Origin of the sequence: Rhodococcus sp. FH8 (assembly GCF_019266085.1) — a bacterium.
Taxonomy (GTDB): Bacteria; Actinomycetota; Actinomycetes; order Mycobacteriales; family Mycobacteriaceae; genus Rhodococcus_F; species Rhodococcus_F qingshengii.
The window spans coordinates 1-461373 of sequence record NZ_LPNQ01000061.1 but is presented as its reverse complement, the minus strand read 5'-3'; the positions used below and the strand labels follow the sequence as shown (position 1 = coordinate 461373).

Sequence of the window (461373 nt, the reverse complement as noted above, 5' to 3'; positions counted from 1 at the left end):
GGCGACGGGCACCAAGATCATCGATTGCTGCTTGTGGGGCTCTGCCTCGGCATTCGTCTTCCCCATGACTACCAGAATTTCGCACCGTGGGTCTGCTGCACCGGTCGTCCACCATTTTCGACCGTTCACGATGTATTCGTCGCCGTCCCGAACAATCGACGTCATGATGTTTCGGGCATCGGAGGACGCAACATCGGGTTCAGTCATGGAGAAGCCCGAACGCATTGTGCCGTCGAGCAGTGGTTGAAGCCATCGCTCCTTCTGCTCGCGGGTTCCCACCAGGTGCAGGATCTCCATGTTTCCGGTATCGGGCGCCGCGCAGTTGAGGGCTTCGGGGGCAATGTAGGGCGAGCGTCCCGTCACCTCGGCGATGTGGGCGTAGTCGAGGTGAGACAGTCCTGAGAGCGCCGGCATGAACAGATTCCACATGCCCTGGCGTCTCGCTTCCAACTTCAGCGACTCGACTACGGGTGGCAAGACGTGACTGCGAGGTCCTGCGGCCTCGAGTTGTTCGGAGTAAACCGACTCAGCTGGGTAGACGTGTTCGTCCATGAATGCTTCTAGACGCGCGATGATTTCGCGCGCAGCGGGGCTCGGAGCTATGTCCATTGACGGCACCTTTTGTCGTGAATTGTCATTCGGGGTTGGTTGAGAGGATGACTTTGCCCAGCGCTCGTCGACTCATGACTTCCTCGAGTGCGGTAGGAGCATTGATCAGCGGGTGGATGCTGTTCACATGAGGAGACAGAGCGCCACCGTCGTACATGTCGAAGAGCGCTCGCATGTTGTCCGCGTTGCACTCCGGATTACGCTTCGCCCATGCGCCCCAGAGAACTCCATGTAGCGCCCCGCCAACGACGAGGAGGCGATTCATGCCGATCTTCGGAATCTGCCCCGAAGCGTAGCCAACCGTCAAATATCTTCCTGCGGTGGATAATGCGCGCACCGCTGTAGCGGCGTGATCTCCACCGACCGGGTCGTACACCACGTCTACACCGGACGGTGCGACCTGTGCGACTCGTTCGCGAAGGTTGCCCGTTGTGTAGTTGATCAACTCGTCTGCTCCATGTTGCTTACAGACCTCGAGTTTCGCCTCGGAGGACGCCGCCGCCACCACGCGTGCACCCAATGCTTTGCCGATCTCGATTGCGGTGAGCCCGACGCCCCCGGAGGCACCCAGGACGAGCAATGTCTCTCCTGGTCGGATCGCAGCTCGGTCGACGAGTGCGTGGTAGGACGTTCCGTAGGTAACCACGAATCCGGCAGCGTCGGAGAAACTCATGGAATCAGGGATGACAAAGACCTTGTCACTGGTGACCGCCACGAGTTCCGCGTATCCGCCCATGCCGCAGAAGGCCATGACTCGCATCCCCGGGGTGACCCCTTGGACGTCCGAGCCGACACTGTGCACCACACCCGCGACTTCCGACCCGGGGATGAAGGGGAGTGGGGGTTTAGTTTGATACGTTCCGGCGACGATCAACCCGTCGGGAAAATTGACACCCGCCGCCTTGACCGAGATGAGAACTTGGTTCGGTGTCGGCGTGGGATCGTCAATTTCTGTGAACTGCAGTTGATTCGGCAACCCCAGCTGGGTACATACGTGCGCCTTCACGGCCGCTCCGAAGGTACGAGGGGCGTCCGCACGAAGGTTGCCCACGCCTTGACCGCCAATCCGCCGGTCTGCCGCGTGCAGGCGAGTTCGACGTCGATCTTGTCACCTTCGTCGTCCGTATAGGTTCGTTCGACAAGCGCTGAGCATGTCAGAGTGTCTTCGGGCCAAACCTGTTCGAGGAACCGAACTCGTATCGCTCGGATGTTCTCTGCACCCAGCCAATCGGTGGCGAAGGTGGCCAGGAGCCCAGCTTGGAACATCCCGACCGAAAACGGACTCGGGTACCCCGCCGCCTCGGCGAAAACCTGGTCGTGATGAATCGGATTCATGTCTCCCGACGCACCTTGGTACCTGACGAAATCGGTGCGGGATACCGGACCGATAACCCACGGGGTCGGGACTGACACTGTGTTGATCAAGATTCCTCCACAGTCGGTCGAGCAGTTTCCACTCCGGTCATAGTTGCCCGAGCAATGAGATTTCCCTGTTCGTCTTCGAAATCCGTTGTCATCACGGCAAAAGTCATCTCGCCGCCCTTCCGTCCCTGCTTCGTGTAGATGTCGACGATCCGCGAAGTGCAGTTCAGACGAGTACCTGCGCGGGGAGGTGGACCGAAGAACTCGTACTTCTGTTCGGCATGGAGTCCGCGTTTGCCGTCGAGTTCTACCTTCCGCCACGGATCCGAGCCCTCTGTCTGCCAGAGGAGGGTCGTGGTGAGAAACGTCGGGGGCACTACCGGGAACTCGTCTTCGACATAGTTCCGATTGCTCGAATACGTGGCAACGGCGAACTCACGAATCTTGCCGCGCTCGATGTCCATACGGAACGGGGTGCCCGTGATACCTAGTGACTCTTTGTCGACCACAGCTTCTCCTTCAGACCCCATGGGTGGCTATGCATGTTGGCTACTTACCGAAACGACTTCGCCCGTCATGTACGACGAGTAGTCGCTTGCAAGAAAGACCATGACGTTGGCGACCTCCCACGGCTGTGCCGCACGACCGAAAGCCTCACTCTTGCTGAGCTGTTCGAGCAGTTCGTCGCTGGTCACCTTGGCAAGGTAAGGATGTATCGCGATGCTCGGTGCAACCGCGTTGACCCGGATTCCGTGCGGTGCCACGTCGAGTGCAGAGCATCGTGTGAGCGCCATGACGCCGGCTTTCGCTGCGGCGTAGTGCGACTGCCCTTCCTGCGCACGCCAGCCGATGACCGACGCGTTGTTGACGATCACCCCCGACCCTCGTGGAATCATGACTCTCAACACTGATCGTGTGGTGCGGAAAGTGCTCGTCAGGGTCACATCGAGTACCGAACACCACTGCTCGTCGGTCATACTTTGAATGCTCGCCGTCCCGCCGAGGCCTGCGTTGTTGATGAGGACGTCGATGGATCCATACTCGGCAACCACCCGATCGACCATTGCGTCGATCTGCTGATTGTCCGTGACATCGCAAGGAACAGTGAGTGGGCGGGTGCCGAACTCGGACTCGATGCGGTCGGCGGCCGCGATCAATCTGCGCTCATGCCGGTCACTGATCGCCAGTCGGGCACCTTCGGCAGCAAAGCGTTGTGCCGCTGCGAATCCGATTCCAGTTCCCGCTGCTGCTGTCACCAGAACGGATTTGCCTTCAGCAAGGCCGTGTCCCGGACCAGGGATCGGCGCAGTCGTCTCAGACAATTTCACTCATCGCCTCTGTCAACTCTTCCACCGTCCATCGCGAGTCTCTGGCGATGGTCTTTCCGTACTGCCACCCGAGAAACTGGCGGACTTCGCCGCCTTTGGCGTAAAACACCTGACCAGTGGCGGGGCACTTCTCGGTGAGCAGATAGGCCACAACTGGCGAGACGTTGCCTGGATGATAGGTGTCGAATGCACTCGGATCGTCAGGTGCTGCAACAAGTTCCTTGATACCGGGAACGTTCTCGGTCATCCGTGTCCTGGCCACAGGCGTAATTGCGTTGACTCGCACACCGTATCGGGCGACCTCCTGTGCGAGGATCGTTGTCAACGCTGCGATCCCGGCCTTCGCGGCGCCGTAGTTGCTCTGACCGACGGCACCGAGCAGCCCGGAGGTGCTCGATACGTTCACGATCGACGCGGCGACGGTTTCGCCCGACTTCGAACGCTCGCGCCAGTAGTTGCCGAATACAGTGCAGGGCGCGAATGTAGCGCGTAGTTGTCCCGAGATCACGTCGTCCCAATCGGCCTCGGGCATGTTCAGAAACATTCGATCACGCAGGATGCCGGCATTGTTGACCAGGCCGTCGACCGAGCCGAATGCCTCGAGGGCCAGGTCCAGGAGTTCGCTCGCGCCGTCGATCGTCGTGACGTCCGCGACACTGGCAACTGCGATTCCTCCGGCCGCGACGATTTCGTCGACGACCGATGCCGCAATACTGATGTCGTTTCCGTGCCCGTCCGGTCCGGCGCCGGTGTCGTCGACAACCACTTTTGCGCCTTCGGCCGCAAGTAGCAGGGCGTGCTCCCGGCCCAAACCACGACCGGCGCCGGTTACTATGATTACTCGATCTTTCAGCTGATTCATTTCAGTTCGTTGTTCCTTTCACGTTTTCAGTTGACAAGACTCGACTGTCCAATTCGGGTGCGGGTGTGAGTCGAGCAAGGACGGCCTCCGCGTCCTGCATGATGCGTTCGACGAGTTCTGCGCTACTGGGGATGTCGTCGATCAGTCCGACGACCTGCCCGGTCGCCATGACTCCGATATCCGTGCGGCCGTCGAGGAGTGCGGATCGGTACAGCATCGGTGCGTTGGCGGCCATCACAACTTGCCGCCAGCCGAGTTCGTGGCTCTTCCGCATTTCCAGGCCTTCACGTATCAACTTCGACCAGGGAGTTCCCGAGAGACGTTGGAAAGCAACAGCATTGCGGGCAGCACGTAACATGCGCGTCGGTCCGTGGCTTGATTCGAGTTGATCGATCGTTCCTGCGCGCAGCACACGCTGAGGAACCCCGTCGATCTCGAGTGTGACCACGGTGTCGTTGACCGACTTCGAGAGATAGACATCTTTGACTGCCTGAGACACCGGTGAATCGCTGGTGAGCATGAAGCGAGTCCCCATCGCGATTCCGTCTGCACCGTAGGCGAGTGCTGAGACGAGACCTCGGCCGTCGAAATATCCGCCTGCCGCGATAACGGGGATGTCGACGGCGTCGACTACCTGTGGCAGAAGCAAACTCGTGGGGACTGCGCCTGTGTGTCCGCCGCCCTCGCCGCCTTGAACGACAACTGCGTCAACTCCCCACGCTGCAACTTTCTCGGCATGTCTGCGAGCTCCGATCGACGGCACGACAACAAGGCCTGCATCTTTGAGTCGGCCGATCAGCGCCTGGTTCGGTGCGAGCGCAAAGGAGGCGATCTTGACCCCCGATCGAATGAGAAGTTTGATTCTGCGATCGATGTCGTCCTGGTTGGCTCGCAAGTTCACGCCGAATGGTTGGTCGGTGCGGTCTTTGACGTAATCGATGGCGCTGACGAGTTCGTCGTAGGTCAGCATCGCCCCGGCGATGATTCCCAAACCGCCGGCTTTGGTTGTGGCCGCCGTAAGTCGGGCGTCCGAGACGTACCCCATGCCGGTCTGCACAATCGGATACTTCACACCGAAGAGTTCGCAGATACGGGTGTGCAGTGGCCCGGTACCTGAGTTCAGCACGGTCATGCCGGTACTTCCTTGTCACGTAGGTTCCGTGGATCGATGACGTTGCGAATCAGGTCGAGTTCCTCGCTTGTGGGGGTTCGAGTAGTGGGTACGGCTTTGGGCAGGTGGAGTTCGAACCCGGTTGCGGCTACTACTTCGTCGACGGTTACGCCGGGGTGAGTCGACACCAGACGCAACTGTCCGCTATCCGGCTCGAAGTCCAGAACTGCGAGATTTGTGACAACTCGTCGTAACTCGTGGTATCGGCTGGCCGACGGTCCGGCCTTGCGTGCATTGTCGTTTCCGACACCGGAAACCATGTCGACCTGTGAAGTGAGGACGCGTGCACTGTGTTTCGGCACCCAGTAACTTGTCGGGTGATGCACGGTATTGCTCGGCGCTCCGCGGACTCCCAAGAGTTGCACTGTCGGCCGCGAATGATCACCTATCGCGGAGATGTTGCAGTTCCCATAGGAATCGAGCTGCGTGGGAATCATCATGATGTGCCGTTTGCCATTCCAGACGAGATTGAAGATCTGGTTGAAGGGCAACCACGATTCGACCTCGCCTGCCGGAGTTCGGTCGACGGCCCACGTGCCGCGCACGGCTGACGCTTCTCCGTCGGACAAAACGAGATCGGGTTCGAAAGTGTGACGCGCCAATCGCACACCGATTGCAGGTGTCACGCCGAATGCGCTCGCGATCACTTCACCGTTGCCTCGGTACGCCTCGGCGCACGCGATCGCGCAGACCTCTGCCCGAGTGGCGTCACTCATGCCGGCACTCCTTCGAATTCCGCAGCGACGAGTCTCTGGTAGTCGGCCTCGGAGCCGGACAGATATCGGTCGACGAAGCGTTGCCAAGCTTCTGGATCTTTTGCTGCAGTGGCATATTCGAGTTGGAAAGCCTCGTCACGATCGTAGTCGGGTACGCAGGATGTGAAATGCGCACCACCTGGAGCGTGAACGACTCCCGATACAAGCAACCGGGGAATTCGAATCGTCGACGGATGTGCATCCGCGGTCAACTCCGCAGTGGGAACCACTTGTTCGCAAGAGACATAGACCGATTCGGCAGCTAGGCAGAACAGGTCGTCGAAGTACAGGTCCGGCCCGAGGTATTGGGCATTGCCATGCATGTCCGCGCGGTTCATATGTACCAGCGCGGCATCGAGGGGGAGCGCCGGCATCGCAACCAATGATTCGCCCGCATAAGGATCGACGATCGTCTGCAGTTCCGGATTCACCCGGAGGACGTCGGAACCGAGTCCCGCGCGAGTCGGCAGGTAGGGCATACGGATCCCGGCCGCGTACAGGCCCCATTGGAGCATGCCCTCGTCGTATTCGCTGACCTCGATACGACCAGCCTGTCGGGCTGCTCTGAAGTGAGGGTCCAGGGGTATCGAGTCCAGCGAGACGAAACCGAACACAACCTTTCGAACCTTTTCGGCTGCGCACAACAACCCCACATCAGCTCCGCCGTACGACACAACGGTCAGATCGGTCAGTTCTGACTTGAGGATCTCTCGGATGAGTGACATCGGCTTCCGGCGCGAACCCCACCCGCCGATTCCGATTGTCATTCCCGATCTCAGTCGACTTACGACATCTGCTTCCGACATTGTCTTGTCCGACACGCGTCCGTCCTCTCCTGGTATTTCACGAGCGCTCAAAGTCTCGTATCAAACGTTTGCTACGCGGTACGGAGCGACTGTAGCAAACGTTTGATTCGCGGTATAGAGTCAAAATTGCAACCTCGTCAGAGGTGACACGTGAAGACTCGTCAGGAGGACTTGAATGGAATGGTCGGATCGTCACGACTTGATACTCGAACAGGCTGCAGAACTGTTCGCCACCAAGGGGATCGCGGGCACCAAAGTTCGCGATATCGCTGATGCGGTGGGAATTCTGTCCGGAAGCCTTTATCACTACTTCCCATCGAAGGATGCAATCGCGAATACGATTGTCACACAATATCTTCAGGCGCTCACGAGCGCATACGGGTCGATCCTGGAATCTGCCGGTGACCCACGTACTCGCCTCGGTTCGCTGGTTCGAGCTTCGTTTCAGGTCAGTCAGGCGCACCCACACGCCTCCGAGATCTATCAGAACAACAGCACCTATCTCCGGAAACTTGACTCCTATCACGACATCCGTGAGGCCGCCCGTAGCACCAAGGACGCCTGGATCGCTGTTATCGAATCCGGAATGAGCGCAGGCGAGTTTCGATCGGACCTGCCGGCGGAGATTCTCTACGGACTGATTCGCGACGCTGTGTGGTTGTCGCTCCGATGGTTCAGCCCCACAGAGGAGTTCGGTCTTTCAGAGCTCGCCGATGCCGTCGTTTCGGTGTTTCTCGACGGCATCGATGCGCCGCTGAAATCAGCATCTGTCGGAAGTGGTCCCGCGCGAGAGGGTGTGAGGTCGTGAACCCGGCACCGCAGGGCGACAACGGTTTGTGTGAGCCCCTGGTGGCGGCGTGGTTCCGTGAGTATCTGCCCGATGCCACGCAAGGATTGCTCGAATTCGAACGGATCGCCGGTGGACGCTCGAACCTGACTTACTCGGTGAGCGACGAGGCAGGTTCTCGATGGGTGCTACGTCGACCCCCGCTCGGAATCAGGCATGCATCCGCCCATGATGTAATTCGCGAAGCTGACATTCTCGAGCGACTGCAGAACGTGCCGGTTCCGTCACCGATCGTTGTAGGCAAGTGCATTGACGAATCTGTGACTGGTGCTCCGTTCTTTGTCATGGACTTCATCGACGGCGCAGTCCTGCGTGATCCGGAGGTAGTACGCGCGAAAATCCCGTACGAAACGCGAGCCGGATTGGCCGCGGAACTGGTTCGCAATCTTGCCGCCCTGCACTCGGTCGACCCTCGTGAGATCGGATGGAATGCTCTGGCCGATCGGACGGACTACATCGATCGTCAGTTGAATCGGTGGTTGCGGAACTGGAAGGGTGATCGTGTGCGAGATAGCCTCGACCTCGAACGCACACATGCCAAGTTGTCTCGAAATATTCCCCCTCAGTGCAGTAGCAGCGTCGTGCACGGTGACTTTCGCCTTGACAACTGCATTGTCGGCGCCGACGGCGTGATCGCCGGAATACTGGATTGGGAACTGGCCACGGTGGGTGACCCCTTGGCAGACCTGGGCCAACTGTTGGTCTATTGGGCCGAACCCGATGACGATGTTTGTGCATTGGAGAATGCTCCGACTCGAATCGAAGGGTTCCCGTCGCGCGATGAGCTGTTGGACGTCTATATCTCTGCGGCCCAACAAGATGCGGACTTCAATATCGACTTCTACATTGCGTTCAACTGGTGGAAGATCGCATGCATTGTCGAGGGTGTGTACAGCCGCACGCTACGTGGCGCGATGGGCGAAATCGAGCGGTCGGCGGAATCGTTCGGCGCCCAGGCGGACAGGCTTGCGGCACAAGCGTGGCGAATGGCCCAACGGATTTGACGGAAATCTTCCGTGCGACTTTCTGGTCTAGTGGAATATGCCTCCGGGGCAACGTATTTCGTCCTTCTCTGTTCATGTTGCGGCGTTAACGTCCACCGTGATCCTTCTGTGAATGCTCCTGAGGTTTTTCTCTTCACACCCGATGTCAACATGGCACAATTTGTCACACTGAGATCGTTCGAACATCCGACGGTGACGGACGGCCTGGTGTCGCGGTGCTGTTGCAGCGGGCCGTAACCAGTAAGCCCGGTAGCGCTTTTCGGCTCCACGTACCCCACATGCACCATAAATTGTGGGAATGACTTCAAGGAATTCGCATGCAAGCTTCCGCTCGTGCAGACGCTACGACCCCGGCGGGGTTCCTGGATCGACTGGCGTCGGTCATGGATGCTTTCGAAGTGTCCGGACAGCTCACTCTCAGTCAAGTTTCGCGAATTACCGGCTTGCCTCGTTCGTCGGTGCATCGCATGCTCGAGCAGCTCGTCGCCAAGAAGTGGCTCCGGCGGGATGGCACTGATTACTGCCTTGGAATCAGATTGATGGAGCTGGGAAGCCTTGCAATACAACAGGATCGATTGTATTCGGTCGCTTTGCCCTTCCTTCGCGAGTTGCATCGAGTGACCGGACTGGTAGTGCAGTTCGGAGTGCTGGACGCGCCGGATGTCGTTTACCTCGACAAGATCGGCGGAATGCTGTCCGGTGTAGTTCCTACTCGTGTCGGCGAACGTTCTTCGGCTGACAGGTCGGCTCTTGGACGTGCGCTCCTTGCGTTCGGAGGCTCCCCTGTGGGCGCTGAAGCGCCGATGACTCTAAGGCAGGAACTCAGTCGAATACGTGATACCGGCGTAGCGTACGGCGCGGGGCTGTTGAGTCCCGGCCTCAATTGCGTTGCTGCACCGGTTGGGCCGCAAGGAAACGCGATTGCTGCCGTTGCTGTTTCCGGTCCGTCCGCGATGCTCAAACTCGACTACCGAAGTGCGGTACCTGTCCGCCTTGTAGCGTCATCGATTTGGGGGGCGGTTGGCCAAACTGCGACACATTTCGATGTTCAACGCACCATGCGTGAACTGCGAGCGTTGCCGTCGGCGGGACCCAGGCGTATGCGTTCGTGAACGTCGATGATCCGTAGACTTGGTCCTGCGCTGCCGCCTCGAATCGCGTCAAATGGCGATGGGGGTGAGACGAGGCTGGCCTGGCGTCTCGATGTCCAGCCGGTGGCGGAACTGATCGAAGGCGAAGTGGACGGTTCATGGCTTCCGCAGCCGATGCCAGGGTTCTTCCTGTTCGACTCCGAAGCACGATGGCGCACCGTGCGATACTGGCATGAGCATGGTTCAGTGTCTAACTCCCCGTCGCTCACCCAACGGCGGAAGGAGCAGGCAAAGTTGGAGATATCACGTTGTGCTGCAGAGCTTTTTGTTCTTCGCGGCGAGAATCCGGTGACTGCCGAGGGCATTGCACGCGCAGCTGGAATCGGACTTCGCACGTTCTATCGATACTTCCGGACGAAGGAAGATGCAGTGAGGCCGATACTCGCCAACGGGATCGACGAATGGCTCAGGTATATCGCGTCCAGTTCGCCGGGTACGCCTGTTGTTCAGGTGCTGGAATCCGCCGCCCGCGTTGCACTGAATTCACCTGCTGCGACACCCGACGCGATTGCGTTGATTCGCCGACTTCAAAGGATAATTCCTGGCGATCCGGCGCTTCAGAACGTGTGGCTGAGCTTGGTCAACGACACCGAGACTGCATTGGTGCTCGTACTGCGTGAATTGATGGGGCCCGGCGCAGACCCTCTGGAAGTGCGTTTGCTTGCAATTGCAGCGAACACGGCCCAGCGGATGGCCGTTGCCGCGTGGGTTGACGGGGAGTCCCCGGCGTATGGCGACGGCTCGCCTGCGGAAGTTGCGGTGAGGTGTATTCGCATTCTCACTGCGGGACTGGGGCACGTGTCGACCTGAACACCACTGGCCTTGTCGCATTCGTATTGATCGGTGCTGTAAGAACAGGCCGTTCTACTTCCGCATTTTTCTAGAACGTGTTCTACTTTATTGAAGGTTGGCGGGCTATCAATGGAGGCGGAAGATCATGGGTCAGGTTCTGGACAACATCTCACAGTTCGCCGACGAGATCCGCGCCGACGGGGTCGAGGGTGACAAGCTGATGCGCTTGACGGACGGCAGCGCGAAGCGTTTGCGCGACTCCGGCGTCATCCGGATGTTGCAGCCGAAGGAGTTCGGTGGCCTCGAGGCGCATCCGCGTGAATTCGCCGAGACGGCAATGGCTATCGGTGCGATGGATGGTGCCACGGGCTGGGTCAGCGGCATCGTCGGTGTTCATCCGTGGGAGCTTGCGTTCTTCGACCGCAAGGCTCAGGAAGAGGTGTGGGGAACCGATCCTGATACGTGGATGGCGTCGCCGTATGCGCCGATGGGTGTGGCGAGGCCGGTCGAGGGTGGGTACATCCTCAACGGTCGTTGGTCGTTCTCGTCCGGTACTGATCATTGTGACTGGATCATGATCGGTGCGATGGTCGGTGACGAGTCCGGTAAGCCGTTGATGCCGCCGAAGATTCTGCACGTGTTGTTGCCGCGTTCGGATTACGACATCGACCAGGGCAGCTGGAATGTCGTGGGTCTGCGCGGTACGGGGTCGAAGGATCTGATCGTCAAGGATGCGTTCTTGCCGACGTATCGGACTCTTGATGCGGGAAAGGTTTTCGACGGGACGGCGTGGAAGGAAGCGGGTCGTACGGAGACGTTGTACAAGTTCCCGTTCTCGTGCATTTTCCCGTTGGGGATCACTTCGTCGTTGATCGGTATCGCCGAGGGTGCGTTGGCGTGCAACATGGCGGCGCAGCGTGAGCGTGTGACGGTCAGTGGTGTTCCGATCAAGGAAGATCCGTACGTGCTGTTCGCGATCGGTGAGGCGGCGGCCGAGATCGCTGCTTCTCGGGCTGCGATCTTGGAGACGGTGGATCGTTTCTGGGACATGACGGAGAAGGGGCAGGAAGTTTCGTTCGAGCTTCGTGCGATCGGTCGGCGTACGCAGACTGCTGCGGCGTGGCGTGCGGTGCGGGCGGTGGACGAGATCTTTGCTCGTTCCGGTGGTGGGGCTTTGCAGTTGAGCACGCCGATGCAGCGGTTCTGGCGTGATGCGCATGCCGGTCTCGCGCATGCGATCCATGTACCCGGTTCCATTTTCCATGCGTCGACGCTCTCGCAGCTCGGTGGCGAGCCGAAGGGCATCCACAGGGCAATGATCTGAGCCGTCCTGGGGACACCCGGAGGTGTCCCCATCGCGGTTTTCGTGGGGGTCGATGAGCATGTCGGTGAATCTGGTCGATGACCTCGGACTGTCCGCAGAACCCGCATCGGAGTGACGGCCAACGCGCAATGTGGGTTATAGGGCAAACACCGATAGGCTGGCGGTCATGGCTGAGTTCATTTACACGATGAAGAAGGTGCGCAAGGCGCACGGTGACAAGGTCATCCTCGATGACGTCACGATGAGCTTTTACCCCGGCGCGAAGATCGGTGTCGTCGGACCGAACGGCGCTGGTAAATCCAGCATCCTCAAGATCATGGCCGGACTGGACCAGCCGGGCAACGGCGAGGCATTCCTGGCTCCGGGCGCGACCGTCGGCATCCTCATGCAGGAGCCGGAGCTCGACGAGACCAAGACTGTTCGCGAGAACGTCGAGGACGGTCTCGGAGAGACGATGGTCCAGCTCAAGCGGTACAACGAGATCGCCGAGCTGATGGCTACGGATTACTCCGACGAGCTCATGGAAGAGATGGGCGAGCTGCAGGAGAAGCTCGATCACGCAGATGCGTGGGAGATCGACTCGCAGCTCGAGCAGGCTATGGACGCCCTGCGCTGCCCCCCGCCGGAAGAGATGGTCACCCACCTCTCCGGTGGTGAGAAGCGACGCGTTGCGCTCTGCAAGCTGCTGCTGAGCAAGCCCGACCTCCTGCTCCTCGATGAGCCCACCAACCACCTCGACGCCGAATCTGTCCTGTGGCTCGAGCAGCATCTCGCTGCTTACCCCGGCGCAATCCTCGCCGTGACTCACGATCGCTACTTCCTCGATCACGTCGCGCAGTGGATCTGTGAAGTCGACCGCGGACGCCTGTACCCGTACGAGGGCAACTACTCCACCTACCTGGAGCAGAAGGCTGCACGCCTCGAAGTTGCCGGCAAGAAGGATCAGAAGCTGCAGAAGCGCCTCAAGGACGAGCTCGCATGGGTTCGTTCCGGCGCCAAGGCCCGCCAGGCCAAGAACAAGGCTCGTCTCGATCGCTACGAGGAAATGGCGAACGAAGCCGAGAAGACGCGCAAGCTCGACTTCGACGAGATCCAGATCCCGGCACCGCCGCGCCTGGGTGACGTGGTCGTGGAGGTCTCGAACCTCGACAAGGGCTTCGACGGTCGCGTTCTGATCAAGGATCTCTCGTTCACGTTGCCGCGCAACGGAATTGTCGGCGTCATCGGCCCCAACGGCGTCGGTAAGACGACGCTGTTCAAGACCATCGTCGGTCTCGAGGAGCCTGACGCCGGTGAGGTCAAGATCGGTCAGACGGTCAAGCTGAGCTACGTCGACCAGAACCGTTCCGGAATCGACCCCAAGAAGACGGTCTGGGAGACCGTGTCGGACGGGCTCGATTTCATCGTCGTCGGCCAGACCGAGTTTCCCTCGCGTGCGTACATCAGCTCGTTCGGTTTCAAGGGTCACGATCAGCAGAAGCCGGCCGGCGTCCTCTCCGGTGGTGAGCGCAACCGCCTGAACCTGGCGATGACGCTCAAGCAGGGCGGCAACCTGATCCTGCTCGATGAGCCCACCAACGACCTCGACGTCGAAACCCTCGGCTCGCTGGAGAACGCTCTCGAAGAGTTCCCCGGCTGCGCCGTCGTGATCTCGCACGATCGCTGGTTCCTGGACCGGACCTGTACCCACATCCTCGCGTGGGAAGGTGGCTTCGGCGACAACGAGGCAGCTTGGTACTGGTACGAGGGCAACTTCGAGGGCTACGAGGCGAACAAGGTCGAGCGACTCGGCCCCGACGCCGCACGCCCGCACCGCGTGACTCACCGCAAGCTCACCAGGGACTGATCCGGTGTCCGACGTATACACGGCGCAGATCCAGGTCCGGTGGGGCGATTCCGACCGGTTGGGTCACGTCAACAACACGCGTTACGTCGAGTACATGCAGGAAGCGCGCATCCAGTTCCTGGAAGCGAAACTGGCGCCGCTCGGCGGCCGGCCGGGATACCTCGTGGTTCGAAAGATGACCGTCGAGTTCCTCAAGCCGGTCACCGATCGGTCCGGTCCCTTGAATGTGGAGATCTTCACGACTCACGTCGGGACTTCCTCGTTCACGGTTCGGCACGTCATCCGTGACAACGCGGGTGTCGAATGCGCTTTCGGCGACGCGTTGATGGTCGGATTCGACACGGTGTCCGAAAAGTCCAGACCGCTGGCGGACAGCGAACGCGCGGTGCTCGAAGCATCGCTTGTTCAGATGACGACATCGTAGATTTCGTTTCTCAGTTCACCCTAGGTACTGGTTGCCGCGGCTAGTCTCGAGTCAGAGATTGGTCGCGGCGATCAGAACCCACAAGGATGTGAGCCAGCAATGACAGACCGTGTACGGCAGCAGGGCACAGGCCTCGACGAAGCGACGTTGTTGACGCGTCTTCGCGAGGCCTTTTTCACGCATATCGACGAGGGTGACAGCGACGACGTCATCAACGGTCGATCGGATCGAGTCCTGCTCGCGCATCTTGCGCTCGGGAGGCAGCGGACCCCGGGCACGGCCGTATGGCGTGTGTACCGCCCGTCAGGATCCGAGGGTCTCGGCGCTGCCGTCCAGATCGTCACCGACGACATGTCGTTGCTCGTCGAGTCCGTTACCGCGATGCTCAACCGACAAGGTGTGGGAATCAGTCAATTCGCCCATCCGATCCTGACGGTTGAACGCGATGACTCGGGCAATCTGATGTCCTTGGGCGACAGCGGTATCCAAGAATCCTGGATGCACGTCCAGTTGGACTCCGAAGTCGAGGATTCCGCTCTCGACGCGATCGAAGCACACCTCGGCAAGGTGCTCGCGGACGTCCGCCAGGTGGTTGGTGACACCCCGGACATGAAGGCATTGCAACTGCGCGTTGCCGACGAGTTGGAGAGTGCCGCAGAAACTGCCTCCGGGAGGATCACCCCCGAAGAATTCTCCGACACCGCCCGGCTGCTGCGGTGGATGGCGGACGGAAACTATGCCGTGCTCGGATACCGGCGGTTCGAGGGCACGAAGGACGGTTCACGCACGGTAGCCGGCAGTGGACTCGGCGTGCTGCGCTCCGACGCGGTCACCGAAGGCCCGATGAGTTTGCCTCCCGTCGCAGATCTCCCGGATCGACCGCTTCTGGTCCTGACGCAGGGATCGTTCCCCGCCACGGTGCACCGCGCTGTCTACCCGTACTTCGTGGGTGTCTCGATCCTCGACGACGAGGGAAACATCGTGGGGGAGCACAGATTCCTGGGTGTGTTCACCGTGGTCGCACTCCACGAGAACGTCCTCGCGATTCCTCTGATCGAGCGCCGCGTCCGCGAGGTCATCGCGCGTGCCGGTGTCGACCTGCATTCGTACTCCGGTCAGGCGATGCTCGAGGTCATCCAGTCGTTCCCACGCACCGAGTTGTTCTCGAGCGACGCCGAGACCTTGTTCGAGACCGTCCACGCCGTGCACAGCATCGGGCTGCGTCGACAGGTGCGACTCTTTGTCCGCGAGGACACGTTCGGACGCTTCGTGTCCTGCTTGGTGTACCTACCCCGCGACCGGTACACGACGCGGGTGCGACTGGCGATGCAAAACCTGCTGTGGCGCGAATTCGGACCAGGCACAGTCGATTACACCGCCCGGGTTACCGAGAATGATCTTGCGCTGTTGCACGTGACGATCCGGCGCGATCCGGACAGTGAGCCGGTTCATCTGGATGTCTCCGAGGCCAACCGCGAGCGAGTTCAGGCTCTGTTGACCGAAGTCAGTCGTAGCTGGGACGACCGCATCAACGACCTTGTTCGTGAAAGTCCGGGTGTGGATCCGGAACTGGTGCAGCGGTATTCGCGGGTGCTTCCCGATGGATACAAGGAGGACTTCGAACCGTCACGCGCGTTGGCCGACATCGCCCGACTCGAGGCGTTGGCGCCAGGCGCGATCGACGTACTGCTCTATCGTGCTGTGGACTCCGCGCCCGGTGCCTGGCGCTTCACGCTCTTCGTCGGCGGCGACGGTATCTCGTTGAGCCAGGTGCTACCGGTGCTGCAGTCACTCGGCGTCGAAGTTCTCGACGAGCGGCCGCACGTCGTGCAGCGACTCGACGGCGTTCAGTGCTGGATCTACGATTTCGGATTGTCGGTACCGGCGGATCTTCGGGCGTCGGTCGAGATCGACCTCGATGCGCAGGTGCCGCTCGAGACCAGTACCGCCCCGCTGACCGAGGTCCAGAAGCGATTCACGGCTGCATTCGGTGCAGTCTGGTTCGGCCGGGCCGAAGCTGACCGATTCAACGAGTTGGTGCTGCGGGCCGGAATGTCCTGGCGGCAAGCCGTGGTGCTGCGTGCTTACGCAAAGTATCTGCGCCAGGCCACATTTCCATACAGTCAGTTCCACATCGAAGGAATCGCGCTTACACACCCGCAGACCGCGTTTGCATTGGTGCAGTTGTTCGAGGCGATGTTCGACCCCGAGAAGCAGGACGACATTCGCGTCGCCGAATTGGACGAGCAGTTGCGTGCGTCCATCGACGAGGTACTCAGCTTGGATGCCGATCGCATTCTGCGTGGAATGTTCTCCTTGGTGAAGGCGACCTTGCGTACCAATTTCTACGTCGTCGACGCCGATGGCCGCTCTCGCGACTACCTGTCGGTCAAGCTCGATCCCTCACGGATCAGCGAGTTGCCCAAGCCGCGGCCGGCTTTCGAGATCTACGTGTACTCACCCGAGGTCGAAGGCGTCCACCTGCGATTCGGCGCAGTCGCGCGCGGCGGGCTCCGCTGGTCCGACCGGCGCGAGGATTTCCGCACCGAGGTGCTCGGCTTGGTGAAGGCTCAGGCCGTCAAGAACGCGGTGATCGTGCCGGTCGGCGCCAAGGGCGGCTTCGTCGTGAAGAATCCGCCTCTGCCGACGGGCGATCCGGCCGTTGATCGAATGGCGACGCTGGAAACCGGCAAGGCCTGCTACACCACGTTCATCTCCGGATTGCTCGACATCACCGACAACGTGCACGCGGCTACCGGCGAAGTTGTGACGCCGGATCGAGTGGTGTGCAAGGACGATCAGGATCGCTACCTGGTGGTCGCCGCCGACAAGGGCACGGCGACGTTCTCGGATCTCGCCAATTCGGTTGCCGCCAAGTACGACTTCTGGCTCGGCGACGCGTTTGCCTCCGGTGGCTCCGTGGGATACGACCACAAGGGCATGGGTATCACCGCTCGCGGCGCCTGGGAAAGCGTCAAGCGGCACTTCCGCGAACTCGGGGTCGACACGCAGACGCAGGATTTCACGACGGTAGGCGTCGGCGACATGAGCGGAGACGTGTTCGGCAACGGAATGCTCCTCAGTCGGCACATCCGTCTGGTGGGCGCGTTCGATCATCGACACATCTTCCTCGATCCGAACCCGGATGCAGCGAGCTCGTTCGTCGAACGTCAACGACTTTTCGAGTTGCCACGGTCGTCATGGGCCGACTACGACAAGAGCCTGATCAGTGAAGGTGGCGGCGTATGGGACCGCACGGTCAAGTCGGTTCCGATCGCCGAAAGCGTCCGGATCGCACTGGGTCTGGCCGAGGGGGTCACGAAGCTCTCGCCGCCGGAATTGATGCAGGCGATTCTGTCGGCACCGGTGGATCTGCTGTGGAACGGCGGAATCGGTACATACGTCAAAGCGTCGACCGAGACCAATGCGCAGGTTGGCGACAAGAGCAACGACGCCGTGCGTGTCGACGGTCAAGATCTGCGGGTCAAGGTGATCGGGGAGGGCGGCAACCTCGGCGTCACTGCTCTGGGAAGAATCGAGTTCAGCGCCAGCGGCGGTCACATCAACACCGACGCCATCGACAACTCGGCCGGCGTCGACTGCTCCGATCACGAAGTGAACATCAAGATTCTTCTCGATTCGCTCGTGCGTTCGCAGTTACTGCCCACGCAGGAACGGAATCCGTTGCTGGCGTCGATGACCGACGACGTGGCGGCGCTGGTGTTGGCGGACAACATTGCTCAGAACGCGCTGCTCGGAATCTCCCGCGTGACCGCTTCTCAGATGCTCGGTGTTCACCGCCGTCAGTTGACGGATCTGACCAAGGCACGTGGCCTTGACCGCAAACTCGAGGCGTTGCCGACCGACAAGGAGATCGAGCGTCGACTCGAGGCCGGTGTGGGTCTGACGTCGCCGGAATTGGCGACGCTGACGGCGCACGTGAAGCTTTCACTCAAGGACGATCTGCTCGCAACCGAGTTGCCGGACAACGATTTCTTCGCCCAGCAGATCCCGCAGTACTTCCCGACCGCTGTTCGCGATCGGTTCGAAACGGAGATCAAGGCACACCCGTTGCGGCGGCAGATCGTCGCGACGATGCTCGTGAACGAAGTGATCGACAACGGCGGAATCACGTACGCCTACCGCTTGGCCGAGGAGACCGGAGCGAGCAGTACGGACTCGATCCGTGCCTACGCCGCTGTGCGAGAGGTGTTTGCGCTCGACGAGGTGTGGTCGCGAATCCGCTCGGCGGGCGTCAGTGCAGAGATCGAAAACGAGTTGATCGTTGAGTCGTGCCGCTTGCTCGACCGCGCGTCGCGGTGGTTCCTGGCCAATCGGCCCCAGCCGATCGCCGTCGGCGCCGAGGTTGCGCGTTACTCGGCGGCGTATCGGGCTACGGCACCTCTGGTTCCGGGGCTGCTTGCGGGCCATCAGCTCGACGATCTGCTGGTGCGGGCTCAATCGGTGATCGATCGCGGGGCTCCGGAAGCGTTGGCGCTGGACGTGTTCCGACTGCTGGACGTCTACTGCCTGCTCGACATCGCGGATATCGCCGACATCGCAGATCACGACATCGCCGAAGTTGCGGAGCTGTACTACGCCTTGGACGCGCATCTGGGAATCGACTGGTTGCTGAGCGCGGTCTCGGGACTCGAGCGCGGCGATCGATGGCACTCGCTCGCGAGGCTCGCGTTGCGAGACGACCTCTACAGTTCGCTTCGGCAGCTGACGATGGAGGTTCTGGCCGGCGGCGAACCGGGGGAGTCGCCGCAGGAGAAGATCGACGAATGGGAGTCGACCAACGCCTCGCGTCTGAGCCGGGCGAGGGCAGCTCTCGTCGAGATCTTCGAGTCTGGGACGCTTGACCTCGCGACGCTCTCGGTGGCGGCGCGTCAGGTTCGTAGCATGGTGCGCAGCATGGGCACCCGATCGGAGGTAGGACGTTGAGCGAAGGATTCCACGCCGAAGTTGTGGTTCGGTGGTCCGACATGGATGCCTTCCAGCACATCAACCACGCACGGATGGTGACGTTGCTCGAAGAGGCGCGGATTCCTTGGTTGTTCGAAGACTCGCGCCCGACGGTCACCCTGCGTGACGGGGCCGTGATTGCCGATCTCCATGTGCGGTACCGCGGCCAACTGCGGCACGACGATTCGCCGCTCGACGTCTTCATGTGGGTGGAAAAGGTGCGCGCGGTGGACTTCACCATCGCGTACGAGGTTCGCCCCCGCGGTGCGGATCTCAGTGTCCCGCCGTCCATCGTGGCGTCGACTCAGATCGCGGCCTTCGATATCGACACTCAACGTTTGCGTCGCCTCAGCGGGCCCGAGCGCGAGTACTTGGAGAGCTGGCAACGTGCATGAACGTGTACTGACCGTGCCCGAGGAGGCCGAGCGAAAGAACTTGGCCGGCTTCATCGGTCATGCCTTGCGTTTGGACGAGTCCACGGTCATCCGGATGCGTCGACGCGGAGATGCTCACCTGAGCGTTTGGGCGTCAACGGGTTTCGACGCTCTCGCTACGCGAACCGTGGCGGGCACCATCAACCCTGACGACACCTCGGCTGCCGGCGATCAGTTGCTCTCGGCGGTGGAGCAGGCGACAAGTGAGCTGATCGATCCGGGGTTCGCCATGGATTCGGCGTGGCGTGGGGCGTTGCCGCCGATGGACGGCTTCGAGCACCTGGACGACGTACCCGCCCGGGTGCTGATCGAACTGGCGCAGCGGGGCAACGCCTTGGCACTGGAGCATGGAAGTAGTCACGGTCCGCCGGCGTCGTTGCTCGATCAGGACGTGCTCGAGGTCAGTGGTCCGTCCGGCACGGTCGGGATCTCGATGCGGGTTATTTTTGCCTTGACCGCAATGGGATTCGTTCCGCACGCCGGGTCCGAGGCGATGACCGCCGACATCGACCTCGAGCAGATCGACGCCTCGGAACTGGTTCGGGTGCGGGCGAGCAAATCCTGGGTGCGGCTCGATGCACGGTTCGGTTCGATCTACCGTCACCGCGGTGGTTCGATACCGCTGATGGTCGCACGATAGGAGTTCAGGTGGCGGGTGCGATGTTCTCTCAGATCAGCCACGCCGCAGCGTTGACGGGTAGTTGACCGTCGACGAGTGGTGCGCTGCTCAACAGCAGCTGCCCGTTCGGCAGTGCGATCGGCGCCTCCGTGGTGTTGAGAGCACAGATCAGACCACCGCGTCGACGGAAAGCGAGGCAGCCGGGGGGACTGCCGTACCAATCGATGTCGGCGCCGGAGAACTCCGGCCTGGCGCTACGAAGTTCGAGTGCGGCGCGATAAAGCGAGAGCATCGAGTCGACGTCCTCGATCTGCGCCTCCACCGTGAGCGTCGACCACTCGCGTGGCATCGGCAACCAGGTGCTCGCGCCGGTGGTGAATCCGAACGGGGGTTCGCTTCCTTCCCACGGAAGGGGCACTCGGCAGCCGTCGCGTCCTCGCTCGGCATGTCCGGATCGTTCCCAGACCGGGTCCTGTAGTGCCTCGTCGGGCAGGTCGACGTTCGGCAGGCCGAGTTCGGCTCCGTTGTAGATGAAGCTCGCGCCCGGAAGCGCCAGTTCGACGAGGATCATCGCCCGTGCGCGTTGGGTTCCGATCGCACCCCCGCCGTAGCGCGTGACTTCACGTTCGACGTCGTGATTCGACAGCGTCCACGTGGGCACACCCCCGACCTCGGCGACGGCCGCAAGAGAGTTCTCCACGGCCTCCCGGACGGACTCGGCGGAGAATTCGGTTTCTGCAAGTCGGAAGTTGAATCCGAGATGCAGTTCGTCTGGCCGGATGTATTCGCCGAACTTCTGGTTGTCCTTCACCCAGATCTCGCCGACGGTCATCGCCTCCGGGAACTCGTCCATGACCTTGCGGATGCCGCGGTGGATTTCGTGAACTGCCGGGTTGTTGAACCGCGGGTCGTCGTCGGAATTGCGCATGAGCTCGTTGAGCTCCCAGTCGTGGTCCGGCAAACCGTCGGGCTTGGCCATTCCGTGGGCCACGTCGATGCGGAATCCGTCGATTCCGCGCTCGAGCCAGAAGCGCAGAGTCTTGGCGAGGTCGTCGAAGACCTCGGGGTTGTCCCAGTTCAGGTCGGGCTGTTCCTTGGCGAAGATGTGCAGGTACCACTGGCCGGGTGTTCCGTCGGCTTCGGTGACGCGGGTCCACGCCGGGCCGCCGAAGATGCTCGGCCAGTTGTTCGGCGGTTCGTTGCCGTTCTCACCTTTGCCGTCTCGGAAGATGTAGCGGGATCGCTCCGCCGAATCGGGCGCCGACGCCAGGGCTGCCTTGAACCACTCGTGCTGATCACTCGTGTGGTTCGGGACCAGGTCCATCGTGACCTTGATTCCGCGTTCGTGGGCTGACGTGATCAGCGAATCCATCGTCGCCAGATCGCCGAACAAGGGATCGATGTCGCGAGGATCCGAGACGTCGTAGCCGTGGTCTGCCATCGGTGACTTCATCACCGGGCTCAACCAGATTGCATCGATGCCGAGCAGTTCGAGGTAGCCGAGTTTCTCCTCGACTCCGCCGAGGTCGCCGATACCGTCGCTGCCCGAATCGGCAAAAGAACGCGGATAGATCTGATAGAAGACCGCCTCGTTCCACCACGGGGCTTCGGGCCGGCTTACAGAGGACGAATCCGCGGGGGTGCTCACAGCAGTTCATAGTGCCAAACGTCTGGCACTCTCACGACTTGGACACGGCAAAAGCGTGACTCTTTACCTAGCCTTGGTGTACTTTGCATTCACGCGGTGACACCATGTGGCAACTTTGGTGTTACTGCCGGGGGAGAAGTATTCGGGAATTCAACCAAGGGGGCTTGGCCTTGACTTTGTCGGCAATCGAAGCGGTCAGTTTGGATCATGTACTGCTCGAGGATGATCCGATCAACCGCGACTGGATAATCTTCGGCACACCGGTTGCACGGTCGGCGCAATGGTCGGCGAGTAAAGACGGGACCACGACTACACACGTCTGGGATTGCACGAAGGGGCGCTTCCGCTGGTACTTCCACGCGGACGAAATCGTGCACATCATCGAAGGGTCGGTCACCGTTCAGGCCGACGGAATCGCCGAGCGAACCCTGAGTGTCGGCGATGCCGCACTCTTCCGTGCGGGCAGTTGGTCGGAGTGGGAGGTCGAAGAGTACGTGCGCAAGCATGCAATCTTGAGTTCGCCCCTGCATCCCACGGTGTCGTTCGGGGTACGAGCAGTCCGCCGGGTCGCGCGCGTGTTCAGGCCGAAGGCTAGGTAGACGGTCAGATAGCGGAGTTCACCATGGACGCGGCAGCCATCTCCATGTAGTCGATCAACTGCTTGCGGTGCACCGGGCTCAGAGTCTTCTCGTCGATGGACGCGATGGCGACGTGCATACACCGCAGCCACGCATCACGCTCGATCGGGCCGATCACGAATGGATTGTGGCGCATACGCAGACGCGGGTGTCCACGCTCCTCCGAGTACGTGTGCGGTCCGCCCCAGTACTGCTCGAGGAACATCCGCATCCGCCGCTCGGCCGGGCCGAGGTCGGCCTCGGGGTAGAGCGGGCGCACAACCTCGTCCTTCGCTACTTCTTCGTAAAATCGCGCGGTGAGCTTGTGAAACGTCTCGGCTCCGCCGACGGCGTCGTAGAAGGTCTGCTGCACGTCGTGCTGTACGTCATTCATGGCAAGTTCCATTGTGCCTGACGGCCGTAGTGGTCGGTTTCCGGGTCGACGACGGTTGTATCGAGTCGGAGTGCGTACCCATTCACCGGAAATTCACCGGCCGTCCTGGCAATTTTGTTCGAAATGAGAGTGCGTAACGCAATCATCCGTGGTCAACTTGGGGGCAGTCTCCCGGAGGTCGTATGAAGAACCGACATGCTGCACGCAATCACCGACAACTCCAGCCCACTAGCGCGCGGAACGACCACGCGTTAGGGGCTGTTCTGGAAGTTGTTCCTGACGGGTTCGCGCACACTGCCGACCCACTCTTTTCCGACGAGCATTCTCACCTCGAGATGTTCCCTCCCGATCGCGTAGTCCCCGAGTGGGTGAAACGTCGGGTGCTACTGCTCAACGTCACGTACGAGCCGCTGACCGCCCTTCCTGCCAGGCGCGCGGTCGTACTGATGGCCTGCGGCAAGGCCGATACCGTCCACGAGGACGAACAGGGCCCGGTAGTCCATTCCGCGGACTGGTCGGTGCAGGTTCCCTCGGTCATTCGATTGCGCACCTACGTGCGCGTTCCGTATCGCGCCCGCATCCCCATGACTCGTGCCGCGCTGATGCATCGTGACCACTTCCGATGTGCGTACTGCGGAGCCAAAGCCGAAACCATCGACCACGTCGTTCCTCGCAGCAGAGGTGGCGGGCATTCGTGGGAGAACTGCGTCGCGTGCTGCGCCCCCTGCAATCACCGCAAGGCCGACAAGATGCTCAGCGAACTCGGATGGACCCTCCGTGCGGAATTGGTCCCGCCGTCCGGACCGCACTGGCGTCTGCTCGCGGCGACCAAGGAATTGCATCCGGCGTGGATGCCTTATCTCGGCGTGGGCGCAGCCTGAGCTATGTGTCGGCGTGGGCGCAGCCTGAGCAATGTGTCGGCGTGGGCGCAGCCTGAATTGAGTTCTAGCGTCACCGAAACGAAATTGCCCGAGAATTTGTGGCCCTGACGCTTTCCTTCCTGGCGTTCTGGGCTACGTTATCTGGTGTGAGCATTCTCGAGGTAGTACTGATATACGTTGGGATTCCGGCCTTGATCACCGCGTTCTTCGCGGCTGCGTCCTTCCTCGGGAAGAAGACGCCGGGACCGGTTCCGCCGGCGTTCCATCTCGGCGAGTCGTGGGATCACGCTCCCGTGCTGTGGAGTGCTGTCGACGAGGTCACCGTTCGCGGTGGCCATCACGGCAGTGCACACGCAATCGAAGCCGGTTCGGCTGATCTGATCGGAGGGTCCGCAAGTGGCAAGTGGTGATCATTCGACCGCGCTCGCAGTAGCGCCCGAGGACCTGCCCGTCGGCAGCGTCGTCACGTCCAGTGGACGCGTATCCGGTGTGCATCGCATCGGCGAGCCGTTCACCGACGATCTTCCGTTCGCGACCATGGATCTGGTCGCGCTCGACGTCGCGATGACCGAAGCGACGCGGGCCACCAAGGTGCGGTTCAACGCGTACGTCGGTGATCTCGGTTCTGATCCGGCAGCGGGTGCCGACGCATTGTTCCCGACCACGCCCGAAGCCGAGCGTTCCGTCCTGATCGCCGTTTCGCCCAACCAGCGCACCGTCGAGGTTCGCAGCGGTCGGGCAATCGCCGATCGGGTCACCGATCGTGTTACCCAGCTCGGAGCAACGGCAGCTGTTGCATCCTTCAGTGAAGGCAACCTGATCGACGGACTGATCAGTGCCATCCGCGTTATGGCAGCCGCAATTTCAGCGCCGTAACTGTTTGTCAGACACAGGCCGGTGCCCGCGTCGATTCGTGAGAATCGACGCGGGCACCGGCCTTTTGCATGTCAGCTCGCGTCGAACTTTCGTGCTGCGAGTGAACGAACCACGCCGGCCTGGCCTTCGACGACCAGGCGACGCAACGCGGGAGGGATGTCGCCTTCGAGGAACCGGTCTGCTGCCGCTACGGATTCGTCCGAGATCGACCACGACGGGTACAGCCCGATGACGACGGTCTGTGCCACTTCGCTCGAGCGTCGTTCCCACACCGCCGCGATATCGGCGAAGTAGCGGGAGACGAAGGGCTCGAGCAATTCGTCCTGGCCTTCGCGAGCGAACCCGCCGATGATCGATCGCGCGGTGATGTTGGGCACGGAGTCGTCGCCGACGACCTTTGCCCAGACCTCTTCCTTGACAGCGACCTGCGGACGTCCGGCCGCGGCCGCCGCGGCTTGACGAGCGCCCGCAGCGGTCGGGTCACGCTGAGCTTCGGCGTCGATGAATGGAGTTGCGGTTCCTTCGGCGTCGATCTCACCGGCGGCCGCGAGTGCCCCGACGATGCGCCAGCGCAGGTCCGTGTCGACGATCAGGCCGTCGAGCCCAACGGTGGAGGGATCGGCGTCGAGCAATTCGCGCAGTACCTCGGTGTGCCACGGGGAGAGTGCTGCGCCGGTGAGTGCGTTGACGAATGCCAGCTGGTGGTCGGACCCGGCCTCTGCCTCACGTGCGAGTTCGAGCAACCGATTGGCGAAGCTCGCCGCGCCTTCGGCCTCGGCCCAGGCCGGATCTGCGTAGGAGCCGATGGCGGTTTGGGCTTGGAGCAAGAGACGTTGCACCACACCGACTTCGGTCTCCGAACTGATGCCGCGCTCGACCAGCGCGACGAAGTCGCGTGCCTTCAGTTCGGCTTGACGGGTCATTTCCCACGCCGCCGACCAGACCAGGGTGCGGGGGAGTGAGTCGGTGATGTCGCCGACCCGCTCGATCGCCGTCGCCAACGATTCGGGATCGAGTCGCACGGAGCCGTAGGTGAGATCGTCGTCGTTGACCAACACGAGTGCACCGCGGGCGACGCCGACAAGTTCGGGGACATCCGTGCTTTCCACAGCATCGAGGTCGAGTTCGACGCGATGGCTTCGCACCAACTTGCCGTCGACGTCGTCGTAGATTCCGATGGCGATCCGGTGGATTCGACGCTCCCCGGCGCCTGGTGCAGCACCGTCCTGCAGGACGGCGAAGCGGGTGAACTTTCCGTCTGCGTCGACATCGAAGTCGGGGCGCAGGATGTTCAAACCGGTGGTCTTGAGCCACTGCCGACCCCAGTCGGAAAGGTCACGGCCCGAGGACTTTTCGAGTGAGCCCAGCAGATCGTCGAAGGTTGCGTTTCCGAATGCGTGCTCACGGAAGTACTCACGCAGTCCGGCGAGGAACGGCTCGAGTCCGACGTATGCCACCAACTGCTTGAGGACGCTGGCGCCCTTCGCGTACGTGATGCCGTCGAAGTTCACCTCGACGGCGGCCAGGTCCGGAATGTCCGCGGCAATCGGGTGCGTCGACGGCAACTGGTCCTGGCGGTACGCCCACGACTTCTCGACGTTGGCGAACGTCGTCCAGGCGTTCGTGTACTCCGTGGCCTCGGTCTGGCACAGGACCGAAGCGAAGGTCGCGAACGACTCGTTGAGCCATAGGTCGTCCCACCACGCCATCGTGACGAGGTCGCCGAACCACATGTGCGCCATTTCGTGCAGGACCGTTTCGGCACGACGTTCGTACGAGTAGCGGGTCACCTTGGAGCGGAAGACGTAGTCCTCGAGGAATGTCACGGCGCCGGCATTCTCCATCGCGCCCGCATTGAATTCGGGGACGAAGAGCTGGTCGTACTTGCCGAAAGCATAGGGAACACCGAAGTTGCGGTGGTAGAAGTCGAATCCCTGCTTGGTCTCGGTGAACAGTCGCTCCTCGTCCATGAACTCGGCCAGCGAAGCGCGGCAGAAGATTCCGAGCGGGATGTCGCCGTGCTCGTCGGAGTAGTTGTCGGTCCACTGCGCGTAGGGACCGGCGATGAGCGCCACCAGGTACGTGCTCATCTTCGGGGTGGTCCGGAAAACGTGCTTGCCGGGATCGGCGGCAAGGGTCTCGACGACCGCGGAGTTGGAGATGACCTTCCACGACGTGGGAGCGGTGACGCGGACGTCGAACGTGGCCTTGAGATCAGGCTGATCGAAGCACGCGAACATGCGCTTGGCGTCGGCCGTCTCGAACTGTGAATAGAGGTAGACGGAGTCATCGGTCGGGTCGACGAATCGGTGCAGTCCCTCGCCGGTGTGGGAGTAGATGCAATCGGCCTCGATGACCAACTCGTTGTCGGCAGCGAGGTCGGGCAGGCTGATGCCCGTCGACTCGTCGTAGCCGGAGACGTCGAGCGCGGTGCCGTTGAGGACCGCGGAATGGACTCTGGCCGCGACGATGTCGATGAAGCTGCTTGCTCCGGCCGTGGCGGTGAACGTGACGGTGGTCTTCGAGGAGAACGTCTCCTCGCCGGGTGCGTCTTTGCCGTCGGTGAGATCGAGTTCGATCAGGTAGTTCTCGACGGTCAGGATTGCTGACCGTTGCGCTGCGGTTTCGCGTGTCAGGTTCGGTGCGACCACAAAGATCTCCTCGTAGATGGTGCGGATCTATTACGTCCATCCCATCACGAAGAGAACGACTTCACTCAAGCGGACACTTCTGCCAGCGGAATCTCCGGGTCGGCCAACCGCTCCGGATCGACGGGACGCGAAGACGCGACCAATTCCTTGATGGCGTCACCGGCATCCCAGATGTTCACGTTCATGCCGGCGAGCACCTTGTTCGCGGAATCGAGCCAGAATGCCAGGAACTCGCGCTTGTCGACGTCGCCGCGAGTGACGACACGGGAGTAGCCGCCGTGCGGTGCGTGACCTACGTATTCCATTCCGAGGTCGTACTGATCGGTGAAGAAATACGGCATGCGTACGTACTCGGCGGGCCGTCCCAACATGGTCTCTGCGGCCGTCTCGGGTTGGTTGAGTGCGTTTGCCCAGTGCTCCACCCGAATTCGTGCATTCAGAATCGGATGCTGTGCGGCCGCGATGTCACCCACTGCGACCACGTCGGGGTCGCTGCTCTGCAGACCGGCGTCGACGAGAACCCCGTTCTCGACGTCGATACCCGCCTCCGATGCCAACTCGGTGTTCGGCAATGCGCCGACAGCGATCAACACGGCGTCGGCCGGAATCACGGTTCCATCGATCAAAGTGACGCCCGAGGCGTGACCGCCGTCGACAGAGATTGCGGTGACGTCCGTGCCGGTGCGTAAGTCCACCCCGTTCTGGCGGTGCAGTGCGGCGAAGACCTCACCCATTTCCGGGCCGAGGGTCGATTCGAGCGGAAGTCCGGCATGCTCGAGCACGGTGACGTCGACGTCGAAACCGCGAGCCGACGCGGCAATTTCGAGGCCGATCCAGCCGGCACCGATCACGACGAGCTTCTTGTCGGCGGCCAGGGTGCGCAGCAGCGCGGCGGCCTGATCGACTGTTCGCACGTAGTGAACGCCCTCGGCGTCGGATCCCGGGATGTCGAGGCGCCGCGACCGCGAACCGGTGGCCAAGGCGAGCTTGTCGTAGCTGATCGTGGAACCGTCCGGAAGTGACACGGTGTGCGCAGCGGGGTCGATGGCCGTTGCCGTCGTTCCCGGGCGAAGATCGACGCGATGGTCGCGAAACCACTCGCCGTCGTGGACGGTGAATTCGGGGAGTGTCTTCTTGCCGGCGAAGAACTCTTTCGACAGCGGCGGACGCTCGTACGGGAGGTGGTCTTCTTCACTCAATACGGTGATCTCACCGTCGAAATCTCTGTCACGCAGGGCTTCTGCGATCTTTGCGCCCGCGAGCCCGCCGCCGACGATCACGAATCTCCGGTTGGTGCTCATTACTGAACCACTCCTTCGTACTCGTTTCTTTTCGACACTACTGCGATCGGGAGGTGGTTCGGGGGAAAGCGCGGGAAGGATTGCGGGTTCATGATTGTTGGCAGAACGGGAGTATGTCCCCGAACTGATATGACCTGACCGACATGAACTGATAGGGAGTTTCTTCGTGAGCGCAACCTCGAGCAAGACCACGGACACTGCTGACTTCTGGTTCGATCCGCTCTGCCCGTGGTGCTGGATCACCTCACGCTGGATTCTCGAGGCCCAGCAGGTACGCGACATCGAGGCCAAGTTCCACGTGATGAGCCTTGCGGTTCTCAACGAGGGCCGTGACCTTCCCGACGAGTACCGGGAGATGATGACCAAGGCCTGGGGCCCGGTCCGTGTCGCCATCGCTGCAGCGCAGCTGAAGGGCGACGATATCCTGCTGCCGCTGTACACGGCGATGGGGACGAAGATTCACAACGAGGGAAACAAGGACTTCGCCGACGTCATCAAGTCGTCCCTTGCCGAGGTCGGCCTGCCACCTGAACTGGCCGAGGCCGCCGACACCGACAAGTACGACGAGGCTCTGCGCGAGAGCCACCACAAGGGCATGGACGCCGTCGGACCCGACGTCGGAACCCCGACGATCCATGTCAACGGTGTGGCGTTCTTCGGCCCCGTGCTCTCACGCATCCCGCGCGGCGAGGACGCAGGCAAGGTGTGGGACGGCGCAGTCGCGCTGGCCGGCTACCCCCACTTCTTCGAGCTCAAGCGGACCCGCAACGAGGATCCTCAGTTCGACTGAGCGGCAGTGAGCGCCGGATTTCGGTAGAGCTGGCCCGGCCGGAAGAACAGATGCCCTGAGTGCGTGCGGTTGCGAAGTGCAGCCGCACGCCAGGTCAGCACCGGATGCGACGACAAGATGTTGACGAACCACGGGAAAAACCCGGATTCGAGTGTCGCCCGATCGGCCAGTTCGTCGAACCCGACCAGACCCACCAGATACTTTCCCGCGCCGAGGACGCCCATCGCGCCCGGTGCACCCTGCGGACGCATGTGAAAGCCGAAGTTGTCCGCCGTGTACTCCATGGAACGCGACAGCGAAGACCCGATCACCGGAATGTAGTTCGACGCGAACTGTCCCCACTGGCGCCAGTACGACGCATGCCCGGCAGCGATGTGGCCGACCTCGTGGCCGATGATGAATGCGAGCGCATCGGGCTCGCGTGCCTGCCCACCGACTTCGAACAGGTCGCTGTAGACGACGACGAAACGGCGAAATCCGTGCCCCGACGCGAACGCGTTGATCCGTCCGTTCCCCAGCACGACGTAGGCATCCGGCGGAGTTTTCATGCCGAACCGTGCCGCAGCCTCGGCAACGAGCTGATACCCCTCCGGAAACTGTGAAGGCGTCATCTTGATTCCGTTGACCTGTTGCGATCCGTACAGCTGACCTCGCGCGAGGAACAGCAGGATCGGAGCCGCGAGCACCACGAGGATCCACGTCGACAGATCACCCGCAGCGATCAGAACGATCGCCACCACATAAGTGACGACCGTCGTCAGCACCGCGAGCACGAGTAGCGGGATTTCCCACGGGTGGCGAACGGCGTCACTGCCCGGTGACATACGAAGGGCGGGTGCAGCGGCCTGGCCGTTGACGGGGTACATGGGCACCACGATAGGTGTGCTCGCGCGGCGATGCGTGTTCCTGAAAGTGTGACGTCGACCCGGGTGCGCCCGGCTGGTCGGGCCTGAGAGAATTGTCGCCATGCGCGTATACCTGGGTGCCGACCATGCCGGATTCGAACGTAAGAACGAGATCATCGAACACCTGAAAGCGAACGGCCACGAGGCCATCGACTGTGGTGCTCACGAGTACGACGCCGTGGACGACTACCCGGCTTTCTGCATCGAAGCCGCAAAGCGCGTCGTCGCCGACGAAGGCAGCCTGGGAATCGTCCTGGGTGGCAGTGGCAACGGCGAGCAGATCGCAGCGAACAAGGTTCCCGGCGCACGGTGCGCCCTCGCTTGGAGCGTCGAAACGGCGAAGCTGGCACGTGAGCACAACAACGCTCAGCTGATCGGCATCGGCGGACGTATGCATTCCCTCGAGGAATCGCTTGCCATCGTCGACGCTTTCCTCGCCACCGCATGGTCGGGTGAAGAGCGCCACCAGCGTCGTATCGACATCCTGTCCGAGTACGAGAAGACCGGCGTCGCACCGGCTCTGCCGCAAGCCTGATCCGAGAGTTGTTCCGTGCCTGAAGGTCATACCCTGCACCGGCTGGCACGGTTGCATGCCCGCAAGTTCGTCGGTTCACCGGTCCGCGTCCTCAGTCCGCAAGGCAGATTCGCCGAGGACGCGCGCCTGGTGGACGGACACGTACTCACGTCCTCGGATGCCTGGGGAAAGCACCTCTGGCACACGTACGACAACGGTCTGACAGTTCACGTACACCTCGGGTTGTACGGAAAGTTCACCGACGCCGCCCTGCCGATGGAAGAACCGGTAGGCCAGGTCCGGATGCGAATGGTCGGTGCCGATTTCGGCACCGACCTTCGTGGTCCCACCGCCTGCGAAGTCCTGCTACCTCCTCAGGTCGCCGCGATCGAGGCCAGACTCGGGCCGGACCCACTGCGCCGCGACGCGGATCCAGAGAAGGCCTGGTTGCGAATCTCCAAGTCCAAGACGGCAATCGGCGCCCTGCTGATGGACCAGGCGGTCCTGGCGGGTGTCGGCAACGTCTATCGCGCCGAACTTCTCTTTCGTCACGGAATCAACCCTGAACGACCGGGGAATCTCGTCTCTCACGGCGAGTGGACCGCCATGTGGGCAGACCTAGTCGAATTGATGAAAGTCGGCGTCAGACGGGGGAAGATGCACGTCGTTCGCGCCGAGCACGACAACGGAGATCCGGCGTACGCGAAGGATCGTCCGCGTACCTATGTCTACAGAAGAGCAGGATCGCCGTGCCGCGTGTGCGGCACACCGATCCTGCATTCCGTCATGAAGGCACGAAACCTGTTCTGGTGCCCGGTCTGTCAGTCTGCTTAGAAGTCGAAGCCGCCGAAGTCCCCGCCGCCCCCGAAATCCATTCCGCCTCCGTCGCCACCAGACCAGTCGCTTCCGCCGTCAGCGGTGTAGTCCGTGTTGTCGATACTTCCTTGGTCGGCGCCGGGATCACCGGCGTCCATACCCTGATCTCCCGAGTCACCGGAGCCTGTGTCGGCGCCGGGATCGCCACCCTGGGCGAAAGCCTCTGCGCCGTAAGGAACCCCGGCCATGCCGGAGAACATGGTCGAGAACAGCATCATCGAACCCAGACCCCAGGCGCCGGCGACGAGTGCAGGCTTCCACCAGGGTTCGGAGTACCAGCCGGCCGGGACCGGGCGTCCGGCGACTCGGCCACCGGGGTAGTAGTTGGGTGTGTGCGACGACGGATTGGGTGATGCGGCGACCTTGCGGCCCTCGAATTCGACCTCACGGTCTTCGGTGACCGAACCGGCAGCCTTCTGTCCGTCGATGGAAGGAACTTCCGGTCCCGGATCCATGCCCATCGCCACCCGTGCCGCGCGGATGTAGTAAAGCCCTTCCAGTGCAGTCTGTTTCGCGAGACGTGCTTGGACCGGCGTTGCGGCCTGATCGATCTGCGAGCCTGCGGCGTTGTACCGTTCGGCCGCGTCGGCGAGGGCTTGGCGCGACGCGTCGTCACTGCCGGTCAGGTTGTAGACCTGACCGCCGAGGCGTTCGATCGACTGCCGGGCATCGGCTTTCGCATCGTCGAGTTGTGTTGCGCTGTGGCCGGAACCGCGTTGCTGGCTTTTCATGACCAGGAATACGACTACGGCCAGAACGACGAGTATGAGAAGAATCGTGGTCACGTGGCCTCCCGAGCAGAATCGATCCGGACAACTCCAGGATACGGACCGCAGGGGAGTGGTCGGAGTGGACAAAGTCGGAATACAAAAAATCCGCACCGGCTGGGCCGATGCGGATCTTTTGTGGAGTTTCCCTCCTGATGGAGGGGATGACGGGAATCGAACCCGCGTGATCAGTTTGGAAGACTGAGGCTCTACCATTGAGCTACATCCCCGTGCATACGACAACTCGGGATCGCCGTGTTCGTCGTCTGCGATACGAAACTGTACCCAATGCCCCACCGGATTTCATAATCGGGGGGTCGGAGAAGTTCGAGACCGTCGTTCACCTGGGGAATTGGCGAATTGCTCGGCGAGTTGGGGTGTCTCGGCCGCAGGCGCGGCTTCTGATTCCGGCTCTGAATGGCAGTTGAGGCAAGGCTGTATGTGGCTGCTGTATGTGGCTGCCGTCGGATGACATACTGACGGGGTCGACAGCCGGGCCGTGTACAAATGGCGGTCGGGTTCGTGAGAGAGTAGTGAGCGCGATAGGGTTGTGCGCGGTCACCGATGGTGGCTGCCTTTGTGGCCCGCTGTCTTAGTGGCCTCGGATGGCCGTATCGTGTGTTTCATGTGATCGGAAACGGGATGTAGCGCAGCTTGGTAGCGCATCCGCTTTGGGAGCGGAGGGTCGCAGGTTCAAATCCTGTCATCCCGACAAGTACGTACATGGCACTTCACCTCCAGTAAGTCCGGGAGTGAAGTGCCGCGCCAGACAGCAGTACCGATTCAACACAAGTTGTGAGCAAGACCAGACGAAGGAGCGAAGTTTCGTGAAGAGCACCGTCGAGCAGCTCAGCCCGACGCGAGTCCGTATCAACGTTGAGGTGCCCTTCGCGGAACTCAAGTCTGATTTCGACAAGGCCTACAAGGCCCTCGCGCAGCAGATTCGTCTCCCCGGCTTCCGTCCCGGCAAGGCTCCGGCCCGCCTCCTCGAAGCGCGTGTCGGTCGCGGCGCTGTGCTCGAGCAGGTCGTCAACGACGCTCTGCCGTCGCGTTACTCCGAGGCTGTCACCAGCGCCGGCGTGAAGGCCATCGGCCAGCCCGAGATCGAGGTCACCAAGATCGAAGACGGCGAGCTCCTCGAGTTCACCGCCGAGGTCGACGTGCGCCCCGAGATCGAGCTCCCTGACTTCAGCTCCATCAACGTCGAGGTCGATCCGATCGAGATCACCGACGAAGCTATCGAAGAGCAGCTGCTTTCGCTGCGTCAGCGTTTCGGTACCCTCACCGGCGTCGACCGCGCAGTCGAGGACGGCGACTTCGTCTCCATCGATCTGTCGGCCACCGTCGACGGCGAGAACGTTGCCGAGGCAACCGCGAGCGGACTGTCGCACGAGGTCGGTTCGGGCCAGCTCATCGAGGGCCTCGACGAAGCCATCATCGGCCTCAAGGCGGGGGAGTCCAAGGACTTCACGTCGACGCTGGTCGCCGGCGAGTACGCAGGCAAGGAAGCTGTTGTCACCGTGACCGTGCAGACGGTCAAGGAGCGCGAGCTTCCGGCTGAGGACGACGAGTTCGCTCAGCTCGCCAGCGAGTTCGACACCCTGGAAGAACTGAAGGCTGACCTCCGTGAGCGCGTCGCACGCGTCCGCAAGGTCGAGCAGGCCGGTCAGATCCGCGACAAGGTTCTCGAGCAGCTGCTCGAGACCGTCGAGGTTCCGTTGCCGGAGGCTGTCGTCAAGGCTGAGGTCGACGCTGCACTGCACGACGCCGTTCACGGTCTCGATCACGACGAAGAGGCACTGAACAAGCTCCTCGAAGAGCAGGGCAGCAGCCGCGAAGAGTTCGACAAGGATGCACAGGAAGCCGCTGAGCGCTCCGTCAAGACGCAGCTCTTGCTCGACTCGATTGCCGATGCGGGCAACGTCACCGTCGGTCAGGACGAGCTCACCGAGCGCATCCTGTTCCAGGCGCAGCGTTACGGCATGGCTCCTGAGCAGTTCATCCAGCAGATCCAGCAGGCCAACCAGCTCGGCGCCGTCTTCGCAGACGTCCGTCGTGGCAAGGCTCTCGCGTCCGTCGTCGAGTCGGCCGGTGTCAAGGACACCTCCGGCGCAGTTGTCGACACCGCAGAGCTGTTCGGCAGCAGTGAGGCCGAAACCGAAGCGGACGAGTCTGATTCCGCCGAGAGCGAAGACAAGTAAAAACGCAGGCGGACGGGTGTTTTCACCACGATCGACTGCACTGAGTTTTCCGCTTTGAGCGAAGTAGGGCGGCACCGGGACTCCGGTGCCGCCCTACTTCGTTACTGTCTGTGTCAGTAGAAGTGTTTCGCATAGACGATCCACCGCACAAGTAGATCCACATAGAAGGCAGGTACCGTGACTTCCAATCACCTGGAGACTTTGCAGAGTCCCGCCATGACTTCAGCGACCGCTGGGTTGAACCTCAGCGACTCGGTGTACGAGCGCTTGCTGCGAGAGCGCATCATTTTCCTCGGTACCCAGGTCGACGACGACATCGCCAACAAGCTGTGCGCACAGATCCTGCTGCTCTCGGCCGAGGACCCGACGCGAGACATCTCGCTCTACATCAACTCGCCCGGTGGATCCGTGACCGCAGGTATGGCGATCTTCGACACCATGCAGTTCGCCGAGTGCGACATCGCCACCTTCGGCATGGGCCTTGCGGCGTCGATGGGTCAGTTCCTGCTCTCGGCAGGCACCAAGGGCAAGCGCTACGCGCTGCCTCACGCCCGCATCATGATGCACCAGCCGTCCGCCGGCATCGGTGGTTCCGCAAGTGACATCGCGATCATGGCCGAGCAGTTCAAGCACACCAAGCGCGAAATGGCCGAGCTGATTGCTCAGCACACCGGCCAGACGGTCGAGCAGATCACCGCGGACTCCGATCGTGACCGTTGGTTCACGGCGAAGGAAGCTCTCGAGTACGGCTTCGTCGACCACGTCGTCTCCCGTGCGAATCAGGCCGGCGGCACCGGCAACTGAGCCGGTACGCCCATCCTTTCGCTGCCCAATTCATACTTTGGAGAACTGATGACCAATCTTTTCGGAGCTAACTCGCTGGGCGGCCAGGCGCCGTCGGGCCCCCAATCGCGTTACATCCTGCCCCAGTTCACGGAGCAGACCAGCTACGGCGTCAAGACGTCCGACCCGTACAACAAGCTGTTCGAGGAGCGCATCATCTTCCTCGGCTCGCAGGTCGACGACGTGTCCGCCAACGACCTCATGGCGCAGTTGCTGGTTCTCGAATCGCAGGATCCGGACCGCGACATCACCATGTACATCAACTCGCCCGGTGGTTCTTTCACCGCGCTGATGGCGATCTACGACACGATGCAGTACGTCCGTGCCGACATTTCCACCGTCTGCCTCGGTCAGGCTGCTTCGGCAGCTGCCGTGCTTCTGGCCGGCGGTACGCCGGGCAAGCGCTTCGCGCTCCCCAACTCGCGCATTCTGATCCACCAGCCGGCTACGGGCGGCATCCAGGGTCAGGTTTCCGATCTGGAGATCCAGGCTGCGGAGATCGAGCGTATGCGTCGGCTCATGGAGAGCACGCTGTCGCTGCACACGGGTAAGGATCCGGAGACCATCCGCGTCGACACCGATCGCGACAAGATCCTCACGGCCGAGCAGGCCAAGGAGTACGGCATCATCGACGACGTGCTGGCTTACCGGAAGCTCAGCGCACAGAAGTAGTCGATTTCCGCCTCGTGTCGAGGACCTGTATCCCGATTCCCGACACGAGGCGGACACGTCGAGAAGTGCCTGGTGGAGCGCTTGCCAGGCTGAAATCTCGACTCTTTTCTTTTTTATCCGCAGGCGAAACGCCGAGAACAGGTCGACCCCGTTCGGGATCTGCGGGTACCGTCACTTCACGGGCTGGTTCTCGACCGGCGTTCTGCGATTGTTCGACCAGATTTGTTCGATCAGTTTGTCTGATCTGACAACTACCGAAGTACTGCGGAGCGTCTCGACCGATCGAGTGGCGGCGAGTGCACGTACATGATGGAAAGTAGGGACCTCACGAGATGGCACGCATCGGCGACGGCGGGGATCTGCTCAAGTGCTCTTTCTGCGGTAAGAGTCAGAAGCAGGTCAAAAAGCTCATTGCAGGACCCGGGGTGTACATCTGCGACGAGTGCATCGACCTCTGCAACGAGATCATCGAAGAGGAATTGGCCGAATCGAGCGAGGTCAAGCTCGACGAGCTTCCCAAGCCTGCGGAGATCCGAGAATTCCTCGAGAACTACGTCATCGGTCAGGACTCCGCCAAGCGGACGTTGGCCGTGGCCGTCTACAACCACTACAAGCGCATTCAGGCCGGCGACAAGGGCCGTGATGCGCGGGGTGAGACGGTTGAGCTCGCGAAATCCAACATCTTGATGCTCGGCCCCACCGGCTGCGGCAAGACGTATCTCGCTCAGACTCTCGCGAAGATGCTCAACGTCCCGTTCGCCATCGCTGACGCGACGGCGTTGACCGAGGCCGGTTACGTCGGTGAGGACGTCGAGAACATTCTGCTCAAACTGATTCAGGCTGCCGACTACGACGTCAAGCGCGCCGAGACCGGAATCATCTACATCGACGAGGTCGACAAGATCGCCCGTAAGAGCGAGAACCCGTCGATCACGCGTGACGTCTCCGGCGAAGGCGTTCAGCAGGCGTTGCTGAAGATCCTCGAAGGTACGCAGGCAAGCGTCCCGCCGCAGGGTGGCCGTAAGCATCCGCACCAGGAATTCATTCAGATCGACACCACGAACGTGCTGTTCATCGTCGCGGGCGCTTTCGCAGGTCTCGAGCGGATCGTCTCCGATCGTGTCGGCAAGCGCGGTATCGGATTCGGTGCCGAGGTTCGGTCGAAGGCCGAACTGGATACGGTCGATCGTTTCGCCGAGGTCATGCCGGAGGATTTGATCAAGTTCGGTCTGATTCCGGAGTTCATCGGCCGACTGCCGATGATCGCGTCGGTGACCAACCTCGACAAGGAATCGCTCGTTCAGATCCTGTCGGAGCCCAAGAACGCTCTCGTCAAGCAGTATCGTCGCCTGTTCGACATGGACGGCGTCGAACTCGAGTTCACCGAAGAAGCGCTCGACGCTATTGCCGATCAGGCGATCTTGCGTGGAACCGGCGCTCGTGGCCTGCGCGCCATCATGGAAGAGGTTCTTCTTCCCGTGATGTACGACATTCCCAGCCGTGACGACGTCGAAAAGGTGGTCGTCACCGCGGAGACCGTCAACGACAACGTACTTCCGACCATCGTTCCGCGTAAGCCGGAGCGTGGCGAGCGTCGCGACAAGACGGCGTAGAACTTCAAAACGACTGTGGCCCGGTATCTCTCGCGAGATGCCGGGCCACAGTCGCTCGCGCAACACAGTGGTTCGTGTAACACAGTGGTTCGTGCAGGGTGTCTGTGGGGTGGTCGGCTAGATCGGGTTGCCGAGCTCCTTGAGGGGGGTGCGGAACGTCTCCTTGGCGGTGAACGCCGAGATCGCGCAGATGACGCAGGCCACCGAAGTCAGAATGGCAACGGGCATCCAGTGTGTCTTGTCGCCGCCCATGAGGGCGTTGCCGATGGCGGGGGCAAAGCCTGCGAGGGCGAAGCCGACCTGGGTGCCGATCGCAATGCCCGAGTAGCGGACCTTGGTGTTGAACATCTCGGAGTAGAACGACGGCCAGATGGCATTCGGGGCAGCGTAGAAGACGGACATCAATCCGATTGCGGCGAGGAAGATCAGGGGAACGTTGCCGCTGGCGATTGCGCCGAAGTACACGTAGATGAACACCGCGCTACCGAGGGCGCCACCGATGAACAACGGCCTGCGACCGATCCGGTCGGAGAGCATCGCCCAGGCGGGCTGACTGAGCAGGGCTACGGCGTTGGCTGCGATGGCAACCCAGAGCATGGTCGACTTCGGAATCCCCACTTCTTCGGTGGTGGCGAAAGCGAGACCGAAGACGGAGAAGATGGTCGAGACGACGGCGATGAAAGCGCAGCAGATCACGCGAATCAGATTTGCGCTGTGGGTGCGAAGAAGATCGGCAACAGGCAATTTGGCGACGGTCTTGGATTCCTGCTGCTCGGTGAACTCTTCGGGCTCTTCGAGCTTGAGACGCATGATGTATGCCGCGACCAGAACGATCAGGCTGCCCCAGAACGGGATTCGCCAACCCCACGTGTAAAGGATGTCGTCGGGGAGCGCGGCGATGGGCAGGAATACGAGGCTGGCGAGGATGAAGCCGGCCTGGGTGCCGTTGAGGGTCCAACTGCAGAAGAACGCGCGTCGGCCTTCGGGGGCGTGTTCGAGCGTCAGTGAGCTGGCACCGCTCTGTTCACCGGCAGCGGAGATGCCCTGGGCGATTCTCATCAGGACAAGAAGGATCGGTGCAAGAACTCCGATCGAATCGGCGCTGGGAATACATCCGATGAGGAAGGTGGCTGCGCCCATCAGAATGAGCGTGAGCAGCATGATCTTCTTGCGGCCGACGCGGTCACCGAAATGGCCGAGGACTACAGCGCCGAGGGGACGCGCGACGTACGCGACACCGAAGGTGGCCAGCGAAAGCAGAGCCGCATGTCCGCTGTCCGGGAAGAACACCGTGGGGAAGATGAGCGCAGCGGCGGAGGCGTAGATGTAGAAGTCGTAGTACTCGAGCATGCTGCCGAGAAACGACGATGTTGCGGCGCGCTTGACCTTGGTCGTATCCGGCCTTGCCAAGGACCCCGCCTCGGGCCCGGACGGTGTAACCGTGCTAGCTGACATGCTCATCTCCTGGGTGGAAGCGTCGTGGAGGCTCTACATCCGCCGATTGTGTTCGTATAAAGAACGTCTGTGCGGAGAGCGATACAAGGAATGTAACCGACGCCACAGCAACTACACAAGATTATTAACCAAATAGTTCATAAAAATCTACTGGCGGTCACGCCGCTCGTCGAAACCGCAGTTCAGGGAGTTAGGAGGCCGGCTGTGCTGCGGCCGCCACCAACTGCTCCACCTGTTCCTCGGTGATCCCGAGGCCGAAGGTGGCGAGTTTTCCGAGCGGCATCGAGCCTGCGAGTGCCATCATCTCGGGGCTGACCGCCTGTGCACCGTCGCCCGCTGCGGCAGCCATGGCGGCGCCGAGAACTGCGCTGCCGACGGGATGGGCGAGCCATTCGCCGATGGTCGACATGGCGTCGAGCGTGCCGACGCCGACGTTCCCGGCCAGGGTGATCGTGTCGGTGGTTGCGATGTCCCGAGACGAGAAGCCGACGCGGATCTCGTAGTCGCCAGGTTCGATCGCCCAGTCCTGCGCCGCGACGGACCAATAGGCAAATGCCCTGGTGTCGAGCGTGATGGTCACAGTCGCGGATTCGTCGGGGTCGAGGTGGACCTTGGCGAAGCCTTTCAATTCCTGCGCGGGTCGATCGATGCTTGCCGAGGCGTCGTGGACGTAGACCTGAACGACGGTGCTGCCCGATCGGTCGCCGCTGTTGCGCACGGTGACGGTCACTTCGGCGGAGTTCTCACCGGCCTCGACGGAGGTATCGGTGATGTCGAAGGTGGTGTAGCTCAGCCCGAACCCGAACGGGTACGCCACTTCGCGCAGTGCGGAGTCGTAGTAGCGGTATCCCACGTACAGGCCTTCGCCGTAGCGGACGTGCTGCTGTGATCCCGGGAAATGCAGATACGACGGATTGTCTTGGAGGCGATGCGGAATGGTCTCCGTCAGGCGGCCGGACGGATTCGTGATGCCGAACAGAAGATCGGCAATCGCCGAGCCGCCCGCCTGGCCGAGTAGCCAGCCCTCGAGGATTGCGGCGGCATGATCCTTCCAAGGCTCGATCGCAACCACACCGCCGTTGGCGAGCACGACGACCGTGTTCGGGTTCGCGCCGTGGACCGCTTTCAGCAGGGCGATCTGGTCAGCCGGCAGTTCGATGTCGGTTCGGTCGAATCCTTCGGATTCCGTGGCGGACGGTAGTCCGAGGAACAGCACCGCGACGTCGGCGCGGCGTGCGGCGTCGACAGCCTCGGTGACCATGTCGTCGTCCGGAGTGCCGTCGAAGGTGAAGCCCGGTGCGAAAGTGACGCGGTCGGCGCCTTCGAGGTCGAGGATCGCGTCCAAGGCATTGTCGAGCTTGGTCGGGACCACCTGTGAACTGCCGGCTCCCTGGTACCGCGGGCTGCACGCGAATTCGCCGATCACCGCGACGGTTTGCCCGCCGGGGGTCAGCGGCAGCAGTTCTCCGTCGTTGGCCAGCAAGACAGCGGACTCCGCTGCAGCGGTCCGTGCCAGTTCGTGGTGACGCTCGACGTCGTACGTGTGGCCCTCGGTGCGCGCGGCGGCGGTGCGTGCCACCAGCGTCGCCAGGCGCTCGGCGGCAGTGGTGAGCACTGATTCGTCCAGGTCGCCGCCGCGCACGGCGTCGACGATCTGGGTATCGGTTCCGGTCGGCGGCATTTCCAGGTCGAGGCCCGCGGCGAGTGCCGCCACGCGGTCGTTGACCGCTCCCCAGTCCGAAACGACGAGGCCGTCGAAGCCCCACTGTTCGCGGAGTACCTCGGTGAGCAGCCAATGGTTCTGGCTCGAGTACACACCGTTGATCTTGTTGTACGAGCACATGACCGTCGTCGGGGCCGCGGTCTTGACGGCGTATTCGAAGCCGGCCAGATAGATCTCGCGCAGTGTCCGTTCGTCGACGTCGGCACTGACTCTCATCCGGTCGTGTTCTTGGTTGTTGGCAGCGAAGTGCTTGAGCGAGGTTCCGACGCCGCGAGACTGGATGCCGGTGATCAGGGCTGCCGCGACGCGGCCGGAGAGGAATGGGTCCTCGGAGACGTATTCGAAGTTCCTGCCACACAAGGGTGATCGTTTGATGTTGATGCCTGGGCCGAGGAGGACCGAGACCTGTTCGGCTTTGGCCTCGTCGCCCAGAGCCTCACCGACCTGGCGGATGAGGTCGAGGTTCCACGACGAGCCCAACCCGACCGCCGGTGGGAAACATGTCGCTGGAATGCTGTGGCCGAGTCCGAGTGCGTCGCCGCCCTCGGGTTGTTTCCGGACTCCGTGCGGACCGTCGGTCAGGAGTATCGATTCGATTCCGGGAACGGACTGGCTGTGCCAGAAATCCGAGCCCGACGTCAACGACGCCTTCTCCTCGAGTGAAAGCCCGTCTACGTAATTCTCGGTCACGTCATTCCTCCCGGTGGCAGCTGTGAGTTCCACTCACCACCGTAGGGGGATTTTTCGGACTTCGGGGTGGGTCAGGACGGCGCCTTCGAGGTCAAGAACGCAACAACCATGTCGCCGAGCATTGTTCGAAGATGCTCACGATGCGTCGAGTCGGTCAGGTCGCGGTCGAAGAGCGCTTTGAAGGTGTAACGATTGGCGATACGAAAGACGCAGTAACTGCTGATCAACATGTGAATATCGAGAGCATCTACGTCGGAGCGGAATGCTCCCGACTGCTGTCCGTCGTGGAGGATCTGCGAGACCAGGTCGGCGGCGGGGGCGCCGAGACCGCTGAGTAGCTCGGATTTCTCGATGTGCTCACCGCGGAGCATGTTCTCGTTGGCTACCAGCCGAATGAAGTTCGGGTGTTGTTCGTGGTGGTCGAAGGTGAGTTCGGCCAAGGCGCGGACTGCTGCCGTGGGTTTCAATCCCTCGAGGTCGAGTTCACGTTCCTGCGCACGAATGACGCTGTACGCGTGTTCGAGGACGGACTTGTACAGCCCTTCCTTGTCGGTGAAGTAGTAGTAGATCATGCGCTTGGTGGTGTGAGTCTTGGTTGCGATCTCGTCCACTCGGGCGCCGGCAAAGCCTTTGTCGGCAAACTCCTCGGTGGCGACGGCGATGATGTTCACCCTGGTCAGATCGCTGTTTCGGCGTCGTTTCTCCGGCTTCGACACCACGGAGTTCACTGACTGCTCGGAAACCATGTGCTCACTCTATCTGTCAGCAGTTTGTCGACTTTGCTTGTCGAGTCCGCGTCGGGGGAGTAACGTCCAGTGAACTAACTCACTAGTTCGTACATTAGTTTCGAGCGTCAACCCCGAGGTGCCCCTGATGACTTCATCTCTACCGATTCTGGTCCTCAACGGGCCCAACTTGAATTTGTTGGGCCAGCGCCAACCGGAGTTCTACGGGAGAGACACGCTGGACGACGTAGTTTCCCGCTGTGAAGCGGCGGCCGCGAAGTTCGGAGCGGTGGTCGAGGCAAGGCAGTCGAACCACGAGGGCCAACTGATCGATTGGATCCACGAGGCCAGGGGAAACGTTGCGGGCATCGTCATCAATCCCGGTGGGTACTCGCATACCTCCGTTGCGTTGCGTGACGCTCTGGTCACACTCGATGCCCCCGTCGTGGAGGTGCACATCAGCAACATCCACAGTCGCGAAGAATTCCGTCACCACTCGTATGTCTCCGGGATCGCCGACGCTGTCATCTGCGGATTGGGAATCGACGGTTACAGCGCCGCAGTCGAATTCGTCTGCGTCCGAGAAGGGAAGAACTGATGAGTGATTCGATCCTCTGCGGTCTGATCGGCACCGGCATCGGAGCCTCCTTGACTCCGATCATGCACGAGGAGGAAGGGCGCAGACAGGGCCTGCCGTACGTCTACCGCATCCTCGATCTCGATGCGATGGGGATGGCGCCGTCGGACATCGGTGAACTTCTCACCTATGCAAGACGTTTCGGGTTCCGCGGCCTCAACATCACTCACCCGTGCAAGCAGTTGGTGATCGAGCACCTCGACGAGCTCTCGCCGGATGCGAGCCGGCTCGGAGCGGTGAACACGGTCCTCTTCGACTCCGGCAAGGCGATCGGACACAACACCGATTGGTCGGGCTTCGGCCGAAATTTCGACGACGGACTTCCCGGCGCACAGCTCGATCGCGTCGTGCAGCTCGGTGCCGGCGGAGCCGGTGCGGCGGTTGCCTATGCCGCGCTCACCCGTGGCGTCGGGACACTGACGTTGGTCGATTCGAGCCTGCCTCGCGCGCAGGAACTTGCACAAACCTTCGCGCAGCAGTTTCCGGCGCAGGTTGTCGAGGCGCGGCACACGAGCGACCTCGCCGAAGTGCTCGGCAAGGCAAACGGATTGATCCACGCGACGCCGATGGGAATGGCGGCTCATCCCGGAATGGCATTCTCGCCGGATCTGCTTCGCCCTGATCTGTGGGTGGCCGAAATCGTCTACCGTCCACTCGAAACCGAACTGTTGCGTCAGGCAAGGTTGATCGGAGCCCCGACGCTCAGCGGAGGCGGAATGACTGTCTTCCAGGCCGTCGACGCGTTCCGGATCTTCACGGGCATCGAGCCCGACAGTAAGCGGATGCTCACGCACATGACGGAACTTGTACACGGCGAACAGACTGCGGCAGCGCTGTGAGTGCCCCGGTCCGGACGTCGATCGCGACGGTATCGCTCAGTGGCACTCTCGAGGAGAAGCTCGACGCCATCGCTGCTGCCGGCTTCGACGGCTTCGAGGTGTTCGAGCCGGATTTTGTTGCTTCGCCGTGGTCCCCGAAGGAATTACGAACGAGGGCTGCGGATCTGGGCTTGACCCTCGATCTGTATCAGCCGTTCCGTGACTTCGACACGGTGGACGAGGCCCAATTTGCTCGGAATCTTGTTCGAGTGCAACGCAAATTCGAGCTCATGGATCAACTGGGGTGCGAGACGCTCCTGGTGTGCTCCTCGCCCCTGCCGACCGCAAGTCACGATGACGGTCAGTTGACAGAGCAATTCGGAGCTCTCGCCGAACTGGCGTCCGAGCACGGCAAGAAGGTTGCATACGAGGCGCTCGCGTGGGGTGCCCACGTCAACACGTACGGCCATGCGTGGCAGATCGTCGAGGGCGTCGACCATCCTTCGCTCGGTACCTGTCTGGACAGCTTTCACATCCTCTCGCGCGGTGACGATCCCGCCGGAATTCGCGAGATTCCCGGCGAGAAGATCTTCTTCCTCCAGTTGGCGGACGCTCCGTTCTTGGCGATGGACATCCTCCAGTGGAGCCGGCATCACCGAAACTTCCCGGGGCAGGGCAGCTTCGATCTCAATGCGTTCGCTCAGCATGTCTACGCCACCGGTTACGACGGACCGTGGTCGCTCGAGATCTTCAACGACGTATTCCGACGCGCGGACACCCAGCGGACGGCAATCGACGCTCATCGGTCGCTCCTGCATCTGGAAGAACAGGTCGCCGCCGCGAACCCTGCCGCCGGTGGACCCACGCTGTTCACCGCCCCGGAGCGCACCCCGCTCGAAGGGATCGTGTCTCTGCGAATCGCTGCGGGTCCGGCTAAACAGGACCAGGTGCACTCGATGCTCTCTCGCGTCGGTTTTCATCTGGTCGGACGGCACCACGATCACGACTTGCAGTTGTGGCGGCACGGACCGCTCACCGTTGCCGTCGACGCGACAGCGGGCACGGTGTGGACGGCGCCCGGGCTGCCCGCGGATCTGCCGGTTCTCACTCAGATCGGCATCAGGGCAACCGAACCCGAAGTGTGGGGAGAGCGCGCTCTGGCTCTCGAAGTACCGGCGACGCGCGTGCAGTTGCCCGGTTCGAGCGACGAGAACTCCGAGGTACCGGACGTCGTACGCTTGAAGGTCACCGATGCGACATCGATCGACCTTCGTGGCCCTGGCAGCGCTGCAGCGTGGGAATCGGCATTCGAGATCTACCCGCTGCCCGCCGAGCGCAATCGTGAACAGGGCGCAGTGTTCACCGGGATCGACCACGTGGCACTGGCAGTTCCGGCGGAGAGTTGGGACGGCATCATGCTGCTCCTGCGGTCCGTGTTCGAGATGCAACCGCACGAGGGGCAGGACGTCACCGATTCGGTCGGACTCATGCGGAGCCAGGCACTCACGCTCGTTCAGGACGGTGACGGACATACCCTGCGGATCTCACTGAACATGGTGGAGGGCAGTCGAAGCGGGCTGCCGACGGTCCGCCGCGGCGGCGTCAGCCACGTCGCTTTCGCGTGTGAGAACATCTTCGGTGCCGCTGCGTCCATGCAGGACTGGGGCTTTGCTCCGCTACCCATTTCCCCGAACTACTACGACGATCTGGACGCACGTTTCGGTCTGAATTCAGAACTGCTCGACCGGATGCGCAGCGCCGGAATCCTTTACGACGCGGACGCTCACGGCGAGTTCTTCCACCTGTTCACCCCGACCGTCGGGGGAGACCTGTTCTTCGAGGTCGTGCAGCGGGTGGGTGGATACGAGGGCTACGGGGAAGTTAACTCCGCTGTGCGACTGTCGGCTCAGTTGCGCGCGAGTTCGACGTGACCTCGACTCGGTGCGGGTGCGAGTAGATATTCATCGAATCGCCGCGGATGAAACCGGCGAGAGTCAGCCCGGACTCCTGCGCTAGTTCCACGGCCAGCGACGACGGCGCGGAGACAGCACCGAGGATCGGAATGCCGGCCATGACGGCCTTCTGGACGAGTTCGAACGACGCCCGACCGCTGACGATCAAGATCGTGTCGTAGAGGGGCACTCGGCCGTCGGTGATGGCCCAACCGATCACCTTGTCGACGGCGTTGTGACGGCCGACATCCTCGCGCAGTGCCAGGAGTTCGCCGGTGGCGGTGAACAATCCGGCCGCGTGCAGGCCACCGGTGCGCTCGAAGATCCGTTGGCTCTCCCGCAGTGTGACCGGCATGGCCGACAGGATGGTCGAGGTGACGGAAGTCGTGTCACCGACCAGCGGATGTCGCGTCGTGGTTCGGACGGCGTCGAGCGAGGTCTTGCCGCACACGCCGCACGCGGAACTGACGACGGTGTTCCGATCGGTGGTGTGGTCGGGCAACGGCACTCCGGGAGCGAGAGCGATGTCGAGGACGTTGTACGTGTTCGCACCGGATTCGTCGACGCCGTCGCAGTAGCGGACGACGCTCACGTCGTCGCGGGTGGCGATGACACCTTCGCTGAGAAGGAATCCGTGCACGAGGTCGACGTCGTTGCCGGGGGTCCGCATCGTCACTGCCAGCACCTGACCGCCCACTCTCATTTCGAGTGGTTCCTCGACGGCCAGCGTGTCGGGGCGCGTGACGACCCGATCACCCGAGATTCGAACGACCGGTGTTCGTGCGGTGACTCGTCCCATCTCAGGCGCCCGATGCTTCGAGTCGAACGGTGACGGCCTTCGACACCGGCGTGTTCGACTTGGCCGCAACGTGTTCGAGGGGAACGAGCGGATTTGTCTCCGGGTAGTACGCCGCAGCATTGCCGCGCGGGGTGTCGTAGGAGACGATGCGGAATTCCGTGACCCGACGCTCTTCGAGTGTGCCGTCGGGTGTTGTCCACTCGGACACGATGTCGACGAGATCGCCGTCACGGAATCCGAGCGCGGTGATGTCTTCGGCGTTGACGAGGATGACTTTGCGTCCGCCCTTGATGCCGCGGTATCTGTCGTCGAGGCCGTAGATCGTGGTGTTGTACTGGTCGTGGCTGCGCATCGTCTGCAGAATCAGGCGCCCACTCGGAGTGGGTATCCAGTGCAGGTCGTTCACGCCGAAGTTGGCTTTGCCGGTGTGCGTGCGGAACTCACGCGAGTCACGCGGCGGGTGGGGGAGTTGGAATCCGTCTGGCTCTCGAACGCGGGAGTTGTAGTTTTCGCAGCCTGGCACTACCCGTGAGATGGAATCGCGGATCAGGTCGTAGTTGCCCTCGAAGGCCGACCAGCGGACGGAGTGATCGTTGCCGAGTAGTTCGCGGGCGAGTTGGCAGATGATGGCGACTTCGCTACGCAGGTAGGGGCTGACCGGTGTGAGGCGTCCGCGCGACAGGTGCACCATGGACATCGAATCCTCCACGGAGACAAGCTGCTTTCCGCCGGCTTGGACGTCGAGGTCGGTGCGTCCGAGGGTGGGGAGGATGATCGCGGTCTGCCCGTGGACCACGTGACTGCGGTTCAGCTTGGTGGACACCTGCACGGTGAGTTCGCATTGACGCAACGCTGTTTCGGTCGCTGCGGTGTCCGGGCTTGCCTGGATGAAGTTGCCGCCCATCGCCATGAAGAAGCTTGCCTTGCCTGCGTTCATGGCGCGGATTGCGTCGACGGTGTCCCATCCGTGCTTGCGGGGACTCGAGATCGAGAACTCGGTGTCGAGCGCGGCCAGGAACTCTTCCGGCATCTTTTCCCAGATGCCCATCGTGCGGTCACCCTGGACATTGGAGTGTCCTCGCACCGGACAAACGCCGGCACCGGGTTTGCCCATCATTCCACGCATGAGCAGCAGGTTGACTGCTTCTTCGATGGTGGCGACTCCGTGTGTGTGCTGAGTGATCCCCATGGCCCAGCAGGTGACGGTTCGCTCGGATCGGGCAAGTGCGGCCGCCGTTTCCTCGAGCTGTGCCATCGACAGACCCGTTGCCTCGAGTACCGTGTCGAGATCGACCGCGCGGATGTGCTTCTCGTATTCGTCCCAACCGGCGCAGTACCGGTCGACGAAGGCACGGTCGACGACCGTCCCGGGAGCGCGATCTTCCTGCTCGAGCAGCAGCTTCCCCAGGCCTTGGAACAGCGCCATGTCGCCGCCCAGCCGGATCTGCAGGAACTCGTCCGCGATGTCGACTCCGTGCCCGATCACGCCGGACACCTTCTGTGGATCCTTGAACCTGCGCAATCCCGCCTCGGGCAGAGGATTGATGGCAATGATCTTGGCGCCGTTGCTCTTTGCCTTCTCCAGCGTCGAGAGCATTCGAGGGTGGTTGGTGCCGGGGTTCTGTCCGGCGATGAGGATGAGATCGGCGTTCTCGAGGTCGGGAACCGTCACCGAGCCTTTGCCGATGCCGATGGATTCGGTCAGTGCGCTTCCGGACGACTCGTGACACATGTTGGAACAGTCGGGCATGTTGTTGGTGCCGTAGCTGCGAATCATCAACTGGTAGAGAAACGCGGCTTCGTTGGACGTGCGACCGGAGGTGTAGAACACCGCTTCGTCCGGCGATGCGAGGCCGTTCAGATGTTCGGCGATCAGTGCGTACGCGCCGTCCCAGTCGATCGGCCGGTAATGGGTTGCTCCCGGCGTCAGGACCATCGGGTGCGTCAGTCGCCCCTGCTGTCCGAGCCAGTAGTCGGTCTTGCCTTCGAGATCGGCGATCGAGTGCTCCGCGAAGAATTCGGGTGTGACGGTGCGAAGCGTTGCTTCCTCGGCAACAGCCTTCGCTCCGTTCTCGCAGAATTCGGCGGGCTTGCGATGTCCGGGAGTCTCCGGCCACGCACACCCCGGGCAGTCGAAGCCGTGTCGCTGGTTGAGTCTGGTGAGCGTTCGGGCGGTCCGCAAGGCTCCCATCTGCTCGATTCCTCGTTGCAGCGACACCAGAACGGCCGGAACTCCGGCGGCGTAGTCCTTGGGGTGCGTGACTTCGAGATCCGATTCGTCGATGTCCTTCGAGGGGCCCTGGCGCGTCATGTCTCCATAGTGGCCCGAACGGCGCGGTACTGCCATCGAATGGGCCGGTCGAACTAGCCGGAATGAAGCTTCCATCGGCTAGCCTTACCTACCGAACCAGCAGACTTTAAGGGGTAGGAACATGGATCGAACGGACGCAGGTCGGCTGACCCGGCGCGGATTTCTGATCGGCACGTCGGGAGCGTTGCTGGCATTCGCCGCAGCCTGCTCCAGTTCGAACGACGAGGACACACCTCCCAGCGGTGACTCTGCGGAATCGATCACCCACAAGTTCGGGGCTACGGAGTTGCCCAAGGATCCGCAGCGGATCGTCAGTGTCGGATACAACGATCAAGATGCGATCCTGGCGCTCGGTGGGACCTTGGTCGGAACCTTCGACTGGTACGGCGATTACCCCTACGGAGTGTGGCCCTGGGCGCAGCCGCTGCTGAACGGGGCGACTCCCGAGATCATCGGAACTGCGGGCACCACCATTCAGATGGAGAAGGTCGCTGCCACGACACCCGACCTCATTGTCGGCACCTACTCCGGGCTCACTCAGGCGCAATACGACAAACTCAGTGCCATTGCGCCGACGGTGGCGCAGCCCAAGGAGTTCGCGGATTACGGAATCCCCTGGCAGAACCAGACGACCATCATCGGCGAAGCGTTGGGGCAGCAGGGTAAGGCCACCGAGCTGATCGCCGGCGTCGACCAGAAGTTCGCCGACGTGAAGACGGCCAATCCGGCGTTTGCCGGCAAGACCGTTCTGGTCGGCGCGTTGAAGGGGCCGGGGCAGTTCGGGGTCTACGGACCGGAAGACCCGAAGGTGCGGTTCTTCACCGAACTCGGATTCGTGAATCCGCCTGTCACCGATCAGATCACGGGTAACTTCGCCGAGATCAGCACCGAGCAACTCTCGCTCGCGGACGTCGACGTACTCGTCTGGTACGCCGGTGGCGGCTACGGCGACAAGCTTCGCGCGGAGCTGGACAAGACCCCGATCTACCAGGAACTCGACGTCGTGAAGGACGGCCGCGCGATCATTCTGGAAGACGCTGCTGCCGAAGCCATGACGTGGAGCACCGTACTGAGCTTGCCGTACGCGCTCGAACAGATTCCGCCGCGGATTGCGGGCTTGCTCGTCTGATCGGTTCAAGGACAGCGCTGTTCAAAGTCCAGTGATTCGGACAGTCGGCGGTACTCTCGCCTCATGGGTGTACACGTACGGCCGGCTGTCCGATCCGATATTCCGGCACTGTCGGCAGTGTTGGCCGAGGCGTTCGAAGATGATCCCTTGATGGCGTGGATGTTGCCGGACGAGGCCACCAGGGCTGATCGCCTGACGAAACTGTTTGCCGCAGAGACTCGTTACCACCACCTCGCCGGGGGCGGCGTCGAGGTGGCCACCGACGACAACGGCCTGATCGGCGGGGCAACTCTGTGGGATCCGCCGGGGCGGTGGAAGCAGTCGTGGATTTCCGGGCTCGTGAGCCTGCCCGCAATGGTGCGTGTCTTCGGCAGGGGGCTTCGACACGCGGCCGAGGTCAGCTCCGTTCTCGAAGGAGCACACCCGAATTCGCCGCACTGGTATCTCGCGACCGTCGGGACCGGCAGCGCGGCGCGCGGTGGGGGATACGGCAAAGCGCTGCTGAACTCTCGGTTGGAGCGTTGTGACCGTGAACATGTCGACGCTTACCTCGAGAGCAGCAAGGAATCGAACATCCCGTACTACAACCGCTTCGGTTTCGAAGTGACCCGTGACATCGTCATGCCAGGCGGCGGGCCGACGATCTACGCAATGATGCGTCAACCGCGGGGCGCGTGATACGAACTAGTGGTGACCCAGATTCCCGAGCTCCACGCAGGCACACCGTTCGACGAACTCGACGACTACATCGCTCTGGCCAGGTTGTCCGGCCTGGTGTTGTCACCTGACGGCTCGCTGCTGATCTGCGCGCGCGCCGTTCTCGACGACAAGAGCGCCGAATACGTGTCCTCGTTGTGGGAGATCGACCCGGAAGGCCGGCGTCCTGCGCGTCGGTTGACCTGGGGTTCGACCAGCGAGTCCGGTGCTGCCTTCGCGTTCGACGGCGACGTGCTCTTCACTGCCACGCGAGCCGTGCCGGGCGAGAGTGATCCGCAACCAGCACTCTGGCGCCTACCAGCGGCGGGCGGAGAAGCTCAGCTGCTGATCTCGCGTCCCGGTGGTGTCTCGTCGGTATCAGCGGCGAAGGCGGCGCCGACGTTCGTGGCCCAGACGTCGGTCATGGCTTCGGCGATCAGCCTCGACCAGGACGATCAGGTGCGATCGGCGCGCAAGGACAAGAAAGTCACGGCGATGCTGCACACCGGTTATCCGGTGCGCCACTGGGACCACGACCTGGGCCCCGATCATCCGCATCTGGTTGTGGCCGAGACGGATTCGAAGGAATCCGTCGAGTTGCGGGACATCACACCGACGGCAGGCGCAGCGCTGCGGGAGACGTCGACCACGATTTCCGACGACGGTCTCTTCGTCGTGACCACGTGGACTGTCGGCGATGCGAGTGCCGCCCGCCGATCGACGTTGGTTCGGATCGACACGGTGACCGGTGACCGAGTCACGCTTGTCGACGAGGCCGACGCGGACGTCTACAACCCGGTGCTCTCGCCGGACGGAACCAAGCTCGCGTTCATCCGGGAGACACTCACCACACCGGAGTCCGCACCACGAATGACTCTGCAGCTCTACGACTTCGGATCCGGTGCCGTGACCGGCGTCGCCGACGGCTGGGATCGCTGGCCTACCTCACTTGCCTGGCTACCCGACGGATCCGGGCTGGTCGTCACCGCTGACGACGGCGGCCGCGGTCCGATCTTCACCATCGACCTGTGGGGCCAACCAGTGCGCCTGACAGCCGACGACGCGGCGTACACCGACGTTCGAGTGGCGCCGGACGGTGAGTCGATCTACGCGTTGCGAGCCTCGTACGAAGCGCCCCCGCACGTGGTGCGGGTCGATCTGCGATCAGGTGAGATCACCGCACTTCGTGGGCCCGACACTTTGCCGGAGCTGCCGGGAACATTGACCGAGATCACCGCGCGTGCCGAGGACGGTTCGACGGTGCGTAGCTGGTTGGCGCTGCCGACGGGCGCCGCGCCGCATGCACCGGTGCCATTGCTTCTCTGGGTCCACGGCGGCCCACTCGGTTCGTGGAACACCTGGTCCTGGCGGTGGAATCCGTGGCTGCTCGTCGCCAAGGGCTATGCAGTACTGCTACCAGATCCCGCGCTCTCGACCGGATACGGCCAGGACTTCGTCCAGCGGGGGTGGGGTCAGTGGGGCAAGGCGCCCTTCACCGATCTGATGGCGATCACCGATGCTGCTGTCGCCCAGCCCGAGATCGACCCCAAGCGAACAGGCGCGATGGGTGGTTCGTTCGGTGGTTACATGGCCAACTGGATTGCCGGACATACCAACCGTTTCGACGCCATCGTCACCCACGCGAGTCTGTGGGCACTCGATCAATTCGGCCCGACGACGGACGCTGCCTGGTACTGGCAGCGCGAGATGTCGCCTGAGATGGCCGTCGAGAATTCGCCGCATCTGTACGTCGCGGACATCACGACTCCGATGCTGGTCATCCATGGCGACAAGGACTACCGGGTTCCGATCGGTGAGGGCTTGCGACTCTGGTACGAACTGCTTGCCGAGTCAGGTCTGCCCGCCGACGACGACGGGAAAACGGACCATCGCTTCCTCTACTTCCCCGACGAGAATCATTGGGTGCTCAAGCCGCAGCACACCAAGATCTGGTACGAGGTGGTCACCGCGTTCCTCTCCGAGCACGTTCTCGGCGAAGATGTCGCGCTACCGGAGATTCTGGGCTGAACCCGCGCGTGCCTCGTTCGGATGAAACACCGAACGAGGCACGAGCGTCTTCGCGTGGATCCGGACCGGAATCAGGCGCCGGGGCAACGAACGGTGTACGACCACTCGGTGTGGTCAGGGCCCGTGACGCGAACCAGAACGGACGACGCCCCACCGGCGGGCACGTTGACGACAGCTGAACCAGTTCCCTCGTTGATGTTGTCGCCGATGTATCCGGTGCTGTGGATCAACCGTCCTTCGTAGTACACCTCGATCAGGTCCGGGATGTCCTCGGTTTCGTAGCCGAGTACGAACGACGTCGGTCCGCCGCGGCCGAGCTCGTGCTTGGTGCTGGTGATTCCTGCGCCGCCGGAGACCGTCGAGGCGTCGCAGCGCTGCGTGGGTGCAAACGATCCGCCGCCGCCGCTGCCGCTGGCCAGGCCACTGAGAATGTCCCTGACGTTGCCACTGGCCAGGCCGTTGACGATGTCCGTCGCGCTGGTCGAACCGGCGTTCAGGCCGCCGAGGACGTCGTTGAGGTTCCCAGTGGCAATCCCGCCGACGATGTCGCCCACGCTGCCGCTGGCGATGCCGTTTGCGATGTCGTTCCCGATATCGCCGACGCTTCCGTTGATCGTGGCGCTGCCACTGTCGATGCTTCCTTGCACACTTTCTTCGATGCCGGGGGCAGCGGACGCAGTCGCCGGAAGCACGAGGGCAACCGCCGCTCCGATCGTCGCGGCCGCCGCCAAGGTTCGAACGCCGGGACGGCGAGAACTCCAGTTGTTCAACATATTTGCTCCACGGGTAGTTGGTCGGTCGTCCTTCAGAGCGATCCTGTCAGCGGAGCGGATCGGTGAATATCGTTTGTTCGGCTGACCCCGGACCGCGGGGCAGTCGTTCGTGTGCGCCGCGGCGGCCGACGGGCGAATTCGTTCACGACGGGGGAGTCATTAGGATCAAGTGGTGACCAGTGCAGCTCCAGAGAACCCCCAGACCCCCGCCGACGCCCTACCCAAGAGCTGGGACCCCAGCGCGGTAGAGGCCGATCTGTATCAAGGCTGGGTAGACGCCGGGTACTTCCAGGCCGACGCGACCAGCGACAAGCCCGGCTACTCCATCGTGCTGCCGCCCCCGAACGTCACCGGCAGCCTGCACATGGGCCATGCCCTGGATCACACCCTCATGGACGTGCTCAGCCGTCGCAAGCGGATGCAGGGCTACGAGGTGCTGTGGCTGCCAGGCATGGACCACGCCGGTATCGCCACGCAGTCCGTCGTCGAGAAGCAACTCGCTGCCGACGGAAAGACCAAGGAAGATTTCGGCCGCGAGCTGTTCATCGACAAGGTCTGGGACTGGAAGCGCGAATCCGGTGGAACCATCGGTGGCCAGATGCGGCGCATCGGTGACGGCGTCGACTGGAGTCGTGATCGTTTCACGATGGACGAGGGCCTCTCCCGCGCCGTCCAGACCGTCTTCAAGCGCATGTTCGACGAGGGCCTGATCTACCGCGCCGAGCGTCTCGTGAACTGGTCGCCGGTGCTGCAGACCGCGATCTCCGACATCGAGGTGAAGTTCGAGGACGTCGAGGGTGAGCTGGTTTCCCTGCGCTACGGCTCGCTCGACGACAACGAGCCGCACGTCATCGTCGCGACCACTCGCGTCGAGACAATGCTCGGTGACACCGCAGTAGCGGTCCATCCCGAGGACGAGCGCTACAAGCACCTCATCGGCACCACTCTCGATCATCCGTTCACCGGGCGTCAGATCCCGATCATCGCCGACGACTACGTCGACCCCGAGTTCGGAACCGGCGCTGTGAAGATCACGCCGGCTCACGATCCCAACGACTTCGAGATGGGCCTGCGGCACAACCTGCCGATGCCCACCATCATGGACAAGACCGGCAAGATTGCCGACACCGGAACCGAATTCGACGGAATGGACCGCTTCGAGGCTCGCGTCAAGGTTCGCGAAGCTCTCGCCGAGCAGGGACGCGTCGTCGCCGAGAAGCGCCCGTACCTGCACAGCGTCGGGCACTCCGAGCGCAGTGGCGAGGCCATCGAGCCTCGTCTCTCGTTGCAGTGGTGGGTCAAGGTCGAGACGCTCGCCAAGGCTGCGGGTGACGCGGTTCGCAACGGGGACACCGTCATTCACCCGGCGAGCCAGGAGCCACGCTGGTTCGACTGGGTCGACAACATGCATGACTGGTGCATTTCCCGTCAACTCTGGTGGGGTCACCGCATTCCGGTCTGGTACGGCCCCGAGGGTGAAGTTGCGTGCTTCGGTCCTGACGAAACGGCGCCGGAAGGCTGGGTCCAGGATCCCGACGTCCTCGATACCTGGTTCTCCTCCGGACTGTGGCCCTTCTCGACGATGGGCTGGCCGGACAACACGCCCGAACTCGAAAAGTTCTATCCCACCAGTGTTCTCGTCACCGGCTACGACATCCTGTTCTTCTGGGTCGCCCGCATGATGATGTTCGGCACTTACGTGTCCGAGGACGAGTCGATCACCGCCGGTCCGGGTAAGTCCGGCGCGCAGATGCCGTTCAAGGACGTGTTCCTGCACGGACTGGTCCGCGATCAGTACGGCAAGAAGATGTCGAAGTCTCGCGGCAACGGTATCGACCCACTCGACTGGGTCGATCGTTTCGGCGCCGACGCCCTGCGATTCACACTTGCACGCGGCGCCAACCCGGGCAGCGACCTGTCCGTCGGTGAGGATTCGGCGCAGTCCTCGCGCAACTTCGCGACCAAGTTGTTCAACGCGACCAAGTTCGCTCTGATGAACGGCGCTGCTCCCGCGCCGCTGCCCGCTCGAAGCGAACTGACCGACGCCGATCGTTGGATCCTCGACCGTCTCGACACGGTCCAGGCCGAGGCGGACGCCGCATTCGATCGCTACGAGTTCAGCAAGGCGTGCGAAGGCCTGTTCCACTTCGCGTGGGACGAGGTCTGTGACTGGTACCTCGAACTCGCCAAGGTGCAGTTCGCCGCCGACGAGGCCGTCGCCGCGAACACCCGCGCCGTGCTCGGCAACGTTCTCGATGCACTGCTCCGCCTCCTGCACCCGGTCATTCCGTTCGTGACCGAAACCCTGTGGAAGGTGCTCACCGGCGGCGAGTCCGTGGTCGTCGCCGAATGGCCCGTGTTGTCCGGTGAGGCAGTCGACGCCCAGGCCGCAACCAGGATCGAAGACACGCAGAAGCTGATCACCGAGGTGCGACGATTCCGAAACGATCAGGGACTCAAGCCTTCCCAGAAGGTCCCGGCTCGTGCGTCCGGGCTCTCGGAGGCCGGCATGGACGGCCAGTTCGCCTACGTGGCGGCGCTGGCCAAGCTGACCGAACCCGAAGAGGGATTCACCGCGTCGATCTCCGTCGAGGTGCGCCTGAGCCAGGGCACCGTCACTGTCGACATCGACACCTCGGGCACCATCGACCTCGGCGCGGAGAAGAAGCGGCTCGAAAAGGACCTCGCGGCAGCGCAGAAGGAGCTCGTCACCGCTGACAACAAGCTGGCGAACGAGGCCTTCCTGGCGAAGGCGCCCGACGCCGTCGTCGACAAGATCAAGACACGTCGCCAGATCGCCGTCGAAGAGATCGAGCGCATCACGGGACGTCTGAAGGAGTTGGCCGACAAGTGAGTTCGTACGAACCGTCCCAATTCGACGCTCAGAGTTCGGTTCCGACTCCGGTCGACATCGCCGAACTGGCGCTGGTGGAAGCAGAACTCGACAAGCGTTGGCCCGAGACCAAGATCGAGCCGTCACTGACTCGTATCGAGGCGCTCATGGATGTCCTGGGCTCGCCTCAGCACAACTATCCGTCGGTGCACGTCACGGGAACCAACGGTAAGACGTCGGTGACGCGCATGATCGATTCGTTGATGACGGCTCTGCATCGTCGCACCGGGCGAACCACCAGCCCTCATCTGCAGATCGCGACCGAGCGGATCAGCATCGACGGTCATCCGATCTCGCCGCGGCTCTACGTGGACACGTTCCGCGAGATCGAGCCGTACGTGCAGATGATCGACGCACAGTCGGAGGAAGCCGGGGGACCGGCGATGAGCAAGTTCGAAGTGCTCACCGCCATGGCCTATGCGGCCTTCGCGGAGGCGCCGGTCGACGTCGCCGTGGTCGAGGTCGGCCTCGGCGGACGCTGGGACGCCACCAACGTGATCGACGGGCAGGTTGCGGTGATCACCCCGATCAGCCTCGATCACGCCGAGTACCTGGGCACCGACCTGGCCGGGATCGCGCAGGAGAAGGCCGGGATCATCAAGAAGGGCCGCGAGGACCTGGTTCCGGTGGACACCGTCGCGATCATCGCCGAGCAGACTCCCGAAGTCATGGAGGTATTGCTGCGGCGTGCTGTCGAGGTGGAGGCCGCGGTCGCTCGTGAAGGCTCGGAGTTCAAGGTGCTTGCTCGCCAGATCGCGGTGGGCGGACAGCAGCTCGAACTTCAAGGCTTGAGCGGTGTGTACACCGACATCTTCCTCCCCCTTCACGGTGAGCATCAGGCGCGCAACGCCGCGCTCGCGCTCGCTGCCGTAGAAGCGTTCTTCGGTGCCGGTCCGGATCGACAACTGGATCAGGATGCAATCCGCAACGGGTTCGCCTCGGTCGTCAATCCCGGTCGCCTCGAACGTGTTCGGAGTGCGCCGACGGTCTTTCTCGACGCCGCCCACAATCCAGACGGTGCTCGCGCTCTCGCGGCCGCACTGGCCGCCGAGTTCGACTTCCGCAAGCTCGTGGGAGTGGTCAGCGTCATGGCGGACAAGGACGTCGACGCCATCTTGACTGCATTCGAATCCGTCTTCGACGAGATCGTCGTCACCCACAACGGGTCACCCCGGGCGATGGACGTGGAAGAACTGGCGAACATCGCCGTCGCGAAGTTCGGCGACGAGCGCGTCGTCGTTGCGCCGGTGCTTGCCGACGCCTTGGAAGTCGCGATCGAAATCGCCGAGCAGGTCGCCGAACCCGGTGAGGCCGTATCAGGGGCGGGTGTGGTGGTGACGGGATCCGTCGTGACCGCAGGCGCCGCCCGCACGCTGTTCGGAAAGGACCCCGCGTGAGTACCCCGTCAGATGCCAATCCCGAGTCCGGAGACCACGAGCCCGGAGACACTGCCGGCGAGTTCGGGCCGCCGACCAAGGACCCGTGGAAAAGCTTCCGCGGAGTGATGGCCGGAACCCTGATCCTCGAGGCGATCGTCGTGCTGCTGGCTTTGCCGGTTGTCGCGGTCGTCGGCGGAGGCCTCACCGCGGCCTCCGCGGGATTCATCATCGGGTTGGCGGTACTGATGATTCTGGGTGCGGGCATCCAGGGCAAGCCGTGGGCGATGGGGTTCAACGTCGCGCTGCAGGTGATTCTTCTGTTCGGTTTCTTCGTCCACCCGTCGATCGCCGGTGTGGCGATCACCTTCGGGATCGTCTGGGGATACCTCGTCTACCTGCAGAGAGACATCAAGCGCCGGATGGACAAGGGCCTGCTTCCCGGTCAGCGGGACTGACCATTTAGGCTGTCCGCTGTGACTGAGCGCACCCTCGTACTGATCAAGCCCGACGCCGTTGCCCGTGGATACGTAGGAGAAATCCTCAGCCGTATCGAGCGCAAAGGCCTGACAATTGCAGCACTCGACCTCCGCGTAGCTTCCGAAGAGGTGGCTGGTAGCCACTACGCAGAACACGCCGAGCGTCCGTTCTACCCGAGCTTGTTGGAGTTCATCACCTCCGGTCCGCTGGTGGCCGCAGTGCTCGAAGGCCCCCGAGCCATCGCTGCTTTCCGTCAGTTGGCCGGCGGAACCGACCCGGTCGACAAGGCTCTTCCGGGTACGATCCGCGGCGACTTCGGACTCGAAGCGCAGCAGAACCTCGTTCACGGCAGCGACTCCGTGGAGTCGGCAGAGCGTGAAATCGCTCTGTGGTTCCCCGCGCTGTCGTCCATCTGAATCTCCGATCGGGCCTCTGGCCCACATGAACGGGCCTTCGGCCCACATCTCCACAGCGAATTCTCGGCACGTATCCCACATCGGTGCGCCCTTTGCAGTTGCAGGCGCGTTGGTGTGGGATACTGCTTTCAGTTGAACCGCAATTTGTTTTACGCACGTTCAACCGGATGACACCTAGGTTCGATGCCCTTTCATCGCTGCTCCAGGTCAACAGGAAATCCCTGGACCTCTGCACGCTGGATGATCAGGCGCTCGCGCACAGGACAACGGCCATCCAGCCAGGCACTTCATGTGCTCGCAGTGAATAACGGGCATTGCGGACCATGCGGAGCGAGACCTTACAATCTCGTACTCACTTCTGAGTGCGAGTACACACAGCACGCTCCCGCGTGGCCGCGTGACAACTCGACTTCTGGGTTGGACGCGCCCGGGGGCTGAGGAGACTTACGTGGCCGATCAATCCCCAACCGAATCAGATTCCAGCACCACCCCGGAATTTCCCGACAAGATGCGCGTACACGCGCTGGCGAAGTTGCTCGGCGTCACCAGCAAGCAGGTCCTTGCCGAAGCCGCAGCGCTCGGTACCGAATTGCGCAGCGCGCAGTCGAGTCTCCACCGTGACGTCGCTCAGCGGATTCATGCCTCGTTGACTTCCGCAGCCGAGGCCATCGAGCCCGTCGTCGCCGAGCTCGACACCCTCATCGACCCGGTTGTCGAGGCGCCGGTTGCAGAAGCTCCCGTGGAGGCTGCTCCTGTTGCAGAGGCTCCGGCCGAGAAGCCTGTCAGGGCTCGTCGCACTCGCAAAAAGGTCGTCGTCGAAGAACCTGCAGCAGAAGAAACAGTGGATCCGGCTGTCGCCGAGATCAGCGCTGGACTCGACGCCGCAGCTGCGCTGCAGAGCAAGGAAGCCGAGCAGTCCGATCTGTTCACTTCCTTCGAAGCACCGCAGACCCATCAGCCCGAGGTGGCTCCCGCCGCGCCGCAGGTCCCGCTGTTCCTGCAGCCGGATCTCGAAGCCGCCGAGGTAGCTCCGCGTCGCCGTCGCGCACGCCGCGAGCCTGCTGCACCGGCGGTCGTCGAAGAGAAGCAGACAACCGCGGAAGCCGAAACCGTCGTTCCCGAGGCAGCGCCGGTTGCAGTTCCTGCCGTCGAAGAGCCGGCTGTGACCGCACCGCAAACCGAGGGCGAGAGCGCCGAGTCCGAGGACGAGGACGACGATCAGCCGCGTCGCCGTCGTCGTGGACGCCGTGGACGTGGACGTGGTCGCGGTGAACAGGGTGGCGAGCAGGGTTCGGACGAAGAGTCGGATACCGCTACCGAATCGGAGCAGGAATCTGCCCCTGCGGCAGTCGAGAAGCAAACCGACGACGCTGCCGGCGAAGAATCCGGTGATAAGTCCGAGTCCACCGCTGATGCGGATTCCGAGAATGCCGACGATTCCGATCTCGATGCCGACGGATCGAGCCGCCGTCGCCGTCGTCGTCGTCGTCGCAAGACCGGCACCGACGGCGCCACCGACGCGACTGCGACGTCCGAGGACGATCCGCCGAACACCGTCGTTCACGAGCGCGAGCCGCGCAACAAGACCCGCGTCAAGGACGAGGTCCAGGGCATCAGTGGTTCGACACGTCTGGAAGCGAAGCGTCAGCGTCGCCGCGACGGTCGTGACGCCGGCCGACGTCGCCCACCGATCCTGACCGAGTCGGAGTTCCTCGCGCGTCGTGAGGCCGTCGATCGCGTCATGGTCGTGCGCGATCGGGCAGACAGCGGTCAGCCGCATGCGACTACACAGGTAGCAGTCCTCGAAGACGGAGTGCTGGTCGAGCACTTCGTCACCAACTCGGCGTCCGCGTCGATGGTCGGCAACGTGTACCTCGGACGTGTCCAGAACGTGCTCCCCAGCATGGAAGCTGCGTTCATCGACATCGGGCGTGGCCGCAACGGTGTTCTCTACGCCGGTGAGGTGAACTGGGAGGCCGCCGGTCTCGGTGGCAACTCGCGCAAGATCGAGCAGGCCCTCAAGCCGGGCGATCAGGTGCTCGTTCAGGTCAGCAAGGATCCGGTCGGTCACAAGGGTGCTCGACTGACCACACAGATTTCGCTTGCCGGTCGTTTCCTCGTCTACGTGCCCGGTGGTACGTCCACGGGTATCAGCCGCAAGCTTCCGGACACCGAGCGCAAGCGTCTCAAGGAAATCTTGCGCGACATCGTGCCCGCCGACGCGGGCGTGATCATTCGCACGGCGTCCGAGGGCGTCAGCGAAGAAGAGTTGGCGCGCGACGTGACTCGTCTGCAGGCTCAGTGGGCCGGCATCGAGGAGCAGGCTGCGGCTGCGGACACCGGTAAGTCCGGCAACCCGCAGGCGCTGTACGAAGAGCCTGACATGCTGGTCAAGGTCATTCGTGATCTGTTCAACGAGGACTTCTCCAAGCTGGTCATCGAGGGCGAGAAGGCGCACACGACGGTCGAGAACTACATCAACTCCGTTGCGCCCGACCTGCTTCCGCGGCTCGAGAAGTACACGCCGAACAACGGTATCGACGTCTTCGCGGCTCGCCGTATCGACGAGCAGTTGGCCAAGGCACTCGATCGCAAGGTGTGGCTGCCGTCCGGCGGCACCCTGGTGATCGACCGCACCGAGGCCATGACCGTCGTCGACGTCAACACCGGCAAGTTCACCGGAGCCGGCGGAAACCTCGAAGAGACCGTCACCCGTAACAACCTCGAAGCGGCCGAGGAGATCGTTCGCCAGATGCGCCTGCGGGACATCGGCGGAATGATCGTCGTCGACTTCATCGACATGGTTCTCGAATCGAACCGGGACCTGGTCCTGCGTCGGCTCACCGAATGCCTGGGTCGCGATCGCACGCGCCATCAGGTGTCGGAGGTCACGTCACTCGGGCTCGTGCAGATGACGCGCAAGAAGTTGGGCACCGGATTGGTCGAGGCCTTCTCGACCACCTGTGAGCACTGCCACGGCCGCGGCATCATCGTCCATTCCGAGCCCGTCGAGGTGAAGTCCTCGGACGACGGAGGATCGCGTTCGGGCTCGCAGCGCAGCGATTCCGGTACCTCGCGCAAGAACAAGCGTGGCCGCGGAGACAAGTCGGCTTCGACCGAGTCCAACGGACAGGAAGCTCCGGCGCCGGAGGTTCCGGCCGTCGACGCGACGGTCAAGCGGGCTCATCCGGTGGCATTGGCGATGGCCTCGCATCACCACGACGACGACGAGACCGTCGCGGCCGACTCGACCGAGTCTGATTCCGCCGGTGTGTCTTCGGGGGACGATGCATCCAAAAGTGCCGATCGGCAACAAGATCGGCCGATCGATACTCCTGCTGCTGCTGAGCACCATGACGTTCCTGTTGTGGACTCTGCTGCGGAAGAAGTATCCGCAGTGGACAACGAGTCGGCCGCAGCTTCGACCGAAGCAGCTCCGCGCGGTCGTCGGCGTAGTCGCCGGGCGTCGCGGGCAGCGTCGGCACCGGTTGCCGAGGCAGCTCCCGAGGTGGGCACGGTCTTCGTGATTCCGACTCCGGAACCCGTGACAGAAGCGGTCGTGGAAAACGTTCCGGCTCCGGCCACCGAAGCTCCGGCTGAGGAAGAAGTTGTCGTCGTCAAGCGACCCCGTCGCAGGCGTGCAGCAGCACGTCCCGCAGGGCCTCCGGTAGACGGAGAGTAAGAACTACTGGCTTTCGGTCGGTTGGATGACTTCGCGATGAGCGAGGACATCCAACCGTTATCCGAAGTTTCAGCTGGTAGAAGCAGTACAGAGTAGTAAGCACCACCCCTCGGCGGGGCGGTTTGACCCTGACGGTTGCTTTCCCGTAACCTTGGAGGGTCGCCACCCGGCGGTAGAGATTCCGTGTGCCTAGAGTGCGCGTGAATGTCCCGGTACGTCAGTGCCGAGCCGAGGTGACATAAACCAGACCAGTCGCGATGCATTTGAAGCCTCAGGCAGCAGCGCGAGCAAGTTCGAAGAAGCAAGGGGTAGCCCTCCGATGGCAACGTACGCGATCGTCAAGACCGGCGGAAAGCAGTACAAGGTCGCTGTTGGTGACCTCGTCAAGGTCGAGAAGATCGAGGGTGAGCCCGGCACTGCTGTCTCGCTTGCTCCCGTTCTCGTGGTCGACGGATCTGACCTGACCACCGACGCGGCCAAGCTGGCCAAGGTCGCAGTCACCAGTGAGATCGTCGAGCACACCAAGGGGCCGAAGATCCGCATCCACAAGTTCAAGAACAAGACCGGTTACCACAAGCGTCAGGGCCACAGGCAGCCGATCACGGTGCTCAAGGTCACGGGCATCAAGTAACCAGTTCTTTCTAGCTAATTTCACCCGAGGAGGGTCAATAGCATGGCACATAAGAAGGGTGCATCCAGCTCCCGTAACGGTCGCGATTCAAACGCCCAGCGCCTCGGCGTGAAGCGCTTCGGCGGCCAGTCGGTCAGCGCAGGCGAAATCCTGGTTCGCCAGCGCGGCACGCACTTCCACCCCGGCGTCAACGTCGGCCGTGGCGGCGACGACACCCTGTTCGCTCTCGCTGCCGGCGCAGTCGAGTTCGGCCAGAAGCGTGGACGCAAGACCGTGAACATCGTTCCGGCCGTCGTTGCGGCTGAGGTCTAGTCTTTCTCGCTAGTTGTGCGTCATCGGTTCTACTTCGGTAAGCCGGTTCTGCTTTCGGTAAGAGAGTGACGCGTTCCAAGCTCCCGATAGGGGCGGACCAGGGTTGAAATAACCCGGTCCGCCCCTATCGTTTGTTTAAGCAGTACCCGTTTTGCCCCGAGCAACCCTGCTCACCAGAAGTTCAGCTCATCGCGTGAGACCCGCAATTGACTGAGGAAGGATCCGGCAGTCATGTCCCGATTCATTGACCGTGTTGTGCTGCACGTCAGCGCTGGAAAAGGCGGCAATGGTTGCGCCTCCGTACACCGCGAGAAGTTCAAACCGCTCGGCGGTCCGGACGGTGCCAACGGAGGTCGCGGTGGCGACGTCATCCTCGTGGTCGACGAGAACATCCACACCCTCCTCGACTTTCACTTCCATCCCAACGCGAAGGCGACCAACGGCAAGCAGGGCGCCGGCAGCAACCGCGAGGGTGCAAACGGTGAAGACCTCATCCTCAAGGTTCCGGATGGAACTGTGGTTCTCGATACCGACGGCAACGTGCTTGCCGACCTCGTGGGAGTCGGTTCACGCTTCGACGCCGCTCAGGGCGGCCGCGGCGGACTCGGCAACGCAGCGCTGGCGTCGAAAGCCCGCAAAGCTCCCGGTTTCGCACTCCTCGGTGAGGACGGTGTCGAGCGTGACCTGGTTCTCGAACTCAAGTCGGTAGCCGACGTCGGTCTGCTCGGATTCCCCTCCGCCGGTAAGTCTTCGCTTGTGTCCGTTCTCTCTGCGGCCAAGCCGAAGATCGCCGACTACCCCTTCACCACTCTGGTCCCCAACCTCGGCGTCGTCTCGAGCGGCGACACCACCTTCACCGTCGCCGACGTGCCCGGGCTGATCCCCGGTGCCAGCGAAGGCCGCGGTTTGGGCCTGGACTTCCTGCGCCACATCGAACGCTGCGCCGTATTGGCGCACGTGATCGACTGCGCCACCCTCGATCCGGGACGTGACCCGATCTCCGACATCGACGCCTTGGAAGCAGAGCTGGCTGCGTACACGCCTGCGCTCTCCGGCGATTCGGGACTCGGTGACCTCGACAAGCGCCCGCGCGTCGTCATCCTCAACAAGACCGACGTTCCCGAGGCCGCCGAATTGGCCGAAATGGTCACGCCTGAGATCGAAGCTCGCGGCTGGCCGGTCTTCACCATCTCGGCGGTGAGCCGAGAAGGATTGCGACCGTTGACATTCGCGCTGGCGAAGATGGTCCGCGACTACCGCGAAGCTCATCCGAAGCCCGAGCCGAAGCGCCAGGTCATTCGCCCGGTCAAGGTCAAGGATTCCAGCTTCACCATCGAGAAGGATCCCGATATTCCCGGTGGGTTCGTCGTCCGAGGCACCCGCCCGGAGCGGTGGATTCGTCAGACCGCCTTCGACAACGACGAGGCCGTTGGTTACCTCGCCGACCGTCTTGCTCGATTGGGCGTCGAGGACGCATTGGTCAAGAAGGGCGCTCAGCCAGGAGCTTCCGTCACCATCGGTGACGTCAGCTTCGAGTGGGAGCCGATGACGCCGGCCGGTATCGATCTGACCCGCACGGGCCGTGGAACCGACCCGCGTCTCGATCAGGTGGAGCGCATCGGCGCGGACGAGCGCAAGCACGCGCGTCGTGTCCGCCGCGGCTTGCTCGACGAAGACGCCTGACCCACGCGATTTCAGGACGACAACCGAAGAGAGGGAACGGGACTGTGCTCGGGTCCACCAGGGAGTCGATAGCGTCGGCTCACAGTATCGTCGTGAAGATCGGGTCGTCTGCGCTCACCAGTCTGGTGGCGGGACTCGATACTCACCGACTCGATCTGTTGGCCGATGCCATCGAGGCTCGCATGCGTGCGGGTTCCGATGTCGTCGTTGTCTCGTCCGGTGCCGTCGGCGCCGGACTGGCGCCGCTGGGACTGACCAAGCGACCGCGGGATCTCGCGACCAAGCAGGCTGCGGCCAGCGTCGGTCAGTTGGCTCTGGCTCACGCCTGGGGTACGTCGTTCGCCCGTTACGGGCGTACCGTCGGGCAGGTTCTACTCACGGCTGACGACATCGCTCGACGGACGCAGCACCGCAACGCCCAACGGACACTCGATCGTCTACGGGCATTGCACGCGGTGGCGATCGTGAACGAGAACGACACCGTTGCCACCACCGAACTTCGATTCGGTGACAACGATCGGCTGGCTGCTCTGGTTGCTCATCTGGTCGGCGCCGACGCGTTGATCCTGTTGTCGGATGTGGACGGACTGTACGACGGGGATCCCCGAAAGGGCGATGCCACACTGATTCCCGAGGTCAACAGTCCCGAGGATCTCGACGGTGTGGTTGCCGGTTCGGGTGGCGCCCTCGGTACCGGAGGCATGGCGTCGAAGCTCTCAGCAGCACGCCTGGCCGCTGATTCCGGCGTGCCGGTTCTGCTCGCGGCAGCATCGGACGCTGCGCAGGCACTCAGTGGTGCCGATGTCGGAACGGCATTTGCGCCCCGGCCGACGCGATTGTCGGCCCGCCGATTCTGGGTTCGTCACGCCGCTGACACATCGGGTGACCTCCACCTCGACGAAGGCGCCGTCCGCGCGGTCGTGTCCAAGCGTCGAAGCCTTCTGTCCGCTGGCATCGTCGGTGTATCCGGTGACTTCCACGCCGGCGACGTCGTGTCCCTGATGGGGCCGGGGGAGAAGCCCGTCGCCCGGGGTGTCGTTGCGTTCGACGCTGCGGAGATCGAGGAGATCCTGGGGCGCTCCACCACCGATCTACCGGCCGACATGCAGCGTCCTGTGGTTCACGCGGACGACTTGGTGGCGCTGTAGCTTTCGTGTTCGACGAGGGCGGAAAGTGCTTCAGCGCAACCGACTTCGAGCTTGAGGTCGGCGAATTCGTCGCCGCGAGTCGTGCCTCGATTGACGATGGCGATCGGCTTCCCGGTCTTGGCGGCATGCCGGACGAAACGTAGGCCGGACATCACGGTCAACGACGACCCGGCTACCAACAGTGCGTCGGATTGGTCGACGAGGCTGTACGCACGGGCGACGCGTTCCTTGGGGACGGATTCGCCGAAGTAGACGATGTCCGGTTTGAGTAAGCCACCGCACACGGCGCAATCCACGACGCGAAAGTGTGCGGTGGATTCGATCACGGCATCTGCGTCGGGTGCGATTTCGACTCCTGTTGCAGCAGCGACTGTTTCGGCGAATCCAGGATTGGCTTCTTCCAGTCTCTCCGCGAGAGTGGTACGGGAGATCAGCCGCTGGCAGCTCAGGCATCGAACCTGCGCGTAGGTGCCGTGGAGGTCGATGACGTTTCGCGCGCCGGCCTTGGTGTGCAGGAGGTCGACGTTCTGGGTGATCACGCCGACGGCTCGCCCTGTTCGTTCCAGTGCCGCGACGGCCCGGTGGCCCTGGTTGGGGCGGGAGCTGTCCATGTATCGCCAGCCGATGTGGTTGCGCGCCCAGTAGTGCCGCCGAAACGCCGGATCGCCGATGAACTGTTGGAACGTCATCGGATTGCGCGGGGGTGAATCAGGTCCGCGGTAGTCCGGGATTCCGGAGTCGGTGGAGATGCCGGCGCCCGTCAGAACTGCCAGGCGACGGCCGGCCAGGAGCTCGGGGAGGGCGTCGAGGCGGCTGTTGTCGGTAGGCACCGTTCCAGGATAGGCGCGTGTGCGAGACGGAGGCGCGGAGGAAGTCCGAAATGTTCAATAGAACACGTGTGCGATCGCCAATACTCGTACACATGAACACAGTGAACCCGATCCCTGCTGGTTACCGCACGATCACTCCCTACCTTGCGGTGCCGGACGGCCATGCCGCACTCGACTACTACAAACGAGCACTTGGAGCTGAGATAGTCGATGCGATGAACGCACCTGACGGCTCCCTCATGCATGCGGAGATCCGGATCGGCGATTCGATGCTGCAGCTTTCGCAGGAGATGCCGGACTTCGGTCTCAAATCACCGCAGGACGGCTGGGTGCATTCGTCAATCGTCGTCTACACCGAGGACACGGACGAGTTTGTCGCTCGGGCAGTCGCCGAGGGAGGCACGCTGGTCACGGCTGTGGCCGATACATTTTCGGGCGACCGGCATGGAGTGTTTCTCGATCCGTTCGGCCACAGGTGGGCAGTATGCACGAAGGTCGAGGATGTACCTGCCGAAGAGGTCGCTCGCCGGGCGCGGGCGCTCTTCTTTCCGGAGACGCAGTCGCCACAGTAATTTGTGGCAACCGTGGTCCGAGCATTCGAGCTTCGGCGGCGTGCTCAGTATCCGGCTACTGGGTCCACGAGGGCAGCCAGCGCCTCACCCTTCGCGAAGCGGGTCACGTTCTTGGAGACGTGATCCGCGAAGGCGGCGGGGCGAACGCCTGGCGGATTGGAATCGTGGGGTGTGATGATCGCATTCGTCAGATCCCACAGTGGGTGACCGTCCGGGAGGGGTTCGGGATCGGTGACGTCGAGACCGGCGCCGCCGATCTGTTCCGACTCGATGGCCTCGACCAGTGCGTCGGTGTCGACCAGTGATCCGCGCGCGACATTGATCACCCAGGAATGGGGTTGCATCGCCGCCAACTGCGCACGGCCCACGAGGTGACGGGTGGCCGGGGTAGCGGGCGCAGCAATCACGAAGTGATCTGCGCGAGAATAGATTTCATCCATTCTGGATGCGGGGTACGTGGAGATCGCCCCGGGGACCGGGCTACCGGAACGATTGACTGCGATGCTGTCCGCCCCCTGCGCGGCCAGCATCGGAATCAGCGCGCGGCCGATACCGCCCGCGCCGATGATCGCAACCGTCGAGCCACGAAGGGTGCCGATCTTGGGAAAGAACTCGAACTGACGCCACGTTCGAGCCTCGATGTGTGCAGGCAAGTGACGAACTCCGGCCAAGAGAAGCATGAGTGCATGCTCGGCCACCGACGCCGAAAACGCACCGGCCGCCGAGGTCCACGTGATTTCTGTGTCCTTCGGAATCACACCGGAGTCGAACCAATCCTCGATTCCCGCCGACGGAAGCTGCACCCACCTGACCGACGCCGGTAACTCCGACGGAAAGGTCTCGGGTGAGCCCGCCCAGATCAGGGCGTCCGCAGTGTCGATCGGACTGATCAGACCACCGCCCCGAAGCACCGCGCTGTCGAGCAGTGCATCGGGGACGGGGCCGATCGCTACGCGTGGAGAGGTGTCAGTCGCCATGACTAGACGCTACGCGGGGACCTCCACCAGTGGGTAGACACCGTTCTCGTCGTGCACCTCACGCCCGGTGACCGGCGGATTGAACACGCACAGCATGCGCATCTGCGTGTCCGGCTCGACGCGGTGACGCTCGTGGCCGTTGAGCAGGTACATCGACCCCGGTGCGAGATCGTATTCCTTGTTGTTGTCGAGGTCGATCAGCTTGCCGGTGCCCTCGACGAGCCAGACAGCCTCGACGTGGTTGGCGTAATGGAACTCGTTGACCGAACCCGCCTTGATGGTGGTCTCGTGGAACGAGAACCCGACGCGGTCGCCGCCGAGGACGATGCGCTTGCTGCGCCAGTTGCCGTCCTCACTCGTGATGTCGCGGTCGGTGTCGGTGATCTCGGTGGTGGTGCGAACGATCATGGGAGAGTCCTTCCTCTAGCTGCAGACCTTGAGTGTCGCCTCGGCCAGGATGGAGAGGCCGTGCTCGAGCTCGTCGTCGGTAATCGTCAGTGCGGGAAGCAGTTTCACAACCTGGTCGGAGGGTCCGGAGGTCTCGGCGAGCAATCCCTCGTCGAATGCCAACTGGCAGACCTTGCCGGCGCGCTCGGGCTGTTCGAAGACGAGGCCCTGAACCAAGCCACGCCCGCGGTGCGAGACCTCGCCGGGGAACTGATCGGAGAGGTTGGCGAAGCATTCGCTGATGCGTGCGCCCTTCTTCAACGTCGTCTTGGTGAGTGCGTCGTCGGACCAGTAGTGGTCGAGTGCCACCTTGGAGGTGACGAACGCCGGGTTGTTGCCGCGGAAGGTGCCGTTGTGCTCGCCCGGTCCCCAGACGTCGAGTTCACGCTTGAACAGCGTGAGCGCCATCGGCATTCCGTAGCCGCTGATCGACTTGGACAACGTGACGATGTCGGGAACGATTCCGGCCTCTTCGAAGGAGAAGAACGGGCCGGTACGGCCGCAACCCATCTGGACGTCGTCGACGATCAACAGGATTCCGCGATCCGAGCACAGTGTTGCCAGCGCCCGAAGCCATTCGGGGCGAGCGACATTCACGCCACCTTCACCCTGCACGGTTTCGACGATCACTGCCGCGGGGCGGTTGATTCCACTGCCGGAATCATCGAGAACGCGGGAGAACCACTGGAAGTCCTCGGTGACGCCGTCGAAGTAGTTGTCGAAGGGCATCGGTGTCGTGTGCACGAGGGGGACACCGGCGCCCGCGCGCTTCATCGAGTTGCCGGTCACGGAGAGTGCACCAAGTGTCATTCCGTGAAATGCGTTGGTGAAGTTGATGACTGCCGAACGTCCGGTGACCTTGCGGGCCAGCTTCAGTGCAGCCTCGACGGTGTTCGATCCGGTCGGGCCGGGGAACTGGACCTTGTAGTCCAGGCCGCGCGGCTCGAGGATGTTGCGCTGAAAGGTCTCGAGGAATTCGCGTTTGGCGACTGTCGACATGTCAAGGCCGTGCGTGATGCCGTCGCTCATGATGTAGTCGACCAGTGCGGACTTGAGCACCGGGTTGTTGTGGCCGTAGTTGAGGGCGCCGGCACCGGCGAAGAAATCGAGGTAGTCGCGTCCGTTCTCGTCACGAATCCAGGATCCGGATGCGCTGGTGAACACTGCGGGCCAGTCACGGCAGTAGCTGCGAACCTCGGACTCGAGGGTTTCAAAAATGCTTGCTTCGTTGATATTCATATCTTCTTTGTTCCTCCGGGGCATGCTGTATGCCGAGCGCGAAGTGCGCTAGGCGCCGATCGTGTAAAGATCTTCGGCTTCGTGTCCATCGGGAAAATCGTTGGGCGAGAACAAGGTCTGCCTGGTTATCGGTACTTCGCGTCGACGTGCGAGCGCGGTGAAGAGTGCGATCGAAGCCTCGTTGTCGGGGCTGATCGTGGTCTCCAGATGTGTAACACCCAGTGGGGCAGTGCGATCCATCAAGTCGGACAGCATGCGGGCAGCAATTGCCTTGCCGCGCTGGTCTTCGTCGACCGCAACTTGCCACACGAACAGGGTTTCCTGCGCGCTGGGACGGGTATAACCGGAAACGAATCCGACTACGCGGCCGTCTACCTCCGCGACGATGGACGTCGCGCTGAAATCCCTGCACCACAACAGGTATGCATAACTCGAATTGAGGTCGAGCACCTTCGAATCACGTGCGATCTCCCAGAGCCGGACTCCGTCATCGATCTGTGGGCTTCTGAACAACACCGCGTCCGGCGCGGTGGTCGGGATAGCTCTCGTATCAACAGGCTTCATCGGTCATCTGAACGTAACAATCATTGCTGTCGAAGTCATGCAGATGTCCGTTTCGGGCCGTGTGGAACCCGTTGCGCCCCAGGTGAGGACATGAATGTGATGGTGCTCACATTATGTAACTTTTGCCGTTGTCGGAGCGACTATTTCGGGCAAAAACTCGCTATTTCGGGCTTGCGAGCGCCAACGGAAGTACAGAGTGAGCACCAGCCTGTCGAAGTGCGCGCGCGGCCATCGTGAAAGTCCAACCGGTATCGGCGATTGCGTCGACAAGAAGTATTGGTCCCTGATGGATACTCATGTCCGGGACTTCCCAAACATCGACCAGTCCGGACACGCGGTAGGCGGAGTTCGCTGCCGACACCGGAGGGTGGTCGGGTCGCAAGCGCAGGGTGCCCAGGTCGGTCAATCGCCCGACCTCGGCCAACTTGGCAGCCAGGCTCGACACCAACAAAGGATGCGTCGTGGATTCGAGGGCCATGACACCGGTGGGTCGCTCGGCCCAATTCCAGGCGGCCAGAACGCTGATACACGCGCTGACCACCGCATCGGGTACCTCGGCGTCGGGACCGTCGAAAAGCGCGCGGAGACGTTGACCCCAGCCCAGGTCCGACATCCGTCCGAGAATGCGCCCGGTTTCGGGCCCCTCGGTGATCTTCCCGGACAGCTTGACGCCCAGCTTGCTCAGGCCGGTCGGCCACATCTTGCGCGGCTCCAGGTCGAATCCGGGGCGCTGCAAGCGCGCCCGAGTCTCGTCGAGGGCGGCGGTGTCGACAGTGGTGTCGTAGCGATTGCCTGTGCAGTTGTCACAGCGACCGCACTGTGAGTTCTCCGAGGTCAGACCAGGATCGTCGAGTTGTTCACGCAGGAAGGTCATTCGACACGTCGTGATGCTCTGGTACTCGACCATTGCGGCCTGCTCGGCCTGGCGGGCGTCGTCGAGTCGGCCGTAGCGCTCGGCGTCGTACACCCAGGGTTCGCCGGTGCTGATCCACCCGCCCTTGACGCGTTTGACCGCGCCGTCGACGTCGAGGACTTTGAGGACCATCTCGAGACGCGTGCGATTGAGCTCCACCAGAGGTTCGAGTGCCGGTGTCGACGTGGCCTTTTCGGTGTCGAGGTGTTCGATGACGCTGCGGACCAGGTGCTCGCGGGGGAAGGCGACCGAGGCGAAGTAACTCCAGATCTGCTTGTCCTCGGCGCCAGGCAGGAGGATCACGTCTGCCCTGTCGGTGGAACGACCGGCGCGGCCCACCTGCTGGTAGTACGAGATCGGCGACGACGGTGCGCCGAGGTGGACGACGAACCCGAGATCAGGCTTGTCGAAGCCCATCCCGAGTGCCGAGGTGGCCACCAGAGCCTTGACGCGATTACCCAACAAGTCCTGCTCGAGAGATTCACGTTCGGTGGGATCGGTCTGGCCCGTGTAGGCGGCGACGGTATGGCCGCGCTCGGAGAGCAGGCTTGCGAGGTCGCGCGCGGCCGAAACCGTCAGCGTGTAGATGATGCCCGAACCCGGCAGCGTCTCGAGCATGTCGGCAAGCCAGGCAGCGCGCGCCGTCGCCTCCGGAATGTGGACTACAGAGAGGTGAAGCGACTCGCGTTCGAGCCCGCCGCGAAGGACGAGGGTTTCCTCACCGCCGACGCCGAGTTGGGCGGACACGTCCTCGACGACGCGGTTGTTGGCCGTCGCCGTGGTTGCGAGGACGGGAATGCCCTCGCCGAGTTCGGCGATCAAGGTCCTGATGCGGCGGTAGTCGGGACGGAAGTCGTGGCCCCAGTCGGAAACGCAGTGAGCCTCGTCGACTACGACCAGGCCGGCATCAGCTGCCAGGGCCGGGAGCACCTGATCGCGGAAGTCAGGGTTGTTCAGGCGCTCGGGGCTGACCAGAAGGACGTCGAGATCATTGGCTGCGACGCGGGCATGGATGTCGTCCCATTCGGTGACGTTGCCCGAATTGATGGTTGCGGCGCGCACTCCGGCACGTTCGGCAGAACTGACCTGGTTTCGCATCAGGGCCAACAACGGAGAGACGATGACGGTGGGGCCGTGGCCCGTTGCCCGGAGCAGCTTCGCCGAGATGAAGTAGACCGCAGATTTGCCCCAGCCGGTCCGCTGTACGACGAGCGCGCGTTTGCGCTGCACCACCAGCGCCTCGATGGCCGTCCACTGGTCCTCGCGTAGGCGGGCATCCGGCCCCGCGAGTTCGCGGAGCAGCCGCTCGGCTTCGTCGCGCATGGCTGGGGCAGTGGCGGTGGTCATGGACCCCATGGTGCACGACCCTGCCGACACGTGCGGGCTTCAGGCCTTGGCAACAGGTTCCTGCAGTTCGGTGACCCAGCCGTCGACATCCTCCGGGCACGCCAGCGTCACCTCACGGCTGGGGCCGGCATTGCGGTATCCCGCTGCGTCGATCCATTGGGCCAACGCCTGATAAGCGGGCAGGCAGTTGTCCATCGAACCCTTGTGCAGCAGCGAGGCCACGTGCTCTTCGGCCCGCAGGTCCACCACAGCGAACTCGTAGTCGCCATCGGGATTCGCGTCTACCGGTAGCGCCGCATGGACGACGACGTTCTCGTCGTCACCGGCATCCTCGTAGTAAGCGACAGCGGGTCCGATCGCGGCGATACCGGCACGATCCAAACCGGTACAAAGGCGCTCGTACAACCCGCGAACCACCGGGCCGATCGACGACGGATCCATCGTCTTGGCGGTACCGGTCAACTCCGCGACCCGCAGCGCCGGAACTGACTTGATCACAACCTCGTATGCGGACATCTGTCCCTCACTTTCGATGATCCGTAGGCGCGCCTGTACATGCGCCAGTCGCGCGGTGTCTTCCTGGATTCGGGTTTCGAGTTCTGCTCGGCGAAGCGTGAGCATCCCGCGGATCTCGTCGACGGTGACCGCCGACTCCACCACTTGCTGGACCTGGGCCAGAGTCAGGCCCAACTCCTTGAGAGCGACGATGCGGTTGAGCAGCGCCAACTGGCCCGCGGTGTACGAGCGATACCCGGTGGATGCGTCGACCCTCGCGGGTCTGAGCAGACCGATGGCGTCGTAGTGGCGGAGCATGCGCACCGACACACGACCTGCTCTCGCGAAGTCTCCGATGCTCAACATCCTTGCTCGCCCCGTTTCTCTCTCACAAACCCGATACCTACAGGTTTACGACCTCACACGGTGTCAGAGTCAAGCTGTCGGTTCAGGACTTTTTCGATCGCAGCGCGAGTGGGTGACGACACCGACGCGCCGCGGACCGTCGTCGCCAGACTTCCCGCCGTGGCAGCGAACTGCAGGGCGCGGTCCTGGCCCTGCACCCACTCCACGGCGAAGGCGCCGGTGAAAGCATCGCCTGCGCCAGTTGTATCCACGGGTGTCACGGCCGGGGAGTCGGCGTGGATTGTCTCCTCGCCCGACCGGAGATCCGCGCCGCCGGCCCCGAGCGTCGTGACGAGGTATCGGACGCGACCGGTGACCGCGGCCAACTGCTCCGACTCGGTCTGGTTGACGATCAGGATGTCGACAGACTCGATCAGGGCGCCCGGAAGGTCTTGTACCGGTGAAGGATTGAGGATGACAGTTGTTCCGTTGGCACGCGCGTGCCGGGCCGCTGTGGTGACCGTGTCGAGGGGTATTTCGAGTTGGCACAGGAGAACGTCGGCGTGTGCGATCGCGTCGAGGTCTACTTCGGACAACGAGGTGACCGAGGAATTGGCGCCCGGGACGACGATGATGTTGTTCTCCGCGTCCTCGCTCACGGTGATGGCGGCAACGCCGCTCGGGCCGTCGACACTACGAAGCAACGCGGTGTCGACCCCGGCGTCTTGCAGGGTCTCGCGCAATTGGGTGCCGAAACCGTCGTCGCCGACCGCGCCGACGAACGACACGTCCCCACCGGCTTTCGCGGCGGCGATGGCCTGGTTGCTGCCTTTGCCTCCCGCCGCGGTGGCAAAGGCAGTGCCGAGTAGCGTTTCTCCCGGAGCGGGGAATCTGGACACTGACGTGGTCAGATCCATGTTGATACTGCCGACGACGACGATTCGAGGCGTGCTCATACCTCGAGGTTATCGGCCTTCATTCTCTTTCGACGAACCTTGCGGATGATCCGACGTGCTTCCTCGTCGGTGGCGACGGAGGGCGGAGAGCCGTCGAGTGGCTTGCGTGCGGTCTCGGGGATCATCAGGACTGCGATACCGCCGATCACGGCGGCGATCATCATGTACATCGGTGCGACCAAGTTGCTGCCCGTTGCACTTTCGAGGGCGGTGAGCACCAGGGGAGTGGTCCCGCCGAAGATGGAGACCGCGAGGTTGTATCCGATTGCCAAGCCGCCGTACCTGATTCCGGTCGGAAAGAGTGCGGGAAGCACGGACGGGAACACTCCGACGAACAGCAGGAGCAAGCCGCCGAGAATTGCGAGTCCCAGGAAGACCGTCACGTAGTTGCCGACGCCGATCAGAAGGTAGGCAGGCAGGGACAGGACGAAGAATCCGATGAAACCGCTGAGCAGCAAGGGTTTACGCCCGACGCGGTCCGAGAACTTTCCGACGTAGCTGATTCCCATCATCATCACGATCATGACGATGATCATCAGAACGAGTCCGTGGGATTCGTCGTAACCCAACGTGTTGGTCAGATACGTCGGCATGTAGCTGAGCAGTCCGTAGTGAGCGATGTTGTACGTGGCCACCAGGACGATGCACAGAACAAGCGGACGCCAGTTGTCGACGAGAGTTTCGCGTAGTTTCTTCCCTGTGGATTCATCTGCGAGGGAGCGCTCTTCGGCCTGCTCCATCATCTGGAATGCGGGAGTTTCCTCCAAACGTAGACGGAGGTACAGGCCGATGAGACCCAGAGGTCCGGCAATGAGAAAGGGGATGCGCCAGCCCCACTGGAGTAGGTCCTCGGCACTGACGACGGTCTGGATGATCGTCACGATGCCCGCTGCCGCCACATATCCTGCCAGAGTCCCGAATTCGAGGAAGCTGGCGAAGAAACCGCGGCGCTTGTCCGGTGCGTATTCGGCGACGAACGTACTGGCTCCGCCGTATTCGCCGCCGGTGGAAAAGCCCTGCAGTAGGCGTAGGAGTACCAGCAGGATCGGGGCGGCGATACCGATGGATTCGTAGCTCGGGATGAGGCCGATGGCGAAGGTGCTGCCCGCCATCAGAATGATGGTGGTGGCCAGGACTTTCTTGCGTCCGATGCGGTCACCGAGTGGACCGAAGAACAATCCGCCGAGTGGGCGGACGATGAAGGCTGCCGCAAAAATTGCAAAGGTAGAGAGGAGTTGAGCGCTGCCGCTCGCGTCCGGGAAGAACACTTTTCCTATAGTGGTAGCTAGATATGCGTAAACGCCGAAATCGAACCACTCCATGGCATTTCCGAGCATCGTTGCCTTGACAGCGCGCTTGACGGACGCATTGTCGGTGACGCAGACATCGGGTGATTCGGCCACTTCGAGAGCGCTGATCGAGTTCTCTGGTGTAGTCATGACATGCGCTCCCCAGCGCAATCATCGAACCGAGCGGGGCACGTACCTGATGCACGCATCTTTTCGTTGCCCACTCGCCGATGAGCCGGTCGGGAAATCGAGCGTCCGCGTGCCCTGTGGCTCGTTGCGACCCCCGTCGCACGGCTCTGGCCCGCGGCAGTGTCCGGAACCCTCAGGGCTCCGGACTACCGGCAAGTAAGACGCTTACGCTATCAAAGTTGTGCGCGGGAGCCGATTTTCGGGCTAGAAGGCGCGGGCGTACTGCGACGGGATATGCGGTCCTACCTCGGCGTTCAGTTCACGGGCCGCCCGGCGCGCCCAGTAGGGATCTCGCAACAGTTCGCGGCCGAGGAGCACCGCCACTGCGCTTCCGTCTTCGACGATCTTCTCGGCTTGTTCGGGTTCGGTGATGAGGCCGACGGCGGCGGCCGGTAGCAGGCTCTCGTTCTGCAGGCGACGGGCGAACGGAACCTGGTATCCCGGCTCCACCGGAATCTTGGCTGCCGGTGAATTACCGCCGGTGGACACGTCGACGAGATCGACGCCGTAGTCGGAGAGGATGTTGGCGAGGGCTACGGTCTGATCCGCGGTCCAGCTGTCGACGTCGAGCCCACGTTCTTCCGTGAGCCAATCGGTCGCCGAGACCCGGACGAAGAGCGGTAGCTCGGCCGGCCACACCTCGCGGACTGCGCTCAGGATTTCGAGGAGCAACCGGATGCGGTTCTCGAAGCTGCCGCCGTAGCGGTCGGTCCGCTTGTTGCTCTCGGGGGAGAGGAACTGATGGATCAGGTATCCGTGGGCCGCGTGAATTTCCACGACCTTGAATTCGGCCTTCAGTGCGCGGGTAGCCGCCGCTGCAAAGTCTGCGACGACCTTCTCGATGCCTTCCGTGGTGAGCTCGACCGGATCGGCAAGGTGACCGAACGGAACCGCGCTCGGGGCCACCGTCTGCCACGAGAGTCGGTCGTCGGCGGGCAGGCTCTTGCCGCCGCGCCACGGAACCTGCGTCGACGCTTTGCGTCCGGCGTGCGCCAGCTGAATTCCGGGCACTGCGCCGAAGTACGCGAGTTGCGCGTTGATCTCGGCGAAGGCTTGCGCCTGCGTGTCGTTCCAGATCCCCAGATCAGCTGCCGATATGCGGCCTTCGGGATTGACGGCCGTCGCCTCGGTGAGAATCAGGCCGGTGCCGCCGATTGCACGGCTCACCAGATGCGTGCGATGCCACTCGTTGGGCACTCCGACCTGGTCGCCGATGACGTCAGCGGAGTACTGGCACATCGGTGCCATCCAGACGCGGTTCGGGATGGTGACGCCGCGCAGGGTCAAAGGCTCGAACAACACACTCACGGATGGCTCCTGACTCGAAGAAGAAGGTCGGTGGGTGCAACAGTGTCGCGCGCCGGAATTGTTCCCCGGCGGTCCGCCGAAATGTTCGCAGGCGGTCCGCCGAAATGTTCGCAGGCGGTCCGCCTAAATGTTCGCAGGCGGTCCGCCGGAATGGTCCCGGGTGGTCACAGCCTCGTTCCGCCGAGCAGGCCGTCACGGTGGGTGGTTAATGTGTATTCATGACCGCTGTGACTTCCAACGCAGAAACCGTCGACTCGAACGCGTCCGACACCAAGTCCGTCGTGCACGACGCCGCACGCCGAGCCCGTAAGGCTTCGCGTGTCCTGGCTCTGCTGACCACGGCGCAGAAGGATGCTGCGCTCCACGCCGCAGCCGACGCGGTACTCGCGGCAAGTGATCGGATTCTCGCGGCCAACGCTCTCGATATCGACACCGCGAAGGCGGGCGGCACCGAGGAATCGCTGCTCGACCGTCTTCGTCTGACCGCTGACCGGATCGAGGGCATCGCGTCGGGTTTGCGTCAGGTTGCCGGACTACCCGATCCGATCGGTGAAGTGCTTCGTGGATCCACTCTGCCGAACGGTTTGGAACTACGTCAGCAGCGCGTTCCGCTCGGTGTCGTCGGCATGGTCTACGAGGCTCGCCCCAATGTTACCGTCGACGCTTTCGGGCTGACTCTCAAGTCGGGAAATGCTGCGCTGCTTCGTGGTTCGTCCTCGGCAGTCAAGTCCAACGAAGCGTTGGTGGAGGCGCTACGCGCGTCGTTGGTTGCTCAGGGGCTCCCCGAGGACTCCGTTCAACTTCTGCCGAGTGCGGATCGGTCGACGGTCACGCACCTCATCCAGGCCCGCGGCCTCGTCGATGTAGTCATCCCGCGCGGCGGTGCCGGCCTGATCAGCGCCGTAGTTCGCGATGCCACTGTCCCCACCATCGAGACCGGTGTCGGTAACTGCCACGTCTATGTTCACTCGGCCGCCGATCTACTGATGGCCGAGAAGATTCTTCTCAACTCGAAAACCCGTCGGCCCAGTGTCTGCAATACAGCCGAAACCGTCCTGGTCGACGCTGCGATCGCCGAGACTGCCGTGCCGAAGCTGCTCCAAGCGCTCCAGATGCACGACGTCGTCGTGCACGGTGATCTGCCGGGACTGGTTCCCGCGACCGAGGACGACTGGTCGAAGGAATACCTCACCCTCGACGTCGCCCTCAAGGTCGTCAAGGACTTGGACGCTGCCGTCGAGCACATCGACCAGTACGGAACCGGCCACACCGAAGCCATCGTGACGTCCGATCTCTCGGCTGCCCGCGAGTTCACCGCTCGAGTCGACGCCGCGGCAGTGATGGTCAATGCGTCGACTGCCTTCACCGACGGTGAGCAGTTCGGGTTCGGCGCCGAAATCGGCATCTCCACCCAGAAACTGCACGCGCGTGGCCCCATGGGGCTGCCGGAACTGACGTCCACCAAGTGGATCGTCTGGGGCGACGGGCATACCCGACCCGCCTGAAAAGTTCACCAGACTTGCCCCACCTCTCAAGGAGTTAACCGTGGACCGAGCACTTCCCGACACGACGCCGTTCTTCTCGACCGTCGACGACGTGATCGAACGGCTGGCCGAAACCGGCTATCTGTCCGACAAGGCCACCGCGACGGCAGTGTTCCTTGCCGACCGACTGGGCAAGCCCCTGCTCATCGAGGGACCGGCCGGTGTCGGTAAGACGGAACTCGCCCGCGCAGTCGCCCAGACCACGGGCGCAGAACTGGTGCGTCTGCAGTGCTACGAGGGCGTCGACGAGGCTCGTGCACTCTACGAGTGGAACCACGCGAAGCAGATTCTTCGGATTCAGTCGGGCGGGGCGAGCGGAGCGAGGGGTGATGTCGCGGTCGACCACAGCTGGGATTCGACGAAGGCGGATGTCTTCTCGGAGGAGTTCCTGCTCGCACGTCCACTGCTCAAGGCCATTCGCCGCGAGGACCCGACGGTGCTGTTGATCGACGAGACGGACAAGGCAGACGTCGAGATCGAAGGTCTGCTCCTCGAAGTGCTCAGCGACTTCGCGGTCACGATCCCCGAGCTCGGAACCATTACCGCCACCCGCAAGCCGTTCACGGTGTTGACCTCGAATGCCACTCGCGAACTCTCGGAGGCTCTGAAGCGTCGTTGCCTCTTCCTGCATCTCGACTTCCCGGACGCCGACCTCGAGCGTCGCATCCTCGCAAGCCGTGTGCCGGAGCTTCCTGAAGCGATTGCCGAGCAGCTGGTCAACACCATTCGTGTTCTTCGCGGAATGCAGCTCAAGAAGGTCCCTTCGGTATCCGAGACCATCGACTGGGGACGCACCCTTCTTGCTCTGGGCATGGACACTCTCGACGACGATGCCGTTCGCGCCACGCTCGGCGTGATCCTCAAGCACCAGTCGGACCAGGTGCGTGCCGCCGCTGAACTTCGGCTGAACTGAGGTCTGACATGGCTCCCGCAGCATCGACGTCGCCGCTCTCACCTGGCGGCCTGGCAGCGCCGCACGGGATTCCCGGTCACCTCGTCGATTTTGTCGAGGCTTTGCGACGACGCGGAATCATGGTCGGCCCGTCCGAGACAGTCGACGCCGGTCAGGTCATGTCTGTTCTCGACCTGCTCGATCGTGAAGCGCTTCGTGAAGGGCTGGCATGCTCGCTCCTGCGCAGGCCGACCCACCGGGCGACGTTCGACGCCGTCTTCGACCTGTGGTTCCCCAAGGCGATCGGTGACCGTGCGGTCGGCGACGTCGACGTCACACTGCCGCGCAAGCCAGACGGCTCGATCGACCTGCAGGCATTGCGTGAGCTCATTGCCGAACTGCTGACAGACGGCAGTGACGAGGCGATGGAGATGACCGAACTCCTGACCGCCGCGATGGTCGAGGAACTCGGGCAGTACCAGTCGAGTAACGGCCCGTCGTTCTCCGCCTATCAGGCGCTGCGTGACGTCGCCCCGGAGACGTTGCTCAACAAGATCCTGCAGGGCCTGCTCGGCAACCAGGAGGGTTCCGGGTCAGAGGGCAAGGACAACTCCGACTATCAGTCCGAGGTCGCCAAGCGCACGGCAGCGCAGCGCATCGCGGACTTCCGCAAGATGGTCGAGAAGGAAACGCGTCGACGCACAGCCGAGAATTTGGGCAAGGAGCGGGTCGCCACGTACGGCGTTCCGAAACTCGCCGAGGAAGTCGACTTCTTGCGAGCGTCCGATGCCGAACTCACCACGCTGAAGAAGAACGTCGCACCCCTGGCTCGCTTGTTGGCCAGTCGTCTCGCCGTGCGTCGTAGCCGCTCTCGCGCGGGTTCGATCGACCTACGTCGTACGTTGCGCAAGTCCATGTCGACGGGCGGAGTGCCTATCGATCTGGTGCAGCGCAAGCCGAAGCGGGCGCGGCCCGAACTTGTGGTGATGTGCGACGTGTCCGGCTCGGTGGCGGGGTTCAGCCATTTCACTCTGCTGCTCGTGAACGCTTTGCGTGAGCAGTTCTCGCGCGTGCGGGTGTTCGCGTTCATCGACACGACCGACGAGGTCACGCGGTTCTTCGACTCGAACGCAGACCTCGGATCAGCGATGTCACGGATGGTGCGTGAGGCCGAACTGATCACCTACGACGGCCACTCAGACTACGGACACGCCTTCGGAGTGTTCCAGGAGAAGTTTGCGCAGTCGATCACCAGTCGCACGTCGCTACTGGTACTCGGCGACGGTCGCAACAACTACCGCGATCCCAACCTTCAGTCGCTGTCGCAGATGGTGGCAGTAGCCAAGCACGCGCACTGGCTCAACCCCGAGCCGAAGGGGCAATGGGGAACGGGTGACTCCGCGGCGAAGGTCTACAACGAGGTCATCAGCATGCACGAGTGCCGCTCGGCCCAGCAGCTTGCCGACGTCGTGTCCCGTCTGCTGCCGGTCTGACCCGTAAGCTCGACACTCGTGCAGAAGGGACTATCGGTGGAACGTGCTCGACGCCTAGGAGTGATGGGTGGCACCTTCGACCCCATTCACCATGGCCACCTCGTTGCGGCCAGTGAGGTCGCCGACCGGTTCGGACTCGACGAAGTGATCTTCGTCCCCACCGGGCGGCCCTGGCAGAAGCAGGGGAAGGGCGTCAGTCCTGCCGAGGACCGGTACCTCATGACGGTCATCGCCACCGCCTCCAACCCGCGGTTTTCCGTCTCTCGGGTCGACGTCGACCGTGAAAAAGTGACGTACACCGTGGACACGCTGCGAGACCTCCGGGCCTACCACCCTGACGCCGAACTCTTCTTCATCACCGGTGCCGATGCGCTGGCCAGCATCCTTTCCTGGCAAGATTGGGAAGAGTTGTTCGCATTGGCGAAGTTCGTCGGGGTATCGCGACCGGGTTTCGATCTCAATGCAGAGCACCTGGCCGGTCACCTCGACACCATGCCCGCCGACGCGGTCACGTTGATAGAGATTCCGGCACTTGCCATTTCGTCGACCGAATGTCGGCGTCGGGCAAGTGAAGACCGCCCCGTCTGGTACCTGGTGCCGGACGGAGTGGTGCAGTACATCTCGAAGCGGAACCTGTATCGACCTGTCGACGCGGAGCGCCGCGACGGAGCTACAACGATGTCGGAGCCCGCACCGGGGAAGTCGGAAGCCGTCCCGGGCGCCGAATCGAGCTAGCCGAGCACAACAAGTACTTTCTGAAGACGAAACTGGAGAACATCGAGTGAGCGCAAACACCGAAGCCATCGACATGGCACGCATCGCGGCCTTGGCAGCCGACGAGAAGCTGGCCACCGAAGTGGTGGTGCTCGATGTGTCCGAACAGCTGGTCATCACGGACTGCTTCGTCATCGCATCTGCGACGAACGAGCGTCAGGTCAACTCGATTGTCGAGAACATCGAAGACCGTCTCCGCGAAGCGGGACACAAGCCGGTCCGCCGTGAAGGCACCCGCGAGGGCCGCTGGGCACTGCTCGACTACGCCGACATCGTCGTCCACGTCCAGCATGACGAGGAGCGCAACTTCTACGCTCTCGATCGTCTGTGGAAGGACTGCCCGACGGTCGAGGTCGAAGGCCTCGGACAGAACCGTCCCGGCCCCGCCGACGCCAACACGGTGTTCGAGACCGACACGGTTTCCGAGCCGGACGCGCAGGATCCCTCGCTGTGACTTCGCCGGCGCCCAGTGCGGCGTCGAACCCTGTCCGCCGGCTCATCCTGCTGCGTCACGGACAGACCGAATACAACGCCGACTCTCGGATGCAGGGGCAACTCGACACCGACCTGTCGGAGTTGGGACGCACGCAGGCCAAGAGTGCAGGTCCGGTGATCGCCGATCGCAGGCCGTTGACGATCGTGTCCTCGGATCTGCGTCGGGCGTACTTCACGGCCGTCGCAGTCGGTGATGCCGCCGGACTTCCGGTACTCACCGACACGCGTCTGCGTGAGACACACCTGGGCGAATGGCAAGGCCTGACTCATCACGACGTCGACGAGCGCACTCCCGGTGTGCGATCTGCCTGGCGGGCGGATGCCACGTTGGCGCCGCCCGGCGGCGAAAGCCGAATCGACGTCGCGAATCGCAGCCTCCCCGTAGTTCACGAATTGCTCGAGACGCACCCGGACTGGGCCGAACGGCCCGTGGTTCTGGTGGCGCACGGAGGCTTGATCGCGGCACTGACAGCGGCATTGCTCGACCTACCCGTCGATCGCTGGGCCGTCCTCGGCGGATTGGGAAACACCAGTTGGGTGCAACTCAGCGGACACGGGGACGTCAAGTCGATCGAGTGGCGACTCGACGTATGGAATGCTTCTGCGAGTGTCGCAAATGACGTCCTCTGAAAGTGCCGACGGGCAGCGCCCCGTCCTCCTCGTACTCGCGGATTCGCTGTCGTATTTCGGCCCCAAAGGCGGCCTCGCGGCAGACCACCCACGGATCTGGCCCAACATCGTGGCCGACGAACTCGGCTGGGACGTCGAGCTGGTCGCCCGTATCGGCTGGACGTGCCGCGATGCGTGGTGGGCACTGACTCAGGATCCTCGTGTGTGGGCGGCGGTGCCGCGGGCAGGCGCCGTCGTGTTCGCGGTCGGCGGTATGGACTCGCTACCGTCTCCGCTGCCTACCGCGCTCCGCGAGACCATTCGCTACGTTCGGCCACCCGCGCTTCGACGCGTGGTGCGCGAGGGTTATCAATGGCTGCAGCCGCGGCTTGCACCTCTGGGCCGCCCGGTCGCACTTCCTCCCAAGCTGAGCGTCGAGTATCTGGAAAGCTCGCGAAATGCGTTGGAGTACATGCGGCCGGAACTGCCGATGATCGCGACCTTGCCGTCAGTGCACCGCAGTGATGCCTACGCGAGCGTGCACGCCGGCCGGCCTGCCGCGGTGTCCGCGATCACCGAGTGGGCTACGGAGAAAGACGTTCCCGTAGTCGACCTTGCAGATGCAGTGCGTGACAACGTCTTTTCCGAGAACGGCAATCCTGACGGCATTCACTGGGGTTGGGACGGTCACGTCGGTGTAGCCCGCGCGATGATCGCTGCGATTCGCGGGGTCGAGTCGCAGAAAACGGTTTCGCCGGAACTGGTTTCGCCGGAACTGGTATCACCGCCGAGCGAAGTCGGGTAGCAGAATGCCGGTCGTCGTCGTCACGGATTCCTCCGCCTGCATCCCGCAGGAGTCGGCCGACGCATGTGGCATTCAGGTTGTTCCGCTCCACGTGCTCCGTGACGGTTGCGACTTGCGAGAGGGCGTCGACGCAATGCCGAGCGACCTGTCAGGAGTGACAACGGCCGGAGCGTCGCCCGCCGAGTTGTCCGAAGCGTATGCACGCGCCCTGGACATGAGCGACGGTGACGGCGTTCTCGCCGTGCACATTTCACGGCAACTCTCGGGAACGTGGGAAGCCGGACGAGTCGCAGCCCAGGAATTCGGTGGCGCCGTCCGGATCGTCGATTCACAGTCCGCCGGTATGGGTTTGGGCTATCCGGCTCTCGAAGCTGCACGCTTGGCCGAGAAGGGCGCTTCACTCGAAGTGGCGTACGGCCGGGCGGTCGACGTAGCGAGCCGTGGGCGCTGCTACATCGTCGTCGACAAACTTGATCAATTGCGTAGGGGCGGACGAATCGGAACCGCGGCCGCACTGCTGGGCACTGCATTGGCGATGAAACCGATTCTGCATCTGGTGGACGGCAAGCTCGTGCTCGGCGAGAAAACACGTACCACCACCAAAGCTCTTGCGCGCTTGGTGGATTCGGCAGTCGAACGCGCCGGTCTCGGTCGTGTGGCGATAGCCGTGCATCACATGCGCGCGCGAGAGCGTGCGGACGGGATAGCCGAACAGTTGGCCGAGCGCATTCCCGATGTAGCGGAATCCGTCGTCACCGACTTCAGTGCGGTTATCGGAGCGCACGTCGGTGTCGGCGCGATCGGTGTTGTGGTGTGCCCGTTGCCGGAGATCGACACGAGCGCCTGATCGTTTCTCCACAATCCGCGAGTTCTCCACAGATACAAATTGTTCGTCGTTGGCGGCGAGGTCTCTCGTTAGCGTCCAGTCATGAGGATCAGCGAGGAGCGCGAGCGGGCGCGTGATCGCCTCGCGGCGATGGACGGCAACTACCGGCGGCGACACGAGGACGTCGACGAATTCGAGGATTCAGGGTCTTTCGAGAGGTCCCCCGAGTGGCTTCGGGACTTCGACGAGGACGACTACGACGCTCAGCCCGACTCGTCACGGTTCGACCGATTGCCCGAACACTGGCGCGGTACACGTTGGCGCCCGAGTCGGTCGGCGACCTGGGTGTTGGCGATCGTTGCAGTTCTGGCCACGGGAATCGGCTTGTTCGCCGTGTGGTGGGATTCTCCGAGCATGCAGGCGGTCCCACCGTTGCCCTCGCCCCAGAATGTCACGGAGAAGAATGTGACTGCCGGCGATGGTGAATCAGCCAGTCCTGTACCGACCGGCGTCGTGGCAGAGCAGCCGCCCGAGGCTGTGGTGGTCAGTGTCGTCGGGCTCGTGCGCACGCCTGGGCTTGTCAATCTTCATTCGGGCTCGCGCATCGCCGACGCGCTTGCTGCGGCAGGTGGCGTGCTCGACGGAGCGGAGACGGTGGGCCTGAATCTGGCTCAGAAACTTGTCGACGGCGATCAGATCGTGGTTGGTGCGGCCGATCAGTCCGGTGGTGTTTCTTCGAGTACCACTGCAGGAGGGACCAGCCCCGCAGCTACGGGGGAATCCGGCGGGGCTGGGCTGGTGAACCTCAATACCGCCACCGAGGCCGAACTGGACGAGCTTCCCGGGGTAGGGCCGGTAACGGCTGCGGCGATCATCTCCTGGCGCACCTCCAACGGAAAATTCACGGACATAGAACAATTGGGGGAAGTCGACGGGATCGGCCCGGCAAGGTTGGCCAAATTGCGAGTGCTGGTGTCGGTGTGAACGAACCGGAAGCCTCGCCGGTCCTCGACGCTCGACTGCTTCTGTCGGCGGTCGCGGTGTGGGGGAGCAGTGCGGTGGGGATCCTGTTCGGCCCGGTCGCCGCGTGGGTACTGGCGGTGGCGTGTGCGGTTCCAGCGGCACTCCTCACTTACGTGGTTGTGCGCCGGACATCAGCGGGGTGGGTACGAATCATGTTGGTTGCATTGCTGTTCGGTGCCGGGTGTAGTGCCGTCGGCGGGTGGCGGGCGTCCGAGGCGGAGAGGCACCCACTGACCCGAGCCTCTCTCGAGGGAGCTTGGGTGAGTGTCGAAGTGGAACCCTCGGAGGATCCGCACGCGGTCTCCGGCGCGGTGGGTCAAGGTCAGGTCGTCTTCAGGGCAACCGTCAATTCGGTGACTGCCCAGAACCGCAGGTACTCCGGAGGCGGCTTGGTCACCATCCGGGCGCCCAGTTCGTCGTGGCTCGAAGTTGTTCCAGGGCAGAGCCTCACGGTTCGTGGCCGGGCGAGTCAGCCATGGCGTAGCGATTCCACGCTCGCCGTGATCACGTCCGAAGGGCCTCCCGTCGCGGTGGGAGAAGTGCCCTGGTATCAGCGATGGGCAAGTGTGGTGCGCATTCGTTTCGCGGCTGCGTGCTCGGCTGCACTCCCGCCGGATCAGGCGGGTCTGCTGCCTGGCCTCGTCGTCGGAGACACGTCGGCGCTGTCGCCGGTGGTGAAGGACAACTTCACCGTTGCCGGACTTTCCCATCTCACCGCGGTGTCCGGCGCCAACATCAGCATTCTGCTCGGGGCCGTTCTGCTGTTGGTCAGAGCCGCGGCGCTCAGTCCGCGGGTCGGCGCCGCTTTGGCGCTGGTAGCCCTCGTTGCTTTTGTTGTCGTCGCGAGGCCGTCGCCGAGTGTTCTGCGCGCCTCGGTGATGGGCCTGATCGGCCTGCTCAGTCTGGTCACCGGTCGTCGCAAACAGGCACTGCCTGCTCTTGCTGCCGCCGTCATCGTTCTGGTTGTCGTGATGCCCGAGCTGGCCGTCGACTGGGGGTTTGCGTTGTCGACTACTGCGACGGGCGCGCTGGTGATCATTGCTCCGGTGTGGGTGGACGTGCTTCGCCGAAGAGGCTGGCCCCGTTGGTTTTCGGAGATGACAGCTGTCTCGGGTGCTGCGTTTGTCGTGACTGCACCGTTGGTGGGCGCCATGGCGGGAACCTTCAGCGTGGTCACGATTGCCGCGAACATGGCGGTGGCGCCGGTGATCGGAATCATCACGGTGTTCGGTGCGGTGATTGCCTTGTGTGCGCTGATCTGTCCACCGATCGCGGTGTTCGTCGCGCCATTGGTGCGGCCGCCGATGGGGTGGCTGCTGTGCGTGTCCGAGCGGGTGGCGGCGCTTCCCGGAGCGTCGGTGGTAGTGCCGTCAGGACTCATCGGTGCTCTCGTCGTCGTGGGAGTCCTACTGGCGACGGCCCTGACGCTGTGGAATCGGATTTCGAGATGGGTGCTCGGCGTTCTCGTTCTGGGAGTTGTTCTGGCCCTGATCTTTCAACACGTGTTCGGGGGTGGCCGCATTGCTCCGGGGTGGGCACTGGTGATGTGCGACGTCGGTCAGGGGGACGGTCTTGTGCTCTCGACTGGAGACGGCAGGGTGATCGTGATCGATGTCGGTCCTGATCCCACGTCGATGGATCGTTGCCTGAACATGTTGGACGTCAACGACATCGCGTTGCTGATGATCAGTCATTTTCATGCCGATCACATCGGTGGATTGGAAGCAGTCCTGAGTGGGCGTTCGGTCGCTGCGATCGGAGTCGGGTCGATGTTGTTGCCGGAGTCAGGTTTTCGAGCGGTGAAGGATACCGCCGACTCGCAGGCCGTTCCGGTTGTCTCGTTGCGCGCAGGTATGGAGTTGACGTTGGGATCGGTGAACGTGGAGGTTCTCGGTCCGTTGGTTCCAGCTCCCCGCGATTCCGTCGGTGCCGCAGATGCAGCCAACGATCAGTCGCTGGTGGTGATGGCGCACACGGGCGCGGGTCGAATTCTGTTGACGGGCGACGCCGAAGTTGCGGGGGAGGAGGCCATCCTCCGATCGGGTACGGATGTGAAGGCCGATGTGTTGAAGCTGCCCCATCACGGTTCTCGGACCACGTCGTCGGCATTTCTGGAAGCGGTGCGTCCGAGGTTGACGATGATCAGCGTCGGCGTCGGCAACAGTTTCGGGCACCCGAATGCGGAGGTTCTCGATGAACTGGATTCATTGGGCGGGGCGGTGGTTCGGACCGACGTCGACGGCACCGTCGCTGTGTACGGCGGGGGCGGCGGGTCTGTGTCCATCGTGTCGGTTCCTCGTGGGACCATCTTCGGGTGAGTAATCCGTCTGGAGTCGATCCGCTGCATCTTGTTCTCGGGGACGACGAGTTCCTGATCGACCGCACGGTATCGCAGCTCATCAGAGCTGTCCGCGGTGACCGCGGCCAGGGTATTTCGGATCTCCCGGTGACCAAGATGCGTGCGGGCGACACCAATGCTCCCGAGTTGGCCGAGTTGCTCAGCCCTTCTCTTTTTGCCGAAGACCGTGTGATCGTCTTGGAATCGGCCGCAGAAGCAGGCAAAGATGCCGTAGCGCTTGTCCTGGAGGCTGCACGCGAGCCGGCAGAAGGTGTGGTTCTGATCGTCGTGCACTCGGGCGGCGGTCGCGCGAAAGCGTTGGCGCCGGCCCTCGAGAAGCTCGGCGCGACGGTTCACAACTGCGGAAAACTGAACAAGAGTCAGCTTGTCGACTTCGTCCGGGGTGAGTTTCGGACCGCAGACGTCAGGGTTGCGCCAGATGCGATCGCCGCGATGATCGAAAGCGTCGGCTCCAACCTCCGCGAACTAGCGTCGGCCTGCTCGCAATTGGCGGCAGATACGGGCGGCAAGATCGACGTCGATGCAGTCCACAAGTATTACTCGGGCAAGGCCGAGGTTTCCGGATTCGACGTGGCCGACAAAGTCATCGTCGGCGATACCCGGGGTGCGCTCGAGGCGCTCCGATGGGCAGATCAGATCGGAACAGCCCATGTTCTGCTCGCGGATGCCCTCGCTGACGCAGTCCACACCATCGCGAAGGTCGGCCCGTTTGCACGGGGCGGTGACCCGTTCCGGTTGGCGTCGGATCTCGGAATGCCGCCGTGGAAGGTCAAGAAGGCGATCAAGGAGGTCGGCGGCTGGGATCCCACGTCGATCGGCGCTGCGATGCAGATCGTCGCCGCCCTCAATGCCGACGTGAAGGGTGCCGCAGTCGACTCGTCCTTCGCCCTGGAGATGGCAGTGCGAAAAGTGTGCGCGTTGCGGAAGAACTGAGTACAACGTGGCCTACTGCGCGTCCGGCCAGAAGTAGTCCGACGACAGTGGCGGCCGTGGCCTCACCCGCCCGGTAGTCGAGGCGTTTCACGCAGGCTTGCTCCAACTGAGTATGCGGAATGGCCTGAGGCCGTGTCGTTGGTTCACCTGTTCTGATGTCGGTCACCCGTGGTGAGTCGTGCGCCACCGGATTCACCACACTGCCGCAGACAATGGTTTCTTGGCCGATGCTGTCCACCGGCACCTTCACGGTGGTGAGTAGCGCTCGTCCAACGGCGAGAAACGCCAGAATCGCAACGAGTGAACACATCACGCCGAAGAAGATCCGGAATTCGCTACGTTGCCTGCGCTTACACCATCCGTAGCTTGCGGCACCTCCGACGACTGCAACCGTCAATGATTCCCACCAACGAGGGATTCCCAGGGCGGCCACTACGCCGAAAGCGACGACCGTCCAGAAGACAGTCGTGAACAACCAGCTGCGAGGGCGCTTCCCGTGCCCGTTGATCGCCATCATCAGATGGTTGCAGCCCGCTCCACATATTCGCTGCAAGACATGGATGGCGGGTCTTCGTACTGACCCGATTGAATACGCAAAATAGCCGCCTGGTCTTTCGACCTGGCGGCTATCGAGACGAACCAGTGTGACGGCGAACCGTCACAGTGGAAACGTCAGAGCTTGTTGGCAGCCTGCGAGAGTGCAGACTTCTTGTTGGCAGCCTGGTTGGCGTGAATGACGCCCTTGCTGGCTGCCTTGTCGAGCTTGCGGCTGGTGGAGACGAGGAGCTCGTTGGCCTTGTCCTTGTCACCGGCTGCCGCAGCCTCGCGGAATGAACGGATCGCGGTACGCAGCGAGGACTTCACCGACTGGTTACGGAGTCGGGCCGCCTCGTTGGTACGGATTCGCTTCACCTGGGACTTGATGTTGGCCACGCGTAAAATCCTTGTCGTCTTTAGCTGGTTACGGTCGAGAAAGCTGTGGGCGCACTGATGCACCGACTGGCAAGATTACCAGCCGAGGGCCCAAGAACCCAAACCGTCGCACGTTGCGTCTGTCGAGAAGGGTACACCGAGCGCCCGATTTCTCGCCGCGCTGCCGAATAGCCCCACTTGTAGCAGCATGTTGCCCTATGACGCCGCCGCCTTCGAAAAGTTCGAGTAAAACAGGTTCGACCACCACCCGAGCGCGTCCTGCCGCAGTGTTCGACGGATATTCAGACATCGGTCGCTACGAGTTGGCTTTCGACGAGATGTTCGAGCCCGACGGCTCGGTGCGTGGTCCGTACAAGGGTGTGTACAAAGCCCTGGCGCCGACGAGCAGCGCCGACCTTGCCGCGCGTGCCGACGCACTCGGACGCGCATTCATCGACCAGGGCGTGACGTTCTCGCTGTCCGGGCAGGAGCGACCGTTTCCGTTGGATCTGGTGCCGCGCGTCATCGCCGCGCAGGAGTGGTCGCGGCTGGAAAAGGGCATCAAGCAGCGAGTGAAGGCGCTCGAGTTGTTCCTCGCGGACATTTACGGCGAGCAGCGAATCCTGCGCGATCACGTGTTGCCGCGCCGCTTGGTGACCTCGTGCGAGCACTTCCACCGTGAAGCAGCCGGCATCGTGCCGCCCAACGGTGTGCGAATTCACGTCGCGGGTATCGACCTGGTCCGAGACGAGGCGGGAGAGTTCCGAGTCCTCGAGGACAATCTGCGATCTCCGTCCGGTGTCTCCTATGTGATGGAAAACCGTCGCACCATGACTCGGGTGTTCCCGGATCTGTTCATGTCCCACAAGGTGCGGGCGGTCGGTGATTACGCAACACACCTGCTGAGGGCGCTGCGTGCGGGTGCTGCACTCAACGAAGCGGACCCGACAGTGGTTGTTCTCACACCGGGTATCGCCAATTCCGCCTATTTCGAGCATTCGTTGCTCGCTCGTCAGATGGGTGTGGAACTCGTCGAAGGTCGCGACCTGTTCTGCCGCGACAACATGGTGTACATGCGCACTACGGAAGGCGAGCGCCAGGTCGATGTCATCTATCGCCGCATCGACGACGAGTATCTCGACCCGATGCACTTCCGTCCGGATTCGATTCTCGGCGTCGCAGGCCTACTGAATGCGGCGCGGGCGGGCAACGTGGTGATCTCGAGCGCCGTCGGCAACGGAGTCGGTGACGACAAACTCGTCTATACCTACGTTCCGCAGATCATCGACTACTACCTCGGTGAGAAGCCGCTCTTGCAGAACGTCGACACGTTCCGCTGTTGGTTGGACGAGGAGTGCGAGCAAGTCCTCGACCGCGTCGCCGAACTGGTCATCAAGCCGGTGGAAGGGTCCGGCGGCTACGGAATCGTCTTCGGACCCGACGCGAGCCCCAAGGAACTGGCCGCGATCACCCGCAAGATCAAGGCAGACCCGCGCGGGTGGATTGCGCAGCCACTCGTGCAGTTGTCCACGGTGCCGACCAAGATCGACGATGTTCTCTCGCCGCGCCACGTGGACTTGCGGCCCTTTGCCGTCAACGACGGTGAGGACGTGTGGGTGTTGCCCGGCGGCCTGACCCGGGTGGCACTTCCGGAAGGTTCGCTGGTGGTCAACTCCAGCCAGGGCGGCGGAAGCAAGGACACGTGGGTGCTTGCGAGTCGCACCTCTGACGAAGACCCAGAGTTGTCAGGCGAGGAACTGGTGTCCGAGCCCCCGGAATCCGCGGAGCCGGTGCAGGGTCCCGAACTGAGCACCTCGCAGCAACAACAGCAGCAGCAACAGTGAACACCTCGGAAGTGCCCAGCTACCAAGAACTATCAGTGAACGGAGCGTGGTGACCGATGCTTGCTCGCAACGCAGAGTCCCTCTACTGGATCGGCCGCTACGTCGAGCGCGCCGACGACACCGCTCGGATCCTCGACGTCGCCGTCCATCAATTGCTCGACGACGCAACCGTCGACCCGGACCGCACGTCGCGTCTGCTCCTGCGTGTCCTCGGCATCGAAGCGCCGGAGGGCAAGCTCGACGTACGCTCGCTCACCGATCTGGTTGCGTTCAGCCGCAATCAGGTTGGTTCGATCGTGGACTCGCTGGCAAGTGCCCGTGAGAATGCTCGCGGGGCGCGTGAGGTCACGTCGAGCGAGATGTGGGAGTGCCTGAACACCACGTACAACGGACTGGCCGAGCGTGAACGTGCCTCACGCAGGCTGGGGCCACACGAGTTCTTCCGCTATGTGGAGGAACGCGCAGCGATGTTCGCGGGGCTGGCGGATTCCACGCTCAGCCGCGACGACGGTTACCGGTTCCTTCTGCTGGGCAGGTCGATCGAACGTGTCGACATGATCGTGCGGATGCTTCTGGCGCGCGCCGGTGACCGCCCGTCGTCGCCGGCGTGGGTCAGTGTTCTTCGCTCGGCGGGCGCACATGACACGTATCTGCGTACGTATCGCGGAGCGCTCGACGCCAATCGGGTGGTCGAATTCATCTTGTTGGACAGACTCTTTCCGCGCTCGGTGTTCCACTCGATCAGGCAGGCCGAGAAGTGTCTGCAGGAACTCGACCCGCAGCCGGGCAGCCGCGTCGGAATCCGGGCGGAGGCGCCGCGGCTTCTCGGCCGCGCACGCAGCGAACTGGAGTTTCTGCCGCAGGGCGTGTTGCTCGAAGATCTGCAGGGACGGTTGCTCGGTTGGCAGGAGACCTGTCGCGAACTGGGTGAGGCGATTGCATTGCAGTACTTCCACGCTGCGCCGTGGGTCGCGTGGACGGATGCCGGCGCCGCGTATGCGGAGTCGACGGTGGAGGGAGAGCTGTGAGCTGGCGGATGAGGGTCGTGCACACCACGGGATATGCGTACGACGCCCCGGTGACGTCGTCGTACAACGAAGCGCGATTGACACCTCGCGGCGACACCAGGCAGACGGTGATACTCACGCGCGTCGAAACCCAGCCGGCAACGCGTTCCTACCGATACACCGATTACTGGGGCACCGCGGTGACCGCCTTCGACTTGCACGCCCCGCATACGGAACTCGAAGTGACCGGACTGTCGGTGGTGGAGACCGAACCGTTCGTTCAGCCCGAGGAAACCGTCGACTGGGATGAATTGTCGGGAAACGCGATTAAAGATCGATTCAACGAACAACTGAGTTTCACGAGATATGTTCCGCGTGATCGTAAGCTGGCGACAATTGCCAAGGAATTGCGCAAAGATAAATCACCTGAAGATGCAGTAGTGGCTGCGTCGCAATGGGTTTACGGTGAAATGTCATATGTTCCGGGTACGACCGGAGTGCATACGTCGGCGGTGGAGGCCTGGTCGGCCAGGAAAGGTGTCTGCCAGGACTATGCGCATCTGACCTTGGTGTTGCTTCGAACGATGGGAATACCGTGTCGATACGTTTCCGGCTATCTCCACCCGAAACGTGATGCGGCAGTCGGGGACACGGTGGTCGGGGAATCGCACGCGTGGATCGAAGCGTGGACCGGCGCGTGGTGGGGATACGACCCGACCAATGCGATAGCTGTGAATGAACAGCATGTCTCGGTCGGAATAGGAAGGGACTATTCGGATGTGCCGCCTTTGAAGGGAATCTTTTCCGGTGGACGCTCCACAGATCTCGAAGTTGTTGTGGAGATCACCAGGCTTGCGTAAAGTCCGGCAAATCTAGGCGCGTGAGCATTACTACCGTTCGATGAGAAGAAGGTGGGAATATGTCTCCAACTGCACAGGAATTGACTGAGATCGAACCGATCTCGGATGTGAAGAAGTATGCGGCCGAAGCGGTGGGAACATTTGTGCTCGTGTTCTCCGCAGTCGGAACTGCCGTCTTTGCAGGTGCGAAAGTCGGCAATCTCGGAGTTGCCTTCGCATTCGGCCTGACCCTGCTGTTCCTCGTATATGCGATCGGACCGATTTCCGGTTGCCACGTGAACCCAGCAGTGACTCTCGGCCAATTCGTGATCGGGCGAATCTCAGCCGTCAATGCGGCGATTTACGTTGTCGCGCAAGTGATCGGCGGCTTGGTCGCAGGCGTCGTGATCTACACGGTGGCCAACAGTCTCCCGGCGTACAACCGTGCTGCTGACGGTTTGGGTGCAAACGGTTGGGGCGCACACAGTCCGTCTGCCGAGAAGAATCTTCTCGGAAATGTGGTTTCCGACGGCTACGGCATCGGTGCCGCCATGATCATCGAGATCCTGCTGACAGCACTGCTGGTATTCGTCGTTCTCGCGTCGACCGACCAGATCTCCGACGTGCCGCTCGCCGGGGTGTCCATCGGCTTCACCCTGGCCGTCATTCACCTGATCTCGATCCCGATCGACAACACCTCCGTCAACCCCGCTCGAAGCCTCGCTGTCGCGCCGTTCCAGGACGGTGCACTCGGTCAGGTGTGGTTGTTCATCGTGTTCCCGCTCATCGGCGGTGCGCTCGGTGCACTCATCTATCGAGCACTCTTCGGACGGTTCAACCGTATGGACAGCTGATCGACACTGTTTCCATCGTCCGGGTCGGCTTCAGCTCCAGCTGAAGTCGGCCCGAAGTTTTGCCGCGACCGCGTCGAACTTCTTGTGATCCATGACGGCGCCCTCGCGCCGGATCCCGCTCTCGGGAACGTCGAGCACCCGGTCGAGCCGGACCCAGCTGGGCCTTCCCTCTCCGTCCCATGGACCCGAACCGATTGCGAGCCAATCGCGCTCACCCTGGCGTTTACTCTGCGAAGACAACATCAGGCCGAGCAGCGTGTCGCCGTCGCGGCCGACAACCAGCACCGGGCGGTCTTTGCCCTGGGTCGGATCCTCCTCGTAGGCAACCCAGGTCCAGACGATTTCGCCCGGATCGGCCTTGCCGTCGAGGTCGGGGGAGTACTCGACCTTGCGGGCGCGATGTGCGGTCGGAGACGTTCGCGCGGCGATCGGGCGGCCGGACGGACCCGGCTTCGAGGCAGACGACTGGGACGTGGACGACTGCAACTGGCGCAGCAACGCGGGCCCCTTCTCCACCGCGAGGGCGCCGAGGGTTCTGCCGATCTGCTTCCACATGCTTGCCATAGCGTTCGAGCATAATCACCCGCCCGTGGGAACCCCTGGTACGGCGGCGCCGAGACTTGGATATCCTGAGGGTTGACAGTGGCCCGGATCCGGGCCGGTGCCGGTCCGACTAAGGGGTCTCCCATCAGCAGCTTCGCCGACAAGACGTTCACGGATCCTGCGCAGATCCGGAACTTCTGCATCATCGCGCACATCGACCACGGTAAGTCGACGCTGGCAGATCGCATGCTTCAGCTCACCGGTGTGGTCGAAGAGCGGGCGATGCGTGCGCAGTACCTGGACCGCATGGACATCGAGCGTGAACGCGGCATCACCATCAAGGCTCAGAACGTTCGTCTGCCCTGGACCGTCGACGGCGAAGAGTTCGTCCTCCACCTCATCGATACTCCCGGCCACGTCGACTTCACGTACGAGGTCTCCCGTGCGCTCGAAGCATGCGAGGGCGCAATTCTGCTGGTCGACGCTGCTCAGGGCATCGAAGCTCAGACGCTGGCGAACCTCTACCTGGCGATGGAGAAGGATCTCAAGATCATTCCCGTCCTCAACAAGATCGATCTCCCGGCCGCGGATCCCGACCGCTATGCCGAAGAGATCGCGCACATCACGGGCTGCGAGCCCGGTGATGTCCTGCGCGTCTCCGGTAAGACCGGCATGGGCGTCAAGGAACTGCTCGACGAGGTGATCAAGCAGGTACCTGCGCCTGTCGGCGATGCTGACGGTCCCGCCCGCGCGATGATCTTCGACTCCGTCTACGACGCCTACCGCGGCGTGGTCACCTACGTGCGTGTGGTCGACGGTCGGATCCGTCCCCGCGAGAAGATCACGATGATGTCCACGGGCACCACACACGAACTGCTCGAGGTCGGCATCATCTCGCCCGAGCCGAAGGCCAGTATCGGTCTGGGCGTCGGCGAGGTGGGCTACCTCATCACGGGTGTGAAGGATGTCCGTCAGTCGCGCGTCGGTGACACCGTCACCACCACCCGCAACGGCGCGACCGAACCGCTGGTCGGCTACCGCGATCCCAAGCCGATGGTCTACTCGGGCCTCTACCCGATGGACGGCTCGGACTACCCCGTGCTGCGCGATGCCCTCGACAAGCTCCGTCTCAACGACGCGGCCCTGGCGTATGAACCCGAGACGTCGGTTGCCCTCGGATTCGGCTTCCGCTGCGGCTTCCTCGGCCTGCTCCACATGGAGATCACCCGCGACCGCCTCGAGCGTGAGTTCGGCCTCGAACTGATTTCCACCGCGCCCAACGTCGTCTACCGCGTCGTGATGGAGGACGGGGCCGAGGTCATCGTCACCAACCCGTCGTACTGGCCGGAAGGCAAGGTTCGCGAGGTCTACGAGCCCGTCGCCAAATGCACCGTCATCGCCCCGAGTGAGTACGTCGGCGCCATCATGGAGCTGTGCCAGTCCCGTCGCGGTGAGCTCGGCGGCATGGACTACCTCTCCGAGACTCGCGTCGAACTGCGCTACGAACTGCCCATGGGCGAGATCATGTTCGACTTCTTCGACGCCCTCAAGTCCCGCACCAAGGGTTATGCCAGCCTCGATTACGAGGAGGCCGGTGAGCAGCAGGCCGATCTGGTGAAGGTCGACATCCTGCTGCAGGGCGAGGCCGTCGACGCGTTCTCCTCGATCGTGCACCGTTCCAACGCCGGCGCTTACGGCGGACGCATGACGTCGAAGCTTCGTGAGCTGATTCCTCGCCAGCAGTTCGAGGTTCCGATCCAGGCCGCGATCGGCGCGAAGATCATCTCGCGCGAGAACATTCGCGCAATCCGCAAGGACGTTCTCGCCAAGTGCTACGGCGGCGACATCAGCCGTAAGCGCAAGCTGCTCGAGAAGCAGAAGGAAGGCAAGAAGCGCATGAAGACCATCGGTCGCGTCGAGGTGCCGCAGGAAGCATTCGTGGCGGCCTTGACGTCGGAATCGGTCGGCGAGAAGCCCAAGAAGTAGGAGCGCATGGTCACCACCTGGTTGTCCCGAGAGTTCGGAATCGAAATCCCGGTTCTCGGGGCGCCCATGGGTGGTCGCGCGGGCGGCGCGCTCGCCGGAGCTGTATCGGCGGCCGGCGGGTTGGGGCTGCTCGGCGCGGCTCGGTACAACACACCGGAGTGGATCGAGGCCGAAGCCGAAGTGGCCCGCTCGATCGGCGGAAAGTTCGGCGTCGGCCTGATGACGTGGTCGCTGCCCGAGAACGAGTTGATGCTCGACGCCGCGATTGCCGTCGAGCCGACCATGATCACCTTGTCGTTCGGTGATCCCGCCTCGTATGTCGGACGAATCCACGATGCGGGCATTCCCGTTGTGTCACAGATCAATACGCTCGAAGACCTTCGCATTGTCGAGGCCGCGGGTGTCGACGGCGTGATCGCGCAAGGCGGTGAGGCAGGCGGTCACACGGGCCGAATCGGAACCTTGCCGCTGCTGCAGGAGATCCTCGAAACGACATCACTTCCAGTACTGGCGGCCGGCGGAATCGGGACCGGCCGCGGTTTGGCCGCAGTCCTGGCAGCCGGCGGGGAAGGCGTGATGATCGGAACGGCGCTGCTCGCCAGCCCGGAGACGGTCGGGCCGGACTATGCCCGCGACCGCGTCGTCGAAGCCGGAAGTGCCGACACGATTTACACCTCGGTGTTCGACCGAGCGCGCAGTCAACCGTGGCCGCAGCGGTGGGGTGGCCGCGCGGTGGCCAACGAGTTCACTGCCGCCTGGCACGGAGTCGACGCCGATGAGGAAATGCTGGCAAAGGCGTACGACCCGTCGGATCCCCACAGCGGAGTCGTCTACGCCGGAGAAGCTGTCGGACTCGTACACGGAACCCATCCGGCCGGCGACGTGGTTCGACGCATCGGCGCCGATGCGGAGCGTCTGCTCTCTCGTTTCGCCTGAAAGCAAGGTCGGACACAGCCGGGTCCCATATGAGAAGGTAAGCCTCTGCTAACTAGTGGAGGAGTATTTTCGTGCGTGCGATGAAGTTTTCGGCGGTGGCTCTCTTGGGAGCGCTGGTCGTAGGTATCAGCGGATGTTCGTCCTCGGACGCCGACGAGATCGCGGACGGTCGGGTCACCACGATCGACCACAAGTTCGGCGCCACCACGATCACCGGGACGCCGACGCGCATCGTCGCGGCCGACACCCAGTGGCTCGACGCTCTGCTCGAACTCGGAATCCAGCCGGTGGGGTACCTGGCTGCCGGCCCGATGGGCGACGAGCGTGGTCTGTTCCCGTGGGAGAGTGGCGTGGACGCGTCGGCGAAGGAACTCGATCGCTCGGCGATCCAGCAGTTCGGTGTCCCGCTCAAAGCTGAAGAAATTGCAGCCTTGGATCCCGATCTGATTCTCGGCGGGTTCTCCGTCGCCGATCAGGACGATTTCGACCAGTTGAGCAAGATCGCTCCGACCATTGCCGGTCTGTCCGACGTCCAGGTCGATCCGTGGCAGGACCAGGTGGAGATTCTCGGCCGGGTTCTCGACAAGGAGTCGCGAGCCGACGAGATCGTCGAGGCGACAAACGGGCAGATCGATGCGCTCGCACAGCGGTTGCCGGGGCTGAAGGGTAAGACCGCTCTTTTGTCGCAGTACGTCTTCCCGACGTCGCAGTTGGTGATCGTCGCTGATCCCAAGGACGGTGCTTCGGGACTGTTCACGCGTCTGGGAATGTCGTTGCCGCCCAAGCTGGTCGACGAGGCCGGTGTGACCGGTGGCCGGCTGATACTCAGCCCGGAACGGGTCGACGCTCTCAGCGCCGACGTCGTGGTGCTGCTGCCCAACGGCGGGTCGCTCGACGACATGATGAAGCTGCCGGGGTTTGCCGACCTGCCTGCAGTCAAGGGTGGCGGATTGGCCATCGTCGACTATCCGACTGTCGCCGGGTTGAACACTCCGTCGTCGCTGTCGCTGAAGTACTCGCTCGAATCGATCACGCCGCAGCTCGAAGCGGTGGCCGGCTAGACCTGCTGTGCGCCTTTATTAACCGCGGGCGGTTAATAAAGGCGCACAGCAGGGGTCTAGGTCGCGTTGTGCGCGGGCTGGAAAGCTCCGGCTTCGGCAGCTTCCTCGGCGCGGATCACGTGGACCACGGCGTTGATCAGCGCCAGGTGTGTGAACGCCTGCGGGAAGTTACCCAGATGGCGACCGGTGTGCGCGTCGATCTCCTCCGCGTACAGCTTGAGCGGGCTCGCGAACCCGAGCAGACGCTCGCAGAGATGCTTTGCCCGATCCAGTTCGCCGATCTCGACGAGGGCGGAGACGAGCCAGAAGGAGCAGATGGTGAACGTGCCCTCTTCTCCGCTCAATCCGTCGTCGGTGGTGTCGACGCGATAGCGCAGGACCAGCCCCTCTTCGGTGAGCTCGTCGGCGATCGCCAGCACCGTCGCCCGGATGCGCGGATCGTCGGCCGGCAGGAAGCGCAGCAGCGGTGCCAACAAGAGCGACGCGTCGAGTGAATCGTGGCCGTACCGCTGTGTCAGAACTCCGCGCGAGTCGACACCGTGCGCGAGGATGTCGGCCTTGATCTCGTCCGCGATGGCCGTCCATTGCTGTGCAAAGCTCTTCTCGCCCTGCATCTCTGCCAGCTTGGCGCCGCGATCGAGAGCGACCCAGCACATGATCTTCGACGACGTGAAGTGCTGTGGTTCACCGCGCACCTCCCAGATCCCACGGTCGGGTTGGCGCCAGTGCTTGATCGCTTCTTCGACCTGCTTCTTGAGCAGCGGCCACAGCGCTTCGGGGACACGCTCGCGGGTACGGATGTGGAGGTACACCGAGTCGAGCATGGTGCCCCAGATGTCGTGCTGCTGTTGATCGAACGCCCCGTTGCCGATACGCACCGGACGGGCGCCGTCGTAGCCGGACAGATGGTTGAGTTCGGATTCCTCGAGCGTGCGCTCGCCGCCGATGCCGTACATCACCTGCAAGGGATGCGGCTGACCGTTGTCTGAACTCGACACGTCGTAGATGAAGTTGAAGAAGTCGTTGGCCTCACGGTCCAACCCGAGCGTGTAGAGGCCCCACAGCGCGAAGGTGGAATCGCGAACCCACGCGTAGCGATAGTCCCAGTTGCGTTCTCCGCCTGGTGTTTCCGGTAGCGAGGTCGTCGAAGCCGCGAGTAGGGCTCCGGTCGGTGCGTAGGTGAGCCCCTTGAGTGTGAGCGCACTGCGCTGTAGGTATCCGCGCCACGGGTGATCGGGGAACTTGCCGATCGTCACCCACTCACGCCAGGACTTGGACGTCTGCCACATCTTGTCGGCGGCCTCGTCGAACGTCTGCGGCGCGGGAAGATCCGACCACGAGAGCGCGACGTACACGTTGTCGCCTTCGACCAGTCGCGTCCGCGCTCGTGCTTCACGACCTTCCAGACCCAGTCGTAGGTCGGTGGTCAAGCGCAGAGTGGGATGGTCTCCGGGCTTGGCGGAGCGACACGTTGCCGTTGCTTCCTCGTAGACCTTTCCGGTGTACTCCCAATTCGCCGTGCCACGGTGATAGTCGAACGCGGGCTCACAGCTCATCTCGAGTTCGACGGTGCCGCTGACGCATTTGACCGTACGGAGAAGGGTGTGTTCGGCATCCCAGTCGGTCGGTGTGCGCTTGTGCGTGTTCGATCGCTTGTCGACGTTGTGCCAGGGACCGAGAACCAGGGCGTCGCGGACGACGAGCCAGCCGGTCTCGGTCTGCCAGGTGGTCTCGAGAATGAGTCCACCCGGCAGATAGCGCCGAGCGGCCGGCACGTTCTGGCCGTAGGGGCCGATACGGAAATGGCCTGCGCTGCGGTCGAGGATGGCACCGAACACGCTGGGGGAGTCCGGGCGGGGAACGCACATCCACTCGACAGATCCGTTACGGGCAATCAGGCACGAGGTTTCGCAATCGGAAAGAAACGCATAGTCGTCGATCGGGGGAAAGTTGCTTCGATGGTGACCCGTGGAGGCGGGAGGAATCGTCTGCACCACTTCGTCGTCAGCACTCATTCGGCCATCATCCGGCCAGAATCGGCACACGTCCAATCCACACGCTGTCGGGACCGTATCGTCCGAAGGATAGGGTGTTGGCGTGGATCGGATTGCGGATTGGTGGGACAGCTTCGAGCTGTGGATGGCGGGGCTCCCGTTCATCCCGCAGGTCGCGTTGGTCCTGATCGCCGTCGTTCCGCTGTGCCGCCTGGTGGCCATCGGTCTGGATCGCGTGTTGGCCGCCGTTCTCGCTCTGCCGCTCTTCGGCTGGTTGCGTAGGAATTCTCGAGAAGTAGAGGAAAGCTGATGCCCCGCTCACGGGTCACTCTCGCCCTGATAGCCCTGATTCTCCTCGTGATCGTCGCGTGGCTTTTCACCCGTTAGTTCTCCCGATTAGAGCGGGCGCCGGTGCTCTGCTAAAGTCCACCGCGTGTCCGAAGCAACAGCTCCCGTAATCCGCCACCAGTTGGCGTTGATTGCTGTCGGCATGCTCGACGTCGCTGACGTCGCCTGTTGTTGATTTCCTGAGTTCGACCTCTCCGGTGGTGCTGCGCACCCCACTCGAACTTCTCTGCGCGTAACTCGCGCCCCCGATTCAGGGCTCATCGCCCGTCGGCTCTCCATGTCTGAACATCCCGATGGAATCAGCCCCAGAGGTCTCGGACTTGTCGTTTGACCAACCCTCGTTTGTCAGTCCTTTCAGGAAGGTATCTGCAATGAAACGCCGTTCCCGCACACTTCTCACTGCTATCGCGACCATGGGGGCCGTGGTACTCACAGCGTGCAGTGGTGGCTCGAGCGACACCGTGGGTGGTGACAGCGCCGCCAGCGACGGTAGCGCCGGCACGATCAACCTGTTCGCCTACGCCGTGCCGAAGCCTGGCTTCGACAAGCTCACCGCAGCCTTCCAGGCGACCGACGAGGGCAAGAACGTCAACTTCAATCCTTCCTACGGCGCCTCGGGCGACCAGTCGCGCAAGGTGAAGGACGGTGCCGAGGCAGACTTCGTCAACTTCTCCGTCGAGCCCGACATCACCCGTCTGGTCGATGCCGGTCTGGTAGATCAGAACTGGAACCAGGACGCCTACAACGGAATTCCGTTCGGATCGGTAGTCACCATCGTGACGCGTCCGGGCAACCCGAAGGGCATCAAAGACTGGGACGACCTGCTTCAGCCCGGCCTCGAGGTCGTCACGCCGAACCCGTTCAGCTCCGGCTCGGCCAAGTGGAACCTCTTGGCGCCGTACGCCGCGAAGAGCGACGGTGGCAAGAACCCGCAGGCGGGTCTCGACTACGTCACCGCCTTGGTCAACGACCACGTCAAGATCCAGCCCAAGTCGGGACGCGAGGCTTCGGAAGCCTTCCTGCAGGGTAGCGGTGACGTTCTGATCAGTTACGAGAACGAGGCACTGTTCATCGAAGGCAACGGCGACCCGGTCGAGCACGTCACCCCGCCCACGACCTTCAAGATCGAGAACCCCGTTGCCGTGATCTCGAACAGCAAGGTCCTCGACAAGGCGACCGCGTTCAAGGACTACCTGTACACGACCGAGGGTCAGACGCTCTGGGCCGAAGCAGGATTCCGTCCCGTGGATCCCGCCGTCGCTGCCAAGTTCACCGACAAGTTCCCCGAGCCGACCAAGCTGTGGACCATTGCAGACCTCGGCGGCTGGAAGGCCGTGGACAGTGCTCTGTTCACCAAGGACACCGGTTCGATCGCAGTGATCTACGACAACGCGACCAAGTAAGACTGACGTGACTGACACTATTGACCCCACCCCCGTGGCTCGTCGGCGAAAACTCGCGCGGGTCACGGGGAGTGTGGGGCCGCTCGGAATCGGAGTGGCCACCCTGTGGCTCTCCGTCATCGTTCTGCTTCCGCTCGCCGCGTTGACCGCCACCGCGTTCGACGAGGGGATCTCCGGATTCTGGGACGCCGTCACCGCACCCGTCGCCTTGGCGTCGTTGCGCGTGACGTTGTTGGTCTCGGTGATCGTGGCATTGATCAACGTCGTGATGGGCACGATCATCGCGTGGGTGCTGGTCCGGGACGACTTCCCGGGCAAGCGCATCGTCAACTCGATGATCGATCTGCCGTTCGCGCTACCGACCATCGTGGCATCGATCGTGCTGCTGTCCCTCTACGGCCCGCAGTCACCGATCGACATCCATCTCAATGCAACTCAGCCCGGACTGATCGTGGCATTGGCCTTCGTGACCTTGCCGTTCGTCGTCCGTTCCGTGCAGCCGGTGCTGATGGAGGTCGACCGCGAAGTCGAGGAAGCCGCTGCGTCGTTGGGAGCTTCCAACTGGACGATCTTTCGCTCGGTTGTTCTCCCGACGTTGGCGCCTGCCGTCATCTCCGGTGCGGGCCTCGCGTTCGCCAGAGCGATCGGTGAATACGGCTCGGTCGTTCTGATCGGCGGCAACATCCCACGCGTGACACAGATGACGTCGCAGTACATTCAGCAGCAGATCGAGATCGATCGTCCGACCAACGCCGCTGCCGTCTCGGTAGCGTTGCTGGCCATCGCATTCGTGACGCTGTTCGTCCTGCGAATCTTCGCCTCGCGGGGACAGCGACGTGAGGAGAGTTCCCGATGAACGTGTCCAGAGGATCGAAGATCGGTCTGCGGACCATCGCTCTCGTCTACCTGTTCGTGTTGCTGGTCGTGCCGATCGGTGTGATCCTGACGCGAACGTTCGAGAACGGAATCGGCCCGTTTCTCGAATCGATCACGACACCGGCAGCGATTTCCGCGCTGAATCTTTCGCTGATCATCGTGGCGATCGTGGTTCCGATCAACGTGGTGTTCGGTGTCGTCACGGCTCTGGCACTCGTGCGTGGTCGGTTCCCGGGCCGCGGAGTTCTGCAGTCGGTGGTCGACCTGCCCTTCGCGGTCTCGCCCGTCGTCGTCGGTGTGTCGTTGATTCTCCTGTGGGGTGCCAACGGTTGGTTCGGCGGCATCGAATCGTTGGGGTTCAAAGTCATCTTCGGGTTGCCAGGCATGGTGATCGCGACGATTTTCGTGACGCTGCCCTTCGTCGTCCGGGAAGTCGAACCCGTACTTCACGAGATCGGCGACGAGCAAGAACAAGCAGCCGCGACGCTCGGTGCCTCTGGTTGGCAGACGTTCTGGCGGATCACCTTGCCCGCGATCCGTTGGGGCTTGACATACGGAATCGTGTTGACGGTGGCGCGTTCGCTCGGTGAATTCGGCGCAGTCATCATGGTCTCTTCCGGCTTCCCGGGGGTATCCCAGACACTGACGTTGCTGGTGCACTCGCGATACATCGACGACCACAACACCTTTGGTGCGTATTCGGCGGCAACGCTGCTGATGGGCATCGCCATCATTGTCCTGTTGCTGATGACGCTGCTGGACCGTAAGAGGAGCACCACATGATCACAGTGACCGGGGCCCGCAAGAACTACGGTGATTTCGCGGCGCTCGACGACGTGACGGTCAACATTCCCTCGGGTTCGTTGACGGCATTGCTCGGGCCCAGTGGCTCGGGAAAGTCGACGTTGCTGCGTTCGATCGCAGGGCTTGAAGAACTCGATTCGGGAACCATCACCATCGCAGGCAAGGACGTCACCGGCGTGTCGCCGCAGAAGCGTGACATCGGTTTCGTGTTCCAGCACTACGCGGCGTTCAAGCACATGACCGTGCGCGACAACGTGGCGTTCGGGCTCAAGATCCGCAAGCGCCCGAAGCCGGAGATCGAGAAGAAGGTCAACGAACTACTGGGGATCGTCGGTCTCGACGGCTTTCAGCATCGGTACCCCGCGCAGCTCTCCGGCGGTCAGCGTCAGCGCATGGCGTTGGCGCGCGCTCTGGCTGTGGATCCACAGGTGCTCCTGCTCGACGAGCCCTTCGGCGCGCTCGACGCGAAGGTGCGTGCCGACCTGCGCACGTGGTTGCGTCGCCTGCACGACGAGGTGCACGTCACCACCGTCCTGGTCACCCACGACCAGGAAGAGGCTCTCGACGTCGCCGACCGCATCGCGGTGCTGAACAAGGGGCGGATCGAGCAGATCGGTGAACCTGCCGACCTGTACGACCGCCCGTCCAACGACTTCGTGATGTCCTTCCTCGGATCCGTCGCGAAGCTCAACGGGCAGTTGGTCCGTCCGCATGACATCCGTCTCGGCCGCGATCCGAGCATGGCTCTCGCGCAGGAATCCGGAACGGCCGAGTCGCTCGGCGTCACACGCGCAACCGTCGAGCGCGTCGTGTACCTCGGCTTCGAGGTTCGAGTGGACCTGCGCAACGAGGCAACCGGCGAGCTCTTCTCGGCTCAGGTCACGCGCGGTGACAGTGCAGCGCTGCACCTCGAGGCGGGGGAGACGGTGTACGCGCGTGCTACCCGGGTGCCGGATCTGCCGGAGACCCCGGTGTCGACGCCGGTGCAGGAGCCGGTCACGGTGAGCGTGGTCGGCCAGGTATGACCCGCTCGCCCTGTTCGACCTGTTGTACCCCCACTCCTGTTTGATCGAACGGCACTTTCGGCCTCCTGATGGCGCCGAAAGTGCCGTTCGCTCAGAGTTGGGGGCCGGGCAACAGCGAGACGAGTTCAGCCCTCTCGGCAGACGAGGACCGGGCATTGGGCGTGGTGGATGAGGCTCTGACTGGTCGATCCGACTATCGACGCCATGAACGGGCTGCGGCCGTGGCTACCGACGACTACAAGTTGCGCTTCCGCCGAGTGCTCGAGCAGTGCCTTCATCGGTCCGCTGCGCTGGACACTGCGGGTGACTTCGACATCGGGGTACTTCTCCGTCCAGCCGGCGAGGCACTCGGACAGCAGTGCATGCTCATGCTGTTCGTACGGTCCCCAGTCGACGAAGCGCCTGGCTTCGGAATACCCGCCCAGCGAGGCGTGCTCGTTCCACGTGTGGACCGCAACCAAAGGTGCGCCGAGGAACGCGGCAAATTCGAAGGCATGCGCGACGGCGAGTTCGCTGAGCTTGCTCCCGTCGACGCCGACGACGATGGGCCTGGTGTCGGCCATCGCGTGATCACCCGTACCGCGGAATACGGCCACGGGACAGTGCGCGCGGTTGACCACCCGAATGGTGTCGGATCCGAGAAACACGGACTGCATTTCGCTGGTGCCGGCCTGACCCAGTGCAACGATGCGAGCCGACTTCGAGAGTTCGACGAGTGTGGTTGCGGGAGTACCGGTCACGAGGCCACGTTCGACGGTGACGTCGGTGTGATCATCGCGGATGGCGTCCTCGGCCTCGTCGAGCAATTTTGCACCCTCGACGCGAAGGTGGTGGTCGAACATCTCTTCGTCGGTGACGTTGGTACCGCCACCGGACTCGGGTTGTCCTGGCAGCACGTGGGTCAGGCGAAGTGGTTCGTCGAATCTCTTTGCAGCCGAAGCTGCCCACCTCGCGGCGTTGACCGCGCTTGCCGAGCCGTCGATACCGGCCACGATTCCGTGTCGAACAGATGCACTGGTCATGGAAGTCTCCTCGCGTCGCCTCCCTACCAGTGTGTCCCTGGTCACCCCGGGTTCGCTACAAACTCGTCAGCTTCCGCGGTGCGAGAACGTCGGTAGGCACAGCCGCGCGAGATCGACGCGGGCGCAACGACAACAGAGCGGTGATGAATCCGTTACCGGACAGTGTCAGTTCCACGTTCTTCAACACGGTTCGGCGCATCAACGCAAGCAGGGCTGCGACGCCGGTGACGGCCATCCACATAGGCAGCGGGTACAGCGTCAGGCGTTCACCAAGGCCGAAAGTGAGGGTTCGTCCGAGAAGCAGTACGGCACCGACGATTCCGGTAGCCGCGCACAGCCCCGACCACACTGCGATCCATTTGCTGTGCTTCCAGAATTGAATTGCCATGAGGACGAGAACGGCATGACGTGCGACGAAGCCGGGAAGTACGGCGGTCCAATGAACGAAGGTCCCGTCGTTCGCCGGGAAGAGGCCGGTGGCCGCGGTGCTCAATGCAACGACGACGGCAAGACCGAGAATCCACTTCTTCGCACGACCGTCCGGAATGTACTTGTGCAGCAAGGCTGCACCGAGGATGGTGAGCGCACCGAGGATCATGAAGGCCGCGTTCATCACGTCGTGCATCGGCGAACACGAATCCACGCTGCATGTCGTCACGCCCAGCGAACTGATGGAGTCGCGCGCGAAGCTGTACGGCGTCTTCCATGCTCCGGCTGTGAAGATTTCGACAAGCAGGTAGAGCACCGACAGGACCCATGCGATGCCGGCTGTGCCGAGGCGAAGATTGTGAGTGATGGTGTTCCCTCTCGCGGCGCTCTGAGGGGATTGCACCCAAAGATCTGTTTCGCAGGCGAAGGAGGTACCTTCGCGAGCTGGACAGATCCAACACTACGGTAACAATCTGATAACGGCCTGTGAAACCGGATCAGGCGGAGCGGACCAGACGGTCGGGTAGTGCATCAGCGACTTGTCGGTAACGGTCGATCATCGTTTCGATCAGTAGAGAGTGCCCACCGATCGTGTCGGCGAAACGCGCGCGCGGACATGCAGTTGCTGCGGCAGCGCTGAGTCGATCGGTCAGTAGGCCGGGAGCCAAGAACCACGGTGCGACGACAACACGTTCGGCGCCGTCCTGCTCGAGTGCGGAGATCGCCTGGGCAACTGTCGGTTCCGCGGATGTCGCGAAACAGATTCGAACGCCCGACCAGTTGGTTCCGCCGAGGAGAGTGGACGCCAATTCTGCGGTCGCGGCATTGGCGCGCGCATCGGACGAGCCGACTGCCGCAAGAGCGACACCGACCGACGGATCGTCCGGCCGGGCACCCGCTTCGAGAATTCGCTCGCGTACTGCCTCGATCAGCCGAGCATCGCGACCCAGTACGTCTGCTTGGAACACGGTCAACTGGGGGTGGCGTGTCGCGGCAGTGGCCAAGAGTCCGGGCAGATCTACCCGGGCGTGGAAGGCATTGCCCAGCAGCATCGGAACAACAACGGCGTGAGTGTGGCCGTCGTGTGCAACTCCGTCCAGGACCTGATCGATGGACGGTGCATTGAGGTCGAGAAACGCCAGCCGGACATCGAGGTCTGGCCGGACTTCACGAAGAGCTGCCACAGCAGCCGCGATCACCCGAGCAGAACGGGGGTCACGGCTGCCGTGCGCAACAGCGATGAGCGGAACCATCGACTTAGACGCGCTCGCCCAATTCGACAGCGGAAATGACGTCGCCCACCAGGCCGGCTGCGAGAGTGTTTCCACCAGCGGGATCGATCAGCAGGAAGCTGCCGGTGTGGCGGTTGACGGCGTAGTCGTCAGCCACGATCGGCTCGGCCACCCGGATCGAGATCTTGCCGATCTCGTTGAGCTCGAGAGTGTCCGGACCCTGATCCGTGGTGAGGTCCTGCTCGTTGAAGCGTTCCACCAAGCTGCCCACGATGGCCTGCGTCGTTCGCGTGCCGTGCTTGAGCAGCAATCGTGCACCGGGGCGCAGCGACTTCTCGGCCAGCCAGCAGACAGTGGCGTCGAATTCGCCGATCGGCTCGGGTGCGTCGGACGGCGATGCGATGGTGTCGCCGCGAGAGACGTCGACGTCGTCGGCCAGGATCAGCGTGACGCTGCGTCCCGCGTGGGCGACGTCCAGTTCGCCGTCGGCCGTGTCGATACGTGTGACGGTGGTGCGCGTACCCGAGGGCAGGATCACCACTTCGTCGCCGGGCACGACGGAACCTGCAGCGACCTGACCGGCGTAGCCGCGGTAGTCGAGGAACTCTGCGGTGCGGGGGCGGATCACGTACTGCACCGGGAAACGCAGACCGACGCGATGTGGCTCGGCGTCGACCGGGATCGACTCGAGGTGCTCGATCAGTGTGGGGCCGGTGTAGTACGGGGTCTTGTCGGAGCGGATGGCGACGTTGTCACCGTGCAGTGCCGACACCGGGATCTCGACGACGTCTTCGCTTGCCCAGCCAAGTGAGCTGGTGAGTTCGTTGAACTCGGCGGAGATCGAGGTGAAGACCTCTTCGGGGTTCTCGACGAGGTCGATCTTGTTCACGGCGAGAACGAGCTTCGGGACACCGAGCAACGCGAGAACCGCTGCGTGCCTGCGAGTCTGCGCGATGACGCCCTTGCGAGCATCGACCAGCAGGATCACGAGCTGAGCCGTCGAGGCACCGGAGACAGTGTTGCGGGTGTACTGCACGTGGCCCGGTGTATCGGCGAGCACGAAGGTGCGCTTGGGGGTCGCGAAGTAGCGGTACGCCACGTCGATGGTGATGCCCTGCTCACGCTCGGCGCGCAGTCCGTCCACCAGGAGCGAGAGGTCAGGGGTGTCGAGACCGCGGTCCACCGACGCACGGGTCACGGCGTCGATCTGGTCGGCGAGAACGGATTTCGTGTCGTACAACAGGCGGCCCACGAGGGTGGACTTTCCGTCGTCGACGCTGCCGGCAGTTGCCAGTCTGAGCAGATCGCTCATCAGAAGTAGCCCTCTCGCTTGCGGTCTTCCATGGCCGCTTCGGAAACTCGGTCGTCGCCACGGGTCGCGCCGCGCTCGGTCAAACGTGATGCCGCAACCTCGGCGAGGATCGCTTCGTTGTCAGCCGCATCGGAGAGAACAGCACCGGTGGTCGAACCGTCGCCGACGGTGCGGTATCGCACCGAAAGGGTCTGCAGCTCTTCGCCGTCAGCCGGCCCACCCCAGACTCCGGGGGTCATCCACATGCCGTCGCGCTGGTACACCGGACGCTGGTGGGCGTAGTAGATGCTGGCGAGTTCGACGTTGTCGCGGGCGATGTAACGCCAGATGTCCAGTTCGGTGAAGTTGCTGAGCGGGAAGACGCGCACCTGCTCGCCGGGGGAGTGGCGACCGTTGTAGAGGTTCCACAGCTCCGGGCGCTGCTTCTTGGGATCCCACTGGCCGAAAGCGTTGCGCAGTGAGAAGATCCGCTCCTTGGCGCGGGCGCGCTCCTCGTCGCGGCGAGCGCCACCGAAGACGGCGTCGAAGCGATTCTCCGAGATCGCGTCCAGCAACGGCACGGTCTGCAGAGGATTGCGGATACCGTCGGGACGCTCGGTGAGGCGGCCGTCCGCGATGTACTCCTCGACGCTGGCCACGTGCAGGCGCAGGTTGTACTTGGCCACCACGTGGTCGCGGAAGTCGAGGACTTCCTGCAGGTTGTGGCCGGTGTCGACATGCAGCAGGGTGAACGGCAACGGCGCAGGCCAGAAGGCCTTGATCGCCAGGTGCAGCAGCACGGTGGAGTCCTTACCGCCCGAGAAGAGAATGACCGGGCGTTCGAATTCGCCGGCCACCTCTCGGAAGATGTGGATCGCTTCGGACTCGAGGGCGTCGAGAGTATCGAACTGTGTGCCGTCGAGCTGAGGCCGTGAAGGTGTCAAGTCAACTGTCATGATGCGTGCAACCCGCATTCTGTCTTGGAGGCACCGGCCCAACGACCGCTACGCGGATCGCTGCCGGGGGCTGGCTTGCTGGTGCAGGGTGCGCAGCCGATGGACGGATATCCCTCGTCGACAAGGGGATTGACGAGGATGGAATTGGTGTCGATGTAGTTCTGCATCTCCTCGTCCGACCAGGGAGCGATCGGGTTGATCTTCACGAGTCCGAAGGCTTCGTCGAAGGAGATCAGGGGAGCGTTGGCGCGGGTGGGCGCTTCGACGCGGCGGATGCCGGTCACCCACGCGCTGTACCCGGACAGTGTCTGCTTGAGCGGCGCGACTTTGCGTAGTGCGCAGCAGCGGTTGGGATCACGGGCGAACAGATCCTTGCCCTCGGCCACATCCTGCTCGGCGACGCTTGCCAGCGCACGAGCGTTGATGACGTTGACGCCGTACACCTGCTCGACCGCGTCACGCGTGCCGATGGTTTCGGGGAAGTGGTAGCCGGTGTCGAGGAAGAGGACGTCGACGCCCGGATGCACCTGCGCGGCAAGGTGAACCAACACCCCGTCCTGCATGTTCGACGCCACGATGTACGAGTCACCGAACGTGTCCTCGGTCCACTGCAACAGTTCCTGCGCGCCGGCTCCGTCGAGTTCTACTGCACCGCGTTCGGCGATGGACCGAAGCTCGTCGGCAGTTGCTCGCGAAATGTCCACTGTCATCGCAAATCTCCTTCGTCTGCGCGCACTGCCCATTCGGCGAACCGTTCACCTTCGTTGCGGTTCTTGACGAACTGACGTACGACGCGGTCGATGTAGTCACCCATCTCGACGCTGGTGACCTTGTGCTGGCGCAGCTTGCGTCCGAAGGCGCTGTCGAATCCGAGGCTGCCTCCCAGGTGAACCTGGAAACCCTCGACTTGATTCCCCTCACCGTCGTCGACGAGCTGGCCCTTGAAGCCGATGTCGGCGATCTGCGAGCGAGCGCAGGAGTTGGGGCAACCGTTGATGTTGATGGTGATCGGCACGTCGAGCTGGCTGTTGATGTCGGCGAGACGCTGCTCGAGTTCGGGCACGAGCACCTGCGAACGCTTGCGGGTCTCGGCGAACGAGAGCTTGCAGAACTCGATGCCGGAGCAGGCCATCAGGTTCTTGCGCCAGTGTGACGGTCGGGCGGGAAGGCCCAGCGCGTCGAGATCGGCGATGAGCGGCTCGAGCGTCTCGTCGGCGACGTCGAGGATGATCAGCTTCTGGTACGGAGTGAAGCGGATCCGGTCGCTGCCGGCCTTCTCCGCGGCGTCGGCGACCTGAGCCAAGATGTCTCCCGAGACGCGGCCGGCGATCGGAGCGAAACCGACTGCGTTGTGGCCGTTGCGGGTCTTCTGGATGCCCACGTGATCGATCGGGCGCTTGGGCTTCTCGGGCGCGGGGCCGTCGATGAGCGGGCGCTCGAGGTACTCGGTCTCGAGAACCTCGCGGAACTTCTCGATACCCCAGTCCTTGACGAGGAACTTGAGCCTGGCCTTCGCGCGCAGACGGCGGTAGCCGTAGTCACGGAAGATCGAGACGACGCCCTCCCAGACATCGGGGACCTCGTCGAGCGGAATCCAGGCGCCGACGCGCTGCGCCAGCATCGGGTTGGTGGACAGTCCGCCGCCGACCCAGAGGTCGAGGCCCGGGCCGTGCTCGGGGTGGTTCACGCCGATGAAGGCGATGTCGTTGATCTCGTGAACGACGTCCTGCTGGCCGGAGATGGCGGTCTTGAACTTGCGCGGCAGGTTGGAGTACTTGGGGTCGCCGATGTAGCGGCGAACGATCTCGTCGATCGCCGGGGTGGGATCGAGGACCTCGTCGAGCGATTCGCCGGCCAGGGGAGAACCGAGGACGACGCGGGGGCAGTCACCGCACGCTTCGGTGGTCTTGAGTCCGACGGCTTCGAGGCGCTTCCAGATCTCCGGAACGTTCTCGACCTCGATCCAGTGGAACTGGACGTTTTCGCGGTCGGACAGGTCGGCGGTGTTCCGGCCGAATTCCTTCGAGATGCCGGCGATGGTGCGCAGCTGCTCGACGTTGAGAGCGCCGGCGTCGCAACGCACGCGCATCATGAAGTACTTGGCCTCGAGCAGGTCGATGTTCTCGTCGCCGGTGAAGGTGCCGTCGTAGCCTTCTTCGCGCTGGGTGTAGAGACCCCACCAGCGGAAGCGGCCGCGAAGGTCGCCCTTGTCGATGCTGTCGAAGCCCTGCTTGGAGTAGATGTTCTCGATGCGGGCCCGAACGTTGAGCGGGTTGTCGTCCTTCTTGGCCTGCTCGTTGGCGTTGAGAGGCTCGCGGTAACCGAGGGCCCACTGACCTTCGGCGCGACGCTTGGCGGGACGCGCAGCGCGTGCAGGCCGGGCTTCGGCAGCTGCCGAATCGGCGGGTGTGGCGGCGTCGGTGGTCGACGTCATCGATGAACTCCTGGATCTGGGCGGTTGATCGGCACGCGGCACGCACTATCGATGAACTGTGGCGGTGTCTGATCGGGACGCACCGGTCCGTGTCGGAAATCGAGGGGGCTGTCCTCGGTCTCGGAAAGCTCGCGGCCGGCAGGTGTGCTCACGAAAACGAACAGCTGGAGAAGCTGCGTCCCTGAAAAGGCATTTCTCTGCAGAGAGTGTTTCGGTGAAGCAGATGGAGATGAGCGGGAAAGGCTGGAAGATCAGTGAAAGATCAACAGCTACACAGGTGCAGACACGACGAGCTGCACACACGCTTGAAGTCGACATGGCGACGCGCCACAAGTCGCACTCCGAGTCCGGTCATGCGGACCATTGTGCCACGTCAACTCGATAATTCCGACTCGGGTGCGTATTTCCACGAAAAACGGGGGAAATATCGAGTTCAAGCCGTACGCCGACCTGCATCGCAGGCTGAATAGGTGTGCGTTCCGGATGCTGGGACACTGGAGGCGTGAATGCCACCAGCACGACTCCCACTCGACAGAGCGAGGCGACGCCCTTCGCCTTGCCCGCGCGATCGCTCGAGGGTGTCGGGAAACGGCCGTTCGGGATCTACATCCACGTCCCGTTCTGTGCCACCAGGTGTGGGTACTGCGATTTCAACACCTACACGGCCGGAGAGCTCGGAACTTCCGCCTCGCCGCAATCGTGGTTGGAAGGTCTGCGGCGCGAACTCGATCTCGCGGCCGAGATGACGGGCGCCCCGGCGGCGGAGACCGTGTTCGTGGGCGGTGGAACGCCGTCGCTGCTCGGTGGTGACGGATTGTCCGACGTGCTGTCGGCGGTGCGGAGCAGCTTCGGCCTGGCGTCCGGCGCCGAAGTGACCACGGAATCGAACCCCGAATCGACGTCGCCGGAGTTCTTCGGTGCTCTCCGCAGCGCTGGATTCACCCGAATTTCCCTCGGCATGCAGTCGGCCGCCCAGCACGTTCTGAAGATCCTCGACCGCACGCACACCCCCGGTCGCGCCGTCGCTGCCGCGAAAGAGGCTCGCGCAGCTGGTTTTTCGCACGTGAATCTCGATTTGATCTATGGAACCCCGGGGGAGCGCGATCAAGACCTGGACGCCTCACTCGATGCGGTCCTTTCCGCCGATGTCGATCACGTCTCGGCCTACGCGTTGATCGTCGAGGACGGCACCGCCATGGCTCGCAAGGTCAGGCGCGGCGAGCTGCCCGCCCCGGACGACGACGTGCTGGCCTCGCGGTACGAACGAATCGATTCACGCCTGTCCGAGGCAGGCTTGCGGTGGTACGAGGTCTCCAACTGGGCAAAGGCGGAAACCGCGGACTCCGGTGACACCCGGTGTCGTCACAACCTCGGCTACTGGGACGGCGGTGACTGGTGGGGTGCCGGTCCGGGCGCGCACAGCCACGTCGGCGGAGTGCGGTGGTGGAACGTCAAGCACCCGGCGCGGTACGCGGAACAGTTGGCGCTCGGCGAACTTCCCGTCGGCGGCAGCGAAGAACTGACCGCCGAGGACGAACACATGGAGCGAGTCATGCTGACCGCACGGTTGCGTACGGGACTTCCGTTGTCGGAACTGTCTGCATCCGAACGTCTTTCGGCCGAACAGGTGGTAGTCGACGGGTTGGCCGTGATCGAGAACGATCACGTGGTTCTCACCGACCGTGGTCGCCTGCTCGCCGATGCGGTGATTCGCACGATCCTGACCTGACGCGCAACCATCCTTCGCCGCGTAATGTGGCCGTGGTGGCCATCATTCATCGTGCGCAGCTGAATCCGTCCAAGAACGACCTGCTCCGAGCGTGGGTGCCCAAGCAGCCGTGGCTCGGGTCGGTCGACTGTTCGACGCTCGAACGCGTCGACGCCTATCGTTTCGACGACCCGGACGGCGAGGTCGGAATCGAGACGCACCTGATGCGCTCTGCCGACGGTCGAATTCTTCAGGTCCCGCTCACTTATCGTGGTGCTCCGCTGGACGGGGCGGAGACCGCGCTGATCGCGACCATGGATCATTCGGTACTCGGCGAACGGTGGGTGTACGACGCATGCTGTGATCCGGTCTACGTCAGCGCGGTGGCGACCGCGATTCTGACGGGTGGGGCCGGAGTCGAACTGGTCTTTGCGGACACCGCCGATCACATCCCCGTGACGGCTCACGTAGTAGGCAGCGGTACGGCCCGCGCTTCCGCACCGGCAGTCGAATCCGTGACCTGCTCGACAGTCGGCACCGACACGACCATCAGCGCGGGAGATCTGGAATTGACCGTGGTGAGAGTGATCGACGCAGATCGAGTGTCAGGCTCGGCAACGCTCACCGGAACCTGGCCGGGGCAGACGAATCCCGCACTGCTCGCGTTCGTCGGTTGAGTCTCGGTACCCGAGTCGCGTGAGCGTCAGCGGACTCCCTCGATGACACCGGGCATCGCGTCGAAGTCGAAGACACGCGCGTGCAGCACGACGCGGTTTCGCAGGGCCGAACGAACCGCTCGGTGCAGACCGTCCTCGAGGTAGAGAGTGCCGCGCCACTGCACTGCGTGCGGGAACAGATCGCCGTAGAAGGTCGAGTCCTCCGACAGCAGGCGATCGAGTTCGAGGACCTTCGTGGTGGTCACGATCTCGTCGAGTCGAACCTGACGTGGAGGGAACTTCGACCAGTCGCGTAGAGACAGTCCGTGATCGGGATACGGTTTGCCGTCCATCACGCCTTTGAAGATCATGTGCCGCCTTGTCCATGGTTGTGCGATCGACCTTTCGCCGATCTCACTCCACAGTAAGGGCAACAGCCGTCTCTGGCGCTCGGGCGATTAGACTGCCAGTGGAAACCGATGTGTAAATGTCGGTGTTCGTTCTTTTCAGGAAACGGAGGTGGCAACGATGTCGAGTACCGACGACAGGCGTTTCGAGGTCTTACGTGCAATCGTGGCCGATTACGTCTCCACCCAGGACCCGGTGGGATCCAAGGCACTGGTCGAGCGTCACAACCTCGGAGTGTCGAGCGCCACTGTGCGCAACGACATGGCATTCCTCGAGGCCGAGGGCTACATCGCCCAACCGCACACCAGTTCCGGCCGCGTCCCCACCGACAAGGGATACCGCGAATTCGTCGATCGCATCGCCGACGTCAAGCCCATGTCCGGGCCCGAGCGTCGAGCGATCCTCGAGTTCTTGGAGTCGGGTGTCGATCTCGACGACGTTCTGCGTCGTGGTGTGCGACTGCTCGCGCAACTGACCCGTCAGGTCGCGGTTGTCCAGTACCCGTCGCTGTCCGCGTCGTCGGTTCGCCACCTCGAGGTGGTCGCGTTGACGCCGGCGCGCCTGCTTCTCGTTCTCATCACCGATTCCGGCCGCGTCGATCAGCGAATCGTCGAACTCGGAGACGTCCTCGAAGACGAAGACCTTTCCCGGTTGCGCACGCTTCTCGGCGGAGCACTGGAAGGCAAGCGCCTGGCCGCCGCGTCGATTGCCGTGGCGGAACTGGCCGACGAGTCGCCGGCCGACCTTCGCGACGCCGTGATCCGCTCGGCAACGGTGCTGGTCGAGACCCTGGTCGAACATCCAGAAGATCGTCTCGTTCTGGGCGGAACCTCGAATCTCACGCGCAATGCCGCCGATTTCTCCGGTCTGGCCGGCTTCCCCGGTTCGCTGCGCGCAGTGCTCGAAGCACTGGAAGAGCAGGTAGTGGTCCTCAAACTGCTCGCTGCGACGCAGAACTCCGGCACGGTCACCGTTCAGATCGGTGAAGAGACGCAGGTCGAACAGATGCGCGGAACCTCCGTGATTTCGACTGGCTACGGCGCGGCCGGTACCGTTTTCGGTGGTGTCGGTGTGCTCGGACCCACTCGGATGGACTATCCGGGAACAATTGCATCGGTTGCCGCCGTTGCCAGATACATCGGCGAAGTTCTCTCCGAGCGATGACGGACGTCGACATTCGTCGGCACGCCTCCTCGCGAGGACTGAGGAAAACCTAGAAGTAAGAGAAGGACGAGAGACTCAACGTGGCACGGGATTACTACGGATTGCTCGGCGTCGACAAGAACGCGACAGACCAGGAGCTCAAGCGCGCTTACCGCAAGCTGGCACGCGAACTGCACCCGGACGTCAACCCTGACGAGGCGGCGCAGGCCAAGTTCAAGGAGATCTCGACGGCCTACGAGGTCCTGACCGACCCGGAGAAGCGTCGCATCGTCGATCTCGGCGGAGACCCGCTCGAGTCCGGTGGTGGCGGCGGTGGTGGCTTCGGCGGCGGATTCGGTGGCGGCGGCCTCGGCGACGTCTTCGAAGCATTCTTCGGCGGCGGTGGCGGCGCAGGTCGTGGGCCGCGCGGTCGCGTTCAGCCCGGAGCCGACTCGTTGCTTCGCACCAAGCTGACCCTCGCAGAATGTGCGACGGGAGTCAGCAAGCACGTGACCGTCGAGACGGCCATTCTGTGCGACAGCTGCACCGGAGCCGGAACCAACGGCGACTCCAAGCCTGTCCGCTGTGAGACCTGCAACGGTGCCGGCGAAGTTCAATCCATCCAGCGCTCGTTCCTCGGTCAGGTCATGACCTCGCGTCCCTGCCCGACGTGCCGCGGTGCCGGTGAGACCATCCCGGATCCCTGCCACAAGTGTGGCGGCGACGGCCGAGTTCGGGCCAAGCGTGACATCACCGTGAAGGTTCCCGCGGGCGTCGCCGGTGGCATGCGCATCCGTTTGACCGCGCAGGGTGAAGTGGGCCCGGGCGGCGGACACCCCGGCGACCTCTACGTCGAGATCGTCGAGCAGCAGCACGACGTCTTCGTTCGAGACGGTGAAGACCTGCACTGCACGATCCGCGTTCCGATGGTCGACGCAGCGCTCGGTACGACTGTCACCGTCGACACCATCATCGACGGCCCCAAGGAAATCACCATCGAGCCAGGCACCCAGCCCGGACACGTTGCTGTTCTTCGCGGTCATGGCATGCCGAAACTGCGGTCGGGAGTGCGCGGCGACGTGCACGCTCACCTCGAGGTGGTCATCCCGAGCCGTCTCGATCACAAGCAGTCCAAGCTGCTCAAGGAATTCAAGCTGCTCCGCGATCGTGACGAGGCCGAGGTTGTCTCGACGGCCTCGCAGAACAGCGGTGGATTGTTCTCGCGTCTTCGCGAAGCATTCAGCGGCCGCTGACGGTGGCCGCAACGGTCTTCTTTCTCGACCCGGTTCCCGGCGTCGGTGAAATCGCAGTTCTGGACGGACAGGAGGGTCGCCACGCGGCCACTGTCCGCCGGATCGGCGTCGGTGAGCGATTGGTGTTGGCCGACGGCCGTGGCCGGGTGGCCGACGCCGAGGTGACGAGCGTCGGCAAGGACCGCCTGGAACTGTTGGTCAGTGACGTTCAGGTTCTCGAGCAGCCCAAGCCGTTGGTGACCCTCGTTCAGGCACTTCCCAAGGCCGAGCGTTCCGAGTTGGCCGTCGAACTGGCGACCGAGGCGGGGATCGACGCGGTGATCCCGTGGCAGTCCTTGCGGTGTGTCGCCAAGTGGGAGGGCCCCAAGCTCGCCAAGGGCGTCGCACGCTGGCGAAGTGCGGCAGTGTCTGCGGCAAAGCAGTCCAGACGCGCGTTCGTCCCGGAAATTGCGGAACTGCACAAGACGCCGGCGGTGATCGCGCTGGTTCGTGACGCCGTTGCCCGTGGCGCTGTGGTTGCGGTGCTTCACGAATCGGCGACGACGCCGTTGGCCGGTTTGCCGCTGGCGAGCGCGGACGAGGTATTTCTGGTTGTCGGTCCCGAAGGTGGGCTCGACGATTCGGAGATCAGCGCGTTGTCGGAGGCCGGGGCCACTCCGGTGCTTCTCGGCCCGACGGTCCTGCGCACGTCGACCGCCGGGGCTGTTGCTCTGGGCGCGATCGGAGTGCTGACCGATCGCTGGGGACCACGGCCACTGCACTGATCTTGTTGTGATCCCGAGCTGAATCGGATCCGGCGCTCAGCGAAGTGTCAGATTTGCGCACTATCGTAAGGACGTCGGGGGTCGCCTTCGGCGTGAGTTGGTTCGGGGATTTCAGGAGGCCAGATGTTGTCACGTGCGCATATGCGAATCGTTGGAGCGGTGTGTGCCGCGGCGGCGTTGATGCTCGTCGCGGGGTGCACGGTCTCCACCGGAGACAACACGGGTTCCTCCAGCAGCGCAGTCACCACTACCCCGACCAGCGAGGCGCTCGTCACCGTCACACCGGCGGACGGCGGAACTCCGGTGAGTCCACTCGACCCCATCGAGGTCCAGGTCGCGAAGGGAACACTGACGACCGTCGCGCTGACCAATCCCGAGGGTAAGGAAGTCGCCGGTATCACCACGCCGGACAAGACGTCCTGGAAACCGAGCGAACCACTCGGATACGGCAAGACCTACAAGTTGGTCGTCGACGCCGTCGACGCGAATGGTGTTGCCACGACCAAGAACACGACGCTGACCACCGTCGCGCCGAGTAACCAGACCCGGGCGTACATCAACACCACCGGTGGCGCCTCGATATCGGACGGTGGCACGTACGGTGTCGGCACCGTCGTCGCCGTTCATTTCGACGAGTTGATCGGTGACAAGGCCGCGGCCGAGAAGTCTCTGCTGGTCACAACCAATCCGCCCGTACAGGGTTCGTGGTACTGGGTCGACGGTCAGAACGTTCACTGGCGACCGCAGAATTACTACGCACCAGGCACGACGGTCTCGGTGAACGCGAACATCTACGGCAAGCAACTCGGCAACGGACTGTACGGCCAGCAGGACGACACCGTGTCCTTCAAGATCGGCGACTCCCACGTCTCGGTCGCCGACGACAACACCAAGATGGTGACCGTCTACGAAAACGGTCAGGTGATCAAGGAAATGCCGACCTCGATGGGAATGGGCGGCACCGAGACGATCGGCGGCACGACGCTCTCGTTCTGGACCCAGCCCGGCACGTACACCGTGATGGACAAGGCAAATCCCGTCATCATGGATTCGTCGACCTACGGTCTGCCGATCAACTCGCGCCTCGGCTACAAGGAATCCATCAACTGGGCCACCCGCATCAGCACCGACGGTATCTATCTTCACGAGTTGGAGAGCACCGTCTGGGCGCAGGGAAACACCGACACCTCGCACGGTTGCCTCAATCTCAGTGCGGCCAATGCCAAATGGTTCTTCGATTTCTCGCAGCCGGGAGATGTCGTCGAGATCAAGAACACCGGCGGCGCTCCGCTGGAGGTGTGGCAGAACGGCGACTGGACCCTTTCCTGGGCAGACTGGGCCGCAGGCAGCGCCCTCGCCTGAGATAGATTTCCTCGGTGCCTCGATTCAAGATTCCGTACGGCCGACACGAGCAGCAGTTCGGGCATCTCTACGTTCCCGACGGAGTCGCTGACGGCCCGATCCCGGTCGTCATGCAGATCCACGGCGGCTTCTGGAGCGGGCAGTACGGATTGACTCTGGGCACCGCATTTGCCGTCGAACTCGCGCGGCACGGCGTCGCGGTGTGGAACATCGAATACCGCCGTCTCGGGGCGGGCGGTGGTTGGCCGGAGATGTCCGCCGACGTGAAAACGGCGTACGACGAAATCCCCGGACTGGTTGCCGCGAAGTCCTCGGCCGAATTGGATCTGAATCAGATTCGCTTGCTCGGGCATTCGGCCGGAGGACATCTTGCAGTGTGGCTGGCGGGGGAGAAGGACACGTTCACCCGGCCTGAACGGGTCATCGCACAGGCGGCCGCACTCGATCTGGCGTCGGCAGGCGAGCGTGGACGACGGATCAGCTTCATCGAGGATCTGTTCGGCGTTCCGTTCGACGCGGACCCCGGTCTGTATCGCAGTGCGTCGCCGCAGCATCGATTGCCGATCGGCGTCCCCGTTGTGTGCGTCACGGGTGCGGACGATCTGCAGGTGCCGGCCAAGGTGAGCTCCCGGTACGCGAAAGCCGCGGAAGCGGCTGGTGATCCCGTGGCACTGCGTGTGATCGAGGGCGAAGGACACGACGCATTTCTCTCACCCTCGACCGAGTCGTGGCGGGTCTCCCGCGAGTTGGTTCTCGCCGAAGACCCGCTGGCTCCGAGCACGTCAGACTGACGCGGGGTCTACTTCCACAGGGGCCTTCTTGCCCGGCAGGATGAACGCCACGACAACTGCCCCCACGAACAGTGCAAGACCGCCCGCCCAACTGGCCGCCGAAATCGCGTCGGCGTAGGCACTGCCTGCGGCATCGAGCAACGGCCCTGCCTGAGCTGCAGCCAACGGGTTGCCTGCCATCTCTTCGGCGACCAACGAAGCGCCGCCGACGGATTCGCCCGACACCTCCATCGCGTACGCGGCCTGTTGCGCAAGTTCGCCCGTCAACTGCGGAACCTGCATTCCATCGATGAATCCGGCAATCGAATCCTTGTAGCTCGCAGCGAGGATCGAGCCGAGGATCGCGATACCCAGCGAGCCGCCGAGTTCGATGGCGGTGTCGTTGAGGCCACCCGCAGCACCGAGATCGTCCTCGGAGAAGTTGTCCATGATGGCGTCGGTGGCCGGCGGTTCGCTGAGACCGATGCCCAGGCCGAGCAGGATCAGTGGGACTGCGAACATCCAGTAGCCCGAATCGCCGTCGACCTGCGTGAGAATCAGAACGCCGATCGCGGCGACCACCATGCCGCCGACGATGGATGCCCGGACGCCGATCAGCGGAGTGATCCGCCCACTGACAACGGCGCCGATCGAAACGGCAATTGCCAAGGGCAGCAGACGAACACCGGTTTCGAGTGCGCCGTAGCCGAGGATGAACTGGAACTGCTGTGAGATGAAGTAGATGGCGCCGAAGGCGGCCAGGAACAGCAGAAGTACGGCGAGCGTCGCGCCGCCGACCATGCGCTGGCCGAGCTTACGGACGTCGAGCAGTGGCTGCGGGTGACGCAGTTCCCAGACGACGAACGAGACGAGGCCGATCGCAGCGAGTACGGCGGCACCGATGGGTCCGCCGGTCCACCCGAAGTGGAATCCGTTGATGATCGAGTACACGAGCGAGCCAATGGTGACCACCGAGAGTGCGCCGCCGATCCAGTCGATCCGGCCCAGGTGCTCGGCCTTGCTCGGCGGCACCAGAATTACGGCGGCGACGGCAGCGACTGCGGCGATCGGGACGTTGATCAGGAAAGTGATGCTCCAGGAATGACTGTCGAGAATCCATCCGGCCAACAGCGGACCGAGTGCAATCGCGAGACCCGATGTCGCCGCCCACGCCGCGATGGCGCGTGATCGCTCCGCTTTGGGAAAGGTAGCGACCAGAAGCGAAAGCGTCGCGGGCATGATGATCGCGGCGCCGACGCCCATGATCATTCGTGCCGCGATGACGGCGTTGGTGGTGTCCGCGATGCTGCCGAAGACGGCGCCGCCGGCGAACACGGCGAGTCCGGCGAGAAGTGCGCCGCGGCGACTGTACTTGTCACCGATCACGCCGAACAGCAGCATCAATGCGGCGTAGGGGACGGTGTAGCCGTCGATGACCCATTGAAGTTGCGTGCTGGTGAGGCCGAGGTCTCTGGTCATGTCCGGCGCCGCGACGATCAGCGCGGTATTCGCCATCACGACGATCAGCAGACTCAGGCACAACACCCCGAGCGCGGCCCACCGCCGTGAGTACGGCTGGTCCATCTCCGAGACAGGTTTGCTCATGAGTGTCGTCATGACGCGACTCCGTTCCTGATGATCGAAGACACTCCTCGATCTATTTGCACACTGATGTGTAAGTTAATAACTTGCACACCGATGTGCAACTATGATTGACCTAGATCACAGTTGGGCAGTCGAAAGAGGTGGAACGCGCGTTGACGCATTCGGGCACAGTCGTTTCGGGAACTGCCGAATCGGGCGGACGGCAGCGTCGTAGTCAGGCCGCGGCCAATCGCAATCGCATCATCGAGGCGGCGATCACGGCGTTCGCTGCTGATCCGGATGCGAGCATGGACGACGTCGCAAAGGCCGCCGGTGTGGTCAGGCGAACCGTGTACGCGCATTTCGACAGCCGAGAGGCGCTGATCAACGGCATCGTGGACGAGGCGTCGACCGATCTCGTAGCTGCGCTGAGCCAAGCCGGCGAGCCGCCCGAGCGCCCGGATCTGGCGACTGCCGTACTGGCATTGCTGTCATGGCCGGTCGGTGATCGCTTCCGGATGCTGCTCAGCTTTGCTCGCAAAGAGTTGGGGGAGCAGCGGATTCTCGATCTGATGGAGCCCGCGCGTGCCGTGAGTATCAGCGTCGTCGAGCGCGGTCAGCGTGACGGAACCTTCTCGAAATACCTGCCGGCCGAGACTCTGGTAGCGATGACCGAGGCGATCACGATCACTTTGTTCGATCAGGCCAACAGTGGGCTCATCACGGACTCGGGCGAATCCTTTGCCGCCGTGTGCCTGGTCATCGCGGGTATCAGTCCGGACAGAAGCTCCGTGATCGTCGCCGAAGCGTCGGAGTGGATCCGCGAATCGCTGCCGTCCGGTCGCCGCGAGGATTAGGCCGGGACGATTAACAAGTGGGCCGTGTCCGACTCTGGCGCTAGACTTCGAAGTATCGAGGCTCACGAGTCGAGTGGGCTGATCGGACCAGAAAGCAGGCCATATTCACCACGTGAGTGAACACAGTGAACTCGACGGGAACCGTGTAACCACCATCACCGAGCGCGCTCTGCCCGCAGAGCGCACCGTCCGTTCGAGTATGGATCTGGCGCCGGAGACCGTGCGTCAAATCCTGGGGGCGACGGACGAGAATCTCACCGCGATCGAACGTGAGCTTCGTGCCGACATTCATGTACGTGGCGGAACCATCTCCTTGTCGGGGACGGCTGCAGACGTGGCGCTGGCAGAACGTGTGTTCAGTGAATTGGCGTCGCTGGCCGGTCGGGGGCAGCCCATTGCCCCGGACGCTGTTCGACGAACCATCGGCATGCTCACCAACGAGGTCGGCGAGTCTCCGGCCGAGGTGCTCTCCCTCGACATTCTTTCGCGTCGGGGCAAGACGATTCGGCCGAAGACCCTCAACCAGAAACGCTACGTCGACGCCATCGACGAGAACACCATCGTGTTCGGAGTCGGCCCGGCCGGTACCGGCAAGACCTACCTCGCCATGGCCAAGGCCGTTCAGGCGTTGCAGGCCAAGCAGGTCTCTCGGATCATCTTGACCAGGCCGGCAGTCGAGGCCGGGGAGCGACTGGGCTTTCTGCCCGGCACGCTGCACGAGAAGATCGATCCGTATCTCCGCCCGCTGCACGACGCATTGCACGACATGATGGATCCCGAGGCGATTCCGAAGTTGATGCAGGCCGGAGTCATCGAGGTAGCTCCGCTCGCCTACATGCGTGGCCGGACGCTCAACGACGCCTTCATCATCTTGGACGAAGCGCAGAACACCACGGCCGAGCAGATGAAGATGTTCCTGACCCGCCTCGGGTTCGGTTCCAAAATCGTGGTCACCGGAGACGTGACCCAGGTCGATCTGCCGGGCGGGGCCCGTTCGGGTCTGCGCGCGGCATCCGAAATCCTCACCGGGATCGACGATATTCATTTCGCCACTCTCGACAGCAGCGACGTCGTACGTCATCGGCTGGTCTCTCACATCGTCGACGCTTACGAGCGTCACGAATCGGATCGGTCCGGCGAGTTGGCGGTCGGAAACCGGGCGCAGCGCCGCGCTGCACATGCTCATTCACCGCGACGGTAGGCTGAGCGACGCATCAACCCCTACTTTTCCCAGGAAAGAGCGTCGCACATGAGCATCGAGGTCTCGAACGAATCGGGCATGGACATCTCCGAACCGGAGTTGATCAGCGTTGCCCGTTTCGTGATCGCTCGGATGGATGTCCATCCGGCGGCCGAGCTGTCGATGGTTCTCGTCGACTCCGCGACGATGGCGGATCTGCACGTTCGCTGGATGGACCTGCCGGGTCCGACCGACGTCATGTCGTTCCCGATGGACGAACTCGAGCCGGGTGGCCGTCCCGATTCCCCCGAGCCGGGGCCGTCGATGCTCGGCGACATCGTGCTGTGTCCGTCTTTTGCCGCGGATCAGGCTGACAAGGCCGGGCATTCACTGGCTCACGAACTTGCCCTCCTGACCGTCCACGGTGTGTTGCACCTTCTCGGCTACGACCATGCGGAGCCGGAAGAGGAGAAGGAGATGTTCGGCTTGCAGAACAGCCTCCTCGAAGAGTGGTACGAAGACCTTCGCCGTATCGACCGCGAAGCAGCACTGGCCGAACGCGACCAGAAGCTGCTCGGTAAGACCGGTTTCGTCGACGGAGTGGACCGATAACAGTTATCCGGGGGTTCTGTAGTGAGTAGCGCCATAGCGCTCTTTGTTCTGGCGATTGCTCTTGTCCCGGTCGGTGGTGTGTTCGCGGCCGTCGACTCGGCGCTCAACACCATTTCGTCGGCGCGGATCGACGAGATGGCAAAGGAAGAGCGAGCCGGCGCCGCGCGAGTGCAACGCATCCTGACCGATCGTCCGCGATACGTGAATCTGATGGTCCTGCTTCGCATTTTGTGCGAGATCACGGCCACCGTCGTACTCGTGGGCGGCCTGATCGACGTCCTCTCGCTGGGCTGGGCACTGACCGTCACCGCGGTGATCATGGTTCTCGTCTCGTACGTGGTCATCGGCGTCGGACCGAGAACGCTTGGGCGCCAACATGCGTACTCCATCGCGATGGCCGCGTCGCTGCCACTGCTGTGGATCGGGGTTCTGCTCGGGCCGATCAGTCGCGTCCTGATCCTCGTGGGTAACGCATTGACCCCGGGTAAGGGCTTCCGCAACGGCCCGTTCGCGTCGGAAATCGAGTTGCGTGAACTCGTGGACATGGCGCAGGAACGTGGCGTCGTGGCCGACGAAGAACGCCGAATGATCCAGTCCGTCTTCGAGCTCGGAGACACGTCGGCACGCGAGGTGATGGTGCCGCGCACCGACATGGTGTGGATCGAGAACGACAAGAATGCCGGGCAGGCGACGTCGTTGGCCGTCCGCAGTGGTCACTCGCGCCTGCCGGTCATCGGGGAGAACGTCGACGACGTGCTCGGTGTCGTCTACCTCAAGGATCTGGTCAAGCAGACCTACCACCTGCCCGACGGCGGCCGGAACGTCAACGTCTGCGACGTCATGCGGCCCGCCGTCTTCGTTCCCGACTCGAAGCCGCTCGACAGCTTGCTGGCCGAGATGCAGCGCGACCGCAACCACATGGCGATACTCGTCGACGAGTACGGCGGAATCGCCGGGCTCGTCACGATCGAGGACGTCATCGAAGAGATCGTCGGTGAGATCGCCGACGAGTACGACGAGGACGAGACGCCGCCCATCGAGGATCTCGGTGACGGAATGTTCCGCGTATCCGCGAGACTTCCCATCGAAGACCTCGGTGAATTGTTCGATCTCGAACTCGAACTCGACGAGGTGGAGACCGTCGGCGGGCTGATCGGATACGTACTCGGCCGAGTGCCACTTCCCGGTTCCGAAGTGGAGTACGACGGTTTGATCCTGCGCGGCGAGGGAACCAATACGGGCCGAGGCCGGGTACGCATCAGCACGGTGTTCGTGCAGCGCATCCCGCCGTCCGAAGACGAAGAGACAGAAGACACCGATGACTGAGCGAGAGTTCAGCGAGGAGCAGTTATGAGCAAGAACGAATTCCGGTCAGGCTTCGTGTGTTTCGTGGGTCGACCCAATACGGGCAAGTCCACGCTGACCAACGCGTTGGTCGGCAGCAAGATCGCGATCACGTCCTCGCGCCCGCAGACGACGCGCCACACGATTCGCGGCATCGTTCACCGCGAGCATGCGCAGCTGATCCTGGTGGACACCCCTGGACTGCACAAGCCCCGCACTTTGCTCGGGCAGCGCCTCAATGACCTGGTTCGCGACACGTACTCCGAGGTCGACGTCATCTGCCTGTGCATCCCGGCCGACGAGGCCATCGGGCCCGGAGACCGCTGGATCGTGCAGCAGGTCCGTCAGATGGCGCCCAAGACCAAGCTTGTCGGCATCGTGACCAAGATCGACAAGGTCAGCCGCGACGCCGTCGGAAAGCAGTTGCTCGCGCTGTCCACCCTGCTCGGCCCCGAATCCGAGGTCGTTCCGGTGTCCGCGAAGTCGGGTGAACAGGTCGAGATCCTGGTCGACGTCCTCGCCGGTCTGATGGACGAGGGCCCGGCCTTCTACCCGGACGGCGAATTGACGGACGAGCCCGAAGAGGTGCTCATGGCCGAACTGATCCGTGAGGCTGCGCTCGAGGGGCTCGGCGAAGAATTGCCGCACTCTCTGGCTGTGGTGATCGAGGAGGTCATCCCGCGTGAGGGTCGCACCGAGAAGCAGGGCGAGATGCTCGACGTGCATGCGTTGCTCTACGTCGAGCGGCCCAGTCAGAAGGGCATCGTCATCGGTAAGGGCGGGGCGCGTCTGCGGGAAGTCGGTACCAGTGCGCGCCTGCAGATCGAGAAGCTGCTCGGTGTGCGGATCTTCCTGGAGCTGCACGTCAAGGTCGCCAAGGACTGGCAGCGCGACCCGAAGCAGCTCGGCCGGCTGGGCTTCTAGGGCCGGAGGACCCTGAGGATCGCCGCGCCGATGTCCTGCTCGTCGACGCCGGTGGCCAGGCGTCGGAGTTGGAGGCCGGTGATGACGGCGACGAGCGTCGATGCAATCGACTCCGGATCAGGTACACCGAGTGCCGTCAGAATCGTGACGGTCAAATCGTCGTAGGCGGCGAAGCATTCGACGGCGACTTCGTGGAGTTCGTGGTCGCGCCCGGCGGCGATGTACATCTCGAACGGCGCGATCCGCTCGGCCGAGAACGAAAGATCTCGCGTCACCTTTTCGGCTATTGCCGCGGCGTCCTCGACGCTCAGACCTTTGTCGCGGTACTCCTCGGCCAAGGCGCGCAGGCGCGTCGTCTCGTCTGTCACGAAACGAGACAGAGCAGCGCGGAGCATGTCCGACTGGCTGGCGAAGTGATACGTGATCGATCCGAGTGAGACGCCGGCCTGCGCGGCGATGCGCCGGTTGCTCACACCCGGGATGCCGTCGGTACCGACGACGTGCAGAACGGCGTCGAGTATTCGCTCGCGAACGTCCCGGTTACTCATCGGGTCACCACCACGGCTCGGGGCGGATCTGATCCCAACGCAGGACCGATTCCAATTGTGAAGCGAGGGAGACCAACAGAGGTTCGGTGTTCTCGTTGCCCATCAACTGCGCACCGATGGGCAGGCCGGCCTTGCTGAATCCGGCCGGCACGTTGACCGAGGGCCAGCCGAGGACATTCCACGGCCACGCGTAGGGGCAGGCGCCGGTCATGACCTTGTCGGTGTCCCAGCCACCGATGCCGTCGATCGCGGTCGCCATGATCGGTGGAGTTGCCGTCGTGGGTGCCAGGACGACGTCGTAGGTGTCGAAGATCGCTCCGATCCGCTTTCGCATCCGCGGCTCGGCTGCGCGGGCCGCGCGCAGAGGTGCGCCGCGAAGTAGCTTGCCGTTCTGGGCATTTCCACGTGTTCTGGCATCGACGAGTGTCGGGTCGGGAACGCGTCCGAGCCAGTCGTGGACCCCGACGAGTGAGCGGGGCAGAAAGTTCAGGCCGAAGATCAGGCCGTATGCGGGATCGTCGACGACGACGTGGTGTCCGAGTTCCCGCAGCGTGTCGGCGATCGAATGCACGGCCAGGCGCACTTCCGGGTCCAGCTTCACGGGAGTGGCGGTGAACGGATTGCGAAGGGAAAGCGCGATTTTCAGTTTTCCGGGGTCGCGTCCCACCGCGTCGCTGACGGTGACCGGTGTCGGCTTGTGGAGGTCGCCGTCATGGTTGCCGGCAGCGACGTCGAGCAGCAGTGCCGCGTCGGCGACGGTGCGAGCGAGCGGGCCGTTGACCGTCAGGCCGTAGAACGCTTCGGCGTCGGGCCAGGTGGAGATGCGCCCGCGCTGCGGTTTGATTCCGACGAGGTTGGTCCAGGCCGCAGGGATTCGGATGGAACCGGCACCGTCGGAACCGATTCCGGCGCTGACCAATCCGGCGGCGACGGCCGCGGCGGTGCCGCCCGACGATCCGCCTGGAGTGTGGTGACGCGACCACGGATTGCGCGTGTAACCGAAGGCTGAACCGCTCGTAAGGGGCCACTGGCCCAATTCCGGGCTGTTGGTCTTGCCCACGATCACTGCGCCGGCGTCGCGGAGGCGTCGAACCATCTCCGAGTCCTCGGTCTTGGCCGGGAAATCGCCAGGGCAACCGAAGGCGGTGGGTTCGCCGGTGATGTCGACGTCGTCCTTCACTGCGATCGGCACACCGAGCAGCGGCAGACGCTCGCCGCGTGCGAGACGTCTGTCGGCCTCGGCAGCTTCCTCGAGTGCCTTCTCTCGCCGCACGATCTTGAACGCATTGAGGTGAGGCTGAGTGGCCTCGATCCGGCTCAGCGTTGCCTCCGTGGCCGCGACGGACGAGGTGGCGCCCGAGGCCAGACTCGCAACCTGGTCGACAAGACCGGGGGCGAGATCGTGGTCGGTTCGAGAAGTCATCAGGTTCCCTTCGCAAAACTGTTCGTTCGAACGAACAGTAACTTGTTTCAGTATTAGTGAACTTCGGTTTCGCGTCAAGATCGCGTCAAGACGCCAGGTCAGTGCGTAAGCGGATCGTCAGAGACGCGGAATCGGCCTTTCCGGAGGTCGAAGCTGAGAGAGCGCATCCGGTCGAGGGCGACCGCGCGTCATGGCTGCGATGCACAGCAGCACGGCAAAAGATTTCGAAGAGGGAAGCTCATGGCCGATCTGGCCTACGTTGCTCTGATTCTCGGCGGTTTTCTCGTGTGCGCGCTGGTACTGCGCGCCCTACAGGCGAGCGCTCCCAAATGACGGTTGCCGGTGTGGTCAGCGTGGTTCTGATCGCCGTCGCCGCGGCATTGGTCATTTACCTGCTCGTTGCACTCGTAGATCCTGAGAGGTTCTGATGTCGCCCGCTCTTGCAGCCGGCCTGCAGATCGCTTTTGTCCTCGTCGTTCTGGCAATCGCCTACGTTCCGGTGGGCGACTACATGGCGCGTGTTTACTCGTCGACGCGAGATCTTCGGGTCGAGAGTGTGATCTACCGCGTCGGTCGGATCGACTCCAGGGCCGAGCAGACGTGGTACGGCTACGCCGCAAGCGTTCTCGGATTCTCGCTGGCCAGCGCATTGTTCCTGTACTTCCTGCAACGGATTCAGGGAGTACTGCCGCTGAGTGACGGTCTGTCCGGGGTCAGTCCTGCCGTAGCGTTCAACACCGCGATTTCGTTTGTGGCGAACACCAACTGGCAGTCGTACACGCCGGAAACGACGATGAGCAACTTCGTTCAGCCCGTCGGTCTGGCGGTGCAGAACTTCGTCTCGGCAGCGGTCGGCATGGCGGTGGCCATCGCATTGGTTCGCGGCTTCATTCGGGTGGCCAGGGGCGGCGAGATCGGCAACTTCTGGGTCGATCTGACGCGTGGTTCTCTGCGCATCCTCCTCCCGTTCTCCTTCGTGATCGCCCTGATCCTGTTGAGCCAGGGAGTGATCCAGTCGTTCCACAGCGGTTTCGCCTCCACCGGCCTCGACGACAATGCGGTCACCAACGCACTGGCCCCCGTCGCGTCCCAGGAAGCGATCAAGGAACTCGGCACCAACGGTGGCGGGATCTTGGCTGCCAACTCGGCGCACCCGTTCGAGAACCCCACCCCGTTGAGCAATGTCGTCGAGATCCTGGCGATCCTGTTGATTCCGGTCTGCCTCACCCGAACGTTCGGAACTCTCGTCGGGGATCGTAGGCAAGGCCTCACCCTGCTGGCAGTGATGGGAATCCTGTGGAGCGGGCTGCTCGCAGTCACGCTCGCTGCCGAATCCGGCGCACGCGGTGTTGCCGCCACAGCAGCTGGTTCGATGATGGAGGGCAAGGAAGTTCGCTTCGGAATCCCCGGATCGGCGTTGTTCGCGGTGGCGACCACGGGAACGTCGACGGGCGCGGTGAACTCGGCCCACGACAGCATGTCCCCCCTCGGCGGCGGCGCGGTCCTGCTCAACATGTTGCTCGGCGAAATTGCGCCAGGTGGAGTCGGAACCGGCCTCTACGGGATTCTTGTGCTGGCATTGATCGCAGTGTTCGTCGGCGGACTGCTGGTCGGTCGCACGCCCGAATATCTCGGCAAGAAGTTGGGTCGACGCGAGATCACCCTTGCGGCGCTGTCGATTCTGGTCATGCCCGCGCTGGTCTTGATCGGTACCGCCATCACCGTCATCCTCGGTTCGACCACCGGTTATCAAGGCAATGGGGGAGATCCGGGCACGCCGGGATCGATCCACGGGTTCAGTGAGGTGCTTTACGCCTTCGCCTCCGCCTCCAACAACAACGGCAGCGCCTTCGGCGGTCTGACGGTCACCAGCGACTGGTTCCAGTCGTCTCTCGGAATCTGCATGCTTCTCGGCCGATTCCTGCCGATCATCTTCGTTCTCGCTTTGGCCGGTGCTCTTGCCTCGCAGAAGAAGGTGGCGCCGACGGCCGGCACCCTCCCGACGTCCGGACCGATGTTCACCGGTTTGTTGACCGGCACCGTCGTTCTTGTTGCTGCACTTACATTCTTCCCGGCCCTCGCGCTGGGCCCGCTAGCGGAGGCTCTTCAATGACCGTGCGTATCAGTGAGAAACCCGTGGTAGCGCAAGACGCCGCCGACAAGGCTGATCCAGGGCAGTCCCGTCAAGTACACGCAGGCGTTTTCAACCCGCGGCAGATGATCACCGCGTTGCCGGGGGCCGTGCGCAAACTCGACCCACGCCACCTCGCCCGCAACCCGGTCATGTTCGTGGTGTTCGTCGGTTCCGTCATCACCACTGTCATGGCGATCGCCGATCCCTCGGTGTTCTCCTGGGTGATCACCCTGTGGCTCTGGTTCACGGTGATCTTCGCGAACCTCGCCGAATCCGTGGCCGAAGGGCGCGGCAAGGCGCAGGCGGCGAGCCTGCGAAAGGTGAAGCAGGACACCACAGCACATCGGATCACGATGAGCGGTGCGATCGAATCGGTTTCCGGCACCGAACTGGTGGTCGGCGATCGGGTGATAGTGGTTGCCGGCGAGGTCATCCCCGGCGACGGCGACGTGGTCGAAGGTATTGCCTCCGTAGACGAATCGGCGATCACCGGTGAATCCGCGCCGGTGGTCCGTGAATCCGGTGGTGACCGGTGCGCCGTCACCGGTGGTACGACGGTTCTCTCGGACCGCATCGTCGTGGAAATCACCGCAGCACCGGGCAGTTCGTTCGTGGACCGGATGATCGCGCTCGTCGAGGGTGCTTCACGTCAGAAGACACCCAACGAGATTGCGCTCAACATCCTGCTCGCGTCGTTGACCGTCATCTTCCTCCTCGCCGTCGTAGCCATCGGCCCGATGGGCTTGTACGCGGGGCACGAGCAGGATCCGATCAAGCTGATCGCACTTCTCGTCTGCCTGATCCCGACGACCATCGGAGCGCTGCTCTCGGCGATCGGTATCGCGGGCATGGACCGCCTCGTCCAGCGCAACGTTCTCGCGATGTCGGGACGCGCGGTGGAAGCTGCGGGCGACATCGACACCCTGTTGATGGACAAGACCGGAACCATCACTTTCGGTAACCGCCGGGCCACCGCACTCCATCCGGCGCCCGGTGTATCCGCCGACGATCTTGCTGCGGCAGCTCGCTTGTCGAGCCTGGCCGACGGAACTCCCGAGGGACGGAGCATCGTCGAGCTGTGCGCAGCGGATTTCGGTCTCGCTGCCGAGCCGACGCTGGACGAGGAACGCGCAGAGTTCGTTCCGTTCACGGCACAAACCCGGATGAGCGGACTCGACCATTCCGGACGCCAAATCCGAAAGGGTGCAGCAGATGCGGTGATGAACTGGGTCGTCAGTGGCGGTGGACACGCGGAGAGCGCGGTGACCGACACCGTGAACGACATCGCCCAAGCGGGCGGAACGCCGCTGGTAGTTGCCGTCAAGCATGGTGAGAGTACCTCGATCCTCGGCGTGATCGCGTTGTCCGACGTCGTAAAGCCGGGAATGGCTGACAGGTTCGCCGAACTCCGGGCGATGGGTATTCGCACGATCATGATCACCGGCGACAATCCGTTGACCGCGAAGGCGATTGCCGACGAGGCGGGCGTCGACGACTTCATGGCGGAGGCCACCCCGGAAGACAAACTGGCCCTGATCCGGAAGGAACAGGAAGGCGGACGTCTCGTCGCGATGACAGGTGACGGGACCAATGATGCTCCCGCCCTTGCCCAGGCGGATGTCGGGGTCGCGATGAACACGGGAACCTCGGCAGCCAAAGAGGCCGGGAACATGGTCGATCTCGATTCCGATCCCACCAAGCTGATCGAGGTGGTGGAAATCGGCAAGCAATTGCTGATCACCCGCGGCGCGTTGACCACATTCTCGTTGGCGAACGACCTGGCGAAGTATTTCGCAATCCTGCCGGCCTTGTTCAGCGGCATCTACCCGCAGCTGGACGCGTTGAACATCATGCGTCTCGCCACCCCCGAATCGGCGATCGTCTCGGCCGTGATCTTCAACGCCTTGGTGATCATCGGTTTGATTCCGTTGGCACTCAAGGGTGTTCGATACCGACCGTCGACGGCATCGCAGTTGCTCGGACGTAACCTGCTCGTCTACGGTCTCGGCGGTGTGATCACACCGTTCGTCGGTATCTGGTTGATCGATCTCGTCGTACGTTTGATTCCTGGAATTGGGTGACCTGACATGCGTTTCACTATCGGTTTTGCCAAACAGGTGTGGGCGGGTTTGCTCGTATTGCTCGCGCTCACCGTCGTTCTCGGTGTGGTCTATCCCGCCGCGGTGTGGGGTGTCAGCCGGATCAGCTCCGGATCTGCCGAAGGCTCACCGGTCACCGATGCCGCCGGTTGCGTGGTCGGCAGTGCCTGGGTGGGTGTCGATCCGCAGGTCGCCGAAGGGCAGCAGGACCCGTTCTTCCACAATCGTGTTGTCGGATCCGTTTCGGACGAGGATCCGTTTGCCACCGGTGATCCCGCTGCGGCACTGCCGTCCAACCAGGGGCCGAGCAGCGAGATTCTGGCCGGATTCGTCATCGAGCGCCGGGCAGCCATCGCGGCACGTGAGGGTGTCGACCCTGCATCGGTTCCCGTCGACGCAGTCACCGGTTCGGGCTCGGGTATCGATCCCCACATCAGTCCGGCGTACGCCCAACTGCAGGTCGCGAGGGTGGCGGCGAACAACGGCATCTCGGAAGACCAGGTGCGGGACTTGGTGGCCGAGCACACCGACGGTCGGCAACTCGGATTTCTCGGAGCCGAGCGAGTCAACGTCCTGGAATTGAACCTGGCACTCGGATTGACGGCACCTACGTGTGCTGCACCGACGACTGGTGGATGATTGTCACGTGAGTTCTTCGGAGAAGGTCGGTCAATCTTTCGGTAGGGCACGCAAACGTGGTGAATTGCGTATCTACCTCGGCGCTGCGCCCGGCGTCGGAAAGACCTTCGCGATGCTCGGTGAGGCTCATCGGCGTCGAGATCGTGGCTGTGACGTGGTCGCGGCCGTCGTGGAGACACACGGCCGCGCCCGCACCGCGGCGCAGATCGGAGACCTCGAAACAGTGCCGCCCAAGCTGGTGGATTATCGCGGAACACGGATGCCGGAACTGGACGTCGAGGCCGTGTTGGCTCGGCGTCCGGCCCTTGTCCTGGTGGACGAGTTGGCACATACCAACACGCCAGGGAGCAAGAATCACAAGCGCTGGCAGGACGTACAGGAACTGCTCGAAGCCGGGATCGACGTTCTGTCCACGGTCAACGTGCAACACCTCGAAAGCCTCAACGACGTTGTCGCGCACATCACCGGCGTGGTTCAGCAGGAGACGGTTCCGGACGCGGTAGTGCGTAGTGCGGCGCAGGTCGAGCTGGTCGACATCACCCCGGAGGCGCTGCGCCGCAGACTTTCTCACGGAAACGTGTATTCACCGGAACGGGTCGATGCGGCCTTGGGCAATTACTTCAGACGCGGAAACCTCACGGCGCTACGCGAACTGGCTCTGCTGTGGGTGGCCGATCAGGTGGACGCCGCACTGGCGAAATACCGGGCCGAGAACAAGATCACCGATACCTGGGAAGCGCGCGAGCGTGTCGTCGTTGCCGTGACCGGGGGACCGGAGTCGGAAACCCTGGTACGACGCGCATCTCGAATCGCGTCGAAGTCGAGCGCCGAGCTGATGGTGGTCCACGTCGTACGCGGTGACGGACTCACCGGTGTCTCGGCCCCCGAGATGGGCAAGGTGCGCGCGTTGGCTGTCGGAGTCGGCGCCACGCTTCACACTGTTGTCGGTGACGACGTACCGTCGACGCTCCTCGAGTTCGCGCGTGAGGAGAACGCCACACAGTTGGTGCTGGGAACGTCGCGGCGTTCCCGCCTGGCTCGCATCCTCGACGAGGGGATCGGCGCTGCGGTGGTTCAGCAGTCCGGTGGTATCGACGTTCACATGGTCACGCACGAGGAAGCGACGGCGCGACGACGCATTTCGGTGCTGGGGCGCTCGGAGCGCCGGGTCCTGTCGTGGATTGCGGCGATCGTCGTGCCTTCGCTCGCGGCCGCGATCATGGGTCTCGTCGACCGAATCTCCGGGGTCAACGGCGAGAACGCGCTGTTCTTCGTCGTGGTCGTTCTGGTCGCCCTCCTCGGCGGCGTCGGCCCGGCGATATTGTCGGCCCTGATCTCGGGACTGCTGCTCAATTACTTCTTCACCGATCCGCGGTACAGCTTCACCATCGCCGAACCTGACAACTTCATCACCACTGTCGTGCTGTTGATCGTGGCTGTGGCAGTTGCCGTTCTGGTCGACGCCGCAGCAAAGCGCGCCCGCGAGGCGAAGCGCGCATCCGAGGAAGCCGAACTGCTCACACTGTTCGCGGGATCAGTTCTCCGCGGAGCGGATCTGTCGACACTTCTGGCGAAGGCACTCGAAATCTATCGCCAGCGAGGGGTTTCCGTCATTCATCACGACGACGGAGTCATCGCCGCCGTGGGTACGCAGCCGCCGACCACGGACGACGAAGCGGATACGGTCTGTGAGGTCAACGACGGGGAATACGCGCTGTTGTTGGCTGGGCCCGACCTGAGTGCGCGGGATCGACGAGTGCTGACGGTGGTGGCTCACCAAGCAGTTGGGATGATCCGCCAGGAGAAACTGACAGTCGAGGCGAGCAAGGCTGCCGCGCTCACCGAGGCTGATCAACTGCGTCGAGCCCTGCTGTCAGCGGTAAGCCATGACCTGCGAACGCCTCTCGCCGGAGTGAAGGCGGCGGTGTCGAGTCTGCGCAGCGACGACATCGAGTTCTCGGCCGAAGACACCGCTGAATTGTTGGCAACCATCGAGGAGTCGGCGGATCAGTTGACGGCGCTGGTCGGGAACTTGCTCGACTCGTCCCGACTTGCCGCCGGGGTGGTGAAACCCACGCTGCGGCCGGTGTATCTGGACGAGGTGGTTCACCGCGCGTTGCTGGGCCTCGGCATCGGTGGACGCTCGGATTCGCGGGCTCGAAGTGTAGTCGTCGACGTGGGTACCGTTGCAGTGCAAGCAGATCAAGGTCTGCTCGAGCGGGTGATTGCGAACATCGTCGACAACGCTCTGCGCTACGGGGGAGAAACCCCGGTGCGCGTCGGGGCGGCGCAACTCGGTGATCGTGTGGTGATCAGTGTTGCCGATACGGGCCCAGGTGTTCCGCGAGGTGAGGCCGAAACGATGTTCCAGCCGTTCCAACGGATGGGAGATCGCGACAACACCGGCGGAGTGGGCCTCGGACTTTCCGTGATGCGCGGATTTGTCGATGCGATGGGCGGAACGGTCAGCGCCACAGACACACCTGGTGGGGGATTGACGATGATCGTGGAGTTGGCTGCGGCCGGTACGAATGGGAATGGATCATGAGTCGAATCCTGGTAGTGGACGACGAACCGCAGATTCTGCGAGCTCTGCGTATCAATCTTTCGGTGCGCGGGTACGAGGTGGTGACCGCGTCGACGGGCGCCGGTGCCTTGCGGGCTGCTGCCGAGCGTCCACCGGACGTCGTGGTACTCGATCTCGGACTGCCCGACATGGACGGCACCGAAGTGCTTGCCGGCCTGCGTGGCTGGTGCACGGCGCCGGTCATCGTGCTGTCGGCGCGCACGGATTCCGCGGACAAGGTCGAGGCTCTCGACGCCGGTGCGGACGACTACGTCACCAAGCCCTTCGGGATGGACGAGTTTCTGGCCCGCGTGCGCGCTGCGGCGAGGCGGGGAACCTCCGCGGCGGACACTTCGGAACCGTCGGTCGAGACCGCGTCCTTCACGGTGGACTTGGCTGCGAAAACAGTGAGTCGGCGCGGTGAACAGGTGCATCTGACTCCGACCGAGTGGGGCATGCTCGAGATGCTTGTGCGCAACCGCGGAAAGCTGGTCGGGCAGAAGGAGTTGCTTCGGGAAGTGTGGGGACCGGCGTACGACACCGAGACCCACTATCTACGTGTCTACCTGGCTCAACTTCGTCGGAAGCTCGAGGATGACCCGGCGAACCCCAAGCATCTGATCACCGAGGCAGGAATGGGTTATCGATTCGTGGTGTGAGAAGCCAGGTCAGAGCACAACTACCAATTTGCCACGTGCCGTACCGGCTTCCATCTTGGCATGTGCTCGCGCGATGTCCTCGAACGCGAACACCTCGTCGATCGGTACCACCGCCTCGCCTGACGCCACAGCGGAGAGGAAGTCTTGCAGTACGCCGGCAGGCAGGTCGGACGCGTCCCCACCGTACGAGGTCAATCGCACTCCGCGTGGAATGTAGTCGATCGGATAAAAGTCTTTGACTGTCCACTCGTTGGACAGCATTCCCGTGAAACACACGGTGCCGTGAACGCGGGTCGCGCGCAACGTGTCGGGAAGTGTTGGTGTTCCGACCAATTCGAGGGCCAGATCAACACCGCCCGGGAGGATGTCTCGAACCTGGCCGGCCACAGCACCGTCGTCGACGATAACGTGGTCAACCCCGATCGCGGTCAACGACGACGCTTTGTTCGCATCTCGGGTGGTCGCAAGGACAGTGAGTCCCCACTGCTTCGCCAGGACTGCGGTTGCCATGCCGACCGAGGAGGTTCCTCCCCGGATCAACAGGGATTGACCGGATTTCGCGTCCAGTCCTACCGTCAGCGAGCCGTAGGACGTTTGCAGCATCTCGGGAACAGCTCCCACTGTCGACCAGTCCAGTTCGCTCGAGAAGGGAACGACCTGACTGACGGGAACGCACGTGTACTCGGCATAACCGCCGTCGAACGTCCTCCCCATCCCACCCATCATGGCGGCGACTTGCCGGCCTTCGGTGAGCTCCCCGCCGGGGCAGTTCACCACTTCGCCGACGGCCTCGATGCCCAGCACCCTCGGGAATGTCACGCCTTCGGCGAGGCCGAGGCGGGTGTGAAGTTCGGATCGATTGAGGCCGAAAGCCTTCACCCGGACCAGTACCCAGCCCGCAATCGGCACGGGTATCGGAATCACTTTGATAGTCAATGCTTCTGGCGGGCCGGGGGCGTCGAGCACGATTGCGCGCATTGTGCCGGTCATGCTTTTTCCTTCGTGGTCGGTGTCAGGTTTCGATTGGCTTCACGCAGCGTGGCCAGTGTGGCGCCGAATCGATCGAGAGCGTCGGGCGTCAGCACGGAACCGAGACGGCGCTCCAATTCGTCGTCGAACGTTGCCTTCGCCCGCCGCAACAGCTCATTGCCCTCGGGAGTCAACTCGATGAGTGAGGATCGTTTGTCGGTGGGATTGGATTTTCGACGGCAGTGTCCAGCCGCTTCGATTCGATCCACCAGCTTGCTCGTGCCACCGACGGTGATCGCGAGGGCCTCGGCGATGTCGAAGACCCGACAGGAGCCGAGCCTGTCGATGATCTGCATCGGCTCGAATCGACTCAGTGGCAGGTCGTGCTCGATTCGGAGTCGCTGGTCGACGGCCGTCCACAGTTCGGTTTCGAAGCGGACGAAGTTGTCGAAGTGCGTGCTCAGGGCTGATCTGGTCAAGAGCAGACTCCGAACCGATATGCATTCCGTGGAATCATTCTTTCACCGTACGCCCGATTCGTGATTAATTCCATGGAATCTATTTCCGAACCTTACGCAGTGTCGGTGGGTCATGGGAACATATGTTCGTGTCATATGAACCGCTGGACCAAGAAACGCCAGGTGAGCACCCCGGCGATACTCGTTCCGGCGGTAATCATTCTGGCGGTAGTCGGTCCACAGGTGACGCAACAATCCTGCATGCGGACCTCGATTCGTTCTACGCATCAGTCGAGCAACGCGACGACCCGACTCTGGCCGGCAGGCCGGTCATCGTCGGTGGTGGGGTGGTCTTGGCGGCAAGCTACGAGGCCAAGGCGTTCGGGGTTCGCACAGCCATGAGCGGTGGTCAGGCCCGATCACTGTGTCCTCAGGCGATAGTCGTCCCTCCGCGAATGTCGGCGTACTCGCAGGCGAGCAAAGACGTGTTCGACGTCTTTCACGACACGTCGCCGCTGGTCGAAGGAATCTCCATAGACGAGGCCTTTCTCGAGGTCGGCGGGCTCGCCAAGATCGTGGGAAACCCGCTGCAGATCGGAGCCAACCTCAGACGCGATGTGGCCGAGCAGGTCGGACTACCGATCACGGTCGGAATCGCACGCACCAAGTTCCTGGCCAAGGTCGCCAGTGCATTCGCGAAACCCGACGGATTGCTGCGAGTGCCGCCGGACGGCGAGACCGAGTTCCTGCATCCCTTGCCGGTCGAGAAGCTGTGGGGCGTCGGCAAGATCACTGCCCAGAAGCTGCGAAACTTCGACATCGTGACGGTGGGTGACATCGCGCGGCACGACGAATCCTCGATCGTCTCGATTCTCGGGGGCGGCGCCGGTCGCCATCTCTACGCACTCTCACACAATCGAGATCCGCGCCCCGTCCGCGCCTATCGTGGCCGCAGTTCGATGGGTGCTCAGCATGCGCTGGGTCGCGGATCCCATCCCCGCGCAGAACTCGATGCGTCGTTGATGTCCCTTGTCGACCGTGTCAGTCGACGCATGCGTTCGGCGCAGCGGACGGGGCGCACGGTCACGCTCCGGCTCCGCTTCGCGGATTTCACGCGGGCAACTCGATCTCACACGCTGCGCCGGTCCACCGCCGACACAGCGGAATTGCTGAACGCCTCGATGGTGCTGCTGGACGAAGCGATACCGATGATCGCGGACAAGGGCATCACGTTGATCGGCGTCGCTGTCTCCAACCTGGATCGGGACGGCGCCGAACAACTCGAATTGCCCTTCGACGGTCCAGGATTCGCGGGTCCGGACACTGCCGCCCTCGACTCGGCAATGGACAGTGTCCGGAAGAAGTTCGGCTCCGCGGCTCTCACGAGGGGAGTGCTCCTGGGACGCGATCCGGACCTGTCGGTGCCGCTACTGCCGGACTAGGTGAGGTTTTCTCGCAGAGTCGCTCCCTCGTATTCGCGACGGAACAACCCACGCGCCTGCAGCACCGGAATCACGTGATCGACAAAATCTTCCAGACCCTGCGGATAGGTCGGCGGCATCAGATTGAAACCGTCGGCACCGCGGCCGTTCAACCAGGATCCCATCTCGTCGGCAATCGACTCCGGTGTTCCGATCATCGTTGCGTGACCACCACCCGCAGCGAGCGTCCCGAGGAGTTCCCGCACAGTCGGTGCGTCCTTCTCGACGATCCGCAAAATAGTGGCGTAGCGTCCCTGCGGCCCTGTGAACGCTTCGAGTGGAGGCAACGGGGGCACGGGCCCGTCGAGATCCCAGTTCTCGCAATCCTGTCCGGTGAACAACGAGAGTTGGCGTATCGACTGTTCGGTGGGCAGCAGGAGATCGAGTTCGGCCTTCTTCGCCCTGGCCTCGGCGACGGTGCTGCCGACGTAGGTGACCAGTCCCGGCATCACGGCGACAGAGTTCGAATCCCGGCCGGCTCGCTCGATTCTCGATTTCACGTCCGCGTAGTAGGCCTGTGCGCTGGGTAAGTCGTAGGCAACCGAATAGATTGCCTCGGCGCGACGCGCCGCCAGATCGCGGCCCTGCTCGGACGCCCCGGCCTGGAACAACACCGGCCGGCCTTGCGGGGAGCGCGGAACCGTCAACGGCCCGTCCACCCGAAAATGTTTGCCGTCGTGATCGATTCGAGAAATCCTGTTCGCGTCGGCAAAACGCCCCGACCGGTCGAGAATCAGCGCGTCTTCCGACCATGAATCCCACAATGCGAGGGCCACTTCGACAAATTCGTCGGCTCGTTCGTATCGGGATGCGTGATCGGGCATCGCCTCGAGTCCGTGGTTGCGCGCCTCCTGGTCGAACATCGAGGTCACGACGTTCCAGCCGGCCCGTCCGCCGCTGATGTGGTCGAGCGAGGCCAACAGTCGCGCCGCGTGAAACGGCGTGTAGAAAGTGGTGGAAATGGTGGTCACCAGGCCGATGTCCGCTGTCGCTCGTGCCATGGCAGTCAATGCGGTGATCGGCTCGAGAAACCACGACGCACCCGACTCGGGTTCGCGAACACTGTGACCGTCAGCGAAGAAGACGGCGTCCAGCTTGCCGCGTTCGGCGATCTGGGCGAGCGACTCGTAATACGTGATGTCGCCGAGACTTTCGACCGGTGAGTCGCGATGACGCCATGCCGCACTGTGATGTCCGCAACCGAGCAGGAACGCACCTATCCGTAATTGCGCGCCCATCAGTTCTTGACGAGTCCGCCGTCGACAACCAGGTTCTGGCCGGTCACGGCCCGCGACCATGGGGAGGCGAAAAATAGTGCAGCGTCGGCAAATTCGTCCGGCGTGGTGACTCGGCGCAGGGGAGTGCTTGCCGCGATCATGTCGAACACGGCTTCCGGTGTTGCGGCGCTCGCATCGGTGGTGCGGAGCAAGCCGCCCGAGACCATGTTGACTGTGATCCCGTCCGGACCGAGGTCGGCGGACAGCGTCCGTGTCAGTGCCAACAGTGCTGCCTTGGCAGCGGTGTAGTCGTGGTACGGAACTACCGGATTCTGGACCAGATTGGTTCCGACAGTGATGATTCGGCCGAAGCCGAGTTCGCGCATGCCTGGTAGCGCTGCCTGGGTGGTATTGAGTGTTCCGGCAACAGCTCCGCGTAGTTGAGAGTCGAAGTCGGCCCAGGTGATCGTGTCCGCGTTCGGCCGGGCATCGCCGTTGAACGAGAAGTCGACGAGTGCATTGTCGACCACGGTCGATATCGGTGCGTCGAATCGCCCGCGTGCAGCGGTGAACAACTGGTCGACGGAACTGCGGTCCGTCACGTCCGCCTGGACTGCGAAGGCACGATCCTCACCCAGTTCGGTGACCAGGTTCTCAGCGGCGTCACGGCTCTTGTTGTAGTTCACGATCACCCGGGCCCCCGAGCGGGAGAATGCTCGGCTCAGTGCGGCGCCGAGCCCGCGGGCGCCACCGGTGATCAGAACGATCTGCTCGTCCAGGCTGAGTGCGCGCTGAAATTGCTGTTCGGTCATGTCGACATCCCTCCGCCAGTGCTAACTGGTCAGGTTCATCGGGTCTGATCTCAGCCGACTTTTTCGGCACCCCGTGTCACCGTCCATCAGACCACGTGAGGTGAATCGTCCTGAACGCCGGGTGCGTTGTAACGGCCGGCGCGATGAGTTTTCGATCGCGCGGGAGTCGTAATTGCAAGCGAAGTGGCAACCGGCCGCTCGCCTTCGCCCCAGGAGATTCCGATGACCACCCAGCCCGTCCACAACGAAACTGTTTCCGGTAACGCCACGACGACGACACCTTCGGCCACGGCTCGCAAGCTCGGATACGTCCTGAGTGGGCTGTTCGTCGTTTTCATGCTCTTCGACGGCATCATCCACATTCTCAACCTTCAGACAGTCAAGGATGCGTCGGCTGAACTTGGGTTGCCGGACTCGCTGGCATTGACGGCTGGGGTGGTGCAACTGATCTGCCTTGCGCTGTACGTGATTCCGCGAACGTCGATACTCGGCGCGATTCTGCTCACCGGTTACCTGGGGGGAGCGGTGTTGACCAACCTTCGAGCTGAACAGCCTCTGCTGAGCACGACCCTGTTTGCCGTCTACACCGGAATCGTCATGTGGGCGGGACTGTATCTCCGGGACGAGAAGGTTCGCGAGATCATCCCGCTGCGTCGGGCCTGAAATAGGCCCCCGAGGGGGTTGCGTGGGACGCGGTGTCCCATTATGTTTGACCTCATTCAAGTCCGTCGACTGCAATCGACGGACTGGCCGTGAGGAGACACCGATGGCTCGGTCAGCGTCGATCGAAGTGGAAAAGCCGTACCACCAGGTACTGCAGACTTTGTCCGAGGGCTCAGTTGCCCGCAGTTTCGATCCCTATCTCGACATCGACTGGGATTCACCAGAGTTCGCGATCGATCCGCATGATCCGAGATGGGTGCTCTCGTCCGTGTCGGACCCCCTCGGGGCGACGCAGTGGTACCAGGATCAGTCGTTGGAGCGTCGAATCGCCATGGGAATGTGGCGTCAGGCGAACGTGACCAAGGTGGGTTCGGCCTTCGAGAGCATCTTGATCCGGGGAATGCTGCAATACATCATGGCGCTACCCAACCAGTCGCCTGAGTTCCGTTACTGCCTGCACGAGATGACCGAAGAGTGCAATCACATCCAGATGTTCCAGGAACTCGTCAATCGCATGGACATCGACGTGCCGGGTATGCGTCCGATGTTCCGGCGGCTGTCGCCGATCATCGGAGTGCTGGGAGCAAAGTTCCCGGTCATCTTCTTCATCGGCATTCTGGCTGGTGAAGAACCGATCGACCACTTCCAGAAGGATCTCATCCGTGAGGGTAAGGACACGCCGCCGGCGATGCTCCGCACCATGGAGATTCACATCGCCGAAGAAGCGAGACACATCTCGTTTGCTCACGAGTTCCTGCGCAATCACGTCCCCAGACTCAGTCGTACGAGTCGAGCCATCACATCGGTCGCCTTCCCCGGCGCGATGCGTTGGCTTGCGGGTGAAATCATGTCACCGCCAAAGGAATTCGCCGAAGAATTCGGAATCCCGGACGAGGTGATGAAGAGCGCCTTCTGGGGGAGCCCGCATTCACGCCGCATCCTGGGTAACTACTTCGGCGAAATGCGAGCCCTGGCAGACGAACTCGGATTGATGAATCCGGTGTCGAAGCGTGCGTGGCGAAAGCTGCGCATCGACGGCGACTACGCCCGCTACCGCGGCGAGCCGAAGCGTTCCGACAAGACCCGGATCTAGTCCGGCCGCGAAGTTCCTCCGTCGGAGGACACCAGCTCGGCTATGAGCGTGGACAATTCGACATGGGGATCGATCTGTAGTCCGCTCGAGCGGGCAACGCCGTCGAACATGTACCAGGTGTATTTCGCGAGGTCGGCGACGATCTCTTCGCGGCTCGGTTTCGGATCGGTGCTTCGGACCCAGTGGGTGAGCGTGCCCTCGACCATTGTCACCACTGCGAACGGTAGTGAATCGAAGGGTGAGGAGTCGATCCCCACGGATCGACCGACTTCGGTGATAGTGGTGAGGGCGGAGTCGGCGATTGTGGCCTTCAGACTGCTGATCGCGTCGATGCTCTCGTCGTCGTAGTCGGTGGGGCCGGTACCCATGAACTCGTGAATCCGCGGATGCTCGGTGATCCACTCGGCGACGGCGCTGATGGTTCGGGTCAGGATCTGGTCGAGAGTGCCTACCGAAATGCTCATCGACGCGTCCAGGGCCGCCGCAAATTGTCCGAGCACAAACGCTCGGACTCGTCGATCGAGGTCGTCTCGGCCGCTGAATTGGCGGTACACCACCGACTTGGCGAGGCCGGCACGATCGGCGATCTGCTGGACGGACACCTCGGAACCTGCCGCACGCTCTTCGATCAGTTCGACCGCCGAGGTGAGTATCCGTTTCTGACGCTCGGAGTTGTGTCGCTCCCACCGCGCTTCGCGACCGGTCAACTCTGCAGTGACAGGTTGCGCAATTGCGTCGCTCGGCATCGCGCCAGTCTATCCGGACGGACCTGCCGTGTTTCCGACTTGTCATCGGGCGCGGCATCGGGATCGGTCGTCGGTACAACGTGGGACACTGGTCGAGTGAGGTTGTATCGAGACACGGCAGTGGTGCTGCGCCTGCACAAACTGGGCGAAGCCGACCACATCGTCACGTTGCTCACCCGTCAGTTCGGGTTGGTACGTGCCGTGGCCAAAGGTGTCCGCCGAACCACCTCCAAATTCGGTGCCAGACTCGAACCGTTTGCTCACATCGACGTGCAACTACTTCCGGGCAAGAATCTCGACATCATCACTCAGGTGCAGACGGTCGACGCATTCGCCACCGACATCGTCGACGACTACAGCCGGTACACCACGGCCTGCGCCGTACTCGAAACTGCCGAGCGGTTGGCCGGCGAGGAACGCGCGCCGGCCCCGCAGCTTCAGCGATTGACGGTGGGAGCGCTGCGTGCGATTGCCGAGCAGGCACGACCGGTCGAGTTCGTGCTCGACGCGTTCTTGTTGAGAGCCATGGGCTATGCGGGTTGGGCGCCTGCCCTCGAAGAGTGCGCCCGCTGCAGTGCTCCTGGACCGCACCGGGCCTTTCATGTCGCCGCAGGCGGAGCCGTGTGTACCTATTGCCGCCCGGCGGGTGCTGCGACGCCGTCGCCCGGAGTGCTCGACTTGATGGAAGCCCTGCTCCGAGGGGAGTGGGAGGGTACCGATTCGGCGCCCGCGACGCTGCGGACGCAAGCCAGCGGACTGGTCGCGGCACACCTGCAGTGGCATCTCGAGCGCCAATTGCGGACGTTGCCGCTGATCGAGCGTTCGAGGCCGCATGCAGCCGTCGAGGTCGACTTGCCCGTGAGGCAGGATGGAACACGTGATTCGACGACGCGAACCGCGAACTCCGCTTGATTCTGCTGCTGACCGGGTGATCCGACCACCGGACCCACATCCGTCCGGGGCAACCCCGCCGATCCTGCAAACCGAACTGATCCCGCGCCACGTCGCTTTGGTGATGGACGGCAACGGACGATGGGCGCAGGAGCGCGGTCTGCCCCGAACCGCCGGGCACGAACGCGGCGAAGCTGTCCTGATGGACACCGTCTGCGGGTGCATCGAGATGGGTGTCGAGTGGCTCTCCGCTTACGCCTTCTCCACCGAGAACTGGAAGCGGAGTCCCGACGAGGTTCGATTCCTGATGGGCTTCAACCGTGATGTCATCCGCCGCCGACGCGACGAGATGAACGAAATGGGTGTGCGTGTTCGGTGGGCCGGTCGTAAGCCGCGCCTGTGGGCCAGCGTGATCAAGGAACTCGAGATCGCCGAAGAACTGACCAAGAACAACACCGTCATGAACTTGACCATGTGTGTGAACTACGGCGGCCGGGCCGAAATTGCCGATGCGGTAAAGGAAATCGCGAAGCGTGTCGCGGCCGGTGAGATCAATCCGGACAAGATCACCGAGGCGACGGTTGCCAAGTACCTCGACGAACCCGACATGCCCGACGTCGACCTCTTCCTGCGTCCGTCGGGGGAACAGCGGACGTCCAATTTCTTGATCTGGCAATCCGCCTACGCCGAAATGGTGTACCAGGAGAAGCTGTTTCCCGATTTCGACCGCCGCGACCTTTGGGCCGCCTGCGTCGAGTACGCCTCACGCGACCGTAGATTCGGTGGCGTCAAATGACAGGGGAGAACATGACCGACACCACCGACGAAGCAGCCCGCCTACAAGAACGCGCGGCCGCCTCGCTGGCGCATTTCGTGACGGTCGATGTTGCTGCCGACGGATCACTGGGTTTCCAATACTCCGGCGCGCTGTGTTCCATCCAGGCGATGAATCTGTCCGAGGGTCTGGACGTGCTGTCCATGACGTGCGTTCTCGCATGGGACCGACCGGTGAGCGCGGCACTGCATCGCAAGGTGGCCGAGCGGAATCGCACCATCCAATTCGGCTCCATCGCGGTGTTCGGCCACGGCAGTCTGGCGGACGTCATCCTGCGTTACACGTTCCCTGCCGCCGGACTGGACGACGAGGCACTGACCACGATGTTGCTACTGGCGCTCACCGGTGCCGATACCGCCCGGCAGGGTTTGATTCCCTGACGCTCTCAGGCGGCGGCGCAGTCGCGGCAGGTGCCGAAGATCTCGACGGTGTGACTCACTTCGGTGAAACCGTTGTCCTCGGCGATGGTCTGTGACCACTGCTCGACCGTCGGGCCCTCGACCTCGACGGTGAATCCGCAGTTGCGGCACACCAGGTGATGGTGGTGCCCGGAGGAGCAGCGTCGGTAGACGGACTCACCTGTGTCGGTGCGTAGGACGTCGATGGTTCCGGCGTCGGAGAGTGCCTGCAGCGTGCGGTAGACGGTGGTCAGGCCGATGCCTTCACCTCGCTTGCGCAGTTCGTCGTGCAATTCCTGTGCCGACTTGAATTCGTCGATGTCGTCGAGCAAGGCAGAGATGGCGCTGCGCTGTTTCGTGGAACGAACGCCGACTGTGGCCGGTCCACGTTTCGAGGTCGTACTGCCCGGGGTGTTCATGCGGTGGAATCTCATCCTTCTTCGGCGTGGGCGACAGCGTCGACGACGATGTGTGCAAGGTGATCGTCGACGAGTCGATAGAGAACTTCTCGTCCGTTGCGCTCGCCGCGGACGACGCCCGCTGCTTTGAGTACGCGCAGATGCTGGCTGATGAGTGGCTGAGTGACACCGAGAGCTCCGACGAGTTCGTGAACGCAACGCTCCGACTCGTGCAACTGAAGCACGATCGCGATCCGAACGGGTGCAGCGAGCGCCCGCAGAATTTCGCCGGCTGCCGCCAGGGTTTCCTTGGGCGGCACGGGCGCGGGCGGTGCGGCTTCGAACGGGTCGTGCGTGTGTCCGAGGTCGGAATGATCATGGCTTTTGTGGAGATCGCCGGTATCCGCAATGCTCACAGCGAGGCTCCTTCGAGGGGTAGATCATGATGTCCGGGCATAGCCATCTCACCACATTATTGCAAATCACTTTCATTTTGATATGCACAAGTATGCATGTCAACCTTGGACGGAAGTGCGTGGCAGCCGCCAGATAGGCTGATGGTGCGAAAAGCGCACGAAAATCATGCATCTATTACCCAGATGGAGAGCAATCGAGTGGCACCCAAGTCCAAGATCGAAGCCGTTGTCAATCTCGCCAAGCGGCGAGGCCTGGTCTACCCGTGCGGTGAGATCTACGGCGGTACCAAGTCCGCATGGGACTACGGCCCATTGGGTGTCGAGCTCAAGGAGAACATCAAGCGCCAGTGGTGGCGCAACATGGTCACCAGCCGCGAGGACGTCGTCGGCCTCGACTCGTCGGTGATTCTGCCCCGCGAGGTGTGGGTCGCGTCCGGTCACGTCGGTGTCTTCAACGACCCGCTCGTCGAGTGCCTCAACTGTCACAAGCGTCACCGTCAGGATCACCTGCAGGAGGCGTACGCGGAGAAGAAGAAGCTCGACAACCCGGACGACGTCTCGATGGATGTCATCGGTTGCCCCGACTGCGGCACCGTCGGCCAGTGGACCGAGCCGCGCGACTTCAACATGATGCTCAAGACGTACCTCGGCCCTGTCGAGAGCGAAGAGGGCATGCACTACCTGCGCCCCGAGACCGCACAGGGCATCTTCGTGAACTTCGCCAACGTGCTGACCACCTCGCGTAAGAAGCCGCCGTTCGGCATCGGTCAGATCGGCAAGAGCTTCCGCAACGAGATCACCCCCGGCAACTTCATCTTCCGCACCCGCGAGTTCGAGCAGATGGAGATGGAATTCTTCGTCAAGCCGGGCGAGGACGAGCAGTGGCATCAGTACTGGATCGACTACCGCCTTGACTGGTACACCGGCCTCGGTATCAACAAGGACAACCTGCGTCTGTACGAGCATGCGCCGGAAAAGCTTTCGCACTACTCGAAGGGCACGACCGACATCGAGTACCGCTTCCACTTCCAGGGCAGCGAATGGGGCGAGCTCGAAGGTATCGCGAACCGTACCGACTTCGATCTCTCGACGCACTCCAAGCACTCGGGCACCGAGCTGAACTACTACGACCAGACGACGGGCGAGCGGTACACGCCGTACGTCATCGAGCCGGCGGCCGGTCTCACGCGTTCGCTGATGGCCTTCCTGGTCGACGCCTACACCGAGGACGAGGCGCCCAACTCCAAGGGCGGCGTCGACAAGCGAACAGTGCTCCGCCTGGATCGTCGACTCGCTCCCGTCAAGGCTGCCGTTCTGCCGCTCTCGCGTAACGTGGACCTGACGCCGAAGGCCAAAGATCTTGCAGCGCAGCTGCGTCAGAATTGGAACGTCGAGTTCGACGACGCCGGCGCCATCGGTCGTCGTTACCGTCGCCAGGACGAGATCGGCACACCGTTCTGCATCACGGTCGACTTCGACACTCTTGAAGACCAGGCTGTGACGGTGCGTGAGCGTGACTCTATGGCGCAGGAACGCGTCGCCCTCGATCAGGTGGAAAGCTACCTGGCCGCACGGCTGATCGGCTCCTGATTCTCGTTCGAAGCTGACGGGCGGTCCTTCTCAATCGAGAAGGACCGCCCGTTTTCTCTTTCCCCGATGGTCCTTCAGGCGCAGGATCGGAGTTATGAGAAAACTCAGCGTGACCAACAGCGTGACTCTCGACGGTGTCATGCAGGCACCTGGTGGGCCGGACGAGGACCGTCGTGGCGGATTCGAGCACGGTGGGTGGGCAGCACCCTTCAACGATTCCGTCATGGCGCAGAAGATGGGGGAGGGGATGGCGAAGAAATCGGCGTTGCTGTTCGGACGCAAAACCTACGAAAACTTCGCCTCGTACTGGCCGTTTCAGACCGACAATCCGTTTACCGAGGTGCTCGACAACACGCAGAAGTACGTAGCGTCAAGGACTTTGGGTGAACCGCTGCCGTGGAAGAACTCGACCTTGTTGAAAGGTGATGCCGCCGACGCGGTCGCCACGCTCAAGGAAAGTGAGGGCCCGGATCTGGTGATTCTGGGCAGCGGCGACTTGATCACGTCCTTGGCCGCGCGACGTCTCGTCGACACCTACACTCTGCTGATACATCCGCTGGTTCTCGGAACCGGGCGCAGATTGTTCCCCGACGGAGCTGCGCTCGCTCAGTTCACCCTCACCGACAGCGTCCCTACGACAACAGGCGTCATCATCGCGACGTATCAGTTGAGCTGAACGCAGTTGAGCTGAACACAGTCGAGCTGAGTACATCAGGGAACTCGCCGAAATGCCGGATCTGCCAGCGCTGAGTTCTGACTGCTTGCGCGCTGGTCGGCGTAACCCAGGGCGCATAGACCCGGACAGCGCGCTTACCACCGGAGAAGTTCGTCGAGACGATGTCGTGTTCGACGAGGGTTTCGACGGGAAAGACGAAGTGCCCCGAATGCTCTTCGTCGTATACCTTCACCACGAACAGCATCACGCGGTCGCCGATGTCGAAGGGGCGGATGGGCCCGGCTTCGGAACGGCGCCACAGTGTGACGAACTGACCGAGCTTGGTCGGCGTCGTCTTGGCGGTTCGATAGACGGTGGGAAGGCCGTTGACGGTCAACGTGTGAGCGCCGTACTCAGCACCCTCGGACTCGGGAATCGGTGTGGACCAGGTAAATCCGTCGGCGTTCATCGGCACCGATGATGCCACGAACCACCGACAGCCTTCGTGACGAACGCTGTCGGTGGTAGTCCCGATTCAGGCCGAAGGCACCTTGTCGAGGAACCCGAGGACAAGCGTCACCCGGCCGTCGTCGTCGCGTTCGAGTACGTCGAATCCGTCGATCAGTGACTCGGCCCCCGACGGGCCGAGAGCCCAACCGAATCGAGCCTGTCGGTGATGCGCGTCCACCGGTCCGACGAGGGTGAAGTGCATGCCCGGAAATTGTTGCTGCACAGCGTTGATCATCGCGTCGATCTGATCGTGTCCGGTGACGTCCGCGAGCGGATCGGTGTAGCGACCGCCGGGTGCGAACAATTGCTCGATCCGTGCTTTACGGGCGGTGGTATCGGTTTCGTTCCACATGTCGATGTAGGCGTCGGCGATTGCGTCGAAGTCGCTCATGGTCGCTCCCTTGATCAGTTTCCGGTGGTGAATGTCCGGCGGCCTCGCCGGCTGAGACCACTGTTCCTCCGAAACTGCTTCGGGTCGATTACCTCTGAGGTCATGGCCTCGGCTACCTCGGGTCGCTAACTTGAAAGAATGACCTTCGAGACGATGGACGTGGGCTCCGAACTCAAGCGGTGGCGGGAGCGGCGAAGGCTCACTCAGTTGGGACTCTCGGCGGCGGCAGGAGTGTCGACCAGGCATCTGAGCTTCATCGAAACCGGCCGCTCCAAGCCGAGCCGGGACATGATTCTTCACCTGTCCGAATGTCTGGATGTTCCTCTACGACAACAGAACACGCTTCTGCTGGCAAGTGGCCACGCGCCGGAGTACTCGCAGAAGTCGTTAGCAGAAGCGCCGATGTCAGCGGTGAGTGAGGCCATCGATCGCATCATCGACGCGCATGACCCGTATCCGGCCGTGGTGGTCGATCAGCAGTGGGAGATGGTCGCCGGGAACCAGGCCGTGGGAATTTTGACCGCGGGCGCCGCTGATTTCCTCCTGGAACCACCGGTGAACGTATTGCGTCTGAGCTTGCATCCCGAGGGCATGGCGCCGCGGATCGTGAACCTCGCGCAGTGGCGGGCCCACCTGCTCACAAGGCTGGCTCGGGAAGTGGAGGTCAGTGCGGATGCGCAGCTGTCGTCGTTGCTCGACGAGCTGCGCGCCTATCCGAGCGGCGGAGACTGGCACGACGACCGCGCGAATTCCCTGCTGGTTCCGTTGCGTGTACGCGTCGACGATACCGAACTGGCGATGTTCAGCACCACCACCGTGTTCGGTACGCCGCGCGACGTCACGCTCGCAGAGATTGCGATCGAATCGTTCTACCCGTCGGACACGCAGACGGCCGACTACTTTCGATCGGCCGCCGAGGTCACAGGGACTTCTTGCCGAACTTGAGCTTCCACGGCACCAGTGCAGACTCCAACTGAACCGAGAGACTCATCTTGGAGACGCCTTCGGTGCGCTCCTCGAAGCGGATGGGCGTTTCGGCGATCTTCATGCCGCGCTGAACAACTCGGTAGTTCATCTCGACCTGGAACGCGTAGCCGTTGCTCTGCACCGATTCGACGTCGATGTCGCGCAAGGTCTTTGCATGCCACGCCTTGAAGCCGGCGGTCGCATCCTTGACGTGCAGTCGCAGAATAGCGTTGACGTAGAAGTTCGCCCAGGCGGACAAGGCCTTGCGGTGCCACGGCCAGTCGCCGGCGACTGCGCCGCCTTCGACGTAGCGGGAGCCGAGAACGACTGCCGCGTCGGTAGTGGTGAGGATCTCGATCATGGCGGGGATCGCTTCGGACGGGTGCGAGAGATCTGCGTCCATCTGAATGACGATGTCTGCGTTCTCTGCCAGAGCCCGGCTCATGCCCGCGACGTAAGCACGGCCGAGTCCGTCCTTGACCGTGCGGTGAAGCACTCCGACCGGGATGGGACCGTCGATACCCAACTTGTCCGCAACCTCGCCCGTTCCGTCGGGGGAGTTGTCATCCACCACGAGGACGTGCAGGTTCGGGATCTTCAACGCGGCGAGGCGATCGACGAGCTTTGGCAGGTTCTCACGCTCGTTGTATGTAGGTACAACGACGGTTATCTGCGGGGCGACGCTTTCCATAACACCTTCGTATGATCTGTGATCCCGACTTGCCGGATGAAGCGTACGACGAGTGCGGTCGTGAACAAAGTAGGGATTTTACTACCTCGACGGGATCCGTCAGAACCGGCCGCCGCCGCCTCGACTGGTTCGGCCGCCGCCCCCGCCGCCGAAACCACCGCCGCCGCCACCGCGACCGGAGCGTCCGCTGCTGCTCGGTCCGCCGTACGAGCGGGGCCCTCCGCCACCTCGCAGAATGCTGTTGATCAGGATGCCGCCGAGGATCGCTCCCGTCGCATCGCCGCCGCCACCGCGGGGTCGTTGGTTTGCTTCCCAGGTGTTGACGTCGTTCTGCGCGGCGCGAAGTGAGTGCGTCGCCAAGGTGGTCGCGGCCTGGGCGTGTTGCAGTGCCTTCGACGGATCCGAGGCCTGCAATTGCTGGGCCGCCTGCAGGTGCCGCTGAGCCTCGGCGTAGCGAGTGCGCGCCTCCGCCCCGATCGCGCCGCGCCTGGTTCCGAGGAAGTCGCCTGCAGCGGTCACCTGAGCCTGTGCGGCCAGAATGTCCTGGGCGAGGCGCTGCTGTGCACGTTCGAGCTGCTGCTTCTGCTCCTGAGCGTCGGCAAGAAGCGCGTCGAGTTGGGCGTCGGCTGCGACGATCTGGTTGAAGGCTGTCAGCGGATCGCTGTCCTTCGACGTCTGAGCATTCGCCAACGCTGCCTGGGCTGCGGCCTTCGCGTCCGCCAACTTCTGCCCGCCTTGCGCCAGGTAAGCGTCCGCAGCGGTGATGCCCTGTTGGACGTCGTCCATCGCGGACGGAAGTGTCGCGATGGCGTTTCGGATGTCGTCGGCGGCGTGATCGACGCCGTCGAGTAGCTTGCGTGCCTGATCGAGGGCGGCTTCGGCCGTGCGAATCGCAGTGACGGCAGCGCCTTGCTTACCGGCCGGCAGCGCGGTGGCATCGCGGCCTTCCTCGATCGACTTCTCGGCGAGCGTCAGGCGTTCACTCGCCATCGTGACGTTGTTCACGACTGATGCCAGCGTCGGCGCGGGGAATTGATCCTTCAATTTGGTCAGAATCGCCTCGGATTCGGGCAAGCGCACGCTGAGAGAAACAACACTCTGCGTCAACGCATCGAGACGTGCGGGGGCGTTGATGAGAAGGTCGCGAAGCCCGTCGAACTCCTCGACGCGAGCTTCGAGTTCTTGGTCGGCTCGACCGCACGAGGAAATGATGTCGATCAGCATCTGTCGGCGTTGATCGGGAGTTTCCGGGATGGCGTCGTCGAGTCGCTGCCTGATCGCGAAGGCTTCGGCGAGGGTGGCCTTGGCCTTGTCGAATGCTGCCGAGAAGGGTGCGACGGCGGAATCTCCGAACTCGCTGCGGGCCAGATCGAGTTCCTCCTGGCTGCCGGCGATCGCGTTGTCCGTCTCGACGAGGATCTCCTTCGCGCGTTCGTCGAGCGTCGGCAGCGGGAGTGCGTTGAGGCTGGCGATGTCGTCGGGGGAGATGTTCTTCGCGGCTTCGACGCTTGCCTTGTTCTTGTCGTTCTTGCGCTTACGTGAGTACAGGACCACGCCGCCCGTCCCGACCACCACAGCGCCGCCCGCGATGAGGAGTGTTCCGACTCCCATTCCGCCGCTCGTGTTGTTCGCGTCGCCGAGTGCGCCGGCCGCGGCAATCGCCGCGCCGGTCCAATCATCCTCGGCGAGAGCCGGTTCCACCGCGTCGGTATTGATCGATTCGATGTCGGAATCCGTGATGTTGCGCAGCTCGGCCGGGACGTCGAGGTAGTAAGCACGCTCTGCCGTGGCAACTGCAAGCAGGACGGACTTCGTGCTCAGCGTCGACTTCGTGGCTGTCTGCTGTGCCCACGCCTGGCCACCCAGGTTGTTGAAATCGGGGACGAACGCGACCCACAGATCGATCTGGTGGTCCTCGCCGAGTTGATCGATCGCGGCTTGTATGTCGCTGCGTTGCCCGGAATCGAGGACCCCGGAGGTGTCGGTGATGTGATTCGGCAACACCATCGGTGCGTCCGCCGAGGCGAGCGCAGGACTGAAGACGAGCGCCAGCAGAGCGAAAATCGCAGCGACGGCGGCGGCGCTTCCCCGACGCCGAACGGGTCGGGTGGTTGTCCGACTCTGCTCTACCGAGGACAACTGCGCGAAGTGTGGTGCGAGGGCCATGACGCAAATCTATCCGTTGTGGCGCGTCGGCATCGGAGGTGATCGCCGCGAACTGGCAGAATTGCGGGAGTGAAACCTGCTTTCGGTAACCGCCCCCACGACCCATCACCCTCACGGGCGGGCGGCTTCGGGGCAGGATTGGCTCGCTGGACGCGCCGACTGATCGCCGGTGCCGTGTTGATGGCCGTGGTTCTGGTCGGGGGTACTGCGTTCCGGGTGTGGCAGGTGGCGCGCATCGACGACACGCGGCCGGCCGACGCGATAGTCGTTCTGGGCGCGGCTCAGTATTCCGGCACTCCGTCGTCCGTCTTCGAGGCCCGACTCGAGCAGGCGTACAAGCTGTACAAGCGCGGAGTGGCGCCGCAGATCATCACTGTCGGCGGCAAACAAGAAGGTGACGAGTACACCGAAGCGGCGTCGGGAAAGATGTATCTGACCGATCGCGGAATTCCTTCGAGTGCGATCACCGCGGTGGAGACCGGTTCGGACACACTGCTCAGTATCGACGCGGTGAGCGCCGAGATGTCCTCGCAGGGAATCAATTCCGCTGTCCTGGTCAGTGACCCGTGGCACTCCTTGCGAACGCGGACGATGGCCCGCGACACAGGACTCCAGGCGTGGACCGCACCTACTCGTCAGGGCCCGGCTGTCTTCACCCGCGAATCCCAGTTGCACGGAATCGCTCGCGAAACCGGCGCGCTGCTCTGGTATCAGCTCACGCACTTCTCGGCAGACTTCCCCTACACGGCAGGGCAATAGAGACCATGACAGCTCACACCACCTACGGAGGCGGCACCTACTCCGAACGCGACCTCGAACGTCGTGTCGTCGAGGCGCCGAAGCGAGCGGGGTTGCCGGGTTCGCAGATCGCAGCGGCGCAGCATCGTTCGGACTTCTCGCGAGATCGGGCGCGTGTCCAACACTCCGCGGCTTTGCGGCGGCTGGCCGACAAGACCCAGGTTGTCGGCCTGCGCGACGGAGACACGCCTCGTACGCGGTTGACACACTCGATGGAGGTCGCACAGATCGGGCGAGGGATCGCCGACGGACTCGGTTGCGATCCGGACCTGGTGGACCTCGCCGGTCTCGCGCACGACATCGGGCACCCACCGTACGGTCACAACGGCGAGAAGGCCCTCGACGAAGTCGCCAAGGACTGCGGAGGTTTCGAAGGCAATGCACAGAATCTGCGGATCCTGACCAGCCTCGAACCGAAGATCCTGCGCCCCGACGGTCTGAGCGCCGGCCTCAATCTCACCAGGGCGTCACTCGACGCGGCCATCAAGTACCCCTGGACCCGCCCTGAGCCCGGCGCGAAGTTCGGCGCATATGACGACGACGCAGAGGTGCTCGCCTGGGTTCGCGAGGGTGCGCCCGAGCGTCGGCAATGCCTGGAAGCTCAGGTCATGGACTGGGCCGACGACATCGCCTATTCCGTGCACGACGTGGAGGACGGGGTGATCGCAGGCCGGATCGACCTTCGCTCGCTTGCTGATCCGTCCGAGCAGCGCGCACTGGCAGAACTGGGGGCCTCCGAGTTCCGCGGCTTGGTAGTCGACGATCTGATCGAAGCCGCTCAGCGGTTGTCCGAACTCCCCGTCGTACGCGGAGTCGGAAGTTTCGACGGGACGCTGGGAAGTTCCGTCGCGTTGAAGAACCTGACAAGTGAATTGGTGGGACGCTTCGCCACGGCCGCGATCGCCAGCACTCGGCTCACAAACGGCAACCGACCCCTCTCGCGCTATCAAGCCGACCTCGACATACCCGAGGCCGTCGCATCCGAGGTCGCGTTGCTCAAGACCGTGGCGCTCTACTACGTGATGTCCGACGCCGGGCACAAGGCGCGTCAGGATCGGCAACGTGATCGTGTTCATCGCGTCGCGGAATGGTTGTTGGCCACGGCGCCCGCCGGGCTCGATCCGATCTTGCTGCCCGCATGGGAGCGCGCCGCGGACGACGGTGCTCGGGTCCGCGTGGTGGTGGATCAGATCGCGTCGTACACGGAAAGTCGGCTGGAGCGGGTGGACAAGGCAAGCCTGGGCGCGCAGGCCAGTTGGGGCTGAGCCACTTACGCCCTCAGCAGGTCATCCGCGTCGACGGGTCGGTAGTGGTATCGAGCCACTTGCCGTAAGCGTCGCCACCTGCTGCGCGAACGTCCTTGCAGATCTTCGACTCGGTGTTCCCGGATTCGCGATACACCGTGTAGATCGCCGTCCCCGAATCGGAGACTTGACGCAGTGACGGGCAGGACTGGTCTGTGCGTAGGTATTTCGAGCCGGGGAACGCGTCGAGGTAGTTCTGGATCTCGCTGGCGTAGGTTGCCGGATCGGTGGCATTGGCCAACACCACGATTCCGGTTCCTTTGCATGAGGGGACGGTGATCGGCTTGCTCACCCCGAGATCGCCGTTCTTCGTGGCGGAGTTCGGCGCCCGCGTGGTCGTGGTTGCCTGCTGTCCGGCGGTGGGTAGCGGCTCGAGCATCGGCGTTCTGACCGGATCCTGAATGGGTGCCAGTGCCGACGTGGCGGTGGAAGCTGCTACAGCGGTTGGTGATTCGGGGCCCGAATTCCCCAGCGTCACCCAGGCCGCTGTGCCTCCTGCGGCCAGAACGAGTGCAATTCCAGCCGCACCGATCGCGATCGGTGCTCGGTTTCGCTTGGTCTTTGTCACGATGTGCGTGTAGTTCCCGTGAGCGGGATTCGCCGTGGTGTAGGTGGGCTGCCCGACGATCGTGGGTTGCAATCCGCCGGCGGCACCGGGGGTGTGGGTCGTAGAGAGGGCCTGCCGCGCTTGGAGTGCGAGCGCTCCCGTAGTCGGATAGCGGTGTGCGGGATCCTTTGCCATGCCGCGAGCCACGATGGCGTCAAGGCCTTGCGGGAGCGACGGAACCGCCAGTGTGGGGCGTGGCGGCGGAGCGTTCAGGTGCGAATTGACCAGATGCTCGATGCTTGTGGTGTTGAAAGGTGTTGTTCCGGTGAGTGATTGGTAGAGGACACAAGCCAGGGAATAGACATCCGCTGCGGCCGTCGGCGTTTCGATTCCGAACCGCTCCGGCGCCATGTATGCATACGAACCGACTGCGCTTCCCTCGGTGGTGATCTTCGTGTCCGTCTGTGAGTATGCGATTCCGAAGTCGACGAGGTAGGCGAAGCCGTTGTTCGTGAGAATGATGTTGTCTGGTTTGACGTCACGATGGATGAGCCCGCGGGCATGGGCGGCGTCCAACGCCGACGCGATTTGCGAGACGATGTCGACGGCTCGTGCAGGCGTGAGTCGGCCGAATTCGGTCAACTCGGCTCGCAATGTGCGGCCTTCGACCAAACGCATGTCGATGAAGAGGACTCCGTCGATTTCGCCCCAGTCATGCACCGGGATCACGTGCGGTTCGTTCAGGGCGGCGGTGGCGCGAGATTCTCGGCGGAAACGAGCTTGGAATGACGGGTCGGCCGCAAGCTCTCGATGGAGCAACTTGAGTGCGACCAGGCGATCCTTCGAGGTGTCGTACGCCTCGTACACTTCACCCATTCCGCCTCGGCCGAGGAGGCTACGCAACTCGTACACGCCGAATCGGGTTCCTGATCGCCATTCGTGCGCGCTCGAGGCGTTTTCAGTCATCGTCGGTCCCATCGCTGCGGTGCAATCAACATATCGTTGTCAGGAGGTGCCGGGGGACCGCCTAGACTGATGTACGTGGCGGGCCGAATTTCTGACAGAGACATCGCGGCCATTCGCGAACGCACTCGCATCGAGGACATCGTCGGTGAATACGTTTCACTCAAGCGTGCCGGTGGCGATTCGATCAAAGGTCTGTGTCCCTTTCACGACGAGAAGTCGCCGTCGTTCCATGTGCGACCCAACCACGGCCTCTACCACTGCTTCGGCTGCGGTGAGGGTGGTGACGTGTACTCGTTCCTGCAGAAGATGGATCACATCAGCTTCGTAGAGGCCGTCGAGCAGTTGGCGGATCGACTCAGCTACACGATTTCGTACGAGGGCGGCGGACCGTCCGTTCAGCGCGATCGCGGCACCCGTGCACGCTTGATCGCAGCAAACGCGGCGGCTCAGGAGTTCTACGCCGCTCGTCTGCGCGAACCCGATGCCCAGGCGGCTCGCGACTACCTCACCGAGAGAAACTTCGACGGTGCAGCGGCCCTGCAGTTCGGGTGTGGATACGCGCCAGAAGGTTGGGACACTCTCACAAAATACTTGATGTCCAAAGGTTTCGAGTTCAAAGAACTAGAAGCAGCCGGGCTGTCCAAAGAAGGCCGGCGAGGTCCGATCGACCGGTTCCATCGCCGACTTCTGTGGCCGATCCGCAGCGTCGCCGGTGACGTCATCGGCTTCGGTGCCCGCAAGCTCTTCGACGACGACACCATGCCGGGTAAGTACGTCAACACGCCGGAAACGATTCTCTACAAGAAGTCTCAGGTCTTGTTCGGCTTGGACCTCGCCAAGCGCGACATCGCCAAGGGGCACCAGGCGGTAGTCGTCGAGGGTTACACCGACGTCATGGCGATGCATTTGGCCGGCGTCAAGACCGCCGTCGCTTCGTGCGGAACCGCCTTCGGTGAGGAGCACCTTGCGATGCTCCGCCGACTCCTGATGGACGACAGCTACTTTCGCGGTGAAATCATCTACACCTTCGACGGTGATGCCGCGGGGCAGGCCGCTGCGATGAAGGCGTTCGAGGGTGATCAAAAGATGGCCGGGCAGACGTTCGTCGCCGTCGCGCCCGACGGAATGGACCCGTGCGATCTGCGACTGAAGTCTGGTGACGCCGCCGTTCGCGACCTCGTGGCACGGCGCACTCCGATGTTCGAGTTCGTGGTGAAGTCCATCCTCACCGAACACGATCTGGAGACCGCTGAAGGTCGCGTCGAGGCACTGCGTCGTACCGTGCCCGTCGTTGCGCAGATCAAGGAATCAACTCTGCGCGACAGCTACGCGAATCTGTTGTGCGGATGGGTCGGTTGGGACGATCTTCCGTCGGTTCGACGACGCGTGCGTGACGAAGCTCGCAAACGGGCGTCGACGCGCGGATCGTCACCGGCGCCCAAGCGTCGTCAGGTTGTCGACCAACCTGCTGCCGATGCGCTTGCGCTGCCGATCGGAATCTCCAGGCCCCGGCCCAACGATCCCGCGCTCTCGACGCAGCGAGCTGTCCTCAAGGCCGCATTGCAGCACCCTGGCATCGCCGGCAGTGTCTTCGACTCGTTGCCGCCCGAGACGTTCACCCACCCCGCCTACGTTGTCATCAGACAGGCAATGGCTGACGCCGGTGGAACGAGCAAGGGACTCGGCGGCGCCGAGTGGATCGAAGTCGTCACCAAGGGCGTCGAAGACATGACGGTGGCCTCGGTTGTATCTGAGCTGGCCGTCGAACCGATGCCGTGTGACGAAGACACGGTTCCGCGCTACATCAACGGAGTGCTCGCACGACTGCAGGAAGCGTGGGTGGGCGAGCAGGTTGCCGACCTCAAATCCAAGCTTCAGCGCGTTTCACCTGCTGCAGCCCCCGAGGAGTACAACTCACTGTTCGGCGACCTAGTGGCGCTGGAGCAGTATCGCCGACAGCTGCGTGAGCAGGCTGTCGGCGACCAAAGCGTCTGACCTAGCGGTTTTTCTTCAACTGGTCGTGGGGGACCAGAATCGTAGTCTCCTCGTTGATCGCCTTCATCGGCTCGAGCTTGGGCTGAGTACTCAGTGAGTCGGCCAGCTTCTGCCGTGACGCGTCCAACACCTTCTTGGTGGCCGGACTGGTGGCCACCGCCTTCGCGGCCCGGCTGATCTGCTCGTATCGTGCGCGGCCCGCTTTGGTTCCCAGGACGTACCCAGCTGCAACACCGATCAACAAACGCATCATTCCTGCTTCCCTCCAGCACCGATCGTCCTGACTCCATCCTGCCTGATGACTCGCTGGGCAGGCGATTTGGTACTTCGGTGAAGGATTCGCTACAGTTTCTCAGGCAACGCCGGAACGGGCGAAGCGAGCAAGACAATCCCCTGTAGCTCAATTGGCAGAGCTTCCGACTGTTAATCGGACGGTTGCTGGTTCGAGTCCAGCCGGGGGAGCAGCAAAGCCCCTCACCTGAGAAATCGGGTGGGGGGCTTTCTTGTTGTGGTCTGATCTTGTTTTTGTCTGACCTAGTGCGCTCGCAGCAGACCCACCGATCGAAGTGCCGATTCGACGTCTGCCGCCTTGTTTGCTTGTTCGCCGCGAATTCCCAGCCGTCGAGCGCTGAGGACGTTCACCGGGTTGTCGTCGACGAAGAAGGTCTGCTGTGGACGCGCATCGAGCAACTCCAGCGCAGCCAGGAAGGCCGCAGGTTCGGGTTTGGTAGCTCCGAGCATGCAGGAGAAAACATGCTCGTCGATTGCCGATGGAGTTACGACACTCTCGATGGCGGCCAAGAGAACAGGTCCGTTGTCGGAGAGTGTGGCGACCACGACCCCCTCGCTTCGAAGCGCGATTGCGAGATCGATGACCGCGCGGTCCGGGATGAAGGCCTTGGCCCAGGCTCGGCGTAGCTCGTCGCGGTCACCAGGAAACCCGAGTCGTCGAAAGCGTTCCAGGATCGCGGTTTCGGAGTGAATGCCGAGATCGCATTCCTGGTCGAACCCGGACGCGAACACGAGGGCATGAATCTCGTCTTCCGTGACGCCGATGGCCGCAGCCAGTTCTGCGGCGCGACGGTCAGGCTCGAATCGACACAGCACACCGCCCAGGTCGAACAACACGAGTTCAGGTGGTCCGCTGTCGTTCGCCATGTCGGAGAGGATAGGCGGCATCAGCATCAGTGAACGCGAAGCGAAGATGATGGCGGCGGAGATGCGAAAAGCCCGACGCAATACTCTGCGTCGGGCTTTCGGCGGAACCGTCGAACTGTTCGGCCGGTGCGCTTACTTCGCTGCGCGATCCGAAGGCTCGAACAGTCGGACGATGTGGCTGGGGTTGATGTAGTAGACACCATTCGGAGAATTGAGAACGAGAGTGTCTTCGGTGAAATCGGTGACGGTGCCGTTCAGCTTCGCGCCGTCGGACATGATGATCCGGATCGTGGCCTTCGAGTTCTTGAATTCGGTCAGTGCAAGCTTCATGTGGTGATCCTGTTCCGTGGGGTGTGCACTCCCACGGTATCGGCTCATCGCGCCTGTGCCGACCAACCTTGGAAGACTCGACTCGAAAGAGTGCAACGCGTCACCGCCTGCCCGATTGTGATCCGCGTCGGATGTGCCGGTAACATTCGGATTCGCCGCGATGCATCGCATCCGGATGGGGCGGTAGCTCAGTCGGTTAGAGCCGTGGACTCATAATCCATTGGTCGCGGGTTCGAGCCCCGCCCGCCCCACGTTCAGTTGCCGTGAGCCCGCAGGTCAGACCCAATGACGTTTGTCGAAAGTCATGCTGCCGACGATCGCAACGGCGACAAGTGCGCAGAGTGCAATCAACAGGGCAGTTGCCCACAGGTAGTTGGTGCAGTTGCCCACACGTAGTTGGTATTGAATCGCACGCAACGCGCATGCGGGTACGGCTGAGTTGATCCTTCGTGGCTACACAAGTAAATGTCGTACCGCGATCGTCGATCCCGTTCGAGGTGAAAGTCTCGGATCCGGATACCCAATCCTCGACAAGTATCGGGAGCGCAGTGCAATTGGGCGCAACCGAGCGAGCGACGTGCCGGACGTGAAGGAAAAGTAGGTACCTATCCGGGTATTTCAGCGTATGTGCTCGACGTACAGAAGTGTCACGCTTTAGACGTGCCTACCGGTGTAGGTACAAGGCAGTCGAGCCGTCCCCCCCGCGGCTCGGCTGCACCCAAATGTTGACGCGCTGACCGGCAGCCGACTGTCGGAAACGGCTCCACGCGAGGAACGGCAACGATAGTGGGCCCCGCAACTGCGGGGCCCTTTCTCTGTCTGAAAAGCGCTGTCGGACTTGGGTCATCACCATTGAGGACTTCGTGCTCGATCACTGGAAACGAGAGCCAACGAGGGCTGTCTCGCCGTCCTTGTCTGCGTCGGATCCATTTTGCCGAGCTTCGTGAATTGCAGAATCCGCAGCCCGCGAGAGCTCAGTAGTTGCCTTGATCGGATGCAAAACCGGGCAATCGGAACAAAACACTTGTCGATGCGTTACAACTATTGTTAAAGTGTAACGACGAACTGCAAGTGAACAGCAACTTGAAGGTCTCGCTACCGGAAGCCGATGGGCGCCGGGGGAGATTCGTCTGCTGTCGATGGACGCGACGCCGTTGGGCGGCACGGATAAAGGCTCTGTGAATTGCGCCGGGTCGCACCCCTGATCAACCTGACAGACCAACGTAACGGAGAACATACTGTGACAATCAAGAACTCGATCGGGCCTGGTGTCGAAGCCGATCATGGAAACAGGCTGTTCGGCAACACTATTCGATCAGCTGAAGGTGAGGAACTGGTCCAGCGGCTGAATGCCATGTTCGAGCGAGCGAACAGCGCAGGTCAGGTGGTGAATCAACGAGAACTCTCGACCGTGCTTTCTGTGCGGAGATCCGAGGGGTCGCCGGTCGACCGGTCGATTCCGGCGCCTGACAGGCTGATGCATGCGATCGAGGGACTCTCGTACGAATCCCTTTCCCTATTGATTTGTGCGGCCGAGCATTTACTGCGTTCGGAAGGGGTACATGTCGACTCGACGCCCTTCACGTGAGGGGCGACGAGACCCGTCGAGGAAATCGAAGTGATCGGTCCGTCGCCGACGAACGAGTATTTTGTCACGAACGGAATGACGTAGTTACGTCGTCGTTTGTAATTCTGTTGTGCGACCGGCGAATCAGGCCTCCGGCGTTGCTCGGTCGCACGATCCCGATTTCGCTGCTTCGAAGGCTTCTTGGGTGCGCTCACGCGCCTCAGCGTCGAATCCTCTTCAGTCGTCGTGCGGTCCGCTCGTGTCATCGCGGACTCGATCGATCGGTGACGCGGAATCGGTCGGAGTAGGTCCCAGTTCTTCGGCCGGTCCGAGTATCGACCGGCAAATCTTGTCGACGGAGTCAGATGCCGATACCGGCACAGAAATACGGATCAACATTCACCTCGGGAAGCCGCATGAAGTGAATTGACTATCGCAGTCTGCTGTTGTGGTGTGAACGTTGCCCAGGCGCTGGCGGAACCCACGAGTTCAGGGACATCGTTCCATCCAGGGCTCTGTAGCCGGGCCAACGCCGCCTCGACCGTCCCGAAAACTTCGAGGTACGCATGTGCGTCGTCGCATGTGAAGGCGAGTTCGTGGGGTTCCGCGTCGCCCACGTCCCCGCCACACGAAGTAAGCATCAGCACGAATGGAGTCGCAATAGCGATCATGATTCGCTTCATCGGCCAATCGAAGCAGACTGACCCCGCCCTGGCGGACTATTCTCGATCCATGCCGATCACCCCGGATACAAAGAACTGGACCTGGGTCCTCGAACGCCCATGCGCCGAGTGCGGGTTTGATTCGTCCGCTGTGGCGTTCGCGGATGTTCCAGATCTTGTGCGTAGCAATGCCGTCTCGTGGGCCGAGGTACTGGAGCGCGAGAATGTGACGGAGCGACCGGACAGCGAAACATGGTCAGCGCTGGAGTATTCCGCCCACGTACGCGACGTGTTCCGGATCTTCAAGGTGCGGTTGGAACAGATGCTCGAATTCGACGATCCGCGATTCGAGAACTGGGATCAGGACGCAACAGCCGAGGCCGAGCGGTACAACGACCAAGATCCGGCAAAGGTGGCATCGGAATTGTCCGACGCCGCGGCGGAGGTCGCGAATGCCTTCGAAACCGTGCCAGAGGGTAGCCGCCAACGACGGGGTCTCCGCAGTGACGGATCGGCGTTCACCGTCGAATCGTTGGCGGCCTACTTCATTCACGATCCGATCCATCACCTGCACGACGTCTCGGTGTAGTCAGAGCCCGCGCACCTCCTCGAGGGTTCTTCTGGCTCCGACGGAGTGCAATGAGTCGAGGGTCTTTCGGAAGCTAGCGACAAATCGGCGATCGTCCACGAGATCGCCGAACACTTGGCGGTACCCGATGAAGGCCAACGGGTCGCTCGACTGTTTCTGGGCGAGCGGCACCAGAGTGTCCGACAGCTGATCGACGACGGTGATGGGATCTCCGTTCTCGTCTGTGCCCTCGGCGTAGCGGGCCCAGCTGGCGACAATTGCGGTGGACAGGTTGATCGACCCACCGGTGTCGAGTTGGTTCCGGATGACGGGCAACAGCCACTTGGGAATTCGATCGGACGACTCGGCACACAGACGTGCAATCGTGTCGCGGATCCGGGGGTTCGAGAATCTTTCGATGAGGGTCTTCTTGTACTGATCGAGGTCGACGCCGGGTACCGGGTCAAGGGTCGGCGTCGCTTCGAGATTCATGTAGTCGAGCAGGAACCCCGACAAGAGTTCGTCCTGGCATGCCTCGTGGACCAGGCGGTATCCGGCAAGGTAGCCGAAGTACGCGATGCCTTGATGGCCGGCATTGAGAAGGCGCAGTTTCATCAGTTCGTACGGGCGAACATCCGGCACGAGATTGACGCCGGCATTCTCCAGAGGTGGCCTGCCTGAGGTGAACTCGTCCTCGAGGAACCACGCGGTGAACGGCTCAGCTGCGACCGGCCACTGATCTTCCACGCCAAACGTCTCGGCGATCTCGGTGGTCACCTCGGCTGTCGTGACGGGTGTGATCCGGTCGACCATGGAGTTGGGGAAGGCGCCGTTCTCGTCGATCCACTCCGCAAGTTCGGGATCCTTCAGGGCGGCGAACGCTCCGACTGCCGTCCTGGCGACCGATCCGTTGCCTTCGATGTTGTCGCAACTCATGATCGTGAACGGGGCGAGGCCCCGGTCGCGACGGAGTGCGAGTGCCGCACAAATCAGACCGAAGGTGGTGTGGGGGAGTGTTCCCGGCTCGAGATCGTGCATTACATCGGGATCGGACGCGTCGAACTCACCCGTAGTGTGCGAGATGTTGTATCCGCCCTCGGTGATGGTGAGAGATACGATTTTCGTCGATTCGGATGCCATCTTTTCGATCACCGCCTCCGGATCCTCCGGAGCGAACAGGTACTCGACGATCGACCCGATGACCCGGGCCTCGAGGGTTCCGTCAGAATGCTTGAGCGCCAGCGTGTAGAGGCAGTCCTGCGCGCGGAGAGCGTCTTTCATCCGCTTGTCCGACGGCATCACTCCCACTCCGCAGATTCCCCAGTCGAAGCCCTCACCGCGTCGCAGGAGATCATCGATGTACATGGCCTGGTGTGCACGGTGAAAGCCTCCGACACCGAAATGCACTATGCCAGTAGTGACTTTGCTCCGGTCGTAGTTCGGCACTTCGAGTGCAGCATCGAAGTCGAACAGGGTCTTCGTATTGAGTTCCATGAAAGTACTAGTCTCCTTCGGCGACGATGACTACGGCTTTGATGCTGCCGAGAATGCGATCGGCCACCAGGGCCTCTTGCGACTGTTCGAGTGAAAAGCGTGCTGTGACCATCGAGTCCAGATCGACGCGCCCGGCAGCGACCAATGCGGCGGCGATCGGCCACGTGTTGGCGTACCGGAACACTCCGGTCAGCATCAGTTCGCGATTCTGAATGATCGGGACCGGCAACGGTATCTCGTCGGCACCCATTCCGACCAGAACGACGGTTCCAGCGGGCCGAACTGCGTGAATCCCGTCGATCACTGCGGCCGTGGCACCCGACGCGTCGATGAATGCGTCGACGGCCAGCGAGCGTACGTCGCTTACATGGGGATCAACGACGGTTGTTGCGCCGAATTTCAGTGCCACATCACGCCGGGCCGCGTCGATGTCCGAGACGATGACTTCCGTCGCGCCGAATGCCTTGGCCACCTGCGTCGTCACGATTCCTACCGGGCCGGCGCCGGCGATCAACACCCGAGAGCCGGCAGTGATCCCCGCCTTCTGGGCTGAGGCGATCCCTACGGAAAGTGGCTCGAACAGCGCAGCTGCCTCGTAGGACACGGAATCTGCGATGGGATGGGCGAAGTCGGCACCGATCGTGACGTAGTCGGTCAGCGCACCGTCGATCGGCGGCGTCGCGAAGAACTCCATATGAGGGCAGAGGTTGTATCTGCCTGCCTTGGATTCGGGACTTGTCGGATCGGGCTTCTGAGGCTCGATGGAGACACGCTGCCCGATGCGTCTTGGGTCGACGCCGTCACCGACCGCAGCGATGCGTCCCGATGCTTCGTGTCCGAGAACGAGCGGTGAGTTGACTACGTAAGGGCCGATGCGACCTTCGTGAAAGTAGTGCGCGTCCGACCCGCACACGCCCACGGCATGGATGCGAACGAGGACTTCACCCGCCTTCGGGGACGGTCGTGGTCTCTCGACCATCTGCATCTTTCCGGTCTCGACGAGGACATTTGCCCGAATTGTCGCAGGTAGATCGACGGATTCTCCGGAAACTGTTGTGTGGGTCACAACGTAGATGTTAGCTTAATGAGCATAAGAACATCTAGTGAGCATTTGCTCACGATCAAGAAACTTTGAACCTGATGCACAAGGAGACCGCGTGAACCAGTCGGCTCAGCCCACAGGACTCAAGACGTCGAAGTTGCCCGCTTCCGAAGATGTGCGGCTCGCCTTGCGGGCAGCGACCATGTATCACCTCGAAGGTGCCACTCAGGCGGAGATTGCAGCGAAGTTGGGCGTCTCGCGGCCGACAGCCGGGCGACTGTTGGCCAGGGCGCGGACGCAAGGTTTGGTCAGGGTCGAGATTTTGGTACCGCCGGAGCTCGAAGGTTCGGTGAACACGGAGTTGGAATCGAAGCTGGAGAAGCACTTCGGGTTGGCCGAAGTGTTGATCGTCCCCGAAGCGATTTCGGATGCGGACGACCCGGACTTCGACGCACTCGGTCGAAGAGCAGCGGAAGTTCTGGTTCGTCGTCTGCAGCCGTCGAGCGTTCTCGGGTTTACCTGGGGTCCGGAAACCGTTGCGGTAGCAGGATCTTTGCCGGACAAGGCCGCGAAGTGCTCGGCTGTGGTACAACTTGACGGCTCCATGACGGTGACCGACTACCAAACCGGTGTCGACTTCACCATCGGCCGATGTGCACAACAGTTGCAGGCCAATCCTATTCGTCTCAACGCTCCGCTGTATGCCGACCCGGCGACTGTGGAGTCGATGCGAAACGACTCGGTGATCTCGAAGGCGCTGCATGCCGGAACTGATTCCGACATCATGGTTTTCGGAGTTGGTGCCGTCTCGACTGCCACGACCTTGTTTGCCGGTAGCTTCGTCGACTCGACCATGCTGGACGAGTTGGAAAGTCGAGGCGCTGTCGGTGAAATCGGCGGCCGTTTCTACACGATCGACGGCAATCCAGTGGAGGGGCCACTGCCTGAGCGAACGGTCTCCGTATCGCTCGACGCAGTGAAATCCTGCGATCAGACGATTCTGATTTCGGGGGGAACACACAAACGCCAGGCCGTTCTGGGCGCATTGCGCGGAGGTTTGGCAAACGTACTCGTCACCGACGTCGAGTGCGCCCAGTGGCTGCTCGAAGGCTAGCGATCTCACGAGTTTCGCGGTCCGAGCGCGCGACTGACACGCAAGTGTGAAGGAAGGTAATCCGTGAAAACAGGAAGACGAGTGTGGGGCGCTGCCGCGGCGGCGCTCTGCCTCCTGGTGTCGGGATGTGCGGGCGCTGGTGCGCTCGGTGGTTCCGGCGAACGAACAGTCACCATCGCGATGGTGTCGAACTCGCAGATGCAGGACGCCATCAAACTGGCGCCGGCTTTCGAAGCCGAGAACCCTGGCATCGACCTCAAATTCGTCAGCCTTTCCGAGAACCAGGCGCGCGCCAAGATCACGGCCTCGACGGCAACCGGCGGCGGTGAGTTCGACGTCGTGATGATCAGCAACTACGAGACACCTCAGTGGGCCGCCAACGGTTGGCTCACGAACCTGTCCGACTATGCAGACAAGACGCCCGGTTATGACGAGGACGACTTCGTACCGTCGATCAAGACTTCTCTGTCATACGAGGACAGTATGTACGCGGTTCCGTTCTACGGGGAGTCGTCGTTCCTGATGTACCGCAAGGATCTGTTCGATCAGGCGGGGATAACAGTTCCCGAAGACCCGACGTGGCAAGAAGTCGCAGGTTGGGCAGCGCAGTTCGACAACCCGGACGCCAAGATGGCGGGAATCTGCTTGCGCGGAAAGCCTGGCTGGGGTGAGGTACTCGCACCGCTGAACACTGTGATCAACACCTTCGGTGGACGATGGTACGACGAGAATTGGAATGCGCAGCTGACGAGTCCGCAGGTCGAGGATGCGGTTCAGTTCTACGTGGACACGGTCAAGGAGCACGGTCAGCCGGGACCTGCCACAAGCGGATTCGGTGAATGTGCAACACAATTCGCGCAAGGCAACACGGCGATGTGGTACGACGCAACCTCAGCTGTGTCGGTGCTCGAAGATCCCGCCTCGTCGAAGGTGGTCGGCAACATCGGATATGCGAAGGCCCCGAAGGTCGAGAAGTCCGATCCTGGTTGGCTCTACACGTGGGCGCTCGGAATCCCGGAGTCGGCAAAGAACAAAGATGACGCCTGGAAGTTCATTTCCTGGATGACGAACAAGGACTACATCCAGAAGGTCGGAACCGAACTCGGCTGGTCGAGAGTTCCTCCGGGAAGTCGCCTATCGACCTACGAGATTCCGGAATATCAAGAGGCCGCACAGGCATTCGGTCCGATCACCCTCGAATCGATCAACAATGCAGATCCGAAAAACCCGACAGTGCAACCGGTTCCGTACACCGGCGTCCAGTTCCTCACCATCCCTGAGTTTCAGGACCTGGGCACTCGCGTCAGCCAGCAGATCAGTGCGGCCATCGCGGGTCAGAAGAGCGTGAAAGAAGCACTCGAACAATCCCAGCAGTATGCCGAGGTGGTCGGCAAGACCTATCAGGAGAACCGATGACTACGGTTGCCGAGCCCAGAACTACGGTGGACGACGCGCCACCGGTACGTGTCGAAAAGAAGATCTCCCGCGCCGAGGGTTGGCGTCGTAGAGGTCCCCTGTTGCCGGCGTTGATCTTCTCGATCGTCGTCACCCAGATTCCGTTTCTGTTCACCCTCTACTACTCGACGCAGTCGTGGAACCTAGTCCGGCCGGGATCGCGGCACTTCAACGGGTTCGACAACTACATAGAGGTTTTCACGGACAGTCAGTTTCGGGAAGTCGCGGTCAACACGGTCATCATGATCGTAGGTACGGTCATCGTTTCGGTGATCCTCGGACTCGCGTTGGCACTCCTACTCGACAGAGCCTTCCTCGGTCGCGGGATCGTGCGGACACTGCTGATCACGCCGTTTCTCATTACTCCCGTCGCCGGCGCATTGCTGTGGAAGACAACAATGTTCGACCCGGTGTTCGGTATCGTGAACTTCGTCCTCCAGCCTTTCGGCGTCGGCCAGGTCGACTGGGTCAGCAAGTTTCCGCTCGCCGCCGTCATGATCAATCTGATCTGGCAGTGGACGCCCTTCATGATGCTGCTCATTCTGGCCGGTTTGCAGTCCATGCCCCGAGACATTCTCGAAGCCGCACGAGTGGACGGAGCCAAGCCGTTTGCGATGTTCCGCGAACTGACGTTGCCGCACCTGCGCCGCTTCATCGAACTCGGTGCAGTTCTGGGTGCGATCTACCTCGTGAACACCTTTGACGCGGTGTACATGATGACGTCGGGCGGGCCCGGCGTGGCCAGCTCGAACCTGCCGTTCTACATCTACCAGCGCGCGTTCCTCGGCTTCGACGTAGGTCAAGCTGCGGCGATGGGTGTCGTAACAGTGATCGCGACGATCATCGTGTCGACACTTGCGCTCCGATTGATCTTCAAGAGCTTCACCGGCAACGAGGAGGCGGCGTGATGACTGCCGTAGAGACGACAAGCGCGACGGCCGACAAGCCCGTCGTCAAGAAAAAGAAGAGCAGCAAGTTCAGTCCGTGGTCGGTTGTGGCGTGGATCGCCGCTCTCGGGTTTTTCTTCCCGGTCTTCTGGATGGTCCTCACCGCGTTCAAGACCGAGGCAGACGCCTACACGGATCCGCCGAAGCTGTTCTTCACTCCCACCCTCGAACAGTTCCGTGCCGTCCTCGACTCCGGTCTCGGCACGACGCTGGCAAACTCCGCATTTGCGACGGCCATGTCGACGATTCTTGTTCTGCTACTGGGTGTTCCGGCTGCGTTTGCATTGTCGCTTCGCCCGGTAGCCAAGACTCAGGACGTTCTGTTCTTTTTCATCAGTACCAAGATGCTCCCAGTCGTCGCTGCAATCGTGCCGCTGTACGTGATCGTCAACGACATCGGATTGCTCGACAACATCTGGGCGCTGGTCATCTTGTACACATCGATGAATCTGCCGATCGCAGTGTGGATGATGCGTTCGTTCTTTCTCGAAGTCCCCGGCGAACTTCTCGAAGCTGCCAGCATGGACGGCGCGAGTTTGTGGACCTCGGTTCGCGAGGTGATCCTCCCGCTGATCTCGCCCGGAATTGCTGCGACTGCGCTGATCTGCGTGATCTTCTCGTGGAACGAATTCTTCTTCGCCGTCAACCTGACAGCTGTTCAAGCACAGACGATTCCGGTCTTCCTGGTCGGGTTCATCACCGGCGAGGGCCTGTACTGGGCTCGGCTCTCCGCGGCAGCGACCATGGCGGCATTGCCCGTCATCCTGGCCGGTTGGTTCGCCCAGAACAAACTGGTGCGCGGCCTGTCCTTCGGTGCAATCAAATAATTCTCCTCACCCTCTCAGGAGTTCGTCATGGCTGAAATCTCGTACCAGAAAGCGTCTTGCATCTACGAAGGTGCCGGGACCCTCGCTGTCGATTCACTCGATCTCGACATCAACGACGGGGAGTTCATCGTGCTCGTCGGTCCGTCAGGTTCCGGAAAGTCCACGGCCCTGCGCATGTTGGCAGGGCTCGAGGACATCGATTCCGGCGCGATCACCATCAACGGCAAGGACATGACCGATGTCCCGTCCAAGGATCGCGACATCGCAATGGTCTTCCAGAATTACGCGCTGTACCCCAACAAAACCGTCGGGGAAAATATGGGGTTCGCGTTGAAGATGCGCGGTGTGCCCGTCGAGGAGCGTAAGAAGAAAGTGGCCGAAGCGGCCAAACTGCTTGACCTGACTGACTATCTCGACCGCAAGCCGGCCAAGCTTTCCGGTGGTCAACGGCAGCGAGTTGCCATGGGCCGAGCTATCGTTCGTGAACCGCAAGTGTTCTGCATGGACGAGCCGCTCTCCAACCTCGACGCAAAGCTACGCGTCCAGACCCGCACGCAGATCGCGGCGTTGCAGCGTCGTCTCGGAACCACCACCGTCTACGTCACGCACGATCAGGTGGAAGCGATGACGATGGGTGATCGCGTGGCAGTGCTCAAGGGCGGCAAGTTGCAACAATTCGCTTCTCCGACCGAACTTTACGATCGGCCGGCCAATGCGTTTGTTGCAGGCTTCATCGGATCTCCAGGTATGAACTTGGTAACGGCGCCGGTCAGTTCGGGTGGGGTGCGGTTCGGCGACGTCGAGGTTCCGCTGGACCGCGAGCAGATGGCGGCAATCGCCGCGGCCGGTCTGGCTTCGGTCACAGTAGGAATTCGGCCCGAGCAATTCCAGGTGGTCGCTGCCGGAGACGGAATCGCAGCTCAGATCGACCTGGTAGAGGAACTGGGCAACGAGTCGTACATCTACGCACACGTGCCTGGTACCGAAGCCGACCCGATCTCGCTCGTTGCACGCACCGGCGGGCGATCGAAGCTGCAGTACGGCCAGACGCTGGGCTTCGAGCGGGTGGACGGCCTTGTTCACCTCTTCGACCCGGCTACGGGCGAGCGTGTGGGTAGCTGAATCCCATCACAATCGTGACCTGCTCGGCACCCGAACTCGTTCGTGCCGAGCAGGTCACATCGATCTTCGACTGGTGAGAAGGTTAGGGTCTACCGATGAGTGATACACGCGAACGATCCGTCGTGGTGTGTGGTGAGGGACTGGTTGATCTGGTTCCGGTGGGGGAGAACTTCTCACCCAAGTTGGGCGGTGGACCGTTCAACGTTGCGATTGCACTGGGTCGACTCGGATCCGACGTGGGATTCGTCTCTCGCTTGTCCACAGACGCTTTCGGAGATCGGATGATCGACTCGCTGGCCGCGTCCAATGTCGACACAACTGGGGTCGAACGTGGGCCCGAGCCGACAACTCTGGCCGTCGTGAACCTTGCAGCGGACGGAGGTGCGCGGTATTCCTTCTACCTCGAGGGAACGGCGGATCGACAGTTCGCGCTGCCGAAACTTCCCTCTGCCCGGGCATTCTCGTTCGGAACGCTGTCGCTGGTGCTCGAGCCCGGGGCCTCTGCCTACGAAGCTTTGCTGCACGAAGCACACGCCCGCGGTCGACTCACCATGGTGGACCCCAACATTCGTCCGGCGGTGATCTCCGACCCGGACGCGTATCGACGACGGTTTCGTTCGTGGTTGCCCGCCATCGATATTCTCAAAGTGAGCGACGACGACGCGAAGTGGTTGGGTTCGGTCGACGGCGCCGAGTGGCTCCACGAAGGCGTCGGCGCCGTCCTGCTCACCCGTGGTGGTGACGGGTTGCGGTTGATCACCGAGGAACTCGATGTTTCGGTGCCGGCGCCCGCGGTCGACGTCGCGGACACGATTGGTGCGGGCGATACCGTTCACGGAGCCCTGTTGGCCTACCTTGATCGTCACGATGCACTCGACGTCGCTGTTGTGCGCGGCTTCTCCGAGGCAGATTGGTCGGCCGCGTTGACCTTTGCCGCACGCGCGGCAGCCGTCACCGTGTCACGTCCCGGGGCGGATCCGCCGTGGTCAAGGGAGTTGGGCCGGCCCGTCTAGCACTGCGGACCACCGCCCTACTGCGAGCGCAGTACGTCGAACTGCCTACCTGTGCACGATGTGCGACGGGGTCGTGTATCGGCACAGTGACACGCATGTCGATATTCCTGTACAAACTCTCGCGACTCGCGTTTCGGCGCCGTTGGGCAATGGTGGGCTTCTGGGTCGTCCTGCTGGTGGCGGGCGGAGTAGGCGCAGCAACGCTGTCCGGTCCGACCGTCAATACGTTGTCGATTCCGGGCACCGAATCACAAGCGGCGCAAGATCTTCTGGCTGAAAGATTTCCGCAGTCGTCCACCGACGGAGCCAGTGCTCGCATCGTCTTCGAATCTCCGGCGGGCACGACGCTCACCGATCCGGCGATTCGACAATCCGTCAGTGACTTGGTCTCTGCGCTCGGGAAGGACCCCGAGGTTGCAGCGGTATCGGATCCATATGCCTCCGGCGGAGTGTCGCCGACTGGGACGATCGGATACATGCAGGTCTCTTATACCGCCGACTCGATCGACTTGCCGGACAGCTCGAAAGAACTGCTCGAGTCCGCCGTTCACGACGCTGCGGGTTCGGGACTGGCGATCGATGTCGCCGGCAACGTGCTGATGGAAAGCAGTGCCGAATCGATGGGCGAAGTGATCGGCGTCGCGATCGCCGCTGTGGTCCTGACGGTCACTTTCGGTTCGTTGGTGGCAGCAGGGCTTCCCTTGATCAGCGCGTTGATCGGCATCGGCATCGCGATCTGCACGATCACTATCGCAACTGGTTTCATCGAATTGGGTTCGAGCACAACCGTCCTGGCAATGATGCTTGGGCTCGCCGTGGCGATCGACTATTCGCTCTTCATCGTCTCGCGCTACCGCTCCGAACTACGTGACGGACATGATCCGGAAATTGCTGCGGGCAGAGCAGCGGGGACGGCGGGCTCGGCCGTAGTGTTCGCGGGGTTGACGGTGCTCATCGCATTGGCAGGACTGTTCGTCGTGAACATCCCGTTCCTGACGAGCATGGGTCTGGCTGCAGCATTCGCAGTTGCTGTTGCAGTGGTGATTTCACTGACGCTGCTGCCCGCCACACTCGGATTTGCAGGGTCGCGCGTCATGAGTCGGTCTGATCGTCGACTGCTGGCGTCCGGCGGTGAACTGACACACCGGAAACAGTCGGAGGGTGCCGGCTCGCGATGGGCCAAGTTCGTGATCCGGCGTCGAGTTCCGGTTTTGCTCGCGTCAGTCCTCGGGCTGGGATTGCTGGCGATCCCCACCTTCGGAATCAACCTGAGTTTGGCGAGCCCACCAGTGCCCGACACAACTGCCGCCAGGGCTACCGACCGACTATCCGAGGGGTTCGGTGCCGGGTTCAGCGGTCCGCTCATGGTGGTCGTCGACGTTGCCGACGCCGCAGATCCGGCAGCGGCATTGAGCGGCGCCCAGGAAAAGCTCGGTGCTCTGCCCGACGTAGCGGCAGTGACGCCGCCAGCACTCAATCAGGCCGGCGATACAGCAGTCATCACGGTGGTTCCCTCGAGCGGCCCCGAAACCGAGGCAACAAAGGCGCTCGTCGCAGATATACGTGACGTCGCCGGATCACTGACCGACGAGACCGGGGCCACGATGTCGGTCACCGGTCAGACAGCGTTGACGATCGACGTCTCGGACCGCCTGGCTGATGCCCTCGTTCCCTACCTCGCATTGGTCGTCGGCCTCGCCTTCATTCTTTTGATGCTGGTGTTCCGCTCGATCTTGGTACCGCTCAAGGCAACTCTCGGATTTCTGCTCTCGATCGGCGCGACGTTCGGTGTGCTGGTCGCGATCTTCCAGTGGGGTTGGTTCGCCGGCATTCTCGGAATCGAAGGCCAAACCGGATCAGTTGTGGCGATGTTGCCCATCTTCATGATCGGCATCGTCTTCGGGTTGGCGATGGACTACCAGGTGTTCCTGGTGACCAGAATGCGTGAAGCGTTCGTCCACGGTGACGGACCGGATGAAGCAGTCGTGAAGGGCTTCGACCAGGGCGCGCGAGTCGTCACGGCCGCGGCGCTGATCATGATCGCCGTTTTCGCGGGCTTCATCTTCGGCGGCGACGCCTTCATCATGCAGATCGGACTCGGACTCTCGTTCGCGGTTCTGTTCGACGCCTTCGTGATTCGTATGACCGTCGTACCGGCCGTCATGTCCCTGTTGGGCTCGAAGGCATGGTGGTTCCCCTCATGGCTGGACCGGTTGGTCCCGAACGTCGATGTCGAGGGGGAGCAGTTGACTGCGCTGCTCGCAGATTCGAAGGAATCCAGTGAACCCACGAGCGACAAGTTGTCGGTGTGACCCGGATACGGTAGATCGATGACTTCGACATCGACGTGGGGTCGATGGTGTGCGGAACACCCGCGCACCATCGACCTGGCACTGGCGATTCTCGTGCTCCTTGCCACGTGGACGGCGCACCGCATCGCGCTCGACGGCAATGACACCCGCGAGGTCACGGTTGTGGGAGTGCTTGTAACAGCGATCGCAGCGGCAACCATCGTGTTCCGAAGGCGCTATCCGTTCTCGGCACTGGCGGTGGCAGTACTGCTCGGCGTATTGATGATTGCACTGTCAGCGCCGCCGAATGCCGGCACAGGTTCCGCAGCGATGGTGTGCCTCTATTACGTTGCCAGCACGAGTGACCGCCGGAGGACCTTCTTCGCAGCGGCGAGCACAGTCAGCTCGCTGATGCTCGTCACGATCTTTTTGGGAGTGGGGAACAATCTCCTGCAGGAGGCACTGGGGTTGTTGTCGTGGTTGCTGATGGCAAGTTTTGCCGGCGCCGAGGTCCGTTCTCGCCGGGCCTATCTGGAGTCCGTCGAGGCGCGCGCGGTGCAAGCGGAAAGAATGCGCGAGGACGAGGCCCGACACCGCGTCGTCGAAGAAAGGATGCGGATTGCGCGAGACCTGCACGACGTTGTCGCGCACCACATTGCCTTGGTCAACCTGCAAGTCGGGGTCGCGTCGCACTTGATCGGGAAAGACCCGGAGAAGGCGACGACTGCACTACGCGGAGTGGAGGAAACGTCCAAGGCGGCACTCGATGAAATTCGGGCCACGGTCGGAGTTCTCCGTGATGCTCAGGACGGTGATCGCTCGATGAAGCCGGCTCCGGGGCTTTCGGATCTACCGGCACTGGTGGATCAATTCGTCAGTGCAGGAATGGAAATCGAGGTGCGCGCTGTGGGTTCGCTGCGCCCACTCGGGCCCGCAGTAGATCTCACAGCGTACCGAATTATCCAGGAGGCACTCGTGAATGCGAGCAAGCATGCGTTGCCAGGGGCCGTCACCGTGTCGTTGTCATACGAAGCCGAGGTTCTGATGCTGTCGGTCGAAAACTCCGGAACGGCAGTGCCTTCGACGTCACCACCCGGGTACGGACTGCTGGGAATGAAGGAGAGGGCACAGGCGATGGGAGGCGAGGTCTCAGCAGGATTCCGCGCCGACGGGGGATTTCGTGTGGACGCCCAACTACCGCTTGTCTCGGTGTCCAGGGGTTCGGAGCGTGAGGAGTCGTGAGTATTCGGGTAGTAGTGGCAGACGATCAGGCGCTCTTCCGTCAAACGCTTGCGCTGCTGATCGGTTCGGAAGAGGACATGGAGGTGGTCGCCGAGGCGGCAGACGGAGAGCAGGCATTCCAGGCGGCGCTCGAGCACCGACCCGACGTTGTATTGATGGACATTCGAATGCCAGGCACCAGCGGAGTCGAAGCGACCGCCATGATTGCCGATCATCCGGATTTGACCGACGTGCACGTGTTGATTCTTACCACCTTCGAAGTGGATGAGCATGTGGCACAGGCGATCCGGGCGGGAGTCAGCGGCTTCATCGGCAAAGGAATCCGAGCCGAGGATCTACTCGATGCTGTTCGGACGGTCGCAGGTGGGAACTCTTTGCTGTCGCCGATTGCGACCAGCGCGTTGATTTCTCGGTTCCTTTCCACTCCGTCGCGGGCCGACTCGACTTCTGGGATTTTCGGTCAGTTGACCCCACGCGAACTCGAAGTGGTAACCCTCGTTGCCCTCGGGATGTCCAACGACGAAATCGCTGCGGAATTGGTGATCAGCGCGGTCACGGCAAAAACGCACGTGAACCGGGCGATGACAAAACTGGATGTCCGCGACCGCGCGCAACTGGTGGTTCTCGCCTATCAATGCGGTGTGGTGATTCCGGGACGCTCGGTGGATTGACTCGAGAAACTCTTGACTCGAACGGGTGTTCGAGTATTGTTTGGGGAGGGGATCGGGGGATTCAATGAGTGTCTTGTTGTCGGATGTGGTGTCTGGTTCTGCGGTGGGGTTACGCGGACGCCTGTGGCAGTTGTCTGCTGCTGAGTTGCGTGAGGCTGCTGTCGAGGCGAGTGTGGAGACTCTGCGCCTGGAAGCCGTTCGGGTGGCGGTGGTCGACGAACTCTCGTTGCGTTCCGATGATCAGGTGATTGCCAGCCGCGGGGTGGGGTCCTGGTTGGCGGCCAACACGATGCTGCAGGTTCGGGACGGGAAGAAGATCGCCGCCCTGGGTGCAGCTTTGCGGCCGTTTCCGGCGGTGGCTGCTCGGTTCGATTGCGGGGATTGCTCGTTCGATCATGCTGTGTTGATCGTGGCGTTCTGCGAGTCACCGCCGAAGGGCATGCCGGAGGAGGCGCTACCGAAGTGCATCGATTTGTTGTTGGCTGCTGCGTCGGGGGTGGAGGCGACGACGACGAAGGTGCGGAACGTGATCGCGACCTTGGAGCGAATCTTCGAATCCGATGAGATTCCGCCCGCCGAGGATATCGACCGCAATGAGTTTCGGATCGCGTCGACATTGAATGGTCGGGTGGTGGTGCGTGGGGATTTCGATGCTCTCACCGGTGAAATGTTGTTGTCGGCGTTGTCGAATCTGACGATGCCGACCCCGGCACCGGATGGAACCCCGGATTCTCGGTCGGCGGCGAAGCGGACGGCGGACGGGTTCACGGAACTGATCCGCCGCTACCTGGACTGCGCGAAAACCGGCACGGACGGTGGTCAGCGTCCGCACGTGAACGTGCACATCAACGCTCGGGATCTGGCCGAGCACCGGGACTGCGCCGCCACACCCTCCACTGCTGATGGTGAAGAGTCTCTGTCGGATCTCGATGTCGGGCACATGCCCTGGCTCGGACCACTGTCCGTCTCGCAGACCAGACTCCTCGGGTGTGACTGCTTCCTGTCCACGGTGCTGCTCGACGGTCACGGCGTGCCGTTGGATGCGAAACCAGGAAAGAGGTTGGTCACCGCCGAACAACGGACTGCGTTGATTGCCCGAGACAGAGGCTGCGCCTTCCCGGGCTGCACATGCGTGCCCGCGTGGACGGATGCGCACCATATCCGGCACTGGGCCAACGGTGGCCCGACGGTGATGAACAACCTGGTCCTGCTGTGCCGTTCGCACCACCGACTGATGCACCGAAAAGCCGGGTTCGTCGGGAAATGGGATATCCGGATCGGTGTCGACAACAAACCGTGGTTCATTCCGCCGCCCTCGATCGACCCCGGGCAGCACCCGCGGCCGGCGAACACCACCTTCAAAACCTGAGGGGTCAAACCTCAGATGCACCAGAACATGCCCAGGCCTGTTTCAGACCCGCTGCTCTGTGTCCGACCGATTGGTGGGAGGTGGAGTCGAATGGTTGCGTGCTTTCGGGGCGGCTCTACTTTCGGGTGCCCGTGTGGCCTGTCCCACTCAGTGGGTCATTATTCCGTCGTTGCCGCGCCGGTTGTGCCAGGTCATTTGGACGTCTGACCTGCAGTGCAAAATCTTTCGTTAGAACACGTTCCAATTTCGCAGATTTGTGGCTATGGTCACAGAGATAGATGCGGGTGTGCGAATGAAAGGGTGAAGTGACGTGAAGACCAAGGGTGCAATCCTGTGGGGCCTCAATGAAAAGTGGTCCGTCGAGGAGATCGAGATCGGTGAGCCGGTAGCCGGCGAAGTTCAGATTCGCATGGAAGCGGCCGGAATGTGCCACTCCGATCACCACATCGTCACCGGCGCGACCCCGATGCCGTCGTTCCCCGTCATGGGTGGGCACGAGGGTTCGGGCGTCATCACCAAGCTCGGCCCGGAGGTCAAGGGTCTGGAGGTGGGCGACCACGTCGTTCTGTCCTTCATTCCGGCTTGTGGAACCTGTCCGGCGTGTTCGGCCGGACATCAGAATCTTTGTGACCTCGGGATGGGCCTCCTCAGCGGCCAAGCCATCAGCGACGGCACGTACCGGATCCAGGCTCGCGGCGAAAACGTGATCCCGATGTGCCTGCTAGGGACGTTCTCGCCCTACATGGTCGTGAACCAGTCGTCAGTGGTGAAGATCGACAAGGACATTCCGTTCGAGGTTGCCGCACTCGTCGGTTGCGGCGTTCCGACCGGTTGGGGATCGGCAACCCACATCGCCGATGTGAAGCCCGGCGAAGACGTTGTGATCATGGGTGTCGGCGGCGTCGGTATCAGCGCGCTACAGGGTGCAGTTGCATCGGGCGCCCGGTACATCTTTGCCATCGACCCTGTGCCGTGGAAGCGTGAGCAGGCTCTGAAGTTCGGCGCAACGCACGCTTTCGAAAGCGCTGCCGCTGCCATTCAGCCGATCATCGACGCCACGTACGGACGCATGGCGCAGAAGACGATCATCACCGTCGGCGAAATGAAGGGTGAGTACGTCGAAGAAGCGATGATTCTGACGGCAAAGGCCGGCCGTTGTGTCGTCACCGCAATGGGGCACCTGACGGACATGGATGTGAAGCTGAACCTGTTCCTGATGGCGATGCTTCAGAAGGACCTTCAGGGCAACATTTTCGGCGGTGGCAACGCTCGCCAGGACGTGCCGAACCTCCTCGCGATGTACAAGGCAGGCAAGCTGAACCTCGACGACATGGTCACTCGGACCTACACGCTCGAAGGCGTGAACGACGGCTACCAGGACATGTTGGATGGCAAGAACATCCGCGGCGTCATCCGCTACACCGAAGCTGACTGGTGATCGAAAGCGCAACTCTTGTGCCAGTAGTCTGATCGGGTGCCCAGTACTCACAGTCTCGACGTAATCCAGCAGTGGCCGGTCGACCATGCGGCAGCGGTCGTCCTCTCCGGAAAGAATCCCGGTGAGGGCGACCGCATTCGTGGTTTCAGTGGCGACCAGGCGCATGTTTTCCCCCTGGCTTCGGTGACAAAACTGTTGTGCGCCTACGCGATTCTCGTGGCAGTGGAGGAGGGGGCGGTCGAGTTGGATGGGCCGGCCGGGCCTGAGGGGTCGACCGTTCGTCATCTCCTCGCACATGCTTCGGGATTGGCATTCGCCGAACGTGTTGTTCAGGCGCCGGTGGCGTCGAAGCGGATCTACTCGAGTGCGGGGTTCGAGGTGCTTGCCGAGTTGGTTTCCCGGGAGACCGAGATCGAATTTGCCGACTATCTGGCCGAGGCAGTGTTCGCGCCGTTGGCGATGACCAGCGCGGCTCTTGTCGGTCCGGCCGGTCACGGTGCGCAGGCATCGGCAGACGACTTGGCCAAGTTTGCGGATGAACTGCTCTCGCCGACTCTGGTCTCGGCGCAGACGTTCGCAGAGGCGACAACTGTGCAGTTCCCGGGGCTCAACGGAATTCTTCCGGGTTACGGCTCTCAGCGCCCCAACGACTGGGGACTCGGATTCGAAATTCGGGGCGACAAGCGTCCGCATTGGACGGGTCTCGAGAACTCGGCCGCTACCTTCGGTCATTTCGGCCAGTCCGGGACGTTCCTGTGGGTCGATCCCACGATCGATACTGCGTGCGTCGTGCTTACCGATCGCGATTTCGGTGATTGGGCCAAGCCTTTGTGGACCGAATTGTCGGATGGCGTGGTCGGTGAAGTTTCGCGGTAGAGCACAAATTTCTCTCCTTCCACTGGCGCAACACGGGTAACACAAGGCACACTGTTCAATCGAGCGTGCTGCACGAACTCGACAGAGGTCGTTGGGGAAGACGTCCCTCGTCGAAGCAGGAGGCTCGAGTGCGCGAAATGAATCAATTCGCGGACGTGACGACTGGTGTGGTTTACATCCACTCGTCGCCCGCGGCGCTGTGCCCGCACGTGGATTGGGCTTTGTCCGCCACGTTGGACAGCCCTGCCAAGCTCAGATGGACCTCACAGCCTGCCTACGACGGGCTTCTGCGTGCGACGACGGACTGGACGGGTCCCGTCGGAACCTGTGCTCGCCTGGTCGACTCGCTACGCGCGTGGCCGATGTTGCGGTTCGAGGTCACCGAGGACCCGAGTCATGGCGTCGACGGCGAACGGTACAGCCATGTGCCCGGTCTGGGCCTGTGGCGCGGATCCACCAGTGCGAACGGTGATGTCGTCGTAGGGGAGATGAAACTGCGGTCCATCATGAATTCCGGTGGAGACATCGCCGCGGAGATCGATCGGGCGATAGGCGCACCGTGGGACGAGGAACTCGAACCCTTCCGGAGTTCAGGCGAAGGTGCCGAAGTGACATGGCTGCGAAGGCGTGTCAGCTAACCGAGGTCCATCCTGAACCCTGAGCGCTCTCGCGGGGCTTGAACGACAAAGACTTGAATGACAAAGGTGGGCCCCGCCGTATCGGCGAGGCCCACCTTGCTGTCCAGGGTTGTCAGAGCGGAATGTTCTTGTGCCGCGCGCGGACAGATGGTGCAGACGCGAGCGCAGCAGTGACGATGCTGCGAGTCTTCGCCGGGTCGATTTCTTCGTCGACGACGCCGATTTCGACCGCGCGGTCGACGCCGCCCGCGATTGCCTCGTGCTCGGCAGCGAGTCGGTCGTGCAATGCTTCACGCTCGTCGTCCGGTGCTGCTGCGAGGGCCCGCTTGTGCAGGATGCCGACAGCAGCCTTCGCACCCATCACGGCTACTTCGGAGTTGGGCCAAGCGAATACGGCAGTGGCTCCCAGTGCTCGCGAGTTCATCGCGATGTAGGCGCCGCCGTAGATCTTTCGAGTGACGACGGTGACGCGGGGGACCGTTGCCTCGGCGAAGGCGTGAAGTAACTTCGCTCCGCGTCGGACAACGCCTTCCCACTCCATCGAGACGCCCGGCAAATACCCGGGAACATCGACGACGACCACGAGCGGCACGCCGAATGCGTTGCACAGTCGCACGAATCGAGCGGCCTTCTCTGCACTTTCGGAGTTCAGGCACCCCCCGAGTCGCAGTGGGTTGTTCGCGATGACGCCAACGGTGCGTCCGGCCATCCGGCCGAAACCGGTGACGATGCTCCGAGCGTAATTGCCTTGCAGTTCTTCGAAACTCGACTCGCCTTCGACGTTGTCGAGCATTTCGTGAACGATCGGACGAACGTCGTACGCGCGTTTCGCGGAGGCAGGCATCATGGCGCGCAGATCGCTGTCGCCGAGTTCCGCTGCCCGCTGATCGAATTCGCCCTGCTCGCACATCATCGAAACCAGGCGGCGCGCGCGGTGCAATGCGTCGGCCTCGTCGTGTGCGGCGATGTGCGCGACACCCGACTTCTTGGTGTGTGTGTCCGGACCGCCGAGTGACACCATGTCGACCTGTTCGCCGGTGACACTACGAACTACGTCTGGCCCGGTGACGAACACTCGGCCTTCCGGCGCCATGATCACGACATCGGTGAGGGCTGGACCGTACGCGGCTCCGCCAGCGGCAAAGCCGAGCACGACGGAAATTTGAGGTATGAGACCCGACGCGCGGACCATGGCCTCGAAGACCAGTCCGACGGCGTGGAGCGCCTCGACGCCTTCAGCCAGACGCGCGCCACCGGAGTGCCAGAGGCCCACGATGGGGGACTCTTCCTCGATGGCGGTATCGATGGCTTTGACGAGGTGTTTGCAACCGTCGACGCCCATGGCGCCACCCATGACAGTGGCGTCGGAGCAGTACGCGATGGTGCGGACGCCGTCGATGTTTCCGGACGCGGCGAGCACACCGGACTTGTCACGGGCGTGGAGCGGCACTGTTGTGCCGGGGTCGAACAGATTTTCCAGGCGCGCAAGAGGATCGCGCGGGTCTGTCGATGATTCGGACTTTGTCACGGGGGCCAGGATGGTCATCGCGTCCTCCTTCAGTACGAGCCTTGGGTGGAACGAAAGGTCGGTGTTGTCCGCGGGTGACGTTGTGTTGCAACGACACCCGCGGACAGATGCAAACCGCGGTTCGGGCTAGGCCCGACCGAAGGCGAGCGCGACATTGTGCCCACCGAAACCGAACGAGTTGTTCAGTGCGAAATCGAAAGAGCCGGTTCGGGGTTCACCCTTGACGACATCGAGATCGATCTCTGGATCCTGGCTGTCAACGTTGAGCGTGGGCGGGATGATCCCGTCACGCACTGCCAGAACCGTGAGGACTGATTCGAGGGCGCCGACAGCGCCGATCGAGTGTCCCAGCGCGGATTTCGGGCCGTACACCGCAGCGTGATTGCCGACCGCTGCGTTGATTGCCTTTGCCTCTGCGATGTCACCGATCGGCGTCGCAGTGGCGTGGGCGTTGATGTGCTTGATGTCGGACTTCGTCAGTCCGGCCATCTCGATTGCTCGGGTCATGGCTCGCGCCGCGCCCAGGCCTTCCGGATGCGGTGCCACGATGTGGTACCCGTCCGAAGTGATTCCGGAACCAAGCAGGCGGGCGTGAATCGTCGCCCCGCGTGCCTTTGCGTGCTCCTCGGTTTCGAGGATCATCAGGGCGCCGGCTTCGCCGAAGACGAATCCGTCGCGGTCCTTGTCGAAAGGACGTGAAGCTGCGGCCGGATTGTCGTTGTTGGTGCTCATCGCACGCATCATGGCGAAGCTCGCGATCGGAACGGCGTCGATGAAGCTCTCGACTCCACCAGCCACAACCATGTCCGCGTCACCCATGACAAGCATGCGGTGAGCGTGAGCAATTGCCTCGGAACCTGATGAACATGCCGACACCGGAGTGATGACGCCACCGCGGGCCCCGAGTTCGAGTCCGACCGTTGCGGCCGGTCCGTTGGGCATGACCATCTGCACCGAGAACGGGGACACCTTGCGGTATCCGCCGCCACGGAGCTTGTCGACGGCGTCGATGAGCGTGTCGCCGCCGCCGAGTCCGGTGCCGATGACAACGGCCAGGCGGTCCTGATCGACTTCAGGGCTGCCTGCGTTGCTCCAGACCGTGCGACTCAACGTGAGGGCAAGGCGTTCCACCCAGCTCATCCGTCGAATTTCGACGCGGGACAAGCCCTCGTCCGGTGAAACCTTCAGGTGCCCGCCGATGCGAATGGGAAGGTCGAACTCGTCGATGAACGGGTCATCGAGGATTCCGATGCCGCTTTCGCCGGCGAGGAGCGCCTTCCACGTGCCATCCACATCACCAGCCACCGAGGTCGACGTCGCGAGGCTCGTGACGACGATGTCGGGGAATTTCCCTTTGCGGGTAGAAGCGGAAGTCACGGTCGGCTCACTCTGCGTTCTTGGCTTCGGCGCCTTCGGCTTCGAGCTTCTGGATGTACGCGACGATGTCGCCGACGGTGCGCAGGCCTGCGAGATCCTCGTCGGGGACCTTCACGCCGTACTTGTCTTCGGTCTGAACGGCGATCTCGACCATGGACAGGGAGTCGATATCGAGGTCGTCCACGAAGGACTTGTCAACGGTGACCTCGGAAGGCTCGATACCGGTGACCTCCTCCACGATCTGGCCGAGTTCCGCGATGATTTCTTCCTGAGTGTGGGCCACTGGTGTGGCTCCCTTCTTGATCGATTGAGGTGGGGTGAAACGTCCGGCCGCCGTTCGGGCTGATCGGCCGGGTGGGCGTCCGAGCTAGGTCAGCTCGGACAGTGCGGAGATATCCTCCGGGTTCTTGAGGGCCACCGTCGGTGTGCCACGCATTTCACGCTTGGCAATTCCGACGAGGGTTCCGGCCGGCGGGAGTTCCACGATCGCGCTGACTTCTGCTGTCCGCAACGACGCGGAGCAGAGGTCCCAACGAACGGGGCGGGTTACCTGCGCGGCAAGCTTGGTGAGGGCGTCGGCGCCCGAGGAGACGGGTGCGCCATCCGAGTTGGAAAGCAGCGTGCGCGTCGGATCGGAAGGGGTGATCTTGGCGGCAGCAGCTGCGACGGCGTCCTGCGCAGGCGCCATGAAGCGGGTGTGGAAAGCTCCGGCGACGGGTAGTGCGCGGACTCGGGCCTTTTCGGGTGCGTTTGCTGCGAGTTCTTCGAGCGCGGTGAGCAGTCCGGCCGCCACGATCTGGCCGGCCGCATTGCGGTTGGCTGCTTCCAGCCCGAGTTCTTCGATTCGTGCGAGCACTTCGGCTTCGTCTCCACCGAGAACGGCTGACATGCCCGTGGGCTCGAGCGCACAAGCCTTGGCCATCTCGGCGCCACGGAGGGCGGCAAGCGCGACCGCGTCGTCAGCGGAGATAACACCGGCGACCGCAGCAGCGGCAAGTTCACCCACCGAATGGCCGGCAGCGATGACGTCGGCGCCGAGGAGCCCCCGTGATTCGATTTCCTCGTATGCCAGCAGAGCAGCGGCAACGACAAGGGGCTGGGTTACCGAGGTGTCGGTGATTTCTTCGGCGGTCGCGGTCGTGCCGAGTCGGACGAGGTCCAGGCCGGCTGCCTTCGACCACACTTCGAGGCGGTCTTGTGCTCCGGGCAGTGCCAGCCAGGGGCTGAGCATGCCGGGTGTCTGAGAGCCCTGTCCCGGGGCGAGCAACGAAATCACTTAATAAGAGAACACCGCCGCGAGCGACCTGCGAGATGTCGGTCGCGATGAACTCTGGCGAAGTGTTTTGTAGGGTTCCCACAAAATCCCACGTCGCGCTCGGCCATCGAAATTGGACGCTCAGGGGTTACAGGTTTGTTTGTCCGGATGTTAAAGATGTGACTGAAGTAACCGAATTGTTCGATTTGAGATCGATTTGTGTCAATCGGCCCACGGTAGCGGCGATCCGTAGTACATACGCGTCGCGTGGATTCGTTGGATCCCGGCCGGTAACTTCCGCGATTCGCTTCAAGCGGTACCGAACGGTATTTGGATGAACAAACAGAAGACGTGCACAAGTCTCAACCGCACCTCCACAGTCGAGATAACTGTCTAAAGTATCGGTCAAGACTGTGCCGGATTCAGCTAAAGGTGCGACGAGGAAATCGCGAAGAGCCTTCACGGCAGCGGCGTCTCCCAGTAGTGCCCGTTCCGGGAGCAGTTCAGTCGCGAAAACGGGACGAGGTGCGCCGCGCCACCCGGCAACAGCCTTGATTCCCGCCAGAGCTTCGGACGCACTGAAGTGCGCTGCGCTCAACGAGGGTGTCGTCGGGCCGATCACCACCGGCTCGTCGGCGAAACTCATGAGCAGGTCTTGAAGGAATTGGCTGCCTTCCGTCTTACTGCTCAGCTCGCCGCTGACGATCATCACCAGTCGCGGACCCTGCACCACGGCGAGAACAGCGCGCCCGTGCGCGGCGGCAGTCGCGTGGACGGTGCCGGCAACCGAGACCCGCTCGTCCGGCGGGGGAGACCCGACGATGACGGTGGCCGGAGCCGTGGCATCCCAGTTCAAGGTGGCGGCGCGAGAGAGCATGTCCGAGCCGGTGTCTCCCTGCACGACGGCGTCGACGACGAGCGCTTCCAGTCGCGTGTCCAGGGCACCCCGCGACTCGGCAGCGCTTGCGTACACCGTCGCTGCTGCGAAACCGAGTTCACGCCCGTAGCGCAGGACGGCTTCTGTCAGCGCGATCAGCTGCTGATCGTTGCGGGCGAGAGCCGGCAGCCATTTCTCGAAGAACTCCATCGCCACCCGGACCATGTCGACGGTCTGGCGCAGCGTGAGCTGTCGAGCAAGATCCTGAGGGATGACCGGAAACGACTCGTATCCGAAGCTGATCTCCGAGTCGAGTTGCCGCAGCCATTCCAGGAAATTCACCACCGACGTCTGCACCAACAGTTGAACGTCGGCGCGTTGCGAAGCGTCGAGACTGTCGAAGAACGGAAGCTGCTCCTCCATCACGGTCACGGCCTCGGTGGAGAGCCGGCCGGAGAACTGTTTGACGCGGCGGAGCAAGGCTTCTGGAAGTGGATCGCGAACCTGACGACGGCGGGCGAGCACAGCCTGCAACCCGGACGACTGTGGTCGAGTGCGGCGTACGCCCTCTTCGGGTTTCTCGGGATCAGGTTCGGGCATGAGAAAAACCTACGCCCATCGCCGCAGCGGATGTCGAGATGACACCCGCGGCGATGGGCGTAGGTCTGTTTTCGATCGCTAGGACTGTTGCCCTACGACTTAGGCGCTACCGGTGTCCCCGGTCTGCTCGGGAGCAGCATTCACGTCGTCGATGCGGTATCGGCTCGCTGCTTCGACGGCCTTCGACCGCTCGATCGATCCTTCCTTCGCCAAACCGATCAGCACGGCAACGACGATGGATTCGGCATCGACGTTGAAGTAACGACGCGCAGCGGTGCGGGTGTCGGAGAAGCCGAACCCGTCCGTGCCGAGCGTGGTGTAGTCGCCGGGAACCCACTGACGGATCTGGTCCGAGACCGCCCGCATCCAGTCCGAAGCCGCGACGACAGGGCCTTGGGCCGAGGACAACGCCGTGGTGACGAAGGGAACCGGAGCATCCTCGGATGGATTGAGCAGCGCCTGACGTTCGCATTCGACGCCTTCGCGGCGCAGCTCACCCCAGGACGTGACCGACCAGACGTCAGCCGAGACGCCCCACTCGTCGGCGAGCAGCTTCTGCGCACGCAGACCCTCGGGCATCGCGACACCGGATACGAGGATCTGTGCCTTCGGGCCGGCTGCTTCGGACGTCTTGTAGAGGTAGATGCCCTTGAGCAAGCCCTCGACGTCGAGACCTTCGGGCTCGGCCGGCTGAACGTACGGCTCGTTGTAGATGGTCAGGTAGTAGAAGATGTTCTCGCCACCGAAACCGTCGACGCCCTCGGTGCCGCCGTACATGCGGCGCAAGCCGTCCTTGACGATGTGCGCCAACTCGTACGAGAACGCGGCGTCGTACGTGACAGCTGCGGGGTTGGTGGATGCCAGGAGCAGCGAGTGTCCGTCGGCGTGCTGGAGACCTTCACCGGTCAGAGTTGTACGACCGGCGGTGGCGCCGAGAACGAATCCCCGAGCCATCTGGTCGGCAGCCGCCCACAGGCCGTCGCCGGTGCGCTGGAAACCGAACATCGAGTAGAAGATGTACAGCGGAATCATCGGTTCACCGTGGGTGGCGTACGACGTGCCGACTGCGGTGAACGAAGCCGTCGAACCGGCCTCGTTGATGCCCTCGTGCAGGATCTGGCCGATCGGGCTCTCCTTGTAGGCGAGCATGAGTTCGGCGTCGACGGAGGTGTAGAGCTGCCCGTTGCGGTTGTAGATCTTCAGCGACGGGAACCACGAGTCCATACCGAACGTGCGAGCCTCGTCCGGGATGATCGGCACGATGCGCTTGCCGATCTCCTTGTCGCGCAACAGTTCCTTGAGGATGCGCACGATCGCCATGGTGGTGGCGACTTCCTGCTTGCCCGAACCCTTGCGGATGACGTCGTACGTCTTGTCCTCGGGGAGCTTGAGCGGCGCCGCATCGGTGTTACGGGAAGGCAGGAACCCGCCGAGTGCTTTACGACGGTCGAGCATGTACTTGATCTCGGGAGCGTCCGCGCCTGGGTGGTAGTACGGAGGCAGGTACGGATCCTTCTCTAGCTCGGCATCCGAGATCGGGATGTGCTGCATGTCGCGGAACGCCTTGAGATCGTCCAGCGTCAGCTTCTTCATCTGGTGTGTGGCGTTGCGGCCCTCGAAGTGCTTACCGAGGGTGTAGCCCTTGATGGTGTGCGCCAGGATGACCGTCGGCTGGCCCTTGTGTGCCATGGCCGCTGCGTAGGCGGCGTGGACCTTGCGGTAGTCGTGGCCACCGCGCTTGAGGTTCCAGATTTCCTGGTCTGTGAGGTCCTTGACCAGTTCCTTGGTGCGGGGGTCACGTCCGAAGAAGTGATCGCGTACGAACGCGCCGTCGTTGGCCTTGTACGTCTGGTAGTCACCGTCCGGCGTCACGTTCATCAGGTTGACCAGTGCGCCGTCGCGATCGGCGTGCAGCAGCGCATCCCACTCGCGACCCCAGACGACCTTGATGACGTTCCAGCCGGCACCGCGGAAGAACGATTCCAGTTCCTGGATGATCTTTCCGTTGCCGCGGACCGGGCCGTCGAGGCGTTGGAGGTTGCAGTTCACCACGAACGTGAGGTTGTCGAGGCCTTCGGTTGCCGCGACGTGAGCGAGGCCGCGTGACTCGGGCTCGTCCATTTCGCCGTCGCCGAGGAACGCCCACACGTGCTGATCGGTGGTGTCCTTGATGCCGCGGTCGTTGAGGTAGTGGTTGAACCGGGCCTGGTAGATGGCGTTCATCGGGCCGAGGCCCATCGAGACCGTCGGGAACTCCCAGAAGTCGGGAAGCAGCCGCGGGTGCGGGTAGGACGGCAGTGCGCCGCCGAAGTCGGCGTGGGACTTCTCCTGGCGGAATCCGTCGAGCTGTTCCGCGGGGATGCGGCCCTCGAGGAAGGCGCGTGCGTAGATGCCGGGGGAGGCGTGACCCTGGATGAAGATGTGGTCGCCACCGCCCGGGTGGTCCTTGCCGCGGAAGAAGTGGTTGAAGCCGACCTCGTACAACGCTGCCGAGGATGCGTAGGTGGAGATGTGACCGCCGACGCCGACGCCCGGTCGCTGAGCGCGGTGGACCATGATCGCGGCGTTCCAACGGATCCAGGCGCGATAGCGGCGCTCGACCTCTTCGTCACCGGGGAACCACGGCTCGTTTTCGGTCGGAATCGTGTTGACGTAGTCGGTCGAAGTGAGCGCGGGGAGTGCGACGTGCTTCTCGCCGGCGCGTTCGAGCATGCGGAGCATGAGGTAGCGGGCACGCGTGGGTCCGGATCGATCCAGAAGTCCGTCGAATGATTCGAGCCATTCGGTGGTCTCGTCCGGATCGATGTCCGGCAGGTACGACGCAACACCTTCGCGAATGACGCGAACGCGACCGTCGGTTCCCCCCGGCGTATTCGACGCGGGCGAACCCGACTCGCCGGCGGCGCCGGAATCGGCGTTCTGCCCGGACGCGGGACCCTGGATCAGGTCAGACAACGTGTGCTCCTCATTGGTTTGGGGACGCGTGGTGGGGCGTCCTTACATAGGTGATCGAGGCCTTGTTAGGTCCGACGCACTTCCATCGTGAATATGGCGCGTACCTCATCTTTCACCATCCCGGTCGGTCCGGCACACCTCGCCTCTGGTTACTCTCGGGTAGCGTTTTTCGGCGTGACGCAGGGGTGTGATGGTTCCCCGTAGTCACAGGCTTGGGGGATCGATCGGAACGTATGAAGGGGTGGGAAAAAATAAACAAAGAAATCAATTACGGCAGGGTCGGGGCGTGGGTCTCGGTCGGATCGATCGCAGTGGGACTGTCGGTGATCGTGGGATGTTCGGCGGCGGTGACCGGATCGGCAGTACCCAATGAAGCGCACGTGGCTGCATACCAATCCGAGGTGAGTATTTCGATGGCCGCCGCGTCCTCGTCGAAAGCGGCGGCAGATGCGGCAGAGGCAGCTTTCGCGATCTGTGAGGAAGCGGTCTCTCGATCGAAAAACGACGTGGTCGCGTTCAATGCCTACGTCGACGCCGGAAATCATGGTGAGACCGACCTGAGAGCCGAAGCAAGCGCTGCTGCTTCCTCGGCAAGGGAGACGGCCTCGTGGTTCGACTCGGTCGCGAGTGAACTTCCGACGCAACTTTCCGGACTGTTCGCCGAATTGGCCGCGAACCTACTTTCATCTGCTGTCGTGATCGAGAGTGATCATTCGGCCGATGAAATCAATTCGATCAGCGATACGAGCAATTCGATTCGCAAGTCGATCTTCGATGAATGTGGATCCCTGTGACCTGCGGTAATCCGCAGGCGTAAGGTTCGCCGTGTGTCAGAAGACGATCTTTGGTGAAAGTTTTCGGCGTGGTCGGCTTGCGCTAACGCCTCAGACCATGTTCGCTTTCCCTAATTGATCGTCAAACGGTAGGTGTGCGGGGTCGCCACACACCATCAACAAAAGGAGGACCCCACCGTGGTCGCCGCGGCGGATGCCCAGAACTACGCTCAGAAACTCGGGATTACCACTGACATGGTGGTGCAGGAACTGGGCTGGGATGAGGATACCGACGACGGCATTCGTGCCGCGGTTGAGGAAACCATCGGCGGGGAAATGCTCGACGAGGATTCCGACGAGGTCATCGACGTCGTGCTGCTGTGGTGGCGCGACGAGGACGGTGACCTGGTGGACGCCCTCATGGATGCCATCGGGCCCCTCGCCGACGAAGGCTTCGTGTGGGTTCTCACTCCCAAGACCGGTCTCGACGGACACGTCGAGCCCAGCGAGATCGCCGAATCGGCGCCGACTGCCGGCCTGACGCAGACATCGGCAGCCAACCTCGGTGACTGGTCGGGAAGTCGACTGGTTCAGCCGAAGGCTCGTCCGGCCAACAAGCGCTGACCCGGTCCTTTCCGCACTTTCCCAAGGAATCGCACATGCCTCTCGAAGTTGGTGCCCAGGCACCGGATTTCACCTTGAAGGACCAGAACAACCAGGAAGTCTCGCTAGCAGATTTCCGCGGTAAGAAGAACGTTCTGCTGGTCTTCTATCCGTTGGCCTTCACCGGGACTTGTCAGGGGGAACTCTGCAAGGTCCGTGACGAGCTTCCGAAGTTCGAGAACGACGACACCGCCATTCTCGCGATTTCTGTCGGTGCTTCGCCGACTCACAAGATCTGGTCAGCTGAGCAGGGATACACATTTCCCTTGCTGTCGGACTTCTGGCCGCACGGTGAGGTCGCTCAGAAGTACGAGGTGTTCAACGACAAGTTGGGCTTCGCGAATCGTGGCACCTTTGTCATCGACAAAGACGGAATCATTCGTTTTGCCGAGATGAACGGCCCCGGAGAAGCCCGTGACCACGGACTTTGGGCAAATGCGCTTGCCGCGCTAGAGTCTTAGAGCACTCCCGGTGAGGGTCTCACCGGGAGTTCGGGCGTGTAGCTCAGTGGTAGAGCTCTGGTTTTACACACCAGCGGTCGGGGGTTCGAAACCCTCCGCGCCCACCGAAGAATTCAAACCCCGATCTGCATGTCGATGCAGATCGGGGTTTTTCATTTTCGACAACGAATTGTCCGCAATACGCCATTCTGGACGCATGTCCAGTTCTGTGATCGAAGTAGCCGTCGACCCGACGCGCGTGCATCCCACCCGTCCGCACATACACATCGCCGAGATGCCCAGTCTCAGTGTTGCGTTGTTCGCGGGGCAGACGATCCGGGTTCGTTCCCAGAGCGACGCACTGGCGACCGGGATTGCCCGTGTCTGGGAAATCAACCGAATGCACCGCTTGATCTATCTGACGATCGACTGGGACAGGTAGTGCTCAGCTCGGGCAGACACGTGACGGTTGGCCAGAGAACGAGCGTGGCTGCTAAAACTACGCTCGTGCACATTTCGGTTCGCTTGTCCCGATCTCGATTCAACGCGCGAGCTGCCGGGCTTCTCCTCGGCTTCGTCGCGGATCGGGTCTTCGCCGATCCGGGGCGGTTCCATCCGGTCGCCGGCTTCGGAACCGCGGCTATCGCGCTGCAGAAGATGTCCTACCGGGACTCGCGCGCGGCCGGAACACTTCATGTTGCCGTGCTCTTGGCCGGCACCGCAGGACTTGGGCTCGCAGCCGAAACAGCGTCGCGCCGGGCCGGTTGGGTGGCCGTCACGGGTACGACGGCGATAGCTACCTGGGCCGTGCTCGGCGGGACGTCGCTTGCACGCACAGGCATCGACATGGCCGCTCGATTGGAGGCGTCACAGGTCGATGGTGACCTGACGAAAGCGCGCGAGCTTCTCCCTTCACTGTGTGGACGCGATCCCTCGGTGCTGGGCGAGGAGGGCCTCACGCGTGCAGCACTGGAGTCGGTTGCCGAGAACACCTCGGATGCAAGCGTCGGTGCAATGTTGTGGGGTGCAATTGCGGGCGTGCCGGGGCTGTTCGTCTACCGCGCTGCCAACACACTCGACGCGATGATCGGCTACCGGTCCGAGAAGTACCTCAGATTCGGGTGGGCTGCGGCGAGGTTCGACGATCTGGTCAACATCGTCCCCGCTCGGCTGACAGGTGCGCTGACGGCTGCGTGTGCACCGGTGGTAGGCGGCTCGGTTCAGGAATCACTGGCAGCGTGGAAACGCGACGCAGCGGCTCATCCAAGCCCCAATGCGGGCGTCGCGGAAGCGTCGGCGGCAGGGGCGTTGGGCATTTCGTTGGGTGGTCGGACCGAGTACGCGCACGGGGTGGAGATGCGTCCCGTCCTCGGCCGCGGGACTGTGCCGACGCCGAACGATCTGCGCCGCGCGTCGAGGCTTTCGTCGGCGGTGCAGATCAGTGCAGCTGTGGTGTCAGCGGGTATTTCAGCGGGTATTGCCGTATCGATCGGCAAGTTTGGCTTCCTGCGCCGTCAGCGGCACTGATTCCGGCTCCGGCTTCTTGCGACGGCTGAAGGTACGAGCCGGTTCGGCGGGGGATGAGGCAGGCGCGGACACCGGCGCTTCCGGGGTCGTCTCGGTAGCGGCGTCGTCCGCTGCGAAGCCGTCGACAGCTGCTTGAGCTGCCTTTTCCTTGCGACGTTCGCGCCACTCGGCGCGAATGAAGTAAGCCAGTCCGAGCGGCGCCATGATGCCGAACGCCAGCCACTGGAACCCGTACGAGAGGTAGGGGCCCGCGTCGAGTTGGGGGAGTGGGATCGTGCCGAGACCGCCGGGCTGGTCGGGTTCGAGTTGGATGTACGCGTCGATCAGGTCCGTTCCGATGAACTCGCCGATCGGACGTGCGTCGATGGAGTAGACCTGTTTCGCGCCGTCCTCGAACATCGGAACTCGGCCGGGCGCAGTGCCTTCCGACAGACGCACGCGGCCGTTGAGAGTGACCGGATCGGTCGGCGGCGCAGCGATGGGCGGTGCCTCGGCGCCGTTGATCGGCCGAACGTATCCGCGATTGACGAGGATCGTGCGGCCGTCGTCGAGAAGGAAAGGCGTCAGGATCTCGTAGGACGGCGCGCCCTCGATGGACTGCAGTCGGACGAGGATATCGGCGTCGGGCAGATAGGTACCGGCCGCGGTGATGTTTCGCCATTCGTCGTCCGGTGCGATCGTCGAATCGGCGATGACATCACCGATCGGCACGGTCTCCGCGTTGATCGAGTTCGAGATCAGATCATTGCGGTGCTCGGTCTTCGTGTTCTTGCCGAGCTGCCACGGAGCGAGCACGGTGAAGCACAGGTAGGCGAAGAGCCCGACCACAGCTGCCAGTACCAACCAACCGGGCCGCAACAGGAATTTCAGTCTTCGCACACGTCCACGGTATCCGTTGCCCGAACGGGAGTGAATTTTGCTCCGGGTTCAGGCTCGCTCGCGGATCCAGTCGAGTATGTCGGGAATGGCTGCTTCGATCTGGTCTCGCACCAGTTCGAAGTCCTCCTGATCCCCGTAGTACGGGTCCGGAACCGATTCTCCGTCAGCCTCGGGGTCGAACGATCGCAGTAGGCGCCGACGCTCGGTTGGCACGCCGAGATGAGCAAGCTCACGTTCATGGCCGGTGTCGAGGGCGACGACCAGATCGGCCGCGAGATGATCTGCATTGACCTGCGCGGCACTGTGGCCCGTCGGATATCCGGCCGCTCGGAGCACGACGTTGGTCCGCTCGTCGGCCTCGCTACCGGTGTGAAACCCCTCGGTACCTGCACTGCTGACACGGACTCGGTCGGCGAGGCCTTCACGGTCCAGATGCGCGAGCAAGATCTTTTCGGCCATCGGTGACCGGCAGATATTGCCGGTGCACACAAACGTCACATGAAGTGGTTCAGTCACGTGGAGTGGTTCAGTGGCGGCCATCGAGAAGTCCTCCCAGTTCGGATGCCGACGATACGGAGCGAAACGCTTGCCGCGCTTCCTCGGCGGAACCGTAGCCCCATTCGACGACGACGGTGGGGATGCCGTACTTCGCGGCGCCGAGCACGTCGTGATCACGGTCGCCGATCATGAGAACGTCGGGGGTTCCGCCGTCGGATGCGAGGACGGGAGTGATCCCGAGTGAGGTCAGCGAATGCGCGATCACATCGGGTTTAGCCCGACGAGTTCCGTCGTCACTCGCGCCGCCGATGAACTCGAAGTGCTCGGCCAGGCCGAAATGCTCGAGGATTCGAATGGCGAATCGCTCCGACTTGGAGGTGGCGACGGCCAGTCGGGTGCCGCTCGCGCGAGCCTTACCCAGGACGACGTCCATGCCTTCGTACACCGAGTTCTCCTGCCACCCGGTCGCGTCGTAACGCTCGATGTACGCGGCGATCGCCCGATCCACGTCCGCCGGGGCCATACCGAGTGACCTGAAGGTGTCGACCATCGGCGGGCCGATCACCGATGCCAACATCGCTTCCGTCGGCTCCGGATGGCCGACAGTTGCCAACGCGTGTCGGAAGCCGCCGTGAATGCCGGGAGCGGAATCGGTGATGGTGCCGTCCAGATCGAACAGAACTACGGGAAAGCGGTCGAGCGGTGGTGTCGTCACGGCACTCATTGTCCCGGACGGCAGGGGTGATGTCCGCGCACGGTGCTCGACCGTAGGCTGACCGGGTGAGTACCGGAACGGTTGACCTGGAGAGCTTGCGACATCACGGCGATGTCGAAGCGGAGCCCGGGTTACTCGATTTTGCCGTCAACGTTCAAGGCTCCGGCCCGCCGAAGTGGTTGCGGGATCGGCTGGCCGCAGGGCTGGCGACGCTCGGTTCGTACCCGTCGGCCGTGGCGGAACTGAAGGCACGCGAAACGGTCGCGCAGCGGCACGGGCGCCGGCCCGAAGAGGTGTTGTTGCTCTCGGGCGGTGCCGAGGGATTCGCGATGCTGCCGCGCCTGGGCGCTCGTTCAGCAGCGCTGATCCATCCGTCGTTCACCGAGCCGGAACTGGCACTGCGAGAGGCCGGTGTGCCGGTGACTCAAGTGATTCTGGAGCCGCCTTTCGAGCTTCGGACCGCGCAGGTACCCGAATCCGCGGACCTTGTCGTTCTGGGCAATCCGACCAACCCGACGTCCGTGCTTCACCCCAAGATCGATGTGTTGGCATTGCGTCAGCCGGGCCGAATCCTGGTGGTGGACGAGGCCTTCGGCGACGCGGTCCCCGGAGAAACGGAGAGCATCGCCGGTGTCGAGTCGGCGGATGTACTGGTCCTTCGGAGCCTGACCAAGACGTGGGCGCTCGCCGGATTGCGGTGTGGATACGCGATCGGCTCTCCCGATCTTCTGGCTCAACTCAGTCACGGCCGAGCCCACTGGCCATTGGGCAGTCTGCAGATCGAGGCCATCACGGCGTGCTGCGAACCCTTTGCCGTCGAGCAGTCGAGGATCAAAGCCGACGCGATTGCCGTGGACCGCCGAGACATGTCGCGGCGACTGACCGAGATCGGGATTGCCGTGCACGAACCCGCTGCGGGGCCGTTCGTGCTCATCGACGTCCGTGACGGCGTCACGATGCGAGAGCACCTGCGTGCCCGCGGAATCGCTGTCCGCAGGTGCGACACCTTTCCCGGACTCGGCCCGGATCGGCTTCGCGTGGCCGTCCGTCCAGCCGAGCAGGTTGCGGTACTGATCGAAGCGATGAAGGAGATCTTGTGAGTGGCCCAACTCTTGCGGACGTCATAGCCGTGCTGGAATCCGCGTATCCGCCGGCCCTGGCGGAATCGTGGGACTCGGTCGGCCTGGTCTGCGGCGATCCGGCCGACGCTGTGACGAGAGTGGTTTTCGCGGTGGATCCGACCGAGGCAGTGGTCGACGACGCCATCGCCTCCGGTGCCGACCTTCTGGTCGTTCACCATCCACTTCTGCTGCGTGGGGTGGACACCGTCGGTGCTCACACACCCAAAGGTGCGTTGGTTCACAAGCTCATCAAGGCGGGATGCGCACTGTTCTCGGCGCACACCAATGCGGACTCGGCCGACCCCGGAGTGTCCGACGCGTTGGCGCAGGCTCTGGGCCTGACCGTGCTGCGCCCGATCGAACCCAAGCCGACGCAGCCGCTCGACAAGTGGGTCGTCATGGTTCCGGTGGAGAATGCATCGGCCGTGCAGGATGCACTTTTCGAGGCCGGGGCTGGGCGGATCGGTGACTACAGCCAGTGCAGTTGGACCGTCACCGGTACGGGTCAGTTCCTGCCCGCCGACGGAGCGAATCCGACGATCGGGGCCGTCGGCGCTGTGGAGCAGGTTCGCGAGAATCGTGTGGAAGTGATTGCCCCTCGCGGAAAGCGAAGCGCAGTGCTGGGCGCACTGCGTGCCTCCCATCCGTACGAGGAACCGGCCTTCGATGTCTTCGAACTCGCAGCGTTCCCCAGTTCACTCGGACTGGGGCGGTTGGGTGAGCTCGACCACCCCGAAACCTTGCGGGAATTCACCGCGCGAGTGGCGCGCTCACTGCCCTCGACCGAGTGGGGTGTTCGCGCGGCCGGAGATCCAGACGCGACCGTTCGTACCGTGGCGGTGTGCGGCGGTTCCGGCGACTCGTATCTCGACGTGGTGGCGGCACTGGGCGCCGACGTCTACGTCACTGCGGACCTGCGGCATCATCCCGCGGACGAGCATCTACGCACCGGTGGTCCGGCTCTGGTCGACGTCGCGCACTGGGCGAGTGAATACCCGTGGTGCGCACAGGCGAAATCGGTGCTCGACGCCGCGTTTGCCGACAATCCGGAGTGGGAAAGCCGGGTTTCGACAATTCGCACCGATCCGTGGTGTTTGAGTGCGCATTAGTGCAGCGCTCTGCAAGGTACGGTTGCACGAACAATTCAAGAGCAGTTCTTCGAGAGCCGTCCTTCGCGAGCACTGCCGACATCGGACTTACAGCAGGAGTTATACAGCGTGAACGTCGAACCACAGGTGCAATCCAAGCTTCTCGACCTCGCCGGGGTGGATGCTGAGCTCACTCGGATCACCCACCGACGCGGAGCGCTTCCCGAGCAGCAGGAAGTCGAACGTCTCGAGGCCGAGCGAATCAGCCGTAAAGACGCGTCCGTAGCCGTCGAAATCCAGATCGACGACATCGATCGCGACATTCGCAAGCTCGAAGGCGAGGTCGACGCGGTTCGTCAGCGCGAGGATCGGGACCGCACACTCTTGCAGAGCGGGTCGGTCGGGGCGAAGCAGCTCACCGAACTCGAACACGAACTCGGCAGCCTGGTCCGGCGTCAGGGGCTCCTCGAAGACGAGTTGCTCGAAGTGATGGAGCAGCGTGAGGCGTTGCAGGCCGATCACGATCACGCCGGTGCCCAGCTGTCCCAGGCCGAAGAAGAGCTGATCGACGCCAAGCGTCGCCGCGACGATGCCGTCGCTGATCTGGACAAGGCGCAGGAGCGTTGCGCCGCCGATCGTGAAGGACTCGTCGGTGAATTCCCCGCCGATTTCCTTGCTGTCTACGAGAAGCAGCGCAGCCTGGGCGGACCGGGCGCGGCGCTTCTGCAGGCACGCCGATGCGGCGCTTGCCGGATCGAGATCGACCGCGGCGAGATCTCCCGAATCGCCGCGACACCGGCCGACGTCGTAGTTCGTTGCCCAGAGTGCAATGCAATCATGGTGCGTACCAAGGAGTCCGGTCTGTGACTCTCTCGCAGGTCATCGTCGAGGCCGACGGTGGATCGCGGGGCAATCCCGGTCCGGCCGGCTACGGAGCGGTGGTGTTCGACGCCTCGCGCTCGGTGTTGGCCGAACGCAAGGAAAGCATCGGTATCGCGACCAACAACGTCGCCGAGTACCGCGGACTGATCGCCGGGTTGACCGCTGCCGGTGAGCTCGGCGCGTCGACGGTCGACGTCCGCATGGATTCCAAGTTGGTCGTCGAGCAGATGTCCGGGCGCTGGAAGGTCAAGCACCCGGACATGATTCCGCTGCAGCGGCGCGCTGCCGAGCTGGCGACGCAGTTCTCGCGAGTGACCTACACGTGGATTCCTCGCGGCGAGAACTCTCATGCCGATCGTCTTGCCAACGAGGCGATGGACGCGGCTGCCGGCATCGAAACCGGCCCAGTCGCACCTTCGGCCCCCGCACCTGCTGCACCTGCCGCGCCGTCCGAAGAGACGTCGGAGCCGCAGATCGCCGGCTCTCCGGGATGGATCGCCACCACCGGCAAGCCGACACGAATGTTGTTGCTACGTCACGGACAGACAGCGATGTCGGTCGATCGCCGGTATTCCGGACGCGGGAATCCGGAGCTCACGGAACTGGGCCGCGCGCAGGCTGCCGGCGCAGCCGGACGCTTCGGGAACCGAGGCGGTATCGACGCCATCGTCTGCTCACCCCTCGGCAGAACCCGTGAGACGGCAGAGGCATCGGCCCGCGTGCTCGGTTTACCCGTCGTCGAGCACAAGGGTTTGATCGAAACCGATTTCGGCGACTGGGACGGACTCACGTTCCGCGAGGCAGCCGAGCGTGACCCGGACCTGCATCGCGAATGGCTCTCGGACACTTCGGTGCGTCCACCGGGCGGCGAGAGTTTCGACGAGGTACGCGAACGAGTCGTCGCCGCGCGTGACGACCTGATCTCGACCTACGGCGGCGCGACGCTGTTGGTCGTCTCTCACGTCACCCCGATCAAGACTTTGGTGCAGCTGGCCCTCGATGCCGGGCCGTCGTTGCTGTACCGGTTGCATCTGGATCTGGCGTCGCTGAGTATCACCGAGTTCTATCCCGACGGGGGAGCCTCGGTCCGGTTGGTCAACGACACGTCACACCTTCGCTGAAAGAGCCCCGACGGCTGATCAGCCTCTGATCAGATCACCAACCACAGGGCACTCACGGCGGCGAGCAATGTCAGTGGCGTCGTGATGACCCCGAGCAGAGTGAATGTCGCCAGCGTGGGCGGTGCGCCCGCGCTGGTGGCGACTCGTCGCCAGAGCATCGTTGCCAGTGAGCCCACGTAGGTGAGGTTGGGGCCGAGGTTGACGCCGATCAACATCGCAAGCACCAGAGCTGGAGGTGCCGCCGTTCCGAGCGCTGCGATCATCAGCAAGGTTGCCGGCAGGTTGTTGACGAGATTGGACGCTACCGCCGCTACTGCGGCGACAAAGAGCAGTGAGCCGTAGCTGGTGTCGCCTGGCAGGATCTGCGCAATCCATTCGCCCACCGGCCCGTTCGCGACTCCGGCGACGATGATTCCGAGAACCAGGACGAACGCGCAGAACCAGAGGTCGGCAGCGTAGAGCATCTTGGCGGCGGTCGTACGGTGCCGAGCCAGAGCGATCGCTCCCAGGACACTCGCACCCACCACCGCGATCCAGGCGGGCTCGATCCCGAAGAAACCCGAAACCGCGAAACCGAGCAGCGTCATTCCGATCACCGTCAGCGGCAGAATCGGCGCAGGCGCAGATCTGGCTGCCACCGGCGGTTCGGCGCTGTCGCCCCGCGCGAGTTCCGAACGGAAGAACAGTCGAAAAATCAGGTACTCGACAGCGATCGTCACGACCCACGGCAACGCCATCAATGCGGTGAAGTGCAAGAACGTCAAACCTGTTGCGGCAAACGCGATGAGGTTGGTCAGGTTGGACACCGGCAGCAGGGTCGACGCCGAATTCGACAGGTGCGCACTGGCATAGGAATGCGGCCGGGGACTTGCTCCGATGGATCGTGCGGCCGCGATCACCGCGGGTGTCAGCAGCACGACGGTGGCGTCGAGGCTCAGGACCGCCGTGGTCAGGGCGGCGGCGCCGAACACATAGATCAGCAACCGGTGTGGATCGGCGAGGGATTTTTGCTGCAGGATCTGGCTGACCCAGCGAAAGACGCCGAGAGCATCGGCGGCATGAGCGAGAACCAGCACGGCAACCAGGAAGACGACGGTGGGTGCCATGCTCGCCAGTTCGTCGCGGGCTTCGTCGAGAGTTACGACGCCGGTCAGGAGAACGACGACAGCTGCCGGCCCGGCGATGACGATCTCGGGAAGCCCGCGTGGACGCACTATCGCGAAGACGAGGACGAGGGCGACGAGCAGGATCGGTAGAAGAGTCACGCGATGGTGCTCCGTGTCGGGGCGAGCGTCATTTGAGCAGTTTGTAGAGCGTGTTCAGGTTTCGGGTTGTGGTGAACGCCTTGAACTTCGGTTTTCCGGTGTTCCTGCCGAACGCGCTCTTGACGGTCTGCCCCTTCTCGACCTCCCAGTACAGGACTCCGTCGCCTGCCGCCACACGCTCGACCGAGGCATCGAGTTGCGCTGCTGCAGTGCTCAATTCCTCCAGGATTTCCGGCTCGGAGGCAACCATCGCATAAGCATGCCAACCCTCGCGTTCGCGCTCGAACGGGTAGTTGTCCACGATCGCCTGCAGTGTCGGAAGGTCGAGGACGAACACCCAAGCCTCGTAGCCGAACTCGCGGGCAAGGGCGGATTCGATCTGTTTCTTCAGCGTCGGGATGTCGGTGCTCGGACTGTCGAACAGAACGTTGCCTGAGGCCAACACGGTTTTCACCCCTTGGAATCCGAGGTCACCAAAGACTCTCGCCAGGTCCGCCATCTTGATGTTGATGCCGCCCACGTTGATACCGCGTAGCAGGGCCACGTACCGAGTCATACGGTGACCATAGTGCCGGCCACCGACAGGCGCCCGGTAGCATACGGGGGCGGACGAGTTGGCCGGGCGGCCGCGGCTTCTGGAACCAGCGCGTATCGCGCACAGGCCTGGGGCCGAGGAAAGTCCGGACTCCACAGAGCAGGGCGGTTGTTAACGGCAACCCGAGGCAACTCGCGGGACAGTGCCACAGAAAACAGACCGCCTGCCTTTCGAGGCAGGTAAGGGTGAAACGGTGCGGTAAGAGCGCACCAGCACCTCGGGTGACCGGGGTGGCTAGGTAAACCCCGCCCGGAGCAAGGTTGAAGGTCGCATCGCTCGCGGTGCGGCTGCGCAGGTGTTCGAGGGCTGCTCGCCCGAGCCTGCGGGTGAACCGCTCGAGGCACCCGGCGACGGTGTGCCCAGATGGATGGTCGCCACTCGGCACTTCGGTGCCGCAGGACAGGATCCGGCTTACACGCCGACTCGTCCGCCCGCGATCTGCAAGAGAGCACAAAGAAGACCCCCACCGGATCGGTGGGGGTCTTCTTTATGGTCGAAAGCTGTCAGACAGGCTTGATGACCAGCAGCGTAGCCCAGTACGTTGCCGCGTCATGGCCCATGAGCGGGAGGAGGTAATCGTAAAGAATTGCGGACATGCGCACTCCATTTTCTGTTCGTAGCTTGTGTTGGGCATTCAAGCAGAACTCACCGTTCGAATGTCCGGTTCTCACCTGCCAGGCCAAGTAGAAAGAATATCAGTCTCACAGCGATCTACAAGCTTCTATCTCACTCTGATGTCACACTGTGGATATGACTGATGAAGATCGACTCTGGTACTTCGACGTGTCCGACGGTTCCGTCACGCAGGGAAAGGGCGCGTCCTCGCTGACGAGGATGGGGCCGTACCCTGATCGGGACTCTGCCGAGCATGCATTGAAGATCGCTGCCGAACGCAACAAAGCCGCCGATCGGGCAGACGAAGACTGGAACAACTGAGACTTGGAATAACTGAGACTTGGAACAGCTGGGACTCGAACAACTGGGACCGGTACTGCTGCTATACCGGCCCGAACCGATCATGGAGGATGCGTGCCCGCAAGTCGAATGATGGTGCAGGGAATCGACTTCGGAGTGGTTCGGGCGGAGTTCGACTTGCCAGGAGCATTCTCGGCTGCGGCGCAGGCCGAGGCCGAGAATGCCGTGGATCGTTTCGGCGCCGGGCGTGTCGACGAAACGGGTATCGCCTTCGTGACCATCGACCCTCCCGGATCGATGGACCTCGACCAGGCAGTGCACATCGAGAAGACCTCGACCGGGTACGTCGTGCACTACGCGATCGCCGACGTCGCGGCGGTGGTGACGCCGGGTGGCGCTCTCGACATCGAAACCCGCAAGCGGGGCCAAACCTTCTATCTCCCGGACGGTTCCGTCCCGCTGCATCCCCGAGCGTTGTCGGAGGGATCGGCGAGTCTGCTGCCGGACGTGGTTCGTCCCGCCGCGCTGTGGCGGATCGAACTCGACGCGCAGGCCGAGCCGACGTCGTGGCAGGTGAGACGCGCTCTGGTGAAATCGGTGGCACGTCTGGACTATTCGACCGTGCAGCGCGATGCCGACGCGGGAACCTTGCATCCGTCCATCGCCGCACTACCGGAGTTCGGACGATTGCGCAGTGTCTCGGCGGTTGCCAGGGGTGCCATCGAGCTGAAACTGCCCGAGCAGTCAGTGGTTCGGGATCAGCCGGAGGACGAGTCCTCGGCTCGCTGGCGGATCGAACTGGAGCCACGCACCGAAGCGGACGACTGGAACGCAGAAGTGTCGCTGCTGACCGGGATGTGTGCCGGCCGCATGATGATCGACGCAGGTATCGGGTTGCTTCGCACGCTGCCGCCGGCCGAGGAGTCCGCGGTTCGGACCTTGCGGAGAACTGCAGTGGCGCTGGGTATCACGTGGCCGGAGGGGCAAAGCGTCGGGCAGATTCTTGCCGGACTCGATTCCAACGAGCCGTCGACGATGGCGCTGATGTCGGTTGCGCCGTCGTTGCTGCGCGGGGCAGACTACGCGGCCTTCGACGGCCGACTACCGGAGTTGACGGTGCATGCGGGGATCGGAGCGCCCTACGCTCACGTGACTGCTCCGCTGCGCCGGCTGTCCGATCGTTTCAGCACCGAGGTGTGTCTGGCGATCACAGCTGGTACGCCGGTACCGGAATGGGCGCGCACTGCACTTCCCGAGCTGCCCGACATCATGAGTGGGTCCGACTCGCTGGCGAACAAGGTCGACCGTGCGTGCATCGATCTGACCGAGTCCACGCTGCTCGACGGCCGGGTCGGCGAGGTCTTCGACGCAGTGGTGATGCGCGCCAAGGACGGAAAGCGCTCGGCGGAAGTGTTTGTCCCGTCGGTCGCAGTGATTGCGAAATGCGTCGGAACGCCCGACGACGGTGAGCGCGCAAAGGTGCGACTCACCGCCGTCGACACCGTCAAACGGACGGTGGAGTTCACGTTCCCGGCGTAGCGAGCTACCGGTAAGAATCGGTGGCTTCCACCAAGTGATGTGCGATGCCGGGCTCCATCGCGGAGTGTCCGGCGTCGTCGACGATCACGAGCTTGGATTCGGGCCACGCCTTGTGCAGCGCCCACGCGCTGGTGGCGGGGCAGACGACGTCGTAGCGGCCCTGGACGATCGTCCCCGGAATGCCGTGCAGTGCGGAGCTTTCGCGTAGGAGTTGACCCTCGTCGAAGAATCCGCCGTTGACGAAGTAGTGGTTCTCGATACGAGCGAAGGCCAAGGCGAACCTGGTCTCGGAGTTCTGTTCGATCTTGTCCGCCTGTGGGTACAGGTAGCTGGTCGATCCTTCCCAGGCCGACCAGGCGATCGCTGCCCGGGCTGCGACGGCGGGGTCTTCGGAATGGAGCAGTTGGTGATAGACCGCGACGAGGTCTTCGCCGCGCTGCGCCTCGGGTACCGGTTCGAGGAATTTGTCCCAGCGCTCCGGGAAGATGTTTCCCGCGCCGCCGTTGTAGTACCAGTCGATCTCACTGCGACGCAGGAGGAAGATCCCGCGCAGGACCAGCTCAGTGACGCGCGTGGGAAACGTTTCGGCGTAGGCGATGGACAGCGTGGAACCCCAGGACCCGCCGAAAACCATCCACTTGTCGATCGAAAGATGTTCACGCAGGGCTTCGATGTCGGCCAGCAGCTTGTCCGTTGTGTTCACCGACAGGTCGGCGCCGTCGGCAACGTGAGGGGTGGACCGCCCGCAGCCGCGCTGGTCGAGTAGAACGATGCGGTATGCGGCCGGATCGAAGAACTGGCGTACCGCCGGTTGCGCACCACCGCCGGGGCCACCGTGCAGGAACACCACCGGCTTGCCGTCCGGATTTCCGCTGACTTCCCAGTACATGCTCTGGCCGTCACCGACATCGAGGAAGCCGGTGACGAAAGGCTCGATCGGGGGATAGAGACTCCGCAGAGCCGACGGCGGTGCTGACGTTTCGCTCATCAGAAGCCCACCAGCCCGGAGGCGAGATCGGGGATCTCGAGTGCGGAAATCGCGCCGCCCCGGACGTCCGGGCACGCGGCCGAGGTTGCCGCGTCGATGCTTTCGCGGTTCTGGGCGAGATCGAGCAGGTTGATGCCGTTCTGCGTCGCCCACGTGATGACGATCGTGTTCAGTCCGCCCTTGCCGAGCGTCGGGGTGACGGTCCGCCAGTTCTGCAGCTGCCCTTCCATATCCGAGCACAACTGCTGGACCTGAGCGTCGGTGAACGTCGAACCGGACGCGGAGGTTGTTGCCGGCGCCGTCTTGGTGGAACTCGCGGGCGTAGTGCTGCTGGGCGCGGGAGAGTTGGTGGACCCTCCCGCGCATCCGCTCAGCACCGTGACGAGAGCTGCCGCACCGACTACAGCTGCGGCAGTAGAACTTCGACGGTTACCGATCATTGAACGCACCCCTGGCTGGTTGAGAGACAGGCGGCGTTCGCCGGTCTCGGATCAGAAACTGTGTTCTGCGGCCGGGAAAGCGCCAGTGCGAACTTCTGATGCATAGGCTGCGGCTGCGGAACGCAGTTCGTCACCGACGTTACCGAAACGCTTGACGAACTTGGCTGTCTTACCGCTCGTGTAACCCGCCATGTCCTGCCAGACGAGTACCTGAGCGTCGCATTCGGAACCGGCCCCGATGCCGACGGTGGGGATGGTGAGTTTGCGGCTGACCTGGCCCGCAATCTCGGCCGGAACCATTTCCATGACGACGGAGAACGCCCCGGCTTCCTGGACTGCAATGGCGTCCGCCACAAGCTGCTCGGCCGCGTCGCCGCGACCCTGGACGCGGAATCCGCCGAGCGAGTTCACGCTCTGCGGGGTGAATCCGACGTGAGCCATGACGGGGATGCCGGCCGAGGTGATAGCCGCGATCTGCTTACTCATCCGCTCGCCGCCCTCGAGCTTGACGGCGTGCGCGAGGCCTTCCTTCATGAACCGCGTCGCAGTCGACAGGGCCTGCTCGGCGGAACCCTCGTAGGTGCCGAAGGGGAGGTCGGCGACGACGAGTGCGTGCGGCGCGCCGCGAACGACGCCACGCACGAGCGGGAGCAGTTCGTCGACGGTGATCGGCACGGTGGTGTCGTAGCCGTAGACGACGTTGGCGGCAGAGTCGCCGACGAGCAGCACCGGGATGCCTGCGTCTTCGAAGATGCGTGCCGTGGAGTAGTCGTAAGCGGTGAGCATCGACCAGCGTTCGCCGTTCTGCTTCATCTCGGCGAGGTGGTGAATGCGCGTCTTACGCTTCGGTGCATCGGTAGAGCTTGCAGTGGGTACAGAACCGTAGAGAGGTGTTTCGGACATCGTTGTCCCTTTCTGGCCTCGAGGCCCTGAGCGTTGATCGCCTTCGGGTCCCCGGGTGTGGGTGATGACGTGTTCAGTCTGCCACCGGACATCGCCGACACGAATAGTTGACGGGGTGCAATGGGTCACATCACCGCGCGCGTATCAGGTAGGTGCCGAGACGAGGCGAACCGCTGGCTATCGCGGTTTCCTGGCACCATCGATGGCATGTCGAAGTTCGTTCGCCTCTCCGGTGCCCTCGCCGGAAGCGCAGCAGTGCTCGTGTTGGTTGTCGGTTGCACCAGTTCGGAAGGCACGCCCGAATCAGTGGAACCTGCTGGTTCTGCCGCGTCCGCGGTGCCGTCCGGCCTCGAGAAATTCTACGAGCAGACGCTCGACTGGGGTTCGTGCGACCAATTTGTCGAAGAAGGAACTGCGCCGCTGGGGCGTGGGATCGACTGCGCCGAGGTGAGCGTTCCCGTCGACTACGCGAATCCGAACGGCGACACCGCGAAGGTGGTGATCTCGCGTTCGAAGGCTACCGGCGACCGCATCGGCTCACTGTTGCTGAACCCCGGCGGGCCGGGTGGGTCCGGGCTGTCGATGGCGACCTCGGGTTCGGGCACCGAATTGCAGGAACGTTTCGACATGATCGGCTTCGATCCGCGGGGGATCGGGGCGTCGACCCCGCAGGTTCGGTGTTTGACGCCGGAGGAGACCGACGCGGAGCGTGCGGAGGTCAACGTCGACATGACGCCGGAGGGCATCGCTCTCGCCGAGGCGGACAGCAAGGACTACGCCGCCAAGTGCGCTGAGCGGACCGGTACGGAGTTCCTCGCTCATGTCGGTACCTACGAGGTGGTGCGAGATATGGACGTCATTCGGGGCGTTCTCGGCGATCCGAAGATGAACTACCTCGGGTTCTCGTACGGGACCCGGCTCGGATCCACGTACGCGGAAACCTTTCCGCAGAACGTCCGAGCGATGGTCCTCGACGGCGCGCTCGACCCCGAGCAGGATCCGGTCGACGAAGTGGTCTTGCAGGGGCAGGGCTTCCAAGGCGCGTTCGACGCCTTTGTCGCCGACTGTGTCTCGCGAACGGATTGCCCGCTGGGTGATGATCCGGCGCAGGCGCAGGCACGCTTTCAGGCACTCGTCGATCCTTTGATCGAGAAGCCGGCACAGACCACCGATCCGCGAGGGCTGAGTTATTCCGACGCGATCACCGGCGTCCAGCAGGCTCTGTATTCGCCGCAGTTGTGGACGCCGCTGCGTGGGGGTCTGTCGAGTCTGGCCGACGGACGCGGCGATTCGCTGCTCAATCTCGCCGACATGTACGAAGGCCGTGAGGATGACGGCAGCTACTCCAACATCAACGACGCGTTCAACGCCATTCGCTGCGTGGACGATCCGGCAACCACCGACCGCGCCGAGGCCGGCGAATCCGACACTCGGTACCGCGAGGCGGCGCCGTTCCTCGACGACGGCCGCGGGACGGGTCAAGCGCCGCTCGACCTGTGCGCGTTCTGGCCCGTTCCGGCTACCGGCAGCCCTCACGCGCTCGACCCCCAGGCGCTCGCTGACGCCGGTCTGCCGCAGCTGGTCGTCGTGTCCACGACGCAGGATCCGGCGACCCCGTATCAGGCCGGAGTGGATCTCGCGAAGCAGTTGGGCGCTGCTCTGATCACGTTCGACGGAACCCAACACACGGTGGTTCTGGACGGAAACTCCTGCGTCGACGATGCCGTCGTCGACTACTTCGTTTACTTGAAGGCTCCGGAAGAGGGTCTGACATGTTAACCGGCGCGACGCCGTACGCTGCGCCTATTCGATGGTGACCAATCACTCTGTTAACCGGGACCACTGATGTAACACAGATTTAACGTGGCTTGCTTAGTCTCGCGTGCATGGATCGCCAAAAAGAATTCGTGCTTCGTACCCTGGAAGAGCGCGACATTCGGTTTGTCCGCTTGTGGTTCACCGATGTTCTCGGGTACCTCAAATCGGTGGCGATCGCCCCCGCCGAACTCGAAGGCGCCTTCGAGGAGGGAATCGGATTCGACGGTTCCGCCATCGAGGGATTCTCTCGAGTCTCCGAAGCCGACACCGTCGCTCGGCCCGACGCCTCGACATTCCAGATCCTGCCGTGGGCGCACAAGGACGGTGCGCAGCATTCCGCTCGCATGTTCTGCGACATCACGATGCCCGATGGTTCGCCGTCGTGGGCCGATCCGCGCCACGTACTGCGTCGCCAGCTGAGCAAGGCCAGCGACTTGGGCTTCAGCTGCTACGTCCACCCGGAAATCGAGTTCTTCCTTCTGGAGAACGGCCCGATCGACGGCACTCCACCGATCCCGGCCGACTCGGGCGGATACTTCGACCAGGCCGTGCACGATTCGGCTCCGAATTTCCGCCGCCACGCCATCGACGCACTCGAGTCGATGGGCATCTCGGTCGAGTTCAGCCACCACGAGGCCGCGCCGGGTCAGCAGGAGATCGATCTGCGCTACGCCGACGCACTCTCGATGGCCGACAACGTGATGACGTTCCGGTACGTCGTCAAGGAGGTCGCGATCGGTGAAGGCGTCCGGGCGAGCTTCATGCCCAAGCCGTTCAGCGATCAGGCCGGCTCCGCGATGCACACCCACATGAGCCTGTTCGAGGGCGACACCAACGCCTTCCACAATCCGGACGATCCGATGCAGCTCTCCGAGACCGGCAAGGCGTTCATCGCCGGCATCCTCGAGCACGCCAACGAGATCAGTGCGGTCACGAACCAGTGGGTCAACTCGTACAAGCGACTCGTCCACGGGGGAGAGGCACCCACTGCTGCGTCGTGGGGCCCGTCCAACCGATCGGCTCTCATTCGCGTCCCGATGTACACGCCCAACAAGGCGTCCTCGCGCCGCGTCGAGATCCGTAGCCCAGACTCGGCTTGCAACCCGTACCTGACTTTCGCGGTCCTGCTTGCTGCCGGTCTTCGCGGCATCGAGAAGGGCTACACCTTGCCGCCCGAGGCAGAAGACGACGTGTGGTCGTTGACCTCCGCCGAGCGCCGCGCCATGGGTTACAAGGAACTGCCGAGCAACTTGGACAGCGCTCTGCGCGAGATGGAGAAGTCGGAGCTCGTGGCCGAAGCACTCGGCGAGCACGTCTTCGATTTCTTCCTGCGCAACAAGCGTCGTGAGTGGGAGGAATACCGCAGCCACGTGACGCCGTTCGAGCTCAAGACCTACCTCGGTCTGTGACGGTGAAACCGCCCGCTGCGAGATCAGCAGTTCCAGGACCGGGTCGACTCGGGCTGGTCGAGCCCACCGCTGCCGACGAGTTGCGTCAGCTCGGTTGGGTCGACGCCGAGAGCATCGAACTCTTGTGGTCGCTGTCGCGTGCCGCGAACGCCGACCTCGCTCTGCGCACCCTTGTGCGGATCAAGGACGGGCTCGGCGACGGGTGGCGCGAACTCGATCAGGTCCTGCGCAAGGACAAGAGCCTGCGCGGCCGTTTGTTCGCACTGGTGGGTGCGTCGTCGGCCTTCGGCGACCACCTGGCCGCGGATCCGATCGGCTGGAAACTGCTCGACGGCACCGCTCTGCCGACCAAGGACGAGGCGACTGCAGCCTTGCTGGAGGTCGTGGGTGCAACTGTCGACGAGGGTGCCACCGAAGGTTCCCTGACCTACCGCGCCACGGTGACCGGGCCGGAAGCTGTTGTTGCTCTGCGTAAGAGCTACAAGGACCAGCTGATGCTGCTGGCTGCGGCTGATCTTGCGGCGACCGTCGAGAACGAACCCGTAGTTCCGTATCAGACTGTGGGGCACCAGCTTTCCGATCTGGCCGACGCCGCGCTGACCGCTGCACTTGCGGTGGCCATCGCAACGGTGTGTCCCGAGGGCAGCTGTCCGATCCGGCTCGCCGTGATCGCCATGGGCAAATGTGGTGCGCGCGAGCTGAACTATGTCTCCGACGTCGACGTGGTGTTCGTCGCCGAACCGGCCGATGCGACGGCCAGTCGCGTTGCCGGTGAGATGATGCGTATCGGTACCTCCGCATTCTTCGAGGTCGATGCTGCGCTGCGGCCCGAAGGCAAGCGCGGAGAACTGGTTCGCTCCCTCGAATCCCACATCACGTACTACAAGCGCTGGGCCAAGACCTGGGAGTTCCAGGCACTGCTCAAGGCTCGTCCGATGACCGGCGACATGGAGCTCGGTCGCCAGTACTCCGAGGCGATGAGCCCGATGGTGTGGATCGCCTCCGAGCGCGAGGACTTCGTCCCCGAAGTCCAGGCCATGCGTCGACGCGTCGAGGAAATGGTTCCCCCCGAACTGCGTGAGCGTGAACTCAAACTCGGCCGCGGAAGTTTGCGCGACGTCGAATTCGCCGTCCAACTCCTGCAATTGGTGCACGGGCGCGCCGACAGTTCGTTGCATGTCCAGAGCACCGTCGATGCACTGACTGCATTGGCGGCGGGTGGATACGTCGGCCGCGACGACGCCGCCAACCTGACTGCGTCGTACGAATTCCTGCGTCTGCTCGAGCACCGTCTGCAGTTACAGAAGCTCAAGCGCACACACACCCTGCCGCCGCCGGACGACGAGGAAGCGCTGCGTTGGCTGGCCCGCGCCGCGCACATGCGACCCGACGGTCGTCTGGATTCCCTGGGAGTCCTGCGCGCCGAGATCAAGCGGAATTCGCATCGGATTCGCCGCCTGCACGCCAAGTTGTTCTACCGCCCGCTTCTCGAATCGGTGGCGCGGATGGACAAGGAAGCACTGGTCCTGGGGCCAGAAGCCGCGGTTCGCCAGTTGGCCGCTCTCGGTTACACGGCACCCGAGCATGCTCTCGGGCATCTGACTGCACTGACGAGTGGCGCTTCACGCAAGGGTCGCATTCAAGCGCTCCTGTTGCCGACTCTGCTCGAATCACTCGCGGACACACCGGATCCCGATGCCGGTCTGCTCGCTTACCGCAGGCTCTCGGACGCGCTCGTCGACCAGACGTGGTTCCTGCGCCTGCTCCGCGACGAGGCTGCGGTGGCCGAGCGTCTGATGACCGTGCTGGGCTCGTCGGCGTACCTACCCGACCTGCTCATCAAGGCTCCCGACGTGATTCGCTTGTTCGCGGATTCGCCGAGTGGACCGCGCCTGGTCGAGCCGAAGCCCGAGGACGTCGCTCGCGGAATCCTCACCGCCTCCGGCCGACACAGTGATCCCAATCGTGCTGTTGCTGCGGCCCGCTCGCTGCGGCGACACGAACTTGCGCGAATCGCGTCGGCCGACATCCTCGGCATGCTCGATGTTCCTGCAGTCTGCAAGGCGCTGTCCTCGGTGTGGGCCGCGGTGCTCAATGCATCGCTCTCCGCGGTGATCAAGGCCAGCGTCACCGAACTCGGGACCGAGGCGCCGGCCAGTTTCTCCGTCATCGGCATGGGTCGACTCGGCGGCGGCGAACTGGGCTATGGATCCGATGCGGACGTGCTGTTCGTGTGCGAACCCCGCGAGGGCGTCGACGAGACCGTTGCGGTCAAGTGGGCCAACAGCATTGCCGACAAGGTCCGCAAGCTCCTCGGGGCACCGAGTACCGATCCGCCGCTCGAAGTCGACACCGGATTGCGTCCGGAAGGCCGTAACGGTCCGATGGTGCGCACTCTCGAGTCCTACGACGCGTACTACGCGAAGTGGGCTCAGGCGTGGGAGATTCAAGCGCTGCTTCGTGCGCACCCGGTTGCCGGTGATCCTGAACTGGGACTGCGGTTCCTGCACATGATCGACAAGACCCGCTACCCCGAGGGCGGCGTCAGTGATGCGGCGGTGCGCGAGATCCGGCGCATCAAGGCGCGAGTCGATTCCGAAAGGCTCCCGCGCGGAGCCGATCCGGCGACGCACACGAAACTGGGTCGCGGAGGCTTGGCCGACATCGAGTGGACTGTGCAACTGCTGCAGCTACGCCATGCCGACAAGATCGAGTCGCTGCACAACACATCGACCCTCGAGACTCTCGACGCCATCGGCGCCGCGGAACTGCTCAGCGAAGGTGACGTCGAACTGCTGCGTGACGCCTGGATCACCGCGACGAAGGCACGCAACTGCCTCGTTCTGGTGCGAGGCAAGCCGACCGATCAGCTTCCCGGCCCGGGCCGTGTTCTCGCGGCGGTGGCGCAGGTCGCTGGATACGGCGACGACGCAGGGGAGTTCCTCGACAACTACCTGCGCATCACGCGTCGGGCAAAAGCAGTGGTGGAGAGGGTCTTCGGCGGGGAGTAGCGTTTTTGCTCAGTCTTGGCGAACCGGCGCATTCGCGGCGAACTTGCGGACTTCGGCGTCCTGCCACACGTGGGCGGGAACTCCTCCGCCGAGTAGCTCGCGCGCGAGCGCGGGTTGCCCGCCGATCGGTACGTCGCTGCCCGCGATGATCATGTTGCCGTAGCGACGGCCCTTGAGCATCGCGGGATCGGCGATGATCGCCATGTGTTCGAACTGCGCACCGATGGTTGCGGCTTCACTGCGCGCGCCCTGAAGATCCGGGGTGTCGCCGCAGTTGACGATGTAGATACCGCCCGGTGCGAGCACGCGTCGTACGTGGGTGGTGAATTGCGCCGTCGTCAATGGTGTCGGAGTTGTGCTGCCGGCGAAGACATCTCGAATCACGATGTCCCGGGTGGACTCGGTGAGAGTTTCGGTGACGGCGCGGGCTTCTCCGACGCGGATGCGCAGAAGAGGCGCACGCGGGAGGTCGAACCAATCGCGTACGAGTTCCGCCAGAGCACCGTCGATTTCGACCACCACTTGACGCGCGTCGGGGTACGTGGCGGCGAAGTATCTGGCCATGGAGCAGGCGCCACCGCCGAGATGAAGCACCCGCAGGCGCTCGGCCTTGTCACGTTCGGAATCGACCAGATGCGCGATCCACCGCATGTACTCGAAATCGAGCACCGTGGGATCCGCGACGTTCACGTGGGAACTGGGCACTCCGTTGATCTGGATGATCCAACTGTCATCGGAGTACTGATCGCGGACTAGTTCGCACGTCCCGGTATCGATCGGAAAAGTGCCGGCGATGGGACCGGACTCGCCTCGCTCGGGAGTACTGCTGCGAGTTCTGGTCTTGCGAGTTCCCTTGGCCACTGTGTCCATGTTAGCCGTGCGCCTTTTTGGTAGTGCCCACTACCAAAAAGGCACACGGACCGACGGTATTCTCGGGCTACTTCAGGCACACTCGTACATGGAGTGTGATCGGCGACACAAATGCCGGCGCGTTCTTTCGTCGTCCGTGCATCACGAAGAATTTCGAGGAGTGCAGGTGAAGGTCAAGGCAGCGGTAGTCAAGGCGCCAGGTCAGGCGTGGGAGATCGAAGAGGTCGAGCTGGGGGACCCGGTCTCGGGTGAGGTGCAGGTCCGACTCGCCGCATCGGGGCTGTGCCATTCGGACGAACATTTGCGTACGGGCGCCAGCCCGCTGCCCTTCTACCCGGCCCTGGGCGGGCACGAAGGCGCCGGAGTGGTGACGAAGGTCGGCCCGGGTGTCGCGAGCGTCGAAGAAGGCGACCACGTGGTTCTCGCCTTCATCCCGGCGTGCGGACGTTGTCCGTCCTGTGCGAAGGGTCTGCAGAACATCTGCGACGAAGGAGCCGGCCTGTTGACCGGGCAGGCGATCTCCGACAAGACGTACCGCGTCACCCTCGACGACGAGCCGGTCATCCAGATGTGCCTGCTCGGAACATTTTCGCCGTACGTGACCGTCAACGAGGCGTCGGTGATCAAGATCGAGAAGGACATCCCGCTCGACAAGGCGGCCTTGCTCGGCTGCGGTGTTGCCACCGGTTGGGGATCGGCCACCGCGATCGGTGGAGCCAAGGTCGGCGACACGGTGGTGGTCGTCGGCGTCGGCGGCGTCGGAATCAACTCGGTGCAGGGTGCGGCGTCCGCCGGAGCACGATTTGTGATCGCGATCGATCCCGTCGAGTTCAAGCGCGACAAGGCAAAGGAATTCGGCGCCACACACACTTTTGCCTCCCTCGAGGAAGCGCTACCGGTGATCGGCGAGATCACCTGGGGCAAGATGGCCGACGTCACCGTGATCACCGTGGGCGAGATTCACGGCGACATCATTCAGCCCGCGCTCAGCGCGACGGGCAAGGGTGGACAGGTCGTGGTCGTCGGAATGGGGCATTACGCAGATTCGCAGGTGACGCTCAGCCTCTTCGAGCTGACCCTTCTGCAGAAGCGTTTGCAGGGAGCCATCTTCGGCGGGGTAGGGCCACGGTCCCAGATTCCCAAGTTGCTCGATCACTACCGAAGCGGCGCGCTCAAACTCGACGAGTTGGTGACCAAGACTTACAAGCTCGAGGAGATCAACGAGGGGTACGCCGACATGCTCGAAGGAAAGAATCTGCGGGGGATGATCGTCTACACGGAGGACGATTACTGATCGTTTCCCTTTGACTGAAGGCTCCGGCCCGGCACCACGCTTCGTGGTGTCGGGCCGGAGTCTTCTGCCCCCACGCACATTTCTGTCGATCGATGAGTCGACTGCCCCCGTAGTGGGCACTCGCAGAGTGAGGAAACCGGGCACCGTGTCCGGATCTCAGTCCACGACTCGACAGAGAAGAGCAGAGCATGCCCTACATCACCACCTCCGACGGAACCGAGATCTACTACACCGAGCACGGCGTCGGCCGGCCGATCGTCCTCAGCCACGGGTGGCCGCTGAGTTCTGACGCGTGGCAGGTCGAGATGAAGTTGTTCGCCGACGCCGGATACCGGACCATCGCGCACGATCGTCGAGGACACGGTCGCTCGTCGAAGACGTACACCGGCAACGACATGGATACATATGCCAAGGACCTGGCTGAGCTGATCGACACACTCGACCTGAAAGACCTGGTCCTGGTTGGCCATTCGACCGGCGGCGGGGAAGTGGTCCGGTACGCGGCGCAGCACGGCAAAGGGCGCGTGGCCAAGGTGATCACCGCCGGCGCCGTACCGCCGATCATGGTCAAGTCGGACGGCAACCCCGAAGGCACACCGATCGAGGTCTTCGACGGCATCCGTGAGGGAGTTCTGCGAGACCGATCGCAGTTCTACAAGGATCTCAGCGAGAGCTTTTACGGCGCGAACCGCGAAGGTGCCGACGTCTCGCAAGGGGCGAAGGACGACTTCTGGCGGCAAGGTATGTTGGTCAATCTCGCCGCGGCCTACGACTGCGTCAAGGCATTCTCGGAGACGGACCAGACCTCCGATCTCGAAGCCATCGACGTTCCGTTCCTCATCGCTCAGGGCGACGACGATCAGATCGTGCCGATCGGCGCAGCGGCCGAGAAGGCGATCAAGCTGGTGAAGAAGGGCACGCTGAAGGTGTATCCGGGCGCACCTCACGGCATCTACGGCTCATATCAGAAGACACTGGACCAGGACATTCTCGCGTTCATCGAGGACTGACGTCAGCGAGGCGGAAGGACCGGAGTCGAAAGGACCAGAGTGGGAAGGATAAAACTGCCATGTCTACACACGTTGCCTCACTATGCAATGGCCCCAGTGTCTTCGAGAACGAACTCGGGTCGATCTCGCAACTCGACACGAGTTCGTTGCCGATCCTGTCCGGTCTGTCGATCAAACGAATTGTTCTCGGTCCCGGCGCGATCCGTGAACCACAATGGAACGTCAACGCGAACCAGATCGCCTACGTCACCAGCGGAACCGTGCTCGTCTCGATGCTGGGCAATGCTGACGAGTTCGCCAGCTTCGTGGTGCGAGCGGGGCAGATGTATCACGTCGAATCCGGCGCGATTTATCACATCGAGAATGTCGGAGAGGAGGAGGCGGAGATCATCGCTGCCCTGCGTACTTCACTCCCGCAGCACTTTTCGTTGCAGAGTAGCGTCAGCGCAATGTCGAACGCGGTGCTCGGCAACACGTACGATCTCGCCGCATCGGCCTTCGACGTCTTCGGTAGAGCCGATGCGTCCCAGATAGTTCGGCGGGACGGCGCCGCCGTCGTTCCCGATACCGCCGGCCTTCCCAACGCGCATCTCTTCGATCTCGAAGGCCAGATCGCGCCTCTCGCATATCCGTACGGACAGGCGAAAGTGGCGCGCAAGCAGTATTGGGCGGCGCTGGAGGATCTTTCGATGTACTCGTTGACTATTCGCGAGAGTGGGATGCGTGAGCCACACTGGCATCCCGTCACTGCCGAAATGGGATACGTGCATCGTGGTCACGGGCGGATGACGGTCCTCGATCCGGACGGTTCGCTCGACACCTACCTACTGGAGCCTGGTCAGGTGTATTTCGTTCCGCGTGCCTATCCCCATCACATCGAGGTTCTAGGTGACGAGGACATCAACTTCCTCATCTTCTTCGACCAGCCGACGCCGGGCGACATAGGCTACCGTGCAACGGCTTCCGCGTTCTCACGCGGCGTTCTCTCGGCCTCGTTCGGTGTTCCGGTACGGGATCTGCCGCACTTTCCTTTCACCCCGATCGATCCGCTCATCGTCTCGCGGATCAATCCGATCGACCGCCAGCACTGACCGGCAAGGACGCCCATCATGACCACCGCGCTCACCGTGACCGATCACGGGACGACGCTCGACTTCACGTACGAGGACGCCATCCGCTATCACGGTCCGCAGGCCCCGGGCGGCGTGGCCCATGCCTACAAGGTTCTCGAGCGTGCTCTCGGTGTGTTCGGCGCGGAGGGCTCCGTCGAGCGTCGTGCCCTGGTCGTGGCCACCGCACACGGCGGACCAGGAGTGCGCGATGCGTTCGAGTTGGTCACGCGCGCAGTGACCGAGGGGCGGTACACCGTTGACAGTTCCCTGGCCCGGCCAGAACGAGGAAATACGCTCGCACTGTATGTCTTTCAGGTCGGCTATCGCGGCGCGAGCGCCACGCTGACTGTTCGGGAGGGATTTGTCGTCGACGAGTTGATCACTCTCTCCCGCAAGACTGACCGGACAGTCGAAGACGAGTCACGGCTGACAGTGCTCAAACAGGAGATGGCGGATCGAGTGATGTCGAGCCCGGCCGAGAGCGTGTACGACGTCGAGATCGGCACGCTCCCCGCCTGACTGACGGCGGCGTAGGCGTCAGTGTGCAGAACTCGGGGCTGTCTGAAGTCAGCGGCTGGCGAACATCCTTATTCGTTGGTCGCGGCTGCGCTCGAGATGGTTGCGCATGTGACCACGTGCGGACGATTCGTCCCGGGCGCGGATGGCGTTCAGGATCTCTTGATGCTCCGAATTGAGCAGGTCAGGTTCGCCGTAGTTCGACGGCGGGCCGCTGTCGTAGATTCGCAGTTGGGTGGTGAGGCGGATCAGCAATGAGGTGATCGTGGAATTGTGGGCGGCCTGCCAGAGGGCCTCGTGAAACTTGAAGTTTCCGGCACGAACCTCGGTGCCTTCTGTTGCAGTGCAGCAGAACTCGTGCAATCCGTCCAGGCGGGCAAGGTCGAGATCGCTGTGGCGGAGTGCGGCGGCGCCGGCGGCTTCCGATTCGAGGGCAACCCGCGCTGCGTAGATTTCGATGACGTCTTCGGGAGTGCCGGAGCGGACACGAAAACCGCGGGCGGCTCGTTCGAGTAGACCGTCGTGCGCGAGCCAGTTGAGTGCCTCGCGGATCGGGGTACGCGATGCGCCGTACGATTCGCACAATTGAGTCTCGTGCAGCGGAGAGCCCTGGGGGAACTTGCCGGCCAGGATGTCGGCTCGCAGGCGTAGGTACTGCCGCGAGGTCTGATCGGACCGGCCCAGCGCAGCCTCTGGCACCAGCAGATCGGTGGTGCTCGTATCGGCGTCGAGATCCATGTGTCCTCATTCCTGTGCATGCAAGCAGAGCGCGTTCGATTATGCCATCGGCGACGAGTGAGTACTTGCGTATACGCTAGTACTCATTTAGGTTCGTGCTTGTTCGTTTCCGAGGGAGAGGGTCCGAAGTGGTTGGAGAGACCGCGTCGCCGCTGGTGAGTGCTGCTGAACTCGACGCGATGCTGCGCGAGGGAGGCGTCGCTGTGCTCGACGCGACGGTTCATTTTCCTCCCGCGCGATTTGACGGCGACTATCGCCCGGAGTCCGGGTACGACGGCTGGGTTTCCTCGCACATCCCGGGTTCCCGACACGTCGACCTCATGGACGTCTTTTCCGAAAGGGAAGCGGCGCTGCATTTCACACGCCCGTCAACGGAGCAGTTGATTTCCGATCTCCAATCCAGTGGTATCGAACCGGGTGCGACAATCGTGATCTACGACCAGGGTTCGACCACCTGGGCATCACGGCTCTGGTGGGTGTTTCGCAACGCCGGCATCGAAGCAAGAGTCCTCGACGGTGGCCTCGCCGAATGGACTCGATGCGGCTTCGCCCTCGTGAGCGGCGACGACGTCACCTACACGTCGGCTTCGAAGCGTTGGAGAGTGACGGACCTTGGCCTGTGGGTCGATCTACCTCGCGTTGCCTCACTGTCCTCAGGAGAAGAAGCCGGAACGCTGGTGTGCGCGCTGGCGCCTGAGCAGTACGAGGGAACGGAGAAGACGCGATATTCGCGACGCGGACATATTCCGTCAAGTGTGAATCTGTCTGCGAAGGGTCTTCTCGACGCCGATGCCCGGATGCTTCCGGCGGACGATGTTCGGTCGAAATCTGCTGACGTTCTACCAGCCGTCGCTGAACCTGTCGTGATCTATTGCGGCGGTGGAGTTTCGGCGTGCCTGACAGCACTCGCACTGATCCGCGGCGGCTATGAGGACGTCAAGGTCTATGACGGTTCGTTGGAGGAATGGACTGCAGATCCGACTTTGCCGATCGTTGTCGGCGGTGAGCCCGGCGGCGCGCTTGCGGATGTTCGATGTCCGCGGTCCTGAATCGCCGCAGTCCTCAATTACCTCCCGTCCTGAAGGAATTCTCATGTCTGACACTGTCTCTGTCGAAACCGTCGCGTCGGCGATCGACTTACTCCGCGATCAGGTACCGCTCGTCCAGTCGCTGACCAACATCGTTTCTGCGAACTTCTTGACCAATGTTCTGCTCGCCGCCGGCGCAAGCAACGCTCACATCGACAACGTCCACGAAGCGGGTGGGTTCGCTGCCATCGCCGGGGGAGTGCTCGTCAACCTCGGAACGCCGGACGACGGGACTGCCGAAGCCTTCCTGATAGCAGCAGAAGCGGCCCGAACTGCCGGTACGCCATGGGTTTTGGATCCCGTCGGTGTCGGCGGACTACCCTGGCGGAGCGGTATCGCTGTGGACTTGTTGCGTTTTCACCCCAGCGCAATCCGGGGGAACGCGTCGGAGATCATCGCTCTGGCCGGACTCGGCGGTGACACCCGCGGCGTCGACAGTGCCTCCGATTCCGCCGACGCGGTGCCCGCCGCTCTGTCACTCTTGAAGCATGCGGATGCCGTGTCGGCATCCGGACCGGTCGACTACATCGTCGGCCGCGATGCGGGCGGTGACACCCGGGGCATCCGAGTCTCCGGTGGCAGCGCGCTGTTGCCGCGCGTGACCAGTACCGGTTGCTCTCTGGGCGGTCTTGTCGCCGCCTACCTCGCCGTCACGTCGACCGCGCTGGACGGATTGGTTGCCGCGCACACGCATGTTGCCGTGGCATCGGAGATCGCCGAGGAAAATGCCTCGGGCCCCGGTTCTTTCGCGGTCGCATACCTCGACGCGCTCTACAGCGTGAATGCGGACACCATCCGTTCGCGTGCCCGAATCGAATCGTTCGACCTGCCGGCTGGAGTGCAGAACTGATGGGCATCAAGACATTCTGGTATCTCACCCAGGCAGACGGGGACTACCCGTGGAGCCCCGGTGGGCTGTTCCCCGTGGACGGGGCCAGGCAGATCGAGCTCGCGAAGACCATCGACGACGGCGGATTCGAAGGTGCGCTTGTTGCCACCTGGCCGAACGATCCGTTCATCTCGGCGACGTGGGCGGCAGCGCACACCACGCGCATGAAGTTCCTCGTCGCCGTCTACGCGAACATGACGCCGGCGCGACTGCTGGCGGAGAAGGCATTGACTTTCGACGCCTTCAGCGGCGGCCGACTGTTGATCAACTCGGTCAACGGACGCGAGAACATCCTGACCAAGTACGACATGAACGTGCCCCACGACGAGCGTTACGAGTTGGGGGAGCAGTACTGGGCGGACTTCCGCCGCATCTACGCCGAAGGCACGGAGTCGAACTTTCCCAACACACCACTGCGTATCGATGCGCCCGCTGGGCATCAGGTTCCGCTGTGGGGTACCGGTGATTCGCCTGCAGGCCTGGCGAATTCAGGCAAGGTGCTCGACACCTATCTGGCGATGTTGCGCGAGACTTCGTTCATCGAAGACAAATTCTCTGCCGCACGGGCGGCGGCGGAGGCAGCCGGGCGCGAGTTCACCGACTTCGGTGCGCTCACCGGTGTGATCGTTCGCCCCACCAAGGCGCAGGCGCAGGACCGGTTCCGTTCGTTGTTCGAGAAGACGGGCGTCGAGCAGATCGCTCATGTCTTGGACAACGCAGTGCGTCGTCGTACTCAGGGGAAGCAAGACCTCAAGACTTTCACCGCTCGCGACGCACAGCGGCAGGGCTGGGCGGACAAGATTGCTTCCGGCCGACTTCCGGAACCGGAGGAGTTGTACGTCGGTGACGGGCTGTACGCGGGTATCACGGCGTGGTCACCCCTCGACATCTTCGGCACCGGGTCATCGGCGGTGTACTACGTCGGCGATCCGGATTCGGTCACGGACTCGGTACGCACGCTTCGCAGCCGAACCGGTTTGACTGCACTGATCCTGGCAGGTTGGCCTCTGATCGAGGAAGCGAAGTGGGTTGCGGAGCATCTTGTTCCGCGATTCGACGAACTCAGCTGACGGCGCGCCGCAAGACAGTGGCACCGAGACCTAGAACGTCGCGGAGAAATATTGTGGCAGTGTCGATTTCAGGCGCAGTACATTCGAGAAGGATCTTGACTTCCACGTCCTTCTTGACGATGTCGGCAATAACGGCCGCGGCGACAACACCGTTGCCGACGGCCGAGCCTCGGAACAGATCGATTCCGCCGCCGTCCGCGCTGACCGTGTCGTCGAGATAGCCGTAGTCGAGCGGATAGATCGCATCGGGGTACCGCGGGTGTGCCGACCCTCGGGGGCGATCGATCACGACAGCTGACGTGGCAGCCAGGTGATCGAGGGCGGCGAACAGTTCTTCGCTCATCGTCACCGGTGCTCGCGCAGTAGCTGAGTCGGTGTCAGACCTGCCAGTGCACGCGTATCGCGCGCGAGGTGAGCTTGGTCGGCGTAGCCGGCGCGACCGGCCAGTGACGACAACGACAGATCTGCGCCGCGGCTGAGAGCTAGTACATTCTGCATGCGTTGTACCTTCTGAATCAGCTTGGGGGACAGCCCGACCGACGACGTGATCGAGCGTCGAAAATGACGTTCGGAAACTCCGAGGTCTGCAGCAATCTCTCGTATCGGCGTCGAAGGGGAGGAGATGAGCGCGGAGTAACCACGCTCGATTCCGTGGTCGGGTTCCAGTCCGCGCCACAACTGGCCCAGTAGGTGAGCGTCGACTGCCTCGTGGCGCAGGGCGTCGGCAAGTACCCGCGCTTGTCTGGAAGTGAGAATGTCGTCGAAGGCGATCTTCGAATCCTGCACCGCGTCGGCAGCTGTGCCGAGCAGGCTCCGCAGAGCCGGTGGATTGATCCGGATGCCCCACATGGTTGTACCGGCGGCGACCGAAACCAGATCGGCACCGGTGGCAGGTCCGACGAGCCACGACTTTCCGGTGCTGTCGACGATGAAGTCGGCGCAGAGATCGGGAAGAATTCGCTTTGCTTCCGTGGGCGTATGGGCTTCGCTGATGCTTTTCCACGTGCAACTGAACAGGCCGGCCGAACCGGTGATCCGAGTCTCGACATAGGTGTGGCCGTTTTGTTCAAGACTCGACGCTACCGTCCGACTACCGTCAAGAGCGAGGGTGTCAGTGCCGGTCATCAGATCATCGTCACACACTCGCCGATCACTTCTCGACCCGAACAGGAGAAATACCGTGTCCGTCTCTCCGAGACTCGATCTCGTCGGAATCGTCACCAACGATCTCGCGCGTTCCCTCGCGTTCTACCGAACCCTCGGGCTCGACATTCCGGAAACACCCGCTGACGCTCCACACGTGGAGTTCATTTTCGACAGTGGGCTTCGGCTGGCCTGGGACGCGCTGTCCACCATCGCGAGCTTCGATCCGGACTTCGCTGTCGGGGAAGGTCGACACCCCGTCGCTTTGGCCTTCGATTTCGGGACACCCGCTGCAGTCGACGAGGCTTATCAGCGCATCACAGCCGACTTCCCCGGACATAAAGAGCCATTTGATGCCGTGTGGGGCCAGCGCTACGCCGTTCTTCTCGATCCCGACGGCAATACCGTGGATCTCTTTGCCGCGCTCTGATGTCGAACGACGCAGGCCCCGAACGAAATTCGGTCGGGGCCTGCGATCGTCGGTGATCGAGTCGTTGTCAGTTCACCAAGCGTCGAGGGTGTCGAGGATCTGGCCTCGCGCCTTCCACAGTTCCGCGCCCCAATACGGCCACGAGTGAGTGCCGTTGGCCGGGAAGCTGTACGTTGCCGGAATCCCCAGGGAGTTCATGCGCAGCTGGAATGCCCGTGAGTTCATCAGGGCCAGGGCTTCGAGGCCGATGGCGCTACCGGTATTCACGAAGTCGACGGGACGACGCGGTTGATCGAACTGCCCGGGTAGGCCGCTCGCAGCGGATATGTACAGCGAGAGCCCAGCCAGTTCGGGTGCAAACACGAAGGGATCGTTGCGGAGCCAAGCGGGGTTCCACGGCGGTCCCCACATTGCATCGACATTGAAGGACCCGGCGCTGACCATGGCCACCCGGATCGCCTCACGCATGCCTGGAGCTGAGATGTTGAGGTATCCCGAGAGCGAACCGGCGAACTTGAACTGATCGCGGTGGTAGGCGGCTAGCGTCAGTGCCGCGCTGCCACCCATGGACAGTCCGAGCACGCCGTTGTTGGTTCGGGAGACGCCGCGCGATTCCAGATAGGCGGGAAGTTCCTGGGTGAGGAAGGTTTCCCATTTGTACGTGACCGGCTGGCGATTCAAATTGCTGTTCGCATACCAGTCCGAGTAAAAGCTGGACTGCCCGCCGACCGGCATGACCAGCGTGACGTTGTCGCCACGATACTGCTCGAGAGCGTTGGTCTCGAAACTCCATGCGTTTCGGTCGTCGCGTGCTCGTAGGCCATCGAGAAGATAGAGCGCCGCGTTGCCGCCGCGCGAAGCCCACTGGATCTGAACCTTGATCGGTCCCATCGACGAGTCTACGAACACTTCCTCGTAGCCACCGGCCGGGGCGGTACGCGCGGGCGCTGCGGTCGCTACCGATCCGCTGATCAGGCCTGCGGTCAGGGGGAGTGCGAGTGCTGTCGCGGCGAGGCCCAGGATCCGACGCTTGATTCGTTTCGAAATACGGTTTCTCGAAAGATCCGGGTTCGAAATATCTGGGTTCTTCGCCAAATCTGTGTGAGCCTCGTGCATGTATCACTCCCGCCCCAAAGGTGCTTGCACACCGAAATCCGACCGAGCCCCCCGAGGCGCGGAATTCCTTATGACACTAAGTGGTCTGTATTGACCGCGACGGCACCGTTACCGGTTCGTTATCAAACTGGTCCGATTTACCGTAATGCCGTCAGGCGTCGTCGACCGGAGGTTGTGCCACGATTTGCCAACCTCCACGAATCAGGTGTTCACGTACCCGAGCGACGTCCGATTCGTGCGGAATATCGTCGGTGACCTTGGTGATGAGGACGCCGATGTCGATCGGATCGACCGAACCGGGAAAGTCGATCGGATCGACCGGAAGCGGAAAGCCGGCGACGAGATCGTCAGCAAGAACGGCGATCTCGTCGTCGGACAGTTGTCGCCGGAGCAGGGCCATCAAAGGGACGTAGTCCTGCTCCGGCACACCGTTCGGATACCCGGCACGCAGCCAGCCGAGTATCGAAGCCAGAAGTGGTGGAAGACTCAACGAATCGAGCTTCAGTGGTTGTCGAGATCAGCGAGGGGCCACCCGGCGGCAGCAAGGACGGAGGCAACGCGCGCGATGTCCTCGTCCGAGGGAGTCTGGCTCGTCAGATCGGCGATCTGAGCGCTGATCTCGTCGCTCGAGATCACCTGGTCGCTGTTGACGTCGCTCAGTTCTGCGAGTGCAGCGCCGATGGCAATGTCTCGAATTTGCGCGTCCGAGAGTTTGCGTCGTAGCAATGCGACAAGCGGAATGCGGTCCTTGGGCGGTATGCCTTCGGGGTAGCCGGCGCGAAGCCAGTCAAGAATGGATTGAGGAAGGGATGGAGTCGGTGCAGTCACGGTGATGTCTTTCCGCTCGTGAGGGCGCACGGGATCAGAAGATCTCGATGCCGAATGTGTGGCTGAGGAAGCCCTGCATGATGAAGAGGATTCCGGTGACGATCGCGATGAGCACGACCGCGAAGCACACCACTGCGCCTGCCACGGCCAACGGACTGCGAGCCGCGACGGCGGTGCTCCCGCCGCCACTGCCACGTTGTCCGGCGTCGAGCGACTTCAGGCCGATTGCGAAGATCGCCGGTAGTCCGGCGCCCAGCAGGAGGCCGACCAGTACGACCTGCCAGAGCGAGTCGACGGTGTTTTTCAAGATATCCATGTCGATTCCCTCTTTCAGGCTTTGACGTCGGTGGTGACGCGGGCGTCCGGACCGGGGACCTCTGCGGGTACCAGGCCGCCGTCCCACTCGGCGTTGACGTTGCTCGGATCGATGGGCTCCTTGCGGGAGCGCAGGTACATCCAACCGGCCAGGGCGATGAGCACGGCGAAGACGACCAGGACACCGGGCAGGCCGCCGACGATGTTGGCCAGTCCCCAGCACAGAGCGCCGACGATCGCAGCGGACGGGAGAGTGATCAACCAGGCGACCGCCATACGTCCGGCTACACCCCAACGAACTTCGGCGCCCTTGCGTCCCAGACCGGTTCCCATGATGGAACCCGTCGCCACATGGGTGGTGGAGAGCGGAAGGCCGAGGTGGCTGGAAGTGAGAATGATTGCAGCAGAGGATGCTTCGGCTGCCATGCCTTGTGGTGCGGCAATCTCGACAAGTCCCTTGCCGAGTGTCCGGATAACTCGCCAACCGCCGAGGTAGGTTCCGGCAGCGATCGCGAGCGCGCAGGTGAGCTTGACCCAGAACGGCATGTCCGCGTCGGCGGAGATGGTTCCGTGGGCTACTAGGGCGAGGAAGATGACGCCCATGGTCTTCTGTGCGTCGTTGGTGCCGTGGGCAAGGGAAACGAGTGAAGCCGAACCGATCTGGCCGAGTCGGAAACCTTTGTCCTTGGTTTCTTCTCCGACGTTGGAGGTGATGCGGTAGATGAGCCAGGTGCCGGCCGCGGCAACCAAGCCGGCCACGACGGGCGCGAGAACTGCGGGGATGACAACCTTGCTGAGGACCCCGCTCCAGGCGACACCGCTCATTCCGAGGGACGCGATTGCGGCGCCGATCAGTCCGCCGAACAGCGCGTGTGAGGAACTCGAGGGGATGCCGAGCAACCACGTTGCCAGGTTCCAGATGATGCCGCCGACAAGGCCGGCGAAGACGATGGTGAGCAGCGCTTGGCCACCCACATTTCCGAGGTTCACCACACCCTTGGCCACGGTGGCAGCAACCTCTACCGAGAGGAAAGCTCCGACCAGGTTCAAGGAAGCAGACAGAGCGACTGCCACCTTGGGCTTGAGGGCGCCGGTTGCAATCGACGTGGCCATAGCGTTGCCAGTGTCATGAAAACCGTTGGTGAAGTCGAACCCCAGAGCGGTTACGACGACGACGAGGAGAACGATGAGTTCCGCATTCACGAGAAGTCATGTTCCAACACCGGCGGGCCACAAATCGACCTGAGACGGGGTCGTTCCGCGACATTTCCACCACTCGGCACCTGTTGTTCACCTTCGTCCGGATAATTGCCCGTTTTGAAACGCCTGAGGCAGAGAAAATTCATTCGCGTGCATGGTCGTGGAGGTTGTGGAGGCATACGCTCGTCTCATGTCCCTGGGCGAAGAGAAGACGATCTCGGTCACCACATTCCGTAAGAGCGGTGACGGCGTAGCCACGCCGACGTGGGTCGTGCCTCTGCCTGACGGACGTATCGGCTTCTGGACTTCCTCGAAATCGGGTAAGGCCAAGCGGCTGCGGAACAACCCACGCGTCAGCGTGGTGCCGTGCAACAACCGCGGAAAGGTTGCCGACGGTGCGTCGCCGGTCACCGGGACCGCTCAGTTGGTGAGCGGTGGAGCAGAATTCGACGAGATCCGCAGCAAAGTCAAAGCGAAATACGGTGTGATGGTGCCTATTTCGAAATTCTTCAACACCCTCGGTCACATCGGTAATGGTCCGTTCCCGTACGGCGACACCGGCGTGATCATTTCCGTCGACGCGTAGTCGGGATTGCGTAGCGGAGTAGTCTGAAGGTATGGAACCCACGACCGGGCACCTCTGCCTGACGGTTCCACGAATCCTCCGTCAAGGAGCCTCGTCATGGCGCACATCAGCACTCTCGACTACGCAATGGAAGCGCCGCAGCGCCATGTCGGGCAACCTTTCCCGTCGCCGACGCGGACTCCGCGATTCCTGCTTCGTGGGCAAGGTGCCGTCAAGGCATCGGTTGACGGCGCGTGGTTCCCGTGGACCACGAACGTCACGGCGGAGCTTCACGATCTGATATCCGCACTTTCGCTGAGGTTGGGGCCGATCGCGCGGGTTGCGTTCGACTGGAACACGATCAGCAGCGCGCAGCGTCGTATCGACGAGGTCGATGGACTGGAAGTGCGGGGTCCGTACCCTGGCCAGCCCCACGATTTGATGTATCTCGACGACATCTATGGTCGTCAACTCGTTTTGATGATGATTCCGCCGTACACGGATCCGGACCGCGCGTACGAGGTCATGCGGCGGTTGGTGGATCCTGTCCGCAGCGAAATCTATCGGGTGCAGTGAGATCTTTCTGACGTCCGGGGGTCGAATCTCTCGATTCCTGAACATGTGTCCAGTTTGTCTGGTTTGATGGTTCTCGTAACCACGATCTCAGGCGCATTCCTTCAGGTCAGCGCTTGGGCGCGGCAGCTTGACTCCCTGCCGTGTCGTCGGTCCGGCATGTCCACCACCCTCCCACTGTGCGTGAGCGCCGGATCGAATGAAGCCCCGCCCTCCCCACGGGGGTGGGGCTTCTACTTTGTTCCGGTGCAGGGGTCCGCGCCCGAGCCCAACGTGATGATCCGTCTGCCGTTCGCTCTGACGTATTTTCAGCCGTCACAGATCGGACCTGACGATGACCTGATCGACCTGGGTGCCGTGCGGCAAGCGGTGTTGGACACAGCCCGATCGTTGCACCGGGAGCGGCCATAGAAGGGGGTGAATCGGTCTTCCGTCGAGTACCCCGTCAGCAGGGTGTCGGGATCAGTTGGCTCGTCGGGATCGACAGGGAGACGACCACTTTCGTGTCTGCTGTCACGGGTATCGGCAACGAGGTGATCGTTCACGAACTACCAGAAGATGGCAGCGCCACCTTCGTGTTCGACGAGTGATGCCCGATCCGCTGGGGCCGCCGGGGTGTGTGGCCCAAGCGCACAACACCGATAGGTCGTCACACTGGTACACACAGTCATGACGGAAAACGAGGAGCCTGAGGCAGTGAGCACAACGAGTACAGCGGATACGTTGTTGTCGGGGCCACGCGGACGGCGGATGCTGCTTGACTACGTGATGGATGCCGAACGGATCCGGCGACCCGAGCCACATGACGACTCGTTTGGTTCCGCGGTTTTTCTGGCCTCCTATCACCTCGACCCCGACCGAGACTCGAGCGTATTGTTCGGCCCCGGCGCAGACGAAGCGCGGCAGACCGTCGTCACTGCCGACGATGTAGCGCACCGCCTGTCCGAAGTACCGCTTCCCGAGGTGACCGAGGTTGCACTCCGTTCTGCCCTCGCCGCAGCGACGGACACAGCACGCTACTGGCAGGACCCCGACGGTGAAGACATCCTCGTCACAACCGAGCCGGTACGGCATGAGCTTCGACGAGTCGCCGAGCACATCGCACGATCCCAACACTCGCAGTGGTGGACGACCGCGCTCGCCGAGACCGACCAATGGGTGATAGTGAGCCGGGACGACGACAGCCCCGATACCTTTGAGTCGACGGCCGCAGAACTCCTGAGCGACTGGCATGAGCACACTCTCGCAGCGGAAGCGCGAGCCGCTGATCGTCCGACCGATCCGAAGGCGAACTGGTCCGGTTACTGGTGGTCGAATCCGTCTGTTCGGTGTTCGACACGGGCACTGTTCGACGGGACCCCGGCAGAATTGTGGTTCGTCGAAGACAGCATGGGTTGGAAACGCATCGCCGTGCGACAAGTCGACGCACCCGCCGGCGCTCGCATATACGAGATCGACGGCGCGCAGGCGTGGGCGGAACTCTGCAGACGGTTCCCCCTCGAGGTCACCGCGGATAAACGACACGACTGGTACCGGACCACCGGACGATCAGGGCGCTGGGTCATCCCCAACTGGCAGCTCGTCGCTGAGAGCTACACGGGCGTGCATCTCACCGTTATGGGATACCTGGCCGCGGCGGGAACCGCGATCGGAGTCGACGACGAGACGGCGAGCGTCATCGCCGGGTGGGCGCCCGACGCAACATGCTGGCTCACTGACCCCGACCGCATCGGCGACGAATCCCGTACCTGGGTGCTCGACGACAGCCGCGAACACCCCGACTGGGTCGAAGAAACGCAACAATGAGTGACAGCCAATCGTGTTCGCTGTGCAATGTCCACTCGGTGAGCATCGCGGAGTGCAAGTCGAGACGGGTAACCCCACCTACGCGGACGAGGTGAGGGGCTGTGTCCGCTCTAGTCCTTGGTCACGGTTGAGTGCTTCTATCAATTTGGCAATGCCAACAGCCGCCTCGTCCTCAGCACCGATATCGGGCGTGCTCGGTTACAGTGCCGTGCATGAGCGGGACAGACTGGTGCAGTCGGCTGTGTGGCGTCGTGGATGTCAGCGATGAGTGACGATTCGCCGGCAGGTCACCGTTCATCATTTCGACGCTTTCTCACGGCCGCGGTGATCAGTTCGGCCGGCTCGTCGGTGACAGCTGTGGCGATGCCCATTTTGGTAGTGCAGCTTTTGGACGCGACGCCGTTCGAAGTGGGTGTGGTGAACGCGGCTCAGTTGATCCCGTATGCGGTGCTCGGGTTGGTCGCGGGGGTCTACGTCGATCGGTGGCGGCGCAAGCCAATTCTCGTGTGGGCCAGCGTCGGTCGGGCAGTTGTGCTCGGTGCCGTCCCGCTTCTGTGGCTCGCCGGGCTTCTGCACGTCTGGGTTCTGGTCATCGTGTTGCTGTTGTTCGGCTCCTTCTCGGTGTTCGGCTTCGCTGCGATGCAGTCCTTGTTGCCCCGGCTGGTTCCACGCAGTCAACTGGTGAAAGCAAACGCTCGACTCGACCAAGCCGACGCAGCGGCAACGACATTGGGGCCAACGGTCGGAGGCACACTCATAGGCCTGCTCGGCGCTCCCGTGGTGATTGCCGTCGACGCAATCAGCTATTTCGCTGATGCCGCACTCAATTTCGGGCTCGACGTCGACGAGCCTCGATCCGTTACTCGCTCCCGAAACCTGATGAACGAAGTGCGTGAGGGTCTGAGATTCACGTATCGCCACCGCACTCTCAACCCGCTCGCGATATCGACACACGTGTGGTTCCTTGCCAACGGAGCTGCGTTGACTGTGCTGTCGCTGTTCGCTCTCCGCTCGCTCGGGTTCAGCGCCTACACATACGGTTTGCTGCTGACGACGTTCGGTGTCGCAAGCCTCCTCGGCACATCTTGCGCTCACGCGCTCGGCACGCGCATCGGATCAGGACGAGCAGTCATCCTCGCCCGCACGGTATACCCCGTCACCTGGCTTCTCGTGGCCTTCGCGACGGACACAGGTGTCGGCCATGTACTGCTCTTCGCAGCACTGGGCCTGCAAGGGTTGGCAGCGGGCGCGGAGAACGCGAACGAGATGGGCTATTGGCAAACACTCACCCCCGATGAGCTTCTCGGGCGTGTGAATGCCGCCCGACGCTCCGTCAACCGCACCATGGCTGCGCTCGGCGCAGTGATAGCAGGTCTGCTGGTCGGCGCGATCGGTGAACGCCTAACCCTGCTCGGCGTCGTTGTTGTGTTCGCTATCGCTGCAGCCACATTGGGGTTCTCTCCGATACGACATCCGGCGCGCGAACTCTGACCTCGAGACGCGCACCAGCCACGCCTGCCCTCAGCTCGTTTTCGGTCGTAGTCGGCACGGGAGATCGAATCCTTGAGAGCAGCGAACGCTGAAAGATACTTGGCGCGTTTGAGTCTGGCGTTGCCGCTGTGTTGTCGGTGCTCACCTTTGACGGACGTTCCGGAGCGATGTGTGCGAGGTGCGACCCCGGCGTAAACGGCGAGCGCCCCTGCGTCGCGGAACGACCGATGTCGGTGATCTCGATGAGCATCGTCACACCGGTCCGTATGCCCACGCCCGGTAGCGACGTCAAGATCGGACCAGCCGGGTATTCGGCCAGGGTTGCTCTCAGCGCGCGGCCAGGTCGCGGCGGCGAACCCGGCCGGTCCACCGAACTTCGCGAGCAATCCTGGTCCGACCGGGCGGTGCATCTGCGCGCCGATCGCGCGTCCGTGGCGGATTCACCGACAACAGCATCGACCGCAGGCGGTTGATCAACCGGTTTTCGTCGACCGCCAGATCGGCGTCGAATTCGGACAGAACGCGTAGACCCTCGACAAGGTCGCAGGCCTTTCCGATCGGCAACAGCGTATCGGGGAGTGTGCGGGCGGCATCGACGATGATGAAAGCATCTTTCGCGTCGGTCTTTCCGTTGCCGGGTACAGGTCCGCGAAACGCTGTATCCGCAGCCCTGGCAGGTAGGTCGACTACCCGCACTTCGCTACCGGCCTCGGCACAGAAAACTACTGGATCCGGTAGCCGTGCCCGGAGCAGAACTGCGCAGTGGAGAGAGATGTTCCCGGCTACGTGGTGGCCTGCTTTTCCTCGGGGGTGTCGTCGGTTCGGCTACGATTTCCGGTAATCCGGTCTCGGTACTGGATGAGGTGCGGGTCGCCGAGTTGTTGCGGCCAGAGTTGGATGTGGAGTCGTATCTGCGGTTGGGACTCCGGTGTCCGGTAGGCGTCCCAGTGCTCAGTCCGTCCCCGAGCTAACACTCGCACTCGGCACGGGCCTGGCCTCGGATGGGGAATTGGATTCGATACCTCGCCTGAGAATCCGTCGAAGCAGAGTGCGTCGCTCTTGATGGTGAACGAACACTCCGCGATGTCCTCCCACACTTTGAATAGCGAATCCGTGAGCGGAGGGGCTGGTGTTTCGGTGGAGGTGACTGTCACGCGTACGAGCCCGCGTCCACCGGTGTGGATGACGAGTCGGCCTGGTCCGCCGGTGACGAATTGGGGTTCGGTGGGAAACCAACCCGGCGCAAGTGGTTCGTAGTCATCCGGTGATCGCAGGACGATCGTGTTGTAGAAGGAGTCCACTTCGATTGCGAACGGATCGGGCATCTATTGCTCCTCCTGCACCCAAGTTGGCATCGGTCGAATGTATACCCGATGTAATTCCGCTCAGTTGCGGCTGGGACGTGTGTGGCAGACACATTCGATCGGACCGAAACAAGTGCACCCGCCCCACAGATGCGGGACGGGTGCACTCGGTATTCGCAGGTCTGACTTACGTCAGGATGCGGATCACACGTCGTAGTAGAGCTCGAACTCGTACGGGTGCGGACGCAGGTTGACCGGAGCGATTTCCTGCTCGCGCTTGAGCGAGATCCAGGTCTCGATCAGGTCGGTGGTGAAGACGCCACCCTCGGTCAGGTACTCGTGATCGGCCTCGAGGCGGTTGATGACCGTCTCGAGGCTGGTCGGAGCCTGCGGGATGTTGCGAGCCTCCTCCGGGGGAAGCTCGTAGAGGTCCTTGTCGACCGGAGCCATCGGCTCGATCTTGTTCTTGATGCCGTCCAGGCCGGCCATCATCTGTGCAGCGAAGTTGAGGTACGGGTTACCCGAGGAGTCGGGTGCGCGGAACTCGAGACGCTTTGCCTTCGGGTTGTTGCCCGTGATCGGGATACGGACAGCTGCCGAGCGGTTGCGCTGGCTGTACACGAGGTTGATGGGGGCTTCGTAGCCCGGCACCAGACGGTGGTACGAGTTGATCGTCGGGTTGGTGAAGGCCAACAGCGACGGAGCGTGGTGCAGGATGCCGCCGATGTAGTGGCGAGCCATGTCCGAGAGGCCCGCGTAGCCGGACTCGTCGTGGAAGAGGGGCTTGCCGTCCTTCCACAGGGACTGGTGGACGTGCATGCCCGAGCCGTTGTCACCGAAGAGCGGCTTCGGCATGAAGGTTGCGGACTTGCCGTGCTGCCAGCAGGTGTTCTTGACGATGTACTTGAACAGCTGCAGGTCGTCAGCAGCTGCGAGCAGCGTGTTGAACTTGTAGTTGATCTCCTGCTGTCCGCCGGTGCCGACCTCGTGGTGGCCGCGCTCGAGCTCGAAGCCTGCGTTGGTCAGGTTGGTGGAGATTTCGTCGCGCAGGTCCACGTAGTGGTCGTACGGAGCGACGGGGAAGTAGCCACCCTTGGCGCGAACCTTGTAACCGAGGTTGGGGGAGCCGTCGGCGTTGGTCTCTGCGCCGGTGTTCCAGGAACCGGAGATGGAATCCAATTCGTAGAAAGCGGAGTTCATGCCGGAGTCGTAGCGAACCGAGTCGAAGATGTAGAACTCGGCCTCGGCGCCGAAGAATGCGGTGTCCGCGATGCCGGTGCTGACCAAGTACTCCTCGGCCTTGCGGGCAACGTTGCGCGGGTCGCGGCTGTAGGACTCACGAGTGAACGGGTCGTGCACGAAGAAGTTGATGTTGAGGGTCTTCGCCTTGCGGAAGGGGTCGATCTGCGCCGTGGTGACGTCGGGAAGCAACATCATGTCGGACTCGTGGATCGACTGGAATCCGCGGACCGAAGATCCGTCGAATGCGAGGCCGTCCTCGAACACGTCCTGGTTGAAAGCAGACGCCGGGATCGAGAAGTGCTGCTGGACGCCGGGCAGGTCGCTGAACCGAATGTCGACGTACTCGATGTTCTCGTCCGCGATGTACTTGATGACCTCTTCGGCCGTGGTGAACGCCACGCTTGTGCTCCTTAAGTCGCTTCAGCCAAGTGATGTCGGTTGAATCCGTCGAGGCAGACGGTAGGGAGCTGGTGTTGCCCGCTCGTCAACCCTTTGTTTCGGCAGTGTTACGCGTCGCAGCATCCTGGGGATTTCCGAAGTCCATGTGACCGGCCACACAGTTAAAACCCGGCAAATCTGGACTACGGTGCTGCGACGCCTATCCTGGACAGCATGGCACGTATCACCGGAACTTGGCTCTCTGGGCCGCAAGCAGCTTTGCCGAAGAGCGCGGACGGCCGTGAGCAGTCGTACCGTGGCGAGCTCCTCGGTTTCCCTCAGGAGGGTCCGGGTTCGCTGGTCGGTTCGGGCCGTCGTATCGCGGCACTGTTGGTGGATTGGGTGATGGCTGTGGGAGTGGCCTCGCTCATCACCGGCGACTTCTTCGACGGTATGACCTCGACTGTCACGCTGATGGTGTGGTTCGCAGTCGGCGTCGTCACGGTGGCGCTGTTCAACTTCTCCCCTGGGCAGTTCGTCCTCGGACTTCAGGTTGCGCGAATCGAAGGCCCGATCCGAGTGGGCTTCGTGCGCGCGCTCGGGCGTCAGGCGCTGCTTGTGTTCGTCATTCCCGCGACCATCACCGACATCGACGGTCGCGGTATGCAGGACCGCGCGACCGGCACTTTGCTCGTGAAATCGCGCTGACACAAATCTCTCGAAGTAAAGAAAGACCCGGGTCCGTGTGGGCCCGGGTCTTTCGTTTTGCTGTGGGGGAGTGTCAGCGACGACGAATGGTCCGCTGCATTCCCTTCATCTTCGCGCCTCCGGGCATCGGTCCCTTGGGAAGCGCTGCTCCGCCGCCGCGTGCGCTGAGCGCAGCGAGGCGACCTTCGATGTTGTCCATGCGCTTGGTGTCGATGTTGCGGGGCAACTTGTTCAAGTAGCGCTGGAGCTGCGAGAGCGGAACCTGGCCCTCGTCGTTTCCGATGATGATGTCGTAGATCGGGGTGTCGCCGATGAGGCGGGCGGTCTTCTTCTTCTCCTGCGCGAGGAGGCCCTTGACGCGTTGCGGCGAACCCTCGGCGACGAGGATGACACCCGGCCGTCCGACGACGCGGTGAACGGCGTCGAGTTGGGTGGTGCCGGCGACGGCATTCGTGACGCGCCACGCGCCCTGCATGTTGTCGAGCGCCCACGCAGCGGCACCGGCCTGGCCTTCAGCCTTCTTGTACACCGATTTCTGGACGCGGCGACCGAAGATGATGAAGGCGCCGAGGAGACCGAGAACGATGCCGATCGGCAGCAGGAACCACTGAAGGCCCCAGATGAGGCCGACCAGGAAGAAGACCAGAGCCGCACCGACGAGGGTGCCGATCATCAGCGGCAGGAGGAGCTTGTCGTCCTTGCGCTGCATCTGGAATGCCTGCCAGAGCTGCGTTCTACGTTCCTTGGAAGCCTGCTTGCGGGCAGCCTTCGCTGCAGCCTTTGCCTCTTTGGTGGGTTTGCCCTTACCGGATTTGCTGCCGTTCGCCATGTACCCAGGATACGTCCATTGCTGTGCGCCTTTACTAACCGCCCGCGGTTAATAAAGGCGCACAGCAAAAAGTGGATCAGCGATTCAGGCGCGCCATGAGTGAGCTGGCTTCCTGGGAAGCGTCGCCGCCCTCGGTCAGATGACGCTGCGCCTCGGGAAGTTCGCGGCCGTGATGTGCCATGGCCTGCGCATACAGGCGGCCGGCGCGGTACGACGAGCGAACCAACGGACCGGCCATGACGCCGGCGAAGCCCATCTCTTCTGCAGCCTTCGAGTGTGCGACGAACTCCTCGGGCTTGACCCACCGCTCGACGGGGTGGTGCCGGGGCGAGGGGCGCAGATACTGGGTGATGGTGAGGATGTCGCAACCGGCGGCGTGGAGATCTGCCATCGCCTCGGTGACCTCTTCAGGGGTTTCGCCCATGCCGAGGATCAGGTTGGACTTGGTGACCAGTCCGTAGTCGCGTGCTGCGGTGATGACGTCGAGGCTGCGCTGGTACCGGAACGCCGGACGGATCCGCTTGAAGATGCGGGGGACGGTCTCGAGGTTGTGTGCGAGTACCTCGGGGCGTGAGGCGAAGACCTCGTCGAGCAGTTCGGGCTTGCCGTTGAAGTCCGGAACCAGGTTCTCGACGCCGGTGCCCGGGTTGAGTTCGTGGATCTTGCGGACGGTCTCGGCGTAGAGCCAGGCGCCGCCGTCGGGGAGGTCGTCGCGGGCGACGCCGGTGATCGTGGAGTACCGAAGGCCCATGGCCTGAACGCTTTCCGCGACGCGACGGGGCTCGTCGCGGTCGAGGGCTTCGGGCTTGCCGGTGTCGATCTGGCAGAAGTCGCAGCGGCGTGTGCACTGCTCACCGCCGATCAGGAACGTGGCTTCGCGGTCTTCCCAGCACTCGTAGATGTTGGGGCAGCCCGCTTCCTCGCAGACGGTGTGCAAACCTTCACGCTTGACCAGGCCCTTGAGCTCCGTGTACTCGGGGCCCATCTTTGCTCGGGTCTTGATCCAGTTGGGTTTGCGTTCGATGGGCGTCTCCGCGTTTCGGATCTCGAGACGGAGCAGCTTACGTCCTTCTGGGGCGATAGTCACGACAGTGATCCTACGCCCGGTGATTACTGCAACGGGGTTCGGGCGAGCCCGTCAGCTGTACTGAACGGTAGTAAAAGTCGGAGTAGGCGAGGCGCTTTCGAAGGTGACGCGCTCGACGTTCCGTTCGGTGACGGGCATGGTTCCGTCGAGAGCAGCGATCACTGCCTCGGTCACAGCGGGAGTGACTTCGTCCACGGTGACGTCGCGACCGAGTTCCTGCGACAGTGTCGTGACCCCGGCGTCACGGATGCCGCAGGGAATGATGTTGTCGAATCCGGTCAGGACCGAATTGCAGTTCAGGGAGAAGCCGTGCAGTGCCACGCCCCGTTGGACGCGCACGCCGATGGCAGAAACCTTGCGCTCGGGCTTCCATTGCCCGTTTGCGAGTTCGGCGGGCAGCCAGACGCCGGAGCGGCCGTCGATGCGCCCGCAGTTCAGGCCGAGGTCCGTGCACACCGTGATCAGTGCTTCCTCGATGCGTCGGACATACCGCACCACGTCGATGGGCTCGGCCAGTTTCACGATCGGATATCCCACCAGCTGGCCGGGGCCGTGCCAGGTGATCTTCCCGCCGCGGTCGACGTCGATGACAGGCGTGCCGTCGACGGGACGATCTTCGGGTTCCGTGCGTCGTCCTGCCGTGTACACCGGCGGGTGTTCGAGGAGCAGTAGCGTGTCCGGTCCGATGTCGTCCGCCCGCGCAGCCGCGAGCTCACGCTGGCGGTCCCACGCGGCGTTGTAGTCGATCGAACCGAGTTGCTCGACGGCGATCGGCAGTTTCGAGAACCGGGCGGAAACGGCAGCGCTGCTCATGGACGTAGAGATTACGCCCGACTTCGGAATCAACCGAGTGCGGCCGCCAGCGCTTCGCCGATCGTGTTGTGGCGGAAAGAGAATCCCGCCCTTTCCAAAGCTGCGGGAATGGCGCGTTGGCCACCGAGGATGCCGCTCTTGGCGAATTCTCCGATCAACGCTTCGAGTGCGAACCCGGGAACGATCCAGGGAGCCGGTCGGTGGACCGCACGGGACATGGCGTCATTGAACTGGGCATTGGTGACAGGGGCCGGACCGGTCAGGTTGACGGGACCGGAGAGTTCGGAATTCGTGAGCGCGAATTTGATCGCGTCGCACTCGTCCTCGAGTGAGATCCACGGAAAGTACTGGCGACCGTTGCCCAGTCGCCCGCCGAGGCCGAACGAATAAAGGCGCCGAAGCCGACCGAGCATGCCCCCATGAGGTGAAATCACGACGCCGGACCGCAGATTGACGACGCGGGCACCCGCCGCACGCGCCGGTTCGGTGGCAAGTTCCCAATCGCGACACGTCGTGGCGAGAAAGTCTGTGCCTGCCGGCGAATCCTCGTCGACGATCTTGTCGCCGGTGTCGCCGTAATAGCCGACGGCGCTCGCGTTGGCGAGGACGGGAACCTTCTGGCTCGCGACCGCTTCGGCCAAGACGTCGGTCGCGACGATGCGGCTGTCACGGATCGCTTGCTTGTAGGAACCCGACCACCGTTTGTCGCCGATGCCGACGCCGCAGAGGTTCACGACGGCGTCGGCGCCCTGCAGGACGGAGAGGTCCAGACGGTCGTGGTCCGGGTCCCAACGCGATTCGTCGGGGCCGGCGGTCGAGCGTCGCACCAGACGCACCACGTCGTGGTTGTCGGAGCGCAACGATGACACCAAGGCCGTTCCGATCAAACCGGACGAGCCGGCGATGACTACTCGCATTCGGAAAGCCTCCTTCGATTCAGCGTGCTTCGATATCCGAACGTATATCTCCGACCGTACTGAAAAAGCCGGGGCGCCACCTCCTGATGGAGATGACGCCCCGGCCGGCCGAGCAGTTGCTTACAGGCCCAGATCAGCTTCGAACGAGGCTTCTTCCAACCGCTGCTTCACGGTGGTGAGGAATCGGCCGGCGTCGGCGCCGTCGACCAGACGGTGATCGTAGGTCAGCGGCAAGTAGATCATCGAGCGAACGCCGATGGACTCGTTGCCGTTCTCGTCGGTGACCACCATCGGGCGCTTGACGATCGCGCCGGTTCCGAGCATGGCCGCCTGCGGCGGTACCAGGATGGGGGTGTCGAACAGCGCGCCCTGGCTGCCGATGTTGGTGATGGTGAAGGTGCCACCCGAGAGCTCGTCCGGCTTCAGGCCACCCGAGCGTGCACGCTTGGCGATGTCGGCGATGGCGCGGGCCAAGCCGGCCAGGCCGAGATCGCCGGCGTTGTGGATGACGGGGGAGAGCAAGCCCTGATCGGTGTCCACTGCGATGCCGAGGTGCTCAGCGTCGTAGTAGGTGATCTGCTTGGCAGCCTCGTCGTAGCTGGCGTTGATGTTCGGGTGCGACTTCAGCGCCTCGACGACTGCCTTGGCGAAGAACGGAAGGAACGTCAGGTTGACGCCTTCGCGCTCGATGAAGCCGGCCTTGGCACGGGCCCGCAGGGCGACGATCTTGGTGACGTCCACCTCGAAGGTCTGCGTGAGCTGAGCGGTGTTCTGCAGCGACTCGCGCGTCTTGGTGGCCGTGATCTGCCGAATACGGTTGGCCTTCTGCGTGGTTCCACGCAGGTGTGCCAGTTCGGGTCGGACGCCTGCGGCTGCGGTGGCGGCCGGTGCGGCCGCGGGTGCTGCAGCAGCAGGAGCTGCGGCGGCGGGAGCCTTCTTGGCCTCCGCAGCGGCGAGCACATCCTGCTTGCGGATGCGGCCGCCGACGCCGGTGCCGGTGACGGTCGCGAGGTCGACGCCGTTGTCCGTTGCGAGCTTGCGCACGAGCGGGGTGACGTACGGGCTGCTGTCGCCGGAAGCTGCGGGTGCGGCCGCCGGTGCGGGAGCCGCAGCAGGCTTCGGAGCGGGTGCGGCCGGTGCGGCAGCAGGCTTGGGTGCCTCGGCCTTGGGTGCCTCAGCCTTCGGTGCTTCAGCCTTGGGGGCAGGGGGTGCGGCCGGTGCTGCGGGAGCGGCCTTGGGTGCCGGAGCCGCGGCGGGTGCGCCGGATCCGACGACGGCCAGCTGGCCACCGATCTCGACGGTGTCGTCTTCCTGCGCATTGATCTCGAGCAGGATTCCGGCGACGGGGGACGGGATCTCTGTGTCGACCTTGTCGGTCGAGACTTCGAGCAGCGCCTCGTCGACGGCAACCTCGTCGCCGACAGCCTTGAGCCAACGGGTGACGGTGCCTTCGGTGACGGACTCGCCGAGGGCGGGCATCGTCACGGCGGTACCTTCAGCGGAACCGCTCGAAGCGGCGGGTGCCTCGGCAGCGGGAGCTTCTTCAGCGGGAGCTTCGGCAGCCGGCGCTTCCTCGGCGGGAGCTTCCTCGGCGGCGGGGGCGGGTGCCTCTGCCGCGGGTGCTGCGGCTTCGCCGGCTTCACCGATCTGGGCGAGCTCGCCACCGATTTCCACGGTGTCGTCTTCCTGCGCGACGATCTTGGTCAGGACGCCGGCGACGGGAGACGGAATCTCGGTGTCGACCTTGTCCGTGGAGACTTCGAGCAAGGGTTCGTCGACTTCGACCGTGTCTCCTTCCTGCTTGAGCCACCGTGTGACAGTTCCCTCGGTGACGCTCTCACCTAGGGCTGGCATCTGGACGGAGAAGGCCATGTCTTTTGACTCCTCGACAGTTGTGTTCGGGTTGTTGAATTTTGTCGACTTGTGGTCGTAATGCATTGTGCTCGAGTGGCGCGCGACGTGCGGCTACTTGTAGCTATTTTGCCGATGTCGACGCGCGGGCGCGGCGTCACCGTCGTTCATCTTTCCATTGATACGCCGGGCGTGTCCGATGAGGGGGATGCCGTCCGTTTCGGGTGTGTCGGCTACTGGCGAGTAGGTATGCGTCGGGGGTCCGGCTGTAACGTCGTAAGCGGACCAAACGGTATGTCGTGCGCAGGCACAACGGACATCGCCTGGCAAACTTGACATATCGCCGGGGTGCATCCGCGGCGTCGGTACCGAGGAGGGTACGACCGTGGGACTGTTCGATCGTTTCAAGCGTCCGCCAAGTGCGGCTCAGGCCGCAGCGCAAAGTGATGCGGATCATCTGGCGAATTGGGCGCACTCGCACGAAGGCGTCGAGGCCTATGTGGAACCGCAGACGACGGTGACCGAGGTGACCGTCGTCCTGGTTGCGAAGGACGGGGAGTGGACTCGTCGTCGTGTCGGCGGCGAACGTGGTGCCCGCAAATTGGGACAGGACTTGAAGATCCCGGTCTACGACGTCCGCAAGACGGGATATCCGCAGCGTATGCGCGATCACGACGAACGTAAGCGAATCGAACGCAAGCGGGCCCGAGAGCAGGAATTGCGCGACGGCGCCTGAACTGCTGTGCGCCTTTATTAACCGCGGGGGGTTAATAAAGGCGCACAGCAAGGGGTCAGCCGTTTACCGCGATGTCCTCCAGGACCGAGATCATCGTGCGAACGGGAACGCCGGTACCGCCCTTGCCGGTGTAACCCCACGGCCCTGAGGTGTTGTAGGCCGGCCCCGCGACGTCGATGTGCGCCCACTGGACACCCTCGGGAACGAATTCCTTGAGGTAGTGAGCTGCGACCAGCATGCCGCCCCAGCGGTGTGGGGTGACATTGGCCATGTCGGCGACCTTGGAGTCGAGATCTCCGCGCAATTCCTCCGGCAGCGGCATGGCCCAGCCGTTCTCGCCGACGCTCTGCGAGATGGAGGCGACGCGGTCACGGAACTCGTCGGTGCCCATGACTCCGGGGGTGCGGTTGCCGAGCGCGACCATCTGCGCACCGGTCAGGGTGGCGGTGTCGATCATGTAGTCGGGATTGTCCTCACCCGCGCGAACCATCGCGTCGGCAAGAATCAAACGGCCCTCGGCGTCGGTGTTGACGACCTCGATGGTGATTCCGCCGTACTGGGTCAGCACGTCGCCGGGACGCTGGGCGGTCGCGGACGGCATGTTCTCGGCCATCGGTACGTATGCGACGACGTTGACGGGCAGGCCGAGCTTGGCGGCAAGCACGACGGTGGAGATGACGGCTGCGGCGCCGCCCATGTCCGAGGTCATGTTCTCCATACCGGCGGCGGGCTTGATGGAGATTCCGCCGGTGTCGAAGGTGATGCCCTTGCCCACCAGTGCGACCTTGCGGGCACCACGCTTCTTCGACGCGTATTCGAGGCGGACGAGACGCGGCTGGCGTGACGAGCCCTTGCCGACGCCGATGATTCCGCCGTAGCCACCCTTCTCGAGTGCCTTCTCGTCGAGAACCTGGACGGTGAGCCCGGCCTCGACGCCCAGTGCCTTCGCGCGCGCGGCGAACTCGGCGGGGTAGAGGTGGCTCGGGGGAGTGTTGACGAACTCGCGTGCGGTGGCGACGGCCTCGGCGATGGCAGCCGACCGTGCCAGCGTCGCTTTGGTCTCCTTCGTGCGCGGCGACGGCACCAGAAGTTCGACGCGGGCCAGTGGCTGCGAATCGGGACCGGGAGCCGTCATGGACGACTTGAATTCGGTGAAGCTGTACGCGCCCAACGCAAATCCCTCGGCGGCTGCACCGAGGTCGAGGATCGAGAGCGTGGTTGCGACGGTATCGATGCCGGACAACGAGCGAGCTGCGGCGCCGGCGGACTTACGGATCTGCTCGCTGCCGAGCTTGTCGGCAGAGCCGAGTCCGACGGCGAGAACGCTGGTGACCGACAGTTGGCTCGGTGCCGGGACACGAGTGAGCTGCTCGGGCTTGCCGGTGGCGCCGACGGCGATGAGGCTGTCGAGGATCTCGGCGAGTACGTCTTCGGCGACGATGCCTTCGCTGAGTGCGATTTCGGGGCCGTCCGGACCCGACGTCAGACCGACGACCAGTATCTCTGCGCGCTTGGCGACTGTGCCGGCGAGAACGAGGTCGGGTCCCAACGATCGGGCTGTGCGAGTGCTCAAGGTGTCTCCTGTGAGGTGAGTGTGCGATGCGTCCGGTTCTGGCGGATGCCTGAGTCGATGTTAGGCCCTTTGCAGTTTGCGGACGGGCGATCGTCACGGCCGGGTGAGCTCTCGCTGCGGACATGTTTCGATCGGCGAAGTCCGATAGGTTGTGGGCCATGACCGACGAACAACTGTTGCAGGGCCCGATCCACCCCGTCCACGTCGAACTCGGCGCGACGTTCGCGCCGTTCGGGGGGTGGCAGATGCCGGTTTCGTACGCCGGCGTCGTGGCCGAACACACCTCTGTGCGTGAGAATGTCGGACTCTTCGACGTCAGTCACCTCGGCAAGGCCGTCGTGCGTGGCGCGGGCGCCGCGGAATTCGTGAACTCCGCACTGACCAACGACCTGAACAAGATCGGGCCGGGTAAGGCTCAGTACACGTTGTGCTGCAACGAGTCCGGTGGTGTCATCGACGACCTCATTGCGTACTACGTCAGCGACGACGAGATCTTCCTCGTCCCGAACGCAGCCAATACCGCGGACGTCGTTGCGGCTCTGGTCGCTGTGGCACCGGACGGAATCACCGTCGAGGATCAGCATCGTGCCTACGGTGTGCTGGCTGTGCAGGGTCCGAAATCGGTGGCGGTTCTGACCGCTCTGGGACTTCCCACCGAGATCGAGTACATGGCGTACGAAGATGCGGAATGGAACGGCGTGCCTGTTCGTGTGTGCCGCAGCGGTTACACCGGTGAGGTCGGCTACGAACTCCTGCCGCGGTGGGAGGACAGCGAGCCGTTGTTCCGCGCGCTTCTCGAGGCAGTGCGCGCCGAGGGTGGGCAGGCCGCCGGACTCGGCGCCCGTGACACTCTTCGTACCGAGATGGGGTATCCGCTGCACGGGCATGAGCTTTCGCTCGAGATTTCTCCGCTCGAAGCGCGCTGCGGATGGGCGATCGGTTGGAAGAAGCCGACATTCTGGGGCAAAGAGACCTTGACCGACGAGAAGGCTGCCGGCCCGGCTCGCAAACTCTGGGGGATCAAGGCTCTCGATCGCGGCGTGCTTCGTGCCGGCCTCGGTGTTCTGCGTGACGGCGAGGCAATCGGCGAGACCACCTCGGGGACGTTTTCGCCCTCGCTCAAAGTGGGAATTGCGTTGGCGCTCCTCGATTCCGGTGCCAATGTCTCGGCCGGCGACGAGATCGAAGTCGACGTCCGTGGTCGTGCTCTTCGGTGCGTCGTGGTGTCTCCTCCGTTCGTGGAGACCAACACCAAGTAGAGAGCTTTTTCACGTTCGATAGGATTGCGCCCATGACAGGTGCCGCCGATTTCGTTCGTGTTCAGAGCTCGTCCCCGAAGTCCGACGCCGAGCGCCGTGACATTTTGGCGGCGCCCGGCTTCGGGCGGCACTTCACCGACCACATGGTCTCGATCGACTACACCGCGGGCAAGGGCTGGCACGACGCCCAGGTGTTGCCGTACGGAAACATCGAGCTCGATCCGGCCGCAATGGTTTTGCACTACGGACAGGCCATCTTCGAGGGCCTCAAGGCATACCGTCAGCCGGGTGGCGAGATCAGCTCGTTCCGCGTCGAGGCCAACGCCGAGCGTTTCGCGGCATCTGCGCGCCGTCTGGCCATGCCGGAGCTCCCGTCGCAGATGTTCATCGATTCCATCACCGAACTGATCGACGTCGATCTCGACTGGGTTCCCGCAGCCGGTGGCGAGGACGCGCTCTACCTCCGTCCGTTCATGTTCTCCACCGAAGCCGGACTCGGTGTCCGTCCCGCCGACGAGTACCGCTACCTGCTGATCGCCTCGCCTGCCGGTGCGTACTTCCCGCGCGGCGTCAAGCCGGTCAGTGTGTGGCTGTCCACCGAATACGTTCGCGCGGCCCCCGGTGGTACCGGCGCGGCCAAGTTCGCCGGCAACTACGCCGCTTCACTCCTCGCCCAGGCGCAAGCCGCCGACGAGGGTTGCGACCAGGTGGTCTGGCTCGACGCCATCGAGCGCACGTACGTCGAGGAAATGGGTGGAATGAACCTGTTCTTCGTCTTCGGCTCGGGCCCCGACGCTCGCCTCGTGACGCCGTCGCTGTCCGGTTCGTTGTTGCCAGGCATCACGCGCAACTCGTTGCTTGCCCTTGCCGCCGATTCCGGTTTCGCCGTCGAGGAGCGCAAGATCAGCACCGACGAATGGCGCACCAAGTGCAAGAGCGGTGAAATCACCGAGGTCTTCGCTTGCGGCACAGCAGCAGTCATCACCCCCGTCGGACGCGTCAAGTCCGCCGAGGGCGAGTTCACCATCGCCGACGGCGAGCCGGGTGAGGTGACGATGGCACTGCGCGACACCCTCACGGGTATCCAGCGCGGAACCTTCGCCGACACCCACGGCTGGATGACGAAACTTCACTGATCGCTGGTTCGTTCCGCGAGCAATCGCTCCCGGAAGAACTGCAGAATCTCGTCTCGTGCGACGGTGGTGGGCGATCCCGCCTCGTCGACGAGATGAGCCGTCACCACGCTGTGTGGATTGGCAATGACGTGTTCGAAGAACGGCGACGTTGTCGCGTTGGCCGCTTCGTCGGGTAGTACCTTCCCGACGAAGCGCTCGCCCAAGGCCTTCGAATAGGCGGCGAATCGTTGTGCGCGGCAGAACGAGTCACCTCGAAAGCGGTATGCAAGCACCGTGAGGTCTTCGGCCTCGAGTCTCGAGCGCACGGCTTCGAGTTCTTCGGGCCCGCTGTCGGTTTCGTCCGGTCGATCGAGCGGTAACGACGGTTGGGCGAGAACCGGCGCGATGACCGAGGGTTCGAGCATCATCGACAACGCGAAGTTACCGGTGAAGCACATTCCGATCACGCCGACGCCAGGTCCGCCGCTCTCCTCATGGGCGGAAGCGGCGAGTGAACGCAGCCAACGGACCGCCGGACTCGGTTCATCGGCAGCGAGGGCGCGGAATTCTGCACTGACGCAGGCTCTCTTGAATACCGTCAGCCCCTCGTTCACTGTGGGGACCGCGCCGTCGTGCCCGAACAGTGACGGAACGAAGACAGTGAAACCGGCGTCGCGCACCCAGCGGGCGAATCGCGCTACATGCGGGCTGATGCCCGGCATCTCCGGCATGACGATTACTGCGGGACCGGTGCCGGCCACGTACACGGACTTCGCCACTGCGTCGATGGTGATCGTTCGACGGTCGAAGTCTTCGAGCGGATCGTCTTCGGTCATGCTCCGGTTCGGCACGGTGAGCCCTCTCAGTAGTCGAAACAATTCCTCTGCACAGTCTTTCGGCGCGGGATCGACTACAGAAGAGGGCGGTTCGCCATGTTTTCGGGCGGGCTCGCCTCGCACCTATCCGGCGCCGCCGTTGCGGAATCGCTTTCGGTAGTCGGCCGGGCTGATGCCGACGCGGTCGGTGAACAGGCGACGGAAGGTTCCAGGATCCTGATAGCCGATGTGCCCCAGGATCTTTCCGAGAGGCCAGTCGGTCGATTCCAACAACCGTTTCGCTTTTCGGATCCGTGCACGCTGCAGATAACTGCGCGGCGATTCCCCGGTCTCGTCCTTGAACTTCCGAAGCATGGTTCGGGTGCTGAGGTGAAAAGCACTCGACAGCAGATCCAAGTCGTAAGGTTCCGCCATCCGTTCGACCAGCCACCTTCCGACGTCGTCGGCAAACTGTGTGTGTTTGGCGGGCAGCATCGAGTCGAGGATGTACGGTGCTTGACTGGTTCGGTTTTCGGGCGCCAGCGTAATTCTTGCGGTCGTACGCGCAATCTTGTCGCCGAGATGCTCGCGCACGAGTGCTGTTGCGAGGTCGAGCGCGGCGGTGAACGCAGCAGTGGTGGTGACGCCGTCGTCCTGGACGATCAACGAGTCGGTTCGAACCGTCGCACCGGGGTAACGACTCGCGAGGTCCGCACCGTACAGCCACGACGTCGTACATCGGCGTCCGTCGAGCAGTCCCGCCTCGCCCAGCAGATACGCGCCGACGCAGACCGACGACACCCGAACGCCGTGCGCCTCGCACGCACGGATGAACTCGATTTCTCCCTCCCACAGCGACAAGCGCGTCGCAGGGTCTTCGGACGGCACGAGTTCGAACCCCGGCACAACCAGGTGATCGATGTCGTGATGCCCCTCCTGCACGCCGAGCGAAAATCCACCTGCCGCAACGACGGGCGTGCCGGACGCTGCGATGACCGATACCTCGAAGGGGTCGGCGGGCGCTCCATCAGCGACCCGATTCGCGATCAGGAGAAGGTCGGTGAAAACGAAGATCTCGGCCGCGAGGCAACCTTCGTACGCAAGGACACCTACTCGCACGACGTCGGATCACAGTCCGAGAGTGAGGCCGACGGCCGTAAGCGTCGCGGTGAGTTCGAGTGCGAATCCGAGAACGTCTCCGTTGAGTCCGCCGAATCTACGGACGCAGTGACGCACGCACAGCACACTGATCACCAGCGCCGACGCGGTCACGAGAGGGCCGAGCCACCACCGGTCGGTGGCAAAGCCGGAAGCGGCGATCAGTGGAACCGACCACACGATTGCGGCCCACAGCGGTTGTGAATCGGCGACGAGCGCACCGAATCCGCTCGGGCTCGACGCGAGAATACCTCGGCGGCAGGCAAAAACGACGGCCACACGACCCGCAGCGACAGATACGAGAACGGCGATCCACTGCGTGGGGGAGTCGGCAACAGCGAGGACGCCGAAGGAGACCGATTGCAGCCCAAGGAAGATGAACAGTGCCGCGACCCCGAACGGTCCGGCACCGCCGCTGTGCATGACCTCGCGGGCGCGCTCCGGTGGACCGTAACAACCCAGTCCGTCGACGGAGTCTGCCAGTCCGTCCACGTGCATCCCGCGTGTCCCGAGAGCGAGCGCACCTACCGTCAGCAAGCCTGCGAGATAGGGATTCAGGCCGATACTGGTTGTGCCCCAGAGCAGAAACGTCGCGGCAATGCCGAGAGCGATCCCGGTGAGCGGAGCTGCCGCGATGGCGCGACGGCCGGCAGTTCGGTCGATGTCGGAGGGACCACGAACCGGAAGGACCGTCAGCCACGAGAAGGCCAGTGGCACTCCGGACAGCGGGCCCGCCACGCTCACTCCGCCGTATCGGTCTTGGTCAGGTCGATCGACTCGGGTTCGTCGACAGGTGCGCTGCCCTGAGTGCTGACACCGGCTTCGGAGAATGTCGCCATCTTGCCCAGGATTGCCACTGCGCCCTGAAGAATCGGGAGAGCGGTGACTGCGCCTGAACCTTCACCGAGACGCATGTCGAACTCGACGATCGGGTCGAGACCCATGCGGGTCAATGCGATGGTGTGGGCGGGTTCGGTGGAGCGGTGTCCGGCGACCCACCATTCACGTGCGCCGAAAGCCAGTTCGTCGGCAACCATGGCGGCTGCGGTGACCACTACGCCGTCGAGGATCACCGGCGTGCGACGCGAAGCTGCCTGGGCCAGAAAGCCGGCCATCGCGGCGAGGTCGGCACCCGAAGACGTGCGCAGCAGCGCGACTGTGTCGCGAACGTGCGGACGGGCACGCCGGAGAGCGTCGCGAATCGCTGCGGTCTTGCGGATCCATCCGGCGTCGTCGATACCGGTACCTCGACCCACGACCGCGACGGGTTCACTGTCCGTGAGTGCGGCGATGAGTACGGTTGCGGGCGTCGTATTGCCGATGCCCATGTCGCCGGCGATGAGAAGATCTGCGCCCCCGTCGATTTCCTCGTCCGCGATCGCTCGGCCGGCGGCGATGGCCTGAAGGGTTTCCTCGTTCGACATGGCGTCTTCGCGGTCGATGGACCCGGAAGACCTGCGTACCTTGTGGTTCGAGACGGACGGATCGGTATCGCCGTCCACTGCGATGTCGACGACGCGTACCGTGGCGCCGGCAACCTCGGCGAGGACGTTGACCGCCGCGCCGCCCCCGAGGAAGTTGGCGACCATCTGTGCGGTCACTTCCGGCGGATAGGCGGAGACGCCGTTGCGGGCGATTCCGTGATCACCCGCGAACACGACGACGCGAGGCCGAGCGAAAGCGTGTGGGGGACAAACTCCTTGGCAGGCTGATGCCCAGCCGGCGAGAGCCTCCAGTCGGCCCAGCGAACCGGCCGGCTTGGTCAGATCACGCTGACGCGCATCGGCCTGCGCTCGCACCTCGCGGTCGGGCGGGGTGACGGGTTCGAAGTCGGCGCTACTGACTGGCGCGACGTCAGGGTTGGCATCTGGATTCGCCCCTGAAATGGCCCCTGGATTGGCCTCGGTACTCACATCGTGCCTTCCGGTTGTGCAGCAGTATCTTTCAAGATGAGCGGTAACCCTGCAACCACTAGTACGACACGATCGCACACCCCGGCGATACGAGCGTTGAGAGTGCCGATCTCGTCGCGGAACAATCGTCCGGACCGCGTCTCGGGGATGACGGCCAAACCCACTTCGGGGCTGACCAGCACCAGGTGTCCGCGATAGTTCTCGACACTGGCGACCAGGCTGTCCGCAGCGGGAGTGACGGTGCCGCGCGGAGCGTCCCAGGCGCCTTGCCGATCGAGTTCCGCGGTCAGCCACGTTCCCAGATCGTCGACCAACGTCGCTGTGTGTGAATCGCTTTCGAGCTGCGCCGCGAGATCGCCGGCATCTGCGGTTTCGACCGTCGACCAATGGGAGGGCCGTCTGTTGCGGTGCTGGTCGATCCGGCTCTCCCAGTCTGCGTCGGAGACATCACGTCTGGCTGTCGCCAGGTACCGGACCGGTGCCGAACTTTCGGGTAAGTGGCCTGCACAAACCAAATCCTCGGCGTGCGCGGACTTACCAGACCGCGCGCCGCCGAGGACCAAAGTTCTATACGTGTTCGTCACGCTCAGATTGCGTCGCCCGGCCCCACACGAGGCTTCGGTGCGCGCAGCTTACGGATCTGCGACGCGCGAACGAACGCGTACCAGCCGAGCTTGAATCCGCCGTCGGTGCTGTCGGGGAAGCGCTCGGCGACGCGGTTGTTGATCATGCGACCGAGCCAGATGCCTTCACCGACCATGAAGAGCATCATCACGAGCATTGCCAGCGTGACGATCTGCTGGAGTGCGGGCGTGACGAACATCGTCATGATGAGGATCAATGCGAGCGGCATGAACAGCCCGACGAGGTTGCGGCGAGCGTCGATGAAGTCACGGACGTAGGCGCGAACCGGTCCCTTGTCGCGGGGGAGCAGGTACTTGTCCTCGCCGGCGAGCATGCGGGCGCGGCGGTCTGCCGACGATGCGCGACGCTCGGCGGCTTCGGCCTTGCGGTCCTCCTTGGAGCCGCGGGTCGCCTTACGGCGGGCGCGGGCTTCCTTCGCGGTCAGCGGGGCAGGGGCAACGGGGCCACGCCTCTTCGCCTCGGCGTCACGACGCTTGGGTGTGGGGCGGCCCTTGCCCACCTGCTCGATGGGCGCCTCTTCGGAGGCCGAGGATGCCTCAGTGCCCTCGACGTCACGTTTGTCGGAGTTGTCTGAGTCACCGCGGCGTAGCAATTTCACACCTCCAGGCTATTGGATAAGTGCACGGTCTGGGAAACCGACCTCGGTCTTTCTGAAAAACCCGATCGCCCGAGGCACTGAAACGCGCGAGATCGTGAAACATCGGGGTCATTCGGGACTCTTAGACTTCGGCTATGCGGGTAATAGTTGCTCCAGATTCGTTCGGTGAGACGTTGACGGCCGTGGAGGCGGCTGAGTCCATTTCTGCCGGTTGGCGACGTGGCCGACCCGAAGACGACGTTGTCACCGCGCCACAATCCGACGGTGGGCCGGGTTTCGTCGACGTCTTGGCCACGGCTGGGGGCGACATCCGGACTGCACGGGTGTCCGGGCCTTTGACCGCCGCCGTCGACGCCACGTGGCTGTTCGATTCGGACACGGCGTACATCGAGTCCGCCGAGGCCGTCGGGCTCGGCCTGCTCGGAGGTCCGCCGACGCGGGACACTGCACTCGCCGCGCACAGTCTCGGTGTGGGAGAGCTGATCGCTGTCGCGCTCGAGGCAGGCGTGAAGACGGTTGTCGTCGGACTCGGTGGGAGTTGCTGCACCGACGGGGGACGTGGACTGGTGGAGGCGCTGGGCGGCCTGGAGGTTGCAGCGGCGGCTACGGCAGGCACTCAGTTGTTCGCCGCCACCGACGTCGAACACGTACTTCTCGGCGAGCACGGTGCGGCAGCGGTGTTCGGCCCGCAAAAGGGTGCCGACGCCGAAGCCGTCGCTGTCCTCGAAGCGCGGAACGCGAGATGGGCCGAACAGTTGGAGTCCGTCACCGGAAAACGAGTGTCGAATTTTCCGGGTGCCGGCGCCGCGGGTGGTATCGGTGCCGCGCTCTTTGCGCTCGGTGCACAGCGGCGATCCGGGGCCGACGTCGTCGCGGATCGCACCGGACAAGCCGCGCTACTGGCTTCCGCTGACCTGGTGATCACGGGCGAAGGCAAGTTCGACCACCAATCTCTGCGCGGCAAACTCGTCACAACGCTCGCTTCGGCGGGGGCAGCACACGGCGTTCCGACGCTCGTCTTTGCCGGCCAGGTGACGCTCGACGAGGCGGACTATGCGTCGACCTCGATAGTCGCGGCGAAGTCGGTGACGGATTTCGCCGGGTCGGTGGAACGTGCGATGGAGGAAGCGTCGGCGTGTCTCGAGGGACTCGCCGAACACACGGCACGCGAGTGGAACATCTGGCGCGGCGTCCGGAGCTGAGGATCCACAAGCGTCGACGCGCCGTTGCCGTGTCGGGAAGACCGGATAGGATGAAGACGAATCGCACCCGGTAAAGGACTGGCGGGAATAAGTCGGCAGCGGCGTACCGTTGAAGCGTTCACGGGTTGGTACGAACATTAGGGAGAGCCCATGACTGTGCAGAACGAGACCGCCACCCACGGCGTCAAGATGACCGAGGCCGCGTCCGCCAAGGCGAAGGCACTCTTCGATCAGGAGGGTCGCGACGACCTCGCGCTGCGTATTGCAGTGCAGCCCGGCGGCTGTGCCGGACTGAAGTACCAGCTGTTCTTCGACGACCGCACGCTCGACGGTGACCTCACTGTCGACTTCAACGGCGTCAATCTGGTTGTCGACCGGATGAGCGCGCCGTACGTCGAAGGTGCGTCCATCGACTTCCTCGACACCATCGAGCAGCAGGGCTTCTCGATCGACAACCCCAATGCAACAGGCTCCTGCGCCTGCGGTGACTCGTTCAACTGAGTCTGTCGATCACAACTCAATTCACGAACAACTGACGCGGAACCGACATTCGGTTTCGCGTCAGTTGTTTGTGGTGACTCGTACGTAGACCGTTCCGATCCGACAGCTCGGACGCCGATGACGGCGCTACGGGCGGTAACGTGAACTTTTGCTCCTCTTTCATTCTTGTACTCACTTCGCTGAAAGGCCACGATCCGTGACTATTGCGGTAACCGGTTCCATCGCCACCGACCACTTGATGCGCTTCCCCGGCCGCTTCGCCGATCAGCTCCTCGCCGATCAGCTCGCCCACGTTTCGCTGAGTTTCCTGGTCGACGATCTCGTGATTCGCCGCGGTGGTGTCGGCGGCAACATCGCTTACGCCATGGGCGTGCTCGGTGGGTCCCCGCTACTCGTCGGCGCAGTCGGTGCCGACTTCGCCGAGTACCGCACGTGGCTCGAGGACAACGGCGTCGACTGCAGCGCGGTCCGTATCTCGGACAAGGCACATACGGCGCGTTTCGTGTGCACCACCGACGAGGACATGGCGCAGATCGCGTCGTTCTACCCCGGTGCGATGAGCGAGGCTCGCGAGATCGAACTCGCGGCAGTGGCCAAGACTGCAGGCGCAGTCGAGTTGGTGCTGATCGGCGCCAACGACCCCGAGGCCATGGTTCGCCATACCGACGAATGCCGTCTGCTCGGGATTCCGTTCGCAGCGGATCCGTCGCAGCAGCTTGCCCGCCTGTCCGGTGACGAGGCCAAGGCGCTCATTCACGGCGCGAAGTACTTGTTCACCAACGAGTACGAGTGGGGTCTTCTTCAGCAGAAGACTGGTCTGAGCGAGGAAGAGATCCGCGCGCAGGTCGGCATCCGTGTCACCACCCTCGGCTCCAAGGGTGTGGAAATTGTTGACGCCGAAGGCAATTGGGTGCGCGTCGACGTAGTGCCCGAGACCGGCAAGGTGGATCCGACGGGCGTTGGCGACGGCTTCCGCGCCGGGTTCCTGCTCGCACACGGCGCCGGTCTGAGCTTCGAGCGTGCTGCACAGTTGGGATCTTTGGTCGCTGTGTTGATTCTCGAGACCGTGGGAACGCAGGAGTGGGTGTTCAATCGCGACGAGGCACTCAAGCGCCTTACCGACGCATACGGCAGCGCGGCAGCGGACGAGATCGCGACGATCCTGCCGAAGTAGGGCTCCGCCCCGTGAGTGGTTGAGGAGTTCGGAGACTCCCTAACCGCTCACGGGGCCGAAGGCCTAGATATTGACCGGGTACACCGGTTCCTGGATCTGCGGCACGATGCGCTTCTCCACGAAGATTCCGTGCCAGACCATGAAGGTCAGGACGGTCCACAGGCGTCGGCTGTGGTCGGACACGCCCTCGCGGTGATCGTTGAGCATCTTCACGACGGCCTGCTTGTCGAAGATGTGGTCGGTTCCCGACTCTTCGATCTGCAGATGTGCCCAGTCGAAGAGTTCGGTGCCGCGCAGCCAATGGCGCAGGGGAACCGGGAATCCGAGCTTCGCGCGGTGCAGAACATGGTGCGGCACAATGCCTTCCAGGGCCTGGCGCAGTGCGTACTTGGTCGTGTCCTTCGTGATCTTCTGATCGAGCGGTACGCGTGACGCGACGTCGAAGACCTCGGGATCGAGGAACGGCACACGCAGTTCCAGCGAGTTGGCCATCGTCATCTTGTCTGCCTTGACGAGGATGTCGCCGCGCAGCCAGGTGAACAGGTCGAGATGCTGCATCCGCGCAACCGGATCCCAGTCCCGTGACTGCGCGTAGATCGGCGCAGTGACGTCCTGGTGAGTCCACTCGGGGCGGAAATCGCGCAGGACGGCGCGGAGATGAGCGTCGTTGAAGCTACGAGCATTTCCGTAGTAGCGCTCCTCGAGCGTCAAGGAACCGCGGTTGAGCAGACTCTTGCCGCGAGTGCCGTCCGGGATGCGTTCGGACAACTTGCCGGCAGCCCGACGCAGTCCCTTGGGGAGGTACTCGAAAGGCTTGAGCGACAACGGCTCACGGTAGATCGTGTAGCCGCCGAACAGCTCGTCGGCACCCTCGCCGGACAGCACGACCTTGACGTGCTTGCGCGCTTCCTTCGCGATGAACCACAGCGGAATCAATGCCGGATCGGCTACCGGGTCGTCGAGGTACCAGACGATCTCGGGAATGGCAGCGGCGAACTCGGCGGGGGAGACCACCTTGACGACGTGCTTCGCGCCGATCGCTGCGGCAGATTCTGCAGCGACGTCGACCTCGGAATAGCCCTCACGTTCGAAACCGGTCGTGAAGGTGATCAGGTTGGGGTTGTGGCGCATCGCCAGCGCCGCGATCGCCGTGGAGTCGATACCACCGGACAAGAACGAACCGACGGTGACGTCGGCGCGCATGTGCTTGGCGACCGAATCCTCGAGTGCCTCGGCGATTTCCTGGTAGCGCGCCTTCTCGGTGCCAGGTGCAAAAGGCTTGGCCGGGAACTTCGGCGTGAAATACCGCGTGAACGTGGGCTCCTCGCCCGGACGCACCCGGGCGAAGCTGCCCGACTCCAGGCGTCGGATCTGCTTGTGCAGTGTTTCCGGCTCCGGTACGTACTGCAGAACGGTGTAGTGCTCGATGGCACGCGGATCCAGCTCGGTACCGATGCCGATCAGATCGGTGAGTTCGAGCAGGCTCTTCTTCTCGCTGCCGAACGCGGTGCCGCCGTCGCCGGTCGCGATGAACAGCGGCTTGATCCCGAACGGATCGCGCGCGATGAACAGCTCGCGTGTGTCGGTGTCCCAGATCGCGAACGCGAACATTCCGCGCAGGCGCCGGACCGCGTCCTCACCCCAGTAGTGGAATGCAGCGACGATGGCCTCGGAGTCGCCCTCGGTGAAGAACTTGGCGTCGTGGTCCTTGACCAGTTCGGCGCGGATCTCCAAGTAGTTGTAGATCTCGCCGTTGAACGTGAGCGCATAACGCTCCGGGTTCTCCGGTGGGCCCCAACGCAGCGGCTGGTGGGAATGAGCGATGTCGATGATCGCCAGGCGGTTGAACCCGAAGACGAGGTGATCGTCGTTCCACGTCCCGTGTTCGTCCGGCCCGCGGTGACGAAGGCAATGCATCGCCTGGTCGACCCGCGAGACGGCGTCCTCGCTGGTTCCGCCAGATGTCAGTAGCCCGAGCAGTCCACACACAGCGTCCGGTTCCTCGATTCAGAATTTTTGTACAGAAGGCTCCCGGACACGAGTGTCGGGGAGAGGTCAACGAACTCTTGACGAAAGTATGCCGCAGATCGACGTCCCTGCCGATCGCGGCGGAACGAATCGACGTGATGTGCGTCGCCGAAACGACCTGAGCCGTTCCTGAGCAGCACCTGAGAGAGCTGTGTGACGTCCGCCGCGACACGGGCGAGGACCCGAGGATGGATAGCGCCCGGCTTTGGTCTACGCTGCGTAGTAATTGGGCCTTCCCTCCGGGCATGCCCTAGTTGAATTTTGTGGCGATCAGGAAGGCGTGAACGTGGCGCAAGGTCGGATCCTTCGGCGAGCGGGGCTGGCAGTATCTCTGGGCATTGCTGCCTTGCTGCTGTCGGGTTGCTCCATCGACAACGAAGTGCTTCGTTTCGGGTGGCCTTCGGGCATCACCCCGGAGGCGACGCGCATGCGTGAGCTGTGGACGTGGTCGGTTGTAGCCGCCCTCGTCATGGGTGTGCTGGTGTGGGGGCTGGTCTTCTGGGCCGTCATCTTCCACCGCAAGAAGAAGGACTCGCCGGAATTCCCGCGTCAGACGGCATACAACGTGCCGCTCGAACTCGGTTACACGGCAGTTCCCTTCGTCATCATCGCGGTTCTCTTCTACTTCACCGTCATCGTTCAGAACCATGTTCTGGACAAGACGGACAATCCTGACGTCGTCGTAGACGTCACGGCCTTCCAGTGGAACTGGAAGTTCGGCTACCGCTCCATCGAGTTCGGTGACGGCTCCGCCAAGTACAACGGAATCGACGTCGAGGCCGAAGAGGCTGCAAAGACCGAGGGCTCCACCGTGAACGAACACGGGGAAGAAGTCCCCGGCCCGATCCACGGCAACAGCACCGAGGACCTGAGCTACCTGCACTACGACAAGATCGAGACCGTCGGCTCCAGCCAGGAGATCCCGATCCTCGTTCTGCCCACCGGCAAGCGGATCCAGTTCGAACTTGCTTCCTCGGACGTCATCCACGCTTTCTGGGTGCCTGAGTTCCTGTTCAAGCGCGACGTTCTCCCGAACCCCAAGGAGAACCACTCGGACAACATCTTCCAGATCAGTGAGATCGAGAAGGAAGGCGCGTTCGTCGGGCGTTGTGCAGAAATGTGTGGCACGTTCCACGCGATGATGAACTTCGAGGTTCGTGCGGTTTCGCCCGAGGACTTCGCCAAGTACATCGAACTGCGCAAGGGTGACGCGGAGGGCAAGGGTGGTCTGACGACCGCCGAGGCTCTGCAGGCAATCGGTCAGTCGCCGGTGGCTACGTCGACCACGCCGTTCAACACCGACCGCGAGTACCGTCAGGCAACCGTCGCCACTGCAGGCAACTGAGCCGGCCAGCCTCTTCACTGAACAAGGACAAGTGCTGATATGAAGATCGAAGCCAAGCTCTTCGAGATCCTGACGATGTTCTTCATTCTCGTCGCGATCATCTACGGAGTGTTCACCGCTCTGTCACGCACAGGTATCGAGTGGGCCGGACTGACGGCCATCGTCCTGTCTGCAGGTCTGACGCTCATCGTGGGTACCTACTTCCGCTTCGTCGCCCGTCGTCTGGACACCCGTCCCGAGGACTACGACGACGCTGAAATCTCGGATGGTGCAGGAGAACTGGGCTTCTTCAGCCCGGGTAGCTTCTGGCCGATCCTGCTTGCCGCTGCTGCTGCACTCGCGGCAGTGTCGCTGGCGTACTTCCAGCCGTGGCTCATCGCAGTCGCAGTTGTCTGTGTGCTCGCCGCAGCCGCAGGCCTGGTGTTCGAGTACTACACCGGACCCGAGAAGCACTAGTTTCACCCGCACTCGAACAGAGGCGCCGCACCCACCCGGGTACGGCGCCTCTGTTGTCGTTTATGTGAGTTTCGGTGGTAGGAGGGTGCCTGTCAACAGCCGCTCTCTGTCAATCGTGGAGCGAGTATTCGAGGTCGTAGCGGTGCAGACCGTCGACGACCTCGAGCTCGAGAGTGCCTGAGATGCCCTTCAACTCGCCGGTTCCGGACCCCGGCACGATCTCGTACAGAAGCTTCTGCGTTCCGTCGATCATCTGACCGAACTGCTGCAGGGCGAACGATCCCACAGCTTCGTCGACCTGCCCCGTGACAAACTCCAAAGCGATATAGCCCGCTGCACCGGCTGTCGGATCGCCCGCGGACAGCATCAGGCCGGACGACGTGCCTTCGACGCCGCCGATGAACGTCTTGTCGAACTCGAAGCGTCCGACGCGTCCGGAGAGCTCAGGATCGGCGGGGCGAAGATCGATCTCGAAGGTGCCGCGTGCATGAGATGTCATGGTCCGAGTATCTCACCAGGCGACAACGCCTCGAGGGGACTCCCGAGAACGTGCAACACTCGGTAGATGATTCTCGAATATGCCGTCCTGCAGGTCGATCCGTCGCAGTCAGCGCAATTCGAGGCCGCATTCGACGTGGCCCGAACCATCATCTCCGAGGTTCCCGGATTCATCAGGCTGCGGCTCTCGCACTGCCTGGAATCACCGGAGCGATATCTCCTGCTGGTCGAGTGGGAAGACGTGGAGTCACACACCATCGGGTTCCGTAAGTCGCCAGGATACGAGAAGTGGCGAGAACTTCTCCATCACTTCTACGAGCCGTTCCCGACGGTGGAGCACTATTCGACTGTGCTCGAGGTCTAGCAAAGCGTAGTGCCTGCTGTTGTCGGCGCTCAGACGACGAACCGGGGGAGTGGTGCCCACTTGGAGGTTGTCCATACTGAATCGCTCAGAGAACGAGTGAGGCCCCGAACCGGAATCCGGTTCGGGGCCTCACTGGTCAACTGACGTTCTTAGTGGAGTTCTCCACTGGAACCATCGGACTTGCCGTTGGTTCGGTTCTGGTAGTCCAGAAGGATCTGAAGCTGCTCGTGCTCAGCTTCGTGATGAGCGGCTTCGAGAGCCTCGCTCTCCTCGACTGGGTCAGCGGTGATCAGGCTACCGCTACCGGGCTTGCCGGCGAGGCCGAGCTTGTTCATCTTCTTCGGGACAGCAGCACCCTGGTACTCGAGCGGGATCGGGTGTCCGTGCTCGTCGACGGGGCCGAGCGGCTGGTGGATCTCGATGTACTGGCCGTTCGGCATCCGCTTGATGATGCCGGTCTCGATGCCGTGTTCGAGGACTGCACGGTCACTGCGCTGCAGGCCGATGCAGAACCGGTACGTCACGAAGTACGCGATGGGCGGAAGGATGACCATGCCGATACGGCCGATCCACGTCATTGCGTTCAGCGAGATGTGCAGGTGGTACGCGATGATGTCGTTGATGCAGGAGATCGTGAGCACCAGGTAGAACGCGATGGACATCGCACCGATAGCGGTACGGACCGGCACGTCGCGCGGGCGCTGCAGGATGTTGTGGTGAGCGTCGTCTCCGGTGAGACGCTTCTCGATCCACGGGTACGCGATCAACAGTGCGAAGACGAGGCCCATGATCAGGGCGACGGCGAACACTGCAGGGATCGTGTACCGGTTGAACAGGTAGATCTCCCACGCCGGCCACAGTCGAGCAAGGCCGTCCGTCCACATCATGTAGATATCGGGCTGGGAACCTGCCGAGACCTGTGACGGGTTGTACGGACCGATGTTCCACACGGGGTTGATCTGGAACAGACCACCGAGCAGTGCGAGCACGCCGAAGGTCATGGCGAAGAACGCGCCACCCTTCATCGCGAAGACCGGGAGGATGCGGACGCCGACGACGTTCTGTTCCGTACGGCCGGGGCCGGGGAACTGCGTGTGCTTCTGGTACCAGACCAACGCGAGGTGGCCGGCGATCAGAGCAAGGATGATGCCCGGGAACAGCAGCACGTGAGCGACGTAGAGACGCGGGATGATGAGGTCGCCGGGGAAATCGCCGTCGAAGATCAGCCAGTGCATCCAGGTACCGACGATCGGGATACTCATCGTGATACCACCGAAGGCGGCGCGGAGGCCGGTGCCCGAGAGCAGGTCGTCGGGGATGGTGTAACCGAAGAAGCCTTCGAACATCGCCAGGATGAGCAGCAGGCAGCCTATGACCCAGTTCGCTTCACGTGGGCGACGGAAGGCGCCGGTGAAGAAGATGCGAGCGAGGTGAACGATGATCGACGCCGCGAACATCAGTGCAGCCCAGTGGTGAATCTGGCGAACGAAGAGACCGCCGCGCACCTCGAAGGAGATGTTCAGGGTCGTCTCGTAGGCGCGAGACATCGTGACACCGCGAAGCGGCTGGTATGCGCCCTGGTAGACGACGTGTGCCATCGACGGATCGAAGAACAGCGTCAGGAACACACCGGAGATCAGCAGGATCACGAAGCTGTAGAGCGCGATCTCGCCGAGCATGAAGGACCAGTGCGTCGGGAAGACCTTGTTGATCTGCCGGCGCATGCCTGCGGCGAGGTGGTAGCGGGAGTCCATAGCCTCCGCTTGTCCAGCCGCTGCCGCGCTGATCTTGGACGGTTTGGTTGTTGTTGTGGTCACGGTCGACGCTCCCAAAATGCCGGGCCGAGTGCTTCGATGAAGTCACCGTCGGCGACCAGGAAGCCCTCTTCGTTCACTGTAATAGGCAACTGCGGAAGTGCGCGAGCAGCGGGACCGAAGATCGGCTTGCCGTAGGTCAGTGCGTCGAACTGCGACTGGTGGCAGGGGCACAGAATACGGTTGCTCTGCTGTTCGTAGAGCGAGGTGGGGCAACCCAGGTGGGTGCAGATCTTCGAGTAGGCGAAGTAATCGCCGTAGTTGAAGCTTTCCTGGCCCTTACGCTTGGTGACACGCGCGGTGTCTTCCGTGCGGAGGCGGATGAGCATCACCGAGTTACGAATGCCGCGCAGTGCTGCGAGCAGAGCGTGCTCGTCGCCACGGTCGGACTCGCGGAACGGGAAGACCGTTTCCATCGAACCGGCATCGAGATCTTCCGGGCGAACGAGGACGATGTCCTCGGGACGGCCGGTGTCACGACGCAGGTAGATGGTCTCGCCCGGGTAGTTCGGGGTCCAGCCGGACACCCACAGAGGTGAGTCGTCGCCCTTGGCCCACGGGTTCTTGATGAGTCCGCCGAGGGGCATGACCATCATGACGCCGAGTGCGCCGCCGCCGAACATCAAGCTGCGCTTGATGGCCTTGCGGCGGGGGAGGGTGGACGTCTCGAGGGTGTCGCCGAGCTCGGCGACGATCGTGCGACGATCGACCTCGGTGGAACCACCGTCGTGGCGGTCCTGGATCGAGACCTCTTCGGGGATGAACTTCTTCGTGAACTGAACGGCACCGATGCCGACGCCGAGGATCGCCAGACCCATGGTCAAGCCGATCAGCGGGGTGTACAGGCTGTACTTGCCGTAGTTCTCGTCACCGGCGCCTGCGTACTCCCAGGGCCAGAACAGGTAGATCGCGATGAACGCGATCGCCGAAACGCCGGCGAGGCCGAACCAGAAGGCGACGTTGCGCTCGGCGCGCTTTTCCGCCCTGGTGCCCTTTACCGACCAACGATCACGGCGGTAGACGACATCGACGCCATCGAGATTGGTACCCAGCTTGACCAGGTCGTCGCGTGACATCGCGTCGAGCTCTTCATCTGTGTACTTCTTAGGCGTATCGCCGCCATGCTGGCCAGCGTCGCTCATGACCTTGCTCCGATCCACAATGCTGCACCGACGACAGCGATGATTCCGACGGCCCACATGGCGAGACCCTCAGAGGCCGGACCGAGGCCACCGAGCCCGTACCCACCGGGGTCCTTCGACTCGCCCGACGACTTGACGTAGGCGATGATGTCCTTCTTCTCCTCGATCGTCAGCTGACGATCCGAGAACTTCGGCATGTTCTGGGGACCGGTAACCATGGCAGCGTAGATCTGCTGCTCGCTGGCCGGATCCAGGACCGGGGCGTACTTGCCCGAGGACAGTGCGCCACCGCGGCCGGTGAAGTTGTGGCACGACGCGCAGTTGAGCCGGAAGAGCTCACTGCCGCGTCCGACGTCGCCACCGCGCAGCGAGGACTGGGCGATTTCGCCGTTCTCGTCGCGGATGAGCGTCGGGCCGCCGCCGTTGGCCTGGATGAAAGCGCCGAGGGCGTCGGTCTGCGCAGCATCGAACTTGGGGTCCTTGCGTGCAGCCTGGGCCTCGTTGCGAGCTGCCGGCATACGACCAGAGGAGACCTGGAAGTACACGGCTGCTTCGCCGACGCCGATGAGGCTGGGACCGCGGTCCTGCACGCCCTGCAAGTTCGCGCCGTGGCACGTGATGCATGACGTGTCGTACAGCTGCTTGCCTTCACGAATCAGGGCTGCTGAATCGTCACTGGCGGTCGCAACCTGCGGAGCTGGTGTCAACGCCGAAGCGAGGAAACCTGCGCTGATCAATCCCATCATCAATACGAGCGCGCCAGTGACGCGCCGGCGGATTTTCCGCTGGCGACGCGACTTCGCGGCATTCGCTGAGTTATCGGATGCGGGAGGGGGGGATGAACTCATCTGTATCCCTTTGGTATGTCGGGACGGAACTGGACGTCAGGGGCTGCCTGGGGCGTACAGCTGATTAACGGATGAAATAAATCGTGGCAAACAGCGCGATCCACACGATGTCGACAAAGTGCCAGTAGTACGAAACAACGATCGCGGCGGTGGCCTGGGCGGGCGTGAACTTGCTGACCCGGGTACGTGCGATCAAGAAGACGAAGGCGATGAGACCGCCGATGACGTGCAGACCGTGGAAGCCGGTGGTCATGTAGAACACCGAGCCGTACACGCTGCTCGAAATCGTGGTGCCCTCGTGCACGAGGTGGTAGTACTCGTAACCCTGGCCGGCGACGAAGAACGCCCCCATGACCAAGGTGATGGTGTACCAGCGACGAAGTCCGAAGACGTCGCCACGCTCAGCCGCGAAGACACCCATCTGGCAGGTGAACGAAGATGCGATAAGCACCAAGGTCACCGGCACGGCCAGATAAAGGTTCAATTCGGTTGGCTCCGGCGGCCAATTTCCGTTCGCCTGAGCTCGTGCCACGAAGTACATGGCAAAGAGCCCTGCGAAGAACATGAGCTCACTTGACAACCACACGATGGTGCCAACGCTGACCATATTCGGCCGGTTCAGCGAGTGCACGCGTTGGGTGATTGCCGATCCTGAAGTCCCTACTGCGCTCGTCACAGACAGAAGTATGACGCTTCGTCGTAAGAGACGACCACTCGGGTCCACCATCGGCGCGTCGCTCGGCTCGAGTTCGCGGGATCGGGCGGCGAACGCGCTGGTGGCGTGGTCGGAATATGCTGGCGCGATGGCAGCTACACACAAGAGTAGACCGTGGTTCCTGAGAATTTTCGGCACGAAGATTCCGACACCGCTCGATGCAGGGCGGTCGGATCTGGTCGTCGTTGCCGAAGGCTTCGACGACGCCGAGGCGAGCTCGACGGCTCTCGAACGTGCCGCCTCCACCGAGCCGGAGTTCAGGGCGGAGTCCGAAGTGGTTCTGCGGCATCATCTCGACCTCCCGGAGGGCTCGGTAGCCGATGCCGAGAGCATCGTCGCCCAGGACGGATATGTGCGAGGCTCGAGTCGGCCCGAGGACGTGACTCCGGTGGTCGAGAATTCGGTTCGCGTCGTCTTCGAGCGTGTCCAGGTGCTTGATGCCCTGCATTGCTCCCAGGAGCGGTCACGAATGGCCGGTCTGGCGCAGCGACTCGGTGGTTCGGTCGCCGGGTGGGACGCGCTCCAGCCCCCGATACTTGTGGAGGCGCCGCCCAAACGCGGTCGCAGAAAGTCCTGAGCGGCCCTATTCGGTTTCCTCGTTACCTCACTGACTAGGCTGCGAGGGTCATCGGCAGCACAAAATGGCAGCGCGAAACGACAGCTCGAAATCCAGCCCACTTGAACGACAGGGGACCAAGGCACTATGGCCGGCACCGACGCATCCAACGCCGTGAACGTCGATTCGAGTGCAGTGGTGCGGTCCTGGCCGATGATTCTCGGTTTGCTCACGGACGGCAGTGACTTGTCGGAAGCCGACAGTCGCTGGGCTATGGGCGAGATCATGTCGGACAACGCCACCTCCGCTCAGATCGCTGCTTTCGGGGTCGGTCTGAAGATGAAGGGAGAAACCCCCGCGGAGTTGGAAGGGCTCGCCGCCGCGATGCTCGAACACTCCAGGCGCGTGCCGGTCGATTCCGACGTCGTCGACATCGTCGGCACGGGTGGTGACCGCTCCAACACGGTGAACATCTCGACGATGGCCTCGATCGTGGTTGCCGCGTCCGGTGTGCGAGTTGTCAAGCACGGCAACCGCGCTGCTTCGTCCAAGAGCGGTGGCGCCGACGTTCTCGAGGCGCTCGGCGTTCGCATCAACCTCGGGCCGGAGCAGGTTGCGAGGTGCGTCGAAGAGGTCGGCATCGGCTTTTGTTTCGCGCCGGTCTTCCATCCCGCACTGCGCTTTGCGGCGGTGCCTCGCAAGGAAATCGGCATTCCGACGGCATTCAACGTGCTCGGTCCACTGACCAATCCGGCTCGTCCGCGTGCCGGGCTGATCGGGTGCGCATTTCCGAAACTGATCTCGGTCGTCGCGGGAGTCCTTGCGCAGCGCGGCAATTCGGCGTTGGTGGTACGGGGAGACGACGGACTGGACGAACTGACCACATCGACGACGTCGACGGTTCACATCGTCGGCGGTGGAAGTGTGCGAACTGTCACGCTGGATCCGCGTGACCTCGGAATCGACCGCGTTCCTCTCGAAGAGTTGCGTGGAGGCGACGCCGAAATCAACGCCACCGTCGCCAGAACGCTGCTTTCCGGGCAGAAGGGGCCGGTCCGGGACGCGGTCCTGCTGAACGCGGGAGCAGCCATCGCGGCATTCAACGGTGTCGGCGACGATCTCGAGAGTGCGATCTCTGCCGGGATGACTGCAGCCGCTGCCGCGATCGACAGCGGCGCGGGCGCTGAACTGCTTCACAAGTGGGCGGCGCTCACCGCCGAGCTGGCCGACCAAGCCTGATCGAGGGGCTATTCACCCAGCGAGAAACCGGCCTCGACGTCTGCGCTGGAGAATGACTGGAACGCAATGTGTGTGGCGGTTCGGAGAACGCCGGGCACCTTGTTGATTCCTCCGGTGACCACGTCGGCGATCTGGGCGTGGTCACGCACTTTCACGATGGCGATCAAATCGACGTCACCTGCGCACGAGTAGACCTCGGTCACTCCGGACAGGTCGGCGACGGCCTGCGCGGTTTCCGGGATCCGAGCGGACTCGGCGTGAATCATGACGATGGCGTTGATCATTTCTCTCCTCGATTTCCCTGCGGGTTGTGATGACCCGGTGGTTTCGATCGAGCTTAGGGGTGCCGCCCCGCCGTTACGTCATCGATGTTCGGATTCGGTTCCGGCTCGGGCGAGTCGGCACCAGGCTTCCCACTTGCCGGCGCCGCTCACAGGTTCGACGTATCCGGATGTCGCCGACACGATTCGGACACCGTCCGACGAGAGCCACCTTGCGATCAGTCCCAGTTCTTCGGGTGACGCGCCGCGGAACGGGGCGTCGTCCGGTAGGACGGTTTCGGCCGCCGCGGTGATGGCGTCGACGACGGGCATCGGGTGAGTCCCACGTCTGGCGAGCCCGGCGGACGCGAGACGCCCGGACCGGATCACCGACAGCTCCCAGCCGCCGTCTCCGGTGGGGCGGGCGAGAACGAGTTGTTCGATCGCCGCGACTGCAGCGAGTCGCTGAGTGCGCCGCACTGCGGTGGCGACTGCGACCGTTCGGTCACGCAGACGAGCAGCATTCTCGAACAACGCGTGTGCGGACAGCTCGTCGATCCGGGCCTGCATCTGTTGGAGGGGAGCGTCGTTGGTTCCTCGGAAGAATCCACGCACGGCCTCAGGGGCGGCCGCGTAGTCCTCTGCGTTGATTTCCGGGGTCCAGGAGGCTGGACACGCCCCCAGTTCGCGAGCGGGGCAGTCAGGGCCGTGAACGGCGCCGCGTCCGAGACGCTTGGTACACGTGCGCAGACGACTGAACTCTGCGACGGTGTCGGCGACGTCGACTGCGTCGCCGCGAGAGGTGAACGGGCCGATCGAATCGGCCGTGGGCGTGCGAACCACGGACAGTCTCGGAAACGCCTCGTCGGTGAGGGTGATCCACCAACCTCGCTTGGGAAACTTGGAGCGACGGTTGTACGGCGGCGCATGCGCGCTCAGCAGTCGTAGTTCACGCACCCCGGCCTCGAGAGAGTGCGCGCACTCGACATGGTCCACGCGGGTGGCCAGCGCGACCATTTCCTTCATCCGGCCGCGGGTCTCCGAACCGGTGAAGTAGTTGCGGACGCGGCGTCGAAGGTCGGTAGCAGTTCCTATGTAGAGGGCTTCGTCGGAAGGACCGCGGAAAAGGTAGACACCGGGGCTTCGCGGCAGGTTTGCGGCGAAGGACCGTTTGGCCCGTTGATGCGAGGAAATGTTGGGCAGGTAGTCGACTAGTTCGCTGTAACTGTGGACACCCTGGTTTCCGACCCTGTCGATCAGTCCGTGGAGGACGTCGACGGTCGCACGCGCGTCGTCGAGAGCCCGGTGCGTCGGCTGGGTGGTCACTTGGAAGAGATGGGCGAGTGCGGAGAGCTTCACCGAAGGTGCTTCGTCGCGTGTGAGTACGCGCCGGGCGAGTTTGACGGTGCACAGGACACGGAACGCAGGCCACGGGCGCGCGCTGCGTGACGCCGCTGCTTTGAGGAAACCGATGTCGAACGGCGCGTTGTGTGCCACCAGCACCGCGCCCTCGGCGAACTCGAGAAATGCAGGCAGGACACGTTCGATGGGAGGTGCGCCGATCAGCATGGCCGTGGTGATTCCGGTCAGTTCGACTATGTAGGGCGGAATCGACCGGCCGGGGTCGACGAGTGTTGCCATTTCGCCCAGTACCTCGCCGCCGCGGATCTTGACGGCGCCGATCTCGGTGATGGAGTCCTGGTCGGCGCTGCCCCCTGTGGTCTCGAGGTCGACGACGACAAATGTTGTCTCGCTCAGCGGTGTGTCCAGTTCGTCGAAGCTCAGTTGCCGCCCGACGTCGAACTTCTCCCCGTCGGAGAACGGGGGCGGAGACGGAAATTCTCGGGCCGAGGCGGGACTCACACCGCAGACAGTAGAAGTACCCCCCGACACGAATTCGAGAGTGCAGACACGGAATCCGACCCGCACGGACTTCCATTGCGAAATCGGTGGATGAACGCCCGACAAAAGTAGGAGAGACGAGGATCACACTTGCGGTGGGAACTCGCGAATGTGGACGCGCGCCTACTTGTGAGTAGGGCGAGTCGAGGGGTCTTCGGTGCGTCTGTCGACGGCTGAAACCGCGTCCGTGACCGGAACAGGTTCTAGTTTCAAGTAATCATCGTTGAACTGCATGGAAGATCGGATTGTCGGGTTTGGTGAGCCTTGGCAGTGGGTAGCGGGCGCGGGTTCGACGGCCTGGAGTGGGTCGCCGAACCGACCTGTTGTTATCTCCCCGTGACCCGCCGGGCGTATCGCGGGCGCGGCACCACGATTTCCGGCGAATCGGGCGCGATTGTCACGAAGCGGTCGACATCGTCGCGATCATTTCGTAACCTTCCTGAGACCTAACGAAGTCTTGCCGGACCAAACAGGACCGGCATCGTCAGGAACCGCCTAATCGGGATCTCCGCGAGGAACCCGAACCGGGAACCCAAGTTTCCACTGGGGTGAATCCCGCCTGGGGTGCAGCACGCAGGATCGCTGCAGACCACGCGGGTAGGGCTGATCTTCCCAGCCCGAACCCGTCAGCTAACTCGGTCGGCGGATGAATGGAAGAAATGGAGCACCCCTTAAGTGGCGTCACAGAGTTTCAAGCGTTCAGCGCAGTTGGCAGTAGCCGGCGCGCTCGCAGTCGGAGCATTCGCTGCAACCGCTGCACCTGCCTCGGCAGACCCCATCACCATCCCCGGCGTCGGCACGTTCGAGGTTCCGGGCGTTTCTATTCCTCAGTTGCCGGTCATTCCGGGCATCACCGACATCGCACCGGCTGCACCGGCCGCTCCCATCTCCAGTGTTGGTGAGCAGGCAGTTCGCGCCGCAGAGAGCAAGCTGGGCTCCCCGTACGTGTACGGCGCAGCCGGCCCGGACGCATTCGACTGCTCCGGTCTCGTTCAGTGGGCATACAAGCAGGCCGGTCTCAACCTGCCTCGCACGAGCTACGACCAGGCTGCAGCCGGCGTTGCCGTCGCACAGTCCGATCTTCAGGTCGGCGACGTGATCTCCTTCTACGGCGGATCGCATTCGGGCATCTACGCCGGTAACGGCAATGTCATCCACGCGTCGACCGCTGGTCAGCCCGTGAAGCTCGCTCCGGTGTCCTCGATGCCGTACGACGGCGCTCGCCGTTACTGATTTCTGAACACGCTCGACGGCTGTCTCCGGTAGGCAGTCGGAACGATCCGCCGCTGTGATGCGGCGGAGCTCGGGGGAGCTCCGGATCTTCGAATGTGGGCCTCGAATCTTCGATTCGGGGCCCACATTTTCGTTTCGCGACAATTCGCCCGGTACTTCACCCCGACACGCCTACCGGCGAGTAGACACAAACGTATGCCGTTCCGTAACCTTATCGAGACATTGCGCGGCCGAGACAGGTACTGTGGATAGTTGACAGCCAGCTAACAGATCGTCGACCGGTCCCGGTCGGCGTCGCTTCACCGAGACGGAGAGTTGCATTCCGTGGTTTCATCGAAAAACAACAGTCGAGTACGGGCCGCATTGACAGTGGGAGTGCTGGCGTTCGGACTCGTTGCAGGGCCTTCGATGCAGGCCGGTGCCGACCCCGTCATCACCAACCCCACCGAGGCGCTCGACAAGCTCGGTGAACTCTCCCGGGTTTCCGAGCAGACCAACGAAGCGCTGCACAACGCGCAGATCGACCTCGACGCGAAGCTGGCAGTCGCGAATGATGCGGACGTGCGATCGGCAGCCGATCAGGGTCTTCTCGACGCGGCTTCGGCGCGCGTCGCCGAGTTCGCGCCGGCGGTAAACCGTATTGCCACAGCGAATTACCAGGGTGCGCGAACCAATCGCCTCTTTGCGTTGATGGTGAGTGACTCGCCGCAGCAGTTGCTCGACCAGATGTCTGCGCTCGACGTGATTTCCAACGACGCGGCAGTACAGGTCTCTCAGTTCAACCAAGCCACTGCCGATGCGCGTGCCGCCTCGGAAGCATCGAAGCGATCGGCCGAAGAAGCGCGAACCGCCGCCGATCAAGCCCGCGCACTCAGTGACGATTTGCAGCGTAAGCAGAGTGAACTGCAGACGCAGATCGCCGACGTGACCAAAGCCTTCCAGAATCTCACCGACGACGAACGTAACCAACTGAGCGGTACGCCTTTCCCGCCGGACGTCGATCTCAGCAAAATTCTGGCTAACTTGACCCCTGGCTCGGGTGCTGCTGCCCTGCAGGCAGGCCTCACGCGGATCGGTGACCCGTACGTCTGGGGCGCGACCGGGCCGAACGAGTTCGACTGCTCAGGTCTGGTGGTGTGGGCCTACAAGCAGATCGGAAAGACTCTGCCGCGATCGAGCCAAGCGCAGGCGCAGGGTGGTGTACCGGTGTCGAGGGACCAACTACAGCCCGGCGACGTCGTGACGTTCTACAGCGACAACTCGCATGTCGGCATCTACGCCGGCGACGGAAACATTCTGCATGCGTCGACGTTCGGCGTACCGGTGAAGGTCCAGTCGATGGCAGGCATGGAGTTCTCCACTGCGCGTCGTTACTGACGGCTTGCTGCGCCCGAGCGGCGTGTGGCCAGCCGCCGTGAAGCGTCGAGTCGAGTTCTCCTACACTCGGCACCGTGCCGACTGAACCGATGACGACGCCCGACGTCGGCGCAGATCGACCACGCCGTTGGGAGTATCCGGCCCTCGTGGCGCTCGGTGTAGCCGTGGTGCTCGTTCTGGGCCTGACGATCTTCCTGACGAACAGGTCCGATTCCGACGAAAACGCCGCCGCCGAACAGGACGCGGAACGCAGCGCTCAAGTCCAGAGCTTTCTCGATGCATGGGCCGCGGCTCAGATGTCCGACGATCCGTCGGGGCTGGCGAAGTTCGTCGACAGTTCTGCCGCACCCGGTGTGCTCGAGGCGGAAGTTCGACGAGCCACTGCAGCGGGAGCGCTCGAATTCTCCGATTGGGGATACGAGATTCCCAGCGGTGGCCTGACTCCGGCGCCGCGAACCGGTGCGCCGGGCGGAGACGTCGAAGTATGGAATGCGCAAGTTCTGTTGCGGTACGCCCTCGACGGCGTCGACGCATTGCCCACGCGCAAGGCAGTGTCCATGACGCTCGCGAAACGCGGCGATCAGTGGTCGGTTCTTGCGGACGGGTCGATCGTCGGACTGGACGGCGCCCGAACGGCGGGCGAATCCTGGAACGGCCCCTGGGACTTCGGCCCGCTTGCCGTCGCCGAGAATTCTGCGGGTAACGCGCTGGTGATCGGCCACCCGGGTCAGCAGGCGTTCGTCGACGCTTTGGCTGCCGATGTGGACTCAGCCATCGAGAACACGACGCAGTTGTGGGGGCCGTGGTGGTCCGAGCGCGCGGTGCTCATGGTGGCGGGGTCCGCTGAGGAATTCACCGCACTGGTCGGCTCCCATCACGACGGCGCTTCGATTGCTGCAGTGTCGGTCGCGGATGCGACGGCGGACGGGTCTTCCGACGTGAGCGGCCAGCGGGTGGTCTTCTCGCCTGCCGCGGCTTCGAGGTTGACCGACATCACCAGGCGAACGGTTTTGCGCCACGAACTGATGCACATAGCCGCCCGATCGAAAACCCGTGACGGGTCGCCGATGTGGGTATTGGAAGGGTTTGCCGAATACGCGGGAAACCGTGGATCCTCGCGGGCCTGGGGTGAGATCGCGCCGACTCTGGCAGCAGCGGTACGCTCCGGCGATACTCCGACCGAGTTTCCGGACGACACGCAGTTCAGCGGTGTACCGGTCGTGAGTTCACTGGCGTACGAATCGGCGTGGTCGATCAACGCGTATATCGCCGATCGATTCGGAGAAGCAAAGCTGACCGACCTCTTTCGCGCTCTCGCCTCCGGAAAGATGACGGCCGAAGACCTCGATTCGCGGATCCGAGCGGTCGTTGGCGTCGGAACCGAGGAACTGCGAGCCGGATGGGTCGACTGGACCAACAGCCATCTGGGCTGAGCGGTTCGCGGCTGGGTCGATTGCAGCGGCGAGGTGCCCTTCGCACGTTTGAAGCACCGAGTGCCCTACGGTGGACGGATGCGCCGGACCCTCTTGGTGACCAACGATTTTCCTCCTCGCCCCGGAGGTATCCAGTCCTATCTCCACACGTTCGCCGGGCATCTGCCGCCGGACAAGTTGGTGGTGTACGCACCGCGGTGGCGGGGCGACTCACACAAGAAGTTCGATGCGGCACAGCCTTTCGAGGTCGTTCGGCACCCGACGACGCTGATGCTGCCGTCGCCTTTTGTTGCTCGTCGAGCCGCGAAGTTGGTCAAGAAGCACGACTGCGAGTCGGTCTGGTTCGGTGCGGCAGCGCCGTTGGCGTTGTTGGCACCGGTTGTTCGACGCGCCGGAGCGAGCCGAGTGATCGCGAGTACTCACGGCCACGAGGTCGGATGGTCGATGATTCCCGGTGCGCGGCAGTCGTTGCGTGTGATCGGTGACCACACCGATGCGGTGACGTTCGTCAGCAAATACACCCGTGGGCGGTTCTCGGCGGCCTTCGGCCCGCAAGCGGCGCTCGAGCACCTTCCTTCCGGAGTGGACACGTCAGTGTTCCACCCGGACTCGGTCGCCCGCGCGGAACTGCGTAAGCGATACGGGCTGGGCGAGCGGCCCACGATCCTGTGCCTGTCGCGGCTCGTGCCACGCAAGGGGCAGGACATGCTCATCAAGGCGCTGCCGACCGTACGCAAGAGCATTGACGGGGCGGTACTGGTGATCGTCGGAGGTGGGCCGTACGAGGACCATCTCCGCCAATTGGCGCGTAAGACCGGGATGGACGATCACGTCGTCTTCACGGGCACGGTGCCCGCCGCAGAGTTGGCGGCGCACCACACGATCGCCGACGTGTTCGCCATGCCGTGCCGTACCCGAGGCGCCGGATTGGACGTCGAAGGACTGGGAATCGTCTACCTCGAGGCCTCGGCTACCGGTGTGCCGGTCATCGCCGGGCGCAGTGGTGGCGCTCCGGAAACGGTGCAGCAGAACAAGACCGGGCTCGTGGTCGACGGCACCTCTGTTCGCGACGTCGCCGAATCCGTGATCGAGGTGCTGTCCGATCGTGATCGCGCGGCCGCGATGGGAGCAGCCGGCCGGGCATGGGTTGCCGAAGACTGGAAGTGGGACACGCTCGCTTCCAAACTGCGTAATCTCCTCGGCTGAGCAAACGGGACTCGAACGCGAACGGCCCGCACCGAATTCGGTGCGGGCCGTTCATGTCGGCACGTTCGTGTCGGCAGAGGACTGATCGGCGAAAGACTACTTGGCGTAGATCTTTTCGATGTCGGCGGCAAAGCTCTCGTGCACGACGTTGCGCTTGAGCTTCATCGTGGGCGTGAGTTCGCCTGTGTCCTCGGAGAAGTCGACCGGAAGAATGCGGAACTTCTTGATCGCCTCGGCGTGTGAGACGAGCTTGTTGGCCTCGTCGATGGCGTCCTGGATTTCGCCGACCAGTTCGCCGTCCGAAACCAGGTCGGCCGCTGTGGTTCCTGCGGCCTTGTTGTTGCGCTCGTTCCAGGCGGGAAGAGCTTCGGCGTCGATGGTGATGAGGGCGCCGATGAAAGGCTTCTGGTCGCCGACCACGATGGCCTGGCTGATCAGCGGGTGCGCGCGAAGGGAATCTTCGAGCTGAGCGGGGGAGACGTTCTTGCCGCCTGCCGTGACGATGATTTCCTTCTTGCGGCCGGTGATGGTGATGTAGCCGTCCTTGTCGACGGTGCCGAGGTCGCCGGTGTGGAACCAGCCGTTCTCGATCGACTCGGCGGTGGCCTTCTCGTTGCGCCAGTAGCCGGTGAAGACCACCGGTCCCGAGAGGAGGATTTCGCCGTCTTCTGCGATACGAACGGAGTTGCCGGCCAACGGCTTTCCGACAGAACCGACCTTCTGTGCGCCGATGGTGTTGACGGCGAAGGCCGCGGTGGTTTCGGTCAGTCCGTAGCCCTCGTAGATCGTGACGCCGATACCGCGGAAGAAGTGGCCGAGTCGAGCGCCCAGAGGTGCACCACCGGAAATGGCCAGCTGGCACTGCCCGCCGAGCGCTGCGCGCAGCTTCGAGTACACGAGCTTGTCGAAGAGAGCGTGCTTGGCCTTGAGAACGATGCCGGCGCCGCCCTTGTCCTGCGCCTCGCTCCACGCGACGGCGGTGTCTGCGGCCGCGTCGAAGATCTTTCCCTTGCCGTCGCCGTGCGCCTTGGCGCGTGCGCTGTTGTAGACCTTCTCGAACACGCGCGGCACCGAGAGGATGAAGTCGGGCTTGAACTCGCCGAACGTCGGAACGAGGTTCGGGATGTCACTCGTGTGCCCCAGCGCTGCACCGGCGTCGAACGACGCGATGCTGACTGCGCGAGCGAGAACGTGCGCGAGCGGCAAGAACATCAGCGTGCGGACGCCAGGAGTCTTGAGCAGCGTGCCGAGGTTGGAGTCGAGGATGCCCTTCGACTCGGCAATCAGGTTGGAGTGCGTCAGCTGGCAGCCCTTGGGTCGGCCCGTGGTGCCCGACGTGTAGATCAGGGTCGCGGGATCGGATGCCTTCAGTGCCGCGACGCGGGCGTGGACGTCCTCGTCGGAGATGTCGGCGCCCAGTGCGGTCAATTCCTCGACGACACCCTTACCGCCCGCCGCGGCATCGATCTGGTAGACCGTGCGCAGCGCGGGGGCGGCTGCAGCGACGTCCTTCACGGTCGCGGCGTGAGTGTCGTTCTCGACGATGAGGTCGATTGCTTCGGAGTCCTCGAGAATCCAACGAACCTGCTCGGCTGCGGAGGTTTCGTAGATCGGAACCGTCACGCCACCGGCTGCCCAGATGGCGTAGTCGACGAGCGGCCATTCGAAACGCGTCGCCGACATGAGGCCGACGCGGTCGCCCTGCTTGACGCCGATCGCGATGAGGCCCTTGGCGACGGCAGTCACCTGAGCGGCGAAATCGCCTGCAGTGACATCGACCCATGCATTTCCGACTTTGCGCTTGTAGACAACCGCCGCCGGCTTCGTCTTCGCGAAGGCGAAGACCGAGTCGACCGCGGAGGCATCCTCGGGAATGGTGAACGTCTGGGGTGCGCTGAACTCAGGCACGAAATACCTCCGACACTGCGAAATACTGACGAGTAGGGTTTTCGTCTCCTACTGTAGTCGCATGTCCGACGCAGTTGTGGCCAGGCTTACAGTCTGTCCGGTATGTAGTGTTGCGACACCCCTCGACGCTTCGCGGACGCGATATGTGAAGCTACTTCGGTGAGCAGCATTCAGGTCGCAGACCAGACTTTCATCGCCGCCCCGCCCGAGCGGGTCGCCGAACTGTTGTCCTCGCGCGCGCAGTGGCGTCGCTGGTTCAGTGATCTCGAGCTCGAAGTCCGGGAAGATCGCGGTCCCGCAGGATTCCGTTGGGGAGTGTCAGGTCAGCTGGTCGGCACCATGGAGGTGTGGCTCGAACCGGTCATGGACGGGACGATCGCGCACTACTTCCTGCACTGTGAGCCGGTCGGCGTATCGCCGTCCGATCTGGCGACCCTCGACCTCGCCGGGATGAACCGCAAGCGTCGGGTCGATGGCAAGGTCATGTCGTTCCAGCTCAAACGCGAACTCGAAGCGGGACGTGCCGCCGGAGTAGCACCGGACTGATAATCGAAGCACTGCACGTTGTGCAGGTTCTGGACTTTTGACGAAGGAAGGTAGCGCAGTCGTATGGCCGAGAAGACCAAGGGGTTGATCAGCATCGACGCTCCTGCCGACGCCGTGATGGACGTCATCGCCGATTTCGAGCGGTACCCCGAGTGGGTGGCCGCGGCGAAGTCCGTCGAGGTGACGGCGCCGGGACAGGGCGGCCGCGCGGACCGAGTACGTTTCGTCCTCGACGCGGGGATGGTGAAGGACACCTACGAACTGCAGTATTCGTGGGCACCGGACGGTATGGCGGTGAGTTGGGAGCTGATCTCGGGCGAGATTCAGAAGTCCCAATTCGGTTCGTACACACTCGAGCCCGGCCCGAACGGCACCACGTCGGTCACCTACGAGTTGACGGTCGACCTGACGATTCCGATGATCGGACTGTTCAAGCGCAAGGCCGAGAAGATCATCACCGACACAGCTCTGAAGGAACTGAAGAAGCGAGTCGAGGGCTGAGTGCCGGAGCAACGATCGCGCGTCCAACTGTTCGTCGGTAAAGGCGGAGTAGGCACGACGACGCTTGCCGCAGCGACTGCTGTGTCGGCTGCGACCGATGGGGCGAGAGTGCTGCTCGTGTCGATCGATCAGGCAGGTTCTCTTGCAGACGTCCTGGGCGTGCCGAATCCGCGAACGACCACATCTCTCACCGAGCGTCTCGACGTCCGGCAACTCGACACGTCAGCGCTCCTCGAGGACAAGTTCCGAGGATTGTCGGGGTTGATCGACGCTGCAGGAACTTTTGGAGCGGGAGATCACGAACACGGTTCGTCGTTCGAGGGCTTGGAACCGGAAGAGTTGACGGGATCCCTGGGCATCCAAGACATGCTCGGGCTCGCCGAGATCGTCGACCTCTCGGACAGCGGCGACTACGACCTCGTGATCGTGGACTGTCCGGCCGCCGCCGAAGCGCTGCGGATACTCGGCTCGCCGTCGATGGTGTCGGAGTATCTCGAGCGATTGTGGCCGCGGCACAGGCGGATGGTCGCTGTGACAGGTACGGACATGCGGCTGCTCCTGCTCGTGTCCGTCGTCGAACGCGTGCTCGCGTCGGTGGATCGGATCGCGGTTCACCTCTCGGATCGGGAGAACACCGGCGTGCGTGTGGTGACGTCGGCCGACGGCGTGTCGGTCGCGGCGACTCGTCGGACGTTGTCCGGGCTGGCTCTGGCCGGGTTGCGAGTTGACGGGATTGTGGTCAACAACCTTGTCCCGCAGTTCAACTCGTCCGCCGGGAAGGGTGTCGACGATTCACCGGCGGCGCAGTGGCTCGCGTCGATCCGGGCGGCTCAGGCACTCGTCGTGGACGAACTGCGTGGATCAACCGATGGAATGTCCGTCACAACGGTCGAACGCGCTTGCGCCGAACCGGTAGGGTTGGCCGCTCTGGGCGAGATCGCGGCCACGTTCGAGGGTGGAACGGGCACGGATTCGGGCACCGTCGGTACCGCGGACAACATCGTGGTGTCGTTGGAGTCCGGGACCGGAGTCGATTCGGTGTACGTGATGCGGATGTACCTTCCGCTCGTGGATCCGTCGTCGTTGTCGTTGGGCCGGGTGGAGGACGATGTGCTGGTGGGAGCAGACGGCGTACGACGCAGAGTTCGTTTGGCGTCGGTGCTGCGTCGTTGTGTCGTGAACGGGGCGGAGTTGGACGGCAGTTACCTGATCATCCGGTTCAGCCCGGATCCCGCGGTGTGGCCGGTATGAGCGAAGAGCACGAGCGCCTCGTCGCGGAGTTTCGCGCGCTGGCGGAAACCGTTCTGACGCGCCTGGAACCGGTGCTGCAGAAGGCCGCAGCAGCGACGGCAGACGTTGCGAGTGACTCGGCGTCCACGGACACGCAGCCGGTGTTCACCGGCTGCAGCTGGTGCCCGGTGTGCGCCCTCGCCGCACTGGTTCGCGGTGAGCACCACGAACTGTTGGCATTCCTCGCGGGTCAAGCAGCAGCATTCCTTGCGTTGCTTCGTGAGATTCTCGACGAGTTTCTCGGGGGGCCGTCAGGTCCCGATCGTGGACCGGACGGCGGTCCGACGACGCCAGGTGCGGAGCGAACTCGCACGGCGGCATTTGTCCCGATCAACGTGACGGTCAAGGACTGACTCAGTACCCCGGGTAGAGCGAACGGCCCGAGATGAGCACAATCGACACAATGGTCACCGACGCACGAAGCACCGATTCAGGGTGCGCACTCCAGCGGACGCCGCTCGCGCGGGAATCGTCGCGATGAGCGCGCGCCGCTTGAAAGCGGTCTCCGACTCCACCATGGACGACATCTTGACGGTCGGCATCGACGTCGGCGGGACGAGTATCAGGGCCTCCGTCGTGGACGTCGACGGACAAGTGCTCGAGATGATTCAAGCCCCGACCCCGCAGTCGGCCAGGGCACTCGAAGACGGTCTCGATCGCGTCGTGCGCGAATTGGTCACCAGGCACGAGGTATCGGCCGTGGGATTGGCGGTCGCCGGCTTCATCACCTCCGATCGAAGCTCGGTTCGGTTCGCTCCGCACTTGCCGTGGGTGGACGCGCCGGTCGGAAGTGACTTGAGCAAGCGGCTCGGCTTGCCGGTCGTTCTCGAACACGACGCCAATGCGGCGGCGTTCGCGGAGCACCGATTCGGCGCGGCCGCAGGTGGCCGCAATGTCGTGATGGTGGCAATCGGGACCGGAATCGGTGGAGCGCTGCTGATCAACGGTGAGCTGTACCGGGGGAGTCACGGCGTCGCTCCCGAACTGGGCCACATCCAGGTCGTTCCGGGCGGGCGTCAGTGCGCGTGTGGCAAACGTGGGTGTTGGGAGCGCTATTGCAGCGGAACGGCGCTCGTCGACACGGCAATCGAACTGCTTGCCGCCGACCCGGCCGCGTCGACGGTCCTGGCGCGTGAGGTAGCGGTGGATCCTGGTTCGCTCACCGGTCGCCGGATCGCCAACGCCGCGCAGGACGGTGACCCACTCGCGCTGGCAACGATCGCCGAGTTCACCCGTTGGCTGGCCGTGGGTCTGGCCATGGTCGGTGACGTCTACGATCCCGATCTGGTCGTGATCGCCGGCGGCGTCGCGAGTTCTGCCCCACTGTTTCTCGACGACGCCCGCGAGCAATACGCGACATTGTTGACCGGGGCGAAGCACCGCCCACTGGCCCGCATCCGTTCCGCTCAGCTGGGCGAAGCTGCGGGCATGGTCGGCGCCGCCGCTTTGGCCCGATCGGTAGTGCCTCAGGATCTCGGTGGGGTCGACGGCGCTGGAACCACGTCTGCCGGACTGTGATCGGGTCGATCCTGCAGGGGCGTGTGTAGCGGGGGTTACCGGTCGGCAGTAAGGTCGTACTCAGCGAAATTCAGCTGTGAATGGGAGGGACGCCGTGTGGTATTGGCTCTTCAAGTATGTGTTGCTGGGGCCGATTCTCTGGCTGCTCGGGCGTCCGACGGTCAAGGGTCACGAAAACATTCCGACTGACGGGGCGGCCATTCTGGCCAGCAATCACCAGGCGGTTCTGGACTCGTTCTACCTTCCGCTTCGCGTCAACCGTCGCATCACGTTCCTTGCCAAGAGTGAGTACTTCACCGGTTCCGGTCTGAAGGGCGCTTTCCAGAAGTGGTTCTTCACCGCGGTCGGTCAGGTCCCCATCGACCGAACCGGTGCAGACGCGGCGCAGGATGCACTCAACGCCGGTCTCAAGGTCCTCGGTTCGGGCAGCCTGCTGGGTATCTACCCCGAGGGGACGCGCTCGCCTGACGGTCGCCTCTACAAGGGCAAGACCGGAATGGCGCGCCTCGCACTTGAATCGGGCGTCAAGGTGATCCCGGTAGCGATGGTCGGCACCGACAAGATGAATCCGATCGGCTCACGGATGTGGCGTCCCGCCAAGGTCACCGTGATCGTCGGCGAACCCATCGATTTCTCCCGCTTCGAAGGCATGGGCGGAAACCGCTTCGTCGAGCGCGCTGTGACCGACGAGGTGATGTACAAGTTGATGAAACTCTCCGGCCAGGAGTACGTGGACATCTACGCGGCAAGCCTCAAGAACCAGGCGCCCACGAAACCCGAAGCTGCCGTCGACGTTCCGACGGAAGGCGGCGAGTCGGTTGTCGATCTCGTGGCCTCGGCCGAGTCGAAGGAATCCGCGAAGTCCGACAAGGATTCGCTCCCGGACGCACAAGCCAGCTAGAGATTTCCCACACCGGCCGCACGCGCATTGGCTCCAGAGCCTGCGCGTGCGGCATAGTTTTCGGACGTGCGCTACTTCTACGACTGTGAATTCATCGAAGACGGTCGAACCATCGATCTCGTGTCCATCGGCGTTGTCTGTGAGGACGGCCGAGAGTACTACGCGGTTTCGACGGAGTTCGATCCCGCCCGTGCCGGTAGTTGGGTGCGCAAGAACGTGCTGCCGAAGTTGCCGCAGCCTTCGTCGCCGCTGTGGAAATCACGCGAGAAGATCCGCGACGATCTTCTGAAATTCTTCGTTCCGCGGCCGATGGTGGTTCCGGAGCTCTGGGCGTGGGTCGCCGCCTACGACCACGTCGCGCTGTGCCAGTTGTGGGGCGACATGACGGAACTACCGCAGTCGATGCCGCGGTACACCCGCGAACTCCGACAGTTCTGGGAAGACAACGGCAGTCCTGCCCTCCCGTCGGCGCCCGCCGACGCACACGACGCACTTGCCGACGCCAGGCACAACCTCGTGAAGTTCGACGCCATTTCGGCTGCACGGTCACTTCGCTGACCCAGGTTTCGGTGCGCGGGAAGTGTTCCGATTGGGCTGCGATCGAGAGCCTGTGTGACGCGCCGACGAGCGAGCGAATATCCTGTAGAGGTGAACTGGACTGTCGACGTGCCGATCGACCGCTTGCCCGAACTCCCGCCGCTGCCTGCCGGACTGCGTAAGCAGCTCGACGAGGCGCTCGCGAAGCCCGCTGCTCAGCAGCCCTCGTGGCCCGCTGACCAGGCGGCCGCCATGCGGACTGTGCTCGAGAGCGTGCCTCCCATCACGGTGGCCAGCGAAGTCGAGGCGCTGCAAGAGCGTCTCGCGCAGGTCGCGCGTGGTGAGGCATTTCTGCTCCAGGGCGGTGACTGCGCCGAGACCTTCGCGGACAACACCGAGCCGCACATCAAGGGAAACATCCGCACGTTGCTGCAGATGGCCGTCGTGCTCACCTACGGTTCCTCGATGCCGGTCGTCAAGGTCGCTCGCATCGCCGGCCAGTACGCCAAACCGCGCTCGGCCGACATCGACTCGTTGGGTCTGAAGTCCTACCGCGGCGACATGATCAACTCGCTCGTCGCCGACGAGGCAGTCCGCGCCCACGATCCTTCGCGACTGGTGCGTGCATACGCCAACGCCAGCGCCGCGATGAACCTGGTTCGCGCACTCACCGGCGCCGGCATGGCCGACCTGCACAAGGTGCACGATTGGAACCGCGAATTCGTCGCAGCGTCTCCCGCGGGCGCACGCTACGAGCAACTGGCAGCCGAGATCGACCGCGGCCTGCAGTTCATGAACGCGTGTGGCGTCACCGATCCGAGCCTGCACCAGGCACAGATCTTTGCCAGCCACGAGGCCCTGGTTCTCGACTACGAGCGCGCGATGCTGCGTCTCGACAACGACAGCGATCACCCCAAGCTCTACGACCTGTCGGCTCACTTCCTCTGGATCGGTGACCGCACTCGTCAGCTCGACGGCGCGCACATCGCCTTCGCCGAGTTGGTGTCCAACCCGATCGGCCTCAAGATCGGCCCGAGCACGACGCCGGAAATGGCGGTGGAATACGTCGAGCGTCTCGACCCCACCAACAAGCCGGGTCGTCTGACTCTGATCTCGCGCATGGGCAACGGCAAGGTCCGCGACCTGCTGCCGGCGATCATCGAGAAGGTCCAAGCCACCGGTCACCAGGTCATCTGGCAGTGCGATCCGATGCACGGCAACACCCACGAAGCCTCCACCGGGTACAAGACGCGCCACTTCGACCGCATCGTCGACGAGGTTCAGGGATTCTTCGAGGTCCACAACGGTCTCGGCACGCATCCGGGTGGCATCCACGTCGAGCTGACCGGTGAGAACGTCACCGAGTGCCTCGGCGGCGCGCAGGACATCTCCGACCTCGATCTCGGCGGTCGCTACGAGACGGCGTGCGACCCCCGATTGAACACCCAACAGTCGTTGGAGCTCGCGTTCCTCGTGGCCGAGATGCTGCGAGGCTGAAACCCTGCTTCGCCGAAGCTGATTCGCGCCGGCATAGATTTTCGGCAAACGCCCTCACCCGCTCGCGCAGGTGGGGGCGTTCGCTATTGCGTGAATCGTGTGACGAATCGGCGCTGCCAGGGCATTTCGACGGCGCGAGGTGAGTAACGTGCGCGAACGTACGCGGTGGCGTCCTTACTGGGCACTCCGTCCATGACGGCAAGAGCGGCCAACGCTGTTCCGGTGCGGCCGTATCCACCACCGCACGCGATCTCGACTCTTTCGGTTTCCGAGCGCACCCACACTTCGTGCAAGGCCCTGCGCAGCGCATCGGGATCGCTCGGCAACCAGAAATCTCGCCAGCGGACCCACTCCGACTCCCACTCGGTGTCGGGAGGTTCTTTACCGGTCAGATAGACGCCGAAGGTGGGGAGAGGTCCCGAAGGAAGTGGATTGCGGAGTCCTCGACCCCGAATCGATCTCCCCGACGGCAAGTCGAGTATCCCAATGCTCTCGGGTTCCCACGTGGCCATGAATTCAGATTAGGCCGAAGCGGACTGTCAGGGAATTGCGACGACGCTGATGTCGGTGCCCTTGGCAACGAGGTCGTTCTTGACGCTCTGGCTGATGATGACCGAGCTGTCGTTCTGGGTGAGCTGACGCACGGTGATCTCGAGGCCGAGGCGGCCGAGTTCTTCGCGTGCTGAGGAGACGGAGCGGCCGATCAGCGAGGGAACCTTGACGGAGTCGGAGATGAGCAGAACCACGGAGGTGCCGGCGTTGACGGAGGACCCGACTGCGGGATCGGTGCCGATCACGCTACCGCCCTCGACGGCGTCGTCGAACGTTGTTCTGGTGGTGCTGACTGAGATGCCTACCTTGTCGAGGGCGGCGCGCGCAGCGTTCTCGGACATGCCCTTCACATCGGGAATGTCCACGGGCGGTGACCCTTTGGATGTGATGACCTTGACCGAGGAGCCCACGGCAACTTCGGTTCCCGGTGCCGGGTCGAGCGCGGCCACGCCGCCGATCGGGATCTTGGAGCTGAATGTGTCCCCGCCGTCGACCGCGACGAGAGTGCGGTCGGCGAGTTGTGCGCCCAGGGCCGAGACGTCGCCGCCGGCCGGAATGGGCGGGACAGTCGGACGCCCGAGCGAAGTCAGCAGCGCGACGGTCGAGCCTTTGGTAACCCTCGAGCCGGAGGCCGGGTCCGTCCCGATCACCGTGTCGATGGGTTGGGCGTCGGAGTACTGACCCTGGACGTCGGGGGAGAGCCCGGCGTCCTGCAGAGCGGTGACCGCAGTGTCCTTGGTCAGCCCGTCGATCGAGGGAACGGCTGTATAGCGGCCCGAGCCCATCCACCATCCGCCGAAGCCCAACGCGAGCGCGAGGACCGCGATGACGAGCAGCCAGATCAGGGTGGCTCGTCGCGATTTACGACGTGCCTCGACAAAATGAGCATGCGGATCGTCGTGCCCCGGGTGGTCGTCGCCGAAATCGGAACCGTCGTCGAAATCCGAGTCGCCGTCGACCGTCGCCGGACGAGCAGTTTGTGCGGTGACCGCGCGAGTGTGCTGGATACCGCCAGGGGGAGGAGAGCCCGTGCCGAGCGCCGTGGTGGCTGCCACAGCCGGGGCCACGCCGGACGCCAATACCGTCGTGGCAGCAGGGTTCGGGCGCGCAGCAGAGTTCGGGTGTACCTCCGTGGGAGGCGCAGGCGCCGGTTGTGGCCGGGCCGGGGCAACTTGCGCGCTCTGGTGCTGGGCGCTTCGACGCGGAGCGGGAACGCGGTATGACGGAAGTTCCAGTTGCTCGCTCACACTGCGAAGTGCAGCTGCCATCTCACCGGCGTCGGCGAAACGATGTGCGGGCTCGCGGTGAGTGGCTTCGGCAACCAGACGATCGAACTGCGCCGGTACACCGGGGATACGTGAACCTGGGCGCGGGACATCGTCGTGGATGCGTTGGTAGGCGATGGAGAGTGACGTATCGCCGGTGAACGGTGTTGTACCGGTGAGAAGTTCGAACATCAACACGCCGGTCGAGTAGACGTCGCTTCGAGTGTCGGCAATTCCTGACGTCACCTGTTCCGGCGACAGATAGGCCGCGGTGCCGAGGATCACGCTGTTGGAGGTGGTGGTTGCTGCCGCAGCTGCACGCACCAATCCGAAGTCGGCGATCTTCACTTCGCCGGTGTCCGAGATCAAGATGTTCTCGGGTTTGACGTCACGGTGAACCAGTCCCGCTCGATGCGCCACCGCCAACGCGTCCAGGACAGGTGCCACTACTGCAGCGACTGCGTGTGGCGGCATCGGTCCGCGCTCACGAAGGAGTTCACGCAAGGTTCCACCGTCGACGAGTTCCATCACGAGGAACACGTGATTGCGATCGCTGCCTTGGTCGTAGACGGCCACAAGGGCCGGATGCTTGAGTCGGGCCACGGCCCGGGCCTCGAACTCGAAACGAGTCAGGAACGCTGGATCGCCGGCGAATTGCGGATCCATCACCTTGATCGCGACAGGTCGATCCAACCGTGTATCGAGGCCTCGATACACGGTCGACATACCGCCGCGCGCGATCGGTGCGTCCACTCGATAGCGGCGCTCGAGCATTTCGCCGATCAACCCTCGACCTCCGTAATGACTGTTCCTCCGTGCTTGCGATCTGCGTGCTTGTGATCTGCGTGCTTGTGATCTGTCTGCTTGCGGTCTGGGTGGTAGCTGTCAGCAATGTGGGTGGTTGTATACCGCGTACCGGTTCCCGCAGTGAGGGCACCCATTTACATCCACCGCGAAATCCCGGTTACTGATATGCCGCATCCCGTCCATCGTAGCCAGCGATACCGACGCGGAAGTCTCGAGAACGTCACAGAGCGTTGTGACCTGAGCGGAGCGGCAGTTTCGAGCACTGCACCGGGCGGTACACAGCGGGCTCGCCGGACCGGATAAACTTCTCGCGGTGAGCGCGATTCCTTATTGTGATGATGTCCTGGATTCTTCGGTTTCCCTGTTCCAGCTTGTGGATGTGGCGAAGAACGTCGGGTTGCCGGTGAGCAAGGTTCACCAGTTGCTTCGCGATCACAAGATCATCGCAGTCAAGCGGCATGGCGTTCTCGGTGTCCCCGAAGTGTTCTTCGGCGAGGACGGCCAGATCGTCAAGTGGCTGCCCGGTCTGCTGGCGGTGCTGCACGACGGCGGCTACACCGATGTCGAAATCCTCCGCTGGTTGTTCCTGGCCGACGATTCCCTGCCGGGGCGCCCGGTGGACGCACTGCATGGTGATCTCGCGCGTGAGGTCATCCGCCGCGCACAGGCCATGGCTTTCTGAGCTGCCGGCCTTCTGACAACTCACCGCATGCGGTTTTTCGCCGCGTAGGTTGCCGACCGGACCAGACCCGGCGCAGCGACTCGAAGTCGCGTGCGTCCGGGAACGGACACACGTCGATGCAGTATCCGGAAGTCGGCGCGCTCGACCTGGTCGAGAATTGCTCCGTACAACACGAAAGCCGTGCGGATCGACGGCTGGACCCGTCGGTCGAGCATCGGGATGCCGGATTCGGCGGTCCGATACCGCCCCCGCGTCACGGCGATGAAGTGTGCCAGCGCGCGCTTGACCCGAACGTCCACCGTTTCGGTTCTGCGCCCGTGCTCGAGCATCTCGATGTCGACCCCGAAGGCGGCGAACTCGCCCGCCGGTAGATACAGACGTCCCCGGTCGAGGTCTTCACCGACGTCGCGGATGAAGTTGGTCAGCTGAAACGCCTCACCGAGATTCGACGCGGGCACTACAGCTTCCTGCTGCGGAACGCTCACTCCGAGAATCGGGAGCATCTGCAAACCGATGACGACGGCGGAGCCGTACATGTACTCGCTGAGTTCGTCCATCGTGTTGTAAACGGGTCGAAACTTCGCCGTGTCGGGGGCGTCCATCCGCATGGACTCGAAGAAGGCGTCGAAATATGCGCGCGGGATGTCGAACGTCTTCACAGCATCCGCGAAGGCCGGGAGTACGCGTGTCAGGTCGAGGGGAACCGTCGACGGGAAGCCACCTGTCGCAGTGGGGTTGTCGAGTGCGTTGACGGCTGCACGTTCGACGTCGGCGAGCACCGTGCCTCGTTCATGCGGACCCGAGGGTTCGTCCACGATGTCGTCGACGACGCGAGCAAATGCGTAGAGCGCGTGAACTGCGCGGCGTCGAGGTACGGGCAACAACCGGGTGGCCAGAAAGTACGTTCGGCCGTGTTCCCTCGTCACGCCCTCGCAGAATTCATAGGACGCAGGCAGTGCGTTCATGACACGCGGATCACGCAGATCCTGACGTCGAGGGCGCCGAGGCGGCTGACGTCATTTCGATCGGTTTCTCGTGTTTGCGTCCACGAAGTCGCAGTGGGTCTTCCGTCTGCAAGGACATCGCCGCGATCACGGCAGCGACGATGGCCAGAGCCACGTGCGGGAAGGTGTACAGGCCGATCGATCCGTCCGGCTGGAACACCAGCATCAGCCAGGTGGACAGCCCGGTCAGTACGGCGAGAGTCGTCGGCGACATTGCGAAACCGGCAGCTACTGCCAGCGGCCAGGAGTAGTACCAGGGGAGTGCTGCGGGGGACAGAACGACGATGGCGACCATCACGATCACGATGCCCATGACGGCGTCGCGCTCGGTCTTGCGGTAGCGCCACCACACGACGGCGATGATCGCGATCAACACAACCGCCGAGATGGTCCGGGAGACTTCGAGGATGTCGTTGAAATGGTCGCCGGCGAACCAGGAGGTTGCCATGGTTCCGATGTGCGCCACGATCGTGGGCAGCGAGAGCCAGTTGATGATCTTTGCCGAACCGGAGAGTGCCGTCGTCCAGCCGAGGCCGACTCCGGCGATCAGTGAGGTGGATCCGAGTACCGCCACGAACACCGCGAAACCTGCGCCGGCCGTTTTGACGAACGATCGGATCGGTGACGCCGGTTCTCGCCCGGCCGCTGCGGCGTCCTCCCGCTCGTGGATCATCCAGATCCAGACTATGAAGGGAAGTGCGACGCCCGCGGTTGCCTTGATCGCGACGGCGAGCGCGATCAGCCCGATCCCGAAGAGGTGCTTGCGTTCGAGAGCGAGCGCAATGCCTGCGGCCATGAGGCCGACCATGAGCATCTCGTTGTGAACGCCGCCGATCAGGTGGATCAGGACGAGGGGATTGAGTACTGCGAGCCACAGGGCGATCGAGGTGTTTCCGCCGAGCTTCGTCGCGAGATGGGGAACGGCCCACATCATCAGGGCGAGTCCGGGGAGCATCGTGATCCGCAACAGCATCGTGCCGGCGATGACGTTCTCACCGGTCAGCCGAACGATGGCGTCGGCAAGGAGAAGGTGAACCGGACCGTACGGGGTAGTTGTCGTCGTCCACACGTTGGAGACGTTGTCGAGCAGGATTCCCGGATTGACGACGGGGCCGACGGCATACGGGTCGAAGCCGTTGCGCAACAACGCGCCTTGGGCCAGGTAGGAGTAGGCGTCACGGCTGAACATGGGCACCGCGAACAGCAGCGGAAACGTCCAGACCGGGACGACGTAGCGCAGGCCGCGCAACGAGACGTCACCGCGCAGAGTCGAGCGGCCCAGTCGAACCCAGGCGGCGATCATGCACAGGACACCGATCCAGACGATGGCCGCCGACAGAATCGATCCGTGTCCGAAACGGAGCCAGGACAGATGCATCGACTCGAGCAGCGGATCTTGGCGCCGGACGCTACCGGCACCGAATCCGCCGAAAGTGATCATGACTGCGCCGAAGAAACCGAGCAGTGCACTGTGACCTTCGGGAGTCCGAAGGAAATTGGCGGCCCTTAGGTGCCACGGTCTTTCAGTGGCTGCGGCAGAGGACGTCATCGGTGCAGGTTCCTCCCCCGAGGAGATCGGTGTCGATCGGCGCATGCAGCGCCCGAGTCGGTGAATCGTGGATGAATGGTCGGTTACGAGGGGCCAGTTTAGTTGCTCGCACGAGTGCCCACCGCGCTGGCTCGCTCGCGTGTACCGGTAATACGTTCGGCGGCGAGCCGTCCGGACAGCAGAACGGTCGGTACTCCCACCCCCGGAACGGTTCCCGATCCGGCGAGAACGACGTTGTCGAAGCCGCGGGCGAGGTTCTTGCGTCGGAACGGCCCCGTCTGGGTGAAGGTGTGTGACGCCGCGAACGGGCTACCCGCGGCCATGCCCTTTTCGAGCCAGGTCTGCGGGGTGTCGATGTGATCGATATCGAACCCCTCCACCAGTCCCGTATAGCCACGTTCTTGCAGCGTGAGGATGATTTCACGCACGTAGGCCGGGCCGAGAACTTCCCAGTCGAGCGGCGCACTGTCCAGATTCGGGCACGGCGCGAGGACTGACAGCGGTTCACGGATTCGGCCGTCTCGCGAGAAGGCCAGGCTCGGATCGGTCTGTGCCGGTCGGGTGACGAGCAGTGACGGATCACTCATCAGCCGCCCGCGGCCGCGGCGTGCCGTGATCTCGGAGAAGGTACGCTTCCACGCCTCGCCGAAGTCGATCATGTGGTGTCGCTGCGCGGGCCATTCGTCGGCGACCGCGGAGGAAACAGTGCCGTGAATCACGACAGCGGACGGCGATGTACGCACCGGGCGCGGACGCAATCGCGTATGCGGGCGCAACAGCGAGTCCGTGACGGCCATGTCGGGAGTGAGGACGGCGGCGTCACAGTCGAAGCGCTCGCCGTCGCGTGTGTGAACGGTGTGCACGCGCCGTCCGCTCACCTCGAGGCGTTCGACAGTGCGGCCGAGATGCAGAATTCCGCCGGCCTCGGTGAAGGCGTCGGCCATCGACTCGGCGATCGTGCGCATTCCGCCCTCGGGGAAGTAGACGCCGAGTGAGGTGTCCATGTGAGCGATCGCCCCGTACACCGCGAGGGCCCGAGACGGAGCAACGCCCGCATACAGCGCTTGGAAGGTGAAGATCCGCCGGAGGCGAGGGTCGCGGATCTTGCGATCCACCTGCCCGCCCAGTTTCCCGAATCCTCCCAGTGCGACGAGCCGGCTCAGATCTTTGACTGCGTCACGCGAATTGACCAGTCCGAGGGGAGAATCGAAGTCGGCGTCCATGAAGCGGTCGAATTCCGCGTCGAAGATCCGGTTCAGCCATTGCCGCAACGCACGGTATCGCTGCGCTTCTTCCGGCCCGCAGACACGGGAGACCTCGGCAGCCATGTCTTCTGGGTCGGCGTGGACATCGAGAGCGGTGCCGTCTGCGAATCGCGCGTGGTACGTCGGATCGAGCTTGTGCACAACGAATTTGGGGTTTGTCGAGGCTGGGTCGGCGCCGACGGCCGCAAGGGCGTCTTCGACGAGTTCGGGCATCGTGAGCACCGTTGCGCCGTTGTCGATGCTGTAGTCATTGCCCTGGTAGACACCGACTCGCCCACCGACCGAGCTGTTGCTCTCGAGAATCGTGACGTCGCGGCCGGCGCCACGCAGATACAACCCCGCAGACAGTCCGGCAAGTCCCGCGCCGACGATCACGACTCGATCGGTCGGCGAGCTGACGGTTCGAGTGCGGTGCACGTGTGCCACGGTCAGTAGCTTCGCTTCGTGGCCGCGATCGCCATGTCGGTCAGGCGAGCCTTGGACTCTGCCGTTGCCGTGCTCGAGTCGAGGGCGTTCGCAGCTGCCTCGACGAGGGTGTCGATCTGCGTTTCGACGTCGGTGACGGCGCCCAGATCGGTGATCACCTGGCGCAGAGTGTCGACCTCGGTGTCGGTCAGCTGGGTGCCGATTCCGTTGCGGAGCAGTTCTGCTGCCGCCGGATCTGCGGCGTCGGCGCGGGCAAGCGCCATCGCGAACAGGACAGTTCGCTTACCGGCGATGAGATCGTCGCCCGACGGTTTGCCCGTGACGGACGGATCTCCGAAGACACCGAGCAGGTCGTCGCGAAGTTGGAAGGCGATACCGATGTCCGTGCCGAAGGTCCGGTAGGCATCGACCAACTCGGCGTCCGCACCGAACAGCGCGGCGCCGAGGTGCAGTGGGCGTTCGATCGTGTACGCGGCGGTCTTGTAGCGGTTGACCCGCATGGCTGCCTCGACGGTCTCGTCGCCTCGGGCTTCATTGCTGATGTCGAGGAATTGGCCACCGAGCACCTCGGTGCGCATTGCCGACCAGACCGGGCTGACACGTGCGGCCGCCTCGGGGCTGATCCCGGATTCTCGGATCATGTCGTCCGCCCAGGCCAAGGCCAGGTCGCCGAGAAGAATGGCGACGGCCTCGCCGAAGTGCGCGGAATCGCCGCTCCACTCCTCGTCTCGGTGCTGGTCCTCGAATTCGACGTGAACGGTCGGGAAGCCGCGCCTGGTCGTGGATGCGTCGATGATGTCGTCGTGGACGAGCGCGCAGGCCTGCACCAGTTCGAGGGCGGCGCACGCACGAATCACCGCGTCTGCGCCCTTACCGTTCGGGTCGCCTCCGGCGCCGAGCCATCCCGTCCAGGCGAACGACGGTCGGACGCGCTTTCCTCCGCGCAGGACGAAGGCCTCGAGGGTGCTGACGGCCTCCTCGTATCCACCGCCGATGTTCGCGACGAGTTCGCGGCGTGAAGCGAAGAAGTCGCGGAGCGCTGCTTCGAACAGACCTGGCAGTTCGAGTGAGGTCGGATGCGGTGCGGTGTTGGTCGAACTCTGTCCAACGCGCGCGGTTCCTGCGGACAGGGTGGCCTCCAAGATCGGTATGTTCTCGCGCCGGATGGTTGCACGGAAGCGAGCTTGGGGCCCAGCTTAGTAGGGGTTGGAATCAACGTCGGGTCGGGCCGTGAACTGCGCGATCCTGACATTCGGGATACGCAGTACTGGGCGATGAGCTTGTTTGCAGCTGGAAAACATATGCTTGACCGGTGACATTCGATCCAGTCAGGGGCCGCTCCAGCGAGGGGTGGGCCACCCGAACACCGTCGATCGTCGATCGGATCGCTTCCTCGACAGGTAGCCGTATTCCGTTCTCGGTCGAGTTTTCGCCGCCGCGTGACGCGGACGCCGAAGCGCGCCTGTGGCGTGCGGTGCGTACCTTCGAGCGGCTCGGACCGGCGTTCGTCTCGATGACCTACGGCGCAGGTGGCTCGACGCGCGATCGTACGGTGCGTGTCACCGGCGAACTTGCCGAAGAGACGACCCTGCTGCCGGTTGCTCACCTGACTGCTGTCTCACACAGCACCGAAGAGCTTCGCGCCATGGTCGGTGCCTACGCCGATCGTGGGATCAGCAACATCCTCGTATTGCGCGGCGATCCGCCCGGCGATCCGCTCGGCGAGTGGAAGAAGCATCCCGAAGGCGTCGAGTACGCCGAGGAACTCGTGCGGATGGTCCGTGACCTGGGCGACTTCCACGTCGGCGTCGCATCGTTCCCCGAGGGGCACTACCGCGCTCCGGACTTGGCATACGACACGAAGTACCTGGTGTCGAAGTTGCGTGCCGGCGCCGAGTACTCGATCACACAGATGTTCTTCGACGTGGAGGACTACCTGCGTCTTCGTGACCGGGTGAGTGCGTACGACGCAGAACAGGGCGCCAAGCCGATCATCCCGGAGATCATGCCGGTGACGTCGCTACGCTCGGTGCGGCGCATGCTCGAGCTCTCGGGCTCGTCATTGCCCCCCGCTCTCGAGCGTCGATTCGACGCCGCGGCCGGAAGCGGTCCGGACGAGAACCGTGCAGCGGTCCGCGAACTCGGCATCGATCTGGCCACCGAGATGGGTGAGCGGTTGATCGCCGAAGGCGCTCCGTGCCTGCACTTCATCACGCTGAACTTCGCGCGCGCCACCAGTGAGGTCCTCGAGCGACTCGGTCTCACCCCCGACACCTCTGTCGGGACAGCACAAGCCGTCTGATCCCGGTTGCCCCGCTCGACACCAATCGAGGGGGGCAATCGCCAGGCGCTACTTCGCGGTGTTTTTCGGATTCCTGTTGTCAGCTTGCTTGCTGACAGGTGATTTCGTGACAGGCGTCTTCATGACCGGTGCTTTCGCGGCGGGCGCGCGCTTGATCGGTGCTCGATTGCGCGCCATCCAGGCCATCGCACCGACGACAATCGCGACACCGAGCGCCAGCCCGGCCATGATTCCTGCCCACCCGGCGAAGCTTCGGGTGCTTGGGTCCGCGTAGTTGACCTCGGCGCGCATTGTCGACACCTCGCCGGCGGGCAAGGTCCACGACACCCGGGAATCGCCGTCTCGTGTTCCGTTGGTCGTGCCGACCCGTGCCGGGAAGGCGATGCTGACCTGGACGTCGGCGCCCTGAGTCGGAACCGTCTTCAGGTCTGCCTTGCCGTCGAGCGTGACGGTGTCCCCGGATCGCTTGAGGGTGATCTGGAACGACCCGGACCCCTCGGCGTACATGGAGCCCAGTTGGGCGACGTCACCGAAGGACAAGTCGCTGAAGAACGCCTGGCTGCCGACGTACCCGTCCTTCTTGTACTCCTGAACCCGTATCTTGTCCTCCAGCGACGAAGGTGGGGTCAGCTGCGGACCCTTGTCCGCCTCGTTCGCCGGAATAGCGGCAGCTACCACCTGTCCGGTCACACGATCGTTCGCGGACACTCCCATCGACACCTGCACGCGGATGCACCCGGCAAGCAAGGGAACAAGCATGAGGGCGAGCGCGGCAACCGTCAGGAAACGTTTCCGACTGGTCGGCTTGGCGGCGGGATCGGTGGACTGTTGCACAGTGGTCATCGTGCCAGCCGTGGCGTAGCCAGTCATCGAGGCGGGGGCGTGTCGGCGGGTGAAGTTCGGCGGGTGACCTTCACGACCTGCTCGAACGACGCATCCAACGACGAGTCGCGCCCTGGCGGCTGTCCGACAGTGCGATTCGAGCCGCACTGCGACCGCTGGCTCCGGACACACCGCCACCGGGATGAGTCGATGCTCCGGTCAGATACAACCCGTCTGCTCCCGGAACGCGATGGCCGGACAGTTCCGGAAGCGGTCGCCACAACATCATCTGATCGAGTGACATCTCGACGTGCATGACATTTCCGCCGATCATCCCCAATTCCGACTCGATGTCCCGGGGAGTCTGAATGAATCGGTCGAGGACGGAATCGGCGAACCCGGGTGCGAAAGCCTCCATCTCGCCGACGATCCGGTCGGCCTCCGCCTCGGCGACCGATGCCCAATCGCGATGTCCGCTGAGGCGATACGGCTGCCACTGCGACCACAGTGTCACCTGATGCCGCCCGGCCGGGGCGATCGTGGGATCGATTCCGCTGAAACTCATTCCGAGAACCGCAGGGCGAGGAGGAAGTTCCCCCGCCAGTGCTGCGCCGTGTGCAGTGCGCAAGTGTGCGCGATCGGAGACGAGTAATTGCAATCCCGAGGTACTTTCCCGTGTCGTGGCGTCGCCGCGGTACGACGGAAGCGCGGATGTCGCCAGTCGAAGTACCGCGCCGATGCCGGGGCCGACCCTGATTTTCCGCCGCCAGTGATCGAGCGTGGTTCGGTCGAAGCCCCCTCGGCCCAGGAGATCGAGCGTGGTCAGGATGTGGCACCCGGCGATTACCTTGCGAGCGTGAACTTCTCGACCGCTCTCGGTTGTGGCGGTCCAGTGACTCGAGTTTCGGCGGATCGACGTCACGCCGTCACCGAGCGCGACGGTGGCGCCGTCGACAGCCATCCGGGAGGCCAGCGCAGCACTCAGTGCGCCGCTTCCACCGACTGCTCGCCCTGGCGGCAAGACGTGCATGAGGGCCGCGAAGCCGACCATCGGAGCGGTTCCCGGTTCCGACATCGCAGGCCCGGACTGGGCGCCGAACCACGCAAGCGCTGCTTTGAGTGCCTCACTGTCGAAATACTCGTCGAGCAGTGCGTCGCCAGGCGCGAGGAACTGCCGAGACAGTTCGCTGTTGCCGCGTGCGGTGGCGAGACCTCCGAACGCACCGATCAGGTTCGATCCGGTGGGCGGTGCGGAAAACGCTTTCATGACATGTCGACTGCGCTCCGACCAGACCGCGACGAATCGCCGGTAGGAGTCGGCGTCCTTTGTCCCGCATGCTCGTTCGATGGACCAGCAGGTTGCGTCGAGGTCGCGGTGAAACACGATGCCCGGCCCGTCGGTGCCCGGGGCGGGCGGCGCGAACGCCCACGGGTCACAGTCGATGTAGCGCAGTCCGTGCGCGCCGAGTCCGAGTTCCTCGATGATGCCGCTGTGTCGGATCATGAGGTGTGCCGACGACCCCCGGTCCACCTTGTATCCGGGAAATCGCTCGACGGTCGAGACGGCGCCGCCGAGAACCGTGTCCTTCTCCAGAACCTCGACCGACCAACCCTCGCGTGCGAGGTAGGCGGCCGATACGAGCGCGTTGTGTCCGGAGCCGACGACGACGGCGTCGAGAAGCGCGCTCACAGCGGCAGTCCACGGCCGAGGACTGCGAACGGCCGGTTGTCGCCGGCAAAACGAAATCTGCGGAGCACGTCACGAAAGCCGAGGCGACGGTACAGCCGCCAGGCTCGGTTGTCCTCGTCGTACACCTCGGGTGTCGACAACAGAACACTACGTTCGGGTCGATCGACGAGGAGGTGACGCAAGAGCGATTCGCCCAACCGGTGACCTTGTCCGCTCGGATGCACGTGGAGTTCGGTGAGTTCGAAGTAGTCGCTCAGAATCGCGTCGATCTCGCTCTGGGGACGACCCGAGCGCCGAAGCCCGTGCAGTACCTGTTGATGCCACCACTGGTCCGGGCTCCCGCGATACCCGTAAGCGATCCCCACCAGCGGCAGATTTTCGTGTGACGGTTGCTGAGGAACCGCCAAAGCGCCGACTGCCTTCCAGCCAGGCCGGTTCGCGTGCTCCTGCCACATCGGTGCGCGATGGAACTCGGTTCCTCGCGGATAGTCCATCGCGGTGACGTACACGGCCAGTGCCTCGTGGAGTCGACTCGCGAATTCTGCGCGATCGAGGTCGACCGTATGTGGTGTCCAGGCGATCTGCGGGTCGACCGGTCTCACCTCTTCTCTTGACGGCGTGTCGGTGGGTGCAGTTATATTGAATAGGTCGAACAGATGTTCGATGTGGGTGATCCGGAGATGCCCGAAGGGAAGCGGGCATCTCCGGCCCACCTGGTCTTGGATCCTCACGGTGCAGGAGGTGCCCCGATGTCCGAGCGTGTGAAGCCTGAACGTGTGAAGTGCCAACGAACTCTTCCTGCCGAGTTGTCGAGTCCGTCGGATGCCGCAATTTCTCGATTGCCGATGTCGGCGAGGCGGTCCTTCGGCGCGAGGGACGCCAGCGACCGCACTGCTCGAGTGGGAAAGTCCGGTGTGGCGTGGGGGCTGCTCCGGAAGGCGGATGCGCTTCTCGAGGAAGCGATTGGGGCGGGCGATCCTGCCGACCGGTTCCGGTGTGCCTACCTGGCGGCCCTACGTGGTGCCGGGGCAGTGTTGGCCGCAGCTCCTGCCGGTGCCGGCTCGAAGCGCAAGCGAAGCGGAAACGCGTGGGTTCTGATGGACGCCGCAGCGCCCGCGTTCGGAGCGTGGTCGAAGTTCTTCGCAGGGTGGTCCTCTACGCGTGCGGCCGTGGAAACCGGCGTGTCGATCGTGATCACGGACTCCGATTCCGACGCATTCTTCGCCGAGGTCGGCCGTTTTCTCACGGCGGTCGAAGATTTCATCGGTCAGGACGCGTCCGAGCATTTGCGAGCGTCGTGAACAAATGGTCCGTGTCGGCAGTTGTTTCCGGGGAATTTCCTGGTCCGCACAGGCAAATGGAGCCGAATCGGGGCCCTTCGGCACGAATACGTACGCTTGTGGCGGAACTCGTACCCGGAGTTGGTGGTCCGAGACCTAAACTGCTCGTATTATGAAAACAGGTAATCGTCCAACTTGATTACCCGCCGCCTCACACCGTGGGGTGGTTGCCAAACTTCCAGTGCCGGGGGAGGTACCGTGCCACTCTCCGAGCACGAGCAGCGCATGCTCGATCAGATCGAGAGCGCTCTCTATGCCGAAGACCCCAAGTTCGCCTCCAATGTGAGGGGCGGCCGTATGCGGGCGCCGTCGAGTAGACGGCGGTTCCAAGCAGCGGCTCTATTCGTGCTGGGTCTGGTCCTGCTGATCGCGGGGGTTGCACTCCCGCTCAAGCCGGGCGGTTTTCCGATCATCAGCCTGTTCGGTTTCTTGTTCATGTTCGGCGCAGGGGTGTTGTTCCTCTGGGGTGGTGGACGTAAGTCTGCGCCGGCCGCCGACTCCGCTTCCGAAGGTGGCAATCATCCCTCCGGTCCGCCGGGTAGGGGTAGTGCCGGCGGATCCGGGCGGGGACGCGGCCGGAAGTCCGGCGGTGGATTCTCGTCGCGGATGGAAGATCGATTCAAACGCAGGTTCGAGCAGGACTAGCTCTCCCGCCCTTCTTCGGGCGTACTTCGAGAGTGATGCAGTTCGGACGTGACGCCCTCTTCAGGGCACGGACGACCACACGTGTGGCGGTCGGCAACCAAGGTTGCCGACCGCCACACGCCGTTGCTGTGGGTGTTGTACGTGTGCGCCGGCAATCCATCGAGTGAATCAGTGACGTGCGAGCGAATCACTCGCCACTCCTGCTGCCTCAGGGCATGCCCGCGGGCTTCCTCCACTTCGCTCCACTCGGCCCTCCACTTTCCTCCACCCTGGTCGAACTGCAACGCACGACCAGACCTCGTCCCGCTCACGTCTATTCGAAAACCGCGCTTGTACTGCGATTTTGTGTGGGGGAGCAACAGATCGTGGCGTAAAGGGTCGATCTGACGGCGGTGTGGGCCGGGACACGGTTACAAATTTCCCCCACGTCTCCCCACCTGCGCTGACCTGCTATTTATCAGCAAATGATGCTGAATAGGGACCATGTGCTCCTTGTTTGTGGGGGAAAGTGGGGTACTGTGGGTTCGGGCGGAGAGCTGAAGCACGATCCGCTCGATAGGGAGGGTTTCAGCGCAAGCTCGCAGGAGGTGTCGAGTGTTCCTCGGTACCTTCACGCCGAAGCTCGACGACAAAGGTCGGCTCACGTTGCCGGCAAAGTTCCGAGACGAACTGGCAGGAGGATTGATGATCACCAAGAGTCAGGATCACAGCCTCGCCATCTACCCCCGGGACGAGTTCGTCAAGCTTGCTCGAAAGGCAGCGGCAGCTCCACGCAATGATCCGGCAGCTCGGGCGTATGTCCGTGCTCTGGCCGCCGGCACAGATGAACAGCACGCCGATGCCCAGGGGCGAATCACCCTCTCGGCTGATCATCGGCGTTACGCAAACCTGTCCAAGGAATGCGTAGTGACCGGCTCCGTCGATTACCTCGAGATCTGGGATCTAGCAGCCTGGGAGAGGTATCTCGGAGACAACGAAGAGGACTATTCGCAGGCAACAGGCGAATCTCTCAGCGAGATCGTCTAGGCGAAGAGCCCCCGGCGAATGCCGCGAGGCCTCTGCCCGGAAAGACCCTGACGCACTTCCCCAGCGCCAGGTTCTCCTTCGGGCAGGGACCTCGAAGCATTCGCCTTCTCGAACAGTCATCGCCTTCTCGGAAAGTCAGCACCTTTTCGAAAAGTCATCGGAAATCATGAAAGTAGGAGCCGGAGCAATCATGGTGGATCACGAGGTGAACGAACCCTCGGATGCCGATGGCTTCGCGCACGTCCCTGTACTTCTGCACCGCGCCGACGATCTTCTCGGCCCTGCCATCACCGCCGTCGGTGACGGTGGAGCGGGCGCATACATGATCGATGCGACGTTGGGGCTCGGTGGCCACTCCGAATTCTTCCTGGGCAAGTACCCGGGCCTTCACCTCATCGGTCTCGATCGCGACACCAACGCACTCCGGATCGCTTCCGAGCGTCTGGCGCCATTCGCGGACCGAACGACGTTCGTGCACACCACGTACGACGGGATCGAGGACGCGCTCGAACAGGCAGGTCTGCCGTCGACGGAGTCGGTTCACGCGATCCTTTTCGATCTGGGTGTGTCGTCGATGCAGTTGGACGAAGCCGACCGAGGTTTTGCGTACTCGATCGACGCTCCTCTCGACATGCGGATGGATCAGACGGTCGGGCTGACCGCGGCAGAGGTCCTGAACACCTACAGTCACGGCGACCTTGCTCGCATTCTGAGCACGTACGGCGAAGAACGGTTCGCGGGAAAGATTGCGTCCGAGATCCTTCGGCAGCGTGAGCGTGAACCCTTCACCACCAGTGCAGCTCTGGTCGAATTGCTGTACCGAACAATCCCGGCAGCCACGCGGCGTACGGGGGGACACCCGGCCAAGCGCACCTTCCAAGCGCTGCGGATCGAAGTCAATGCCGAGTTGGATTCGCTTCGTGCAGCCGTTCCTGCCGGGCTCGACGCACTGGCAGTCGGTGGGCGAGTGGTGTTCATGTCCTACCAGTCGCTCGAGGATCGAGTTGTGAAGGCGGAGTTGGTTCCCCGCTCGAAGTCCACCAGTCCTGAAGGACTACCGGTCGAGTTGCCGGGTATGGGACCGGAGTTCCGCATTCTCACCCGTGGCGCAGAACGTGCGTCAGAGCAGGAAATCGAAGAGAACCCACGATCAGCTCCGGTGCGTTTGCGTGCCGCAGAACGCATTTCCAGGAGGCGGGCATGAGTCGTCAGGGCAAATCCGGTGCAGCGCAACGTGCATACGACAAGCGCACCGCACGGGCGGCAGGCCGGACCGGAACTGTCGCTGCTGCCGGCCCGTCTATCTCTCCTCGGGCGATGCTCAAGGGGAGAGTGCCGTTCGTGGCCTCCGTCATCGGACTTCTGTCCATCGGTCTCGCGGTGACTCTGCTGCTGACCACTCGCGCTGCCGAGGATTCGTACCAACTCAGTGATGCACGTGCATACAACCAGTCTTTGGTCGAGCAGAAAGCAGCGCTCGAACGTGACTTCCAGTCGCGTAACTCGGCTCCGGAGTTGGCAAATCAGGCAAGCGCTCTCGGCATGGTCCCCGCCAAGGACCCTGCACGACTGGTAGTTCATCCGGACGGTTCGGTCGAGGTCGTCGGAACGCCGACTCCCGCGACTGCCGGAGCTATGCCGCCGCTCGATGCGCCCACATCGGTGCCCGCACCGACTGCGACACCCCCGCGCACCACAACGCCGGTTGCTCCCGGAGCCACGCCGAGCGTTCCGAATAACACGCGAAACCTCGCGCAGAGTGAACAATTGGTTCCTGTGATCCCCACGACGACAGCACCCGCCACCACGACGGCGGTGCCTGCTCCGCCTGAGGAACGTCGGTGAGTCAGAACTCCCGTAACAACCCCGGTCGGCGTCCGCGCCGCTCGGCCACCGCCTCATTTCCGTTTCGTCAGCGAGTCGGTCGTATCACCATGTGTGGTGCGCTCGCCGTTGCGGCATTGCAGCTCTTGTGGATTCAGGGAATCGACGCGCCGAGTCTGGCTGCGGAATCTGCCAATCAACGAACCACGACGCAGGTCGATCCGGCTGTACGTGGCTCGATAACCGATCGCAACGGAAACCCCCTCGCCTTCACCATGGAAGCCAAGGCGCTGACTTTCCAGCCGGTGCGGGTACGCAAGGAACTCGAGGAAGCGCGCGCCAAGAGCATCGAGCAGGGCGCCGAGGGTGACAAGCAAGCGTCGGAAGTGAGCGATCGCCTCGCCGAGATCGCCGCCGGAATCCACGCCAAGCTCGGCGATACCGTTCCGGAAAAAGATCTGCTTCAGAAGATGAACAGCAACGAGACTTTCACGTACCTCGCGCGCAGCGTGGATCCGGCGGTTGCTGCCGAGATCTCGGACAAGTTCCGGGAGGTCGGCCTCGAGCGTCAGGACATCCGCGAGTACCCCGGTGGCTCTCTGGCCGCGAATCTCGTCGGCGCGACCGGCTGGGACGGGCACGGTTTGCTCGGTCTCGAAGATTCGATGGACTCCACGCTCGCCGGAACCGATGGATCCGAAACGTACGACCGCGGTTCCGACGGCGCTGTGATCCCCGGCAGCTGGCGTGACAAGCAACCGGCAGTCAACGGTTCGGGTGTCGAGCTGACCATCGATTCGGACCTCCAGTTCTACGTTCAGCAGCAGGTCCAGATCGCCAAGGACAAGTCGGGCGCAAAGAACGCTTCGGTTGTGGTCATGGACTCCAAGACGGGACAGGTGTTGGCCATGTCCAACGACAGCACCTTCAACCCCGCAATCGGCATCGACAAGAACGCGCCGACAGCCGAAATGGGCAATCCGTCGGTCAGTACGCCGTTCGAGCCCGGATCGGTGAACAAGATCGTCACCGCAGCAGCGGCCATCGAGGACGGTAAGACAACTCCGGACGAAGTTCTGCAGGTCCCGGGCAGCATCACGATGTCCGGTGCCACAGTCAAGGACGCGTGGGATCACGGTGTGGCCCCGTACACCTCTACCGGTGTATTCGGAAAGTCCTCGAACGTCGGCACCTTGATGCTCGCTCAGCGAGTGGGCGAGGATCGCTACGCAGACATGCTGAACAGGTTCGGCCTCGGACAACGCACCGACGTCGGACTTCCCGGCGAGAGCGCGGGCAGCGTTCCAAGTCGCGACCAGTGGTCCGGCGGAACCTTCGCGAACCTGCCGATCGGGCAGGGTCTCTCGATGACAACCCTGCAGATGACCGGGATGTACCAGGCCATTGCCAACGACGGCGTGCGAATTCCTCCGCGGATCGTGAAGTCGACTGTCGACTCTTCCGGCACGCGGACCGAGACGCCGCAGCCCGAGGGCGTCGAGGTGGTCAGCGCCCAGACAGCGGCGACTGTTCGGGACATGTTCCGGTCGGTCACTCAGGAAGACACCGGCAACCAACGAGGAACCGGTGTTGCCGCGGGCGTCGAGGGATACCAGGTCAGTGGAAAGACCGGGACCGCGCAGCAGGTGGATCCCGCGTGCAAGTGCTACTCCAACTCCAACTACTGGATCACCTTCGCGGGAATCGCGCCTGCGGACAATCCTCGATTCGTGATCGGAATCATGCTCGACGCACCGGTTCGCGGCGTGGACGGCGGCGGCGGTCAGTCGGCGGCACCGTTGTTCCACAACATCGCGTCGTGGATGCTCCAGCGTGACAGTGTCCCGATGTCGCCGGACCCCGGTCGCAAGTTGGTGTTGCAGGCGGACTGATTGCGGTGTGTCGGTTTCGACACGGTCTTCGGGTGAATCCCGGACACGGTAATCTCAAACGTCGCAGTAACCTCATTCATCGCAGTGCGCCGAACTTTGCTTGCGTTGCGACCGCCATAGACAACGACCGCCATAGACAACGACCGCGATAGAACAACGACAATTGCCAGGAGTCGAGTGACAGTGCCGAATCGTTTGCAATCGTCGAACTCGGACGGCGCTCCCGGGACGCGTCCGACACAACCGGTTGCTACCGCGATCACGGCGCTCTCCGAACTGTCCGGGGCTCGCCTCGAATGGGTGGGGCAACCGGGATCACAGTCCTCGGAGGTCGTCGTCAAGGGCGTCGACCTGCGTGCGCAGGGAATCGTGACCGATGACCTCTTCGCCGCTCTGCCCGGTGCACGGACCCATGGCGCTCAGTTCGCCGTCGACGCTCTGGGGCGTGGTGCGACCGCGATCTTGACCGACGAGGCCGGCCTCGAACTGATCGAGGCCGCGGACAAGGCGCCTGACCGGTCCGTCCCAGTTCTCGTTCATCCGAACCCGCGGGATGTGCTCGGTGAGATCTCCGCGGAAATCTACGGCCGGCCCTCGGAGAAGATGCAGGTCGTCGGCATTACCGGTACATCGGGCAAGACCACGACGTCGTACTTGCTCGAAGCTGCGATTGCCGGAGCCGGCCGCAAGCCCGGCCTGGTCGGGACCATCGAGACTCGAATCGACGGCCGCCGGGTGCCCAGCGCTCTGACCACGCCGGAAGCTCCGCAACTGCATGCTCTGTTCGCCGTGATGGCAGAGCAGGGGATCGATACCGTCGTCATGGAGGTCTCCAGTCACGCTCTTGCTCTCGGACGCGTCGACGGCATCCGCTTCGACATCGGCGCGTTCACCAATCTTTCGCAGGACCACCTGGATTTCCATCGGGACTTCGAGGAGTACTTCCAGGCCAAGGCTCGGTTGTTCGATCCTGAGTCGACGGTGCGAGCCGAGCATGCCGTCGTCTGCGTCGACGACGTGTGGGGTCGACGGATGGCCGAGTTGGCCGCGACCGACGAGAGCGACGCGGTGACCACGGTCTCGACCTCGACGGCCGAGGCCGAGTGGACGGTCGGCGCAGTCGAGGTTGCCGAGGACGGCTCCCAGACCTTCGAGTTGGTCGGGCCGGACGGACAGTCGTGGCCAGTCTCACTTCGTCTCCCCGGGCGATACAACGTGGCCAACGCTGCGCTGGCGTTGACCGTCAGTTTTGCTGCGGGACTCGACCCGGACGCGGCTGTTCGAGCGCTCGGGACCGTGGACGTCCCGGGGCGAGTTCAGCGGATCGACCGGGGGCAGAGCTTTCTCGCCGTGGTCGACTACGCCCACAAGCCGGCAGCGCTCGAAGCCGTGATCGCCACGTTGCGCAACCAGGTTCCCGGCCGAGTGGCCGTGGTGGTCGGTGCGGGCGGTGACCGCGACGCCGGCAAACGGGCACTCATGGGTGAAGCGGGTGCGCGAGGCGCAGACCTGCTGATCGTCACCGACGACAACCCACGCACCGAGGATCCGGCGAAGATTCGCGCTTCGGTGATGCAAGGCGCCATGGACGTGCCCGAATCCGAACGCGGCGAGGTTCGCGAAGTGGGGGACCGGGCCACCGCGATCGAGCAAGCAGTCCGGTGGGCACAGCCAGGAGATGTCGTCCTGGTGGCAGGCAAAGGCCACGAAGTAGGTCAAGAAATCGACGGGGTCAAACACCCGTTCGACGACCGCGAGGTGTTGGGCGAAATGATCGGCCGATTCGCGATCAACACAGCACATGGAGGCAAGCAATGATCCCGATGACGCTCTCTCGGATCGCCGAGATCGTCGGAGGAACCCTGCACGACGTCGACGATTCGTCGACGCAGGTGACTGGAACCGTCGAATTCGATTCGCGCAAAGTAGCTCCAGGTGGGCTCTTCCTCGCCCTACCCGGAGCGCGTGTCGACGGTCATGATCACGCGGAAGCGGCGGTGGCAGCGGGCGCTGTGGCGGTGCTCGCGGCGCGGCCGGTCGGAGTTCCGGCAATCGTCGTTCCATCGGTGCCGAACGACGGTCCCAGTGCAGTGATGCTGCTCGAACACGACACCGACGGGTCCGGAGCCGCGGTCCTGCATGCCCTCGGCCTTCTGGCCCGAGCAGTCGTCGACGAACTGGCAACTAACGGCGCACCGACCGATGGTGGACTGACGCTGGTCGGTGTCACTGGTTCTGCCGGCAAGACCTCGACCAAGGATCTGATAGCAGCGCTGCTGCGCGAGTGCGGCGAGGTGGTTGCGCCCCCCGGGTCGTTCAACAACGAATTAGGTCTGCCGTGGACAGTGCTCCGCGCCGACGAGAGGACCCGCTTCCTCGTTCTCGAGATGTCGGCCCGTGGGGTCGGTCATGTCGGCGAACTGACGAAGATCGCGCCGCCGAAGATCGGCGTAGTTCTCAATGTGGGCACTGCCCATCTCGGTGAGTTCGGTTCGCGTGAAGCGATCGCGGTCGCCAAAGGTGAACTGGTGGAAGCACTCCCGTCGGCAGCCGACGGTGGAGTTGCGGTCCTCAACGCCGACGACCGCATGGTCGCCGCAATGGCGAGTCGAACCAAGGCCCGGATCGTATTCGTCGGCCAGTCGGAAGACTGCGACGTTCGGGCGACCGACGTGGTTGTCGACGACCAGGCCAGGGCTTCCTTCACACTGAACTGTTCACAGGGTTCTGCACGTATTCGCCTGGCCGTTCACGGCGAACACCACGTGAGCAACGCCCTGGCCGCGGCGGCCGTCGCACTCGAGAACGGCCTCGCGGTTGCAGACATCGCACGTGTCCTCGAGGGCACGAAGGCAGCGTCCGCGAGGCGGATGGAAGTCACCGAGCGCGCCGACGGCGTCACCGTCGTCAACGACAGTTACAACGCCAATCCCGATTCCATGCGCGCTGCGCTCAAAGCGTTGGTGTCCATGGCGCGATCGGATCGGCACTTCGGTCGCCGTAGCTGGGCTGTGCTCGGAGAGATGGGTGAGCTCGGACCGGAATCAGTTGTCGAGCACGACGCGATCGGTCGCCTTGCCGTCAGACTCGATGTCAGCAAGTTGATCGTCGTCGGGACGGGCCGCACCTCGCGTGCGATGCATCAAGGAGCAGTGATGGAGGGGTCGTGGGGTGACGAGTCCGTCGTCGTGCCTGACGCAGCTGCGGCAATCGCCATTCTCGAAGCGGAACTCGAACCGGGCGATCTCGTCCTGGTGAAGGCGTCCAAGTCGGTGGAACTGTGGACGGTCGCCGAAGCGATACTGGCTGCAACGCCCAACACCGACAGCGAGAACACCGACGGCGAGAACGGCGGGGATTCGCAGTGATCCAGATTCTTCTCGCCGCAGGCATCGCGCTGGCGGTCTCCATCATGCTCACGCCGATCCTGATCAAGGCGTTCTCGAAACAAGGTTTCGGGCAGGAGATCCGAACCGAAGGTCCAGCCAGTCACCAGGCCAAGCGCGGCACGCCGACAATGGGCGGCGTCGCGATCCTGACCGGAATCTGGGCCGGCTATCTCGGCTCACACCTCATCGGTCTCGGCATGGACAACGCGGAGGGGCCATCGGCGTCCGGCCTACTCGTTCTCGGTCTGACCACCGCGCTCGGTGGAGTCGGTTTCCTCGACGACTTCATCAAGATCCGCAAGCAGCGCAATCTGGGACTGAACAAGACAGCGAAGCTGGTCGGCCAGTTCGTCGCTGCCATTGCCTTCGGAATTTTGGCCCTTCAGTTCCGCGGTGACGACGGGCTGACTCCGGGCAGTGTTCATCTGTCGTACGTCCGCGACATCGCCACCGTCTCACTCGGTTCCGTGGTCTTCATCGCCTTCTGCTACCTACTGGTCAGCGCCTGGTCCAATGCCGTCAACCTGACCGACGGCCTCGACGGATTGGCCGCCGGAGCGATGAGTTTCGTTCTCGGCGCCTACGTCATCATCACGTTCTGGCAGTTCCGCTACTCGTGCGAGACGAATCCCGGTAAGGGTTGCTACGACGTCCGAGACCCGCTCGACCTCGCGGTGCTCTGCGCGGCAGGCGCGGGCGCGTGCATCGGTTTCCTCTGGTGGAATGCCGCACCCGCCAAGATCTTCATGGGCGACACCGGTTCTCTTGCCCTCGGCGGCATGCTCGCCGGATTGTCGATCACCACCAGCACGGAACTGTTGATGGTGGTCATCGGTGCACTGTTCGTCGCGGAGGCCGCGTCGGTGGTGATCCAGGTAGCGGTGTTCCGGTCCAGCCGACGGCGGGTCTTCCGAATGGCGCCGTTCCATCACCACTTCGAACTCGCCGGGTGGGCTGAAACCACGGTCATCATCAGATTCTGGTTGCTGGCGGCTATTGCGTCGGCTATCGGATTGGCACTCTTCTACAGCGAATACCTCGCAGCGCTCGGAGGCTGAAAACCATGACCAGCTCAGCGGATTCCGAGAACGACCTGTCCTGGCTCCGCGGTACGCGAGTGCTGGTCGCCGGTGGGCGGGTGTCCGGTCAAGCGACCATCGAACCTCTCGTCGCCCTCGGTGCTGTCGTGACGGTTGCCGATTCGACCTTGGACTTCGCGGAGCGCTGCGCGGAGCTCGGCGCGGGCATGGTGACCACCACCTCGATCGAGGATGCTCCGGATTCGATCACCGAGTACGGGCTCGTAGTCACCAGTCCCGGCTTTCGGCCGGATGCACCGATCCTTGCAGCCGCCGCCGGTCACGGGATTCCCATCTGGGGAGACGTCGAGTTCTCCTGGCGCGTCGACCACAGCGGGCACTTCGGCACACCCCGTAAATGGCTCGTCGTGACGGGGACGAACGGAAAGACCACGACGACGTCGATGCTGGCCTCGATTCTCGACGCCGCCGGAGTTGTCGGCCGAGCCTGCGGAAACATCGGGCTGCCGATACTCGACGCACTCGCCGAGACGTCGCCGCGCGTGGAGTACCTCGCTGTCGAACTGTCGTCCTTCCAATTGCACTGGGCGCCTTCGGTGCGTCCGGATGCCGGCGTGGTCCTCAACGTCGCCGAGGATCACCTCGACTGGCACGGCGGAATGAGCGCGTACGCCGAGGCCAAGTCGCGGGCGCTGAGCGGAAAGGTCGCGGTGGTCGGCCTCGATGACGCGATCGCTTCCGAACTGGGAACTCGCGCAACTGCAGACATTGTCACCGGGTTCAGATTGGGTGAACCGGGCGAAGGAGAACTGGGTGTCGAAGCGGGACACCTCGTGGACAACGCATTCGGCGATCACGTCCGCTTGGCCGAAGCAGCGTCGATAGATCCCGCCGGCCCGGCAGGCGTCATGGACGCGCTGGCCGCCGCCGCCTTGGCGCGGGCACTCGGATTCGAGGCAGATGTAATCGAAAGCGGTCTGGCCGCACACAAGGTCGGCCCACACCGAGGGGCGCTGGTCGGCCGTGTCGGGTCCGTTGTGTACATCGACGATTCCAAGGCCACCAATCCGCACGCAGCCAGGCCGTCGTTACTCGCGCACGATCGCGTCGTCTGGGTTGCAGGCGGTCTGCTCAAGGGAGCCAGCGTCGACCAATTGGTGAGCGAAGTCGGCCCTCGACTCTCCGGCGCTGTCCTCCTCGGGCGTGACGCTGGTGTGATCGAGGACGCGCTCGCGCGACACGCGCCCGATGTTCCCGTGGTGCACGTGATGTCGGGGGACGATGCAGTGGTGAGCGAAAACAGCAGCAACTCGACTCTCACCATCCGGCTGCCGTCGGGTGCCGACGCGGATGCCGTCATGGCCGCAGTGGTAGTCGAAGCTGCCGAGTTGGCGTCCCCCGGTGATGCAGTTGTACTCGCACCGGCCGCCGCGTCCTTGGACATGTTCGCCAGCTACGGACATCGTGGTGACAGCTTCGCCGCCGCCGTAGCCGCATTACCCGATCCGTTCACGGATTCGCCTGGCCAAGCCGGGAACTTGCGATGACCAAGGGTCCCAAGACCCGAATCGGTGCCTGGTTGGCGCGGCCGTTGGCGTCGTTCCACCTGGTGGTGACGATTGCCACGATGTTGACTGTCTTGGGGCTCGTGATGGTTCTGTCGGCGTCGAGCGTCGAGCAGTACGTGTCCGGTGGCTCGGCATATTCGTTGTTCACCCAGCAGCTGATTTTCGCGATTCTCGGGGCGGTGCTCTTCTACGTCGCGCTGCGGATCCCGGCGAGAGTGCTCCGGCAGTATTCGTTTCCGCTGTTCGTCGTCGTGCTGATCATGCTGGTACTCGTCCTGATTCCGGGAATCGGCACAGAAGCGCAGGGCGCGCGTCGCTGGTTCAACGTCGGCGGGTTCTCGGTGCAGCCCTCGGAAATCATGAAGGTCGCGTTGGCGATCTGGGGCGCCCATCTGTTGGCTTCGCGGCGGCCGGACGACCGATCCGTGAAGTCGATCCTGATTCCGCTCGTGCCCGCAGCAATGCTGGTCTTCGCGCTGGTCGTCGCGCAACCGAACCTCAGTACGACCATCGCATTGGGAATCATCGTCGGGGCCCTGCTGTGGTTCGGTGGGCTGCCACTGAAGCTCTTCGGCTCGATCGCGGTGACGGGCGTCGTCGTGGCGGGCGTGCTGGCGATGACGGCCGGTTATCGTTCCGATCGAGTTCAAGCCTTCTTCAACAAGAGCGACGACCTGCAGGGCAACAACTATCAGGCCAAGCAGGCTTTGTATTCGCTCGCCGACGGGGGCGTTTTCGGACGCGGACTCGGTCAGAGCGTCGCCAAGTGGAACTACCTACCCAACGCGCACAACGACTTCATCTTCGCGATCATCGGCGAAGAGTTGGGATTTGTCGGCTGCGCAGTGGTGATCGGTTTGTTCGCTGTATTCGTCTACACGGGATTGCGGATCGCAGCCCGCAGCATCGATCCGTTCTGGCGGCTCCTGTCGGCCACTGCAACTACCTGGATCGTCGGCCAGGCAATGATCAACATCGGTTACGTCATCGGACTGCTGCCGGTGACCGGACTCCAGTTGCCCTTGGTCTCCGCCGGCGGTTCGTCCTTGGCGATCACGTTGTTCATGTTCGGTGTCATCGCCAATGCAGCGCGCCACGAGCCCGAAGCAGTTGCCGCTCTGAACTCCGGGCAGGACGGCAAGATCTCGAAGTTGCTCAGACTGCCGAAGCCCGTGCTGTACCACCCGCCGTCAGGGGGCCGGCCGATCCGTCGACCGAAGCCCGCACGGCAGATCGAACCGGCACGCGGACGCGACGGCCGGCGCGCGATCGAGACGGGCGATCGACGCAAGCGGGCAGATCAAGGTGCTCGCCCTTCCTCGGATTCCAACCGAGGTGCGGCCGCTGGGTCACGGAAGCGCACCGCGGGAGGGCAGAATGGTCAGCGTCGGCAGGCGCCGACACGTAGGGCACAAGATCCACGAGAAGTTCGAGAGCGAGGAATTCGTAGGTGAGCGGCAACAAATCGGCTCTGTCGGTAGTGGTGGCGGGGGGAGGCACGGCTGGTCACATCGAACCCGCACTTGCTGTCGCGGACGCGGTCAAGGCCGCTGCGCCCGACACCAGAATCACTGCGCTCGGGACGGCGCGTGGTCTCGAAACCACCTTGGTGCCGGCTCGCGGGTACACGCTCGAGCTCATTCCCCCGGTTCCGCTTCCTCGTAAGCCCACGATGGATCTCGTCAAACTGCCGACACGCATCCTCGCCTCGGTGCGCAAGACCCGCGAGGTACTCGATTCCGTCGACGCCGACGTGATCGTCGGTTTCGGTGGTTACGTCGCGCTTCCGGCGTATCTTGCCGCACGTGGTGGTGTTCTTCGGCGCCGGCGCAAGATTCCGATCGTCATCCACGAGGCGAACGCCAGTGCCGGTATCGCGAACAAGATCGGTGCTCGCCTGGCGACGCGGGTGCTTGCCGCTGTTCCGGGTTCCGGAGTGAAGAACCGCGGCGATCAGGACGCCGAGATCGTTGGCATCCCGGTTCGCGCGTCGATCGCCAATTTCGATCGAGCGGGACTCCGCTCGCAAGCTCGCGAGTACTTCGGACTGCCTCAGGACGGTCCCGTTCTGCTCGTCTTCGGCGGATCGCAAGGCGCGAAGTCGCTCAACGACGCGGTGTCCGGAGCAGCGGAAGAACTGGCGAAGGCCGGGATCTCGGTCCTTCACGCACACGGACCCAAGAACTCCCTCGAGGTCACGCAGTACTCGGAGACGGCACCGTATGTGGCTGTTCCTTATCTTTCGCGGATGGATCTCGCGTATGCCGCAGCCGACGCGACGATCTGTCGTTCGGGCGCGATGACGGTCGCCGAGGTCTCGGCGGTCGGACTACCGGCCGTCTACGTTCCGTTGCCGCACGGCAATGGTGAGCAGGAACTCAACGCGAAACCCGTTGTCGCAGCGGGCGGTGCGATCATCGTCTCCGACAACGAGCTCACGCCGACGTTCGTCGCCGGTACCGTCGTCCCGATGCTGAGCGACAGCGCGCGCCTCGACAAGATGAGCAGTGGTGCTGCCAACGTCGGGCACCGCACCGCGGCAACCGAGATCGCACGGATCGTGCTCGACATCGCGGCAAAGGAAAACGCCGTCCAGGAAAACGCAAGGGGAAACCGATGACCGCGCTGCCCGCCCACCTCGAGCGAGTACACATGGTCGGAATCGGCGGTGCCGGTATGTCCGGCATCGCTCGAATTCTGCTTTCCCGCGGGGGTCTTGTCTCGGGTTCGGACGCCAAGGAGAGCCGAGGAGTCCTGGCGCTTCGTGCACGCGGGGCACAGGTCCGGATCGGCCACGACGCCGATGCTCTCGACCTGCTGCCGGGTGGTCCGACCGTCGTCGTCACGACGCACGCGGCTATCCCGAAGGACAACCCGGAACTCGTCGAGGCCGCTCGCCGCGGAATCCCGGTGATTCTTCGGCCGGCTGTCCTTGCATCACTGATGCAGGGCAATCGCACGTTCCTGGTTTCGGGTACACACGGCAAGACGTCGACGACCTCGATGCTCGTGGTCGCCCTGCAGCACTGTGGTTTCGACCCTTCGTTCGCCGTTGGCGGCGAACTCAACGAAGCGGGAACGAATGCCCATCACGGCAGCGGTGACGTCTTTGTCGCCGAGGCGGACGAGAGTGACGGGTCGCTGCTCCAGTACGACCCCAACGTGATCGTCGTGACCAACATCGAGGCCGATCACCTCGACTATTTCGGCAGCGTCGAAGCGTATGTGAAGGTGTTCGACGATTTTGTCGACAAGTTGCGTCCGGGTGGGCTCTTGATTGCTTGCCTCGACGACCCGGGATCGGCGGATCTCGCGAAGCGAATCGTGGCCTCGGGCCGTTCGGACATCCGGGTACTCGGTTACGGATCGGCAGACGCGCAGGAAGTGGAGGCGGGCACCGCCTTCGAGCCTGTCGACGGTGTCGAGGTCGGAGTCCGACTACTGGGCTTCCATGCGCACGACGTCGGGGGAGTCCTGCAGTTCCACCTGGCGGGCGAGAGCGCCGCGCGAACCGTGCGGATGGCAGTGCCGGGTCGTCACATGGCGCTCAACGCACTTGCGGCTCTACTGGCTGCCCGTGACGCCGGCGCCGAGACGGAGGAGATCGTCGAGGGGCTCGCCGGATTCGGTGGCGTACACCGCCGGTTCCAGTTCACCGGCCGCGAGCGTGGTGTCCGGGTGTTCGACGACTACGCCCACCATCCGACCGAAGTTCGTGCGGTTCTCGGCGCGGCGGCGGATCTGGTTCGACCGGAGGACGATTCGTCGTCGACCAATTCGGCAGCCGGACGCGTGATCGTGGTCTTCCAACCTCATCTCTATTCACGCACCGCCGCGTTTGCCGAGGAGTTCGCGCAGGCGCTGGACTTGGCCGACGAGGTTGTCGTTCTCGATGTCTACGGCGCTCGCGAAGAGCCGACGCCGGGCGTCAGTGGTGCGCTGGTCGCTCAGTCGGTCACGAAACCTGTTCACTATCAACCGGATCTGTCACAGGCGCCGAAGCAGGTGGCGGCGTTGGCTCACCCCGGCGACATCGTCATCACGATGGGTGCCGGTGACGTGACCATGCTCGGCAAACAGATCCTCGATGCTTTGCGTTCGGCGCCGCATCCCGCGCCGCGATGACACCCGACGCACGAAGTCGGCGCGGGCGTCGAGATCCTCGAGCCAGACAAGCCACCAGTACGCGTCGGCGCAGTACTCGCACCGAATCGCGATACTCGACGCGGTCGACGGAGCCGGCTCCCGAACCCACACCGACTCGTAAGTGGTTCAAGCGACCGCTGATCGTGGCACCGCTGGCAATCGTGCTGGTGGTGGGAATTGCGTTGACGGCTTGGTTGTCTCCGGTGCTCTCGGTCCGGGGCACCGAAGTTCTCGGTGCGACGACCGTCAGTGAGGAACAGATCCTTTCGCTCCTGGCCGTACCGACCGGTCAGCCGTTGATGCGGGTAGACACCGGCGCCGCCGCCGCACGTGTGGCGACGATTCCGAAGGTGGCCTCGGCTCGTGTGCAGCGGATGTATCCGTCGACTATCCGCGTCACCGTCACCGAACGGGTACCGGTCGTCTTCGTCGACTCACCTGAGGGTGCACACCTGCTGGACGAGAAGGGCGTCGACTTCGAGATGGGCGTCCCGCCGCCCGGGGTTCCGCGTCTGGTGACACCGACGCCCGGGTGGAACGACGAGCCGACGCTTGCCGCGCTCGAGGTGTTGTCGGTGTTGCCGCCGGATCTGAGATTTCAGGTGGGAGAGGTTGCCGCTCGGTCGATTTCGAGTGTCACGCTGACTCTGCTCGACGGTCGCGTCGTAAACTGGGGCGGTGTCGAGCACTCGGATCGTAAGGCTGCTGTGACGCTTCCGCTGTTGACCCAACCGGGGCAGACGTACGATGTGTCCAGTCCTGATCTGCCGACGGTGCGATAGCGCCCGGTGCAGCCGTGCGTCAGTGCGCAGCAAATACTTCGGTGTGTCTCGGCGCGCCTAATGGCGGAACGCGACGACGGTGCATAGCGTTTCGTTTCAGATCGAATACTTGACATAACTCTAACCCTGTGGTTGAGGTTTAGGGTTTATCTCGAACACCAGCAGTGACAAATACAGCAGCAGTAAAAAGACAGCAGCACTGACAAGCAGCGTGAAACACGACACGGAAGGCGAGAGCCGATGACGCCCCCGCACAACTACCTCGCCGTAATCAAGGTCGTCGGCATCGGCGGCGGCGGCGTGAACGCAGTCAACCGCATGATCGAACAGGGACTCAAGGGAGTCGAGTTCATCGCGGTCAACACGGACGCGCAAGCCCTTCTGATGAGTGACGCCGACGTCAAGCTCGACGTCGGTCGTGAATTGACCCGTGGCCTCGGCGCCGGTGCCGACCCGGAAGTGGGTCGCAAGGCAGCCGAAGATCACAAGGACGAGATCGAAGAGGTCATCAAGGGCGCCGACATGGTGTTCGTGACCGCAGGCGAGGGTGGTGGCACCGGAACCGGTGGTGCCCCTGTCGTGGCAAGCATCGCCCGGAAGCTGGGCGCACTCACCGTCGGCGTCGTGACTCGGCCGTTCTCCTTCGAGGGCAAGCGTCGTGGGGGACAGGCGGATACCGGAATCCAGGCGCTCCGCGAGTCCTGCGACACGCTGATCGTCATTCCCAACGATCGCCTGCTCCAGCTGGGTGACGCGGCCGTCAGCCTGATGGACGCGTTCCGCAGCGCGGACGAGGTTCTCCTCAACGGCGTCCAGGGCATCACCGACCTCATCACCACTCCGGGTCTGATCAACGTCGACTTCGCGGACGTCAAGGGTGTCATGTCCGGTGCCGGTAGTGCGTTGATGGGAATCGGTTCCTCGCGGGGTGAGGGACGCGCGATCAAGGCGGCGGAATCCGCGATCAATTCCCCGCTCCTCGAAGCTTCGATGGAAGGCGCCCGCGGCGTGCTTCTGTCGATCGCCGGCGGTAGCGATCTGGGCCTGTTCGAGATCAACGAGGCGGCTTCGCTGGTGCAGGAAGCTGCCCACATCGACGCCAACATCATCTTCGGAACGGTCATCGACGATTCACTCGGTGACGAGGTTCGTGTGACGGTCATCGCTGCGGGATTCGACGGAGGAGCTCCGGCTCGTCGTCCCGTGGAGTCGACCGCGCAGGGACGTGGAGCTATCGGCGCCGGGCGCGCGGGTGAGGTCGGCCGGTCGCCGGTGGCCGCCGAACCTGCTGGCGAGCAGCCGATTTCCGCAGCGCGCGAGACCACCGGTTCGGGCAGCTTGCCTCCGATCGGTGGCCCCCGCCATGCGCCGGTCCAGGAAGACGAGGGCGACGACGACGTCGACGTGCCGGTCTTCATGCGTCGCTGACGTAGGGCTACAAACAGTTTCGAGAACAGGGTGCCCGGAATTTCTGGGTACCCTGTTCTTGACTGGATGTCCGGACACGTCTGAGCCGGACGACAACTTTCGACGTTTGTGAGCACACTTATCTTGAGTACCGAGAAGTCGACCACCCGCACCCGCATTCGCCGCGTCGTGACCAGCCGAGCCGGTGGTGTTTCCGCGTCACCGTACGAGTCGTTCAATCTGGGCGATCACGTCGGAGACGATCCGGCAGCCGTCGATGCGAATCGCCGACGTCTGGCACGCGAAATAGGCGTCGAGCCTGACCATCTCGTGTGGATGGAACAAATCCATTCGCGCAACGTCACTGTCGTGACGGAACCGACCGACGAAGTGATTCCGGTGACGGATGCTCTGGTCACCACTGTTCCCGGCCTGGCGCTAGCCACCCTCAGTGCAGATTGTGTTCCCGTTCTGCTCTCCGACGAGGAGGCCGGTGTGATCGCGGCCGTTCATGCCGGACGGATCGGTGCCCGCATCGGTATCGTCCCGCGCGTCCTCGCGGAGATGGTGCGTCAGGGCGCGGACGTTTCGCGTATCGGCGCCTTCCTCGGTCCGGCTGCGAGCGGACGCCAGTACGAGGTTCCCGCTGCGATGCGCGCGGACGTGGAAAAGCACTTGCCGGGCAGCGCAACTCGCACCGAGAAGGGCACGCCGGGGCTCGATCTGCGTGCGGGACTGCGTAAGCAGTTGCTCGCCGCGGGTGTGTCCGGTGTCGCCGAGGACCCGCGGTGCACGATCGAGGATCGCGCGTTGTTCAGTCATCGCCGAGAATCTCTGACCGGGCGTCAAGCTGCAGTGATCTGGATGGAAGCGCCCGCAGCGCAGGAAACCGTCTAGGCAGAAATGCGCGAGACGGAAATGCGGCTGACAGAAATATCGACGGCACTCGACTCGGTGAGGGCGCGATTGGCGGCCGCCTGCCTTGCCGCCGGTCGCGAGGTTTCCGACGTAGCACTGCTGCCGGTGACCAAATTCTTTCCGGCGTCCGACGCTCGAATCCTGTACGAACTGGGTTGCCGTGAATTCGGTGAGTCTCGTGAGCAGGAAGCAGTGGAGAAGGTCGCGGACTTCGACGGCGCTGCACAGACGGGCGCGATCGATGATCCGGTTCGCTGGCACATGATCGGACAGTTGCAGCGCAACAAAGCTCGGTCGGTAGCGAAGTGGGCCTATGCAATTCACTCGGTGGACAGTGCGCGACTGGTCGATGCACTCGATCGGGCTGCGCTGAGTGCTTTGTCGGACGGTGAGCGCACGGAGCCGCTCCGGGCGCTCATCCAGGTAAGTCTCGACGGAGACCCCGCGCGTGGCGGAGTTCCGACGGGCGAGCTAACGCCTCTCGCCGAGCGGATCGAATCAGCCGAAGGTCTCGAATTCGCGGGACTGATGGCCGTCCCGCCGCTTGGATCAGATCCGGACGAGCAGTTCGAAATCCTCCGCAGGGCACATCTTTTGATCCTCGAATCGCATCCCCGGGCAACCAAACTCTCGGCCGGTATGACCGGCGATCTGGAGGCTGCAGTGCGCCACGGATCAACCTGCGTGCGTGTCGGAACCGCACTGCTCGGCTCACGACCAGTAATCTCGAGGTGATCGCTCAGGTGATCGCCCAACCCGTCCACACCGCTGCGACCGGTCGCAGTCGGATTGATTCCGCCGCGCCAAGGAAGGTCGATCAATGAGCAACCTGCATAAGTTCAAGGCTTACTTCGGCATGGTTCCCCTCGATGACTACGAGGACGAATACGTGGAGGAGCCCGATCAGGCTCGCCGCGCACCCCGTCGTAGTCACGACGGCTATGCCGAGCGCGACGACCGCGAGTTCGTCGAACCTGCCTTCTCGAAGGCGAGCTACGCGCCCAGTCGTCGTGACGAAGAGGACGCGGAGTTCGATCGCTACGATTCCCGGCCCCGCGTCGACACCGTTCCCAGCCGCAGCAGCCGCCCGGCGATGGCGCCGCGCCCGGCAAGCCGTGGCAACCTCGCGGTCGACGCGCGCGCAGAGCGACCCGAAGCGCGACGTGCGCCGGTTGTCGACGACGGCGGCCCGCTCGCCAAGATCACGACACTGCGTCCGCAGAGCTACGCAGAGGCCCGCACGATCGGTGAGCGGTTCCGGGACGGCACTCCCGTCATCATGGATCTGGTCGACATGAGCAACGCCGACGCGAAGCGTCTGGTCGATTTCGCGGCCGGCCTGGCGTTCGCATTGCGTGGTTCTTTCGACAAGGTAGCCACCAAAGTGTTTCTTCTCTCACCGGCCGACATCGACGTTTCCGCCGAGGAGCGCCGTCGGATCGCCGAGACGGGTTTCTACAGCCAGAAATGATGGTCTCGACCGCAGTCCGGCCCCTGAGCAGGGGTGACGTGAGCACATTCGAACGGCGGCCCGCCTCGGCGGACGCCGCATTCGGACCCATCGCCGGCCGTTACAAGACGGACTCGATGCGGACCGGTTCCGGAATTGCTGCGGTGTGTCTGTTTTGGACACACCGCAGAAGTCAGGCAGAGTGAGGGTGTGGACGCGCTTCTCTCTGTGATCTATCTGGTGCTGGTTGTCTTCTGGCTGTTGCTGATCGGCAGAGTGATCGTCGAGTTCGTTCGTTCGTTTGCCAGAGATTGGCGACCGACCGGATTGGTCGCAGTCATTCTCGAAACCATTTTTACGATCACCGATCCTCCGGTGAAACTGCTCCGCAGGTTGATCCCCCCGATCAACCTCGGTGGAGTTCGCTTGGATCTATCCATCATGGTCTTGCTTTTCATCGTCATCATCCTGATGTCGGTTGTTCGCTGAGCGCAGTCCGAGTGAGTGGTATGCCAGAATGGATGCCATAACTCATCCAGTGGTTCGCCACTACGTAGACTGTGTTGCAACTGAATGCTTGCTAGACCGCCAAATGACGCGTGAAGGGATCCTTCCATGCCGCAACTGACTCCAGCTGACGTGCACAACGTTGCGTTCAGCAAGCCGCCTATCGGCAAGCGTGGCTACAACGAGGACGAGGTCGACGCATTCCTCGACCTCGTCGAGCAGGCGCTGTCGCAGCTCATCGAAGAGAATGCGGACCTGCGCCAGCGCGTAGGTGAGCTGGATCAGGAGCTCGCGGCTGCCAAGAAGTCGCCGGCACCTGCTCAGCAGGCAGCACCCGTCGCAGCGCAGCCCAAGCCGGAGCCCGCTCGGGTCGTCGAACCGCCCAAGCCTGCACCTGTTGCAGCGCCGGTTCCCGCCGCCGCTGCCGTTGCAGCGCCGCAGAGTGGCGACACCCACATGCAGGCCGCAAAGGTCCTCGGACTGGCTCAGGAGATGGCGGATCGCCTCACCAACGATGCCAAGACCGAGTCCGAGCAGCTGCTCGGCAGTGCCCGCACCAACTCCGAGCAGCTCATGAGCGAGGCTCGCAGCAAGGCTGACGGCATGATCGCGGATGCGCGCAACAAGTCGGAGGCGATGCTCACCGACGCTCAGACTCGCTCCGAGACCCAGCTTCGCCAGGCTCAGGAGAAGGCAGACGCTCTCAAGGCGGACGCCGAGAAGAAGCACACCGAAATCATGGCGACCATCAACCAGCAGCGTTCGGTCCTCGAGGGCCGTATCGAGCAGCTCAAGACGTTCGAACGCGAGTACCGGGTGCGCCTGAAGTCCTACCTGGAATCGCAGCTCGAAGAGCTCGAACAGCGCGGCTCGGCCGTTCCGGTCGACGGTGGACAGGATTCCTACAGCCCGTCCTTCGCCAAGGGAAACAGCTGACCGAGAGCGCCCCGTCGGCTCAGCTATCGGACCGGACAAAGGTTGATACGTGCTGGTCGTGACGTTGGTTCTCGCGGGAGTTGGTTTCGCTCTCCTGATCGTCGCCCTGACCACAGGGTCGCTGATCTGGGCGTGGGCATGTATCGCGATTTGTGTAGCAGGTGCCGTCCTCCTGCTGGTCAGTGCGCTGACCAGCAGGAAGGCGGTTCCTTCGTTGGATGACCCGGCATCGGGCAGCGGAATGTCGTCGCCTTACGGTCGAGTCGAGAGTTCCTCGAATTCGTCGATCGACGATGCAGCCACCGCCAACGATGACAATCAGAGAAATCATGGCGAGTCGCCGGGTGGCCCCGACAAGTCCTAGGGCGAGTTCCGACAAGGTCCAGGACGAGTATTAGACTGTCCAACACGAATACCAGGCTGTGATCCGGCAATCACCGGGGAGCTTTCGGAAGAACGGTTCTTGTCGCTTCAGGCGCCCAGAACTCAGTAGAACCGAACGGGTGAGCCCGTCACAGCTCGATCGAGTGGCACCTCGGGATCCAAGCGCGGATCTACGGGGTGCAAACGGGGTGGTACCGCGGTGTCGGCGCACAAGCGCCACGTCGTCCCCGTGCCGAGTCCGACTGGCACGAGGAGATCGCCATGGCGAGTAACGGGTATCCCAAAGTCGACTACGGTGTCCCCGCCGACACCGGAGTCAAGTTCCCCGAACTGGAACAGAAAGTCCTGAAACAGTGGGACGACGACGACACCTTCCGTGCGTCGGTTTCCAATCGGGACGGCAGCGAAGAGTTCGTTTTCTACGACGGACCGCCCTTCGCAAACGGTTTGCCGCATTACGGTCACCTGCTGACGGGGTACGTCAAGGACCTGGTGCCGCGCTTCCAGACCATGCGTGGACGCAAGGTCGAGCGACGCTTCGGCTGGGACTGCCACGGACTGCCCGCAGAACTCGAAGCGGAGAAGCAACTCGGCATCAAGGACAAGGCCGAGATCGAAGTCATGGGTCTGGCCAAGTTCAACGAGTACTGCAAGGCCTCGGTGCTCAAGTACACCGACGAGTGGCGCGACTACGTCACCCGCCAGGCACGTTGGGTCGACTTCGACAACGACTACAAGACCCTGGACGTCGACTTCATGGAGTCCGTCATGTGGGCCTTCAAGGAGCTGCACGACAAGGGCCTGATCTATCAGGGCTTCCGCGTGCTGCCCTACAGCTGGTACGAGCAGACTCCGCTGTCCAATCAGGAGACTCGTCTCGACGACGCGTACAAGATGCGTCAGGATCCTGCAGTCACGGTCGACATGCCGCTGGTCGCTCCGGGTTCACCATTGGACGGCGCAAACGCGATCATCTGGACCACGACTCCGTGGACACTGCCGTCCAACTTGGCCACTGCGGTTCATCCCGAGGTCGACTACGTCCAGGTGCTCGGCGAGGACGGAAAGCGGTACGTGCTCGCGGAAGCACGGGTTGCTCATTACGCACGTGAGCTGGGGGAGGACCCCGAGGTCGTTTCCCGTCACAAGGGCGCCGAGTTGGTCGGACTGTCGTACACACCGCCGTTCGACTTCTTCCTCGGACATCCGAACGCGCACGTCGTGCTTTCGGCCGACTACGTGACAACCGATTCCGGAACCGGAATCGTCCACCTCGCACCGGCTTTCGGTGAGGAGGATATGGATGTCGCCACGGCCAACGGTATCGAGGTCGTGCAGCCGCTCGATCCGGGTGGAAAGTTCACCTCGATGGTTCCGCCGTACGAGGGCTTGATGGTCTTCGACGCCAACCCGGTCATCATCAAGGACCTCAAGGCCGCTGGAAAGCTGCTGCGGCACGAGACGATCGAGCACTCGTACCCGCACAGTTGGCGCAGTGGGCAGCCGCTCATCTACATGGCGGTTCCCTCGTGGTTCGTCGCGGTCACCAAGTTCCGCGATCGCATGGTCGAGCTGAACAAGGACATCACGTGGGTGCCCGAGCACATCCGTGACGGCCAGTTCGGCAAGTGGCTCGAAGGTGCACGCGACTGGAACATCAGCCGAAACCGCTACTGGGGCAGCCCGATCCCGGTGTGGGTGTCGGACGATCCGCAGTACCCGCGTACGGACGTCTACGGATCGCTCGATCAGTTGGAGGCAGACTTCGGTGTGCGTCCGACCGATCTGCATCGCCCGATGATCGACGACCTGGTCCGCCCGAACCCCGACGACCCGACCGGGAAGTCGATGATGCGCCGCGTTCCCGAGGTGCTCGACTGCTGGTTCGAATCCGGTTCGATGCCGTACGCGCAGGTGCACTACCCATTCGAGAACCGTGAATGGTTCGAGGGCCATTTCCCGGGCGATTTCATCGTCGAGTACAACGGGCAGACTCGCGGCTGGTTCTACACGCTGCACGTGCTGGCCACCGCACTCTTCGATCGTCCGGCGTTCAAAACCGTTGCTGCGCACGGCATCGTGCTCGGCGACGACGGACTCAAGATGAGCAAGTCCAAGGGCAACTACCCGGACGTGAAGGAGGTGTTCAACCGCGACGGCAGCGATGCCATGCGATGGTTCCTGATGTCTTCGCCGATCTTGCGCGGCGGAAACCTCATCGTGACCGAGCAGGGCATCCGCGAAGGTGTGCGTCAGGCATTGCTCCCGCTGTGGAACGCCTGGAGCTTCCTGCAGTTGTACGCGCCGGAATCCGGTGTGTGGCGTACCGATTCGGAGAACATCCTCGATCAGTACATCCTGGCCAAGCTCGCTACCACCCGCGACGTGATCACCGAGGCCCTCGAGGTCAACGACATCGCCGGCGCGTGCGACGAGCTTCGGTTGTTCTGTGACGCACTCACCAACTGGTATGTGCGACGGTCGCGTTCGCGGTTCTGGGACGAGGATCGCGACGCGATCGACACCCTGCACACCGTGCTCGAGGTCGTGACGCGTCTCGCTGCGCCGCTGTTGCCGCTGGTGTCCGAGGTGATCTGGCGCGGGCTGACCGGGGAGCGCTCGGTTCACCTGGCTGATTGGCCCGAGGCGTCGGAGCTCCCCGCGAACCCCGAGCTGGTAGCGGCGATGGACGACGTCCGGACCGTGTGCTCCACGGTGCTGAGCCTGCGCAAGGCGCAGAATCTGCGTGTTCGTCTTCCGCTGCCCGAGGTCACGGTTGCGGCGCCGGATGCCGAGCGTCTGCGTCCGTTCCTCGGACTGATCGCCGACGAGGTCAACGTCAAGAAGGTCGATCTGACCGATGACGTCGACGTGCACGGGCGCTTCGAGATCGCGGTCAATGCGCGTGCTGCAGGACCGCGTCTGGGCAAGTCCGTTCAGACTGTCATCAAGGCGGTCAAGGCGGGCGACTGGACCGAGAACGCGGACGGCGTCGTGGTTGCGGCGGGCATCGAACTGCTGCCCGAGGAGTACACGCAGAAACTGGTTGCGGCCGAGCCGGATTCGACGGCAGCACTGCCGGACGGTGCGGGACTGGTCGTACTCGATTCCGCTGTGACGGAGGAACTCGAAGCCGAGGGATGGGCCAAGGACCGTATCCGTCAGTTGCAGGATGCGCGCCGTGCTGCCGGTTTCGACGTCTCGGACCGGATCAACGTCGTGCTCGAGGTTCCGCAGGACTGCAAGGAGTGGGCGGAGCGTCATCGCGAATTGATCGCCGGTGAGGTTCTGGCCACCTCCTTCTCGGTGGGTGAAGCGGGAGACGACGCCGTCGATCTCGGTGACGGTATCCGCGCCGCGATCACGAAGGTCTAATACCGCCATATCTACTCCGGCTCCCCGATGAATGTCTGTATGTCGGGGTGCCGGAGTAGTTTGCTCTCATGAGCACGAGCAAGGAAACCGTGGCGCGCATTCTCGAGCAGTTGGAACCGCTCGACGTGCGGGCAAGGGCGATGTTCGGCGAGTACGGACTGTATTGCGACGAGAAGATCGTGGGCTTGATCTGCGGAGACGTTCTGTTCGTCAAACCCACCGAGGTCAGTACGGAGTTCGGATCAGAGGCCGATCTGGCTCCGCCGTACCCGGGAGCGAAGGATTATTACCGGGTGACGGAGGAACGGTTGCAGGACCTCGATCACCTGCACGCCTTCATTCAACGGACTGCCGACGTATTGCCCCTGCCGAAGAAGAAGTCGCCGAAGAAGAAGGCGCGGACGTAAATTCTGCACCTACTTTTGAGAGAACCGTAACGCCCGATGAATCAAGGTGATCCCACACGAAGTCGTAGGTGGGTGCTGCATCTCGACATGGATGCGTTTTTCGCTTCCGCCGAGCAGTTGACGCGTCCCACTCTGCGAGGTCGCCCGGTGCTGGTCGGCGGCTTGGGCGGGCGCGGGGTGGTGGCCGGGGCAAGTTACGAAGCGAGAGTTTTCGGTGCGCGATCGGCAATGCCGATGCATCAAGCACGCCGGATGGTCGGTGGTGGAGCGGTGGTATTGCCGCCACGGATGTCCCTGTACTCGGTTCTCAGTAAACGCACGTTCGACGCGTTGCGCCTTCGTATGCCGATCCTCGAGCAACTGTCGGTGGACGAGGCTTTCGGGGAACCGGTGGAGTTGGCCGGTGTCGGAGCTGACGAGGTCCGCGCGTTTTGCGAGGACCTGCGGGCGTTGATCAAAGCCGAGACCGGGTTGGTCGCTTCGATCGGGGCCGGCGCAGGTAAGCAGGTCGCCAAGATCGCGTCGGGACTGGCAAAGCCCGACGGCGTCGCAGTGATTCCTCCCGGGATGCAGCACGAGTTGCTCGATCCACTGCCGGTGCGAAAGCTCTGGGGGATCGGCCCTGTTGCCGAGGAAAAGCTCAAGCGTCTCGGCATCGAAACCATCGGAGGGTTTGCCCGCACTCCCATAGCGGAGGTGGCGTCGATACTGGGAACCACTGTCGGTCCGGGGTTGCATCGGCTTGCGCAGGGGATCGACGATCGACCGGTCGCGGAGCGTGCCGAATCCAAGCAGATCAGCGCGGAATCCACGTTCGCCGCAGACATCGTCACCATGGCGCAACTGCGCGCGGCCGTCGAAAGTAGTGGTCGCGCAGCATTTTCCAGGCTGGAGAAGGACGGAAGAGCTGCTCGCACCGTCGTACTGAAGCTCAAGAAGTCCGATATGAGTATCTTGACTCGATCCGTGACGCTGCCGTTTGCCACCATCGACCGCCAAATCCTCATTGCGACTGCGCAGAAACAGGTCATCGATCCACAGGAATTGGGGCCGATTCGCCTGGTCGGTGTGGGATTCGCCGGTTTGTCCACCGTTCGGCAAGGATCACTTTTTCCCGAGTTGGATCAGGATGTTCCCGGCTATCCGGTCGAGACTCTCACGGGTGCCCTCGATGAGGCCGAACTCGACGTTCCGGTGGCAGCACGTGTCCCTCAGCGCTACTGGCACCCCGGTTTGGACGTGAAGCATCCAGAATACGGACACGGTTGGGTGCAGGGCGCCGGGCACGGTGTGGTCACCGTTCGCTTCGAAACCCGTTCCAGCGGAACGGGAATCGCCAAAACCTTTGCCGAATCCGATGAGGTGCTCGAGGTAGCAGATGCGGTCGACAGCCTTCTCTGAGGATGTCCTTAGACTTTTTCCGCTTACCGTTGGGTAATGTTGTCGACGATCCTCGAGCAAGCACGATGTTCGACTGACGCTCGAATGTGAACACCCGAATGGATAGGACTGAGAAGTTGAAGCTTCAGAAGATGACCGTTGCAGCCGTGGCGATCGCAGCAGCCCTGACGATGACCGCGTGTGGTTCAGACGGAGGAGACTCCGACAAGACGACTTCGGCGAAGCCCACGACCACCACCTCTGCGGCACCCACGTCCGAGGTTGTTCTGCCGACCGCCCCTGAGCTCAACGCCAAGGTCGCTCAGGCACTCGACGAGAGCGTTCCGGCCGCAGACAAGGTCAACCTCGTCCAGGGCGCCGAGGCTGATCCCGAGCTGATCAACCAGGTCGCCGCTGCCGCCAAGGCTGCCGGCGCGCAGGTCGAGATCCTCGACCCGGTCACCGACACGGGCAGCGAGACGGCAGCAGCTTCGCTGAACATCGTCGTCAACGGCCAGCCGCTGCAGCAGGGCCTGCAGGCGTCGTTCGTCTACGAAGACGGCGTCTGGAAGCTCTCGAAGACCACCGCTTGCCAGATCGTCGGCGTTGCAGGTCTGACCTCGCCGGCTTGCGCTGCTTGATCTCTCGGTAACACCTGAAACACCAGAGCGGCCGCCGACTCCCGAAGTGGAGTGGGCGGCCGCTCTTCACGTGGTAAGCGACGTCAGTGATGGAATCCCTCGGTGACGCGCGGCCGCGGCATCGGGCTGTCCAGTTCGTCGAGGAACGCGGTTTCCTCTTCGATGATGCGCAGCAGATTGGCCGCCAGGTCCATGCTCAGTCCGTTACGAACCACGATGCGCTGCACTGTCAGATCCGCGAGATCGTCCGGCATGGGGTAGGCCGGCACCAACCAGCCCTTGCCTCGCAACCGGTCCGAGAGGTCGTACAGCGTCCAGTTGGACGTGTGGCCCTCGGCGAGGCGCCACGCGAAGACCGGGATGTCGGAACCGTCGTTCCACAATTCGAAGGCGTCGAGCTTCCCGATTCCTTCGGCGAGGAATTTCGCCACGTCCTGTGAGGACTGCTGGATCGCGCGATAGCCGTCGTGGCCGAGACGCAGGAACAAGTAGAACTGCAGGATCACCTGAGCGCCGGGACGCGAGAAGTTCAGTGCGAAGGTCGGCATACTGCCGCCGAGGTAGCTCACCTTGAAGACGAGGTCGTCGGGAAGTAGATCCTGCGATCGCCAGACCACCCAGCCGAGGCCGGGGTAGACGAGCCCGTACTTGTGCGCCGAGGTGTTGATGGAGTGGACGCGCGGTAGTCGGAAATCCCATTCGAGTTCGGGCTGAAGGAACGGTGCGATCATCGCACCGGAAGCGCCGTCGACGTGGATGGGGACGTCGAGTCCCGTCTTCGCCTGGATCGCATCGAGTGCCTTCGAGATTTCCAGGACCGGCTCGTACATCCCGGTGTACGTGACGCCCATGATCGCGACGACGCCGATGGTGTTCTCGTCGACATACTTGTCCAGATCGTGACCGTCGAGGGTGCGGTGTTCCTCGCTGATCGGCACGTAACGCGCTTCGACGTCCCAGTAGTTGCAGAACTTCTCCCAGCACACCTGGACCGCGGAACTCATGATGAGATTTGGCTTTTCGGTGGACTTGCCCGCGGCTTTTCGTGCGTGCTGCCAGCGTCGTTTCATCGCCAGGCCGCCGAGCATGCAGGCTTCGGACGAACCGATCGTCGAGGTGCCGATTGCGTCCTTGGGGGAGGGCGAGTGCCAGAGGTCGGCAAGGATGCGCCAGCAATAGGTTTCGATCGCGGCGGTCTGCGGATACTCGTCCTTGTCGATCATGTTCTTGTCGAACGACTCGGCATACAGTTTGGTGGCGTGATCGTCCATCCACGTGCTGACGAACGTCGCGAGATTGAGCCGCGCATTGCCGTCGAGCATCGTTTCGTCGTGGACGATCTGATACGCGGTCTCGGGAAGCATGCCGTCGGGTTCGAGTGTGTACTTCGATGCAACCGAATCCTCGCCAGGCCTCGAGAAGATCGGATTGACGGCTACGTAATCGGTGTGATCTGACCTTCTGGGTTCCGGCATGAACTCTGGCTCCTCACATCAGTGTGTCGCGTTGGTCTGTTTCGTACCTACTCTCACCGTTCAGTGTGGACGGGCAGTTGTCAAAGGGTCTGTGGTCCCGAATCATTCGCGAAAGGCCGAGACGCGACCAATCCGCTCGTTGTCAGGGCGTTTGTGCGCGCAGGCGATCGGCGGCGGCCGATGCCATCGAGTGCAGCACGTCGGGGGCGATCGGACTCGGCGCAGTTGCGGACACCTGGGTCAACGTGGTCCCGACTGCGGCCACGATCGCATCGGCGACCAAGGTGAAACCGCCACTCTCCGTGATGATTCGGAAAGCGAAAGACGCGTCGCCGACGTTCGGGTCCGACGCTCCGCCGACGCGATAGGTGATTGTCGTTCCGTCGGCATCGGTTCCTGAATATTCCGCGCACCCGGCCAGCGTGGTCTGAAGTTTCTCGAAAGCTGCTGCTGCCGCGGTGCCGTCGGCGTACGAAGCAGAGTCCTGATCGATGCTCGTGAAATCGGGGCCGGTGAACATGTCGGAGAGGTCGGCGACCGATCCGGGAGCCTGGGTGGCTATCGGCGCCAGAACCTGGGCGCAGACGGCGGGGTCGGTGCTCGACTTGTCCGCCTCCGAACTCTCCGGCGCCGGTGCGAGGCCGAGGTCGTCGACCGGGTCGGGAACTATGTCGAAGTCGGCAGGTAGCTCGGACAGGGTGAGCGCGGCTCGTTGCAGGCCGTCACGGTCGAGAGGCGCCCCGCTCAGCGGTGCGGCCGGAGCAGCCGTGAACGGCGCCAAGCCGACCTGTGGGGCGGAAACCTGCGTAGTCGTGTCGGCACCAGGCGAGTCGTCCGAGCCGCAACCGGTCACGACGAACAGTGCCGCCGTTGCGGTCAGACCAAGTGCGAGAAGCGACCGGCGTGTCACGATTCCCACCGAATGCTGTTGGAGATGGTCTGCCGGATCACCGAGGAGCTGTCCGGGTCGCCGTATGCCTGGTCGCCGCCGACGGTCATCTGTCCGTCGATCGGCAAGGGGAGTGAGAGGTCGACGGTGAGGTTTCCGGAGCCGGCCATGACGTACTGATCGATGTTCAGCGTTCCGGCGTCACCAGCCAGGTTCCAGACCGGGCTCTGCGGGGTCTGCGATACGTCCACCGCGAGCGAAAGCCGATTGCCCTCGCGCGCGGTGAGCGTGACGGTGGTTGTCTGATCGAGCAGGATTTCGCTGCTGACTTGCTGCCGAACCACCCAACGTGCGCCGACACCGACCGGAGCGTCGGGGAGTGCAACGGTCCGGTAGACCGCTTGGCCCAGCGCTTGTTCGATTGCAGCGCGGGCAGCATTGGCCGAGTTGGCGGAGGGCTTCAACCGTAGGGCGGTGATGGCGCCCGAATCCGTGACCGACAATCCGGCCGCAGACCCGTCGGCCCCGCTCAGCGCAGCCTGCAGCGTTGCATCGGGCGAGGTCATCGACGACAGCGTGAGGTCAACGACTGCGGTGGGATCGTCAGCGGTCACGTTTGCCGAGAGCGGGATCGTGATCTCCGGCGAAGAGAAATCCTGCGCCGGTTGTTGATCGATCTGCTGACTCACGACGGCCTGGGTGACGAGCGTCGCCGTCTGCGTGGTGCCGACAGGCAAGTTCGTACGCAAAACCTCGCGCGGCTCGCTTCCCGCCTCGAGAACTTCGACCGTCGCGGCGGTCACCGGAACAGTCACCTCACTCGGCGAGGAGGTCGGGGTGTTCGGAGGTTGATCCGAGTCGCCGCAAGCGGTGAGAACGGTGGTGAGAGCGAGGGCAGCGAGGGCGAACGGAACGCGTCGGCCGGTCGTGGACAGCAGTGGCACGCGCTCCAGGCTAGCCGCAGTTGCAGAGTGCGTGACCCGGTGCGGTGAACATGAGGGATGATGGTTGCGTGAGTACAGACCACCCAGACCGAGATGTCAACGCGGAGGATCAGCCGATTACCGAAATCTCGAAGGCCGACGAGCCCGAAACCGTGAAACCGGAAGCCGTGAAATCGGAAGACGGTGACCTGGCGGTTGCGCCGGTCGAAAAGCCCCGCCGGCTGACCATGCTCATTGCCATCGCCGCTGTCATCCTGCTCTCGGACATTCTCACGAAGGTGTGGGCAGTCGCCGCGGTCAAACCGGGGCAGCCGATCGAAATCATCGGTGACGTGGTCACATTCACGATGGTGCGCAATCCGGGGGCAGCGTTCTCGATGGCGACGTCGATGACGTGGATCCTCACTCTCGTCGCAATCGGTGTGGTCATCGGTGTGATCAAGATCGGTCGCACGCTCCGATCACCGTGGTGGGCGCTCGGTCTCGGCCTCGTTCTCGGCGGCGCGCTGGGTAACCTCGTCGACCGATTCTTCCGCTCTCCCGGAATCATGCGCGGACATGTGGTGGATTTCGTCTCCGTCGGCTGGTGGCCGGTGTTCAACATCGCGGATTCCGCGATCGTCTGTGGCGCGATTCTGCTCGTCGTCCTGACACTGTTCGGCTTCGAACCCAACGGTGAACGCCTGCGTGATCACAAGGCGGACGACAAGAAGCTCACCGAATCGAAGGCTGCAGCCGAGGGAGAAACCAAGTGAGGGAATCCCGTTCGATGCCAGTGCCCGACGGTCTCGATGCCATGCGCGTCGATGCCGGCCTCGCGCGCCTTCTCGGACTCTCGCGCACCGTGGTCGCGACACTCGCGGAAGAAGGCTCGGTACTCGTCGACGGTGTGGCCGTCGGCAAGTCCGATCGTCTGACCGCAGGGTCGTGGCTCGAGGTAGTCCTGCCCGAACCGCCGCGGCCCCTGACCATCGAAGCGACACCGGTCGAGGGAATGGAGATCCTCTACGCCGACGACGACGTCGTGGCAGTCGACAAGCCCGTCGGAGTTGCCGCGCACGCTAGCGTCGGGTGGACGGGACCGACCGTCATCGGCGGACTTGCCGCGGCCGGTTTCCGCATCTCGACGTCCGGTGCCCACGAGCGTCAGGGCATCGTCCACCGCCTGGACGTCGGAACGTCGGGTGTCATGGTGGTTGCCACATCCGAGCGCGCGTACACGTTGCTCAAGCGCGCTTTCAAGCAGCGGACCATCGACAAGCGCTACCACGCTCTCGTGCAGGGACACCCCGACCCGAGCAGCGGAACGATCGACGCGCCCATCGGACGCCATCACGGGAACGACTGGCGATTCACGGTCACGGCCGACGGCAAGCCCAGCGTCACGCACTACGACACCATCGAGGCGTTCCAGGCAGCGAGTCTGCTGGACGTGCACCTCGAAACCGGTCGCACACACCAGATCCGTGTCCACTTTTCGGCGTTGCGCCATCCGTGCTGCGGCGACCTGACTTACGGCGCGGACCCTCGACTTGCCGAAAGGCTCGGCCTCGAGCGCCAGTGGCTGCACGCCGTGTCTCTTGGATTCGCACATCCGGCGGACGGTCGCTGGGTCGAGATCAAGAGCAAGTACCCGAAGGATCTCGAACACGCACTCGAAGTTCTCCGGTCCTCATGACACCGCGCGGGCTTACCCCCGCGCTGGCCGTCGTCGCGGTGGTGGTCGGTGTGGCGGCGGTGGTGGGCGTGGGGTTCGCGAATCCCGTGCCGACCCCGCCGATCCGGACGGACACTCTGGGTCCGGACAGTGGGGAAGCTGTCCCGGACTACCTCGACCGAGCGCGAGATTCTGTTGCGTCGGTCGACGGGCCGGTGTGGGCGTTGGTCTCGTTCACGAAGGCACTCACCGTCGGCGAGGTCATCACGTCGACCAGCAGTGTTCAGGTGCCGGGCGCTGAGGTCTCGGGCGTTCGCGTGTCCAGGGTCATGTTCCGAGTTCCGATCGAGCGCGTCCAGACGCCGCTCATGTCGGTGCCCGTTCCCGACAACGACGAAGCAGTGCGCAGATCGCCCGGTGTTGCAGCCACGCGACTGGTCTCGCTCGGCGGCGACACCGATCGCCAGCAACAGGTGGCGCTCGCGTCGGCGAAGCAATTGTCCGCCGGGTGCGCCTGCGCGGTGGGCGTGCTGGTGCGAGCTACTCCCGAAGGACTCGAAGCGATCGAACATGACTCGAACGTCCGTGCAGTGGAAGCGTTGCCGTCCGACGCCTCGCCGTGGTTGGCAGCCGTCCGTCCCTTGCTGCCGGAGTACGTGGACGTCGTTGCTCCCGGCCCCGACGACGGACCGGTCCCGTGAACTCCGGTTCTGTGAACAAGGACGAACGCGCTGAGTCCCGTTCGTCCTCGGGGATCTTCTACGGTGTGGCGGCTTTCCTGTTGTGGGGAACGTTCCCGGCCTTCTTCGGATTACTCGACTTCGCCGATCCGGTCGAGATCCTGGCGCACCGGGTGGTGTGGACCCTTCTGTTGATGCTGATCGTGTTGGCCTTTGCCGGCCGCCTCGGATCGCTTCGCGGAATCAGCGCACGCACCTGGCTGCTGGTGACCGCGGCGTCTGCGGCGATCGCCGTGAACTGGGGGACGTACATCTATGCCGTGGTGTCAGGCCGCGTCGTGGAGGCGGCTCTCGGGTACTTCATCAACCCGCTGGTCACCGTTCTGCTCGGCGTCGTGATCTTCCGCGAACGATTGCGTCCCGCCCAGATCGCCGCGCTCGTTCTCGCTGCCACGGCAGTTGTGGTGATCACGGTCGACTTCGGGAAACCTCCGATCGTCGCTTTGCTGCTCGCCGGCTCGTTTGCCACCTATGGGTTGGTCAAGAAGGTGGTTCCGCTCGATCCTCGAACCAGTTTGACTGCCGAGGGAGTCGTTGCCGCACCGTTCGCGGTCGGCTACCTCGTGTTTCTCGGCCTGACCGGGGCCGGTGCATTCATCAGCAGCGGTACCGGGCACAGCCTGTTGCTGCTTGCCGCCGGCCCGGTCACCGCGCTGCCGCTGCTCCTGTTCGGCGTCGCCGCTCAGAGAGTTCCGTTGGCGACGATGGGCATGCTGCAGTACCTCACCCCGGCGCTCCAGATGGCGTGGGGTGTGGCCGTCATGCACGAGGACATGCCGGCGTCACGGTGGATCGGCTTCGTTCTGATCTGGGCTGCACTGGTGATCTTCACGACAGACACCTTCGTCGCCAGTCGACGTTCGCGGCGTTCGGTGAGGTCGAGCGCCGAACCCGAGGTTCCGGTCACGTGACCGGAGGCGGCGCACGGCGACTCCGCTACGTCGGTCGCCGGTCGTGTCGGCAGCGCGGCATACACTCGATCTCGCTCCCAGACCTTCAGAGAGGCGCACGTGGCTGACTCGTTCGTACATCTTCACAATCACACCGAGTACTCGATGCTCGACGGTGCGGCCAAGGTCGGCGCCATGTTCGAGGAGGCCGCTCGTCTCGAAATGACCGCAGTCGGCATGACCGACCACGGAAACATGTACGGCGCCAGCCAGTTCTACAACGAGGCAAAGAGCGCCGGCATCAAGCCGATCATCGGCATCGAGGCCTACATCGCACCCGAGTCTCGCTTCAACACCAAGCGAGTTCTGTGGGGCGATCGCAGCCAGAAGTCCGACGACGTCTCCGGTAGCGGTGCGTACACCCACATGACGATGGTGGCCGAGAACGCGACCGGACTCCGCAACCTCTTCAAGCTGTCGTCGCTCGCGTCCATCGAGGGCCAGCTCGGTAAATGGCCACGGATGGACGAGGAGCTCATCGCCGCGCACGCCGAGGGCATCATCGCGACCACGGGTTGCCCGTCCGGTGAGATCCAGACCCGCCTTCGTCTCGGTCACGATCGCGAGGCTCTCGAAGCTGCCGCGAAGTGGCAGGAGATCTGGGGCCCGGACAACTTCTTCCTCGAACTGATGGATCACGGTCTCTCGATCGAGCGCCGTGTGCGAGAGGGTCTGCTCGACATCGGCAAGCAACTCGGTATTCCGCCACTTGCCACCAATGACTGCCATTACGTCACCAAGGACGCCGCCGAGAATCACGAGGCGCTGCTCTGCATTCAGACCGGCAAGACGCTCTCCGACCCCACTCGCTTCAAGTTCGACGGCGACGGCTACTACCTCAAGTCCGCTGCCGAGATGCGCGCCATCTGGGACAACGAGGTACCGGGGGCATGCGACAACACCGTTGCAATCGGCGAGCGTGTGCAGTCGTACGAGGACGTGTGGGCGTTCCACGACCGCATGCCGATCTTCCCGGTCCCGGAGGGACACACGCAGCAGACCTTCCTGCGCGCCGAGGTGATGCGCGGACTCGATCGCCGATTCCCGAGCGGACCGCCGCAGGAGTACCTCGCCCGCGCCGACTACGAGATCGGCGTCATCAACGAAATGGGCTTCCCGGCCTACTTCCTCGTGGTCGGCGACCTGATCAACCACGCCAAGGACGTCGGGATCCGTGTCGGGCCCGGCCGTGGATCGGCTGCCGGTTCGTTGGTGGCCTACGCGATGGGTATCACCAACATCGACCCCATCCCGTACGGGTTGCTGTTCGAGCGATTCCTCAACCCCGAGCGTGTGTCCATGCCCGATATCGATATCGACTTCGATGATCGCCGTCGCGGCGAGATGGTTCGCTACGCGACGGACAAGTGGGGCAACGACAAGGTCGCCCAGGTCATCACCTTCGGCACCATCAAGACCAAGGCTGCCATCAAGGACTCGGCACGCGTCCAGTTCGGCAAGCCGGGCTTCGCCATCGCCGATCAGATCACCAAGGCACTCCCGCCGCCCATCATGGCCAAGGACATCTCTGTCTCCGGTATCACCGATCCGAAGCACGAGCGGTACAAGGAGGCCGTCGAGGTTCGAGCACTCATCGACTCCAGCCCGGACGTCGCGAAGATCTACAAGACTGCGGTGGGTCTGGAGGGGCTGATCCGTAACGCCGGTGTGCACGCCTGCGCGGTCATCATGTCGTCCGAACCGCTCACCGACGCAATCCCGGTCTGGAAGCGCGCCCAGGACGGCGCAATCATCACCGGGTGGGACTACCCTTCGTGTGAAGCCATCGGCCTGCTCAAGATGGACTTCCTCGGTCTGCGAAACCTCACGGTCATCGGCGACACGCTCGAGAACATCAAAGCCAACCGCGGCATCGACCTCGACCTCGACACTTTGCCGATGGACGATGCGGCAACATACGAACTGCTCGCCCGCGGTGACACTCTCGGTGTGTTCCAGCTCGACGGCGGCGGTATGCGCGAGTTGCTGAAACTGATGCAGCCCACCGGATTCGGCGACATCGTCGCCGCCTTGGCGCTGTATCGACCGGGACCGATGGGTGTGGACGCCCACATCTCGTACGCCAAGCGCAAGAACGCCTTGGAAGACGTCAAGCCGATTCACCCCGAACTGGAGGAGCCGCTCGCGGAGATCCTCTCCGAGACCTACGGCCTGATCATCTACCAGGAGCAGATCATGCAACTGGCGCAGAAGGTGGCCGGGTACACCCTGGGTCAGGCCGACTTGCTGCGTCGCGCGATGGGTAAGAAGAAGCTGTCCGAGCTGGAAAAGGCCTACGCCGGCTTCCGGCAGGGCATGTTGGACAACAACTTCAGCGAAGCCGCCATCAAGGCGCTGTGGGACACGGTCCTTCCCTTCGCCGGCTACGCGTTCAACAAGTCGCACTCCGCCGGCTACGGACTCGTGTCGTACTGGACTGCGTACCTCAAGGCGAACTACCCGGCCGAGTACATGGCGGGTCTGCTGACCTCCGTCGGTGACGACAAGGACAAGTCCGCGATCTATCTCGCCGACTGCCGCAAGTTGGGCATCACCGTTCTCCCGCCGGACGTCAACGAGTCACGCGTCGACTTCGCGACCGTCGGCGACGACATCCGTTTCGGTATGGGGTCGGTGCGCAACGTCGGCGCCAACGTCGTCGCCTCGATCATCAAGGCGCGCACCGAGAAGTCGAAGTTCACAGATTTCTCCGACTATCTCGGCAAGATCGACGCGATGGCTTGCAACAAGAAGGTCACCGAATCGCTCATCAAGGCCGGTGCTTTCGACTCGTTGGGTCATCCGCGCAAGGGCCTGATGTTGGTTCATGCCGACGCCATCGATTCCGTGATGAGCACCAAGAAGGCGGAGGCGATCGGACAGTTCGACCTCTTCGGTGGTGCCGAGGCGGACGAGTCGATCACCTCGGTGTTCGACGTCAAGATTCCTGACGAAGAGTGGGATTCCAAGCATCGCCTGGCGCTCGAACGAGAGATGCTGGGGCTGTATGTCTCCGGTCACCCGCTCAACGGCGTCGAGCACATTCTTCGGCAGCAGTCCGACACGTCCATCGCCGCGATACTGGAAGGCGGCGTTCAGGACGGTGCCCAGGTAACTCTCGGCGGCATCATCGCCTCGGTGGACCGCCGGGTCAACAAGAACGGTCTGACCTGGTGCATCGTGCAGCTCGAAGATCTCGTGGGTGGAATCGAGGTGCTGTTCTTCCCGCAGGCGTACGCCGTGTACGGAATGGACATCGCCGAGGATGCCATCGTGTTGGTCAAGGCTCGCGTCTCGATCCGAGACGATCGGATGTCACTGATCGGCAACGACCTTGCGGTACCTGATATTTCGGCGATCGGGGTTGCGCGTCCGCTGTCGGTCTCGCTGCCGCTTCGGCAATGCACCAAGGACAAGCTCAGTGCTCTCAAGCAGGTGTTGACCAGGCATCCGGGGACGTCCGATGTCCATGTCCGACTGATCGGCGGAACCGAAATCAGCTTGTGGAAGGTCGACGACGTCCTTCGGGTCGAACCGTCCTCGGCACTGATGGGCGACCTGAAGGCATTGCTCGGACCGAGTTGCCTGACGGTCTGACCGCCGAGCGGACCTGAACCGAACGAAGGGACCTTGCTGCTGATGCAGCAAGGTCCCTTCGTTCGGTTCGCGGGAGTTCGGGGGAGTGCGGTGATCAGGTGGTGCGTGAGTAGTGCACGCGCCGTACCCACCACGTGACTACAGCGGCCGTTGCGGCAGTCAGTACGGCCACCTGCATCGACTGCGTGACGGCACCGGCGACGACGAACAGCACGAACCCGACCACGAGAGCTTCGATCTTGTACAGCGGCCACCGAGTTCCGGCCAGATCGACGCAATAGTCGGGGGAGGGGCGTGATTCGCGAGTGGAGATATCTGCGGTGGTCATCTCGTCCCTTTCCGATACGGCAGTTCGAAGCTGTGGTTTCAGAGTAGCCAGAGATGAGAGTTCGGGCAAGCGAACTTTATTGATCGGCAGCTCACTTAATCGATCAACCAGGGGAGTGCGCGGGCGACAGGCCTGGTCGGCGTGGTTCGGTGGCCAAGGTGCTCGAGTGGGTGTTCACTGGTACACATGCCAATCACAGGTGAGTACGAACCCAGTCCAGCGTCGTGGGCCGCCGATCAGGTCGCACGCATCGAGAACTCCGGTGGCACCGAGGGAAACGACATGAACGGCATGCCCGTCGTCGTTCTCACGACCATCGGCGCAAAGTCCGGCAAGGTCAGGAAGACGCCGCTGATGCGGGTCGAGCACGACGGTTCGTATGCCGTTGTGGCTTCGCTCGGTGGCGCCCCGAAGAATCCGGTCTGGTACTACAACGTCAAAGCCGACCCGCACGTCACGCTGCGTGACGCGACGCAGGTCTTCGACCTGGTTGCTCGGGAAGTCACCGGCGACGAGAAGGCGGTCTGGTGGGAGCGCGCTGTCGCTGCGTACCCCGACTACGCCGATTATCAGACGAAGACCGATCGTGAGATTCCGGTGTTCGTGCTCGAACCCAAGTAACCCCGCATTCCACAAGAAGCGCTGCATCAATCACAAGTAAATCGTCACTCCCGGGGGTCGGCGATCCCGACTCCCGTGAGTGTGTCATGGAGGTCTGATGAGTCCGAAAACCGTTGCAGATCAATTGGTTCAGCAGCTCGTTGACGCGGGTGTCAGTCGGATCTACGGCATTGTCGGTGACAGTCTCAATCCCATCGTCGATGCGGTTCGTCGCACCGGTGGTTCCGAGAAGGGCGGAATCGATTGGATACACGTCCGGCATGAGGAAGCAGCCGCCTTTGCGGCCGCAGCGGATGCCCAGATCACCGGAAAACTCGCAGTGTGTGCCGGATCCTGCGGTCCCGGAAACCTTCACCTGATCAACGGCCTGTACGACGCTCATCGTTCGGGCGCGCCGGTCCTCGCGATCGCCTCGCACATCCCCAGCGCCCAGATCGGAATGGGCTACTTTCAGGAAACGCATCCCGAGCGGATCTTCATCGAATGTTCGAGTTACACCGAACTCGTCAGCACCCCAGTGCAATCACCACGCGTGGTGCAGTCGGCGATTCAGCATTCGGTGGCTCGAAACGGCGTCTCGGTGATCGTGCTTCCCGGGGACATCGCCGACTGCCCGGCAGAAGGCACCCCGCCGACGCTCGTCGAAACCCGAAGGCCGACAGTCGTTCCGGATGCCGGTGACGTCAAGGCGTTGGCAGATGTGATCAACGGCTCGCGTAAGGTTGCGATCTTTGCCGGCGCGGGCGTGCGAGATGCGCGCGCGGAGGTTCTGGCGTTGGCCGAAACCGTCGGCGCTCCCATCGGGCATTCACTGCGTGGCAAGGAATGGATCCAGTACGACAATCCATACGACGTCGGGATGACCGGATTGCTCGGTTACGGTGCGGCGCACGACGGTATCCACGGCGCCGATCTCCTGCTCCTGATCGGTACGGACTTTCCCTACGATCAGTTCTTGCCCGACGACGTTCGTACCGCTCAGATCGACATCGCGGCCGAGCGGTTGGGGCGTCGAACCAGCCTGGACCTGGCTGTGCACGGCGACGTCGCGAGCACCTTGAATGCACTGATTCCGCAGCTCGATCGAAAGACCGACCGCGGGTTCCTGGAGGACACGCTCGCCAAGCACAACACTCTGATGACCAAAGTGGTTGGTGCATACACGGATCCGGTCAAGCAGCGCACGCCGATTCACCCCGAGTATGCGGCCTCGATCTTGGACGATCTGGCAGCCGGCGACGCAATCTTCACCGCCGACACCGGGATGTGCAACGTGTGGACGGCGCGCTATCTCAATCCGAACGGATCGAGACGCTTCATCTCCTCGGCGCTGCACGGATCGATGTCCAATGCGCTCCCACACGCGATGGGTGCTGCATGGTCGAGTCCGGGGCGTCAGGTCATCTCGGTGTCGGGCGACGGTGGATTGTCGATGCTGCTCGGTGAGTTGGTCACCGTCGCGATGTACAAGTTGCCGGTCAAGATCGTGGTGTTCAACAACTCGACGCTCGGAATGGTCAAGCTCGAGATGCTGGTCGACGGCCTTCCGGATTTCGGGGTCGACGTGCCCGCGGTCGACTACGCGGCGGTTGCTGCTGCGCTCGGTATCTTCTCGCGCCGAATCGAGAATCCCGCGGACATCGAAGCGGGCCTACGCGCCGCGCTCGATCATGACGGTCCGGCCTTGGTGGATCTGGTGACCGATCCGTTGGCATTGTCGTTGCCGCCCAATATCACCGGTGGTCAGATGAAGGGCTTCGCTTTGGCGATGTCGAAGATGGTGATGAACGGCGGCGTCGGCGAGGCAGTACAGATGGCCAAGTCGAATCTGCGGAACGTGCCACGTCCCTCACAGTTGGATCCGCGCGGCTGACCTACCGCCACCCTGCCTCCCAGACCATGCGGGGCGGGGTGGTGGGAAGGTTGATCTCCGACGTGCGAAAATGGCGGGGTGTCTAACTCGCCCGATGTCGTAGTAACGAAGTCCACCGTCCCCGCGCTCGACGCGCAGGAGATCGACGCGGCCATCGAGCGAATTCAGCATGTCATTGCGGCGACACCCCTGCAGTACAGCGATCGTCTTTCGGCGTTGACCGGGGCACACGTGTATCTCAAGCGTGAGGACCTCCAGGGCGTTCGTTCGTACAAGATTCGTGGCGCTTACAACCTGATCGCTCAGCTCAACGAGGCCGAACGCGGTGCCGGCGTGGTGACTGCCAGTGCCGGTAACCATGCGCAGGGTGTTGCTTTCGCGTGCCGAACGATGCAGATCAAGGGTCGGATCTACGTTCCGGCCAATACCCCCAAGCAGAAGCGTGATCGCATCCGCGCGCACGGTGGAGCATTTGTCGAACTGTTCATGATCGGTGAGACCTATGACGCCGCCGCTGCTGCGGCCGCGGAGGACGTAGCCGAAACCGGCGCAACCATGGTTCCGCCGTTCGACGACGTGCGCACCGCTGCGGGGCAAGGAACCATTGCAGCGGAGATTCTCACGCAATTGGACGCCCCTCTCGACACGATCGTCGTGCCGGTCGGCGGTGGCGGTTGCATTGCGGGCATCGCCACCTACCTGCACGAGCGGTCGCCGAAGACGTCGATCGTCGGGATCGAGCCGTCCGGCGCGGCGTCCATGACGGCCGCTCTTGTTGCCGGGGGCCCGGTGACTCTTCCCGACGTCGATCCATTTGTCGACGGAGCAGCGGTCAAGCGGATCGGCGATGTTCCCTACGAGGTCGTCTCACGTCTGGGTGCCGCCGTCGTGTCGCACGCGTCGTTGCCGCTCGTGGCTCGTCAACTTCAGACGCGGTCCGGTTCGGGATCGTTTGTCGTCAATCAGATCGACGAGGGCGCTATCTGCACGGCGATGCTCGAGCTGTATCAGAGCGAGGGCATCATCGCCGAACCTGCGGGTGCGCTTTCCGTTGCGGCACTTCAGAATTTGACGTTCGAGCCGGGTTCGACCGTCGTGTGCCTGATCTCCGGTGGCAACAACGACGTCTCCCGTTACGGCGAAATTCTCGAGCGTTCGCTCGTTCACCTCGGGCTCAAGCACTACTTCCTGGTGGACTTTCCGCAGGAACCGGGAGCGTTGCGTCGCTTCCTTTCGGACGTGCTGGGGCCGGACGACGACATCGCGCTGTTCGAGTACGTCAAGCGAAACAATCGCGAGACGGGTGCCGCGTTGGTGGGTATCGAACTCGGTTCCGCCGACGGGTTGGCGGCGTTACTCGAGCGGATGGAGCGCGCGCCGATGCAGTCCGAGAGGCTCGAGCCGGGAAGCCCGGCGTACCGCTATCTGACGTAAGGGACGCCCCCCGGTCAGGGCCGCAGTCGCTCGACTACCTGTCGATGCAGTTCGGGATCCGGCTGGGGGAGTCCGAGCATGGCCGCCAGATACAGGCCGTCGCCGACGAGTCGGATGATCTCGGCCTGCACAGGGTCGGCGATCTCGGTCTGAAGGCCCTTGTCCCAGCTCCGCATCACATGTGTGACGGCTTTCTGGATTTCGTCGTGTTGTCCGTCGACTGTTCTCAGTGCCGCGATGATCGACCGGAAGAGTGAGAGTTCTTCGCTTTCGTTCGCATCGGGGATCTGCAGATAGAACTCGGTGACCGTCGTACCGCCGGCTACGGCGTCGTCGAGTTGCTGATCCGAGCGTTCCCCGAGTCTGCGGACCATCGCCGCGAGGAGGGCTTCCTTGCTGGGGAAGTGATAGAGAAGTCCGCCCTTGGAAACCCCGGCTTCGGCGGCAACGCCTTCGAGCGTGACTTGAGCAACGCCGCTGACCAGCAGCAGCTTCTCCAGTGCGTCGAGAATTCGATCGCGAGTGTCGGCAGCCATGTGATGTGACCCTACCCGGAAATAACTTTACCGCTTGGACGGTTCACTGTTACCGTAGACCTACTGTACCGGCTGGACGGTTCAGTGAAATCTTTTCGAAAGAACTCAGAGAAAGTCGCAGGGGAGCAATGTCAGTGTCGGCAGATCAGACGTCTGCAATCAATCCCGACGAGGTTCGGGCGACAAAGCGTGACTGGGCGGGCTTGATAGTCCTTGCCTTTGCTGTGTTGCTCATCGCAGTCGACGGCACGGTGCTCGATCTTGCGCTTCCGTTCATCAGCGCCGACCTCGAGCCGAGCAGCACGCAGTTGCTGTGGATCATCGACGTCTATTCGTTCGTGCTCGCCGGTCTGCTCATCACCATGGGTACGCTCGGTGACCGGATCGGTAGGCGAAAACTGCTCCTGATCGGCGCAGTCGGCTTCGGTCTCGCCTCGATCATCGCCGCTCTCGCTGTCAGTCCCGAGATGCTCATTGCCGCCCGCGTGCTGCAGGGTATTTCCGGCGCAACGCTGATGCCTGCCACCCTCGGTCTGATCCGCACGATCTTCGTCAACCCGCGTCAGCGCACCGAGGCAATCGGTGTCTGGGGCGCGATGGCCGGTGGCGGTACAGCGGCAGGCCCTTTGGTCGGTGGTTGGTTGCTCGAGCACTTCTGGTGGGGTTCGGTCTTCTTGATCAACATTCCGGTCATGATCGCGCTGGTTGTACTCGGCCCGATCCTGATCCCGGAGTCGAAAGACCCCAATCCGGGTCGATTCGACCTCATCAGCGCTGGTCTGTCGATGGCGACCATGTTGCCGCTGGTGTACGCGGTCAAGGAATCCGTGGTGCACGGCGTCAGCATCACGTTGCTGGTGATCGGCCTTGTTGGTCTCGCGGCGGGTTACGTGTTCGTGCGTCGTCAGCGGATGCTGAAGGATCCGATGTTGGATCTGAAGCTGTTTGCCAACGCGTCGTTCTCCACCGCCGTCATCACCAACCTGCTCTCGATCTTCGCGCTGGCAGGTGTCCTGTTCTTCGGCTCGCAGTACCTGCAGTTGGTGCTCGGTAACTCGGCGCTCGACGCCGGCCTGCTGATGCTCCCGGGTATGTTGCTCAGCGCATTCACCGCGGTTGCGGCGGCCTGGTTGATTCGCCGGTGGTCGGTGTCTCACGTGCTCAGCGCGGGCCTCGCGGTTGCCGGTATCGGTGCTGCGATGCTGCTCGCGCTCGGCGTCGACAGCGGCCCGTTGATGTTCGTGATCGGCTTCGGTCTGGCCGGTGCTGGTGTCGGTGTCGCGTTGACGTTGACATCGGATCTCGTGGTCAGCTCGGTGGAACCCGAACGCGCCGGCGCTGCGTCCGCTGTGTCGGAGACCGCGTACGAACTCGGCATCGCGCTCGGCGTGGCGATCCTGGGCAGCGTGGTGATGGCGATCTTCCGCAAGGGAATCGACACCTCGATGCTCGAAGCAGATCAGGCGCACGCTGCACAGGGCACACTCGGCGGTGCCCTGCAGGAAGCAACGTACCTACCTGGTGAACTCGGTTCGGTGCTTGCCGATTCCGCGAAGTCGGCGTTTGTCGACGGTATGCACGTTGCTGCCGGTGCAACAGCTTTGGTTCTGTTCGTCAGTGCCGCATTGGTGTTGAGGATGCTGCGGAGTACACCAGAGAACGCGAAGCGGTAACGCGTGTAACGGTAGAACGCGAAGCGGTAACGCGTGTAACGGTAGAACGCGAAGCGCTAGCTCCTGCAGAATCCGGGTAGTCAGCTTTCGAGTACGACGAACGAGTGCCCAGGCACGACTGTTGCGGACGCGCTCTCGTCCTGTGTCGGCGGATCCCACCAGAGGATGGGGGTTCCGCCGGCTGGGACCGAGGCCGCGTCCGTTCCCAGATTGCACACGATCTGTAATGCGCCGCGGCGTAGGGTGATCCACTGGTCGTCCTCGTCGTAGTCGACGTGCATGTGCCCCAGCCAGGGGTCGGTGATCTCGATTCGCTTCTTGCGCAGGGCAAGTAGATCGCGATAGCACGCCAGGACGCGAGCGTGTGTCTGGTCGGTTCGCTCGTCCCAGTCCAGTTTGGATCGCAGAAATGTCTGTGGATCTTGCGGATCCGGAATGTCGTCGCTGTTCCAGCCGTGTGCCGCGAACTCCGCCTTACGGCCCTTGGCGGTGGCCTCGCCGAGTTCCCGTTCCGGATGCGAGGTGAAGAACTGGAACGGAGTGGTGGCTCCCCATTCTTCGCCCATGAACAGCATCGGCGTGTACGGCGAGAGCAGGACCAGTGCTGCCTTGATCGCCAATTGTCCTGGCGTCAGATAGGCGCTCGGGCGGTCGCCGATCGCTCGGTTGCCGATCTGGTCGTGGGTGCACGTGTATGCGAGCAGAGCGCTGGCGGGCTGATGCGTGATGTCGATCGGCCGGCCGTGAACCCGCCCACGGAACGAGGAATACGTTCCGGCGTGGAAGAACCCGCGCCGCAATGTACTTGCAAGGGATTCCAAGGATCCGAAGTCGGCGTAATAACCCTGGCGTTCGCCGGAGACGGCTGTATGAATGGTGTGGTGGATGTCGTCGTCCCACTGCGCGTCCAAGCCGAACCCGCCGGCCGCTCGTGGCGTGATCAGAGTGGCGTCGTTGAGATCACTTTCGGCAATCAACGTGAGCGGTCGGCCCAGATGGGCCGACAGTGTTTCCGTTCGGACGGCGAGTTCCTCGAGGATGTGCGTTCCGGTGTGATCGACCAACGCGTGGACGGCGTCGAGGCGTAGGCCGTCGATGTGGAAATCACGCATCCATCGCAGGGCATTGCCGATGATGTATTCGCGAACCTCGCCCGACTGCGGGCCTCCGATGTTGATCGTTCGGCCCCAGGTGTTCGCGCCATCGGCAATGTAGGGGCCGAACTTTTCGAGGTAGTTGCCCGACGGGCCCAGGTGGTTGTAGACCACGTCCAGGATCACGCCGAGTCCACGTTCGTGGGCTGCATTCACCAAGCGCTGTAACCCGTCCGGGCCACCGTAGATCTCGTGGACCGTGTACCAGAGCACACCGTCGTAGCCCCAGTTGTGAGTTCCGTTGAAACCGTTGACCGGCATGATCTCGACGAACCCGACACCGAGGTCGACGAGGTGATCGAGACGCTCGATCGCGGCGTCGAAAGTTCCTTCGGGGGTGAACGTTCCGATGTGCAGTTCGTAGACCGACGATCCCGGGAGTTGCCGTCCGGTCCACTGAGAGTCGGTCCAGGACGCCTCGTCGAGCTGGTGCAGTTGGGAGAGAAGGTGCACGCCTTCGGGCTGGCGTGGTGACCGCGGATCCGGGAGTATTTGACCGTCGACGACAAAGCCGTAGCGAGCTTCGTTGTCGCAGTCGACCTCGCCTCGCCACCACCCGTCGTCGGTCCGCTCCATGTCGTGCGTGATGCCATCGACTTCGACCCGGACCGATTCCGGCGTTGGCGCCCAGACCTCGAAAGTATGCACACGATCAGCATGCCTTGTTCGGTCGGATGTGGCAGCCCGGCGGGCTGGATCCGTCGTCATGGACTGTTTCTATCCGCAGGTGTTGCCAGACGGCGCCGATAGCGTGATCAGTTCCGGAGTGGGTGCGCCGCAGCATCCGGCTTCGGTTTCCCCGGTGTCAGCTGCGTCTGCGTCAGCTTCGTCGAAAACACCTGCGCCGCCGCAGACTCCGGTCTCCGGAAGGATCAGCTCGACGCGGGCTGCGGCGTCGTGATCGCCGGCGAGCTCGGCTGCGATGCTGCGAACCTGCTCGTAGCCGGTCATCGCCAGGAAGGTGGGTGCTCGGCCGTAGCTTTTCATTCCTGCCAAGTACACCCCCGGCTCCGGATGGCGAAGCTCCTTCGCGCCATGCGGGTAAACGGTGCCGCACGAGTGGACGTTCGGGTCGATCAGCGGAGCAAGCTCGACCGGTGCTTGTAAGACCGGGTCGAGGCCGAGTCGAATTTCCGAGAGCCAGGACAGATCGGGGCGGAAGCCGGTCAGCGTTATGACGTTGTCCACGTTCTCGATGCGATCACCCGCATCGGAGGCGAGTATGAGTTGTCCCGAAGGGGTAGTTGTCACCTCTGCGGTGCGGAAGCCGGTGACGACTCTCAACAGGCCATCCTCGACGGCCTTCTTTGCACGCAAGCCCAGGGCGCCGCGCGTGGGCAGTTCGTCAGCGTCGCCGCCTCCGAATGCAGAGCCGATGTTTCCTCGGCGGACCGCCCAGGTGATGCGGGTGCTCGGAGCCTGCTCCGCCAACCCTGACAGCGCAACGATCGCCGTCAGCGCGGAGTGGCCACTACCTGCGATGACGGTGTGCGTTCCGGCGAACTGTGCCCGCACCGCCGGATCGTCGAGATCAGGAACCCGGTACCGGATCGCAGTACCCACAGCGCCTTCGCCGAGTGCAGGAAGACCTTCACCACCGAGCGGGTTCGGGGTGCCCCAGGTGCCGGACGCATCCACAATGGCCTGGGCGAACATCCGATCCTCGGTTCCGTCCCGGCGCCGCAGGTGAATCGAGAGGGGTTCGCTGTCGCGTCCGGCGTCGACGACCAGGTCACGTCCGCGTCGAGCGACGCCGATCACCTCGGTGTCGAACTGGACCAGGTCGGCGAGGGCCGAGGCGAGTGGTTCGAGGTAGAGCTCGCGCCATTGCCGGCCGGTCGGATAGGTCTGCCCGTCGGGTGAGCTCCATCCATTCTGGTCGAGGAGTCGCCGCGCGGCGGGGGAGACGAGTTCGGACCACCGGGAGAACAGTCGAACGTGATTCCACTCGGAGATCGCAGCACCGGCTGTGGTTCCGCGCTCGAATACAAGGGGTGTGAGTCCGCGCTCGCGCAGTTCTGCTGCGGCTGCCAGGCCGATCGGGCCGGCCCCGATCACGACAACGGGTAGGGGGTTCATTTTCGTGCCTTTCATCGACGATTATCGATCTACGGAGAACTGTATCGACGATCATCAATGTAGGCAACCATCGACAGCTGTCGATATAGTGAAGAGATGACTTCGCTGCAGACTCCGACGGTGCGAGTCGGCGATTCGGACCCGGATCAGATCCGTTCTTCCGTCCTCGCGCAGGGCGATGCCGATACCTACGCGCAGTGGTTCGCCTGCCTTGCCGAGCCGATGCGCGTCCGATTGCTTCACCGGGTAGCGAGCGCGGTCGGTGGTATTACCGTCGGAGCGCTCGCCGAGGCGTTGGGGATCGGGCAACCGACGGTGTCGCACCACCTGCGCAAGCTCGCCGATGTGGGTTTTGTGACCATGCGTAAGGAAGGGACGAGCACGGTCGTCGCGATGAGTCCGACGTGTTGCGTTGCCTTGCCGCAGGCGGCGGATGTGGTGATGGGAGTCCTTGCTCCGCGTCCGTGCTGCCCGAGTGATCTGCCCGACGATGTCTCTGTCCGGGCCATGATCGACGACGACTGGGATGCGGTTCGCCGTATTTACGGCGAGGGTATCGACACCCGAAATGCCACCTTTGCCGCTGAGGTCCCCTCGCGTGAGCATCTCCACGAACGGTGGCTGCCGCAGCATCGATGGGTGGCGACTATCGGGGGTGTTGTTGTCGGATGGGCTGCGTTGAGTCCGGTTTCCGAGCGTGACTGCTACCGCGGGGTTGCCGAGAACTCCGTGTACGTTGCGGACGGCATGCGTGGTCGTGGCGTCGGAAAGGCGTTGTTGCGCAAGCAAGTCATGGCCGCCGACGCCGACGGACTCTGGACTCTGCAGACGTCGATGTTCCCGGAGAACCGTGCCTCCATCTCGCTCCATCATTCGGCCGGGTTTCGAACGGTCGGCCTTCGCGAGAAGATCGCCGAACTCGACGGCGTGTGGCGCGACACTGTTCTGCTCGAGCGTCGAACGGCGATCGCCGAGGGATGAGTCCGGGATCCGGCTGACCGGATGCCCGATTGCGCGTTGATTCGATATCTGTCAATATCGAAGAATGTCGAATCAAGAGCTGCCGGACTCCGAGGCTTGCTGCACCCCGCTCGTTCGTGAACCGTTGACTGAGGATTGGGCCGGAGACTTGTCTCGGATGTTCAAGGCCCTCGGCGATCCGGTTCGTCTCCGCTTGCTCAGCTTGGTGGCAAGTCACGAGGGTGGTGAAGCCTGCGTCTGCGACATCTCCGACTCGTTCGACTTGTCTCAGCCGACTATCTCGCATCACCTGAAGGTGTTGCGCCAGGCCGGGCTGCTCGATTGTGAACGACGCGGGACCTGGGTGTACTACTGGGTTATTCCGGCTGCGCTGCAACAGCTTTCCGCCGTTCTGCTGGTAGAAGGTGCGAGCGTGAGTGCCGCAGACGCTTGCGCTGAGGTCACCGCATGAGCAACACCGCTGCCACCACCGAACACCCCGAAGTCGTCGGAAAACTCTCCACCCTCGACCGCTATCTGGCGGTCTGGATCGGCGTGGCCATGGTCGTCGGCCTGCTGGTTGGACGCTGGATCCCCGGTGTGAACACTGCCCTGGACAAGGTGCAGATCGACGGCATCTCGCTACCGATCGCCCTCGGTCTGCTGATCATGATGTACCCGGTCCTGGCGAAGGTCCGCTACGACCGCCTCGACACAGTCACCGGGGACAAGAAACTCCTCGCCGGCTCCCTGTTCCTGAACTGGGTTCTCGGCCCGGCGCTGATGTTCGCCTTCGCCTGGCTGTTTCTGCCTGACCTGCCGGAATACCGAACCGGTTTGATCATCGTCGGTCTCGCTCGCTGCATCGCGATGGTGATCATCTGGAACGACCTGGCCTGCGGAGACCGCGAAGCCGCCGCGGTGCTGGTCGCCATCAATTCGGTGTTCCAGGTGATCATGTTCGCCGTGCTCGGTTGGTTCTACCTCTCGGTCCTGCCCGGGTGGCTCGGCCTCGAACAGACCACCATCGACACCTCGCCCTGGCAGATCGCCAAATCCGTTCTGATCTTCCTCGGTATCCCGCTGCTGGCAGGTTTTCTGTCCCGCTTCTTCGGCGAACGCGCCAAAGGCCGCGACTGGTACGACAACAAGTTCATCCCCAAGATCAGCCCCTGGGCGCTCTACGGTCTGCTGTTCACCATCGTCGTGCTCTTCTCGATGCAGGGCGAACAGATCACCTCCCAGCCTTGGGATGTCGTCCGGATCGCGCTGCCCCTGCTCGCGTACTTCGCGCTCATGTGGGGCGGAGGCTACATCCTCGGCGCCGCAATCGGATTGGGCTATGAACGCACCACGACCCTGGCGTTCACCGCCGCGGGCAACAACTTCGAACTCGCGATCGCGGTAGCCATCGCCACCTACGGCGCCACCTCGGGGCAAGCTCTTGCCGGTGTCGTCGGCCCGCTGATCGAGGTACCGGTGCTCGTCGGGCTGGTCTATGTCTCCCTTGCACTACGCAAACGCTTTGCAGTCGAAGAGGTTTCATCCAGTCGAGAAAGAGCGAGGTCATGAGCAAACCATCGGTGTTGTTCGTCTGCGTCCACAATGCCGGTCGATCTCAGATGGCCGCGGGATTCCTGAGCCATCTCGCAGGCGACGCCATCGAGGTCCGTTCCGCCGGATCCGCACCCGCCGAGACCGTCAATTCGGCAGCGGTCGAGGCGATGGCAGAGCGCGGTATCGACATCTCAGCGCAGTCTCCGAAGATCCTCACTGTCGACGCCGTCCAGGATTCGGATGTCGTCATCACCATGGGCTGCGGCGACACGTGCCCGATCTTCCCCGGCAAGAGTTACCGAGACTGGGTTCTCGACGACCCGGCCGGACAGGGCCTTGAAGCAGTTCGCCCGATCCGTGACGAAATCGAGCGGCGCGTTCAAGCTCTGATCGACGAACTCACGCAGATTCGCCAGGCATTGACCACGGCGACAGATTCGGACCCGCCAGACACAAACAGAACGGATGACCAGCGGGATCGAGTAGAACCCGGCAACGCTCCGGCGCGTTCTGCCGGCTACCGATTTGAGCACCGAGGCTGACAGCTTGCTCCTGTGCGATGTCCAGATCATCGACCACTAAATCCAGATGAATCTGCTTCGGTATTGCAGCCATCGGCCACGTGCTCGGGCGGTGTTCGTCGATGCGGATTGCGGTGATCTGGCCACCGCCTGTGCTGACGGTCGCAAACTTCTCAGTGTTGTACGTGATTTCGCCGCCCAGCATATTTCGCCAGAATTCCGCAAGGCGTTGTGGATCACTGCAATCGAGGGTGATCGATCCCAAGCAAGCTACAGGCATGGTCTCGACGCTACAGAATGCCTTGCTTCGGCTTCCTTTGCGGAGGCGTCATTCGTCGGTGGGCTCGATGTGTTCGGCACCGAGGACGGAGAGTCGGTATTCCTGTGCGTCCTGCTCGGTTTCGAAATCTTTCTCTTCGAGGAGATTCCGGTCGGCGTCGAGGTATCGGTAAGTAGTCATTCCTCCACCGTGTCACTGATGAACGATTCGTGCTCGGATACCGGTTCGATTTCGTCGACGGCTATTTGAATCAGCCTTCCGTAGCGCCGGATCAGATCCTCCGACGACAGTGAATCCTCACCGAGGAGTTCGAGCGTCCGCATGCCGGTGGCCAGTCCGAGCAGCAGTGAGACGACGATCTGGCTGCGTACCAAACCGGGCTCCGTGTCGCCGATGCGGCGCGCGATCCCGTGAACGTATCGTTGCTTGATCTCGGCCCGAGCGGCGGCCGGATCTGGCGCCTCGTGAACGTGTACTGCGAGCATTGCCCACGGATCGGTTTCGTCGGATTCTCTACGAGCGACAAGTTTCTCGACCAGTTGACAGCCGATGTCTCCGGTGGCGTCGGCATTCGGATCCTCGTCCATCGGAGGTGCGGACGGGATCGCAGCCGAGTACAGCCGAGCTTTGCTGCCGTAGATCTTCATGACCAGGGCAGGGGAGTAGCCGGCTGCGACCGCGATGTCCTTGATGGTCGTCGATGCGTAACCTCGTTCCGCGAACAAGGCTTTCGCTGCTGTGAGGATGCTGGCTTCGCCGCTGCTCATGTCGCTCGCCTCCGCCTCGATACCCGATCGCCATGCGTTCGGTTGCTCGTACTGGCGTTCATACTGTCGTCAACGGCTCGGCATCGACGGGTACGTCGAAGTCGACGACGGTGGACTGCGCGATGACCGCTATCTGACGAGCCAATGTGCCGTGTCCGCTCTCGGTCAGCGCGGTCAGGATGTACCGGCCGGATGTCGGGAGCGCGATTCCGTAGTGCCCGGTTCCGTCGGTGACGGTGGATGCGACGAATTCGCCGGTCGGTTTCGTGAGCGTGACGACGGTTCCCGAGGTTGTTCGGCCGCCGACTCCGACCTTGCCGGAGATGGTGAGGCGGTCACCGAGTTCGACGGTGTGCGTCGATTGCGCGCTGTCGAAAGCGATCACCTGCGACCGAGGGGACCAGCCGTCGGCACTCGTCACTACCAAATACCGTCCGGGCCGGGGTAGGGCGAGGGAAAAGTTGCCCTCGTTGTCGGCGCGACTCCAGTCGATCGGTCGACCCTCCATGTCCATCACGGTGACAACGGCCTGCCGGATCGGTCGGCTGTCGGCCCGGATCACACGACCGGCAACCACAATTTCCGTTTCGGACACGGCGGCGTCGGGAAGCTCGAACCCTTCCGGGGTCACCGGGCGAAGTGCCGCTTCCGGTTTTGCGCCGCGGCGAGGAATGAACGCAGCGGCAGCGGCAGCAGCCACGGCGGCGAGGGCGGCCAGCCAGAAGATGTTCTTGAAGGCGTCGATCGACGGAAGGCCCTCGCCCGGCCCGGACGGGATGACCATCGAAGTGAGCATGGCGGCAACCACCGCGCTGGACGTGGAAGTACCGACTGAGCGGAGCAGCGAATTGAGGCCGTTTGCCGACGCGGTTTCGGTAATCGGAACCGATCGCATGATCAGCATCGGCATCGCGGAGTAGGCGATTGCGGTTCCGATGCTGACCACCGCCGCGCTGATGATGATCAGTGCTATCGAACCGGTCAGGAACACTCGCGCGATGTAGGCGAGCGCGAGCACCGTGCCGCCGACGATCAGGGTGATCTTGGCTCCGAATCGCTTCGTGATGTTCGCGGAGACGGGCGCGAAGAAGACCATCGCGAGGCCTGCCGGAATCATGCACAGTCCGGCCGCCATCACGCCCAGTTCGAAGCCGTAGCCGGAGATCTTCGGCATCTGAAGTTGTTGGGTGGTGGAGAGGTTGTTCGCGTACATCGAGAAGCCGACGAGGATCGAGGCGACGTTGGTCAGCAGAACAGGCCGCTTGGCCGACGTTCGAAGATCGACCATCGGCTGGGTGACGCGGAGTTCGTAAGGGAACCACAATGCGAGAGTCACGATTCCGATGACGAACATCAGCAATGTCAGTTCGCTCGTCCACCCCCAACTGGCGCCCTTGGAGATGGCGAGGAGGATCGCCGTGAGTGCTGTCGAGAGCATGACCGCGCCCAGGAAGTCGAATTTGCCGCGGGTACGAAGACTCGATTCCGGGACGACGACGGCTACCGCGATGATCAGCAGGACGCCCACGATCGCCGAGAGCCAGAAGATGGCGGGCCAGCCCAGATGCTCGAAGATCAACCCGGACAGCGGGAGCCCGAGTGCGCTGCCGATTCCGAGAGTGGCACTCATCAACGCTGTTGCCGACGCCACCTTCTCCTTGGGTAGTTCGTCGCGCATGATGCTGATTCCGACGGGGATCATCGAGATCGCGAAGCCCTGGAGACCACGTCCGATCAGCAGGGCGACAAAGTTGCCGCCGATCGCCGCGACCAGTGATCCGACCACGATCATCGTCATCGAGATCAGCATCATGCGTCGTTTTCCGAACATGTCTGCCAGGCGGGAGACGATCGGAGTGGCGACGGCACTCGTGAGGAGCGTGACGGTGACGAGCCAGGAGGCGTCGTCAGCGCTGACGCCGAGGATCTTCGGGAAATCGGGCAACAACGGAATGACCATCGTTTGTTGCAGCGCGACCACGGTGCCGGAAAGACAGAGAATTGCGGTAATGAGCCGACTTGAACGGCGAGTGGTCGGAGACGAGTGCAATGCCAAGAGACGGTCCTTCACGCGGCGATGGTGAACGGGAATTCACCCTGAGTGAACCACTGTTCACCCGTCGGTGTCACCTTCGGTGAATATGCGATTTCTCACGACGGCAACTCGCCCCGGGGTTTCCGAGTCGGCATGACGGGAACAACGTCAGTGGTTGGTCTGCGCCTGCGCGAGCGGGCAGCGAGGAGGAGTGATGCATGCCGAAGTGGGTGACCGTCTCCACGTCCAGGGGCGCGTGGTGGGGCAGGCGGAGGTAACTGCCGAGGTTCTCGAGGTGCACGGCGAGGACGGCGGTCCTCCGTATCTGGTCAGGTACGACAACGGCCACGAGGCGTTGGTGTTTCCCGGTAGCGACGGCTGGATAGATCACCCCGGAAAAGGCTCCTGAGCTGCACGATTCTTTCCATGCATGGTCGTTGCATCGAATGCGGCTAAAGTGTGCGCAATGGAGGGCAGACGCCAGTACCACTCCCGCGTGCGTGAAGCTTCCGCGCAGCGAACGCGTGAACTCATTCGTGATGCGGCGACGGCCTTGTTTATTCGAGACGGGTATGTCAAAGCCACCGTCAAGCAGATTGCCGCCTCGGCCGGCGTCGCCGATCGGACGGTGTTCACAGCCTTCCCCGGCGGGAAACTCGAGATCTTCGAAGCGGCCCTCGCTGCGGCGCTCGATGCCGAAGAGGTTCCACTCGGCGCGCCGAACCTGGCCTCGGACCCCGATGACGTTCGCCGGATCGTCTCCCAGATCGTGGCTCAGGGCATCGGACTGCTCGAACGTGCCGGCGCTCTGATGATGGTCGCGGTCGAATCCTCGGGTGCGGATGCCGACATGCGTCGACTATCCGAGGAGTCGTCGGATCAGTCGGCCGTCAATGCGATGTCGATAGCCGAGGGTCTCTCCGAGCATGGCTTGTTGAGGCCTGAGATTTCGCTCGAGAAAGCCGCGGGCATACTTGCCGCTTTCGTCTCGCCTCAGCTTCATCAGCAATTGCGTCGGGTCAGTGGATGGGACGTCGATGCGTACCGAGGATGGCTCGAGTTCAACATTCGCCAGAATCTAATGTACTAATTGGTCTGTTTTCGTTAGCATGGCGAGGGTTTTTATTCTCGGGAGGAATCGCCAGCGTGCCCTATGCCTTGTTCGGCCTCATCACGATGTTGCTGTGGATTTTCTGCATCGTCGACGCCATCACGAGAGATGACGCCTACATCCAGTACCTACCCAAGGTCGTCTGGATTCTGATCATCATCTTCCTTCCTACTTTGGGATCGGTTCTGTGGCTGGTGGTCGGGCGCGGACAGAACGCGCCCCGCGGTTACGTCGGCCCAACCGGTTACGGCGAATACGAGCGCCCGGGACGTGCCGTTGCGCAGGATCCGGCGGCGGACGAAGCCTTCTTGCGTCAGTGCCGCGAGCGGGCGGAAGAGCAGCGTCGAATTGCCAAGCAGCAGCGCCGCGACGGCGACGCTGATCGGATGTGAGTTATCGGTAGGCCGTGAGTCGGTCCAACACGAGCCGAAGCGGCGGCCACGACGATCGGCCGCGACGCGTCACCGCATAGGCAGTGAGGATGACGGGCGGATCGACGAGTGGTTCGACGCGCACGCCTTCGCGAGTCTTGCGTTCGAGCGGCATCAGCCCCACGCCGTAACCACTGAGGATCAAGAGTTCGACCAAGTCGAGACTGTCGATCTGGTGAGTGATCCGAGGGGTGAACCCGGCCAGCGACGCGAGGGTTCGCACAGCGCGCTCGTCTGCCGTGTTGCGTGAGTTCACTATCCATGACGTGTCGGCGAAGGCGCGGAGATCGATTCCGGATTCTGTGGACTTGTCGGGAGCTTTGGCGTCGTCGGGAACACACAGTCCCCATGGCGTCGACCAGAGCGGAATTGCTTCGAGTAGTGGGCTCGGCGACGCGGGGGCAAGGTTGTAGTCGTACGTCAGTGCGAGGTCTAGATCGTCGCGTTCGAGGAGTGCAAAAGCCTCGACGGGTTCGTATTCGTAGATCATCACGTCCACCTGCGGGTGACTGCGTTGCAGGCTTCGAGCGACGGGGAGCATCGCGGTTCTGATCGCAGTTGCGAATCCGCCGACTCGCAGGGTCCCCACCGGTTCCGCGTCCGGATCGAGGTCCAGGCGAGCTGCATCGACGGCTGCCAGGATGGTGACGGCATGTTCGGCCAGCCGTTGACCGGCCGGCGTCAGCCGCACCCGGCGACCGTCGGGCTCGATCAGTGCGGTACCGGTCTCCGCGGTCAAGGCCGCGAGTTGTTGGGACACTGTCGACGTCGTGAGGTTGTGCGCTTCGGCGACCGCACGCATCGAACCCAAGCGGGAGAGTTCGAGGAGGAGATGGAGTCGACGGGTTTCCATCCTTCGATCATTCACTAATCGTGAACATAATGTAGGTCAAAATCGCGTGGACACGAACGGTTGGCCTCCCGTTCAATTCAGCTATGGATACGAAAGCGCGGGCCGGAGTGGGCCTGGCTGTTTTGGCGATGTTGTGCGTGCAGCTCGGGCTCGCTGTGTCGGTGGGCCTGATCGATCAGCTCGGCGCAGACGGAGCGGCGTGGCTACGACTCGCCTGGGCAGGCATCATTCTTCTGATCATCGTCAGGCCCCGACCTTCGGCGTTCACTCGCAAGGCGTTTCTGGCTTGCGTGGTTCTGGGTGTGGTCACCGCAGGCATGACGCTCCTGTTCATGGCAGCGGTGGAGCGCCTTCCGCTGGGAACAGCAAGCGCATTGGAATTCTTGGGTCCGCTGACGGTTGCATTGCTCCGGGGGCGTGGCCGCGTTCTGTGGCCGGTTCTGGCAGGCGTGGGCGTCGTGCTTCTCACCGAACCATGGGCAGGGACAGTCGATCTGGTCGGTGTGGCGTACGCACTCGGTGCGGCGCTCTGCTGGGCGATGTACATAGTGCTCACCCAGCGCGTCGGCGACGAGGTTGCCGGTATCAACGGGCTGGCGGTGTCGATGGCGGTAGCCGGGTTGGCCGCGACAATTGCCGTAGGCCACTCGGCTATCGGGCGGCTGACTCCGCATCTGATTCTCGTGGGCCTCGGACTCGCGATCTTGCTGCCCGTCGTGCCGTTCGTTCTGGAGATGGTCTCGTTGCGAAGGCTGTCCACGGCGGCGTTCGGCACGCTGATGAGTCTCGAGCCTGCTTTCGCGCAGCTTATCGGTCTGGTTGTGCTGCAACAGGTTCCGAGTGTTCTGGCCGTGGCAGGTATCGCGTGCGTCGTCGTCGCAGGAATCGGCGCGGCCCGCGGTGGTGCTCGGGATGGTGCTCGGGATGGCGCCCGGAAGCCGACTGAGTCACCCTCCGATTCCGAGCGAACGTACCTTTCGGCGCCTTCATGAGACCGAGAGTGCCGTTCGCTCAGGTCGCGTTCGCTCAGGTCGCGTTCGCTCAGTGCGAGTGCGCCGCGGCGATTGCTCCGTCGAACACGTCGGCGACCTCGCCGAGGGAATCGAGAATCGGCTGACCGGATCGTTCGACGCGAGCCCGCACCAGCGAGCCCTCGAGCGCGGACACTGCCAGGACGGCAAGCCGTTCCGCTCGCGCACGTCCGACCCCGGACGCGATCAGTGTGTCGCGCAGTAGCGAAGTCCACTGTCGATACACCGCCTGTCCGGCGGCTGTCACGCTCTCCGAATCGGGGGCAAGTTCCAACAACACCGTCGTGATCGGCGAGCCTTCGTGGAAATCCGAATCGCTCACCCATCCGGCGAGCAACCGCGCGTACTCGCGCAGCAGCGACCCGGCGTCCGATTGGCTGTCGGCGAGTTCGGTCAGGGTGTCGGTGACCAACTGCCCGCCGACGCGGACGACCTCTTCGCCGATCTGCTCTTTGCCGCCGGGAAAGTAGTGGTAGAGCGAACCTTTCGGCGCCCCGCTCGACTTGAGGATCTCGTTGAGGCCCGTTGCCGCATACCCCTGGCGGCGAAACAGATCGGCCGCAGCTCGTACGAGTGCTTCGCGGTGTTTCGGGGGAGTCGCCACGAGTTGGAGCTTAAACACCCCAGCGATCCACCACAATCTATGTAGACTGGTCTACATGGGAAATTCTGAAATGCTCGAACAGTTGCGCGCGGTCAACGCCTCGGCGGCCTTCAACCGGTGGGCCGGATTCGAAGTCACGGAGGCCGAACCGGGTCGCGTTTGTCTGCGGCTCGAATGGCGTGAGGATCTGGGCCAGTACTCGGGACACCTGCACGCTGCGCTCGTGGCGGGACTCGTCGACACCGCGTGCGGATTTGCTGCTTTCACCCAGGTAGGTGTCGTGGCGGCGTCCAACTGCGCGGTCAATTTCGTGAGTCCGGGCGTCGGAACCGCATTTGTCGCTACGGCGCGCTCGGTCAAGGCCGGGCGCAAGCAGGTGTTCGTCACTGCCGAGGTACATGCCGAACGCGAAGGCGAATCGGTGCTCGTCGCGTTCGGCACCACCCTGTTGGTTCCACTCGCCCCTAAGGCCTAGGCAAGACAGAGCTGAAGGTCACGGAACGAGGATGAACTTTCCCGCGGGGTGCGAACTCTGCAACTCGGTGTGAGCGAGTGCCACGTCCGCTAGCGGGAAGGTCTTGGCGATCTTCACGATGAGGTGTCCGGAACCGGCTTGTTCGACAAGTTCGGATCGTGCCTTCAAACGCGCTTCCGCACTTGCCGGATTGCCTCCGCCGACGGAAGCGAAGCCGTCGGTCTGGGCGCGTCCGAACGCGACGATGGTGACGATGCGACTCTTGTCGGTGACCAAAGCCAGAGATGCATCGACGGCTTCGTCCATTCCGGCGGTGTCGAACGCCGCATCGACGCCGTTCGGCGCGAGTTCACGGACACGCGCTTCGAGGCCGTGGCCGTAGAGCACAGGCGTGGCGCCGAGCGAGCGCACGTAATCCTGATTCGAGGCTCCCGCAGTGCCGATCACCGTAGCTCCGCGACCAACTGCCAGCTGAACAGCGATCGCGCCGACGCCGCCGGACGCGCCGTGGATGAGAACGGTGTCGCCGGAACCGACCCGAATGGTGTCGAGGGCGTCGACTGCAGTTCCGCCGACCAGAAGGAGGCCGGCTGCCTGTTCCCAGCTGATGCCTGCGGGCTTCGCGGTGACAGAGGAGACCGGCACGACTACTTGTTCGGAGTAGAGGCCGTTGCCGGGGCTGACGATCACTTCGTCGCCGACGTTCACATTTGTGACGCCGTCGCCGACAGCCGAGACGACGCCCGCTGCCTCGCCGCCGAGGCGGATGGGAAGTTTCTCGGGGTCGGTGCCGAAAGCGCCGCTGTAGAGCTTGAAGTCGAAGGGATTGACGCCGATCGCCTTCACGTCGACCAGGACTTCACCTGATTTCGGTGCCGGTAAATCGACGTCCACCAGCTTCAGGACCTCGGGCGTGCCGTACGTCTGCGCTACAACAGTTTTGGTCATGTCTCGCGCAACCGTCCTCGGGGAAACGATATTCCCCGAGGACGGGAAAAACTCGAGAAGATTCGATCAGCGGATCAGGGTGCCCAGATCGAGCGGCATCGCGATGCCGGTGATGTGATGGGCCTCGTCGGAACCGAGGAACGCGACGGCGGCGGCGATGTCCTCCGGCTGGCTGACCGGGTCGGGCAAGGTCTGCATGAAGATCGGACCGAGTGTGTGGGCGTTGGCGTCGATGAGCGGCCGCATGTCCGTCATCTGCATTCCGGTTTCCACGCCGTGTGGGTGGATGGTGTTGACCCGAATGTTGTACTGCCCCAACTCCGAGGCCATCGTCTTGGCCAGACCGGTGATGCCGTGTTTGCTCGCGACGTAATGGCCGAGGAAGGGGAGGCCGCGCAGGCCGGCGACGGAGCTGGTGAAGATGATCGAGCCACCGGTGCCTTGCTTGATCAGGTGCGGGATCGCTGCCTTGGCGGTGTGGAAGACGCCGGTCAGGTTGACGTCGAGCGTTTCCTGCCACTGCTCGGGCGTGATTTCCCAGGACATGTTGGCAGAACAGATTCCGGCGTTCGCGACGACGACGTCAAGTCGCCCCAATTCGTCGATGCCGGCCGCGAGCGCCGCGGACAGCGCAGAGAAGTCGCGAACGTCGGTCTTGGTAGCGACAATTCGACGGTCCAGGGCCTTGACCATTTCGACTGTCTCGGCCAGGTCGTCGTCGGTGGCGCCGGCATACGAGGTGGATTCGAATTGAACACACGCGTCGACGGCGATGATGTCTGCGCCCTCTTCTGCCAGCCGGACAGCTTCGGCGCGCCCCTGACCACGGGCGGCTCCGGTGATGAAGGCAACTTTTCCGGTGAATCGACTGGCGGCCATGCTCAAACCTCCGACTAGTGGTGATGATCTGCTCTTCGGAAGTTAGCGCGACGAAGTTCTTTTCGGGGGTGAATGCCCAGTCAGCGGAAACCGCTCAGCGCACCCTGGTCAACAGGGCACATGGCCCGGCAGCGAAGATGTCCCGCGCATCCGAAGACAAGACGGGTTGTCCGCTCAGTGCGTCGACCCATTCGCCATCTGGCAGGTCCACTCGCGTATCTCTCCAACCGTGCGACGAGAGTCTGAGCGAATGTCGCGTCGCCAGAGCAACGACCATAGGCGGATCACCTGCCGGGCCGCGCGAGAAGCCGACCAGATGACCGGATCCGGAACCTGAAGCGAAGACCGGCCGGTACTCACCGTGATCGAACCACGAGGGGTTCTCCCGCCGCAGTGTCAGTGCCGTGCGAACGAGGTGCAACTTTGCGGTTCCGGTTGCGTCGATCGGCGCGGCGCCGGAATCGAGCAGTGATCGCCTCGTTCCGTAGTCGACAAGCCGCCGGTTGTCCGGATCGACCAACGAGTCCTCCCACAGCTCAGTGCCCTGGTAGACGTCGGGAACGCCGGGCCCGAGAAGTTGGAGCAGCTTTTGGCCCAGAGAGTCCGACCAGCCGTGACGCGCGATCCGGCCGACGAATTCGCTGACCGAATCACCGACTGGGCCGTCGATCACCTCGTCGATCCAGCGGTGCACTGCCGACTCGAAGTCGACGTCCGGATCGTTCCAGGAAGTTCTGGCGCCGGACTCGCGGACGGCTTTCTCCGCATAGGCGTGCAAACGCTCGCGCAGCTCTGGAACCGAGGCTGCCGAGCGGCCGTCCGCCGGCCACACACCGATGATGTTCTGCCACAAGAACAATCCGGTAAGCGGATCAGGGCTGGGGCACACGTCTTCCCACTCGCGAATCAGCCGGGCCCACAGCGTCGGCACCTGAGACACAACACCGATCCGTGCCCGCACGTCCTCGCCGCGTTTGGTGTCGTGAGTGGACAGACTCGTCATCGCGCGCGGCCACCGCTTCGCTCGGTCCGCGTTGTGGAGATGGAATTCGGCGACGGAGACGGCAAGCGATGCCGGGTTGCCGCCGACTTCCTGACGTGAGACCAGGCGCGCCGTCCGATAGAAGAGTCGATCTTCGACGGACTTGGCCATGACAGCGCCACACACCTGCTGGAAGCGAACTGAGGCTTCACCGCTGTTCACCAGGGATTGCGCCAACACGTTGAACGATGGTTCATGTCCGGGAGCCAATTCGTGCATGTCGCCGACGATCCGAGCGGCCAAACCGGCGAGGGGACTGTAGTCGGATCGGTACACCGGCATCCGAGCGATCGCGACGACAACTGCGTCGTTCAGTTCGGTCTCACTGCAACGACTTCCGGTTTCGCGTCGGATTGCACGTACGAGCCTGCGAACCTCCGGTGCCAGGTCACCGCGCCCGGTGTCGCGTTTGAACTGACGTTCGGTGTGATGCAACCACGTACTGTCCCCGTCGTCGCCGGTCAGATCTGCCGAGAGTTCGGTCAATTCGAGTTCGGCGGCGGGATCGACGAAAATGCCGCCCAGCTGATTGAGGGCGTCGTATCCGGTGGTGCCGTCGATCGGGAGCATCGGATCGAGTGGTTCCGTATGGCCGAGGATCTTTTCGATCACGAGCCACTGATCTGGTCCGATCAGTTCTCGCAGGCGCCCGAGATATTCCGCCGGATTCGCGAGTCCGTCCGGATGATCGATGCGAACGCCGTCGATCAGTCCTTCGTCGACCCACGACTTCACTTGCCGATGGCAGAGTTCGAAGACGTGGGGGTCCTCCTGGCGCAGCGCAGCGAGTTCGTTGACGGCAAAGAACCGTCGGTAGTTGACGATCCCGGCGTTCCACGGTACGAGTCGGTACGACTGCCTGGAGTGCACCTCCTGTGGAGATCCGAATTCAGTACCGGCAGCGATGGGGAAGCGGTGCTCGTAGAACGCGAGAAGTGTTTCCTCGCCATCTTTCTCGACAGTCAGTGCGTCGAGATCGTCCGGGCTACCCAGTACCGGGAGTGAGAGTTTGCCGTCGGCGCCGTTGGCTCCGTTGTCCTCGGCCCAATCGATGTCGAAGAAATGCGCGTACTCCGACGACTGCCCGTGCGTGAGAACGTCCCACCACCAAGCATTTTCGCGAGGTTTGGCGACACCGACGTGGTTGGGGACCAGATCGACGATCAGGCCCATCCCACGTGATCGAACGGCGCGCGAGAGCTCCACCAGGGCCTCGCGGCCACCAAGTCCTTCGGACACGGTTGTCGGATCGGTGACGTCGTAGCCGTGCGTCGATCCGGACGTCGCAGTGAGGATGGGGGAGAGATAGAGATGTGAGACCCCCAATGCCTCGAAGTAGTCCACCTGTGCGGCCGCATCACGAAGAGTGAATGCATCCGGTCGCAACTGCAGTCTGTAGGTGCTGGTTATCGGGGCCATGTGCACGTCTCCCTCAAGCGGTTCTGCGAAGTACCGTCAATGCTCGCGCTTTTACATCCAATGTTGTTCCGGCTTTGATCACGGTATCGCTCTCACCGGTGGGGACCGAGGTGTCGAGTACGACGGTCCACTCCGAGGCGTAGTCCGCGTTGGGGGTGGAGAATTCGAGATCTTCGTAGTGGGCGTTGAAGCAGAGAAGGAACGAATCTCCGGTGACGCGCTCGCCACGGTAGTTCGGTTCCGGGATCGCGTCACCGTTGAGAAAGACAGCCAACGACTTGCCGAAACCGCTGTCCCAGTCGGCCGGAGTCATCTCTTCGCCAGACGGCGTGAGCCAGGCGATGTCGCGACTCTGATCGCCGCTTCGAATAGGTCGCCCCTCGAAGAATCGACGACGCCGGAAGACCGGGTTCTTGGCGCGCAAGGCAATTGCGCGCTTGGTGAACTCGACGAGGTCGGCGTTGGTTTCCGCGAGAGTCCAATCCATCCATGACAGTTCCGAATCCTGGCAGTAAACGTTGTTGTTACCCTGCTGAGTTCGGCCCATCTCGTCGCCGTGAGCAAGCATCGGGGTGCCCTGGCTGAGCATCAGCGTAGCCAGTATGTTCCGGCTCTGACGGCCACGCAGTTCGAGGATTTCCGGGTCGTCGGTGGGGCCTTCGACTCCGCAGTTCCACGATCGGTTGTGCGATTCGCCGTCGTTGTTGTTCTCACCGTTGGCTTCGTTGTGCTTCTCGTTGTACGAGACGAGGTCGTGCAGGGTGAAACCGTCGTGGGCGATGACGAAGTTGATGCTCGCGCCAGGGCGACGTCCGGTGGCCTCGTAGAGATCAGAGGATCCGGTGAGACGGGAGGCGAACTCCCCCAGCGTTGCCGGCTCACCACGCCAGTAGTCGCGGACGGTGTCGCGGTATTTGCCGTTCCATTCGGTCCACAGGCCGGGGAAGTTGCCGACCTGGTAACCGCCTTCGCCGACGTCCCACGGTTCGGCGATCAGCTTCACCTGACTGACGATCGGATCCTGTTGCACGAGATCGAAGAAGGCCGAAAGGCGGTCCACGTCGTGCAGTTCACGGGCGAGTGTCGAGGCGAGGTCGAAGCGGAAACCGTCGACGTGCATCTCCGTGACCCAGTACCGCAGAGAGTCCATGATCAATTGCAGCGTATGCGGATGACGGGCGTTGAGGCTGTTGCCCGTTCCGGTGTAGTCCATGTAGTGCTCTTCGTCGCCGTCGACCAGGCGGTAGTAGGCGGCATTGTCGATTCCGCGGAAGCTGATGGTCGGCCCCATGTGATTGCCCTCGGCGGTGTGGTTGTAGACCACGTCGAGGATCACTTCGATACCCGCCTGGTGGAAGCTGCGCACCATGGCTTTGAATTCCGCTACGGCCGCATCGGGTTTCGTGGCCGAGGAGTAGTCGGTGTGTGGAGCGAGAAAGCCGAAGGTGTTGTAACCCCAGTAGTTTCGCAGACCTTGGTCGAGAAGCACCTGATCGTGCATGAACTGGTGGACCGGCATCAGTTCGATCGCCGTGACACCCAGATCGGTGAGGTGCTCGATGATCACCGGATGAGCGAGCCCCGCGTACGTGCCGCGCAATTCCTCCGGAACTCCGGGATGCGTCGCGGTCATACCCTTGACGTGCGCTTCGTAGATGACCGTCTCGTGATATGGACGCTTCGGCGAGTGGTCGGACGCCCAATCGAAGAACGGGTTGATGACGACGGTCGACATCGTATGGCCGAGCGAATCATGTTGGGGGAAAGGGATGGTGGCGGGTTCGTCGACGAGTGGTTCCGGCTCGAAGGGTTCGGGCTCGAGGATCTCGTCCGATTCCTGATCGCCCGTGGGCGAGTCGTCTTCGAGGCCCACCTCGTCCGATTCGGCTTCCGAACTCGTTTCGTCGGTAGCCTCTTGCGGCTCCACGGCGGGAGATTCGTCGTCTCCTGAAGGTTCGGGGTCCGCCGCCGATTCGACGTCGTACGAGAACAGCGAACGGTCTCCGTCGAAGTCTCCGTCGAACGCTTTTCCGTACGGGTCCAGCAGGAGCTTGCTCGGATCGCATCGCAGACCCGCAGCCGGATCGTACGGCCCGTGTACGCGGTAGCCGTATCGCTGGCCGGGGGATACCGACGGAAGGTACGCATGCCAGACGTAACCGTCGACCTCGTCCATCCGAATGCGGGTTTCGGTTCCGTCCTTGGCGATCAGGCACAGCTCGACGGCCTCGGCGACCTCGGAGAAGAGCGAGAAATTGGTCCCCGCGCCGTCGTAGGTGGCACCGAGTGGGTACGCACTGCCAGGCCATACCGGGATGGGAGTGGCTGAGGTCTCGCTCGGCGGTTGATCCATGAATCAGACCCTATCGGGTGCAGCCGATCGAATCTCGTCGACTGTCTACGGTGCCGATCACCGTTTCGCCTGGCTGCGGGCGGTTGCAAGCATTCCGGCTGTGATCTGTTCCACCTCTGCCTCCGAACACAGGTACGGAGGCATCGCGTATACGAGGTTGCGGAACGGCCGGAGCCAGACGCCGGCGTCGACGGCTGCATCGGTCGCGCTCTGCATGTCGACCGGCTGTTCGAGTTCGATCACTCCGATTCCGCCTTTGACGCGGACGTCGACGACCCCGGGAATTGTGACGGCTTCGGCGAGGCCTCGAGCGAGGCCACGTTCGAGGGTTGCGACGTCACGCCGCCAGTCCATCGCAAGCAGAAGTTCGGTCGACGCCACCGCGACGGCGCACGCGAGTGGATTGCCCATGAAGGTGGGGCCGTGCATCAGCCCGCCGCCCTCACCTGCAGTGATGGTCTCCGCGATCTCCGTGGTGCACAGCGTTGCCGCCAGACTCATGTACCCGCCGGTCAGTGCCTTGCCGACGCACATGACGTCGGGACTGACGCCGGCGTGATCGGCGGCGAACAATTCTCCGGTGCGTCCGAATCCGGTCGCGATTTCGTCGAAGACCAGGAGGACTTGGTACTTGTCGCAGAGGTTACGCAGGTCGATCAGGTACGCGGGATCGTGGAAACGCATTCCGCCGGCACCTTGGACCACTGGTTCCACGATCACCGCTGCGAGGTGCTCGTGATGCTCGGCCAAGAGCGATTCCAACTCCTGCACGTATTCGGGGAGATAGCCCGCCGGGGGAGCCTGCGCGAAGACCTGAGGGCGCAGGACGTCGGTCCAGAGAGAATGCATGCCGCCGTCGGGATCGCAGACGCTCATGGGGGTGAAGGTGTCACCGTGGTATCCGCCGCGCCAGGTCATCAAACGATTCTTCGACGGCTTTCCGAGGCTCCGCCAGTACTGGAGGCACATCTTCACTGCGACTTCGACGGCCACCGAACCGGAGTCGGAGAGGAACACCTTGTCGAGGTGAGGTGGTGTGATGTCGACGAGCAGTCGCCCGAGGCGAGCGGCGGGTTCGTGCGTCAGTCCGCCGAACATGACATGGCTCATTTTGCCGAGCTGCCGTGCGGCGGCGGTGTCGAGCACGGGATTGCGGTAGCCGTGAATGGCGGCCCACCACGAGCTCATCCCGTCGACCAATCGGCGGCCGTCGGAGAGCGTCAGGGTAGCCCCCTGCGCAGAGTCGACGATCAGCGGACGAGTCGACGCGGGAAACGATCCGTACGGATGCCAGAGGACATCGGCATCGATGGCGGAGACGTCATGGGGATCAAGTCCGGTTGTGAGCACGGATGCACCCTAACCATTGAGTTGAACGGTGTTCAAGTATGGTCGGAAAAGTGAACACCTCGCTGAATTGGCTGACGGCCGTCGAAGCGGACCGCAGGGCCGCTGGACTGCGTCGCGAACTCCGTCCTCGCACGGTCGACTCCCCGTTGATCGACCTGGCGTCGAACGATTACCTCGGACTCGTGCGGCACCCCGATGTGATCGAGGGTGCCGCGGCGGCTCTGCGCCGTTGGGGCGCGGGCGCCACGGGCTCGCGTCTGGTCACCGGCACCACCACCGAACACGAACTGCTCGAAGTCGAACTGGCCGAGTTCGTCGGGGCGGACTCCGGACTTGTCTTCTCCTCCGGTTACACAGCCAATCTCGGCGCGGTGACGGCGCTCTCGGGTCCAGGGTCGTTGATCGTCTCCGATGCGGGATCGCATGCCTCGCTGGTGGATGCCTGCCGCCTGTCACGTGCTCGGGTCGCCGTTGCTCCGCATTCGGACGTGGGCTTTCTCGCCGACACGTTGCGCAGCAGAGTGGAAGAGCGAGCGCTGGTCGTCACCGATTCGGTCTTCAGTGCCGACGGAGACCTCGCGCCACTGCGGCAGATGCATCAGGTGTGCCGCGAGTACGGGGCGATCCTGTTGGTCGACGAGGCGCATGGCATCGGTGTGCGCGGTGCCGGTGGACGTGGACTCGTCCACGAGTCGGGCCTGGCCGGTGAACCCGACGTCGTCGTGACGGCAACACTGTCCAAGTCGCTCGCCAGCCAGGGTGGAGTTGTGCTCGGTGACAACAAGATCCGCGCGCATCTCATCGACGCGGCAAGAACGTTCATCTTCGACACCGGTCTCGCACCGGCCGCCGTAGGCGCGGCCAGGGCTGCACTCGCCGTACTCCAGCGTGAGCCGACGCGAGCGCTCGACGTTCTGGCCCGGGCATCCGAGTTGGCGGACGTCACCGGTGCTCCGTCGCCTGAATCTGCTGTCGTCTCAGTCGTTCTCGGTGATCCGCAGCGGGCGTTCGATGCCGCGTCCGCGTGCCGGGATCAGGGGTTGCATGTCGGTTGCTTCCGCCCGCCGTCGGTTCCGGAAGGAACGTCACGGCTGCGTCTGACTGCACGAGCGACGCTGTCTCCTTCCGAGATGGAGCAGATCTCACTCGTACTTCGCGAGGTATTGGCAGGTGCTCGCGCATGAGTATTCTCCTGGTGACCGGCACATCGACCGACGTCGGAAAAACAGTGGTGACGGCAGCACTGGCATCGCTCGCCCTGCAGTCGGGAAAGTCGGTTGCGGTGCTCAAACCGGCCCAGACCGGCGTCGACGTGGACGGTGCGGGTGATCTGGCCGAGATCGAGCGTCTGACCGGCGGCGGTGCGACGCTGGTCGAGTTGGCGCGGTACCCCGAACCTTTGGCGCCGGATACTGCTGCCCGTCGAAGTGGTCTCCCGATGTTGGCGCTCGACGACGTGGTTCGGGTCGCCTCCGACCTGGACACCACCCACGACCTGACCCTGATCGAAGGCGCCGGCGGCTTGCTGGTCCGCTTGGGCGCCGACGGGTTCACCGCTCGCGATCTTGCCGCGGCTCTGGCAGCGCCAGTGGTGCTGGTGGTTGCGTCCGGCCTGGGCACGCTCAATCACACGGCACTGACCGTGGAAGCCCTGCGTGCATCCGGCGTGGACTGCGCCGGGTTGGTGATCGGTTCGTGGCCGCAGGAACCGGACCTCGCCGAGAGATGCAATCGCGAGGATCTGGTCTCGGTCAGCGGTGTTCCCCTTCTCGGGGTAATGCCTGCCGGAAGTGGGGGCGCGAGTGTCCGAGAGTTTGCTCGCACCGCTTCGATCACGCTCGGTGAACTTCATTTGACCAACTGACGACGTAACATCCGATTTGTCCGCATCGATAGCCAAGGCACAGTGGGGCGCCTTGGGTTTCGACGTCCCTCGCGTACGATTCCGGTCGGTATATTTCGACGGGTGTCTTGCGGCGACCCTGCATCCGGGGCGCCTTGGTCACCGATAGTGGTTGTCGAATTGTGAGTAGGTCAGTCGAATGTAGGTGGTGAGCACGGTCGAAAAGTCGTTGTCGTCATCGGCCGTACGTCGCGCACTGCTTATCGGCGTAGTCGTCTTCGTCTCGTGCCTGGTCGGAATTCTGAGCCGTCTGCCGGGCACGCTTGCAGTCTTCTGGCCGGCGAACGCGCTGCTACTCGGGATCCTCTTTCGGTCGCCGCGTTCCGCCACACTGCTCACCTGGATCTGCGTCGTAGTCGGTTATGTCGGAGCCGACCTGATCACCGGTGGGGCATGGGAGTCCACGGTGTGGCTCAACGCGGCCAACATCGTCGGGGTTGCGAGCGGCTTCTACGCCTTTCGCTGGGTCGACAGTGAGGACCGTCGACTGACCAGTATTCAGTCCGTCGGCTATCTCGTGTCGATGACTGTCGCCGCCGCGTCGATGGCGGCGCTCGTGGGCGGAATCGCGAACCGCGTGCTGTTCGGCGGGCAGTGGTGGGACGGCTGGTTGCTCTGGTTCTCGAGTGAGTTCGTCAACTACATGACCATCGTCCCCTTGGTGCTGACATTCCCTTCGCTTCGACGAGTGGATCGAGAACCGAAAGCTGTTGCCACGCTTGTGCGTCGATCAGTCGTTCCGACGGCGCTGCTGGCCGTCTGCATCATCTTGGAGTGGGTGATAGGCGGTGCCGGAGCGATCGCGTTTGCCATGCCGGCGCTGGTGACTGCAGCCTTGCTCACCAATGTATTTGTCACGTCGGTGCTCACCGCTGTGTCAACTGCCTGGACGTTGGTACTGACGGCCGACGGCCATCTCGGATTGTCCAGCGAGGGCGTCTCGCCGGTCAGCGCGTCGGTCCAGATCGGATTGTCGCTGCTGGCGGTAGCGCCGATCGCGGTGGCCTGCGTGATCCTCGAGCGTCGCCGCGCGCTCGAGGCACTCACCCAGGCCGTCACCCACGACGATCTCACCGGTGCGTTGCGCCGGGACGAATTCTTGCGGCGAGGCGGCAGCGTGACGGGTGCGACCGATCCGCGTCGCCACTCTGGACGTCCGGTCAGCGTCCTGATGATGGATCTGGATCACTTCAAGATGGTGAACGACAACCTCGGTCATCGTGCCGGCGATACGGCGTTGGTGAGTTTTGCCGATCAGGTGCGGCGGCACCTCGATGACAAGCATCTCTTCGCCCGATTGGGCGGCGAGGAGTTCGTCGTACTGATGGCCGGTGTCGATCTCGAGGGTGCGACCGAAACAGCCGAGATGATTCGACGCGCGCAAGCGGAGAATTCGTCGGCAGTATTGGGTGAATTCGGGCCGACGGTCAGCATCGGTGTCGCGTGTTCACCCCACGGCGACGCAGACCTGACGCAATTGGTCGATTGCGCTGACGAGGCGTTGTATCGAGCGAAGAAGTTGGACCGCAATCGAACCGTGGCGCTCACGGTCGGTAGCTGAAGAAATACGTGCGGACCCGCAGTTTGTTGCGGGTCCGCACGTGGTGGTGGAGTCGACCGATTCAGAACAGATTGATCAGGGCAGGAACACTGAACAGCGCTACGTAGTAACCCATGAACAGAACTCCGCCGTGAATCTTGAACAGGCGCCCGAGAAGGCCACCGACCAGGCCGACCGTCACGGTGATCAGAAGCCCGAGGACGCCGCCCTCCCAGATGCTGATGACGACGACGAGTCCCGTGAACACCGCGATCACAGCTTCGTGACTGATGTGCTTGACCACCGCTGACGCAGCGCGGTACGCGTAGTTCATGGCAAACGGGTATGCGATGACCGTTGCCGTGACCACTGCGAGCAGGCCGTAGAGCAGGAACTCCCACTGCGTCAGGTACGTGGAGAGATTGTTGATCACTCCGGTTTCCTGATTGGTCTCGAACACCGGTGGAGCGTTGAACAGAGGGGCTGCGGGGCCTGCCGCGAGCGGGCTGAGCGGAAGGCCGAAAGCGACGAGTGGGATGAGGGTTTCCGCGATGTAGGTGGATTCCGTCGTACCGTTCTTCGCCGAGACCATTGTGGTCAGTCGGTGATAGCCGTTCTTGATCCGCGCACCTACCAGCTCACCCATCAGAACAGTCATGGCGACCGGGCTGAAGACGAAGGTTGCGCTCGACACCGTGGAAGCGGCGGCGGTGTAACCGATCTGCTTGCGATCGAGGACCTTCAGAGGATTGGGGAAGTATCCCTTCCATCCTTTGATGTCCGGGGCCAATGCAACGGTTTTGGGTTCACTGCGTTCCATGTCCTTACGGCTCGACGGGCCCAAGGTCAATGCGAGGTCCGCGATCAGCGGCCCGACTGCGATCGCAAGGAAGTAGCTGATGTTCAGCGACACATCGTAATTCGACGTCAACGCGCGGGCGCCGAGGATCAAGATGACGAAGGGAACGAGGGCGACAACCCCGGCCCAGCGGCCTGGTGAGGCGTAGGCGATGCCGATGGCGGCGACCAGGAACAGCCACGGTGCTATCGACTGAACGGTGTCCGCGAACGGCGCGAGGATGGTCGCGAACAAAACGGCAACCGGCACAGCGACGAACGCCGAGATCACTGCTCCCGAGATCGCCTTGCGGAGTGCGATGTGCGGGATGCCGAGTGAGCGCATCATCTGCGCTTCCGGCAAGAGTGGAATCGCCATCGTGTCGCCGGGAATGCCCAGCAGCATCGTCGGCACCGCGTGTGTCATGTGTTTGGCGATCGCACCGGAGAGAAAGAACGTGAAGACCGCCGCCGGGGGAGCGCCGAGCAGAATCACGAGAAGAGTCAGTGGTGCGATCGTGGCGGTCTCGTCCGTGCCGGAGATCAATCCGATGAACGTGAATGCGACCGCGCCGATGATGCCGAAGAGAACGGCAATCAGAATTTCGTTGGTCAGAACCGAACTCATGCGCGCCCACCGTCCTTCGGTGTGTTCGAGACCCGTGCGTGCTCGGCCTCGGCAGCGGCGAAGTGGTCGTACAGACCCAGCTCGCGAAGTTCCTGTCGGCTCTGCTCCGGAATGTCGGCGAGAGTGCCCAGACCCTGGCGCTGTTCACTCATCGTCGTGATGACACCGTCGATCGACTCCGCGTCGGCGGCGGCCAAGGCGACTATCCGCTTCGGCTTGATGAAGATTCCGCAGACCACCCCGGCGAGCAGGCAGGCCGCGATGCCGACCAGAAGGCTGTACGCCTGGGCCAACGACGGTTCGCTGACGACCCGTTCGAACAGTGCCTGGGCCGCGAGAAGGGCCGAGGCGCCGACGACACTGCCGACTGCAACGGAGATCGCGAGGTGTCGACCGTTGACGGTGTCACCCCAGACTTCGAGGTATGTCTGCTGCTCGGTCGGCTCGGTTGTGGTGGTCGGCGTCGTTGCCGGCTGCGGTGGTGACATCAGTCTTCTCCAGTGTCATGCATGGCGGGGTCGTACAGGGAGGGGCTTGCGAGATGAGGGGCTTGCGTTGCGGGTGTCAGGTGCGTGCTGCGCGGAGGGCGGTGACAACTCGGGACGGGCTCGAGTGGCCGATCTGTTCGGCCATCCAGCTGCTTGTATCGGTGAGCGAATCCAGGTCGATGCCAGTGTCGATCCCGAGGCCGTGGAGCATCCACACCAGATCCTCGGTGGCGAGATTTCCGGTCGCGCCCTTGGCATATGGGCACCGTCCGAGACCACCTGCGGAACTGTCGAATTCGGATACCCCAGCGGTCAACGACGCATAGACGTTCGACAGCGCCTGGCCGTAGGTGTCGTGAAAGTGCATGGCGATCTGCGATGTGGGGATGCCACGTTCTCGGAGGGCGCCGAGCAAAGCGAGCACATGGCCAGGTGTGCCGACGCCGATGGTGTCGCCGAGTGAGAGTGACGTGACACCGCTGTCGACCAGGGTCTTTGCGATGTCGGCGACACGCTCGACGGGCACGGAGCCTTCCCAGGGGTCGCCGAAGCACATGGAGATGTAGCCGCGGACGGGAAGTCCCAGGGCTCGGGCGGCCGCAGTGACCTCGGCAGCCGCGGCGATCGCGCCGTCCACCGTGGAATTGAGGTTGCGTTTCGCGAATTCCTTTGTGGCGCTGACGAATACTGCAACCTCGCTCGCTCCGGCGGCGACGGCCCGCTCGAGACCCTTGCGGTTCGGGACAAGAACGACCGTACGTACCGAGTCCGGCAGGTGCAGCCGACCCATCAATTCTTCCGCGTCCGCAAGTTGCGGGATCCATCGAGGTGAGACGAAACTCGTCAATTCGACAGTGCGGGAGCCGGCCGCGACCAGGCGTTCGATGAACTGGGCTTTCGTCTCGGTCGGGATCACCGCTGTTTCCGCTTGAAGTCCGTCGCGTGGCCCGACTTCGTAGATCCGGACCGAGGTCGGCAGCCCCGGCGCCGGCACTCGATGAGGCGCCGGCTTCCACACCGGTGATCCTGCAACTGTTTCGGTCATTGTCGTCAGTTTCCGCCGCGGATCTCGGCGAGAACCTTCTCGGCATGCTCGACGCGAATGCTCTTGTCCGCGATCAGGCGTGCCACCACGGCGTCGATCTCGCTCTTCTGCGCTCCGGCGGTGGCAGCGATGTTGCGGGCGTGCAGCCCCATGTGTCCGCGCTGGACACCCTCACTGGCCAGAACGCGGACCGCAGCCAGGTTCTGCGCCAGGCCGACTGCCAGAATGATGCCGGCGAGTTCTTCGGCGCTCTCGACGCCGAGCATCTTGATTGCGGCCTGCGCTACCGGGTGCACCTTGGTGGCGCCGCCGACGAGGCCGACCGGCATGGGTAGCTCGAGGGTGCCGACGATGTTGCCGTCGGCATTCTTCTCGAAATGCGAGAGTGAGGAGTAGATTCCGTCGGCGTTGACTGCATGGGAATGGCACCCGGCTTCGACTGCGCGCGTGTCGTTTCCGGTTGCCAACACCACGGCGCTGATGCCGTTCATGATGCCCTTGTTGTGTGTCGCGGCGCGGTAGGGATCCAGCTCTGCCAAGCGTGCGGCATGGATCAGGTTGTCCACAACCTCTGCGCCGCCGATCAATTCGGCGTCGAACACGGCACGAACGCGCGTCAGCCGCAGATCGGCCTTGTTGGTGAGGATGCGCAGGACGACGTGTCCGCCGCCGATCTCGGCTACTCGATCCGCGATTGCCTCGGCCATCGTGTTGACTGCGTTGGCGCCCATCGCATCTCGTACGTCGACATGAAGGTGGAGGACGACGTAGGCGGCCTTGTCCGAGGACACGATGCGAACCGAAATGTCCTTCACGCCACCCCCGACGCTGACCAGCTTCGGGTCCTGCTCGTTGGCGAGTGCAATGATTTCTTCACGTGCCTCGAGGAGTCGGATGCGGGCAGCTGCCGGATCCACGACGTCGACGAGTTGAATCTGGGCTTGCATGATCGGCTGCGTGCTCGAGACGTGAAAGCCCCCGAGTCCGCGTGCGATGCGAGCAGCGTTACTCGCGGCGGCGACCACCGACGGCTCCTCGGTGGCGAGGGGGATCAGGTAGTCCGTGCCGTTGATCGTGAAGTTGGTGGCCACGCCGACCGGGATGCCGATGACGCCGAGGACGTTCTCGACCATGTGATCGGCCTGATCGATGGTGAGGCCGTCGGCAGCGTCGTAGACCGCGATGTCTGCTTCGGTCAGGTCGGTCTGGCGAACGATCTCGGCGCGCCGTGCGGCGACGTCGTAGGACCGGAAATCGGCGATGCGGCTGTTGGTTGATCGGCTGCTGGTTGATGACACGGGGGGTCGTCCTCCTGAAGTGGTTCTGTGCTCCGCTTCACAGTAGGGAGGTTGATGCCTGCCAGACCACGTGCCCACAACACATCGATCGGTCGAAATTGTAGTGTCATGCACCATCGCCGCTGTCGTTGATGTCGCTTCCACCCTCTTCGGCTCCCACTTCTCGAAGTTCGTCGAGCCTCGTCGCCATGGACACGCGAAAGAAGTTCTCGTCTTCACGCCACGAGTGACCGAGGAGCGTGCGGATGCGGTCGAGTCGCTGAACGACGGTGTTCGGGTGGTAGTTGAGTGCGCGGGCAGCCTTGGTCGGGCTGCCGTCGTTGCGGACCAGAGCCCGAAGGGTCGCCGTGAGATCGGTGTCCTTGTCACGGTCGTAGGCGAGTACCGGGCCGATTACTTCGTCGACGAATTGATGGAGTGATTCCGGATTCTCGCCGAACAGAACGGTGTACGGCAGGTACGACGCAGTCGTGACCGCGCCGTCGGTCTTGCCCAACGCCGACAGTAGGCGGGCGGTGCGCAGCGCAGAGGTGAAGCGCGCCGGGAGCTCTTCGGGGCGCTCCGCCGTTGCCGGCGCAATGACTACTGCGTGGGGTCCTACCGAACCGGTGATCTGGCGGTGAACGACGGTCGCCGCGGCTGCCGGGTTCCCCGAGCGCGAGACCACCGCGATCAATCCGGCATGCTGCGCCGCCAACCCCGCTACCGGCAGAGACTGCCCGATTGCGCGGAGCGCGGCGGTGCGGAGTTCCGGAGCGACCGACACCACGAGGACGGTGTCCAGTTCGCCGAGGGAGATGCCGAGGTTTCGGGTCCTACGTTCGAGATCGCGCCTGCGCTCGGGCGCAGTGCTCAGCAAGTCGGCGACCAGTTCGTCACGTGCACGCCGGTCCGCTGCTGCTGCCGCCGAGTGTTGCAACACGAGGATGGCAGTGACCTGAGCTGCCCGTTCCACGGTCCGGAGTTCGACGGGGCCGATCGGCGCGTCCGAACGATTCAGCAAGATGGCCCCGAGGAACGATTCTCCGGCGGTGACGGCGCTGACGAGTTGGATCGCGGTCTCACTGTCATCGGCGACAAACGTGCATCGGCCGCTTCGGCGACTCTGGTCGATGGCCTCGGACACGGCGGGAGGAAGAGACAACGGCACCGTCGTGATCTGCTCGCCAGAGGATTTCACGAGAGGGCGTAGCTCACTGTCGACGACGACGGTGCTGCGCTCGAGCGAGCTGCTGAGAGTTCGTGCAACCTGGGCGTATCCGCCGCCGCGGAGAACGGCGTGGATCAGATCCTGGTGGACGATGTTCGATTTGTCCCGCGCGGACACGTGCTCGCGCAGCTCGTCGAGTGCTCTCCCGGTCTCGGCAGCGGATTCCTCGGCGCGGTCGAGTGCCCGCGCGGTTTGCAGGACCACCGAGGCGTGATCAGCCAGCGCCGAGAGCAGGGCGATCTGATCTGCGGTAAAACGCCGTTCCCGACGGTCGGCGGCAAACAGGACTCCGAGGATCTGGCCGTCGGAGAGCATCGGCACGCCGAGAATCGCCACCAGACCCTCGGCGACGATCGCGGCATCGACCACTTCGTCATGGCGCGACTGCGTGTAGTCGCTGTAGTTCTGAACCCATTGGGCTGCTCGAGATTCGGCAATCGCGCTGACCAGTCCCGCGCCGGCAGGAACTTGCAGATGCTGGAGTTCCGGCGAGACCGCGCCGGCCGTCTTTCGAACATTCAGGTCACGAGTGATCACGTCGAACTCGGACAGGTACGTGACGTCGGTGCCCATGATGTCGTGTGCGCGGTTGACCAGCCTCTGCAGCAGTGTGTCCACGTCGCGAACCTGCGCGAGCTCACGTGCACTCGAATAGAGAACCGCCAATTCGTTCTCGCGACGGCGAAGTCGCCGAAATTCCGACCGACTGGCCCGGATGCGGGCCGCGGTCTCCGCGACCTCCGTTGCGCCAACGTCGAATTCGGCAAGTATCTGTTCGACATGTTCGTCGCCGACTGCATCGGACGTCACGTCGAACAGGGCGGCAATCACGTTGGGCGCTGAGTCGGAGTCTGAATCAGGGGCGGTCACACCGAACAAACTACAGACCGGTGGATCCACCGAATTCGTCGAGCGGTGTGGATATGTGATTGTTGTTTGTTTCCAATGCATTCCGAGTCGTGCTCGTGTCTCCCGTTTCCCGTCTCAGTCTGTTCACGTCCTTCTCGAGCGCGCTGACTTCTGTCTCGAGCGCACTGATTTTGCGGTTCAACGCTTGGATGCTCGCCATGCAGACGCCGTTCGCGTCGACGGCGGAGATCCGGCGGGTGTTGGATCCCAAGCCGAAAATCGCCGCAAAGTCTTGCGCCATCGGACCCAGGTGACGGACCGACTTGTGGTCGAATCCGTAACTCCACGTACTTATTCGGAGTGCCGTCAACCGGTCGAGCACGTCCTGCGCGCTCGTCGGAACATCTACGCCGGTATGCACGCCACGTCGATGCGCGGCCCGTGCGAACACCCACTGCGCGGGGTGTCGCATCGCGGCGTTCACCCGAATACCGACCCGAGTGCCCAAAAATTCAGTGCGCTCGCCCTCGTCAGGCGGTGAGTTCACGTCGTGCGGTTTTGACGGTCTTGTCGCTCAGCAGAATTCCCGCTCCTGCGCCGAGCAGTCCGAGGCCGATTCCGACAGCGGCGCTGCCGAGGCCCAAAGCAATTCCCAACATGATTCCTCCAAAAATTGTGCGGTGAATTGAGGGGCCAGGTGTCCGACGAAAGTGCTGCCGACCTGCTCCGCGCTCATCTTTCACATTGCTCCGCCGTGCGGGCGATGACAACCCGTCTGGACCGAATTTCTCGTGGAAAACACAGGCGTGCAACACTGGGTGAAGAACTGCTGAGTCATCGGCGTCTTGTCGGCGCCGTACGGGCGGCAGTAATTGAGTAGCCATCGACCGATCTCTAACGCAGGTTTATCTGCGCGCGGCAACGATGACCAGGCAAAAGGGTGGCATGTGAACGAATCGAGCAGTGGCTTGTTTTCCGACCTCAGCGCGTCGGAGCCCGTTGTCGACGCAAAAAGCGCCGAGCAACTGGCTGCCGAGCGTGAAACTGCGGCAGCAGAACGCTCCAACACCGACACCGCTGAACAGCGGCAGTCGCAGCTGTTCAGCGGTTAAGCGCGTCAGGACTCCTTGATCACCGACAGAACATTGCCGGCGGGATCGGTGAACCAGGCGATGTCGGGGCCGTTGCCACGCATGATGCCTCGCGCATCCTGGGGGAATCCGTCGTATTTGAGAAACTCCACGCCACGTGCGGTCAGTTGGTCGACGGTTGTGTCGATGTCGTCGACGACGAAGTTGAGAATCGTGTAGGTCGCCGCTTCGTGATTCGGCTTCGGATAAACGAGGATCTCGGTTCCGCCGGCAAGATGTAGGCGAATCAGTCCCATGTCTCCGTCGGTTACCTTCAACCCGAGTGTTTCGCCGTAGAACTTCTTTGCAGAGTCGATGTCTGTCACCGAAAATCCGCTGAATGCTTTCGTGTCTGTAAGCATGACTATCTCCGTTCCCAGCGGTTGCCGGACTAGGTGGTTTGGGAATCCGTCATTCCGGATTCCATCTCGGCCCTGGCTTCCTCGCTGAACTCGATGATCTGAACGTAGTTTCCGTCGGGGTCGATCGCAGTGGCGAACAAACTGCCCCCGCGGTCTTCGAGTGGAGCGTGCCATTTTCCGCCGAGCGCATCGATGCGCTGTGCGATCGACCGGGCGTCGTCGGTTTCGACGTTGAGGAACATGCGACCCGGCTGGGGGTTGGTCTCGCCGACGTCGTCGCGTCTGTCGAGCATCACGTAGAAACCGTTGAAGTCGAGCACGTCGTAGCCGGGTTCGCCGGGAGTCCGGTCGACCTTCGGGGCGAACGCCTCGGCGTACCAGTCGCGCAAGCGTTCGGGGTCGGTGCTCGAGAGCAAAATGCTGCTGATGCTGGATCCGGACATGGGTCCTCCTGCTGTCGGTCGTTACTGTCTTCGGCAATCGAGGCTCTGGCCACATCACCTCCCAGATACAGACTTCCCGCAGCGGCGAAACTCATCGCGGCTCAGGTGTGTTCCGACACCAAGATCGCTGTCGTCCCGGGCTCGAGCGCCCGAAAGATGTGCTCCTCGTCGCCGGGATAAGCAAGATAATCGCCCGGTCCGAGTTCGATCGGATTTGCAGTGGGCCCGACCTCCGCCCGTCCGGTGCCGATCACGACGTGTTCGGTGGTGCCGCGTGCATGCGGAGTCGAAATACGCGGCTCGCCCGGTTCGGCGACTATCCGATACAGATCGCGTCGTGCGTTCGGTGGGCTCGGCGCCAAGAGTGTCGCGATGTACGACGCGTTTGCCGACGCAATCGCGGGACCTTCTCCGGCTCGAATCAACTGAACGGTCTGTGCCTGAGAGTCGACGAGTTGTGAGAACGGCACGCCCAATGCGTTTCCGAGTGCCCACAGTGTTTCGAGGCTCGGATTTCCGAGTCCGGATTCGAGTTGGGAGAGTGTGGACTTGGCGATATCGGCGCGCCGGGCGACCTCCGAAAGGCTCAAGCCTGCTCGGGCACGTTCGCGTTTGAGTGCGACGGCGACCAGTTTCTGAGGAGTCTCCGCTGTATCCGTTTCATTACTGGGCATCGTTTGATTCTCCGATCGATCGTTCTACTTGACGAACGGTGTCACTTCGTTCAACATAGAATACATGCGTTCTTTATGGCGAACAGTTGATCGAGACACGGTTCGGGTGAGCGTGCTGATCTGTCTCTCCGTGGCCATCGTCGGTGTGTCCTACGGTGTGACGGCGGGATCGGCTGGATTCTCGTTGTGGCAGCTTTCGGCGTTGGCTGTACTCGTTCTGGGAGCGTCTTCGGAGTTCTTGTTCATCGGAATCATCGCGGCCGGAGGCGGCGCCGTCGCTGCAGTTGTAGCCGGCTTGCTGATCAACTCCCGAAACTTCGCCTACGGATTGGCAGCGGGATCTTTTCTCGGCGAGGCTCGCCACACGGATTCAGGCTGGCGCAGGGGCTCGGGCTGGCGCAAGTTGGTCGGCGCGCACCTGGTCAACGACGAAAGCGTCGCGGTTGCCATGGCGCAGGGCTCGGTGAAGCAGAAGCGTGCGGCCTTCTGGTTCTGTGGGATCGGGATCGCGGTGTCGTGGCCGATCGGAGCTCTCCTGGGCGGGCTGCTCGGCAGAGTCGTCCGAGACCCCGGCGCGTTGGGATTGGATGCCGCGTTTCCGGTTGTCATTCTGGCCCTTGTCTTGCCTGCGCTGAAGGAAAAGGTGACGCTGCTTGCCGCCCTGATCGGTGCAGCAGTCGCGGTGGCCACGTCGCCGTTCCTGCCGTCGGGTACCGCTCCGCTCGTTGCGCTGCTGAGTATCGCGGTGACGATACCGTTCCGGGAGAAGGTTCGATGAATACCGCGTCGGTCTGGATCGGTATCGTCGTGTTCGCTTGCGGTTCTTACGCTTTGCGGGCAAGTGGCGTTCTGCTCCGCGCTCGGGTGAAGCTTTCGGTTTTTGCCGAGAAAACCCTCGATCGTGCTGTCGTGGTGCTGCTGCTCGCAGTGGTTGTGACATCGACGGTCTTCACCGGGCATGACGTTGCGGGGCCGGCGCGGATGCTCGGCGTGGTGGCCGGAGGCATCTGCGCCTGGTTCAAGGCGCCGTTGGTGGTCGTGGTGATTGTCGCGGCCGGCACTACTGCAGTACTCCGACTGTCAGGAGTGTCGTAGAGCCGATTCGGTGCGCGTTGAATGTGTGGTCGAATTCAGGCGAGTGCGGATGCCGTCGATGAACAGGTCCAGGCCGAACTGGAAGCGCACTGTCGGATCGCCGTCGAGGAGGTCCTCGTCGGAACCGCCGCCGATCACCTCGGGGGAGTCGGGGGAAATGGGCGCTCGGGTCAGTGCCCCCATTTCTTCCATCTGCGCTCGGGACTGCTCGTCCACGGTATGGCCGAGTACGTAATACAGCAGGGCGTACGCCGCGAGTTGGGCGTGCTCGCGTGAGAGACCGGATTCTTGCCCGGCTTGTACGAAATGCTCGCGCACCTTGCTGTTCGTCATCCGCGAGGCGAAGGTGGCGCTGACCAACTCGGCGCCGTCGCGGTGCGCCAGTAGGGCAGACCGAAGTCTGTGTGCCAGTTCGGAATACGCTTCTTGCCACGTGTCTGCGTCGACGGGGGCGTCGAGGTCTTCGAGGATCTTGTCGACGACCGCGCCCAGCAAGGTCTGTTTGTTCGGGAAGTGCCAGTAGAGGGCGCCGGGTTGGACACCTAGTGAGGTTGCGAGCCTGCGCATCGTGAGGTCGGCAAGTCCGAACTCGTCGAGTATCGCCATGGCGCCGTCCAGCACGTCGCCCCGTCGCAACTGCACTTGTTGTTCCCCTCGTTTCGTCCCGCTGTGGACCGCTCGCAATCGGATGTCGATCGGATGTCGATCGGACCCGCCTTTGACAGTATTCCACCACGTCTCTAACGTGAACACCGTTCAACTTGTACGGTGTTCAATTTTGTTGGTTTCGAAGGAGACGTCTGTGACCCCGCCCCCGATTAGCACGGCCCCTGCGACGGTCGACATCCTCGACCAGGCGCGCGAGCAAGTTCTCGAAAGAGGAGTTGGCCTGACCGAAAACCAGGTGCTCGACGTACTCCGACTCGACGACGACAGGCTCGAAGACCTGCTGGCTCTCGCCCACGATGTGCGTATGAAGTGGTGTGGACCGGAGGTCGAGGTCGAGGGCATCATCAGCCTGAAGACGGGCGGCTGCCCTGAGGACTGCCATTTCTGCTCGCAGTCCGGACTCTTCCAGTCGCCGGTTCGCGCGGCGTGGTTGGACATCCCGAGCTTGGTGGAAGCTGCCAAGCAGACTGCGAAGTCGGGCGCTACCGAGTTCTGCATCGTGGCCGCCGTCCGCGGACCCGACGCCCGGTTGCTCGCTCAGGTTGCCGCAGGCATCGAGGCGATCCGCAACGAGGTCGACATCCAGATCGCCTGCTCGCTCGGCATGCTCACCCAGGAGCAGGTCGACCAACTGGCCGCCATGGGTGTGCACCGGTACAACCACAACTTGGAAACTTCGAAGTCGCATTTCCCGAACGTCGTGACCACGCACTCGTGGGAAGAGCGGTGGAACACGCTTCGGATGGTTCGTGAAGCAGGCATGGAAGTGTGCTGCGGCGGAATCCTCGGCATGGGTGAATCGCTGGAGCAGCGCGCAGAATTCGCGGCCAACCTGGCTGAACTGGAGCCGGACGAGGTCCCGCTCAACTTCCTCAACCCGCGTCCGGGTACCCCGTTCGGTGATCTGGACGTGCTGCCCGCCAGCGAGGCGCTCAAGTCCGTGGCGGCATTCCGTCTCGCGCTGCCTCGCACGATCCTGCGCTTCGCGGGTGGACGCGAGATCACTCTCGGCGACCTGGGTGCCAAGCAGGGCATCCTCGGCGGAATCAACGCCGTGATCGTCGGCAACTATCTGACGACCCTCGGACGTCCCGCCGAGAAGGATCTGGATTTGTTGGTGGATCTGCAGATGCCGATCAAAGCACTGAACGACACTCTGTGAGCATTCCGGTGACCGAGGAGCGGTACAACCCGTTCACCGGGCGTCGGATCGTCGACGGCGTCGACGATCCGACGCCGACTGCGGCGTCGATGGGGCTCGAGCCTCCTCGCTTCTGCGAGCAGTGCGGGCGCCGCATGATCGTTCAGGTCAGCCCTGACGGATGGTGGGCGAAATGCTCCCGACACGGTGTCGTCGACTCGATCGACGTCGCCCGCAGGTAGCGTCACTCTGTGTGATCTCTCTTCGGCAGATTCGTCTGCGCACCGCGATCGTGATCGCCGCAACCATTGCGGGCGTGAGCGTGCTCGTCGGTGTGCTGTGGGCGTTCTTGGCTCCGGCCGAGCACCTCTTGGTGGTGTCCGAGGGGCGCGGCGTCGCGTTGACGGGTGAGAGCCTTCATCAGTTCGACGCGAGCGCCGTGTTCATCTGGCTGGCACTGATCGTCGGTGTGCTGTCGGCGGTGGCGGCCTGGTTGGCACGCCTGAGTCGAGGTCCTTATGCCCTGGGCGGGTTGATAGTCGGTTCAGTGGCAGGTACCGGACTGATGGCACTCGTGGGTTCGGGCGTGACAAAACTGCGTTTCCCCACGGCCGACAATCCGGCGGTCGGGGAGATCATTGCGCGGGCCCCGAACGTCGGAACTTTGCTCGTGCTTCTGTTTCAGCCGCTCGCGGCGTGCGTCGTGACATTGGTTCTTGCAGTGCTCAATCCGTACGACGACCTCGGGGTGGGGGACCACCCGGAATCCGGGGATCCGGAATCTGGGGATCCGGCCACCGACACCGAACAGGCCGAAGTCGAAAGCCAGCCGAAACTTCCGTAACTGTTGCGTCGCTACGCCGCAGAGGTCGACGAGCGCTTGGTTTCGGCTTTCATTCGCACGTCACCCAACAGTCGCCCGGAAATCAGCGCGCCCAACCGGCGGGTTGCGAAGCGAGTGCTGATCGAGGACACCCAGTTCGGCAGTCCCGATACGACGGTCGGCGGCGCGTTGCGTCGATCCAGTGCTCGGAAAGCGGTGTCCACCACCTGAGTTGCCGTCTGCATTCGCCCGACCGCTGCGTCTTCGGAGCCGACTACGTCGAAGAACTCGGTGCGCGTCGGACCGGGGCACACCGCCAATACAGTCAATTCGCTGCCGCGAGCTTCGGCCCAGAGTGCTTCGGTGAAGTTGAGTACGAACGCCTTGGACGCGCCGTAGACGGCCATGCCCGGTGTCGGCTGGAACGACGCTGTGCTGGCGATGTTGACCAGTGCTCCGCGGCCGGTGAGAAGGTCGGGCAGGAATGTGTGTGTCAGCTCGACCAGCGTGGCGATGTTGAGCTGAATCTCGGACGTGACGCGCTCGAGATCTTCGTCCACGAATGCCCCGTGTGTTCCGAATCCGGCGTTGTTGATCAGCGAGTCGACGGTGATGCCACGGTTTGTCAGCTCCTGGTGCAGCGATGCACCGACGCCGGGTGCGGCCAGGTCGGCGGGCAGGACTGTCACGATGATGCCGTGGGCGCCACGGAGTTCGGTGGCGAGTGCCTCGAGGCGGTCGGCCCGCCTGGCGACCAGAACCAGGTTTGCGCCGCGAGCGGCAAAGCGATGAGCGAATTCCACTCCGAGCCCAGCGCTGGCTCCGGTGATGAGGACGGTGGTTCCGGCTACGTCGATGGCCATGGTGGCTCCTTCGGTTCGGGTGATCCCAAATGTAGGCACTGACACCATAGTTGTCAATGACAACATTTTGATATGGTGCCACCATGCCCGCCCACGAACAGCCGTATCATCACGGCAGCCTGCGACAGGAACTCCTGGCGTCGGCCGAAGCAACACTCGAACGAGATGGCGTCGACAAGTTGTCGCTGAGGCAACTCGCGCGTGAGGCGGGCGTGAGCCACGCGGCTCCGGGCAAGCACTTTCGTGATCGCCAGGCTTTGCTCGATGCCTTGGCCGAAAGTGGATTCCATCGGATGACCGGTGCGCTCGAGCGGGCAGTCGCGGATGCTCCACCGACCGCGAGGGCCCGGTTCTCCTCGCTCGCCAATGCCTACGTGGATTTTGCGCTGGAGCATCCGGGCCTGCTCTCTCTGATGTACAGCAACAAGCATGCGCCGGGCGCCGCCGAAACTGTCGTCAACGCGGGGCACGCGACGATGGACCTGACCGTCCGGCTCGTGTCGGAAGCTCAGGCCGCCGGTGACATTGCCGCCGGTGATCCGGAAAGCATTGCGCTGGTTGCCTTTGCGACGTTCCACGGCGTCGCGACGCTTGCTGCGGGCGGAATGTTGGGCGACGTGCCGGTGGGCGAGGTGGTGAACGCGGCCTCGACGGTCTTCTGGGCGGGCCTTTCCAGGGCTGTCTGAGGTGGGGCGCGCAATTCCCCAGAGTTCTCACAGAACCAGCACAAGGGAAGCACAAGATTGCGGACTTACATAGGAGTCAAGAAGTTTGATTCCGAGTGGAGGTTCGGCAATGAGTGTTTCAGAGATCGCCCCCAACAGGGGAGTTGTACTTGTCACGGACATCGGATTCGAGCACGGTGCGCGCACGGCCGCCGAGTTTCTCGACGCTGGTTGGAGCGTGGCAGTCACGGCGCGGACGGTCACCGAATTGGTTCGCGTCATGGCGGGAAAACCTGCCCATCGCTTCTTTGCGATTGTCGCCGATCCGACGGATCGTTGGCAGGCCGATCGGATTCTCGATCGGGTGACGACTCGGTTCGGTGTAATCAACCGGGTCATCGATCCGGCCGGCGCCGTGACCTCGGTGTGGTTGCAACGCGGAAGTCTCGAAGCTGTTGCCTGACAGTGCGATCGGTGTCAGCTTGGCGGCCGTAGTGCGGCGAATTCGTCGGTGACCCGCAAGGTGGAGTCGGTGAAACGGTACAGGGCGGGTGGACGTCCACCCGACTTGCCGGACGGTGCGGTGTTGCCGGTGGGAGTCAGAACGCCTCGACGCCCCAGCACGCGTTGCAAGTTGGTGGCATCGACCTGGTAACCGAGGGCAGCGCAGTAGATTTCGCGCAGTGTCGACATCGCGAACTCTTCCGGGGCCAGCCCGAATGCGATGTTGGTGTACGAGAGTTTCGCGGCGAGTCGATTGCGCGCGTGCCGTACGACGGTTCCGTGGTCGAACGACATCTCCGGCAACTTCGAAACGGGGTGCCAGGCCGTGTCCGGTGGCAGTTGTGGGTCGGCGCTGAGGGGAACGAGTCCGAGGAAGGTCGACGCGATGCGGCGCGGACCCGGCACGCGCTGTGGATCACTGAAGACGGAGAGCTGTTCGAGGTGGGCGACCTTTCGTAGGTCGACCTTCTCGGCGAGGAGTCGTCGAGCGGAGGTCGTCAGGTCCTCGTCGTCGCGCAAAGTGCCCCCGGGCAGGGACCACGTGCCCTTCTGTGGGTTGAGTGCACGCTGCCACAGCAGCACGGCCAACTCTTCACGCCCTTGCGGGCAGTGATCGCCGTCACCTGCGGCGATGCTTGCGGGGAAGGTGCGAACTTGGAACACCGCTGCAAGCACTTCGTGGGTGGTGTTACTATTGGGCACGTTTTCGATCCTAAGTCGAAAACCTCGAATACGGAAATCCGGGCCAGCCCGTCCGGATTTGAACTGGGTGACGAGCCCGGGTTCACGGTGAAGGAGAACGCCATGACGACCACGACGTTATGGGAGGGATCGGCCTCGCAGATTCACGACGGCCCCGGCGGATACAACGGAGTCGAAGCGACCCCCGAGTGGGCCGCTGAGATCAAACGTCTGGCTCGCGAACGCGGCGCGACGATTCTTGCGCACAACTACCAGCTGCCTGCGATTCAGGACGTCGCCGATCATGTCGGTGACTCCCTGGCGCTGTCACGAATCGCTGCCGAGGCGCCCGAGGACACGATTGTCTTCTGCGGTGTGCACTTCATGGCCGAGACCGCGAAGATCCTGTCGCCGTCCAAGACCGTGCTGATCCCGGACGAGCGAGCCGGCTGCTCTCTGGCCGACTCGATCAATGCCGAGCAGCTTCGTGAGTGGAAGGCCGACAACCCGAACGCGCTGGTGGTGTCGTACGTGAACACAACCGCAGAGGTGAAGGGTCTCACCGACATCTGCTGCACCTCGTCCAATGCCGTCGACGTGGTCAACTCGATCGATCCCGACCGCGAGGTTCTGTTCCTGCCGGACCAGTTCCTGGGAGCTCACGTCAAGCGCGTGACGGGCCGTACCAACATGCAGATCTGGGCTGGTGAGTGCCACGTGCACGCCGGCATCAACGGTGACGAGCTGACGGCCAAGTCCAAGTCGCACCCGGACGCCGAGCTGTTCGTGCACCCTGAATGTGGTTGCGCTACTTCGGCTCTGTACCTAGCCGGTGAAGGCGCGGTCCCCGCGGACAAGGTCAAGATTCTCTCCACCGGCGGAATGCTCGACGCGGCCCGCGTCACCAAGAGCAAGCAGGTTCTGGTCGCGACCGAGATCGGGATGCTGCACCAGTTGCGCAAGGCAGCGCCCGACGTCGATTTCCAGGCCGTCAACGACCGCGCGTCGTGCCCGTACATGAAGATGATCACGCCTGCCGCGTTGCTTCGCTGCCTTCTCGAGGGCAAGGACGAGGTCCACGTCGATCTCGAGATGGCCAAGCGTGCACAGAAGTCGGTGCAGCGCATGATCGAGATCGGTAATCCGGGCGGCGGCGAGTGACCAGCCCTGCCGGGCGTTTCGCCTGGGAGGCTCATGCCGACCTGGTCGTCGTGGGAGGCGGTGTCGCGGGCCTCACCGCTGCGCGCACCGCTTCCCTGCGGGGACTGAAAGTACTCACGGTCAGCAAGGGCGGTCCGACGGACACCGCGACTCAGTACGCGCAGGGCGGCATCGCGGTCGTCGACGATCTGAATACGGATTCCGTCGAGTCGCACGTTTCGGATACGTGTGAGGCCGGCGTCGGTTTGTGCGACGAGGAAGCCGTCTATTCCATCGTCGAAGCTGGTCACGACGCTGTTGCTGCGCTGGCCGCGTTGGGAGCGGTCTTCGATCGCGGGCGAGACGGCGAGGTGTCGCGCACCCGCGAGGGTGGGCACAGCACGCGTCGGATCATCCATGCCGGCGGCGACGCCACTGGCGCGGAAGTGCAGCGGGCTCTCAATGCTGCCGGGCTCCCCGTTCTGTTCGGTGCAGCGGCAGTCCAGGTGGTGACCAACCGGCGTGGGGTGTGCGGACTCATCGTCTCCTCGCCGGAAGGCCTCGGAGTGATCCATGCGCCCGCGGTGCTGCTCGCTACCGGCGGACTCGGTCAGCTGTATGCCTGCAGCACAAATCCGCCCGGAGCGACTGCCGACGGAATCGCGTTGGCACTCGAAGCCGGTGCGGCGATTGCGGACCTGGAGTTCGTTCAGTTCCATCCGACGGTGCTCTTCACTCCGGGCGGGGTAGGCCGCCGACCCCTGATCAGTGAGGCGGTCCGCGGCGAGGGCGCGATTCTTGTCGACACCAACGGTGATTCGGTCACCGCAGGTGTTCATCCGCTGGGTGATCTCGCCCCGCGTGACGTGGTCTCGAGGGCAATCGCAGCACGCCTACGCGATCTCGGCACTGATCACGTCTATCTCGACGCTCGCAAGCTCGACGGTTTCGATTCGAGATTCCCGACCATCACGGCGTCCTGCCTCGAAGCGGGCATCGATCCACGCACCCAATTAATTCCGGTCGCTCCGGCCGCGCACTATTCGTGCGGCGGAGTCGCCACCGACGTCCATGGACGAACGGGAGTGCCTGGTCTCTACGCAGCAGGCGAAGTGGCTCGCACGGGATTGCACGGCGCGAATCGTCTTGCGTCCAACAGCCTTCTCGAGGGTTTGGTAGTCGGGGAGCGTGCAGGAATCGCAGCTGCCGAGCGTCGCGAGGTTCATGCCGAAGTGGTCAACGTGGTGCGCAAGCCGATGCCGATCCTGCCGCGAGAGACCGTGCAGTCCGTCATGACGGCACACGCGTCGGTGGTTCGCGACGGAGGCGGTCTCCAGATTGCGCGAGCCGCGCTTGCCGACGCCGAACAGACAGTGGCGGTGGCTGCTCCGGACCTCGAAGACGCGGCGCTCACGTTGACCGCGACTGCATTGGTCGACGTGGCCGTGGCGCGAACCGAGAGCCGTGGCTGCCATACCCGCACCGACTATCCTGAAACAGATCCGAATCAGCGTCGCAGCACTCGGATCAAGATGGGTGCCGATGGAGCGCTCGAAATACCCGACATGTTGTTGACAGGAGTTCATTGATGACCGAGCAGAAGATCCTGCCCGCGCCGCTCGACCGTGACGAGCTGCTCACATTGGTCAGGCTCGCTCTGGACGAGGATCTGCGCTATGGACCCGACATCACTTCTACCGCAACGGTTCCCGCCGATGCGGTCGCGAAGGCGTCGGTCGTCTCACGCTCCTCGGGTACTGTCGCCGGCATCGACGTCGGACTGCTTGTTCTCGACGAGGTGATCGGCGCGGGTAACTACGAGGTCGTTGATCGGGTGGCCGACGGAACTCGGGTTGCGCCAGGTCAATCGGTGCTCACCGTTGTCGCGCCCACCCGCGGACTTCTCACGGCAGAGCGCACGATGCTCAACCTCGTCTGCCATCTCTCGGGAATCGCCACGGCGACATCACAGTGGGTCGACGCCATTGCCGGCACTCATGCCAAAGTGCGGGACAGCCGAAAGACGCTGCCCGGATTGCGTTCTCTGCAGAAATATGCAGTCCACGTGGGCGGAGGCGTCAACCACCGTATGGGATTGGGCGACGCGGCGTTGATCAAGGACAACCATGTTGCTGCTGCCGGTTCGGTGGTCGCAGCACTTCGTGCGGTCCGTGAGCTCGCCCCGGACATCGAGTGCGAAGTTGAGGTCGACAACCTCACTCAGCTCGATCAGGTGCTGGCGGAGAACGTGGAACTTGTTCTGCTGGACAACTTCCCGCTGTGGCAGACGCAGATCGCGGTCCAGCGCCGAGACGCTGTTGCTCCAGAAACCAAACTCGAGTCATCCGGTGGTCTCACCATCGACGTTGCCGCAGAGTACGCCCGAACCGGCGTCGACTACCTCGCTGTCGGTGCCTTGACGCACTCGGTGACGGTCCTCGACCTCGGGCTCGACATGTAGGTGTCGCTATTGCTCGGCGTCCAGCAGTTGCGGGACGGCCGAGCGAAGCGCGTTTGTCACGGTTGCGACCGCCGGGTGAGCGTCGGAGCCCGCTCGGTGTGCAATCTTGGTCCTTCGTCGAATGGGCATCGGCGTCAGGCGCACACCTAGCGGCGGATGGATTGCTCCGAGTTCAGGAACCAGCGAAACACCCTGTCCCGCAGCGACGAGGGCGAGAACGGTGGCGAACTCGTCGATGTGGTGTCGCACTTTCGGGGTGAATCCAGCTGCCTGGCATGCGCGAATAGTCATTGCATGACAAGCAGTTCCGGGAATTGCGGTAATCCAGGGACGTTCTACGCAGTCGGTCAGTGATGCGACAGCGTCGTGGGGATCTGACTCGATGTCACTCGAAGCGAGGTACACGGCTTCGCTGCACAGCGGCAATGTCGTCAGGCCCGGTTCGGTGGGGCGAGGGACGAAGTCGTAGTCGTGAATCAATGCCAAGTCCAGAGTCCCAGCTCGTAGGTCGTCGGCGACGTCCGCCGGGTCGATCTCCGAAACCATCGGTTCCAACCCGGGATGCTCGCGAGACAGGGCGATCAATGCCGCCGGGAGGATCGCCCGTGCCGCGGTCGGGAACGTTCCGATGCGCAGCGGCCCCGCCAGTCCACGACGTGCGTCGACCAATTCACCTGACGCCTGCTCCAGGCGTTGCAGGATGGCTTCGGCATGACGTGCGAGGTTCTCACCGGCGGGTGTGAGTCGGACGCGACGGCCTGTTCGTTCCAGCAGCGGCACGCCGGCTTCACGTTCGAGGACGGCCAACTGCTGCGACACCGCGGAGGGACTGAACGACAGCGCCTCGGCAACGGCAACGATGGTTCCGCGCAGCGCTAGTTCGCGCAAGAGCTTCAGTCGGCGAACATCGAGCATCAGCTCAGCTTACGCTCGACGATGGAAATGCGAACTAGACCTACAAGGTTTGTTCGGTGAGGCTGAGTTCTATGACTACGACTCGAGTTGACCTGGCCGGAATCCATGTTCCACTGATCACGCCCTTCGAGAGCGACGGTCGTATTGCAACCGATGCACTCGAACAGCTTGCGCACCAGGTCCTCTCCGAGGGTGCGGTCGGACTCGTTGCGCTGGGGACTACAGCGGAAGCCGCAACACTCACCGAACAGGAGAGAGTGACCGTTCTGGATATCTGTGCGAATGTGTGCCGTGCGAGAGGCGCGACGTTGATCGTCGGCGCGGGCAGTAACGACACGGCGGCCAGTGCGCAGGCGCTCGGGAGGCTGGCTCGGTGGCCTGAGGTCTCAGCGGCGTTGGTGCCGGTTCCCTCCTTTACGAGGCCGTCGAAAGCCGGTGTGGTGGCGCATTTCGCGCATCTGCAGTCGTCGAGCCCAGTGCCGCTGATCGTCTATCACGTGCCGTACCGGACTGCGTGCGATCTGGACAGCGGCACTTTGCAGGAGGTGGGTACTTTGCCCGGGGTTGTTGGTGTGAAGTATGCCGCGGGCGGTATCGACGCAGCTGCCGTCGAACTCTTCGCGGATCTTCCAGGCGACTTCGCCGTACTGGCGGGGGATGATCTATTTCTCGCGCCTCTTCTGGCCTTGGGTGCGGCCGGTGGCATCTTGGCGTCCGCTCATGTGTCGACCGCTGAGTTCGTCCGCTTGGTAAAAGCTTGGGACAGTAGCGATGTGGACGGCGCCCGTGACCTCGGGCGGAGTTTGTCGAAGCTGTCCGGAGCTCTGTTTTCCGAACCGAACCCGACTGTGATCAAGGGCGTATTGCATGCGTTGGGACAGATTCCGACTCCCCATGTGCGACTGCCGTTGCTACCTGCGGGTGACGAATCGGTAGCGCGGGCGCTCGAGGTCTACCACTCTTGACTCGAACGCATGTTCGAGTATTGTGTGGGGAGGGGATCGGGGGATTCAATGAGTGTCTTGTTGTCGGATGTGGTGTCTGGTTCTGCGGTGGGGTTACGCGGACGTCTGTGGCGGTTGTCTGCTGCCGAGTTGCGCGCTGCTGCTGTCGAAGCGAGTGCGGAGATTCTTCGTCTCGAAGCTGTGCGTGTGGCGGTGGTGGACGAGTTGTCGTTGCGCCCGGATGATCAGGTGATTGCCAGTCGCGGTGTGGGGTCCTGGTTGGCGGCTAACACGATGCTGCAGGTTCGGGACGGGAAGAAGATCGCCGCGTTGGGTGCGGCTTTGCGGCCGTTTCCGGCGGTGGCTGCTCGGTTCGATGGCGGGGATTGCTCGTTCGAGCATGCGGTGTTGATCGTGGCGTTCTGCGAGTCACCGCCGAAGGGGATGCCGGAGGAGGCATTACCGAAGTGCATCGATTTGTTGTTGGCGGCTGCGTCGGGTGTGGAGGCGACGACGACGAAGGTGCGGAACGTGATCGCGACGTTGGAGCGGTTGTTCGAATCGGATGAGATTCCACCCGCCGAGGATACCGACCTCAACGAGCTGCGGATCGCGTCGACATTGAACGGTCGAGTGGTGGTGCGCGGTGATTTCGACGCCCTCACCGGTGAAATGTTGTTGTCGGCGTTGTCGAGTCTGACGATGCCGATCCCGGCACCGGATGGGACGCCGGATTCTCGGTCGGCGGCGAAGCGGACCGCGGATGGGTTCACGGAACTGATTCGCCGCTATCTCGATTGCGCTAAGACCGGCACCGATGGTGGTCAGCGGCCGCACGTGAACGTGCACATCAACGCTCGGGATCTGGCGGAGCATCGGGATTGCGCCGCCGCACCCGCTGCTTCTGATGACGGAATGGCTGTGTCGGATCTTGATGTCGGGCACATGCCCTGGCTCGGACCGCTGTCGGTGTCGCAGACCAGGCTTCTCGGGTGTGATTGTTTCCTGTCGACCGTTCTGCTCGACGATCACGGCGCGCCCTTGGATGCGAAACCAGGAAAGAGGTTGGTCACCGCCGAACAACGGACTGCGTTGATTGCCCGCGACAGAGGCTGCGCGTTCCCGGGTTGCACATGTGTACCGGCGTGGACTGATGCGCACCACATCCGGCACTGGGCGAACGGCGGCCCGACGGTGATGAACAACCTGGTGCTGCTGTGCCGTTCACACCACCGGTTGATGCACCGCAAATCAGGGTTCGTCGGGAAATGGGCGATCCGAATAGGCGCCGACAACAAACCGTGGTTCATCCCGCCGCCCTCGATCGACCCCGGCCAGCACCCGCGACCGGCCAACACCACATTCAAAACCTGACTGAATGGTGACACCCGTTCAGGCGCACAACTTCACGCCGATAGGCTTCAACTCGGAGATACACCCGGGTTGGGGCCTGGAGGCCGTGTTGTTGTGAACGGCTGCAGATATGGGGGAGGTCATATGGTTGTCGACGTTGTGCAAGCGGTCGAGACCGATGGGCCGGAGATTCTGGCGCTGCGGCACGCGGCAGAAGACTGGTTGGCAGAACGCGGAATCATCCAGTGGCGCCCGCGTGAAGTGTCTGTCGAGCAGGTCGGGGAGCAGATTTCGAGAGGGGAGTTCTTTGTTGCGCGAGACCGGGAACAGTCGAGGATTGTCGGTGCCCTGCGGTTGATCTGGTCAGACCCCGTGGTCTGGCCCAATTCGAACGATCCTGCCGGCTACGTGCACGGATTAGTTATCGATCGAGAATTCTCGGGCACCTCGTTGGGCGAACGCTTACTCGTCTGGGCCCATCGACGGTCCGCGCAGGAGAACGCGCAGTACCTGCGGCTCGATTGTGTAGAAACCAACGTGCGGTTGCGCCGCTATTACCGAGACGCGGGTTTCGCCGAGGTAGGGCGTCGTGACTTCGGAGACGATGCCGACAACGGGTGGTTCAGCGTCGTGCTGTTCGAGCGCTCCCTGACCTGATCCATTCACAGCAACTTTCCAGGCGGCTCCCAGTGCCGCCAGGGTTGGAGACGCGATCGTTGGCAGGACAGTAACTCGTGAAGGGACTTCCTGATGACCGCCGTTCTGCATCCGGCCCCGCGTCAGCGGCCGGCACCAACTGCCCATCGCGCGGAGCCCTCGCCGTCGTGGTTCCGCACGCGCAGTACGGGATTGGCGCTGACGATCCTGTTGGCAGCAACGGCAGTCCTGTATTTGTGGAATCTGACCGCGAGTGGCTACGCCAACACCTTCTACGCTGCAGCGGCGCAGGCCGGCTCCCAGAATTGGAAAGCGTGGTTCTTCGGGTCCCTCGATACCTCGAATTTCATCACGGTCGACAAACCGCCCGCTTCATTGTGGGTCATGGGTGTGTCCGGGCGAATCTTCGGATTTTCGAGTGCCAGCCTTCTAGTTCCGCAGGCATTGATGGGCATCGGATCGGTTGCGCTCGTATACGCGGCCGTCAAACGAGTGGCGTCGCCCGCTGCGGGTTTGGTGGCGGGAGCTGTTTTGGCAGCTACGCCCGCTGCCGCCCTGATGTTCAAGTTCGACAATCCTGATGCACTGTTGGTTCTGCTCATGACTCTCGCCGGCTACTTCGTTATTCGCGCCATGTGCACGGCGATAGGTCGTCGAGCCGCTATGTGGGTGGCGCTCGCAGGAGTAGCGCTGGGGTTTGCCTTTCTCACCAAGATGCTGCAAGGGCTGATGGTGTTGCCTGCATTTGGTGCCGCGTATTTGATCGCCGGACAGGTGCGCTTGCGGACTCGCCTGGTCCACCTGGTGATCGGTGCTGCGTCCGTTGTCATATCGGCTGGGTGGTGGGTGTTGGCAGTGTGGCTGTGGCCCGCTGATTCTCGCCCGTACATCGGCGGATCGACCAACAACAGCGTCATGGACTTGGTAGTGGGATACAACGGATTGGGTCGACTTTTCGGGAGCACCGGTGGCGGTGGCGGAATGGCCGGTGGCAGTGCAGGTTCGAGCTTCGGGGGAAGTGCCGGACTCGAACGGCTGTTCGGCAGCGAGATGGGTATCCAGATTTCCTGGCTTATTCCTGCGGCTTTGATTGCGCTGGTGTTCGGCCTGCTCGCCTGTGGGCGCGCACCGCGCACAGATCTTGTCCGTGCGTCGTTGATCCTTTGGGGTGGCTGGTTTCTCGTTACCGGCCTGATCTTCAGCTACATGTCCGGCACGATCCACCCCTACTACACAGTTGCGCTGGCGCCCGCCGTCGCGGGGATGATCGGGACCGGTGGATACGCTCTGTGGTTGGTCCGTGCCCGTTGGATCGGACGTTGCGGGTTGGCTGCGACGATGCTGGCCGCAGGAATCTGGAGCTGGGTGTTGTTGCACCGCAATGCCGACTGGCTGCCGATGCTGAAGTGGATTCTGTTGGCGGGCACTGTCGTCGGCGCGATCCTGGTTCTCGTGGGAGCTAAGGATCGATTTCGCAAGCTCGCTGTCGCTGGATTGATTCTTGGATCGTTGGCAGGGATAACCGGTTCTGCGTCTTACGCGATTGCCACTGCCGCAACAGCGCACGGTGGGTCCATCCCGACGGCCGGACCGACCGGCGCCGTGTCCGACTCCGGAATCGGCGGGGGAGGAGGTATGGGTGGGGGCCCAGAGCTGCAAAACGGTGACGCTCCGCCGAATTCTTCTGACGCGACTGTAAATCCGGCGTCGAACGGGCAAGAACTGAGTAGCGGCAGTGAAAGTACTTCCGAGTTGACGGCAATGCTGGTCAATGCGGGCACCACGTGGTCGGCCGCGACCAACGGCTCGCAAAGCGCAGCAACCTACGAGTTGGCCAGCAATACCGCGGTGATGGCGATCGGCGGTTGGAGTTCCGATCCCGCACCGACATTGGATCAATTCATCCAGTACGTGGCAGACGGAAAAATTCACTACTACATTGCCGGTGGCCAGGGCGGAAGCCAGAGAGAGGGCCAAAGCGGGGGCAGCACCTCGAGTGTCATCCAGGAATGGGTCGAAGCGAATTTCACGTCGACAACGGTGGGAAATTCCACGATCTACGACCTCAGCGGGTATGTCGGATAGCGACGTAGTTGTTGTGGTAGGCAATGATCGAGAAATGTCTGGGCGCAGCGCACACGAGTCGAACCGTCGCCGCGAGCAATGGACCTGGCGTGACGGGCTGGTGATCGTCTCGATCGTCGCCTTGGGAACTGTTGTCGCGGCGGTGACGAACGAAGACACGGGCACGTCGATTCCCGGCTGCGATTCGGTGGCATCGCCGGGTCCGCCGGTGCGTATCAACTACGGTTTTGCCGGTGAGCCCGGCTATGACGACCCGGACTATCCATGGTTCTCGGGACCGAAGGCCACCGCCATGAGCGACGCACTACTCGAATCGCTGCCTTCCGATGTCGACGTTGCATTTGCGAGTCCATCGAAATCGCTCGAGTTTGCGCCGATCCAGAATTACCGGGGTGCCTCGTTTCCTGACGGGGTCGACCCGATCGAGTTCAGCGGTTCTACGTCGGCGAAGGGAACCTTGACTCGCGTCGGGCGGACTGCGGATATCTCGGTTCAGGTGCGTGCATGGGATCAGCCGGTGCCGCCGTGCTTGGAGGGTCTGGTGGATCGGCGGGAGCATCTCGAAAACGGAACAGTGCTCGACATCGCCGATTTCGAGGACAGAGCCGATTTCGAAGACACGGACGGTTCGGAAGTCGGGGGCGAGCGCGGAGTCGTCGCGTATCTCGGTGATGGATCCCGGGTTGTTGCCAGCGTCGACACGTCGACCGGAACTTCGTCGGATGCTTCCCCGCTCTTGACGATGGACGAACTGATCGCGTTAGCGACCGCGCCGGGGCTTGCGGTGACTGCGCCGGTTCCAGACTCGACGCCGCCGCCGATGGCATCCTGCTACACCGATTCTGTGAATGCCGGTCCACCTGCGTCGCGCATGGATATCGACCGACTGAATCAGTTGCTCGATGCACGTTGGAAGGATCTCGGCGCGGCAGGCGTCACTTTGGAGCGCCCGCTCGGTTCGTTGGTTCCAGATGATTACGGACAGGGAGGAGTGTGCGAGCGGATCGTCGCCTCGACAGCGGACGGCAGCAGCGATGTCGAAATATCAGTTGGTACCGCTGTGCCGGAACCGGGTGACACACTGACGTTGCCAGGCTCCACCACCGTGACTCGCCTGGTCGATCCCGATGGCTCGGGCGATGACACGGTCCGGGTTGTTCACCCCTCCGGCGAAACAGTAGTGGTGACCCAGTTCGTGACATCGGCTGGCTCCACATCGGCGTCGCCTTTGACAATCGAACAGCTCGAGTTCATCGCAACCACTCCAGGGCTGGTGATTTCGGCTCGGTGACGGTGGTGCTGGCACAATAGTGGCGAATTGTTCGTACCCAGAGACGTCGGAGGCTCAACGAATGGGCGATGCCAGCCCTGCTCGCGGTGACGATTTCTCCACCTGGTTCATCGACCAGTTCTCCGTGTACTGGCAGTCCGGCGGTGGGGCCCGCATCGAAGGACGTATTGCGGGCTATCTGTTGATCAGCGAGTCGCCAGGGGTCAGCGCCGAAGAGTTGGCGCAGGCACTCGGAGCAAGTCGCGGATCGGTGTCCACCTACATTCGTCGGTTGATCGACCGGGGGTTCGTCAAGCTCACGCGCAAGCCTCGGGATCGGACTCACTACTACGTCATGGATTCCGACGTGTGGGGCGGATTCCTCGAAACAGAGCACGTGTATCTCGAGAATCAACGCAAGCTTGCGACCGAGGCCCTGCAGTACGCAAATCCCAACGGTCCCGCGTACATTCGCGTGCTCAACATGCGCGATTACATGGGGTGGATCATCGACAATCGCATGCTGAGCAGTGAGTGGATGCGATTCAAAGCTGAACGCGACGGCAAGAAACCCGCGTCCGAATAGGACGCGGGTTTCTCGATCGCACGATGCTGATCTACATCACTTGTTCAGCTTCGCGATTGCCTCGTCGATCATCGGCACGTAGCGCTCGAGCGACCAGGGCACGGTCAGAGGGTTGATCATCGAGGAACCGGTGACGAAGGGCTGTTCGGTCGGAGCGATGACAGTTCCCCGAGCCACAGCGGGGATTGCCTGGTAAGCGGGCTGCGCTTCGATCTCGGCCCGGTTGGCCGGGTCCGAGTAGAAGGTGAAGAGCAGGTCGGACTTGTCGAGGAGGTTTGCGTTCTCGAGGCCGATGACGGCCGAGTCTGTTCCTTCAGATTCCGTCAAGGTGTAGACGACGGGATCCACCTGCAGGCCAAGTGCGCGGACCATGGCCACACGCTGCTCTTCGGCGAAAAAGACGCCGAGGGTTCCTGGGCCCGTGTTGTAGATGAAGGAGAAGCTGACGTCGGCGTAGTTCGGATGTGCTGCAGTCGATTCCGCGAACTGCGACTTGATCTTGTCGATTTCGGACGTTGCCTTCTCGGATTCACCCATGGCTTTGCCGATGACGTTGATCTGGTCTTCCCACGTGATGGTCCAGGGGCTCTCGGCGTAGGCGACGGTCGGCGCGAACGCGTTGAGTGAGTCGAACTGCTGCTGTGTGATGCCGGACCAGGGGGCGAGGATCAGGTCGGGTTCGAGAGCGATGATCGCCTCGATGTTGAGATCGGTTCCGCCGGTGAACTGCTCTGGCAGTTCGCCACCTTGCTTCGTGACCGCTTCGTGGACCCACGGCAGATACCCGGTGTCGTCGCTGCCCCATGCGTACTTTTCGACGCCGACGGGGATCGTGCCGAGCGCGATTACGGTCTCCGCCGACCCCATGCCGAGAGTCACGATTCGCTCGGGCTTTTCGGTGATGACGGCGTTTCCGAGCGCACTTTCGATGGTGACGGTTTCGAAGTCGCTGCTGCTCGATTCGGTTGCGGTGTCGTTGTTACTGCATCCGCCGATTACCAGGGCGGCAATGACCAATCCACTCAGCGCCACAGTTCGGCGAAGTGAGCGCACACGGGCGTATCGCATGGGGAACCTTCCGTTGTCGATGCGCCGAGGAGTGAGACTCCGACGGATCGCAGCCGACGGCCGGTTCCAGGCGCGTCAGGAAGCATAGGCTAGCCTTTGCCAAAGTTTCAAATCTGCTGAAAGTTCACGAGCCCGACAAACGGCGACATGCCAGGGGCCTCGTCGACGTTTGCCGGTCAGCTCAGCAGCTAGGAACGTCGACGGTAATCTTCGGGTCGTCGACAAGCGGCTGGACCGGTACGCGAGCTTCGCCCTCGGCTGTGGGCTCGGTCAGATCGAACTTCAGCTCAACCGTCTGGCCTCGCGGAATGACGGCCCTGGTCATGTAGGCCGGGTGACCCTGTTCGGTTCCGTTGACGGCAAACGAAATCTGTCCACCCACGGAGACGGCATCGAGTTTGGCGCCGGCTGTCGCAAGCAGAGTGACTGCAGCCACATTGGTGCCATTGGGCAGTCGTCCGGGGTTGTCGACGATCCCGCTGACATATTCGGTCAGGTCGGCGTCGGGCGCGTTGTTGGTCAGTCGAACGGTGACCGTTGTCTTTCGGGTGTCGCCGGTGCACGTCTGGGCTGTGTAGTCGATTTCTCGTGTGAGGTAGTAGTCGAGCTTGTTGCCGGCTTGGTTGTTGATCACCACACCGGCATACGGAGCCGCATCATCGGGAATGGTGTGCCCGAGGACGGTGTCGGCAAGAACCGATTGTTCGTCGGGGTGAGAGCTCCACACTGCGATTCTGCCCTCGCTGACACCTCTGCCCAGAGCCTCCAGTAATGCGCTCGGCGACTTGATGTTCCCGGTCATCTTCGCCACGACACGGGCCGCGATTGTCTGCAGATACTGCTTTCGTGCCTTGTTGTCGGAGGGAAAGCGTGCGTACGCGGTCGACTCGGTCAACTCAACGACGTTGTCGGCGGTGACCGACTCTCCGTCCGGCATCTCTACTGGTCCCACCGCCTCGAGGAGGTAACTCAGTGCTATCGGATCGGTCGCTATCGCGCCGTCGACCAGCTCACCCCCGGACTCCTGTGACCACAGGGACTGCCAGATCTGCGCTGCGTAGGGAAAGTGCGAGCTGAGGTTGCTGTTGCGAAAATCGGTGGTCGGTCGACTGTTTCCGTACAGCTGGTTGAAGTCAGGACCAAGGTCTATCGGTTGATTGTCCAGTGTTAGTTCGGAGTTGGGGGAGAGTGTGTCCACCCGAGCGGCGCCGTTGTCGACTCGGACGATGCCGTATCCACCCAACAGGCCGCCGGTTCCTCGCGCTTCCGCATTGGTCTGGAAACCGATGAAGTAGTTGCGCGGTCCGTCGGTGCCGAGCATCGCCGGTGCGATGCGCGCCGCGGTGGCGGTGTTCGTCAGGAGGGTAGCCAGTTCGCTTGTCTGCGACTGTAATTCTGCTCTGGCATCGTTAACTCGGCCCAGGTACTTCGATTCGGGAACTTCCTGTGCCTGCGACGACAGCAATTCCGCGGCGATAGCTGTTTCGGCCAGTTTCGGTTCCGCTTCGCGTAACGGTGTGAGTGCCAAGCGCCCACCGGGCTGCACCAATTCCGTTGGTGCGAGTGAAGTTCCGGTAGTCACGGCAGGGCCGAGAACGTCACGCGTAAGCCCCTGAACGACCTCGGTCATCTGGCGCGTCGACTCGAACGGCGACCCGATGACGGGAATTGCGGCGGTGATGTTCCAGGGGAGTGAATGGGTGTTGTCGTATGCGGCCGATGCTTCGCGATCGGCTTCCGCCGCGGCAGACTCTGCGACTCCCGTATCTCCGGCCAGGAGAGCGCTCTTCGCCGACTGTGCGTGGTCGCGAGCCGCCTCCAGGTTGTCTTTCGCTTCGTATGCCGTGTACCCGAGCCATGCCACGAAACCGCCCACTACCAGCGTCGTTGCGGTGATCGCGACTGCCGTTCTACGGCTTCGGAGAAAAGCGGCCGCCCCCTTGGTTTCGCGCTCCGGGCCCCTCGGTGGGATGGTGTTGGAGCCGCTCGGTTCAGCCCCGGAATCGTCGTCGGACTTTGGTCCCACCGTGTCGTTGTTCATCCGCTGAAGCTCCTGACGTTTGAGTGCGTGAAAGCTGCGTCGACATGTCTAGCAGTGTTGGCCCAGTGGTGAAAACTTAGACGAGACAGTAGGGTTCGGTTCGGCCGTTCGTGGTGTTCGCTCCCATGGATTCACGTGATCAGCCACCGAACGTTCGTGAAAAACAAGGCTGGTGAAATGTGAGGTGACGGGTTGAGTGCTTTTCCGTTGTCTCGGGCTCAGCTCGCGCTGTGGTTCGCGCAGCAATTGAGTCCGTCAACTCCGTTCGTGGTGGCTCAGTACGTGGAACTACGCGGACCGGTTGACGTCGACGCGCTGATCGAGGCAACGAACACGGCATGTCATGAATTGGAGTCGCCGTTCGTTCGCCTCGTCGCTACCGATGCCGAGCCGGCACAGGTCGTCGATCATTCGATCGTCGACGATCTCGCATACCTCGACTTACGCAGCGACCGCGACCCGGTTCAGCGCGCGAACGAGTGGATGACAGCGGAATACTCACGGCCACTTGACGTGATGTCTGACCGCCTGATCTCGGCAACCTTGCTTCACCTGGCAGATGAGCACTACTACTGGTACTCGCACGCCCATCACCTCGTGCTCGACGGACATGCGGCGATGACACTCACCGCTCGGGTGGCCGAGCGCTATTCGCATCTGGTTCATGGCAAGACGCTGACTCCTTTCGGTGGTCTCGGGGTACGTGCACTGCATGACCTCGACGTCGATTACCGATCCTCGTCGCGGTATCGATCGGACGAGCAGTACTGGACGGAGATGTCCGAAGGCCTGCCCCGCCCGGTTCGCCTCGCCGACGGCGCCGGCCTGACGTCCATGCCGCAGCGCATGATGGTGCGGACACTGAATCCAACTCTTGCAAAACAGCTTTCGGATGTCGCGACCGAGTGGACTACCTCCGAGGTGGCGGTCCTCGTCGGTGCATTCGCGTCCTATCTCGGTCGCATGACTGATTCCGATGACGTAGTCCTCAGCTTGCCGGTGTCCGGCCGCACCACGGCGACGTCGAAACGTTCAGGTGGGATGCTGTCCAACATCGTGCCTGTTCGTGCGCAACTCGAACGGGATCTGTCGCCACGAGAACTGGTGCGTCAGATCTCGGTTCAGATGACCGGTGCACTACGCCACCAGCGATTCCGCTACGAGGACATGGGCTTCCAGGAGGGTCAGGGCGGATCCCGTGAGGCGGCGGGCCCGGCCGTGAACGTCATGATGTTTCACGAAGCCATTCGGCTCGGCGACGTCGTCGGCGAGTTTCACGTCCTCACATCCGGCCCCACCGAAGACCTGTTCTTCAGCATCTATCCGTCGATCGCGGGGGAGAACGTTCGCCTGTCCTTCGAAGCCAATCCGCACCTCTACAGCGAACGTGACCTGGCGATGCATCATCGTCAGTTCGTTCGGCTACTCGAGGGGTTCCTCGACTCGGCTACCCGTGCGCTCGGTGACCTCCGCATCCTCTCGACGGACGAAGTGAAGGATCTGGTCCCTGCGCTGGGTCCGCGGACGGACGGATTCGCGACGCTCGATTCGGTCATCAGAGGCGGCGCAGGGCAGGGGAGTGCTGTCGCGATCCGCGAGCAAGGTGTGGACGTCACTTACGACCAGCTCGGCGCTCGCGCGGATGCACTCTGCGCCTTGCTCGTGGAGAACGGAGTCGGACGAGGCGACGTCGTCGGGATCCTCACCGAGCGCTCGACCGATTCCGTAGTTGCATTCCACGCGGTAGTGCGGGCTGGTGCTGTCCTTCTTTACGTGGATCCTCAAACACCCTCCGAGCGTGTCGCTTTCATTCTCGACGACGCCGACGTGTCGGTTGTGGTCGGTGGCGAACTCGTGGACGTGCCGGCTTGGGTGTGCGTCGTTGATCCCAGTGGCGACGAGACCGTCGAAGGGCCGGTGGATCGACGCGTGGGGGCGGGTTCATCTATCGCCGACCTGTCTCTGGACGACACCGCCTACGTGGTCTACACCTCTGGTTCTACCGGGCGACCGAAGGGTGTCGCGGTCACGCACCGAGGCATTGTGCCGTTGCTGCGTTCTCACGCACGGCGTCTGAACATCGATAGTTCCTCCCGCGTCGCGCTCCTTGCAAACACATCGTTCGACGTGGCGATCCTCGAGATTCTGCTTGCGCACGGCTGCGGCGCGACCGCAGTGATCGTTCCTCCCGGATTGATCGGCGGAGTGGACCTCGAAGACTATTTGCGGCTCGAAGGTGTCACGCACCTGAACTCGACGCCATCGGTTCCGCTGACGATGGATCCTCGGAAACTGCCGGATCTTCGAGTGTTGAACGTCGGTGGCGAGCGACCGCCGGTGGCGCTCGTGGATGCGTGGTCGAGTCACGTCGACATCGTGAATTCGTACGGGCCCAGTGAAGCAACCGTCGCGGCATTCATGAGCGAGCCGCTCGCGCCTGGTGGTGATACTCCGATCGGGCGCCCGATCGACGGCGTTTCCGCTGTGGTGTTGGATTCGTCGTTGCTGCCCACTCCGGTCGGCGCCGCGGGGGAGCTGTACGTGATGGGACACGGACTGGCGCGAGGGTACCTTTCTCCGACGCTCACCGCGGAGCATTTTGTCGCTGCGCCCTTTGGTGCCACTGGTGCCGGCGAGCGCATGTACCGCACCGGGGATGTCGTGCGATGGAACGATGCCGGTCAACTCGAGTTCTTGGGTCGCTCTGATCAACAAGTCAAGATCCGTGGAGTACGCGTCGAACTGGGCGAGATCGAGGCTGTGCTCCTGTCGACTCCCGGCGTTGCGCAAGCAGCGGTGGTCGAGCGATCCGGGTCGCTTGCGGCGTATGTGACCGTGGCCGAAGGTGCAGCTCATCCGTTGAGCCAGACGATGGTGCTCGATCATCTGGCTTCCCGACTTCCTCGTTCCATGCTGCCGAGTTCGGTGACTATTTTGGCAGCATTGCCCGTCACGAGCCATGGAAAGACTGACCGTTCAGCGCTCCCCGAACTGGCGTCGTCCGCGCCGGCCGAGCAGCGCGCGGCGGTCAACCGTCCGATCGAGTACGACGAGGAATTGATTGCCTCGGTGATGGCCGAGGTCCTCGGCGTCGGAGTTCTCGGACCGCACTCCGACTTGTTCGCCTGGGGCGGTAGTTCACTCGACGCCGTGTATGTCGCCGCGCGAGTGAGTTCCGCCCTCGGAAGACGGGTTGGTGTGAGGGATGTGTTCGGTGCCCCGACGCCGGCGCGCCTGGCCCGGGTGATCCGTGCGGGGCGGGCGGAGTGGGTGGAGGAACCCCAGCGCATTTCGGACGACCTCGTCGTGGAAATCGCACCGGCGCAACAACGCCTATGGTTACTGAACCGTTTGGATCCCCAGTCGTCGGCGTACAACATTGCGTTCGAGGTCGCGTTCAGTGGTGCTCTGGATATCGAGGCGATGAGGATGGCGGTAGGTGACCTGACCGATCGCCATCTCGTCTTGCGTACTGTTTTCTCGTTCGACCAGAATCACGACGCGTGGCCGATCCAGGTTGCGACCGCGACTCCGGTGACTCTGATCGAGGTTGCGTCCGAGGATTACGAGGCTGCGTCAGCGGATTTGGTTGCGGCGGGTTTCGACCTGGCGACCGATGCGCCTCTTCGCTTGATCCTCGCCTCCGGCAGCGATGCCGACCACCGCATGACCGTGGTTGCCCATCACATCGCCCTGGACGGCCTTTCGTTCGCGACGATCGTCTCGGACCTCATCGCGGCGTACGACGCTCGCGCCGACGGACGGTCGCCGATCTGGCCTTCGCCCGCTCTCGACTACCGCGACTATTCCGCTTGGCACAGAACCATTCTCGGTGATCCCGCGGATCCACAGAGCTTGGCAGGACGCCAGCTGGAATTCTGGTCCGACACACTCGCCGGTGTTGATCCGACTCTGGTGCTTCCCGTGGACAGATCCCGCCGGCCGGACCAACCGTCGTCGGCTCGGGACGTGACGTTCGAGTTGCCCTCACCTATCCATGCGGCGCTGAACGAGATCGCTCGCGCGCACGACTGCACAACCTTCATGGTGTTGCACGCTTGCCTTGCGATCGCACTGAGCAAGATCACCGGTGCGTCCGATGTGGTCATCGGGACCCCGACCTCCGGACGAACGCATCCTTCGTTCGACGGTGTCGTCGGTATGTTCGTCGGGACCGTCGCGCTGCGAACGCTCCTTCGCGGCGGAGACACGTTCGGTGAGTTCTTGACTCGGGTGCGCGAGGTTGATGTGGCGGCCCTGTCCAATGCCGACGTCCCGTTCGACTGGGTGGTCGACCGTGCGGTCGATGGGGGCGTAGGTGAGAAGAATTCTTTCCTCCGAGTTGTTCTCGCTGTCGATCCGGTAGCGCCCGACTCCGAGATCGCGATGGGAACTCTGACGGCGCACGGCACTCCGCTACCCCCCGTGCACCCTCGCTTCGACCTCGAAGTGACGGTGCGCGAGGATCGTACGATTGACGGCGACGCGAGCGGTGTTCGCGGCACTTTCCGATATGCCGCCGATCTGTTCGATGCAGGCACCGTGCAGAGCTGGGTCGAGCGGCTTCGTCGAGTGTGTGGCTCGATTACCGAGAACTCGTCAATCATGCTGCGTGACATCGATGTTCTCAGTGTTGCGGAACGCGAAGAATTGTCGGCTCGGGTGCCGGCGCCGTCGATTGTCGCGCAGTCGCTGCCTGACCTCTTCGGGGCCGTCGCAGCCCGGCATCCGAATGCAATCGCGGTGTCGAGTGGCGATACTCGCGTCACCTATGAAGAGGTGCGAGTTCGTTCGGAGGGCCTTGCCGCTGTCTTGATCGATCGAGGAATTCGAGTCGGTGATCGCGTGGCGGTCGCCCTGCCTCGATCGGTCGACCTCGTCGTAGCCATCATCGCTGTCGTTCGCGCGGGCGCGACGTACGTACCGATCGACTTGCAGTATCCCGACGCTCGTATCCACTACGTACTTGCCGATGCAGGCCCGAAAGCGATTCTGTCGACGGACGAATCTGCTGGGCGGTTCGTTGGGTACGAGCAACTTGTCATCTTCGTGGACGAGACGACGGACGCTACGGCCGACTGGCCCGTTGCACAGTCGGAGTCCGCCGCCTACGTGATCTACACTTCCGGATCGACCGGAGCTCCCAAAGGCGTAGTGGTGTCTCAGGACAACGTGTTGGCGCTGCTCGCCTCGACCCGAGAGATCTTCGACTTCAACGCCGAAGATGTATGGACGATGTTTCATTCGTACGCATTCGACTTCTCGGTCTGGGAGATGTGGGGTTCGTTGACCACTGGCGGATCCCTCGTGATCGTGGACGGTGATGTCGCGCGCTCACCCGAAAGATTCGCGGATCTGATTGTGCGGGAACGAGTGACCGTTCTCAATCAGACCCCGGCCGCCTTCTATGCGTTGGCGGAAGTCACGCAGGAAATGCTGCTTCCGCTCCGGACGATTGTTTTCGGCGGTGATCGCCTCGACGCCGGCCGCGTGGAGGCTTGGTTCGATCGGCACCCGGACGTGCGGGGCGTCAACATGTTCGGAATCACCGAAACCACAGTCCATGTCACCAGTTTCGATCTTGTCCCCGGTGACGAGACTGTCTCGCCGATCGGGTCCCCACTACCAGGGTTGCGCAGCTACGTACTGGACGCGTCGTTGAAGCCCGTCCCTCCGGGATCTGTCGGCGAACTGTATGTTGCGGGTCCGCAGGTGGCCGAAGGCTACTTGGGTCGACCCGCGATGACGTCTTCGCGATTCGTGCCTGAACCCGGATTCGATGGATCACGGATGTACCGCAGCGGCGATCTGGTCCGTTGGCGAGCCGGCCGACTCGAATATGTTCGCCGCGCCGACGGTCAGATGGCACTGCGCGGTTACCGCATCGAACCGGGCGAGGTCGAATCCGCGCTGTTGGCTCACACGTCGGTGGAGCAGGCCGCGGTAGTGGTGAGAGAACTCGACAGCGGGCCGACTTTGGTCGGTTACATCACCCCGGGGAGCGGACACGACCTCGACGGCGTCTTGCGGACTGCTCGTTCGTTGCTGCCCGCGCACATGGTTCCGTCGGCTTTGATGGCGCTCGCGTCATTACCGGTCACGATCAACGGCAAAATCGACCGAGCATCGTTGCCGACCCCGGTGTCTCTCACGCAGCCGACTCGGCAGTCGCGAGACTTCTTCGAGCAGACAGTCGCAGCTATTCTGAGCGATTTGATGGAAGTTCCGCATGTCGATCCGGTCCGGAACCTCTTCGATCAAGGCGCCAATTCCTTGATCGCCACTCGTCTTTCGTCGCGTCTGAACTCCGCCCTGGGCTGCAACCTCGACGTCCGCGATGTGTTCGAGCACCCATCCGTCGATCAGCTCGCAGACATCGCTGCTGCGCGGATAGGTGTAGGGCGAACCGGCGCGGAGCACGCGTCTGACGTGTCCTTGGGGCCTCGTTCGGACAACACGGAAGTGCACCTGTCAGCTTCCCAGCATCGAATGTGGATTCTGAATCAGTTGGATACAGACTCCGCCGGATACAACATCCCGATCGTGCTGCGCTTGGCAGGCGAGCTGGACGTGGTTGCGGCCGAACTGGCAATTCGTGACGTGATCAATCGCCATCGCACTCTGCGGACCGTGTATCCGGTTGTCGGCGGCGGCCCGGTTCAGACGGTGCTCGACGCCGAGGATGCGCTTCCGGCCTTTCAGCTCGAGGCACTCGACGGCGGCGACGCCGAGAATTGTGTAGCAGTACTGGTGGGTTCGGGCTTCGATGTCACCGTTGATCCGCCCGTACGTGCGGCACTTCTCCAGGTTTCACCCGTCGAGCACATCCTGGCTGTCGTCGTCCATCACGTTGCCGCCGACGCTCGATCGCTCGAATTGTTGGTCCGCGACTTCACTGCGGCGTACATCGCCCGCTCGGCGCAGCACGCTCCGCAGTGGTCGCCGCTCGCGCTCGAATACTCCGATTACAGTGCATGGCAAAGGGAATCGGGGATTCCCGAGACGGTACGCAGCTACTGGATGCAGGCTCTCGAAGGACTTCCCGAGCAGGTGACGCTTCCCCTCGATCGTCCACGTTCGACGTCCGCCCGTGCGTCGAGCTGTCGGGTGGAGATCTCAGGTTCGGTACGAACGGGCCTTCAGACACTCGCACGATCGAACAACGCGACCATGTTCATGGTTGTCCACGCCGCTCTCGCGGCGCTGTTGGCGAGGTACAACGGTAGCAATGACGTAGCTGTCGGCACTGTTGTGTCCGGACGCGTCACACCTGAACTCGACGAGCTGGTCGGCATGTTTGCCGGCACGATTGTTCTTCGAACCGAAGTCGATCCGTCGAACTCGTTCGGCCGGTTGGTCGAGCAGGTTCGTCAGCGTGACGTAGCGGCGTTCGCGCACGCAGAGATGCCCTTCGAATCGCTGGTCGATCTGATCGACCCATCGCGATCGCGTTCGCGACATCCGTTGTTCCAGGTGGCGCTCTCGTTCCGAACTGCTGAGACCGCCGCGTGGTCGATACCAGGGCTGGACATCACACAGATTGCTCCTGAAGTCAGGCACGCAAATTTCGATCTGCAGGTCAACGTCACGGACGAGGGGGTCGGGGGCGAACTCGGTCTCGAATTCGTCTACAACGCTGATCTATTCGATGATCTGACGGTATCGAGCTTTGCGGGCCGGTTCGAGCGCTTCCTGAATCAAGTGTCTGTCGACCCGAATGTCACCGTAGGGCAAATCGACCTGTTGGACAGTGCGGAACGAGCTCTTCTCGTCCCCGCACACGGCGCGGTCGACAGGCCTGATCGATCTCGACTTTCCGGTGCGACACTTGCCTCCATGCTGCGCTTCGGCGTCGAATCCGCCCCGGACGCTGTGGCGGTCGAGGGTGAGGGCAACACACTGACTTACCGGGAACTCGATGCCCAGTCGGATGTCGCAGCCGACGAGTTGCGCTCCCGGGGAGTTGGAGTCGACCAGGTCGCTGCTTGGACTGCAGATCGGTCGATTGCGTCGATCGTGCAACTGTGGGCAATCGCGAAGGTCGGTGCAGCTCCGGCATTGACGGACCCGGAACAGCCGCAGGCGCGAGTACGCGATGTCCTCGAAACACTGGGCACCGGAGCGATCGGCGGCCGCAACGCTGGTGGTGAAGACGCTGGTGCTGAAGACGCTGGTGGTGAGAAAGTCACCGACTCGGTGCGCGAATATTCCGAGAACCTGGCGGCCTACGTAGTTTTCACGTCAGGAACGACCGGAACCCCCAAGGCTGTGGTCGTGACCAACGGCGGGCTCGGTGTGATCGCCGAAGACCTGCCCGGTCGATTCTCGGCTGGGCCAGGTTGTCGCGTATTCCATCGCGGAGCGCCAGGATTCGACATGACGTTGCTCGAGGTGCTCATCGCGAGTGCGTCCGGGGCCACGCTCGTTCTGGCGAAGAACGAAGAACTGTTCGGCTCGGGACTCGCATCAGCACTGAGGCGCGAGCGAATTACTCATCTGTGCGCCACACCTACTGTCGTCGCCTCGATCGGCGATCCTTCGCTGCCGGACCTTTCCACGGTGATGTTCGGGGGCGAGCGACTCGGCGGCGCGTTGGCGAAGCGCTGGCAAGCCGGACGCCGAGTCATCAACGGATACGGACCTGCCGAGTCGACGATGTATTCGCTTGCTACCGAACCACTGTCGATCGAACAACTGTCGGGTGACACTCACGACGGATCGATCGGGTATCCACTGGCCGGGGTCGACGCCGTCGTGCTCGATGATCGACTCGAACCGGTGCCGCCGGGAGTCGCCGGCGAACTGTATCTCTCAGGTCGAATGCTCGCTCGCGGTTACGCCGGCCAACCGGCCCGAACTGCGGAACGATTCGTGGCAACCGGTTCAGGCGCCCGGATGTACCGGACGGGCGATCTGGTGATGTGGAAGCCGCAAAGCCCCAAATCCGAGGGAAATACGTATCGCCTGCATTATCTCGGGCGAACTGACGTGCAGGTGAAGGTCAACGGAGTCCGGATCGAACCGGGTGAGATCGAGGCAGTCATTCAGTCTGTCGCGAACGTCGACTTCTGTGTCGTCGGGGTTCGGTCGGCCGAAGGTGGAAGTCCTCTGTTGGTCGCCTACGTGAGAAGTTCAGGTGCCGAAAGAGTTGACACTGGTCAACTTCGCGCTGCCGTCGCAGAAGTCCTTCCGACGTACATGGTTCCGCATGCCATCGTCGACATCGAGGGCGAGCTTCCGATGCGGAACGGCAAGGTCGACTTCGCCCGTCTCCCGTCTCCGACACTGGATGCTTCCCGTGCAGAGGGGCCGGCCACCGCCACCGAACGTGTTGTAGCCGGAGCTTTTGGTTCCGTCCTCGGTGGGAATGAGGACGACCGCGACGCAGACTTCTTCTCGCTCGGGGGCAACTCGCTGTCGGCCGCGGAGGTTACCTCGCTCCTGAGTAGTACTCTGGGGCTGGTTGTTCCGCTCAGGACCGTATTCGAGCATTCAACAGTTGCGGCGTTGGCAGCCCGGCTCGATTCGCTCGAGCAGAACGACTCGGTGACCGATCTTGTCCGACTGGAACCGCGCCGCGATCCCACGCCCGCACCCCTGTCACGAAACCAGCGTGCGATGTGGGTACTGAATCAGCGGAACACAGCGAGCGGTGCGTACAACCTGCCGATCTGCATCGAGATCGACGGTGAACTCGACGCGGCCGCGCTGCGTCAGGCAGCGACGGATCTTGTCGGTCGTCATGACGTCCTCAGAACCCGGTATCCGGGCACTCCACCGGTTCAGGTCGTGGAACCTCCGACCTCTGTGACAATGGAAACGCGGCTGGTCGCCGACATCGAGGTCGAGGTGCTGCTGCGAGAGTTCGGCTCGCGCGGTTTCGATGTAGCGGCAGACCTGCCGGTGCGCTGGATGCTGCTCCAGGTGTCACCGGTCCGGCACGTTCTGGCAGTGAGCTTTCATCACATCGCAGTCGACGGGGTGTCGATGCGAACGGTGGTCGGCGACCTGCTGACCGCGTACGGCAAGCGACGAGCTGGACTGGATTCGCAATGGTCTCCGTTGCCGATCCAGTACGGGGATTTTGCCGCGTGGGAGGCAGCACGTGACGTTTCCCCTGGCGTCGAGCAGTTCTGGCGCCGAACGCTCGACGGTGTGACATCTGTGTCTCCGCTGACGGTGGATCACTCCGATGGCGGGCCGGATACCCTAGCGCAGCGAGTGAACTTCGTGATACCAGCCGTCATCACCTCGGCACTGCAGGCGCGAGCCGACCGATTGAAGGTCTCGCTGTTCGCGGTAGTTCATGCGGCGTTGTCGGTGGTGCTTGCCAAGCTGAGTGGAAATCCCGACGTCGTGATCGCCACAGCTGTCGACGGACGGCGGGCGCCTCAGCTCGACGGCGTGGTCGGCATGTTCGTGGATACGGTGCCTCTTCGCCTTCGGATCGACGGGGACGTGCCGATCGATCTTCTGTTGGGTGCAGCTTTCGATGCTGATGTGGCAGCGTTCGAAAACAGCTCTGTTCCTGCCGAATTGGTTGGTGAGCTGCTCGGTGGACGAACTCCCCAGATTGCGCTGGGTCTGCAGAACTTCGCGATCCCTGCCGTGGAGGTTTCCGGTCTCACGATCGAGGCTCGCGAAATCGAGACCGCGACAACGAAGTTCCCCATGCATGTCTCGCTCGCACCCGCTGTCGACGGTTCATTGACCGGAGCGCTCATCTATGCCGCGAGCGCATTCGATCCTTCGAGCGCCGACGCCGTTACCCGACAGCTGTCGAGAGTGCTCACCTCGATTGCCGAGGATGTGCCAGTACTCGTTTCGGATCTCGCGGTGGGCGCGGCGCCCAGTTGGACTGCTGCCGAGGTCGATTCGTCCCGCACGCTGACCGAGATCTTCGCCGCCACCGCGGCGCGATTCCCGAACAACATTGCTCTCGACGACGGACACCGCACGGTGACGTATGCCGAACTCGACTCTGCCTCGGATGCCCAAGCCTGGGAACTGGTGGCTCGGGGAGCAGGACCGGGTGCCGTGTACGAGATTCCGGCGGTGCGGACTATCGCGTACCTGGTCCGAATGTTGGCGATCTCGAAAACGGGAGCGGCATTCGTGCCGATCGACCCCGACCTGCCACCGGCACGTCTGAAGCAGCTGCGCACAGTCCTCTCCGATCGCAGCCCTGTTCCCGGTCGGCAGTATCCGGATTCAGTCGCGTACGTTGTTCACACGTCCGGGTCGACCGGTGAACCGAAAGGCGTTGCAGTCACCCACCGAGGACTGGGCCTGCTGACCGACGATGCTGTCCGCAAGTACGGCGTGACCTCGGACTCGGTTGTGCTGCACGGTTACAAACCGACGTTCGATGCAGCAATCCTCGAGATGATGTTGGCGATCGGCGCCGGGGCTACCTTGGCGGTCGCTCCTCGGGAGGCTTTCGGCGGAAGGGCACTCGAAGAATTCGTCGCAGAACGCGGCGTCACTCACATGTTGTCCACTCCAGCCGTACTCGACACGATGGCTCCAGAGCGGTTCGATTCGCTCGAGGTGGTGGCAGTCGGTGGCGATGTGCTCTCACCTTCCACCGCGCGTGCGTGGAGTCGCCGCGCGCGAATGCTCAATGCGTACGGACCGACGGAATGCACGGTGGTCACCACTGTCGCCGAGGTGGATCATCGGGTCACCATCGGAGTCCCGCTCGCCGGAATCGGTGCAGAGGTGCTCGATACGCGACTGCGTCCGGTGCCGTGGGCCGGGATCGGTGAGTTGTACGTCAGCGGGCCCGGGCTTGCGATGGGCTATGCCGGAGATCCTGCCGGCACCGCCACGTCGTTCATCGCAGCACCCGGTGGGCACCGCCGTTATCGGACCGGTGATCTGGTTCATCGCCGCACGGATGACAGGCTCGGATTCGTCGGACGCTCCGACCGTCAGATGAGCGTGCGAGGAATCCGCGTCGAGCCCGCCGAAATCGAATCAGCTCTGCGTCGGTGCACGGGCGTCGAGGCTGCGGCGGTTGTCCTCGTCGACGACATCGCCGTTGCGTGCGCGGTCGGCGATGGTGTGGAGGCGGATCAGCTGACAATCGAGTTGGCCGCGATGTTGCCTGCGTATCTGATGCCCGGCCGCGTGGTCGTATTGGAGTTGATCCCGCTCACGACGAACGGAAAACTGGACGCAGATGCGTTGCGGCGCCATGTGTTCGAGAGCCAGGCGCCCGATGCAGCAGTGACGGTTTCGGAGGAACTCGTCACCGCTGTCATGTCGGAACACGTGTCCGGAAGTTTCGGCGCTCTGCACAACCTGTTCGAATCAGGTGGTGATTCGTTGGCCGCGGCAGCGGTGGCAGGTCGACTCGCCTCGATCTTCGCGCGAGATGTGCCTGTTCGCGCCGTCTTCGACAATCCGTCGCCGCGAGCGATGTCTCAGTGGCTGTCGGCGAGCGCGTCCGATGGCAAACGCCGCGAACTGACTCGACGTGATCCCGGCAAGCCGGCCCCGCTGGCGCCCTCGCAACAACGACTCTGGCTGATCAATCAGCTTCAGCCGGAATCGACTGCGTACAACCTGACGTTTGCAGCGGTCCTGGCAGACGACGTCGATCGTTCGGTCTTGAGCAGCGCGCTCGGCGACGTCGTCGATCACCATGCCGTTTTGCGAACTGTCTGTGTTCCGGGTGAATTCGGTCCGCAACAACTTGAAATGGACTCTGTTGCATTCGATCTCACTGCGGTACACGTCGGCGATATCCGTGCGAGCGCTTCGGCATTCGCGACTGTGCCGTTCGATCTCGAACGAGATGTTCCGTTCCGTGTGCGTGTGTTCGCCGAAAAGGCAGGAGTCGACTCTGCAGGACTGACGGTCCTGGTCATCGTTGTTCACCACATCGCGATCGACGGAGCGTCGATGGGCCCGATCCTGACCGATTTCGTGGCAGCCTTCCAGGCCAGGTCGGCAGGTCTTCCCTGGGATCGCTCGTCGGGGGAGATCAGCTACGGCGACTACAGTTACTGGGCGAGAGAGAGCTTGGGTGACCCCGAGGATTCTCTCAGCATGGCTCACCGGCAACTCGACTATTGGTCGGACGCACTTTGTGGCGTCGAGGATGTGTTGGCTCTACCCGTCGACAACCCCCGGAGTCCCGTGTCTTCACGATCCGAGGAGATGGTGACGGAAGTCCTCGATGGCGCCAGCTACGACGCGTTGTCGGCGTTGGCTCGTTCGCATGGCGTCACGGTATTCATGGTCGTCCACAGCGTGATCGCCGTGCTGCTCGCTCGCGAGTGCGTCACGGACGACGTCGTGGTGGGAGCAGCTGTGAGTCTGCGGAACGATCCGGCGCTGCTGAGCGTCGCCGGAATGATGGTGGGTACTGTTGCATTGCGCACGAGGATCAACTCCACCGATCGCTTCGCTGCTGTTCTGGACGAGGTTCGCCGTGTCGATCTGGAAGCAATGGCGAACGCGGACGTCTCGTTCGACGACGTCGTTGCGAAGGTCGATCCGCCGCGCAGGATGAACGAGCATCCGCTGTTCACGGTCATGCTGGCGTACCGGCGAGCGCTGGAGTTGCCGCAGATCGACGGCATTACCGTCTTCGACATCGACAATTCAGGGGCGTCGACTGGTTACGACTTGACGTGGGACCTGGTCGACACCGGTGACAGTCTGACTATTCGATTGCTGTATGCGACGGACAAGTTCCGCGAGTCGACCGCGGAACTGTTCATGCAGCGGGTGAGACGTATCGCCGAATCAGTGACCGCGGAACCCGAGATTGTGATCGGGGAGATCGAACTGCTGTCCGGACTCGAACGCTCGGCGCTGACTGCTGCGAATCCTCGCCACGTCGAACCTCTGACGATTGCCGACATTTTCGAACGCGCTCTGCGTCAGGCGCCCGACGGCGTCGCGCTGGAAGAGAACGGCAGACGCTGGACTTACCGCGACCTGCACGAGGAGTCGTCGCACTGGACACGCGAGTTGGTGGTCCGAGGAATCGGACCCGACGACGTGGTGGCCGTTGCGCTCGGGCGCGGGCATCTGTGGATCGTTGCGTTGTGGGCAGTAGCGCGTGCAGGCGCAGCGTGGCTGTCGCTCGATCCGGCGCTGCCGACAGCGCGCCGGCAGACGATGGTCGAGGAATGCGGTTCGGTTGTCGGTTTGACAGCGGGAGGTGCATCCGAGAGTTTGCCCGAGTGCGTCGAGTGGGTGGCGATGGACGAATCCTGCACTGCTGGTGGCGCTGCCGAGGTATCGGCAACGCCGGCTCACCCCGACAACCTCGCCTACGTCATCTACACGTCGGGTTCCACGGGAAGACCCAAGGGCGTGGAGGTTTCACACCGCGGAATCATGAACGTCTGCACCGCACACGCCGAGATCGCCGAGCTCGAGCGTGGCCCCCGAGTCCTGCAATTGGCGTCGTCGACCTTCGACGCGTCGGTGATCGAGATCCTTCTCGCGGCTGCAGGGTGTGGAACGCTGATTCTGACTCCCGACTTCGTCTACGGGGGAGAAGAACTCACGAATCTGCTGATAGCCGCCGACGTAACACATCTGATCGTGACGCCGACGGTCCTGGCGACAGTCGATCCGGATGCAGTGCAACCGTTGATCGTCGAATCGATGGGGGAGCCGCTCTCTGCGCGCCTTGCGTCGGCGTGGTCACCCCGACATCGCATCGTCAACGGATACGGACCGACCGAATCAACGATCGCGGCATCGATTTCCGCACGGATCACTGACGCGGACGTCACTGTCGGCACTCCAGTCCCTGGTACGACAGCATTTGTTCTCGATCAGAGGCTCCGACCGGTTCCGGATGGCGTTGCGGGAGAACTGTTCCTCGCCGGTGAGAATGTGGCACGGGGGTACGTCGCTTCCCCGGCTCTGACGTCCGAGCGCTTTGTTGCCAATCCTCATGCGGTGGGGACTCGGATGTATCGCACGGGTGACCTCGTGCGTCGTAGGCGTCACGACCGAGCGCTCGAGTACCTGGGTCGCAACGACGCGCAGGTGAAGGTGCGGGGTGTCCGCGTGGAACCGGCGGAGGTCGACGCGGCCCTGTCAAGCCATGGAGCAGTGGCCTTCTCGGTAACCGTCGTCTGTGACGACGGGCACGGAGCCGCTGAACTCCGGTCGTACGTAACGCTGGCGGAAAACGGTTCGGCGACGGAATCGGAGCTTCGCGGGTTCGTCTCCGGCCTGCTGCCGAAGCACCTGCTGCCTTCGTCGGTGACGATAGTGGGCGAGGTACCGTTGCTCGCTTCGGGGAAGATAGACGCAGCGGCACTTCCTGCTCCTTCACCGCAGCCAGGGTCGAGTGTGGATCGACCCATCTCGGATACCGAACGTCACGTGGCACAGGCATTCGAGGGCGTGACCGGCGCGAAATCGGTCGGCCGCTACGACGACTTCTTCGAGCTCGGCGGGACATCGATGGGTGCAGTTCGAGTGGCGACGCGCTTGCGTGAGAGCCTTAACAGGGAATTCCCGGTTCAATGGATCTTCACCGACCGAACTGTGGCGGAGCTTGCCTCTCGGATGGATCTCGTTCATGCCGATGTCTTCGAGGGTGATTCGCTTCGTTCGGATCCGCTGGACACGGTCGTCATGCTCGGCGGCGACCCCGATGACCAACGGCCGCCGTTGTTCTGTGTGCATCCGGTCAGCGGAATCGCCTGGTGCTACGCCGGACTCGTCGGTCAGCTGCGGGGTCGACGGGTGTACGGCATCCAGGCAACGGGAGCAGGTGAATTGCCAGGCACGGTGGCGGAGTTGGCGTCGGGGTACGTCGATGCCGTACGGACGGTGCAGCCATCGGGTGAATACCATCTACTGGGTTGGTCTGCCGGCGGAACGATCGCGCTCGAGATGGCGAGCCAGCTCGAAGAGGCCGGCGATCTAGTCGGTTCGGTTTTCATGCTCGACGCGCTGTTACCGGAGATGATGCCATCGGTACAAGCGGCTCCGAAACCTTCCGAACTGTTCGCGCAGATCGGGCTATCCGAGGTTGAAACTGAAACTGCAGCACTGACTTTCACAGACGTTGCGGCAGAGATCCGAAGGCAGACCGGTATGGATTTCCTTTCCGATACGGTACTCGAATCCGTAGTGGGTCGGGTGGAAAAACTGTCGCGAATCGTTCGGGACCACACGCCGAGGCACTATTTCGGGTCAGTGGAACTGTTTGTGGCGCAGCATGATCTGCCTGAACATCGTCACCTGGTCGAAAGGTGGTCCGAACTGGTGGGGCCGTTGCGGGCGTACCTGGTCGACTGCTCCCACTCGGAAATGTCGAGCACTGAGGTGTTGGCGGAGGTCGCCCAAGTTCTCGTCGGCTATCTCGAAGGTGTCGATTCGGATTCGAAGGATCGCAATCATACTGGGGTGCAGTAGATCTAACGTGCCGGGACTTTGGTCCGGAATTGTCACTCCCGTGGTCCTCTTGCTTCAGTTCCGCAAGTAGAATCTGTAGCATTTCCCTTGTGGCAGTAAGCCATTCAGAAACTATCTCCGGAGGATCGTATGTTGGGTTCCCTTTTTTCCATCAGCTCTGAAATCGGTGTTCCGTCCGTCGACGCGCTCTTCGAGGCTGCTCGGACCATCATCGGCGCGCTCTTCGGCCTGAGCTGACACGTCGCAGCGACCTTCCCCCGCGGTGAAGAAAGTCCCTGTTCTCCGACAAGGAGAACAGGGACTTTCGTGCAGCCTGCCGGTGAGCGTTTGCGTGGCGGTGAGTGAGTGACCTACCGGCCGTTCTGTTGATACGCGATCGCTGTCAGCAATCCGACTTCGTCGTTCACGTCTGCGGTGCTGGTGAGCCCGATCTTGTGGGTCGACTGCCCGGGAGCTTTGGCCGGGACAAGAAGTTCGGATTCGGGGGCCTCGACAAAACGTAGTCCGAGGTCGACTCGGGCCTTGGTGGCCGCTGCGATGGCGGCGAATTGGCGAGCGCGAACGAAGGGCGTGTAGGTTCCGCGGCCTTCGACCCGAACATCGGTTCCGAGTTCTTCGATCAGACGTCGGGCTTCATCGAAGATCGGCCGCAGTGCTGCCTTCGGGCCGCTGTACTGCTGGTCGATGTATTGCTCGACGGTCGGCTCCACCCATCCGGACTGTTCGGCAGTCTCGAATGCAATTGCCCACTGCGAATTCTGCGGTACACCGTGCTCTGCTTTCAGCCACTTGCGCACTTCGTTCTGATCGAGCGGGTCGACCCCGGACGTCCGTACGGCCTCAACCCATTCTTCGAGGGTGCGCCCGGTACGGTCGCGCATGGACGAGGTGACTGCGGCCATCATGTCGGAGGGTTCCATGTGTCTGTTCTACCGGTTGTCACTGTTCTACTGGTTGTCGCTGTTCTTCCGGTTGTCGCTGCTCTCTCGGTTCTCACTGTGCACGGGGAGCTCGCTCAGTCGATGCCGAGCATCGTCTTGAACGCGCGCACGCCGGTCACTTCGACGGGATACGGCGGTGCGACAAAATCTTCGCGGCTGAGGGTGAAGAGACGACGCACGGTCATGCGACCGTCGGCAGCCAACTCCTCTACTGTGCCGTCTGCGCGGTACCCGACTTTGGTGGACACCGTGATCGAGGCGGGGTTGTCCGTGAATGCCGACGACACGACGCTTCGTGCACCCAAAGAGTCGAATGCGAATGCGCAGATTGCCTGTCGGGCGAGAGTGCCGACACCCCGGCCTTGGAACCCGCGTCCGATCCACGAGCCGGTTTCACCGGTACGACTTTTGGGAAAGTCCGTCGCGGCGAACGCCTGGCAGCCGACGATTTCTCCGTCGACGACAATGGCTGTTTCGAATTTCCAGTCGGTCATGGTCATCGCTCCGCGGACCGACCAGTGGTATTGGATGAATCTTCGCGACACTTCGTCGGGAGTGCCCACCGTCCAGGGGACGAGAAACGGCATCTGTTCGGCAGGGTGAATGCCGGCTCGGACCAGCGCAGTGAGTTCGGGGAAATGATCGTCGCGCACAGGGAGCAAGGTGATGGGCCCACACGTGATCGTGACTCCGTACGGAGGCCAGATCTCTCGCAGTGGGTCAACCATCGTCTTCAGACCTTCGTTTCGTGTGCGAATCGCGTCACAGTCTGGCATGCCAGGCCCGTCCGAGTGAGCGACTTCTGGTCATCGGGATTCTTTTGCCCTCGCGGTACGGAGTCGTGACATTAGTGTGTGGACGGTGACTACAGACAAACCGGTACGTCTTCGTGAAGGTAGATCGCCTGACAGGCTTTCGCGTGGTGTGGTGGCCGGATACGCAGCGGGAAGTGTCGGTACGGGTGGATTCGGTGTTCTGCCAGGTCTGGTACTGGCGTACTACCTGACCGACACGCTCGGCGTTGCCGCGGCGCTCGCGTCGCTTGTGGTCATTGTCCCGAAAATCGCCGACGTCCTGATCGATCCGCTGATCGGGTCGATCAGCGACCGAAGCTCTCATCGAACCGGTACGCGAGTGCCACTCATGCTCGCAGGCGCTCTGGGACTGCCGTTGCTCTTCATTCTCACGTTCTCGGCCCCGGTGTCGGCCGGCCCAGGAGTCGGGGCGATGTGGGTGCTCGTCTTCTTCCTGCTCGCGGCGAGTGCCTACAGCCTCTTTCAGGTTCCATATATCGCGTTGCCGACCGAGTTGACCGGCGATTACCACGAGCGCACTCGGTTGGTATCGGTTCGAATTGCGGTGTTGGCCCTGACAATTCTGGTCATCGGCGCCGGCGGACCCGAGCTCCGCGATGCTGCCGGAGGCGGAGCACGCGGTTATCTGGTCATGGCGATCGGGGTGTCGGCGCTGATGTGCGGGGCAATGATCTGGGCAGTTCGCGGAGCCGCGCGCCACACGGTGACTCACGCGGACGCGCCGGTCGGCTCGTTGCTCTCGCAGTACCGGGACGGGTTCGACGCGATACAACGTACCCGCGCGTTCCGATTGCTGGTCAGCGTCTTCGTGCTCCAAGCTCTTGCCACCGCCGTGATGTTAGCGGATGCGCAATATCTGGCGACCTATGTGATGGGCAACGAAGGTGCGCTCACCGGTCTGTTCGTTGCACTCGTCGGACCAGCTCTCGTCGTCATGCCGCTGTGGTACCGGTTCTCGCATCGGTACGGAAAGCTTCGCGGTTACGTGGTGTCTTCGGTTCTGTTCGTCGTCGCCACGGCGTTGTTGACGCTTGCGGCTGTCGACGCGGGTTCGTGGATCTACGGTGCCGTCGCGCTTGCCGGCGTCGGCTACGCCGGCATGCAGGTGTTCCCGCTGGCGATGCTTCCGGACGTCATCGAGGACGACGCGCGAATCGGTGGGCGCCAACGCGGTGGTTCGCTCAGTGGCATCTGGACCGCCGCGGAAACCGCAGGCCTTGCCCTGGGACCCGCGGTGTTCTTGGGTGTACTCGCGGTGACCGGCTTCGTCTCGAAAACTGCGGGCGAGACTGTCGTGCAACCGGAATCGGCGCTGACCGGAATTGCCCTCGGCTTCTCGGTCGTGCCGGCGATCCTGGTTGCGATCAGCCTGGTCGTATTGCGGAATTACCGCACCGAACAAGAATCCACTCACGAGAACGAAAGGTGAACGATGAGTTCCACTCGGGCCGAGGAACTTCAGGGCAAGATCGTCGAGAGCGCAAACCTCGAGAAGAGGGCGGCCGACATCTTGAGTCGGTTGCGTTCGCTTCGCGAGCAGGACGCTCCGACGCACGGAGGCCGGGTTCTGTCGTACGTGTACGACAGCGGCCTCGCAGCGCTCGACGAGTTGGCAGCGGACGCAGCTCGATTGGTTCAGCCGGTCAACGGTCTCGACCCGACGGTGTTCCCGTCCACCGCGGTGATGGAGCGTGAGTTGGTTGCGTTCGCACGCGAGTTCCTCCATGGAGCTTCAGACCCAGCCGCAGATACAGACGCCGGAGGCGTAGTCGTCGGCAATGTCACCAGCGGCGGAACGGAGAGTTGTGTGTTGGCCGTCAAGGCAGCTCGCGACTTCCGTGGGCTCCCGCCGGGTGAGGGTTCGCTGGTTCTTCCGACCACCGCGCATGCCGCTTTCCACAAGGCAGCTCACCTGCTCGGACTGGAACTGCTCCTGGTACCAGTAGATCCCACGTCGGGGCGCGTCGGCGCACAAGATATTGCGACGGCAGTTCGGAAAGACACGGTCTTGATCGTCGTCTCCGCGCCCAGCTACCCGTTCGCGGCGCTCGACCCAATCGCCGATGTCGCGGAAGTTGCTCGTGCACATTCGATTCCACTGCATGTCGACGCCTGCATCGGTGGGCTTGCGTTGCCGTGGTGGGGTGATCTGCCACCCTGGGATTTCCGGGTGCCCGGGGTCACCAGCATGTCGGTCGATTTCCACAAGTACGGATACTCGCCCAAAGGCGTTTCGGTCCTGCTGCACCGAGGGCGAGATCTGCATCGCAAGCAGTATTTCGGACTCACGGACTGGCCGGGGTACCCGGTGGTCAATCCCACGCTTCTCGGTTCCAAATCCGTTGCTGCTCTTGCCGGTGCTTGGGCGATTTCGCAAGTCCTCGGGCAATCCGGGTACGCCGAATTGGTGTCCCGGGCGCAGCGGGCCACTCGTGCACTGATCGGCACGGTCGAGGCAATCGAGGGTCTTCGCGTCGTGGGCTCGCCGGTGGGACCACTGTTCGCGGTCGCTACCGACGATTCCGTGCCGCTCGAACGGCGAGTGGATCCGCATCGCTGGGTGAGCGCTGTCGGTGCTCGCGGCTTCGTCCTTCAAGGGCAGCCGGCGTCGACGCAACCTGACGGGACGACGTTGCCTCGAACAACCCACCTCACCGTCACCCCGGTGACGGAATCTGTGCTCGGCGAGTTGACCAGCGCACTCGTCCTCGGTGCCGACGACGTTCGCGGCTCGGCGGCAGCCGAGGCGCCGCCGGCCCTGGCAGAGTTGGCCGGAGCATTCGAACGTGGCGATGTCACCGTCGCCGATGTTCTTGCGTTGCCCAGTGACGCCGTCGCGGCAGCGTTGACGTCGGCGGGGCTGGATCCTCGGGGCTCTTCCGATTCTCCCTTGGACATGGCGGCCGTCCTCGCGGCAGTGGAATCGCTGCCACGTGAGGTCACGAAGAGACTGCTGGTGGAATTCCTCGCCGGAATGGTGGAACCCTGAACTCGGCGATGAATACCGAAACCGCGATGAACACTGTCCAAAACTCGGACAAATGGCGCGAAAGATTCGCGAATCGGGCGTAAGTTTTCTGTCATCGGCTAACCATCTTTTGTCGGAGGGTTGATCAGTGACTGGTGCCGCGGCCAAGATTTTGACGGTGTTCGAGGAAGTGATCGGGGTTCCGCTTCCGGTTCGCGTGCGATGTTGGGACGGTTCGGAGGCAGGGCCACCGGACGCCGCTGCGCAGGTTCACTTCCGGAATCGGCGTGCCCTACGGCGGGTCCTCTACTCTCCCAACGAATTAGGGCTGGCGAGGGCGTACGTTTCCGGCGATCTGGACGTAGACGGCGATATCTTCGCGCTCCTCGACGTCCCGGAACTGGTCACGCGGCTCGGTGAGAATCGTTTGTCGACGTTGCCGCTGCGCTCGATTGTTCGCGCCGCCGGTACTTTCGCCGGCTTGGGAGCGGTGGGTCCACCACCGTCACCCCCGGCGATCGAGATGCGTAGTAAGCGAGGCAAGCGGCACAGTAGATCACGCGATTCGGCGACTGTCTCCCATCACTACGACGTCGGGAATCGCTTCTACGAACTGTTCCTCGGGCCGAGCATGGTTTATTCGTGCGGATACTGGCCGGAAGGTGTCGAATCCCTCGAAGCTGCTCAGTACGCGAAGCTGGACTTGATTTGCCGCAAGCTCGATCTGAAGCCGGGAATGCGACTGCTCGACGTCGGCTGCGGTTGGGGATCGATGGCATTGCACGCCGCCCAGAACTACGGCGTCGACGTCGTCGGAGTCTCGCTGAGCAACGAGCAGGTCGAATACGCCAAGGGGCGAGTTGCCGACGCGGGTTTGACCGATCGCATCGAGATTCGGGTGCAGGACTACCGCGACGTCGACGACGGCCCTTACGACGCGATTTCGAGCATCGGCATGTCCGAGCACGTGGGCCTGGTCAATTTGCCGGTGTACACGGCAAAACTCTACGACCTGCTCGTGCCGCGGGGTCGTCTGCTCAATCATGCCATCGCCGCGGTGAAGTCGTTGTCGGACAACGTCGATGACGGTCCCAGCTTCATCGACAGGTACATCTTCCCGGACGGTGAGATCCTTCCGTTGAGTAAAACCATTGATGCGCTGGAACTTTCGGGTTTCGAGACGCGTGACAGCGAAGCGTTGCGCGAGCATTACGCACTGACACTGCGCGCATGGGTGCAGAACCTCCGCGAGAACTGGGACGCATCGGTCTTACAGGTCGGTGCTCCCCGGGTGCGTACCTGGTTGCTGTATCTCGCTGCCAGTGCCCTGGGTTTCGAGGAGCCGCACAGGCTTACGATTCATCAGGTTCTGGCCGTGAAACCAGGGGATCGGGGGGCCAGCGGCATGGCCCGCTCGCGTGACAGTTGGTATCGATCGATTGAAGTCCCGCAGATCGAAACCGGTCCGCGCGTCGACTGAGGCCTATACGTTGGATTTCCATGAGCACCCGGAAGGTTGTCCTCGCGGCACTGAAGGTTTCGGCCGTTGCGGTATCGGCGCTGTTGCCGACCTCGCTGCTGTTCACACCGATGTCGAACGCCGAACCTGTGAACGATTTCTACGATGCGATTCCGGGCGACGTCGGTGATCCGGGTTCGGTGATTCGGACGGAACCGCTGGCTCTGGCCGGTGCCGTCGGCGGAGTGCCTGGTGTGGGGACCCGGATCCTGTATTCGAGTACCGACGCCCACGGATCCAAGGTTGCTGTGTCGGGCTCGTACCTGGAGCCGGCTGCCCCGTGGTCAGGAGCGGGCCCCCGCCCGACGGTGGTGATCGGTCCGGGTACGCAGGGCCAAGGTGATCAGTGCGCGCCGTCGAGGATGTTTCCCACTGCCGGTCAGCTCCGCCTGGCGGAACCTGGGAATCCGTCGAACTACGGTGCCGGTGTGGACAGTGTCGGTGTCAACTACGAGTCAGCTTTTGCTTTCGCTTTCCTCGCCCAGGGCGTTCGTGTATTCGTCACCGACTACATCGGACTCGGAACACCCGGCGTCCATACCTACGTCAATCGCGCCGAGGAAGCCCATGCGATGTTGGACGGTGCACGCGCTGCCCGAGCCCTCGCGCAGGCAGGAGAGGACGATCCGATAGCGCTGTGGGGCCATTCGCAGGGCGGCGGCGCCACTGCCGCTGCAACCGAACTGGCACCCGAATACGCGCCTGAGTTGAATCTGGTCGGGAGTTACGCGAGCGCGCCCCCGGCAGACTTGGCAAGCGTTCTGCGTCATATCGACGGTACCGGCCTGATGGCCGCGATCGGTTACACGATCAACGGCGTCCTCGACCGCTATCCCGCCGCCCGAGAGCCGATCGAATCTCGACTCAACGACTACGGCCGGTCCGTGCTCGCCGACGTCGCCGGGCAATGCCTCATCGATTCCCGAACCAAGTACGGGAAGCAGTCGACGGCGTCGTGGACCACAGACGGACGACCACTCGCCGACGTGGTGGAATCGGTACCGGAGATCCAACAGGTGATCGAGGAACAACGCATCGGGTGGCGAACCCCGGCCTCGCCGATTCTGGTCAACGGAGCGCTCAACGACGATTTCATCCCGTACGAGCAAACCCGGCGCCTGGTTCAGGACTGGTGCGCGCGCGGGGCCGAGGCGACGTTGTTCACCGACACTTTGCCTGCGGTGAATCCGGGGAGCGGCAACAACCACCTCGCGCCGGCCGTAGCGGATTTCGGCGTCGGATTGCAGTACGTGCTGGACAGATTCAACGGCAAGCCGATAGTCGGTGCGTGCAACGCCTGAGTCGCCGTGTCACGTAACCACCGTCTCACTTCTAACAGTGGTTGACTGAGCCCGTGAACGATCGACCGCACGACCTTCCGATCAACCCGGTTCCACGGAGCGCCCTGGGTGCCGGGCCGGCGCTGAGAGTGTCGACGGGTCTGCTGCTCGGTGTGGCCGCCGGTGTCGTCACGGCGTTGGTCGGCTATCCCCGATTCGCGTTTCTGATCGGCTGGGATGTGGCGGCGATGGTGTTCACGGTGTGGACGTGGATTCTGGTCTGGCCCTTCGACGCGACGCTCACCGCAAGCCACGCAACGCGCGAAGAGCCGGCCCGAAACGTCGCGCACCTGCTGATTCTCGGTGCCGCCGTCGCGAGCCTGGTCGGTATCGCGTTCTTGCTCCTGGCGGCACCCGACGGACATCACTACCAAGTAGTGGCGGCATCGGTTGCAGTCGGCAGCGTCGTGATCTCGTGGCTGGCGGTCCACACGCTCTTCGCCCTCGGATATGCACGGCTGTACTACTCCGGCCCCGACGGCGGAATCGATTTCAATCAGGAAGAACCGCCGAGGTACAGCGATTTCGCCTACGTGGCGTACACGGTCGGGATGAGCTTCGCGATTTCCGACACCAACTTGAAGTCGTCGGACATGCGCGCGATGGCACTCGGCCACGCATTGCTGTCGTACCTGTTCGGTTCGGTGATCGTGGCGTCCGTCGTCAACTTGATTGCGGGCCTGTGATCTCTCGAGCCGTGTGACCGATCAAGCCGCTGCACGCCCGATGCTCGAGAGGAAGCCGGCGGCTCCGAAGAACAGACCGGCGAACACTCGATTGGTGGTTCGCTGCTGTTTGGGGGAGCGCATCAAGGTGAGCACCCGGGCGGCCAGGCCGGTGTATCCGGTCATCACGATCACGTCGACTGCGCACATCGTGGCGGCGATGATCAGATACTGCGGCAGCAGCGGCGCCGACGGGTCCAGGAACTGCGGGAGCACTGCGAGCATGAAAACGACGGCCTTCGGATTGCTCGCGTTCACGAGAAATCCGCGAAGCATCATCATCGGACCGGAGCTGCTCGCGGCTGCCTCGTCGGTCTCCACCTCGGTGGGCGCCGATCGCCACTGCCTGATCCCCAGGTAGACGAGGTATGCGACACCGAACCACTTGATCAAGGAAAAGGCCACGGTCGAACTGGCGAGAATTGCACCGACCCCCGCCGCGACAATTCCGATCTGCAGCAACAATCCCAACTGCAGCCCGAAGATGTTCCAGTATCCGCGTCGCAAGCCGTAGGCAAGTCCCGACGACATCGACGCAATGGCGCCGGCCCCCGGCGACAGGCTGATCACCCAACTTGCTCCGAAGAACGCCAACCAGACGTGCCAACTCATGTCGAAAGTCCTTTGATCGGGAAATACTCCCGACAACGAGCACGCACGGGATCAGAAAAGTGTAGACGGACAGTCCTGCTCACTGCTCGCGACAGTGCAATGATCGGGAGATGACGTCGTATCCCGTACTGGACCTGACACCCGACGAATTGCTGACCACAACGCGGACCGTTCGAAAGCGTCTGGATCTGACCCGTCCCGTGCCGTTGGACCTGGTGAAGGAATGCCTCCAGATCGCCCTGCAAGCGCCCTCCGGTTCGAATCGCCAGGGCTGGCAGTGGATGGTGGTGACCGATCCGGCACTGCGTGCAGCAGTCGGGCAGATCTACAAGGAAGTCACCGACGAGTACCTTGCCTCTCACGGTTCGGCGGCAAAACTCTTCGCCGATGATCCCGATCGCGCGCCGATTCAACAACGCGTGGGCACCAGCGTCGCGTGGCTCGGTGAGCACATGGGTGAGGTGCCGGTCCTTCTCATTCCGTGTATCAAGGCGGGCAAGACGCTGCCGGAGGGGAACCAAGCCGGCCTGTGGGGTTCGCTACTCCCGGCTGCGTGGAGTTACGCGCTGGCCGCGCGGGCACGTGGGCTCGGTACGGCGTGGACGACATTGCATTTGCAGCGTGAAGCGGAAGTTGCCGAGCTGCTGGGCATTCCGGCCGGATTCCATCAGGCTGCGCTCATCCCGACGGCGTACTTCACCGGCGAGACGTTCAAACCCGCCGCCCGTGAACCGGTCGACAACGTGCTGCACGTGGACCGATGGTGAGCCTGATCTACTCGGCGATCTGCTCGATCGACGGGTATGTGGCCGATGAGCAGGGGAACTTCGACTGGGCGGTTCCCGACGCGCAGGTCCACGCGTTCGTCAACGAGCTAGAGAGGGGAGTCGGCACGTACCTGCTCGGGCGCCGGATGTACGAGACGATGATTCCCTGGGAAACAATGGCGTCCGAGGATCTCGAGCGTTCTTCGGTGGCAGGAGGACCTTCGGCTCCGGGCGAGTTTGCCGGTATCGAGGCGGCGACCGCCGAGTTCGCTCAGATCTGGCGTGGAATCGACAAGATCGTGTACTCCACGACGCTGAACGAGGTGTCGACCGCACGTACCAGGATTGTCCCGAGCTTCGATGAAGACTTCATCCGTTTGCTCGAGAGTGAAGCGGTACAAGATATCTCGATCGGTGGACCGACGGTTGCGGTTAGTGCTTTCGCGGCGGGTTTGGTCGATGAAGTCAGACTGTTCCTGTGTCCGGTCAATATCGGTGGCGGATTGCGAGCTCTCCCGGAAAGCCGGCTTGATCTGCAACTGCTCGAGGAGAAAACCTTCGACGGCGGCGTCATCTATCTGCGATACGCCGTTCGCTAAGCAATCACCATCACTGCCGTGACGACGCCGAGTAGAGCGATGTAGGCGGCGGCATGGACTCGGTCCGGTATGGCACCGACGATTCGTCGGCTCAGCGCGATCGCCGGTAGGGAACCGGCGAGTAGTGCACAGACGGCCAGAAGGTCGACAGCGCCGACTCTGCCCGCCGACAGATCCGAGGCTGAACTGTGCCCTGATGAGACCGCATACACCGCAGTCGCGACGACGGCGACAGGCAAGCTCAACGGGTTGGCGCTCGCGGCGGCGTCGGCCATCGGAACTCCGCGGCGTCGCATCATCGGAACCGTCATGACGCTCCCGCCGACTCCGAGGAAACTTGCGACGGCACCGATGCCTATCCCGACAGCGCGGACGCCGTGACGGTCAAGATGTTCGCGAGGTTCAGATGGTGTCAGAAACCCTTGTCGCAGAAGACTGTCCAAGATTGTCACCAGCAGGTAGAGCACAAACAGAATCCGGACGACGCCGTCGTCTACGTGGCCCGCCGCAACCGCTCCGAGCCCGGCTCCGAGTGCGACGGGGCCGATCAGAGGTCTGATGTACTCCGTCCGAAGCCGTCCTGACTTCCTGAATGCGACTGTGGCACCGAGTGAATTGACCACCATCACGGCCGCCGAGGATGCTACGGCGACATGCATCGGATCGATGACGTCCGGCCTCAGCGTCGATGCAGCGTAAACGACTGGGACAGTGACAAACCCGCCACCGAATCCGAACAGAACGGTGGTGACTCCGGTCAAGGCGCCGAAAGCGAGAAGGATGAGGGCGTAGTGAAGCACTCGATGAACGGTAGCGATTTCTCCGCTGGCGCACATTCGAAGGTTCGCCAGGTTCCATTGTCAATCAGACACGGACTCGGTAGGTTCCTCCGGTGCGCAACATCTCGATCAACGACGTCGATCACTCACCCCGCGGTGTTCTCGCAATCGGAACCGACTACCCACCCGGTCACGTGCTGGCCGCCCACGAACATCGACGAGCCCAGTTTCTCTTCGCTGTGAACGGCGCGATGAACGTCGAAACCGAAGACGGTCATGATTCCCGCCGGTGTCGCTCATGCCGTGACAATGGACGGCGTCAGCACGCGAAGCCTCTACATCGAACCGTCCGCAGCGCCGTGGTTCCCGGTCAGGTGCCGAGTCGTCGCAGTATCGTCGCTCCTGCGTGAGTTACTTGTCGCTGCAGTCGACGTGGATGTCGAGCTGAATGTGGAGGACGACTTCCCCGCACACGGACGCAGCGCCGCGGTATTTCAGCTGATCCTGCACGAACTTCGCGATCTTGCGCCCCTACCTGTGGAACTCCCGCTGCCTCGGCACCCGGGATTGCGGGCGTTGTGCGCGCAGTATCTCGCAGCCCCGTCGATCCATGACTCGCCCACGCGGTGGGCTGACCGACTCCACGTCAGTGAACGGACACTGCACCGCTTGCTGATCTCGGAAACGGGGATGAGCGCGTCGTCGTGGATGCAGCGTGCCTGCATTCTTCACGCGCTTCCGAAACTTTCTGCCGGGGCCAGTGTGACGGCCGTTGCGTCTGAACTCGGATACTCGACGCCGGCTGCCTTCGCGGCGATGTGCACCCGAGTCTCGGGTGCACCGCCCAGTAGCTATCGGGCGCGCGTCACGACACAGACACAGGGATGATGTCGGCGACGACGTCGTGGATGAGACCGTCACGGACTTCGAAGGTTTCACGAATCTCCACGGTCATGAGGCGAGTGCCGCCGATTCCCGCGTCCAGCAGGTAGGTGGTCGAGACGATGTCCCCGGCCTCCGACATCTCGAGGTCTCGGACGCCCTGGATAACGCGGTATTGGATGCCGTTTTCGAGGTCGGCGGACATCTGTGGTCCGGAGAACCCCGTCTTGAGTCCGGCTTCGACGCGGGTCGCATCCGGGGCGAAATGAACATCGGAGACGTCATGGGAGACGAGGGCGTCGATGTAGGCGCGTGCTTGCGCCTCGCGGGGTGAATCGGCCGGGTTCGGGGCTGCCGTCGCAGCGCCTCCGGCAACCAGGATCAGGACAGCGGTGGCAGCGGCAGTTCCGGCGATATTTCGCAGTGTTCGCATGGGACATCCTAACGACGAGGAGTGGAGGAAATTCGGAAAACGGCCCTCATCGAGTAGCCGTACAGCTGCGGGGAGGATCGACGAGCGAGCAGAAAGCCGGGGCCATGACGGGCACGTAGTCGGCCCCGACGCCGTTCTCGTGAATGATCCGGCGGTAGGCGTCGACGCCGTCGGTCGGGATTCGGGCCGCAGTGGGATCGCCGAGAACATCGACCGTGTAGAGGCCGAATCGAGGTCGGTACGAACCCCATTCGTAGTTGTCGGTGATGGACCAGTAGTTGTAGCCGATCACGTCGGCACCGTCTTCTCGGGCGCGTTCCATCCAATAGATGTGATCGCGTAAGTGATTCGCGCGTGTGTATCCGTCGGCACGCGGCGTTCCGTTGTCGGTGGGCATGCCGTTCTCGACGATGTAGAGGGGGAGTTCCGAGTACTTGCCCGAGTACCGCATCAATGCGTCGTACAGGCCTTCGGGCTGCGGCGTGACGTTGTAGAACTCGTCGAGTGCGGCGTACGCGGCAGTCGGATTGTTCAGGGCCACACCGTAGTAGTAGTCGATGCCGAGAAAGTCGAGCTTGTCGCGCACTCGATCCGTGAATACCGAATCGATCGCCTCGGACACGCCGGGAATGAAGGAGAAATTACTGCTTACGCGGGCACCGGGATCGAGAACATGGATGCGGTCGTAGATCGCCCGGTGGACTCGGACCAATGAGTCGAACATCGACGGCGCCTGGGTGAGTGCGATTCCGCCGTAGGTCAATTCGCGCTGAACGTACACAGTCGGCTCGTTGATCGTGATCCAGAGCGCCCCGATTCCGGAGTACCGCTCGACTACCTTCTCTGCGTTGACCAGCCAATCGGCTTCCGTCTTCGGATTTGTCCAGCCGCCTTGATCGACAACCCATCCCGGATACACCCAGTGGTCGAGTGTGATCATCGGAGTCATGCCCCGCGCGCGGATGTGAGCTACCACGTCGTCGTAGTAGGCGAATTCGGTCTCGTTCCAGCTCCCGGCGGCGGGCTGAACTCGCGCCCACTCGACGCCGAATCGGAAAACCTTCGATCCCAGATCGGCCGCCCGGTCGATGTCCTCGGCGTAGCGATGACGGAAGTCGACCGAGTCACCGATCTTGTCGTGGGTTCGTCCGGAATCGGAGTATCGAGACCAGTTGCTGTCCGGCGACGAACCTTCCGATTGGAACCCGGAGGTGGCAACGCCCCAGAGGAAGTCATCCGGTACCTCAGCCGAGGCGTGAGCGGGAAGGGCCAGCACCCCGAACAGGCACGTCAGTGCCATCAGCGCAGGCGCGATAGACCGTGACAGGGCTCCCATGCCTGGGAGACTAAGTCATACAAGTGTCCAGTCGCAGGCGTTTCGTCCGATCCGCCCGCGACTGGACCGTGTCACTCAGTGACCCAGCCGCTCAGAAATTCCGCTCAGAAAACCATGGTCATCGATCCCGGATTCCACGTCCCGGAGCGCTGAACGGTCGCTTCGTCGACCTGGGCAGGTACTGCACTCGGATCGATCGGTGTGTACTTCTCGATCGAACCCCAGTCGCGAGCCCAGTCGTTGTCGAGATACGACGGAATGGTCTGAGCGGTCAGGAGCAGATCGATCCACCCCAACGGTCCACCGCCGTAGTGGTCCTGCCAGGCACTGGTCACGAGCGCGCCGGAATGGTCGGGAAGGATCCGATACTCGGGGACCTCGGCGATACCGACCCGATGATCGAAGGGGCGTTGGCACGGGAATGCCAGTCCGACAGCCCAATCCAGCATGACGGGCGCCTGTGAACCGACGACGTCGTTGAGCTTCTGGGTCTTCGGAACCCGCGGCGGGGTGACGGCCACCCATTGGTCGGGCTTGCTGTCGTAGTCGCTGACGACCAGTCGAATGCTGTTGGCTTCGACGGGAATCTGATCCAACGGCACACGCAGGTTCCGCCATGACGGCGCCGGGCCGATGTCGAGGGGCGCGATCTTTCCGAGTGTTTCGACAGCGTCTGTTTCGGCATCGTCGACGCCACGCGCTGTGCCGTACTCGACCTCGACGTTCTGGCCGTAGGTGACGATTCCGTCCTTGTCGACGGACCGAACACGACCAGCCGCGGCAATCGAGATGATGTCGCCACGCGTGGCGTTCTCGCCCACGTCGGGGAGTTGGTACCAGTCACTGGTCAGAGTGCCGGGGGAGGGCTGACCGTAACTACCCATGACGGGTGTTGTCGCCGGGTCGAGACCGAACGGCAACGCGACCGAACTGCCGTTGACTCCGGTCTGTCCGGCGCCACCGCCGGTTCCGGCCGAGTTGCCGGCGGTGTCCTCGGAGGTGTCGACGGTGTTCGCGCCGCCGGTAGCCGTGGCTTCCTTGTCTGCTCGAAGGTCGGAGGCGACGCCATTCGGATCGAATCCCGTAGCCCCACCGGCGGACAGTCCTGTGGCGACGCTGCCCGAGAGGGGCGTCAGCATCGAGGCGTTCGGATCGGTCTCGAGCAGAACGTCGTTGGCGAGACCGCAATGTTGGCCGAGAACGGCGTCGACGTTTGCACGGCCCACCGAATAGGCCGGGTACTGGGTGACCGCGCCCTTGGCCATGGACAGCACCTCGAAGAGGACCATGGCACCTGCGGCAACCGTCAGTGGCGAGATGGCAAGCAGTCGAGCGTGCTTCGCGGACGGTTCCTTCCCCGCGGTGTACGGCTCACGGAAGAAGTACCACGCGGCGACGCCGAGCATCAGCACCGTCAGCCCGAGGAGGACGGTGCTCGCGCCGAGTCCGCTGATGGACACAGGCTTGTCCCACCACGGAACGCTGTAGCTGGACACGTAGTAGTAGCTGTTGCTGCCGGTGAATGCCACCGCGAGGAGGAACAGGACGGCCGCCGCGAAGAGGGCCCGATTGCGCGGCGAGCGCAGGAGTTTTGTTCCCACGGCGACGGCCGTCATCATCGCCAGAACGGCGGTGAGTCCGGCAAAGATTCCGAAGTGGTGCGTCCACTTGGTCGGCGAGAACATCAGCAGTGGCAGTGCGCCGATCGTCAGCCCCACGACGCGGCGTGACGGGCCGGCGGCCAAACCGGGAATACGGCCCCCTTTGCGCAGCATCATCGCGGTGCAGACGCCAAGGCACAGAACCATGACGAACACACAGAATCTGCGAGTCAGGGAACCGTCGACGGAGATGTTGAAGAGGTACTGATAGCGGAGGTACTCGTCGAACCAGGGCTGATTCGGTGAGATCGAGTGGACGCGTTGCATCTCGATGACGGCGGCCAGACTTTGATCGCCGAACGCGGGGATGAGAATCGAGAGTCCGGCAGCTAGCAGTGGCCCGACAGCCGCGACGTAACCGGTGGTGCGCGCACGTTCGATGATGATGCGCATGATCGGGCGTATTCCGGCGATGAGTGCGGCAAAGCAGATGAGGCCGGAAGGGCCGGCAGTCAAGGTGAATCCGGCGATCAGGATCGCGACTGCGACCGGCAGAAGTCGTCTCGTCGCGACGGCGCGTTCGATCGAGCACCAGGTCAGCAGCACGCCGAGGGCAACGATCGGTTCGGGGCGCAGTCCGTTGTTGAACGGAAGCCAGAAAGCGAGGAAGACAAGCGCGCCGGTCCAGAGGGCGAGTCGATTTCCGCGAATGGCGGCGCCCAGCCGAGGCGCAACCTCCCGGCTGATGACGAGCCAGGTGATGATGCCTGCCAACAGAGCAGGCAGACGGACCCAGGGGCTTGCGGTGCTGACGTGGGCCAGGAGTCCGAGGATGTTGTAATACGGCGTTCCGAACGGGGTTTCGGGGACCGCGAACCACCGGAAGTAGTTGGACATGTAGCCCGATTGCTCGGAGGCTCTTGCCATCGTGAACTGGTAGCCGTCGTCGGTGGTGGTAGCGCCGATGAAGTGCCACAGCACCAGAGTTCCGACGACGACCCCGTCGAGGACGGTGAACTTCCACCATCGGGCGGGCAGAAATTTGCGTGTGCCCCGGCCGTCGCGGTTGTCGAGGCGGTGCAGCGCGAAGAGGGACACGACAGCCGTGAGTGCCCCGAGAATCATGGCGAGAGTCTTGATCACCGACGGGCTCGACGTGAAGCGAGAGTCCGCCTCGATCGAGACGTTCAAACCGGCTGCCGCCGAATCGAGGTCGCTGAAGACGCCGACTACCTGTGGTCGGCTGTCGCCCTCGATGACGCGCGGTTCGGAACCGGTGGCGCTGAAGGTGGTTCGGGTCGGCTCGGCGGCGAGCGTGAGCGCGCATCCAGTCTGCAGATCAGCAACGGGTGTCGAGAGCAACACTTGATCACGCAGGACAACGTCGACCCGAGCGGGAGCGTCGGCGGATTCGGGGGAGACGGTGGCAACAAATCCGTAGCGGCGCGCATCGGGGGCACCCGGAGGTGCAGTCGAGACGAGTGTTCCGCCGGTGGCGGCCAACTCGCTGATCGACGCGCACGGAATCGATGCCTCCATGCGCAACGGTGTGTACGAGACCAATGGCGCCTCGACGCTTGTCGTCGACCCGGCCTGCGGCCAGTTGACGACGGCGGTGTCCTGCTCGATCGGCAGGAACGGCACTGATCCGCACAAAACTATGCCGAGGATCGATGCGACAATCGCAACGATCCGTGCTCGGTTCGGTCCGCTGGATCGCTGAGGGGTCGGCAAGGCCGGAGGTGCGGTCGTGGCCACGTCACTGTCTGTCACGACTTTGGACCCTAGCTGTGCGTGACGTGTTTGTTATAAAAGCGCGAGTAATGGGATGGTCGTGTTCCCGGTGTCATTCCTCGGGGTGGGGTTGTCGGCGATCGAGGCGGGGGGTGCTGTGCGCGAATTTCACGAGTCCATTCCCCTGAGCCCACTACTGCGGCGTTCGGCGGTCGCATTGTGCGTCGTCCTCGGAATTGTCCTGGTAATTGTCTGCGGGTTCGCGGCAATCGTGGATCGCGACTCGGCGGGCTACGTCGGCGCCGTGTTGTCCGCGGTCCTGTCCTTCGGGTTGGCCGCGTACATGTGGAAGGTGCGCGTGATCATCACCACAGACGTCGAACGAGTGTCGATCGCGCTGTCTCCGGGGCTGCGTCAGGTATTTAGGTGGGACGAAGTTGTGTCTGCCACTGCAGTACATATCGGGATGGGCTCCGGAATCGGTTATCGAATGACCGGCCCAGGTATGCGGGTAATTCTCGCGTCACCCGGCGACGGGGTCCGCTTTCGTCTGCATGACGGCCGTGAAATCTCGGTGGCAACACCTCGAAGGGACGAGCTGATCGAACTCGCCCGGCGGCGGGCGCCGGACCTGCAGTGAGCGTTGCAGGTGGACCGGTGAAAAACGGGGTGCGCCTATCCTGGATAATTGACATCAGTTCTGTGTTTCAGGCGCGCTGTTCAGGGCCTGTGATGCCGGACCGGTTTGCTGCCGCTTGCACAGGCACCCCGTTTGCGTACGAGAGGAACTCTCATGCTTGCCCGCACCGACCTGCGTGGTCGTACCCCATCCACGGCCGAACTTCGCGCCGCGCTTCCCCGAGGTGGAGTGGATGTGGACGCGGTACTGCATCAGGTTCGCCCGATGGTCGAAGCCGTCCGTGATCGCGGGGCAGAAGCCGCCCTCGAGTTCGGCGAGAAGTTCGACGGCGTTCGTCCGGCTTCGGTTCGTGTACCAGCAGCCGAGCTCGAGCGCGCACTTCGTGAACTCGACCCCGCAGTCAAGGAAGCCCTCGAGGTTGCGATCGAGCGCACCCGCACGGTGCACGCCGACCAGCGTCGCAAGGACACCGTCACCGAGGTTGTTCCGGGTGGCACGGTCACCGAGCGTTGGGTTCCGGTCGAGCGCGTCGGGCTGTACGTGCCCGGCGGCAATGCCGTGTACCCGTCCAGCGTTGTCATGAACGTCGTGCCGGCTCAGACGGCCGGCGTCGGATCACTTGTTGTCGCCTCGCCGCCCCAAGCCGACTTCGGCGGATTGCCGCACCCGACCATCCTTGCCGCAGCAGCCATGCTCGGCGTCGACGAGGTGTGGGCCGTCGGCGGCGGGCAGGGCGTCGCCCTCCTTACCTACGGCGGAACCGACACCGATGGAACCGAGCTTGTCCCGGTCGACCTCATCACCGGTCCCGGCAACATCTACGTCACTGCCGCCAAGCGTCTGTGCCGCGGACTGGTCGGCATCGACGCGGAAGCCGGTCCCACCGAGATCGCGATCCTCGCCGACCACACCGCTGACCCGGTCCACGTTGCCGCCGATCTCATCAGCCAGGCCGAGCACGACGTGATGGCCGCCAGCGTTCTTGTCACGACCAGCGTCGACTTGGCCGACGCGGTCGACAAGGCTCTGGCTGCGCAGCTCGAGATCACCAAGCATCGCGAGCGCGTCACCACGGCACTGACCGGTAGCCAGTCGGGCACGGTGCTCGTTTCTGATGTTTCCGCTGGTCTGCGCGTCGTCAATGCGTATGCGGCAGAGCACCTCGAGATCCAGACCGAGGATGCAACCGGGGTGGCAGCTCAGGTCACCAGCGCTGGTGCCGTGTTCGTCGGCCCGTGGGCGCCGGTCAGTCTCGGCGACTACTGCGCCGGCTCCAACCACGTTCTGCCGACGGCCGGGTGTGCACGCCACTCCTCCGGTCTGAGTGTGCAGACGTTCCTTCGTGGAATCCACGTGATCGACTACTCCGAGTCTGCACTGAAAGACGTTGCCGGACATGTCATCACGCTGGCCAATGCGGAGGATCTGCCGGCTCACGGCGAGGCTGTGCGTCTGCGATTCGAGGCTCTGCGATGAGTAGTGCTCCTGGAGAGTCGATTTCGGTCGACGCCCTGCCGATTCGCGAGAACCTGCGTGGAAAGTCGGCGTACGGCGCACCGCAGTTGACGGTTCCGGTTCAGCTCAACACGAACGAGAACCCGCATCCGCCGACCCAGGCGCTCATCGACGATGTGGCCGAATCCGTGCGCGAAGCCGCGAAGGAACTGCACCGCTACCCCGACCGTGACGCTGTGGCGTTGCGGACGGATCTGGCGGCGTACCTGGCGAAGCAGACAGGTGTACCGGTCACCGTCGACAATCTGTGGGCGGCAAACGGATCGAACGAGATTCTGCAGCAACTTCTTCAGGCGTTCGCAGGTCCGGGACGTAGCGCGATGGGTTTTGTGCCTTCGTACTCGATGCACCCGATCATCGCCGACGGTACCGATACCGAGTGGGTCGAGGTCTTCCGTCGGGACGACTTCGCACTCGACGTGGATGCTGCCGTCACCGTGATCGCGGAACGTCGACCCGACGTCGTGTTCGTGACCAGCCCCAACAACCCGACCGGACACAGCGTCGGCATTGCAGAACTGCGACGCATCCTCGACGTGGCGCCGGGCATCGTGATCGTGGACGAGGCGTACGCGGAGTTCTCCGCTGCCCCGAGCGCGATGACGCTGATCGACGAGTTCCCGGCCAAGCTGGTTGTGACCCGCACCATGAGCAAGGCTTTCGCGTTTGCCGGTGGCCGACTCGGCTACCTCGCCGCCGCTCCCGCGTTCATCGACGCACTGTTATTGGTGCGCTTGCCTTATCACCTCTCGGTGGTCACGCAGGCGGCGGCACGTGCCGCCCTGCGTCACGCCGACGAGACCCTCGGCAGTGTGCACGCCTTGTCCGCCGAGCGCGATCGCGTGTCGAAGGCGCTGGCGGACACCGGTTTCCGAGTGATTCCCAGTGACGCGAACTTCATCTTGTTCGGACAGTTCACCGACAGTGCACAGGCGTGGAAGGAATACCTCGACCGCGGGGTTCTCATCCGCGACATCGGCATCCCCGGATATCTGCGGGCCACCGTGGGACTCGAAGCCGAGAACGACGCGTTCATCAAGGCCAGTGACGAAATCGCAGGCACCCAGCTGGTCGACACGAATTCAGGAGAGACGGCATGAGCGATCGCATCGCGCGGATCGAACGAACAACTCGGGAATCAAGCATCGTCGTCGAACTGAATCTGGACGGGACCGGCATCGTCGACGTCTCCACCGGCGTTCCGTTCTTCGACCACATGCTCAACGCCCTGGGTACGCACGCCAGCTTCGATCTCGACGTCAAGGCGAAGGGTGACGTCGAGATCGACGCTCACCACACCGTCGAGGACACCGCGATCGTTTTCGGCCAGGCGCTCGGCCAGGCTCTCGGCGACAAGAAGGGCATCCGTCGTTTCGGCGACGCTTTCATCCCGATGGACGAAACGCTGGCGCACGCGTCGGTCGACGTCTCCGGTCGCCCGTACTGCGTGCACACCGGTGAGCCCGACTACATGGTGCATTCCGTCATCGGCGGGTACCCGGGCGTTCCGTATCACGCGGTGATCAACCGCCACGTGTTCGAGTCGATCGCATTGAATGCACGTATCGCACTGCACGTTCGGGTTCTGTACGGCCGCGATCAGCACCACATCACCGAGGCGGAGTACAAGGCCGTTGCGCGAGCTCTGCGTGAGGCGGTCGAGCCGGATCCGCGCGTGAGCGGCGTGCCGTCGACGAAGGGCACACTGTGAGCGTCCTCTTCACCTACTTGCTGTTCATCGGCGCGGGAATTGCCGTGGGCGGCGCCTACTCGATGTTCAAGGTCAACAAGCTTGCGTCGGGAATCCTTCTGGCGTTGGCGGTTCTGGCGGCGGTAGCGGGCGCACTGCGTCTGTGACGCGAAAAGTGACTGCGTCTGAGACGCAAGATCCTGCTCCATCGCCGGGGTTGCTTCGCACTCCGGGCATGATCGGTGTCCTGATCATGGCGGCAGCAGCTTTCGGTGGCTGGTCGTTGCTGTTGCCGGTGGTGCCGTTGCTGGTTGCGCAGTCCGGCGGATCGGATGCGCTTGCCGGATCGGTGACCGGTGTCTTCATGGCGGCCACGGTCTTGACGCAACTGCTCGTGCCTCGGTTGTTGCGGACGCAGGGCTACCGGCGCGTGCTGGCGGTCGGGTGTCTGCTCCTCGGCCCACCGTCGTTGGTGCTGTTGATCTCGGCCGACGCCGGCCCTGTCCTGGCGGTTTCCGCGGTGCGTGGCATCGGTTTCGGCATGCTGACGGTGGCCGGCAGTGCACTGGTGGCGGAGTTGGCGCCCAAACGAATTCTGGGCCGTGCCACCGGTGCTCAGGGAATCGCGATCGCAGCGTCACAAATGGCGGGGCTTCCGCTGGGGCTTGCGATCATGGAACGGTGGTCGGCGACACCGGTGTTCGTCCTCGGTGCGCTGATCCCGGCGCTCGCGCTGGTGGCCATTGCCGGGTTGCCGAAGATCTTCGCCCAGCCGACCGGGGAATCCGTTCGACTGAGTGTGTTCGCCGTCTTGGTTCCGGTGCTCGCTCTGGCGTGCGTGTCCGCGTCGTTCGGCGGGCTGTCGTCTCTACTGCCGATCGCAATCTCGGAGCGCGCGGCCGTTGCAGCTGTGGTGTTGGCGACCGCCAGTGGATCGATGTTGATCGGCCGGTACTCGGCGGGCCTGATCGCCGATCGTCTCGGCAGTGGTCGGACACTCGCGCCGGCATTGGCGTCGTCGACCATCGGATTGGTGCTGTTCGCGATCAACGTCGACGGCGGGTCGACGCCGGTCTTGTTCTGCGCGGCGGTCCTTTTCGGGCTGGGGTTCGGGGCGGTACAGAACGAGTCCTTGGTCATGGCGTTTCAGGCTGCCGGCCCGAGGCAACTCGGATCCGCCAGCGCGATCTGGAACATCGGCTACGACGCCGGCACCGGAATCGGTGCACTGGCGTTGGGATTCGTGGCCACGACTGCCGGCTATGCGTGGGTCTTCGCGGTCTCCGCGGTCGTTGTCGCTCTGCTCCCGGCACTGGCCGCGGGCGGCAAAGTGATCGGCAGCAGGGTTGCCCGATAGAGTTGGGGCATGAGCGCTTCCACGATTGCTGTACTCGATTACGGCTCCGGCAACCTGCATTCGGCTACTCGCGCACTGGCGCGCACCGGGGCGCAGGTGGAGGTGACCAACGACATGAAGGTTGCACTGGCGGCCGACGGTCTCGTGGTGCCCGGCGTCGGCGCGTTCGCGGCCTGCATGGGAGGTCTGCGTGCAGTGCAGGGTGACCGAATCATCGGCAGACGCCTGGCCGGTGGCCGACCGGTGCTGGGCATCTGCGTCGGCATGCAGATTCTGTTCGACCGGGGAGTCGAATTCGGTGTCGAGGCGGAGGGCTGTGGCGAATGGCCCGGCACCGTGGAGAGGCTGCAAGCAGAGGTCCTGCCGCACATGGGCTGGAACACCGTGGAGGCTCCGGAGTCCAGCACCCTGTTCAAGGGCATAGACGCCGATACCCGCTTCTACTTCGTCCACTCCTACGGTGTGCAGAGTTGGGAGCTCGCGCCGTCCGAGCACATTGCACCCCCGAAGCTGACATGGGCCGATCACGGCGGAAAGTTCCTCGCTGCCGTCGAGAACGGTGCGTTGTCGGCAACGCAGTTCCACCCCGAGAAATCCGGTGACGCGGGCGCCGAGCTGCTGAGCAACTGGGTGCAGAGTTTGTGACCGGGGGATCCGGACCGAACCGCGGTGACGATTTCTCCCTCGCCCGTCTGGCGTTGTTCTCGCTCGGCGCCGCTGTGGCTGCGCTGACGGTCGCAACTGTCGTCATCGTTGTTCTCAAACCATCGCCGGGCGTCGGCCTCGTGATCGGTCTCGTGGGGGTCGCCGCTGCGATTGCGGCAATGGGCGTCGTATCCAAGCGGATGACCCGAAAAGCGTTCGGTGACCCGGAAGACGGTTCGAGGTCCTGACCTACTAGGGTTACCGCACGTGAGCCTGGTCCTTTTGCCTGCTGTAGATGTCGTCAACGGTGAAGCTGTTCGCCTCGTGCAAGGAGAGGCGGGAAGTGAGACCGGTTACGGGTCGCCCCGCGACGCTGCTCTTGCGTGGCAGAACGACGGTGCCGAATGGGTGCATCTTGTCGACCTCGACGCTGCTTTCGGGCGTGGGTCCAACAGTGAACTGTTGGCCGGCGTCATCGGCGACCTGACGGTCAAGGTGGAACTGTCCGGTGGAATCCGCGACGACGCTTCCCTGGAAGCCGCACTGGCCACCGGCTGTGCTCGCGTGAATCTCGGTACTGCCGCTATCGAGGATCCCGAGTGGTGTGCGCGTGCATTGGCCAAGTACGGCGACAAGATCGCTGTCGGCCTCGATGTTCGTCTCGTCGACGGTCAGTACCGCACCCGTGGTCGCGGCTGGGTCACCGACGGCGGCGATCTGTGGGAGACCCTCGCGCGTCTGGACCGTGACGGCTGCACTCGTTACGTCGTCACCGACGTCTCCAAGGACGGCACACTCACCGGTCCCAATCTCGAACTTCTCAGCCAGGTCTGCGCGGTCACCGACGCGCACGTCGTCGCCTCCGGTGGTGTGTCGACCATCGAGGATCTACTCGCCATTTCCAGCCTGGTTGATCAGGGTGTCGAGGGCGCGATCGTGGGCAAGGCATTGTATGCCGGTCGCTTCACTCTCCCCGAAGCACTGGCAGCAGTTTCCGGATAGATTTTCCAGATGACTCCGACGCGTGACCTCGACGAACTTCTCGCGATTGCGGGTCGGCTTCTCGACGGCGTCCACGATCAGTTCGTCTCCGGTGTCGGCGCCCCGAGTGCGGTCCGCAAGGGCTGGGGTGATTTTGCCACCGAGGTCGATCTTGCGCTCGAGAAGCGGTTGACCGCGGAGTTGTTCGAGCAGACCGGCATCGAGGTGCACGGCGAGGAATTCGGCGGTCCCGACGTCGGTTCCGGGCTCGTCTGGGTTCTCGACCCCGTTGACGGTACTTTCAACTACTCGGCCGGATTGCCCACTGCCGGAACGTTGTTGGCGCTTCTCGACGACGGTGTCCCGGTGCTCGGATTGACCTGGCTTCCATTGATCGGTCACACGTACGCGACTCGCGCCGGCGGTCCGTTGTTGGTCAATGGAATCGCCGTACCGCCGCTGGAGCCAACCGATCTGGCGTCGTCGATCGTCGGCTTGGGTGCGCTCAACGTCAACAGTCGAGGGCGGATCCCCGGCAGTTTCCGTCTCGACCTCCTCGCCGAGATCAGCAAGGTGTCCTCGCGGATCCGGATACACGGTTCAACCGGAGTCGATCTGGCCTTCACCGCGGCCGGCATCCTGGGCGGTGCGATCGTCTACGGCCGCAACGCGTGGGACAACGCGGCCGGGGTCGCGCTCGTTCGCGGTGCGGGCGGGGTGGTCACCGACCTGGCCGGCCGCCCGTGGACCGTAGAATCGGAGTCGGTGCTCGCTGCCGCTCCGGGCATCCACGGTGAGATTCTCGATATCCTCAACGCGCTCGGTGATCCGCGCGCTTCGTCCTCAGGAGGACCACAGTCATGACCCTCGCAGTTCGTGTGATTCCGTGCCTCGACGTCGACGCCGGGCGAGTGGTCAAGGGTGTCAATTTCGAGAATCTTCGCGACGCCGGAGATCCGGTGGAACTCGCGGCAGCGTACGACGCTCAGGGCGCCGACGAACTGACCTTCCTGGACGTGACCGCCTCCACGTCGGATCGCGGCACGATGCTCGACGTCGTAAGTCGCACTGCCGAGCAGGTTTTCATTCCTCTGACCGTCGGCGGTGGAGTGCGCACGGTCGCGGATGTCGATCGTCTGCTGCGTGCCGGTGCCGACAAGGTCAGCGTGAACACCGCGGCGATTGCGCGCCCGGAACTGCTGAAGGAACTGAGTGAGCGTTTCGGCTCGCAGTGCATCGTCCTCTCGGTCGATGCCCGCACCGTTCCCCAGGGGCAGCCGGACACACCGTCGGGGTGGGAGGTCACGACGCACGGGGGCAAGCGCGGCACCGGGATCGACGCTGTCGAGTGGGCCGAGCGTGGTGCAGAGTTGGGAGTGGGGGAGATCCTGCTCAACTCGATGGATGCCGACGGCACCAAAGCGGGCTTCGACCTTCTGATGATCCGCGCTGTCCGGGCGGCAGTCCACGTACCGGTGATCGCCAGTGGCGGTGCCGGCCTGGTCGAGCACTTTGCCCCTGCAGTCGAAGCGGGCGCAGACGCAGTTCTCGCAGCAAGTGTCTTCCACTTCGGCGATCTGAGCATCCCGGAGGTCAAGGATGCGATGCGTGCCGAGAGAATCGTCGTTCGCTAGGCGTTCTCGGCGCGGATTCCGTCGATCATGAGGCGGCTGATGGCTTGGTTCAACGCCGTGCAGTCGACGGACGAACCGGCTCGCAATCCTTGAATCGCACTTGCCAGCATCATGCCGTTGACGGCCTGCGCAGTGTTGTCGACGTCGAGGTCGGCGCGTAGATAGCCGCATTCGACTCCGTGATGCAGGTACGCCGCGGTCAAGGATGCCGACTGGTCGAGTAGATCGAGCATCCGGCCAGTGAGATCGGCGTCGACGCCTGTCGTCTCGAAGAGCAGAACCCGCGGAATGCGCGGGTCGTCGAAGAAGATGCGGGGGAGCGCTTCGGCGATGCGACCGACCTGGGCGCGGTACTCGTCCAATGTATTTGCTGCGTCAGGGGCATTTTCGACGGCGAGTGCGCTGATGATCTTTGCGATCAGATCGTCGATGACGTGGTCGATGATGTCGCGCTTGTTCTCGAAGTACCGGTAGAAGGTCCCGTGACCGATTCCGAGAGTTGTTGCGATGTCGGCAATTCCGGTCGCGTGGTAGCCGCGTTCCGCGAAGCACTCGAATGATGCGTCGATGATCTCGCGGCGCAATTCCGCCTTTTTTCGTTCCGCTCTGGTCATGGCCTTCGTCACATCAGGAATGATACCGTTCTCAATAACGGAATGACGTGTCAGTTTCTGATGTGCAGTTTTTCTGATGTGCAGTTCACGAGAGGGATTCTCCGATGGCAGTGCAGTACGACGCAGTTGTGGTGGGGGCGGGCTTCGGCGGAATGGGTGCGGCCATTCAACTCAAGCGGCTGGGCCTGAACAACCTGGCGATCCTCGAGCGCGAGGACGATCTGGGTGGAACCTGGCACGTCAACCGCTATCCCGGTCTGGCTGTCGACATCGCGTCGGTCACCTACTCGTATTCGTTCGAGCCCAATCCGAACTGGTCCAGGCTTTTCGCACCGGGCGCGGAACTGAAGAAGTACGCCGATCACGTCGCGGACAAGTACGATCTGCGGAAGCACATGACGTTCGGTGCCGTGGTCAACGGAGCCCGCTGGGACGAGGATTCCTCGCACTGGGTCGTATCCGTCGAAGGCGCGCCGGACATCACTGCCAAGTACCTCCTGACTGCGACGGGTTTCCTCTCGCAACCGCATCGGCCCGACATCTCCGGTATCGACGACTTCGCCGGCAAGATCATCCACACCACGGCCTGGGACGATTCCTACGATCTGTCCGGCACCAAGACCGCAATCATCGGAACCGGCGCCACCGCTGTGCAGTTGATCCCCGAGGTGGCGCGGCAGGCCGCAGAGTTGACCGTCTACCAACGCACCCCGATCTGGGTGGTTCCCAAGATCGACGTCTCCATTCCGAATGCAGTGCAGAAGCTGTTCTCGCGTATTCCGCTCACCCAGCGAATCGCCCGCGCTGTCAGTTCGTCGATCCTAGAAATGATCATGGTCAGCGCGGTCCTTCACTACAAGCAGGTCAAACTGTTGAACAAGGGTGCGGCGGCCGCATCACGTGCGTTTCTGCGGTCCCAGGTCAGCGACGCCAGCCTTCGCAAACAACTCACACCGGACTACGACTTCGGGTGCAAGCGTCCCACATTTTCCAACAACTACTTCCGTACGTTCACCAAGGACAACGTGCATCTCGAAACGACGCCGATCGACCACATCGCTGCCGACGGAATCGTCACCGCCGACGGTCGCAAGACCGAGATCGACACCTTGGTGCTGGCAACGGGATTCAACCTCTGGGATGTGAACTTTCCAGCCATCGAGGTTATCGGTCGCGAGGGACGAAACCTCGGTAAGTGGTGGCGCGACAACCGTTTCCAGGCCTACGAAGGGGTCGCGGTTCCGTATTTCCCCAACTTCCTCACGCTCGCCAGTCCGTACTCGTACAGCGGGTTGTCCTACTTCACGACGATCGAATCCCAGATGCAGCACATGGATCGACTGCTCGGCGAGGTGAAACGGCGCGGCGCGGAAACATTCGAGGTCACCGAAACTGCCAACGCCGAGTTCCTCGACCGGATGACCGAGAACCTGGCGGACTCCGTCTTCTACGGCGGTAGTTGCCAGACTGCACGAAGCTATTACTTCAATCAGCACGGCGAGGCTGCGATTCTGCGGCCCACGTCTACACGGAATGCGTTCGTCGAAGCGAAACGCTTTCCGCTCGAGGACTATTCGATCATCTAGGCGGGCTTGTCCCGCGTTCGGCTATCTTGCCGAGCTGACTCCGGTCGGAACCGATATCACGGGATAACGGTTCTGCCGGTTCAGTCGGGAAGTGACCGAGATGTGCATCAGTCGGCTCACCGCGGAGGCAGCGCCTTTTCGCGGAGATCCGATCACGATGGTAAATGCGTCGTATTTGTCCGCGGTTGCGAGAATGACACCGGCCGGGTCTCCATAGGTGCAGTCGTACGTCCAGGTGTCGGCGTGCGAGGCAAGTGCCGAGGTTGTCTGCTCGCGTTGCGACACCATCTCGTCGTGCAGACGCGTTTCGAATTCTGGTGAGTCGGTTTCGACAGGTAGGTCCTCTGACGTGATGCAGTGAACGACGTGGAGGGCTGAATCCTCCTTGGCGGCAAGCGTCAGTGCGTAGCTGAGTACATTCTTGCTGGTAGCACCTGGGCCGATGCCGAGAACGACGTGGCGGGTTCGGACGCGATCGGTACTCGGGTTCGCGAGATGGCAGATGTACTCCGGGTGCGGACCGTCATGATGCTGATGGTTCATGTCGGATCTTCTTCCAGAGCGAGAAGCGAAGGAACTTCCATTCTAGGGCGGCCGTGCAGGGGAATTCCACGGAAGTCACAGGTGGAAGGTATAAACGTCATATGAGTCTTGATCCCGCAATCGCGGCGAAGCTGAAGCGAAACGACGCCGGACTGTTCAGCGCGGTTGCGCAGGAGAAGTCGACCGGTGATGTGCTGATGGTCGCGTGGATGGACGACGAAGCGCTCGCGCGAACACTGGAAACCCGTAAGGGGACGTACTATTCGCGCTCGCGGCAGCAGTACTGGGTCAAGGGTGAGACGTCGGGGCACACCCAGTACGTCCACGAGGTGCGACTCGACTGTGACGGCGATTCCGTCTTGCTGATCGTCGATCAGGAGGGCGCCGCGTGCCACACCGGCACTCACACGTGTTTCGACACCGACGTCCTGCTCGCTGCTGAGCAGTGACGCGAGATGGCCACTGACAAGACTCCACAACCGCTCGATTACTCGTTCACCGCTCCCATCGAGAAAGACGGTGCGTTCGCAACGTTCTTGACCGTGCCCGCCTCGGCGGAACTTCTGGGAACCAGACGCGCTGTGAAGGTGCTCGGAACCCTCGATGGTGAGCATCCCTTCGAGGCGACGCTGATGCCCTCCGGCGACGGACCGCACTGGCTTCCGCTGCGCGTGGCGCTGTGCAAGGCGATCGGCAAGAGTGCCGCTGGAGAAGAGGTAGCGGTACATCTACAGCAGCGCCTGAGCTGAAAGTTTCGCTCGAACCGAGGAGTCTCATGGTCGACAAAGCAGTTGATTCGTTGCAGTTGGTGGCGCGAGAACTGGGCCCGTTCGGCGGAGACGAGGGGAAAACGCGCATGCTGCGCATGTCGCGGACTCTCGCGGCACCAATAGGCACGGTCTGGGCGGCGATCACCGAGTTCGACCGCATTCGCCAATGGTTCATGCCGGTCGCGGGAGAAGCCATGATCGGCGGCCACTATCAGCTCGAGGGCAACGCCGGCGGCGAGATTTTGGCGTGCGAAGCTCCTCGAACTCTTCGCATCACCTGGGAATATGGCGGCGATGTGAGCTATGTGACTGTAAATCTCGCCGAAAAGGGCAGTGGTGCAACGCTGTTCGATTTCGAACATGCCGCGGACGTGGAGCCGGATCGGTGGGCCGAGTACGGTCCAGGTGCCGTCGGCGTCGGTTGGGACATGGGACTGCTCGGGCTGGCTCGACACGTTGAACTGGGGATCGCGACGCCACTCGAGACACCCGAGTGGTCGGCGAGCGACGAGGCCAAGGCATTCATCGCGGGAAGCAGTGAACTGTGGGCCGAAGCTGCGATCGCATCGGGCGACGACCCGGATGCGGCTGCAGCCGCCGCTGCTCGCACGACCGCTGCATACACCGGGTAGATCACCTCTACGAGGACTAACATCGGATTAGTCTGGTTGTTGCGGGACTTCCGCGCCACGAGCGGAGACGACGATGGTGTATCGGCTCATCGAAGTAGTAACGGTGTTCGTTCACTTCGGGTTTGTCCTCTATGTGGTGCTGGGTGGGTTCGTGGCGTGGAAGTGGCGTCGTACCATCGGTTTCCACCTACTTGCAGTCGTCTGGGGAGCCGGTTCGATAGCGGTCGGATATGACTGCCCGCTGACCAATCTCGAGAACTGGGCCCGCCGAATGGCCGGTATCGCGGAGTTGCCGTCCACCGGATTCATCTCGCACTACATCACCGGCGTGTTCTATCCGGCGAGTATCGAAGGCCTTGTACAGGCGCTCGCGGCGACAGTGGTTGTCGGATCCTGGGTCGGATACGTGCTGCTCGGACGGCATGCGAAGGGTGAGGTCAAAGCCTCTTCAGCGACCTGATTCCGTACAAACGATCCCAGCCGTTTCCGAATGGAAACGGCTGGGAGGTGCTACCAGGATTTACGCGCGAGTCAGGGCTACCACCGGGATTGTGCGGATCCCAGCTGTCTTCTCCGCGTATTCGGCAAATCCCGGGTATCGACTGGCCTGCTCGCCGTAGATGCGGTCACGCTTCTCGCCGGTTACTTCGCTGACGGAGACCGGGTATGTTTCGGTGCCGATCTCGGCCTCTGCCTGGTCGGTGGCAACGAGGTTGTAGTACCAGTCGGGATTGGTCGGGGCACCGGCCTTGGATGCAAAAACGTAGATGGTCTTCGGATCCTGCTCGTCTGCCAGATACATCATGGGACTCACGAAATCGCGTCCGGATTTGCGTCCTGTGTGGTGGACCAACACCATGGGCGCACCTTCGAAGGGGCCACCTACCTTGCCCTCGTTCTCCCGAAATTCCGCAATGATTCCTGCGTTCCAATCGTCGGTACTCATCGTTGTCTCCCGGTCTGCGAGTGGCGAAGGGCTCTGCCGCCAAGCTTTGCACAACTGGTGAATCGACGAGAGGTCATCTTCGGCGTCCAGCATGATCTACTATCTACGTATGAACGCAGATAGTGGTGTTTGTCGCCGTAAGCTTCCCGATGATCAAGTCGACCTCGTCGTCGAGGTGTTCCGCATGCTGGCCGACGCAACCCGTGTGCAGGTTTTGTGGGCATTGGTAGACCGCGAGTGCTCGGTGAACGAACTGGCGGAACGCGTCGGCAAGCCGGCGCCCTCGGTGTCGCAGCACCTGGCGAAATTGCGCATGGCAAGGTTGGTGCGAACGCGCCGCGATGGTACGACGGTGTTCTATCGCCTGGAGAACGACCATGTGCGCCAACTGGTTACGGACGCGGTCTTCAATGCGGAGCATGCCGGACCCGGATTGCCGGGGCATCACCGTAGTGAAGGTGAGCTTCGGGAGATACACCCGGAGCGCTCGGCGAACGTCGATCGGACCGATCAAGAAGAAGGTGCGTCGTGACGCACGAACCCAAGACGTCCCACGGCCACGGCCACGGCCACCGCCATGTCCACGGGCCGAAGGGATTTCGATCGGCAGTCCGCGAAGTGTTCTCGCCGCACAGTCACGATGCTGCCGACAGTGTCGACGACGCATTGGAATCGAGCGCAATCGGCATCCGGGCGGTCAAGATCAGTCTTGTCGCGCTCGGCGTCACCGCAGTTGCTCAGGTTGCGATCGTGGCGATCTCGGGTTCGGTGGCGCTGCTTGCGGACACCATTCACAACTTCTCCGACGCGCTCACGGCAGTCCCACTCTGGATTGCCTTCGCGCTCGGTCGGCGCGCTGCGACCAGGCGCTATACCTATGGTTTCGGGCGTGCGGAGGATTTGGCCGGACTGTTCGTGCTCGCCATGATCGCACTGTCGGCAGTGATCGCCGGTGTCGAGGCGGTGAGGCGATTGATCAACCCGGTCGAGATCGAGCACCTCGGTTGGGTAGCGGCGGCAGGTTTGATCGGTTTCATCGGAAACGAATTGGTGGCGTTGTATCGGATCAGGGTCGGCAGGCAAATCGGTTCAGCGGCCCTGGTGGCCGATGGATTGCATGCTCGGACCGACGGATTCACTTCGCTCGCAGTCCTTCTGGGGGCGGGGGGAGTTGCGCTGGGTTTCCCGTTGGCAGATCCGATCATCGGCCTTGTCATCACCGTTGCCATCGTGGCGGTGCTCAGGACTGCAGCGCGAGACGTCTTCCGGAGGTTGATGGACGGCGTCGAACCTGAGTTGGTGGACGACGCAGAGCATGCATTGATGCACGAACCCGGAGTCCTCGGTGTTCGTGATCTGAAGATGCGGTGGATCGGACACCGACTGCATGCCGATGCAGAACTCGACATCGATCCCCGGGCAACTCTTGCCGAAGCTCATGCGATAGCGCACAGCGCGGAGCATTCGCTCACTCACGCGGTGCCGAAACTCGCTACTGCCTTGGTGCATGCGTACCCGGCGCATGACGCGCCGAATACTGAGACCGCACTCGAATCCCAGGTCTGATCTGCAGAAACAGACCTGGCGGAATCCTTTACGTGATCGCATGGGACTTGTTTTGCCATTTGACGAGATGGGAAGGTTATGCAACCCTATCTTTGATCAATCGGCGGACTGTGTCGAGTGGTAGTCGGTACGGTCGTCTCGCGCCGCAGGTCCACAGCAATCGATGCAGGCCGTCGGTACTTTTTTCGGCAGATGAGAGAACGACGCTGTGCATGCTGATCGACGTTTCGAGCCCTTTCCGCTGACCAGCGCGCAACGCGGAATCTGGTTTGCCCAGCTACTGCGTACTGATGTGCCGATCACGATCGCGCAGTATGTCGTAGTCGACGGGACTCTCGACGCGGCGGTGCTCGAAAGTGCCTGCGTCACAGCAGCGCATGAGTTCGGCTCCGGGATGCTGAAACTCCTCGAGATCGACGGCGAACCGTTTCAGCAGATCGATTCCGAGCTAAGTCAGAGCGTCGAGGTCGTCGATCTGAGCGGTGAGCGCGAGCCGGAGGCAGCCGCACTCGAGTGGATGCGGCAGGAGTACACCCGACCTTTCGATCTACTCACCGATCGATTGGTGAAGTCAGCCGTCCTGAGCGTCGGCGCGAACCGCCAGTTCTGGTACTGCCGGATCCATCATCTGGTCCTCGACGGCTACGGCGCCATGAACTTCATGACACGCATCGCCGAGCTCTACTCAGCGGAGGTCGCCGGCCTTTCAGTCCCCGAATCGTCGGCAACCGATCTTCTGGCCGTGCACGACGCCGAGGCCGAGTATCGGCACTCGCCGCGATTCCGCCGAGATCAGGACTACTGGGCAGCCAAGACAGCAGACCTTCCGGCCGTGGCAAGTCTGGCCGGGAAGCGGATGGACGCCACAGCGGGTGCGGTCGTGGTCGGCCGAACACTCGACAGTGCGAACGCGACGGCGAAGGCGGACGAGTTCTCTTCGGCGGCGGCGGTGGCTGCTTTCGCGCTCTACTTCGCCCGGGTGACCGGCACCGAAGACGTAGTGCTGAGTTTGCCGGTGACCGCGCGAACGAACAGGGTTCTGCGCGGTTCGGGTGGCATGATCTCCAACGTCGTTCCGCTGCGCCTCGCGGTGACCGCTACGACCACGGTTGCCGAATTGAGCGCGGCTGCCTCGCTCGAACTGACCGGCGCGCTCAGACATCAGCGGTACCGCACCGAGGACATGAGGCGCGATCGAGGCCTCGGTGCCGAGCGGGGGTTCTTCGGTCCCGCGATCAACATCATGAACTTTCACCCCGAAGTGGTCCTGGGGTCGGTGACTGGTCGATTCCACGTCTTGTCGACAGGGCCGGTGGAAGACCTGTCGGTCAACATCTATCCGAGTGCCTCGGGAGAGGCGCCGCGAATCGATTTCGAAGCCAATCCCCATCTGTACACCGCAGATGTCCTGAGCGACCATGTGCGCCGATACGTCGAACTGCTGTCCCGGTACATGCAAGCGCTGCCGGACACTCGTGTTCACGATCTCGAGATCCTGAGCGAAGCCGAGCGGAAGTCGATCGTTCCGGCACGCGGCCCTGACGCACTGGCACCGATGACCTTGCCCACGATTCTCGCCCACGGCGTCGCGGCATCGTCGGAGGGGATCGCACTGAGCTGCGGTACCCAGCAGCTCAGCTACCGCGAACTCGATCGTCGCTCCAACGTACTCGCTCGAATGCTGATCCGGCGCGGAGTGGGTCCTGGCACCAGTGTCGTGATCGCGCTGCCTCGATCCATCGATGCCGTCATCGCGTGGTGGTCGGTTGCCAAAACCGGCGCTGCATCAGTTCCGGTCGATCCGACGTACCCGGTCGAACGAATCGATCACATGGTCGGGGACAGTAATGCTGTTGTGGGAATTACTGATTCGACTGTCCATCAGATGCTGCCCGTCGATCTGGACTGCATCTCTATCGATGCCTTCAGCTTTGTCGGCGACGAGTCCGTCGTCGACGACTCCGACCGCACGGCGCCGTTGCGAAGCGATCACATCGCCTATCTGATCTACACGTCCGGTTCCACTGGTACACCGAAAGGTGTTGCCGTCACGCACAATGCGTTGGTCGATTTCACCGCGTGGGGTCGCCCCGAACTCGGCGTCGGTGCACATTCGCGAGTTCTGCGATTCTCGTCCGCAAGTTTCGACGCCTCCGTCTTCGAAATGGTTCAGGCGTTCAGTGCCGGGGCGACGATGGTCATCGCTCCGGCAGATGTCTACGGCGGCGGCGAGCTCACAGAACTGCTGCGCAGCGAGCGCGTCACCCACATCATCAGTGCGCCCGCAATTCTGGGCACGGTGGACGCCACCGATCTTCCGGATCTCGAAGCTGTGGTTGTCGGAGGTGACGTGTGCCCGCCGGACCTGGTTCGACGCTTCGGCCCGATCTGCCGGTTCTACAACAGTTACGGGCCCACCGAGTCAACTATCGTCATCACCACGACACCCCCGCTGGCGTCGGACGAGGCCATCACGATCGGTTCTCCGATTCAGGGCGCGCATCTGATGGTTCTCGACCGCTGGTTGCGACCTGTGCCGGCCGGGGTGGCCGGTGAACTGTATCTCGGTGGCCCCGGATTGGCGCAGGGCTACCACTCACGTTCGGCTCTCACCGCTGCGAGTTTTGTCGCCGATCCTCTCGGCGGCGGAACTCGGTTGTACCGCACCGGAGACGTGGTCCGCTGGACTCGGACTCTCGAACTCGAGTACGTCGGCCGCTCCGATTTCCAGGTGCAGGTCAATGGACTTCGCATCGAACTCGGTGAGATCGACGCTGTGCTCGCACGCCATGAATCCGTCGATTTCGTGGTGACGCTTGCCGGCGGCACCGTGTACTCGTACGTGAAGATCAAGCCGGGACACGATCTCGACGAAGAAGCGTTGATCGCACACGCATCTCGATTCCTGCCCGCTCACATGGTGCCGTCCCAGCTGATACCGCTGGCTGAAGTGCCACTGACCCCGGCAGGCAAGCTCGATCGCCAGGCGCTACCCGAACCGGAATTTCGTTCGGCGGCTCAGAACTACCGGGCGCCGAGCGGTCCGGTCGAGCGCATCATCGCCGACGCCGCTGCGTCGGTACTCGGCGTCGAGCGAGTCGGCGTCGACGATTCCTTCTTCGCGCTGGGTGGAGACAGCATCGTCGCGATCTCGCTCGTCTCTCGAGCAAAAGCCGCCGGAGTTGTCTTCACTCCTCGCGACGTGTTCGAACGCAAGACGGTGGCGCGATTGGCCGAAATCGCACTCCCGGCAGATGAATCGGTCGTACTCGAAGAACTGCCGGGTAAGGGAGTGGGGTTTGTCCCGCTGACCCCGATCGCAGCCAAGATACTGGGCACGGCCGGCAGCATCGACACCTTCTATCAAGCCGTGTCGGTCAGTGTTCCTGTCGGACTTGATCTCTCGCGCCTCGCGGCAACTCTTCAAGTAGTTGTCGATCAACACGACGCTCTTCGCGCGCGTTTGCTGCCCGACCACTCCGGATTCGACATTGCCCCTGGCTGTGCTGTCGATACATGGGTTCGTCGGACCGTCACCGAAGCGCTACCCGGAACCCCCGAGTTCGAGGAAGCTCTTACCCAGGCGACCGCGGACGCCGCGTCGAGGCTCGATCCGTACCGCGGCGATACTGCTCAGATCGTCTGGCTCGACTCGACGCACGATTCGGGCCGATTGGTGGTCGTCATCCACCATCTGGTTGTCGACGGCGTCTCGTGGCGGATTCTCCTTCCGGACTTCGCTGCAGCCTGGCAACAGATCGTTCACGGTGGCACGCCGGTACCGATGCCCGTCGGAACGTCACTGCGGCGTTGGTCGCACGGACTCACCGAGCTGTCACCGTCGGCGGAACTCGAGTACTGGCGTGAGGTCGTCGACTTCGATGGTGCGCCGATCGGTTCGCGTCCTCTCGATGCGGAACGGGACCGAGGGTCGTCACTGCGTCGAGTCCGGGTCGACATCGACCGTGACACAACAGATCACCTGTTGCGCGCGGTACCGTCGCACTATCGGACCGGTGTCAACGACGGCTTGCTCAGTGCGCTTGCCCTGGCATTGCGCACCTGGAGCGGATCACAGCGGATGCTGGTCTCGCTCGAAAGTCACGGACGAGACGAAGACGTGCTGCCCGGTGCCGACCTGTCCAGGACCGTCGGCTGGTTCACGGCGGTGTACCCGGTTCGGATCGATCTCACCGGACTCGGAGTGGACACGCCGACGGTCGTGAAATCCGTCAAGGAACAGCTGAGAACCACGCCGGGGTCCGGTATCGGTTACGGGCTGCTCCGACGTGCAGGGATGCTGACCGGCCCGGAACCGCAGATCGGTTTCAACTACTTGGGCAAGATGTCCACTGCGGAGTTCGGTGACGAATTGCGGGCCGCGGGCTGGATTCCCGACGCCGGAATCGATCTCAACAACGGCAGCGGAAGCGATCTCGCGGTCAATTACGCGATCGACATCAATGCCGCCGTCGTGGACGGTCCGGAAGGCGAGTTCCTATCGGCGTCATTTGCTTTCCCCGAAGGTATCTTCGAACCCGCTGCAGTCGCGGAGCTCGCGACGGCGTGGCGCGTCGAACTGGAGAAGATTGCCGCCTCCGTCGGTGATCATGCCGGCCTCACGCCGTCAGACGTTCCCCTGGTCTCGGCTTCGCAGGACGAAATAGAACTGTGGGAGAAGCAGTTCGGCCACCTGGAGGACATCTGGTCGCTCTCGCCGCTGCAAGCCGGATTCCAGTTTCATGCCGGCCTCACCGCCGATGCCGTCGACGTCTACACCGGCCAGATCGTTCTGTCCCTCGCCGGGATCGTCGACAGCGATCGACTACAGCGGTCGCTTTCGAGACTGTTCGAGCGCCACACCGCACTTCGGACTGCCTTCGTGTACGACTCGAACGGCGTTGCAGCACAGCTCGTTCTCGATTCCGTGGCAACTCCATGGCGGGAGGTGCTCGGGGGTGATCCGCACGTCGTCGCGGAACTCGAGCGCACGGCACCGTTCGATCTGAGCGCGCCCCCTCTGCTTCGTGCAGTGCTGCTACGCCAGGGTGCGGATTCGGCGCACCTGATCGTGACCAATCACCACATTCTCTTCGACGGTTGGTCCATGCCGTTGTTGGTGCGCGATCTACTGTCGCTCTACGCCGCCGACACGTCGCTGCCGGCTCCCGCTCGGTCGTATCGCACCTATCTGCACTGGCTCGCCGAACAAGACAACGGCGCGGCATTGGACAGGTGGATCGGCGCACTGTCTGGAGTAGACGAACCGACGCTGGTCGCACCACACCGTACGGAGTTCTCCGTGCACGCAGTTCCCGTGGATGTCGAAGTCCCGCTGGAAGCCTCGTCGACCGAGGCGATCTTCGAGTTGGCCAGGCGCAGCGGCGTCACGGTCAACACTGTCGTCCAGACTGCGTGGGGTCTACTGCTCAGTGGAATGCTCGGACGCGACGACGTCGTGTTCGGAGCCACCGTCTCGGGTCGACCCGCGTCGCTGACCGGGGTCGAAGACATTCTCGGGTTGTTCATCAACACAGTTCCTGTTCGCGTTCGTGTCAACCCGGACAGTTCGGTGTCCGAACTCCTCGAACACGTTCAGTCCGAGCAGGTTCGGCTGCTCGACAGTCACCACGTCGGCCTGGCCGAGGTGCAGTCGGCCGTGGGCGCCGGCGCGATGTTCGACACGTTGACGGTGTTCGAGTCATATCCCGTCGACCGTTCGGCGCTCGAATCCGCGACGGATATCGCCGGGATGCGAGTTACGGGAATCGAGGTCGCCGACGCGACTCACTACCCGCTCGCCCTGATCACGGTCCTCGAACCGAGCCTTCACCTCACCATCGAGTACGCACCCGATGCGATGGACCACGACGCAACAGAGCGTGTAGGCCGACGCCTTGCATCGATACTGGGCGCGATGACTGGCGAGAAAATCCGTATCCGGGACATCGACTATCTCGACGCGGCCGAACGACGGCTCGTACTCGACGAGTGGAACGACACTTCCCACGTCATAGCTGACAAGACGCTGCTCGACTTACTCGGCGCCGACTCGGAAATCGCCGGCTCGGAAATCGTCGACTCGGGTATCGCCGACTTGGCCGATGCTGCACTGACCTTCGCGGGCACGACGATCAGTCGCGGAGAATTCCGGTCCCAGGTCAACTCTCTCGCTCGTCACCTCGTAGAACGCGGCGTCGGGCCGGAGTCACTGGTCGCGATCGCTCTGCACCGGAGCGCGCAGTACGTGGTGGCAGTGCACGCCGTCATCGCAGCCGGCGGTGCGTATCTTCCGATCGATCCGCAGCATCCGGACGAGCGGATCCGGTACGTGCTCGACATCGCAGCACCGTCGGTCGTCCTGTCGGTCGCGGCCGACGCAACATCGCTGCCCGATGGGGTCAACCCCGTACTTCTCGACGAGATCGATCTGTCCGGGTACTCCACCGAGCGGCTCGCAGACGTCGAGCGTCTCGGTCGTGTATCGCCGGATCACGTTGCTTATGTGATCTTCACATCTGGGTCCACCGGAAAGCCCAAGGGCGTTGCAGTGTCGCATCGAGCGATAGTCAATCGCCTGCTGTGGATGCAACATGAATATCCGCTCGGCCGTCACGACGTCGTGCTGCACAAGACACCCGCCACCTTCGACGTCTCGGTGTGGGAGTTGTTCTGGCCATTCGTCGCCGGCTCGCGACTGGTAGTTGCAGAACCCGATGGACATCGCGATTCTCGGTACCTCTCCGAGCTGATCGCTCGCGAAGGTGTCACCACCTTGCACTTCGTCCCGTCGATGCTCGACGTCTTCCTCGTCGACGGCGATCTCGCACAACTTCGATCCGTTCGTCAGGTGTTCGCCAGCGGCGAGGCACTTCCGCGTGCGACGGTCGTTCGCTTCCACGAACGATTCGGTGCACGTCTGCACAATCTTTACGGTCCCACCGAAGCTGCCGTCGACGTCACTTTCCATCAGACGGATGCCGCCGCAACAGGTCCGGTGCCGATCGGCGCTCCGGTCTGGAACACGCAGACCTACGTGCTGGACCACCGCCTCGCGCCGAGCCCGATCGGAGTGGCGGGAGAACTCTATCTCGCGGGAGTCCAACTCGCCCGCGGCTACGTGCAACGCTCTGACTTGACAGCAGATCGTTTCGTAGCCAACCCCTTCGGGCCCGGGCGGATGTATCGGACGGGCGACCTCGTCATGTGGAATTCCACGGGTGAGATCGAGTATCTGGGTCGTACCGACTTCCAGGTGAAGCTTCGCGGGCAGCGCTTGGAACTCGGAGAAATCGACGCGGTCCTGTTGGAACTCTCGGGAGTACTCTCGGCCGCAACCGTCGTACGACAGGACCGCCTGATCGCCTACGTGACAGCTGATTCGGCAATCGACAGTGCCCTTCTCAGCGCGCACGCGCAGGAGAAGCTGCCCACCTACATGGTTCCCTCAATATTCGTGTTCTTGGCGTCGATGCCGCTGGGCCCCAACGGAAAACTCGACCGGCGTGCGTTGCCGGAACCGGATTCGACGGCAGGTGAGTACGTCGCTCCCGTCACCGAACCCGAAAGGGCTATTGCCGCAATCTTTTCCGAGCTGTTCGGAGTGGAAAACATCGGCGTTACCGCTGATTACTTTGCGCTCGGCGGCAACTCCCTGACGGCTGCGCGGGTGGTGGCACGGATCAACTCGGCACTGGGATCGACTCTGGGTGTCCGAGACCTGTTCGACGCTCCGACAGTTGGTGCGCTGGCCGGACTCGTCGCCGGCAGCGCGCCGTCCAGGTTCACCGAACTCGGACCCCGCCCTCGACCGGACCGGATTCCGCTCTCACCGGCCCAGCAGCGTATGTGGTTCCTCAACAGATTCGATCCGGAATCCGGGGCGTACAACATTGCGGCAGCACTCTCTTTGTCCGGCGACCTGAACGTTCAGGTTTTGCGCCAGGCGATCAGCGATGTCATCGACCGGCACGAGGTGCTGCGCACACTCTATCCGGATTCGGATCAAGGTCCTTACCAGTGCATTCTCGACGACGCGCCAGTTGCTCTCGAACCCGCGGATGTCAGTGACCCCGTCGCGGCGATCGACGAGTTGGTCGGTGCCGGGTTCGACGTGACCACCGAGGTTCCGGTGCGGGCTTCGCTTCTCCGGACGTCTGGTCGGGAGCATATTCTTGTACTCGTCGTCCACCACATCAGTGGTGACGGTTGGTCGATGCAGCCACTGGCCGCGGATGTGATGACGGCCTACGCGTCACGGCTCGCGGGAACCGCGCCACAGTGGTCGCCGTTGAGCGTTCACTACGCGGACTACACGCTCTGGAAGATCGATTCTCTCGGCAACGAGGACGATCCGGAATCGGAGGCATCCCGCCAGATCGAATACTGGCGCGCTGCATTGGCGCACGTCCCGACCCGTCTCGATTTCCCGACGGATCGGCCGCATCCCACAGTCGCGTCCTATCGAGGTGCGACGGTGTCGTCGACCCTCTCGGCGCAGACGCACCGCGCCGTCGAATCCCTGGCTCGCAGCACTCGGTCCACACCGTTCATGGTGCTGCACACGGCGTTGTCGGTACTGCTGTCTCGGATGGCGGGGGAGTCCGACATCGCGATCGGCACCCCGGTCAGCGGACGCGGGAATCAGGCCCTCGACAATCTCGTCGGCATGTTCGTCGGAACCGTGGTTCTCCGGACACAGGTGGATCCGACGGCTTCGTTCCGCGGATTGCTCGAATCGACCCGTAACGCCGACCTCTCGGCATTTGCCCACTCAGATATTCCGTTCGAGCGTCTCGTCGAGGTGCTCGACCCGCCTCGCTCGACGGCGCACCACCCCTTCTTCCAGGTGGTACTCGCGACCGGCGATATTCCGACCCCATCCGTCAAGCTTCCCGGCCTCGAAGTTTCTCAGGTCCCGTTGGATGCTCCGATCTCGAAATTCGATCTCCAACTGGATGTCTCGTCGCCGCGCCCGGACGGGTCGGTGACCACGACGTGGACCTATGCCCTCGACATCTTCGACGAATCGACTGTGCGCGAGCTCGCGGATCGGTTCGTCGCCATTCTCGACGCTGTTGTCGCCCAACCCGAATCAGTGGTCGGCGACCTCGATCTGCGGACGATGCCAGAGATCGAACGTCAGGGAACTGCCCAGTCGGTCGCCTTGACGGAGCTGACACTGCCGGAGATCCTCACGGCCGGGGTCATCAAATCCAACGGTGGTCCGGCCATACTGTGCGGCGACCTCGAACTCTCTTACGATGATGTAGACCGGCGTACCAATCGGTGGGCGCGGGCACTCGTAGCTCGAGGGATCGGCCCTGAATCGGTAGTGGCGATCGCCATTCCGCGGTCGGCATCTTCTGTACTCGCCACTTGGGCCGTTGCCAAGACCGGAGCGGCGTTCGTACCCGTCGACCCGAGCTACCCGGCCGAGCGAATCGAGCACATGCTCACTGATTCGGGAGCAGTCCTGACGCTGACGGAAGAAGCAGTGGCGTCGCTTGATCGCGACGACGTCAGTGACACGCGAATCCTCGATTCCGAGCGCACGTCACCGATTCGCACGGACCACACCGCGTACGTCATCTACACGTCGGGATCGACCGGCACTCCGAAGGGCGTCGTCGTCTCCCATGCGGGTCTCGCGGCGCTGGTCGACGAGCAGGTTCGCCGATACGAACTCGACAACCTCAGTCGCACGATGCATTTCGCTTCACCCAGCTTCGACGCATCGGTGCTCGAACTGGCCATGGCTGTCGGTGCCGGTGCCGCGATGCATGTTGTTCCCACGGGCATCTATGGCGGAAGCGAACTCGCGGCCCTCATGCGGGCGTCGAAGATCAGTCACGCATTTGTGACCCCGGCTGCCCTGGCTACGATCGAACCGGCAGAGGTTCCGGATCTCGGTACCGTGATCGTCGGCGGTGAAGCGTGCGACGCTGCGTTGGTCGCGCTATGGGCGTCGACGCGAAAGATGTTCAACGCATACGGTCCCACCGAGGCCACCGTCATGGCTACCCTCGCGGGGCCCATGTCTGCGACTGATCGGATCACCATCGGTAGTTCAGTTCGCGGCACCGTCGCACATGTTCTCGACTCTCGCCTCCGTCCGGTTCCAGACGGAGTGACGGGTGAGCTGTATCTGACCGGCCGTGGACTTGCCCGCGGTTACCACCATCGCGGCGACCTGACAGCGTCTCGATTTGTTGCCGACCCCTCACGTTCGGGGCAGCGGATGTACCGCACCGGAGACCTCGTGCGACGTCGTGGAACGGAACTCGAGTATCTCGGCCGCAGTGACTCGCAGGTCAAGATTCGCGGTTTCCGCATCGAACTCGGTGAGATCGACGCGGTGCTCGGTGCGCACTCCGGTGTACGAACTGCGGTGACGACAGCAGACGACACCGTCGGACTGCACTCGTACGTGGTCGGTGGTCATCTGGATCCGGAAGAAGTGCGCACCTTCGTCTCCAGTCGACTGCCGGCACACATGGTTCCTTCCTCGGTGATCGTTCTCGAGGAAATTCCGTTGACGCCGGCCGGAAAGGTCGATTTCCGCGCGCTGCCTGCCCCGACGATGCGCCGGAATGCGTATGTCGCACCCGTCACGAAGACGGAGGAGTTGATCGGCCGGATCTTCGGTGACGTCCTGGCAGTCGACCAGGTCAGCATGACGGACGACTTCTTCGACATCGGTGGAAACTCTCTGAGTGCTACCCGAGTGATGGGACGGGTCGGCACCGAACTCTCAGTCACCCTCCCGGTTCGGGTTCTCTTCGATGCCAGGACAGTCGCGGCCCTCGCTGTGGCAGTCGATGCAGCGCAGAGCGGAACGCGGCCCGCTCTGGCCGCTGGGCCTCGGCCCGAGCGAATCCCGCTCTCGCCGGCGCAATCGCGAATGTGGATTCTCAATCGATACGATCCTGCCTCGCCCGCGTACAACATCCCGCTCGTCCTTCGCCTGCGCGGCCGGCTGGATTCAGTGGCTCTCCGAGAATCTCTGTCGGACATCGTTCTTCGCCACGAATCCTTGCGGACCATTTTCCCTGACGATGCCGAAGGGCCTTTCCAGCGGATTCTCGACGACGTCGACGTTCCTTTTCGTCACACGGTGGTTTCTCCCGAACAGGTTGCCGATCAGATTGTCGGCGCTGTGGACGAGGGGTTCGACGTCACCAGAGCAATCCCGTTGCGGGTAAACCTGTTCGAGCTCTCGGCTGACGAACACATCCTGGTCGCCGTGATTCACCACATAGCCGCGGACGGTGCGTCAGTGGCGCCGCTCGCACGGGATCTGGTTCTGGCCTACTCGGCGCGCCGTTCGGGTACGGAGCCGTCACCGGCCCCGTTGGTTGTTCAGTATCCGGATTACAGCGTGTGGCAACACCAGGTCCTCGGTTCGGAAAGTGATCAGACCAGTCTTGCTTCGGCGCAGGCCGAGTATTGGCGTGGCCAGTTGGCCGGCGCGCCGGAGCTTCTCGAACTTCCGGCCGATTTCCCGCGGCCGGCGATTGCGTCGCTGCGCGGAGCGAACACCGAACTGGTGTTGGCGCCCGCGATGGTCACTGCACTCGGGCAGTTGGGCCGCACACAGGGCGCCACGACCTTCATGGTGCTCCAGGCGGCCCTCGCGGTGCTCCTGTCCAACCTCGGTGCGACCGACGACGTGGTGATCGGGACACCGATTTCCGGACGCGGCCAACACGCGCTGGACGACGTGGTCGGAATGTTCGTCGGCACGGTGGCACTACGCAGCCGTCTCACCCCGGCGATGTCGTTCCTCGATCTGTTGGCGCAGGTGCGAGCCACTGACCTCACTGCGTTCGAGAATGCCGACCTACCATTCGAGCGGCTGATCGACATACTGCAACCCGCTCGCTCCCAGGCCCACGCGCCGATCTTCCAGGTGGCTCTGTCTCAGGAGCAAGAGGGAACCGCTGCGTTCACGCTGCCCGGTCTCGAGATCGAAGCCGTGGACAACGCAGTCGCGGCGGCAAAGTTCGACCTCCAGATCACGATGGTCCAGCACGCAGATTCGTTGAATCTCACCTGGACGTACGCCACAGACCTCTTCACCGGCACGTCCGTGGACGGATTTGCGCAGCGGTTCCACCGGATTCTCGCGCAGATTGTCGAGACTCCGGAAGTGGCAATCGCGGATATCGCCGTTCTGGACGAGAACGAATACACCAGACTTACTTCGGCATTCGGTCCGTCAGCGCCAACGGTTCGCACCTTGGCAGATCTGTTGACCCGGCACTCGGAATCCGCGAATGTGGCAATCGTTTCCGAGTCGTACGGTGAGATGACGTACAGCGAGCTGGATGTGCGATCCTCACAGCTGGCTCGGCTCCTCATCGAACGTGGGATAGGCCCCGAAACAGCTGTTGCGGTGTCTCTTCCACGTTCGACGCAGTCCATCCTCGCACTGTGGGCTGTTGCCAAGTCCGGAGCAACGTACGTTCCGGTGGATCCGACGTATCCCGACGAGCGCATCGCACACATGCTGGCAGACTCTGCAGCGCTGGTCGTGATCACCGACTCCGAGACGGCGCCAACACTTCCGAACGGAATCGATACGATCGAGATCGACTATCTCGACCTCGATCGCTACCTCGCAGCGCAGGTCGACGATGCCGATCGGATCCGCCCATTGCACGCGGATCATGTTGCCTACCTGATCTACACGTCAGGCTCGACCGGTCTCCCCAAGGGCGTCGCTGTCACTCACCGGGGACTGTCCGTGTTCTCCGCTCGGACCCGCACTGATCTGGCGGTATCGCGCGACTCTCGGGTACTGCGACTGTCCTCGGCCAGCTTCGACGCGTCCATGTTCGAGATGATCCTTGCGTTCACCGCCGGTGCCACGATGGTGATCACACCTCCGTCGGTCATTGCCGGCGAGGAACTCACCGACGTGATCCGGCGTCATCGCGTCACCCATGTGGTGACGGCTCCTGCTGCGATGACCACCGTCGACGCAGGCATTTTGTCGGATCTCGAAGTCGTCGTGCTCGGCGGCGACGTCTTTCCGCCGCAGCTACTCGACAGTTTTCCCAGCCAGACAAGACTCTTCAACAGTTACGGGCCGACCGAGAGCACCATCGTCATCACCAAGACCGGGGCTCTCCACGACACTGCAGCTCTGGTCGGTGACGGCGAGCAACACCGTCACACGTCACTCTCGCCCGTCACGATCGGTATTCCGCTCGAAGGCGCACACGTTCTGGTCCTCGATTCCGCCCTCAATCCCGTCCCCGTCGGTGTCCGGGGCGAGCTGTATCTGTCGGGACCCGGCCTGGCACGTGGGTACAACCGGCGCGCGGCATTGACCGCAGAACGCTTCGTGGCGAACCCGTTCGGTGCATCGGGCGCGCGGATGTACCGGACCGGCGACGTCGTCGCCTGGACCGAGCAGGGCGAACTGGCCTACATCGGACGATCCGACGCCCAAGTTCAGCTTCGCGGGCTCCGCATCGAACTGGGGGAGATCGAATCAGCGCTCGCCTCCGTTCGCGGAGTGAGCGCTGCTGCCGCCACTGTTCACCGACATGACTCTCTCGGCGATCAACTCGTCGGTTACGTCACCACCACAGATGCGGTGTCGGCGGAGTCCGTCCTCGAAGCCGTATCCGCGGTGCTGCCCCGTGCCTCGGTGCCCAGTGCCGTGGTCCTGCTGGATCTGCTACCCCTGACTCCGGCCGGAAAGCTTGATCGCGCAGCACTTCCCGTTCCGGAGTTCATCGCCTCCGCGCTGTTCCGGGTGCCGACCACACTCGCAGAGATTCGTGTCGCGAGCGCTTTTGTCGACGTTCTCGGTACCGATACCGTCGGCGCAGAAGACAGTTTCTTCGAGCTGGGTGGAAACTCGCTCAGCGCGACTCGGGCGATTGCCCGAGTCAACGCCACGTTCGGGATCAAACTCGGGGTTCGGGCGCTGTTCGAGGCGCCGACCGTCGCAGAACTCGCACTGGTGGCAGACTCGGCAGAACGTGATGATCAGCCCCGATTGGAAGCACGACCGCGACCTGAACGTATTCCGCTCTCACCGGCGCAGAATCGGATGTGGTTCCTCAATCGATTCGACACCGCGGCTGCCACGGACAACCTGCCCCTGGCGCTGCGTCTGAGCGGAACCCTGGACGCGCCGGCGTTGGCTCTCGCGCTTCGTGACGTGGTCCAACGCCACGAGTCGTTGCGTACCTACTATCCGGATTCCCCGTACGGTCCTCGCCAGGAAATCCTGCCCGAGTCTTCGGTGGATCTCGATCTGGTTCCGCATGACGTCACCGAAGCCGAAGCGTCGCAGCGGCTCTTTGCTCTTGCCGGCACCGGATTCGACGTGACAACTGACGTACCACTGCGGACCGCTCTGTATCGAATCTCCGAGACCGAACATGTGCTCGCCGTCGTCATGCATCACATCGCATCGGACGGATCCTCGCTCGGACCCCTGGCCTCCGACGTCATGGGTGCCTACGTTTCGCGGTCTCGCGGCGAAGCTCCACAGTGGACACCGTTGCCCGTGCAGTATGCGGATTACGCGCTCTGGCAACATGATCTGCTCGGCGCGGATGAGAATCCCTCCGTCGATGCTCAGAGACAAATTCAGTTCTGGACCTCTGCGCTCGCCGGAATTCCGGACCTGTTGAGTCTGCCGACGGACAGGCAACGTCCGCCCCGTCAGAGCTACCGCGGCAAGGAGATTCACTTCACGATCGGCTCGGACACCGCCGATCGACTGCGTGATCTTGCTGTCGGATCAGGCGCGAGCCTGTTCATGGTGGTCCACGCGGCATTCGCCGCACTGCTTGCCCGGTTGGGCAACAGTGCTGACATCACCATCGGCTCGCCCATCGCGGGACGAGGGCACGAGTCGCTCGATGCACTCGTGGGGATGTTCGTGAACACCTTGGCATTGCGAACCCAGGTGAACACGGCAGCACCGTTCACGGACCTGCTGAACCACACCCGCGATCAGGATCTCGCCGCCTTCGCGCACGCGGACCTACCGTTCGAGCGGCTCGTCGAGATCATCGATCCGGTCAGATCGACGGCCCGCCATCCGTTGTTCCAGGTGGCACTGTCCTTCCAGAACCTCACGCCGACAATGTTCGAGCTACCCGGACTGCAGATCGCGGCAGTTGGCGCCCCAGTCGAGACGGCGAAGTTCGACCTGCACTTGACCGTCACCCCTGGGGACTCGGGGTCGATGTCGGCGTCGTTCACCTATGCAACGGATCTGTTCGACCAATCCACAGTGGCGACATTCGCCAACCGTCTGCTTCGCGTTCTCGATTCGATCGGTCGAAACCCGGACCTCCCGGTAGGCGACGTCGCTCTGCTCGGCGACGAAGAGATCGCGGCCACCGTCAACACGTGGAACAACACCGACACTGTCGTTCCAGAGACGACCCTCGCGGATCTGTTCGACGCCCAGGTGCGCAGAACACCGCGCGCCGAAGCGCTGGTTCTCGGTGACCGTCGCCTGACCTACGCCGAGTTCGACGCCGAAAGCAACCGCCTGGCAAGGTATCTGATCGACATCGGTGTCGGCCCGGAAGTGACTGTCGCGCTCAATCTGCGGCGCTCCGTCGAACTGGTCGTTGCCATGTACGCGGTGGTGAAGGCAGGCGGGGCCTACGTTCCGCTCGACCCGGATCAGCCGGCAGAACGCACGGCTCACATCCTCGAATCTGCAGCGCCCACAGTTGTTCTGAGCACTTCCCGCGATTCGCTCGACGGGCAGTTCCACGTCGTGGACATCGAAACTCTCGATCTGGACGGAAACGACGCAGCACCGATTCGGGACAGCGAACGCCTCGCCTGCCTGCGACCGGACAACATCGCGTACGCGATCTACACTTCGGGATCCACCGGAAAGCCCAAGGGCGTGGCGATTTCCCATCGAGCGATCACGAACCAACTCTTGTGGAAGCAGGATCAATTCCCGATCGGCGCGCACGACCGCGTACTCGTCAAAACTGCATCTACCTTCGACCTGTCCGTTTGGGAATACTGGTGGGCGTTGCAAACCGGCGCCTGCATGATTCTCGCCGAGTCAGGGGCACAGCAGGACGGCGAGTACCTCACGCTGCTGATCGAGCGTGAGCACGTCACGACACTGCATGCCGTCCCCTCGATGTTGTCGCTGCTCAGTGTGTCCGAGCGCCGACTGCCGAATTCGCTCACCAGGATTCTGTGCATCGGCGAGACTCTCCCGATACAGACAGCCGAGCACATGCGAGAGCAGAGTTCGGCGCAGGTCTACAACCTGTACGGACCCACGGAAGCAGCGGTCAGCGTCACAGCGCACCGAACGAGCGATGCAGACGTTGCCGTAGTGCCGATCGGAACCCCCGCCTGGAACACGCGCCTGCATGTACTCGACGAGCGGCTTCACCCGGTTCCGGTCGGTGTCGCAGGTGAGCTCTATCTCGCTGGAGTTCAGCTGGCGCGCGGGTACATCGGGGATGCGGGGCAGAACTCGAGCCGTTTCGTCGCCGACCCGAATGGAACGGGAGAGCGTCTCTATCGAACCGGCGATCTGGTTCGGTGGAATGCCGCGGGCAGCCTCGAATACCTCGAGCGTGCAGATTTCCAGGTCAAGGTCCGAGGTTTCCGCATCGAACTCGGCGAGATCGAAACAGCGTTGCGCGCCGAACGACCGATCCGCGATGCGGTGGTCACGGTCACGACGTCGGCCACCGGTGAGCAAAACCTGGTCGGCTACGTCACCGCGGCAGCTGGCTCGGACATCGAGAGCTCAGCGATTCTGGCACGACTGCGCGCCACCCTGCCCGGCTACATGGTTCCGACAACGCTGATGACGCTCGACTCCCTGCCGCTGGGGAGTACAGGCAAGGTAGATCGACATGCGCTACCGGAGCCAGTCTTCGAGGCACGTGGTTTCCGTGCACCGACGACACCGGCCGAACTGTCGGTGGCGACCGCTTTTGCCGAGGTTCTCGGCAGCGGAAGCACGGGGGAGGTGGGCATCGACGACGACTTCTTCGAACGCGGCGGCAATTCGCTCAGTGCAACTCGGGTGCTCGGGCGGATCAACGCCGCGGCGGGAACGGACTTGCCCGTGCGTGTGGTCTTCGAGTCGCCCACTGTCGCAGAGTTGGCTGCAGTGGTGGAAACTGCCGAGCGTTCGCGGCGGCCCGCGCTGGGTTCGCAGCCGAGGCCGGCGAGGATTCCGCTCTCCGCTGCGCAGACTCGTATGTGGTTCCTCAATCGCTTCGATCCCGATTCGTCGGCATACAACATCCCGGTGGTTCTGCGATTCACAGGTCCATTGGATGTCGAGGCGTTGCGCGCCAGCGTCGCCGACGTGATCGCTCGCCACGAGGTCCTGAGAACCGTGTACCCGGAGTACGACGGAACGGGTTACCAGGAGGTCGTCGAGGAACCTCGTGCTCTCGACATTCTCGACATTGTCACGGTGCAGGAGGATTCGCTCCACAGCGTGCTGGCCGATGTTCTCGGCGTATCGTTCGACGTCACGTCCGAGATCCCCGTTCGAGCCTCGCTGTTGCAGGTTGACGAGTTCGAGTACGTCCTGGCGATGACGGTGCATCACATTGCGGGTGACGGTTTCTCGATGGGTCCGTTGACGCGTGATGTGATGGTGGCGTATGAGGCGCGGACCCGAGGTATGGAGCCGTTGTGGGCGCCGCTCGAGGTGCAGTACGCGGATTACGCACTGTGGCAGCTCGAGACGTTGGGTTCGGAAGAATCGTCGACCTCACTCGTCACACGACAGTTGGACTTCTGGCGGAACGCTCTCGAGGGAGTGCCCGCCGTCCTCGAGCTCCCGGTGGATCGGCCCCGCCCGGCTGAGGCCTCCGGACGAGGATCGCTTCTGAGCGTGCATCTCGAACCTGCTCTGCAACAAGCAATTTCCGAACTGGCACGACGGCATCGCGCGACGCCGTTCATGGTGTTGCATGCTGCTCTGGCCGTCGTACTGTCACGGTTCAGCGGCAGTTACGACTTTGCCGTCGGGACGCCGACCGCCGGGCGCGGCGAACGTGTGCTCGACGATCTCGTCGGTATGTTCGTGGGGACCGTCGTGTTGCGCACCAGAGTCGATCCAGGTGAGGAGTTCACCGACCTGCTTTCCCGAGTCCGCGACGTCGATCTTCAGGCTTTTGCGCACGGCGACGTTCCGTTCGAGCGTCTGGTGGAGGTACTCGATCCCGTTCGTTCGCAGTCCTATTCACCGCTCTTCCAGGTCAGCCTCGCACTACAGAACCATCTCGATTCACGGTTGACTCTCGACGGGTTGCACATCGAGAGCATCGAACCTGCGGTGGTGAGCACTCAGTTCGACCTCGATTTTGTTGCGGCCGAACAATTCGACAACGACGGCCTACCGGCAGGGCTTGTCGTTCAGTTGACCTACGCCACTGATCTGTTCGAGGAATTCACCGCCTCACGCCTGATGTACGCCTTCGAATCGGTCTTGACTACTGCTGTCGCAGAACCGGATCGGCGAGTCGAGATGTTCGAGGTGGAGTCTGTGGTGGAGCGTGGGTTGGTGTTGGGGGGTGTGAATGAGACGGATCGTTGTGTTGAGGATGTGACGTTGGCGGATTTGGTGGCGGCTTCGGTTGAGGTGTCGT

The 461373-nt window shown here is 62.9% G+C and carries 413 protein-coding genes, 5 tRNA genes, 1 other RNA gene, 2 pseudogenes and 2 riboswitches (1 of these 423 only partly in view); of the genes and pseudogenes, 255 read left to right on the top strand and 166 right to left on the bottom strand.

The window, feature by feature from the left end; all coding sequences use genetic code 11:
* The 9 genes in view from ATN38_RS13670 to ATN38_RS13630 are tightly spaced (at most 27 nt apart) and all read right to left on the bottom strand, a layout consistent with a single transcriptional unit that may run on beyond the window.
* Positions 1 to 609, bottom strand: the 5' portion of a protein-coding gene (locus ATN38_RS13670) for an acyl-CoA dehydrogenase family protein (RefSeq protein WP_218748110.1). It extends 591 nt beyond the left edge of the window; 609 of the gene's 1200 nt are visible here — the first part of the coding sequence; its start codon is at positions 607 to 609; its stop codon lies off the left edge, out of view.
* A 25-nt stretch (positions 610 to 634) separates the two neighbouring features.
* Positions 635 to 1615, bottom strand: coding sequence for an NADPH:quinone oxidoreductase family protein (locus tag ATN38_RS13665; protein WP_218748108.1), 981 nt, complete (start codon positions 1613 to 1615; stop codon positions 635 to 637).
* Positions 1612 to 2034, bottom strand: coding sequence for a MaoC/PaaZ C-terminal domain-containing protein (locus ATN38_RS13660; protein WP_218748106.1), 423 nt, complete (start codon positions 2032 to 2034; stop codon positions 1612 to 1614). Before ATN38_RS13660 ends, ATN38_RS13665 begins: the two co-directional genes overlap by 4 nt.
* Entirely contained in the window at positions 2031 to 2480 is a 450-nt protein-coding gene (locus ATN38_RS13655) for a MaoC family dehydratase N-terminal domain-containing protein (RefSeq protein WP_003945322.1), read from the bottom strand. Before ATN38_RS13655 ends, ATN38_RS13660 begins: the two co-directional genes overlap by 4 nt.
* Before the next feature lie 27 nt (positions 2481 to 2507).
* The gene (locus ATN38_RS13650; protein ID WP_256931786.1) at positions 2508 to 3293 is read right to left on the bottom strand and encodes an SDR family oxidoreductase; all 786 of its coding nucleotides are present in this window, start codon (positions 3291 to 3293) and stop codon (positions 2508 to 2510) included.
* Positions 3286 to 4161: an SDR family NAD(P)-dependent oxidoreductase gene (locus tag ATN38_RS13645; protein ID WP_007733359.1), complete on the bottom strand. Its 876-nt coding sequence runs from the start codon at positions 4159 to 4161 to the stop codon at positions 3286 to 3288. Before ATN38_RS13645 ends, ATN38_RS13650 begins: the two co-directional genes overlap by 8 nt.
* Before the next feature lies 1 nt (position 4162).
* Complete coding sequence (locus ATN38_RS13640) at positions 4163 to 5293, bottom strand: nitronate monooxygenase family protein (protein ID WP_042446094.1); 1131 nt, start codon at positions 5291 to 5293, stop codon at positions 4163 to 4165.
* Positions 5290 to 6048: a CoA-transferase subunit beta gene (locus ATN38_RS13635; protein WP_218748103.1), complete on the bottom strand. Its 759-nt coding sequence runs from the start codon at positions 6046 to 6048 to the stop codon at positions 5290 to 5292. Before ATN38_RS13635 ends, ATN38_RS13640 begins: the two co-directional genes overlap by 4 nt.
* Positions 6045 to 6908 (bottom strand): CoA transferase subunit A, encoded by an 864-nt coding sequence (locus ATN38_RS13630; RefSeq protein WP_007733364.1) that lies wholly within the window; start codon positions 6906 to 6908, stop codon positions 6045 to 6047. Before ATN38_RS13630 ends, ATN38_RS13635 begins: the two co-directional genes overlap by 4 nt.
* A 160-nt stretch (positions 6909 to 7068) precedes the next feature.
* Here ATN38_RS13630 and ATN38_RS13625 point away from each other — a divergent pair, with 160 nt between their 5' ends.
* The 10 genes from ATN38_RS13625 to ATN38_RS13580 all read left to right on the top strand — a co-directional run bounded on the left by ATN38_RS13625 (position 7069) and on the right by ATN38_RS13580 (position 20323).
* Positions 7069 to 7701 carry a TetR/AcrR family transcriptional regulator gene (locus ATN38_RS13625; protein WP_007733365.1) on the top strand — a complete coding sequence of 211 codons (633 nt, stop codon included), beginning with the start codon at positions 7069 to 7071 and terminating at the stop codon, positions 7699 to 7701.
* Positions 7698 to 8744: a phosphotransferase family protein gene (locus ATN38_RS13620; RefSeq protein ID WP_007733366.1), complete on the top strand. Its 1047-nt coding sequence runs from the start codon at positions 7698 to 7700 to the stop codon at positions 8742 to 8744. The genes ATN38_RS13625 and ATN38_RS13620 overlap by 4 nt, the downstream gene beginning before the upstream one ends.
* 317 nt (positions 8745 to 9061) lie before the next feature.
* Complete coding sequence (locus ATN38_RS13615; protein WP_007733367.1) at positions 9062 to 9856, top strand: IclR family transcriptional regulator; 795 nt, start codon at positions 9062 to 9064, stop codon at positions 9854 to 9856.
* A gap of 225 nt (positions 9857 to 10081) precedes the next feature.
* Positions 10082 to 10705 carry a TetR family transcriptional regulator gene (locus tag ATN38_RS13610; protein ID WP_308256166.1) on the top strand — a complete coding sequence of 208 codons (624 nt, stop codon included), beginning with the start codon at positions 10082 to 10084 and terminating at the stop codon, positions 10703 to 10705.
* Between the two features lie 127 nt (positions 10706 to 10832).
* Entirely contained in the window at positions 10833 to 12011 is a 1179-nt protein-coding gene (locus ATN38_RS13605) for an acyl-CoA dehydrogenase family protein (protein WP_218748102.1), read from the top strand.
* A 166-nt stretch (positions 12012 to 12177) separates the two neighbouring features.
* A complete protein-coding gene (ettA, locus tag ATN38_RS13600) occupies positions 12178 to 13857 on the top strand; it encodes an energy-dependent translational throttle protein EttA (RefSeq protein ID WP_007730925.1) in 1680 nt (559 codons plus the stop codon).
* A gap of 4 nt (positions 13858 to 13861) precedes the next feature.
* Positions 13862 to 14281, top strand: a complete 420-nt coding sequence (locus ATN38_RS13595) for a thioesterase family protein (RefSeq protein ID WP_003944475.1) — start codon at positions 13862 to 13864, stop codon at positions 14279 to 14281.
* A 99-nt stretch (positions 14282 to 14380) separates the two neighbouring features.
* Positions 14381 to 19228 (top strand): NAD-glutamate dehydrogenase, encoded by a 4848-nt coding sequence (locus tag ATN38_RS13590; protein ID WP_218748101.1) that lies wholly within the window; start codon positions 14381 to 14383, stop codon positions 19226 to 19228.
* Positions 19225 to 19644 (top strand): thioesterase family protein, encoded by a 420-nt coding sequence (locus ATN38_RS13585; protein ID WP_003944573.1) that lies wholly within the window; start codon positions 19225 to 19227, stop codon positions 19642 to 19644. The genes ATN38_RS13590 and ATN38_RS13585 overlap by 4 nt, the downstream gene beginning before the upstream one ends.
* The gene (locus ATN38_RS13580; RefSeq protein WP_007730934.1) at positions 19637 to 20323 is read left to right on the top strand and encodes a hypothetical protein; all 687 of its coding nucleotides are present in this window, start codon (positions 19637 to 19639) and stop codon (positions 20321 to 20323) included. Before ATN38_RS13585 ends, ATN38_RS13580 begins: the two co-directional genes overlap by 8 nt.
* A 28-nt stretch (positions 20324 to 20351) precedes the next feature.
* Here the strand turns inward: ATN38_RS13580 and ATN38_RS13575 are convergent, their stop codons facing one another.
* Complete coding sequence (locus ATN38_RS13575) at positions 20352 to 21950, bottom strand: glycoside hydrolase family 13 protein (protein WP_218748100.1); 1599 nt, start codon at positions 21948 to 21950, stop codon at positions 20352 to 20354.
* A 170-nt stretch (positions 21951 to 22120) separates the two neighbouring features.
* Here ATN38_RS13575 and ATN38_RS13570 point away from each other — a divergent pair, with 170 nt between their 5' ends.
* Positions 22121 to 22549, top strand: a complete 429-nt coding sequence (locus tag ATN38_RS13570; protein ID WP_228401110.1) for a cupin domain-containing protein — start codon at positions 22121 to 22123, stop codon at positions 22547 to 22549.
* A gap of 4 nt (positions 22550 to 22553) precedes the next feature.
* Here the strand turns inward: ATN38_RS13570 and ATN38_RS13565 are convergent, their stop codons facing one another.
* Positions 22554 to 22961 carry a globin gene (locus ATN38_RS13565; protein ID WP_003944464.1) on the bottom strand — a complete coding sequence of 136 codons (408 nt, stop codon included), beginning with the start codon at positions 22959 to 22961 and terminating at the stop codon, positions 22554 to 22556.
* A 182-nt stretch (positions 22962 to 23143) separates the two neighbouring features.
* Between ATN38_RS13565 and ATN38_RS13560 the strand changes: the two genes are divergently transcribed.
* From ATN38_RS13560 to ATN38_RS13550, 3 genes are all read left to right on the top strand, one after another.
* On the top strand, positions 23144 to 23842 hold the full coding sequence (locus tag ATN38_RS13560) for an HNH endonuclease (protein WP_003944465.1): 699 nt from the start codon (positions 23144 to 23146) through the stop codon (positions 23840 to 23842).
* 146 nt (positions 23843 to 23988) lie between these two features.
* The gene (locus ATN38_RS13555; RefSeq protein ID WP_007730943.1) at positions 23989 to 24252 is read left to right on the top strand and encodes a hypothetical protein; all 264 of its coding nucleotides are present in this window, start codon (positions 23989 to 23991) and stop codon (positions 24250 to 24252) included.
* The gene (locus ATN38_RS13550; protein ID WP_218748099.1) at positions 24239 to 24718 is read left to right on the top strand and encodes a DUF5130 domain-containing protein; all 480 of its coding nucleotides are present in this window, start codon (positions 24239 to 24241) and stop codon (positions 24716 to 24718) included. Before ATN38_RS13555 ends, ATN38_RS13550 begins: the two co-directional genes overlap by 14 nt.
* A gap of 71 nt (positions 24719 to 24789) precedes the next feature.
* On the opposite strand, the gene pepN is transcribed toward ATN38_RS13550, so the two are convergent.
* On the bottom strand, positions 24790 to 27369 hold the full coding sequence (gene pepN, locus ATN38_RS13545) for an aminopeptidase N (RefSeq protein WP_030536648.1): 2580 nt from the start codon (positions 27367 to 27369) through the stop codon (positions 24790 to 24792).
* Positions 27370 to 27434: 65 nt separating this feature from the next.
* Positions 27435 to 28670 carry an NAD(P)/FAD-dependent oxidoreductase gene (locus ATN38_RS13540; protein ID WP_007730948.1) on the bottom strand — a complete coding sequence of 412 codons (1236 nt, stop codon included), beginning with the start codon at positions 28668 to 28670 and terminating at the stop codon, positions 27435 to 27437.
* Between the two features lie 166 nt (positions 28671 to 28836).
* Here ATN38_RS13540 and ATN38_RS13535 point away from each other — a divergent pair, with 166 nt between their 5' ends.
* Entirely contained in the window at positions 28837 to 29460 is a 624-nt protein-coding gene (locus tag ATN38_RS13535; RefSeq protein WP_007730951.1) for a DsbA family protein, read from the top strand.
* Here the strand turns inward: ATN38_RS13535 and ATN38_RS13530 are convergent.
* Positions 29448 to 30284, bottom strand: coding sequence for a M48 family metallopeptidase (locus tag ATN38_RS13530; protein ID WP_228232720.1), 837 nt, complete (start codon positions 30282 to 30284; stop codon positions 29448 to 29450). The two genes, ATN38_RS13535 and ATN38_RS13530, sit on opposite strands and share 13 nt — an antisense overlap.
* 142 nt (positions 30285 to 30426) lie before the next feature.
* Here ATN38_RS13530 and ATN38_RS13525 point away from each other — a divergent pair, with 142 nt between their 5' ends.
* Entirely contained in the window at positions 30427 to 30900 is a 474-nt protein-coding gene (locus ATN38_RS13525; RefSeq protein WP_003944571.1) for a ribose-5-phosphate isomerase, read from the top strand.
* A 15-nt stretch (positions 30901 to 30915) separates the two neighbouring features.
* Positions 30916 to 31713, top strand: coding sequence for an Fpg/Nei family DNA glycosylase (locus ATN38_RS13520; protein ID WP_003944531.1), 798 nt, complete (start codon positions 30916 to 30918; stop codon positions 31711 to 31713).
* Here the strand turns inward: ATN38_RS13520 and ATN38_RS13515 are convergent.
* Positions 31710 to 32486 carry a hypothetical protein gene (locus tag ATN38_RS13515; protein ID WP_047270838.1) on the bottom strand — a complete coding sequence of 259 codons (777 nt, stop codon included), beginning with the start codon at positions 32484 to 32486 and terminating at the stop codon, positions 31710 to 31712. The genes ATN38_RS13520 and ATN38_RS13515 overlap by 4 nt on opposite strands.
* A gap of 192 nt (positions 32487 to 32678) precedes the next feature.
* Positions 32679 to 32752: transfer RNA gene (locus tag ATN38_RS13510), tRNA-Gly, on the bottom strand.
* A 408-nt stretch (positions 32753 to 33160) separates the two neighbouring features.
* On the opposite strand from ATN38_RS13510, the gene ATN38_RS13505 reads away from it, so the two are divergent.
* The 5 genes from ATN38_RS13505 to clpX all read left to right on the top strand — a co-directional run bounded on the left by ATN38_RS13505 (position 33161) and on the right by clpX (position 37851).
* A tRNA-Pro gene (locus ATN38_RS13505) sits at positions 33161 to 33234 on the top strand.
* A 115-nt stretch (positions 33235 to 33349) separates the two neighbouring features.
* Positions 33350 to 34723: a trigger factor gene (gene tig / locus ATN38_RS13500; protein ID WP_007730958.1), complete on the top strand. Its 1374-nt coding sequence runs from the start codon at positions 33350 to 33352 to the stop codon at positions 34721 to 34723.
* A 216-nt stretch (positions 34724 to 34939) separates the two neighbouring features.
* Positions 34940 to 35527 carry an ATP-dependent Clp protease proteolytic subunit gene (locus tag ATN38_RS13495; protein WP_007730960.1) on the top strand — a complete coding sequence of 196 codons (588 nt, stop codon included), beginning with the start codon at positions 34940 to 34942 and terminating at the stop codon, positions 35525 to 35527.
* A gap of 48 nt (positions 35528 to 35575) precedes the next feature.
* Entirely contained in the window at positions 35576 to 36238 is a 663-nt protein-coding gene (locus tag ATN38_RS13490; RefSeq protein ID WP_003944539.1) for an ATP-dependent Clp protease proteolytic subunit, read from the top strand.
* A 332-nt stretch (positions 36239 to 36570) separates the two neighbouring features.
* Complete coding sequence (clpX, locus tag ATN38_RS13485; RefSeq protein ID WP_003944582.1) at positions 36571 to 37851, top strand: ATP-dependent Clp protease ATP-binding subunit ClpX; 1281 nt, start codon at positions 36571 to 36573, stop codon at positions 37849 to 37851.
* Positions 37852 to 37968: 117 nt separating this feature from the next.
* Here the strand turns inward: clpX and ATN38_RS13480 are convergent, their stop codons facing one another.
* The 3 genes from ATN38_RS13480 to ATN38_RS13470 all read right to left on the bottom strand — a co-directional run bounded on the left by ATN38_RS13480 (position 37969) and on the right by ATN38_RS13470 (position 42465).
* On the bottom strand, positions 37969 to 39306 hold the full coding sequence (locus ATN38_RS13480; protein ID WP_003944496.1) for an MFS transporter: 1338 nt from the start codon (positions 39304 to 39306) through the stop codon (positions 37969 to 37971).
* A 190-nt stretch (positions 39307 to 39496) separates the two neighbouring features.
* Positions 39497 to 41719, bottom strand: a complete 2223-nt coding sequence (locus tag ATN38_RS13475; protein ID WP_218748098.1) for a glycoside hydrolase family 3 C-terminal domain-containing protein — start codon at positions 41717 to 41719, stop codon at positions 39497 to 39499.
* A gap of 71 nt (positions 41720 to 41790) precedes the next feature.
* Positions 41791 to 42465, bottom strand: a complete 675-nt coding sequence (locus tag ATN38_RS13470) for a TetR family transcriptional regulator (RefSeq protein WP_007730968.1) — start codon at positions 42463 to 42465, stop codon at positions 41791 to 41793.
* A gap of 127 nt (positions 42466 to 42592) precedes the next feature.
* Between ATN38_RS13470 and aroQ the strand changes: the two genes are divergently transcribed.
* The 3 genes from aroQ to ATN38_RS13455 are packed head-to-tail and all read left to right on the top strand — an operon-like array spanning position 42593 to position 45830.
* A complete protein-coding gene (gene aroQ, locus ATN38_RS13465; protein WP_007730969.1) occupies positions 42593 to 43042 on the top strand; it encodes a type II 3-dehydroquinate dehydratase in 450 nt (149 codons plus the stop codon).
* Positions 43042 to 43920, top strand: coding sequence for a shikimate dehydrogenase (locus tag ATN38_RS13460; protein ID WP_007730970.1), 879 nt, complete (start codon positions 43042 to 43044; stop codon positions 43918 to 43920). The genes aroQ and ATN38_RS13460 overlap by 1 nt, the downstream gene beginning before the upstream one ends.
* On the top strand, positions 43917 to 45830 hold the full coding sequence (locus tag ATN38_RS13455) for a sugar phosphate isomerase/epimerase and 4-hydroxyphenylpyruvate domain-containing protein (protein WP_073512179.1): 1914 nt from the start codon (positions 43917 to 43919) through the stop codon (positions 45828 to 45830). Before ATN38_RS13460 ends, ATN38_RS13455 begins: the two co-directional genes overlap by 4 nt.
* Here the strand turns inward: ATN38_RS13455 and fdhD are convergent.
* Positions 45781 to 46650 (bottom strand): formate dehydrogenase accessory sulfurtransferase FdhD, encoded by an 870-nt coding sequence (fdhD, locus tag ATN38_RS13450; RefSeq protein ID WP_064113167.1) that lies wholly within the window; start codon positions 46648 to 46650, stop codon positions 45781 to 45783. The genes ATN38_RS13455 and fdhD overlap by 50 nt on opposite strands.
* A 1-nt stretch (position 46651) precedes the next feature.
* On the bottom strand, positions 46652 to 48961 hold the full coding sequence (locus ATN38_RS13445; RefSeq protein WP_030536640.1) for an FdhF/YdeP family oxidoreductase: 2310 nt from the start codon (positions 48959 to 48961) through the stop codon (positions 46652 to 46654).
* Positions 48962 to 49082: 121 nt separating this feature from the next.
* Here ATN38_RS13445 and ATN38_RS13440 point away from each other — a divergent pair, with 121 nt between their 5' ends.
* The 3 genes from ATN38_RS13440 to ATN38_RS13430 all read left to right on the top strand — a co-directional run bounded on the left by ATN38_RS13440 (position 49083) and on the right by ATN38_RS13430 (position 52814).
* Positions 49083 to 50090 carry an iron-siderophore ABC transporter substrate-binding protein gene (locus ATN38_RS13440; RefSeq protein ID WP_030536639.1) on the top strand — a complete coding sequence of 336 codons (1008 nt, stop codon included), beginning with the start codon at positions 49083 to 49085 and terminating at the stop codon, positions 50088 to 50090.
* 63 nt (positions 50091 to 50153) lie between these two features.
* Positions 50154 to 50768, top strand: coding sequence for a GNAT family N-acetyltransferase (locus ATN38_RS13435; protein WP_218748097.1), 615 nt, complete (start codon positions 50154 to 50156; stop codon positions 50766 to 50768).
* 12 nt (positions 50769 to 50780) lie between these two features.
* Positions 50781 to 52814 carry a S9 family peptidase gene (locus ATN38_RS13430; RefSeq protein WP_030536637.1) on the top strand — a complete coding sequence of 678 codons (2034 nt, stop codon included), beginning with the start codon at positions 50781 to 50783 and terminating at the stop codon, positions 52812 to 52814.
* A 71-nt stretch (positions 52815 to 52885) separates the two neighbouring features.
* Here the strand turns inward: ATN38_RS13430 and ATN38_RS13425 are convergent, their stop codons facing one another.
* Positions 52886 to 53587, bottom strand: a complete 702-nt coding sequence (locus ATN38_RS13425; RefSeq protein ID WP_113683741.1) for a hypothetical protein — start codon at positions 53585 to 53587, stop codon at positions 52886 to 52888.
* 172 nt (positions 53588 to 53759) lie between these two features.
* Between ATN38_RS13425 and ATN38_RS13420 the strand changes: the two genes are divergently transcribed.
* The 9 genes from ATN38_RS13420 to proB all read left to right on the top strand — a co-directional run bounded on the left by ATN38_RS13420 (position 53760) and on the right by proB (position 66208).
* Positions 53760 to 56441 carry a valine--tRNA ligase gene (locus ATN38_RS13420; protein ID WP_064074827.1) on the top strand — a complete coding sequence of 894 codons (2682 nt, stop codon included), beginning with the start codon at positions 53760 to 53762 and terminating at the stop codon, positions 56439 to 56441.
* Complete coding sequence (locus tag ATN38_RS13415) at positions 56438 to 57877, top strand: folylpolyglutamate synthase/dihydrofolate synthase family protein (RefSeq protein WP_218748096.1); 1440 nt, start codon at positions 56438 to 56440, stop codon at positions 57875 to 57877. The genes ATN38_RS13420 and ATN38_RS13415 overlap by 4 nt, the downstream gene beginning before the upstream one ends.
* Positions 57874 to 58314, top strand: a complete 441-nt coding sequence (locus ATN38_RS13410; RefSeq protein ID WP_003944448.1) for a DUF4233 domain-containing protein — start codon at positions 57874 to 57876, stop codon at positions 58312 to 58314. The genes ATN38_RS13415 and ATN38_RS13410 overlap by 4 nt, the downstream gene beginning before the upstream one ends.
* 18 nt (positions 58315 to 58332) lie before the next feature.
* A complete protein-coding gene (gene ndk, locus ATN38_RS13405; RefSeq protein WP_003944527.1) occupies positions 58333 to 58752 on the top strand; it encodes a nucleoside-diphosphate kinase in 420 nt (139 codons plus the stop codon).
* Between the two features lie 448 nt (positions 58753 to 59200).
* Positions 59201 to 62434 (top strand): translation initiation factor IF-2 N-terminal domain-containing protein, encoded by a 3234-nt coding sequence (locus tag ATN38_RS13400; protein WP_218748095.1) that lies wholly within the window; start codon positions 59201 to 59203, stop codon positions 62432 to 62434.
* A gap of 319 nt (positions 62435 to 62753) precedes the next feature.
* Positions 62754 to 63065, top strand: coding sequence for a 50S ribosomal protein L21 (gene rplU, locus ATN38_RS13395; RefSeq protein WP_003944533.1), 312 nt, complete (start codon positions 62754 to 62756; stop codon positions 63063 to 63065).
* Positions 63066 to 63107: 42 nt separating this feature from the next.
* A complete protein-coding gene (gene rpmA, locus ATN38_RS13390; RefSeq protein WP_003944532.1) occupies positions 63108 to 63377 on the top strand; it encodes a 50S ribosomal protein L27 in 270 nt (89 codons plus the stop codon).
* 231 nt (positions 63378 to 63608) lie between these two features.
* Entirely contained in the window at positions 63609 to 65060 is a 1452-nt protein-coding gene (gene obgE / locus ATN38_RS13385) for a GTPase ObgE (protein ID WP_003944579.1), read from the top strand.
* A gap of 44 nt (positions 65061 to 65104) precedes the next feature.
* Positions 65105 to 66208, top strand: coding sequence for a glutamate 5-kinase (gene proB, locus ATN38_RS13380; protein ID WP_003944552.1), 1104 nt, complete (start codon positions 65105 to 65107; stop codon positions 66206 to 66208).
* Here proB and ATN38_RS13375 read toward each other — a convergent pair.
* Positions 66181 to 67038: an NAD-dependent protein deacetylase gene (locus ATN38_RS13375; protein WP_042450219.1), complete on the bottom strand. Its 858-nt coding sequence runs from the start codon at positions 67036 to 67038 to the stop codon at positions 66181 to 66183. The genes proB and ATN38_RS13375 overlap by 28 nt on opposite strands.
* A 50-nt stretch (positions 67039 to 67088) precedes the next feature.
* Between ATN38_RS13375 and ATN38_RS13370 the strand changes: the two genes are divergently transcribed.
* Positions 67089 to 67610 carry a VOC family protein gene (locus ATN38_RS13370; RefSeq protein ID WP_081377472.1) on the top strand — a complete coding sequence of 174 codons (522 nt, stop codon included), beginning with the start codon at positions 67089 to 67091 and terminating at the stop codon, positions 67608 to 67610.
* A 44-nt stretch (positions 67611 to 67654) separates the two neighbouring features.
* Here the strand turns inward: ATN38_RS13370 and ATN38_RS13365 are convergent, their stop codons facing one another.
* The 9 genes from ATN38_RS13365 to ATN38_RS13325 all read right to left on the bottom strand — a co-directional run bounded on the left by ATN38_RS13365 (position 67655) and on the right by ATN38_RS13325 (position 77679).
* The gene (locus ATN38_RS13365; RefSeq protein ID WP_007731007.1) at positions 67655 to 68587 is read right to left on the bottom strand and encodes a D-isomer specific 2-hydroxyacid dehydrogenase family protein; all 933 of its coding nucleotides are present in this window, start codon (positions 68585 to 68587) and stop codon (positions 67655 to 67657) included.
* A gap of 9 nt (positions 68588 to 68596) precedes the next feature.
* Positions 68597 to 68995: an ectoine synthase gene (locus ATN38_RS13360; protein WP_003944463.1), complete on the bottom strand. Its 399-nt coding sequence runs from the start codon at positions 68993 to 68995 to the stop codon at positions 68597 to 68599.
* Positions 68996 to 69010: 15 nt separating this feature from the next.
* Positions 69011 to 70273, bottom strand: coding sequence for a diaminobutyrate--2-oxoglutarate transaminase (ectB, locus tag ATN38_RS13355; RefSeq protein ID WP_007731008.1), 1263 nt, complete (start codon positions 70271 to 70273; stop codon positions 69011 to 69013).
* Between the two features lie 48 nt (positions 70274 to 70321).
* Positions 70322 to 70837: a diaminobutyrate acetyltransferase gene (ectA, locus tag ATN38_RS13350; protein WP_003944572.1), complete on the bottom strand. Its 516-nt coding sequence runs from the start codon at positions 70835 to 70837 to the stop codon at positions 70322 to 70324.
* A 160-nt stretch (positions 70838 to 70997) separates the two neighbouring features.
* Positions 70998 to 73097 (bottom strand): DEAD/DEAH box helicase, encoded by a 2100-nt coding sequence (locus ATN38_RS13345; RefSeq protein ID WP_030536630.1) that lies wholly within the window; start codon positions 73095 to 73097, stop codon positions 70998 to 71000.
* A 39-nt stretch (positions 73098 to 73136) separates the two neighbouring features.
* A complete protein-coding gene (locus ATN38_RS13340) occupies positions 73137 to 73958 on the bottom strand; it encodes a MerR family transcriptional regulator (protein ID WP_007731010.1) in 822 nt (273 codons plus the stop codon).
* Positions 73959 to 74011: 53 nt separating this feature from the next.
* Positions 74012 to 74893 (bottom strand): ribokinase, encoded by an 882-nt coding sequence (locus ATN38_RS13335; RefSeq protein WP_030536629.1) that lies wholly within the window; start codon positions 74891 to 74893, stop codon positions 74012 to 74014.
* A complete protein-coding gene (locus tag ATN38_RS13330; RefSeq protein ID WP_003944479.1) occupies positions 74890 to 76332 on the bottom strand; it encodes an MFS transporter in 1443 nt (480 codons plus the stop codon). Before ATN38_RS13330 ends, ATN38_RS13335 begins: the two co-directional genes overlap by 4 nt.
* Positions 76333 to 76575: 243 nt before the next feature.
* Positions 76576 to 77679 (bottom strand): NADH:flavin oxidoreductase/NADH oxidase, encoded by a 1104-nt coding sequence (locus ATN38_RS13325; RefSeq protein WP_070161359.1) that lies wholly within the window; start codon positions 77677 to 77679, stop codon positions 76576 to 76578.
* Positions 77680 to 77897: 218 nt separating this feature from the next.
* Here ATN38_RS13325 and ATN38_RS13320 point away from each other — a divergent pair, with 218 nt between their 5' ends.
* The 11 genes from ATN38_RS13320 (at position 77898) to holA (ending at position 89432) form a co-directional block, all read left to right on the top strand.
* Positions 77898 to 79184, top strand: a complete 1287-nt coding sequence (locus ATN38_RS13320) for a glutamate-5-semialdehyde dehydrogenase (RefSeq protein WP_218748094.1) — start codon at positions 77898 to 77900, stop codon at positions 79182 to 79184.
* A gap of 40 nt (positions 79185 to 79224) precedes the next feature.
* A complete protein-coding gene (locus ATN38_RS13315; protein ID WP_003944506.1) occupies positions 79225 to 80136 on the top strand; it encodes a MoxR family ATPase in 912 nt (303 codons plus the stop codon).
* 8 nt (positions 80137 to 80144) lie between these two features.
* The gene (locus ATN38_RS13310; RefSeq protein WP_007731020.1) at positions 80145 to 81608 is read left to right on the top strand and encodes a VWA domain-containing protein; all 1464 of its coding nucleotides are present in this window, start codon (positions 80145 to 80147) and stop codon (positions 81606 to 81608) included.
* 18 nt (positions 81609 to 81626) lie between these two features.
* Complete coding sequence (gene nadD / locus ATN38_RS13305; protein ID WP_003944462.1) at positions 81627 to 82343, top strand: nicotinate-nucleotide adenylyltransferase; 717 nt, start codon at positions 81627 to 81629, stop codon at positions 82341 to 82343.
* 46 nt (positions 82344 to 82389) lie between these two features.
* Entirely contained in the window at positions 82390 to 82836 is a 447-nt protein-coding gene (gene rsfS / locus ATN38_RS13300; protein ID WP_003944502.1) for a ribosome silencing factor, read from the top strand.
* Positions 82833 to 83507, top strand: a complete 675-nt coding sequence (locus ATN38_RS13295) for a histidine phosphatase family protein (protein ID WP_075833651.1) — start codon at positions 82833 to 82835, stop codon at positions 83505 to 83507. Before rsfS ends, ATN38_RS13295 begins: the two co-directional genes overlap by 4 nt.
* Entirely contained in the window at positions 83494 to 84291 is a 798-nt protein-coding gene (gene octT / locus ATN38_RS13290) for a diglucosylglycerate octanoyltransferase (protein WP_124569244.1), read from the top strand. Before ATN38_RS13295 ends, octT begins: the two co-directional genes overlap by 14 nt.
* A gap of 4 nt (positions 84292 to 84295) precedes the next feature.
* Positions 84296 to 85138: a DegV family protein gene (locus ATN38_RS13285; protein WP_218748093.1), complete on the top strand. Its 843-nt coding sequence runs from the start codon at positions 84296 to 84298 to the stop codon at positions 85136 to 85138.
* An 81-nt stretch (positions 85139 to 85219) separates the two neighbouring features.
* Positions 85220 to 86101 carry a helix-hairpin-helix domain-containing protein gene (locus ATN38_RS13280; RefSeq protein ID WP_054187681.1) on the top strand — a complete coding sequence of 294 codons (882 nt, stop codon included), beginning with the start codon at positions 85220 to 85222 and terminating at the stop codon, positions 86099 to 86101.
* On the top strand, positions 86098 to 88458 hold the full coding sequence (locus ATN38_RS13275) for a ComEC/Rec2 family competence protein (protein WP_218748091.1): 2361 nt from the start codon (positions 86098 to 86100) through the stop codon (positions 88456 to 88458). Before ATN38_RS13280 ends, ATN38_RS13275 begins: the two co-directional genes overlap by 4 nt.
* Positions 88455 to 89432 (top strand): DNA polymerase III subunit delta, encoded by a 978-nt coding sequence (holA, locus tag ATN38_RS13270; protein ID WP_003944476.1) that lies wholly within the window; start codon positions 88455 to 88457, stop codon positions 89430 to 89432. Before ATN38_RS13275 ends, holA begins: the two co-directional genes overlap by 4 nt.
* A 672-nt stretch (positions 89433 to 90104) precedes the next feature.
* Here holA and rpsT read toward each other — a convergent pair.
* Positions 90105 to 90365, bottom strand: coding sequence for a 30S ribosomal protein S20 (rpsT, locus tag ATN38_RS13265; RefSeq protein ID WP_003944567.1), 261 nt, complete (start codon positions 90363 to 90365; stop codon positions 90105 to 90107).
* A gap of 197 nt (positions 90366 to 90562) precedes the next feature.
* Between rpsT and ATN38_RS13260 the strand changes: the two genes are divergently transcribed.
* Genes ATN38_RS13260 through ATN38_RS13245 form a run of 4 tightly spaced genes read left to right on the top strand, consistent with a single transcriptional unit; the run spans position 90563 to position 94888 of the window.
* Entirely contained in the window at positions 90563 to 92188 is a 1626-nt protein-coding gene (locus tag ATN38_RS13260) for a circularly permuted type 2 ATP-grasp protein (protein WP_003944471.1), read from the top strand.
* Between the two features lie 56 nt (positions 92189 to 92244).
* On the top strand, positions 92245 to 93216 hold the full coding sequence (locus ATN38_RS13255; protein ID WP_003944483.1) for an alpha-E domain-containing protein: 972 nt from the start codon (positions 92245 to 92247) through the stop codon (positions 93214 to 93216).
* An 8-nt stretch (positions 93217 to 93224) separates the two neighbouring features.
* A complete protein-coding gene (locus ATN38_RS13250; protein WP_007731033.1) occupies positions 93225 to 94055 on the top strand; it encodes a transglutaminase family protein in 831 nt (276 codons plus the stop codon).
* A 59-nt stretch (positions 94056 to 94114) separates the two neighbouring features.
* Positions 94115 to 94888, top strand: a complete 774-nt coding sequence (locus ATN38_RS13245; protein WP_003944482.1) for an aquaporin — start codon at positions 94115 to 94117, stop codon at positions 94886 to 94888.
* 30 nt (positions 94889 to 94918) lie between these two features.
* On the opposite strand, the gene ATN38_RS13240 is transcribed toward ATN38_RS13245, so the two are convergent.
* Entirely contained in the window at positions 94919 to 95452 is a 534-nt protein-coding gene (locus ATN38_RS13240) for a type II toxin-antitoxin system PemK/MazF family toxin (protein ID WP_037131563.1), read from the bottom strand.
* A 72-nt stretch (positions 95453 to 95524) separates the two neighbouring features.
* Between ATN38_RS13240 and lepA the strand changes: the two genes are divergently transcribed.
* The 3 genes from lepA (at position 95525) to ATN38_RS13225 (ending at position 99414) form a co-directional block, all read left to right on the top strand.
* Complete coding sequence (gene lepA, locus ATN38_RS13235; RefSeq protein WP_003944564.1) at positions 95525 to 97417, top strand: translation elongation factor 4; 1893 nt, start codon at positions 95525 to 95527, stop codon at positions 97415 to 97417.
* 6 nt (positions 97418 to 97423) lie between these two features.
* Positions 97424 to 98353 carry a nitronate monooxygenase family protein gene (locus ATN38_RS13230; protein WP_030536619.1) on the top strand — a complete coding sequence of 310 codons (930 nt, stop codon included), beginning with the start codon at positions 97424 to 97426 and terminating at the stop codon, positions 98351 to 98353.
* Between the two features lie 80 nt (positions 98354 to 98433).
* Positions 98434 to 99414, top strand: a complete 981-nt coding sequence (locus tag ATN38_RS13225) for an ABC transporter substrate-binding protein (RefSeq protein ID WP_230587579.1) — start codon at positions 98434 to 98436, stop codon at positions 99412 to 99414.
* 56 nt (positions 99415 to 99470) lie between these two features.
* Here ATN38_RS13225 and ATN38_RS13220 read toward each other — a convergent pair whose 3' ends face one another.
* Positions 99471 to 101429: a glycoside hydrolase family 15 protein gene (locus ATN38_RS13220; protein WP_003944557.1), complete on the bottom strand. Its 1959-nt coding sequence runs from the start codon at positions 101427 to 101429 to the stop codon at positions 99471 to 99473.
* Between the two features lie 82 nt (positions 101430 to 101511).
* On the opposite strand from ATN38_RS13220, the gene ATN38_RS13215 reads away from it, so the two are divergent.
* The 6 genes from ATN38_RS13215 (at position 101512) to ATN38_RS13195 (ending at position 105864) form a co-directional block, all read left to right on the top strand.
* Positions 101512 to 101718: a hypothetical protein gene (locus tag ATN38_RS13215; protein ID WP_218748090.1), complete on the top strand. Its 207-nt coding sequence runs from the start codon at positions 101512 to 101514 to the stop codon at positions 101716 to 101718.
* 123 nt (positions 101719 to 101841) lie between these two features.
* Positions 101842 to 101931, top strand: a complete 90-nt coding sequence (locus tag ATN38_RS33395) for an Ms4533A family Cys-rich leader peptide (protein WP_309599318.1) — start codon at positions 101842 to 101844, stop codon at positions 101929 to 101931.
* 196 nt (positions 101932 to 102127) lie between these two features.
* Positions 102128 to 103159, top strand: coding sequence for a sulfate ABC transporter substrate-binding protein (locus ATN38_RS13210; protein ID WP_003944569.1), 1032 nt, complete (start codon positions 102128 to 102130; stop codon positions 103157 to 103159).
* A gap of 7 nt (positions 103160 to 103166) precedes the next feature.
* On the top strand, positions 103167 to 104015 hold the full coding sequence (cysT, locus tag ATN38_RS13205) for a sulfate ABC transporter permease subunit CysT (protein WP_030536617.1): 849 nt from the start codon (positions 103167 to 103169) through the stop codon (positions 104013 to 104015).
* Positions 104012 to 104818: a sulfate ABC transporter permease subunit CysW gene (gene cysW / locus ATN38_RS13200; RefSeq protein WP_003944503.1), complete on the top strand. Its 807-nt coding sequence runs from the start codon at positions 104012 to 104014 to the stop codon at positions 104816 to 104818. Before cysT ends, cysW begins: the two co-directional genes overlap by 4 nt.
* On the top strand, positions 104815 to 105864 hold the full coding sequence (locus ATN38_RS13195; RefSeq protein WP_007731046.1) for a sulfate/molybdate ABC transporter ATP-binding protein: 1050 nt from the start codon (positions 104815 to 104817) through the stop codon (positions 105862 to 105864). Before cysW ends, ATN38_RS13195 begins: the two co-directional genes overlap by 4 nt.
* Positions 105865 to 105989: 125 nt before the next feature.
* Here the strand turns inward: ATN38_RS13195 and ATN38_RS13190 are convergent, their stop codons facing one another.
* From ATN38_RS13190 to ATN38_RS13160, 7 genes are all read right to left on the bottom strand, one after another.
* Positions 105990 to 106886 carry a universal stress protein gene (locus ATN38_RS13190; protein WP_003944544.1) on the bottom strand — a complete coding sequence of 299 codons (897 nt, stop codon included), beginning with the start codon at positions 106884 to 106886 and terminating at the stop codon, positions 105990 to 105992.
* Between the two features lie 55 nt (positions 106887 to 106941).
* Positions 106942 to 107718, bottom strand: a complete 777-nt coding sequence (locus ATN38_RS13185) for a DUF998 domain-containing protein (protein WP_042450193.1) — start codon at positions 107716 to 107718, stop codon at positions 106942 to 106944.
* Between the two features lie 94 nt (positions 107719 to 107812).
* Positions 107813 to 108568, bottom strand: coding sequence for a sirohydrochlorin chelatase (locus tag ATN38_RS13180; RefSeq protein ID WP_218748089.1), 756 nt, complete (start codon positions 108566 to 108568; stop codon positions 107813 to 107815).
* A gap of 4 nt (positions 108569 to 108572) precedes the next feature.
* Complete coding sequence (locus ATN38_RS13175; RefSeq protein WP_020969973.1) at positions 108573 to 109859, bottom strand: sulfate adenylyltransferase subunit 1; 1287 nt, start codon at positions 109857 to 109859, stop codon at positions 108573 to 108575.
* Positions 109859 to 110794 carry a sulfate adenylyltransferase subunit CysD gene (cysD, locus tag ATN38_RS13170; protein WP_007731054.1) on the bottom strand — a complete coding sequence of 312 codons (936 nt, stop codon included), beginning with the start codon at positions 110792 to 110794 and terminating at the stop codon, positions 109859 to 109861. The genes ATN38_RS13175 and cysD overlap by 1 nt, the downstream gene beginning before the upstream one ends.
* Positions 110791 to 111504 carry a phosphoadenylyl-sulfate reductase gene (locus ATN38_RS13165; RefSeq protein ID WP_003944488.1) on the bottom strand — a complete coding sequence of 238 codons (714 nt, stop codon included), beginning with the start codon at positions 111502 to 111504 and terminating at the stop codon, positions 110791 to 110793. Before ATN38_RS13165 ends, cysD begins: the two co-directional genes overlap by 4 nt.
* Positions 111501 to 113228, bottom strand: a complete 1728-nt coding sequence (locus ATN38_RS13160; RefSeq protein WP_125051439.1) for a nitrite/sulfite reductase — start codon at positions 113226 to 113228, stop codon at positions 111501 to 111503. Before ATN38_RS13160 ends, ATN38_RS13165 begins: the two co-directional genes overlap by 4 nt.
* A gap of 502 nt (positions 113229 to 113730) precedes the next feature.
* Between ATN38_RS13160 and hemW the strand changes: the two genes are divergently transcribed.
* Both hemW and ATN38_RS13150 read left to right on the top strand, forming a co-directional pair.
* On the top strand, positions 113731 to 114957 hold the full coding sequence (hemW, locus tag ATN38_RS13155) for a radical SAM family heme chaperone HemW (protein WP_042450186.1): 1227 nt from the start codon (positions 113731 to 113733) through the stop codon (positions 114955 to 114957).
* A gap of 35 nt (positions 114958 to 114992) precedes the next feature.
* On the top strand, positions 114993 to 115613 hold the full coding sequence (locus tag ATN38_RS13150) for a hypothetical protein (RefSeq protein WP_064113188.1): 621 nt from the start codon (positions 114993 to 114995) through the stop codon (positions 115611 to 115613).
* A gap of 26 nt (positions 115614 to 115639) precedes the next feature.
* Here the strand turns inward: ATN38_RS13150 and ATN38_RS13145 are convergent, their stop codons facing one another.
* Positions 115640 to 115963, bottom strand: coding sequence for a type II toxin-antitoxin system VapB family antitoxin (locus ATN38_RS13145; protein WP_003944521.1), 324 nt, complete (start codon positions 115961 to 115963; stop codon positions 115640 to 115642).
* A 157-nt stretch (positions 115964 to 116120) separates the two neighbouring features.
* Here ATN38_RS13145 and hrcA point away from each other — a divergent pair, with 157 nt between their 5' ends.
* The 5 genes from hrcA (at position 116121) to ATN38_RS13120 (ending at position 121313) form a co-directional block, all read left to right on the top strand.
* Positions 116121 to 117164, top strand: a complete 1044-nt coding sequence (hrcA, locus tag ATN38_RS13140) for a heat-inducible transcriptional repressor HrcA (RefSeq protein WP_003944583.1) — start codon at positions 116121 to 116123, stop codon at positions 117162 to 117164.
* Positions 117165 to 117244: 80 nt separating this feature from the next.
* Complete coding sequence (gene dnaJ / locus ATN38_RS13135) at positions 117245 to 118396, top strand: molecular chaperone DnaJ (RefSeq protein WP_003944460.1); 1152 nt, start codon at positions 117245 to 117247, stop codon at positions 118394 to 118396.
* A gap of 2 nt (positions 118397 to 118398) precedes the next feature.
* Positions 118399 to 119160 (top strand): 16S rRNA (uracil(1498)-N(3))-methyltransferase, encoded by a 762-nt coding sequence (locus ATN38_RS13130; RefSeq protein WP_003944495.1) that lies wholly within the window; start codon positions 118399 to 118401, stop codon positions 119158 to 119160.
* Between the two features lie 123 nt (positions 119161 to 119283).
* Positions 119284 to 120522: an Ig-like domain-containing protein gene (locus ATN38_RS13125; RefSeq protein ID WP_003944568.1), complete on the top strand. Its 1239-nt coding sequence runs from the start codon at positions 119284 to 119286 to the stop codon at positions 120520 to 120522.
* A 14-nt stretch (positions 120523 to 120536) separates the two neighbouring features.
* Positions 120537 to 121313: a S9 family peptidase gene (locus tag ATN38_RS13120; RefSeq protein ID WP_218748088.1), complete on the top strand. Its 777-nt coding sequence runs from the start codon at positions 120537 to 120539 to the stop codon at positions 121311 to 121313.
* Here ATN38_RS13120 and ATN38_RS13115 read toward each other — a convergent pair.
* Positions 121305 to 122909, bottom strand: coding sequence for an MFS transporter (locus tag ATN38_RS13115; protein ID WP_054187677.1), 1605 nt, complete (start codon positions 122907 to 122909; stop codon positions 121305 to 121307). The genes ATN38_RS13120 and ATN38_RS13115 overlap by 9 nt on opposite strands.
* A gap of 128 nt (positions 122910 to 123037) precedes the next feature.
* Between ATN38_RS13115 and ATN38_RS13110 the strand changes: the two genes are divergently transcribed.
* From ATN38_RS13110 to era, 5 genes are all read left to right on the top strand, one after another.
* Positions 123038 to 123733, top strand: coding sequence for a TetR/AcrR family transcriptional regulator (locus ATN38_RS13110; RefSeq protein WP_083291542.1), 696 nt, complete (start codon positions 123038 to 123040; stop codon positions 123731 to 123733).
* A gap of 112 nt (positions 123734 to 123845) precedes the next feature.
* Positions 123846 to 124934 (top strand): PhoH family protein, encoded by a 1089-nt coding sequence (locus ATN38_RS13105; protein ID WP_003944580.1) that lies wholly within the window; start codon positions 123846 to 123848, stop codon positions 124932 to 124934.
* Positions 124935 to 124982: 48 nt separating this feature from the next.
* Positions 124983 to 125525, top strand: coding sequence for an rRNA maturation RNase YbeY (gene ybeY / locus ATN38_RS13100; RefSeq protein ID WP_003944525.1), 543 nt, complete (start codon positions 124983 to 124985; stop codon positions 125523 to 125525).
* 21 nt (positions 125526 to 125546) lie between these two features.
* Positions 125547 to 126851 carry a hemolysin family protein gene (locus ATN38_RS13095; RefSeq protein ID WP_003944509.1) on the top strand — a complete coding sequence of 435 codons (1305 nt, stop codon included), beginning with the start codon at positions 125547 to 125549 and terminating at the stop codon, positions 126849 to 126851.
* Positions 126852 to 126875: 24 nt separating this feature from the next.
* Positions 126876 to 127793 carry a GTPase Era gene (gene era, locus ATN38_RS13090; RefSeq protein ID WP_003944451.1) on the top strand — a complete coding sequence of 306 codons (918 nt, stop codon included), beginning with the start codon at positions 126876 to 126878 and terminating at the stop codon, positions 127791 to 127793.
* Here era and ATN38_RS13085 read toward each other — a convergent pair.
* A complete protein-coding gene (locus tag ATN38_RS13085; RefSeq protein ID WP_030536607.1) occupies positions 127790 to 128341 on the bottom strand; it encodes a TetR/AcrR family transcriptional regulator in 552 nt (183 codons plus the stop codon). The two genes, era and ATN38_RS13085, sit on opposite strands and share 4 nt — an antisense overlap.
* 4 nt (positions 128342 to 128345) lie before the next feature.
* A complete protein-coding gene (locus ATN38_RS13080) occupies positions 128346 to 129764 on the bottom strand; it encodes an amidase (RefSeq protein ID WP_073512187.1) in 1419 nt (472 codons plus the stop codon).
* 329 nt (positions 129765 to 130093) lie between these two features.
* Between ATN38_RS13080 and kdpF the strand changes: the two genes are divergently transcribed.
* From kdpF to ATN38_RS13050, 6 genes are read left to right on the top strand one after another with little or no spacing between them, the layout of a single operon-like run.
* Positions 130094 to 130192, top strand: coding sequence for a K(+)-transporting ATPase subunit F (gene kdpF / locus ATN38_RS13075; RefSeq protein WP_007731078.1), 99 nt, complete (start codon positions 130094 to 130096; stop codon positions 130190 to 130192).
* On the top strand, positions 130192 to 131877 hold the full coding sequence (gene kdpA, locus ATN38_RS13070; protein WP_058227191.1) for a potassium-transporting ATPase subunit KdpA: 1686 nt from the start codon (positions 130192 to 130194) through the stop codon (positions 131875 to 131877). Before kdpF ends, kdpA begins: the two co-directional genes overlap by 1 nt.
* Entirely contained in the window at positions 131874 to 133979 is a 2106-nt protein-coding gene (gene kdpB / locus ATN38_RS13065; protein ID WP_042924094.1) for a potassium-transporting ATPase subunit KdpB, read from the top strand. The genes kdpA and kdpB overlap by 4 nt, the downstream gene beginning before the upstream one ends.
* A 6-nt stretch (positions 133980 to 133985) precedes the next feature.
* Complete coding sequence (locus tag ATN38_RS13060) at positions 133986 to 134636, top strand: potassium-transporting ATPase subunit C (RefSeq protein ID WP_050654653.1); 651 nt, start codon at positions 133986 to 133988, stop codon at positions 134634 to 134636.
* A 7-nt stretch (positions 134637 to 134643) separates the two neighbouring features.
* Positions 134644 to 137184 (top strand): sensor histidine kinase KdpD, encoded by a 2541-nt coding sequence (locus tag ATN38_RS13055; RefSeq protein WP_218748087.1) that lies wholly within the window; start codon positions 134644 to 134646, stop codon positions 137182 to 137184.
* Positions 137181 to 137861, top strand: coding sequence for a response regulator (locus ATN38_RS13050; RefSeq protein ID WP_003944545.1), 681 nt, complete (start codon positions 137181 to 137183; stop codon positions 137859 to 137861). Before ATN38_RS13055 ends, ATN38_RS13050 begins: the two co-directional genes overlap by 4 nt.
* 9 nt (positions 137862 to 137870) lie before the next feature.
* On the opposite strand, the gene ATN38_RS13045 is transcribed toward ATN38_RS13050, so the two are convergent.
* Together ATN38_RS13045 and ATN38_RS13040 are read right to left on the bottom strand one after the other, a co-directional pair.
* On the bottom strand, positions 137871 to 138851 hold the full coding sequence (locus ATN38_RS13045) for a zinc-binding alcohol dehydrogenase family protein (protein ID WP_058227193.1): 981 nt from the start codon (positions 138849 to 138851) through the stop codon (positions 137871 to 137873).
* The gene (locus tag ATN38_RS13040) at positions 138848 to 139309 is read right to left on the bottom strand and encodes a MarR family winged helix-turn-helix transcriptional regulator (protein ID WP_058227194.1); all 462 of its coding nucleotides are present in this window, start codon (positions 139307 to 139309) and stop codon (positions 138848 to 138850) included. Before ATN38_RS13040 ends, ATN38_RS13045 begins: the two co-directional genes overlap by 4 nt.
* 122 nt (positions 139310 to 139431) lie before the next feature.
* Between ATN38_RS13040 and dinB the strand changes: the two genes are divergently transcribed.
* Positions 139432 to 140730, top strand: coding sequence for a DNA polymerase IV (dinB, locus tag ATN38_RS13035; protein ID WP_256931785.1), 1299 nt, complete (start codon positions 139432 to 139434; stop codon positions 140728 to 140730).
* On the opposite strand, the gene ATN38_RS13030 is transcribed toward dinB, so the two are convergent.
* Both ATN38_RS13030 and ATN38_RS13025 read right to left on the bottom strand, forming a co-directional pair.
* Positions 140727 to 142007, bottom strand: coding sequence for an LLM class flavin-dependent oxidoreductase (locus ATN38_RS13030; protein WP_007731085.1), 1281 nt, complete (start codon positions 142005 to 142007; stop codon positions 140727 to 140729). The two genes, dinB and ATN38_RS13030, sit on opposite strands and share 4 nt — an antisense overlap.
* The gene (locus ATN38_RS13025) at positions 142007 to 142798 is read right to left on the bottom strand and encodes a 3-oxoacyl-ACP reductase (protein ID WP_058227195.1); all 792 of its coding nucleotides are present in this window, start codon (positions 142796 to 142798) and stop codon (positions 142007 to 142009) included. The genes ATN38_RS13030 and ATN38_RS13025 overlap by 1 nt, the downstream gene beginning before the upstream one ends.
* Positions 142789 to 142882: riboswitch (TPP riboswitch) on the bottom strand. (Overlaps the previous gene by 10 nt.)
* Before the next feature lie 138 nt (positions 142883 to 143020).
* On the opposite strand from ATN38_RS13025, the gene ATN38_RS13020 reads away from it, so the two are divergent.
* Positions 143021 to 143461 carry a DoxX family protein gene (locus ATN38_RS13020; RefSeq protein ID WP_003944516.1) on the top strand — a complete coding sequence of 147 codons (441 nt, stop codon included), beginning with the start codon at positions 143021 to 143023 and terminating at the stop codon, positions 143459 to 143461.
* Positions 143462 to 143564: 103 nt separating this feature from the next.
* Positions 143565 to 144554, top strand: a complete 990-nt coding sequence (locus ATN38_RS13015) for a diiron oxygenase (RefSeq protein WP_003944493.1) — start codon at positions 143565 to 143567, stop codon at positions 144552 to 144554.
* Here ATN38_RS13015 and ATN38_RS13010 read toward each other — a convergent pair.
* Complete coding sequence (locus ATN38_RS13010) at positions 144551 to 145300, bottom strand: TetR/AcrR family transcriptional regulator (RefSeq protein ID WP_058227196.1); 750 nt, start codon at positions 145298 to 145300, stop codon at positions 144551 to 144553. The two genes, ATN38_RS13015 and ATN38_RS13010, sit on opposite strands and share 4 nt — an antisense overlap.
* A gap of 96 nt (positions 145301 to 145396) precedes the next feature.
* On the opposite strand from ATN38_RS13010, the gene recO reads away from it, so the two are divergent.
* The 3 genes from recO to ATN38_RS12995 are packed head-to-tail and all read left to right on the top strand — an operon-like array spanning position 145397 to position 147406.
* Positions 145397 to 146212, top strand: coding sequence for a DNA repair protein RecO (recO, locus tag ATN38_RS13005; protein WP_029255636.1), 816 nt, complete (start codon positions 145397 to 145399; stop codon positions 146210 to 146212).
* Complete coding sequence (locus ATN38_RS13000; protein ID WP_003944543.1) at positions 146169 to 146987, top strand: isoprenyl transferase; 819 nt, start codon at positions 146169 to 146171, stop codon at positions 146985 to 146987. The genes recO and ATN38_RS13000 overlap by 44 nt, the downstream gene beginning before the upstream one ends.
* Positions 146984 to 147406, top strand: coding sequence for a YbjN domain-containing protein (locus ATN38_RS12995; protein WP_019749000.1), 423 nt, complete (start codon positions 146984 to 146986; stop codon positions 147404 to 147406). Before ATN38_RS13000 ends, ATN38_RS12995 begins: the two co-directional genes overlap by 4 nt.
* Before the next feature lie 5 nt (positions 147407 to 147411).
* Here the strand turns inward: ATN38_RS12995 and ATN38_RS12990 are convergent, their stop codons facing one another.
* Together ATN38_RS12990 and ATN38_RS12985 are read right to left on the bottom strand one after the other, a co-directional pair.
* Positions 147412 to 147843: a Fur family transcriptional regulator gene (locus ATN38_RS12990; RefSeq protein WP_003944514.1), complete on the bottom strand. Its 432-nt coding sequence runs from the start codon at positions 147841 to 147843 to the stop codon at positions 147412 to 147414.
* Positions 147844 to 147854: 11 nt separating this feature from the next.
* Entirely contained in the window at positions 147855 to 148238 is a 384-nt protein-coding gene (locus ATN38_RS12985; protein ID WP_003944457.1) for a metalloregulator ArsR/SmtB family transcription factor, read from the bottom strand.
* Between the two features lie 198 nt (positions 148239 to 148436).
* Here ATN38_RS12985 and ATN38_RS12980 point away from each other — a divergent pair, with 198 nt between their 5' ends.
* On the top strand, positions 148437 to 149828 hold the full coding sequence (locus ATN38_RS12980; RefSeq protein ID WP_218748086.1) for a glycine--tRNA ligase: 1392 nt from the start codon (positions 148437 to 148439) through the stop codon (positions 149826 to 149828).
* 94 nt (positions 149829 to 149922) lie between these two features.
* Positions 149923 to 150504, top strand: a complete 582-nt coding sequence (locus ATN38_RS12975; protein ID WP_030536596.1) for a dihydrofolate reductase family protein — start codon at positions 149923 to 149925, stop codon at positions 150502 to 150504.
* Here the strand turns inward: ATN38_RS12975 and ATN38_RS12970 are convergent.
* A complete protein-coding gene (locus ATN38_RS12970; RefSeq protein WP_054827648.1) occupies positions 150479 to 150970 on the bottom strand; it encodes a MepB family protein in 492 nt (163 codons plus the stop codon). The two genes, ATN38_RS12975 and ATN38_RS12970, sit on opposite strands and share 26 nt — an antisense overlap.
* Before the next feature lie 48 nt (positions 150971 to 151018).
* Positions 151019 to 151384, bottom strand: a complete 366-nt coding sequence (locus tag ATN38_RS12965; RefSeq protein ID WP_054187670.1) for a nuclear transport factor 2 family protein — start codon at positions 151382 to 151384, stop codon at positions 151019 to 151021.
* 138 nt (positions 151385 to 151522) lie between these two features.
* Between ATN38_RS12965 and ATN38_RS12960 the strand changes: the two genes are divergently transcribed.
* Positions 151523 to 152329 (top strand): helix-turn-helix domain-containing protein, encoded by an 807-nt coding sequence (locus ATN38_RS12960; RefSeq protein ID WP_030536593.1) that lies wholly within the window; start codon positions 151523 to 151525, stop codon positions 152327 to 152329.
* On the opposite strand, the gene ATN38_RS12955 is transcribed toward ATN38_RS12960, so the two are convergent.
* Positions 152304 to 153041: a polyprenol monophosphomannose synthase gene (locus ATN38_RS12955; protein ID WP_003944487.1), complete on the bottom strand. Its 738-nt coding sequence runs from the start codon at positions 153039 to 153041 to the stop codon at positions 152304 to 152306. The genes ATN38_RS12960 and ATN38_RS12955 overlap by 26 nt on opposite strands.
* A gap of 99 nt (positions 153042 to 153140) precedes the next feature.
* The gene (locus ATN38_RS12950) at positions 153141 to 155207 is read right to left on the bottom strand and encodes a TPM domain-containing protein (RefSeq protein WP_065456300.1); all 2067 of its coding nucleotides are present in this window, start codon (positions 155205 to 155207) and stop codon (positions 153141 to 153143) included.
* A gap of 180 nt (positions 155208 to 155387) precedes the next feature.
* On the opposite strand from ATN38_RS12950, the gene ATN38_RS12945 reads away from it, so the two are divergent.
* Both ATN38_RS12945 and ATN38_RS12940 read left to right on the top strand, forming a co-directional pair.
* Complete coding sequence (locus tag ATN38_RS12945; protein ID WP_128638009.1) at positions 155388 to 155966, top strand: YdcF family protein; 579 nt, start codon at positions 155388 to 155390, stop codon at positions 155964 to 155966.
* Between the two features lie 5 nt (positions 155967 to 155971).
* Positions 155972 to 157270, top strand: a complete 1299-nt coding sequence (locus ATN38_RS12940) for a deoxyguanosinetriphosphate triphosphohydrolase (RefSeq protein WP_218748085.1) — start codon at positions 155972 to 155974, stop codon at positions 157268 to 157270.
* Positions 157271 to 157283: 13 nt separating this feature from the next.
* On the opposite strand, the gene ATN38_RS12935 is transcribed toward ATN38_RS12940, so the two are convergent.
* Positions 157284 to 158822 (bottom strand): serine/threonine-protein kinase, encoded by a 1539-nt coding sequence (locus ATN38_RS12935; RefSeq protein WP_374104618.1) that lies wholly within the window; start codon positions 158820 to 158822, stop codon positions 157284 to 157286.
* A 75-nt stretch (positions 158823 to 158897) separates the two neighbouring features.
* Here ATN38_RS12935 and dnaG point away from each other — a divergent pair, with 75 nt between their 5' ends.
* Positions 158898 to 160817, top strand: coding sequence for a DNA primase (dnaG, locus tag ATN38_RS12930; RefSeq protein ID WP_007731115.1), 1920 nt, complete (start codon positions 158898 to 158900; stop codon positions 160815 to 160817).
* Between the two features lies 1 nt (position 160818).
* On the opposite strand, the gene ATN38_RS12925 is transcribed toward dnaG, so the two are convergent.
* Positions 160819 to 161070 carry a hypothetical protein gene (locus ATN38_RS12925; RefSeq protein WP_218748083.1) on the bottom strand — a complete coding sequence of 84 codons (252 nt, stop codon included), beginning with the start codon at positions 161068 to 161070 and terminating at the stop codon, positions 160819 to 160821.
* A 136-nt stretch (positions 161071 to 161206) separates the two neighbouring features.
* Here ATN38_RS12925 and ATN38_RS12920 point away from each other — a divergent pair.
* Positions 161207 to 161279: transfer RNA gene (locus tag ATN38_RS12920), tRNA-Asn, on the top strand.
* A gap of 72 nt (positions 161280 to 161351) precedes the next feature.
* Here the strand turns inward: ATN38_RS12920 and ATN38_RS12915 are convergent.
* Complete coding sequence (locus ATN38_RS12915) at positions 161352 to 161975, bottom strand: HAD-IA family hydrolase (protein WP_223304513.1); 624 nt, start codon at positions 161973 to 161975, stop codon at positions 161352 to 161354.
* Positions 161976 to 162107: 132 nt separating this feature from the next.
* Positions 162108 to 162305 (bottom strand): hypothetical protein, encoded by a 198-nt coding sequence (locus ATN38_RS32755; RefSeq protein ID WP_223304512.1) that lies wholly within the window; start codon positions 162303 to 162305, stop codon positions 162108 to 162110.
* 177 nt (positions 162306 to 162482) lie between these two features.
* Between ATN38_RS32755 and ATN38_RS12905 the strand changes: the two genes are divergently transcribed.
* The 3 genes from ATN38_RS12905 to ATN38_RS12895 all read left to right on the top strand — a co-directional run bounded on the left by ATN38_RS12905 (position 162483) and on the right by ATN38_RS12895 (position 165123).
* Positions 162483 to 162556: transfer RNA gene (locus ATN38_RS12905), tRNA-Ile, on the top strand.
* Positions 162557 to 163488: 932 nt separating this feature from the next.
* Positions 163489 to 163893: a hypothetical protein gene (locus ATN38_RS12900; protein WP_232329877.1), complete on the top strand. Its 405-nt coding sequence runs from the start codon at positions 163489 to 163491 to the stop codon at positions 163891 to 163893.
* A gap of 711 nt (positions 163894 to 164604) precedes the next feature.
* Positions 164605 to 165123 (top strand): DinB family protein, encoded by a 519-nt coding sequence (locus ATN38_RS12895; RefSeq protein ID WP_030536585.1) that lies wholly within the window; start codon positions 164605 to 164607, stop codon positions 165121 to 165123.
* Here ATN38_RS12895 and ATN38_RS12890 read toward each other — a convergent pair whose 3' ends face one another.
* Both ATN38_RS12890 and ATN38_RS12885 read right to left on the bottom strand, forming a co-directional pair.
* Positions 165124 to 166596: a mannitol dehydrogenase family protein gene (locus ATN38_RS12890; protein WP_209447617.1), complete on the bottom strand. Its 1473-nt coding sequence runs from the start codon at positions 166594 to 166596 to the stop codon at positions 165124 to 165126.
* Between the two features lie 7 nt (positions 166597 to 166603).
* Positions 166604 to 167614: an NAD(P)-dependent alcohol dehydrogenase gene (locus tag ATN38_RS12885; protein WP_209448740.1), complete on the bottom strand. Its 1011-nt coding sequence runs from the start codon at positions 167612 to 167614 to the stop codon at positions 166604 to 166606.
* Positions 167615 to 167753: 139 nt separating this feature from the next.
* Here ATN38_RS12885 and ATN38_RS12880 point away from each other — a divergent pair, with 139 nt between their 5' ends.
* The 13 genes from ATN38_RS12880 (at position 167754) to ATN38_RS12820 (ending at position 182641) form a co-directional block, all read left to right on the top strand.
* On the top strand, positions 167754 to 168752 hold the full coding sequence (locus ATN38_RS12880; protein ID WP_042921924.1) for a sugar-binding transcriptional regulator: 999 nt from the start codon (positions 167754 to 167756) through the stop codon (positions 168750 to 168752).
* A gap of 63 nt (positions 168753 to 168815) precedes the next feature.
* A complete protein-coding gene (locus ATN38_RS12875; protein ID WP_042450147.1) occupies positions 168816 to 170168 on the top strand; it encodes a sugar ABC transporter substrate-binding protein in 1353 nt (450 codons plus the stop codon).
* Positions 170165 to 171115, top strand: coding sequence for a carbohydrate ABC transporter permease (locus tag ATN38_RS12870; RefSeq protein ID WP_218748082.1), 951 nt, complete (start codon positions 170165 to 170167; stop codon positions 171113 to 171115). Before ATN38_RS12875 ends, ATN38_RS12870 begins: the two co-directional genes overlap by 4 nt.
* Positions 171115 to 171981 carry a carbohydrate ABC transporter permease gene (locus tag ATN38_RS12865; protein WP_003941600.1) on the top strand — a complete coding sequence of 289 codons (867 nt, stop codon included), beginning with the start codon at positions 171115 to 171117 and terminating at the stop codon, positions 171979 to 171981. Before ATN38_RS12870 ends, ATN38_RS12865 begins: the two co-directional genes overlap by 1 nt.
* Positions 171982 to 172008: 27 nt before the next feature.
* Positions 172009 to 173103 carry an ABC transporter ATP-binding protein gene (locus ATN38_RS12860; RefSeq protein WP_042450146.1) on the top strand — a complete coding sequence of 365 codons (1095 nt, stop codon included), beginning with the start codon at positions 172009 to 172011 and terminating at the stop codon, positions 173101 to 173103.
* Between the two features lie 95 nt (positions 173104 to 173198).
* Positions 173199 to 174116 (top strand): carbohydrate kinase, encoded by a 918-nt coding sequence (locus ATN38_RS12855; protein ID WP_218748081.1) that lies wholly within the window; start codon positions 173199 to 173201, stop codon positions 174114 to 174116.
* A gap of 95 nt (positions 174117 to 174211) precedes the next feature.
* Positions 174212 to 176428 carry an MMPL family transporter gene (locus ATN38_RS12850; RefSeq protein WP_218748080.1) on the top strand — a complete coding sequence of 739 codons (2217 nt, stop codon included), beginning with the start codon at positions 174212 to 174214 and terminating at the stop codon, positions 176426 to 176428.
* 18 nt (positions 176429 to 176446) lie between these two features.
* Positions 176447 to 177649, top strand: a complete 1203-nt coding sequence (locus tag ATN38_RS12845) for a sensor histidine kinase (RefSeq protein ID WP_218748079.1) — start codon at positions 176447 to 176449, stop codon at positions 177647 to 177649.
* The gene (locus tag ATN38_RS12840; RefSeq protein WP_218748078.1) at positions 177646 to 178320 is read left to right on the top strand and encodes a response regulator transcription factor; all 675 of its coding nucleotides are present in this window, start codon (positions 177646 to 177648) and stop codon (positions 178318 to 178320) included. Before ATN38_RS12845 ends, ATN38_RS12840 begins: the two co-directional genes overlap by 4 nt.
* A 64-nt stretch (positions 178321 to 178384) precedes the next feature.
* Positions 178385 to 179689 (top strand): HNH endonuclease signature motif containing protein, encoded by a 1305-nt coding sequence (locus ATN38_RS12835; RefSeq protein ID WP_218748077.1) that lies wholly within the window; start codon positions 178385 to 178387, stop codon positions 179687 to 179689.
* Between the two features lie 310 nt (positions 179690 to 179999).
* Entirely contained in the window at positions 180000 to 181127 is a 1128-nt protein-coding gene (locus ATN38_RS12830) for an NDMA-dependent alcohol dehydrogenase (RefSeq protein WP_003941638.1), read from the top strand.
* 36 nt (positions 181128 to 181163) lie between these two features.
* Positions 181164 to 182003, top strand: coding sequence for a serine hydrolase (locus ATN38_RS12825; RefSeq protein ID WP_218748076.1), 840 nt, complete (start codon positions 181164 to 181166; stop codon positions 182001 to 182003).
* 128 nt (positions 182004 to 182131) lie between these two features.
* A complete protein-coding gene (locus ATN38_RS12820) occupies positions 182132 to 182641 on the top strand; it encodes a DUF3145 domain-containing protein (protein WP_003941617.1) in 510 nt (169 codons plus the stop codon).
* A 112-nt stretch (positions 182642 to 182753) separates the two neighbouring features.
* On the opposite strand, the gene ATN38_RS12815 is transcribed toward ATN38_RS12820, so the two are convergent.
* The 6 genes from ATN38_RS12815 to aceE form a co-directional block, all read right to left on the bottom strand.
* A complete protein-coding gene (locus ATN38_RS12815; protein WP_003941597.1) occupies positions 182754 to 184187 on the bottom strand; it encodes an acyl-CoA carboxylase subunit beta in 1434 nt (477 codons plus the stop codon).
* A gap of 108 nt (positions 184188 to 184295) precedes the next feature.
* Positions 184296 to 185546 carry a KasA/KasB family beta-ketoacyl-ACP synthase gene (locus tag ATN38_RS12810; RefSeq protein WP_003941591.1) on the bottom strand — a complete coding sequence of 417 codons (1251 nt, stop codon included), beginning with the start codon at positions 185544 to 185546 and terminating at the stop codon, positions 184296 to 184298.
* Positions 185547 to 185553: 7 nt separating this feature from the next.
* Positions 185554 to 185829, bottom strand: a complete 276-nt coding sequence (gene acpM, locus ATN38_RS12805) for a meromycolate extension acyl carrier protein AcpM (RefSeq protein ID WP_003941649.1) — start codon at positions 185827 to 185829, stop codon at positions 185554 to 185556.
* An 84-nt stretch (positions 185830 to 185913) separates the two neighbouring features.
* Positions 185914 to 186822 (bottom strand): ACP S-malonyltransferase, encoded by a 909-nt coding sequence (locus ATN38_RS12800; RefSeq protein WP_064689135.1) that lies wholly within the window; start codon positions 186820 to 186822, stop codon positions 185914 to 185916.
* Between the two features lie 127 nt (positions 186823 to 186949).
* On the bottom strand, positions 186950 to 188278 hold the full coding sequence (locus tag ATN38_RS12795) for a CdaR family transcriptional regulator (RefSeq protein ID WP_003941635.1): 1329 nt from the start codon (positions 188276 to 188278) through the stop codon (positions 186950 to 186952).
* Between the two features lie 99 nt (positions 188279 to 188377).
* Positions 188378 to 191233 (bottom strand): pyruvate dehydrogenase (acetyl-transferring), homodimeric type, encoded by a 2856-nt coding sequence (gene aceE, locus ATN38_RS12790; protein WP_007735476.1) that lies wholly within the window; start codon positions 191231 to 191233, stop codon positions 188378 to 188380.
* A gap of 233 nt (positions 191234 to 191466) precedes the next feature.
* On the opposite strand from aceE, the gene ATN38_RS32750 reads away from it, so the two are divergent.
* From ATN38_RS32750 to ATN38_RS12760, 6 genes are all read left to right on the top strand, one after another.
* Positions 191467 to 192027: a hypothetical protein gene (locus ATN38_RS32750; RefSeq protein WP_256931778.1), complete on the top strand. Its 561-nt coding sequence runs from the start codon at positions 191467 to 191469 to the stop codon at positions 192025 to 192027.
* 177 nt (positions 192028 to 192204) lie between these two features.
* Positions 192205 to 192630: a DUF3052 domain-containing protein gene (locus ATN38_RS12780; protein WP_003941575.1), complete on the top strand. Its 426-nt coding sequence runs from the start codon at positions 192205 to 192207 to the stop codon at positions 192628 to 192630.
* 35 nt (positions 192631 to 192665) lie between these two features.
* The gene (locus ATN38_RS12775) at positions 192666 to 193130 is read left to right on the top strand and encodes a peroxiredoxin (protein WP_003941619.1); all 465 of its coding nucleotides are present in this window, start codon (positions 192666 to 192668) and stop codon (positions 193128 to 193130) included.
* A 32-nt stretch (positions 193131 to 193162) separates the two neighbouring features.
* Positions 193163 to 193234: transfer RNA gene (locus ATN38_RS12770), tRNA-Val, on the top strand.
* Positions 193235 to 193326: 92 nt separating this feature from the next.
* Positions 193327 to 193551: a hypothetical protein gene (locus tag ATN38_RS12765; protein ID WP_081558012.1), complete on the top strand. Its 225-nt coding sequence runs from the start codon at positions 193327 to 193329 to the stop codon at positions 193549 to 193551.
* A 65-nt stretch (positions 193552 to 193616) separates the two neighbouring features.
* Positions 193617 to 194636 (top strand): cobalamin biosynthesis protein, encoded by a 1020-nt coding sequence (locus ATN38_RS12760; RefSeq protein WP_218748128.1) that lies wholly within the window; start codon positions 193617 to 193619, stop codon positions 194634 to 194636.
* Here the strand turns inward: ATN38_RS12760 and ATN38_RS12755 are convergent.
* The 3 genes from ATN38_RS12755 to ATN38_RS12745 are packed head-to-tail and all read right to left on the bottom strand — an operon-like array spanning position 194577 to position 196737.
* On the bottom strand, positions 194577 to 195515 hold the full coding sequence (locus ATN38_RS12755) for an SURF1 family protein (protein WP_218748075.1): 939 nt from the start codon (positions 195513 to 195515) through the stop codon (positions 194577 to 194579). The genes ATN38_RS12760 and ATN38_RS12755 overlap by 60 nt on opposite strands.
* A gap of 48 nt (positions 195516 to 195563) precedes the next feature.
* Entirely contained in the window at positions 195564 to 196055 is a 492-nt protein-coding gene (locus tag ATN38_RS12750) for a low molecular weight protein-tyrosine-phosphatase (RefSeq protein WP_007735468.1), read from the bottom strand.
* Positions 196042 to 196737: an HAD hydrolase-like protein gene (locus ATN38_RS12745; RefSeq protein ID WP_042445748.1), complete on the bottom strand. Its 696-nt coding sequence runs from the start codon at positions 196735 to 196737 to the stop codon at positions 196042 to 196044. Before ATN38_RS12745 ends, ATN38_RS12750 begins: the two co-directional genes overlap by 14 nt.
* Positions 196738 to 196793: 56 nt before the next feature.
* On the opposite strand from ATN38_RS12745, the gene cobC reads away from it, so the two are divergent.
* The 4 genes from cobC to ATN38_RS12725 all read left to right on the top strand — a co-directional run bounded on the left by cobC (position 196794) and on the right by ATN38_RS12725 (position 200940).
* Positions 196794 to 197828 (top strand): Rv2231c family pyridoxal phosphate-dependent protein CobC, encoded by a 1035-nt coding sequence (gene cobC / locus ATN38_RS12740; RefSeq protein ID WP_218748074.1) that lies wholly within the window; start codon positions 196794 to 196796, stop codon positions 197826 to 197828.
* The gene (locus ATN38_RS12735; RefSeq protein WP_218748073.1) at positions 197825 to 198958 is read left to right on the top strand and encodes a Nif3-like dinuclear metal center hexameric protein; all 1134 of its coding nucleotides are present in this window, start codon (positions 197825 to 197827) and stop codon (positions 198956 to 198958) included. Before cobC ends, ATN38_RS12735 begins: the two co-directional genes overlap by 4 nt.
* Before the next feature lie 108 nt (positions 198959 to 199066).
* Positions 199067 to 199804, top strand: coding sequence for a zinc ribbon domain-containing protein (locus ATN38_RS12730; RefSeq protein WP_218748072.1), 738 nt, complete (start codon positions 199067 to 199069; stop codon positions 199802 to 199804).
* Entirely contained in the window at positions 199801 to 200940 is a 1140-nt protein-coding gene (locus ATN38_RS12725; protein ID WP_030537561.1) for a bifunctional RNase H/acid phosphatase, read from the top strand. Before ATN38_RS12730 ends, ATN38_RS12725 begins: the two co-directional genes overlap by 4 nt.
* Positions 200941 to 200969: 29 nt before the next feature.
* Here the strand turns inward: ATN38_RS12725 and ATN38_RS12720 are convergent, their stop codons facing one another.
* Both ATN38_RS12720 and ATN38_RS12715 read right to left on the bottom strand, forming a co-directional pair.
* Positions 200970 to 202205 (bottom strand): SLC13 family permease, encoded by a 1236-nt coding sequence (locus ATN38_RS12720; protein WP_007735459.1) that lies wholly within the window; start codon positions 202203 to 202205, stop codon positions 200970 to 200972.
* A gap of 28 nt (positions 202206 to 202233) precedes the next feature.
* Positions 202234 to 202761, bottom strand: coding sequence for a DUF1697 domain-containing protein (locus ATN38_RS12715; RefSeq protein ID WP_007735458.1), 528 nt, complete (start codon positions 202759 to 202761; stop codon positions 202234 to 202236).
* A 54-nt stretch (positions 202762 to 202815) separates the two neighbouring features.
* On the opposite strand from ATN38_RS12715, the gene rnpB reads away from it, so the two are divergent.
* The 3 genes from rnpB to ATN38_RS12700 all read left to right on the top strand — a co-directional run bounded on the left by rnpB (position 202816) and on the right by ATN38_RS12700 (position 205254).
* Positions 202816 to 203230, top strand: an RNA gene (gene rnpB, locus ATN38_RS12710) — RNase P RNA component class A.
* Between the two features lie 320 nt (positions 203231 to 203550).
* Positions 203551 to 203736 carry a hypothetical protein gene (locus ATN38_RS12705; protein WP_007735457.1) on the top strand — a complete coding sequence of 62 codons (186 nt, stop codon included), beginning with the start codon at positions 203551 to 203553 and terminating at the stop codon, positions 203734 to 203736.
* 108 nt (positions 203737 to 203844) lie between these two features.
* Entirely contained in the window at positions 203845 to 205254 is a 1410-nt protein-coding gene (locus ATN38_RS12700) for an RNB domain-containing ribonuclease (protein ID WP_064113243.1), read from the top strand.
* Between the two features lie 4 nt (positions 205255 to 205258).
* Here the strand turns inward: ATN38_RS12700 and pip are convergent, their stop codons facing one another.
* The 3 genes from pip to panB are packed head-to-tail and all read right to left on the bottom strand — an operon-like array spanning position 205259 to position 207585.
* Positions 205259 to 206242 carry a prolyl aminopeptidase gene (pip, locus tag ATN38_RS12695; RefSeq protein ID WP_064113244.1) on the bottom strand — a complete coding sequence of 328 codons (984 nt, stop codon included), beginning with the start codon at positions 206240 to 206242 and terminating at the stop codon, positions 205259 to 205261.
* Positions 206242 to 206682, bottom strand: a complete 441-nt coding sequence (locus ATN38_RS12690; protein WP_020969914.1) for a hypothetical protein — start codon at positions 206680 to 206682, stop codon at positions 206242 to 206244. The genes pip and ATN38_RS12690 overlap by 1 nt, the downstream gene beginning before the upstream one ends.
* 51 nt (positions 206683 to 206733) lie before the next feature.
* The gene (gene panB / locus ATN38_RS12685) at positions 206734 to 207585 is read right to left on the bottom strand and encodes a 3-methyl-2-oxobutanoate hydroxymethyltransferase (protein ID WP_064113245.1); all 852 of its coding nucleotides are present in this window, start codon (positions 207583 to 207585) and stop codon (positions 206734 to 206736) included.
* A gap of 207 nt (positions 207586 to 207792) precedes the next feature.
* On the opposite strand from panB, the gene ATN38_RS12680 reads away from it, so the two are divergent.
* From ATN38_RS12680 to ATN38_RS12670, 3 genes are all read left to right on the top strand, one after another.
* Positions 207793 to 209364, top strand: a complete 1572-nt coding sequence (locus ATN38_RS12680) for an alpha/beta hydrolase (RefSeq protein ID WP_007735453.1) — start codon at positions 207793 to 207795, stop codon at positions 209362 to 209364.
* A gap of 107 nt (positions 209365 to 209471) precedes the next feature.
* Positions 209472 to 210812: a glutamine synthetase family protein gene (locus ATN38_RS12675; RefSeq protein ID WP_003941637.1), complete on the top strand. Its 1341-nt coding sequence runs from the start codon at positions 209472 to 209474 to the stop codon at positions 210810 to 210812.
* Complete coding sequence (locus ATN38_RS12670; RefSeq protein WP_030537556.1) at positions 210809 to 213823, top strand: bifunctional [glutamine synthetase] adenylyltransferase/[glutamine synthetase]-adenylyl-L-tyrosine phosphorylase; 3015 nt, start codon at positions 210809 to 210811, stop codon at positions 213821 to 213823. Before ATN38_RS12675 ends, ATN38_RS12670 begins: the two co-directional genes overlap by 4 nt.
* Before the next feature lie 9 nt (positions 213824 to 213832).
* Here the strand turns inward: ATN38_RS12670 and ATN38_RS12665 are convergent, their stop codons facing one another.
* A complete protein-coding gene (locus ATN38_RS12665; protein ID WP_064113251.1) occupies positions 213833 to 214693 on the bottom strand; it encodes a spermidine synthase in 861 nt (286 codons plus the stop codon).
* A gap of 166 nt (positions 214694 to 214859) precedes the next feature.
* On the opposite strand from ATN38_RS12665, the gene ATN38_RS12660 reads away from it, so the two are divergent.
* From ATN38_RS12660 to ATN38_RS12645, 4 genes are all read left to right on the top strand, one after another.
* Positions 214860 to 215987, top strand: a complete 1128-nt coding sequence (locus ATN38_RS12660) for an NDMA-dependent alcohol dehydrogenase (protein WP_003941634.1) — start codon at positions 214860 to 214862, stop codon at positions 215985 to 215987.
* A gap of 188 nt (positions 215988 to 216175) precedes the next feature.
* Positions 216176 to 216997, top strand: coding sequence for an alpha/beta fold hydrolase (locus ATN38_RS12655; RefSeq protein ID WP_003941629.1), 822 nt, complete (start codon positions 216176 to 216178; stop codon positions 216995 to 216997).
* 59 nt (positions 216998 to 217056) lie between these two features.
* Positions 217057 to 218088 carry a cupin domain-containing protein gene (locus ATN38_RS12650; RefSeq protein WP_218748071.1) on the top strand — a complete coding sequence of 344 codons (1032 nt, stop codon included), beginning with the start codon at positions 217057 to 217059 and terminating at the stop codon, positions 218086 to 218088.
* An 18-nt stretch (positions 218089 to 218106) separates the two neighbouring features.
* Positions 218107 to 218628, top strand: coding sequence for a hypothetical protein (locus ATN38_RS12645; RefSeq protein WP_218748069.1), 522 nt, complete (start codon positions 218107 to 218109; stop codon positions 218626 to 218628).
* A gap of 48 nt (positions 218629 to 218676) precedes the next feature.
* On the opposite strand, the gene ATN38_RS12640 is transcribed toward ATN38_RS12645, so the two are convergent.
* Positions 218677 to 219363 carry a GntR family transcriptional regulator gene (locus tag ATN38_RS12640; RefSeq protein ID WP_003941581.1) on the bottom strand — a complete coding sequence of 229 codons (687 nt, stop codon included), beginning with the start codon at positions 219361 to 219363 and terminating at the stop codon, positions 218677 to 218679.
* A gap of 128 nt (positions 219364 to 219491) precedes the next feature.
* On the opposite strand from ATN38_RS12640, the gene ATN38_RS12635 reads away from it, so the two are divergent.
* From ATN38_RS12635 to ATN38_RS12625, 3 genes are read left to right on the top strand one after another with little or no spacing between them, the layout of a single operon-like run.
* Entirely contained in the window at positions 219492 to 220412 is a 921-nt protein-coding gene (locus tag ATN38_RS12635; RefSeq protein ID WP_218748068.1) for a rhodanese-like domain-containing protein, read from the top strand.
* A 43-nt stretch (positions 220413 to 220455) separates the two neighbouring features.
* Positions 220456 to 221301, top strand: a complete 846-nt coding sequence (thiM, locus tag ATN38_RS12630; protein WP_218748067.1) for a hydroxyethylthiazole kinase — start codon at positions 220456 to 220458, stop codon at positions 221299 to 221301.
* Complete coding sequence (locus ATN38_RS12625; RefSeq protein ID WP_218748066.1) at positions 221301 to 222410, top strand: LLM class flavin-dependent oxidoreductase; 1110 nt, start codon at positions 221301 to 221303, stop codon at positions 222408 to 222410. The genes thiM and ATN38_RS12625 overlap by 1 nt, the downstream gene beginning before the upstream one ends.
* Here the strand turns inward: ATN38_RS12625 and ATN38_RS12620 are convergent.
* Together ATN38_RS12620 and ATN38_RS12615 are read right to left on the bottom strand one after the other, a co-directional pair.
* Positions 222403 to 222753 carry an inorganic pyrophosphatase gene (locus ATN38_RS12620; protein ID WP_218748065.1) on the bottom strand — a complete coding sequence of 117 codons (351 nt, stop codon included), beginning with the start codon at positions 222751 to 222753 and terminating at the stop codon, positions 222403 to 222405. The genes ATN38_RS12625 and ATN38_RS12620 overlap by 8 nt on opposite strands.
* Before the next feature lie 2 nt (positions 222754 to 222755).
* The gene (locus tag ATN38_RS12615) at positions 222756 to 223535 is read right to left on the bottom strand and encodes an AraC family transcriptional regulator (protein ID WP_256931774.1); all 780 of its coding nucleotides are present in this window, start codon (positions 223533 to 223535) and stop codon (positions 222756 to 222758) included.
* A gap of 55 nt (positions 223536 to 223590) precedes the next feature.
* Between ATN38_RS12615 and ATN38_RS12610 the strand changes: the two genes are divergently transcribed.
* Positions 223591 to 223983 carry a VOC family protein gene (locus ATN38_RS12610; RefSeq protein ID WP_218748063.1) on the top strand — a complete coding sequence of 131 codons (393 nt, stop codon included), beginning with the start codon at positions 223591 to 223593 and terminating at the stop codon, positions 223981 to 223983.
* A 72-nt stretch (positions 223984 to 224055) separates the two neighbouring features.
* On the opposite strand, the gene ATN38_RS12605 is transcribed toward ATN38_RS12610, so the two are convergent.
* From ATN38_RS12605 to ATN38_RS12585, 5 genes are all read right to left on the bottom strand, one after another.
* Complete coding sequence (locus ATN38_RS12605) at positions 224056 to 225099, bottom strand: alpha/beta hydrolase family protein (RefSeq protein ID WP_178377298.1); 1044 nt, start codon at positions 225097 to 225099, stop codon at positions 224056 to 224058.
* Between the two features lie 151 nt (positions 225100 to 225250).
* On the bottom strand, positions 225251 to 225589 hold the full coding sequence (locus ATN38_RS12600) for a DUF3349 domain-containing protein (protein WP_007735437.1): 339 nt from the start codon (positions 225587 to 225589) through the stop codon (positions 225251 to 225253).
* 11 nt (positions 225590 to 225600) lie between these two features.
* Positions 225601 to 225927, bottom strand: a complete 327-nt coding sequence (locus ATN38_RS12595) for a DUF3349 domain-containing protein (RefSeq protein WP_003941653.1) — start codon at positions 225925 to 225927, stop codon at positions 225601 to 225603.
* Between the two features lie 34 nt (positions 225928 to 225961).
* Positions 225962 to 226243, bottom strand: a complete 282-nt coding sequence (locus ATN38_RS12590) for a hypothetical protein (RefSeq protein ID WP_003941641.1) — start codon at positions 226241 to 226243, stop codon at positions 225962 to 225964.
* Between the two features lie 14 nt (positions 226244 to 226257).
* Positions 226258 to 227445, bottom strand: coding sequence for an inorganic phosphate transporter (locus ATN38_RS12585; protein ID WP_003941590.1), 1188 nt, complete (start codon positions 227443 to 227445; stop codon positions 226258 to 226260).
* Between the two features lie 187 nt (positions 227446 to 227632).
* On the opposite strand from ATN38_RS12585, the gene ATN38_RS12580 reads away from it, so the two are divergent.
* The 5 genes from ATN38_RS12580 to ATN38_RS12560 all read left to right on the top strand — a co-directional run bounded on the left by ATN38_RS12580 (position 227633) and on the right by ATN38_RS12560 (position 231877).
* The gene (locus ATN38_RS12580) at positions 227633 to 228028 is read left to right on the top strand and encodes a PPOX class F420-dependent oxidoreductase (RefSeq protein WP_037129725.1); all 396 of its coding nucleotides are present in this window, start codon (positions 227633 to 227635) and stop codon (positions 228026 to 228028) included.
* Positions 228029 to 228124: 96 nt separating this feature from the next.
* On the top strand, positions 228125 to 228583 hold the full coding sequence (locus tag ATN38_RS12575; RefSeq protein WP_054832002.1) for a DUF5994 family protein: 459 nt from the start codon (positions 228125 to 228127) through the stop codon (positions 228581 to 228583).
* Between the two features lie 156 nt (positions 228584 to 228739).
* Complete coding sequence (locus ATN38_RS12570; protein WP_218748062.1) at positions 228740 to 228991, top strand: hypothetical protein; 252 nt, start codon at positions 228740 to 228742, stop codon at positions 228989 to 228991.
* A 339-nt stretch (positions 228992 to 229330) separates the two neighbouring features.
* Positions 229331 to 230386 (top strand): hypothetical protein, encoded by a 1056-nt coding sequence (locus ATN38_RS12565; protein ID WP_218748127.1) that lies wholly within the window; start codon positions 229331 to 229333, stop codon positions 230384 to 230386.
* Positions 230387 to 230650: 264 nt separating this feature from the next.
* Positions 230651 to 231877, top strand: a complete 1227-nt coding sequence (locus ATN38_RS12560; protein WP_218748061.1) for an MFS transporter — start codon at positions 230651 to 230653, stop codon at positions 231875 to 231877.
* 62 nt (positions 231878 to 231939) lie between these two features.
* Here ATN38_RS12560 and ATN38_RS33390 read toward each other — a convergent pair.
* From ATN38_RS33390 to glnA, 4 genes and pseudogenes are all read right to left on the bottom strand, one after another.
* Positions 231940 to 232287 (bottom strand): annotated as a pseudogene (locus ATN38_RS33390) (transposase); the annotation flags it as partial.
* Positions 232205 to 232573: a transposase gene (locus ATN38_RS12555; RefSeq protein WP_218748060.1), complete on the bottom strand. Its 369-nt coding sequence runs from the start codon at positions 232571 to 232573 to the stop codon at positions 232205 to 232207. The gene ATN38_RS12555 and the pseudogene ATN38_RS33390, both read right to left, overlap by 83 nt.
* Positions 232574 to 232659: 86 nt before the next feature.
* Positions 232660 to 233202 carry a hypothetical protein gene (locus tag ATN38_RS12550; RefSeq protein WP_073512208.1) on the bottom strand — a complete coding sequence of 181 codons (543 nt, stop codon included), beginning with the start codon at positions 233200 to 233202 and terminating at the stop codon, positions 232660 to 232662.
* Between the two features lie 183 nt (positions 233203 to 233385).
* Entirely contained in the window at positions 233386 to 234822 is a 1437-nt protein-coding gene (glnA, locus tag ATN38_RS12545; protein WP_003941609.1) for a type I glutamate--ammonia ligase, read from the bottom strand.
* Positions 234823 to 235035: 213 nt separating this feature from the next.
* Between glnA and ATN38_RS12540 the strand changes: the two genes are divergently transcribed.
* The gene (locus ATN38_RS12540) at positions 235036 to 235509 is read left to right on the top strand and encodes a hypothetical protein (protein ID WP_064113255.1); all 474 of its coding nucleotides are present in this window, start codon (positions 235036 to 235038) and stop codon (positions 235507 to 235509) included.
* 73 nt (positions 235510 to 235582) lie between these two features.
* Here ATN38_RS12540 and ATN38_RS12535 read toward each other — a convergent pair whose 3' ends face one another.
* The 5 genes from ATN38_RS12535 to sucB all read right to left on the bottom strand — a co-directional run bounded on the left by ATN38_RS12535 (position 235583) and on the right by sucB (position 241027).
* Entirely contained in the window at positions 235583 to 236338 is a 756-nt protein-coding gene (locus tag ATN38_RS12535; RefSeq protein WP_003941625.1) for a DUF4191 domain-containing protein, read from the bottom strand.
* Positions 236339 to 236414: 76 nt separating this feature from the next.
* Positions 236415 to 237425 carry a lipoyl synthase gene (gene lipA / locus ATN38_RS12530; RefSeq protein WP_003941610.1) on the bottom strand — a complete coding sequence of 337 codons (1011 nt, stop codon included), beginning with the start codon at positions 237423 to 237425 and terminating at the stop codon, positions 236415 to 236417.
* Positions 237426 to 237476: 51 nt separating this feature from the next.
* Positions 237477 to 238238: a lipoyl(octanoyl) transferase LipB gene (lipB, locus tag ATN38_RS12525; protein WP_007730040.1), complete on the bottom strand. Its 762-nt coding sequence runs from the start codon at positions 238236 to 238238 to the stop codon at positions 237477 to 237479.
* Positions 238239 to 238267: 29 nt separating this feature from the next.
* Positions 238268 to 239155 (bottom strand): TIGR01777 family oxidoreductase, encoded by an 888-nt coding sequence (locus ATN38_RS12520; RefSeq protein WP_030537054.1) that lies wholly within the window; start codon positions 239153 to 239155, stop codon positions 238268 to 238270.
* Between the two features lie 120 nt (positions 239156 to 239275).
* The gene (gene sucB / locus ATN38_RS12515) at positions 239276 to 241027 is read right to left on the bottom strand and encodes a 2-oxoglutarate dehydrogenase, E2 component, dihydrolipoamide succinyltransferase (protein WP_058227023.1); all 1752 of its coding nucleotides are present in this window, start codon (positions 241025 to 241027) and stop codon (positions 239276 to 239278) included.
* A gap of 364 nt (positions 241028 to 241391) precedes the next feature.
* On the opposite strand from sucB, the gene ATN38_RS12510 reads away from it, so the two are divergent.
* Positions 241392 to 241742: a hypothetical protein gene (locus ATN38_RS12510; protein ID WP_003941713.1), complete on the top strand. Its 351-nt coding sequence runs from the start codon at positions 241392 to 241394 to the stop codon at positions 241740 to 241742.
* A 55-nt stretch (positions 241743 to 241797) separates the two neighbouring features.
* Here ATN38_RS12510 and ATN38_RS12505 read toward each other — a convergent pair whose 3' ends face one another.
* Positions 241798 to 243315 carry a leucyl aminopeptidase gene (locus ATN38_RS12505; protein WP_218748059.1) on the bottom strand — a complete coding sequence of 506 codons (1518 nt, stop codon included), beginning with the start codon at positions 243313 to 243315 and terminating at the stop codon, positions 241798 to 241800.
* A gap of 158 nt (positions 243316 to 243473) precedes the next feature.
* Between ATN38_RS12505 and gcvT the strand changes: the two genes are divergently transcribed.
* Complete coding sequence (gene gcvT, locus ATN38_RS12500; protein ID WP_019748918.1) at positions 243474 to 244574, top strand: glycine cleavage system aminomethyltransferase GcvT; 1101 nt, start codon at positions 243474 to 243476, stop codon at positions 244572 to 244574.
* 32 nt (positions 244575 to 244606) lie between these two features.
* Positions 244607 to 245710, top strand: coding sequence for a branched-chain amino acid aminotransferase (locus tag ATN38_RS12495; RefSeq protein WP_003941766.1), 1104 nt, complete (start codon positions 244607 to 244609; stop codon positions 245708 to 245710).
* Here the strand turns inward: ATN38_RS12495 and ATN38_RS12490 are convergent.
* The 6 genes from ATN38_RS12490 to ATN38_RS12465 form a co-directional block, all read right to left on the bottom strand.
* On the bottom strand, positions 245704 to 246525 hold the full coding sequence (locus ATN38_RS12490; protein WP_007730045.1) for a dienelactone hydrolase family protein: 822 nt from the start codon (positions 246523 to 246525) through the stop codon (positions 245704 to 245706). The two genes, ATN38_RS12495 and ATN38_RS12490, sit on opposite strands and share 7 nt — an antisense overlap.
* 123 nt (positions 246526 to 246648) lie before the next feature.
* Positions 246649 to 247623, bottom strand: coding sequence for a GlxA family transcriptional regulator (locus ATN38_RS12485; protein ID WP_007730047.1), 975 nt, complete (start codon positions 247621 to 247623; stop codon positions 246649 to 246651).
* Positions 247624 to 247632: 9 nt separating this feature from the next.
* Positions 247633 to 248400 carry an adenosylcobinamide-GDP ribazoletransferase gene (locus tag ATN38_RS12480; RefSeq protein ID WP_007730048.1) on the bottom strand — a complete coding sequence of 256 codons (768 nt, stop codon included), beginning with the start codon at positions 248398 to 248400 and terminating at the stop codon, positions 247633 to 247635.
* Positions 248401 to 248402: 2 nt separating this feature from the next.
* Positions 248403 to 249548 carry a nicotinate-nucleotide--dimethylbenzimidazole phosphoribosyltransferase gene (cobT, locus tag ATN38_RS12475; protein ID WP_047270132.1) on the bottom strand — a complete coding sequence of 382 codons (1146 nt, stop codon included), beginning with the start codon at positions 249546 to 249548 and terminating at the stop codon, positions 248403 to 248405.
* Between the two features lie 23 nt (positions 249549 to 249571).
* Positions 249572 to 250159, bottom strand: coding sequence for a bifunctional adenosylcobinamide kinase/adenosylcobinamide-phosphate guanylyltransferase (cobU, locus tag ATN38_RS12470; RefSeq protein WP_257216599.1), 588 nt, complete (start codon positions 250157 to 250159; stop codon positions 249572 to 249574).
* Positions 250160 to 250161: 2 nt separating this feature from the next.
* Complete coding sequence (locus ATN38_RS12465; RefSeq protein ID WP_007730051.1) at positions 250162 to 250818, bottom strand: DUF3043 domain-containing protein; 657 nt, start codon at positions 250816 to 250818, stop codon at positions 250162 to 250164.
* A gap of 134 nt (positions 250819 to 250952) precedes the next feature.
* On the opposite strand from ATN38_RS12465, the gene ATN38_RS12460 reads away from it, so the two are divergent.
* The 3 genes from ATN38_RS12460 (at position 250953) to ATN38_RS12450 (ending at position 253695) form a co-directional block, all read left to right on the top strand.
* Positions 250953 to 252020: a glycerate kinase gene (locus ATN38_RS12460; protein WP_050655816.1), complete on the top strand. Its 1068-nt coding sequence runs from the start codon at positions 250953 to 250955 to the stop codon at positions 252018 to 252020.
* 150 nt (positions 252021 to 252170) lie between these two features.
* Positions 252171 to 252521, top strand: coding sequence for an iron-sulfur cluster assembly accessory protein (locus ATN38_RS12455; RefSeq protein WP_007730053.1), 351 nt, complete (start codon positions 252171 to 252173; stop codon positions 252519 to 252521).
* Between the two features lie 196 nt (positions 252522 to 252717).
* Positions 252718 to 253695: a carbohydrate kinase family protein gene (locus ATN38_RS12450; RefSeq protein ID WP_003941700.1), complete on the top strand. Its 978-nt coding sequence runs from the start codon at positions 252718 to 252720 to the stop codon at positions 253693 to 253695.
* A gap of 63 nt (positions 253696 to 253758) precedes the next feature.
* Here ATN38_RS12450 and asnB read toward each other — a convergent pair whose 3' ends face one another.
* Positions 253759 to 255684: an asparagine synthase (glutamine-hydrolyzing) gene (gene asnB / locus ATN38_RS12445; RefSeq protein ID WP_065352590.1), complete on the bottom strand. Its 1926-nt coding sequence runs from the start codon at positions 255682 to 255684 to the stop codon at positions 253759 to 253761.
* 319 nt (positions 255685 to 256003) lie between these two features.
* Between asnB and ATN38_RS12440 the strand changes: the two genes are divergently transcribed.
* Positions 256004 to 257068 carry a cytochrome c oxidase subunit II gene (locus ATN38_RS12440; protein ID WP_030537048.1) on the top strand — a complete coding sequence of 355 codons (1065 nt, stop codon included), beginning with the start codon at positions 256004 to 256006 and terminating at the stop codon, positions 257066 to 257068.
* A 39-nt stretch (positions 257069 to 257107) separates the two neighbouring features.
* On the top strand, positions 257108 to 257524 hold the full coding sequence (locus ATN38_RS12435) for a cytochrome c oxidase subunit 4 (RefSeq protein WP_003941723.1): 417 nt from the start codon (positions 257108 to 257110) through the stop codon (positions 257522 to 257524).
* 109 nt (positions 257525 to 257633) lie between these two features.
* Here ATN38_RS12435 and ATN38_RS12430 read toward each other — a convergent pair whose 3' ends face one another.
* Positions 257634 to 258023 (bottom strand): DUF3224 domain-containing protein, encoded by a 390-nt coding sequence (locus ATN38_RS12430; RefSeq protein WP_065352589.1) that lies wholly within the window; start codon positions 258021 to 258023, stop codon positions 257634 to 257636.
* 66 nt (positions 258024 to 258089) lie between these two features.
* Here ATN38_RS12430 and ATN38_RS12425 point away from each other — a divergent pair, with 66 nt between their 5' ends.
* The gene (locus ATN38_RS12425; protein WP_218748058.1) at positions 258090 to 258386 is read left to right on the top strand and encodes an antibiotic biosynthesis monooxygenase; all 297 of its coding nucleotides are present in this window, start codon (positions 258090 to 258092) and stop codon (positions 258384 to 258386) included.
* A gap of 149 nt (positions 258387 to 258535) precedes the next feature.
* On the opposite strand, the gene ATN38_RS12420 is transcribed toward ATN38_RS12425, so the two are convergent.
* The 4 genes from ATN38_RS12420 to ATN38_RS12405 form a co-directional block, all read right to left on the bottom strand.
* A complete protein-coding gene (locus tag ATN38_RS12420) occupies positions 258536 to 260140 on the bottom strand; it encodes a cytochrome bc complex cytochrome b subunit (protein ID WP_007730057.1) in 1605 nt (534 codons plus the stop codon).
* Between the two features lie 59 nt (positions 260141 to 260199).
* Positions 260200 to 261342 carry a ubiquinol-cytochrome c reductase iron-sulfur subunit gene (locus tag ATN38_RS12415; protein ID WP_007730058.1) on the bottom strand — a complete coding sequence of 381 codons (1143 nt, stop codon included), beginning with the start codon at positions 261340 to 261342 and terminating at the stop codon, positions 260200 to 260202.
* Positions 261339 to 262190, bottom strand: coding sequence for a cytochrome c (locus ATN38_RS12410; protein ID WP_003941682.1), 852 nt, complete (start codon positions 262188 to 262190; stop codon positions 261339 to 261341). Before ATN38_RS12410 ends, ATN38_RS12415 begins: the two co-directional genes overlap by 4 nt.
* Before the next feature lie 64 nt (positions 262191 to 262254).
* Positions 262255 to 262866 carry a heme-copper oxidase subunit III gene (locus ATN38_RS12405; RefSeq protein WP_007730060.1) on the bottom strand — a complete coding sequence of 204 codons (612 nt, stop codon included), beginning with the start codon at positions 262864 to 262866 and terminating at the stop codon, positions 262255 to 262257.
* 127 nt (positions 262867 to 262993) lie between these two features.
* Here ATN38_RS12405 and ATN38_RS12400 point away from each other — a divergent pair, with 127 nt between their 5' ends.
* On the top strand, positions 262994 to 263482 hold the full coding sequence (locus tag ATN38_RS12400; RefSeq protein WP_042453564.1) for a hypothetical protein: 489 nt from the start codon (positions 262994 to 262996) through the stop codon (positions 263480 to 263482).
* Between the two features lie 126 nt (positions 263483 to 263608).
* The gene (trpD, locus tag ATN38_RS12395) at positions 263609 to 264700 is read left to right on the top strand and encodes an anthranilate phosphoribosyltransferase (RefSeq protein WP_003941751.1); all 1092 of its coding nucleotides are present in this window, start codon (positions 263609 to 263611) and stop codon (positions 264698 to 264700) included.
* A gap of 8 nt (positions 264701 to 264708) precedes the next feature.
* Here trpD and ATN38_RS12390 read toward each other — a convergent pair whose 3' ends face one another.
* Together ATN38_RS12390 and ATN38_RS12385 are read right to left on the bottom strand one after the other, a co-directional pair.
* The gene (locus ATN38_RS12390) at positions 264709 to 264984 is read right to left on the bottom strand and encodes an Lrp/AsnC family transcriptional regulator (protein ID WP_003941677.1); all 276 of its coding nucleotides are present in this window, start codon (positions 264982 to 264984) and stop codon (positions 264709 to 264711) included.
* Between the two features lie 78 nt (positions 264985 to 265062).
* Positions 265063 to 266745 (bottom strand): DEDD exonuclease domain-containing protein, encoded by a 1683-nt coding sequence (locus ATN38_RS12385; RefSeq protein WP_374104619.1) that lies wholly within the window; start codon positions 266743 to 266745, stop codon positions 265063 to 265065.
* Positions 266746 to 267344: 599 nt separating this feature from the next.
* Positions 267345 to 267523: riboswitch (cyclic di-AMP (ydaO/yuaA leader) on the top strand.
* 14 nt (positions 267524 to 267537) lie between these two features.
* Between ATN38_RS12385 and ATN38_RS12380 the strand changes: the two genes are divergently transcribed.
* From ATN38_RS12380 to ATN38_RS12365, 4 genes are all read left to right on the top strand, one after another.
* Entirely contained in the window at positions 267538 to 268095 is a 558-nt protein-coding gene (locus tag ATN38_RS12380) for a C40 family peptidase (protein WP_003941754.1), read from the top strand.
* 324 nt (positions 268096 to 268419) lie between these two features.
* The gene (locus ATN38_RS12375; protein ID WP_003941704.1) at positions 268420 to 269472 is read left to right on the top strand and encodes a C40 family peptidase; all 1053 of its coding nucleotides are present in this window, start codon (positions 268420 to 268422) and stop codon (positions 269470 to 269472) included.
* 74 nt (positions 269473 to 269546) lie between these two features.
* The gene (locus ATN38_RS12370; RefSeq protein WP_230691661.1) at positions 269547 to 270905 is read left to right on the top strand and encodes a peptidase MA family metallohydrolase; all 1359 of its coding nucleotides are present in this window, start codon (positions 269547 to 269549) and stop codon (positions 270903 to 270905) included.
* A gap of 78 nt (positions 270906 to 270983) precedes the next feature.
* Positions 270984 to 272111: a glycosyltransferase family 4 protein gene (locus ATN38_RS12365; RefSeq protein WP_003941734.1), complete on the top strand. Its 1128-nt coding sequence runs from the start codon at positions 270984 to 270986 to the stop codon at positions 272109 to 272111.
* Positions 272112 to 272207: 96 nt separating this feature from the next.
* On the opposite strand, the gene ATN38_RS12360 is transcribed toward ATN38_RS12365, so the two are convergent.
* Positions 272208 to 274019 (bottom strand): long-chain fatty acid--CoA ligase, encoded by a 1812-nt coding sequence (locus ATN38_RS12360; protein ID WP_047887999.1) that lies wholly within the window; start codon positions 274017 to 274019, stop codon positions 272208 to 272210.
* A 159-nt stretch (positions 274020 to 274178) separates the two neighbouring features.
* Between ATN38_RS12360 and ATN38_RS12355 the strand changes: the two genes are divergently transcribed.
* The 8 genes from ATN38_RS12355 to ATN38_RS12320 all read left to right on the top strand — a co-directional run bounded on the left by ATN38_RS12355 (position 274179) and on the right by ATN38_RS12320 (position 280809).
* The gene (locus tag ATN38_RS12355) at positions 274179 to 274565 is read left to right on the top strand and encodes a hypothetical protein (protein ID WP_003941776.1); all 387 of its coding nucleotides are present in this window, start codon (positions 274179 to 274181) and stop codon (positions 274563 to 274565) included.
* 63 nt (positions 274566 to 274628) lie between these two features.
* Entirely contained in the window at positions 274629 to 275066 is a 438-nt protein-coding gene (locus ATN38_RS12350) for an SRPBCC family protein (RefSeq protein WP_003941701.1), read from the top strand.
* Positions 275067 to 276317 (top strand): ArsA family ATPase, encoded by a 1251-nt coding sequence (locus ATN38_RS12345; RefSeq protein ID WP_073512214.1) that lies wholly within the window; start codon positions 275067 to 275069, stop codon positions 276315 to 276317.
* Positions 276314 to 276709: a hypothetical protein gene (locus ATN38_RS12340; RefSeq protein WP_042453569.1), complete on the top strand. Its 396-nt coding sequence runs from the start codon at positions 276314 to 276316 to the stop codon at positions 276707 to 276709. Before ATN38_RS12345 ends, ATN38_RS12340 begins: the two co-directional genes overlap by 4 nt.
* 124 nt (positions 276710 to 276833) lie before the next feature.
* On the top strand, positions 276834 to 277874 hold the full coding sequence (locus ATN38_RS12335) for an ROK family protein (protein ID WP_020969875.1): 1041 nt from the start codon (positions 276834 to 276836) through the stop codon (positions 277872 to 277874).
* 94 nt (positions 277875 to 277968) lie between these two features.
* The gene (locus ATN38_RS12330; RefSeq protein ID WP_218748056.1) at positions 277969 to 278775 is read left to right on the top strand and encodes a 1-acyl-sn-glycerol-3-phosphate acyltransferase; all 807 of its coding nucleotides are present in this window, start codon (positions 277969 to 277971) and stop codon (positions 278773 to 278775) included.
* A gap of 66 nt (positions 278776 to 278841) precedes the next feature.
* A complete protein-coding gene (locus ATN38_RS12325) occupies positions 278842 to 279333 on the top strand; it encodes a polyadenylate-specific 3'-exoribonuclease AS (protein WP_003941683.1) in 492 nt (163 codons plus the stop codon).
* 90 nt (positions 279334 to 279423) lie between these two features.
* Positions 279424 to 280809, top strand: a complete 1386-nt coding sequence (locus ATN38_RS12320) for a class II 3-deoxy-7-phosphoheptulonate synthase (protein WP_007730070.1) — start codon at positions 279424 to 279426, stop codon at positions 280807 to 280809.
* An 83-nt stretch (positions 280810 to 280892) separates the two neighbouring features.
* Here the strand turns inward: ATN38_RS12320 and ATN38_RS12315 are convergent, their stop codons facing one another.
* Together ATN38_RS12315 and pknB are read right to left on the bottom strand one after the other, a co-directional pair.
* A complete protein-coding gene (locus ATN38_RS12315; protein ID WP_003941706.1) occupies positions 280893 to 281321 on the bottom strand; it encodes a protein-tyrosine phosphatase family protein in 429 nt (142 codons plus the stop codon).
* Between the two features lie 27 nt (positions 281322 to 281348).
* Complete coding sequence (gene pknB, locus ATN38_RS12310) at positions 281349 to 283412, bottom strand: Stk1 family PASTA domain-containing Ser/Thr kinase (RefSeq protein WP_003941667.1); 2064 nt, start codon at positions 283410 to 283412, stop codon at positions 281349 to 281351.
* A 334-nt stretch (positions 283413 to 283746) separates the two neighbouring features.
* Between pknB and ATN38_RS12305 the strand changes: the two genes are divergently transcribed.
* Entirely contained in the window at positions 283747 to 284115 is a 369-nt protein-coding gene (locus ATN38_RS12305) for an Rv2175c family DNA-binding protein (protein ID WP_003941747.1), read from the top strand.
* A gap of 20 nt (positions 284116 to 284135) precedes the next feature.
* On the opposite strand, the gene ATN38_RS12300 is transcribed toward ATN38_RS12305, so the two are convergent.
* From ATN38_RS12300 to ATN38_RS12285, 4 genes are all read right to left on the bottom strand, one after another.
* Positions 284136 to 285080, bottom strand: coding sequence for a phytoene/squalene synthase family protein (locus tag ATN38_RS12300; RefSeq protein WP_064075442.1), 945 nt, complete (start codon positions 285078 to 285080; stop codon positions 284136 to 284138).
* A gap of 10 nt (positions 285081 to 285090) precedes the next feature.
* Positions 285091 to 286668, bottom strand: a complete 1578-nt coding sequence (locus ATN38_RS12295; RefSeq protein WP_003941737.1) for an alpha-(1->6)-mannopyranosyltransferase A — start codon at positions 286666 to 286668, stop codon at positions 285091 to 285093.
* Positions 286669 to 286766: 98 nt separating this feature from the next.
* Positions 286767 to 288359 (bottom strand): phytoene desaturase family protein, encoded by a 1593-nt coding sequence (gene crtI, locus ATN38_RS12290; protein WP_214927267.1) that lies wholly within the window; start codon positions 288357 to 288359, stop codon positions 286767 to 286769.
* A gap of 2 nt (positions 288360 to 288361) precedes the next feature.
* Positions 288362 to 289501, bottom strand: a complete 1140-nt coding sequence (locus tag ATN38_RS12285) for a polyprenyl synthetase family protein (protein WP_218748055.1) — start codon at positions 289499 to 289501, stop codon at positions 288362 to 288364.
* A gap of 170 nt (positions 289502 to 289671) precedes the next feature.
* Between ATN38_RS12285 and ATN38_RS12280 the strand changes: the two genes are divergently transcribed.
* Positions 289672 to 290661: a methylenetetrahydrofolate reductase gene (locus ATN38_RS12280; RefSeq protein ID WP_003941803.1), complete on the top strand. Its 990-nt coding sequence runs from the start codon at positions 289672 to 289674 to the stop codon at positions 290659 to 290661.
* 48 nt (positions 290662 to 290709) lie between these two features.
* Here the strand turns inward: ATN38_RS12280 and ATN38_RS12275 are convergent, their stop codons facing one another.
* The 3 genes from ATN38_RS12275 to ATN38_RS12265 all read right to left on the bottom strand — a co-directional run bounded on the left by ATN38_RS12275 (position 290710) and on the right by ATN38_RS12265 (position 293775).
* Positions 290710 to 291504, bottom strand: coding sequence for a DUF3153 domain-containing protein (locus tag ATN38_RS12275; protein WP_075833434.1), 795 nt, complete (start codon positions 291502 to 291504; stop codon positions 290710 to 290712).
* A 70-nt stretch (positions 291505 to 291574) separates the two neighbouring features.
* Positions 291575 to 293173 (bottom strand): NAD(P)/FAD-dependent oxidoreductase, encoded by a 1599-nt coding sequence (locus ATN38_RS12270; protein ID WP_218748054.1) that lies wholly within the window; start codon positions 293171 to 293173, stop codon positions 291575 to 291577.
* Positions 293170 to 293775, bottom strand: coding sequence for an N-acetyltransferase (locus ATN38_RS12265; RefSeq protein WP_042921844.1), 606 nt, complete (start codon positions 293773 to 293775; stop codon positions 293170 to 293172). Before ATN38_RS12265 ends, ATN38_RS12270 begins: the two co-directional genes overlap by 4 nt.
* A gap of 147 nt (positions 293776 to 293922) precedes the next feature.
* Here ATN38_RS12265 and ATN38_RS12260 point away from each other — a divergent pair, with 147 nt between their 5' ends.
* Together ATN38_RS12260 and ATN38_RS12255 are read left to right on the top strand one after the other, a co-directional pair.
* Complete coding sequence (locus tag ATN38_RS12260; protein WP_223304500.1) at positions 293923 to 294474, top strand: SAV_6107 family HEPN domain-containing protein; 552 nt, start codon at positions 293923 to 293925, stop codon at positions 294472 to 294474.
* A gap of 237 nt (positions 294475 to 294711) precedes the next feature.
* Positions 294712 to 295158 carry a DUF3040 domain-containing protein gene (locus ATN38_RS12255; protein WP_003941660.1) on the top strand — a complete coding sequence of 149 codons (447 nt, stop codon included), beginning with the start codon at positions 294712 to 294714 and terminating at the stop codon, positions 295156 to 295158.
* Here ATN38_RS12255 and ATN38_RS12250 read toward each other — a convergent pair.
* The gene (locus ATN38_RS12250; RefSeq protein WP_003941749.1) at positions 295155 to 295349 is read right to left on the bottom strand and encodes a hypothetical protein; all 195 of its coding nucleotides are present in this window, start codon (positions 295347 to 295349) and stop codon (positions 295155 to 295157) included. The genes ATN38_RS12255 and ATN38_RS12250 overlap by 4 nt on opposite strands.
* A 403-nt stretch (positions 295350 to 295752) precedes the next feature.
* Here ATN38_RS12250 and mraZ point away from each other — a divergent pair, with 403 nt between their 5' ends.
* The 23 genes from mraZ (at position 295753) to ATN38_RS12135 (ending at position 322230) form a co-directional block, all read left to right on the top strand.
* Positions 295753 to 296184 (top strand): division/cell wall cluster transcriptional repressor MraZ, encoded by a 432-nt coding sequence (gene mraZ, locus ATN38_RS12245; RefSeq protein WP_003941779.1) that lies wholly within the window; start codon positions 295753 to 295755, stop codon positions 296182 to 296184.
* Between the two features lie 190 nt (positions 296185 to 296374).
* Complete coding sequence (gene rsmH, locus ATN38_RS12240; protein ID WP_007730079.1) at positions 296375 to 297388, top strand: 16S rRNA (cytosine(1402)-N(4))-methyltransferase RsmH; 1014 nt, start codon at positions 296375 to 296377, stop codon at positions 297386 to 297388.
* Positions 297385 to 298029, top strand: a complete 645-nt coding sequence (locus tag ATN38_RS12235) for a hypothetical protein (protein ID WP_003941715.1) — start codon at positions 297385 to 297387, stop codon at positions 298027 to 298029. Before rsmH ends, ATN38_RS12235 begins: the two co-directional genes overlap by 4 nt.
* A complete protein-coding gene (locus ATN38_RS12230) occupies positions 298026 to 299900 on the top strand; it encodes a penicillin-binding protein 2 (protein ID WP_218748053.1) in 1875 nt (624 codons plus the stop codon). The genes ATN38_RS12235 and ATN38_RS12230 overlap by 4 nt, the downstream gene beginning before the upstream one ends.
* Before the next feature lie 183 nt (positions 299901 to 300083).
* The gene (locus ATN38_RS12225) at positions 300084 to 301718 is read left to right on the top strand and encodes a UDP-N-acetylmuramoyl-L-alanyl-D-glutamate--2,6-diaminopimelate ligase (RefSeq protein WP_030537036.1); all 1635 of its coding nucleotides are present in this window, start codon (positions 300084 to 300086) and stop codon (positions 301716 to 301718) included.
* Positions 301715 to 303268 carry a UDP-N-acetylmuramoyl-tripeptide--D-alanyl-D-alanine ligase gene (murF, locus tag ATN38_RS12220; RefSeq protein WP_064113273.1) on the top strand — a complete coding sequence of 518 codons (1554 nt, stop codon included), beginning with the start codon at positions 301715 to 301717 and terminating at the stop codon, positions 303266 to 303268. The genes ATN38_RS12225 and murF overlap by 4 nt, the downstream gene beginning before the upstream one ends.
* The gene (mraY, locus tag ATN38_RS12215) at positions 303265 to 304347 is read left to right on the top strand and encodes a phospho-N-acetylmuramoyl-pentapeptide-transferase (RefSeq protein ID WP_003941699.1); all 1083 of its coding nucleotides are present in this window, start codon (positions 303265 to 303267) and stop codon (positions 304345 to 304347) included. The genes murF and mraY overlap by 4 nt, the downstream gene beginning before the upstream one ends.
* Positions 304348 to 304352: 5 nt before the next feature.
* On the top strand, positions 304353 to 305876 hold the full coding sequence (gene murD / locus ATN38_RS12210; protein WP_042452836.1) for a UDP-N-acetylmuramoyl-L-alanine--D-glutamate ligase: 1524 nt from the start codon (positions 304353 to 304355) through the stop codon (positions 305874 to 305876).
* A complete protein-coding gene (ftsW, locus tag ATN38_RS12205) occupies positions 305873 to 307351 on the top strand; it encodes a putative lipid II flippase FtsW (protein ID WP_003941724.1) in 1479 nt (492 codons plus the stop codon). Before murD ends, ftsW begins: the two co-directional genes overlap by 4 nt.
* On the top strand, positions 307348 to 308517 hold the full coding sequence (gene murG / locus ATN38_RS12200; RefSeq protein ID WP_003941767.1) for an undecaprenyldiphospho-muramoylpentapeptide beta-N-acetylglucosaminyltransferase: 1170 nt from the start codon (positions 307348 to 307350) through the stop codon (positions 308515 to 308517). The genes ftsW and murG overlap by 4 nt, the downstream gene beginning before the upstream one ends.
* Positions 308514 to 310022: a UDP-N-acetylmuramate--L-alanine ligase gene (gene murC / locus ATN38_RS12195; RefSeq protein ID WP_042452839.1), complete on the top strand. Its 1509-nt coding sequence runs from the start codon at positions 308514 to 308516 to the stop codon at positions 310020 to 310022. The genes murG and murC overlap by 4 nt, the downstream gene beginning before the upstream one ends.
* Before the next feature lie 164 nt (positions 310023 to 310186).
* On the top strand, positions 310187 to 310825 hold the full coding sequence (locus tag ATN38_RS12190) for a cell division protein FtsQ/DivIB (protein WP_007733212.1): 639 nt from the start codon (positions 310187 to 310189) through the stop codon (positions 310823 to 310825).
* A 240-nt stretch (positions 310826 to 311065) separates the two neighbouring features.
* On the top strand, positions 311066 to 312253 hold the full coding sequence (gene ftsZ / locus ATN38_RS12185) for a cell division protein FtsZ (RefSeq protein ID WP_003941788.1): 1188 nt from the start codon (positions 311066 to 311068) through the stop codon (positions 312251 to 312253).
* Between the two features lie 108 nt (positions 312254 to 312361).
* Positions 312362 to 313129, top strand: a complete 768-nt coding sequence (gene pgeF, locus ATN38_RS12180; protein ID WP_007733207.1) for a peptidoglycan editing factor PgeF — start codon at positions 312362 to 312364, stop codon at positions 313127 to 313129.
* Positions 313130 to 313135: 6 nt separating this feature from the next.
* The gene (locus ATN38_RS12175; RefSeq protein ID WP_218748052.1) at positions 313136 to 313885 is read left to right on the top strand and encodes a YggS family pyridoxal phosphate-dependent enzyme; all 750 of its coding nucleotides are present in this window, start codon (positions 313136 to 313138) and stop codon (positions 313883 to 313885) included.
* Positions 313886 to 313970: 85 nt separating this feature from the next.
* Positions 313971 to 314621 (top strand): cell division protein SepF, encoded by a 651-nt coding sequence (locus ATN38_RS12170; RefSeq protein ID WP_003941752.1) that lies wholly within the window; start codon positions 313971 to 313973, stop codon positions 314619 to 314621.
* A gap of 189 nt (positions 314622 to 314810) precedes the next feature.
* A complete protein-coding gene (locus ATN38_RS12165; RefSeq protein WP_003941780.1) occupies positions 314811 to 315089 on the top strand; it encodes a YggT family protein in 279 nt (92 codons plus the stop codon).
* A 126-nt stretch (positions 315090 to 315215) separates the two neighbouring features.
* Positions 315216 to 316043, top strand: a complete 828-nt coding sequence (locus tag ATN38_RS12160; protein ID WP_003941722.1) for a DivIVA domain-containing protein — start codon at positions 315216 to 315218, stop codon at positions 316041 to 316043.
* Between the two features lie 49 nt (positions 316044 to 316092).
* Entirely contained in the window at positions 316093 to 316407 is a 315-nt protein-coding gene (locus ATN38_RS12155) for a hypothetical protein (RefSeq protein WP_007733197.1), read from the top strand.
* 281 nt (positions 316408 to 316688) lie between these two features.
* Positions 316689 to 319802, top strand: a complete 3114-nt coding sequence (ileS, locus tag ATN38_RS12150) for an isoleucine--tRNA ligase (RefSeq protein WP_047270136.1) — start codon at positions 316689 to 316691, stop codon at positions 319800 to 319802.
* 68 nt (positions 319803 to 319870) lie between these two features.
* Positions 319871 to 320209, top strand: a complete 339-nt coding sequence (locus tag ATN38_RS12145; RefSeq protein ID WP_003941748.1) for a TfoX/Sxy family protein — start codon at positions 319871 to 319873, stop codon at positions 320207 to 320209.
* Between the two features lie 36 nt (positions 320210 to 320245).
* The gene (locus tag ATN38_RS12140) at positions 320246 to 321610 is read left to right on the top strand and encodes a DNA polymerase IV (RefSeq protein WP_042452844.1); all 1365 of its coding nucleotides are present in this window, start codon (positions 320246 to 320248) and stop codon (positions 321608 to 321610) included.
* Between the two features lie 131 nt (positions 321611 to 321741).
* Positions 321742 to 322230, top strand: a complete 489-nt coding sequence (locus ATN38_RS12135; protein ID WP_371713249.1) for a hypothetical protein — start codon at positions 321742 to 321744, stop codon at positions 322228 to 322230.
* An 83-nt stretch (positions 322231 to 322313) separates the two neighbouring features.
* Here the strand turns inward: ATN38_RS12135 and ATN38_RS12130 are convergent, their stop codons facing one another.
* The 3 genes from ATN38_RS12130 to ATN38_RS12120 form a co-directional block, all read right to left on the bottom strand.
* Positions 322314 to 323705 (bottom strand): glutamate decarboxylase, encoded by a 1392-nt coding sequence (locus ATN38_RS12130; RefSeq protein ID WP_042921836.1) that lies wholly within the window; start codon positions 323703 to 323705, stop codon positions 322314 to 322316.
* Between the two features lie 142 nt (positions 323706 to 323847).
* Entirely contained in the window at positions 323848 to 324615 is a 768-nt protein-coding gene (locus tag ATN38_RS12125; RefSeq protein ID WP_228401058.1) for a sensor domain-containing protein, read from the bottom strand.
* Positions 324612 to 325538 (bottom strand): hypothetical protein, encoded by a 927-nt coding sequence (locus tag ATN38_RS12120; protein ID WP_003941753.1) that lies wholly within the window; start codon positions 325536 to 325538, stop codon positions 324612 to 324614. Before ATN38_RS12120 ends, ATN38_RS12125 begins: the two co-directional genes overlap by 4 nt.
* Positions 325539 to 325606: 68 nt before the next feature.
* On the opposite strand from ATN38_RS12120, the gene lspA reads away from it, so the two are divergent.
* The 5 genes from lspA (at position 325607) to dnaE (ending at position 332482) form a co-directional block, all read left to right on the top strand.
* Positions 325607 to 326293 carry a signal peptidase II gene (gene lspA, locus ATN38_RS12115; protein WP_003941684.1) on the top strand — a complete coding sequence of 229 codons (687 nt, stop codon included), beginning with the start codon at positions 325607 to 325609 and terminating at the stop codon, positions 326291 to 326293.
* Positions 326290 to 327216: an RluA family pseudouridine synthase gene (locus ATN38_RS12110; protein ID WP_007733161.1), complete on the top strand. Its 927-nt coding sequence runs from the start codon at positions 326290 to 326292 to the stop codon at positions 327214 to 327216. Before lspA ends, ATN38_RS12110 begins: the two co-directional genes overlap by 4 nt.
* Positions 327213 to 327896 carry a hypothetical protein gene (locus ATN38_RS12105; protein ID WP_073512223.1) on the top strand — a complete coding sequence of 228 codons (684 nt, stop codon included), beginning with the start codon at positions 327213 to 327215 and terminating at the stop codon, positions 327894 to 327896. Before ATN38_RS12110 ends, ATN38_RS12105 begins: the two co-directional genes overlap by 4 nt.
* Positions 327893 to 328846: an EamA family transporter RarD gene (rarD, locus tag ATN38_RS12100; protein ID WP_371735110.1), complete on the top strand. Its 954-nt coding sequence runs from the start codon at positions 327893 to 327895 to the stop codon at positions 328844 to 328846. Before ATN38_RS12105 ends, rarD begins: the two co-directional genes overlap by 4 nt.
* A gap of 99 nt (positions 328847 to 328945) precedes the next feature.
* Complete coding sequence (gene dnaE, locus ATN38_RS12095) at positions 328946 to 332482, top strand: DNA polymerase III subunit alpha (protein ID WP_003941755.1); 3537 nt, start codon at positions 328946 to 328948, stop codon at positions 332480 to 332482.
* Between the two features lie 94 nt (positions 332483 to 332576).
* Here dnaE and ATN38_RS12090 read toward each other — a convergent pair whose 3' ends face one another.
* Positions 332577 to 332810: a hypothetical protein gene (locus ATN38_RS12090; RefSeq protein WP_003941759.1), complete on the bottom strand. Its 234-nt coding sequence runs from the start codon at positions 332808 to 332810 to the stop codon at positions 332577 to 332579.
* 186 nt (positions 332811 to 332996) lie between these two features.
* Between ATN38_RS12090 and ATN38_RS12085 the strand changes: the two genes are divergently transcribed.
* From ATN38_RS12085 to ilvA, 3 genes are all read left to right on the top strand, one after another.
* Positions 332997 to 333431, top strand: coding sequence for a nitroreductase family deazaflavin-dependent oxidoreductase (locus ATN38_RS12085; RefSeq protein ID WP_003941666.1), 435 nt, complete (start codon positions 332997 to 332999; stop codon positions 333429 to 333431).
* Between the two features lie 97 nt (positions 333432 to 333528).
* Positions 333529 to 335304 carry a pyruvate dehydrogenase gene (locus ATN38_RS12080; RefSeq protein WP_065456580.1) on the top strand — a complete coding sequence of 592 codons (1776 nt, stop codon included), beginning with the start codon at positions 333529 to 333531 and terminating at the stop codon, positions 335302 to 335304.
* 78 nt (positions 335305 to 335382) lie between these two features.
* Positions 335383 to 336738, top strand: coding sequence for a threonine ammonia-lyase IlvA (gene ilvA / locus ATN38_RS12075; protein WP_007733150.1), 1356 nt, complete (start codon positions 335383 to 335385; stop codon positions 336736 to 336738).
* Positions 336739 to 336752: 14 nt separating this feature from the next.
* Here ilvA and ATN38_RS12070 read toward each other — a convergent pair whose 3' ends face one another.
* Positions 336753 to 337274 carry a TetR/AcrR family transcriptional regulator gene (locus ATN38_RS12070; protein ID WP_003941685.1) on the bottom strand — a complete coding sequence of 174 codons (522 nt, stop codon included), beginning with the start codon at positions 337272 to 337274 and terminating at the stop codon, positions 336753 to 336755.
* 128 nt (positions 337275 to 337402) lie between these two features.
* On the opposite strand from ATN38_RS12070, the gene ATN38_RS12065 reads away from it, so the two are divergent.
* A complete protein-coding gene (locus ATN38_RS12065; RefSeq protein ID WP_054781564.1) occupies positions 337403 to 338947 on the top strand; it encodes an MFS transporter in 1545 nt (514 codons plus the stop codon).
* A gap of 80 nt (positions 338948 to 339027) precedes the next feature.
* On the opposite strand, the gene treZ is transcribed toward ATN38_RS12065, so the two are convergent.
* Entirely contained in the window at positions 339028 to 340749 is a 1722-nt protein-coding gene (treZ, locus tag ATN38_RS12060; RefSeq protein WP_073512224.1) for a malto-oligosyltrehalose trehalohydrolase, read from the bottom strand.
* A 69-nt stretch (positions 340750 to 340818) separates the two neighbouring features.
* Complete coding sequence (locus tag ATN38_RS12055; protein WP_065352577.1) at positions 340819 to 342180, bottom strand: NAD(P)-binding domain-containing protein; 1362 nt, start codon at positions 342178 to 342180, stop codon at positions 340819 to 340821.
* Positions 342181 to 342276: 96 nt separating this feature from the next.
* Here ATN38_RS12055 and ATN38_RS12050 point away from each other — a divergent pair, with 96 nt between their 5' ends.
* The 4 genes and pseudogenes from ATN38_RS12050 to ATN38_RS12035 all read left to right on the top strand — a co-directional run.
* Positions 342277 to 343161 (top strand): metalloregulator ArsR/SmtB family transcription factor, encoded by an 885-nt coding sequence (locus tag ATN38_RS12050; protein WP_058039465.1) that lies wholly within the window; start codon positions 342277 to 342279, stop codon positions 343159 to 343161.
* A 64-nt stretch (positions 343162 to 343225) separates the two neighbouring features.
* Entirely contained in the window at positions 343226 to 343612 is a 387-nt protein-coding gene (locus tag ATN38_RS12045; protein ID WP_003941739.1) for a helix-turn-helix transcriptional regulator, read from the top strand.
* Positions 343609 to 344712: an ACR3 family arsenite efflux transporter gene (arsB, locus tag ATN38_RS12040; RefSeq protein ID WP_065352575.1), complete on the top strand. Its 1104-nt coding sequence runs from the start codon at positions 343609 to 343611 to the stop codon at positions 344710 to 344712. The genes ATN38_RS12045 and arsB overlap by 4 nt, the downstream gene beginning before the upstream one ends.
* Positions 344709 to 345098: pseudogene (locus ATN38_RS12035) on the top strand (arsenate reductase ArsC); the annotation flags it as partial. The gene arsB and the pseudogene ATN38_RS12035, both read left to right, overlap by 4 nt.
* Here ATN38_RS12035 and ATN38_RS12030 read toward each other — a convergent pair.
* From ATN38_RS12030 to ATN38_RS12020, 4 genes are all read right to left on the bottom strand, one after another.
* A complete protein-coding gene (locus ATN38_RS12030; RefSeq protein WP_230691664.1) occupies positions 345097 to 345423 on the bottom strand; it encodes a VOC family protein in 327 nt (108 codons plus the stop codon). The pseudogene ATN38_RS12035 and the gene ATN38_RS12030 sit on opposite strands and share 2 nt — an antisense overlap.
* A gap of 123 nt (positions 345424 to 345546) precedes the next feature.
* Positions 345547 to 345678, bottom strand: coding sequence for a hypothetical protein (locus ATN38_RS32745; RefSeq protein WP_256082667.1), 132 nt, complete (start codon positions 345676 to 345678; stop codon positions 345547 to 345549).
* Positions 345675 to 346265, bottom strand: coding sequence for a TetR/AcrR family transcriptional regulator (locus tag ATN38_RS12025; protein ID WP_003941800.1), 591 nt, complete (start codon positions 346263 to 346265; stop codon positions 345675 to 345677). The genes ATN38_RS32745 and ATN38_RS12025 overlap by 4 nt, the downstream gene beginning before the upstream one ends.
* A gap of 58 nt (positions 346266 to 346323) precedes the next feature.
* The gene (locus tag ATN38_RS12020) at positions 346324 to 348336 is read right to left on the bottom strand and encodes an MFS transporter (protein ID WP_065456578.1); all 2013 of its coding nucleotides are present in this window, start codon (positions 348334 to 348336) and stop codon (positions 346324 to 346326) included.
* Positions 348337 to 348514: 178 nt separating this feature from the next.
* Between ATN38_RS12020 and ATN38_RS12015 the strand changes: the two genes are divergently transcribed.
* From ATN38_RS12015 to ATN38_RS12005, 3 genes are read left to right on the top strand one after another with little or no spacing between them, the layout of a single operon-like run.
* Complete coding sequence (locus ATN38_RS12015; RefSeq protein ID WP_003941743.1) at positions 348515 to 348709, top strand: DUF1918 domain-containing protein; 195 nt, start codon at positions 348515 to 348517, stop codon at positions 348707 to 348709.
* Positions 348710 to 348766: 57 nt separating this feature from the next.
* The gene (locus tag ATN38_RS12010; protein WP_042450140.1) at positions 348767 to 349390 is read left to right on the top strand and encodes a TetR/AcrR family transcriptional regulator; all 624 of its coding nucleotides are present in this window, start codon (positions 348767 to 348769) and stop codon (positions 349388 to 349390) included.
* A 56-nt stretch (positions 349391 to 349446) separates the two neighbouring features.
* A complete protein-coding gene (locus ATN38_RS12005) occupies positions 349447 to 349803 on the top strand; it encodes a PLD nuclease N-terminal domain-containing protein (protein WP_003941757.1) in 357 nt (118 codons plus the stop codon).
* A 1-nt stretch (position 349804) separates the two neighbouring features.
* On the opposite strand, the gene ATN38_RS12000 is transcribed toward ATN38_RS12005, so the two are convergent.
* Positions 349805 to 350695 (bottom strand): LysR family transcriptional regulator, encoded by an 891-nt coding sequence (locus ATN38_RS12000; protein ID WP_042450139.1) that lies wholly within the window; start codon positions 350693 to 350695, stop codon positions 349805 to 349807.
* A gap of 83 nt (positions 350696 to 350778) precedes the next feature.
* Here ATN38_RS12000 and ATN38_RS11995 point away from each other — a divergent pair, with 83 nt between their 5' ends.
* Positions 350779 to 351687, top strand: a complete 909-nt coding sequence (locus tag ATN38_RS11995) for a DMT family transporter (RefSeq protein WP_065456576.1) — start codon at positions 350779 to 350781, stop codon at positions 351685 to 351687.
* A gap of 49 nt (positions 351688 to 351736) precedes the next feature.
* Here ATN38_RS11995 and ATN38_RS11990 read toward each other — a convergent pair whose 3' ends face one another.
* Entirely contained in the window at positions 351737 to 352330 is a 594-nt protein-coding gene (locus ATN38_RS11990; RefSeq protein ID WP_003941729.1) for a TetR/AcrR family transcriptional regulator, read from the bottom strand.
* Between the two features lie 55 nt (positions 352331 to 352385).
* Between ATN38_RS11990 and ATN38_RS11985 the strand changes: the two genes are divergently transcribed.
* Positions 352386 to 352805, top strand: a complete 420-nt coding sequence (locus tag ATN38_RS11985) for a PaaI family thioesterase (protein WP_230587613.1) — start codon at positions 352386 to 352388, stop codon at positions 352803 to 352805.
* Positions 352806 to 352823: 18 nt separating this feature from the next.
* Here ATN38_RS11985 and ATN38_RS11980 read toward each other — a convergent pair whose 3' ends face one another.
* The 5 genes from ATN38_RS11980 to ATN38_RS11960 all read right to left on the bottom strand — a co-directional run bounded on the left by ATN38_RS11980 (position 352824) and on the right by ATN38_RS11960 (position 360796).
* The gene (locus tag ATN38_RS11980) at positions 352824 to 353753 is read right to left on the bottom strand and encodes an NADP-dependent oxidoreductase (protein WP_073513040.1); all 930 of its coding nucleotides are present in this window, start codon (positions 353751 to 353753) and stop codon (positions 352824 to 352826) included.
* A 66-nt stretch (positions 353754 to 353819) separates the two neighbouring features.
* The gene (locus ATN38_RS11975) at positions 353820 to 354632 is read right to left on the bottom strand and encodes a mycofactocin-coupled SDR family oxidoreductase (RefSeq protein WP_047270120.1); all 813 of its coding nucleotides are present in this window, start codon (positions 354630 to 354632) and stop codon (positions 353820 to 353822) included.
* A 94-nt stretch (positions 354633 to 354726) separates the two neighbouring features.
* Entirely contained in the window at positions 354727 to 357093 is a 2367-nt protein-coding gene (treY, locus tag ATN38_RS11970; protein WP_065456575.1) for a malto-oligosyltrehalose synthase, read from the bottom strand.
* A gap of 13 nt (positions 357094 to 357106) precedes the next feature.
* Positions 357107 to 359446: a glycogen debranching protein GlgX gene (gene glgX, locus ATN38_RS11965; RefSeq protein ID WP_003941662.1), complete on the bottom strand. Its 2340-nt coding sequence runs from the start codon at positions 359444 to 359446 to the stop codon at positions 357107 to 357109.
* Between the two features lie 57 nt (positions 359447 to 359503).
* Positions 359504 to 360796, bottom strand: a complete 1293-nt coding sequence (locus ATN38_RS11960; protein WP_007733120.1) for an adenosylmethionine--8-amino-7-oxononanoate transaminase — start codon at positions 360794 to 360796, stop codon at positions 359504 to 359506.
* 38 nt (positions 360797 to 360834) lie between these two features.
* Here ATN38_RS11960 and ATN38_RS11955 point away from each other — a divergent pair, with 38 nt between their 5' ends.
* From ATN38_RS11955 to ATN38_RS11945, 3 genes are all read left to right on the top strand, one after another.
* Positions 360835 to 361980: an 8-amino-7-oxononanoate synthase gene (locus ATN38_RS11955; protein ID WP_065456574.1), complete on the top strand. Its 1146-nt coding sequence runs from the start codon at positions 360835 to 360837 to the stop codon at positions 361978 to 361980.
* Positions 361977 to 362660 (top strand): dethiobiotin synthase, encoded by a 684-nt coding sequence (gene bioD, locus ATN38_RS11950; protein WP_065456573.1) that lies wholly within the window; start codon positions 361977 to 361979, stop codon positions 362658 to 362660. The genes ATN38_RS11955 and bioD overlap by 4 nt, the downstream gene beginning before the upstream one ends.
* Before the next feature lie 187 nt (positions 362661 to 362847).
* Positions 362848 to 364260 carry a GGDEF domain-containing protein gene (locus ATN38_RS11945; RefSeq protein WP_231915827.1) on the top strand — a complete coding sequence of 471 codons (1413 nt, stop codon included), beginning with the start codon at positions 362848 to 362850 and terminating at the stop codon, positions 364258 to 364260.
* Between the two features lie 61 nt (positions 364261 to 364321).
* Here ATN38_RS11945 and ATN38_RS11940 read toward each other — a convergent pair whose 3' ends face one another.
* From ATN38_RS11940 to ATN38_RS32740, 7 genes are all read right to left on the bottom strand, one after another.
* Entirely contained in the window at positions 364322 to 365704 is a 1383-nt protein-coding gene (locus ATN38_RS11940) for a tripartite tricarboxylate transporter permease (protein WP_047270124.1), read from the bottom strand.
* A complete protein-coding gene (locus ATN38_RS11935; protein WP_003941716.1) occupies positions 365701 to 366192 on the bottom strand; it encodes a hypothetical protein in 492 nt (163 codons plus the stop codon). Before ATN38_RS11935 ends, ATN38_RS11940 begins: the two co-directional genes overlap by 4 nt.
* Positions 366193 to 366268: 76 nt before the next feature.
* Entirely contained in the window at positions 366269 to 367237 is a 969-nt protein-coding gene (locus tag ATN38_RS11930) for a hydroxymethylglutaryl-CoA lyase (RefSeq protein WP_081305503.1), read from the bottom strand.
* Between the two features lie 5 nt (positions 367238 to 367242).
* Positions 367243 to 368535 carry a hydroxymethylglutaryl-CoA reductase, degradative gene (locus ATN38_RS11925; protein ID WP_065456572.1) on the bottom strand — a complete coding sequence of 431 codons (1293 nt, stop codon included), beginning with the start codon at positions 368533 to 368535 and terminating at the stop codon, positions 367243 to 367245.
* Between the two features lie 106 nt (positions 368536 to 368641).
* Positions 368642 to 370615 carry a helix-turn-helix domain-containing protein gene (locus tag ATN38_RS11920; protein ID WP_065456607.1) on the bottom strand — a complete coding sequence of 658 codons (1974 nt, stop codon included), beginning with the start codon at positions 370613 to 370615 and terminating at the stop codon, positions 368642 to 368644.
* 10 nt (positions 370616 to 370625) lie between these two features.
* Positions 370626 to 371141: a tail fiber domain-containing protein gene (locus ATN38_RS11915; RefSeq protein ID WP_254593830.1), complete on the bottom strand. Its 516-nt coding sequence runs from the start codon at positions 371139 to 371141 to the stop codon at positions 370626 to 370628.
* Complete coding sequence (locus tag ATN38_RS32740) at positions 371125 to 371253, bottom strand: hypothetical protein (protein WP_003941742.1); 129 nt, start codon at positions 371251 to 371253, stop codon at positions 371125 to 371127. The genes ATN38_RS11915 and ATN38_RS32740 overlap by 17 nt, the downstream gene beginning before the upstream one ends.
* A gap of 288 nt (positions 371254 to 371541) precedes the next feature.
* On the opposite strand from ATN38_RS32740, the gene ATN38_RS11910 reads away from it, so the two are divergent.
* The gene (locus ATN38_RS11910; RefSeq protein ID WP_003941708.1) at positions 371542 to 371706 is read left to right on the top strand and encodes a hypothetical protein; all 165 of its coding nucleotides are present in this window, start codon (positions 371542 to 371544) and stop codon (positions 371704 to 371706) included.
* Positions 371707 to 371711: 5 nt separating this feature from the next.
* Here the strand turns inward: ATN38_RS11910 and ATN38_RS11905 are convergent, their stop codons facing one another.
* The 3 genes from ATN38_RS11905 to ATN38_RS11895 all read right to left on the bottom strand — a co-directional run bounded on the left by ATN38_RS11905 (position 371712) and on the right by ATN38_RS11895 (position 373203).
* Positions 371712 to 372086 (bottom strand): VOC family protein, encoded by a 375-nt coding sequence (locus ATN38_RS11905; protein WP_030537100.1) that lies wholly within the window; start codon positions 372084 to 372086, stop codon positions 371712 to 371714.
* 29 nt (positions 372087 to 372115) lie between these two features.
* Positions 372116 to 372529 (bottom strand): VOC family protein, encoded by a 414-nt coding sequence (locus ATN38_RS11900; protein WP_030537099.1) that lies wholly within the window; start codon positions 372527 to 372529, stop codon positions 372116 to 372118.
* A 101-nt stretch (positions 372530 to 372630) separates the two neighbouring features.
* Positions 372631 to 373203, bottom strand: a complete 573-nt coding sequence (locus ATN38_RS11895) for a helix-turn-helix domain-containing protein (RefSeq protein ID WP_030537098.1) — start codon at positions 373201 to 373203, stop codon at positions 372631 to 372633.
* A gap of 64 nt (positions 373204 to 373267) precedes the next feature.
* Between ATN38_RS11895 and ATN38_RS11890 the strand changes: the two genes are divergently transcribed.
* Both ATN38_RS11890 and ATN38_RS11885 read left to right on the top strand, forming a co-directional pair.
* Complete coding sequence (locus ATN38_RS11890; RefSeq protein ID WP_051649715.1) at positions 373268 to 373981, top strand: AzlC family ABC transporter permease; 714 nt, start codon at positions 373268 to 373270, stop codon at positions 373979 to 373981.
* On the top strand, positions 373978 to 374298 hold the full coding sequence (locus tag ATN38_RS11885) for an AzlD domain-containing protein (protein ID WP_030537096.1): 321 nt from the start codon (positions 373978 to 373980) through the stop codon (positions 374296 to 374298). Before ATN38_RS11890 ends, ATN38_RS11885 begins: the two co-directional genes overlap by 4 nt.
* On the opposite strand, the gene ATN38_RS11880 is transcribed toward ATN38_RS11885, so the two are convergent.
* Positions 374284 to 374940 (bottom strand): TetR/AcrR family transcriptional regulator C-terminal domain-containing protein, encoded by a 657-nt coding sequence (locus ATN38_RS11880; protein WP_065456606.1) that lies wholly within the window; start codon positions 374938 to 374940, stop codon positions 374284 to 374286. The two genes, ATN38_RS11885 and ATN38_RS11880, sit on opposite strands and share 15 nt — an antisense overlap.
* 175 nt (positions 374941 to 375115) lie before the next feature.
* Here ATN38_RS11880 and bioB point away from each other — a divergent pair, with 175 nt between their 5' ends.
* The 3 genes from bioB to ATN38_RS11865 are packed head-to-tail and all read left to right on the top strand — an operon-like array spanning position 375116 to position 376952.
* Positions 375116 to 376129 carry a biotin synthase BioB gene (gene bioB, locus ATN38_RS11875; RefSeq protein ID WP_065456605.1) on the top strand — a complete coding sequence of 338 codons (1014 nt, stop codon included), beginning with the start codon at positions 375116 to 375118 and terminating at the stop codon, positions 376127 to 376129.
* Positions 376126 to 376350, top strand: coding sequence for a hypothetical protein (locus ATN38_RS11870; protein WP_054186694.1), 225 nt, complete (start codon positions 376126 to 376128; stop codon positions 376348 to 376350). The genes bioB and ATN38_RS11870 overlap by 4 nt, the downstream gene beginning before the upstream one ends.
* A gap of 11 nt (positions 376351 to 376361) precedes the next feature.
* Positions 376362 to 376952 carry a DUF2567 domain-containing protein gene (locus ATN38_RS11865; protein WP_007733080.1) on the top strand — a complete coding sequence of 197 codons (591 nt, stop codon included), beginning with the start codon at positions 376362 to 376364 and terminating at the stop codon, positions 376950 to 376952.
* An 11-nt stretch (positions 376953 to 376963) separates the two neighbouring features.
* Here the strand turns inward: ATN38_RS11865 and ATN38_RS11860 are convergent, their stop codons facing one another.
* A complete protein-coding gene (locus ATN38_RS11860; protein ID WP_054186696.1) occupies positions 376964 to 377794 on the bottom strand; it encodes an SDR family oxidoreductase in 831 nt (276 codons plus the stop codon).
* A gap of 83 nt (positions 377795 to 377877) precedes the next feature.
* Here ATN38_RS11860 and ATN38_RS11855 point away from each other — a divergent pair, with 83 nt between their 5' ends.
* Positions 377878 to 378480, top strand: coding sequence for a TetR/AcrR family transcriptional regulator (locus ATN38_RS11855; protein WP_007733070.1), 603 nt, complete (start codon positions 377878 to 377880; stop codon positions 378478 to 378480).
* 109 nt (positions 378481 to 378589) lie between these two features.
* Positions 378590 to 378922, top strand: coding sequence for a hypothetical protein (locus ATN38_RS11850; RefSeq protein WP_003941794.1), 333 nt, complete (start codon positions 378590 to 378592; stop codon positions 378920 to 378922).
* Between the two features lie 14 nt (positions 378923 to 378936).
* Here ATN38_RS11850 and ATN38_RS11845 read toward each other — a convergent pair whose 3' ends face one another.
* A complete protein-coding gene (locus ATN38_RS11845; RefSeq protein ID WP_007733069.1) occupies positions 378937 to 379665 on the bottom strand; it encodes an NUDIX domain-containing protein in 729 nt (242 codons plus the stop codon).
* A gap of 102 nt (positions 379666 to 379767) precedes the next feature.
* Here ATN38_RS11845 and nadA point away from each other — a divergent pair, with 102 nt between their 5' ends.
* The 3 genes from nadA to nadC are packed head-to-tail and all read left to right on the top strand — an operon-like array spanning position 379768 to position 383245.
* The gene (gene nadA / locus ATN38_RS11840; RefSeq protein ID WP_003941702.1) at positions 379768 to 380805 is read left to right on the top strand and encodes a quinolinate synthase NadA; all 1038 of its coding nucleotides are present in this window, start codon (positions 379768 to 379770) and stop codon (positions 380803 to 380805) included.
* A complete protein-coding gene (locus ATN38_RS11835) occupies positions 380802 to 382373 on the top strand; it encodes an L-aspartate oxidase (RefSeq protein ID WP_003941771.1) in 1572 nt (523 codons plus the stop codon). The genes nadA and ATN38_RS11835 overlap by 4 nt, the downstream gene beginning before the upstream one ends.
* The gene (gene nadC / locus ATN38_RS11830; RefSeq protein ID WP_003941805.1) at positions 382373 to 383245 is read left to right on the top strand and encodes a carboxylating nicotinate-nucleotide diphosphorylase; all 873 of its coding nucleotides are present in this window, start codon (positions 382373 to 382375) and stop codon (positions 383243 to 383245) included. Before ATN38_RS11835 ends, nadC begins: the two co-directional genes overlap by 1 nt.
* Positions 383246 to 383251: 6 nt before the next feature.
* Here nadC and ATN38_RS11825 read toward each other — a convergent pair whose 3' ends face one another.
* Positions 383252 to 384160 (bottom strand): LysR substrate-binding domain-containing protein, encoded by a 909-nt coding sequence (locus tag ATN38_RS11825; protein ID WP_030537090.1) that lies wholly within the window; start codon positions 384158 to 384160, stop codon positions 383252 to 383254.
* A gap of 71 nt (positions 384161 to 384231) precedes the next feature.
* On the opposite strand from ATN38_RS11825, the gene ATN38_RS11820 reads away from it, so the two are divergent.
* From ATN38_RS11820 to ATN38_RS11795, 6 genes are all read left to right on the top strand, one after another.
* The gene (locus ATN38_RS11820; protein WP_042450125.1) at positions 384232 to 385125 is read left to right on the top strand and encodes a dihydrodipicolinate synthase family protein; all 894 of its coding nucleotides are present in this window, start codon (positions 384232 to 384234) and stop codon (positions 385123 to 385125) included.
* Positions 385126 to 385173: 48 nt separating this feature from the next.
* On the top strand, positions 385174 to 386478 hold the full coding sequence (locus tag ATN38_RS11815) for an HNH endonuclease signature motif containing protein (protein ID WP_218748050.1): 1305 nt from the start codon (positions 385174 to 385176) through the stop codon (positions 386476 to 386478).
* Between the two features lie 123 nt (positions 386479 to 386601).
* Positions 386602 to 387114 (top strand): GNAT family N-acetyltransferase, encoded by a 513-nt coding sequence (locus ATN38_RS11810; protein WP_054801584.1) that lies wholly within the window; start codon positions 386602 to 386604, stop codon positions 387112 to 387114.
* Between the two features lie 93 nt (positions 387115 to 387207).
* A complete protein-coding gene (locus ATN38_RS11805) occupies positions 387208 to 389199 on the top strand; it encodes a glycosyltransferase family 39 protein (RefSeq protein WP_081305501.1) in 1992 nt (663 codons plus the stop codon).
* Positions 389200 to 389233: 34 nt separating this feature from the next.
* The gene (locus tag ATN38_RS11800; RefSeq protein WP_065456570.1) at positions 389234 to 390490 is read left to right on the top strand and encodes a hypothetical protein; all 1257 of its coding nucleotides are present in this window, start codon (positions 389234 to 389236) and stop codon (positions 390488 to 390490) included.
* Positions 390491 to 390551: 61 nt separating this feature from the next.
* On the top strand, positions 390552 to 391055 hold the full coding sequence (locus tag ATN38_RS11795; protein ID WP_003942377.1) for a GbsR/MarR family transcriptional regulator: 504 nt from the start codon (positions 390552 to 390554) through the stop codon (positions 391053 to 391055).
* 36 nt (positions 391056 to 391091) lie between these two features.
* On the opposite strand, the gene ATN38_RS11790 is transcribed toward ATN38_RS11795, so the two are convergent.
* Both ATN38_RS11790 and ATN38_RS11785 read right to left on the bottom strand, forming a co-directional pair.
* Positions 391092 to 392123 carry an iron-siderophore ABC transporter substrate-binding protein gene (locus tag ATN38_RS11790; RefSeq protein WP_020969805.1) on the bottom strand — a complete coding sequence of 344 codons (1032 nt, stop codon included), beginning with the start codon at positions 392121 to 392123 and terminating at the stop codon, positions 391092 to 391094.
* Positions 392124 to 392304: 181 nt separating this feature from the next.
* A complete protein-coding gene (locus tag ATN38_RS11785) occupies positions 392305 to 394164 on the bottom strand; it encodes a DUF4012 domain-containing protein (protein WP_073513045.1) in 1860 nt (619 codons plus the stop codon).
* A gap of 192 nt (positions 394165 to 394356) precedes the next feature.
* Between ATN38_RS11785 and ATN38_RS11780 the strand changes: the two genes are divergently transcribed.
* Positions 394357 to 410568, top strand: coding sequence for a non-ribosomal peptide synthetase (locus tag ATN38_RS11780; RefSeq protein ID WP_218748048.1), 16212 nt, complete (start codon positions 394357 to 394359; stop codon positions 410566 to 410568).
* 350 nt (positions 410569 to 410918) lie between these two features.
* Here the strand turns inward: ATN38_RS11780 and ATN38_RS11775 are convergent, their stop codons facing one another.
* Both ATN38_RS11775 and ATN38_RS11770 read right to left on the bottom strand, forming a co-directional pair.
* Positions 410919 to 411488 carry a DUF5655 domain-containing protein gene (locus ATN38_RS11775; RefSeq protein WP_073513049.1) on the bottom strand — a complete coding sequence of 190 codons (570 nt, stop codon included), beginning with the start codon at positions 411486 to 411488 and terminating at the stop codon, positions 410919 to 410921.
* Between the two features lie 95 nt (positions 411489 to 411583).
* Positions 411584 to 412237, bottom strand: a complete 654-nt coding sequence (locus tag ATN38_RS11770) for a GNAT family N-acetyltransferase (protein WP_175280132.1) — start codon at positions 412235 to 412237, stop codon at positions 411584 to 411586.
* Positions 412238 to 412361: 124 nt separating this feature from the next.
* Here ATN38_RS11770 and ATN38_RS11765 point away from each other — a divergent pair, with 124 nt between their 5' ends.
* From ATN38_RS11765 to ATN38_RS11745, 5 genes are all read left to right on the top strand, one after another.
* Entirely contained in the window at positions 412362 to 413753 is a 1392-nt protein-coding gene (locus tag ATN38_RS11765) for an MFS transporter (RefSeq protein WP_218748046.1), read from the top strand.
* Between the two features lie 3 nt (positions 413754 to 413756).
* Complete coding sequence (locus ATN38_RS11760) at positions 413757 to 415313, top strand: aminotransferase class V-fold PLP-dependent enzyme (RefSeq protein ID WP_218748044.1); 1557 nt, start codon at positions 413757 to 413759, stop codon at positions 415311 to 415313.
* 127 nt (positions 415314 to 415440) lie between these two features.
* Positions 415441 to 416772, top strand: coding sequence for a cyclopropane-fatty-acyl-phospholipid synthase family protein (locus ATN38_RS11755; protein WP_007732273.1), 1332 nt, complete (start codon positions 415441 to 415443; stop codon positions 416770 to 416772).
* Between the two features lie 20 nt (positions 416773 to 416792).
* Positions 416793 to 418112: a lipase family protein gene (locus tag ATN38_RS11750; protein WP_063316113.1), complete on the top strand. Its 1320-nt coding sequence runs from the start codon at positions 416793 to 416795 to the stop codon at positions 418110 to 418112.
* Between the two features lie 53 nt (positions 418113 to 418165).
* A complete protein-coding gene (locus tag ATN38_RS11745; protein ID WP_030537075.1) occupies positions 418166 to 418837 on the top strand; it encodes a DUF1345 domain-containing protein in 672 nt (223 codons plus the stop codon).
* A gap of 21 nt (positions 418838 to 418858) precedes the next feature.
* Here ATN38_RS11745 and ATN38_RS11740 read toward each other — a convergent pair whose 3' ends face one another.
* Positions 418859 to 419488, bottom strand: coding sequence for a LysE family transporter (locus ATN38_RS11740; RefSeq protein WP_037130153.1), 630 nt, complete (start codon positions 419486 to 419488; stop codon positions 418859 to 418861).
* A gap of 110 nt (positions 419489 to 419598) precedes the next feature.
* On the opposite strand from ATN38_RS11740, the gene ATN38_RS11735 reads away from it, so the two are divergent.
* Entirely contained in the window at positions 419599 to 420255 is a 657-nt protein-coding gene (locus ATN38_RS11735; protein WP_003942413.1) for a nitroreductase family protein, read from the top strand.
* Complete coding sequence (locus ATN38_RS11730) at positions 420249 to 420854, top strand: dihydrofolate reductase family protein (protein WP_030537073.1); 606 nt, start codon at positions 420249 to 420251, stop codon at positions 420852 to 420854. Before ATN38_RS11735 ends, ATN38_RS11730 begins: the two co-directional genes overlap by 7 nt.
* Here ATN38_RS11730 and ATN38_RS11725 read toward each other — a convergent pair.
* Positions 420851 to 421654, bottom strand: a complete 804-nt coding sequence (locus ATN38_RS11725) for a sulfite exporter TauE/SafE family protein (RefSeq protein ID WP_197492815.1) — start codon at positions 421652 to 421654, stop codon at positions 420851 to 420853. The two genes, ATN38_RS11730 and ATN38_RS11725, sit on opposite strands and share 4 nt — an antisense overlap.
* 125 nt (positions 421655 to 421779) lie before the next feature.
* The gene (locus tag ATN38_RS33385; RefSeq protein WP_256931762.1) at positions 421780 to 421911 is read right to left on the bottom strand and encodes a hypothetical protein; all 132 of its coding nucleotides are present in this window, start codon (positions 421909 to 421911) and stop codon (positions 421780 to 421782) included.
* Here ATN38_RS33385 and ATN38_RS11720 point away from each other — a divergent pair.
* Positions 421910 to 422521 carry an AraC family transcriptional regulator gene (locus ATN38_RS11720; RefSeq protein WP_256931761.1) on the top strand — a complete coding sequence of 204 codons (612 nt, stop codon included), beginning with the start codon at positions 421910 to 421912 and terminating at the stop codon, positions 422519 to 422521. The two genes, ATN38_RS33385 and ATN38_RS11720, sit on opposite strands and share 2 nt — an antisense overlap.
* On the opposite strand, the gene ATN38_RS11715 is transcribed toward ATN38_RS11720, so the two are convergent.
* The 3 genes from ATN38_RS11715 to ATN38_RS11705 all read right to left on the bottom strand — a co-directional run bounded on the left by ATN38_RS11715 (position 422499) and on the right by ATN38_RS11705 (position 427658).
* The gene (locus tag ATN38_RS11715) at positions 422499 to 422948 is read right to left on the bottom strand and encodes a hypothetical protein (protein ID WP_007732260.1); all 450 of its coding nucleotides are present in this window, start codon (positions 422946 to 422948) and stop codon (positions 422499 to 422501) included. The two genes, ATN38_RS11720 and ATN38_RS11715, sit on opposite strands and share 23 nt — an antisense overlap.
* A gap of 46 nt (positions 422949 to 422994) precedes the next feature.
* The gene (locus ATN38_RS11710) at positions 422995 to 424248 is read right to left on the bottom strand and encodes a glycoside hydrolase family 1 protein (RefSeq protein WP_082900860.1); all 1254 of its coding nucleotides are present in this window, start codon (positions 424246 to 424248) and stop codon (positions 422995 to 422997) included.
* Positions 424249 to 424388: 140 nt separating this feature from the next.
* Complete coding sequence (locus tag ATN38_RS11705; protein ID WP_374104617.1) at positions 424389 to 427658, bottom strand: arabinosyltransferase domain-containing protein; 3270 nt, start codon at positions 427656 to 427658, stop codon at positions 424389 to 424391.
* Positions 427659 to 427713: 55 nt separating this feature from the next.
* On the opposite strand from ATN38_RS11705, the gene ATN38_RS11700 reads away from it, so the two are divergent.
* The 11 genes from ATN38_RS11700 (at position 427714) to hisF (ending at position 436081) form a co-directional block, all read left to right on the top strand.
* Positions 427714 to 428259, top strand: a complete 546-nt coding sequence (locus tag ATN38_RS11700; protein ID WP_007732256.1) for a hypothetical protein — start codon at positions 427714 to 427716, stop codon at positions 428257 to 428259.
* 153 nt (positions 428260 to 428412) lie between these two features.
* Complete coding sequence (gene hisD, locus ATN38_RS11695) at positions 428413 to 429735, top strand: histidinol dehydrogenase (RefSeq protein ID WP_037130144.1); 1323 nt, start codon at positions 428413 to 428415, stop codon at positions 429733 to 429735.
* Positions 429732 to 430874, top strand: a complete 1143-nt coding sequence (locus ATN38_RS11690; protein ID WP_042449556.1) for a histidinol-phosphate transaminase — start codon at positions 429732 to 429734, stop codon at positions 430872 to 430874. The genes hisD and ATN38_RS11690 overlap by 4 nt, the downstream gene beginning before the upstream one ends.
* On the top strand, positions 430871 to 431485 hold the full coding sequence (gene hisB / locus ATN38_RS11685) for an imidazoleglycerol-phosphate dehydratase HisB (RefSeq protein ID WP_003942383.1): 615 nt from the start codon (positions 430871 to 430873) through the stop codon (positions 431483 to 431485). The genes ATN38_RS11690 and hisB overlap by 4 nt, the downstream gene beginning before the upstream one ends.
* Positions 431482 to 431631: a hypothetical protein gene (locus ATN38_RS11680; RefSeq protein WP_007732248.1), complete on the top strand. Its 150-nt coding sequence runs from the start codon at positions 431482 to 431484 to the stop codon at positions 431629 to 431631. The genes hisB and ATN38_RS11680 overlap by 4 nt, the downstream gene beginning before the upstream one ends.
* Before the next feature lie 68 nt (positions 431632 to 431699).
* Positions 431700 to 432821 carry an MFS transporter gene (locus tag ATN38_RS11675; protein ID WP_218748042.1) on the top strand — a complete coding sequence of 374 codons (1122 nt, stop codon included), beginning with the start codon at positions 431700 to 431702 and terminating at the stop codon, positions 432819 to 432821.
* A 9-nt stretch (positions 432822 to 432830) separates the two neighbouring features.
* Entirely contained in the window at positions 432831 to 433466 is a 636-nt protein-coding gene (gene hisH / locus ATN38_RS11670; RefSeq protein ID WP_218748040.1) for an imidazole glycerol phosphate synthase subunit HisH, read from the top strand.
* The gene (locus ATN38_RS11665) at positions 433463 to 433714 is read left to right on the top strand and encodes a hypothetical protein (RefSeq protein ID WP_054187187.1); all 252 of its coding nucleotides are present in this window, start codon (positions 433463 to 433465) and stop codon (positions 433712 to 433714) included. Before hisH ends, ATN38_RS11665 begins: the two co-directional genes overlap by 4 nt.
* Before the next feature lie 19 nt (positions 433715 to 433733).
* The gene (gene priA / locus ATN38_RS11660) at positions 433734 to 434468 is read left to right on the top strand and encodes a bifunctional 1-(5-phosphoribosyl)-5-((5-phosphoribosylamino)methylideneamino)imidazole-4-carboxamide isomerase/phosphoribosylanthranilate isomerase PriA (protein WP_003942371.1); all 735 of its coding nucleotides are present in this window, start codon (positions 433734 to 433736) and stop codon (positions 434466 to 434468) included.
* A 9-nt stretch (positions 434469 to 434477) separates the two neighbouring features.
* On the top strand, positions 434478 to 435311 hold the full coding sequence (locus ATN38_RS11655; protein ID WP_003942414.1) for an inositol monophosphatase family protein: 834 nt from the start codon (positions 434478 to 434480) through the stop codon (positions 435309 to 435311).
* Entirely contained in the window at positions 435308 to 436081 is a 774-nt protein-coding gene (gene hisF, locus ATN38_RS11650) for an imidazole glycerol phosphate synthase subunit HisF (protein WP_054187188.1), read from the top strand. The genes ATN38_RS11655 and hisF overlap by 4 nt, the downstream gene beginning before the upstream one ends.
* On the opposite strand, the gene ATN38_RS11645 is transcribed toward hisF, so the two are convergent.
* A complete protein-coding gene (locus tag ATN38_RS11645) occupies positions 436078 to 436695 on the bottom strand; it encodes a TetR/AcrR family transcriptional regulator (protein WP_256931790.1) in 618 nt (205 codons plus the stop codon). The genes hisF and ATN38_RS11645 overlap by 4 nt on opposite strands.
* 104 nt (positions 436696 to 436799) lie before the next feature.
* On the opposite strand from ATN38_RS11645, the gene ATN38_RS11640 reads away from it, so the two are divergent.
* Complete coding sequence (locus tag ATN38_RS11640) at positions 436800 to 438281, top strand: NAD(P)/FAD-dependent oxidoreductase (protein ID WP_054187190.1); 1482 nt, start codon at positions 436800 to 436802, stop codon at positions 438279 to 438281.
* Between the two features lie 21 nt (positions 438282 to 438302).
* On the opposite strand, the gene ATN38_RS11635 is transcribed toward ATN38_RS11640, so the two are convergent.
* Positions 438303 to 438824, bottom strand: coding sequence for a universal stress protein (locus ATN38_RS11635; protein ID WP_054187191.1), 522 nt, complete (start codon positions 438822 to 438824; stop codon positions 438303 to 438305).
* Positions 438825 to 438925: 101 nt separating this feature from the next.
* Here ATN38_RS11635 and hisI point away from each other — a divergent pair, with 101 nt between their 5' ends.
* The 4 genes from hisI to ATN38_RS11615 all read left to right on the top strand — a co-directional run bounded on the left by hisI (position 438926) and on the right by ATN38_RS11615 (position 440686).
* On the top strand, positions 438926 to 439273 hold the full coding sequence (gene hisI / locus ATN38_RS11630) for a phosphoribosyl-AMP cyclohydrolase (protein WP_003942390.1): 348 nt from the start codon (positions 438926 to 438928) through the stop codon (positions 439271 to 439273).
* A 6-nt stretch (positions 439274 to 439279) separates the two neighbouring features.
* A complete protein-coding gene (locus tag ATN38_RS11625) occupies positions 439280 to 439573 on the top strand; it encodes a DUF1905 domain-containing protein (protein WP_054187192.1) in 294 nt (97 codons plus the stop codon).
* Positions 439574 to 439599: 26 nt separating this feature from the next.
* Positions 439600 to 440226 (top strand): SRPBCC family protein, encoded by a 627-nt coding sequence (locus ATN38_RS11620; RefSeq protein WP_007732240.1) that lies wholly within the window; start codon positions 439600 to 439602, stop codon positions 440224 to 440226.
* 73 nt (positions 440227 to 440299) lie between these two features.
* The gene (locus ATN38_RS11615; protein ID WP_003942402.1) at positions 440300 to 440686 is read left to right on the top strand and encodes a DUF2784 domain-containing protein; all 387 of its coding nucleotides are present in this window, start codon (positions 440300 to 440302) and stop codon (positions 440684 to 440686) included.
* 60 nt (positions 440687 to 440746) lie between these two features.
* Here ATN38_RS11615 and ATN38_RS11610 read toward each other — a convergent pair whose 3' ends face one another.
* Positions 440747 to 441172: a nitroreductase/quinone reductase family protein gene (locus tag ATN38_RS11610; protein WP_054825232.1), complete on the bottom strand. Its 426-nt coding sequence runs from the start codon at positions 441170 to 441172 to the stop codon at positions 440747 to 440749.
* A gap of 109 nt (positions 441173 to 441281) precedes the next feature.
* Here ATN38_RS11610 and ATN38_RS11605 point away from each other — a divergent pair, with 109 nt between their 5' ends.
* The 3 genes from ATN38_RS11605 to ATN38_RS11595 all read left to right on the top strand — a co-directional run.
* A complete protein-coding gene (locus ATN38_RS11605; RefSeq protein WP_003942406.1) occupies positions 441282 to 441704 on the top strand; it encodes a metalloregulator ArsR/SmtB family transcription factor in 423 nt (140 codons plus the stop codon).
* On the top strand, positions 441701 to 442738 hold the full coding sequence (locus tag ATN38_RS11600; RefSeq protein ID WP_218748035.1) for a cation diffusion facilitator family transporter: 1038 nt from the start codon (positions 441701 to 441703) through the stop codon (positions 442736 to 442738). Before ATN38_RS11605 ends, ATN38_RS11600 begins: the two co-directional genes overlap by 4 nt.
* A 208-nt stretch (positions 442739 to 442946) precedes the next feature.
* Positions 442947 to 461373: non-ribosomal peptide synthase/polyketide synthase (locus ATN38_RS11595; RefSeq protein WP_218748033.1), on the top strand; the 18427-nt coding region annotated here is incomplete at its 3' end.

Excerpts from the sequence above, each read along its gene's own strand:
- ATN38_RS13645 (WP_007733359.1), bottom strand. The coding sequence starts at position 4,161 with ATGAATCAGCTGAAAGATCGAGTAATCATAGTAACCGGCGCCGGTCGT.
- ATN38_RS13640 (WP_042446094.1), bottom strand. The coding sequence starts at position 5,293 with ATGACCGTGCTGAACTCAGGTACCGGGCCACTGCACACCCGTATCTGC.
- ATN38_RS13635 (WP_218748103.1), bottom strand. The coding sequence starts at position 6,048 with ATGAGTGACGCCACTCGGGCAGAGGTCTGCGCGATCGCGTGCGCCGAG.
- ATN38_RS13625 (WP_007733365.1), top strand. The coding sequence starts at position 7,069 with ATGGAATGGTCGGATCGTCACGACTTGATACTCGAACAGGCTGCAGAA.
- ATN38_RS13615 (WP_007733367.1), top strand. The coding sequence starts at position 9,062 with ATGCAAGCTTCCGCTCGTGCAGACGCTACGACCCCGGCGGGGTTCCTG.
- ATN38_RS13605 (WP_218748102.1), top strand. The coding sequence starts at position 10,833 with ATGGGTCAGGTTCTGGACAACATCTCACAGTTCGCCGACGAGATCCGC.
- ettA (WP_007730925.1), top strand. The coding sequence starts at position 12,178 with ATGGCTGAGTTCATTTACACGATGAAGAAGGTGCGCAAGGCGCACGGT.
- ATN38_RS13590 (WP_218748101.1), top strand. The coding sequence starts at position 14,381 with ATGACAGACCGTGTACGGCAGCAGGGCACAGGCCTCGACGAAGCGACG.
- ATN38_RS13565 (WP_003944464.1), bottom strand. The coding sequence starts at position 22,961 with ATGAATGACGTACAGCACGACGTGCAGCAGACCTTCTACGACGCCGTC.
- ATN38_RS13560 (WP_003944465.1), top strand. The coding sequence starts at position 23,144 with ATGAAGAACCGACATGCTGCACGCAATCACCGACAACTCCAGCCCACT.
- ATN38_RS13540 (WP_007730948.1), bottom strand. The coding sequence starts at position 28,670 with ATGAGCACCAACCGGAGATTCGTGATCGTCGGCGGCGGGCTCGCGGGC.
- ATN38_RS13530 (WP_228232720.1), bottom strand. The coding sequence starts at position 30,284 with ATGTCACCGGGCAGTGACGCCGTTCGCCACCCGTGGGAAATCCCGCTA.
- ATN38_RS13525 (WP_003944571.1), top strand. The coding sequence starts at position 30,427 with ATGCGCGTATACCTGGGTGCCGACCATGCCGGATTCGAACGTAAGAAC.
- ATN38_RS13515 (WP_047270838.1), bottom strand. The coding sequence starts at position 32,486 with ATGAAAAGCCAGCAACGCGGTTCCGGCCACAGCGCAACACAACTCGAC.
- ATN38_RS13495 (WP_007730960.1), top strand. The coding sequence starts at position 34,940 with ATGACTTCAGCGACCGCTGGGTTGAACCTCAGCGACTCGGTGTACGAG.
- ATN38_RS13490 (WP_003944539.1), top strand. The coding sequence starts at position 35,576 with ATGACCAATCTTTTCGGAGCTAACTCGCTGGGCGGCCAGGCGCCGTCG.
- clpX (WP_003944582.1), top strand. The coding sequence starts at position 36,571 with ATGGCACGCATCGGCGACGGCGGGGATCTGCTCAAGTGCTCTTTCTGC.
- ATN38_RS13480 (WP_003944496.1), bottom strand. The coding sequence starts at position 39,306 with ATGTCAGCTAGCACGGTTACACCGTCCGGGCCCGAGGCGGGGTCCTTG.
- ATN38_RS13470 (WP_007730968.1), bottom strand. The coding sequence starts at position 42,465 with ATGGTTTCCGAGCAGTCAGTGAACTCCGTGGTGTCGAAGCCGGAGAAA.
- aroQ (WP_007730969.1), top strand. The coding sequence starts at position 42,593 with ATGACTTCATCTCTACCGATTCTGGTCCTCAACGGGCCCAACTTGAAT.
- ATN38_RS13460 (WP_007730970.1), top strand. The coding sequence starts at position 43,042 with ATGAGTGATTCGATCCTCTGCGGTCTGATCGGCACCGGCATCGGAGCC.
- fdhD (WP_064113167.1), bottom strand. The coding sequence starts at position 46,650 with ATGGGACGAGTCACCGCACGAACACCGGTCGTTCGAATCTCGGGTGAT.
- ATN38_RS13445 (WP_030536640.1), bottom strand. The coding sequence starts at position 48,961 with ATGACGCGCCAGGGCCCCTCGAAGGACATCGACGAATCGGATCTCGAA.
- ATN38_RS13440 (WP_030536639.1), top strand. The coding sequence starts at position 49,083 with ATGGATCGAACGGACGCAGGTCGGCTGACCCGGCGCGGATTTCTGATC.
- ATN38_RS13435 (WP_218748097.1), top strand. The coding sequence starts at position 50,154 with ATGGGTGTACACGTACGGCCGGCTGTCCGATCCGATATTCCGGCACTG.
- ATN38_RS13425 (WP_113683741.1), bottom strand. The coding sequence starts at position 53,587 with ATGTTGAACAACTGGAGTTCTCGCCGTCCCGGCGTTCGAACCTTGGCG.
- rplU (WP_003944533.1), top strand. The coding sequence starts at position 62,754 with ATGGCAACGTACGCGATCGTCAAGACCGGCGGAAAGCAGTACAAGGTC.
- rpmA (WP_003944532.1), top strand. The coding sequence starts at position 63,108 with ATGGCACATAAGAAGGGTGCATCCAGCTCCCGTAACGGTCGCGATTCA.
- obgE (WP_003944579.1), top strand. The coding sequence starts at position 63,609 with ATGTCCCGATTCATTGACCGTGTTGTGCTGCACGTCAGCGCTGGAAAA.
- ATN38_RS13370 (WP_081377472.1), top strand. The coding sequence starts at position 67,089 with ATGTTCAATAGAACACGTGTGCGATCGCCAATACTCGTACACATGAAC.
- ATN38_RS13365 (WP_007731007.1), bottom strand. The coding sequence starts at position 68,587 with ATGGCGACTGACACCTCTCCACGCGTAGCGATCGGCCCCGTCCCCGAT.
- ATN38_RS13360 (WP_003944463.1), bottom strand. The coding sequence starts at position 68,995 with ATGATCGTTCGCACCACCACCGAGATCACCGACACCGACCGCGACATC.
- ectB (WP_007731008.1), bottom strand. The coding sequence starts at position 70,273 with ATGAATATCAACGAAGCAAGCATTTTTGAAACCCTCGAGTCCGAGGTT.
- ectA (WP_003944572.1), bottom strand. The coding sequence starts at position 70,837 with ATGAAGCCTGTTGATACGAGAGCTATCCCGACCACCGCGCCGGACGCG.
- ATN38_RS13345 (WP_030536630.1), bottom strand. The coding sequence starts at position 73,097 with ATGACCACCGCCACTGCCCCAGCCATGCGCGACGAAGCCGAGCGGCTG.
- ATN38_RS13340 (WP_007731010.1), bottom strand. The coding sequence starts at position 73,958 with ATGTTGAGCATCGGAGACTTCGCGAGAGCAGGTCGTGTGTCGGTGCGC.
- ATN38_RS13335 (WP_030536629.1), bottom strand. The coding sequence starts at position 74,893 with ATGAGCACGCCTCGAATCGTCGTCGTCGGCAGTATCAACATGGATCTG.
- ATN38_RS13330 (WP_003944479.1), bottom strand. The coding sequence starts at position 76,332 with ATGACTACACCAGAGAACTCGATCAGCGCTCTCGAAGTGGCCGAATCA.
- ATN38_RS13320 (WP_218748094.1), top strand. The coding sequence starts at position 77,898 with ATGACCGCTGTGACTTCCAACGCAGAAACCGTCGACTCGAACGCGTCC.
- ATN38_RS13310 (WP_007731020.1), top strand. The coding sequence starts at position 80,145 with ATGGCTCCCGCAGCATCGACGTCGCCGCTCTCACCTGGCGGCCTGGCA.
- octT (WP_124569244.1), top strand. The coding sequence starts at position 83,494 with ATGACGTCCTCTGAAAGTGCCGACGGGCAGCGCCCCGTCCTCCTCGTA.
- ATN38_RS13285 (WP_218748093.1), top strand. The coding sequence starts at position 84,296 with ATGCCGGTCGTCGTCGTCACGGATTCCTCCGCCTGCATCCCGCAGGAG.
- ATN38_RS13280 (WP_054187681.1), top strand. The coding sequence starts at position 85,220 with ATGAGGATCAGCGAGGAGCGCGAGCGGGCGCGTGATCGCCTCGCGGCG.
- ATN38_RS13260 (WP_003944471.1), top strand. The coding sequence starts at position 90,563 with ATGACGCCGCCGCCTTCGAAAAGTTCGAGTAAAACAGGTTCGACCACC.
- ATN38_RS13255 (WP_003944483.1), top strand. The coding sequence starts at position 92,245 with ATGCTTGCTCGCAACGCAGAGTCCCTCTACTGGATCGGCCGCTACGTC.
- ATN38_RS13250 (WP_007731033.1), top strand. The coding sequence starts at position 93,225 with ATGAGGGTCGTGCACACCACGGGATATGCGTACGACGCCCCGGTGACG.
- ATN38_RS13245 (WP_003944482.1), top strand. The coding sequence starts at position 94,115 with ATGTCTCCAACTGCACAGGAATTGACTGAGATCGAACCGATCTCGGAT.
- ATN38_RS13240 (WP_037131563.1), bottom strand. The coding sequence starts at position 95,452 with ATGGCAAGCATGTGGAAGCAGATCGGCAGAACCCTCGGCGCCCTCGCG.
- ATN38_RS13230 (WP_030536619.1), top strand. The coding sequence starts at position 97,424 with ATGGTCACCACCTGGTTGTCCCGAGAGTTCGGAATCGAAATCCCGGTT.
- ATN38_RS13225 (WP_230587579.1), top strand. The coding sequence starts at position 98,434 with ATGAAGTTTTCGGCGGTGGCTCTCTTGGGAGCGCTGGTCGTAGGTATC.
- ATN38_RS13220 (WP_003944557.1), bottom strand. The coding sequence starts at position 101,429 with ATGAGTGCTGACGACGAAGTGGTGCAGACGATTCCTCCCGCCTCCACG.
- ATN38_RS13210 (WP_003944569.1), top strand. The coding sequence starts at position 102,128 with ATGAAACGCCGTTCCCGCACACTTCTCACTGCTATCGCGACCATGGGG.
- cysW (WP_003944503.1), top strand. The coding sequence starts at position 104,012 with ATGAACGTGTCCAGAGGATCGAAGATCGGTCTGCGGACCATCGCTCTC.
- ATN38_RS13195 (WP_007731046.1), top strand. The coding sequence starts at position 104,815 with ATGATCACAGTGACCGGGGCCCGCAAGAACTACGGTGATTTCGCGGCG.
- ATN38_RS13190 (WP_003944544.1), bottom strand. The coding sequence starts at position 106,886 with ATGACCAGTGCATCTGTTCGACACGGAATCGTGGCCGGTATCGACGGC.
- ATN38_RS13180 (WP_218748089.1), bottom strand. The coding sequence starts at position 108,568 with ATGGTTCCGCTCATCGCTGTTGCGCACGGCAGCCGTGACCCCCGTTCT.
- ATN38_RS13175 (WP_020969973.1), bottom strand. The coding sequence starts at position 109,859 with ATGAGCGATCTGCTCAGACTGGCAACTGCCGGCAGCGTCGACGACGGA.
- cysD (WP_007731054.1), bottom strand. The coding sequence starts at position 110,794 with ATGACAGTTGACTTGACACCTTCACGGCCTCAGCTCGACGGCACACAG.
- ATN38_RS13165 (WP_003944488.1), bottom strand. The coding sequence starts at position 111,504 with ATGACAGTGGACATTTCGCGAGCAACTGCCGACGAGCTTCGGTCCATC.
- ATN38_RS13160 (WP_125051439.1), bottom strand. The coding sequence starts at position 113,228 with ATGACGTCGACCACCGACGCCGCCACACCCGCCGATTCGGCAGCTGCC.
- ATN38_RS13145 (WP_003944521.1), bottom strand. The coding sequence starts at position 115,963 with ATGATCTTCAAAGGCGTGATGGACGGCAAACCGTATCCCGATCACGGA.
- hrcA (WP_003944583.1), top strand. The coding sequence starts at position 116,121 with ATGTCGAGTACCGACGACAGGCGTTTCGAGGTCTTACGTGCAATCGTG.
- ATN38_RS13125 (WP_003944568.1), top strand. The coding sequence starts at position 119,284 with ATGTTGTCACGTGCGCATATGCGAATCGTTGGAGCGGTGTGTGCCGCG.
- ATN38_RS13115 (WP_054187677.1), bottom strand. The coding sequence starts at position 122,909 with ATGACGACACTCATGAGCAAACCTGTCTCGGAGATGGACCAGCCGTAC.
- ybeY (WP_003944525.1), top strand. The coding sequence starts at position 124,983 with ATGAGCATCGAGGTCTCGAACGAATCGGGCATGGACATCTCCGAACCG.
- era (WP_003944451.1), top strand. The coding sequence starts at position 126,876 with ATGAGCAAGAACGAATTCCGGTCAGGCTTCGTGTGTTTCGTGGGTCGA.
- ATN38_RS13085 (WP_030536607.1), bottom strand. The coding sequence starts at position 128,341 with ATGAGTAACCGGGACGTTCGCGAGCGAATACTCGACGCCGTTCTGCAC.
- ATN38_RS13080 (WP_073512187.1), bottom strand. The coding sequence starts at position 129,764 with ATGACTTCTCGAACCGACCACGATCTCGCCCCCGGTCTTGTCGACCAG.
- kdpF (WP_007731078.1), top strand. The coding sequence starts at position 130,094 with ATGACGGTTGCCGGTGTGGTCAGCGTGGTTCTGATCGCCGTCGCCGCG.
- kdpA (WP_058227191.1), top strand. The coding sequence starts at position 130,192 with ATGTCGCCCGCTCTTGCAGCCGGCCTGCAGATCGCTTTTGTCCTCGTC.
- kdpB (WP_042924094.1), top strand. The coding sequence starts at position 131,874 with ATGACCGTGCGTATCAGTGAGAAACCCGTGGTAGCGCAAGACGCCGCC.
- ATN38_RS13060 (WP_050654653.1), top strand. The coding sequence starts at position 133,986 with ATGCGTTTCACTATCGGTTTTGCCAAACAGGTGTGGGCGGGTTTGCTC.
- ATN38_RS13050 (WP_003944545.1), top strand. The coding sequence starts at position 137,181 with ATGAGTCGAATCCTGGTAGTGGACGACGAACCGCAGATTCTGCGAGCT.
- ATN38_RS13045 (WP_058227193.1), bottom strand. The coding sequence starts at position 138,851 with ATGACCGGCACAATGCGCGCAATCGTGCTCGACGCCCCCGGCCCGCCA.
- dinB (WP_256931785.1), top strand. The coding sequence starts at position 139,432 with ATGTTCGTGTCATATGAACCGCTGGACCAAGAAACGCCAGGTGAGCAC.
- ATN38_RS13030 (WP_007731085.1), bottom strand. The coding sequence starts at position 142,007 with ATGGGCGCGCAATTACGGATAGGTGCGTTCCTGCTCGGTTGCGGACAT.
- ATN38_RS13025 (WP_058227195.1), bottom strand. The coding sequence starts at position 142,798 with ATGACCGAACAGCAATTTCAGCGCGCACTCAGCCTGGACGAGCAGATC.
- ATN38_RS13020 (WP_003944516.1), top strand. The coding sequence starts at position 143,021 with ATGACCACCCAGCCCGTCCACAACGAAACTGTTTCCGGTAACGCCACG.
- ATN38_RS13015 (WP_003944493.1), top strand. The coding sequence starts at position 143,565 with ATGGCTCGGTCAGCGTCGATCGAAGTGGAAAAGCCGTACCACCAGGTA.
- ATN38_RS13010 (WP_058227196.1), bottom strand. The coding sequence starts at position 145,300 with ATGCCGAGCGACGCAATTGCGCAACCTGTCACTGCAGAGTTGACCGGT.
- ATN38_RS13000 (WP_003944543.1), top strand. The coding sequence starts at position 146,169 with ATGGAACACGTGATTCGACGACGCGAACCGCGAACTCCGCTTGATTCT.
- ATN38_RS12995 (WP_019749000.1), top strand. The coding sequence starts at position 146,984 with ATGACAGGGGAGAACATGACCGACACCACCGACGAAGCAGCCCGCCTA.
- ATN38_RS12990 (WP_003944514.1), bottom strand. The coding sequence starts at position 147,843 with ATGAACACCCCGGGCAGTACGACCTCGAAACGTGGACCGGCCACAGTC.
- ATN38_RS12975 (WP_030536596.1), top strand. The coding sequence starts at position 149,923 with ATGAGAAAACTCAGCGTGACCAACAGCGTGACTCTCGACGGTGTCATG.
- ATN38_RS12965 (WP_054187670.1), bottom strand. The coding sequence starts at position 151,384 with ATGAGCGACTTCGACGCAATCGCCGACGCCTACATCGACATGTGGAAC.
- ATN38_RS12960 (WP_030536593.1), top strand. The coding sequence starts at position 151,523 with ATGACCTTCGAGACGATGGACGTGGGCTCCGAACTCAAGCGGTGGCGG.
- ATN38_RS12955 (WP_003944487.1), bottom strand. The coding sequence starts at position 153,041 with ATGGAAAGCGTCGCCCCGCAGATAACCGTCGTTGTACCTACATACAAC.
- ATN38_RS12950 (WP_065456300.1), bottom strand. The coding sequence starts at position 155,207 with ATGGCCCTCGCACCACACTTCGCGCAGTTGTCCTCGGTAGAGCAGAGT.
- ATN38_RS12945 (WP_128638009.1), top strand. The coding sequence starts at position 155,388 with ATGGCCGTGGTTCTGGTCGGGGGTACTGCGTTCCGGGTGTGGCAGGTG.
- ATN38_RS12940 (WP_218748085.1), top strand. The coding sequence starts at position 155,972 with ATGACAGCTCACACCACCTACGGAGGCGGCACCTACTCCGAACGCGAC.
- ATN38_RS12935 (WP_374104618.1), bottom strand. The coding sequence starts at position 158,822 with ATGACTGAAAACGCCTCGAGCGCGCACGAATGGCGATCAGGAACCCGA.
- ATN38_RS12925 (WP_218748083.1), bottom strand. The coding sequence starts at position 161,070 with ATGATGCGTTTGTTGATCGGTGTTGCAGCTGGGTACGTCCTGGGAACC.
- ATN38_RS12915 (WP_223304513.1), bottom strand. The coding sequence starts at position 161,975 with ATGGCGAACGACAGCGGACCACCTGAACTCGTGTTGTTCGACCTGGGC.
- ATN38_RS32755 (WP_223304512.1), bottom strand. The coding sequence starts at position 162,305 with ATGAAGCTTGCACTGACCGAATTCAAGAACTCGAAGGCCACGATCCGG.
- ATN38_RS12895 (WP_030536585.1), top strand. The coding sequence starts at position 164,605 with ATGCCGATCACCCCGGATACAAAGAACTGGACCTGGGTCCTCGAACGC.
- ATN38_RS12890 (WP_209447617.1), bottom strand. The coding sequence starts at position 166,596 with ATGGAACTCAATACGAAGACCCTGTTCGACTTCGATGCTGCACTCGAA.
- ATN38_RS12870 (WP_218748082.1), top strand. The coding sequence starts at position 170,165 with ATGACTACGGTTGCCGAGCCCAGAACTACGGTGGACGACGCGCCACCG.
- ATN38_RS12865 (WP_003941600.1), top strand. The coding sequence starts at position 171,115 with ATGACTGCCGTAGAGACGACAAGCGCGACGGCCGACAAGCCCGTCGTC.
- ATN38_RS12860 (WP_042450146.1), top strand. The coding sequence starts at position 172,009 with ATGGCTGAAATCTCGTACCAGAAAGCGTCTTGCATCTACGAAGGTGCC.
- ATN38_RS12855 (WP_218748081.1), top strand. The coding sequence starts at position 173,199 with ATGAGTGATACACGCGAACGATCCGTCGTGGTGTGTGGTGAGGGACTG.
- ATN38_RS12850 (WP_218748080.1), top strand. The coding sequence starts at position 174,212 with ATGTCGATATTCCTGTACAAACTCTCGCGACTCGCGTTTCGGCGCCGT.
- ATN38_RS12845 (WP_218748079.1), top strand. The coding sequence starts at position 176,447 with ATGACTTCGACATCGACGTGGGGTCGATGGTGTGCGGAACACCCGCGC.
- ATN38_RS12835 (WP_218748077.1), top strand. The coding sequence starts at position 178,385 with ATGAGTGTCTTGTTGTCGGATGTGGTGTCTGGTTCTGCGGTGGGGTTA.
- ATN38_RS12815 (WP_003941597.1), bottom strand. The coding sequence starts at position 184,187 with ATGACCATCCTGGCCCCCGTGACAAAGTCCGAATCATCGACAGACCCG.
- ATN38_RS12795 (WP_003941635.1), bottom strand. The coding sequence starts at position 188,278 with ATGCCCGAACCTGATCCCGAGAAACCCGAAGAGGGCGTACGCCGCACT.
- ATN38_RS32750 (WP_256931778.1), top strand. The coding sequence starts at position 191,467 with ATGAAGGGGTGGGAAAAAATAAACAAAGAAATCAATTACGGCAGGGTC.
- ATN38_RS12775 (WP_003941619.1), top strand. The coding sequence starts at position 192,666 with ATGCCTCTCGAAGTTGGTGCCCAGGCACCGGATTTCACCTTGAAGGAC.
- ATN38_RS12765 (WP_081558012.1), top strand. The coding sequence starts at position 193,327 with ATGTCCAGTTCTGTGATCGAAGTAGCCGTCGACCCGACGCGCGTGCAT.
- ATN38_RS12750 (WP_007735468.1), bottom strand. The coding sequence starts at position 196,055 with ATGGCCGCCACTGAACCACTCCACGTGACTGAACCACTTCATGTGACG.
- ATN38_RS12745 (WP_042445748.1), bottom strand. The coding sequence starts at position 196,737 with ATGAGTGCCGTGACGACACCACCGCTCGACCGCTTTCCCGTAGTTCTG.
- ATN38_RS12715 (WP_007735458.1), bottom strand. The coding sequence starts at position 202,761 with ATGACTCGGTACGTGGCCCTGCTACGCGGTATCAACGTGGGCGGCATC.
- ATN38_RS12705 (WP_007735457.1), top strand. The coding sequence starts at position 203,551 with ATGACTGATGAAGATCGACTCTGGTACTTCGACGTGTCCGACGGTTCC.
- ATN38_RS12700 (WP_064113243.1), top strand. The coding sequence starts at position 203,845 with ATGATGGTGCAGGGAATCGACTTCGGAGTGGTTCGGGCGGAGTTCGAC.
- pip (WP_064113244.1), bottom strand. The coding sequence starts at position 206,242 with ATGAGCGAAACGTCAGCACCGCCGTCGGCTCTGCGGAGTCTCTATCCC.
- ATN38_RS12690 (WP_020969914.1), bottom strand. The coding sequence starts at position 206,682 with ATGATCGGTAACCGTCGAAGTTCTACTGCCGCAGCTGTAGTCGGTGCG.
- panB (WP_064113245.1), bottom strand. The coding sequence starts at position 207,585 with ATGTCCGAAACACCTCTCTACGGTTCTGTACCCACTGCAAGCTCTACC.
- ATN38_RS12680 (WP_007735453.1), top strand. The coding sequence starts at position 207,793 with ATGTCGAAGTTCGTTCGCCTCTCCGGTGCCCTCGCCGGAAGCGCAGCA.
- ATN38_RS12675 (WP_003941637.1), top strand. The coding sequence starts at position 209,472 with ATGGATCGCCAAAAAGAATTCGTGCTTCGTACCCTGGAAGAGCGCGAC.
- ATN38_RS12665 (WP_064113251.1), bottom strand. The coding sequence starts at position 214,693 with ATGGACACAGTGGCCAAGGGAACTCGCAAGACCAGAACTCGCAGCAGT.
- ATN38_RS12655 (WP_003941629.1), top strand. The coding sequence starts at position 216,176 with ATGCCCTACATCACCACCTCCGACGGAACCGAGATCTACTACACCGAG.
- ATN38_RS12650 (WP_218748071.1), top strand. The coding sequence starts at position 217,057 with ATGTCTACACACGTTGCCTCACTATGCAATGGCCCCAGTGTCTTCGAG.
- ATN38_RS12645 (WP_218748069.1), top strand. The coding sequence starts at position 218,107 with ATGACCACCGCGCTCACCGTGACCGATCACGGGACGACGCTCGACTTC.
- ATN38_RS12640 (WP_003941581.1), bottom strand. The coding sequence starts at position 219,363 with ATGGATCTCGACGCCGATACGAGCACCACCGATCTGCTGGTGCCAGAG.
- thiM (WP_218748067.1), top strand. The coding sequence starts at position 220,456 with ATGTCTGACACTGTCTCTGTCGAAACCGTCGCGTCGGCGATCGACTTA.
- ATN38_RS12625 (WP_218748066.1), top strand. The coding sequence starts at position 221,301 with ATGGGCATCAAGACATTCTGGTATCTCACCCAGGCAGACGGGGACTAC.
- ATN38_RS12620 (WP_218748065.1), bottom strand. The coding sequence starts at position 222,753 with ATGAGCGAAGAACTGTTCGCCGCCCTCGATCACCTGGCTGCCACGTCA.
- ATN38_RS12615 (WP_256931774.1), bottom strand. The coding sequence starts at position 223,535 with ATGACCGGCACTGACACCCTCGCTCTTGACGGTAGTCGGACGGTAGCG.
- ATN38_RS12605 (WP_178377298.1), bottom strand. The coding sequence starts at position 225,099 with ATGCACGAGGCTCACACAGATTTGGCGAAGAACCCAGATATTTCGAAC.
- ATN38_RS12590 (WP_003941641.1), bottom strand. The coding sequence starts at position 226,243 with ATGGATATCTTGAAAAACACCGTCGACTCGCTCTGGCAGGTCGTACTG.
- ATN38_RS12580 (WP_037129725.1), top strand. The coding sequence starts at position 227,633 with ATGTCCCTGGGCGAAGAGAAGACGATCTCGGTCACCACATTCCGTAAG.
- ATN38_RS12575 (WP_054832002.1), top strand. The coding sequence starts at position 228,125 with ATGGCGCACATCAGCACTCTCGACTACGCAATGGAAGCGCCGCAGCGC.
- ATN38_RS12570 (WP_218748062.1), top strand. The coding sequence starts at position 228,740 with ATGTCCACCACCCTCCCACTGTGCGTGAGCGCCGGATCGAATGAAGCC.
- ATN38_RS12565 (WP_218748127.1), top strand. The coding sequence starts at position 229,331 with ATGCTGCTTGACTACGTGATGGATGCCGAACGGATCCGGCGACCCGAG.
- ATN38_RS12560 (WP_218748061.1), top strand. The coding sequence starts at position 230,651 with ATGAGTGACGATTCGCCGGCAGGTCACCGTTCATCATTTCGACGCTTT.
- ATN38_RS12550 (WP_073512208.1), bottom strand. The coding sequence starts at position 233,202 with ATGCCCGATCCGTTCGCAATCGAAGTGGACTCCTTCTACAACACGATC.
- ATN38_RS12540 (WP_064113255.1), top strand. The coding sequence starts at position 235,036 with ATGGCACGTATCACCGGAACTTGGCTCTCTGGGCCGCAAGCAGCTTTG.
- ATN38_RS12535 (WP_003941625.1), bottom strand. The coding sequence starts at position 236,338 with ATGGCGAACGGCAGCAAATCCGGTAAGGGCAAACCCACCAAAGAGGCA.
- lipB (WP_007730040.1), bottom strand. The coding sequence starts at position 238,238 with ATGAGCAGCGCTGCCGTTTCCGCCCGGTTCTCGAAACTGCCGATCGCC.
- ATN38_RS12520 (WP_030537054.1), bottom strand. The coding sequence starts at position 239,155 with ATGCGAGTAGTCATCGCCGGCTCGTCCGGTTTGATCGGAACGGCCTTG.
- sucB (WP_058227023.1), bottom strand. The coding sequence starts at position 241,027 with ATGGCCTTCTCCGTCCAGATGCCAGCCCTAGGTGAGAGCGTCACCGAG.
- gcvT (WP_019748918.1), top strand. The coding sequence starts at position 243,474 with ATGACCGACGAACAACTGTTGCAGGGCCCGATCCACCCCGTCCACGTC.
- ATN38_RS12495 (WP_003941766.1), top strand. The coding sequence starts at position 244,607 with ATGACAGGTGCCGCCGATTTCGTTCGTGTTCAGAGCTCGTCCCCGAAG.
- ATN38_RS12490 (WP_007730045.1), bottom strand. The coding sequence starts at position 246,525 with ATGACCGAAGACGATCCGCTCGAAGACTTCGACCGTCGAACGATCACC.
- ATN38_RS12460 (WP_050655816.1), top strand. The coding sequence starts at position 250,953 with ATGCGGGTAATAGTTGCTCCAGATTCGTTCGGTGAGACGTTGACGGCC.
- ATN38_RS12455 (WP_007730053.1), top strand. The coding sequence starts at position 252,171 with ATGACTGTGCAGAACGAGACCGCCACCCACGGCGTCAAGATGACCGAG.
- ATN38_RS12435 (WP_003941723.1), top strand. The coding sequence starts at position 257,108 with ATGAAGATCGAAGCCAAGCTCTTCGAGATCCTGACGATGTTCTTCATT.
- ATN38_RS12430 (WP_065352589.1), bottom strand. The coding sequence starts at position 258,023 with ATGACATCTCATGCACGCGGCACCTTCGAGATCGATCTTCGCCCCGCC.
- ATN38_RS12425 (WP_218748058.1), top strand. The coding sequence starts at position 258,090 with ATGATTCTCGAATATGCCGTCCTGCAGGTCGATCCGTCGCAGTCAGCG.
- ATN38_RS12420 (WP_007730057.1), bottom strand. The coding sequence starts at position 260,140 with ATGGACTCCCGCTACCACCTCGCCGCAGGCATGCGCCGGCAGATCAAC.
- ATN38_RS12415 (WP_007730058.1), bottom strand. The coding sequence starts at position 261,342 with ATGAGCGACGCTGGCCAGCATGGCGGCGATACGCCTAAGAAGTACACA.
- ATN38_RS12410 (WP_003941682.1), bottom strand. The coding sequence starts at position 262,190 with ATGAGTTCATCCCCCCCTCCCGCATCCGATAACTCAGCGAATGCCGCG.
- ATN38_RS12400 (WP_042453564.1), top strand. The coding sequence starts at position 262,994 with ATGGCAGCTACACACAAGAGTAGACCGTGGTTCCTGAGAATTTTCGGC.
- trpD (WP_003941751.1), top strand. The coding sequence starts at position 263,609 with ATGGCCGGCACCGACGCATCCAACGCCGTGAACGTCGATTCGAGTGCA.
- ATN38_RS12390 (WP_003941677.1), bottom strand. The coding sequence starts at position 264,984 with ATGATCAACGCCATCGTCATGATTCACGCCGAGTCCGCTCGGATCCCG.
- ATN38_RS12365 (WP_003941734.1), top strand. The coding sequence starts at position 270,984 with ATGCGCCGGACCCTCTTGGTGACCAACGATTTTCCTCCTCGCCCCGGA.
- ATN38_RS12350 (WP_003941701.1), top strand. The coding sequence starts at position 274,629 with ATGGCCGAGAAGACCAAGGGGTTGATCAGCATCGACGCTCCTGCCGAC.
- ATN38_RS12340 (WP_042453569.1), top strand. The coding sequence starts at position 276,314 with ATGAGCGAAGAGCACGAGCGCCTCGTCGCGGAGTTTCGCGCGCTGGCG.
- ATN38_RS12335 (WP_020969875.1), top strand. The coding sequence starts at position 276,834 with ATGAGCGCGCGCCGCTTGAAAGCGGTCTCCGACTCCACCATGGACGAC.
- ATN38_RS12315 (WP_003941706.1), bottom strand. The coding sequence starts at position 281,321 with ATGGCCACGTGGGAACCCGAGAGCATTGGGATACTCGACTTGCCGTCG.
- ATN38_RS12300 (WP_064075442.1), bottom strand. The coding sequence starts at position 285,080 with ATGAACGCACTGCCTGCGTCCTATGAATTCTGCGAGGGCGTGACGAGG.
- ATN38_RS12295 (WP_003941737.1), bottom strand. The coding sequence starts at position 286,668 with ATGACGTCCTCTGCCGCAGCCACTGAAAGACCGTGGCACCTAAGGGCC.
- ATN38_RS12275 (WP_075833434.1), bottom strand. The coding sequence starts at position 291,504 with ATGACCACTGTGCAACAGTCCACCGATCCCGCCGCCAAGCCGACCAGT.
- ATN38_RS12260 (WP_223304500.1), top strand. The coding sequence starts at position 293,923 with ATGTCCGAGCGTGTGAAGCCTGAACGTGTGAAGTGCCAACGAACTCTT.
- rsmH (WP_007730079.1), top strand. The coding sequence starts at position 296,375 with ATGGTGGATCACGAGGTGAACGAACCCTCGGATGCCGATGGCTTCGCG.
- ATN38_RS12235 (WP_003941715.1), top strand. The coding sequence starts at position 297,385 with ATGAGTCGTCAGGGCAAATCCGGTGCAGCGCAACGTGCATACGACAAG.
- murF (WP_064113273.1), top strand. The coding sequence starts at position 301,715 with ATGATCCCGATGACGCTCTCTCGGATCGCCGAGATCGTCGGAGGAACC.
- murD (WP_042452836.1), top strand. The coding sequence starts at position 304,353 with ATGACCAGCTCAGCGGATTCCGAGAACGACCTGTCCTGGCTCCGCGGT.
- ftsW (WP_003941724.1), top strand. The coding sequence starts at position 305,873 with ATGACCAAGGGTCCCAAGACCCGAATCGGTGCCTGGTTGGCGCGGCCG.
- murC (WP_042452839.1), top strand. The coding sequence starts at position 308,514 with ATGACCGCGCTGCCCGCCCACCTCGAGCGAGTACACATGGTCGGAATC.
- ftsZ (WP_003941788.1), top strand. The coding sequence starts at position 311,066 with ATGACGCCCCCGCACAACTACCTCGCCGTAATCAAGGTCGTCGGCATC.
- ATN38_RS12175 (WP_218748052.1), top strand. The coding sequence starts at position 313,136 with ATGCGCGAGACGGAAATGCGGCTGACAGAAATATCGACGGCACTCGAC.
- ATN38_RS12170 (WP_003941752.1), top strand. The coding sequence starts at position 313,971 with ATGAGCAACCTGCATAAGTTCAAGGCTTACTTCGGCATGGTTCCCCTC.
- ATN38_RS12160 (WP_003941722.1), top strand. The coding sequence starts at position 315,216 with ATGCCGCAACTGACTCCAGCTGACGTGCACAACGTTGCGTTCAGCAAG.
- ileS (WP_047270136.1), top strand. The coding sequence starts at position 316,689 with ATGGCGAGTAACGGGTATCCCAAAGTCGACTACGGTGTCCCCGCCGAC.
- ATN38_RS12145 (WP_003941748.1), top strand. The coding sequence starts at position 319,871 with ATGAGCACGAGCAAGGAAACCGTGGCGCGCATTCTCGAGCAGTTGGAA.
- ATN38_RS12140 (WP_042452844.1), top strand. The coding sequence starts at position 320,246 with ATGAATCAAGGTGATCCCACACGAAGTCGTAGGTGGGTGCTGCATCTC.
- ATN38_RS12135 (WP_371713249.1), top strand. The coding sequence starts at position 321,742 with ATGACCGTTGCAGCCGTGGCGATCGCAGCAGCCCTGACGATGACCGCG.
- ATN38_RS12130 (WP_042921836.1), bottom strand. The coding sequence starts at position 323,705 with ATGCCGGAACCCAGAAGGTCAGATCACACCGATTACGTAGCCGTCAAT.
- ATN38_RS12105 (WP_073512223.1), top strand. The coding sequence starts at position 327,213 with ATGACACCGCGCGGGCTTACCCCCGCGCTGGCCGTCGTCGCGGTGGTG.
- ATN38_RS12090 (WP_003941759.1), bottom strand. The coding sequence starts at position 332,810 with ATGACCACCGCAGATATCTCCACTCGCGAATCACGCCCCTCCCCCGAC.
- ATN38_RS12085 (WP_003941666.1), top strand. The coding sequence starts at position 332,997 with ATGCCAATCACAGGTGAGTACGAACCCAGTCCAGCGTCGTGGGCCGCC.
- ATN38_RS12080 (WP_065456580.1), top strand. The coding sequence starts at position 333,529 with ATGAGTCCGAAAACCGTTGCAGATCAATTGGTTCAGCAGCTCGTTGAC.
- ATN38_RS12070 (WP_003941685.1), bottom strand. The coding sequence starts at position 337,274 with ATGGCTGCCGACACTCGCGATCGAATTCTCGACGCACTGGAGAAGCTG.
- ATN38_RS12065 (WP_054781564.1), top strand. The coding sequence starts at position 337,403 with ATGTCAGTGTCGGCAGATCAGACGTCTGCAATCAATCCCGACGAGGTT.
- ATN38_RS12055 (WP_065352577.1), bottom strand. The coding sequence starts at position 342,180 with ATGAACCCCCTACCCGTTGTCGTGATCGGGGCCGGCCCGATCGGCCTG.
- ATN38_RS12050 (WP_058039465.1), top strand. The coding sequence starts at position 342,277 with ATGACTTCGCTGCAGACTCCGACGGTGCGAGTCGGCGATTCGGACCCG.
- ATN38_RS12045 (WP_003941739.1), top strand. The coding sequence starts at position 343,226 with ATGTCGAATCAAGAGCTGCCGGACTCCGAGGCTTGCTGCACCCCGCTC.
- arsB (WP_065352575.1), top strand. The coding sequence starts at position 343,609 with ATGAGCAACACCGCTGCCACCACCGAACACCCCGAAGTCGTCGGAAAA.
- ATN38_RS12030 (WP_230691664.1), bottom strand. The coding sequence starts at position 345,423 with ATGCTGGGCGGCGAAATCACGTACAACACTGAGAAGTTTGCGACCGTC.
- ATN38_RS32745 (WP_256082667.1), bottom strand. The coding sequence starts at position 345,678 with ATGACTACTTACCGATACCTCGACGCCGACCGGAATCTCCTCGAAGAG.
- ATN38_RS12025 (WP_003941800.1), bottom strand. The coding sequence starts at position 346,265 with ATGAGCAGCGGCGAAGCCAGCATCCTCACAGCAGCGAAAGCCTTGTTC.
- ATN38_RS12015 (WP_003941743.1), top strand. The coding sequence starts at position 348,515 with ATGCATGCCGAAGTGGGTGACCGTCTCCACGTCCAGGGGCGCGTGGTG.
- ATN38_RS12010 (WP_042450140.1), top strand. The coding sequence starts at position 348,767 with ATGGAGGGCAGACGCCAGTACCACTCCCGCGTGCGTGAAGCTTCCGCG.
- ATN38_RS12000 (WP_042450139.1), bottom strand. The coding sequence starts at position 350,695 with ATGGAAACCCGTCGACTCCATCTCCTCCTCGAACTCTCCCGCTTGGGT.
- ATN38_RS11995 (WP_065456576.1), top strand. The coding sequence starts at position 350,779 with ATGGATACGAAAGCGCGGGCCGGAGTGGGCCTGGCTGTTTTGGCGATG.
- ATN38_RS11985 (WP_230587613.1), top strand. The coding sequence starts at position 352,386 with ATGGGAAATTCTGAAATGCTCGAACAGTTGCGCGCGGTCAACGCCTCG.
- ATN38_RS11980 (WP_073513040.1), bottom strand. The coding sequence starts at position 353,753 with ATGACCAAAACTGTTGTAGCGCAGACGTACGGCACGCCCGAGGTCCTG.
- ATN38_RS11975 (WP_047270120.1), bottom strand. The coding sequence starts at position 354,632 with ATGGCCGCCAGTCGATTCACCGGAAAAGTTGCCTTCATCACCGGAGCC.
- treY (WP_065456575.1), bottom strand. The coding sequence starts at position 357,093 with ATGGCCCCGATAACCAGCACCTACAGACTGCAGTTGCGACCGGATGCA.
- glgX (WP_003941662.1), bottom strand. The coding sequence starts at position 359,446 with ATGGATCAACCGCCGAGCGAGACCTCAGCCACTCCCATCCCGGTATGG.
- ATN38_RS11955 (WP_065456574.1), top strand. The coding sequence starts at position 360,835 with ATGGTCGGAAAAGTGAACACCTCGCTGAATTGGCTGACGGCCGTCGAA.
- bioD (WP_065456573.1), top strand. The coding sequence starts at position 361,977 with ATGAGTATTCTCCTGGTGACCGGCACATCGACCGACGTCGGAAAAACA.
- ATN38_RS11940 (WP_047270124.1), bottom strand. The coding sequence starts at position 365,704 with ATGAGTTCGGTTCTGACCAACGAAATTCTGATTGCCGTTCTCTTCGGC.
- ATN38_RS11935 (WP_003941716.1), bottom strand. The coding sequence starts at position 366,192 with ATGTCACCACCGCAGCCGGCAACGACGCCGACCACCACAACCGAGCCG.
- ATN38_RS11930 (WP_081305503.1), bottom strand. The coding sequence starts at position 367,237 with ATGACCGAAACAGTTGCAGGATCACCGGTGTGGAAGCCGGCGCCTCAT.
- ATN38_RS32740 (WP_003941742.1), bottom strand. The coding sequence starts at position 371,253 with ATGTTGGGAATTGCTTTGGGCCTCGGCAGCGCCGCTGTCGGAATCGGC.
- ATN38_RS11905 (WP_030537100.1), bottom strand. The coding sequence starts at position 372,086 with ATGCTTACAGACACGAAAGCATTCAGCGGATTTTCGGTGACAGACATC.
- ATN38_RS11900 (WP_030537099.1), bottom strand. The coding sequence starts at position 372,529 with ATGTCCGGATCCAGCATCAGCAGCATTTTGCTCTCGAGCACCGACCCC.
- ATN38_RS11895 (WP_030537098.1), bottom strand. The coding sequence starts at position 373,203 with ATGCCCAGTAATGAAACGGATACAGCGGAGACTCCTCAGAAACTGGTC.
- ATN38_RS11890 (WP_051649715.1), top strand. The coding sequence starts at position 373,268 with ATGCGTTCTTTATGGCGAACAGTTGATCGAGACACGGTTCGGGTGAGC.
- ATN38_RS11885 (WP_030537096.1), top strand. The coding sequence starts at position 373,978 with ATGAATACCGCGTCGGTCTGGATCGGTATCGTCGTGTTCGCTTGCGGT.
- ATN38_RS11860 (WP_054186696.1), bottom strand. The coding sequence starts at position 377,794 with ATGGCCATCGACGTAGCCGGAACCACCGTCCTCATCACCGGAGCCAGC.
- ATN38_RS11855 (WP_007733070.1), top strand. The coding sequence starts at position 377,878 with ATGCCCGCCCACGAACAGCCGTATCATCACGGCAGCCTGCGACAGGAA.
- ATN38_RS11850 (WP_003941794.1), top strand. The coding sequence starts at position 378,590 with ATGAGTGTTTCAGAGATCGCCCCCAACAGGGGAGTTGTACTTGTCACG.
- nadA (WP_003941702.1), top strand. The coding sequence starts at position 379,768 with ATGACGACCACGACGTTATGGGAGGGATCGGCCTCGCAGATTCACGAC.
- nadC (WP_003941805.1), top strand. The coding sequence starts at position 382,373 with ATGACCGAGCAGAAGATCCTGCCCGCGCCGCTCGACCGTGACGAGCTG.
- ATN38_RS11825 (WP_030537090.1), bottom strand. The coding sequence starts at position 384,160 with ATGCTCGATGTTCGCCGACTGAAGCTCTTGCGCGAACTAGCGCTGCGC.
- ATN38_RS11820 (WP_042450125.1), top strand. The coding sequence starts at position 384,232 with ATGACTACGACTCGAGTTGACCTGGCCGGAATCCATGTTCCACTGATC.
- ATN38_RS11815 (WP_218748050.1), top strand. The coding sequence starts at position 385,174 with ATGAGTGTCTTGTTGTCGGATGTGGTGTCTGGTTCTGCGGTGGGGTTA.
- ATN38_RS11810 (WP_054801584.1), top strand. The coding sequence starts at position 386,602 with ATGGTTGTCGACGTTGTGCAAGCGGTCGAGACCGATGGGCCGGAGATT.
- ATN38_RS11805 (WP_081305501.1), top strand. The coding sequence starts at position 387,208 with ATGACCGCCGTTCTGCATCCGGCCCCGCGTCAGCGGCCGGCACCAACT.
- ATN38_RS11800 (WP_065456570.1), top strand. The coding sequence starts at position 389,234 with ATGTCTGGGCGCAGCGCACACGAGTCGAACCGTCGCCGCGAGCAATGG.
- ATN38_RS11795 (WP_003942377.1), top strand. The coding sequence starts at position 390,552 with ATGGGCGATGCCAGCCCTGCTCGCGGTGACGATTTCTCCACCTGGTTC.
- ATN38_RS11790 (WP_020969805.1), bottom strand. The coding sequence starts at position 392,123 with ATGCGATACGCCCGTGTGCGCTCACTTCGCCGAACTGTGGCGCTGAGT.
- ATN38_RS11785 (WP_073513045.1), bottom strand. The coding sequence starts at position 394,164 with ATGAACAACGACACGGTGGGACCAAAGTCCGACGACGATTCCGGGGCT.
- ATN38_RS11775 (WP_073513049.1), bottom strand. The coding sequence starts at position 411,488 with ATGGAACCCTCCGACATGATGGCCGCAGTCACCTCGTCCATGCGCGAC.
- ATN38_RS11770 (WP_175280132.1), bottom strand. The coding sequence starts at position 412,237 with ATGGTTGACCCACTGCGAGAGATCTGGCCTCCGTACGGAGTCACGATC.
- ATN38_RS11760 (WP_218748044.1), top strand. The coding sequence starts at position 413,757 with ATGAGTTCCACTCGGGCCGAGGAACTTCAGGGCAAGATCGTCGAGAGC.
- ATN38_RS11750 (WP_063316113.1), top strand. The coding sequence starts at position 416,793 with ATGAGCACCCGGAAGGTTGTCCTCGCGGCACTGAAGGTTTCGGCCGTT.
- ATN38_RS11740 (WP_037130153.1), bottom strand. The coding sequence starts at position 419,488 with ATGAGTTGGCACGTCTGGTTGGCGTTCTTCGGAGCAAGTTGGGTGATC.
- ATN38_RS11735 (WP_003942413.1), top strand. The coding sequence starts at position 419,599 with ATGACGTCGTATCCCGTACTGGACCTGACACCCGACGAATTGCTGACC.
- ATN38_RS11730 (WP_030537073.1), top strand. The coding sequence starts at position 420,249 with ATGGTGAGCCTGATCTACTCGGCGATCTGCTCGATCGACGGGTATGTG.
- ATN38_RS11720 (WP_256931761.1), top strand. The coding sequence starts at position 421,910 with ATGATTCCCGCCGGTGTCGCTCATGCCGTGACAATGGACGGCGTCAGC.
- ATN38_RS33385 (WP_256931762.1), bottom strand. The coding sequence starts at position 421,911 with ATGACCGTCTTCGGTTTCGACGTTCATCGCGCCGTTCACAGCGAAGAG.
- ATN38_RS11715 (WP_007732260.1), bottom strand. The coding sequence starts at position 422,948 with ATGCGAACACTGCGAAATATCGCCGGAACTGCCGCTGCCACCGCTGTC.
- ATN38_RS11710 (WP_082900860.1), bottom strand. The coding sequence starts at position 424,248 with ATGGCACTGACGTGCCTGTTCGGGGTGCTGGCCCTTCCCGCTCACGCC.
- ATN38_RS11700 (WP_007732256.1), top strand. The coding sequence starts at position 427,714 with ATGGTCGTGTTCCCGGTGTCATTCCTCGGGGTGGGGTTGTCGGCGATC.
- hisD (WP_037130144.1), top strand. The coding sequence starts at position 428,413 with ATGCTTGCCCGCACCGACCTGCGTGGTCGTACCCCATCCACGGCCGAA.
- ATN38_RS11690 (WP_042449556.1), top strand. The coding sequence starts at position 429,732 with ATGAGTAGTGCTCCTGGAGAGTCGATTTCGGTCGACGCCCTGCCGATT.
- hisB (WP_003942383.1), top strand. The coding sequence starts at position 430,871 with ATGAGCGATCGCATCGCGCGGATCGAACGAACAACTCGGGAATCAAGC.
- ATN38_RS11675 (WP_218748042.1), top strand. The coding sequence starts at position 431,700 with ATGATCGGTGTCCTGATCATGGCGGCAGCAGCTTTCGGTGGCTGGTCG.
- hisH (WP_218748040.1), top strand. The coding sequence starts at position 432,831 with ATGAGCGCTTCCACGATTGCTGTACTCGATTACGGCTCCGGCAACCTG.
- ATN38_RS11655 (WP_003942414.1), top strand. The coding sequence starts at position 434,478 with ATGACTCCGACGCGTGACCTCGACGAACTTCTCGCGATTGCGGGTCGG.
- hisF (WP_054187188.1), top strand. The coding sequence starts at position 435,308 with ATGACCCTCGCAGTTCGTGTGATTCCGTGCCTCGACGTCGACGCCGGG.
- ATN38_RS11645 (WP_256931790.1), bottom strand. The coding sequence starts at position 436,695 with ATGACCAGAGCGGAACGAAAAAAGGCGGAATTGCGCCGCGAGATCATC.
- ATN38_RS11640 (WP_054187190.1), top strand. The coding sequence starts at position 436,800 with ATGGCAGTGCAGTACGACGCAGTTGTGGTGGGGGCGGGCTTCGGCGGA.
- ATN38_RS11635 (WP_054187191.1), bottom strand. The coding sequence starts at position 438,824 with ATGAACCATCAGCATCATGACGGTCCGCACCCGGAGTACATCTGCCAT.
- hisI (WP_003942390.1), top strand. The coding sequence starts at position 438,926 with ATGAGTCTTGATCCCGCAATCGCGGCGAAGCTGAAGCGAAACGACGCC.
- ATN38_RS11625 (WP_054187192.1), top strand. The coding sequence starts at position 439,280 with ATGGCCACTGACAAGACTCCACAACCGCTCGATTACTCGTTCACCGCT.
- ATN38_RS11620 (WP_007732240.1), top strand. The coding sequence starts at position 439,600 with ATGGTCGACAAAGCAGTTGATTCGTTGCAGTTGGTGGCGCGAGAACTG.
- ATN38_RS11615 (WP_003942402.1), top strand. The coding sequence starts at position 440,300 with ATGGTGTATCGGCTCATCGAAGTAGTAACGGTGTTCGTTCACTTCGGG.
- ATN38_RS11610 (WP_054825232.1), bottom strand. The coding sequence starts at position 441,172 with ATGAGTACCGACGATTGGAACGCAGGAATCATTGCGGAATTTCGGGAG.
- ATN38_RS11605 (WP_003942406.1), top strand. The coding sequence starts at position 441,282 with ATGAACGCAGATAGTGGTGTTTGTCGCCGTAAGCTTCCCGATGATCAA.